This is a genomic window from Streptosporangium sp. NBC_01639, from assembly GCF_045209755.1.
GTDB lineage: Bacteria > Actinomycetota > Actinomycetes > Streptosporangiales > Streptosporangiaceae > Streptosporangium.
This window is the reverse complement of record NZ_CP109272.1, coordinates 2,348,885-2,807,136: the sequence shown is the minus strand read 5'-3', so window position 1 is coordinate 2,807,136 and position 458,252 is coordinate 2,348,885. Positions and strand designations below refer to the sequence as shown.

The following is a 458,252-nucleotide window of genomic DNA, read 5'->3' as shown; positions in this document are numbered from 1 at the left end:
GTGATGATGGCGCTGCCGCGCTGGCGGGCGCGCAGGGGCGGCGGCGGGGGTGGGGCCCATGTCGGCGGGCGTCATATCCGTCCTGATGGCGGTCCGACCCAGGAGCAGGCCGGCCAGGTCCCCCCGGAACCGGTTCACCGGCTTCCCGTGGAACCGGCCGGCCCCCGCTCGGCCACCGCCGACGACGACACCGCGGCGCTGTCCGTGCTCCCTGACCTGTCACTCACCGCTCCTCGTCCGGGCTTTCCGACCTCCGAGACACTGCGCTGACACGCTCGGGAAACTTCTTGATCCTTTACTTGAAACGGCAGGTAAAGGCGCCCTTCCATGAGCTTGTGATAGCTTTCACTAGCAGTCGCTCACCGAGATGAGCCTTGTAAGGTAGCAATCGCTCGCTTGATAACAGTTACTTGGAGTGCCGATGCAGGCCAACGACATACGCCTCCTGAAGGGGGCCGCGATCCCCACAGTGCTGGTGGGTCTGGTCGTGGTCGTCGTCGCCGCCCTGCTGGCTGGTGCCAAGGGGGCGCTCGGTGCGGCGATCGGGGCTCTGGTCGTCTGTGTCTTCTTCACCTTGGGCATAATCGCGATCTCCTACGCCAGCCGGGTCTCGCCCATGGCGATGATGACCGCCGCCGTCGTGGGTTATGCGGTGAAAATCCTGCTGGTCATGGCGCTGCTCAAGGCGTTCGAGGATGTCACCGCATTCGAGCCGAGGGCATTCGGCTGGGGAGCCGTCGCATGCACGGTCGCCTGGACCATCGGTGAGATGCGCGGTTTCATGAAACTCAGGATGCTCTACGTCGACCCTGACGGCAGAACCCCCGGATCCGGGTGATTCCGGATGAGGTATAAAATTTCACCGGGTGTGACGGGGCTCGATATGACTAGTCCTCACCATGCCTGCTATCCTCGGGGCCGCGATGAGCGAGAAGAAAATACGGCCCGAGGACGACGGCCGCGACTTCGCCAACGCCGCTTGGTCGATCCCCAGCTATCTCCTTTCCGGGATGATTCTGTACGGCGGTGCTGGCTGGTTGCTGTCCGAATGGACGGGCGTAATCGCCTTCACGCCGATCGGGTTGATCCTTGGGGTCGCTCTCGCCGTTTACCTGGTCTACCGGAAGTACGGTCGCTAGCCTTCGGCGGCGGTCGCTTCGCTGACGAAGCCATTTCGATCCACTACCACGCTGAAGGGAACGCTGCGTGAGCACGCTGACGCTCCTCGCTTCCGGGGACGAGTTCACGCCTCCGGGCCTCGAACTCTTCAACTCCCAGCCGATCATTCCAGGCGTCGACTGGTTCACGAAGCCCGTGCTGCTGGCGCTTCTGAGCTCACTCATCGTCGTGGCCTTCTGCTGGTCCGCGTTCGCCAACCCGAAGCTCGTGCCCCGGGGCGTCCAGAACGTCGCCGAGATGGGCTACATGTTCGTCCGCGACCAGGTCGCCCGGCCGTTCCTCGGCAAGGACGCCGACCGGTGGATGGGCCTGCTGCTCAGCATCTTCTTCATGGTCTGGATCTGGAACGTGATGGGCGTCGTCCCCGTCCTGCAGTTCCCGGTCGCCGCACACATCGCCTTCCCCATCGTGCTGGCGCTCAGCATCTACGTCCTCAAGATCTACCTGGGTGTCAAGCATCAGGGCGCGATCGGCTACTTCAAGAACATGATGTTCCCGCCGGGGCTGCCCAAGCCGATCTATGTGCTGCTGGCCCCGATCGAGCTCCTCTCGAACATGATCATCGCGCCCTTCACGCACGCGGTGCGACTGTTCGCCAACATGTTCGCCGGCCACATCATCCTCGCGTTCTTCAGCTTGGTCGGCTTCTGGTTCCTCTTCGAGAAGCTCACGCCGCTGGGCGCCCCGCTCGGCGTGGTCGGTGTGATCATGACGATCGCCATGACCGGCTTCGAGATGTTCATCCAGTTTCTGCAGGCGTTCCTCTTTGCGATGCTCGCCGCGATGTACATCGGCAACTCGCTCCACGCCGAGCACTAAGACCAACCTCGAATAGTCCAGACCGGTGGACGACCCACCGGCCGACCGTAAAGGAACACACAATGAGCGTCCTCGCTGAGGTCACCGGCTCCCTCTCCAACCTCGGCTCGATCGGTTACGGCCTCGCCGCGATCGGCCCCGGCATCGGCGTCGGCATCATCTTCGGTCAGGGTGTGCAGGCCATCGCCCGCCAGCCCGAGGCCTACGGCCTGATCCGCCAGAACATGCTGCTCGGCTTCGTTCTGACCGAGGCGCTGGCCCTGATCGGCCTTGTCGCGCCGTTCATGTTCCGCGGCTAGACGAACAATAATCCTGACGGAAGGCTGCACACATGATTCAGGCAGCTTCGCTCCTGGCAGCGGAGGAGGGGGGCAACCCCCTCATCCCACACACCTACGAGCTGGTCGTCGGCGTCTTCGCGTTCCTCGTCGTCCTCGTCGTCGTCGGTAAGATCCTCACCCCGCGCATCCAGAAGACCCTGGTCGAGCGGACCGAGGCCATCGAAGGCGGAATCCAGAAGGCGCAGGACGCACAGGCCGAGGCCCAGGCACTGCTCCAGCAGTACAAGGACCAGCTCGCCGAGGCCCGTCACGAGGCTTCCCGCCTGCGTGAAGAGGCTCGTGAGCAGGGTGCGCAGATCAAGGCCGAGCTCCGTGAGGAGGCGCAGGCCGAGGCCCGTCGCCTCGTCGAGGCCGCGCACACCCAGATCGAGGCCGACCGCCAGCAGGCGTTCGCCCAGCTGCGCTCCGAGATCGGCCGGCTCTCGACCGACCTCGCCGGCCGCATCGTCGGTGAGTCCCTTGAGGACGAGGCGCGCCAGCGCCGCACCGTCGACCGGTTCCTTGAGGAGCTCGAATCGAGCAGCGCGGCGGTCCGCTGATGCTGAGAGGTCTGAGCAGGGCTTCGCTGGCCGAGGTCGAAGAGCGCTTCAACGCCGTGGCGGGAAGCGCGGACCTCGGCTCGCTGGCCGACGAGCTCTTCGCGGTCGCCGACCTGTTCGACCGTGAGCACGGGCTCCGCCGCAACCTGTCCGACCAGGCCCGCCCGGCGGCCCAGAAGGCGCAAGCCGTACGGGTCCTGCTGGAGGGCAAGGTCAGCAACGCCGCGCTGGAGACGGCCATCGCGGCCGTGTCCGCGAAGTGGGCGCGCTCGGGTGACCTGGCCGACGTGATCGAGCGTCTCGGCGTCATCGCCGCGGCGGCCGAGGCCGAGGCGCAGGGCAAGCTCGACGACGTCGAGGACGAGCTGTTCCGGTTCGGGCGGATCGTCGCCTCGAACTCGGAGCTGCACCGGACCCTGACCAATGTCGGCATCCCCGAGCCGGCCAAGCGGGAGCTGCTCGGCTCCCTGCTCGACGGCAAGGTCGCCCCCACCACCTTCCGCCTGGTCACGCAGCTCGTGGTGCATCCACGAGGACGTAGCCTGGACAGAGGGCTGGAGGAGTTCGGCAGCCTGGTCGCCGCCCAGAGGCAGCGCCTCGTCGCCGTGGTGCGCAGTGCCGTCGAGCTCTCCGAGGAGCAGAAGCGGCGTCTCGCCACGTGGCTGCGCACCTCGTATGGCCGAGACGTTCATCTGAACGTCGAGGTGGATCCGCGAGTGCTCGGAGGGTTCTCGGTTCAGATCGGGGACGACCTCATCGACACCACCATCGCGGGACGAATCGAAGAAGTCCGCCGCCGGTTGGCCGGCTAGGCGAATAGGGAGACTGAAGAGAGATGGCGGAGCTTACGATCCGGCCGGACGAGATCCGGGACGCGCTTGAGCGCTTCGTCCAGGCGTACGAGCCGGAAGGCGCCGCGCGCGAGGAGATCGGGACCGTCGTCGACTGCGGCGACGGTATCGCCCATGTCTCCGGCCTTCCCTCGGCGATGGCGAACGAGCTGCTTGAGTTCGAGGACGGCACGCGTGGCCTGGCACTGAACCTGGACGTCCGGGAGATCGGCGTCGTTGTTCTGGGTGACTTCAGCAAGATCGAGGAGGGCCAGTCGGTCCGCCGGACGGGCGAGGTCCTGTCCGTGCCGGTCGGCGACGCCTTCCTCGGCCGCGTGGTCGACCCCCTGGGTGTTCCGATGGACGGCAAGGGCGCGATCGAGTCCGAGGGACTGCGTGCCCTTGAGCTCCAGGCCCCCTCCGTGGTCCAGCGCCAGCCGGTGAAGGAGCCCCTCGCCACCGGCATCAAGGCGATCGACGCGATGACCGCGATCGGCCGTGGCCAGCGTCAGCTGATCATCGGTGACCGTGGCACCGGCAAGACCGCGATCGCGGTGGACACGATCCTCAACCAGCGCGAGAACTGGCTCTCGGGCGACCCCGACAAGCAGGTCCGCTGCGTCTACGTCGCGGTCGGCCAGAAGGGGTCCACGATCGCCCAGGTCAAGGGCCGCCTCGAGGAGGCGGGCGCGATGGAGTACACCACCATCGTCGCCGCTCCGGCGTCCGACCCGGCCGGTTACAAGTACCTCGCCCCCTACACCGGTTCGGCCATCGGCCAGCACTGGATGTATCAGGGCAAGCACGTTCTCATCGTCTTCGACGACCTGACCAAGCAGGCCGACGCCTACCGCGCCGTCTCGCTGCTGCTGCGCCGCCCGCCGGGCCGTGAGGCCTACCCCGGCGACGTCTTCTACCTCCACTCCCGTCTGCTGGAGCGCTGCGCCAAGCTCTCCAAGGAGATGGGTTCCGGCTCGATGACGGCCCTGCCGATCATCGAGACCAAGGGCAACGACGTGTCGGCGTTCATCCCCACCAACGTCATCTCCATCACCGACGGCCAGGTCTTCCTCGAGACCGACCTGTTCAACGCCGGTGTCCGCCCCGCCATCAACGTCGGTGTGTCGGTCTCCCGAGTCGGTGGCTCGGCGCAGACCAAGGCGATGCGGAAGGTCGCCGGCACGCTGCGTCTGTCCCTCTCCCAGTACCGCGACCTGGAGGCCTTCGCCTCCTTCGCCTCCGACCTGGACGCGGCGTCCAAGGCACAGCTTGAGCGCGGCCAGCGTCTGGTCGAGCTGCTCAAGCAGCCGCAGTACAGCCCCTTCCCGGTGGAGAAGGAGGTCGTCTCGATCTGGGCCGGCACGACCGGTGAGCTCGACGACGTCCCGGTCGAGGACATCCGCCGCTTCGAGACGGACTTCCTGGACTACCTCTCCCGGGAGAGCAAGGGCATCTTCGACAGCATCCGGGAGACCAAGGAGCTGTCGGACGACACGGTGACCGCTCTGAAGGACGCCATCACCGAGTTCAAGAAGACCTTCGAGACCGCCTCGGGCGAGCTGCTGGTCAACGACGAGCCGGTCGCGGCGCTCGGCGCCGACGAGGTCGGCCAGGAAAAGATCACCAAGCACGTCCGCACGGCTGAGAAGAAGTAGCCGATGGGTGCCCAGCTAAGACTGCTGCGGCGGCGGATCAAGTCGGTCAAGTCCACGGCGAAGATCACGCGTGCCCAGGAGCTCATCGCTTCGTCGCGCATCGTGAAGGCCCAGCTGCGGATGCAGGCGGCCGTGCCGTACGAGCGCGAGATCACTCGCGCCGTCACGGGCGTCGTCAGCAACACCAGCAGTGTCGACCACCCGCTGACCGTGGCGAAGGAGCGGCCGACCAAGGCGGCCGTTCTCATCGTCACCAGCGACAGCGGCTTCTGCGGTGGCTTCAACGCCAACGTCCTGCGCGAGGCCGAGGCACTCGGCTCCCTGCTGAGGGGCAAGGGCGTCGAGCCCGTGCCCTTCGTGACAGGGCGCAAGGGTGTCGCCTGGCACAGCTTCCGCAATCGTGTGATGGAGGGGCAGTGGACGGGATTCTCCCGTAAGCCCGCCTACTCCGACGCCAAGGAGATCGCCGACGCACTGATCGGGTCGTTCTCCGCGGAGGACGGGGTGGACGAGATCCACATCGTCTCCACCCAGTTCGTCTCGATGCTCACGCAGGAGGTCGTCGTCCGGCGGATCCTCCCGCTGGAGATCGAGGAGAGCACCGAGAAGCCGGACACGCCACTGCCGTACTTCGAGTTCGAGCCCAGTGCCGCCGCAGTGCTCGACTCGCTGCTGCCGCGCTACGTGGAGTCGCGCATCTTCACCGCGCTGCTCCAGTCGGCGGCCTCCGAGGAGGCCTCGCGCCGCCGGGCCATGAAGTCGGCGACCGACAACGCCAACGAGCTCATCCGAGTGTTCACCCAGCAGATGAACCAGGCTCGCCAGGCCGAGATCACCCAGGAAATCAGCGAGATCGTCGGTGGCGCGAACGCGCTGGCTGACGCCGCAGCGGGGAAAGAGTGAAATGACTGCACAGACTGTTGAGACCGGCGTGGGCCGCGTCGCGCGGGTCACCGGTCCCGTCGTCGACGTGGAGTTCCCCGTCGAGGCGATGCCCGAAATCTACAACGCGCTGAAGGTCGACGTCGTCCTCGGCGAGGAGACCAGGACCCTGACCCTGGAGGTCGCCCTGCACCTGGGCGACAACCTGGTCCGCGCCATCTCCATGCAGCCCACCGACGGCGTGGTCCGTGGTGCGCCGGTGTCCGACACCGGCGTTGCCATCTCCGTGCCGGTCGGCGACGTCGTCAAGGGCCACGTGTGGAACACGCTCGGCGAGTCCCTGGACGTGCCGACCGCGTCGCTCAAGGTCGAGGAGCGCTGGGGCATCCACCGCCCGTCGCCCGCCTTCGACACCCTTGAGTCGCGCACCGAGATGCTGACCACCGGCATCAAGGTCATCGACCTGCTCACCCCGTACGTGCAGGGCGGCAAGATCGGCCTGTTCGGCGGCGCGGGCGTCGGCAAGACCGTGCTGATCCAGGAGATGATCCGCCGGGTCGCCCGTAACTTCGGTGGCACCTCGGTGTTCGCCGGCGTCGGCGAGCGCACCCGTGAGGGCAACGACCTCTGGCTGGAGATGGAAGAGGCCGACGTCCTCAAGGACACCGCGCTCGTCTTCGGCCAGATGGACGAGCCGCCGGGCACGCGTCTGCGCGTCGCGCTCTCCGCTCTCACCATGGCGGAATACTTCCGTGACGTGCAGAAGCAGGACGTGCTTCTGTTCATCGACAACATCTTCCGTTTCACCCAGGCCGGTTCCGAGGTCTCCACCCTGCTCGGCCGTATGCCGTCCGCGGTGGGTTACCAGCCGACCCTGGCCGACGAGATGGGTGTTCTGCAGGAGCGCATCACCTCGACCCGCGGTCACTCGATCACCTCGATGCAGGCGATCTACGTCCCCGCGGACGACATCACCGACCCGGCCCCGCACAACGCGTTCGCGCACCTCGACGCGCAGACCGTGTTGTCCCGGCCGATCTCGGAGAAGGGCATCTACCCCGCGGTGGACCCGCTCGACTCCACCTCGCGGATCCTCGACCCGCTGATCGTCGGCGAGGAGCACTACCGCGTGGCCCAGGAGACCAAGCGGATCCTGCAGAAGTACAAGGAACTGCAGGACATCATCGCGATCCTCGGTATCGACGAGCTCTCCGAAGAGGACAGGGTCACCGTCAACCGGGCCCGTCGCATCGAGCGTTTCCTCTCCCACCCGATGTACGCCGCCGAGGCGTTCACCGGTCAGCCCGGAGAGAACGTCCCGCTGGACGAGACCATCGCCTCGTTCAAGGGTCTGTGCGCCGGTGAGTACGACCACCTGCCCGAGCAGGCGTTCTTCATGGTCGGCGGCATCGAGCAGGCCGTCGCCAAGGCCAAGGAACTCGCCCGCTAGTCGCCTTCGGCCCCGGTACGGCGTGAGCCGTACCGGGGCCTGGTTCGAAAGGAACTGGAGAGAACGTGGCGAAGCTGCGAGTAGGCGTCGTCTCGCCGGAGCGTGAGATCTGGTCCGGCGAGGCCGACATGGTGATTGCCAAGACCATCGACGGCGAGATCGGTATCATGCCTAAGCATGCGCCCGTGCTCGGTGTTCTCGTCGAGGGCGGCGTGCTGACGGTCAAGCGTGGAGGTGGCGAGAGCGACCTCGTCGCCGCGGTCCACGGCGGTTTCCTCTCGGTGGCCGATGACGAGGTGTCGATCCTGGCCGAACTGGCCGAGCTCGGCTCCGAGGTGAACGTCGCCGCGGCCAAGGACGCGCTCGCGCGTGCGCAGGCCTCGATCGAGGCCGACCAGGAGGACGCGGACGCCGCAGTCGAGGCCAAGCGTGCCAGGGCCCGGTTGCGCGCAGCCGGCGAAGAAGTCGGATAAATTCGGCTTCTGAGCGGTATGGCTTTTTTGGGGGCGGCAGACATGGTGCTGGACGTACTCATCGTGGTGGCGCTGCTTGTCGCCCTCCTGGCCTCCCGCGTGCTGATCCTGGCCCGATCCCGTGGCTCAGTGCTGTGTTGCCTGCGCCCGATGTCGGGGGAGCGAGGCTGGCGGGTAGGGGTAGCCCGTTACGCCGACGGCCAGCTCAACTGGATTCCACTCATAGGTCTGCTTCCAAGGCCGCGCCACGTGATCGTGAGGCGCGGCCTTGTGGTTTCCGGGCGCCGTACGGTCGGGTCCGGTGAGTTCTACGGTTTCATCGAGGGTGTGACGGCGCTGGAGTGCCGGAACGGGAAGTACGCGTTCGAGCTCGCCATGGGCTACCGGGCCCTCACCGGCTTCGTCGCCTGGCTGGAGTCCGCGCCTCCCGGCGCCTACCTCGACGTCGCCTGACCTTCCCTCCACCATCCCCTGCTTATCTGCACCTCGCCCAACTGATCAACCAGATGGCTCACGTTGCGCACTCGAAATACAGGTGCCTGACGAGTTAGCGATCCGACACTCTGTCCCCTATGACCTTGAGAACGACGACCGAGCCCCCAGCAAGCGTGCTCACAGCCTTCCGCCTGACGGGAGCGCCTCACCCGCTCTCTGGTGGTCAGGGACAGAGCTTCCGAGTCGGGAACGCGGTCTTGAAGCCGGTGGACAACACGGAAGAGGCCGAATGGTGCGCAGAGCTGTTCGCAAGCCTGACTCCCTCGACTGAGTTTCGAGTTCCCCGGCCCGTTCGTGCAGACGACAGCACCCACGTCGTGGCCGGGTGGGCGGCATTTGAGTTCGTAGATGGCCAGGAGGGGCCTGCTGGCGAGTGGGCGATGCTGATAGCCGCCAGCAGGGCCTTTCACCGGGCACTGCGTCATCTGCCCCGGCCCGACCTGCTTGACCGACGCCAGCATCCCTGGGCGGTGGCCGACCGCATCGCGTGGGATGAGATCGGTGCGGTGGCAGTGGCTCACACCGACGGGCTGCTGGCGGCGTTGCAGGACCTCCAGCGTCCCGTGGACGCACCTAGCCAGCTCGTGCACGGGGATCTTACTGGAAACGTGCTGTTGCAGCGTGGGCAACCGCCTGCCGTGATCGACTTCTCGCCGTATTGGCGGCCGGCTGGGTATGCCGAAGCCATCGTCGTCGCCGACGGCCTCCTCTATCACCATGCGGAGCCAGAACTCATCGACAGTGTGCTTCCCGGCCGCGATGGGCTCCAGATGCTTGTCCGGGCCCTGATCTTCCGGTTGGCCACCTCGGCCCTCTTCGAAGGCCCGGGCGGGACGCTCCCTCAAGAGGAATTGGCACGCTTTGCACGTGTCACCCGCCTGGTGGAGGAACGAATTCACCCAGATCATCACCTCGGCACCTGACCCTTGGCATCGGGGCGCGCGGTAGGGATGCCGAGGTCGACCGTCATGCGTCTTGCCAGTCGCTGCGCCTCGTCTCGCTTGGAGCGCAGGAAGGTGAGCGTGAGGTCGATACCTTCGATCTCACCGATCCAGCCCTCCGCTTCGGCGCGTTCGCGGCGAACGAGGAGATCGGCTTCGATCTCGTTGAGACGGTCGAGCATCTTCGGGTTGACGTTCAGCATTGGACAGCGGATGCAGGCGTGCTCGTGCTGGCACGGGGTGCCATAGGGCCGGCCGCAGGAGCCCAACTCAATCCTGCGCTTGTCGAAGTGTTCCTCGAACTCCTGCCATTCCTCGGCGCTGGTCCGGCGGTATTCGTCACCAGGGTGCAAGGTACGGCGGTTGGCCAGGAACGCGGTGTAGTGGCGGACGACGTCCTCGTCGAAGATTGCGACGTAGCCGCGGGTGTCTGGATGTTGAGGTGTCCTAGCAGAGCTGCGCCGATGTGGATGGGTAGGCCGCTGTTGACAAGCTCGGTGGCGAAAATCCTGCGGAAGTCGTGCGGGGTGAACCGGATGGTTCGGAACCGCGGGTGATACTCGGTCAGTTCCTCGCAGCGTCGCCTGAGCTGGTTCAGCACGGTGGCACGCTCCTATTCCACTTCCAGCAGCCACAGGAGCCGGAACCATCGCAGCAGGCCGTACGCGTAGCTGCGACAGGTCAGCGGGCTACAGTCGCTCAAGGCGAGGTCCTCCAAGTACTCCGTGACCGGGCGGACCTCCTCGGTGGCCCGGTCGAGAACGATGAACGGCGGATGTATCCGCGCCACCTGGGCGACGGAGCCGACGTTCGGGACCTGCACACGGCCTTCCATCAGTTGGCGACGAAGGTCCACTTCACACTCCTTGATCACGACGTAGAGAGTCATGATCAACCAGGTGAAGGAGGTGCAGTTAACTGAGCATGGTCCTCCACCAGAGCCGGGGACGACCAGCCGCGGTAGGTTTTGCCCCCATGGATGGGATCTTCGGCACGATCGTCACCGCAGCGGGCATGTTCGCCGGCACCAACATCGACGACATCATCGTGCTGACCGTGCTGTTCCTGTCCGCCCATGCCGGCGGTACCCCCAAGAGTCGGCAGATCTGGGCCGGCCAGTACGCCGGGATCGCCGTCCTGATCGTGGTTTCGGTGATCGCCGCATTGGGCCTGACGGTCGTTCCCGACGACTACGTGGGCCTGCTGGGCCTGGTCCCACTCTCGCTGGGAGTGATCAGCCTGGTCAAGGCGGTCCGCGCGCACGGCACCGATGAGGACGTGTCACCGGCGGTGGCCACGGGCTGGGTGGCAGTGGCCGGGGTGACGATCGCCAATGGCGCCGACAACGTCTCGGTGTACACGCCGGTGTTCCGCACCGTCGGCCCCGCCGCCACCGCCGTCACGATCGCGGTATTCGCCGCCGGTGTCGCCCTGTGGTGCCTGGCCGGGTCCTGGTTGGGCTCACACAAGAAGGTCATCGAGATCGTCGGACGCTACGGCAAATGGCTGGTCCCGGTGGTGTTCATCACCATCGGCGCGCTCATCGTCACCGAGTCCGGAGTCCTCGGCAAGATCTTCTGACCCCGTCCACGCCAGGCCATCGCGGGTACCGGGTTCCTCGGCTGCCGGCGGTGCGCGGTGCGGGTGCGGGTGGCTCTCTCTTTTTTTCCGCCCGGCTTCCTCCGTCCTGCGGGCGTGCCAGCGTGGCTGATCGGCTTCCCGCCGTTACTGTGGGCCCTTTGGTCGCCACCCAGCGTGACGGCTCGCCTGCGGTGGCGTGTGCGGTACGCCCTCTCTCGCCGGGCGAGCCGGCCATCCTGCCGCGACCGTGGAACACGCACAACAGGGGGAAAAGTATGATCGTTTCGATGACGCGCGGCCGGTGCGCCGTCCGGTTGACCGTCGCGCTCCCGATGGCCTGTGCCCTCGTCCTTTCCGTCTCCGTCGCAGCCCACGCCTCGGCGGCGGCACCTCCAGTGATCTTCAACGGCAGTTTCGAGGGCCCGGTCACGTTGAGTTCGGGGAGCGTTCAGCTCAACGCGGGAAGCTCCCTCGGAGCATGGCGCGTCACGACGGGATCGATCGACCTGGTCGGCCGCCCAGGTCCCTGGAGAGCCGACAGCGGACGGCAGTCCATCGACCTCTCGGGCCGTGATCCCGGAGTGATCGAGCAGTCCTTCTCGACGACGCCCGAGCGTTGCTACACGGTCGGCTACGCCTTGGCGGGCAACCCCTACGGCGGCCTGAAGGTGAAGACGGGATACGTGCGGGTGACTCAGGGGCCCCTCACCGTCCAGCAGAGGTTCTCCTTCAACACCACCGGAAAGACCCCGCAGAGCATGGGTTACACGCAGGAGGGGTTCTCCTTCTGCGCACAGGGACCGAGGGCGACCGTGAGCTTCGTCTCCACCACCGAGGGGGCATACGGCCCGGTGCTCGACGACGTGACCGTCGTTCCGCGACGCCTCTCCCCTCTCACCGTCGGTGGCACGAACGAGTCTCCGGAGGACGACGACTGATCCTCGCCTTCCGGGCTCCGGTGAGTCACGGAGCCCGGAAGGCCCGGAGCGGAGGCGCGTGAACCGGGGCGGAGCTGCCCACTCCGGTGCTGCGGAAGGCGTGGGCCTCAGGCCGAGACGCTTGCTCGGGCGCTGCGAACGGCGTGGCCCTCGGGCCGAAATGCTCGCTCGGATGATCGGGAAGGCGCGTGACTAGCGGGTGCCGCCCGGCTTCCAGAGAATCTCCTCGCCGTGGGCGGCGACCCGGCAGAGAATGAACAGCAGGTCGCTCAGCCGGTTGAGATACTTCGCGGTCAGCGGGTTGACGTCGTCGTGGGCCTCCAGGGCCGACCAGGTGGTCCGCTCGGCTCGCCGGGTCACCGTCCTGGCCACATGGAGCTGGGCGACGGCAGGGGTGCCGCCGGGGAGGATGAAGCTGCGCAGCGGCTTGAGCGGCCCGTTGAACTCGTCACACCGCGCTTCCAGCCACTCGATGTAGGACGGCTCGACCCGCAGGGGCGGGAACTCGGGGTTCTCCACGATCGGGGAGCACAGGTCGGCACCGACGTCGAACAGCTCGTTCTGGATCCGGACGAGGACGTCGGCGATGTCCTCGTCGAGCGAGCCCATGGCCAGCGCCGCCCCTATCGCCGCGTTGGCCTCCTCCACGTCCGCGTAGGCGGCCAGCCGGGGGTCGGTCTTCCGGGTGCGGCTCATGTCACCGAGCGCGGTGGTGCCGTCGTCGCCGGTGCGGGTGTAAATCTTGGAGAGCACCACCGGCTCGTCCCTGTCAGCTCGCGTCATGAGACTCAGCGTATCGGTGCGAAAATCGTGAGGCTTGTCAGATATTGGACAATATGCTTTACCGATGGTCTCTGGTTCTTACCTGCGATTCCCCCATATCTCCCGTGAAACGCTCACCTTCGTCGCCGACGACGACGTCTGGGCGGCTCCCTCCGGCGGGGGCCGGGCCTGGCGTCTCTCCTCGGACAGGGCACCCGCCGGCCATCCCCGGCTTTCTCCCGACGCCACGAAGGTGGCCTGGACCAGCGTCCGCGACGGTGCGCCCGAAGTGTTCCTGGCCGATCTGGAGTCCGGTTCCGCCGAACGGCTGACCCACTGGGGCGACCCCCGGACCCGCACGCGGGGCTGGACGCCGGACGGCGAAGTCCTGGCGATCAGCGCGACCGGCCAGCCGTTCGCCTCGCGGACCTGGGCCCACGCGCTCGCCGACGGTCAGATCGAGCGGCTGCCCTACGGCCCGGTCACCGACCTGTCGATCACCGGAGAGGCCGTGGCGCTGCTCACCGCCTCTCTCGCCCGGGACCCGGCGACCTGGAAGCGTTACCGGGGCGGTACGGCGGGGCGTATCTGGGTGCGGCAGGCCGACGGTGACTTCACCCGGCTGCTGGCGGGGGTGAAGGGGCACTTCGCCAACCCGATGCTCGTCGGCGGACGTCTGGTCTTCCTCTCCGACCATGAAGGCGTGGGCAACCTCTACTCCTGCGCCCTGGACGGCACCGGCCTGCGTCGGCACACCGACCACGACGTCTTCTACGCCCGGCACGCCACCACCGACGGGAGCCGGATCGTCTACCAGAACGCGGGTGACCTCTACCTGCTGGACGGGCTCGACGCCGAGGCGCGCAAGCTTGACGTCACGCTCGGTTCCCCGCTCCTGGGGCGGCAGCCGTACCAGGTCAATGCGGGGTGGAGGTTGCATGACCTGGCCGTGGACGCGACCGGCCGGGCCAGCGCGGTGGAGGTCCAGGGCTCGGTGCACTGGGTCACCCACCGGGACGGGCCGGCGCGGCAGCTCAGCACCGGCCTGTCGGCCGGGAAACCGCGCATCCTGGGCAAGGACCAGGTGGTGTGGGTGTTCGACGACGGTGAGCTGCAGGGACTGGAGATCGGTCCGGCGAGTGGCGGGGAGAGTCGCAGGATCGCCGCGGGCAGGCTCGGCGAGGTCGGCGATCTGGCGGTCGCGCCCGACGGGGGCACCGTCGCCGTGGCCGCCAGGGACGGACGGCTGCTCCTGGTGGACGTGGCCTCCGGCGAGGTCACCGAGCTGACCGCCGCCAACGGGGAGATCGACGGGCTGGTCTGGTCGCCCGACTCCGCCTGGCTGGCCTGGTCGCACCCGGAGGCGCCGCCGCTGCGCCGGATCCGGCTGGTCAGGGCGGTGGACCGGGTCATCACCGATGTCACCGACGGCCGGTTCGTGGATGTCTCGCCCGCGTTCGCCGGGGACCATCTGGCGTTCCTGTCGCGGCGGGGATTCGACCCGGTCTACGACGCGCACTCCTTCGACATGTCCTTCCCTTTCGGCTACCGCCCCTACCTGGTGCCGCTGGCCGCGGCGACCCCGTCGCCGTTCGCGCCCAGCTCCGACGGGCGTGCCGTCGGCGAGCCCGAAGACGACGACAGGAAGAAGCGTAAGGACGACGCCACGATCACCGTCGATCTGGAGGGCATCGCCGCCAGGGTCGTGCAGGTACCGGTGCCCGAGGGCCGTTACTCGGAGCTCCGCGCGGTCAAGGGCGGGTTCGTCTGGCTGCGCGAGCCGCTGGCCGGGGAGCTCGGTGAGGACCGTGACAAGGTGGGCGGTGAGCGTCTCCGTCCTGCGCTGGACCGCTACGACCTGGCCAAGCGCACGTGCGAGGAAGTGGTCGACAAGCTTGACTGCTACTGGGTGAGCGGCGACGGCACCCAGCTCGTCGTCCGGGACAAGGGCGCGCTCACCGTCCGCCCGGTGACCGGCAAGAACGGCGGCGACGACGCGGCCGTCGACCTGTCGCGGGTTCGGGTGACCGCCGACCCGCAGGCCTACCGGCGGCACGCCTACGCCCAGATGGGCCGCCGGATCCGCGCGGACTTCTGGGTCGCCGACATGGCGGACGTCGAGTGGGACGCCGTACTGGCGGAGTATCGGCCGCTGGTGGAGCGCGTCGCCACCGCCGACGACTTCGCCGACCTGCTCTGGGAGGTCGTCGGAGAGCTCGGCAGCTCGCACGCCTACGTCGACGCCGCTCCCTGGGGACATCCCGCGTCCGACGCGGTCGGCCTGCTCGGCGCCGACCTGTCCAGGAACGACGACGGCCGCTGGCAGGTGGACCGGGTGCTGCCCGGCGAGTCCTCCGACGTGTACGCCCGCTCGCCGCTGGCCGCGCCCGGCGCCGTCATCCAGCCGGGGGAGACGCTGCTGGCGGTCGACGGCCGCCCGGTGCCGCCGGAGGGCCCCGCGCCGCTGCTGGTCGGCGCGGCGGACAAGCCGGTGGAGCTGACCCTCGGCGGTGGCCGCAGGGCCGTCGTCACCCCGCTCGGCAACGAGCGCCGCCTGCGTTACCAGGACTGGGTGGCCGGCCGCCGGGCGCACGTCCGCCGGCTGGGCGACGGCCGCCTGGGCTACCTGCACATCCCGGACATGGTCGCCGAGGGCTGGGCGCAGTTCCACCGTGACCTGCGCAGGGAGATGACCTTCGAGGGGCTCGTCGTGGACGTCCGGGGCAACCGGGGCGGCCACACCTCCCAGCTCGTCATCGAGAAGCTGCTCCGCCGGGTCATCGGCTGGGCCCCGCCCAGGGGGCTGGAGCCGATCACCTATCCGGAGGAGGCTCCGCGGGGCCCGCTGGTCGCGGTCACCGACCAGGACGCCGGATCCGACGGTGACATCGTCACCGCCGGTTTCAAGATCTACAAGCTGGGACCGGTGGTGGGCACCCGTACCTGGGGCGGTGTCATCGGCATCGACGGCAGCCACCGCCTGGCCGACGGGTCGCACATCACCGTGCCCCGGTACGGGTTCTGGTTCGAGGGGCTCGGCTGGGGCGTGGAGAACTACGGCGTCGACCCCGACATCGAGGTGGACATCACCCCCGAGGACTGGGCGGCCGGCCGGGACCCGCAGATCGAGGAGGCCGTACGGCTCGCACTGGCCGCTCTCGCCGACAGGCCCGCGGCGACCCCGCCCGACACCGCGACCCGTCCGTCCCGCCGCCGCCCGGCGCTGCCGCCCCGCCCGTAGACGACATCTGTCATCCGATGGGGCTGAGAGATCCGTAGCACATCGGTGACATCGGCGACTACCTGCTAAAACGCGAAAAAGCGATGATTGTCCGCACGAGAACACCACGCCGGAGTGACGAGGGACTTCGAGAAGGCTTACGCCGGGTTTCATCCTGGCAAGGGGTCTCTCTCACCTCGGTTGACTTGCCTTCAAGGTGAGAGAGACCCCAACGGGGCACGTGCATAGCGACAAAAACCTGGAGCCCCCATCGCAGTGATGAGGGCTCCAGGTTCGTCAGATATCTCGTATTGGAGGTAGTCAGGGCAGGATCACACGTTGGAGAGATGGACGCCTGGGGAAGCAGTCACGACGACGAGATCGGCGGGGCGGTCTGGTTTCAGCTCACATGCGATGAACTGCCCCTCCCCTGACAGCACCGAACCCTCCTGCGGGTGAAACGCGGCGGCCTGCGATCATTGGGGATCTGGTGGAGATCGTCTCCCTGGCGGGTAACAGTTGGGAGATCCGCAACTGTATTGCTTATGTCCATGAGCTGTAGCGGCACCGAGCCGGCAGACTGTTTGGCGCTCTCGGCATATGCCGCTGATGTCCCGATGGGAACCTGCTCTGGTTCCTTCCGATTGTCCGTCACGACCTGTTTCGGCAGAATGTTGTCCATGATCGACAACTTGCGACCGGCTGGTAAAAGCCTGGTAGGCGTTCTGGCGGCCGGTGCGGTGTTCGGCGCGGCGACCTCCCTGGCCAACGCCGTAGCCCATCTTTCTGTGGATCTGGAAAGCCGGGAAGCGACGACCAGCGGGTGGTCGATCATTGAGATCGTGAGCGTGCTGTTGGACTCTGGCTGGGCATGGGCCGGGCTGGCGGTGCTGGCCGGGTTCCTGGCCACCCGCGCCAAGCAGAGCGGCCTTGGGGCCCGGGCGCTGACCCGGGGCGCTGTTGCCGGTGTAGTGACCCTGCTCGCCGCCACGGCGGCGTACTATGCCGTGGATACGGTCGTCCACGATGTCCCGCTTGGCTCCTACGGGCTTGACACGGTCTTCTGGTGGGCGGCGAGTGTTGTACTCGGGCCAATTTTGGGTGCCATAGGGTCATGTGCCGGGCGGCCGGGAGCGATCGGTGTGCTCGCCAAAGTGACCGTGCCGGTCGGTGCGGCCGTCCAGATGGTCGTGAGGCCACCCGGCAGGAACGAGGTGATCACGACCATCGGGCAATGGGTTGTGTGGACGGCAGCTGCCGTGATCATCGGCGTGGTGGTGGTCCGTTTTCTCGGCGTGCAGCGGCAACGAAACTACTCCAGGGGAGCTGACTCGCTGTAAGCCTCCTCGGCCAGCAGATGAGTTTCCTTCCGGGATGCGCTCGGAAGGAAACCTCAGAGCCTGCTGACAAAGGCTCAAGTGCTCGCGGGCATGGTCCGTAGAGAGCTGTCCGATCTTGTTGATGTAGCCCTGGTGGGACCACTGGGACAGTTGGACGCGGAAGCTGTTGATGTTCTCGATGCCGAGGATGACAGCCGGCTCGGCCCCTTTCCAGGCCTTCCAGGGCTGGGCTGCCAGGAGTGACCCGGACATAGGTCGCATGGTCTGGTTTCAACGCGCCGTTAGCCGACCCCTCAAAGCTGGTACGCCGGTCAGAGCCCCCGGCAAAGTGGAAGTTTGTCCGATGCGCTGGACTGTAATCGAGCCCCGCCAAGCCCCCACAAAGATCGTTTGTTGGGAAGTGCACGCCCTCCGGGCAATCCGACCGTGCACTTCCCAACAAACGATCACCAGTCGGCGAGCCCGCACTTCCTCTCGATCCTCCTCTCTGCGGCCCTCGGCTCTGCACTGGTCGGAGAGGTACGCGTCAGCTACGGCGATCGGCTCTGAACGGTCCCGTACGGATTGCTTCAGCGTCAGCGAGATCCATGGGCGGTCCGAAAGCAGGAAACTGCGGTCCGCACGCCGTACGGCGGGGCCGTCTGGCGCGGAGGTGGGTGGGTGTTCCGGCCGGCTTGTAAAAAAGCGCGACCAGCGCGCCCGTCAGGCCGGAGGCCTGAAAAACGAGACGGTGACTGCGACGGCCGGCCGGAACACCCACCCACCGCAGCGCGCACGGCGAAAACCCGAACACCCGCAGCGCGCACGGCGAACCCTCGAACACCTCCACCGCACACCGAAACTCCGAACACCCGCCGCCGCCCGGCGCTGCCCCCCGCCCGTAGATGACATTTGTCATCCGACCCGAAGGGCGAACCGTGCTGATGCTCGGGTTCGCGGTCTTTCCCGAGGACGCCTCCGCCGACGAGTCGGCGACCGCCATCCGTCGGGTAAACTCCGGCAGGCGCTACCTCGACCCTGAGATGGCAGCCTCGGCGATGATGGCGGGGAGAGCCCGCTCACCGAGCGTGAGCGCGATGCCCTGGCTCTGGCCGCACAGGGTGCACCGCTCGGGGGAATCGCGGCCTCTCTGCACCTGGCCAGGGCACTGTGCGTAACTATCTGCCCAACGCCATCACCAAGCCGGGGATCACCGCGATTCACTCCGCCCAGCAAAAAGGTTGGCTCCGAATCGTATTTTTTTCTTGGGGCTGGGCACGGGTAGTTCAGGGTGGCAGAAAGCCCGAGCATGAAGACAGGTGGTCTTCGTCTCTTTTTTCACCCTGGGAAACTGTTCGAAAGCGCTACGTGACCGTCTGGCGGCGGTGGCGGACCAGAACAGCACATTGGCCGCTCCCGCCCTGCGGGCCGGCCTGAGGAGGAGGAATGCGCGTCACGGAGAAATCCAGAGCCCAGGTGGTCAGCGTCGGCAGCCGGCTTGACGTGGGTACCGTCGCCGGTGTGCGTCCGCGGCTGCACGGGGCGGTCGACTCCGGCAGCGGCGACCTGATCGTGGATCTGTCGGGCCTGGAGATGATCGACGCCACCGGTCTCGGGGTGCTGGTGGGTACGCACCGCCGCGCGCTGGGCGCGGAACGCCGTCTCATCCTGCGCGGGGTGCCGCCGCGGATCATGCGGGTGCTGGCCGTGACCCGGCTCAACAGGGTCCTCACCGTCGAGCTTCCGATGGCCGCGGTCGCCTGACCCCCGCCGGAGACCATCCGTCTCGGATCGCGTGCGGAGGGTGGCCCACCGTACGGCCCGGCCACTGCGGCTGTGCGGTGGCCGGTTGCTGCGCTCTTCTCATCCGCCGACGTTCACGTCGCGAAAGACCGGCGGAAGATGTGCAGGGCGGTGCTGATCAGCTGGTCCACCTTGGGCGGGTCGTCGGCCAGCACCCACTCGATGAGCAGTTCCTGCATGGCGCCGATCACGCCCAGCGCCAGCAGACGCTGGTTGGCTCTGGTGGTCTCCGGCAGATCGAAGATGTTCTTCTCCATGATCTGGATGAACACCGCCACGGCCTGCTGCCGTGAACTGGTGAGACAGTCACCCGCCCGCCGCACCTCCAGGTGCAGGATCCTGGCGCGGCGCTCGTCCTCGGTGACGAAGGTGATGTACGCGGCGATGCCCACCTCGACCCGGGCGGTCAGCGTCTCCGGCGTCTGTTCCATGGACTTCGCCACCGCCAGCACCGACTCCTGCACGCATCTGTCGTGCACCGCCTGCATCAGCTCGTCACGGCCGGAGAAACACTCGTAGAATGCACGGTTGGAGATGCGGGCCAAGGCGCACAGCTTCTCGATCGTGGTCTCGGGGAAGCCGAGGTCGGCGTAGAGCGTGTACGCGGCGGTGACCAAGCGTTGCCGACGCTCGGCCAGTCGCTCTTCCGCTGACATTCCTCTGTATGATCGCTGATTCATGTCAAGTCTCCGTCGTCGATATGGACTTGACAAATGCTCGCTTTATCACTTCCACCTCGTGATCTTGTCCCCCAGAATCCACCATTATGGGTGCAAGATCCTTTTTGTGGAAGAGTAAGTTTGCTACTTTTTCAGTCGTCCATGCAAGGAGATGGCAAGGCTGACTGGTCAGTCAGTATCTCTGGCGCGCGATCGAACGAAACAAGGCCGTCGCTCACCTACCGGATGGGGTCCGTTGCGAAACGTCACGACGGTCACTCTGCCACTTCGATGGTCGGCACGGTCCCCGTTCGCCGACGATCCACGCTCCCAGGACGAGGGCGACCCGGTCGAGTTCGCAGGACTTCGTGGGCTCCGGCGCGGCGCCGCCGTCGCCCCGGGGAAACCGGGGAAACCCTGGCACATCCATTTAAGCGGGAGGACCGACGCGGTGTTCAGCAGCCGGTCCGGGAGCCGGGTGGCGGGGTTGACATCCTCTCGATACGGCTGGGGCGGTCACGCCGCACACGTCAGAACAGGGTGTCGTTGCGCTCGATGCCCCGCAGCTTGTCGTAGTCGAGGACGACGCAGTCGATGCCGCGGTCACCGGCGAGCACGCGAGCCTGCGGTCTGATCTCCTGGGCGGCGAAGACGCCCTTCACCGGAGCGAGCAGCGGGTCGCGGTTGAGGAGCTCCAGATAGCGGGTGAGCTGCTCGACGCCGTCGATGTCACCGCGGCGCTTGAGCTCCACGGCCACGGTCGCCCCCGTGTGGTCGCGGCAGAGGATGTCCACCGGGCCGATCGCCGTCATGTATTCGCGACGGACCAGAGTCCAGCCCGCGCCCAGAGTGGTGATGTGCTCGGCCAGCAGCTCCTGCAGGTGCGCCTCGACGCCGTCCTTCACCAGGCCGGGGTCCACGCCCAGCTCGTGGCTGGAGTCATGGAGGATCTCCTCCATGGTGAGGACGAGCTTCTCGCCGGTCTTGCCGTGGGTCACCGTCCAGGTGCCCTCCTCCTCGCGGAGTTTGCACGGCGGGTTCATCCAGTTCAACGGCTTGAACGCACGATCGTCGGCATGGATGGAGATGCTGCTGTCGGCTTTGAGGAGGATGAGCCGGGGCGCCATCGGAAGATGGGCGGTGAGCTTTCCGACGTAATCCACGCTGCACCGCGCGATGACCAGACGCATGCCCGAACCCTACCGGCCCGACGGGGCCTGGCTCTCCTTGAATCCGTCCGGCCGGGGAAGTGGCTTCCGGCATCCCTCGCCGGCGAGGGACAACCAGGCCCTCGGGCTCATATCCGATAGAGGCCTACAAGCGAGGTACCCTCCATTTCCTGGGTAGCCAGTCCCCTCTGGGAGACTGTGGCGGCGCCGGAACGGGCGGTCGCCGGCCTGGACGGAATCTCGCGGGGCGATGCTGGTGTGGTGGGGAGAGCGATGACAGGCGCTTTTGGGTCGGCCGGAGTGGCCGGGCCCGGCACGACGGGTGCGAGGATCGACGGCGCGTTCGCCCGTGCGGGTCTCGCGGTCATCGGGGTGAGGACCGGCCCGGCGGCGCTGGAGCGGAGGCGCGGCCGCCCGGCGGGGTCCTCGGCCGGGGGCGGGCTGGGCGAGGCCGGCCTGGCCGGAGAGGCGGCGGTTCCGGCGCCGCTGCTCGATCAGCTCGTCACGGCCGGGATACGAAGCATCCGCGACCTGCCATGAGCCCCCGTAAAGCCCGCCGGGCAGACCCTTTCACCCGTGGTGGCGCCCGCGGTGGCGGCCGTGGCGCGGCATCCTCCCGGCCCGTGGGACAGTTCGTCCCCGGTGTCGACCAGGTGGAGGAGTGGCCCGACGGCGACTGGCACGTGCGCCGGGTCACCGGAGCCGGAGCGGACAAGGTCTACCGGTGCCCCGGCTGCGACCAGGAGATCAGATCGGGCCTGCCGCACCTGGTGAGCTGGCCCGCGTGGGCGGGCGGAGAGGACGAGCGGAGGCACTGGCACACGGCGTGCTGGCGCAACCGGGTCAAACGCGGCCCCGGCCGGACCCGATACTGAAGACGGTCACCCACGCCGGCGGACCTCCGGTCCGCCGGCGTGGGACCACCAATGGGGAACGACCGTACGGCGCCCACCCTCGGACCTCCGGTCCACCGGTGCGGGACCACGGATGGGGAACGACCGTACGGCGCCCGCCCCCGGACCACCGGTCCACCGGCGCCCGGTCACGAGACGGAGTGGAGAATTCATGGAGATCCGGGCCTCTACGGTGCTGCCCGCGCGCAGGGAACCGATCGAGCTGCACACCGGTGACGGGCTGACGCTCGTCGGTGAGCTGGCCCTTCCGGCAGACAAGCCCCCGGTGGCCACCCTGATCTGCCTGCACCCGCTGCCCACGCACGGCGGCATGATGGACAGCCACATCTACAAGAAGGCCGCCAACCGGCTGCCCGCACTGGCGGATCTGGCAGTGCTGCGCTTCAACACCCGGGGCACCACCTCCGACCGGGGCACCTCCCAGGGCGCCTTCGGCGAGGGGCAGACGGAACGCCTCGACGTCGCCGCCGCACTGGAGTACGCCGACTTCCACGACCTCCCCCGGTCCTGGCTGGTCGGCTGGTCCTTCGGCACCGAACTCGTGCTCAAGTGGGGGAACGACCCGCTCGTCGAGGGAGCCGTCCTCCTCTCCCCGCCGCTGCACCGGGCCACCGACGCCGACCTCGATTCGTGGGCGGAGTTCGGCCGGCCGCTGACCGCGCTGGTCCCGGAGTTCGACGACTACCTCCAGCCGGAGGAGGCCCGCAAGCGCTTCGCCCGGGTGCCCCAGGCCGAGGTCGTCGGAGTGGAGGGCGCCAAGCACCTGTGGGTCGGCGAGCCGTACGTGCGGATCGTCCTCAATGAGATCGTCCGGCGGGTCAATCCGGCCGCCCACCCCCTCCCCGTCGAGGTCGCCGGGCCGTAGGGCGCCCGGGACGCCGGCGCGGATCGGTGTGCGTCCAAGGGATGCCAGATCGGAAGTCCGCGATTACGGTGGAGTGCGTGCACCTGTACACGCGTTCGACGGGCGAGGGGCTTCCGGTCGTCCTCCTTCACGCGTTCCCCCTGTCCTCTGCCATGTGGCTGGCCCAGCGCGAGACCCTGAGCGCCGTCTGCAAGGTCATCACTCCCGACCTGCGCGGCTTCGGCGGCTCGGTGCTCGCCGACGAGGACCCCTCCCTCGACGTGATGGCCGACGACGTCGTGCGCCTGCTCGACCACGAGGGCATCGACCGTGCCGTCGTCGGTGGCCTGTCCATGGGCGGCTACGTGACGATGGCCCTGTGCCGCCGCCATCCCGACCGGGTGCTGGGAGTGGTCCTCGCCGACACCAAGGCGAGCGCCGACCCCGAGCCGGCCAGGGCGAACCGCGAGCGCATCGCCGCCGCCGTGCTCGACGGGGATACCTCGATCCTGGTGGAGGAGGTGTTTCCGGCGCTGCTGGGAACGACCACCGCGCAGCGCAGGGCGATGGTCTCCGGCCGGGTGCGCGGGCTGGTCCAGTCGGCCCCGCCCAAGGCCGTGGCCTGGGCCCAGCGGGCCATGGCGGCGCGCCCCGACTCCTTCGACACCCTGCGCGGGCTCAAGGTGCCCGCCCTGGTGATCGTGGGGGAGGAGGACGCGCTCACCCCGCTCTCCGACGCCGAGACGATGGTCGAGGCCGTGCCGGATGCCCGGCTGACCGTGATCGGGAAGGCGGGGCATCTGAGCGCGGTCGAACAGCCCGAGGCGTTCAACCGCGCGGTGTCCGACTTCATAGCCGGGCTTGCCGGGGGAACACCACCTCGCGGATGATCAGTGCGATCGCCGCGGCCACCGGGATGGCCAGTAGCGCGCCGACGATGCCGAGCAGCGCGCCGCCGAACAGCGCGGCGATCACGGTGACCGCCGGAGCCACGTCCACCGAGCGCTTCATCACGCGCGGATAGATCAGATAGTTCTCGATCTGCTGGTAGACCACGAAGAAGATCGCGCAGATGATGCCGAGCGTCCCCGACTGGAGCAGCGCCACCCCGCTCACCAGCACCGCGCCGATCGTCGCGCCGACCAGCGGGATCAGGTCGGTGACCGCCACCACCAGGGCGAGTGCCAGCGCGTACTCGACGCCCAGGACGGCGAGGACCACCCAGGTGATGATGCCCGCGATCACCGAGATCAGCAGGTTGCCGGCCACGTAGCCGCCGATACCGTTGATGATCTCATCGCCGAGGGCCCGGGTCCGCTCCCTGCGGCTGTTGGGCACGAGCTTGAAGAGGTAGTCCTTGATCGAGGGCAGCGAGCCGAGGAAGTACAGCGTCAGGACCAGCAGCGTGACGCCGGAGAAGAACGCGTTGAACACCACCGCCCCCGCGCCGACCAGGCCTCCCGCCACGGTCTGGGCGAGGCCGCCGCTGGTGATGTAGTCGCCGATCCTGGTCAGGATCTGGTAGTCGCTGTCCAGTTCCTTCAGGGTGGGGTTGGCGAGCAGCTCCTGGACGTATCCGGGAACCGCGCCGACGAACGAGGCCACCTCCTGTGTCACCGGGGGGACGATCGCCAGCCCGAAGAGGACGAAGAACAGGATCACCCCGCCGAAGACGATCGAGATCGCCCAGCGGCGGGCCAGCCGGCGTCCCTGCAACGACTCGACGGCGGGGTTCAGCCCCAGGGCGAGGAACATCGCCACCACGACCAGCACGATCACGCTGTATGAGGTGACCAGGGCCAGTGCCAGCGCCAGCGACGTCAGCAGGCCCATCCCGGCGGTCAGGCCGAGCAGGAAGGGGTTCTTGGTCAGCGGTTTGCCGGGCCGGCCGTACGGTGCCGCGTGCTCTCTGGGCGCCTCGGCGGTGAGGTCGTTCGAGGCGGGGCGCGGGGCGTTCGAGGCGGGGCGCGGGGCCGGGGCGGACGCCGTGGGCGCGCCGGCTGTCTGTGAGGCTTCGGGCACGGCTGATCCTAGCTCTGAGGGTGCGCGAACCGCGCGGTGCGGGGTGCGTGGAGCGGCGCGGAAAGAAGGAGGGCCTGGCGACCTCCAAGGTCACCAGGCCCTCCCGTAGCCGTTGTCAACGCCCCGCGGCGACGGCGCCTACTCCTGCCACCACTCCGCGTCGTCGTCCTTCGTCTCGGCCTTGGCGGGCGCCGGCGCCGGCTTCTCGCTGCCGTTGGTGGCGGCGGGAATGGCCGGCTTGACCGGAGCCGCGGAGATGGCCGGCTCCGGCTCGGAGGCCGGGAGCGGCGCGCCACCGAGCAGCTGGCGCAGCTGCGCGAGGTGGCTGGTGATGCTGTCGCGCTGGCGGGTCAGCTCGTCGACCTGGCGCTGGGCGACGGACCGGCTCCGCTCGGACTCGGTCTTGGCGTCGGAGACGATCGACTCGGCGCTCGTCTTCGCCTCGGCGACGAGCTGGTCGGCGTTCTTACGCGCGTTGGCGAGCAGTTGCTTGGCGTGCGTGTCGGCCTCGCGGCGGGTCTGCTCGGCCTGCTGGGTGGCCTTGGTGGCGCGCTGCTCGGCGGTGGCCGCGCGCTGCTCGGCCTCGGAGACCAGCTTCTGGGTGTTGGCCTGCGCGGTGGCGTGGCGCTCGGCCTCCTGGCGCTCGGCCTCCTCGCGGCGGGCGGCGAGCTGGATCTCGAACTCGGCCTCGTCCTGGGCGCGCTTGGCCTCGGACTCTTCCATGACCCGCTGGGCCTGGGCGCGCATCTCGTCGGCCTGGCGTTTGGCGGTGGTGAGGATCTCGTCACGCTCGCGCTTGGTCGAAGCCCGCAGCTGGGCCACCTCGCGCTCGGTGGTGGTGCGCAGCTTGGCGATCTCGCGCTCGGCGTCGGCGCGCTTCTCGGCCACCTCGTGGTCGGCGGTGGCCCGCAGCTTGGCGACCTCGCGCTCGGTGGTGGCGGTCAGCTCGTCGGCTTCGCGGCGGGCGGTCGAGCGGATCTCCTCGGCGTCGCGCTCGGCGCTGGTGCGCATCTCGTCGACCTCGCGGGTGGCGAGGGCGCGCTTCTCGGCCGCCTCGTTCTCGGCTGCGGCGCGCAGGTCGGCGGCGTCGACCTTGGACGCGGCCTTGATCTCGTTCGCTTCGGAGCGCGCGGCCTGGACCAGCTCGGTGGCCTGTTCCTCGGCGAGGCGGAGCAGCTGCTCGATCCGTGCACCGAGGCCCGAGTAGGTCGGACGCTCCTGCTCCTGGAGCTGGCGCTGGGAGTCGGCCAGATCCCGCTGCAGGCCCTGAACCTGCTCCCGGGCTTGGTGGAGCTCGTTGTTGACCTGCTTCAGATGGTCAAGGACCTGGTGCCGGTCATAGCCACGGAGCACCACGTCGAATTCCCGAGCGGGGGCGTCTTCAAAGAAATTGTTGAGCTGGGCGTCGATGTCGGACTGCATGGAGGCTCGATCCTGGGTTGTCGAGACGGCTACACGGGCCGGACGGGGGATTTCGGACATCCGAGGGGGGAGCCGGGGCGGGATCCACGTCCGGTGGTAGGCCAGCGTACTCTGGTGCCGCCGTATTGGAGGTCCCCTCGGACTTTCTGCGTGACTTGTTACGTATGAACCTTTCTTGCGTTTGACACAAGACTCGATCAGTGCTTTTGCGCCTGTACGAGTTCGGTCAGCATTCCCCCCACGTCCTTGGGGTGCAGGAATGCGATCGAGGAGCCCATAGAGCCATGCCTGGGTTTCTCGTCCAGCAATCTGATGCCCTTGCCCCCAATTTCCCCCATCGCCGCGGTAACGTCCGTCACGCCGAACGCGACATGATGAACCCCCTCCCCGCGCTTGGCGAGAAACTTGCCGACCGGCGTGTCGGGGCCGAGGGGTTCGAGGAGCTGGATGTAGGAGCCGCCGCCCTCGCCGTCGGCGATGTGCAGCATCGCCTCCCTGACGCCCTGTGCCTCGTTGACCTCGCGTGCCACCACGGTGAGCTCGAAGGTCTGCTCGAAGAGCGCGATCTTCTCCTCGAGATCGTGACAGGCGATTCCCACATGGTCGATCCGGGTGAACATGGCGTCGGCCTCCATAGCGATCGATGGGGTACTCATAGGTATGGTGGCAAAGTCATCCCAAGTCCCGCCAGGGAGGCTCCCCATATGTCTGGTTCCGTCATCGTCGCCGGAGCTCGTACCCCCATCGGCCGGCTGCTCGGTTCGCTGTCCGGCATGTCGGCCGTCGAGCTCGGCGGCATCGCCATCAAGGCCGCGCTGGAGCGCGCCGGGGTCGCCCCCGAGGCCGTGCAGTACGTGATCATGGGCCAGGTGCTCCAGGCCGGGGCGGGCCAGATCCCCTCCCGTCAGGCCGCCGTCAAGGCCGGGATCCCGATGACCGTGCCGTCACTGACGATCAACAAGGTCTGCCTGTCCGGGCTGGACGCCATCGCCCTGGCCGACCAGCTCATCAGGGCGGGCGAGTTCGACATCGTGGTCGCGGGCGGCATGGAGTCCATGTCGAACGCCCCGCACCTGATGACCGGCCTGCGCAGGGGTGTGAAGTACGGCGGCGCCGACATCGTGGACTCGATGGCCTTCGACGGCCTGACCGACGCCTACGACCAGGTGTCCATGGGCGAGTCCACCGAGCGGCACAACGCGCGTCTCGGCCTGACCCGTGAGGAGCAGGACGTGTTCTCCGCCCGCTCCCACGAGCTCGCCGCCGCCGCGATCAAGAACGGCGTGTTCGACGACGAGATCGTTCCGGTGCCGATCCCGCAGCGCAAGGGGGATCCGGTGGTCTTCTCCGCGGACGAGGGAGTGCGCGCGGACACCACCGCCGAGACCCTGGGACGGCTGCGGCCGGCCTTCAGTAAGGACGGCACCATCACCGCCGGCTCCGCCTCGCAGATCTCCGACGGTGCCTGCGCGGTCGTCGTGATGTCCAGGGCCAAGGCCGAGGAGCTGGGCCTTGAGTGGCTGGCCGAGATCGGCGCGCACGGCAACGTCGCCGGTCCCGACAACTCGCTCCAGTCCCAGCCCGCCAACGCGATCAAGCATGCCCTCGGCAAGCAGGGGCTCACGGCCGGCGACCTCGACCTGCTGGAGATCAACGAGGCCTTCGCCCAGGTCGTCCTCCAGTCGGTCAAGGAGCTCGGCGTCCCCCTCGACAAGGTCAACGTCAACGGCGGCGGCATCGCCGTCGGCCACCCGATCGGCGCCTCCGGCGCCCGCATCGTGCTGGCCCTCGCCCACGAGCTCAGGCGCCGGGGCGGCGGGCTCGGCGCCGCGGGCCTGTGCGGCGGCGGCGGTCAGGGCGACGCCCTGATCATCCGCGTCCCCTCGGCCTGACCGTGGGAGGCGTCGCCGATCGGCACGCGGGGTCGCCCGCCGCGGGAGTTCCGGGCGGCCGCTCCGCCGCCCTGGAGATCTCCGACCTGGTGGCGCGGGCGCGGGGCGGGCAGCCCCGGGCCGTGGCCCGGCTGATCTCCATGGTGGAGAACGGCTCCCCGCTGCTCAGGGAGATCACGGCACGACTCTGTGCGGGCCGGCCGTACCGGGCCCGCGTCATCGGGCTGACCGGTTCTCCCGGAGTGGGCAAGTCCACCTCCACCGGGATGCTGGTCGGTGCGTTCCGCAGGCGGGGCAGGAAGGTCGGCGTGCTCGCGGTGGACCCGTCCTCACCGTTCACCGGCGGGGCGCTGCTCGGCGACCGGGTGCGCATGCAGGACCACGCCACCGACCCGGAGGTGTTCATCCGGTCGATGGCCAGCCGCGGTCATCTGGGCGGGCTGTCCTGGGCCACGCCCCAGGCGCTGCGCGTCCTGGACGCCGCCGGGTGCGAGGTCATCCTCGTCGAGACCGTCGGGGTCGGTCAGGCGGAGGTGGACATCGCCTCACTGGCCGACACCACCGTCGTGCTGCTCGCGCCGGGCATGGGTGACGGCATCCAGGCGGCGAAGGCGGGGATCCTTGAGATCGCGGACGTGTTCGTGGTGAACAAGGCCGACCGTGACGGCGCCCAGGCGACCGTCCGCGAGCTCCGCAACATGACCGCCCTGGTCGAGCGGGCCTGGAAGCCGCCGATCGTGCCGACCGTCGCCTACCGGGGCGAGGGGGCCGAGGACGTGGCCGACGCCCTTGACGCACACCTCGTCTACCTGGAGAAGTCCGGCGAGCTCGACCGCCGGCGCCATGTCAGGGCGCGCGACGAGATCGAGGCCATCGCCCTGGCGGCCCTCCGCTCGCGCTTCGCCGACCTCCACGGCGACCAGCGCCTCGACGCCCTCGCCACCCGCGTGCTGGACGCCGATCTCGACCCCTACCGGGCGGCCGACGAACTCCTGTCGGCCATCGGGTGATCAGGGCTCGTCGGCGAGCTTGACGGTGACCTTCTCGAAGCCCAGGGTTCCCAGCATGCTCTGCAGCATGGCCTTGGTGTTCTGGTCGGCCCGGTTTCGCAGGTCACTGGCCTGCGCAGCCTCGGCGATCTTCTTCTCGGCCAGCAGGTAGAGCTCCTGCTGGTCGGCGGGGGAGGAGGACAGGAAGTCCTCGACCCGGTCGAACAGGCCGCGCTGCTGGGCGTAGACGTAGGAGCGCTTGTTGTCGAGGTTGGGCTTTTCGAGCTGGGCGCGCGGCAGTTTCACCGTGACCTCCTTGCGGTCCGGTGACATGGTCAGCGCGCCGGTGGCGAGCCCGCCGAAGTCGACGTAGGCGTCGACACCGCCCGCGCCGACGAACAGCGTCCGGCTGCCCTTGACGGCGTCGGGCAGGAAGGCGGCGTCCTTCTCCAGGTCCACGACGACCTGGAAGTTACCGGTGGCCGCCTCGAAGCGGCTGAGGTTGTGAATGGACTGCAGCAGCACGGGCTGGCTGCGGTCGACCGTGCTCTCGCCGAACGGGTCCAGCCACGACCAGGTCAGGCGGACGCCCACGACGAGGAGGACCACGACGACGAGCAGCCCGGCGAGGAAGCGCCAGCGGCGCCGGCGAGGCGCCGAGGGGGCGACTGGTGGTGCTTCTTGGGGGGCTTTCACGACGGTCTCCTTCCCCTGGCGGCCGCTTTCTCACACCGAGCCTGAGGTGATCTTGTCGGCTCCGGTGCCGGGTGTCCGCCCCCGGTTTCCGGCGGGGGCGTCCATGGGGACGTGCGGCGGGACCGAGGTGACGGCGGGCGCCGGGGCGGGGGCCTGATGGGAGGGGTGGACCTGCGGATACGGTGTTGTCCGGGCGACCTGCCGCTTGTGTCCGGGTTGAACTGGCTGTCCGGTCTCTTCTGGCTGTCCGCCGAAGTGACTGCTCTGTAGCCGGCACGCGGCGAACTCGGAGTAGTGCAGCCGGAGCCAGTCCCGCCGCTGGGCGTCGGTGAGACCGGAGAACCACGCGGCGGCGTACTGGTGCTCGGGGAGCGGGCCGCCGGGCAGCGGCTTGCCGAGCAGCCACGCGACCACGATGTCCCGGTATCCGCCTGCCGGGGTGCCGTCGCACCGCTGGGCCAGGTTCTCGACGAACTCGTCGGCCGCCTCGTCGGCGAAGCCGGTGGCCAGGTCGTCCACGTGGATCGGGGCCGCCCCGGCGGGGAGGCTGACCGCTCCTCCGCTCCGGGGGTGCTGCTCCAGCCGGGAGAACTCGCCGGGTGTCCCGGCCAGCCTCGAAGCGATCTTGACGAACGCGGAGCCGAGCTCGGGCAGCCCGGGGCGCATCCCCGGGTGCACGCAGACCATGATCGGCCACTCCTGGCAGCTGTAGACCACCTTCTGGGCGGAGATCGTCTGAGGTTCGCCGAGCAGCCGGGCCACCCCGGTCCCGGCGGCCAGGACGGCGAGCAGCGCGGCGGCCAGCACGAGCGCCTGCCGGGTCACCATCGCGGCCCAGCCGAGCAGCAGCGCGGCGCTGAGACCCAGCAGCCACAGGGTCTGGTCGGTCAGGGCCGTGGCGCTGAGCCCCCGGAACGGGTCGTACGGCTCCCGCGTGGCGGGGGCCAGCCGGTCGGCCCAGGTCGCCCCCTGGATCAGCCAGGTGAACAGGCCGTAGCAGCCGAGGCCGGCGAGCATCGGCGTGATCGTCCAGGGCAGCAGCCAGCCGGTCACCCAGCCGATGGCGACGTACAGCGCCAGCCCGGCCATGCCCATCACCAGTCCGCTGGGCAGCAGCCGGCCCGCCTGTTCGGTGAGCATGGTCCTGACCGCCAGGACCAGCAGCGTCGCGACGAACGAGCCTCCGACCACCACCAGGATGGCCAGCGGAGCGCGCACCGCCTGCCAGGTGGTCAGTGACTGCCCGCCGGTCCCGCGCCGTCTGCGCACCGCCACCCAGGCCGCGAACGCCGCGGCCACCGGACCGGTGAGCCGCAGCGAGCCGATCACCGCGACGATGATGTTCTCCCACGCGCTGACCCCTGGGATCAGGACGCTCCACGCCGCGAACACTCCGAGCACGAGCAGGATGGCGACCGCCACCAATGCGCTCTGCTGGAGCTCCTCGCGTGAAACGCCCCTGCGCTCACGCACCGGCACGCGTGGAACGGATCCACGCCATGTCGGCCGATCGGCAGTCCGTACGGCGTCTGAACGCCATTGAGTTGTCGGTCATCAAGCACCCCCCGTGCAGTGAATGCGGCAGCCGGTCCCCTCGGCGACCGATCCGGTCTGCATCCCCCGCAGGCCGGACTGAGTCCGCGTGGCCATTTGGCAACGCCCTCACCATTCGATGTGGGAACCATAACTGAGAGTGATGTTTGGTGCCCGGGTTCTTGGTGAAACCGTCAGCCCGGTGACTCTACGTATATGGGCGAACCGGGATGAGGCCGCGCTACCGTAGCCCTGTGGCTACAGGTCAGCTGAATTTGCCGTTCGACCCCATCGAGCGCGCCGCGGAGACGTGGCGCGTTCACTTCGGGCCGTCCTCGGCCATGGCCGCCGTCACGTCGATCATGAGAGCGCACCAGATCCTGCTCTCGCAACTGGACACGCTACTCAAACCACATGACTTGACCTTCGCCCGGTACGAGGCGCTGGTCCTGCTGACCTTCAGCAAGACGGGGGCGCTGCCGCTGTCCAGGATCGGGGAGCGCCTGATGGTGCACCCCACGAGCGTGACGAACACCGTCGACCGGCTGGAGCGGGCCGGACTGGTATGCCGCAGGCGCAACCCCCGGGACGGTCGCGGGGTGCTGGCGGAGATCACCGAGCGGGGCCGTGCGGTCGTGACCCGGGCGACCGCCGATCTGATGGGCGCCGATTTCGCCATGACCATGTACGGCGAGGCCGAGCGGGAGCAGATGTTCGGCCTGCTCCGCACCCTGCGGGTGGCGGCGGGGGACTTCGAGGGCTGACCCGCGGGCTTCCCGGTCCGGCCGGAACGGTCCGGGGTGGCTCTGGCCAAAAATTACTAGGACGTCCTAGTATTTTCTCGAGGCCACAAGCCATGGGTGGAAAGCCGCAAGCCGTACAAGGGAGTTGGCTATGGACGCCGAGGAGATCGAGGCGGGACGGGCGCGCTGGCAGGCGCGGTTCGACGGGGCCGCCAAACGGGAGTCCGAGTTCCGGACGCTCTCCGGCATCGACGTGGCGCCGGTCTACGGGCCGAGCGGTGACGACCCGCGGATGGAGGGCATCGGCTGGCCGGGGGAGTATCCCTTCACCCGGGGTCTGCACCCCACCGGCTACCGGGGCAAGGCGTGGACCATCCGGCAGTTCGCCGGTTTCGGCAACGCCCGGCAGACCAACGAGCGCTACAAGATGATCCTGGGCGCGGGTGGCGGCGGGCTGAGCGTGGCCTTCGACATGCCGACGCTGATGGGCCGTGACTCCGACGACCCGCGTTCGCTCGGCGAGGTGGGCCACTGCGGGGTGGCGATCGACTCCGCGTCGGACATGGACCTGCTCTTCGACGGCATCCCGCTCGGTGACATCACCACTTCGATGACGATCAGCGGTCCGGCCGTCCCGATCTTCTGCATGTACGTCGTCGCCGCCGAGCGTCAGGGGGTCCCGGTCGGCAAGCTCAACGGGACGCTGCAGACCGACATCTTCAAGGAGTACATCGCACAGAAGGAGTGGCTGTTCGCTCCCGAGCCGCACCTGCGGCTGATCGGCGACCTGATGGAGTTCTGCGCCGCCGACATCCCGGCCTACAAGCCGCTCAGCGTCTCCGGCTACCACATCCGCGAAGCCGGCTCCACGGCCGCCCAGGAGCTGGCCTTCACCCTGGCCGACGGGTTCGGCTACGTGGAGCTCGGCCTGTCGCGCGGGTTGGACATCGACGTCTTCGCCCCCGGCCTGTCGTTCTTCTTCGACGCGCACATCGACTTCTTCGAGGAGATCGCCAAGTTCCGGGCGGCGCGCCGGATCTGGGCGCGGTGGCTGCGCGACGTCTACGGGGCCAGGACCGACAAGGCCCAGTGGCTGCGCTTCCACACCCAGACGGCGGGCGTCTCGCTCACCGCGCAGCAGCCGTACAACAACGTGGTGCGCACCGCGGTGGAGGCGCTCGCGGCCGTGCTGGGCGGCACCAACTCGCTGCACACGAACGCCCTGGACGAGGTCCTGGCGCTGCCCTCGGAGAAGGCCGCCGAGATCGCGCTGCGCACCCAGCAGGTGATCATGGAGGAGACCGAGGTCGTCAACGTGGCCGACCCGCTCGGCGGGTCCTGGTACGTCGAGGCGCTGACCGACCGGCTTGAGGCCGAGGCGGAGGCGATCTTCGCGAAGATCCGGGACATGGGCCATGACGGGACGATGACCTCGGGCATCCTGCGCGGCATCGAGGACGGCTGGTTCATGTCCGAGATCGCCGAGGCCGCCTTCGACTACCAGCGCAAGCTGGAGAAAGGGGACAAGCGGATCGTCGGGGTCAACTGCCACACGGCCTCCATCGGCGAGCCGCTGGAAATCCTGCGGGTCAGCCACGAGGTCGAGCGCGAGCAGAACCGGGTCCTCGCCGCCCGCCGGGCCGGCCGGGACCAGGCGGCCGTGGACGCCGCGCTGGCCGCGATGGCGCAGGTCGCCAGGGGTGCGGGCAACCTGATCCCGACCATGCTCGACGCGGCGCGGGCCGAGGCGACACTGGGCGAGATCTGCGACGCGCTCCGCGACGAATGGGGTGTCTACACCGAGCCCGCCCGCTTCTAGCGGTGGCGAGTCGGGGCAGCAATCGGGATACGGCAGGATTGAGGTATGAGCCCAGCGGACTTCAATCGACCCGGATCGCTCTACGGTGCCGTGGATCTCGGCGCGCGCAAACAGGCGCTGGACGCGCAGGCGCGGCGGGAGGCCACGGCGCAGGAGAGCGGCGGCACCCCGGTGCAGGTCGTCTATGTCGATGATGCCAATTTCGCGACGGAAGTCGTCGAACGATCCATGAACAGCCTTGTGCTGCTGGAACTCACGGTGACCCGTGCCGAGCAGGCCAAGGAGTACAGCCTGCTGCTGGAGAAGCTTGCCGCCGAGAACGTCGGCAGGTGGCTTCTGGCCCGGGTGGACGTCGAGGCCAGCCCGCAGATCGCCCAGGCGCTCCGGGTGCAGAACGTGCCCGCTCTGTACGCCATCTTCCAGGGCCAGCCGGTGGCGGTCGTTCCCGGCATCGCCACCGAGCCGCAACTGCGCGACTGGCTGTCGCAGCTCATGGAGGCGCTGGCGCAGTATCTCCCGCCGGACACCGGTGAGGCCGGGGCCGAGGGACAGCCGGAGGAGCCGCCGGCCGATCCGGACGTGCTCGCCGCCGAGCAGGCCATCGACGCGGGCGACCTCGACGGCGCCGTGGCCGCCTACGAGCGGCTGCTGGCACGCTCCCCGAACAACGAGGACGCGAAGCTGGGCCTGGCCGGGCTCGGCCTGATCCGGCGGACCCAGGACGTCGACCCCGCCGAGGTCCAGCGCCGCCTGGACGACCCCGCCGACATCGACGCCCAGCTGCTGGCCGCCGACTTCGAGATGCTCGCCGGTGACGTGGACACCGCCTTCGACCGGCTCATCGGGGTGGTCCGCCGGACCTCGGGGGACGAGCGCAACCGGGTCAGGGTCCACCTGCTCGGCCTGTTCGACACCCTCCCCGCCGACGACCCGTCGCTCGTGCGCGCCCGCAGGAACCTGGCCAACGCACTGTTCTAAATGCCCCGATTTAAGGGCATAAAAAAGGCATGCGGGTCGTCACCATCTCCGCGACGTACGGCACCGCCGGCAGCGTGATCGGGCCGGCGGTGGCCGGGCGCCTCGGTGTGCCCTTCATGGACCGGGCGATTCCCGGCGCGGTGGCTGACGAGCTCGGCTGCACGCTGGAGGAGGCCCTCTCCCACGACGACCGGGCCGAGCACGGGTTCGGCCGGCTACTGGCGGAGGCCATGCGGTTCCCCACGGTGAGCTTCGGCGGGATGGACATGTACCTCCCGGGGAACATGCCGCTGCCCGCCGAGGACTTCGTCGCCCATACGGAAAGAGTGATCAGGCAGACCGCGCGCGGTCAGGGCGGGGTGTTCCTCGGCAGGGCCGGGGCGCTGGTCCTGGCCGACCATCCCGGCGCGCTGCACGTGCGGCTGGACGCGTCCCCGGAACGCAGGGTGATCCAGACGGCGACCCTGACCGGGGTGACCGAGCGTCAGGCGCGCAGGCTCGTGGAGGACAACGACCGGGCGCGGGCCGCCTACGTCCGGCATTTCTACCACGTGGCGGCGGCATCACCGCTTCTTTACCATTTGGTAATAGACAGTACGAGTATCCCGATCGACACGTGCGTGGAGCTGATCGTGACCGCGTCGACGGCGCTGAGCTGAGCTGAGCGCGGTACGGACACCTGTCGGATGGTGGCACCATGGAGGCATCCCAACCAAGTCAGTCGCAAAGGAGCGGATTGACTGTGGCCACCGTGCCGAGTGTGTCGTACTCCATCACCGTGCGCCTGGAGGTGCCGGCAGGTGGCAAGGCCGTCAGCCAGCTCACCCATGCCGTCGAATCCGCAGGGGGCGTGGTCACCGCGCTCGACGTGACCAACGCCGGTCACGAGACCCTGCGCATCGACGTGACCTGTGCCGCGCGTGACACCGACCACGCCCAGACGATCGTCGACAAGCTCGACGCCGTCGAGGGCGTCGTCATCCACAAGGTCTCCGACCGCACCTTCCTCATGCATCTCGGCGGCAAGATCGAGATGAAGTCGAAGGTCCCGCTGCGTAACCGTGACGAGCTGTCCATGGCCTACACCCCCGGCGTCGCCCGGGTCTCCATGGCCATCGCCCGCAACCCCGAGGACGCCCGGCGCTTGACCATCAAGCGCAACAGTGTCGCCGTGGTCACCGACGGCTCCGCCGTACTGGGCCTGGGCAACATCGGGCCGGCTGCCGCGCTGCCCGTCATGGAGGGCAAGGCCGCGCTGTTCAAGCGGTTCGCCGACATCGACGCCTGGCCGATCTGCCTGGACACCCAGGACGTGGACAGCATCGTCGAGGTCGTCCGCTGCATCGCCCCCGGCTTCGGCGGCATCAACCTGGAGGACATCTCGGCGCCACGCTGCTTCGAGGTGGAGCGGCGGCTGCGCGAGCTGCTGGACATCCCGGTCTTCCACGACGACCAGCACGGCACCGCGATCTGCGTGCTCGCCGCGCTCACCAACGCCCTGCGCGTGGTCGGCAAGGAGCTGGGCGAGGTCCGCATCGCCCTCGCCGGCGCGGGCGCCGCGGGCACGGCGGTGCTCCGCCTGCTGCTTGCGGCCGGTGCGCGCGACGTCATCGTCTGCGACTACCTGGGCGCGGTGCACGGCGGCCGTGAGGACCTGGACGACTCGCTCCGGTGGATCGCCGACCACACCAACGCCGACGGCTACGCGGGTGACCTGCGCGGTGCGGTCAAGGACGCCGACGTGTTCATCGGCGTCTCCGCCCCCGGCATCCTCAACGGCGACGACATCGCCACGATGGCCGAGGGGGCGGTGGTCTTCGCACTGGCCAACCCCGAGCCGGAGGTCTCGCCGGACGACGCCCGCGAGCATGCCGCCGTGGTCGCCACCGGCCGCTCGGACTACCCGAACCAGATCAACAACGTGCTCGCCTTCCCCGGCGTCTTCCGCGGCCTGCTCGACGCCCAGGCCAACGTGGTCAGCCAGGAGATGCTGCTGGCGGCGGCCAGGGCACTGGCCGCCGTGGTCACCGACGAGGAGCTCGGCCCGAACTACATCATCCCGAGCGTGTTCCACGCCGATGTCGCGGGCGCCGTCGCGGCGGCCGTGCGCGAGTCGGCCGGAGGCCGGGCGCGCAGCGGTATGACCGAGGCGTGACGGCCGCGGAAGGGCCGCATCCGTCATCCGGACCAGAGCCTCCGTCGCGCGGCGACGTCGTTCGTCACATCTCTTGAGCGTGACACCCCCGCCTTCGGGCGGGGGTGGAAACGTAGCACGGTGCCACATGATTCGGTAACGTGTTCGATGGTGGCGATGACCAAGCCACTGCTCGCGTGATCGGTGCCATCCTCGCCGCCGGGCCGGCGGCGGGGTGAAACGCCTGCGGGGCCGGGTGAGACCGCAACGGAGCTCCTTCCGGGCGGGCGACCGGCGGCGAGCCGGGAAGCCCACGGGCGACCGTGGGAGTCCCCTCCCTTTGGGGAGGGGAGGATGTCAAGATGGGGTTATGGCGGAGGCGATCCATGTGGGTGGGCTGCTGGTGGCTACACCGCAGCTCGACGATCCCAACTTCCGGCGCTGCGTGGTCCTGATCCTGGAATACGACATCGGCGGCGGCACCCTGGGTGTGGTGCTCAACCGGCCCAGCGAGGTCTCGGTGACGCAGGTGCTGCCTACCTGGGATTCCATGGTGACCGGCCCGTCCGTGCTCTTCCAGGGCGGCCCGGTGCAGACCGACAGCGCCCTGGCCCTGGCCGTGGTCCCGAGCGGTCAGGAGCCCCTCGGCTGGCGACGGCTGCACGCGGGCACCGCTGCGGTGTCCCGGCTCGGCACCGTCGACCTCGACGCCCCGCCGGAGATCCTCGCCGGGGAGATCGCGCAGATGCGGATCTTCGCGGGATACGCCGGGTGGACCGCCGGTCAACTGGAGAACGAGATAGGGGAGGGCGCCTGGTACGTCGTGGACTCCGAGCCCGGCGACACCTTCCATCACGATCCCGGATCGCTCTGGCGTGCGGTGCTCCGTCGTCAGCGCGGCGAGCTCGCCTATGTGGCGACCTGTCCCGACGACCCCTCGATGAACTAGGGCCTGTCCCAGCCGGGGCGCAGTGAGCGCTGGGCCAGTTCCAGCGCGGCCTCCAGTCTCCTGGCCACGGTGGTGAGGTCGGGGATGCCACCGGGGAAGTCGTCGTGCTCGCAGAGCTCGAGACCGACCCGGGTCACGGCGGTGAAGAGCGCGACGACGAAGTGGGCGAGGAGATCGTCGCAGTGGGCGCTCTCGCGCCGGGCGACCTCGGCGATCAACTGCCGCTCGTTCTCCATCATCCGCCGCACACTCCCGGCGAAGAGCGCGGGGGTGGCGTCGATCAGCTCGCGTGCTCTGAGGAACCTGGCTCGGTCGGCGAGATCCCCCTCCTCTAGCATGGTGACCATCGCGCGCACGGCATGGTTGAGCGCGGTGAACGGCGGCTCCTCCATCGGCCGGGCCGCCAGTTCGGAGAGCACGACCTCAAAGCCGTCGAGAGGCAGGCAGAGGGCGACGTCCTCCTTGGTCGCGAAGTAGCGGAAGAACGTGCGAGGTGAGACGTCCGCAGCGGCCGCGATCTGATCCACGGTCGTGGCCTCGTAGCCCTGCTCGGCGAACATGGCGAGGGCGGCGTCGACCAGCGCCAACCGCGTCTTCTGCTTCTTGCGTTCGCGCAGACCGGTCCCGCCCATGCCCGTCACCCCTTCGAAACGTGGTGTTCACATTCTGCCATAAGTCATGGCCTGCCGTATAAAACGATTTGTCAATTGTCAGCGACTGACATAAATTACCTTGGGTTGAAACGCCTCATGCGGGGGCGGACCAGATCATGAGGGGGACCCTTCCAATGGCAGAGGCCAAGACGGTGGCCGTCGCACCACCGCCAGACCCCGGCGCGTCGTCGAAGCAGGGGCATCCGTGGCTCACGCTTCTCTCGGTGTCGCTTGGTGTGATCATGGTGATGCTCGACGGCACCGTCGTCGGTATCGCCAACCCGGTGATCGCTCAGGACCTCAACGCGTCCCTGGCCGATCTCCAATGGGTGACCAGCGGCTACCTGCTCGCGCTCGCCGTCTTCCTGATCACCGCGGGCAAACTCGGTGACCTGTTCGGACACAAGAAGATCTTCTTGATCGGGGTCGCCGGCTTCGCGCTCACCTCGCTCGCGATCGGCCTCAGCTCCTCGATCGGCATGCTGATCGGGCTGCGCGTGCTCCAGGGTCTGTTCGGCGCGCTGCTCCAGCCCGCCGCCCTCGCGCTGCTGCGGGTGGCCTTCCCCGGCGAGCGGCTGAAGATGGCGATGGGCGCCTGGGGCGGCATCATCGGCCTGTCCAGCGCCGCCGGTCCGATCGTCGGCGGACTGCTCGTGGAGCACGTGAGCTGGCAGTCGGTCTTCTTCATCAACGTCCCGGTGGGCATTGTGGCCCTCGCCATGGGCCTGTGGGTCCTCACTGAGAGCAAGGCGCGGGCCCTGTCGAAGGTCGACTGGCTGGGCGTCGTGCTGCTGTCGGGTGCCATGTTCTCCCTGGTCTGGGCGATCATCAAGGCTCCGGAGTGGGGCTGGGGCGACTCGCTGACCATCGGCTTCCTGATCGCGACCGTGGTGCTGGGGGCCGTGTTCGTGTGGTGGCAGGCCCGGGCCGCCGAACCGCTCGTGCCGCTCAGCCTTTTCAGCAACGCCTCGGTCTCCATCGGCACCGGCCTGATGATGCTCGTCGCGTTCTCCATGTTCGGCGCGATGTTCTTCCTGACGTTCTTCTTCCAGGGGGTGCGCGGGCTCTCGCCGCTGGACTCCGGCCTTCAGATGCTGCCGATGAGCGCGGGCATGATCGTCGCCTCCCCGCTGGCCGCGGTGCTCCTCGGCAAGTTCGGCACCAAGATCACAATCGCGGGTGGCATGCTGGTCACCGCCCTGGCGATGTTCCTGATGTCCCAGCTCAGCATCGACGCCACGTTCATCGACAGCGCGATCCCCTTCGTCCTGCTCGCCTTCGGACTCTCGCCGGTCTTCGTCGGTGCCACCGAGATCATCGTCGGCAACGCCCCCGAGGACCTGAGCGGCGTCGCGGGCGGCGTCCAGCAGTCGGCCATGCAGGTCGGCGGCGCGCTCGGCACGGCCATCCTCGGCGCGATCGTGTCGGCGAAGGTGGCGGACGTCTACGCCGGCCACTGGGCGCAGGCCAAGCTCCCGCCGCTGCCGCCGGAGCAGGTCGACGGGCTCAAGGAGCTGGCGACCTTCGGCGGGGCGCCCAGCGCCCAGATGATGCCCGGCGTGCCCGAGCAGATCGTCCAGGGCATCACCAAGGTGTCGCACCTGTCGTTCCTCGACGGCATGCACCTCGGCTTCACGGTCAGCACCGGTGTCGCGATCCTCGCGGCGGTGCTCGCGCTGTTCGTCAAGGCGGGCCGCAAGACCGAGGACGCCCCGATCCACATGGGCTGATCCCGCACTTCCGCCGTACGGCTCCCGCCTTCCTCAGGCGGGAGCCGTACGCGTTCACCGGGGCGGAACGACGAGACCGGAGCGGCCGGATCGTCACACGGTCGGCGTCGGCGCGGTGACCGCGCCGTCGCGGGCATAAAATCTGCAGGGTGAGCACGAAGATTCTCCCAGAGAGTGACATCCGGCCGGACCTGTCGCACGGTGACGGCGACCACGAGCGGTTCGCCCACTACGTCGAGAAGAACAAGATCATGGAGAGCGCGTTCAGCGGCACCCCCGTGCGCGCACTCTGCGGCAAGGTCTGGGTGCCGAATCGGGATCCGCAGAAGTTTCCGGTCTGCCCTGAATGCAAGGAGATCTACGAGGGGCTGCCCAAGGGCGAAGACAACAGCAACGAGTGAGTGTTGTTCGTGGGTGATCGCCACCGATGAGGCTACGGTCGGGATGCCGCTGGGGAGCGGCAGTCGACCAGTGGGTGTGACCTGTCGGGGGAGTGCATGGCTTGGCGCGCGATCGCCGCTGTTTCGGTGTGCCTGTTCACAGCGGGTGCCGCTCCTGCCATCCCCGCCGCGGCATCCGCTGTGCCCGCGACCGCCCTACCCGCGGTCGTCCGGTCCGCGGTGAACGGCCAGGCCGCCATGCCCACCGCGGCCGTCCGGTCCGCGGTGACCGGCTCCCCGGGGTGCGACACCGTCGCGCGGCGGGTGACCTCCGGGCGCGGGCCCGAGCCGCACGCCCCGGCCCCGGCGCAGGTCGCGGAGATGTTCGCCGACCTGAGGCGGCGCCAGTCGGGGATGCGCCGTGGGCCGTGGGCCCCGATCACGGTCCCCACCTGGGTGCACGTCATCTCCGCCGGTCCCCTGGGGGCGCGGGACAGCGCGGTGCGCGACCAGCTGGCCGCGCTCAACGCTGCCTACGGCGGTCGGCTCGGCGGGGTGGACACCGGGATCCAGTTCCGGCTCGACGGTCTCACCCGGACCGAGAACGCCGCCTGGTTCCGGGCGCCGCTCGCCTACGAGGCGGCGATAAAGCGGTTGCGCAGGGGCGGCGCCGGAACGCTCAACCTCTACGTCGCCCAGCTCAGCCAGCTGGTCCTCGGTTACTCCACCTACCCCTACCTGTACAAGAGCCAGCCCGCGCTCGACGGCGTGGTCATCGACTGGCGCAGCCTGCCCGGCGGGTCACTGCGCAACTTCGACCGCGGGTTCACCGGGGTGCACGAGATCGGCCACTGGCTCGGGCTCCTGCACACCTTCGAGAACGGCTGCGTCTCGCCGGGCGACGGGGTGGCCGACACCGCGCCGGAGAGCAAGCCCACCGAGGGCTGCCCGGTGAGCAAGGACACCTGCAACGGGGAGGGCGGCGACCCGGTCCACAACTTCATGGACTACACCCATGATCACTGCATGTCGGAGTTCACCGCCGGTCAGGCCGCCAGGATGCACGAGATGTGGGCGGTTTACCGTGGTTCGGAGCCGGACCTTACCCTTGACGGGTGACAGCACCGAAGGCGACTGACGCTCCATACGCACCCCCCCGGATCTTCGGTCCCGCGTACCGTACGGCCAGCCTGGGAATCCTGCTCGTCGTCACGCTGATCGCCTTCGAGGGCATGTCGGTCGGCGCTATCATGCCCGCGGTGTCCGACGACCTCGACGCGCTCGACCTGTACGGCATGAGCCTCTCGGTCTTCCTCATCGCCGGCCTGCTGGCCAACGTCGTCGCCGGGCTCTGGTCCGACCGCCGGGGCCATGCCCTGCCCTTCCTGCTCGGGGTGGGCCTGTTCGTGGCCGGCATGGTCGTGGCGGGCGCGGCCGGGACGAAGGAGCTGTTCATCGTGGGCCGCGTCGTCCAGGGACTGGGCGGCGGCGCGGTCATCGTGGCGATCTACGTGATGATCGTGCGGGTCTACGTCCCCGAGGCCCGGCCCAAGGTGTTCGCCGCCCTGTCCGCCGCCTGGGTGCTGCCCGCCCTGATCGGGCCCGGCGTGGGCGGGATCGTCGCCCAGACGGCTGGCTGGCGCTGGGTCTTCTTCGGGATCGTGCCGCTGGTGATCCCGGCCATGCTGATGCTCCTGCCCGCGCTGCGCACCGATGAGGGCCCGGCGCCCGCACCGCCGACCGGCCCCCGGTCCCGGCCGCTGGCGATGACCCTGGCGGCCACGGCCACGGCGGCGGGCGCCGGGACGCTGCTGTACGGCGTGGACCGGCTGCACACCATCCCGCTCCCCGGGGCGATCGCCACCGCGGTGGGATTCGTCGCGCTGGCCGTGGGCCTGCCCAGGCTGCTGCCTCCCGGCGCGCTGCGGTTCGGCCGGGGCCTGCCCACCACCGTCATGATGCGCGGCGTGCTCTCCTCCGCGTTCTTCGGGATCAACATGTTCCTCCCGTTGCTCCTCACCAAGGTGTCCGGCCTGTCGGTCGCCCAGGCCGGTGTCGCGCTGACCACCGGGGCGCTGGGCTGGACCGTCGGCTCCTACCTGCAGAGCCGCCGCGAGTACGACCGGCCCCGGCTGGTACGGCTCGCCGCGGCCGCCGTCACCGCCGGCATCGTGCTGACCATGCTCGCGCTCGTCCCCGGTCTCACCGGCTGGGTCACCGTGCCCGCCTGGGTCGTCGCCGGATTCGGCATGGGCATCGGCACCCCCAGCATCAGTGTCACCACGATGCGCCAGTCACCCGACGCGGAACAGGGTGCCAACTCCGCGGCCCTCCAGGTCGTCGACACCCTGGGCAGCGCGCTCACGGTCGGCATCGGCGGTGTGTTGATCAACCTGATCGGCCACGACGACATCGCCACCGGCTACGCCACGCTCGCCGTTCTCATGGTGGCCATCGGGCTGCTCGGGGTGGTCGTCGCCGGACGGATGCGGGACGTCTCCTGACCTCTCGGGCCGTTCCCGACGCTCCGGGCGGGGCCGGTCCCCAGCCAGGCGGCGTGGCGAGAGGCCGTCTCCTTCGCGGAAGCCGAGGAGTCGCAACGACGATCGCCTATAGCCGGACCGCGCCCCGGCGGGCATGGTAGGACGGTAGACCGTGACCACCGGGAGGAGGCGTCGTGGACGAACGTCCCCACCGGGCGTGGCCGCCGGAGGAGTCCGGCCGCAGGGGGCAGCATCGGGCGCGGGAACCGCGGAAGCCGCGGGAGCGTGAGGGCGGCGAGGAGTTCGGGGCATGGCCTCCGGAGGAGTCCGGCCGCAGGGGGCGGCGCCCGGCAGCGGAGGCACCGCAGGACGATCTTCCTCCGTCGGCCCGCCTGTACGGCGCACCGGCCGCCCCGCCCCGCCGCCGGGTCCGGGGCCGTCTGCGCCGCCGCCCGCTCGGAGCGGTGGCCCTGGTGGTCGCTGCCGGAGCCGTCGTCGCCGCAGGCGCCGTCCTGGCGCCCCGGGTGCTTCCGTCATCCACGGCCCCGCCCTCGTCGTCGGCCGGGGTGAGCGACCCGCTCGCGGGGGTGGGGTATCCGCTGCCCGCAGGGTGGCGGGCCGGTGCGGTCCCCCCGGTCACCGGGTTCACCTCGGTGGCGGGCACCGGGGGCGCGGCGACGGTGATGACCAGACCGGCGGAGCCGGTGAACGACGCGCGCGAGGCCGCGGTGGAACTCGCCGACCTGTACGCGCGCCTGCTGCTGCACGGTGACGAGGTCAAGGTCGTGGACGACCGGACGGTGACGGTGGGCGGGCGGAGCGGCCACAGCCGCTCCCTCCGGGCGGAGTATCAGGACCTCGTCAACCGTCCCGGCTATCTCCGTGTGGTGTTTCTCACCGGCGCGGGCGGCCGGCCGGTCGTCATACTGGGCATGGCCCAGCCGGACGACCCCCGGCTCCGGGCCGAGATCGACGCCGTGATCACCGGAGTGCGTTAGGCAGGCCGGAGGCCGGTGCCGCCTCGCTGCCGGGCGCCTGTGACGGGGCGTCCGCCCGGCGGCCCGGGGCTCCGGACGGCCGGGCCGTACAAGGCCGGAAAATCTCTAGCATATGGAGGTGATCTTGGCGAGGATCTCGCCGGATCGGCACGTCTTGTCGGCGATGCCGATTACGCTGGGGACACTGTGAGCACTTCCGCCGCATCCCACCTGTCACCCTCGTATCCGGACCGTGCCGCCTGGGGCACCGCGCCGAAGCTCCGCGCCTGGCAGCAGGAGGCGTTTGACCTGTACTCCAGGGGCGAGCCACGCGACTTCCTCGCGGTCGCGACGCCCGGCGCGGGCAAGACGACCTTCGCGTTGCGCATCGCCAGCGACCTCCTGTCGCGGGGGATCATCCGGGCTGTGACGATCGTCACACCCACCGAGCACCTCAAGCAGCAGTGGGCCGACGCCGCGTCCAGGGTCGGCATCGCCATCGATCCCGAGTTCAAGAACAGCCAGGGCACGACCTCGCCGAGCTACGTCGGAGTGGCCGTCACCTATGCCCAGATCGCGATGCACCCGGCGCTGCACCGCGCCCGGACCGAGGCCCGCAAGACGCTCGTCATCTTCGACGAGATCCACCACGCGGGCGACGCCAAGTCCTGGGGCGACGGCGTGCGGGAGGCGTTCGAGCCCGCCGCCCGCCGCCTGGCGCTGACCGGCACGCCGTTCCGGTCCGACGTCAACCCCATCCCGTTCGTCGGCTACGCCGAGGACGGGGACGGCGTCCGGCGCAGCGTCTCCGACTACTCCTACGGGTACGGCCCGGCGCTCGCCGACGGCGTCGTCCGGCCGGTCATCTTCCTCGCCTACTCCGGCGAGATGCGCTGGCGGACCCGCGCGGGCGACGAGATCGCCGCGACCCTCGGCACCCCGCTCACCAAGGACCAGCTCGGCCAGGCGTGGAAGGCCGCGCTCGACCCCAAGGGCGACTGGATCCGGCAGGTGCTCCGCGCGGCCGACCGGCGGCTGGCCGAGGTCCGCCGGGGTGTGCCCGACGCCGGTGCCCTGGTCATCGCCACCGACCACGAGACGGCGCGCGCCTACGCCAAGCACATCCGGACGATCACCGGTGAGGGCGCCACGGTCGTGCTCTCCGACGATCCGGAGGCGTCAAAGAAGATCAAGCAGTTCTCCGCGTCCCAGGACCGCTGGCTGGTCGCGGTGCGCATGGTCTCCGAGGGCGTCGACATCCCCCGCCTGGCCGTCGGGGTGTACGCCACGAGCATCTCGACCCCGCTGTTCTTCGCCCAGGCCGTCGGCCGTTTCGTCCGGGCGCGCAAGCGCGGCGAGATCGCCTCGGTGTTCCTGCCCTCGGTGCCCACCCTGATGGGGCTGGCCGGGGAGATGGAGGCCGAGCGCGACCATGTGCTCGACCGCAACCTGCCCGAGGAGGGGCTCGACGACTTCCTCCTCGACGACGCCCAGCGCAGGAAGGACAACCCCGACGTCCTGGGCGACGAGCTGCCCTTCGAGACGCTGGAGGCGGTCGCCACCTTCGACCGGGTGCTCTTCGACGGCGGCGAGTTCGGCACCGCCGCCGAGGCGGGCTCACCCGAGGAGGAAGACTTCCTGGGCCTTCCCGGCCTGCTGGAGCCCGACCAGGTGCGGACCCTGCTGAGCAAGCGCCAGTCCGACCAGCTGCGGGCCAAGCGCGACCGCCCCGAGCCCAAGGAGCCCCAGCTGGCTCCGCACGAGCTCATCGCCAACCTCCGCAAGGAGCTCAACGGGCTGGTCGGCGCATGGAACCACCGCACCGGCCAGCCGCACGGCGTCATCCACGCCGAGCTCCGCCGCGCCTGCGGTGGGCCGGCCATCGCGCAGGCCACCGCCGAGCAGGTCCAGGAGCGGATCGACAAGATCCGCCAATGGGCCACCCAGCGGTCGCGTTAACCTCCCTGGCTGCGGACCACCGGGTCGCCGCTGAGCTGGACTCCGGCGGCGTCGAGCTCGGCCAGCGCGGACTCCGTGGTGGACCTGGCCACCCCGGCGGTCAGGTTCAGCAGCACCCGTACGGCCAGGCCGTTGCCGACCGCGTCCAGGGCGGTGGCGCGCACGCAGTGGTCGGTGGCGATGCCGACGACGTCCACCGCGCTCACCCGGCGCCGGGCGAGCCAGTCGGCGAGGCCCGTGCCATCGGGGGCGCCGCCCTCGAAGCCGCTGTAGGCGGCGGCGTGGGCGCCCTTGCTGAACACCTCCTCGACGCTTCCGGTGTCGAAGGCGGGGTGGAAGCCGGCGCCCGGGGTGCCGGCCACGCAGTGGGCCGGCCAGGAGCTCACATAGTCGGGGTTGGCGGCGAAGTGCTCGCCGGGGTCCACGTGGAAGTCGCGGGTCGCCACGATGTGGTCGTAGCCGTGCGAGGCGGCGTGCCGGGAGATGGCGGCGGCGACCTCGGCGCCGCCGCCCACCGGCAGGCTGCCGCCCTCGCAGAAGTCGTTCTGGACGTCGACGATGATTAGCGCGGTTGCCATGGAAGTCAGTCAAACACGGTCGGAATGGCGGCGTAGCCCCGGGACAGCTGATGGGCCGTGGCCGGAAGTTCGGCGACGGCCTCACGGTGCCGCTGGCGGGCCGCCGCCAGCTCCTCCCGGCCGACGATCTCACCGTCGCGGACCAGCTCGGTCTGGAGCGGGCGGGCGTCGACGGGCCGGTCGCCGGAGACGGTGACCAGCTCGGCGACCGCCGTCCCCGCGGGATCGAGCTGCCGGAACGCCTCCTTGCGGCCGCCCCGGCTGGGCTTGCCCACCGACCTCTTGGCCACCGGCTGCATGACCCCCTCGGCGTCCTCCCGCACCACGAGCTTGTAGACCAGTGCGGCCGTCGGCACCCCGGAGCCGGTCACCAGCGAGGTGCCGACGCCGTAGGCGTCCACGGGAGCCGACGACAGCGCCGCGATCGTGTACTCGTCCAGGTCGCTGGTGACGAGGATGCGGGTCTTCTCGGCGCCCAGCGCGTCGAGCTGCCCGCGGACGGCGTGGGCGACCTCCGACAGGTCGCCGGAGTCGAGGCGGACGGCTCCCAGATCGGGGCCCGCCAGCTCCACGCCGGTCCGTACGGCCTCCGCCACGTCATAGGTGTCGACCAGCAGCGTGGTGCCGGTGCCGAGCGAGTTGATCTGGGCCTGGAAGGCCTGCTTCTCCGAATCGTGCAGCAGCGTGAACGCGTGGGCCGCGGTCCCGGCGGTCGGCACGCCGTACCGGTGGCCGGCCATCAGGTTGGAGGTGGAGGCGAACCCGCTCAGGTAGGCGGCCCGCGCGGCGGCCACGGCCGCCATCTCGTGGGTGCGCCGCGAGCCCATCTCGACGATCGGCCTGGACCCGGCGGCGTGGACCATGCGGGAGGCGGCGGTGGCGATCGCGCAGTCGTGGTTGAGGATCGACAGGATGACCGTCTCCAGCAGCACGGCCTCGGCGAAGGTGCTCTCCACCGTCAGGATGGGAGAACCGGGGAAGTAGCACTCGCCCTCGCGGTAGCCGTACAGGTGGCCGGAGAACCGGTAGCCGGCGAGGAAGTCGACGGTGGGTGCGTCGACGATCCGGTTGTCGCGGAGGAACGCGAGGTCCTCCGCGCCGAACCTGAAGTCCTCCAGCGCCTCCAGCACCCGGCCGATCCCGGCGACCACGCCGTAGCGCCGCCCTCCCGGCAACTGGCGCGCGAACACCTCGAACACCGCACGCCGCGACGCCGCTCCGCTGCGCAGCGCCGCCTGTACCATCGTCAGCTCGTAGTGATCTGTCAGCAACGCCCTGCTCATGTTTGTCAACGACACGAGTCGAAGACTAGGCCAGCGGTAGGGCACACTGGTCTGTGTGGGTAGAACGGCTCCAATGGAGGTCGAGCGTCCGTCAACCGACGTCCGGCCTGATCTGCCATGGCTGACGATCGTCTGGAACGACCCGGTCAACCTGATGTCCTACGTCACGTACGTCTTTCAGTCCGTCTTCGGTTATTCGAAGGAGAAGGCGGAGAAACTGATGCTCGACGTGCACCAGAAGGGCAGGGCGGTGGTGTCCAGCGGCACCCGTGAGGAGATGGAGCGCGACGCGCAGATCATGCACTCCTACGGGCTCTGGGCCACCGTGCAACGGGATTCGTGAGCGGCGGATCCGGCGGGGTTCCGGCCGCGGTGCCGCCCGGCCGGGTTCCGCGGGAAACGAGCGAGGAGTGGTGAGCGAGCGGTGAGTTCAGGGTTCAAGCGGGGGCGCAAGGGCAGTGTGATCACTGTCTTCGACGCCGCCGAGGTCTCGATCCTGCGTTCGCTGGTCTCCCAGATCCTCGGCCTGATCGAGCCGGGGGAGACCGGGAGCGATCCGCTGGAGCGCGCGCTCGGCATCGGCCCGTCCGAGCAGTCCGCCGATCCGGTGCTGGCCCGGCTGTTCCCCTCGGCCTACGAGGACGCCGAGCAGTCCGCCGAGTTCCGCCGCTACACCGAGGCGACGTTGCGCGACGGCAAGCGGGCCGACGCGCAGACCATGCTCGACAGCGCCGAGCCGGGACGGGTCGAGCTCACCCCCGAGCAGGCACAGGCGTGGATGCGCGCACTGAACGACGTACGGCTCGCGCTCGGCACCCGGCTTGAGGTGACCGAGGAGGTCCACGACGAGATCGCCGAGATGGCCGAGAACGACCCGCGCTATCCGGCCTACGTCACCTACGACTGGCTGACCTACCTTCAGGACACCCTGGTCCGTGCCCTTTGGTAACTTCCTGACATGCTCACGATCTCCCGGGAACTGGTTGACAAGATCATCGCGCACGCCCGGGCCGACCATCCGGACGAGGCCTGCGGCGTGATCGCCGGGCCGTTCGGCTCCGACTCCCCTGAGCGGTTCGTCGCGATGGAGAACGCCGAGCGGTCGCCCACCTTCTACCGCTTCGACTCGCTGGAGCAGCTGCGGGTCTGGCGCGAGATGGACGACCGCGACGAGGAGCCGGTGGTCATCTACCACTCCCACACCGCGACCGAGGCCTACCCCTCGCGCACCGACATCTCCTACGCCTCCGAGCCCGGCGCCCACTACGTGCTGGTCTCCACCCGCGAGGAGCTGGGCGAGGAGGCGGAGTTGCGCTCCTACCGGATCGTCGACGGTGTGGTGGAGGAGGAAGAGGTCACGATCACCTCGGGGTGACCGGCCCCCCGAGGGCCGATCCGGCCGTGAGGGGGATCGTCTCTTTGGGTAAGCTCATGACCATGTCGACCGTTGACCCGAGCCTGGAGGACGCCGTGCTGTCACATACCGGCGTACGGGCCCGGCACGCGGGGCTCGTGGCCGTGCAGAGCTTCCTGTTCGCCCACACCCCCTCCGTCGTCGTCTACGACTGTCGCTGACCGGCAGTTCCGGAATCCCCCTGCGCCCGCCGGTGTTCTGATCCGGTGGGCGGCACTCCCATGACGACACAAGGAGATTGACCCGCAATGGCCATCGAGGTTCGCATTCCGACCATCCTGCGCACCTACACCGACGGCGCCAAGGCCGTCGACGCCAAGGGCGCGACGCTTGAGGAGCTGATCGGCGACCTGGAGTCCCGGCACCCCGGCCTCCGGGACCGCCTGGTGGACAAGGGCGCGCTGCGCCGCTTCGTGAACGTGTATCTGAACGACGAGGACGTCCGTTTCCTGGGTGGCCTGGAGACCCCGCTCTCCGACGGAGACACGGTCACCGTCCTCCCGGCCGTGGCCGGCGGCTCCCGCTAGCGGCGCACGCCGATGTCCCTTGTCCGGCACGACGAGGCGGAAGCCGTACATCATGCGTTTTGAATCACTGATCGACTCCGTGGGCCGCACTCCGCTGGTCGGCCTGCCCCGGCTGTCCCCGTCGGCGGACGTGCGGGTCTGGGCCAAGCTCGAGGATCGCAACCCGACCGGTTCCATCAAGGACCGCCCGGCGCTGTGGATGATCGAGCAGGCGGAGAAGGACGGCCTGCTCCGGCCCGGCTGCACGATCCTCGAACCCACCAGCGGCAACACGGGCATCTCACTGGCGATGTCCGCACGGCTCAAGGGCTACAAACTGATCTGCGTCATGCCGGAGAACACCTCCGAGGAGCGCCGTCAGCTCCTGCGGATGTGGGGGGCGGAGATCATCTCCTCTCCGGCCGCCGGTGGTTCCAACGAGGCGGTCCGGGTCGCCAAGGGCCTGGCCGAGGAGCACCCGGACTGGGTGATGCTCTACCAGTACGGCAACCCCGCCAACTGGCTCTCCCACTACGAGACGACAGGGCCGGAGATCCTCGCGGACCTGCCGACCGTCACCCATTTCGTGGCGGGTCTCGGGACGACCGGCACCCTGATGGGCGTCGGCCGGTTCCTGCGCGAGCACGTCCCCGATGTGCGGATCGTCGCCGCGGAGCCCCGATACGGTGAGCTGGTGTACGGCCTGCGCAACGTGGACGAGGGCTTCATCCCCGAGCTCTACGACCCGGAGGTGCTGACCACCCGGTTCTCCGTCTCCTCCGCCGACGCGCTCCGGCGCACGAGGGAGCTGCTGGCCGCCGAGGGCATCTTCGCCGGGGTCTCCACCGGCGCGGCCCTGCACGGCGCGCTCGGCATGGCGGCCAAGGCCGTCAAGGCGGGGGAGCGGGCCGACATCGTGTTCGTGGTGGCCGACGGCGGCTGGAAATACCTCTCCACCGGTGCCTACGACGGCACCCTGGACGAGGCCGAGGAGCGGCTGGAAGGCCAGCTCTGGGCCTGAGAGCTCAGCTCCCTCTCCCACCCGAAAGGGGGGCGAGCGTCCCACCGGGACGCCCGCCCCCCTTTTTTCCCTCCTGCCCGTCGGACGTCTCCGCCCGGCGGGACGGGACTCAGTCGAACAGGACCCGCAGGGAGAACGAGGCGTCGCCGCCCGACTGCGTGCCGCTGATGCCGACGGCACGCAGCTGCTGGAGGTTGGTCCTGGCCTCGCCCTGCATGCTCTGCAGGTAGAGCTTCTCGATCTTGTTGAGATCGACGTAGGCGGCGGCGGTCGCGTTGCCGGCGTCGGGGATCGCGAGCTGGAAGCTCTCGTCGTCGGCCAGGGTGCCGTCCTTGGCGAGCTCGGCGGCGTACTCCTGGGAGTTGGCCAGCACCAGGGTGCCGTCACCGGGCACCTTGGCGATCGGCGGGAGGCCGCCGCCGGTGCCGTCTCCGGCGAGGAGCTTCTCGATCTTGCCGACGACCTCCTGCGCCTTGGCGGGATCGGTGACGATCCGGGCGCCGATCTTGGGCTGGTCGCCGTCGAGGCCGGTCCCGTCCACCGCCACGGTGAGGTTCTTGCCGAGCAGCGTCACCAGGTCGGCGGGGAGCGCCAGCCCGGCCTGCTGCTGGGCCTGGTCGGCGAACTGCTGCAGGCCGCCGCCGGCGGTCTGGTCGGCCGACTTCAGGATCTGGGCCCACTGCTTGCTGACCACGTCACCGAGGCCGGAGAACGAGACCGCGCCCGCGGTGGAGGCCGGAAGCTTGCCGATCCCGGTGACCTCGGGCTCGCCCATGCCCTCCAGAGCCTGTGCGCCGCGGCTGATGCCGGCCAGCTCGACGTAGCCTTCGTCGAAGCGGAGCGCGCCGGCCACCCGGAGGTTCTTGAGCTGCGCGAGGGCGGCGGGATCCTGGGTGGCCACCTGGGGGGTGAGCTGGGCGACCCTGCCCGCGTCCATCCAGAAGGAGAGCACGCCCGTCTCGCCGAGGTCGTTCAGATCGTCGGAGAAGGTGGGGAGATCGGTCAGCGGCGCCGCCTGGGCGGCCTGGTCGACCTCCGCCTGGGTCGCGGCGATCAGCGCGTAGTCCTCGCGGAAGGCGATGCCGTACTTGTCGCCGTCAGCGATCTTGGCGATGCCGGCCTTCGCCTTCTCCGCGTCGGTCACCTGGATGGCCCCCACGAACCCGGGCTCCTCGCTGCCGTTGGCGGGCGGGAGCACGGCCACGCCGATCCGGCTGCCGAGCCACGGCTCGACGTCGGCGGCGTAGTTGATCTTGGCGTCGGCGTTCTTGTTCAGCAGGTCGAACAGGGCCGTACGCGGGTCTTCGCCGCGGAAGGAGTCCTTGGTGGCCGTGAACTTCCGGGCGATGCTGAACAGGGCCAGCTTCTGGTTGGCGGCCGGGTCGAGGTCGAGACGTACGTACCCGATGGCGCTGCCGGGCAGCACGTCGTGGGGCTGGGTGCCGCCGCCGCTGAGCAGGCTGACCGCGTAGGCGCCGCCGCCGCCGACGAGGGCCACGACCAGGGCCGCGATCACCGCGATCAGCCAGCCCTTGCCGCCCTTGCGGGCGGGCGGGGCCGGCGGCTGCCCGGCGCCGAGGAAGTCCGGGCCCTGCTGCTGCCAGCCGGGCTGCTGGCCGTAGGGCTGCTGCTGACCGTAGGCCTGCTGCTGACCGTAGGGCTGCTGCTGGTAGGTGGGCTGATGGCCGTACCCCTGTTGCGGCTGACCCTGCTGACCGTAGGGCTGCTGGCCGTAGGGCTGTTGCGGCTGGCTCTGCTGACCGTATCCCTGCTGCGGCTGGCCCTGCTGGTATCCCCCGGGCGGCTGCTGCGGGTAACCGCCCTGCTGAGGATTGCCCTGGGGGTATGACGGGCCGTTCTGCGGCCGGTAGGCGATCGTGCGGTCTGGCTCCTGATCCGGTGGGGGTGACTGGCCGGGGGGATTGTTGGCAGACATGCTCACTCACAATGTGGATTTATGGAATAAAAATAATTTAGTGCACATCGCTAGCAGGCGGCTTGCAGTCAGCTTCTCGGCCCTGAAGGGTCGAGCTTGCAGCTCCTCGCCGTGCATGGGGTGCACGGATCAGGCCGCGTCGTCGGCAGCGTGACTCACTGCCCAGCTCGCGGCACCGCGCGCGGCGATGTTACGGGCTGCGTTCACGTCGGCGTGCTCAGCGAAGCCGCACGACGTGCAGGAGAAGGTGGCCTGGTCGGGCCGGTTCTTCTTGTCGATGTGGCCGCATGCCGAACACCCCTGAGAGGTGTAACGGGGGTCCACATGAACCACCGGCAGCCCGGCGCGGGTCGCCTTGTAGGCGATATATGCGCCGAGCTGCCGGAAGCTCCAGGAATGCAGCGTGACCCGCTGGGGCTTGCGGAGCCGTACCCTCTCGCGGATGCCGCCCAGGTCTTCCAGGGCGATGCCGCGACAGGTGCGTTGGGCCTCGGTCACGATCTGCTTGGAGATGCGATGGTTGGTGTCGGCGGCGAAGCGTGCTTCCCGGCCGGAGAGCCTGCGCAGGAGCCGTTTGGCGGATGTGGTGCCCTTGGCCTGGAGGCGACTGCGCAGGCGGCGGTTGCGGTGGCGGACCTGGTTTAAGTGTTTGCCCGCGTGGACGGTGCCGTCGTTAGTGGTGGCGATGTTGGCGATGCCGAGGTCGACGCCGAGAAAAGCGTCCGGCTCGATCAGTTCGGGCTCGGGAATGTCGCAGGTGGCGTACAGGTACCACTGGCCGCCCCGGTACACCAGGTCGCTTTCGCCCCGGCGGTGCTCGGTGAGCGTCTTCAACTGCTGCGGGGAGCACGCGAAGGGGATACGGCCGGAGCGTCCACGCACGGTCCAGATCGAGACGGTGCGGGCGTCCGTCTGCCAGGACAGGCATCGGTCGTCGAACGGCTGGGCGGCGTCCTTGCGGAACCGGATCGGCTTGGCCTCGACGATCGTGCGTCGCTTCGATCCTTCGCGGCCGTAGTTCCCGGCCTTCAGGTTCGCCGTCAGCGTCGCGTAGGCCCCGGCCGTCTTGCGGGCGGCATGGATCGCGGGCTGAGCAGACAGGCCCATCTCCTTCAGCTCCCCGTACACCAGGCGCTGTAACGAGGTCTTGCCTGTTATCCCGGTGTCGAACGCGCGGCGGGAGGCGTGATTGGCGGCGTGGTTGCAGGCGCGAAGCGTCTCCCGGAGGGCTGTCTCGGTGGGCGCGTCCGGGAGCAGTTTCACCTGCACCACGATCTTCATTCCCATATTGTAGCTTCTTATCCATGTCACCACGGTGGGAACCAGATCCGCTGGTAAGGCGCGGTCGTAGCGTCGTCTACGACCTTCACGTACATCTTGTCTTTGTCACGAAGTATCGGCGTGATGTCCTCACCGACGCCATGCTCACCCGCTGCGAGGACGTCATGCGGGACGTGTGCGCCCAGCTCGGCGCGACCTTGCGGGAGTTCAACGGCGAGGACGATCACGTGCACCTGCTCGTGCACTACTCGCCCAAGCTGCCCATCACGACCTTGGTCAACCGACTCAAAGGCGTCTCCGCGCACTACCTGCGCAAGGAGTTCACCGGCCGGATCAACCGGCACATCATGCATGGCCACCTGTGGTCGCCCTCGTATTTCGCCGGATCTTGCGGCGGCGCACCGCTTCAGATCATCCGCGAGTACATCGAGAACCAAAAACGCCCGGACTGGCGTCCGGGCGCAGGCAGGGAAGCCATTCCTCCCGGCCCTGGGGGGCCGGGATTCCTGGCTAGACCTCGTTGAACTAACTGGTCGATTGCTCGGTCCAAGTGTGATCACCGCTGTTCCGGCCGCCCTGCCCGCCTGCCGTTCCGAGACTTCCGCGAGCGTCATGCGGGGGAAAGGCGCTCCCAGGCGGAACCGGGCCGATGAGGCGCCGACCGTGCGGACTGGGTAAAGTGAGCGCTCTAGAATAAGGTTCGGGAGTGTGGATGACGAAGTTCGACGAGGCGACGCAGGCCATCCGGGTGGACGAGACCACCTATGACGTGTGCCTGGACCCCGGATACTCGATCGGCGGGCCGCTCAACGGCGGCTACCTGATGGCGGTGCTCCTGCGCGCCGTGGTGGACGCCTCCCCGCACGGGCATCCGGTGACCACCAGCGCCCAGTTCCTGCGTGCGCCCCGGCCTGGCCCCGCCCGGGTGCGGCTGGAGCAGATCAAGGCCGGCCGCACCGCCGCGATGACCCGCGCGACCCTGGTCCAGGACGACACGTCCTTCATTGAGACCCTTGTCACGACGGCGACCCTGACCGACGCCTCCCCCGACTGGACGGACGGCCCTTCGACGGTCATGCCGCCCGTCGAGCAGTGCGTCAGGCTGCCCGACCCCAGGCCGGAGTCGGGCATGACGCTCAACGCGCAGATGGAGATGGCGTTCGACCCGCCCACCATCGGCTGGCTCGACGGCAACCCCACCGGCCGCCCCGAGGCCCGCGCCTACTTCCGGATGGCCGAACCGCAGGATCCCGACCCCTACGTGCTCGCGCTGGCCGTGGACGCCCTCCCCCCGGTGGTCTTCTCCGCCGGAGCCCGGGGCTGGGCCCCGACCGTCGATCTCACCTGGCACCTGCGCGCCCTGCCCGCCCCCGGCTGGCTCACCTTGCTCGGCAGCGGCCGGATGATCAGCGACGGCTGGTTCGACGAGGAGGTCGAGGTCTGGGACGGAGCCGGCCGATTGGTCGCCCAGTCCCGCCAACTCGCCCGGGTGGGCCGAGGCTGAGCCCCGAATCAGCGTTGTGAGGATTCTTACCGTGAGCATCCGCCCCGGGTCGCCTAACCTTGGGAAGCGTGTCGCAAGCGAATATCGGAATCTTTGACAGCGGTGTGGGCGGGCTCACGGTGGCCAGGGCGATCATCGACCAGCTGCCCAGTGAGTCGATCTTCTACGTGGCCGACACGGCACGCCAGCCGTACGGTCCCAAGTCCATCGCGCAGGTCCGCGCCTACGCGCTGGAGGTGATGGACCACCTCGTCGAGCACGATGTCAAGTTGCTGGTGATCGCGTGCAACAGCGCCAGCGCGGCGGTGCTGCGGGACGCGCGCGAACGCTACAACGTTCCTGTCGTCGAGGTGATCCAGCCGGCGACGCGCCGGGCGGTGCGGGCCACCCGCAATGGCAGGGTCGGGGTCATCGGGACCAGGGCCACGATCGAGTCGATGGCCTACCACGACGCGTTCGCCGCCGCCCCCGACGTCCTGCTGACCGGGGTGGCGGCACCCCGGCTGGTGGAGTTCGTGGAGCGCGGGGAGACGACGAGCGAGGAGCTCATCGAGGTCATCCGTGAGTATCTGCGACCGGTTCTGGCAGACGGGTGCGACACGCTGATCCTGGGGTGCACGCACTACCCGCTGCTCACCGCCCCCATCTCCTACGTTGCGGGAGACGGCGTCACGCTGGTCTCCAGCGCCGACGAGACGGCCAAGGACGTCTACCGCATCCTGCACGACCGGGGATTGGCGGCCGAGGGCGGCACTCCCCGGCACCGGTTCGCCGCCACCGGCGACACCGTCCTGTTCGAACGGCTCGGGCAGCGCTTCCTGGGACCGGAGATCCAGGCGGTCGAGCTCGCGCCGGTGGGAGACGTCTCCGGTAACGGACACCACTCGTGAGAAGCGCGGCAACCGGCACCGGGCAGTGGCGTGACAGGGCAGAACACGATGAAGAGGGGTCGCCATGAAATTGACGGTTATCGGATGCTCTGGGAGCTTCCCCGGCCCGGACAGCCCCTCCTCCTGCTACCTGCTGGAGGCCGAGGGGTTCCGCATGCTGCTGGACTTCGGCACCGGCGCCCTGGGGGCACTCCAGCGGCACATCGGCCTCTACGACGTGGACGCGATCTGCCTGTCGCACCTGCACGCCGACCACTGCCTCGACATGTGCTCCTACCACGTGGTGCGCACCTACTCCCCGCAGGGCCCGTTCCTCCGGGTGCCGGTGCACGCCCCCGCCGACGCCCCCCGCCGCCTGGCCGCCGCCTACGGCATGCCCGACGAGCCGGGGCTGGAGACGGCCTTCGACTTCATCGGGCTGAAGCCGGGCGTCTTCGAGGTGGGCCCCTTCGAGGTCACCGCCGCACCGGTGAACCACCCGGTCGAGGCCTACGGGTTCCGGGTTTCGTACGGCGGGCGCTCGGTGGCCTACTCCGGCGACACCGGCGAGTCCACCGAACTGGTCAAGCTCGCCGCGGGGGCGGATGTGTTCCTGTGCGAGGCGTCCTTCCTGGAGCGGCCCGGCCTGCCCGCCAATCTGCACCTGACCGGCCGCCAGGCCGCCGAACACGCGGCCAGGGCGGACGTGGGCACCCTGGTGCTGACCCACCTCGTGCCCTGGTACGACCAGGAGCGTGTTCTGCACGAGGCTTCCCTCGGCGGCTTCGGCGGACGGACCGAACTCGCGCGGAGCGGGGCCCTATATGACCTAGGGTGAGGTTCATGGCCCGTGCAGATGGACGTTCTCCCGATCAGCTCCGCCCCGTGACGATCACCCGCGGCTGGCTCGCGCACGCCGAGGGCTCGGTGCTCGTCGAGTTCGGCGGCACCAAGGTGCTCTGCGCCGCCTCCGTGCAGGACAGCGTGCCCCGCTGGCGCCGGGGGAGCGGCCAGGGCTGGATCACCGCCGAATACGCCATGCTGCCCCGCGCCACCAACACCCGTAACGACCGCGAGTCGGTGCGCGGCAAGATCGGCGGCCGGACCCACGAGATCTCCCGTCTGATCGGCCGGTCCCTGCGGGCCTGCGTCGACTACAAGACCCTGGGTGAAAACTCGATCGTCATCGACTGCGACGTGCTCCAGGCCGACGGCGGCACCCGCACGGCCGCCATCACCGGCGCCTACGTCGCGCTGGCCGACGCGGTGGCGTGGATGCGCGAGCGGAAGATGTGCAAGGGCGACCCCCTGATCGACTCGGTCGCGGCCGTGTCGGTCGGCGTCGTCGGATCCACCCCGCTGCTGGACCTCTGCTACACCGAGGACGTCGCCGCCGAGACGGACATGAACGTGGTGATGACCGGCGCCGGCGAGTTCGTCGAGGTCCAGGGCACGGCCGAGGGCAAGCCGTTCAACCGGGGCGCCCTCGACGAGCTGCTCGACCTGGGGGTCGCCGGGTGCGCCGAGCTCACCCGGCTGCAGCGGGAGACGCTGGCATGAGCACGACCTCGGACCGGCTGGTTCTGGCCACCCGCAACGCCGGAAAGATCGTCGAGCTCCGCCGCATCCTGGCCGACGCCTCGGTGCCAGTGGAGATCATCGGCCTGGAGGAGTTCCCCGAGATCGGCGACGTCGCCGAGACCGGCCTGACCTTCGCCGAGAACGCCCTGCTCAAGGCCCATGCCGTCGCCCAGTCAGCGGGCCTGCCCGCGATCGCCGACGACTCGGGCGTCTGCGTCGACGCGCTGAACGGCATGCCGGGCATCTTCTCGGCCCGCTGGTCCGGCAGGCACGGCGACGACGTGGCCAACCTGAACCTGCTGCTCGCGCAGGTGTCCGACGTGCCGCCGGAGCACCGGGGAGCCCATTTCGCGTGTGCCGCGGCGCTGGCTCTGCCATCAGGTGAGGAGCGGGTGGCCGAGGGCGTGCTGCCCGGCCTGATCGTCGACGCCCCGCGCGGGACCAACGGCTTCGGTTATGACCCGATCTTCGTGCCCGAGGGGGAGAGCCGGACCATCGCCGAGCTGTCGGCCGCGGAGAAGAACGCCATCAGCCACCGGGGCCGCGCCTTCCGCGCGCTGGCTCCCGTCCTCGCCGAGATGATCTCCTAGCAGGCCGTGAGCGCTGAGAGAGAACGGCGACAGACACAGTCGGTGAGTTCCCGGCGCACCGGTACGGCCGGCGTGACGGAGCCCGGCCGCTAGGTGAAGCAGTCGCTCCGCTGTCAGGCCTCGGCCGTCGGCGAGCGGCGGGATAGCATGATCCGGACACGCGAGGTGCTGCGCGCGGCCGTCGATCGGGATCGGCGTGCTTGGAGACGATCGGTACGGAGCCGAGTTGGAGAAGGTGGTGCCCGGCCTCGAAGCTGGGATCTTCGGCGTCTGTATCGAGGAGCTGGACGGTATCGCCGCCGGATTCCGTGCCGACGCCGGGAGATACCAGCGGGCCGATCAGTCCAGTGCCATGGGCGGCTGATCGCCTGTGGGGTTTGACGGGATTCTGACCCCGGATTGGGCCAAGCCGTATATCGGCTGGGTGGTCGGGATGGACTGGCCCGAGGGGGACGAGGAGGGGTGTTTCCGGCTCGCCGACGCCTGTGTGACCGCCGCGCATGAGGTCGTCGCGGGCACCTGGGCCGACCAGCCGCAGAGCGCGGACAAGATCGGCCAGGCGTGGGACGGTGCGGCACACGAGGCCTTCGCCGAGCATGTCACCCGGGTCGCGGGCGGGCAGGTGGCCGATCTGGTCAACCGGCTGATCGGCGCCGCCGTCAGGTTGAACAACGTCGGGGTGCAGATCCAGTACGCCAGGTACATGATCGAGGCCACCGTGTGGCTGCTGATCGTGCAGGTGGGCTACCTGCTGGCCATGGCGGTGGCCAGCGGGGGCGCGAGTCTGGCGTTCATCCCGGCCCGGGTGCAGTTGGCCCGGCTGATGGTCAGGCAGATCGTCCGGCGGGCGCTGGCCAACATGGTGCTGTTCGCCGCCATCGTCGGCGGGATGGAGGGCGGGGTCCAGCACCTGCAGATCGCCCGGGGCCGCCGCGACGACTTCGATGAACGGCAGCTGCTGATCTCCGCGGTGACCGGCGGGGCGATGGGCTTCCTGATGGGCGGGTTGTCGGGTGGGCTGACCCATCTGGCCTCTCCGGCCCTGCAGGCGGGGTTGTCGCGGGCGGAGATGAGCGTGGCCGAAAAACTGCTGGCCGCCGCCACCAGTTCCCTGTACGGGCAGGCCGCCCAGTACGCGCTGACCGGTGGCATCACCACCGCCGCCAGCATGATCATCAGCGGCGACTTCGACTGGGACCTGCTCGCCAAGGCCGTCACCTCCAGCGCGCTGGGCGCCGACGGCCAGCACCTCACCACGACCCTCCCCCACGGCAGCCCACCGTCGCCCGGAGGCTCCCCGCCACCCGGAGGCCCTCCGCACGGTGGCCCTCCGCACGGTGGCCCCCCGCCCGGTGGCCCCCCGCCCGGTGGCAGCACGCCTCCACTCCATCCTGACTCCCACGTCCCCGGCTCCGATCCGTTGTCCGGTCCCGGCCGTGCCACCTCACTCAGCCAGGCCGACGCCCCCACCCCGGAGGTGACCCGTCCTCCCTCCACCCCGTTTGGTGGAGCGGACCCCTCTTCCCCGGTCGGCCAGCACGGTTCCCCCGTGGGAGTGCGCGCGCCTGCCGGCTCGGATGGCCGTGCCGTACCGAACGGTGGAGCGCTATCGGCAGGGAGCCCGGCGCAGCAGACGGCGCACCCCGCGCCGGCCCGCGCGAGAACGGACGGCGGTGCGGCCGAAGGGGTGCGCCCCACCACCGGAAGGACGGACAGCGCGCCGGGCCCGGGAAGCCGACCCGATGGCACGGAGCCGAGCTCGCGCATCGACCGGTTGATCAACCGGCCGCCCGAACAGCCGAGCGGATCGGCGCCGCAACGCTTCCCGGAACCATCGGCGCACGCCGAGGAGGGGCCGCAGACTTGGAACGGCGGCGGTTGGGAGGATGCCGGAGACGTCCCGGACGCCCCGCACAGGGAGGAGGCCCATGACGTTCCGAACACTCCGCACAGGGGAGAGCCGGATGCCGATGTCCTGCTACCGGTGGAGATCCGGGAACGCGAATCGGGGGACGGTTGGGTCTTCTGCGAAGAGGGCCACCAGCACTGGGGCAGGCACGGCGCCTCTGGCCTGATGGTCTTCCATCGCGATCCCGGCGGTGAGATCCACGTCCTGATGCAGCAGCGTTCGCCCTTCGTTCATCACGGTGATACCTGGGCTGTCTTCGGCGGGGCTCGCGACCTGCATGAGAGCGCCGCGGCGGCTGCGTTGCGCGAGGCGATGGAGGAGAGCAATCTCGACCCCGGATCGGTGCACGTGCGCGGGGCCTACCACGACGATCACGGAGGCTGGTCGTACGACACGGTGTTCGCCTCGGTCTCCGACCGCCATCCCGTGCATCCGGGAGAGGAGTCCACGGCCTTGAAGTGGGTGCCGGTCAAGGATGTCGAGAACATGAACCTCCATCCGGGCTTCGCGGCGACATGGCCCGATGTGCGTACGGCGCTGATGAGGACCGCCGGGGACATCAGGCACCTCGACGACGCCAGGGACGCCCTCGCCGACGGTGACGTCGCAGGTGCCCGGTCGGCCGCGGATACGGCCAGGGCGGCCGCCGACGAGGCGCGGCAATCGGGAAGGGCTTCCGCGGACGAGGTCGCACGGGCCGAACGGGAGGCCGTTCAGGCCGGACGGATCGCCGAGGTCGTCGCGGAGCTGGACGGTCTCGGCGGTCTGCACGCGGAGAACCTGGCCAAGATCAGAGAACTCGGCCTCAACATCGAGATACGGACCTTCGAGGAGCAGACCAGGGGGAAGGAGGACTTCAATCCGGCCACCTATGACCCGGACACGAACACGCTGACGGTCCACCAGCGCACGGCGTGGCGGTCGCCGGCCGAGGAGCTCGCCCGCTTCGTGGGCGGGCGCTTCCCGCCGTTCGAGGACATGCTCAGCCGACGCGTGTTCGTGGCACAGGAGATCAGTGACTGGTCGGGGCTGCCCGCGTGGAGCGAGGGGGCGGTGCGCTTCCGCACCCAGGCAGAGTACGACGCCTGGGTGGACAGAGCCATGGTGCCGCAGTCCGAGCGGCTCACCGACACCCAGAAGAACTCGCTGGACGCCTACCGTAGGGAGCCGACCTTCAGAGAGATCAACGATCCGTTCTACGGCCACGGCCACCACTCGCCCGCCGCGGCCGAGCACGTCACTCACATCGACTCGGGGATGCACCAGTCCGTCGTCCCCGAGGACGTCGTCGTCGCCCGCCATGTCACTCCGGCCGCCTTCGACCGGCCGATCGCGCAGCTGGAGGGGACGGTCCAGGAGAATCGCGCCTATACGTCCACCTCGACCGCCAAGAACCCCGAAAGCTACGTGCACCTGGCCGCCGATCTGGAATCGCTGGTCAAGCTCTGGCTCCGCGTCCCTGAGGGAACGCACGCGATTCACATGACCGATCTCCATCCGAACGCCGAGGCGCATGAGCCGACCCACGAGCTGATGCTCGACCGCGGCATCCGCTACCGGATCGACAAGGTGCTGTACGAGGACGGCGGCTGGAAGGTGTTCGGTACGGTGCTGGGTGAGGAGGGCTGAAAATGGAGCCTCAGTGGGACGATCCGGAGTTCCGCACGTTCGACGCCCCGCAGGAGTGGTCCTGGACCACCGACGGGCCGGTCCGCTATGTCCTGGTCACCCGCGAGGGCCTGCCGCTGGGCTTCCTCTGGGTCGCCTCGATGTCCGACGCCGCGGGCTTCGTCCCGGCCGCCACCTCCGGCGGAGCGGGTATGAACGCGAGTGTCGCGTGGGTCGGCCGGTTGCGTTCCGCCAAGGCGGCGGGAGACGATCCATTCGCGGCGCTGCGCAGGTGGGCGGGAGAGGCCGAGGACGCGCTGTGCGGATCCGTCCCCGTCGACGCGGAGAGTGAGATCTCCAGCCTGGCCGGGCTCTCCGAGCTCGCCGACCGCTCCTGAAAGACCTCCGGGGAGCCTGAGACCTGACGCGGAACGGGGGCGCCGATGCTGCGAGAGCCCGGCCTTCGGCGATGTCCGGAGCGGGGCCGAGCGGCCGGTAACCGATGTGTAAGGACCGATGCCCCCCACCGGGCGTACCGTCGGAGGATGGAGAGTAACAGGCGTGCGCCCCGGTGGGCGGCGACGCTGATCGGCCTGGTGTCCGGTGCGGTGGCGGTCGGGGTGTCCCTGCTGGTCGCGGGGCTGGTGAAGGCCTCGGCCTTCCCGGTCGTCGCGGTCGGCAACGCCGCCGTCGACCTCACCCCGGCCACGCTGAAGGATTTCGCGATCCGCACCTTCGGCGAGAACGACAAGACCGTCCTGCTGACGGGCATCGTCCTGGTGCTCGCCGCGACAGCCGCGGCCATCGGCCCGCCGGCCGTCCGCGACCTCCGGTACGGCCTGGCGGTCCTGGCCGTTTTCGGTGTCGTCGGCATCGCGGCCGTGCTGACCCGTCCCGGCGCGGAGGCCGTGGACGTCGTTCCCACGGTGGCCGGCGTCGCCGCCGCCATGTTCGCCCTGCGCCATCTCATCAGGCGCGCCCTCGTTCCGGTGAGCGGTCCCCCCGAGCCCGAGACGGCGGCCGAGCCGCCCGGCGAGATTTCGGCCGCCGGGGCCAGGGAGCGGGAGCCGTATGAGGGGCCGGTCCCGCCGGTCATGCGGGCGGGCGGCGGCCGCTACGCGCTCGACCGGCGTGGCCTGCTGGTCGGAACGGCCGGCGGCATCGTCCTGGCGGGAGTGGCCGGGGTGATCGGACGGACACTGTCAGGGCGGGCACAGGTGTCCGCGGCCCGGGTCGACCTGCGGCTGCCCCGCCCCGCCACCCCGGCCGCGCCGCTCCCCGCCGGCGTCGACCTGAGGATCAGGGGGTTGTCGCCGTTCGTCACCCCCAACAGCGACTTCTACCGGGTGGACACCGCCCTGGTGGTGCCGCAGGTCGATCCGCGGAGCTGGACCCTGAAGATCCACGGCATGGTGGACAGACCCGTCGAGCTGACCTTCGCCGACCTGATGAAACGTCCCCTGCAGGAGGCCGACATCACCCTGTGCTGCGTCTCCAACGAGGTCGGCGGCCCCTACATCGGCAACGCCCGATGGCTGGGCACCAGCCTGGCCGCGGTCCTGCGTGACGCGGGTGTGCAGAAGGGAGCCGACATGCTGCTCAGCACCTCCGCCGATGGCTGGACCGCCGGCACCCCGGTCGACGTCGTCCTCGACGGGCGCGACGCGCTGCTGGCCTTCGGAATGAACGGCGAGGCGCTCCCCGTCGACCACGGCTTCCCGGCCCGCCAGGTCGTCCCCGGTCTCTACGGATACGTCTCAGCCACCAAGTGGGTGACGGAGATCAAGGTCACCCGGTTCGACGAGGACGAGGCCTACTGGACGCCCAGGGGATGGTCGCCCAGGGGACCGATCAAGACGGAGTCGCGCATCGACCTGCCGAGGGACGGTGCCCGCCTGTCGCCGGGCCGTACCGTGATCGCGGGTGTCGCCTGGGCGCAGCACAAGGGAGTGGACGCCGTCGAGGTACGGATCGACCGGGGACAGTGGCGTCAGGCGCGCCTGGCCGAGGCGCCGACCGCCGACACCTGGCGCCAGTGGGTGATCGACGACTGGGAGGCCACTCCGGGCGGCCACACCATCGAGGTGCGGGCCACCGACGCCACCGGCTACACCCAGACCGCCGACCGTGCCGGGGTGGTCCCCGACGGGGCCACCGGCTGGCACAGCGTCGGCGTCCAGGTCGGCTGAGCCCTCCCGGCCGGCTCGGACGGCACCGGGCGCCAACGTCGAGGCCGGCGGGTGACGGGTCGCTAGCTCGCGCTCCGCATCGCGGACATCGCCGCGGTGAGCTGCCCGAGCTCGTCCAGCATCCCGGTCGCCGACGCGGACAGACCCTCGTCGACGGTGAGCCGGCCGTCCGCGTCGAGTTGCCTGCGGGTGAAGACGGTCACCGCCTCACCTGCGGGGACCATGCGCAGGGTGGTCACCACCTGCTTCATCATCTGGACGGCGCGCAGGCCGCCGGACATCCCGCCGTAGCTGACGAAGCCGACCGGCTTGTAGCGCCACTCGTAGTACAGGAAGTCGATGGCGTTCTTCAGCGGCGCGCTGAAGGCGTAGTTGTACTCCGGCATGACGAAGACGAACGCGTCCGCCTCGCCGATCGTGGCGCTCCACTCCTTGGAGTGCTGATGGACGTAGTTCCCGGTGGACGCGTGCTCGGGTTCGTCCAGAAAGGGCAGGCCGACCTCGGCCAGATCGACGATCTCCACGTCGAACCCGCCGTGTTCCGCGGCGTGTCCGGCGAACCAGTCCCCGATGCCGCGGCCGATCCGGCCCGGACGGGTGCTGGCGACGATGACTTTCAACAACGGCATGGTGGGCTCCCCGCAAATTGTTTACGTGTAAACACAGCGTGCCCAGATTTTGGTTACATGTCAACTAAAGGCTAGAGTGCTCCCATGACCGACCCGCGATGGCTCGACGAGCGTGAGTTCCGGGCGTGGCTCGGCTACCGCCGGATGCGACTGCTGCTCGACGCCCAGATCACCCGTGACCTGGGACATGACTCAGGCCTGTCCGACCCCGACTACGACGTCCTGTCCGCGCTGTCGGACGCCTTGGACCGCCGCTGGCGGCTGAACGAGCTCGCCGCGCGCATGTTGTGGTCGAAGAGCCGTCTGTCCCGGCACATCAGCCGGATGGAGGAACGCGGCCTGGTCACCCGTGAGGAGTGCGCCACCGACGCCCGCGGTGCGGACATCGTGCTCACCGACGGAGGGCTGCGTGCCATCGAGGCCGCCGCCCCCCGGCATGTCGAGTCTGTCCGGCGCCACCTGATCGATCTGCTCACCGAAGAGCAGATCGCCACCCTCGGTGACATCGCGGACACCGTCCTCGCGCATCTCGCCGAAACCCGGGGCGACACCGGCCCCTGATTTGGTCAACTCGGCAGTACGGCACGTAGCGCCGCCCTAACCTCGGGCGGGTGCGGGGCGGATGGGCGAGGGGGACCGGATGACTCAGGTGTTTCTGCCCACGGGGGGCTACAACCCGGTCGTGACCGCGGACGGGCAGCGGTGGCGCGACTTCGAACTGGAGTTTCTGGAGCCCGTCGTGGCGGTGCCACGGGAGGTCGACCGGGGGCAGTGGAGACCGCCCTGGCTGGAGCAGTGCAGGCCGTACGGCGTGGCCGGTGGTCTGGCCAGGCCCGATCCGCAGACCCAGGACGACATCCTGCGCGCCGTACCGGTGACGGAGCAGGGGACGCCGCGGCGGTTCCCCGACCCGCGGGGCATGTGGATCAGGCTGATCAACGGGGCCGGTGCCGCGGAGGACCCGTTCCGGGCGACCAACGCGGTGGACTGCGCGCTGGCGGTGCTCTCCACCTGGTACGGCGCGCCGATGGTGGCCGCGCCCCGGCGTCCGGAGTACGACCGGGTCGGCAAGCCGCTGCTCACCGGTGAGGCCGGAGGGGTGATCAGAGCCGAGCGGTGGCTGAACCAGCGCTTCCAGTATGTGGGGCAGGGGCGTCACGCCTACGTCCCGATCGGCCATGCGCTCCTGGCCGGGGGACACGGTGCCGCCGCGATCATCGTCAACCGCTGGCCGGGCGGGGGCAGTCACGCCTGGAACGCGGTCAACTCCGGCGGCGAGGTGATCTGGATCGACGCGCAGCGGGGACACATGGCCGTCGGCCCGCCCTACGAATCGGTGACCGGCGTCTTCTGCGTGGTGATCGACGGGGAGGGTCGGCGGCTGTGAATCCCGACCAGGCCAGGGCGGTCGCCGAGGAGTATTTCAACGGCGCCCGGAACCCCGACTCCGCAACCGAGATCAGGATATATGCCTTCAAAGAGGGCTATGTGGCCTGGTCGAAGGAGTCCGAACCCGACGACCCCGGCATGCTGCCCGACACCGTCGGCGGCGGCTGCGTGGTGATCGACGCGACCACCGGCGAGGTCGTCATCCGCCCCCTGCTCAACCCCGAGACCGTGGCCGAACAGTGGCCGGGGCACCGTCCCCGATAGCCCCGCCCTTCCCGGAAGCGGAACCGTCGGGGACGGCGGACTCGCCCGTGCGGTTGGTACCGCGTGCACCAGATGATCTTACCCGTAGGCGCCCGGGGACATGACCGGCTGCGGTCTGCGTGCTCCCGGCCACGGGGAAGGATGGCGGGCCGACGGTCTGCGTGCTCCCGGCCATCGGGAAGGAGGGCGGGCTGACGGTCTGCGTGTTTCCCGGTCTGCCGAGTACGGGTTCACCCCCTCAGCGGGTGTCATGGGGCCGCTGCGCCGGGTGGGTTCAGGAGTGCAGACAGGGGTCATCACCGTGCGTCCTGGGGCGCCTGCCGACGGGCTCGTGGTGTGAACATCTACTGATCGCAGAACCCCTGGCAGTTCCCCGGAGACCCTAGGAGATCTCATGTTCATCCGACGCGCGGCGGTCACCGCCCTGTGCAGTCTTTCCCTGCTGGCCGGTGCCATCACCAGTGCCGCCGCCGGCCACGCGGCCACATCCGGTGCGAGCGTGGCTCAGGCCGGGATCTCCTCCTATACGCCCGCGTGCCGGGCGGCCGTCGCCGACGCCCGGACGGTGCTGCGCCAGCTGGGCCGCGACCCCGGCACCGGCGACCCCAAGGTGGTCTATCAGACCCTGGAAGACCTGACCCCCGTGCTATCCGGACAGATCGCCTACCTGGTGAGAACCCATGCGCTCAAGGTTCAGGAAGAGTGCTTCTGATCCACGCACCCGCGCTCCTGACCCGATCCCACCCGACCTCCCCGTGACGGTCCCTCCGTCCGGTGTCGTCGACACGGGTCGCGCCGCGCGGATCGCCGACACCGCTTGAGCCGGCCGCGCCGCCACGGTGGGCACGGAACACCGCAGACACGGGTGCCGTCTGCGACGGCGCCGTGCCCTCCGACCGGCGCGGCCGGCAACGATCAAAGTCGGCTCCGGTGCCGCTCCCGTGGCGGCCTCACGATGCGGGCGTGTCACCCGGTCCGCGCGGCGGCACGCCACTCGCTGGGCGTGCACCCGTACGCCTGGCGGAACCGGCGGGTGAAGTGGGAGGCACTGGTGAATCCGCAGGACAGGGCGATCGCCGCGATCGTCCGGCGGGACGCGCGGGGATCGGCGAGGGCCGCGCGCGCGGCTTCGAGCCGCCGTTCGATGAGCCACTGCTCCAGGCTCATGCCCGCGCGCTCAAAGACCTGGTAGAGGTGACGGACGGAAACGTTGTGCGCCGCGGCGATCTGCTGCGGGGGCAGTCCCGGGTCGGCGATCCGGTCACCCACGTAGGCCAGCACGCGGGGGAGCAGGGTGTCGGCCATGGCCTCGCGCAGCAGCGCGTCGTCGCCGACCGCCGACCGGATCAGGCCGCGCGCCAGCTCCAGCGTCGCGTTGCCGAGCGCGCTCGCGCCGGGATCGCGGCTGAGTCGGCCGAGGTCGCGTCCGAGGGCCGTCAGATGTGCGCTGACCAGTGGGTAGAGTGGGCTGGAGGGCAGCCGGAAGACAGCCTGGCGGACGAGGTCGAGCGACAGACCGAGCAACTGGTCCGGGATCAGCAATGCCTGCGCGGCCCCCTCACCCGACCAGCCGTACTCGCGCGGCCGGGTCAGGTCGGTGAGCAGCAGGTCGCCCTCGCGAAGGTGCATCTGCTCGCCCTGCTGCTCGTACCTGGCCGTACCGCGCACCTGGAGGGCCAGGCTGATGAGGACGTCGCTGTCCATCCGGATCAGCCGTGGCGTCCTGATGAGGCGGAAACCGGTGTTGGTAGAGGCCAGGACGTTGACGCGGCCGAAACTCCACAGCTCCATGCGGGCCCGGATGCCCTCCGCGGGCTCCTCGTGCACGACCTTGTTGACCACCGACCCGCTCGCCATGGCCTCGTGGAACGCCTCGGCCCGGTTCGCGGCGGGCACACAGGTGGTATCGAGCAGCAACACCCTCAGATCATCCATCGGGTAACCGGTGTCAGGAAGAACCTGCCCGTGATGCGTGCCTCACACTTCGGACGTGCCCGCGCCGCCTGTACCGCTCGGTTCAGCACCGGCGGGGCCTCAATCGCGGACCGAGCACCTCGTTGGCTTCCTCCCCGCGGCTGAAGCCCGGGTCTCCACGTTCAAGGAGATTCGATGACGAGTTGCCGGCATCCCACCCCTGTCGGCCCTGCAGCGATACCAGCGCCGGCCACGCCGGGGCGCCGCCCCCGGCAGAAGGCGCCCCGGCCACCGGGAAGGCCCCGGTCAGCCGGCGGCGAGGGCCCCCACGATGGAGGCCCGTGCCGCCCCGCGGGCCGGCAGTACGGCGGCCAGCATCCCCGCCAGGCCCGACAGCGCCACGAACGCCAGGATCTGCAGGACCGGAAGCCGGAACACGACGTCCCCCGTCATCGTCCGCGCCGCGGCCCAGCCGAACGCGACCCCGAGCACCACGCCGACCAGCGCCCCGACGAGCCCCAGGATCAGTGCCTCCACCGAGAGCATCCGCCGCAGCTGAGGCCGGGTCAGGCCGAGTGCCCGCAGCAGCGCCGACTCCCGGGTCCGTTCGTGGACCGACAGCGACAGCGTGTTGGCGATGCCCAGCAACGAGATGAGCACCGCCAGGCCCAGCAGGCCAGTGATGATCATCAGCATCATGTCGAGCGCTTCGTCGAACTCGCCCCGGACCTCCGTCGAACTGGCCACCTTCGCCGTCGGGTACGGCTGCGCCGCCGCCTCGACCACCTTGCGTGCCTGCCCGGGGTCGACACCGTCCCTGGTGTTGATCATCACGAGGCTGTCGTCGACCGTGCCGAAGTACCGCCTGAAGTCCTGCTCCGGCACGGTCACCCCGGGCAGGCTCGTGTTCTGCGAGTCGAAGGTGGACACCACCGTGAGAGCCACCGTGCCGGCCCTGGTCGTCCGTATCGGCAGCCGGTCACCGACCTTGATCCCCAACTGCTTGACGACATGGTCGGCGACGACGGCCGTTCCGGGCCGCAGGAGATCGATCGAGCCGGTATGAAGCTCCGGCCTGAAGTCCGGAGCCGCGGTGAACGTCCCGACCTCGTACTTCCCGCCCCCGCCACCCTCGACGGCGGTCTCGCGGAACGCGACGACCGAGGTCAGCTCCGGCCGGGTCCGCAGGTCTTCGGCCAGCGCCCGGGGCAGACCGGAGGTACGGTCCTGGGCCTGCACCATGTAGTCGACGGGGAACTGCTCGTCGAGCTTCTGGGTGTAGGTCGCCCGGATGGTGCCGGTGAGGACGGCGAGCATCGTCATCAACGTGACGCCCACGGTCAGGGCCACGGTGGTCGTGGCCGACCGCTTCGGATTGCGCCCCGAGTTGTCCACGGCGAGCCTGCCGGGCACCCCGAAGACCCTGGCGGGCAGCCAGCCCGCGAAGGCGCCGAGCGGCTTGACGATCACCGGACCGAGGGCCAGCACCGCGAGGAAGACGAGAGATCCGCCGGCCACGACCATCATGAGCGCCGGCTGGCCGCTCTCCATGCGCAGCGCGGCCACCGTGGCACCCACCCCCGCCACCAGGAACAGCACCGCGAAGACCACCCGGACCAGGCCCGCCCTGAACGTGCGCTCCTCCACCTGGGTGCGCAGCGCCGCGATCGGCGCCACCCGCGTCGCCGACCTGGCCGGCAGCAGCGCCGCCCCCACCGTGACGACGAGACCGACGAGCAGGCCGAGAACCACCGTACGCGGCTCCAGAGCGGCCGTCGCGGAGGGCAGCGGCGCCCCGGCCGCTCTCAGTACGGCCAGCGCCCCCGCGCCCAGGCCGTAGCCCAGCAGCAGGCCCAGCACCGACGAGACCAGACCGACCACGGCGGACTCCAGCACGATGGAGCCGAACACCTGCCCCCGCGTCGCGCCGATGCAGCGCAGCAGCGCCATCTCCCGGGTCCGCTGGGCGATGAGGATGGTGAAGGTGTTGTAGATGACCAGCGCGGCCACGAACATCGCCACCAGACCGAACAACAGCAGACCGATCTTGATCATCTCGGTGTCGGCGCCGTTCCGCTCGGCCATGTCCTCGGCGAACCGCTCACCGGTCATGACCTGATAATCCGGTCCCACCGCGGCGGCGACCGCACCGCGCACCCTCTCCTGCGTCACGCCTTCGGCCGCCGCGACGTCGACCTCCCGGAAGCCCTTCTCCCCGGTCATCGCCTGAGCCGTGCCGGTGGTGTAACCCACCGCTCCGAAGAAGCCGAGCTCCTGGTCCAGACCCACGTCGAACAGGCCCACCAGGGTGAACTCGTGCCTGGTGTTCTCAGAGTCCAGCACCGTGATGGTGTCACCCACCGCGAAACCGCGCGTCTTCGCGGTGTTCTCGTCGAGCACCGCCTGTGTCGCCGACCGGGGAGCCGCGCCACTGGTGATCGTCGTGCGGTTCAGCGGCCCCTCGGCGACGGAGACTCCGGCCGTGGGACGGTCACCGGCGGCCTTGCCGTCCTTACCGATCAGGGCGGACGTGCCCCGTACGAGCCCCTGCGCGTCGGCGACGCCGTCGGCGGCGCGGATCCGCTCCAGCACCGCACCGGAGATGCGCGGCACCGTGGCCGCCGCCGCGCCCGATCCCGGCAGCACGGCGGCGTCGATCCGGTCGGCCGCCGCAGTGAATTTCTGGGTGAAACCGGCGTCGATGGTGTCGGTGAGCACGAACGTGCCCGCGATGAACCCCACCCCCAGCGCGATCGCCAGCGAGGTGAGCAGCAGACGCAACCTGTGTGCCCGCAGCCCGGCCAGGGTCGCCCTCAGCACCTCAGGCCTCCAGCTTCATCAGCGTGTCCAGCACGCTCTGCGGCGTCGGCCCGACCAGTTCGCTGACCAGCGACCCGTCACGCAGGAAGACCACCCGGTCGGCGTAGGAGGCCGCCACCGGGTCATGGGTGACCATCACGATCGTCTGACCGAGATCGTGCACCGACGTCCGGAGGAACGACAGCACCTCGGCCCCGCTCCGCGAGTCCAGGTTTCCGGTCGGCTCGTCGGCGAAGATGACCTGCGGCTTGCTGATCAGAGCACGTGCCACCGCGACCCGCTGCTGCTGGCCGCCCGACAGCTCGGTCGGCCGGTGGCCGAGCCGGTCGCGCAGACCCACGGTCTCCACCACGCGGTCGAACAGATCGGCGTCCGCCTGCCGTCCGGCGATCTCCAGCGGCAGCCGGATGTTCTGCTCGGCCGTCAACGTCGGCAACAGGTTGAACGCCTGGAAGATGAATCCGATCCGCTCCCGGCGCAGCAGAGTGAGCTTCTTGTCACCCAGCTTGGTCAGCTCCACGTCACCGATGTGCACCTGCCCGCCGCTGACCGTGTCCAGCCCGGCCAGGCAGTGCATCAGCGTGGACTTGCCGGACCCCGAGGGCCCCATGATCGCGGTGAAGGCACCCGTCGCGAAGGAGACGTCCACCCCCCGGAGAGCGTGTACGGCCGCACCACCCTCGCCGTACACCTTCGACAGGCCCCTGGCCACCACGGCGGCCGTCCCATCCTCCCGCGCGCTCCGCACGCCGACCCCTCCGGCAACAGTCACGTCAACCCTCCTCGGCAAAGTCCGCACCATGACGAGGTAAACGCTATTGCCGGAGAATCCGCAGGTCATCGGCCTCCAGGACGGGCCTCGCCTCAGCCGGAGGGCGCTCCCGCAGCGGCCGCCGCCACCTCCGGGGTAGGCCCGTCTCGGCCATTCGGCCGAGGCGGAGCCACCCGAAGCGGATGCCTTCTGAAGCGCGTCGGACGGTAGGTCACGGTGGGTGAACATGTCGATCAGCACCCTGACCGGCATGTCGGCCTCAGCGGGATGGCGGAAGTGCTGATCGGGCCTGATCCGGTAGTGGTTGCGGCGCCCAACCCGGAGGCGCTCCAGGTAGCCGGCCTCCACCAGATCGGCCACGATGCCCTGGGCCGGCGGGCGGGCACAGCGTGGTACCTGCGCCGCGAGCGCCTCTCAGTACAGCTTCTCGATGGGCGCCGTGAAGAAGCGTTTGTCCCACGCGTCGCCGTACCGCTGCGGATAGGGGGAGAATTGGCGCATTTCCTTGGCTATCTCCGCCTGCCCGCCCTGTTCCCCGATCCGCTGCCTCTCGCTCGCGGTCAGTGGCGCCTCCCCGGCGTTCCGGCGGTCGGTTTCGGCCTGCTCGACCGCGTTCTCGTAGCCGTGGCGGTAGTAGGACCCATATCGGCCCTCCGACCCCTGACCGTGAGCCTCCTTGTATTGTTCGCTGAACTTGATCCGGAGCACCTCGCCCGCCGCCTCCTCGTTGATCGCGGCGGCGACGTACTCCTCACGGCTCATCAGGAGGGGGTCCGGGGTCCCGTCCCGGCGCGCGTGATTGACCTCGTGCACCACGATGGCGGCCATGTCTGCGGGTGTGGTGGTGAACCCGGAGGTGTCCACCTGGATTACGTTGAGCCCGTCGGTATACAGTCCGGCCTCCCAGGTGTCTCCGAAATCCTGGTACAGGATGGTCACGCCGTGCTCTCGCGCCCAGGCGAGTGCCTCCCGCCCCATGGGCGTGGCGTTGAGCGCCTGCTCCGTCTCACGCCGGGCCTGTTCGTCGGACTTGAAAATGCCGGTTTTCGTGATCAGCACGGCGAGTGGTGTGATGGAGTAAGTGGTGGTGACCAGGGCGGTTGTGGGCAGCAGGTTCCTTGCCTGCCGTACGGTGTTGGTCGTGATCTGCCCGATGTTGAGCTTCAGCCGCTCCAGCAGATAGCGGAGCGAGCGGCGGGAGGCGGCCACCCGTAACGCGGCCCAGATCCCTCCAGAGGGGCCGCTCAGCGCCGCACGCATCAGCGCGAGCAGCAGCATGGCCAGGAAGTAGATGACGAGGCCCTTCCAGACGACCCGGAAGAGCGCCACGGCCAGCGTTCCCAGCCCGGTCAGGTTGGCGGCGGCTCCGCTCTTGGCCAGTGTCTGCCGCAACCCCTCCTCGTCGTTGTAGTCGCTTTTGAAGGCGTCGACGTCGTCTCCGCTGTTATGCGCCGACACCAGCTCCGCCACCTGGTCCAGCTGGGTGGAGGCCGCTTTCACCTCATCCCCCAGGTCGAACCAGGCACGGGCTGACCGCAGGCGGTCGTCCTCGTCGGGGTCCGGCCACGGCGCGTCATCTCCCAGCAAGCCGTGCAGCGACGCCAGCCCAGCGGGTAGTTCCAGGCCCATGGCCGCTCACCTGTCCGTGATGCGCTGGACGGTGTCGCCCGCGCCCTGCTCGGCCGCGGCATGGGTGGCGGCCGCCTTGAAGAGGCGGGCCGCTTGATCGGCTGCCCGGTCGGTCAGCGAGCTCAGCGCCTGGGGCGCGTGCTCCATGAGCCGGGCGTACTCCTCGTCGAATTCCGCTCCCGGGTGCCGCGGGTCTCCCGACGCCCGCCCACCGGTCCCGGTCAGCGCTCGGCGCAGTGCCGACGCGAGTCGGCGGGCCGCATCCTCCGTCTGGCCCCGGGCGTCGGCCAGTGACGTATGGTCAACTCGCATCGCCTGTCGCTCCTTTTCCGGCATGTCCGTCGATGACGTACCGGGCAGGGTAGCAACCTAGATCACCAAATGGAGGGCTCCCGGTCCGGCGGCCTCCACCGGCCCGCGACCGGGCCGGTCCGGCGAAACCTCATGATCCGCACCCTCAACAGGCCCTAACCTCCCGAATGACCCGAATGCGGGGTCACCAGCCCCGACTCATAGGCGTACACCACCACCTGGGCCCGATCACGCAGGCCCAGCTTCGCCAGCACCCGGCCCAGATGGGTCTTGACCGTCGCCTCCGCCAGGTCCAGCCGACCGGCGATCTCCATGTTCGACAGGCCCCGCGCCACCAGCACCAGAACCTCCCGCTCCCGCGCCGTCAACCCGCCCGCCGCGGCCGGCTCCACCATCCCGGCGGACGGCAGATGTACGGCGAAACGCTCCAGCAGCCGTCGCGTCGTGCTCGGCGCCACCACCGCGTCCCCGCTGTGCACCGAATGGATCGCACTGACCAGGTCGGACGGCGGCACGTCCTTCAGCAGAAACCCCGAGGCCCCCGCCTTCAACGCCGCGAACGCGTAGTCGTCCAGATCGAACGTGGTCAGGATCAACACCCGCGGTCTGTCGTCCGCCGCGCAGATCAGCCGGGTCGCCTCCACCCCGTCCATCACCGGCATCCGCACATCCATCAACACGACGTCGACCTCGACCGACCGCACCGCCTCGACCGCCGCGGCCCCGTCACCCGCCTCCGCCACGACCTCGATATCCGGCTGGGCGCCGAGGACCATGCGGAACCCCGTCCGCAGCAACACCTGGTCGTCCACCAGCATGACCCGGATCACCGCCCGTTCACCGGTCCCCGCCGGCGACCCCGGTCCCGTCCCTCACGCGGCCCGGCTCCGCCCGGACTCACTCACCGGCAACCGCGCCACCACCCGGAACCCCCCACCCGGCTGCGGCCCGGCCTCCACACTCCCGCCGAACAGAGCGGTGCGCTCCCGCATCCCCACCAGGCCGTGCCCACCCGGACGCCACGGTGCCGCCGCACCCCGGCCGTCGTCGGTCACCCGCAGCACCAGCTCGCGCACGCCGTACTCCATCTCCACCACGGCACCGGCGCCCGGACCGCCGTGCTTGAGCGAATTGGTCAACGCCTCCTGAACGATTCGGTACACCGTCAACTGCTCACCCTCCGGAAGCTCCTGCGGAGCCCCCACAACCCGGAGATCGACCGGCAATCCCGACGAGCGCACCTGCGTCACCAGCTCATCCAGCTGCGCCAGACCCGGCTGCGGGGCATACCCGTCCACCGCCACCGCTCCATCGGCCTCCGTCCGCAGCACCCCGACCATCCTGCGCATCTCCGCCAGCGCCTGCCGGCCCGTCGCGGAGATCGCCTGCATCGCCCGGCGAGCCTCCTCCGGAGCGCCGTCGATCGCGTAACCCGCCCCGTCCGCCTGAACGATCATCACACTCACGTTGTGCGCCACCACATCATGCAGCTCACGGGCGATCCGGGCCCGTTCCGCCGCCGCAGCCAGCTGCGCCCGCTGGTCCCGATCCCGCTCGGCCCGTTCGGCCCGCTCCTCCAGGCCCTCCAGGTAACGGCGCCGGGTGTTGGCGTAGATCCCGGTGATCCACACCGCCACGACGAACACCGAGGCACTCGCGAAACTCGCCGGATCCGGATCCCTGGTGATCTGACCGAAGGAGAGCGCCAGCCCCAGCTCCGTCACCAGACCCGCCGCGATCGCCCAGCGCGCCGAACACAGTGACGCCACCGCGTACATCGCGATGATCACCGCCACGTTGAACGGTGTCGGCTCCACACCCGCCGCCCATTGGCAGAAACTCACCGACGACACGACCGCGAACACCGTCAACGGCCGGCTGCGCCGCCAGAACAGCGGGACGACCAGCACCGTGCCCAGCGCCAGGTGACCCCAGAGGGTGAGGCCGCCCTGATAGGAGCCCTGCTCCAGGAGAGGCATGGCCACCGTGCCCAGGCAGGCCAGCACGAACGGCGCCAGCCACAGGGCGTCCACAACGCCGGGATGGCGCCTGCTCCAGGCGCGCAGACTACCGAACACACCACCACGATACGTATCCGCAGATCACTGCCCTTCCCCCTCAAGGGGGAGCCCCGCCTACGACTCAGGTCGCACATTGACTGTCGCTTACGCCCCCTTTACCCCTTCTTGGGCACCATGGTCGTTGGGAGCACCCTCCGGGGTGAGTAAAGGGAGAATGTTTGTGATGGCGGATCACAACCAGGCCGGGTCGCGCGGCGAAAAGGATGCGCCGCGCGACCCGGACAACTGGGTCACCGCCACCGACCGATCTCCGGACCGGCACGGCGCCGTCCGCGTGGACCGGCGGCACGCCACCCCGCCGCACTCCAGCCCCGAGAACCCCGTCGCGACCGCACGGCGGACGGGCGCCCACCGGGTTCAACCAGTGGCGCACCATCTCGCCCTCCTGCTCCGCCGCACCGGCTGAGACGCGGGGAGCCTCCGGCAGAGCCGGAGACAGGTGCGGAGAACCCGATTCGGACAGGGGACCCACAGGCGGGGAACCCCGCGGATCCTGCCGTCGATGAGCGCTGTGTGGCTGCGCGCCTGTCCGAGGTGGGCTTCGGGCCCGACGGATGCCAGTGCCGGGGTGGCCACTGGTCCTTGTCTGTGGGGCCGGCGGGATTCGAACCCGCACTGTCATGATCCTAAGTCATGCGTCTCCTGCCGTTGGACTACGGCCCCGTCCACTTGGCTGGCGCCATCCTAGTTCAGGTGGAGGCGCCAGCCGTACCGCATTAATCGAGGCCGAGTTCGCGGCGGAGGCGGGCCACGTGGCCGGTGGCCTTCACGTTGTAGAGGGCCTTCTCGATTTTGCCGTCGGCGTCGATGACGAAGGTGGAGCGGATGACCCCGAGCGAGGTCTTGCCGTACATCGTCTTCTCACCGTAGACGCCGTAGGCCTTGTGGACCTCCAGGTCGGGGTCCGACAGAAGGGGGAAGGTCAGGGCGTCGCGTTCGGTGAACTTGGCGAGCTTGGCCGGGGTGTCCTTCGACACGCCCAGAACGGCGACGCCGGCGGAGGTCAGGGAGGCGAGGCTGTCGCGGAAGTCGCAGGCCTGTTTGGTGCAGCCGGGGGTCATCGCGGCGGGGTAGAAGTAGAGGATGACCCGCTTGCCGCGGTAGGTGTCCAGGGACACGGTGGTGCCGTCGGCGGCGGGAAGCGTGACGTCCGGGGCGGCGTCGCCTGGCTCGAGTTTCAATGGTGCTCCTTCGAGGAATCGTTCCCGGGTCAACTTACCGGCCTGCCGGAAGTGCCGTCGGAAGGTCCGACCTGACAGACTGATCTATGTCAAGGGCGATGAGGGGAGAGTCATGGCGGATACCGATCCCGCGGAGTTGGAGCGGCGGATCGAGCGGACCCGCGCGGAGTTGGCCCAAACGGTCGACGCCATCGCCGACCGGGTGAGCCCGAAGAACGTCGCGAGGCGGACCGTCGCGAAGGCGGAGTCCAACGCGAAGCAGTTCCTGCTCTCGGTGGGAGACAGGGTGGGGGACGCGGTGGGGGTTGCGCCGCGTCCGGTGACGGCGGGGGATGAGCCCGATGATCTGTGGGCGGAGGAGCGACGGGATCTGGCGCCGGTCCTGATCGGTCTGGGTACGGTGCTGGCGGTCAGTGCGGTGATCATGCTCTGGCGGCGCCGGAGCCGGTGACCCGGTGCCGGTGTCCGCACCGGGTCGGGTCGGAGGCGGCGGCCGGTGGCGTCCCTTCGCACCGGGGCCGAGGGTGTCCGCCGGTCGGACGGCCGGAGGTCAGAGGAAGGTCTGGCCTTCGCCGCGGTAGGTGGGGACCTCGTCGGTGATCTCGTCGCCGTCGATGAGGTGGAGGCGGGCGAAGCGTTCGCACAGTTCGCCGGCTTTGGCATGCCGGAACCAGACACGGTCGCCGACGCGGAGGTCCTCGGCCGCCTGGCCGAGGAGAGGGGTCTGGACCTCGCCGGCGCCTTCGTCGGGATCGTAGCGGAGCCCGCAGGGCAGGTAGGGCTGGGGGAGACGGTCGGGGCCGGGAGCGCCGGAGGCGTGGTAGCCGCCGCCGAGGACGGTGACGACCCCGGGGGCGGGGCGGCGGACGACGGGGAGCGCGAAGAGGGCGGCGGGGCGGCCGGTGAAGTCGCGGTAGAAGTCGAAGAGGCGGGGATGGAAGAAGCCCGATCCGGCGGCTATCTCGGTGACGGCCTTTTCGCGGGTGGTCTTCTCGATGCTGCCGGTGCCGCCGCCGTTGACGAATTCCAGGTCAGTGATCTGGGCGACGGCTCGGACGATGCTGCCTCTGCGCATGATGAGTTCGCGCCGTGACCGGGTCTGCATCCAGCGGATGGCCCGGGTGAGGGCGGGTTTGCCCGGGGGGTTGTCGCCGACGCCGGCGATCTGGGCCTCGTAGGACATGAGGCCGACGAGGCGGAAACCGGGACGTTTGGCGACGTCGGCGGCGAGGTCGGTGGCCTGGTCGGTCTCCCGGATGGGGGAGCGGCGGACGCCTGCTCGGAATCGGCCGCCGAGGGCGAGGTATCCGGCGTCGATATCAATACATATCCGGATCTCGTGGCGGTCGCGGACGTCGGCGACGGCCGATTCGATGAAGTCCAGATGATCGGCCCGGTCCACCATCACGGTGATCTCCTGCGCGGCGCGGGTGTCGGCGGCGAGGGTGGCCAGCGCCGCGCGGTCCGCGGTGGGGTAGGCGACGAGCACGTCCCGCAGCCCGGTGGAGACGAGCCAGAGGGCCTCGGGCAGGGTGAAGGCCATGACTCCGGTGAAGCCGTCCATGGCGAGGATGCGTTCCAGGACGGGGCGGGAGCGGATCGACTTGCTGGCGACCCTGATCGGCTTGCCGGCGGCCCGGCGGGCCATGGCGGAGGCGTTCGCGCGCAGGGCCGCCAGGTCGAGCACGGCGAAGGGTGGGTCGAGGTGTGCGGTGGCCCTGTCGTAGCGCAGGCGGTCATCCATGAGGGCAGGATAACCCCGCCGGACCGAATGTGAGTTTGGTTCATATTGATCGCCGGGCGGTAAATTCTCCTGCCAGGACGGTCCCAAGATCGTGCAAGTGGCAGGTCGGGGCCCGTGCGAGATGCCTGAGCCGCGTAGACCTGACCGGGTGATGAGCACTCTGCAGGACATCATGGCGAGCACGGGCGGTACGGCGGGCGGGGAGAACCTGCAGGCGATCCGCCGCCGGTCGCTGCGGTTGCTGAGGCCGGGCAGGACCCCGGCCGGTGTGGTGGTCGCCCTGACGGCGTCCCTGGCGCTGGCCGCCGCCACCGGGACGGTGGCGGGTCTGGTGACGGGGTCGTCGTTCGGGCGGATGCCCTACCGGCAGTTCGCCGCCTGGGTCGGCGAGGCGACCTGGTCCGACTCCGGTCCGCTCACCGTGGCGCTGGCGGCGACGGTGGCCGGGGTCGTGATGCTCGCGCTCGCGGCGCTGCCGGGGAGGACCCGTCTGGTGCCGCTGGAGTCCGCCGATCCGCGACTGGTGATGGGCATGACCAGATCCGGGCTCCGCCGTACGCTGCGGGCGGCGGCCCGTTCGGTCGAGGACGTGGACAGGGTGCGGGTCCGCCTGGGGTGGCGGAACGTCGAGATCACTGTGATCAGCGACACGGACCGGACCGGCGTCCTGCTGCGGCAGGTCGGTGCGGCGGTGGGTGATCGGATGGCGAGTCTGGGCGCGCTGAGCGAGAGCGAGGTCGTGGTACGGCTGCGCAGGCGGGGGATCTGATGAAGGCGTATCTGGGCAACCGGATCGGTCTGGCCGTCACCGGAGCGGTGCTGGCCGGGGCGGGACTCTACGGTTTCCTCCGGGGGAGAGGAAAGATCCACCAGCCACGCGGGGACCGGATCCTGGACAAGGGGCTCCCCGGCCATCTGGTGGAGCATCCCTGGATGGGCTGGCTGGCCGCGCTGCTACTCATGGCGCTGACGCTGGTGGCGATCCGGTGGCTGATGGGCGCCCTGGGATGGGGGCGGTGGGGCAGCAGGACCGGGAGCGGGACGGCGATGCTGGGGGTCGCGCTTAAAGAAGTCGAAGACCTCCGGCGCATCCAGGTCAGGTCGGTCGGGGGCACCCGGCTGCGGATCGGGGTCACCTGCGGGCCAGAGACGGACGTCGCCAAACTCGTGGCGCGGCTGAACAAGGACGCCGTCGGGAAAGTTCGCAGGACGGTCGGTGACGACGGGCTCGGTGCGATGGTGCGCCTGCACGTCCGGCGGCGGTGACCGCCACGGGCCGGCCGCCCGGATGCCCGGGGGCTCCGGCCACGGCCGGTCGTCCGTCCGCGCCGGCCGCCACAGGTCGTCCGCCTGCGCGTCCGGCGGCGGTGGCCAGGGCTGGTCGTCCGCCTGCGCGTCCGGCGGGTCGTCCGTCCGTGCGCCGGCCGGGGCGGTCGGTGTCCGCCTGCCGAAGGCCAGCCCCGCGGCCAGGCAGAGCAGCGGCAGGGCGGGCACCACGTAGCGGTGGTCGAAGGCCGCGATGAAGGGCGGCAGGACCAGCAGCACGGTTCCGGTGGCCCACGGCATCAGCGCGGTGCCGCCGAGCCGCCGCCGGCGGATCAGGATACCGGCGAGGCCGATCAGCAGGACCACGGCGACGAGCGGGCCACGCAGGGAGCCGTACGCCTGGTAGGCGCGCAGCCAGCCGGCGTAGGGCTCGACGAGGGAGGGTGCGCCGGAGGAGCCCTGGTAGGCCACCGTCAGCTCTTCGGCCGTCTTCCCCCGGGAGGCGGTCCCCTTGGCGAAGGGCTTGGCCGTCTCGGGGAAGACGTAGGCGCTCTGCGGGCCGGGGGTGGGGTAGACCCGGCGTTCCCAGTCGAAGATGTGGGCCACGTCGGACAGGCCTGCCCGCAGGAAGTCCAGGGGCTGGGCCTTGATGGCCTGGACGGCGAAGTCGCCGGCGAGCCTGTCGCGTTCGGCCCAGCTGCCCTTGATCTTGTTGAGCGGTGACGCGCCGTCCCAGATGTAGACCGGTGGCGGTTTGCGCTCGCTCACCGGCTCGGTGGGGCAGAGCGCCGCCTCCGGTCCGGGGGGCCTGATCGTCGCGCAGTCGGCGAAGGTCACCGTACGGGCCCACAGGAAGGCGTTTCCCCGGGTCAGTCCGTAGCTGCCGTACTCGGACTCGAACCAGACGGCGTAGGCGCCCAGGCCGATCGCGGCGGCCAGCGTGGTGGCGACGACGGCTTTCCATCCGGCACGGCCGATCACCAGGCAGACCAGCACCACGGCGATTAACGGCAGCCCGATCGTCCGGGTGGCGGTCGCGGCGGCCAGCAGAAGCCCGGCCGGCAGGGCGGCCCAGACCGGTGGCCGCCGCCGCCACAGCAGCAGCGTGACCGCGGCGACCGCCAGGAACTCCATCAGCAGGTCGGCCATGACGAGGTGTTCGAGCTGGATCTGGTGGACGTCCAGCAGCGCCGGCAGCGCGGCGAGCGTCGCGCCCCACCCCGGCAGGCCGCCCAGGCGGCGGAGCAGGAGGTAGACGCAGGCGGCCACGGCCAAGCCGAGCAGATGCTGGACGACGGCCACGGCCTGGATGCTCGAAAGCGGCTGCAGCGCCCACAGGAACAGCGAGTAGCCGGAGGGGCGCGACTCCATGGGGCGCGGGTCGAGGCCCCCGCCGAGATAGACGAAGGAGTCGGCCCAGAACCACAGGGCCGGCCGGTAGCCGAGCACGGCCAGGGCCCGCAGCCCGCCTCCGGCCACCAGGGCGGCCAGGAAGAGCCAGTGGGCGCGGAGGAAACGGAGGAGGCGGTTCGCCGGGCGCGCTCCCGGTGAGTCCGCCGGGCGTGCTCCCGCTGACACCGCAACCTCCCAAGCCTCCGCGACAAGGTCACCCAGCATAGGTGCGGGGCAGGGTGATCCTGTACGGGATGGGGAAGTTCATGCCGATTGATCTATTTGTCCACGGGGCGACTGCGGCCAGTCGCCCCGCTCAGCACTCGATGACGTTGACGGCCAGGCCGCCCCGGCTCGTCTCCTTGTACTTGTCCAGCATGTCCCGGCCGGTGTCGCGCATCGTCTTGATCGCCTTGTCCAGGGCCACGAAGTGCCGGCCGTCGCCGCGCAGCGCGATCCGGGCGGCGGTGATGGCCTTGATCGCGCCCACCGCGTTCCGCTCGATGCACGGGATCTGCACCAGGCCGCCGATCGGATCGCAGGTCAGGCCCAGGTTGTGCTCGATGCCGATCTCGGCGGCGTTCTCCACCTGTTCCGGGGTGCCGCCCAGGACCTCGGTGAGACCGGCGGCGGCCATCGAGCAGGCCGAGCCGACCTCCCCCTGGCAGCCGACCTCGGCGCCGGAGATGGAGGCGTTCTCCTTGAACAGCACGCCGATCGCCCCGGCGGTGAGCAGGAAACGGATCACACCCTCGTCGTCGGACGTGGGGGTGAAGCGGTTGTAGTAGGTCAGCACCGCCGGGATGATGCCCGCGGCGCCGTTGGTGGGGGCGGTGACGATCCGGCCGCCGGCGGCGTTCTCCTCGTTCACCGCGAGGGCGTACAGTGTGACCCAGTCCATGGTCTGCAGCGGGTCCTTCTCCGGGGACTCGCTCTGCAGCCGCCGGTGGAGCTGGTGGGCCCGGCGCCTGACCTTCAGCCCGCCGGGCAGCACGCCTTCCTTGGCGGTGCCGCGCCGGACGCACTCGGCCATGACGTGCCACAGGCTCAGCAGCCGGTCGCGGATCTCCCGCTCCGAACGGCCGAAGGCCTTCTCGTTCTCCAGCATCAGCCCGGAGATCGACAGGCCGGTCTCCGCACACTGGGCGAGCAGTTCGGCGGCGGTGGTGAAGGGGTGGGGCAGGACGGTGTCGTCGGCCTTGATCCGGTCGGCGCCGGTGGCGTTCTCGTCCACGACGAAGCCGCCGCCCACCGAGTAGTAGACCTTCTCCCGGATCGGTTCGCCGGCCTCGGAGAAGGCGGTGAAGCGCATGCCGTTGGGGTGGTGCGGCAGCGAGATCTTGCGCTCGAAGACGAGATGCTCGCCGACCACGAAAGGTATCTCGCGGGAGCCGTACAGGGAGATCGTCCCGGACGCGCGCATGGCGGCCAGCCGCTCGTCGACGGTGTCGACGTCGACGACCTCGGGCTTCTCACCGGACAGTCCGAGCAGTACGGCCTTGTCGCTGCCGTGGCCCTTGCCGGTCAGCCCGAGCGAGCCGTACAGGATCACTTCGACCCGGGCGGTCTTCTCCAGGAGCCCGTCCTGGTCGAGCCCCCGGGCGAACTTGTGTGCGGCGGCCATCGGTCCGCCGGTGTGCGAGCTGGACGGGCCGATTCCGATCTTGAAGAGATCGAAGACGCTGATCGCCATCTGTCTGGTCCCTGCTTTCACATCGCCGTGATCGTGCGTGCCCGGTGGCGCGCACGATCACGGCATGAGAGAAGAATTTTCAGGATTCGCCGGAAGTGAGCGCCGTGTACTCCTCGGCGGACAGCAGGTCGTCGGCGTTGCCCTCAAGGCGGATGCGGAACAGCCAGCCCTCGCCGTAGGAGTCGCTGTTGACCAGGGACGGGTCGTCCACGACGGCCTGGTTGACCTCGACCACCTCGCCGCTCACCGGGGCGAAGATGTCGCTCACCGACTTGGTCGACTCGACCTCGCCGATCGCGTCGCCGGTGCCGATCGTCGCACCGACCTCGGGGACCTGCACATAGACCACGTCACCCAGCGCGTCGGCGGCGTAGGCGGTGATGCCCACCGTGAGGGTCAGGCCGTCGTCGACACCCGCGACCCACTCGTGCTCCTTGGTGTACTGCAGGTCCTCGGGAATGCTGCTCACTTTTTCCTCCTGTAGAAAGGCAGGTCGACGATGTCGACCGGTTCATGATTACCCCGGATGTCCACCGCCAGACCGGCGGACAGGCCGTTGTCCACGTAGGCCATGGCGATGGGCCTGCCCAGTGACGCCGAGGGCGCTCCGCTGGTGACCACGCCGGCGACGGCGCCGTCACCGGCGACGACCACCGGGTATCCGTGGCGGGGCACCCTGCGGCCGGTCGCGACCAGTCCGACCAGGCGGCGGGCCGGCGGGACGTCCTTGAGCGGTTCCAGGGCGGCCCGGCCGACGAAGTCACCCGGCTTGTCAAACCTCACCACACGGCCGAGCCCCGCGTCGAACGGGGTGAGATCGGCTGACAGTTCGTTTCCGTAGAGCGGCATACCCGCTTCCAGCCGGAGGGTGTCGCGCGCGGACAGCCCGGCGGGCCGCAGCCCGTACGGCTCGCCGGCCTTGGTGAGCGCGGCCCAGAGCGGCTCGGCGTCGTCGGCCGCGACGAACAGCTCGAAGCCGTCCTCTCCGGTGTACCCGGTGCGGGCGACGAGGGCGTCGCGGCCGGCGACGACGGCGGGCAGACCGGCATAGTACTTGAGCCCGTCGAGGTCGGCGTCGGTCAGCTCGCCCAGGATGGCGCGGGAGTGCGGGCCCTGGACCGCGACCAGCGCGTACTGCTCGGAGCGGTCCTCCACCACGGCGTCGAAGGCCGTGGCGCGCCCGGTGAGCTCGGCGGCGACCCGGGGGTAGTTGGAGGCGTTGGCGACGACCATGAACTCGTCGTCGGCCAGGCGGTAGACGATCAGGTCGTCCAGCACGCCGCCCGCCGGGTCGACGATCATCGTGTAGCGGGCGCGGCCAGGCTCCAGGGCGGATATGTAGCCGACCAGGGCGTAGTCCAGGGCCTCGCCGGCCTGGGGGCCGGTCACGAAGATCTCCCCCATGTGGGACAGGTCGAACAGGCCCGCCGCCTGGCGGACCGCGTTGTGCTCGGTGGACTCGCTACCGTAGCGGAGCGGCATCAGCCAGCCCGCGAAGTCGGTCAGCGTCGCACCGAGGGCCTCGTGGACGCCGCGCAGCGGCGTAGGTCGGGACATGTTCGCACCTCAGGCAGGGGACAGATGAGAGCATCCTCCCCCTCTGTCATCGATGCCTGAGAGCTTCGCCCGTTTTTTGCCGGACTTTCACCTTCGGCGAGGCCACCGGGCCTGCTTTCCAGAGAGCACCTACCCGCACGGTCCTTTGCCTTGAGAGGTTTGCGGGGAGGGCTTGCTCCTTCAGGGGTCCTGGCCTGGATGTCAGGACGCTCTCCCGCACGGGATTCATCGGTGTCGCGACCAGCCTAACCGTCCGCACCGGCCGAGCGAAATCCTCGGAGCGATGTGTTTCTCGGCGCCGTGGACGGCCGTACAGGTCAGGGACGGGTCTGCCGTACGAGTTCCTCGAACAGCAGGCTCTCGTCGTCGGCCTCGGGGTGCCACTGGACGGCGACGGCGAACGGGTGGTCCGCCAGCTCCACCGCCTCCACCGTGCCGTCCTCGGCGTGGGCGGTCGCGGTCAGGCCCGACCCCAGCCGGTCGGCGGCCTGGTGGTGGTAATGGGCCACGTCCACGCTCTCGGAACCGAGGATCTTGGCGAGCCGGCTGCCGGGGACCGGCCGCACCGGCATCCGGCCGAACCGCCCGGGGGCCGGGGCGTGCCCGCCGTGGCCGACCACGTCGGGCAGGTGCTGGCGCAGGCTGCCGCCGAGGGCGACGTTGAGGACCTGAAGCCCCCGGCAGACCCCCAGGAACGGGATGCCCCGCTCCAGGGCCGCCCGCGCCAGCCCGGTCTCCGCGTCGTCGCGGAACGTCCGGACATGACTGGTCCGCTCGTGCGGGGCCGCGCCGTACCGGGCCGGATCGACGTCTCCGCCGCCGGCCAGGATCAGCCCGTCCAGCCGTCCGGCCAGCGCGGCGGGGTCGCCCGCCGGGGGCAGGATCACCGGCTGCCCGCCCGCGCGGACCACATGGTCGACATAGGTGTACGGCAGGAGCGCGGCGGTCATCTCCCAGACGGTGAACTTCGCGGGCTCGACGTAGCAGGTGATGCCGATGACGGGACGGGACATGATCTCTTTCTCGCAGGGTGCCGGGACGCGGGCCACCTGCCCGCGTCCCGGCACGCTATCGATGCCAGGGCATGGCGCGGGCAACGGGAGGCCCTGCCTATGGCAGTCCAGGGTCTTCGTGCCGTGGCCCGCTCCGATCGGCTGGATCACCGAGAACGGCACCGCCGCCGCAGACGGCGATCAGCGGGTCGCGAGGATCTCCTCGTCCTGTGGCGCGGCGGTGGAACGGGGTCGCAGATTGAGGACGACGAGTAGCCCGGCGACCATTCCGGCCGCGGTCAGCAGTACGACGAGGAATTCGCCGTCTGCGGTGGCGGCGCGCAGCGCCTGGCCGGTCTTGCCCTCGGTACCGATGTCGGCGATCACCGTGAAGATCGCCAAGCCGATGGCGTTGCCGATGTTGAGGGTGGTGGAGGCGACGCCGTTGGCGATGCCTTGCTCATGGGCCGCGGTGCCGGTGGCGGAGGCGATCCACATGGCGGTCCAGACGATGCCCTGTCCCACCCCGGAGACGATGAGCCCGGGCACCAGCAGGCCGTAGCCGGCGCCTGCGTCGAAGCCGAAGGCGAGCCCGGCCGTGCCGACCACGCCGACGACGAAGCCGATCAGCAGCGTGCCGCGGTTGCCGATCCGGGTGGCGAGGCGCTCGCCGAGCTGGGTGCCGGTGGCGATGGCGAGGGAGGGGATGAGGAAGGCGAGCCCGGTCTGCAGGGCGCTGTAGCCGTGCACGCTCTGCATCAGGACGGTGAGGAAGTAGGGCAGGACGCCGAAGGTCGCCATATAGATGAAGGTGACCGTCATGCCGACGGTCAGGCTGCGGTTGCGGAACAGCCGGAACGGCATCAGCGGATCGGCGCTGCGAGCCTCGACGACCACGAAGAGCGCCAGCAGCGCCGCGGCCAGCACGAAGGCGCCGATCACCAACGGGTTGCCCCAGCCCAGTTCGGGTCCCTCGACAAGGGCGAAGACCAGCAGAGTGGCACCACCGGTGGCGCTGAGCGCACCCGGGAAGTCGAACTTGCGGCGCGGGCCCTGGGCGGAGTCGCGGGGGACGACGTACAGGGCGGCCAGCGCGACGAGCCCGGCGAGGGGGACGTTGACGTAGAAGACGGCGGGCCAGCCGAAGTTCTCGGTGAGCACGCCGCCGAGCAGCGCGCCGAGGGTCAGGCCGCTGGCTCCGGCGCCGCCCCAGACCGCGAGCGCCCGGTTGCGCTGGGGGCCCTCGGCGAAAAGGGTGTTGATCAGTGAGAGGGTGGCCGGCAGCAGCAGGGCTCCGCCGATGCCCTGGATGGCGCGGGCGGCGATGATGACGCCGGGGCTGCCCGCCAGTCCGCCCGCCAGCGAGGAGGCAGCGTAGAGGGCAAGGGCGAGCACGAAGATCCGGCGGCGGCCCAGCAGATCCGCCGCACGCCCGCCGAACAGCAGGAAACCGCCCGCGAAGACGACGTACGCGCTGACCACCAACTGCTGGGTCTGGCCCGGGAAGCCCAGGTCCGAGCCGATCTCGGGAAGCGCGACGAACACGATGTTGAGGTCGAGCGAGTAGATCAGCTGCGCCAGGGCCAGCAGTGCCAGGATCCAGCCCGGCCGCCGCTTGGCGCTGCCCGAGGTCTCCCCTTGCAGCGTGGATGAAGTGGACATGTGAGTGCGCCCTTCTCAGGTCTGGTTCTCGGGGCTCAGGGGCGGACGGGGGTGGGGCCCGTCCGATCGAATTCGTACGTATATTTGCGTACAGTAGGACTGTTGGCAAGTCCGCCCCTTGGGGAAGGTCGGCTGGAACGGACCACGCAGCAGGGAGTTCATGCACGTCAGGGGCACCGTCGGAGGTGAGTCGAGGAGGTCGGCCCAAACGCGATGGTTCGACGGTCGCGGTACAGTCGGAGCATGGGCTTCCGCCATCCAGACCGTGATCAGATCCGGATCGAAGACGTCCTGTCGGCGCTGGGGAGTCCCTTGCGACTGGCCGTCGTCCGGGTGCTCGACGCCGGCGGGGAGCACAACTGCAGCAGCGTCCTGAGCGTCCTGGGCGTGACGTCGAAGTCGACCATGACCCACCATTGGCGGGTGCTACGGGACAGCGGCGTCATCTGGCAGCACCCCTCCGGCCGGGAGAATCTCCTCACGCTGCGCCGCGAGGACCTCGACACGCGCTATCCCGGGCTGCTCGAGGCCATCCTGACCGGTGCCCTCGGCGACGAGGCCGCTCAGGCCGTCAGCGCTCAGGCCCGTTCCGGCGGCTGAAAGGCGGCCCTCCGGCGCCCGCCCGCCGTCCTTGCTGCATGGGGGCGCCGGCGAACACCGTGCTGGCTCCGGACCGCCGACGCCGTCCGCGACGACCTCGAAGCCCGCTTCGCCGTCCGGCACGTCACGTTGCCTGGTCCGCCGAACACCGGACTCGGCCAGCTGCGCGGGACCTTGACGACCAATGATCGCTAGGCGGAGGACGCGAGCGCGGCGGGGATCTCGGCGAAGGTCTCCTCGACCAGTTTCGTCAAGGCGTCGCGTCCGCCGTGGCCGCCCTGGGCCGTCCAGCGCAGGGAAGCCGTGCGCCAGGCGGCCACGAAGATCTCCACGATCAGGTGGAGGCGCACCTCGTCGATGTCGGTATCGGAACGGTTGCCCACCGCCTCGACCAGGGCTCTGGTGGTGTCCTGGCAGTAACCCAGGCTGTGTGCCTGCAGGGCGGGGACGGCTTCCGACAACGCGCGGGTGGCCAGGAAGCGGCGATCCCAGTCGAGGTCCATGGCACCCAGGGTGGCGTCCAGTGCCACGCGGAGGGCCTCCAGCAGTGGGCCGTTCAGTTCCTGGGTGACCACGCTGTCCAGATAGGCCGACCACAGGTCGCTGTCAGCGGCGAGCGCGACGTCCTCCTTGGAGGGGTAGTTGCGGAAGAAGGTGCGCTTGGACACCTCCACGGCATCGCACAGATCGTCCAGCGTGGTGGCGTCGTATCCACGTTCGGTGAACAGGCGGAGCGCGGACTCGGCCAGGGCTCGGCGAGTGCGCAGCTTCTTGCGTTCGCGTAGCGGCAGGTCACGCAGGTCATCGCTCACACCATGAGGTTACCACTCGAAGGCTGTTGCGCTTTGACAGCTAACGCCACTTAGTGGCACTGTCTCCTTGGTGGCCGATTGTGGCTGTCGAACCTCCCCTGAAGGAGTCTGAACTCGTGACAACCGCCCCCACCGGACGCTCCCGTCCGGCGATCACTCTGGCGGTGGTGCTGCTGGCCTTCGTCACCGTGCCGATGTCCATCTCCGGAGCAGCCGTCGCGTTGCCCGGCATCGGCGCGGACCTGCACACCGCGGGCGCGCCTCTGCAATGGGTCATGAACGCCTACAACCTGACGTTCGCCTCGTTCATGCTGGTCGCCGGGTCCATGGCCGACCTGGTGGGTCGCCGCCGAACCTTCGCGGCCGGCGCGGGGCTGTTCGCCATCGGCTCGCTGGCCGCAGTGGCCGCCCCCGGCATCGTCCTGCTGGACATCGCCCGTGCCCTGTCGGGCATCGGCGCGGCCGGGGTGTTCGCCAGCGGCGGCGCGATCCTGGCCACCACCTTCGACGGCGCCGCTCGCACCCGGGCCTTCGCGGCCCTCGGCAGTGCCGCGGGGCTCGGCCTGGCAACCGGGCCCACCCTGTCGGGCTGGCTGGTCAGCACACTGGGCTGGCGCGCCACCTTCGGGCTGCACGCGGTCGTGGTGGCGGTGGCGCTGGCCGGCGTCGGATTCGTCGCCGAGTCGCGCGCCCAGCAGCGCCCCCGGCTGGATGTGACCGGTGCGGTGGTGTTCGTCGCCGGGCTGGGCGCGCTGGTCCTGGGTGCGGTCCAGGGCCCGGACCTGGGTTGGTCGAGCCCTGGTGTGCTGGCGCTGCTGGTCGCCGGGGTCGGGTTGCTGGTGGTCTTCCTCGTCGTGCAGTCGCGCTCCGCCGCCCCGCTACTGGACCTGTCGCTGGTGAGGAACCGCCGGTTCCTGGCGCTGTGCATGGTGCCGGTGGTGACGACCTTCGGCTTCGTGACGCTGCTGACCTATCTGCCCACCTATCTGATGGGCGCGGGCGGCTTGTCCGCCCAGCGGGCCGGGACGGTGCTGCTGCTGATGACCGGACCGGTACTGCTGGCCCCGCCGCTGGCCGGGGGGCTGGTCAACCGGGGCGTGTCGGCCCGCGCACTGATCACGGCGGCGCTGGCGATGTTCGCCGCCGGGAACGCGTGGCTCACCGTGATCGGCCCCTCCACCCCCACCGCCGTCATCGCCGGACCGCTGCTGCTGATCGGCCTGGGCGCCGGGCTGTCGTTCGGCGTGGGTGACGGAATGGCGATGAGCCTCGTCGAACCCGAGCGCGCCGGAATGGCCACCGGGTTCCTCAACACCATGCGCATCGGCAGCGAGGCCATCGTCATCGCCGTGTTCGGCGCGGTCCTGGTCAGCCTGATCGGCACCCGCGTCGGCTCCGCCGAACTGGCCGCCAAGGTCGCCGCGGGAGACCTGTCCCACGGCGATCCCGCTGTGCTGGCCGCCGGATTCACCCACGCCCTGCACCTCGCGCTGTACGGAACGGCCGCCGTGTGCGCGATCGGCACGGTGGCCATCGCTGCCGCACTGGCCCAGCCGCGCCGAGGCATCGCCGCAACCCCCGCCGCCGACGATGCCCCGCTGCCCACCGAGGTCGCCTGACCAGGCATGGCAAGGGTCTCGGGAATCCCGCCGAGTTGTCTTGGCGCGCTTTCACCGGAGGGTGATCCTCCGGGCCCGCTTTCGTGCTGTCCCTCGGTCGGGTTCCGGTGTCCGCCGCGCCGGACCCTGCGCACCGGCCGCATACGCGGCAGGCGGGAATCCCCGCCTTCGGAGCGGAGCGGAGCGGATGTCAGAGCGGCGTGACGTAGGCGCCCGAGATGCCGCCGTCCACCAGGAACTCCGATCCGGTGATGAAGCTCGCGTCGTCCGACGCCAGGAACGCCACCGCGGCGGCGATCTCGGAGGCCTCGGCGAACCGGCCGAGGGGGATGTGCACCAGGCGGCGCTGCGCCCGCTCGGGGTCCTTGGCGAACAGCTCCCGCAGCAGCGGTGTGTTGACCGGCCCCGGGCACAGGGCGTTGACCCGGATGCCCTCGCGGGCGAACTGGACGCCGAGCTCGCGGGACATGGCCAGCACTCCTCCCTTGGAGGCGGTGTAGGAGATCTGGCTGGTGGCCGAGCCCATCACGGCCACGAAGGACGCGGTGTTGATGATCGACCCCTTGCCCCTGCGCCGCATGTGCGGGATGGCGTACTTGCAGCACAGGTAGACCGAGGTGAGGTTGACCTCCTGGACCCTGCGCCAGGCGTCGAGGCCGGTCTCCAGGATCGAGTCGTCCTCCGGCGGGGAGATGCCCGCATTGTTGAACGCGATGTCCACGCCGCCGTAGGTGTCGGACGCGGTCTGGAACATCCGGACGACGTCGTCCTCGCTGGTGACGTCGGCCCTGACGAAGAGGCCGCCGACCTCGGCCGCCGCCGCCGGGCCGGTCGTCTCGTCCAGGTCCACGCACACGACGTGGGCGCCTTCCTGGGCGAACCGGCGTGCGGTGGCCAGACCGATCCCGCTCCCCGCGCCGGTGACGACGGCGACCCGGTCCTGCAAACGCTGCATGGCTGTCAATCCTCCGAAATGAAGACGTTCTTGGTCTCGGTGAACGCGGACAGGGCGTCCGGACCCAGCTCCCGGCCGAGCCCGGACTGCTTGAAGCCGCCGAACGGAGTCCAGTAGCGGACGCTCGAATGGGAGTTGACGCTGAGGTTGCCCGCCTCGATGCCCCTGGCCACCCGGAGCGCGCGGCCGACGTCCCGGGTCCAGATGGAGCCGCTGAGGCCGTACCGGGTGTCGTTGGCGAGCCGTACGGCGTGCGCCTCGTCGTCGAACGGCACGACCGCCACCACCGGGCCGAAGATCTCCTCGGTGAACGCCGGGTCGGTCACCTCGGGGGTGAGGACCGTGGGCGGGAACCAGAAGCCCGGCCCCTGCGGGCAGGTCCCCCGCAGGTGGACCGGGCCGGTGACGAAGGAGGCCACCCGGTCGCGGTGCGCGGCGCTGATCAGCGGGCCCATCTCGGTGCTCTCCTCGCGCGGGTCGCCGACCCTGACCTTCAGCACCGCCGCGGCGAGCCGTTCCAGGAAGTCGTCGTACACCGATCGCTCGACCAGGATCCGGGAGCGCGCGCAGCAGTCCTGGCCCGCGTTGTCGAACACCGCGTACGGCGCGGTCGCGGCGGCCTTCTCCAGGTCGGCGTCCGCGAAGACCACGTTGGCGTTCTTGCCGCCCAGCTCCAGGGTGATCCGCTTGACCTGCGCGGCGCATCTGGCCGCGATCTCCTTGCCGACCTCGGTCGAGCCGGTGAACACGATCTTCGCCACGTCCGGGTGCTCGACCAGCCGGACCCCCGCCACCTCGCCCGTCCCGGGCAGGACCTGGAGGACCCCCTCCGGGAGGCCCGCCTCCAGGGCCAGCTCGGCCAGGCGCAGGGCGGTCAGCGGCGTCCACTCGGCGGGCTTGACGATCACGGTGTTGCCTGCCGCCAGGGCAGGGGCCACCCCCCAGGTCATGACGACCATCGGGAAGTTCCACGGCACGATCACACCGACGACGCCCAGCGGCTCCTGGAAGGTGACGTCCAGCCCGCCGGCGACCGGGATCTGCCTGCCGTGGTCGCGCTCGGGCGCCCCGGCGTAGAAGTTCAGCACGTCACGGACATTGCCCGCCTCCCAGCGGGCGTTGCCGACCGGGTGCCCGGCGCCTGCGACCTCCAACTGGGCCAGCTCCTCGGCGTGCCGCTCCACCAGCGAGGCGAAGGCACGCAGCAGCCGGGCGCGGTCACCCGGGCCGACGGTGCGCCAGGTGGCGAAGGCAAGCCTGGCACGCTCCACCGCCCGGTCCACCTCGGCGGGGTCCGCCGCCTCGACCTCGGCGAGCACGTCCTCGGTGGCCGGATTGATGATCTTCACGTTCACATCCGTTCGAATCCCCGGAACAGCTCCCAGTCGGTGACCGCCGCGTCGAAGGCGGCCAGCTCGACCCGGGCGTTGTTCGCGTAGTGCGCCACGACGTCCTCGCCGAAGGCGGTGCGGGCGATCTCGGAGCCCTCCCACAGCTCCAGGGCCTCCCGGAGGCTGCGCGGCACGGTCTCCGCGTCCGAGACGTAGGCGTTCCCGGCGAACGGCTCCGCGAGGGAAAGTCCGTTCTCGATGCCGTACAGCCCGGCCGCGACCAGCGCCGAGACGGCCAGGTAGGGGTTGACGTCGCCGCCGGGCACCCGGTTCTCGATCCGCAGCGACGGCCCGTGCCCGACCAGCCGCAGCGCGCAGGTCCGGTTGTCCACGCCCCACCTGACCGCGGTGGGGGCGAAGCTGCCCGCCACGTACCGCTTGTAGGAGTTGATGTTCGGGGCGTAGAGCAGCGTGAGCTCGCGCAGGCAGGCGAGCTGCCCGGCGATGAAGCACCGTCCGGTCTCCGACAGCCCGTGCGGGCCGTCTCCGGCCATGACGGGCTCTCCGCCTGAGTCCCGCAGTGAGATGTGGATGTGGCAGGAGTTGCCCTCGCGCTGGTTCGGCTTGGCCATGAAGGTGATCGACATGCCCTCCTGGGCGGCGATCTCCTTGGCGCCGTTCTTGTAGACGACGTGGTTGTCGCAGCTGGTCAGCGCGGTGGCGTAGCGGAAGGCGATCTCGTGCTGGCCGAGGTTGCACTCGCCCTTGGCCGACTCCACGTACATCCCGGCGCCCTCCATGCCGAGCCTGATCCGGCGCAGCAGCGGCTCGACCCTGGCGGTGCCGAGGAGGGAGTAGTCGACGTTGTAGAGATTGGCCGGGGTCAGGTCGCGGTAGCCGCGCCGCCAGGCCTCCTCGTAGGTGTCGTTGTGGACGACGAACTCCAACTCGGTCCCGACGAACGCGTCCCAGCCCCGCCCGCCCAGCCGGTCGAGCTGCCGCCGCAGGATCTGCCGCGGCGAGGCGGTCACGTCCGAGTCGTCCTCCCACACCAGGTCGGCCATGAGCAGGGCCGTACCCTCCTGCCACGGCACCCGGCGCAGGGTGGACAGGTCGGGTCTCATCACGAAGTCGCCGTATCCGCGCTCCCATGACGACATCGCGTAGCCGTCCACCGTGTTCATGTCCACGTCCACGGCGAGCAGGTAGTTGCAGCCCTCGGAGGAGTGCCGCAGCACCTCCTCCAGGAAGTAGCGCGCGGACAGCCGTTTCCCCTGCAGGCGGCCCTGCATGTCGACGACCGCCAGCAGCACGGTGTCGATCCGTCCCGCCCGCACCTCGTCGTGAAGCTCGCCGACGTCCACGCAGCCCTCCTTGCCGGAGCCTTATTGGGCTAATGTCAGACCATTGAGTTCCACAGGGGGATCTCTTGTCAAGGGTGGGGACGAGATTGGACGAGTCGCGGCGGCTGGCGACCGTGCTGCGGCCGGTACGTGCGGGAAACGCGTTCGAGGAGACCGTGGAACGGCTGCTCCAGGCGATCAAACTCGGTGTGGTGACCGAGAAGCTGCCGCCGGAGCGGGAGCTCGCGGTGCGGCTCGGGATCAGCAGGGTCACCCTCCGCGAGGCCATCCGCGCCCTGCAGGAGGCGGGCTATCTCACCGTACGGCGCGGCAGGTACGGCGGCGCGTTCGTCATCTACTCCCCGCCGCGACCCCGCCGGGGGGACCTGCGCAGGGCCGTGACCGACATGGGGACCGACGACCTGGCCGACGCGCTCACCTTCCGGATGGCCGTGGAGTGCGGTGCCGCCCAGGTGCTGGCCACCGCGGGGCTGGACGAGGCGGGGCGCGCCACGCTGCTCCTGCGGCTGCGCGAGGTCAACGAGGCCGGGCCCGACGACTACCGTCGCCTCGACACGGCCTTCCACCTGGCCGTCGCCGAGTTGACCGGTTCCCCGTTGCTCGCCGCGACCTGCGCCGACGCCAGGCTCCGGGTCACCGATCTGCTCAACGCGATCCCGGTGCTCCAGCGCAACATCGAACACGCCGCCACCCAGCACGAGGCGATCGTAGCCGCGGTCCTGGCCCAGGACCCCGACGCCGCGCGGCGCGCGGTCGCCGAGCATCTTGAGGGCACCGCAGCGTTGCTGAGAGGGTTTCTCGCATAATCTGGTGAAACAGTGGGGGATCTGTTCAGGCAACGAATCGTGGACGCAGGACGGCTTCCGCTGTTCTGCTTCTTCGTCGCGCTGATCGTCGCCTTCGTGTTCACCCGGATCAACGTCCGGCTCATCCGCGCCAAGATCGGCTGGTTCGGCAACGTCAGCGTCGGCGAGATGCACATCCACCACGTGGTGTTCGGCGTGGTGCTGACCATGCTCGGCGGGGTGTCGGGTCTGATCGTCTCTGGCATCTCGCAGAGCTGGTACGCCGTGACGGCGGGCATCTTCGGCATCGGCGCCGCCCTGATCCTGGACGAGTTCGCGCTGATCCTGCACCTGCGCGACGTCTACTGGGAGGAGGAGGGCCGCACATCGGTCGACGCCGTCTTCATCGCGGTCGCGATCACCGGCCTGCTCCTGCTCGGTCTGCGCCCGCTCGGCTGGGAGGGCTCCTACGGCACTCTGCCAGGCACCTGGCTCGCCACCGGGATCATCGTGGTCAACCTCGTGCTCGCGGTGGTCACGCTGCTCAAGGGCAAGATCTGGACCGGTCTGGCCGGTCTGTTCGTCCCCCTCCTGCTGATCCCCGGCGCCCTGCGGCTGGCGCGGCCGGGGTCGCCCTGGGCCCACTGGTTCATGGCGTCCGGTGCCCGCCGCCCCCGGCCCCGGAAGATGGCCACGGCCGAACGCCGGGAGGAGCGCTGGCGCCGCCCGGTGATCCGCGCCAAGATCGCGTTCCAGGAGTTCGTCTCGGGCCGCCACGACCTCCCCTCCACCCGGCGCAGGATCCGCCGCTGAGCGGGCGGGCCGCCGTACCCGCGGGTGACATCTCGGCCGCGTGATCGACCATCCGCAGGGCATCGCCACGGGCGGTAGCGACCTGCGAGGACGCAAGTCGCTCAAGCTCGCCGCTCTTACCGCGTCCGCCGCCGAGGGTGCGTGCTGTCCCGGGCGGGCCGGTGCGGTTCCCGAAGGTACGTCGGCAGGAACAACCGCCCGCGCCCGGGGTGCAGCGCAGTGGCCGTGGCGCTCAGGCCGGGCCGTGGCCTCAGGCGGCGATGATCAACTGACCGCCCCCTGATCAGCCGGCTCGGCCGAGAGCCGGAGCATGGCGATCGTCATGGTCGGGCAGGCGCGAGGGCGGCGGGCGAAGGCGTGGCGAGGAGGTCGCGGACGGCGTCGTCGATGAAGGCGGCGTTCACGGGATCGGCGCCGCCACCCGTGAGGTGGCCCCAGACGCCGGGGATCACGCGTACCTGACCATGAGGGATGTGGCGGGCAGCGCGAACCTCGTCCTCCGGCGGGAAGTACAGGTCCTTCTCCGCAGGCAGGGCGAGGACCTCGGCCCGGATGGAGCCGAGGGCGCGTTCGATGTCGCCCGCCAGTCCGGGCGTGGTCGAGACGTCGGCGTCCTGCCAGGTACGGAGCATGGCGAGGAGGTCGCCTGCGTCCTGGCCGATGAAGTTGGCCTCCCAGAAGCCGGTCAGGAACTCCGCCAGCGAGTCGAACCCGAGCTGCCGGTATGTCTCCTCCCAGTAGAAGGCCTGCGAGAAACCCCAGCCGGCGTACACGCGGGCGAACGCCCTGATCCCCGCCAGCGGCTGCGTCCGATAGTGCCCGCTCTCGTAGGCGGCGTCGAGTGTGAGAGTGGCGCGCAGGCTCTCGATGAAGACCGCGTTGTGCGGCGACGTCCGCGGCGCTCCGCAGAACGGAAGGGCGCGCTCGACCATGTCGGGATGGCTGACCGCCCATTGGTATGTCTGCAGGGCGCCCATCGAGCAGCCGAGCACCAGCGCCAGCCGCTCGATGCCGAAGTGCTCGGTGACCAGGCGGTGCTGTGCGCGCACGTTGTCGCGGATCGTGACGGCGGGGAAGCCCGCGGCGTCATGGGGGGAGGGGGTGTTGGACGGCGAGGAGGACACGCCGTTGCCGAAGAGGTTGGGCACGATGACGAAGTGTTCGCGCGGGTCGAGCGCCTTGCCCGGACCGATGAGCCACTCGTTGGAGGTGTGGTCCCCGGCGAACCAGGTGGGGAAGAGTACGGCGTTCGTGCGGGTGTCGTTCAGCTCGCCGTAGGTCTTGTAGGCCAGCCGTGCCGGGTCGAGGACGGCGCCGCCGTCGAGTTCGAAAGCCGGCAGTTCAAAGGTGTCATGCATTGATCTCTCCAGGTGAAGTGCAAGAGGCGGCGGTTTGGAAGAGGTGCTGTTCGTGTCCGGGACGGCAGATGAGCTGGAGCCCGACCGGCAGGCCGTCCACCGTCCCCGCGGGGATGCTCAGCGCCGGCAGGCCCAGCAGGTTCCACGGGCTGGTCAGCGAGAGCAGGGCTTCTCGTACGGCGACGAGCGTGCCGTCTACGTCGAGTTTCCGGCAGCCGAGTGGCGGGGCGGTGACGGGCACGGTCGGCAGCGCGAGCACGTCATGGTGCTCGAACAGGGCGCCGACCATGTCGGCCAGCCGGGTCCTGGTCGCCAAGGCGCGTTCGTACCGCCGCTGGGGGATCGTGGCGGCGGCCCGCAGGCGCTGCAGCACCTCGCCGTCGAACAGAGAGGGGCGCTTCGCCATGCGGTCCGCGTGCACGGCGACCACCTCGCGGCTCTGGATGGCGGTGAACGCCTCCTTCAGGTCGCCGGCGTCCTCCGCGGACAGCCGGTGCTCGGTCACCGCGCCGGCCACGGACGTCAGGGCTTGACGTGCCGTACGGATCACGCGTGGGTCGCAGGGGAACAAGGCGGCGGGATCAAGCCAGGTGACTCCCGGCCGGGCGGCCGGTGCGAGCCCGGTGCCGGGTGTTCCCCGGCCGGGGTCCGGCGTGGTGAGGGCACGATAGGCGAGCAGGCAGTCCTGGCTATGGCCCGCGAGCACGCCGACGTGGTCCAGGGATCGCGCCAGGGGGAACACGCCGTCGGCCGGGATGGCGCCGTAGGCAGGCTTGAAGCCGGCGATCCCGCACAGCGCCGCGGGGACGCGGGACGAGCCGCCGGTGTCAGTGCCGAGCGCGAGCGGGACCATGCCCGCTGCCACGGCCACCGCGCTGCCCCCGCTGGACCCGCCCGACATGCGGGAGGCGTCCCACGGGTTGAGCGACGGGCCGGTGGCCGAGCAGTCGCCGGTCGGGCCGTACGCGAACTCGTGGGTGGTGGTCTTGCCGACGATGACCGCTCCGGCCTGACGCAGCCGGGTCACGGAGACGGCGTCGGCGTCGGCGACGTACTCGGCGAAATGCCGCGAGCCCATGGTCGCGGGCAGACCCACGACCATGATGACGTCCTTCACCCCGGCAGGCAGGCCGTGCAGCGGCCCCCGGTCGGTGCCGCACGCCAGCTCCCTGTCGGCATCGCCGGCCGCGGCCAGTGCGCCTTCCGCATCGACGGTGACGAACGCGTTGAGCAGGGGGTCCAGCGCTGCGACGGCGTCGAGCGCGTGCCGGGTCAGCTCCACCGACGTGGTGCGTCCCGCGCGCAGATCCTCTGCGAGCTCGGAGATCGTACGGCCGGCGAAGTGTCCGCGCCGGCCGAGGTGCGGTCGCTCGCCAACGCTGGGTGTCGGCATGGAGTCCTTTCCGGTCATGTGAGGTGGAAGCCGGGAAGCAGGCCGAGGAGAGGGATGATCGCCGCCGTGCACACGGCCATGGCCGCGGTGTAGGCGACCATGGGCTGGACGTCGTCCGGCAGCCGCCGGGCCAGCGCCGCCGCGAGCGGGGGAGCGGCGGCGGCGCCGAGCACGGCCCCAGCCACGATCGACGGCAGCGTGCCGCCGAAGGCCAGCACGGTGGCCGGTGCCACGGAGACGATCGGGACGAAGGTCGGGTACCAGCCGCTGGACGCCCACCGTCCGCCCCAGAACAGAACCCCGCAGGCGGCGGTCAGCACCTGCGTCGCGAGCAGTTGGGGGAACAGCCCGCTGCCGTATACGGGCGCCGCGGGGTTGAGGAGGAAATGCAGGACGCAGCCCAGCAGCAGGCCCGCTCCCGCCCACTCGTTGCCGTAGAAGTGCGATTCGGTGAAGTCCGCCAGGATGCGGCGCGGCACCCAGGAGGGTCCGTACCGGGCCGGCGTCTCCTCCGCTCGGTGCGGCGGTGCGGTGCGCGTCGTGCGTGGTGGCGGGAACCAGGGCAGCCGCCGGCACAGCCAGAAGGCGGCGAGCCCGCCGAGTGACATGGCCAGGGTGCTTCCGACCACGGGCGACATGTTCAGCGGTACGCACACCAGGTTCACCAGCACCAGAGCGATCGGCGTGACCAGCATCGCGCCGAGGGCGGCACCGGTCGTCGCGACGCGCCAGCCGGGGCCGTACACCATCACGAGGGCGGGCGGGACGGACACGAGCGGGGCGAAGGTCGGCTGCCAGCCGCCCAGAGTCCAGCCCCAGAGCAGGTTGCTGGCCAGCAGTCCCATGCCGGCGGCGACCAGCACCCACGGCCACAGGTCGCCCGTGCCGCACGCCAACGCGAACCCCTGCCACCGCCGGCCGCGGCGCCGGGCGACGTGTGCCAGCGTGGCCCCGGCGACCATCAGCAGGCCGCCGAGCGCCGACTTCACCAGGGTCGGCTCGGTGATGTCGCCGAGAATCCAGTATGCGTACCAGGTCGGGTCCGTGTATCCCAGTCCCCAGGAGGCGTAGCCCGGGACGAGCGACGGCAGGGCGGGCTGTGCGGCCGCCAGCGACGTGGCCAGCAGGGCCGCCGCCGCGACGACCGCGGCCGCGGCGCTCAGCCGTCGCGCGCCGAGGCGGGCCGGTGCGATGGTGGCGGCCATCAGCGCGGCGCCGCCTGGCCCATCGTGTAACCGAGCATCGGGTCGTACAGGTCGCCACGCCGGTCGCGGACCAGATCGTTGAGCTGGTTCCAGATCGGCGCGCTCCGCGCGGAGACGATGTCGATGTCGGCCGTCAGGATGGTCTCCTCCTCGGCGCCCGCCACTTGACCGATGGGCCAGCCGTTGGTGCCGGCGATGAGGGAGCAGCCCAGGAAACGGGCGCCCCGGTCGGTGCCGACCCGGTTGGCGGCGGCGATGAAGACGTTGTTCACGTGCGCGGCGGTCATGGTCAGGTACGAGGCCATGCACCGGCCGGTCTCGTCGAAGATCGGAGGGGGCGTCCAGACCCAGTTGTTGACGCTGCAGATGATGTCCGCTCCCTGCAGGGCCAGGAGTCTCGGCACCTCGGGGAACCAGATGTCCCAGCAGATCAGCAGGCCGATGCGGCCGATCGGGGTCTCGAAAACGGGAAAGCCGAGGTCACCGGGCGTGAACCAGAGCTTCTCCCGGTTCCACAGATGGGTCTTGCGGTAGCGGCCGACGTATCCGTCCGGGCCCACGAGGACAGCGGTGTCGTAGAGCCGCACACCGTCGCGTTCGGCCAGGCCGCCGACCAGGTGCACCCCGTGTTCGCGGGCGAAGGACTCCCACGCCTTGACGGTCGCCCCGTCCGGGACTCCTTCGGCGTGCTCGTATGCCTCGGAGCGGTCGCGAAAGCTGTATCCCGTGGTCGACAGCTCGGGCAGGACGATCAGTGTCGCCCCGTCCTGGGCCGCGCGGGTGGCGAGCGAGAGCGCCCGATCGGTGTTGGCCGCACGATTGTCCAAGCCGACCTGGGGATCGAACTGGACCACCGCCACTCGGGCCGGGCTGACAGGCGGGTCCGCTACGTCGGTCATTTCACGTTCCTTCCAGAACCCAAACGTTTGGGCCAAACGTTTGGGTTAGCATGGACTCCGCTTCGGTACGCCGTCAAGAGGGCCTATCGTGATACCTGACCCGGAAAGCGAGGCTTCGTGGCTGACCCCAAGGCGCGCCAGGTGACGTTACGCTCCATCGCCGACCAGCTCGGCCTGCATGTCTCGACGGTGTCCCGGGTTCTGAACGGGGGTGCCGACGACGGCGCTCGTGCGGCGTCCGGCGACACCGCCACGCGGATCCGGCGCCTGGCGCAGGAACTGGGATACCAGCCGGATCCCCATGGGAGCGGCCTGCGTACGGGGCGGAGCAAACTCGTCGGTGTCCTCGTGCCGCGGTTGTCCGACCTGGTGCTTGCGATGATCTACGAGGGCATCGACGAGGCGGCGGGAGAGCTCGGGCTCACCACCATCACCGCGAACAGCCACGATGACGAGAAGACGCGACGGCTGCGGACCAGGATGCTGCTCGCCCGCCGGGTGGACGGGCTCATCTTCGGCGACGCCAGCCTGGACAGCGGCTTCCTCGATGAGCTGGCCGCGGACGGCGGGAAGTTCGTGCTGGTCAACCGGGGCGCCGGTGAGCATCCATCGGTCACCGCTGACGACCTGCTGGGCGGGCGGCTGGCCGCCGATCACCTGCTCGGACTGGGCCACACCGAGGTTGCGGTGATCGCGGGAGAGCCGTACGCGAGCACGGGTGCCGACCGCACCGCCGGGTTCGTCGGCCGCTACCGGAATCGCGGCCTGCCCGCGCCGCGGGTGCTGTACTCGCCGTTCGACACCGCGGGCGGGCGGGCGGCAGCCGAGCGACTGCTCGCCGGTCCTGATCGGCCGACTGCGATCTTCGCGGTGAACGACTTCGCGGCCATCGGCGCCATGGGCGCGGCCCGCGACCACGGCCTCACCGTCGGGATCGACATCTCGATCATGGGCTACAACGACACGCCGCTGGCAGCCGAGCTGCCCATCCCTCTGACCAGCGTCTCCGTGCCCATGCAGGAGATGGGGCGCAGGGCGCTGCAGATGCTGACCCGCCTCCTGTTCGGAGGAGAGGTGCGGTCGGAGCGCCTTCCTCCGGCCCTGGCCGCGCGAGCCTCCACCGCCACCGTTGCCTGACCCCGTGGTCCGGGATCGGGCCTCGCTCACCCAGCGGCAGGTGAGGATCGATCAAGGACCATTCCTCAACGGTGAGATCTCCACGCGCCATGACGATGGCCTACCAGGATCGCAGACCGAAACGCAGGCGAATCCCTCTGATTTCAACTCCGTACAGGCCCTGTGCTGCGGCGGAGGCGGCATCCGATGATGGCGTGGACAGTTCCCTCGCCTTGATGAGGCCGATGGTGGTCATCTCCTTCTTGTCTTCAATCTCGTTGCGGCCAGGTCTGTGGTCGAACCGAGAGCTGTATGCCCGGGTGAGCCCACTGGTTCATGGCGTCCGGTGCCCGCCGACCCCGGCCCCGGAAGATGGCCACGGCCGAACGCCGGGAGGCCGCACCCCCGGTGGCGGAGAAAGAGACCGGGGTGCGCATACTCGCCCCCTGGCCGGGCAGTTGGCGGGCCTTCCTGCCGAAGGAGTGTGGATCGTGGGTCTCATCGAGAAGCTCAATCTGCGTGAGGTGAAGGCCAGGGCCAAGCGGAAGCTGGGCAACCGGACCGGCAACCGCCGGATGGTCGCCGAGGGGCGGACCGAGGAGGCCGAGGCGAAGCTGCTCAAGACCCAGGACGAGATCCTGGACACCGTGGCGGAGATGCGCAGGGAGTACGGGGTCAAGCGGCGCGGCTGATCCGCGGACCGCCGCACCGGGTGCCGGCGTTCCGTCCGTCAGGGACGGCTCCGGACGACGGCACCCCGGTGGTCACATCCGGTCGCGCCCGGCCCGGTGATTCCGGGGCGAGAAGAACCGGTGGATTCGCCGCCGGATCGACCGGTCAGGCGGTTGCCAGCCGGAGGAGGAACGCGGTCTCGGCGTCGTGCGGACCGTGGCTGAGACGGGGGACCGCGAGGAGGATCGCGATGGCCCGGCACCAGAGCATCAGGCGCCCGTGATCCACATCGAGTTGGGCGATGTTCTCCCGGAGCCGGTCGAGGTCGTCGGCGGGGAGGACCCAGTCGACGGCATCGAAGGTGGGGTCGCCGACACTGGGCCGGGGGTCGATGACCACCGGTCCTCGGGGCCCGCCGTCGAGGACGTTGCCGGGGTGCAAGTCGCCGTGGACCAGGCCGATCGGGCCGTCCTCCGCCAGGGCGAGCGCGGCGGCCAGCGAACGGTCGAGCACGTCATCTTCAAGGGCGCCCGGCCGCAGGCGCCTGCGGGTCAACTCGAAGAGGAACGCGACCCGCTCGCGCAGCGGGGGCAGGCCGTCAGGAACCTCGGTGACTCGAAGCGACTTCAGCAGCCCGGAGATCTCCTGCGGAGCGGGTCTCCCGCCGGGGCGGTCGGCCGTCGTGCCGGGCTCCACGGCATCCAGGAGCAGCGCTCCGGCCGCCACGTCCGCCGCGACCAGGTCGACGACCTGCGGGGTGTCCGCCCAGGCGTTCAGGGCGAGAGCCTCGGCCGCGCAGATCGCCGGCTCCGGGGTGAGTTTCAGGAAGGCTCCGCCGCTGTCCGCCCGCCGTACCCGGAAGATCCGTGAGGTGCCGCCCCGGGAGACGGCCTCGACGATCTCCAGGTCCCACCGTACGGCCAGCCGCTCGGCGAGGGCGGGCAGCGCGGTCAGCCAGGGGCGGACCCCAGGGCCGAAACGGTTGACCAGACGGGCTTCGGCGACGGGGTCAACGCGAAGATCGAGCATGGGGGGATTCTCCCACGGACGCAGGTGGGAGCAGCAGGGCCGTCGAGCTGTACGTCAACTTCGGTTGACGTACGTTTTCATGTCAACCGATGGTGGCGTCGTCGGCTTCCGGCGGCGGAACCGGGCCGGGTGCTCGGGGCGAGTAAAAGGGCGGTAGATAGATAGGACGGCGACCGGGGGCCGGTCACGCCGTTCAGAGGAGTGGAAATTGGCCGAGACCGCCTCCTGGCGACTTCTGTTCGCCTCCGTCCTCCCGCACCGGCGGGCACTGTTCCTCGGCGGGGCGCTCAGCCTCGTCGGCTCGCTGGCCGGGCTGGCCATGCCGCTGCTGGCCAAGACGGTCATCGACGCCTTCGGCGAGCAGCGCTCCCTGGTCGGGCCGGTGCTCGGCCTGACGGCCGCCGTGCTGGTGGGGGCCGGGGTCGGCGCGCTCGGCAGATACGTGCTGGAGCGCATGGGAGAGGGCGTCGTGTTCGCCGCCCGGCGCAGCCTGGTGGACCGGATGCTGCGGCTGAGGGTGTCGGAGGTGGACCGGCTCAAGCCGGGCGATCTGCTGTCGCGGGTGACCTCCGACACCACCCTGCTCCGGGCGGTGTTCACCGACGGCGTCGTCGAGATGGTCAGTTCGGCGTTCATGCTCGTGGGCGCCGTGGTGATGATGGCGCTCATGGACTGGCTGCTGCTGCTCATCACGCTGGTGGTCCTGGTCGTGGTCGGTTCGCTCGTGGGCCTGGTCATGCCGCGCATCCGCCGGGCCTCGACGCAGGCGCAGATCGCGGTGGGCGAGATGGGAGCGGTGCTCGACCGGGTGCTGCAGGCCTTCCGCACCGTCAAGGCCAGCGGCGCCGAGGACCGCGAGATCGCCACGGTGGTCGAAGCGGCCCGCGAGGCGCGGGACAGGGGCATCGCGGTCGCCTGGTGGACCTCCATCGCGGGCATCTCGGCATGGGTGTCCGCGCAGCTCGCCTTCGTCGCGGTCCTGGGCGTGGGCGGCGCACGGGTCGCCTCCGGCGCGCTGGCGGTCTCCTCGCTGATCGCCTTCCTGCTCTACCTGTTCTACCTGGTCGCCCCGATCGGCCAGCTGATCCAGGGCGTCACCCAGATACAGAACGGCCTGGCGGCGGTGAAGCGGATCCGCGAGATCGAGGAGCTCCCGGCCGAGGAGGCCGAGAAGGCGGCCGGCGTGGTCGGTGCGGCTCCCGCGGGGGTGAGCTTCGAGGGTGTCGCGTTCCGCTACGGCGACGACCGGCCGGTGGTCCACCACGACGTCTCCTTCACGGTCCCGGCGGGCGGCATGACCGCGCTCGTCGGTCCGTCGGGGGCGGGCAAGTCCACGGTGTTCGCCCTGCTCGAACGGTTCTACGAGCAGCAGGCCGGGACGATCACGGTCGACGGCCGCGACATCAGGCAGTGGCCGCTGGGCGAGCTGCGCGCCTCCCTCGGCTATGTCGAGCAGGACGCGCCGGTGCTGGACGGCTCGCTCCGGGAGAACCTCGTCTTCGCCGCGCCGGGTGTGGGCGAGACCGACATCCGCAGGGCGCTCGCGCTGACCCGGCTGGAGGATCTGGTCGCCCGGCTCCCCGAAGGGCTGGAGACCAAGGTCGGCCATCGTGGGATCATGCTCTCCGGCGGAGAGCGCCAGCGGGTCGCCATCGCGCGCGCCCTGCTGCGGCGGCCCCGGCTGCTCCTGCTCGACGAGGCCACCTCCCAGCTCGACGCGGTCAACGAACTGAGACTCCGCGAGGTGATCGCCGAGGTGGCCAGGGAGACGACTGTGCTGGTGATCGCCCATCGCCTGTCCACGGTGACCAGCGCCGACCGGATCGTGGTGATGGAGGCGGGCCGGGTGCGGGCCGTGGGCACCCACGGTGAGCTGCTCGACGCCGACGACCTCTACCGTGAGCTCGCCGCCACCCAGTTCCTGCTGCGGACGTAGATCCGAGTTAGCGGCCGGTGCCCCCGCACGCAAATTCCCGCGGAGCGTAACGGGATAGTTCGGTCACCGGCCCCGCCGACTGGTTGGCCGCCCAGGAAAGCGGGAATCCGGCCTGTGCGAAGCCTCTCCTTCGTCTGGGGGTGCCAGTCGGGCACTCGCCGTGTCCGGTCTCCGGTCCAGTCCGTGCGGGACGGGGCCAGGGTGAGGGCTGGACCGGCAATCGGAAAAGGGCATCCCGGATGTGCTGTCCGGGATGCCCTCTTCCTCCGGGTTGACCGGTAGCCTCCGGGTGACAAATATGAATGCGTTCATTCAGCTTTGATGGGGAGGTTCGGTCATGACCGGCAGCCGGATCGTGCGCGCACCACGCGGCACCACACTCACCGCCAAGGGGTGGCCGCAGGAGGCGGCACTCCGCATGATCCAGAACAATCTGGATCCCGAGGTGGCCGAGCATCCTGAGCAGCTCGTCGTCTACGGCGGTTCGGGCAAGGCCGCCCGTGACTGGCGTTCCTTCGACGCGATCACCCGCACCCTGACCACACTGGAGGGCGACGAGACGCTGCTGGTGCAGTCCGGCCGCCCTGTCGGGGTGTTCCGCACGCACGAGTGGGCCCCCCGGGTCCTCATCGCCAACTCCAACCTCGTGCCCGACTGGGCCAACTGGGAGGAGTTCCGCCGCCTGGAGGCCGCGGGCCTGACCATGTACGGGCAGATGACCGCCGGTTCCTGGATCTACATCGGCACCCAGGGCATCCTGCAGGGGACCTACGAGACCTTCGCGGCCGTCGCCGCCAAACGGTTCGGCGGCACGCTGGCCGGGACGATCACTCTCACCGCCGGGCTCGGCGGTATGGGCGGCGCCCAGCCGCTCGCCGTGACCATGAACGACGGTGTGGCGATCTGCGTCGACTGCGACCCCCGGTCCATCGAACGGCGGATCGAGCACCGCTACCTGGACGTGCGGGCCGACAGCCTCGACGAGGCGCTGCGCCTGGCCTATCAGGCCCGGGACCAGCGCAGGCCGCTGAGCATCGGGGTCGAGGCCAACGCGGCCGAGGCCGTGCCCGAGCTGCTCCGCCGGGGCGCGGAGATCGACATCGTCACCGACCAGACCTCCGCGCACGACCCGCTGATGTACCTGCCGACCGGCGTGGCCTTCGAGGACATGGCCGCCGAGCGGGAGAAGGACCCGGCCGGCTTCACCCGGAAGGCGCGCGAGGCCATGGCCAGGCACGTCGAGGCCATGGTCGGGTTCCAGGACGCGGGCGCCGAGGTCTTCGACTACGGAAACTCCATCCGGGGCGAGGCGCAGCTCGCCGGCTACACCCGAGCCTTCGACTTCCCCGGCTTCGTGCCCGCCTACATCCGGCCGCTGTTCTGCGAGGGCAGGGGACCGTTCCGCTGGGCGGCGCTGTCCGGGTCCGCCCGCGACATCGCCAGGACCGACCAGGCCATCCTTGAGCTGTTCCCGGACAACGAGCCGCTGGCCCGCTGGATCCGGATGGCCCAGGAGCGGGTCCATTTCCAGGGCCTGCCCGCGCGGATCTGCTGGCTCGGGTACGGCGAGCGCCATCTGGCCGGTGAGCGGTTCAACGACATGGTGGCCTCCGGCGAGATCGAGGCCCCCCTGGTGATCGGCCGGGACCACCTCGACTGCGGCTCGGTCGCCTCGCCGTACCGGGAGACCGAGGGCATGGCCGACGGCTCCGACGCGATCGCCGACTGGCCGCTGCTGAACGCCATGCTCAACGTGGCCTCCGGCGCCGCCTGGGTCTCCATCCACCACGGCGGCGGCGTCGGCATCGGCCGCTCCATCCACGCCGGCCAGGTCACCGTCGCCGACGGGACCAGGCTCGGTGGCGAGAAGCTGACCAGGGTCCTCACCAACGACCCCGGTACGGGAGTGATCCGCCACGTCGACGCCGGCTACGACGAGGCCGTCACGGTCGCGGAGGAGCGCGGCGTCCGCGTCCCGATGCGCGAGTCCTGAAGGGCGTGCGTGTCCCTCCCACCCGGTGCGTGAGCTCGCTCGCCCGGTGTGTGAGCCGGCCGGCCGGACCGCGCTCCGGGTGGGGTGGGCGGGGGCGGGAATGCCCGCGGATGATCGAACGGTTGGAGGGGACGTGGGTGACATACTCGATCAGCTTCTCGGGGATCGCCGGCTGTCGCCTGTGCAGCGGAGGATCGCGCGCTACCTCGACGACCATCTGGCCGAGGCCATCTTCCTGTCCAGTGTGGAGCTTGCCGACCGGGCCGGGGTGAGCCAGCCGTCGGTGACCAGGTTCGCGACGGTGCTCGGGTTCGCGGGCTATCCCGAGCTGCGGCAGGCGTTGCGGCCCTTCGTGCTGGGCGAGCGGAACCCGTCACGGGCCAACGACCTGCAGACCGCGATCGATGGGGAGATCGAGAACCTGAGGAACGTCCGGGACCGGCTGGCCGACCCGTCGTCCGTCACCGAGCTGGCCACCCGGCTGGCCGGGTGCGAGCCGCTGCCGGTTCTCGGGCTGCGGGTCTCCAGCGGGCTGGCCACCACGTTCGCCTACTTCGCCCGCCGGATCCACCCCGACGTCCGCCTGCTGACCCACGGCGGCTCGGAGCTGTCCGACGGCCTGCACGCGGCGCGGCGGGCGGGGGCGGCCTGGCTGGTCGCGGTGATCCTGCCCCGCTACCCGGCCGAGGCGGTGGCGGCCCTGGAGAGCGCCCGCGAGCTGGGCCTGCGGACAGCGGTGATCACCGACCGGCCGGACGTGCCATTCGAGGCCGACGTGATCCTGGACGCCCCGGTCGGTGAGCGGCTGGTGTTCGACTCGCACGCGGCGCCGCTCGCCCTGGCCATGGTGCTGGTGGAGGCCATGGCGGACGCGGCGCCGCTGCGGACGCAGGCCCGGCTGGAGGAGTACGAACGGATGACCGACCGGGCCGGGGTCTTCGTCGACCAGCCGGGCCGGCTCCGAACCTGACCGGGTCTCCCCGGACCGGCCCGCCTGTTTCCCATCGAGGGTCTCCTCAGACCGGCACGCCTGTTCCCATCAAGGATCTCCCCGGTCGACGCTCGGGTGAGGCCACTGACCGGCCAGGTGGGAGCGAGGGCGCCGGAGTAGGGTGAACCGTATGTTCGAACGCCCGACCGCACTGGTCACCGGAGCCTCCCGAGGGGTCGGCGCCGCCATCGCGCACGCCCTCGCCCCCACCCACGACCTGCTGCTCGGCGGGCGGGACACCGAGGCGCTGGCCAAGGTCTGCGCCGGGCTGCCGGACGCGCGGCCGTGGCCGGTGGAGCTCACCGCCGTCACCGAGGCCGATGTCGCCGGGATCGACCGGCTCGACGTGCTGGTGCACAGCGCCGGCGTGGTGACCCTGGGGCGGATCGCCGAGACCCCCGCCGAGGTCTGGCGGCGGACGATGGAGGTCAACGTGGTCGCGGTGGCCGAGCTGACCCGGCTGCTGCTGCCCGCGCTGCGCGCGGCCCACGGCCAGGTGGCGCTGGTCAACTCGGGGGCGGGACAGCGGGCCAACCCGGCCTGGGGATCCTACGCGGCCAGCAAGTTCGCGCTGCGCGCCTTCGCCGACGCGCTCCGGCTGGAGGAGCCCGACCTCCGGGTGACCACGGTCTACCCGGGACGGGTGGACACCGACATGCAGCGCAGCGTGCGGGAGCAGGAGAGCGGGACCTACGAGCCGGAGAGATACCTGGCGCCGGAGTCGGTGGCCAGGGCGGTGGTCGCGGCCGTGACGGCCTCTCCCGACGCCCATGTCACCGACATCACCGTCCGCCCGACGGCTGGACCCGTGCGCTGAGGGCGGCGTCGGCTCGCCAATGAATGACTCCATTCAGATAATGGAGGGATGTTCGACGAGATGTGGGGTGCCATCGCGCACCTCGGACGTGACGCCCGGACCCGGGGCTACCTGCGCGACGCGTGGTCGCCCGCCGATCTGGAGCTACGGCAGTGGTTTCGGCAGGAGGCCGCACGGCGGAGCCTCGACCTGAGAGAAGACCGCAACGGCAACCTGTGGGCCTGGTGGGGTGACCCGTCGGGCCGGCCGGGCGTCGTCACGGGCAGCCACCTCGACTCGGTACGCCACGGCGGCGCCTTCGACGGTCCCCTCGGCGTCGTGTCCGCCTTCGCCGCCCTCGACACGCTGCGGGCCAGGGGCTTCGAGCCCGGCCGCCCGCTGGGAGTCGCCTGCTTCACCGACGAGGAGGGGGCCAGGTTCGGAGTCCCCTGCATGGGCTCCCGGCTGCTCACCGGCGCACTCGACGCCGACCGGGCGCGTGGCCTGACCGACGACGACGGCGACTCGATGGCCGAGGTGCTGCGCCGGTCCGGACGCGATCCGGGCGGGCTGGGCCGCGACGACGAGACGCTCGGCCACGTCGGCGTCTTCGTGGAGCTCCACGTCGAGCAGGGCCAGGAACTGGTTCACCGGGACGCGCCCGTCGGCGTGGCCGCCGCCATCTGGCCACACGGCCGCTGGCGCTTCGACTTCCACGGCCAGGCCAACCACGCGGGCACCACCCGGCTGGAGGACCGCGACGACCCGATGCTGCCCTTCGCCCGGACCGTGCTGCACGCACGCCAGGCCGCCCAGCGGCAGGGGGTGGTGGCCACCTTCGGCAGGGTCCGCGTGTCGCCCAACAACGCCAACGCCATCCCGGGGCTGGTCAGCGCCTGGCTGGACGCCCGAGGCGGTGACGAGGACGCGGTCCGCGACCTGGTCTTCGAGCTGACGGACTTCTCCGGAGCCGAGGTCAGCGCCGAGTCGTGGACCCCCGTCGTCGACTTCGACGAGGCTCTGCGGGAGCGGATCGTCTCGGTCCTGGGGGGCGTGCCCGTTCTGCCGACCGGGGCCGGCCACGACGCCGGGATCCTGGCCTCCGCGGGTGTGCCCAGCGCGATGGTGTTCGTTCGCAATCCAACGGGAATCTCACACTCCCCGGACGAACACGCCGAGGTGGCCGACTGCCACGCGGGCGTCGCCGCCCTCGCGACCACTCTGGAGGAGCTGTGCCGGAGCTGAACTACTGGTGTGAGCTGGCCTGGCTACCGCCCGGCGAGGTCGTCGCGGGGGTGCTCGTCCGGGTCGAGGGCTCCCGGATCGCGGAGATCACTCCCGGTATGGCCGACCCGCCCGCGGGAGCCGTCCGGCTCGACGGGCTGACCGTCCCCGGCCTGGCGAACGCGCACTCCCACGCCTTCCACCGGGCCATGCGGGGGGTGACGCAGCGGGAGAAGGGCAGCTTCTGGACCTGGCGCGAGCAGATGTACGGCGTGGCCGCGACACTGAACCCCGACTCCTACCTCAAGCTGGCCAGGGCCACGTTCGCCGAGATGGCGCTGGCCGGGATCACCGCCGTCGGGGAGTTCCACTATCTGCACCACGGGCCGGGCGGCACGCCGTACGACGACCCGAACGTCATGGGCCACGCGCTCGTCCAGGCCGCGCGGGACGCCGGTCTGCGCATAGCCCTGCTGGACGCCTGCTACCTGAGCGGCGGGTTCGGCGCCCCGCTGGCCGGCACCCAGCTCCGCTTCGGCGACGGCGACGCCGACAGGTGGGCCGTACGGGTCGAGGCCCTCGCCGACGTCTACCGGAAGGCCGAGGACGTGGAGGTCGGGGTGGCCGTCCATTCGGTCCGCGCGGTCCCCTGCGAGCAGATGCCGACCGTCAGCAGGTTCTCCCACCAGCACGCGTTCCCGATGCACGTCCACGTGTCGGAGCAGCGCGCGGAGAACGCCGCCTGCGTGGAGATGTACGCCGCCGGCCCGGTCCGGGTGCTGGCCGAGCACGACGTGCTCGGCCCCCGCTCCACGGCGGTGCACGCGACGCACGTGTCCGACTCCGACATCGCGCTGCTCGGCCAGTCGGGCACCCACGTCTGCATGTGCCCGACGACCGAACGCGACCTGGCCGACGGCATCGGCCCGGCCAGGGCGCTGTCCGAGGCGGGCTCGCCGATCACCCTCGGTTCGGACAGCCACGCGGTCGTCGACCTGTTCGAGGAGGCCCGCGCGGTCGAGCTGGACGAGCGGCTGGCCACCGAGCAGCGCGGACACTGGACGGCCGCCGAGCTGCTCCAGGCCGCGACCGCCGCCGGGCACGCCTCCCTGGGCTTCCCCGACGCGGGCATGCTCGTGCCGGGCGCGTGGGCGGACCTGGTGTCCGTGCGACTGGATTCGGTCCGCACGGCGGGCGCGTCCGCCGGCGGCGCCCCGGAGATGGTGGTCTTCGCCGCGACGGCCGCGGATGTGCACTCGGTGGTGTCGGGCGGCAACCGGGTCGTGGTGGATGGCCGGCACGCCCTCGGGAACGTCGGTGCGCTGCTCGGCGAGGCGATCGCCGAGGCGCGGGGAGAGAAGGAGTGAGCGGCCGGTGAGAGGCGGGGAGATTAGGAGTGAGCGGCCGGTGAGTGTGCTCTTTGATCGGATCGGACTGCTCTACACCGGTGGTCCGGAGCGGGAGGAGATCGAGAACGCCGCCCTGGTGATCGAGGACGGCCGGGTCGCATGGGCCGGAGCGGCAGGCGAGGACCCCGGCGCCGACGAGCGCGTGGACGTGGGCGGGCGCTGTGTGATCCCCGGCTTCGTCGACAGCCACGCCCATCTGGTCTTCGCCGGCGACCGCACGGCCGAGTTCGCCGCCCGCATGTCGGGGGAGCCCTACACGGCCGGGGGCATCCGCACCACGGTCGCCGCGACCCGTGCGGCCACCGGCGACCTGCTGGCGGGCCGGACGGCCGCCCTGGTCGCCGAGATGCTCGCCCAGGGAACCACCACCGTCGAGATCAAGAGCGGTTACGGCCTGACGGTCGAGGACGAGCGCCGCTCCCTGGAGATCGCCCGGCGGTTCACCGCGGAGACGACCTATCTGGGCGCTCACATCGTGCCACCCGGCGTGTCATCTGCCGACGACTACGTCCGCACGGTCACCGGGGAGATGCTCACGGCCTGCGCGCCGTACGCCAGGTGGGTCGACGTGTTCTGCGAGCGCGGCGCGTTCGACGCCGACCAGAGCAGGGAGATCCTGCTCGCCGGGGTGAAGGCCGGGCTGCTGCCGCGGATCCACGCCAACCAGCTCGGCAACGGTCCGGGCGCGCAGATCGCCGCCGAGGTGGGCGCCGCCTCAGCCGACCACTGCACCCACCTGACCGCCGAGGACGTCCTCGCGCTGTCCTCGGCCGGGGTGGTGGCCACCCTGCTGCCCGGCGCGGAGTTCTCCACCCGCTCGCCGTACCCGGACGCGCGCCGTCTGCTGGACGCGGGGGTGACCGTCGCACTGGCCACCGACTGCAATCCCGGCTCGTCCTTCACCTCTTCCATGCCGTTCTGCCTGGCGTTGGCGGTCCGCGAGATGCGGATGACGCCGCTGGAGGCGATCAGGGCCGCCACCTACGGCGGAGCCAGGGCACTGCGCCGCGACGACGTCGGCACACTGCGAGTGGGAGCTCGCGGTGACCTGGTGGTGCTGGACGCCCCCTCCTACGTCCACCTCGCCTACCGCCCCGGCGTGCCCCTGGTGGCTCAGGTCTGGCGGGAGGGCCGTCGCCTGGTTTGAAGCCCCATCGGCCGGGCAGCCCGCTATGCCTGTGACGTCATGTTCGGAGACATCCTCCTTGGGGAGGAAATTCAAACCGTTCTCCGGGCGTACTTCTTTAGGGAATCTTTGCGCTGATCCGAGCGTTGGTCAGGTAAGCGACATGTGGGTAGGCGCGGGGCATTGAACGAGCGTGCGGACATGTCATAAGCAGGCGGAGCGAGGTGCCATCGGATGGCAAGGCCGACGGGGAATCGGACGCAGGATCAGCAGGTCACCGACAGGGACCTGCTGGGGACCTACCTGGCTGAGATCGGGCGGGTTCCCCTGCTCACCGCGGAGGAGGAGGTCGAGCTCGCCAAGCGGATCGAGGCCGGCCTCTTCGCGGAGCAATTGCTGGACGGCGGACTGGCGGAGCCGCGGATCGCGGACGCCGCCGATGAGGAGCTTGAACGGCTGGCAGTTTCGGGGCAGCGGGCCAAAGACGAATTCATCCAGGCCAATCTACGTCTTGTGGTGGCGGTCGCGCGCAAATACTCCGGACGGGGAATGCCGTTGATCGATCTGGTCCAGGAGGGAAATCTGGGCCTGGTGCGGGCGGTCGAGAAATTCGATTACCGGCGAGGCTACAAGTTCTCCACATACGCCACCTGGTGGATCCGGCAGTCCGTGGGCCGCGCGATCCACGAGCAGGCCCGGCCGGTCCGGCTGCCCACCCACGCGGGTGAGCAGATGACCCGGTTGATGCGGGTCCGGCGCGACATGCTGGCCGAGTTCGACCAGGAGCCGACGGACGCCGATCTGGCCACGGTGCTGGAGTTGCCGATCGAGCGGGTCCGCGAGTTGCGCCGTTGGGCGTCCGACCCTGTCTCCCTCCAGCTCGGCGTGGGCGACGAGGACGAGACCGAGCTCGGCGACATGATCGCTGACGAGACCTGGGCCGACCCGGAGCAGCAGGCCATGGACATCCTGGAGCGGGAGCGCCTGGAGCAGTGGCTGACGGGACTGGAAGGCCAGACCCGCGAGATGCTCCGCTGGCGTTACGGCCTGATGGACGGCCGCGAGCACACGCTGACCGAGGTCGGCGAGCGCTACGGCATCGGCCGTGACCGCGCCCGCCGCATCGAGCGCGACGCGCTGGCCCGGTTGCGGAAGATGGCCATGGCCGCCTGACCTGCTGGCCTTGACACCTTCCGGCACGGCTCATCTGGGCCGTGCCGGAGCTGTTATGCCTGTCTGTTCGGGTTGTTCTGGGCTGTGTGGGTTGCGCTGTTCTAAAGGCGTTTCCCCGGTGGGTGGTCCGGTTTGTCGCTGCGGGTGTTTCTGGGTGCGGTGGTTTCGCGGTTCGGTGGGTGGATGCTTTGGGTTTTCGCCGTGCGCGCTGCGGTGGGTGGGTGTTCCGGCCGGCCGTCGCAGTTGCCGTCTCGTTTTTCAGGCCTCCGGACTGACGGGCGCGCTGGTTGCGCTTTTTTATAAGCCGGCCGGAACACCCACCCACCTCCGCGCCAGACGGCCCCGCCGTACGGCGTGCGGGCCGTAGTTGCTTGCTTTCGGGCCGCCGGCGGGCTCTTTGACGCTGAAGCGATCCGTTCGGGACCGTTCAGGGCCGGTCGCCGTAGCTGACGCGTATCTCTCCGACCAGTGCAGGGCCGACCGCCGCGGCGGCCGGCGGCCGTGTCGAGCTGATGGACGCCTCGGGGTGCAGGTTGGCCAAGGCCCGCCTGCCCGAGTGGGTGGCGGCCCGCTCGTGGACCTCAGGAGATGGGCCGAAAGCGATCCGGGGCGGGCGGCGCACCGGTCAGGTCCAGGCGGGTGGCTTCAGCTCTCCGCTCGGGCGGATGAGCGAGGCCGCGGCATCGCGTGAGGCCATCGCATCGAGGAGGCGGGTGCCACGCTGCTGGAGCAGGCGCACGGTGAGCGCGGGTGTCACGCCGAGGACGGTGGCGGCCAGCAGGACGGCGACGAGGGCGGTCACCCACCACGGACCGCCGATGACGCCGGGCAGGATGGCGGCCAGCAGGGCCACAGGGAAGATCGTCATTTGTCCGCCCGTCGGATCGCCCGCTTGCTGCCCCGGGTAGATGCGATCGCGGGCGTCGGTGCCCACGGCCGGCATCACGAGCGCGAGCAGCGGTGCCCCGGCGCAGCCCGCCGCGGCCGCGGCGATGGCGCCACCGACGGCGGCACCTCCCAAGGGAGAGCCGGTCGCGGCCCACAGCACGGCCGCCAGCGCAATGGACGGCAGGCCGAACAGCAGCGCCCACGCCGCCATCCGCCCATGCACGTCGGCCTTGAAGGCGCCCGGTGTGGTGAGGAGCTGCCATAGGGCCGTGCCGTCCAGGGCGTAGGTGTTGATCGCGACCATCGCGCCGAACACGGCTGCCGCGGGGCCTACCAGCGGCAGCGCCCAGCTCCAGTCGGTGAAGGCGATGATGAGCGCCATCAGCAGCGGTGTCAGCCAGGCGCTGCGCAGCTCAACGCCGCGCGCCGGGTCACGCAGCCAGGTGACCAGTTCTCGCGAGACGACCGCGGCCACCTGCGGCGTCATGAACGGCAAAGACAGTCCACGTCCCGGTACGGCGGGCCGCCGCGAACTCGCCCGGCGAGGCGGCCGGCGCAGGGCGCGAGCCGTCAGCGCGATCCAGCACAGCTGCAACAGGGCGCCCAAGGCCAGCAGCGCCGCCAGTGGCAGCAGGACCGGTCCCATCCCGGCGCCGTCGCGTGCGGCGAGTGCCGCGCCGTATCCCCAGCCGGTGGGCGACGCGGCGAGCACGTCGATCATCGGCTCGGGCAGTTGCCCGGCCGTGGGGGTGACCAGGGCTATGTCCCCCTCGCCGAGACGCGGCAGCAGCCAGGCCGCGACTGGCACCCATCCGGCGAACGACAGCGCGAGCATGATCGCGGTCTGTACGGCGGCCAGCGTCATCCCGACCCGGGTCTGCAGCAGCCAGGCCGCCAGCGCCGCCACCGTCTTGCCCACCCAGATGAGCAGATACAGCTGGGCAACCACCGCAGCCACGGCGGCCGCAACCGCCGCCGGGCCACCCGGCGCGGCCAGCACCACCAGCGACGACAGGCACGCCAGCGTGATCAGCGGGCCGACGCCCAGCAGTTCGGTCCACGACAGCGCCCGCGCCAGCCGCCACGACCGCAGCGGATAACCGCGCAACCACTCGCGGGAGATGACCGACGGATCATGGCGAGGCTGAGCCAGCGGCCCGAACAGCCACATGCCACCCCACACCGTGAGCGCCACGGCGATCCAGCCCTCGTGGATCACGCCATGGGCGGTCAAGGACGCGCCCGCGATCACTAGGGCGGCCAGGACCAGTCCGGTGACCAGGCCGAAGGCGCGCTCGTTGTGCGGGCCGTTGCGGAACAGGCGCAGCTTGAGTGCGAACAAGGCCCGGGTCACGTCAGCCACTCCAGCGGCCGCACCGGATCGGCGCCCACCAGCTCGACGAACCGCTCGTTCAGCGTCGAGCCCGCGGCCACCTCCTCCACCGGCCCCTCAACCAGCACCCGGCCATCGGCCACCACCGCCATCCGGCGGCAGTTGCGCTCGACGAAGTCCATGATGTGGCTCGACAGGACCACCGTGCCGCCGGCGTCGACGTACTGCTTGAGCACCTGCTCGATGGAGTGGGCCGATACCGGGTCGATCGCCTCGAACGGCTCGTCCAGTACGAGTACCCGGGGCCGGTGCAGCAGCGCCAGCGCAAGATTGATCTTCTTGCGCATGCCTGTGGAGTACTCCACGATCAGCGTGCGCGGAACCGCGTCGAGTCCGAGGATCTCCAGCAGGTCGCCCGCCTGCGCCCGCCAGCCGTCGTCCAGGCCGCGCAGCCCGGCGCTATAACGCAGGACCTCGGTGGCGGTCAGCCGTTCGGGCAGGGACAGGCCGTCCATCATGACGCCGAGCTGGGCGAGCGCGGCCTCCCGCGCGGTGCGCAGATCATGACCGGTGACCCTGACCGTGCCCGCGGTCGGCTCCCGCAACCCGCACATGGCCATCAACGCGGTGGACTTACCGGCGCCGTTGGGGCCTACGATGCCGTAGAACATCCCCGGCGGGATGCTCAGGCTGAGCCGGTCGACGGCGAGCACGGCACCGAAGCGCTGAGTCAGGTCCGCCACTTCGATGGCGGGAACGCAGGGATCTTGCAACAGACTTCCTCACTCGGCCGTGTGCGTGAGGATCGCGTCGGCCAGCTCCTGGTGGGTCTCCAGCGGCAGCGTGTGCCCCATGCCCGCCACGATCATCAGCCGCGCCCCCGGGATCTGCTCGGCGATGATCGCGCCGTGACCCGGTTTGACCGGCTCGTGGCTGCCCTCGATGACCAGCGTGGGCGCCTGCACCCGGTGCAGCGCGCCCACCGGCTCAAAGTCGGGGCTGGCCCCTGCGGCCAGCCGGTGGTTGGCCACCGCCGACAGGTCGCGGGCCCGGTCGTAGATGCGTTCCTGCAGTCGGCGTGCCGCGTCCTCGTCGAACGGCAGCCCGGTGCCGTGCAGCACGCGCTGCTCGGCGATCATGCTGTCGATCAGCGCGCGGCGGTCCTGGGCGGGCGGGGCGGCCATCAGCGCGCGGAAGAATTCCACGAACTCCGGCTCCGGCTCCGGCAGGCTGCCCTCGGGCTGCGGCTGGCCCATCAGGGCCCGCAGGAGCACCTGGCCCTCGCCGCCGCCGAGCGGCGAGGAGGCGACGACGGTCAGCGACCGCACCCGCTCCGGCGCCTCCACGGCGATGAGCTGGCCGAGCAGCCCGCCCGCCGAATGGCCCACCAGGTGGGCGCTGTCCAGGCCGTGGGCCTCCAGCACGCGGTAGACGTCGTTCTTGATGTCGTCCCAGGTGTACGGCTCGGCCGCGAAGTCGACGGTGCCCGACATGCCGGTGTCACGGTGGTCGTACCGGATCACCCGGCGGCCGCCGGCCGTCAGCCGGCCGACGAGCTCGTCCGGCCACAGGATGCCCTGCGACATCGAACCCATGATCAACAGGATCGGCGCGTCCGTCTCGGCGCCGAACTCTTCACTCCAGATGGTCACGTTTTGCATGCCTCAAAGCATGTCGCCTCCGGCTACGGGAGCCTTCTGTAGAACTACTAGCCGCGCCAGATCCGTACGGGAGCCGATGCCCAGCTTCGGATAGACCTTGTACAGGTGGTACTCGACCGTACGCGTGCTCAGGAAGAGCTGGGCGGCGATCTGCTTGCTCGACAACCCGTCGGCGACCAGGCCCGCGATGCGCAGTTCCTGCGGGGTCAGCGCGTCGAGCACGCTGGGGGGCGGGGCGCTGCCGGTCTCGCCCGCCGCCCGCAGCTCCTCCTGCGCGCGCCGCGCCCACGGCCGGGCGCCGGCCTGCTCGAAAATCTCCCACGCCATCCGCAGATGCGCTCGCGCCTGGCCCGGCCGCTGCGCGCGGCGCAGACGCTCACCCAGCAGCAGGGCCGTCCTGGCCGCCTCGAACGGGTTGGTGTGCAGCCGCAGCGCCTCGCCGAAAGCCTCCTCAGCCGATTCGGCCAGGCCTCGGCAGCGGGCCAGCAGCGCGCGCGACTCGGACGTCGCGGCGTGCTCGGTCGATCGCTCGTAGGCCGAAAGCGCCGCTCGGGCACCGGCCTCGTCGCCCGCCCCCACTGCGGCCTCGACCCGGTCCGGCATGGTCCGCCACGCCACGGTCGGATGCCCCGCGCCCGGCCCCGCCACCGCGATCGCCCGGAAACGGTCGTGCGCCGACGCGTAGCGGCCCAGGCACAAATCGAGCATCGCCAGCGCGTACGCGGCCACCCCCGCGCGCAGTCCCACCCGGTGCGGCAGGGCGATGGCCAGCGCCTCGCGGGCCTGCCGTTCGCAGGGCTCCTCCTCGCCGCGCAGAGCCGCCAGCACCGCCAGATTGGCCAGGTGCGCGGCCACCGTGTTCTCGTACCCGGCCTCCCGCGCCAGCGCCAGGCCCTCCTCGGAGACGGCCTGGCTGCGCGCGAGCCGCCCGGCGAGGCGGTCGGCGGTCGCCACGAACTCCAGCACGACGGGCAACTGCCCGGTCATCCCCGACACCCTGGCCACTCGCCCGGCCCGCTCGGCCATCTCGGTCGCCAGATCCGACTCGCCCAGAGCGCTGGCCGCGGCCGTCGCCCACAGGTAGCCCGCCGCATCCTCCAGCTCGCCGGCCCGCGCCAGTGCCCGCCGCAGCAGGCCCGGCCCGGCAGCGTCGCCGTTCAGAGTCAGCCCGATCCCGGCCACCGTGTCCCGCAAGAACCCCTCGGGGTGCGCCGCCGCCCGTCGGCCGAGCTCAACGATGGCCGCCGTGTCGCCGACGTACGAGGCCGCCTCCACGGCGTCGGCCAGCATGTCCAGGCTGTCGCCCGCCGCCAGGATCCGCACGGCCTCGGCGGCGTTGCCCGAGTTCAGCTCGAACCGGCCCCGGAGCTGGGCGATCTCCATCGCGAGCGGGATGTCCCTGCCGGCCCCTTCGCGTGCCTCGGCCAGCAGCGATTCCGCCTGTCCCGGCCGGCCGGCGAGCCAGGCCGCGACGGCGGCGTCCTTCAGCCGGACGGCGCGGGCGCGCGGCTCGGGGGTCAGCTCGGCGGCCCTGGTCAGGGCGGTGGCGGCGGCGCCGTACCCGCCGCGGTCGCGAGCCCGCTCGGCGGCCTCCGCCAGCGCGACGGCGACCGGCTCGGCCTGGCCCAGGGCGGCTCCGGCCAGGTGCCAGGCCCTACGGTCGCCCGCGGTCAGCTCCGCCAGGACGGCGTGCACGTGGCGGACCTCGGCGGGGGTGGCCGCCTCGTGGATCGCGGATCGCATGAGCGGGTGACGGAAGCGCACGCCTGTGCCCGACACCTCGGCCAGCCCGCTCTCCTCCAGCTCGGCGAAGGCCGCCGCCTCCGAACCCGCCGCCGCCCCGGCCGCCAGCCGCTCGGCGGCAAGCAGGACCACCTCGAGGTCGGTCTCGACGGCGGCGAGCAGGGCGACCAGCCGGGCGGGGGCCGACAAGCCGGTCACCCGGTCGCCGAAAAGCCGGGCGCCGCCGGGCAGCGGGTCGGGCAGCGGTTCGCGGCCGGCGAGTTGCGCGGGCGTCAGCCGGGCGGCGATCTCGTCCAGGGCCAGGGGGTTAGCCCCGGTCAGCGTGATGAGTTCCCGTCTCACCGGGGCGGCCAGCAGCCCGTGCCGGGACTCCAACAGCTCGGCCGCGGCGTCCTCGGGCAGGCCGCGCACGCCCACCGTCGACGGCACGCCCTTGACAGGAGCGTCGCCGCGGACGGCGAGCAACATCGCGATCCGTTCGGTACCCAGCCGCCTGGCGGCGAACAGCAGCGCGTCGGCCGAGGCCCGGTCGACCCATTGGAAGTCGTCTACCACGCAGATCAGGCCCTCCGGGCTGGCGGCCTCGACCAGCAACGACAGCACGCCGGCGCCCAGTAGGAAGCGGTCGCCCGCGCCGCCGACGGCGTGCCCCAGGGCCGCTCGCACGGCGTCGCCCTGCGGCCCTGGTAGCGCGTCGATCAATCCGGCCACCGGCCACAGCAGCTGGTGCAGCGCCGCGAACGCCAGGTCGGACTCGGACTCGACGCCGCCGGTCCGCAGCACCCTCATCGCCTCGCCCCGCGCGGCCGCTGCGTCGAGCAGGGCGGTCTTGCCCGCGCCGGCCTCACCCCGGAGTGCTACCGCCCCGCCGCAGCCATGGCGGGCCTGTGCGATCACCTCGTCGAGCGCGCTGATTTCCACAGATCTTCCGTAAAGCACAGAAACCCACTGTAAAGGGGGCGGCCGGCTCGCCTTGAAGGCCGCCGCCCTCGCCCGCGGGGCGCAGCGCCCCCTGGTATGACCCGGTGCGAGGGCGAGCCGGGCCTCATGCGGCGGGAAGCCGATCGGCAGGGCCCGCCACTTGATCCCGTACCGGGTCACATAACCGATCGCGTCGAGCGCCGCGCGCAGGTCATGCACCATCGGCCGGCCGGTGGCGGCGACCCGCTCGGCCATCACCGCCCGCGCCTCGCCTTCCAGCACCGCCCATTCGGCAACGGTCAGATCCGACGGGTATGCCGGTTTGCGGCCGTGACATCGGCACCCCAGTGAGGCGCAATCGCCGGCGTTCACGGACGCGGGCGTGTAGACAGACAATCACGGGCTCCTGGTCGCCGAGTTGCGCAGACAACACCCCAGCTACCAGGAGCCCGCTCCTGGTAGCTGGGGTATTCCGTCGAAGACGGCCTCGACCAGGGCATCCTTGGTCCCAGCCTCAGCGGCCGAATTCTTTGTCGGCAGGCTCCAAGAGTCGAGGGGTTCAGCGTGCCGTGGCCGGAACGGTGAGTTCTTCCGGTCTCGTGCCGGTGCCGACCGGTGGGCCGGGGCGGCCCTTGGGCAGGACGGTCAGCGCCACGGCCACCGCGATGGCCAGCAGGATGCCGGAGATCCCCAGGCTCAACGCGTAGCCGTGGGTGAGGGCCGTGGGATCGGTGCTCGACCCGGTGCGCCGGCCCGCGACGGTCGTGAGCACCGCCAGGCCGATACAGCCGCCGATCTGGCGGGCGCTGTTGATGAGTCCCGAGGCCATCCCGGCCTCGTGGGGCGGTGCGCCGGCGGTGGCCGCGCCCGCCAGCGGGGCCAGGCACATGCCGAGACCGATGCTGGTGACCAGCGACGGGCCCAGGACGTGGACGACGAAGCTTCCAGTGGGGCTGATGAGGCTGAACCAGCCGAAGCCCGCCGCGGCGAGGAGGCCACCGGGGACCAGTAGAGCGCGGAGGGTGAGGCGACGTGCCGCCCTGGTGGCGATCACGGTGCCGCAGATCAGACCGGCGCTGAAGGGGAGGAAGGCCGCTCCGGTCGCGGCCGGGCTCATACGCAGCACTCCCTGCATGTACAGCGAGACGAAATAGAAGGCGGCGAACTGGCCCGCGAACAGGAGGAACACGAAGAGGTTGGCTCCGGCCACCGTCCGGTTGGCCAGCAGGCCCAGCCGGAACAGGGGAGCCTTGGCGATTCTTGCCTCCACCAGGATGAATCCGGAGAGGAGCACCGCGGCGACGGCCAGGGTGCCGAGGGTCTCCGCCGAGGTCCAGGGGTGGTCGTGGGTGCGGACGACGCCGAAGACCAGCAGGCCCAGACCGCAGGTTCCGAGAACCGCGCCGAGCAGGTCAAGCCGTCCGCGGTGCGGGCCGGGGGAGTCGGCGGGCACCGTCACCGCTGTCAGGGCGAGCGCGCCGACGACGACGGGCACATTGATCAGCATCACCCACCGCCACCCCGCGTACTCGGTCAGCAGACCGCCGGCCATCACGCCCACGGCGCCGCCCGTGCCGGCCACGGCGCCCCATACGCCCAGGGCCCGGGCGCGGGCGCGCCCTTCGGTGAAGGTCGTGGTCAGCATGGCCAGGGCCGAGGGGGTCAGCGCGGCCGCCGCCAGGCCCTGCACCGCTCGGGCGGTGACCAGTTGGCCGGGTGACTGCGCCAGCCCGCCGGCCAGAGAGGCGAGGCCGAACAGTGCGAATCCGAGCACGAACAGCCGCCGCCGCCCGTACAGGTCACCCGCCCGGCCGCCGAGCAGCAGGAGTCCGCCGAGCAGCAGGGCATAGGCGTCCACGACCCACTGCAGCCCGGCCGGATCGAAACCGAGGCCCGAGCGGATCGCGGGCAGGGCGACGTTCACCACGGACATGTCCAGCGACACCATGAACTGCGCGATGGCCACCACCACCAGGATCAGCGAAGGTTTTCCCATCCATTTTTTATACATGTATAAAAATTAGCCTCGCCGCTCTCCCGGCGTCAACCTCGCTCGGTGCCGCCCCTCGGGATGGGCGATGATGGGCCCATGTCGTCAGCAACTCCGCACCGTCCCCGCGCCGGTAGGCCGCCCAGGATCTCCCGGCGGGAGATCCTGGACGCGGCCCTTCGGATCATCGAGCGCGACGGTATGGAGAGCCTCACGATGCGGCGGTTGGCCAAGGACGTCGGCAGCACTCCCATGGCGCTCTACCACCACGTACAGGACAAGGAAGAGCTCCTGCTGCTGCTCCTCGACGACTACGCCGGGCAGCTGCCGCGCCCGGTCCTGCCGGAGGAGCCCCGGGAGCGGCTCGTCGCCGCCGCGCAGGCGATGCACGACAGCCTGGCCGGTTGCCCGTGGATCGTCGAGGTCCTCACCGCCGACGATCTGCTGTCGGCCTCCGCGCTCTGGTTTCCGGAGAACATCGTCGACTCCGCCGTGAAGTGCGGCCTGACACCCGAACAGGGCGTGCACGCCTACCGGGCCATCTGGTACTACACCGCCGGAGAGATCATCATCCGCGCCGCCGCCACGCGCCGCCGGGACGCCGACCGGCCGACCTACCGAGACCAGGTCTTCGCCGACCTGGACCCGCAGGCCCTGCCGCGGCTGGCGTCCCTGGGGGGTCGCTGGAACGCGCTGACCGCCGAGGACACCTACCGGCAAGGCCTGATCGCCCTCGTCGACGGGCTCCTCGGGCCTTAGCGGATGTTCCTCAACGGCGGTCGATACCCCGAGGCCGCCGGGGCGGGACCACAGCCTGATCGTTTGCTGTATCGGCAACTTTACTTGTCAGGTCAGCGGCCGCGCCGCACCGTGGACGCAGATGATGAGCAGAAGGAGCGCACGGTGAACGAGATGTACGACGTGGTGGTGGTGGGCGGCGGCGCGGCCGGGCTGAGCGGGGCCCTGGCGCTGGTGCGAGCGCGGCGGTCGGTGCTGGTGGTGGACGCCGGGGAGCCGCGCAACGCCCCGGCCGGGCACGTGCACAACTACCTGGCCCGGGAGGGTACGCCGCCTGCCGAGCTGGTGGCCGCCGGGCGCGACGAGGTGACCCGATACGGCGGCGAGATCGTCGCCGGATACGCCGAAGCCGCAACGAAGGAGGGCGACGGGTTCCTTGTGAAGCTGGACGGCGGACGCGGCGTGCGGGCGCGGCGGCTGCTCGTGACGACCGGGCTCGTCGACGAGCTGCCCGACGTGCCCGGGGTGGCCGAGCGGTGGGGTCGCGACGTGCTGCACTGTCCGTACTGCCACGGCTGGGAAGTCCGCGACCGGCGGATCGGCGTGCTGGCCACCGGGCCGATGGGCCCGCACCAAGCGCACCTGTGGCGTCAGTGGAGCCCGCACGTCCTGCTCCTGCTGCACGGCACCCCGCCACCGGGCGCCGAGGAGGCCGAGCGGCTCGCGGCCCGCGAGATCGCCGTCGTGGACGGCCCGGTCGCGGGGCTTGAGGTGGCCGGCGACGCGTTGACCGGGGTGCGGCTGGCTTCGGGCGAGGTCGTCACGCTCGACACGGTGGTCGTCGCGCCCCGGTTCACCGCTCGCGCGGGTGTGCTGGAGTCGCTCGGGCTGAAGCCGGTCGACCTGGAGATGGGTGGGCACGTCCTCGGCAGTCAGGTCCCCGCCGACTCGACCGGGGCCACCGACGTGCCCGGTGTGTGGGTGGCGGGCAACGTGGCCGACGTGCGCGCCCAAGTGATCACGGCCGCTGCGGCGGGCCTGAACGCCGGCGCGGCGATCAACGCCGACCTCATCGCCGAGGAGACCCGCGCCGCCGTCGACGCGTACCGGCACCGGATCGACACGATGTTCGGGGAGGCCGCCTGGGAGGAGCGCTACCGCGCCAAGCCGGCGATCTGGAGCGGACGCCCCAACCCGCAGCTCGTCGCCGAGGCCACCGGCCTGACCCCGGGCCGGGCGCTCGACGTCGGCTGCGGCGAGGGCGCCGACGCCGTCTGGCTCGCCGGGCGGGGCTGGCGGGTGACGGCGGTCGATATCTCCGCCACCGCACTTGAGCGCGCGGCCTCCCACGCTGCGGACGCCGGGGCGGAGGTCGCCGCACGTATCAGCTGGGCACAGGGGGACCTGGGTGACCGGGTGCCCGCCGAGGGCGGGTACGACCTCGTGTCGTCACAGTTCATGCACCTGCCCGGCGAGCAGCGCCGGCCCCTGTTCGCCCGGCTGGCCGCCGCGGTGGCCCCGGGCGGCACCCTGCTGATCGTCGGGCACCACCCGTCCGACCTGCGGACCACGGCCCACCGGATGCACTTCCCGGACATGATGTTCACCGGTGAGGAGGTCGCGGCCTCCCTCGACCCCGCCGGGTGGGAGGTGGTGGTCGCCGAGGCCCGGCCGCGTGTCGCGGTCTCCCCCGAAGGGGGCGACATCACCATCCACGACGCCGTCCTGGTCGCGCGCCGCCGCGGGTGAACCGCCCGGTAACCGTCGCACCCATCGAAGTCTGCCGCTCACGATTCGTGGCGCCCGTCAGCTGCCGACCAGCTCAACGGCGGGTGTCGCGGAATCATGGGCTCCTGCCCGCCAGGCCGTGTCAGGCACGGTCGAAGAGGTCTGTTGACAGACCTTGATCGCCGATCATACGCTGCGACGGGCATCCCCAAATGGGGAATGCGAATTCCGTGCACGATTAATCGTGGAGGTTTTCATGAGTCCTGCGGAGATTGCTCAGATCAAGAGCAGCCTGATGGCGGGGAACGGCTCCAGGCAGTCGCTCGGCACGCCTTTTGCCGACGAATTGGAGCAGCTGGCGGCGGACTTCGTCGGCTGTGTCAACAGCGGCGGATTCAGTTCCGGCATCTAAACTGAAACTCAGTATCCCTCCACCTTTCATTAGGGAGAGGGATGCTTTCATTGGTGGCGGGGGTAGGTCGTGTCGGAATTAATCCAGCTTGCCGTGTCCAATCGCAAGGAATGGCCGGAGAGCGGCCTGGACGTGGCGGCGCTGCGCGCCGGAGAATGGCAGCAGCCGCCATTCGATCTGTTTATCGTCAAGATTCATGAGCGCTGCAATCTGGCATGCACGTACTGCTATATGTACGAAATGGCAGATCAGTCGTGGCTCGGTCGGCCGATGGCGATGGCCGGCGAGACCATCGACGCACTCGCCAGGCGCATTTCCGAGCACGTCGACGCGCACGATTTGAAAACCATCTATGTGGTCCTCCACGGGGGCGAGCCCCTGCTGGCCGGTCCTGACATGATCGACCATTTTGTGCGCACCGTGCGCGGCGCCGTCGAAGACCGGGCCGAAGTGCGGTTCAAAATGCAGACGAACGGTCTGCTGCTCGACGAGCGGATGCTCGACGTGTTGCTCGCTCACGATGTCCGCATCGGGGTGAGTTTGGACGGCGGCATGAAGGAGAACGACCGGAGCCGTAAATACCGCAACGGTCGGGGCAGCTATTCGGATGTGGCGCGCGCAATGGAGCTCCTCGGCTCCGGGCGGTTCCGGCGGTCCTTCTCCGGATTCCTCTGCGCCATCGACCTGAGAAATGACCCGATAGAGTGCTACGAGGCGCTGGCTGAATTCTCTCCGCCGGCCATCGATTTCATGCTTCCCCATGCGAACTGGACGACCCCTCCGCCGCGCGCCGAGAGTGGTTCCAGCCCCGCGCCGTACGCGGACTGGCTGATCCGGATATACGAATACTGGCGAAAGAATCCGGACAAGCCGAAGGTGCGGTTCTTCCAGAACATCTTCCGGCTGTCGCTGGGCGGCCCCAGCACGGTGGAATACATAGGACTGTCACCGGTCCGGCTCGTCGTCATCGACACCGACGGCAGTCTCCAGCAGGCCGATTCGCTGAAGTCGACCTTCCCGGGAGCCCCCGAGACCGGGCTGAACGTCTTCGAGCACAGCTTCGACACGGCCCTGGACCACCCGGCGGTGATCGCCCGGCAGATAGGCGTCTCAGGCCTCAGCGCGACGTGTCAGGCATGCGCAATCAGCGACGTGTGCGGCGGCGGGCACTACACACACAGATATCGCAGTGGCTCGGGATTCCTCAACCCGTCGGTATATTGCGCCGATCTGATGCGCCTGGTCACACATATTCAGCAGGACATGAGACGAGAGCTTCTCGCGGACAGGGAAGCGTCGGATGCCTGAACTCCGCATCCCCCCATACCGGCTTCCAGGGGGAGCGAAACCGTTCGCCCGGCGCCTGCGCGCGCTGTTGTCCGCAGGCCGGCCCGCCGCCTGCCCCGTGCCCATCGGCCTTGCGGCTCCGCAGCCGCTGTCGGATACGGTCGCGATCTGTACGCACGCCATCGCCAGGCACCTGGTGGAGGGTGACGCCGCCGCCTTGCCGATCTTCAATACCCGGCCGCCCGACACGTGGCGGATTCTCACCGCGGCCAGTCGGAACCGCCCGGACGCCTTCACCGAGGAGTTCGGCGACCTGCCCGCCGACCTGGCGTCAGACCTCTGGCTCCAGGTCGATCAGGTGTGCCGCGACAGGGACTCTCTCCCGCCCCCCGCGTTACGCGCCGCCGCCGACCTGCTACTCCGCTTGGGATACCCGAAGAAGGCGGCCGAGCTTCTCGGCATGTCCGGGACGAAGGCCGACGCTCATCGCTTCAATCCCCGGCTCGCCCGCGAGGAGATGTCGGTTCTCTTCAGATTTCACCATGACTCGGCCCAGCTTGAGCAGCTCGCACTGAATGCGGCGGCGGACGAGGAAATCGACGCGTACGCGCGCCTCATGTTGGCGAACTTCATCGTGGTGCGTAACGGCAAGAGAGGGACCGACACGCCGGAGGCACATCAGGCGGCGGAGTTGGGCAGAGCGGCGCTGGCATCCCTCGACGACACGGAAACGGTCAAAGCTCTGGCCGAGCACACCTGGTTGCGCGCGGTGGCCTACCTTCCCTTCCTGAAGTCGGACGTCAAGGCCACGCTCGCGATACTCGACCGCGCGGAGGAGTGTCTCGCCCTCGGACGGCCCTCGCAGGGGACGTTGCGCATTCTGGCCTGGGAGGATCACGCCACGCCCCTGTACGAGACGCTGGCGAAGACCCTCATCCTCTTCGGCCAGGCAGAGCGGGCCGTCGCGGCGACGGACCGGTTGGTCGAGCTCAACCCGCACGATCACCGGACATGGAACCGCCGCGGGCAGGCCCTTGTCGCGGCGGGGCGCATCGACGAGGCGCTGCACGCGTTCGAGCGCACGCTCCCGCTGGGCGGCATCGCGGTCGCCGAAGCGGCCTTCCACCTGGGCTGGGTCTACGAACAACTGGGGAAGCCGGACCTCGCTCGCGACCACTACCTGCTGTCCCAACGGGTGGATCCCACAGTCGACGTGGTGGATGAGCGGTTGAAGAACCTGCCGCAATGACGGTGATCGACGAGAAGCCCCCGGCGTTATGGCGGAACAGGAACTTCGTCCTCCTCTGGATCGGCTCCGCGGCGTCCGTCATGGGCAGCCGGGTCTCCAGCATCGCGCTTCCCCTGCTCGTGCTGGCACTGACCGGTTCGCCGGTGCAGGCGGGCTGGGTCGCGTTCGCCGGCATGCTCCCCGACCTCCTGCTCTACCTGCCGGCGGGCCCCCTCGTCGACCGGTGGGACTGGCGGAGAGTGATGGTGCTGTCCGAGCTCGGACGGGGACTGGCCGTCTGCGCCCTGGTCATCTCCTTGGTCTTCGGGACTCCGGGCATCGCCCTCATCATCGCGGTCGCCTTCGTCGAAGGGGCCCTGGGCGTTTTCTACCGCCTGGCCGAGCGGCTCTCCGTCCCGTCGGTCGTACCCGAGGGCCAGATCGCGGGTGCCCTGGCGGCGAACGAGACCCGGATGAATTCCGCCCTGCTGCTGGGCCGCTCGCTGGGCGGCTTCCTCTTCGGCCTCGGACGGGTCGTCCCCTTCGTCGTCGACGCACTCTCGTTCGCCGTCTCGTTCGGGACGCTCGTCTCAATGCGGGGGACCGTCAGGCGGCCGACCCGCGAGCGACGGCACATCCTGCGGGAGATGATCGAAGGGCTCAGCTGGGTGGGACGCGACCCGTTCCTGCGAGCCGACCTCGTGGTGACGGTGGGCGTGGGCATCTGCGTGCACGCGCTGATCCTCACCTTCCTGGCGGGCGCCCAGCAGCACGGGGTGTCGCCGTTCCTGATCGGGGTGACCCTCTCGATGCCGGGTATCGGCGGGGTGGTCGGCGCACTCGTCGCAGCCCCGATCTTCCGGCGCTTCGGCTTCTCGGTGACTCTCGCGCAAATGTGGATCTGGGCCGGCGCGCTCGCCTTCCCGCTCCTGGGCGTCGGTATCCTCCCGGTGGCGGGTGCCCTGCTGGTCACCGGGTTCGTCGGCTCGGTGGGAAACGTGTCCATGAACATGTATCTGGTTCGGCAGGCCCCCGCGCACATGCTGGGCCGGGTGTCCGGCGTCGCACTCATGGCGCTGTTCGTCGGCAACGCGGTGGGGCCTCTCTACGGCGGATTTCTCGCAGAGCACCTGGGCGTCGACGCCGTCGCGCCGATCCTGTTCGCCGGAATGCTGCTCCTCGCCGTCTGGGCCACCACCGTTCCGGCCATCCGCCGTCCGCCGGCCTTCATGGCCGGATCCACCGCCTGAAGGAACGGTCGCGAGTGAGCCGCCGGGGTATCACGTCCGAGAAGGGCGCACCGGCCGTGACCGCCTCGTCCGCTATGGCTTCGCGTACTTCTCCAGATCGTCGAGGATCTTCCCGGCGGCGGTGACACCGATACCGGTCATCCAGGTCTCGTCGTCGACGTTGTGGGCCTTGCCGTCCTTGACCGGCGGCAGGTTCTTCCAGAGTGGGCCGCCGATGACCGTGGCCTGGCTCTCCGCGGCCTTGGCGCCGTAGGCGCTGTAGAAGAGCACGTCGCCGCCGGCCTGGGAAAGGTTCTCCTGGCTCAGCTCGCCGAACCGCTTGTCCTGGGCGGTTGCCAGGCGCTGCGGTTCGGGACGACCGAAACCGGCGTCGCCGACGACGATGCCGCTGAACGACTCGGGGCCGTACATCCGGATCTGCGCGGGCATGAAGCGGATGATGCTCACGTTGACCGCGTCGGAGCCGCCGAGGGACCGTGCCCGGGTCTGGTAGTCGGCGAGGAGCTTCTCCGCCTGCGCCTTCCTGCCCAGCGCGTCGGCGTCGAGGAGCAGGTTCTCCTTCCACGTGGTCCCGACCTTCTCGGTGAACACGGTGGGGGCGATCTGGCGGAGCTTGTCGTAGAACTGTTCCTGCCGGAACTTCGTGCCGAGGATCAGGTCCGGCTTGAGCGCGGCGATGGCCTCAAGATTGAGCGCCTGGAGGGTGCCGACCGGCTTGGTGGCGTCCAGGGTGGATCCCAGGTATTTCGGCCATGCCTGGTTCTCGGCCGCCTGCGCGGCACCGACCGGTGTGAGGCCCAGGGAGACCATGGTGTCAAGCTTGTCGGTGTCGAGCACGATAACCCGCTTGGGGGATTCAGGGACCTTCGTCTCGCCCATCGCGTGCTTGATCGTGCGGGTCGAACCCTCGGCGGCCTGGTCGTCGGCGGAGGAGCCGCAGGCCGTGAGAGCGAGGGCGGACAGCAGGACGGCGGCCGCGGCCCTGGCCATACGGATGGTCATCGGATCCCCTCGGGAGTTTAGGTAAGGCATGCCTGAGGGTAGTTGTGGTCATCTACTGGTCAAGCTCCGACCCAGCCGAAACGTCCCTGAAACACCGCATGGCCGAGATTCACAGATGCGAAACACACACGGTTGTGGCCTGAAACGGCAGAAGAAGACGCTTTGGCGCAACGTCAGTGCGCGGCCGGTCGACGAAGCCCAGGAAGCGTTCACTGCGACCGTGAAATCGGCCACACGCCATTTGTAAGGGAGGGTCGCGTCGAATGAAGATCGATGGCGGCACCACTGCCTGGATGCTCACAGCCACCGCACTGGTGTTGCTGATGACTCCCGGGCTCGCGTTCTTCTACGGGGGCATGACCAGGGCCAAGAGCGTTCTCAACATGATGATGATGTCGTGGGTCAGCATCATCGTCGTGACGATCGCCTGGGTTCTCTACGGCCACTCACTGGCCTTCGACGTTGCCGGAGACGGTACGGGCATCGTCAACAAGCTCATCGGCGGTCTTGACAACCTCGGCCTGGCCGGGATGGTGGAGACCGCGACCAAGGATGACGGCACGGGGATGCCGAGCCTGGTCTTCTCCATGTTCCAGATGACCTTCGCGATCATCACAGTGGCCCTGATCAGTGGTGCGCTCGCCGACCGCGTCAAGTTCGGCGCCTGGGTCGTCTTCGGCCTCGTCTGGGTGAGCCTCGTCTACTTCCCCGTGGCCCACTGGGTGTGGGGCGGCGGCTGGCTGAGCAGCCTCGGCATCGAGGACTTCGCCGGAGGCACGGTCGTGCACATCAACGCCGGTGCCGCGGCCCTGGCGGTCGCGCTCGTGATCGGCAAGCGCGTCGGCTGGGGCAAGGACCCGATGCGGCCCCACAACCTCACGCTCGTTCTGCTGGGTGCCGGTCTGCTGTGGTTCGGCTGGTTCGGTTTCAACGCCGGCTCCGAGCTCGCCGTGGACGGGACGACCGGTCTGGCGTTCATCAACACCCAGATCGCCACCGCGGTCGCCGCCGGCGCCTGGCTGCTGGTGGAGAAGCTCCGTGACGGTCACTCCACCAGCCTCGGTGTGGCCTCGGGCGCCGTCGCCGGTCTGGTCGCCATCACCCCGGCCTGTGGCTTCGTCGACCCCTGGGCGGCGTTCGTCATCGGCGCGATCGCCGGTGTCGTCTGCGCCTACGCGGTCGGCCTGAAGTACAAGCTGGGTTACGACGACTCCCTCGACGTGGTCGGCGTCCACCTGGTCGGCGGTGTCGTCGGCGCGGTGGCGCTCGGTTTCGTCGCGGCCTACCCGTTCGCCGACGGCCAGGAGAAGGGGATCCTCCTCGGAGGCCCGATCTCCCAGCTCGGCGTGCAGGTGCTGGGGCCGGTCGCGGTCGGCCTCTACTCCTTCGTCGTATCGTGGATCGTCGCCAAGGTCATCGACAAGACGATGGGCTTCCGGATCAACACCGAGGAAGAGATCACCGGCATCGACATCACCTCCCACGCCGAGACCGGTTACGACCTCGGCACCATCCACTCCTCAGGCGTGGCCGCCGTCAACGGTCCGGTCGTCGCCCCGGCGTCCAAGAAGGTCGACGCATGAGACTCATCACCGCGGTCATCAAGCCCTTCAAGCTCGATGACGTGAAGGCAGCCCTGGAGCAGTTCGGCGTCAAGGGCATGACGGTCAGCGAGGCCAGCGGGTACGGCCGCCAGCGCGGCCACACCGAGGTCTACCGGGGCGCCGAGTACCAGGTGGACCTGGTGCCCAAGGTCCGGCTTGAGGTGCTCGCCGAGGAGGAGGACGCCGAGGACGTCATCGACGTCATCGTCAAGGCCGCGCAGACCGGCAAGATCGGCGACGGCAAGGTCTGGTCCGTTCCGGTGGACACGGTGATCCGGGTCCGCACCGGAGAGCGCGGACCCGAGGCGCTCTAGCCGGTGAGAGGCGAAACCCGCTCGTACGCCGCGGCCCGTAAGGAACGGGCCGCGGACATCGACCGCTGGCTGACGGACCTGATCCGAAGTGCCTGCGGCGTGCCGTACGGGCGCACCGCGAAGAACGGGGATCCCAGAAACACCGACGAGCGCGGCGCCCTCAGTGGCGTCGCGCTCGTCGCGGTCGGCAGCCTGGGCCGCGCGGAGCTCGCTCCGGGCAGCGACCTGGATCTGGTCCTCCTGCACAACGGCCGCGACGACGTGGCACAGATCGCCGACCGCATCTGGTATCCCGTCTGGGACTCCGGGGTCGGTCTGGACCATTCGGTGCGGACCGTGGACGAGGCGGCCGTGGTCGCCAGGGATGATCTCAAGGCGGTGCTCGGGCTGATCCAGGCCCGGCACGTGGCGGGGGATCCCGAGCTGACGCGGGCGGCGCGAGAGGTCGTGCTGTCGGAGTGGCGGTCCGACTCCAAGCGCCGGCTGGGTGAGCTGCGCGACGCGACCGACAAGCGCGCCGAAGCGAGCGGTGAGCTGTCGTTCCTGCTCGAACCCGATCTCAAGGACTCGCACGGCGGGATCCGCGATGTGCAGGCGATGCAGGCCGTGGCCGCCGCCTGGGTCGCCTCGGCCCCGGGCCCCCGGGTCCGTGAGGCCTACGAGCTTCTGCTCGACGTACGGCATGCGCTGCATCTGGTGACCGCCCGGGGGGCCGACCGCCTGGTGCTCCAGGAGCAGGACGCAGTCGCCGGGATGCTGGGCCTGCTCGACGCCGAGGCACTGATGCGCAGGCTCGCCGAGGCCGGGCGGACGGTCGCCCACGCCTTCGACGCCACCTGGCGCACCGTCGACCGGTTGCTGACGGGCCCCGCGCCGAGGGGCCGCCGTCCGCTCGCCGACGGCGTCGTCGAGCACGGTGGCGAGGTCGTGCTCGCCCGCGGAGTCAATCCGCGCAAGGACCCGGTGCTCGTGCTCCGGGCCGCCGCGGCCGCCGCCGAGGCGGGGCTGCCTCTCGCACCCGCCACCGTGAACGCGCTGGCCGCCCAGTCCCCGCCGCTCCCGGTCCCATGGCCGGACGATGCGCGGGACGCGCTGGTCGCGCTGCTCGGCACGGGCCGCGCGGCGGTGCCGGTCTGGGAGGAGCTGGACCAGGCGGGGGTGCTGGTCCGGCTGCTGCCCGACTGGGAGCGGGTGCGGCATCGCCCGCAGCGCAACCCCGTGCACCGTTACACGGTGGACCGCCATCTGATCGAGGCCGCCGCCGGGGCCGCCTCGTTCACCCGTGAGGTGTCCCGGCCCGATCTGCTGCTCATCTCCGCCCTCCTGCACGACATCGGCAAGGGCTGGCCCGGTGACCACTCGACCACCGGTGCGGTCGTGGCCCGCGACATCGGCACCCGGATCGGCCTGTCCCCGGCCGACGTGGACATCCTGGAGACCGTGGTCCGCCACCACCTGCTGCTGCCCGAGACGGCGACCCGCCGTGACCTGGACGACCCGGTGACGATCTCCCGGGTGGCGCAGGCCGTCGGCTCGCGCGAGGTCCTCGAACTGCTGGCCGCGCTCGCCGTGGCCGATGGCAACGCGACCGGTCCGGCGGCCTGGAACTCCTGGAAGGCCTCCCTGGTCGCCGATCTGGTCCGCCGGGTGCGCTCGGTCCTGTCCGGCACCCCGCTGCCGCCCGCGCCGGCGCTCTCGACGGCCCAGGCGTCTCTCGCCCGGCACGGCGGCGGTGCCATCCGGGTCAACGGGGGAGCGGTCACCGTGGTCGCCCCCGACCGGGCGGGGCTGCTCTGGCGTGCGGCCGGGGTGCTGGCCGCGCACCGGATGGTGGTCCGCGCCGCCTCGGCCGCCTCTGCGGGGTCCACCGCCGTCATCGAGTTCTCGGTGGTCCCCGAGTACGGCTCACCGCCCGATCCGGCGACGCTGGAGGCCGATCTGCGGCTGGTTCTGGCCGGTCGGCTCGACATCGAGCAACGCCTGGCCAGGAGGACCCGGTCCATGCGGCCGGCCCGGGTGCCGGTGGCTCCGCCGCGGGTCACGCTCGTCGACGACGCGTCCAACACGGCGACCGTCGTGGAGGTCCGCGCGCACGACCGTCCCGGCCTCCTGTGGCGGATCGGCAGAGCTTTTGGGGACTGTGGTCTTGACGTACGCGCTGCGCGTGTAGAGACTCTCGGCGCAGAGGTGGTGGACGTCTTCTATGTCGTGGATCGGGTCGGGCGTCCTCTGACCGATGAGGCTCAGCGGGCACAAGTACGGGACCACGTGCTCGCCGCCTTGAAATAACCGCAGGCAGTCGTTCTCTCGTCACCTTCGTAACAATTAAGTCCGGTTTGTCGGATATGTCGAATTCGTCCCGTGACCTTGTGGTCTGATGTTGTGCCACATATGTCGTGACGGTGAGGGGTAACGAGAGCGGTGACGGCGACATCCGAGAGCGGCGGTGCTCCGGCACACGACCGTGGTAAGCGGCCTGCCGCCCGGTTCGGCCTGCGGAATTGGCGCGTGCGGTCGCGTCTCACGGCGCTGATCCTGGTGCCGACCGTGGTGGGCGTCCTGCTCGGCGGAACCCGCGTGGTCGCCTCTGTCGACAACGTGACGGGCTACCAGCGGACCGCGTCGGCGGCCGAGTACTCCGGTGATCTCCGCAACCTGGCCCAGGCCCTCGGCCTGGAACGCGACCGGACGGCGTGGGCTTCGTTCCAGCCCTCGAACAAGGGGCTGAAGAGCAGCGCCGAGGAACAGCGCAAGACCGTTGACGCGCTGGTCGGCAGGGTCCGGCTGGACCTGGAGGCGCTCGACGAGTCCTACGGCGACCGGGCGGTCAATGCCGCCAAGGACGTGACCTACCAGCTCGCCGGCCTGAAGGAGCTGCGCCAGCTGTCCGGAACGACGCAGGCGGAGCGGTACGCCTACATGATCTCCCCGTTGCTCCAGCTCCACGAGGAGCTCACGCTGGTCAGCGAGGACACGGAGATCGTCGGCAACATGCGTGCGCTCAGCGCACTGGCCTACGCCAAGGAGGAGGTCTCCAAGGAGCGGGCCCGCCTGCTGGCCGGCTACTACGCGCCCTCGCTGATCAACGCCCAGGAGATCGAGAAGTTCATCGCCTCCCGGTCGCGCCTGGAGGAGTACAAGGCGGACTTCGGTGTCGAGGCGGGCCCGGAGAGCAGCCAGCTCCTGGTCAAGGCCATGATCGACGAGAAGATGCACCGCGCCGAGCTGACCAAGTCCAGGGCGATCGTGCTCGCCAGCGACCCGGGCAACACCGGGCGCCTGCTCTCCGACTTCAACCAGGTCAAGCAGTGGTTCTCGGACAACGCCGCGGTCCTGGACGCGATGCGGAAGGTCGAGACCAAGGTCGCCGCCGATGTGATCACCCGGGCCCGCATGCTGGAGGAGACCGAGCAGCGCAACGCGATCATCGTCTCCGGGATCATCCTGCTCAGCCTGCTCCTGATCCTCGTCCTGACCATCCTGATCGCCCGGTCGATGGTCCTGCCGCTGCGCCGCCTGCGCGCCGAGGCGCTGGACGTCGCCGGATTCACCCTTCCCGAAGCCGTACGCAGGCTCCGGGTCTCCGGAAACTCGCAGGCCCCCGACATCGCCCCCATCTCGGTCGACACCAAGGACGAGATCGGGGAGGTCGCCAAGGCCTTCGACGAGGTCCACCGGCAGGCCGTACGGCTGGCCACCGAGGAGTCCGAGCTCCGCTCCAACATCAGTGCGATGTTCGTCAACCTGTCGCGCCGTACCCAGACACTGGTGGAGCGGCAGATCTCGCTGATCGACGGCCTGGAGAAGGGCGAGGAGGACGGCGGCCGCCTGGCGGACCTGTTCAAGCTCGACCACCTCGCCACCCGTATGCGGCGCAACTCCGAGAACCTCCTGGTCCTCGCCGGGCACGAGCCGACCCGCAGGCGCAGCCAGCCGGCCAAGCTCGTCGACGTCGTGCGCGCCTCGCTGTCGGAGGTCGAGGACTACGAGCGGGTCCAGATCAAGGTGCACCGCACGATCTCGGTCGCCGGAAGCACCGCCAACGACATCGTCCACCTGGTCGCCGAACTGGTGGAGAACGCCATCCAGTTCTCCCCGCGGGCCAGCCAGGTCGTGGTCTCCAGCAGCATGATCGAAGGCGGCGGAGCACTGCTCGCGGTCAGCGACGCCGGCATCGGCATGACCACCGACGAACTGATCGAGACCAACCGGCGCCTGGCCGACCCGCCCGTCGTCGACGTCTCGGTGTCACGGCGGATGGGCCTGTTCGTGGTCGGCCGGCTGGCCCTGCGGCACGGTATCCGCGTCCAGCTCCGCCCGCAGGAGGCCGGTGGCCTCATCGCCATGGTCCTCTTCCCGCCGGAGCTCGTCGTCGAGGCGGTCCAGCCGCCCATCACCCCGTCATGGGGCACAGAGTCGCAGGCCCAGCAGGCTTCCGGGCAGGCTTCCCCGTTCGGCCAGAGCTCGTTCGGGCACGCCTCGTCCGGGCAGGACTCCCCGTTCGGCCAGAGCTCGTTCGGACACACCTCGTTCGGACACACTTCGTCCGGACACACCTCGTCCGGGCAGAGCTCCTTCGGCCAGGGTTCGTTCGGGCAGGTCCCCGAGCCGGAGTCCGCCCCGTTCGGCTCCACGTCGTTCCCGGCGCTCGGACGGCAGCAGGACGAGCCCGCCGCCCCGGTGACGGGCGGCCACCCCCTCCCCAAACGTCAGGTCCCGGGTGCGAACGGTGCCAGGAGCATTCCGAACTCCGGCTCCCCGCCCTGGGAGCAGACCTCCGAGGAGGACCCGGCGACCGCCTCGATGCCGGCCGTACGGGTCTCCCCGCTCGAATCCGAACAGGAGGAGTACCTGCCGATCTTCGCCGCCACCGAGTCGGCCTGGTTCCGCCGGTCCGCCGACCCGGACGGCCGCGAGGCCGGAGAGTACGCACGGCACGCGGCGTCTCCGCAGCCTGGCCTGCCCGATCCGGTGATCGAGGCGCCCACACCCGTGAACGGCATGCCGGTCCAGGAGTGGGTGCCGGCCCGGGAGTCGGACGGCTGGCAGACCGCGGCCGACGCCGGGTGGCAGGCCGCCCAGGCGGCGAGCGACCCAGCCCTCGGCGGGCTCACCTCCTCGGGCCTGCCCAAGCGCACGCCCAAGGCCAACCTGGTGCCCGGTGCCGTGACCGCCGCGCCGTCCAGCCCGATGCCGCCGCTCTCGCCCGAACGGGCACGCAACCGTCTGTCGAGTTTCCAGCAGGGGGTACGGCGGGGCCGTGCCGAACTGAACGAGAATCCCGCCAGGAACCTGGCGGCCGATGAGGAGGGCTCGTGACGACTCTCAGCCATGAGGCGCGTAAGTTCGACTGGCTGATCACCGAGTTCGTCCGCGGCACCCCCGGTGTCGCACACGCGGTGTGCGTCTCCGCGGACGGACTGCGGATCGCCAGCTCGGAGGGTTTCCCGGATGACCGGGCCGATCAACTGGCCGCCGTCGCAGCCGGTCTGCTCAGCCTGACGGTAGGCGCGTCCCGGGTGTTCGAGGGCGGGGCCGTGACCCAGACGGTGGTCGAGATGGAGCGCGGCCTGATGCTGGTCATGGCGATCAGCGACGGTTCCGTGCTCGCCGTCCTGGCCTCCCCCGACTGCGACATGGGCCTGGTCGCCTACCAGATGACCCTGCTCGTGGACCGAGCCGGTCAGGTGCTCACCCCGGCTCTCCGGGCCGAGCTGCAGACCTCCCGGGGGCGGTAGTGACCGAGCTCTGCACGGGAGAGGGACGTGCTCGGGCATGACGGAACCGGGGACGACGAGCCCCTGTTCCGTCCGTATGCAGTAACCGGTGGCCGTTCCGAGCCCCGGTATCACCTGGCGATGGAGACCCTGGTCTCCTCCTCGTTCATCATGGATGAGGAGTTGGCTTTGCTCACCCCCGAGCAGGATGCCATCATCAGGCTCTGCCGCGCGTTCCGGTCGGTCGCCGAGATCTCGGCGCTGCTGAGGGTCCCGCTCGGCGTGGCCCGCGTGCTGGTGGCGGACATGGCGGACGAGGGGCTCGTCCGTCTCCACCAGCCACGCCTCGACCAGGGGCAACCGGATCTCAACATGCTCGAAAGGGTGCTCAGTGGACTTCGCAGACTCTAACCATGCCGGCCTGACGTCGACGAAGATCGTCGTCGCGGGTGGGTTCGGCGTCGGCAAGACCACGTTCGTGGGCGCCGTGTCGGAGATCCTCCCGCTGACCACGGAGGCGGTGATGACCGACGCCAGCGCCGGCATCGACGACCTCGGCCTCACCCCGAACAAGGCGACGACCACGGTCGCGATGGACTTCGGCCGTCTCTCACTGGACCGTGACCTGATCCTGTACCTGTTCGGTACGCCGGGTCAGCACCGGTTCTGGTTCATGTGGGACGACCTCGTGAAGGGCGCGATCGGCGCGGTCGTCCTGATCGACACCCGGCGCCTGGCCGACGGCTTCCCCGCGATCGACTACTTCGAGGAGGCCAAGCTCCCCTTCGTGGTCGGCGTCAACGGCTGGGACGGGCAGTTCCACCACACGGAGGAGGAGGTGCGGGAGGCCCTGGCCCTCGCACCCCATGTGCCCATCGTGCGCACCGACGCCCGTTCCCGTGACTCCGTCAAGAGCACGCTGATCACGCTGGTCGAGCACGTTCTGCGGGTCCGGTCGGCCTACGGGACGTCGGTCTGAGCCGCTGCCCCGCGTCTCGTCGAGACGGGGGCGCGACGGGCGGCCGACCCCGGCGGGCAATCCGGCCAAGGTGAGAGTGCAGGGCGCGCGGGCGCGCGCCCGGGACGGCTTCGGCTCTCAGGACCGCTGGGCCAGCCACCACTGCGCGGCGACGAGTTCGGCGACCAGGGTCTCGGTGAGCAGGGCGACCCCGGGATCGTCGTCGTGGAGGTAGCGGACGGCGGCTCGGGCGCCCGGCAGTTCGCCGCCGACGGTGAGCACGGTGGAGCCGCGCTCGCTGATCCAGTCCATCGCCTGACCGTCGTAACGGGAACCGGGGAACAGGATGGCGCGATAGTCGAGGGTCTTGGTCAGGTAGACGTCCACATGGGACCAGTCGCCGGTCTCGCAGGCGTCGGCGGCACGGCGGGGGCCCTCACGGAACATCAGGGCCGACTGCTGGGCCGAGGACAGGCGTTCGGCGGGAGCGATCGTGTAGACCCCGGCCGGACCGTCGAGCAGGGCCATCGCCTCCTCCAGCCACTGGCCCCGGCGCTCCAGCAGGTCGGCGGTGGCCTCGGCCGTACGGTGGAGCAGGCGGGGCACGTCCAGGCCGGGCTCGTCCAGGGCGGTGCCGGGGACGCCGGACGCGCCGCCCGCGCCGGTGAGGCGGTTCCGCAGGGCCAGGAGCAGGCCGACGGTGTGCTGGAAGGTCCGGCAGGACACGCCGCCGCGCTCCTCGCCGGCGAGCATCGGCACCACCAGGTCGGCACCCTCGGTGATCGCCGAGCCGGGCTGGTTGGTCAGCGCCAGCACGAAGGAGCGGCCATGGTGGGGGGCGACCGCGTCGAGGGTCTCCCGGCTGCCGCCGGTGGCGGAGACCGCGACGACCAGGGTGTCGGGCGACGCCGGGGAGGAGATGCCGGCCGAGGCGTACTCGGCGACCGCGTCGACGCCCACCGCCCTCAGCCGCAGCGCGGCGACCCCGGCGGCGTATCGGGAACTGCCCATGCCGAGGAAGACCACCCGCCGGATCCCGGCCGGGATTTCGTCGAACGGGTCGGCTGTCGTCAGGGCGCTCGCCAGTCCGGCCAGCGCGGACGGCTTGGCCTCCAGGTCTGCGAGGTACAGCTCGGGGTCCACTGTCTCTCCTTGATTCGGTCGGCGGTACGGGGATCGGCTGGCGATGCGGGCATGGCCGCCGGGACGGGGCGGCTACCGGTACCAGGACCGGAGGACGCCCATGGGGGCGTAACGCCAGCGGGGGAGATGGCGGGCGGCGTAGACGAGCTCCCGGCACTCCTGCTCGATCTCGAACGGGCGGACCAGGGAACGATCCAGCAGGGCGGCGTGGCCGTGCCCGTCGAGGCGGGCGAGATAGGCGGACTCCAGGGCGTCGCGGGCGGCGGCGGTCCACGCGGCGATCACCACGGGATGGGCGTCACGGCGCCTGACGGCGACCTGGCCGACGTGTTCGAGGCTGGTGGTCAGCTGGGCGAGGTCGCGGGCGGCGGGCTGGAAGGGGTCGGCGCCGGTGACCGTCGGATTGCCGTCGAAGTCGATCACCGCGTAGCCGTCCCGCCAGCGGAGTATCTGGCCCACATGCAGGTCGCCGTGGATGCGGATCAGCGGGGTGGCGGCCGACCAGGTCAGCGGGGTGAGCTCGGCGCGGAGCGCGTCGGCGTGGGCCGCGAGCCAGTCGCCGTCCTCGCCGTCGGTCAGCGCGAGCGCCTCGTCCAGCGCGGCCCCGGCGCGGACGGACCAGGCGGTCACCCCCGCCTCCGGTACGGCGGGCACCCGCCGTACCGGGTCGGGGAAGGTCGTGGACGGGGTGGCCAGCGCGGCGTGCAGGTCAGCGGCCAGGGCGCCCAGGTCGGCGGCGAAGCCGATCCCGCCGGAGACGGCCTCGTCGACGCACCACTCCCAGCCGTCCCCGGCATCCGGCAGATAGGCGGTGACCAGGGCGAGCAGCAGCTCACCGCCGTCGTCGTCGCGGCGGGACACGGCCGCGTACGGCGTGGCGGTGGCGGTGAAGCCGACCGAGGTCAGGTGGGCGAACACGTCCGGGGTCGGCTGGGGGAGCGGTGCCGGTGGAGTGAGCCATTTGACGACCACGCTCTCGCCGACCACCACCGACCTGTTGGTCTGGTCCACGTCGAAGCCCCGTTCGGGCACCGGAGACCCGGCTCCGGCGGCCGGTAACAGTTGAACATCGGTTGAAAATACGGAGGCCGATGTGCCAGGGAGCGGGTGGAAGCGGCGGACCGTGAACGGGTCCGGAACATCGCAGCTCAGAGCAGCGACCAGCGCGCCGGTTCGACCGTCGCCAGGACTCGGCACGGTACCGAGCTGATCCCATATTGAATACGGATTCAACGGGCAAACCAAACTTTCGCAGGGTAACGTCCGGGCAAAGTCTTGCCCAAGTTATTCTGGGCTGCAACACTCCTGCTTTGGTCTGCCGTGTCCGTTACGGCCGGTCTACCCCAATTACACTTGAAATTTAAAGGAGCAGCGGCCGTGTCCCGTATCCGGTACACCCGTCGTCTTCCGGCTGCCGTCCTGGTCGCCGGTCTTGCCATCGCCGTATCGGCCTGTGGCGGAGGGTCCACCGACACCACCGCCGCCGCCCCGGCCGCGAGCGCCTCGTCCGCGCAGCTCGACCCCAACATGGACCTGTCCAAGCAGAGCATCTCCATCTCGGTCTGGCCGGGCTACACCCCCGAGGACCTGCCCAAGAGGGTGAAGGAGACGCTCAAGACCGAGCTCAAGGTCAGCCTGCACGACACCAACGAGATCATCATGGGCAAGCTGACCGCCGGCGCCGACATCGGGCTGGACGTGGCCTTCGTCTCCGGCCAGTACGCCCAGGCCCTCAACGAGGCCGGGCTGCTGGAGCCGATCCACCCCGAGCTGATCCCCAATCTGGCCAACCTCTACCCCGAGGCCAAGGAGCTCTCCTACGACAAGGGGAACGTCTTCTCGGTCCCCTACACCTGGGGCACCACCGGCATCTGCTACCGCACCGACCTGGTGAAGACGGCGCCGACCAGCTGGAACGACATTCTCGACCCGCCGGCCGACGCGAAGAAGAAGGTCACCATGATGACCACCGAGCGCTGGCTGGCCCTGCCCGCCGCCAAGGCGCTCGGCAAGTCGGTCAACACCAAGAGCGACGAGGACATCACCGCGATCAGGGCGAAGCTGATCGAGGCCAAGCCGAAACTGCTGGGCTACGACGACGTCACCTTCGGCGACCGTCTCAAGTCCGGTGAGGCCGTGATGGCCGAGGCGTGGGACGGCTGGTGCCCGACCACCGAGAAGAACATCAAGTTCGTGGTGCCGAAGGAGGGCAGCGACCTCTGGGTGGACACGATGGTCGTGCTCAAGAGCTCCAAGAACAAGGAAGCCGCGCACGCGTTCATCAACTTCATCCTGGACCCGAAGATCCACAGCTGGGCCGCGGAGAACATCCTCTACAAGGTCCCCAACAAGGCCGCCATGGACGCCCTCCCCGCCAAGCTCAAGGAGGAGAACGCGCCGCTGCAGATGACCCCGTCGGAGCTGCTCAAGGGCGAGTCCATCATCGACGTGGGTGAGGACTCCATCAAGTTCACCCGGCTGGCGACCGAGGTCAAGGCCGCGAAGTGACCCGTTCCACCGTCTCCGGCGCGACCGCGATCTCGCGGTCGCGCCGGTCGCGTGTGCTCGGACGACTGGTCTTCCTCGGCCCAGGCCTGGCCTACCTGATCGTGCTCCTGCTGATCCCGCTGGCCCTGGTCCTCAGCTACGCGTTCTTCCGCAGGGGCCGTTTCGGCGGTGTCATCTACGAGTTGACCGGGGAGAACTTCACCCGGCTGGTCGACCCGCTCTATCTCGACGTCGTGCTCGGCTCGCTGAAGCTGGCCGCGGCCGCCACACTGATCGCCCTGCTCTTCGGTTATCCGACGGCCTACCTCATCGCCCGGCTGCCCGCCAAGTGGAAGACGATCGCGCTGATCGCGATCGTGCTGCCCTTCTGGACGAACTTCCTGATCCGCATCTATGCCTGGATCGTCCTGCTCAGCGGCCCCGGGCTGGTCAACACGCTGCTGGGCAAGCTGGGCCTGGGGCCGTTCGAGTTCCTCTACAACGACGGCGCGATCGTCACCGGCCTGATCTACTCCTACCTGCCGCTGATGGTGCTCCCGCTGTACGCGGCGATCGAGAAGCTGGACCCGCAGCTCCGCGAGGCCTCGGCCAACCTCGGCGCGAAGCCCGCCCGCACCTTCGTCTCGGTGACGCTGCCGCTGACCCTGCCCGGTGTGATCACCGGATGCATGTTCGTCTTCGTGCCGAGCTTCGGCAACTTCGTCATCCCCGAACTGCTCGGCGGCGGACGCTCGATCATGGTCGGCAACCTGATCAGGGACCAGTTCCTCACCGCCCGCGACTGGCCGTTCGGAGCCACCCTCGCGATGGCGCTGATCGCCGTACTGATCGTCCTGCTGCTCCTGCAGGCATGGAGTGCTCGTCGTGCGTAAACCGCGCCTGTTGTACGTCCCCTTCTGGGCGACCTACGTGTTCCTGTACACACCCATCGTGGTGCTGGTCGTCATGTCGTTCAACGCGGGCAAGTCGCCCTACAACTTCGAGGGCCTCAGCCTGAAGTGGTACGGCAAGCTCGCCGGGAACGCCACCGTCCGGGAAGGCCTGGTCAACACGCTGATCGTGGCCGTCGGGTCCACGGTGCTGGCCACCGTGCTGGGCACCCTGCTGGCGGTGGGCCTGGCCCGGCACAGCAGGTCGCGGCTGCTGGACGGGCTCGGCGTGCTGCCGGCCATCCTGCCCGACCTGGTGCTGGCCATCGGCCTGCTGGTGTTCTACTCCTCGGTCAAGATGACCCTCGGCCTGCACTCGGTGCTGCTGGCCCACACGGTGTTCGGCATGGCGTTCGTGACGGCGGTGGTCCGCACCCGGCTCACCCACACCGACACCTCCCTGGAGGAGGCGTCGAGGGACCTGGGCGGGACACCGGTCACCACGTTCGTGCGCATCACGCTGCCCCAGCTCATGCCGGGTATCACGGCGGGCGCCCTGCTGGCGTTCACGCTCTCCATCGACGAGTTCGTGATCGCGTTCTTCACCGCGGCACCGACCACCCCCACCCTGCCCATCGTCATCTACTCAATGGTCCGCTTCGGGGTCACCCCGGAGATCAACGCGCTGGCGACGCTGCTGCTGGCCGTGAGCTTCACCGTGGTGATCGTGGCCCAGCGGGTGACCCGACTGACGGAGTCGCTGTCCTAATGCTGAAGATCACAGGTGTCAGCCGCCGGTTCGGCGACGTCACGGCCCTCTCGGACGTCTCCCTGGACATCAGGCAGGGGGAGTTCTTCGCGCTGCTGGGTCCCAGCGGCTGCGGCAAGACCACCCTCCTGCGCATCCTGGCGGGCTTCGAGGACCCCGACTCGGGCACCGTCACGCTCGACGGCGACGACCTGCTCGGCCAGGCCGCGCACCGCCGCCCGGTCAACCTCATGTTCCAGTCCTACGCGCTGTTCCCGCACATGAGTGTGGCCAAGAACGTCGCCTACGGACTGGAGCGGGAGAAGCTGCCCAAGGCCGAGATCCGTGAGCGGGTCGGCGAGGTCCTGGAGAAGGTCGGCCTGGCCGCGATGGCCGGGCGTAAGCCGCAGCAGCTCTCCGGCGGCCAGCGGCAGCGGGTCGCGCTGGCGCGTGCGATCGTGAAGCGGCCGCGCCTGCTGCTGCTGGACGAGCCGCTGTCCGCGCTGGACAAGAAGGTCCGCGCGGAGATGCAGCTGGAGCTGAAGCGACTCCAGAACGAGGTCGGCATCACCTTCGTCGTGGTCACCCACGATCAGGAGGAGGCCATGTCGCTGGCCGACCGGATCGCGGTCTTCAACGCGGGCCGGGTGGAGCAGGTGGACGAGCCGGTGGCGCTGTACGAGCGGCCCGGCACGCCGTTCGTCGCCGACTTCGTGGGCGCCAACAACCTCTTCGAGGGCAAGGCGTGCGCGGGCGGTCTGGACAGCCACGAGCTGGGTCTGCTGCCCGGCCATGCCGATCTGGCGGAGGGCACGCCCGCGCTGCTCGCCGTACGGCCGGAGCGGCTCAGGCTGCTGGACCAGGACCAGGACCAGGACACGGACACGGACACGGACCAGGACCAGGACCAGGACCAGGACACGAATACGGACACGGACACGGGTCGGGACACGGTGGCCGGTCGGGGTGTGCTGCGGGCGAAGGTCGCCGACGTCAGCTTCTACGGCGGCATCTCACACGTCTCGGTCCAGGTGGACGGGCGTCGGACGCCGATCCTGGTGGCCACGCAGGGGGCCACCCAGGTTCAGGCGGGCTCCTCGGTCGCCCTCACCTGGGATGCCGAGGACGGGGTGCTGATCCCTCAATGAGACGTCTTGAGCGGGTTACCCGTGGCGGTCCTGGCGTAGGCCAGGATGAGTTCCGCCGCCTCCTGCGGGCCGATCACCGGGTGGCGGGCCGTTATGCGGTAGCCGTACGCATCCTCGAGCGCGACCAGGTTGCGCGCGACGACGAGGGAGTCGCCGGTCAGCGTGAAGGCCCCGAGAGCGGCCCCGGTCTCCAGGACGCTCTGGTACATGGAGACCTGCCGGTCGTAGAGCGTGGTGAGCAGGAGGGCGTACATCCTGTTCCGGGCGGCGGCGCCGCCGAGCTCGTTGAGCAGCCGCACGTCCGGGTCGTCCGGCCCGTGCGGCAGGCCCGAGTGGATCATCATGACGAGCTTCTCGGCGGGCTCGCGCACGCCGCTGATCCGCTTGAGACGCTGCTCGTAGAAGCGTTCCATCCCGGCGTGGTGGGCGTCCACCAGCAGCTCGCTCAGGTTGGGGTAGTGGTAGAGGACGGCGCCGGAGGTCAGGCCGGCCTCCTCGGCGACGTGGTTGAGGTGAACCCCCTCGGTGCCGTGCCGGATGATCGCCCGGTGCGCGGCTGCAATGAGATCCAGGCGACGATCTGCCCGCCCCTTGCGTGTCATAATCCCCCGCTCGTTGAAAACCAGGCGCTGTGCCGGGGTCCATAGTGACCCCTTTCCGCCCTTTTAGCTAGATCTAAGAATTGAACCATTCTTCAAAACCGGAATTCCCTCTCAACTGGAGGCGTGATGTCGCTCACGGTCCTGTTCATGCCGGAGAGTGCCTACGGGCCGACGAACAACTGCATCGGTATCGGTGACATTCTCCTCAAGCGTGGCCACCGGGTTGTTTTCGCAGCTGAGGCCTCCTGGAAGGGGAAACTGGAGGCTCTCGGATTCGAAGAGGACCTCGTCGATCTCGCACCGCCCTCGGAAGAGGAGCAGGACGCGGGGCAGTTCTGGAAGGACTTCATCCGGGATACCGCTCCGGAATACCGGAAGTCGACCGCGGCCCAGCTTGAGACGGTGACCAAACCGATCTGGGATGCGCTCATCGATGGTGTGAAGTACTGCGAACCGCAGTTGAAGGCGATTATCGATCGGGTCCGGCCCGATGTGATCGTCGAGGACAACGTCATCACCTTCCCGGCGTTGCTCACCGCCGGGAAGCCCTTCGTCCGCATCGTCTCCTGCAACCCGCTGGAGGTGCGCGGTGCGGGCGTCGCACCGGTCTTCTCCGGGCTGCCGGCCGACGACCGGTCCGAGTGGGACGCCTTCCGCGCCGAGTACGACCGGACTCACCGGGAGATCTGGACCGCCTTCAACGAGTGGGTCGTCGCCCAGGGGGCCTCGCCGCTGCCGGACCTCGACTTCATCCACGAGGGGGATCTCAACCTCTACGTCTTCCCCGAGATCGCCGACTACGTCGACGCCCGGCCGCTGGACGGCTCCTGGCACCGCCTGGACTCCTCGGTCCGTGAGACCGACGGCGGCTTCGAGCTGCCCGCCTCGCTCGCCGAGCGGGACGGCGCGCTGGTCTACTTCTCGCTCGGTTCACTCGGTTCGGCTGACGTGGAGCTGATGCAGCGGGTCATCGACGTGCTGGGCACCACCCCGCACCGCTTCATCGTCTCCAAGGGCCCCCTGCATGAGGAGATCAAGCTCGCCGACAACATGTGGGGCGCCGAGTTCGTCCCGCAGACAAAGATCATCCCCATGGTCGACCTGGTGATCACGCACGGCGGCAACAACACCACCACCGAGGCGCTGCACTTCGGCAAGCCGATGATCCTGCTGCCCCTGTTCTGGGACCAGTACGACAACGCGCAGCGGATCCACGAGCTGGGCTACGGCGTCCGCCTGGCCACCTACACCTTCGCCGACGCCGAGCTGACCGGTGCACTGGAGCGTCTGCTCGGCGACGCGGGACTCCGCGAGCGGCTGGCCGCCGCCGGCGAGGAGATCCGCCGCCGGGACGGCCTGCGCAAGGCGGCCGACCTCATCGAGCAGGCCGGCGCCTGAAAGCTCCCGGCACCATCACCACAAGGGACGTTCCATGGGTAAGTTGATCAACCCGGCAGACGGCGGGTCGCTGCGCGAGGTACCGGACACCCCGGTAGCCGAGGTGGCGGCCGCCGTACGGCGGGCACGGGCGGCGTACGAGGAGTGGAGCGGGGTGACCCCCGCCGAACGGGCCAGGGTGCTGCTGCGCTTCGCCGACCTCGTCGAGGCGGACGCCGAGGAGCTCACCCGGCTGGAGGTCGCCGAGACCGGCAAGCCCGCGACGGTGTTCCGTGACGGCGAGCTGCCGTTCGCGGCCGACAACCTCCGTTTCTTCGCCGGGGCGGCCCGCTCGCTGGACGGCACCGGGGCAGGGGTGCTCAGCTCCGGCTACACCTCGGTGCTGGTCCGCCGCCCGGTCGGCGTGGTCGGTTCGATCGCCCCGTGGAACTTCCCGCTCGTGATGGCGGTCTGGAAGCTCGGCCCCGCACTCGCCGCCGGCAACGCGGTGGTCATCAAGCCCGCCCCGCAGACGCCGGGCACCACGCTCCGGCTGGCCGAGCTGTTCGCCGGGGCGGGGGCGCCCGAGGGCCTGCTCCAGGTGGTCCTGGGTGACGCCGAGGTGGGGGAGGCGCTGGTCACCGACCCGGGTGTGGACATGGTGAGCGTCACCGGCTCCACCGAAACGGGCCGAGCCGTCATGCGCGGCGCCGCCGGATCGCTGAAGAGGGTGCACCTGGAACTCGGCGGCAAGGCTCCGGCGCTCGTCTTCGGCGACGCCGACCTGGCCGAGATGGCCAGGGGGGTGGCGATGGGCGCGACCTACAACACCGGCCAGGACTGCACGGCCGCGACCCGCGTCTACATCTCCCGTGAGGTGTACGGCGAGGCGGTCGAGGCGCTGCACGCGACGCTGGCGCGGATCACGGTGGGCGACCCCTGGGACCCGGCGACCGACATCGGCCCGCTGATCTCCGCCGGCCACCGGGCTCGCGTGCACGGCCACGTCGAGCGTGCCGTCGCCTCAGGCGCCTCGGTGCTCTGCGGTGGCGCCCCGCTGGACGGACCCGGTTTCTACTACCCGCCGACGCTCGTCACCGGCGCCCGCCAGGACAGTGAGATCGTTCAGGGAGAGCTGTTCGGCCCGGTGCTGGTCGCCCTGCCGTTCGACGGCGAGGACGAGGCCGTACGGCTGGCCAACGACACCCCCTACGGCCTCGCCTCCTCGGTCTGGTCCGGTGACGTGGCGAGGGCGTTGCGGGTCTCGCACCGCCTCGACGTGGGCGTCACCTGGGTCAACGACCACCTGCCGATCGCCTCGGAGGCTCCGCACGGCGGGGTCAAGGGGAGCGGGTTCGGCAAGGACATGAGTCAGGAGGCCGTCCAGGAGTATTCCGTGACGCGCCATCTGATGATCAAACACCAAGCCCCCGAAGCGAGGGCGTCTTTCCGGCCAGCCTGAAATTTGTAGCTGTTTGTCCCTTTTGTAGGGATATATCAATATTTACTCCATTCGTAGTGACATAAAGGATGTGCTCAAATTGCTTTCGCCGCATCCGTACCCGGCGAGGGGTTAAGGCCAGTGAAGACACAAGACCGCCGGAGCCACCGTGCATCAGGAGTCGGTAGCCGGCTCCTGCCGTCGAACTGGCGCGTCCGTCCTCGTCTGGTCGCGCTGATCCTGCTCCCCACCGCGGCAGCCATGGTGTTGACCGGCCTCCAGCTCACCAGTTCGCTGGCCAGCGCCGGAGAGTACCGCAGGATGACCGAGGTCGCCACGCTCGTCGAGCAGCTCGGCACCCTCTCCCACGAGATGGCCGAGGAACGCGACCTCACCGCCTGGTACATCGTCGACCATCGCGGTCCTCGCCGGTTCGCCAAGGTCAAGCAGCAGCGCCAGGTGGTCAACCAGATCAGCACGCAGGTGCAGAAGTCGATCGACGGCCTCGACCCCGAGCAGGCGGCCCGGGTCCTCACCGAGACCTCCCAGGTGAGCAGATGGCTGAAGGGCCTGCCCGGTCTGCGCAAGCCCATGGAGGGAAGCGTGCTCCCGCGCGCGGCCCTCGGGATCTACTCGCGGATGATCGACGACTTCATCACCCTGCACGACGACCTGGGCCGCAGCGGCGGCGACGAGCGTCTGATCGGTGACGCGCTCGCGCTCGGCGCGCTGACCCGGGCCAAGGAGCAGGTCGCCAGGCAGCGAGGCATCCTGCTCGTCGGCCTGGAGGAGCGCAAGTTCGACTTCGACGACCCCGCCGAATTCCTGGGTGCCTACAAGAGCCAGCTCAGCGAGGTGGCCTCCTTCCGCGCGACCGCGTCGCCCAGTGACGTCAAGCGCTTCGACCAGGCGGTCAGCGGCCCGGACATCGACCAGGCCGACTCGACGACCGCCCTGGTCAGATCCCTCATGCGCGAGTTCAAGCCGTTGCCGGTGATGAGAGCCACGGAGATCAACGGCTGGTTCGCCGTCTCCACGGCGACCGTGGACGCCATGCGGACCGTCGAGCGCGGTCTGAGCGCCGCGGTGGTCGCCCGCAGCCAGGAGATGCAGAGCAACGAGCAGCGCAGCGCCATCATCTCCGGCGCCGCGATCCTGATCCTGCTGATCCTGATCCTGCTGATCACCGCCTGGGTGGCCGGCACGCTGGTCCGGCCGCTGCGCCGGCTGCGCAGCGAGGCCCTCGAAGTGGCCGACACCCGCCTGCCGGAGACCGTCCGGGTGCTGCGGGAGTCCGGCGACCTCGCGCCGAACGTGGAGGTGCCCTCCATCGGGGTGGCCTCCCGAGACGAGATCGGGGAAGTGGCCAGGGCCTTCGACGAGGTCCACCGCGAGGCCATCCGGCTGGCGGGCGACGAGGCCCGGCTGCGGAACAACGTCAACGCCATGTTCGTCAACCTCTCCCGGCGCACCCAGTCGCTCGTGGAGCGGCAGATCGACCTCATCGACGACCTGGAGCAGGGCGAGCAGGACGACGGCCGGCTGTCCAGCCTCTTCAAGCTGGACCACCTCGCCACCCGCATGCGCCGCAACTCCGAGAACCTCCTGGTCCTCGCCGGTCAGGAGCAGAGCCGCCGGTGGAGCGAGCCGGTCCCGCTGAGCGACGTCGTGCGCGCCTCGCTGTCGGAGGTCGAGAACTACGAGCGGGTGTCGCTCCGGGTGGAGTCCGGCACCTCGATCATCGGTTCGGCCGTCAACGACATCGTCCACCTGATCGCCGAGCTGGTCGAGAACGCCATCTTCTTCTCGCCGCAGGACACCAAGATCACGGTGACCAGCAACAGCAACGAGACGGGCGCCATCATCCTGGCCGTCACCGACATGGGCATCGGTATGAGCGACGAGGAGCTGGCCGAGGTCAACCGGAGGCTGGCCGAGCCCCCCGCGGTGGACCTTTCGGTCTCCCGCCGGATGGGCCTGTTCGTGGTCGGCCGGCTGGCCATGCGACACGGCATCCGTGTCCAGCTCCGCCGCCCGGACATCGGTGGCCTGAGCGCCGTCGTGCTGCTCCCGCTGCAGGTGGTGGCCCAGGCCCAGCCGGCCATGGTCGGCCAGGGCGGGGCGGCGGCGCTCGGCATCGGATCCCGTACGGACTCGTTCGGCACCGGATCGTCCCAGGACCCGTTCGGTGCCGGGCAGTCCCAGGACCCGTTCGGTGCCGGGCCGGACCCGGACCCGTTCGCCTCCGCCTGGGGATCCGCCAGCCGGCCGTCCCCGGTCCACAGCGCTCCGGTCCCGCCTCCGGCGGCCGATCTCTGGTCGGCGCCGGTGGTGTCGGCGTCCGCGGTGGAGGACCTGTGGTCGTCGCCGTTCACGTCGGCCTCCTCGCCCCCGGCTCCGCAGTCGGCACCGGCTCCGCAGCCGTCGGCCCCGTCCGCCTGGCCGGAGGTCCCGCCGATCGATCCGTGGACGCCCCAGCGGCAGGAGGCGGTGGAGAACACCCAGAACCTGCCCGCGGTCGAGGTGTCGTCGACGGAGCCGGAGCCGGAGGAGTTCCTGCCGATTTTCGCGGCGGTGGGCTCCGACTGGTTCCGCAGCGGCCCCGCCGCCGAACTCCCGCCCGAGCCCGGCATCGAGTCCATGTTCTCGTCCGGCCCCCCGGACTCCGCCGAGACCACCGCCAGGCCCAAGCCGCTGGACACCGTCAGGCCCAGGCCGCTGGACCAGCCGGTTCAGGAGCCCCAGCCGGCGTCGGAGGCCCCGCCGCTGCCGGTCCGGCAGCCCCGGCAGGACCCCTCCGCCGAGCGGCAGCCGTGGAGCACCCCCTCCGACCAGGGGTGGGCGGCAGCCGAGGTGGCCAAGAAGCCCGTTGAGGGCGGCACGACAGGAGCGGGCCTGCCCAAGCGGGTGCCGAAGGCCAACCTCGTCCCCGGGGCCGCCTCAGCGGCGCAGACGGCGCCGCCCGCGATGCCGCCGATCTCGGCGGACCGGGTACGCAGTCGTCTGTCCAGTTTCCAGCAAGGCGTACGGCAGGGCCGCGCTGAGATGAATGAGCGGTCCAACGCCGCCGAGGGAGAGAAGCAGTGAACCACCAACTCAGTCAGGCCGCCCGCGGCTTCAATTGGCTGATCACCGAGTTCGTCAAGGAGATGCCCGGAGTCGCCCACGCGGTGATCGTCTCCGCGGACGGTCTTCCACTGGCCTACTCGCAGGGCTTCCCGAGGGACCGCGCCGACCAGCTCGCCGCGATCACGGCCGGCCTGATCAGCCTGACCCAGGGGGCCTCACGGGTCTTCGAGGGCGGCCCCGTGGCCCAGACCGTGATCGAGATGCAGCGGGGCCTGCTGCTGACCATGTCGATCAGTGACGGTTCCGCGCTCGCCGTGCTGGCCTCGCCGGACTGCGACATGGGCCTGGTGGCCTACCAGATGACACTGCTTGCAGAGCGAGCCGGGCAGGCGCTCACGCCTGCGCTCAGGGCCGAGCTGCAGTCAGCTCAGCGATAGGGAGGTGATATGGACGCACCGGGATGGCGTGGGCCGGGAGAGGAATACCCGAACACGTCTCAGGCCAAGAGCGGGCGAGATCGTTTGATTCGCCCCTACGCTGTTACCGGGGGAAGGACCGCCCCTCGGATGCAGCTCGCACTCGAGGCGCTGGTCTCCTCGGCGACGTTCGTGAGCGTGGATACGGGCACGCTCTCCACGGAGTATCAGGCCATCATCTCGTTGTCCCAGCAAGTGCGTTCGGTTGCGGAGCTCTCGGCTCTGCTGCGCATGCCGCTGGGCGTGACCCGGGTCCTGATCGCGGACATGGCGGCCGAGGGCCTGGTGCAGATCCACCAGCCGTCACTGGATGCCGGAAAGCCGGATCTCAACTTGCTTGAAAGGGTGCTCAGTGGGCTTCGCAGGCTCTGACGCCGGATTGACGTCGACGAAGATCGTTGTTGCCGGCGGATTCGGTGTCGGCAAGACGACCTTCGTCGGCGCGGTCTCCGAGATCATGCCGCTGACCACGGAAGCGGTAATGACAGAGGCCAGTGCGGAGGTCGACGACCTCTCGCACATCCCGACCAAGCGGACCACCACGGTGGCCATGGACTTCGGTCGGGTTTCGCTGGACCGTGACCTGATCCTGTACCTGTTCGGTACGCCGGGTCAGCACCGGTTCTGGTTCATGTGGGACGACCTCGTGAAGGGCGCGATCGGTGCGATCGTGCTGGTCGACACCCGGCGGCTGGCCGACAGCTTCCCGGCGATCGACTACTTCGAAGAGGCCGGACTGCCGTTCGTCGTGGCCCTCAACGGCTTCGGCGGCTCGCACATCCACGGTGCGGAGGAGGTGCGGGAGGCTCTGACGATCTCCCCGCACATTCCGATCGTCCAGACCGACGCCCGGTCCCGCGACGCCGTGAAGTCGACCTTGATCACTTTGGTCGAGCACGTCCTCACGCTCCGGGTGTGAACCGCGGCGTGGGGCCCGCTCCGATCGCCGAGCCGTACGGCTCGCCTTCGGCCGGTGGGCCCCACGCCGCGGCTTCTCCGGCGGACCCCGCCGGCTACGCGAGGTATGCCGCAGCCGGTCCCGGCCGGGCGTCCGCGCCGGGTGGCGCTCAGTCCCGCAGCGCCTCGACGGCGGAGGCCCCGCCCACCAACTCGATCCGGCGGTTGAACCGCAGGCCGGACTCGGCCAGCAGCTCGCCGTACTCCGAGACGCTGCGCTCCATCCCCGCACCGAACAGGGTGAGCATCCGGATGTCCACGTCCTTGCTGGGGTGGGGACGGTCGTCATCCGGCATGACGAACTCCACCAGCAGCACCCGGCCGGCTTCGGCCATGGCGTCCCGGACGTTGCGCAGGATCCGCACGGCGTCCTCGTCCGACCAGTTGTGGATCACGCTGCTCAGCAGGTAGACGTCCGCCGCGGGGGGCACGGAGACGAAGAAGTCACCGCTGACGAATTCGCACCGGTCTTCGAGACCGGCCTTGGACATGAGCTCCCGCGCCCCTGGGATCACGTGCTCCTGGTCGAACAGCACTCCTCGCACCTCCGGGTGGGAGCCCAGGACGGAGGCCAGGATGTGCCCCTTGCCGCCGGCCACGTCCACCAGGGTCCGCACGCCGGAGAAGTCACAGCGGGAGGCCACCGCCCGCGCGAACGGCCAGGCCCTGGCGGCCATGTAGTCGTCGAACAGCCGGCCCGCCCCGGGATTGTCCCTGAGATAGCCGTACAGCGGGCCGAAGCGCTCGTCGAAGGCCGACCTGCCGGTCCGGACCGTCCGGGCGGTGGCGCCCATGGCGTACCAGAAACCCTCCTCGGCGATCATCCGTACGGCGGGGCGCAACGTGTCGGGCGCGTTCTCGCGCAGTGTGGCGCCCGCCTCGGTCAGCGCGTAGACGCCTGGGGCCGTGGTCGCCACCATGCCCATGGAGGCGAGCTGGCGCAGCACTCTGCGCAGCGCCGAGGGGTCGGCCTGGCAGCGCAGCGCGAGATCTTCGGCGCTCAGCGGGCCGTCGTGCAGGTGGTCCGCGCAGCCCAGCTCGGCCATGGCGGCCAGGGCGGCGAAGCGGGAGACCCCGCCGATCGCGTCCCAGACCGGTGCCTGCGGGTCGTTCATCGAAAAATCCTCTCTGTTCGTCGGTCCGCCTCCGGCGGCCGACAGGTCGGCACCGCGCGGGGCGGTGGGGCGGACGGTCCGCCGCCATGGGTACGGGCCGGGGCCGGATGCCGACCGCGACAGGTCCTCAGGTCGTCTGCCTGGCGGTCCGGTGCCACGACAGGATGCGCCGTTCGGCCGCGAGGAACGCCGAGTTCAACGCGTATCCCAGGACGCCGATCACGACGATGGTCCCCCACACGCCGGGGAGGTCGTAGGACCTCTGGGCGTCCAGAAGCTGGAAGCCGATCCCGTCGGTGCTGCCCACCAGCTCGGAGATGACCATCAGGATCAGTGCCAGGGAGAGGCTGACCCGCAGGCCGGCGAAGATGCTCGGCATCGCCGAGGGCAGGATGACCCGCAGTAACCGCTGCCCTCGTGACAGGCCGAAGACTTCGGCGGTCTCCAGGTGCATGCGGTCGACGTGCCGGGTCCCCTGAGCGGTGTTGATCAGGATCGGCCAGATGACGCCGAACACGATCACGTTGATCTGCGTCCACGTGCCGATGGCGAACAGGGCCATGAAGAAGGGCAGAAGCATGGGAGGGGGGATGGCGCGGGCGAACTGGACGAGGGGGTCCAGGAACCGGAAGAGCACGGGGGAGCGGCCGAGCGCGATCCCGAGAGCCGTTCCGGCCACTCCCGCCACCAGCCATCCGGCCAGCAGTCGGCCGACGCTCGCCGGGATGTTGGTCAGCGCCGCGTCGCTGAGCCACAGCCGCTCGGCAGGACCGGTGAGCCACATCCTGTGCATGCCACCGGCGATCTCCGTCGGAGGGGGGAAGGACAGGTTGCCCGCGGCGCGGGCGGCGAACTCCCATATCCCCAGCACGACCGGCACCGGCCACAGGCGGGCTGCGGCGCGCAGGATCCGCATCATCATGCCGCCTCCGTCCGGATGACGTGCCAGCGGAAGATCCGCCGCTCCACCAGCACGAGCAGCGTGTTGCTGACGACCCCGACGGCCCCGGCCCAGATCGCGGCGGCGATGATGTACTCCAGCGCGTCGGCGCTGCCGCCCGCCTCGATGACGAAGGTCCCGATGCCGCTCGCGCCTCCGGCGAGCAGTTCCACGCTGACCGCCACGATGAGCGCGATCGCGGCGGCCAGCCGCATCCCGGTGGCGATGAACGGCGCGGTGCTGGGCAGCGAGACCCGCCACAGTACGGCCAGCGGACCGAACCCGAAGCTGCGAAGCGTCTCCTTGGCGAGCGGGTCGACGTCCTTGAGGCCGTACATGGTGTTGATCAGGACCGGCCAGCTCGCCGCGTAGACGATCAGCGTGATCTTCATGTCGAACCTGTCGGAGAACAGGACCAGCGCGAGTGGGATCAGCGCGACCGAGGGAATCGGGCGCAGGAACTCCAGGACGGGGCGGAACGTCCGCTCCACGCGTGGCAGGGTGCCGAGCGCGAACCCGGCGGGCACGGCGATCACGACGGTGAGCAGGAGGCCGATGGCCCACGCGCCGAGCGTCGAGGCGATGTCGGCGAGAAAGTCCCCGTCGGTCGCGAGTTCGGCCGCCCGGCCGAGCACGGTCGAGGCGAGAGGGAACACGACCGGGCTGATCAATCCGGTCCGGCCGGCGCCCTCCAGGACGCAGAACAGCCCCACGGCGCCGAGGGCGCCGCAGAGCGGTCTGCTGTCCAGTAGGCGTCGTCCGATCACCCGGGGGTTCCAGGGAGGACGACCTTGGCCTCGATCCTGCTCTTCAGGTAGCCCTGATCCAGCATCAGGTCGGCCACTCGCTGCAGGCGGGACTCGTCGAGCCTGGTGGGGAAGGTGCCGAGCGTGATGGCGGCGGCGGTGGCCGCGTCGATTCTGGTGTAGGTGGGGAGGATCTCCTCGACCGCCTTGCGGTCGGCGGCGGCGATCTGCTGGCCCTGGGCGAGTGCCCGCTGGAAGGCGGCCACCGTCTTCGGATTCTTGCCCGTGAACGCCTCGGTGGCCACCACCCCGGCGATGGGGAGGTCGGCGGTCGAGCCGGCCATGGTGTCGGCGAGCTTCCGGGCGCCGATGTTCTTCTGCGCCGCGGTGAGGTGCGGCTCGGTCATCCATGCCGCGTCGACCGCGCCCTGCTCCAGCTTGCCCGCCATGTCGGGGAAGGGGAACTCCAGGAACTGGACGTCCTTCTCCGACAGCCCCTGTGTCTTGAGCACCGAGGTCACCGCCAGGGTGCCGACGTTCTTGAGGCTGTTCACCGCGATCTTCTTGCCCCTGAGGTCGGTCAGGCTTTTGATCGGGGAGTTCTCGGAGACCATGAGATTGAAGGAGTTCGGGGTCGCCTGATACAGATCAGCAATGATCTTCATTCTGTTTCCCGCGGCCACCGCGAGGAAGGTCGAGACGTAATTGGACTGCGTGAAGTCCAGCGAGCCGCCCATAAGGCTCTGCTGCGCCTGCGCACCGCCCTGGACGGCCTGAATCTCGACCGTCAGCCCTTCTTTCTGGAAGAAACCCCGCTTGTCGGCGATGTACAGCGCCGCCGAGTCGGGAATGGGGAGGGCGCCAATCGTGATCTTGCTCTTTTCGAGTCCGCCTCCGCCGCCGGCGTCGGTGCCGGTGCCGGTGTCCGAACCGCCGCAGGCGCCGAGGGCCAGCGTGGCGACGATTCCCGCGATGAGCGCCCGGCTCGCGAGCCTGAACCTCATGGGTCTCCTTAGGTGCGTCTGACCGCCCTCGCCGGGACCGGGCGAAAGCTGTCGGACGACATGGAGACGGTCCTGGGAGGGGTGCGGCCATTTGGGGGGTGTGCCGACCGTCGATCAGAGTAGCGGAATGAGTCGGTCAAATTACAAATATCATTCTAAAAGCCCAGTATGTGGATATATCTACCTATCTCCCGTGGTGATAAATCGTTGCCGCCCGTTTTGTCCAGCGAGCGGGCATGTGGCAATGAAGGAAACCATCCGGCCCTCCTGCGAAGTTTGGGGATTCAAGCAAGGATTGGCTGGCCGACTGCATGTCTGATGCCGGCTTTGGTGACAAGGGGGATTTCCATCCTGCTGGATGGACTCACCGGCCGGTGGTGCGGTGCCCCCGGCCCTGGCCGCGTCGGGGTCGCCCTCGCCTCGTCACGGCCGATCCCCGCACCACGCCCGCCGATCACCGATCGCCGGCCGCGGGAGTACGTTCCGCCGGGCCGTCAGCCGTTACCGCGGGCGCCGCGGTGCCAGACGAGCATGCGCCGCTCGAAGCGGAGGAAAGCGGTGTTCAGCACGAGCCCCAGCAACCCGAGGAGCACGATCGCGGTCCACATGGACAGCACGTCCACCTGGCTCTGGGCGATCAGCATGCGGTAACCGATCCCCTCGGTACTGCCGACGTACTCCGAGACGATCATCATGATCAGGGCCAGCGCGACGCTGATCCTCAGTCCGGCGAAGATCTTGGGAGACGCGGCCGGAAGGATGACCCGGGTCAGCCGTTCCATCCTGGACACACCGAACACCTGGGCCGCCTCCAGGTATCGCCGGTCCACATGGCGGGCGCCGTCCAGCGCGTTGAGGAGGACGGGCCAGGAGACACCGAAGACGATGGCCGTCAGCTGAAGCGGCGTGCCCACGCCCGTCATGGTCATGAAGATCGGGATCAGCAGGGGCGGCGGGACCGAGCGGAAGAAGTGGACCAGTGGGTTGACGATGTCGCACAGCACCGCCGACCGGCCCAGCGCGACCCCCGCCGCGATCGCGACGACGCAGGCACCCGCCCAGCCCAGGACCAGACGGCCCAGGCTGGGCAGTAGATGATCGAGTGCCTCCTGGGTCAGGAAGGCGTGGCGAAGCGGCCCGGAGAACCACAGCTCGTGCAGGCGTACCAGGATGGCCGAAGGCGGCGGGAAGTAGACGGCCCCGGCCATCCTGGAGACCGCCTCCCACGCGAGGAAGGCGGTCGGCACGATCCACATCCAGGCGATCCGCAAGATGATCGATCTCATGTCGCCTCCTCTCCGGCCTGGGCGCGGTGCCAGCGGAAGAGCCGCCGTTCCGCGCCGGCCAGCACCGAGTTGACCGCCAGGCCGATCATCCCCGTCCACAGAGTGGCCGCGATCATCAAGTCGCGACGGTTGCCCGCGGCGGCGCCGGTCACGAAGGTGCCGATGCCCTCCCCGCCCGCCACCAGTTCCACGCTCACCGCGACGATGAGGGCGACCGAGCTCGCGATCCGCACACCCGTGCCGATGAACGGCGCCGCACTCGGCAACGACACCAGCCGTACGACGGAGTAGGGGCCGAAACCGAAGCCGCGCAGCGTCTCCTTGGCGAGCGGGTCGACGTCGTGCAGGCCGTACAGCGTGTTGATGAGCAGCGGCCAGCAGGATGTGTAGACGACGAGTGCGATCTTCCCCTGCTCTCCGGAGGAGAACAGGAACATGGCCAGGGGCAGCAGGGCGACCGAGGGGATCGGTCGCAGAAACTCCACCAGCGGCCGTACGGCGCGCTCGACCCCGGGCAGGGTGCCCATCACCACGCCGGACGGCACTGCTGCCGCGACGGCCAGCGTCAGACCGATCACGCAGGAGGAGAGGGTGGCACCGACCGCGCGGCGGAAACCCCCGTCGGCGAGAAGACCGGCCGTGCCGGCCAGGACGGTGGAGGGGAGCGGGAGCAGATAGGGGTCGATGACCCCGGTCCTGCCCAGGACCTCCAGGACGAGGAGGAACCCCGCGACGCCCAGGACGCCGCGGACCGCCCTTCCGGCCGTCATCGCGGGGTGGCGGCCACGAGGGTGGTGGCGTCGATCTTCGACTTGGTGATCTGGAACTCGTTCAGCAGATCGGCCACGCGCTGGATGCGGGCCGGGTCGAGCGAGGTGGAGAAGGTGCCCATGGTCATGGTCGAGGCGACCTCGGCGGGAATCCGGGTGAAGGCCGGGATGACCTTGTTGAGCTCCTGCCGGTCGGAGGCGGCGATCTGCTGTGCCCGGCCGATCGCGCGCTGGAAGGCGGCGGCGGTCTTGGGATACTTCGCCACCCAGTCTGCGGTGGCCGCCCAGCCGTCCAGCGGAAGCCCCTCGGTCGGGCCGGACAGGGTGTCGATCAGCAGACGGCCGCCGAGGTCCTGCTTCGCGGCGGATATGTAGGGCTCGGTGAGCCAGGCCGCGTCGACGGTGCCGGCCTTGAGCTGGTTGAGCTGCTCGGCGAAGGGCACCGGCACGAAGGTGACGTCACCCGGGGCCAGGCCCGCGGCCTTCAGTTGCGCGCTGACGGTCACCTCGCCGAGGGCCTTGAGCACGTTCACCGCGATCTTCTTGCCCTTGAGGTCCTTCGGTTCGGAGATCGGAGAGTCCTTGGTGACGACGACCCCGTTGACGCCAGGGGCGCCCTGCTGCGACTCCGCGAGCATCTTGAGTCTGGCCACGCCGGAGTCGCTGATCGTGATCAGCGACACGTAGCTGGTCAGGAACGCGTCGATACCACCGTTGAGGATCTTCGGCATCACTGTCTGGGGCGCCTGGATGGTCTCCGTCCTGACGGTCAGGCCCTCGGCTTCGAAGAAACCCTTCTCCTGTGCGATGAAGAGGGGGGCGGACGAGGGCACCGGGACGACACCGACGGTGAGCTCGGTCTTCTCCAGGCCCCCGGGGCCGGCGGGCTTGGCCGCCTCGGTGCCCGAACCGCCACAGGCGGTGAGCGTGAGAGCCGTCATGAGGCCGATGAGGGAACTGCGGACGAGGTGTCTGAGCCTCATGGATTCTCCTGAGCCGAAGAGAGCTGAAGGAAACCGCGCGCTGCGTGTGTACGGGATCATCGGTGTCGGCAAGATAACGAAACAACGGTGTGTCAGTTTAGCGGACAAAGATCGTCAGATTCGATTATGCAGCTGGGAACGCATATGTCGAATGGGGTCCTTGACAGAACTCCCTCATGTCGCAAGAAATCAGAAATGCGAAAATTCTGATTACGATTCGGGTGCGATTCGGATGCGGAGGGCGTTATTTTTCCGGAGTCCGGACGGGCTTTATCCGCCGGTGCCGAGCGGATTCCGCCGGAACGCGCGATCGGGTGAGAGCCGGGCGGTCATGAAACGGCGGGGCCGGGAGTGACGAGGATCACCGGGACCGCCGCGTCACGAACCGGTCCACAATTTGAATTGATCATCAGGAAAAGCGCGCATGCGTGAATCGCGCATGGCGAGGGCTGCGACCTGGGGTTCATGATCCGGTCGCAGTTTTTGAATCGCCGTTCAGGTCGTCATGAGGTGACGGCGGCCTGGAACCCTCTGACCAGGCGCCCGACCTCGGCGCGGAGCCGGACGAACTCCGGGTGTTCCCTGGTGGAGATCTGGTTACGGGGACCTGGGAGGTTCACGCGCAGGTCACCGACGACCTTCGCGGGTGCCTTGGACAGCACGACGACCCGGTCCCCGACGTAGACGCTCTCGTCGATGTCGTGGGTGATCAGGACGATCGTCATCTTGTGGTGCTCCCTGACCTGCAGGACGAGATCCTCCAAGTCCTCCCGGGTCTGGGCGTCGACGGAGCCGAACGGCTCGTCCATCAGCATCAGCGCGGGGCGGTAGGCCAGCGCGCGGGCGATCGCCACCCGCTGCTGCATGCCGCCGGACAGCTCGAACGGATACTTGCCCGCGGCCGCGGGCAGGCCGACCTGCTCCAACGCGTCCTGGGCGGCCGCCTTGCGCTGCTTGCGGTCCATGTTCCGCCGGCGCAGGGGCAGGGCGACGTTGTCGCCCACCGACATCCAGGGGAACAGCGAGCGGCTGTAGTCCTGGAAGACGACGGCCAGGTTGTCGGGCGTCTGCCGTACCGGGATCCCGCCCACGCTGATGTCTCCGGCGGTCGGCTTGATGAGGCCGGCGATGGAGCGCAGCAGGGTCGACTTTCCGCAGCCTGAAGGGCCGACGATGCAGAGGAGTTCACCTTCGGCGACGCTCAGTTCGAGTCCGTCAATGGCCCGGTGCGCGTTCTCGCCACTGCCGTAGGTGTGGGTGAGGTTGGCGATCTCAAGCAAGGTGATTCCTAGGATGCGATCAGCTGGGGCGTGTGCGGGGACTCTAGCGGAGTCCAAATGCCGTAGTCACGGTATGTCCACTTTGTGCCCTTGTGTCGATATTTGCCGCCAATGGCCCTAAACCGGAAATTTGATACTGAAGTGTCAGAAGTCATTTCATAGACATGTATGTGCGCTACGATCCTCACCATTCCCTTCTCGAAGATCGTTTCTTCATGCTGTGCGGTCTTCTCTTGCTGTGCGGTCCTGGAGGATCCATGAAACTCCGCTCGTCAATTGTCGGGATCCTGGCGTTGGCACTTATGGCGGTCGCCGGATGTGGCGGCGCCGACGAGACCACCAAGGCTTCCGCCGGTGGTTCCGGTCTGGAGAAAGTTAAGATCAACATCGGCATGATGCCGGTGGTCGACACGGCCCCCCTGCAGATCGCCATGGACAAGGGCCTGTTCAAGGCCGAAGGGCTCGAAGTCTCGATGGTGAAGCTCGCGGGTGGCGCGGAGGCCATCCCGAAGCTCAAGGGCGGCAGCCTGGACTTCAGCTTCGGGAACTACGTCTCCTTCTTCGCGGCCACCGCGAAGAAGGCCATCGATCTGAAGATCGTTTCTGACGGTTTCCAGAGCGCGCCCAAGACTCATGTGGTCTTGGTCCCCAAGGACAGCAAGATCCAGACCATGGCCGACCTCGCGGGCAAGACCGTCGCGATCAACACCAAGCGCAACGTCTCCTCGATGCTGGTCCGCGTCGCCGCCAAGGCGCACAACGTCGAGCTCGACGAGGACAAGAACTTCGTGGAGGCCCCCTTCCCGGAGATGGAGGGCCTGCTGAAGGCCGGCACGGTCGACGCCGCCCAGGTCGTTGAGCCGTTCGGCACCTTCATCAGCCAGAACATCGGCGCCCGCGTCATCTGGGACACCTCGCAGGGCCCGACCGCGGACTTCCCGATCGCCGGCTACGCGACCACCTCGGAGTTCGCCAAGGCGAACCCCAACACCGTGGCGGCGTTCCAGCGGGCGATGTCCAAGGCCCAGGCGCTGGCGGCCGACCGGGCGCTCGTGGTCGCGGCCATTCCGAAGTACACGACGATCCCGGCCGCCGTGGCCGGTAGCCTCGCCATCGGCGGCTTCCCCACCACGCTCAACGCCACTCGGATCCAGCGGGTCGCCGACAGCATGAAGGAGTACGGCCTCCTCGACACGGCGCTGAACGTCCAGGACCTCATCGTCGACAGCAAATGAACAGAACCCGTGTCATCCGAGGGGTGATCGGCGTCTGCGCGGCGGTGGCGCTGGCCGAGGCGATCGCCCGGCTGGGGATCGTCGATCCGGAGATCGTCCCGCCGATCTCCGCCGTGCTGCTCCGATCCGTCACGCTGGCGGGGGACCCCGTGTTCCTCGCCGGCGTGACGGACACGGTCCTTGCCTGGCTGGCCGGGCTGGCGCTGGCCGCCGTCGCGGCGGTCGTCCTCGGCGTACTGCTCGGATCGGTCCCGTGGCTCAGCGCGCCGAGCCGGATGGTGGTGGAGTTCCTCCGCCCGATCCCCTCGGTGGCGCTGATCCCGCTGGCGATCCTGCTGTTCGGGTCGGAGATGGAGATGAAGGTGTCCCTCATCTTCTACGCGGCGATCTGGCCCATCCTGTTCAACACCCTCTATGCCCTCCGAGACGTGGATCCGGTGGCGAAGGACGCGATGCGCAGCTTCGGGTTCGGCCCCCTGGCCGTGCTCTGGCGGGTCTCCCTGCCGAGCGCCGCGCCGTTCGTCGCGACCGGGGTACGCGTCGCCGCGGGCGTGGCGCTAGTCGTGGTCGTGGGCGCCGAACTGCTCAGCGGCGGCCAGAGCGGGCTCGGCATCTTCCTCATCGACGCGGGCAGCGCCGGAGGCAACACCGACGTGACGCTGGCCGGCGCGGTCTGGGCGGGAGTACTCGGACTCATCGTCAACACACTGCTGGTCCGGGTGGAACGCGGCGCGTTCCGCTGGCACTTCGCGCGCACGGAGAGGACGCGATGATGAGCTGGACCGGTCCGGTGGCACGCGGCGTCCTCGCCGTGGTGTCCCGACTGTGGCTGGCCGCCGCACTGTTCACGGCCTGGGAGGTGGCGGCCCGGATCATCCAGGAGAGCTACTTCCCGCCGCCGTCGGAGATCGTCACGGCGATGCACGAACTGTGGTTCTCCGGCCCGGCGGGACGGCTGTTCCTCACCGAGCGGGCGCTGGACGACTTCGGGCACAGCCTGTACAACCTCTTCGGCGGCTGGGTGCTCGCCTGTCTGGCGGGGATCGCCGTCGGCGTCGCGCTGGGCCTGTCGCGCACGCTGGCCGACTACGTGGAGCCGATGGTCCACTTCGGGCGGGCGATCCCGCCGCCCACCCTTCTCTCCTTCTACATCGCGGCGTTCCAGCTCGGGACGCCCATGCAGGTGGCGACCATCGTCTCCGGAGTCGTCTGGCCGGTACTGCTCAACACCGTCGACGGTGTCCGCACGGTGGACCGGCTCCATCTGGAGAGCGCCGAGGTCTTCGGCGTACGGGGGATACGCAGGCTGCTGTTGATCGTCATCCCCGCCGCGTCTCCCAAGATCGTGGCCGGGGTCCGCATCAGCCTGGGCATCGCCCTGATTCTGATGGTCCTGTCCGAGCTCGTCGGGAGCACCGCGGGCATCGGCTCCCTGCTCATCGGCGCCCAGCGCAGCTTCGACCTGCCCCAGATGTGGGCGGGAATCGTGCTTCTGGGCCTGCTGGGATACCTGTTCAACGCCGTCTTCGTAACGGTGGAGAAGCGGGCTCTCAGGTGGCATCTGAACGCCCGGGGCACGTCATGAGCCTCCATCAGACATCGAGGAAGTCATGAGAGTACTGATCATCGGGGGCGGCATCGGAGGGCTCACCACCGCGCTCAGCCTCCATGCCGCGGGCATCGACTGCGAGGTCGTGGAGTCGGTCGTGGAGCCGCGCCCCCTCGGCGTGGGCATCAACCTGCAGCCCCACGCCGTCCGCGAGCTCACCGAGCTCGGACTGGGGGAGGCGCTCGCCGAGATCGGCGTCCCGACGAGCTACCTGACCTACACCGACAGGTTCGGCGGGGCGATCCTGTCGCTCCCCCGCGGGAGGTTCGCGGGGTACGACTGGCCCCAGTACTCCATCCACCGCGGCGAACTGCAGATGCTGCTCCTGGAGACGGCGCGTGAGCGTCTCGGCACCGTCAGGACGGGACTGTCTCTGGAGGACTTCGAGCAGGACGGGACCGGGGTCACGGTGTCGCTGCGCGACGTGCGGACCGGTGAGCACCTGAAGGAGACGGCCGACGTCCTCGTGGGCGCGGACGGTATCCACTCGACCGTCCGTGCCCGGCTGCACCCCGACGACGGGCCGCTGCTCTGGAACGGGATCCGGATGTGGCGCGGGACGACGGAGGGGGAGCCCTTCCTCGACGGCACCACATTGATCGTCGCCGGTTCCAACCTGTCGGCCAAGTTCGTGGCCTATCCCATCTCGGCGCGGCTCCGGGCCCGCGGGCGGGCGCTGATCAACTGGGTGGCCGAGGTGACGGTCGCCGAGCCGGGCCCCGTCCCGGTGGCCGACTGGTCCCGGCCCGGCCGTCTGGAGGACGTGCTGCCGCACTTCGACGGCTGGCGCTTCCCCTACCTGGACGTGCCCGCCGTCATCTCCGGCTCGGAACGGATCCTGGAGTACCCCATGGTGGACAAGGATCCGCTCCCGCGCTGGGGGGACGGCCGGGTGACGCTGCTGGGTGACGCCGCGCATCCGTTGTATCCGGTGGGCTCCAACGGCGGCTCGCAGGCCGTACTGGACGCCCGTGTCCTGGCCAGGGAACTGGCCGGCGCGGCCGATCCGGCCGCCGGGCTGGCCGCGTACGAGCAGGAGCGCAGGACCGCCACCACGGGACTCGTGCTCGCCCATCGTGAGCTGCCCATGGAGGAGACCATCGCGGTGGTCACGGAGCGGGCCCCCGACGGGTTCGACGACATCGCCGACGTGCTCACGCCGGAGGAACTGGCGAACATGGCCGCCGCCCAGCGGCGGACCACCGATATGGACATTAAGGCACTTAATAGCCGTTCTTCCTGGAATGTTGCATATAAGGCGTATCGGTGATGGGACGTCGAATAGGTGACATGGATACCGGAAGCCGCTTGCGAGAGAATTAAGCAGATATGGATATAAAGTCCGATTTGAGGGGTTTAGAGGCATTGGCTGAACTCGTGGAGCTGTGCTCCAATAACCCTCACCCCATGGACGCGTCGGTGTCCCATACCGCTCAGGTGTGTGACGTGGTCTTCTCCGCACCCGGTCGCCCGATGAGAGGCAGCGGATACCTATGAGGACGTCATCATCGCGCGAGGACTCCGGCGTCGGTCCAGCCGAGACCCCGGCGTCCAGTGATCAGGACACCGGCGGAGCCTCCGGAAACCACGGCTCCCATGGCCGGCGTGGCCGCAAGCTCGCACTGCGCAACTGGCGCGTACGGTCCAGGCTGATAGCCCTCGTCCTCATCCCGACCCTGGCCGGCGTCGTCCTCGGCGGTCTCCGGATCGTCTCCTCGGTCTCCAGCGCCGCCGACTACGGGCGCACCGGGAAGATCGCCGAGTTCGCCCTTCAGCTGAGCACCCTCACGCATGAGCTTGCCCTGGAGCGCGACCTCTCCACGCGCTTCATCGCCGAGCGCCGCGCTCCCAGCAGGCGCATGGCGATGAAGAAGCAGCAGGCGGTCGTCAACACCGCCGCCGACAAGGTCCGTGCGACGATCGACTCGGCGGAGCTGGTCAGTATGGACAGCACGGGCGGGCAGCGCGTCCGAGAGAAGATCGCTCAGGTGCGCACCCGGCTGGCGGAACTGGCGAGCGTGCGGCAGACCGTCGCGAGCACCCAGCTGCTGGCCCAGCCCACCCTGGACATGTACTCCCGGGCGATCCAGGACCTGCACGCGATCCACGACGAGATCGGCCAGGACGTCACCAACGACGAAGCCCTCACCGGCAGCGTCTCCGCGTTCGCCGCGCTGACCCGCGCGAAGGAGCAGGTCTCCCGCGAGCGCGCCGCCCTCGCGATCGTCATCGCCTCCGGCCAGTTCAGCGGGGAGAGCTTCGACACCTTCGTCTCCACCCGCGCGCAGCGCGACAGCGAGCTCGTCACCTTCCGGACCGAGGCCTCGCTCGCCCAGCGCCAGGCCTACGACGACACGGTGAGCGGCCCGAAGAAGGACCGGGCCGAACTGTTCCGCATCCGCGCCCTGGTCTTCCCGACGCTGAAGCTGAAGCCCGGCACCCCCTCCCTGCTGCCTCCGTCGCAGGTCGACAGATGGTTCGACTCCGCCAGTGATGTCATCTCGCGCATGCGCGACGTCCAGGAGAGCATCGGCGACTCGATCGTCTTCCGGACCAAGGAGCTCCAGGACGACGAGCAGCGCAACGCACTGATCGTCGGTGCGGTCGTCACCGCCCTGCTGCTCCTCGTCCTCGGCATCACCGTCCTGATGGCCCAGTCGCTGGTCCGCCCGCTGCGCACGCTGCGCACCGAGGCCCTGTCGATCGCCGGCCGCCAGCTTCCCGAGACCGTGCAGAAGCTGCGGGAGACCGGGGAGCCGGCCGAGCTTGAGCAGATCTCTCCGATCGGGGTCAACTCCGACGACGAGATCGGGCAGGTGGCACGGGCCTTCGACGAGGTCCACCGCGAAGCCGTACGGCTGGCGGGCCAGGAGGCCACGCTGCGGAGCAACGTCAACGCGATGTTCGTCAACCTCTCCCGGCGCAGCCAGACCCTGGTCGAACGTCAGCTTTCCCTCATCGAGAGCCTGGAGCAGGGCGAACAGGACGAGAACCGTCTTGGCAGCCTGTTCCGGCTCGACCACCTGGCCACTCGCATGCGCCGCAACAGCGAGAACCTCCTGGTCCTCGCCGGCCAGGAGCCCGCGCGCCGGTGGAGCCAGCCGATCGCACTGATCGACGTGGTCCGCGCCTCGCTCTCGGAGGTCGAGAACTACGAGCGGGTCGACCTGAGGCTCTCCGGCGGCGTGTCCGTGGCCGGCACCTCGGTCAACGACGTCGTGCACCTGATCGCCGAGCTCGTGGAGAACGCGATCTCCTTCTCCCCCAGGGAGACCAAGGTCATCGTGTCCAGCAACCGGATCGACGGCGGCGGCGTGATGGTCTCGATCACCGACATCGGCATCGGCATGACTCCCGAGGAGCTCGCCCAGGCGAACTGGCGGCTGGCCAACCCGCCGGTGGTGGACGTCTCGGTGTCCCGTCGCATGGGCCTGTTCGTGGTCGGCCGGCTGGCCTTGCGGCACGGTATCCGCGTGCAGCTCCGCCAGCAGGACAGCGGCGGTCTGACCGCCATGGTGCTGCTGCCCGACTCCCTGCTCTCCCTGGCCGGCGCCCCCGCGACACCGGCCGGTCCGGCCGCGATGCCCATGGGCGACTGGGCCTCCTCCATGGCCTCGATGGACCGGTCGTCCGTGCTGGCCAGTCCCACCCCGCTCGATTCCGGCCATCCGTCGTTCGCCTCCTTCGAGGCGGCCCACCCGTCGCTCGCCTCCCTCGACATGGGGCAGTTCAACTCCTTCGAGGCCATGCGGCCCGCCCCGGGAGAGGGCGGCCACTTCGGCCAGGCCCCGGTCGACACCCCCTGGCCCGGCCACACGCCGCCGCCGGGCGCCGACCCCGGCTGGCCGAGCGCGTCGCAGGCGGACACCGGAGTGTGGCCGAACCCGCCGTCGCGCGGTGGTGACTCCGGAGGGTGGGCGAGTCCGCCGTCGCGCGGTGGTGACTCCGGCATGTGGTCGGATCAGCCGTCGCGCGGTGGTGACTCCGGCATGTGGTCCAGCCCGCCGTCACGCGGCGGCGATTCCGGAGTGTGGTCGGATCAGCCGTCCCGTGACCGTGACTCCCGAGGGCGGTCCGGCGGGGATTCGGGGGCGTTCCAGCGGAGCCCCTTCGAAGCGGCCGACAACACCGGCCCGCTGCCCGTGGTCCGTGACTCCTCGCCGATGGAAGAGGCGAAAGAGGAGTTTCTGCCGATTTTCGCCGCGGTCGAGTCCGACTGGTTCAGGAAGGTCGAACCCGCGGTCCCCGACCAGGCGGTGGCCGAGGAACCCACGGCCAAGATCGCGGCCAAGGCCCCCAGCCCGCCCAAGCCCGCACCGGCACCCGAGGCCTGGTCCTCACCCGCCGACGCCGGCTGGCAGGCGGCCAAGGCGGCGAGCGAACCCACACTCGGCGGAATCACCGGCTCCGGCCTGCCGAAGCGCGTGCCCAAGGCGAATCTGGTGCCCGGTACAGCCGCGCCCGACCTGAGCGCGGCACCCCAGACCCCTGTTCTCCGGCCCACCGTCTCCCCTGAGGCGGTGCGCAACAGGCTGGCGAGCTTCCAGAAGGGAGTACGGCAGGGCCGTGCCGCGGCCAGGGGCGAAGCCGGTGCCGAGCAGGCGTACCCCGACTTCGGCCGGGGCGTTGAAGGAAACAAGGAGGACCGGTGAGCGAGCTCATCATGGTCGCCAAGGAGGATGACACGTGCGCGAAATGAGCCAGGCCGCCCGGGGGGTCAATTGGCTGATCACTGACTTTGTGAACAATGTCCCAGGAGTTGCGCACACGGTCGTGGTGTCGGCGGACGGTCTGCCGTTGGCGTATTCCGACGGATTCCCCCGTGACCGGGCGGACCAGCTGGCGGCAGTGGCAGCCGGCCTGATCAGCCTGACCCAGGGCGCCTCCAGGGTCTTCGAGGGCGGCGCCGTCACCCAGACGGTGGTGGAGATGCAGCGAGGGCTGCTCCTCATCATGTCGATCAGTGACGGCTCCTGCCTTGCCGTCCTGGCGGCGGCCGACTGTGACATGGGCCTGGTGGCCTATCAGATGACCCTGCTCGTCGAGCGGGCCGGTCAGGTGCTGACGCCCGCCGTCCGCGCCGAACTCCAGGCCTCCCACCCCAGGTGAGGACGATGACCCTAGGAGGATGCCGTGGCAGGCCGCGGCTGGGCTGGTGAAGGTGACCCGCTGGGCGGGTCGCCTTACCAATCGATGGACGACCCCTACCAACAACAGGGTGGTCCTTCACATCTCATGCAACCGGCACCGGCGGAACAGAGTTCTCTGGTCCGGCCATACGCCGTGACCGGGGGGCGGACCGCCCCCCGGACCCAGCTCGCCATGGAGGCACTCGTCTCCTCGGCGACGTCCATACATCATGATCTGTCCAACCGCACTCCGGAGTATCAGGCGATCAGCGCCCTGTGCCGGCAGGTGCGTTCGGTCGCTGAGATCTCCGCGATGCTCCGCATCCCGCTCGGCGTGACCCGGATCCTGGTCGCGGACATGGCGGCCGAGAACCTGGTCCAGCTGCATCAGCCGCAGCTGGACGCGGGCAAGCCGGATCTCAACCTGCTGGAAAGGGTGCTCAGTGGACTTCGCAGACTCTAACCGCGGCGGCGGCCTGTCATCGACGAAGATCGTCGTAGCCGGTGGATTCGGCGTGGGTAAGACCACATTCGTGGGGGCGGTCTCGGAGATCCTGCCGCTCACCACGGAGGCGGTGATGACCGACGCCAGCGCCGGCATCGACGACCTCGGCCTCACCCCGAACAAGACCACCACCACGGTCGCGATGGACTTCGGCCGGGTTTCGCTGGACCGTGACCTGATCCTGTACCTGTTCGGTACGCCGGGTCAGCACCGGTTCTGGTTCATGTGGGACGACCTCGTGAAGGGCGCGATCGGTGCGATCGTGCTGGTCGACACCCGGCGGCTGGCCGACAGCTTCCCGGCGATCGACTACTTCGAAGAGGCCAAGCTCCCCTTCGTGGTCGCGGTCAACGGCTGGGACGGGACCTATCTGCACGGTGAGGAAGAGATACGGGAGGCCCTGACGCTGGCGCCGCACATCCCGATCTCGCGGACCGACGCTCGATCACGGGACGCGGTGAAGGCCACGCTCATCACCCTGGTGGAGCACGCACTGACCGTGCGGATGGCCGTTCCCGGATGGGGGCGCTGACCGTGTCGGCGACCTTCTCCGGAGAGGATCGCCGGCCACCGGGGCGTTAGTCGTGCCTCCCAACGGATAGGCTGGGGGGTCGAGTCGCAGACCTGTAGCGCAGAGGCTGGCCAATCACGTGTTCGAGACGCTTTCCGACCGGCTCACATCGGTCTTCTCCTCCCTCCGTTCCAAGGGTCGGCTGTCCGAGGCCGACATCGACGCGACCTGCCGCGAGATCCGCATCGCGCTGCTCGAGGCCGACGTCGCGCTACCCGTGGTCAGGACGTTCGTCGCCCAGGTCAAGGAGCGTGCCCGCGGTGTCGAGGTCTCCCAGGCGCTGAATCCGGCGCAGCAGGTCGTCAAGATCGTCAATGACGAGCTGATCGAGATCCTCGGCGGCGAGACCCGGCGGCTTCGCTACGCGAAGAACCCGCCGACCGTCATCATGCTCGCGGGTCTCCAGGGTGCCGGTAAGACCACCCTGGCGGGCAAGCTCGCCCGCTGGCTGCGGGAGCAGAACCACACGCCCATGCTGGTCGCCGCCGACCTTCAGCGTCCGAACGCGGTCCAGCAGCTCCAGGTCATGGCGGAGCGCGCGGGTGTCGCGGTCTACGCGCCCGAGCCCGGCAACGGCGTGGGCGATCCGATCGCCGTCGCACGGCAGTCGATCGACCACGCCAGACGGCAGCAGCACGACATCGTCATCATCGACACGGCCGGCCGTCTGGGCATCGACCAGGAGCTGATGAAGCAGGCCGCGGACATCCGCGACGCGGTCTCACCCGACGAGGTCCTGTTCGTCGTCGACGCCATGATCGGCCAGGACGCCGTCTCCACGGCTCAGGCCTTCATGGAGGGCGTCGGCTTCGACGGCGTCGTGCTCACCAAGCTCGACGGCGACGCCCGCGGCGGCGCCGCCCTGTCGGTCCGCCACATCACCGGCAAGCCGATCATGTTCGCGTCCACCGGTGAGAAGCTGGAGGACTTCGACGCCTTCCACCCGGACCGGATGGCCTCCCGCATCCTCGACATGGGTGACATCCTCACCCTGATCGAGCAGGCCCAGAAGACCTTTGACGAGGCCGAGGCCGTCAAGATGGCGGGCAAGCTCACCTCGGGTGAGGGCTTCACGCTGGAGGACTTCCTCGAGCAGATGATGATGGTCCAGAAGATGGGCCCCATCAAGAACCTGCTCGGCATGATGCCCGGCATGGGGCAGATGCGCGACCAGATCAACCAGGTCGACGACCGCGACCTGGACCGCATCGCCGCCATCATCCGCTCGATGACCCCGGGCGAGCGCCAGAACCCCAAGATGATCGACGGCTCCCGGCGGGCTCGCATCGCCAAGGGGTCCGGCGTGACGGTGACCGAGGTGAACGGCCTGGTCACCCGGTTCTTCGACGCGCAGAAGATGATGAAGAAGATGGCCGGCGGGATGGGCATCCCCGGCATGCCCGGCGGACGCAAGGCGGGCAAGGCCGCGCAGAAGAAGGCGGCCAAGGGGCGGCGGGTCAGCGGTGACCCGCGCAAGGCCGCGCTCGGCAAGGGTTCCTCGGAACCGGCCGACGTCCCCGCCGGCGGCGCCCTCGGCAGACTGGGCGCGGGCCAGCTTCCGCCCGGCCTCGAACTGCCCCCCGGCTTCGACCCCTCGAAGTTCAAGCTCCCCGGTCAGAAGTAAATGGGCGACAGCGGGTTCCACGGGCGGGCCCGGTGGATCTGGCTGGTCATCATGGTGGGATTCATCGCCGTGGCGGCGCTGGAACTGCTGGGAGTGCGGCCCAAGTAGGGACGACGGGCGGCGGGGATGGCGGAGGGATCCGCCATCCCCGTTCTCCGTTTGTCATCTTCCGGCTTACGGGCCATTCGCCCCTCGGATCCGGGGGGATTACCGAGATTTGCCCTCGGACGGGCGTTCAGGATGGGCCTGGTTTGGCTGGGCACTCCCGTACGTCTGGCACAATGACATGTTGGAACATCGTGACCACGTGGGTGCCCTCTCACCCCCGCGTGCCACGCCTGTCCCTACGAACGGTTCTCTCTTCGTGCCCCACTCGACGAGATGCCGCTCACCCACGCTCTAATGCAGGAGAGACCACACCAGTGGCAGTCAAGATCAAGCTCAAGCGGCTCGGTATGATCCGCAACCCGCAGTACCGCATCGTCATCGCCGACAGCCGCACCAAGCGTGACGGCCGGGCGATCGAGGAGATCGGCCTGTACCACCCGAAGGAGAACCCCTCGCGCATCGAGGTCGACTCCGAGCGGGCGGCTTACTGGCTGGGTGTCGGCGCGCAGCCGACCGAGCCCGTGCTCAAGCTCCTCAAGCTCACCGGTGACTGGCAGAAGTTCAAGGGCGAGCCGGCTCCGGCTCCGCTCAAGGTCGCCGAGCCCAAGGCCGACCGGCACGCCGTCTACGAGGCCGCGGCCAAGGAGGCGCTGTCCCTGGACGCCGCCGCCACCACGCCGAAGAAGCCGGCCAAGAAGGCTGTGAAGGCCGACGAGCCCGCCGCTGAGACTCCGGCTGAGCCGGTCGCGGAGGAGAAGCCGGAAGGCGAGGCCTGAGATGCTCGAGGAGGCCCTCGAGCACCTGGTGAAGGGCATCGTCGAACATCCCGACGAGGTCCAGGTTCACGCTCGCCGCATTCGCAGCGGACGTGTGCTTGAGGTCCGGGTCCACCCCGAGGACCTCGGCAAGGTCATCGGCCGTGGTGGCCGTACGGCCAAGGCGTTGCGCACCGTCGTGAACGCCCTGGGCGACGGTAAATACGTTCGGGTCGATCTGCTCGACCTGAACGAGGCCCGCTAGCCGACACGAGATCCATCGAGTCAACGGGTCACCCACCCAGCGTGGGTGGCCCGTTTGCTTTCTGCGACACACGAACATTTTGGGAGGCGGGCGTGCAGCTTGTCATCGGCCGGATCGGCCGCCCGCACGGACTCCGCGGTGACGTGTCCGTGGAGGTGCGCACCGATGACCCGGAGCGGCGTTTCGCCCCGGGTACGGCCATCGTCACCGACCCCGCGTCGGCCGGTCCGCTCGTCGTCGAGTCCCGGCGCTGGCACTCCGGCGTCCTGCTGGTCAGGTTCGAGGGAGTCAACGACCGCAACCGTGCCGAGGAGATCCGCGGCACCACGCTCGTCGTCGACTCGGCGGACATCCCGCCGCCGGACGACCCCGACGAGTTCTACGACCACCAGCTCATCGGCCTCACCGTCGTCACCCCCGACGGCGAGCCGGTCGGAGAGGTGGCCGACGTCCTCCACCACGGGCAGGACCTGCTCGTGGTGAGCCGAGGCGGCACCGAGGTCTACGTGCCGTTCGTGAAGGCGATCGTCCCGGTGATCGACCTGGAGGCGGGCACCCTCGTCGTGGACGGGCCCGCCGGGCTGCTCGATCCGGACACGATCGCCTGACATGCGCATCGACGTCATCTCGATCTTCCCCGAGTACTTCGCCCCGCTCGACGTCTCCCTCATCGGAAAGGCCCGCGAGCGCGGCATCCTCGACATCCGCCTCCACCAACTCCGCGACTGGGCCCACGACGTGCACCACACGGTGGACGACACCCCCTACGGCGGCGGTCCCGGCATGGTCATGAAGCCCGGCCCCTGGGGGGAGGCCATCGACACCGTCCTCGCCACCGACCCCGCCACGCGGCCCAGGCTCATCGTGCCGACCCCCAGCGGGGTGCCCTTCACCCAGAAGCTGGCCATGGAGTACGCCTCCGAACCATGGCTGCTGTTCACCCCGGCCCGCTACGAGGGCATCGACTCCCGGGTCATGGCCGAGTACGGCTCGCGCATGCGGGTGGACGAGGTCGGCATCGGTGACTACGTGCTCGCCGGCGGTGAGGTGGCGGTGCTGGTGATGGTCGAGGCCGTCGGGCGGCTGCTGCCCGGAGTGCTCGGCAACGCCCACTCGGCCGTGGACGACTCGTTCGCGCCCGGTGCGATGGAGAACCTCCTCGAAGGGCCGGTCTACACCAAGCCGCCCGAGTGGCGGGGACACGAGGTCCCGGAGATCCTGCTCTCCGGCCACCACGGCAAGGTCGCCCGATGGCGGCGGGACGAGGCGCTCCGCCGTACCGCGAAGAACCGTCCCGAACTGCTGGCGGCGCTCGATCCCGAGGGGCTGGACAAGCGGGATCGGCAGGTCCTCGAAGAGCTCGGCCTGCTCGGCTGACCACGGCGCCGTGAGCCGCCGCCCGAGGGCCGCGACGGCGGGCCTTGACAGGTTGATTTCCGGTCGGTCGCGAAAATATGGCACACTGAACCGTTGCCGCCGACTGTCCACTGGCCGGCGCGCGCCGTCGGGCAGATGGGCCTGACTCCCAAGACACCGTCCAATTCAGCACGCGTGTCCATCGCGACGCCGCTTGATCGCGGCCGGGTGGACCTCCGGGTGCTCGCGTAAATGAGGTACCACTGCCATGCACACGCTGATCACCGAGCTTGAGAAGGCCACGCTCCGCAGCGACGTCCCGGACTTCCGTCCCGGTGACACGCTCGAAGTCCACGTCCGCGTGATCGAGGGCAGCCGCTCCCGTGTCCAGGTCTTCAAGGGCTTCGTCCTGCGCCGCCAGGGCAGTGGCGCCCGCGAGACCTTCACCGTCCGCAAGGTCAGCTACAGCGTCGGCGTCGAGCGCACCTTCCCGGTGCACAGCCCGGTCATCGAGAAGATCACCGTGGTGACCCGTGGCGACGTCCGCCGCGCCAAGCTCTACTACATGCGTGACCTGCGCGGCAAGGCCGCCCGCATCCGCGAGAAGCGCGTCGCCCGCTAGGCTGCGCCGCCCATCGTTCTGGCCCGTCCCCTTCGTGGGGTGCGGGCCAGTGCCGTACAAGGAGGTTTGACCTCCTATGGGTAAGACGCATAGCTGTGTCCAACCGGCAGGAGACGAGCCGATGTCGGCCATCATCTAGGCTCGTCCCCGATGACTAGCGAAGACCGGGAGTACGGCGCAGCCTCGCGTCGACCTGTCGAGGACGAGGTGAACGTGGTCGCCGAAGACACCCAGAAGACCGCAGACGGCGGCAAGGACAAGAAGAAGGGCTCCTTCTGGAAGGAGCTCCCCGTCCTGATCGCCGTCGCGCTGGTCCTCGCATTCGTGATTAAGAGCTTTGTGATCCAGGCGTTCTACATCCCGTCGGAGTCGATGGAGAACACCCTCCTGACGAACGACCGGGTCCTGGTGAACAAGCTCGTCTACCACACCCGCCCCATCGAGCGCGGTGACATCGTGGTGTTCTCCGGCGTCGACTCCTGGGACGGCGAGGTGCCGTTCGAGGAGCCGTCCAACCCGGTCTCCGCGTTCTTCCGCTGGATCGGCACGGCCTTCGGCGTGGTCCCCGGCGAGAAGGACTACATCAAGCGCGTCATCGGTGTCGCCGGTGACACCGTGAAGTGCTGTGACGTCCAGGGCCGGGTCACGGTCAACGGGGTCCCCCTGGACGAGGAGTCCTACCTCTACCCGGGCGACGTTCCGTCCGACAGGACCTTCGAGGCCAAGATCCCGCAGGATCGTCTGTGGGTCATGGGCGACCACCGTTCGGTCTCCCTCGACTCCCGCTCCCACCTGGATGACCCCGGAAAGGGGACCATTCCGGTGGACAAGGTGATCGGCCGGGCCTTCGTGATCGTGTGGCCGTTCTCCAGGGCGAAAATCCTCCCCATCCCTGAAACCTTCCAGCAGCCCGCCCTCAAGGCGGCCGCCGCCCTCGGAGGGGCCGCCCCGCTTCTCCTGGGTCTCGCGGGGGCTGCGCCGCTGGTGCTGTGGCGTCGGCGCTGGATCTCAAGGCGGTAGCCGTACCTCATGTCTGTGGAATCCGACAACACATCCGCCGAGTCCGAGAAGGAGCCCGAGAAGGCGAAGGGGAAGCCGTCCCGCAAGGGAGGCCTGCGCGAGTCGCTGACTCTGATCGTGTCCGGCGTGGTGGTGGCGCTGCTGCTGCAGGCCTTCGTCTTCCAGAATTTCGTGATCCCCTCGGAGTCGATGGAGAACACCCTGCGCGAGGGTGACCGCGTCGTCGTCAATCAGTTGCACGGTGCGAGCGAGCGCGGTGACGTGGTGGTCTTCGAGGGATGGCCGGGCGGCGACACCATCAAGCGGGTCATCGCGATCGGCGGTGACACCGTGAAGTGCTGCGACGCCCAGAAGCGGATCACCGTCAACGGGGTCCCGATCGACGAGAAGGCCTATCTGCACCCCGATGACTTCCCCTCGGGCGACAAGTTCGAGAAGGTCGTGCCCCGGGGCCGCCTGTGGGTCATGGGAGACCACCGTTCCGCCTCCGGTGACTCGCGCAGCCACGAGGAGATGGAGGGGGACGGCACGATCTCCGAGGACGACGTGATCGGCCGGGCCTTCGCGATCTACTGGCCGCTCTCCCGCATGACCGTCCTCTCGACACCGGACACCTTCGCCAGACCGGACGCCTTCACCAAGCCGGGATGATCGGAGATCCTCCCTGGGAGGAGACCTGCCCGCCCGGTAGGTGATAGTGGTACCGAACGGTCCGGATGGGGCGTACTCTCGGCTCATGGTCGCTGTGTCTGCCGTGCTGCCATGACAGTCGCGTTCCGTCCTGCGCCGAGTGTGGTCCGGCGCGACGCGGGACTGTACGGCTATGAGCGGGCTCTCACGCGCCGCGGGCTGGGGCCCGTGGCCGGGGTCGACGAGGCCGGCCGGGGGGCCTGTGCGGGGCCGCTGGTGGTCGCCGCGGTGGTGCTCGGCCACCGGATCGACGGTCTGAACGACTCCAAGCTGCTCACGGCCGCCCGGCGTGAGCAACTGTACGGAATGATCACGACGGCCGCGGAGGCGGTCAGCGTGGTGGTGATCCCTCCGGCCGAGATCGACGCGCGTGGCCTGCACAGATCCAACATCGAGGGAATGCGCCGCGCCGTCGCGCGGTTGCCAGGTGAGCCCGGTTACGTGCTCACCGACGGCTTCCCCGTGCCGGGCCTGCCCGTGCCGTCACTCGGCGTGTGGAAGGGTGACCAGGTGGCGGCCTGCGTCGCGGCGGCCTCGATCGTGGCGAAGGTGACGCGAGACAGGATGATGACCGCGCTGGACGGCCACCATCCCGAGTACGGTTTCGCGGCGCACAAGGGGTATGGCACCGTGAGTCATCGCAGGGCACTCAAGGCGCACGGCCCGTGTCCGGCCCACCGATTCTCGTTCGCGACGGTGGCGCGGTCCGGGTCGGGCGAGGTGATGGGTGAGAATGAAGTGGGGGCCGGTCCCACCTGATCGGGTGGACCGGGAAGGCGTGCAACAGGAGGACCGGTATGAGCGCAGAAGATCTCGAAAAGTACGAAACCGAGATGGAGCTGCAGCTTTACCGTGAATACCGCGACGTCGTCGGGCTGTTCGGCTACGTCGTCGAAACGGAGCGGCGCTTCTATCTGACCAACTCCGTCGATCTCGATGTCCGGACGGCCGAGAACGGTGACGTGTTCTTCGACGTGAAGATGCAGGACGCCTGGGTCTGGGACATGTACCGACCGGCGAGGTTCGTGAAGAACGTCCGTGTGGTCACCTTCAAGGACGTCAACGTCGAGGAGCTTGCCAAGCCCGACCTGGAGATGCCCAAGGAGGGCTTCTCCAGTTAAGGCGTTCTCCACAGACGCGGCCCGTCCTTGACCGGGTATCCACAGAATCGGATTCGGCCTGCTGGGGGCGGGCCGGGCTGAGCCAAGGTCGGGGACCGGAGGTGGTCCCATGGCCGCGAAGGACGAGCTCGGCAGGCACGGTGAACAGGTCGCCGTCGACTATCTGCTGGCTCAGGGCATGCAGATCCTGGATCGCAACTGGCGGTGCCCGGACGGAGAGATCGACGTGGTCGCCCGTGAGGGGCGGTCGCTTGTCGTGGTGGAGGTGAAGACCCGGTCGGGCCGCACCCACGGCACCGCCTTCGAGGCGGTGACCGAGGTGAAGCTCGCCCGGCTGCGCAGGCTCTCCGGCAAGTGGCTGGCCGCGCAGTGCGAGCGGTTCGACTCGATCCGGGTCGATGTCATCGCCCTGGAGCGGTTCGCCGGAGACATCGCCATCCGCCACGAGCGGGGGGTGTGCTAGATGTCCTCCGGACCGACGGCCCCCGGGCTGTCCTGGATCGCCCGCCGGGTCAGGGGGGTGGCGTGAGTGGCCGTCGCACGCACCCGCTGCATCGCGCTGATCGGGGTGACCGGCCATCCTGTCGACGTCGAGGCCGACGTCGGCAGCGGCATGGCCGGCCTGCACCTCATCGGAATGCTGGACACCGCGCTGAGCGAGGCACGGGACCGGGTCCGGTCAGCCGTGGTCAACAGCCGTTACGGGTGGCCCGACGCGCGGATCACCGTCAGCCTGTTCCCCGCCAGTCTCCCCAAACGCGGAAGCGTCTTCGATCTCGCGATCGCCGTCGCCCTGCTCGCGGCGGCCGGCATCGTGCCCCGTGCCAGGGTCGCCGAACCGTTCTTCCTGGGGGAGCTCGGCCTCGACGGTTCGGTGAGACCCGTGCGGGGCGTGCTGCCGGCCGTGCTGGCGGCGGCCGGAGCCGGTGCCGACACCGTCGTGGTTCCCGTGCACAACGCCGCAGAGGCCGGTCTCGTACCGGACGTGACCGTGATCCCCGTCGCCAACCTCGGGGAGCTGGTGAGTCGGCTGCGCAGCGACGACCCGGTCGCCGCGCCCGTGCCCGGAGGCACCCGGTGCGCTGAGCCGCTCCACCCGGGCGGCGGAGCGGATGGTGCGCGGTCGCCCTCCCCGGGTGACCCCGGTGAGATCGTCCCCGACCTGGGGGACGTGGCGGGCCAGCCCTTCGCCCGCCGTGCGCTGGAGGTCTGCGCCGCGGGGGGCCACAACTTCTGGATGCTGGGTCAGCCGGGCACCGGCAAGACGATGCTCGCCGAGCGGCTGCCCGCCCTGCTCCCGCCCCTGGAGCGGGACGAGGCACTCGAGGTCACCGCGATCCATTCCGTCGCCGGGGTGCTGCCCATGGACCGCCCGCTGCTGACCCGCCCGCCGTTCGTGGCTCCCCACCACACCGCGACCGTCGCGGCCGTGATCGGCGGGGGCAGCGGGATGATCCGTCCGGGCGCGGTGTCACTCGCGCACCGGGGTGTCCTGTTCATGGACGAGGCCCCGGAATATTCGGGGACCGTCCTCGACTCGCTCAGGCAGCCGCTCGAATCGGGCAGGGTGACGGTCTCCAGGGCGCTGGGCTCGATCACGTTTCCCGCCCGGTTCATGCTGGTGCTGGCGGCCAACCAGTGCCCCTGCGCCCGGCCGTCCGGCTCCGACGACCCGTGCCGCTGCGCTCCCGCGGCCCGCCGCCGCTACCTGGCCCGGCTCTCCGGTCCGCTGCTGGACCGGATCGACGTCAAGACCACCCTGTACCGGTCGACCCGGCGGGAGCTCCTCGCCGACCGCCGGTTCATCGAGCCCAGCCGGGTGGTGGCCGAGCGGGTGCTCATCGCCCGTGAACGCGCCGCCAGACGGTTCGAGGGCAGGCCATGGCGGTGCAACGCGGAGATGCCGACCCGGGCGCTCCACGCCGACCACCGTCCGTCGCCGAAGGCGATGTCGCCCCTGCTCCGGTGCCTGGACAGCGGCGAGCTGAGCGCCCGAGGCCTGGACCGCGTGATCAGGGTGGCCTGGACACTGGCCGACCTCGGCGGCAGGGACAGGCCCGGAGTCGAGGAGACCAATGCCGCCCTCGGACTGTGGCTGGGGGAGGAACGGTGAGCGACCGGCTCGCGCGAGTCACGCTGATGCGGTTGGCCGAGCCGGGCGACGCCGTCATGGGCAGGCTCGTCGCCTCACGCGGTCCTGAGGCCGCCGTCGGACAGATCAGGGAGGGGCACCCGGACCCTGAGTTCGCCCGATGGTTCGCGGCCTCCCACTGCCAGACAGGGTCTCGGCGGGAGCGGCTCACGGACCGGCTTGAGCGGATGTTCGCCTCCTGGGCGGCCCGGCTGGAGACGGCCGAGCCCGCTCGCGACCTGGACGAAGGAGAGCGGGCCGGAGCCCGGCTGGTGGTTCCGGGCGACCGCGGGTGGCCGACCCAGCTTGACGACCTGGGCGACTCCCGCCCCCATGCCCTCTGGCTGCACGGTGAGGCCGACCTGCGCTTCTCCTGCCTGCGGTCCGTCGCCGTCGTCGGCTCCCGGGCGGTCACGCCGTACGGCACGCACGTCGCGGCGGAGTTCGGGGCAGGGCTGAGCGAGCGCGGATGGACCGTCGTCTCAGGAGGCGCGTACGGCGTGGACGGGGCGGCTCACCGCGGCGCCCTCTCCGGCGGGACGCCGACCGTCGCCGTGCTCGCCTGCGGGGCCGACGTCGCCTATCCCAGCGCACACCATTCGCTGTTTGCGGCAGTCCGTTCCCAGGGACTGCTGGTGAGCGAGTGCCCGATGGGCGCCCACCCGACCCGGCCGCGTTTCCTGGTCCGTAACCGGCTCATCGCCGCGCTGTCACGGGGCACCGTGGTGATCGAGGCGGCCCTGCGCAGCGGGGCGCTCAACACCGCGGGGCACGCGGTGGCGCTCAACCGTCATCTGGCCGCCGTGCCGGGGCCGGTGACCTCGGAAACCTCGGCGGGCTGTCATCGGTTGATCCGTCAGGGGACGGCCGTCTGCGTGACCACCCCCGAGGAGATGGTCGAGCTCGTCGGCGCGATGGGCGAGGACCTGGCTCCCGAGCCACGAGGCCCGGTGCTCCCGCGTGACCGGCTGGATCCCGAGACCCGCGCGGTCCTCGAAGCGGTGCCCGCCCGGTCCGGGGCAGGTCCGGCGACGATAGCGCTGGCCGCGGGGGTCGACCTGGAGACCGTGCTGTCCTGCCTTGGCGGCTTGGCCGCCGCCGGATACGTCGAGCGTGTTCCCCGGGGCTGGCGGCTACGCCCCGGAAAGCCGGGCGGGTAGGCATCCCGGGGCCGGTTGGATGCCCCGGTGGGCTCGTGCCGAAGGAGCGGCGGGCGGCGCCGATCGTCCGGCACGGCCCCGGAGCCCGCTCGTCCCTTCGCGGAGCCGGCCCGACTACGCGGGCTAGAAGGCAGCAGCCGGCCCGGTTACGCGGGCCGCAGGGGCAGCAGCCGGTCTGGTTACGCGGGCCGGCGGGGCCGGCGTCGGTTCGGCTACGCGGGCCGCAGGGGCAGCAGGGGCAGCAGTCGGTCCGGCTATGCGGGCCGGCGGGGCAGCAGCCGGACCTGGCCCCGTCCCAGCAGGAGCAGCGGATCGAGATACAGGCGGTCGCGGAGCAGGCCCCAGTGCAGGCAGCTGGCCGGGCAGTGCCCCGGAACATCCTGGACGACGCCGATCACCTCGCCCCGTTCCACCTGCTGCCCGCGTCGCACCGACGACCGGAGCGGCAGGTAGGTGGTCCGCAGGCCGTCGGCGTGAAGCACACTCACCACCCCCCGCTCCGCGAGCGGCCCCGCGTAACCGACCGTCCCGGCTCCGGCCGCGCGGACCCGCTCACCGGGGGTCGCGGCGAGGTCGACGCCTCGGTGCCCGGCCAGCCACGGCTGGGGCGGGGGCGCGAAGCCGCGGAGCACGCGAGGTCGCCCGGCGAGAGGCCAGTCCCATCGGGCCGGGGTCTCCGGCATCCGGCTCAGGGAGGTCCGGCCGACCATGTCGTGTGCGCCCGTGACCTCCGGTGCGGCGAGCAGCAGCGCGGACAGCAGGGCGGATAGCGAAGCCCGTGTCCCGGGAGTGCGGAAGCGATTCATCTTCCCGAGGATGGGAGATCCGTGACGGGTCCAGGCCTGCCGAGCGGGATTCTGTGGACGGGGGATCCAGAGCTGTGGACGCCACCCTTGTCCGTGGCAGCGGTGCACCCACCCTTTCCCGCGCCGAGACGCCCCCGTAGCCTCGGACAGGAGGCCCGCGTGGAAGGACACGACGTGCGAGAACCGGTTGTCCTGCGCCGCACGCTCTCGGTTCGGGACCTGATCGTCTACGGTCTGCTGTTCATCGGGCCGCTTGCCCCGGTGGGCGTGTTCGGAGTGCTCGATGCCAAGAGCGGCGGCGCGGTCGCGCTGGTCTACGTCATCGCCACGATCGCGATGGCCTTCACCGCCGTCTCCTACGCCGAGATGTCCCGGGTGGTGCCGGAGGCGGGGTCGGTGTTCGCCTACGCCTCGGCCGGACTGGGACACCGTGCGGGATTCCTGGCGGGCTGGCTGGTGATGCTCGACTACCTGCTCATCCCCAGCGTGGCGTACCTCTTCTCCGGCATCGCCCTGCACGCGCTCTTCCCGGCGGTTCCCGCCTGGGTCTTCACCGGCCTGGCCTTCGTGCTCACCACGGCACTGAACCTCTCCGGAGTGCGGCTGGCCGCCCGGGTGGGCCTCGCCGTTCTCATCGCGGAGATCGTGGTGCTGGCCGTGTTCGTGGTCATGGCGGTGGCCGTACTGGTCGGTGAGGGACCGGTCAGACCGTGGCTGTCGCCGTTCACCGGAGTCGGGGGGACCACCATGACCGCGGTGATCGGGGCCGTCTCGGTCGCGGTCCTGTCGTTCCTCGGCTTCGACGCCATCGCCTCCTTCGCGGAGGAGACGACCGGCGACTCCCGCCAGGTGGGCAGGGCGGTGCTGCTCTGCCTGTGCGTGGCCGGGGTGCTGTTCGTGCTCCAGACCTATCTGGCCGCGGTGCTCGATCCGGTGCCTCCGGCGGAACTGGCCGCCCATCCCGCCGCGCAGGGCACCGCCTTCTACGACGTGACCGGCGCGTCGGTCTCGCCCTGGCTGGCCACCCTGATGAAGATCGCAAAGGCGGTGGGCCCGGCGTTCGCCGCGATGGCCGCGGTGGCGGCGGCCGGACGGCTGTTGTACGGCATGGCCAGGGGCGGCGGGCTGCCCCACGCGCTTTCCTCGGTGGACTCCAGGTCGGGGACGCCCCGGGTGGCCCTGCTCAGCGCCGGGGCGGTCACGCTGGTGGTCTCGGTCTGGGCGGCGAGCCGCGACGACGGCCTCGATGTGCTGGTCTCGGTCGTGGACATCGGGGCGCTGGCGGCGTTCACGATGCTGCACGCCTCCGTGATCGGGTATTTCCGGGTCCGGCGCAGCAGCCGGGACTGGCTGCGGCACCTGCTGGTGCCGATCGCCGGTGCGCTGGTCGCGATCTGGATCATCGTTCTGGCCGGCTCCCTCGCCAAGCTCGTCGGTCTGGTCTGGCTGGCCGCCGGGCTCATCGTGCTCGCTGTGCGGAGGTACGGCGCAGCGGGGAGAGCCAGATCGTCGGGATCATGATGAGCGCCACTCCCGCCGCGCACAGCCACAGCACCGGGCGCAGACCCAGCAGCTCGCCCATGACGCCGCCGAAGAGACCCCCGAGGGCGAGGACGCCCTGCATCGCGAAGCCCATCGTGGCGTTGATCCGGCCGCGCAGCTCCGCGGGGGCCTCCCTGAGGGTGATCGCGCCGAAGGAGATGGAGAAGGAGATGACGGCCGCGCCGCTGATGAGCGCGCTGGCGGCCATGAGGGCGAACATGGCCCAGACCGGCCCGTCGGCGAGGGCGGCGACCACGAAGTCGAGCGGGAACAGCAGCACCGAGCAGGTCAGCATCCGGTTCTCGCCGACCCGCTCGACCAGGCGGGAGGTGATGAGGGCGCCCAGCAGGCCGCCCACGCCGAAGCACGCGGTGATCACGCCGACCATCCCGGCGGGCAGGCGCAGGACGGTGAGCGCGTAGATCACGAAGAGTGCCATGTAGGCGCTGCCGAAGAAGTTGACCGTGATCCCGGAGCCGCAGAGCGCGCGCAGCGTCGGGTCCACGACCACGGCGCGCAGGCCCTCACGGATTTCTGTCCATATGCCGCGCGGGGGAGCGGGCGTGTGGGTCTCCGGTGCCCTGATGCCGCGGATCAGGAGCGCCGAGACCAGGAAGGACACCGCGTCGATCAGCATCGCGAAGGGCGCGGTGACGGCCTGGACCAGCAGACCGGAAAGACCGGGCCCGCCGACGACCGCGAGCGAGTGGGCCGACTGGAATCCGGCCAGGGCCTGGGGGCGCTGGCTCTCGTGGACCACCACGGCCAGGTGGGGGAAGTTGAAGGCCCGGAAGATCACCGAACAGGTGCCGACGACGAACGTCACCGCGATCAGCCACGGCACGGTCAGCAGCCCGGCGAGCCAGGCCGCGGGGATCGTGACGATCGCGCCGGCCGAGACCAGCTCGCAGCCGATCATGACTGGGCGGTGCCGTCGCAGCCGGTCGGCGACCGCGCCCGCCTGCAGCCCGATCAGCAGGTAGGGCAGCGAGGCGGCGGCGGTGAGCATGCCCATCTGGGTGGGGGAGGCGCCGAGCAGGGTGGCGGCGGTGAGCGGCACGGCCAGCCGGGTGACCTCGGCCCCTGTCTCGGAGACGGCGCGGGCGGACAGCAGCAGCCGGTAGTCGCGCTGCTTGCGCAGGGGGAGGGACTGGAACACGGGATCACGCCGCTTTCTGAAGGGAATGCTTCACAACTATGAAGATAACCCTTCATAATTGTGAAGGCAATCCTTCAGACCGAAAATGGGTACGGTTTGCACATGACCGAGGCACGGAAGCCGCTCACCGATCCCATGGCGATGCGCGCACTCGCCCATCCCGCGCGGCTCGCCATCCTGACCCGGCTCCAGACCGAGGGGTCCGCCACCGCGACCGACGTGGCCGAGGTCGTCGGCATCACGCCGAGCGCGGCGAGCTACCACCTGCGCATGCTCGCCAAGTACGGCTTCGCGGAGGACGCTCCGGCGCGCGGCGACGGAAGGGAGCGGCTGTGGCAGGTCGCCCTCGGTGGCAGTTTCATCGTCAGCCCCGAGCCGGACGACCGGCCCGAGGACCGGGCGGCGAAGGACCTGCTGATCAAAGCCGTGCGCGACCAGGCGGCGCACGAGGTGGCCCGGGCCATGAGCGACTTCGACCGTGAGCCTCCCGAGTGGCGGGCGGCCTCGGTGTTCCACCGGACCCTCCTGCTGGTGGACGCCGAGGAGCTGCGGCGGCTGAACGAGCAGATCGACGAACTGCTCTCCCCCTACCGGGCCACCGTCCGGGAGCGCGCCCAGGTCCCGGCCGGGGCGCGGATCTCGGAGGCGCAGGTGAGCCTCTTCCCGCGCGCCGAGCGGCGGCCGCACGGAATCCCCCGCGAGTGATCCGAACGGCGGTGCCGGCCGGAAGACCCTCCCGGAATGATCAGGAATGATCAGGGTGGCCTTGACGCGCTGAGGTCAGGGGAAGAGCCGGTTGCGGGTACACTTTTCGATGGCCTGTCACTCACGGGCCGACTTCGCATGCCCCGTCAAGAATCGTTCCCTCGGTCCGGGTGAGAACCCGGCAGGAGCCGGTTCGGGGCATCAGGGCGACAGCCGCAGGCTGCCGCGTCAACCGAGAACAGCGCCCGTCCGGGCGCTCCGACCTGGAGGACAATCACATGTCCACCCCCGTCGTCACCATGCGACAGCTGCTTGAGAGCGGCGTCCACTTCGGTCACCAGACTCGTCGCTGGAACCCGAAGATGAAGCGCTTCATCTTCACCGAGCGCAACGGCATCTACATCATCGACCTGCAGAAGTCGCTGGCCTTCATCGACCGGGCCTACGACTTCGTCAAGGAGACCGTCGCGCACGGCGGCACGATCATGTTCATCGGCACGAAGAAGCAGGCCCAGGAGGCCATCGCCGAGCAGGCCGCGCGCGTCGGCATGCCGTACGTCAACCAGCGCTGGCTGGGTGGCATGCTCACCAACTTCTCCACCGTGCACAAGAGGCTTCAGCGTCTGAAGGAGCTCGAGGAGCTCGACTTCGACAACGTGGCCGCGTCGGGGCTCACCAAGAAGGAGCTCCTCATGCGCCGGCGTGAGAAGGAGAAGCTGGAGCGCACCCTCGGCGGTATCCGCGACATGTCCCGCGTGCCCAGCGCGGTGTGGGTCGTCGACACCAAGAAGGAGCACATCGGGATCAGCGAGGCCCGCAAGCTCAACATCCCGGTCGTCGCGATCCTCGACACCAACTGCGACCCGGACGAGGTCGACTACCCGATTCCGGGTAACGACGACGCCATCCGCGCCGTCGGCCTGCTGACCCGCGTCGTCGCCGACGCCGTCGCCGCAGGCCTCATGGCCCGCGCCGGCGCCAACCGCGGCGACGACAAGCCGGCCGTCGCCGGTGGCGCCGAGCCGCTGGCCGAGTGGGAGCAGGAACTGCTCGCCGGCGATGCCGCTCCGGCCGCCGCTGAGGCCCCGGCCGCCGAGGCCGAGGCCGAAGCCGCCCCGGTCGCCGACGAGGCTCCGGCCGCCGAGGCTCCCGCCGACGAGGCTCCGGCCGCTGAGGCTCCGGCCGCTGAGGCCGAGGCTGAGGCCCCGGCCGCCCCGGCCGCCGAGAACGACGCCGACGCCGAGAAGCAGGCCTAGGTCCTTTCCGTACGGCCTGGCCGTACGACCCGCAAGGCCCTTTCCGGGTGGGTGCGCTCAGCTGAGGGCACCCACCCGATCCACGACGATTCCCACGAGGAAAGACAATGGCTTCCGTGAACATGGCCGACGTCAAGCGGCTTCGTGAGCTGACCGCCGCCGGCATGATGGACTGCAAGAAGGCTCTTGAGGAGTCCGAGGGCGACTTCGACCGCGCCGTCGAGCTCCTGCGTCTCAAGGGCGCCAAGGATGTCGGCAAGCGCGAGGCCCGCACCGCCTCCAACGGCCTGGTCGCCCTGAAGCAGGACGGCGACTCCGCCGCCGCGCTGCTCGAGCTCAACTGCGAGACCGACTTCGTCGCCAAGGGTGAGCGCTTCCAGGAGCTCGCAGCCCAGGTCGTCGCGCACATCCTGGCCGGCCGACCGGCTGACGTGCCCTCCCTGCTCGAATCCGAGCTGGACGGCAAGCCCGTCAAGGAGCACCTGGACGAGGCCAACGCCGCGCTCGGCGAGAAGATCGAGATCCGCCGTTTCGCGGTGCTCGAGGGCGCCTTCGTCGGCTCCTACATGCACAAGACCGACCCGCAGCTTCCGCCCACGGTCGGCGTGCTCGTGCAGCTCGACGCCCCCAACGCCCAGGTCGCCAAGGACATCGCGCAGCACGCCGCCGCGATGGCCCCGAAGTACCTCAACCCCGACGCCGTCCCCGCCGATGTCATCGAGAAGGAGCGCGCGCTCTTCGAGGAGATGACCCGCGAGGAGGGCAAGCCCGAGGCCGCCATCGGCAAGATCGTCGACGGCCGCGTCAACGGCTGGTACAAGGACTTCACCCTGCTGGAGCAGGCCTTCGTGAAGGACAACAAGAAGTCCATCGCCAAGTTCGCCGATGAGAACGGCGTCAAGGTCGAGGCCTTTGTCCGCTTCAAGGTTGGTCAGGCTTAGGCTTAACTCAGCTTCTCTCAGTAGCAGCAGCGCACCAAAACGAGGAGGCCGTCGTCGTGTCGGAGAATCCAGAACCCGCTACGTCGGCGGTTTCGTCGTATTCGGGCCCGCTCCGTTGGAAGCGGGTCATGTTGAAGCTGTCGGGCGAGGCGTTCGCCGGCCGGGAAGCGCTGGGAATCGATCCCCTCGTGGTCGGTCACCTCGCGGACTCGATCGCCGAGGCTGTCCGTGAGGGCGTGCAGGTCGCGGTCGTGGTCGGCGGCGGAAACATGTTCCGCGGCGCCGCCCTGTCCGAGCGTGGCATGGACCGCGCCCGGGCCGACTACATGGGCATGCTCGGCACGGTGATCAACTGCCTGGCCCTTCAGGACTTCCTGGAGAAGCGGGGCATCGACACCCGCGTCCAGACGGCCATCACCATGCAGCAGGTCGCAGAGCCCTTCCTGCCCCGCCGCGCCACCCGCCACCTGGAGAAGGGGCGTGTGGTCATCTTCGGGGCCGGACTCGGTTCACCGTTCTTCTCCACCGACACCTGCGCCGCGCAGCGTGCGCTGGAGATCGGGGCGGAGGCGCTGCTCAAGGGCACCCAGGTGGACGGCGTCTATGACGCCGATCCCCGGAAGAACCCCGACGCCGTCCGGTTCGACCACCTCGAATATGGTGAGGTGCTGACCCGCGGTCTCGGGGTGATGGACGCCACCGCCATCAGCCTGTGCATGGACAACGGTCTGCCCATCGTCGTCTTCGACCTCATGGGCGAGGGCAACATCCTGCGGGCGGTGCGCGGTGAAAAGATCGGCACGCTGGTGAGTCCGGCAGGGAAATAGGGAGCGAGCCTGACGCAGCGAGCGGAGTGGTACGCGACACAGAAGTGTCCCGCGAAGTGAGTGGGGAAGGTGAGCGACCTGATGGACGGGAGCGAGCCTGACGCAGCGAGCGGAGCGGTACGCGACACGTGTTCGCCGGAGGTACGCCTCCGGTGCGACGGCGTTCCGCGAAGTGAGCGGGGAATGGTGAGTGACCGAGATAACAGGGAGCCGCTGTGATCGACGAAACCCTCCTCGAAGCCGAGGAAAAGATGGACAAGGCCGTATCGGTGGCGAAGGACGACTTCGCAAGTATCCGCACGGGCCGCGTCACCCCGTCGATGTTCAACAAGATCAGTGCTGAGTACTACGGGACACCCACTCCCATTCAGCAACTGGCCTCGTTCCACGTCCCCGAGGCTCGTATGGTCATCATTCAGCCCTTCGACAAGGGCTCGATGGCCGCGATCGAGAAGGCGATCCGCAACTCCGACCTCGGTGTGAACCCCGGCAACGACGGCCAGGTCATCCGAGTGGCCTTCCCGGAGCTGTCGGAGGAGCGCCGCAAGGAGTACATCAAGGTCGCCCGGAACAAGGCAGAGCACTCCAGGGTCTCCATTCGCAACATCCGCCGCAGCGCCAAGGAGACCCTTGACAAGATGGTCAAGGACAGCGAGGCCGGTGAGGACGAGGTGCGTCGCGCGGAGAAGGAGCTCGACGACCTCACCCAGAAGCACGTAGCCAAGATCGATGAGCTGCTCAAGCACAAGGAAGCCGAGCTGCTCGAAGTCTGATCCCTGGGATCCTTGTCTCGCGTGGGCCACTCGCGCGGGACAAGGATTTTGTGTATGAGAGTAGGACCCCCTTGGAACCTGCGGCGGGCGGTAGCCGTACCGGCCGGAATCTTCCCGTCGCGATCGCGGTGGGTGCCGGTCTGGGAGCTGTGAGCATCGGCTCCCTCTACTTCGTCAAAGTGCTCTTCCTCGTCGTGGTGATCGCGGCCGTGGGCATCGGTGTGACAGAACTGGTCAAGTCGTTCGCGGCCAGAGACGTCCACGTTCCGTTGATCCCCGTGCTGGTCGGCATGGCCGCCATGATCGGCGGCGCCTACCAGGGCGGCCCGGCGTGGCTGGTCGGCATCTTCGCCATGACCGTGCTCGTCCTGATGATCTGGCGGATGTTCCAGGGCACCGACGGTTATGTCCGCGACATCACCGCCACCATCCTGGTCACGGTCTATCCCGCGCTGCTCGCCGGATTCGTGGCGCTGCTGCTCGCACACCCGCTCGACGGCCCCGACCGGGTGGTCGTCTTCATCGCCACCACGGTCGCCAGCGACGTCGGCGGATACTTCGCGGGGATCTCGCTCGGCAAGCACAGGATGTCTCCGCTGATCAGCCCGAAGAAGACCTGGGAGGGTTTCGCCGGGTCGGCGCTGGCATGCATGGCCGTGGGCGGCTGGCTGGTGGCATGGCTGCTGGACGACGCCGTCTGGAAGGGCGTGCTGATCGGTGCCGTCGTGGTGGTCTTCGCCACGCTCGGCGACCTGGTGGAGTCGGTGATCAAGCGTGACCTCGGGGTCAAGGACATGGGCAGCGTACTGCCCGGCCACGGTGGTCTGATGGACCGGCTCGACTCTCTCGTGTCCGCGCTGATCCCGGTCTGGGCGCTGCTCACCCTGCTCGTCTGAGCCACCGCCTCCGTGCTTGGGTCCCTGTCCGCACCTCGCCCTGGGGCACTCCCGCGAAACCGTACGGCGTGGACCGAGCGGTGCGGTCTGGGCGGCGCGCTCCAGCGGTTCGGTCTGAGCGGTTCGGTCTGAGCGGTTCGGTCTGGGCGGTGCGGTTCGGGCGGTGCGGTTCGGGCGGTGCGGTTCGGGCGGTTCGGTCTGGGTGGTGCGGCTTGGGCGGTGCGGTCACCTCGCTTGGGTGAGCCGCTCGGCCGACAGCCGGGGGAGCAGCGTCCGGTAGCCGCTCTCCGCGACCAGACGCAGCTCGTCGGCGGTGATCGGGACGGGCCAGAGCCACCGTACGGCGTCCCCGCCGAAGGTGAAGCCCGACAGGTCGGGCAGGCCCGGCAGGTCGGTCAGCAGGATGACGCCGCTGTAGGCGGAGCCCAGTGGGAACGTCTCCGGCCGGTGATACCACTTCGCGGTGTGGCCGTGCCCGAGCCAGGTGACCGAGTGCCAGGGATACTGGCCCAGCCACAGGAAGAGCCGGGCCGCGTCCCGCGCGTCGCCGGCCGTGGCGACGGCGAGCTCCACCCGCGCGTAGGCGTCCGGCCGGTCGATGTACTGCTCCACGGTGGGCATCCGCTGGCAGCTCATCCCCACGGTCGACAGGATCGTGTGCTCCCGGTCCCGTTCCGGAGGCCGCTCGGTGATGCCGATGGTCGGCAACCGGTCGCCGCCGGCGTCCCAGAACCGGCCCGGGGTGCCGGCCGTCCGGTCCAGATGGCCCATCACGAACTGCTGGAAGTGTGTCCAGGCGCCGTCGCCGCCCCGCCAGTCCCAGTAGGACCGGGCCTTGGCCAGCCGGAGGGCCAGGCCCTCATGGGCGTCCTCCAGCGACCAGGCGAACGGCGACTCGCCCACCGCGTCGCGGGAGTAGCCCGGCATGCCCCTGCTCATGTCGGCCCAGCCCGGAATGACCGCGAGCAGTTCGTCGTTCTCGTACAGGGCGACGCCGTCGCCCTCCTCGAACCACAGCGGTCGCAGCGTGCCCAGCGGCGGCCTGCCGTCGGGGTGCCGGGTGTTCGCCCGGGGCACCGTCGGAGGCAGCTCGGAGTTCAGCCGGTTCAGGTCGATCGCCGCCGGAGCCGGGCCGTGATTGGCCAGCCATACCGCTCCGTGCACCGTCCCTCCGGGCTCGCACAGGTAAGCTACCGAGGAAGTCTCGTCGCGTTCGACCACCAGGGTGCGACTCCCATAGGGATTGACGTCGGTGAGCACGACCTCGACGCCGTTTCCCCGCTCGCCTGAGGGCCGGATTGTCGCCATACCTCCGGACTCTAGATCAGAGTCGAGTACCGCTTCGAGTAACCGTCGAGAGAAGGCGTTGGACTTGTCGACTGTCAGCCCGCCCGGGACCCCCGAGCCCGGCCAGCTCACCTTCGTGGCCCCCCGCAGGGCGAAGCCCGCGCGCCACCTGGCCGACCTGACCATGGCCGAGCGCCGGTCGGTGGTCGCCGAACTGGGGGAGAAGCCCTTCCGCGCCGACCAGCTGTCCCGGCACTACTTCGAGAAGCTCAACGGCGACCCCGAACTCATGACGGATCTGCCGGCCGCGGCCAGGGAGAAGTTCGCCTCCGCGCTCTTCCCCAAGTTGCTGACCTCGGTCCGGGAGATGACGACCGACGCCGGCACCACCCGCAAGACACTGTGGCGGCTGTTCGACGGCGCGCTGGTCGAGTCGGTCCTCATGCGCTACACCGACCGCACCACCATGTGCGTGTCCTCCCAGGCGGGCTGCGGCATGAACTGCCCGTTCTGCGCCACCGGCCAGGCCGGCCTGACCCGCAACATGACCACCGCCGAGATCGTCGAGCAGGTCGTCGCCGGTGCGCGGGCCCTGGCCGCCGGCGAGGTCCCCGGCGGCCCCGGCCGGGTCAGCAACGTGGTCTTCATGGGCATGGGCGAGCCGATGGCCAACTACAAGGCCGTGATCGGCGCCGTGCGCCGGATGGTCGAGCCGGCCCCCGACGGCCTGGGCATCTCCGCGCGGGGCATCACGGTCTCCACCGTCGGCCTGGTCCCCGCGATCGGCAAGCTCGCCGCCGAGGGCCTGCCGGTTACGTTGGCCCTCTCCCTGCACGCGCCCGACGACGAGCTCCGCGACACCCTGGTGCCGATCAACACCCGGTGGAAGGTCGCCGAGGTCCTCGACGCCGCCTGGAACTACGCCGCCGTCACCAAGCGCCGCGTCTCCATCGAGTACGCGCTGATCAAGGACATCAACGACCAGGAATGGCGGGCCGACCTGCTCGGCAGGCTCATCAAGAACAAGCTGGTGCACGTCAACCTGATCCCGCTCAACCCGACTCCGGGTTCGAAGTGGACGGCCTCCCGCCCCGAGGACGAGCGGGCCTTCGTCCGCCGTCTGGAGCACCACGGCGTCCCGGTGACCGTCCGCGACACCCGGGGACGCGAGATCGACGGTGCCTGCGGCCAGCTCGCCGCCGCCGAGTGACTCCTCCCGCCGGGCGCGCGGACCGCCCGCCCGGCAGGGAGACCACGACGGGTGGGTCGGTTGCGCCCGCACACGATCTGGTCGCATCGTGCTACGTTCTCGCAGATCGCCACCGTGAGCGCGGCCACTGTTGAGGACACCTCAGCAGTGGCGGCTGGTGCTGTGACCGGAAACGTTCATCGGTTGCCGCCAGCCGGACGAGCGAAGGTCGCAGGATCTCTGCTAGACACGCGTCCATGAACTCGCCTACGACTCAGCACCTGCGCATCGTTTCCCCAGTGTTCGCCGTCGAGCAACTGCCGCATACGGCGTCACCCGGAGACGACTGGGTCGTGCTTGTCCGCGGGCCGGAAGGGCTGACCGTTGTCCGCGCGGTCCGGCCTCTGGAGTCAGGGGAACGGTGGATCGGTTTCTACAGTGGTGCCACCGCCCATGACCTGGACGTCCCCGGAATGCTGGCGGCGATCGTCACACCGCTGGCAGAGGCGGCGATACCGGTGTTCGTCGCCTCCACCTTCCACGCCGACCTGGTTCTGGTTCCCCAGCAGACAGAGCAGCAGGCCGTCATCGCCCTGGAGGAAGCGGGACACCACGTGGAAAGCGGGGACGGCGAGGCCGATGAACCTTTCTGGTCACAACACCAGATCAGCGAGGGTACCGGTCACGATCTCGGCGAGTTGAGCGCCCGTCGACACCACCTTCCTCACTCCTCCATCAGACTATGGCGAGCATGACGGGTTCGCAGCATTGACCGCGGAAGAACTGCAGCCAATGCTGCTCCGGAGTCACACGGGGTTCCGGTGACCGTCCGCGGCACCCGGGGGTGCGAGATCAACGGCGACCGACTAGAGCGGCGACGAGCGTTTCCCGACGGATGGCCGTCAGACCCGGTACACGCGCTAGATCTCGAGGGGGCCATTGATGTCCATACGGGTGGCTCTCGCCCGGTCGGTCAGTTCGGAACGGCGAGCGGCGAGTTCTGCCAGCTCGTTCCGCAGCCTGTGGAGGTCGGGTGCATCTATTCTGTGCGTTCTGGCGAGTTGGAGCCCCTCGTTCACATGGCGTTGCGCGTCGTCCAGATGCGCGGCCGTGTGCCTGCCGAACTGCGCTTCGACCTGCTCCAACTGCGTCGCCTGTCGGGAGAGGTGCAACCTTTCCAGCTCATTCAGCCAAGGGTGGTTGGCCAAGCCTCTTTCCCTGAGAAGTTGTAGTTCGAAGGAATCTATCTTCCCGCGGGCGAATGCGGGGCCGATCCTGGCGAAGGCGGTCTGCCTGGCCTTGCTCACAGCCGATTCGGCACTGCGCAGCCGTTCCTCGGCCCGACCCATGCCCTCGGTGGCCCGGCCCGTTGAGATCCTGGCGCGCATGGCCTTGGTCTGTATGAACTCGGCGTGCTTCACTGCCCCGACGCGTTGTATCTGCTGCTGTTCCGCTGTCAACCGCTGGCCGACCCGCTGCTTGGCCGTCGTTCCGCGTACCAGGTCTGCCAGGCGGGTGAAGAGCCGGCCGACGGACTGCATGGCGGCCCGGATCCAGCCCTGTACTCGATGGGCGAATGGCCGCAACCGCAGCAGCATCACCCGTCCCTGCGGAGTGAAAGCGGCGAGCCCGGCCAGCCCGGCCAGCCCGGCGATCAGCCCCCCGGCCCACTTGACCACGGTCGTCGCAACCTGTGAAACGCTCGCCGCCACCGAGGCATGCTGCGTGTGATCGGTGCTCCGCGACAACAGGCCGGCTTTTCCCGCCACGTGCTCGTCCAGCGCGTCATTGGCGATGCCGGCGTTCCCCGCGCCGAGCCGGTGCGCGCGAGCCCCATCGTCACCGAGCGATCTCCGCGAGCTCACCGCCGCCTCCAGCACACCGGTCTGCCGCTCAAGCTCGTTGGTGTCCGGCGGCCTCGGAACGCCCAGCACCCCGAAACCGGTCGAATCAAGCGCAGCCGTCATGGTCGGCCCTCACCGCCGTTCGCCGCCTCGGCCTGCGCGTTCCGGGCCGCCATCAGGGCTTGGCCGTCTCCGGTCCTGCCCCACTGAGCGGTCAATTCCTCAGAGCCACCGAACAGCGCGCCGATGAACTCCTGATAGGGGCCGGCGAACTCCGGATAGGGCAACGGGCTTCCGCCACCCATCTGCGCTCGGAGGCCCTGGTGGGATTGCTGCTGCTCATCTGTCAGCGTACGGAATCTCTGGCCGGATGCCTGCCGCCCATCCACATCCCATGTGATCTCATCATTTGTCATGACATCTCACCTTTCTTCCAGGCGGCGGAGCGTCTCATCGAGGCTCGACGTCAATCGGGCGAAATCGTGGGAGGCCTGAGCCTCCATGTCGTCCAGGCGGCGCATGAACTCCTCCGGAAGGACACCCTCCTCGGCGGACGCGGCCTCGTCCATCCGCTCCAGCCGATCCTGCTGTGCCGCCCGTACGGCGGAGACGATGTGGTCCGCCAGGTCCATGGATCCGAAACGCATCGCCCGCGCGTCCAGCCGCAGCGTAGCCAGCAGGCCGTCCGCACCCACGGCGGCGCCGATCATGCCTCCGGCGGCCTCTCCGGTGCCGGTGAGTTCGCCACCCTCAGGTGTCGCGGTCATATCATCACTCCAGCCTCACACGCCATTTTCGATGCACCAGAATCAAAGGTATTAAACCGCCATATATCGCCGCTGGCCATTGGTGCGGCGACATATTGATCATGTGAGGTTCAGTGATAAGCCGGCCATCGCGGAGGGTGGCGCGGCGACCGGCCAGGGCGACGGCGAGCATTTCCCGACGGATGGTGGTCAGACTGGATACACGTCCTGGATCTTGAAGGGACCGTTGATGTTCATACGGGTGGTCCACGCCTGGTCGGCCAGTTCGTAACGGCGCGAGGCGAGTTCAGACACCTCACTCTGCAGTTTATAGAGGTCGGACGTGTTCGCCCCGTTCGTCTTGGCGAGGTCGAGCCCCTCGTTCACATGGCGTTGTGCGTCGTTCAGATGCCCCGTCGTGTGCCTGCCGCCAAGCCGTGCTTCGAGCTGTTCCAACCGCGTCGCCTGCTGGGAAAGGTGACTCCTGGTCAGGTCATCCAGCCAGGGGTGGTTGGCCCAACCTTCATGGCCTGCCTTGAGCCGTGCCCGAGCGGCAGCGTCGATCTCCCCGCGGGCGTATGCGGCGTCGACCCTGGCGTGGACGGCGTTCCTGGCGTCGAGCAGAGACGATTCGATGCGGCGCAACTGTTCCTCGGCCCGATTTAGCTTTTGAGTGGCCTGGCCCGTTGAGATCCTGGCGCGCACGGTTGCGGCGCGTGTCGGCGCGGCGCGTCGCCACTGTGCCGACATCTGCCGCCGTTTCGCCTCCAACTCCCTGCCGACCCGGCCCTTGGCCGTCGTACCGCGTACCAGGTCTGCCAGGCGGGTGAAGAGCCGGCCGACGGACTGCATGGCGGCCCGGATCCAGCCCTGTACTCGATGGGCGAATGGCCGCAACCGCAGCAGCATCACCCGTCCCTGCGGAGTGAAAGCGGCGAGCCCGGCCAGCCCGGCCAGCCCGGCGATCAGCCCCCCGGCCCACTTGACCACGGTCGTCGCAACCTGTGAAACGCTCGCCGCCACCGAGGCATGCTGCGTGTGATCGGTGCTCCGCGACAACAGGCCGGCTTTTCCCGCCACGTGCTCGTCCAGCGCGTCATTGGCGATGCCGGCGTTCCCCGCGCCGAGCCGGTGCGCGCGAGCGCCGTCGTCATCGAGCGATCTCCGCGAGCTCACCGCCGCCTCCAGCACACCGGCCTGCCGCTCAAGCTCGTTGGTGTCCGGCGGCCTCGGAACGCCCAGCACTCCGAAACCGAATGAATCAAGCCCAGCCGTCATGGTCGGCCCTCACCCACGACGGCGCCAACCATGCCCCCGGCGGCCTCTCCGGTGCCGGTGAGCTCATCATTCTCAGGTGCCGCAGGCACGTCATCACTCCAGCCTCAAGCGCCACTTCTGGCAGATCATAATCAAAGGTATTAAACCGCCATATCCCACTACTGGCCATTGGCGCGGCGACATATCGATCATGCAAGGTCCGGAGCACGCCGGCGCCGGTCGGTGGGGCATCGGACCCGGCCGGCCTGCGGCGGGCCGCTCCTCCCCGCGCTCGGGAGTGTCTTCGCCCGGAGGCGCGAGGCCACCTTCGCAGCCACCGGTGGCTCTCTGCCCCGCGCCGTTCCCGGACTGCCCGTCTCCGTCGACGCGTTGGCAGCAGCTTGGGTTCTTCCGGCTGGAGACCACGACCACGATTGTGCGTACGGTCATCCAGCCGGTCGGGAACGGGCCCGCTCCGCCGAGGTTCCATCACGCGACTAAAACGTCAGCAACCCAGCGACTGATCTGTCAGCAACCCGGCGACCATTCTGTCAGCCGACCACCGACTGTGCCATCCTGAACCAATGGTCAGCAGTGCACAGACTCCTCTCGGCAAGGTTCTGCCACGGCGCGCCGAAAAAGCTGTGGAAGAGGCGCTGTCCGACACCCGCGTGACTCTCGTCACGGGGGCCCGCCAGTGTGGCAAGAGCACCCTGGTCCGGCTCCTCGCCAAGGGGCGTGCGGGGGAGTGGCGTAATCTCGACACTCCGGCAGCCCGTCAGGCCGCGATCGCGGATCCTGCCGGCTTCGTGGCGTTCCCCGAACTCATGGTGATCGACGAGATCCAGCGCGCCCCCGACCTGCTGCTCGCCATCAAGGAGCAGGTGGATTCCGATCCCAGACCGGGTCGCTACCTGCTGACCGGTTCGGCCCGGATACTCGGGCTCCGGGTCCTTCCCGACGCGCTGCCTGGCCGGATGGAGACCATCGAGCTGTGGCCGTTCTCGCAGGGCGAGATCGACGGCGCGGCCGACGGGTTCATGGACGCGATCTTCGCCGAAGGCGAGAACCTCCACCACACGTCGGCGGTCAGCCGCGTCGAGTACGCGGAGCGGATCGTCCGAGGTGGATTTCCCGAGGCGGTCGCACGGACCAACGTCCGCAGGAGGGAGCGATTTCTTGACTCGTATGTCGCGGATCTCATCGCACGTGATGTGAGCCAATTGGCGGAGATCGAACGGACAGCGGAGATGCGGGCTCTGATCCGGCTGCTGGCAGCTCGGTCGGGCCAGTTGCTGGTCGCCGCGTCTCTGGGTAACGAGATCGGGCTTTCCGCGAGCACGGTGCATCGTTACCTGAGCCTGCTGGAAGAGGTGTTCCTGATCAAGCGGATCCCCGCCTGGTCACGTAACCTCAGTAGCCGCGCGGTCGGAACGCCCAAGGTCGCCTTCGTCGATTCGGGAATCGCGGCGAACCTCCTGGGCGCGGACTCCAGGAGTCTGCTCCGTCCCGACGGCGCCTTCGGCCCGCTCCTGGAGGGCTTCGTCCTCATGGAGCTGGCCCGCCAGCTCACCTGGTCCGACGAGCGCGTGGAACTGTTCCACTACCGCACCAAGGACAAGGTGGAGGTCGACGTCGTTCTGGAGAATCGCCAGGGGCGGGTGGTCGGCATCGAAGTGAAGGCATCGTCGACGGTACGACCGGATGATTTCCGGGGACTACGGCATCTCGCCGACCGTCTCGGTGACGACTTCGCGGTGGGGGTGGTCCTTTACACCGGGACGCAGACGCTCCCGTTCGGGGAGCGGATGCGCGCGATGCCGGTGAGCGCTCTCTGGGAGGTGGCCGCGCCTCGTTAGAGGTGTTGCGGTGCTGCGGCCGTCCGGTGGAACCCCCCGCAGTCCGGGGCGGAGGTACGGCCGGCCGTTCAGGGGCGAGTACGGCGGAGCCGTAGGTAGGCGGCCAGGCCCGCCACGGTCCAGAAGAGTGCCGCGGCGGAGAGCGCGGGCAGGGCACCGCCGAGCGTGCCGGCGTTGGCGGCGCGCATCCAGGGCATGATCGGCACTGTGAAACGGCCTGCGGGGCTGATGCTGATCAGCAGTAGGGCCAGATAGCCGCCGAACAGGACCAGCATCGAGACGGCGGGGGAGGGCAGGATCGGCCTGCTGGTCAGCGCGCCCAACGCCGTCCCGACGCTCAGACCGACCAGGTGCAGCACGATGCCCTGGGCCAGGTCGCCCGGGGCCGGCAGGGCGGCGAAGCCGATGCCCAGCGGCAGCACGACCGCGACCGCCGCCATCCCGAAGTTGACGGCGAGCGCGGCGAGCAGCCCGGCGCCCACCTCCCGGCCGGGCCGGCCGGCCGCCGTCATCGAGATCAGCCGCTGCGTCGCCGGCTCGGTGTCGAGCAGCCCCCGGGCGGCCCAGGCGAAGACGAGGATGAGCAGCCCGGCGGAGTCGGCGTAGGAGGACAGCTCCTTGCCCGCCGGGACCGTCGTCGAGTAGAAGACGGCCAGCATCGCGAACAGCCCGATCATCGGCTGGAACAGCCGGTGCGACCGGGCGTAGGCGGCCAGCTTGAAACGGACGAGGGGGATCATTCATGTCTCCCGGGCGTGCGGCGGGTGCCGCCGTGTCGTGCGGAAGGGGCTCCCGCGGCCGTGGGACGGCCGTCACCGGGTGGAAGCTCGCCGGCCCTCACGAGATCCGCCTGGTGGTGTGGCCGTCTGCACGGAGCTTCTGTTCGACCTCGTCGGCCGCCGCGGCGTCGACGAGCACCTCGATGACCGCCTGCCTCGGCCGTTCGCCGGACCGGGCGGTGACCGCTCCGCCGTCGACCAGCCAGTGGTCGGCGCCGGGGAAGTCCTGGAGTTGGTTCTGGTGGTCGCTGACCACGACCGTCCCGCCGTTCGCGGCGATCTCGCCGATGATCACGGGGAGTTCGGTGCGGGTCTGCTCGTCCAGCCCGGCGAACGGCTCGTCCAGGATCAGCAGGTCGGGCGGGGCCAGCAGCGCCTGGATCAGCCCGGTCTTCTGCGCGCTGCCCTTGGACAGATCGCCGAGCGGCTGGTCCAGCAGGTGCGTCGCGTTCAGCCGCTCGGCCAGCTCCTGTGCTCCGGCGGCGGAGACGCCCCGGATCCGGGCCAGGTGGGTGAGGTAGGCGGTGACGGTGAACGGCTGGTCCACCGGGAAGACGTCGGGGGCGTAACCGACGACCCGGGGCCGGTCGGCGATCGAGCCTGTGGACGGCGGGATGATCCCGGCGAGCAGGCGGAGCAGGGTGGACTTGCCCGCGCCGTTACGGCCGGTGACCTCGATGACGGAACCCGCGCGGAGGGTGAGCTCGACGTCCCGCAGGACCCAGGGACCGCGACGCGCGTATCTGAAGGACACACCGGAGAGCCGCATAGATCCGCAACACTACCGCGATCACTCGCTTTACCGGTCCTGTCGGATCAGAATGAAGACCATCGAAACGGAGGAAAGGGTCCGGGGTTGAATCGTTTCCCGCGGGTGCTGGCGGTACGTGCCGGATATGACCCCGACCAGGTCGACGCGTTGGTCCGCCGGATCGAAGGCACCCTCGGCAGGGGCGCCCCGGACGGGGAGCCGATCACCGCCGACGAGATCCGTGCCGTGCGGTTCCGGACGAAACTCGGCGGTTACCACGAGGTGGCCGTGGACTTCGCGCTGCAGGCGTTCATCGTCGCGGTCGAGAGCCGGGCCGCCGAGGGCGGCGGGCCGACGGCCTCCCGCGCGGAGCCGAGTTACGAGGAGCACGCGGCCAGGATCGAACGGGCCGCCTTCCGGGCCGGGCGGCTGGGCATGGGCTATGACGAGGATCAGGTGGACACCTTCCTGGACCGGATCGTCGCCACCCTGCGCGGCACCACCGACCAGCCCGTCACCCCCGGCGACGTGCGCGCGGCCAGGTTCGCCACGGTGATCCTCAAGCCCGGCTACGCGGTCAAAGAGGTGGACACGCTCCTCGCCGACCTCGCCGGCGTCCTGGAGACGCGCTCCGGCCGATGACGTCCGAGCCGCGGCGTCGCGCTCGTCGGTTTCGACCGGCGCTGTTCGAGCGATGGCGTCGGTTTCGATCGGTGGCGTCCGAGCCGTGGCATCGGTCTCGGCCGGTGGCGTCCGAGCCGTGCGGCTGCGCCTCAGGCGGTGAGACCGAGCTGCCCGGCCGCCCGGACCGCCAGCCACACCTCGGCGAACGCGCCGGTGGACGACAGGTCGCGGCCGGTCAGCGCGGTGAACCTGCGCAGCCGGTAGGCCAGCGTGTTGGGATGGATGTGCAGCGCCGCGGCCGCGTCCTCGGTGCGTCTGTCCCGCTCCATCCAGGTGCGGACCGAGGCCAGCAGTTGGGAGTCGTGGGCGGCGTCGTAGCGGAGCACCTCGCCGAGCACGTGTTCCACCAGTGCGGCCAGCACCGACGGGTCGTCGGGCAGCCATCTCCCCATGGTGTCGTCGCCGTAGCGGATCAGCGGCTGTCCTGACTCGGCCGCTCGGGAGGCCGCCCAGACCGATTCTCGCCGGGCGACCCGGAGCGACGTCCCGGCCGGGAACGGCCGGCTCATTCCGGCAGCGGCCGAGGGCAGCGCGGCGATCGCCGGACCCAGCTCCGCCGAGCCGAGCACGTAGCGGTCGTCGCCCCGGCGGAGCAGAAGGCAGGGGCGCCCGTCGAGGGCACGGAGCAGCGCGTCGTCGGGCACGCCGCGAACCGTCAGCAGGACGAGATCCTCGGCCGGCAGCCCCAGCCGGATCAGCCGCCGCCGGGCCGTGGCCGGGTCGAGCACGTCCTGGAGCAGCTCGGCCAGGATCTCGGCGCCCTCCCGCCGCAGGGTCTCGCGTTCGTGGCGGACCATCGCGACCCGGAGCGCGGCGACGGTGGCGATGTGCTGCACCACCGCCAACCCGGCCGGTCGGGCGCCCTCCCGCTCGAAGGCCACCAGGAATCCGGCGGGACCGCCCGGCGCGGGCACGGGCAGCGCGAAGCCGCCGGGGATCGTCGGGGGCGCGTCGGCCGACCTCGGCAGGACCCCGGGATCGGGCACCGGGACGCCGGGCAGCAGCGGGCGCCCCTGCGGTGTGCAGAGATACACCTGGTAGCCGGACAGGCGCTCCAGCCGGCGGAACAGCGCGGGGGTGTCCAGGTCCTCCGAGGCCAGCCAGTGCAGCGCGCCGAACACCTGCAGCTGTGCGCCGAGCCGCTGGCCGGGATCCTCCTGTACGGCCGCCGCCACCTCCTGGGCGATCGCGATGAACGGCACCGCCAGCGGCACCTCCAGCACCGGCATGCCCCGCTCCTCGGCCGCCGCGAAGAACGTCTCGTGCAGCGGCGGCACGTGGAGCTGGGCGGAGAGGGCCAGCGCGGACACCCCGGCGTCGTCGAGCCGTTCGAGGTAGGCCCGTTGCCGCGCCGCCGAGCGGGGGATCGCCATGCCCGTCGTCATGATGACCTCGGCGCCGAGCAGCCAGGGCGTGGGGTCGTCGAGCTCGCTGACATGCGCCCAGGACACCGAGCGGGTCAGTCCGGCCTCGCCGGCCATGACGCGTAGCTGGAGAGCGGGGAACCTGGTCAGATCCTCGACGGTGAGTTTGTGTTCAGCCACAAGAAACACCGTACTGCTCTGTGGCTCACCCAGTTGCACATCGTGGGCAGAGCATCGCAGACTTGCCAAAACACCCTGCTGACCTGGTACTTCCTGAAAGGACCGCGCCGTATGACCGAGCCCCGGGGCCCTGTCGACTCCTCCCGCGTCCCGCGCTTCGCGGGCCCGGCGACCTTCGCGCGGCTGCCGCGGCTGGACGAGGTCGGCCGCTGCGACGTGGCCGTGGTGGGGGTGCCGTTCGACAGCGGGGTCTCCTACCGGCCCGGCGCCCGGTTCGGCCCCTCCGCGGTCCGTGAGGCCAGCCGGCTGCTCCGGCCGTACCACCCGGGTCTGGACGTCTCGCCGTTCGCCGCGCTGCAGGTGGCCGACGCCGGCGACATCGCCTGCAACCCGTTCAATATCGGCGAGGCGGTCGAGACGATCGAGCACGCCGCCACCGAGCTCCAGGCCGACGGGACCCGGCTGGTCACGATCGGCGGTGACCACACGATCGCGCTGCCGCTGCTGCGCTCGCTGGCCCGGCGGCACGGGCCGGTGGCACTGCTCCACTTCGACGCCCACCTCGACACCTGGGACACCTACTTCGGCGCCGAGTACACCCACGGCACGCCGTTCCGCCGGGCCGTCGAGGAGGGCATCCTCGACACCGAGGCGGTCGGCCACGTCGGCACCCGCGGGCCGCTGTACGGCAAGAAGGACCTCGAAGACGACCGGCGGATGGGCTTCGGCATCGTGACCTCGGCCGATGTGCTGCGCCGGGGCGTGGACGAGGTCGTGGACGCGCTCCGGCAGCGGATCGGCGCCCGCCCGCTGTACGTCTCCGTCGACATCGACGTGCTCGACCCCGCGCACGCCCCCGGCACCGGCACCCCGGAGGCGGGCGGCCTGACCAGCCGCGAGCTGCTGGAGATCCTGCGCGGTCTGGCCGGGGCCAACCTGGTCGGGGCCGACGTGGTCGAGGTCGCCCCCGCCTACGACCACGCCGAGATCACCTCGGTCGCCGCCTCCCACGTCGCCTACGACCTGGTCAGCCTGCTGACCCTGGCCACCCCCGCCCCGGAGAAGAGCCCATGAGCCATCCCCCCTCCGTCACCGAGATCGAGCAGCACGGTGTCGAGCGCATCCCGGACGCCGAGCGCACGGCCCGCCCGATCGACCTGTTCCGCCTGGCCTTCGGCGGGGCGAACACCTTCGCCACCTGTGTGCTCGGCGCGTTCCCCATCCTGTTCGGCCTCTCCTTCTGGCAGGGGCTCGCGGCGACGGTGCTGGGCCTGGTGACCGGGGCGCTGATCCTCGCGCCGCTGGCCGTCTTCGGTCCGGTGAACGGCACCAACAACGCCGTCTCCTCCTCGGCCCACCTGGGCGTGCACGGCCGCGTCGTCGGCTCGTTCCTCTCCCTGCTCACCGCGATCGCGTTCTTCTCGATCTCGGTCTGGTCCTCCGGTGACGCCCTGATCGGCGGTGCGCACCGGCTGGCCGGGCTGCCGGAGTCCGGTTTCTCCTACGGCCTGGCCTACGCGCTGTTCGCCGGGCTGGTCCTGGCCGTCTGCGTGTACGGCTTCCGCTTCATGCTGCTCGTGAACAAGGTCGCGGTGGCGGCGGCCTCGGTGCTGTTCGTGCTCGGTGTCTTCGCCTTCGCCGGTGACTTCGACCCCTCCTACCCCGGGGTGTTCGCCTCCACGGCGGACCCGGCGTTCTGGCCGTCGTTCATCGGCGCCGCGCTGATCGTGCTCTCCAACCCGGTCTCGTTCGGCGCCTTCCTCGGCGACTGGTCCCGCTACATCCCCGCCGCGACCCCGCGCACCCGGGTGATGGGGGCGGCCTTCCTGGCCCAGCTGGCCACCCTCCTGCCGTTCTTCTTCGGCCTGGCCACCGCCTCGATCATCGCGACCAAGGCGGCCGAGTACGTCGACCCCGCGGCTCCCAACTACGTCGGCGGGCTGCTGGCGGTCTCGCCCACCTGGTATTTCCTGCCGGTCTGCCTGATCGCCCTGATCGGCGGCATGTCCACCGGCACCACCGCGCTGTACGGCACCGGACTGGACTTCTCCAGCGTCTTCCCGCGCTTCAGCCGGGTGCAGGCGACGATGTTCATCGGCGTGCTGTCGATCGGCTTCATCTTCCTCGGCCGGTTCGCGCTCAACCTGACCCAGAGCATCTCCACCTTCGCCACCCTGATCATCACCTGCACCGCCCCCTGGATGGTGATCATGATGCTCGGTTACGTGACCCGCCGGGGCTGGTACGACCCCGAGGCCCTGCAGGTCTTCAACCGCCGCCAGCGGGGCGGCCGTTACTGGTTCACCCACGGCTGGAACTGGCGGGGCATGAGCGCCTGGCTCCTCGCCGCGGTCGTGGCCATCCTGTCCGTCAACGTCCCCGGCCAGTTCGTCGGCCCGCTGGGCGGCCTCGCCGGCGGCGTCGACATCTCCCTGCCCCTGGGCCTGGCGATCGCCGCGGTGCTCTACCTGGTCCTGCTGGCGGCCTTCCCCGAGCCGCGCGGCGTCTACGGTCCGGACGGACCCCGGCTGGTCCGCGCGTCCGACGCCGAGGTCGCGCCCGTCGAGGGGCCCGGCGCCGCGGTGGCGGAGGCGCGGGCGTGATCCGGGTCCGGCCCCTGCGGTCGCGCCCGCCGTACGGCGCCGGACCGGGCACGGGTCAGCGGGTTCCCCAGGAGTAGGTCTGCTTGTGGAGCTTGAGGTAGACGAAGGTCTCCGTGGCGCGCACGGTGGGGATGGCGCGGATCTTGCCGAGGATCTCCAGCAGGTGCTGGTCGCTCTCGCAGACGACCTCGACCATGATGTCCAGGGATCCGGCGGTCAGGACGACGTAGTCGATCTCCTGGATGGCCGACAGTTCGTCCGCCACCATCTCCAGGTCGCCCTCGCACTTGATGCCGATCATGGCCTGGCGGGGGAACCCCAGGATCAGCGGGTCGGTGACGGCGACGATCTGCATGACCCCGGCGTCGAGCAGGCGCTGGACCCGCTGGCGGACGGCGGCCTCGGACAGGCCCACGGCCTTTCCGATGGCGGCGTACGGTTTGCGCCCGTCGCCCTGTAACTGTTCGATGATCTGCTTGGAGATCTCGTCGAGGACGACGGGGCCTGGCCTGGCGTCGTTTTCGCGGCGTACCTTGGGCGGCGTCGTCATCCGCGCTCCCTGGCGTCATATTGCGGGGTTGTTGCCGACAGGTTGCGGCTCTGATGCGACATGCTGTCAGTTCTGCGGCCTCTGTCAAGCGAATTCGTAGCAATTTGGTATCTTCACAACGAAATCCCTTGTCGCGAGGCACCTACTCTGTAAGAGTCGCGACAACTCGGCCCCACTGCGCAAGGAGGTCAACGTTGACCACCCCGGTTGAGAACATCGAGTCCACCCGTCTGCGGAACTATGTCAACGGCGAATACGTGGACGGCAGAAGCGGCCGCTTCTCCGACGTCATCGACCCCTGCACCGGAGAGGCCTATTTTCAGGCGCCGATCTCCGGGCAGCAGGACGTGGACGCCGCCTACGCCGCCGCTGCCGCGGCATTCGAGCAGTGGAGCGGGCTCACGCCCGGCGAGCGCGCCAACCTGCTGCTCAAGGTGGCCGACGCCATCGACGCGCGGGCCGAGGAACTGAACGAGGCCGAGTGCCGCAACACCGGCAAGCCCCGGGCCCGGATGGCCGAGGACGAGACCCCGATCGCCGCCGACCACTTCCGGTTCTTCGCGGGCGCCGCGCGCACGCTGGAGGGCCCGACGTCGGCCGAGTTCCTCGCCGACCACACCTCGGTCGTCCGGCACGAGCCGATCGGCGTCGTGGGCCAGGTCACGCCCTGGAACTACCCCCTGATGATGGCGGTCTGGAAGATCGCCCCCGCGCTGGCCGCGGGCAACACCATCGTGCTCAAGCCCTCCGACACCACCCCGGTCTCCACGGTCAAGCTGGCCGAGATCATCGGTGGGATCCTGCCGAAGGGCGTCTTCAACGTCGTCGTCGGCGACCGCGAGACCGGCGCCCTGGTGGTGAGTCACCCGACCGCGCAGATGGTCGCGATCACCGGTTCGGTCGGGGCGGGCATGGCCGTGGCCAGGTCCGCGGCCGAGGACCTCAAGCGGGTCCACCTGGAGCTCGGCGGCAAGGCCCCCGTCGTCGTCTTCGACGACGTCAAGGACCTCAGGGCGGCCGCCGAGGCCATCGCCACGGCGGGCCTCTACAACGCCGGCCAGGACTGCACCGCCGCCTGCCGCGTACTGGTCCACCAGGACGTCCACGACGAGTTCGTCGCCGCGCTCACCGAGGCGGCCGCGGGCACCGTGACCGGCGACCTGTCCAACGAGGACGCCCTGTACGGCCCGCTCAACAACGCCGCCCAGTTCGCCCGCGTCGCCGCCTTCTTCGACCGGGTGCCCGGCCACGCCAAGGTCCTGACCGGCGGGCACCAGGTGGGTGAGAAGGGCTACTTCTTCGCCCCCACCATCGTGGACGGCCTCCAGCAGGACGACGAGATGGTGCAGAACGAGGTCTTCGGGCCCGTCATCACCGTCCAGACCTTCTCCGACGAGGCCGACGCGGTGGCCAAGGCCAACGGCGTCAGGTACGGCCTGTCGAGTTCGGTGTGGACCTCCGACCACGGCAGGGCCATGCGGATGTCGAAGCGTCTCGATTTCGGGGTGGTATGGGTGAACACTCACATCCCATTCGTCTCGGAGATGCCGCACGGTGGCTTCAAGCACTCCGGTTACGGTAAAGATTTGTCCGTTTTCGGACTGCATGACTACCTTCGCGTTAAGCACGTCATGCATTACATCGGCGAATAGCCGCGAACAGAGGGATAAGCCTGGCATGACTGAAATTCAGGCGGGTCTGGAGGCGGCTGACGCCGGCTCCGACTCGCCCACCGTGCCCGCCATCGAACTCGGCGGAGTCGTCAAGGAATACCTCGCTCACGGAGAAGTCGTCCAGGCGGTCAGGGGAATCACCCTGACGATCACCGAGGGGGAGTTCTTCTCCCTCCTCGGCCCCTCCGGCTGCGGCAAGACCACCACGATGCGCATGATCGCGGGGTTCGAGGATCCGTCGCGCGGCACGGTGTGGCTGCACGGCAAGGACGTGACCGACGTTCCGCCCAACAAGCGCGACGTGAACATGGTCTTCCAGTCGTACGCGCTGTTCCCCCACATGAACGTCTGGGAGAACGTCGCGTTCGGCCTCAGGCGCAAGAAGATCGCCGACGCGGAGATCAGACGCCGGGTCGGCGAGATGCTGGAGATCGTGGACCTCACCGGCCGCGAGAAGCGCCGTCCCCGGGAGCTGTCCGGCGGCCAGCAGCAGCGGGTGGCCCTGGCCCGAGCCCTGGTCAACAAGCCCCGCGCGCTTCTGCTGGACGAGCCGCTCGGCGCCCTCGACCTCAAGCTCCGCCAGGCCATGCAGATCGAGCTCAAGCGCATCCAGCGCGAGGTCGGCATCACCTTCGTCTACGTCACGCATGACCAGAACGAGGCGCTCACCATGAGCGACCGCATCGCCGTCATGAACGACGGCCGGGTCGAGCAGCTCGCCTCGCCCCGGGAGATCTACGAAAGCCCCGCCACCGCCTTCGTGGCGGGCTTCATCGGCACCTCCAACCTGCTCAACGGCACCGTGGACCGGATCGTCTCCGGCTCCGCCGTGCTCAAGCTGGGGGAACGGGGCCGTGTCCTGGTCGCGGGGGACGGCTTCCGGGTCGCCGAGCCGATCGCGGTCACCGTACGCCCCGAAAAGATCACGATCTCCGCGGAGGAGCCGACAGGCGAGGTCAGCGTCGTGCCCGGTGTCGTCTCCGAGGTGGTCTACCTGGGCCTCTACAACAGCTACGCGGTCAGCCTGGCCGACGGCGCCGAGGTCACCGTGTTCCAGCAGAACGCGCTCGACAGCACGAGTACGGCGGAGCGTGGCGACGCCGTCTGGTTGTCGTGGCAGCCGCACCACTCGTACGCGATCGGAAGTTGAGTACCGCCATGCACCCCTCCCACGATCCGGCCTTCCTGCGGGGTATGACGCAGAGCCGTTCGGTCACCCGCCGTGACGCCTTCCGCCTGGCGGGTCTGTCCGCGGCCGGCCTTGCCCTGGCCGCCTGCGGTGTCCAGGGCAAGAAGGTCGCCGCGCCCAAGGCGGACGCCGTCGCCGACTACTGGTCCGCCAAGAAGAAGAACGGCACCCTGCGCTTCGCCAACTGGCCGCTCTACATCGACAAGGACGGCAAGAAATACCCGTCCCTGGAGATGTTCACCGCCGACACCGGCATCCAGGTGGCCTATCAGGAGGCCATCCAGGACAACGGCAGCTTCTTCGGCAAGATCCAGCCGCTGCTCGCCGCCAACAACGACATCGGCTTCGACCTGATGGTCCTGACCAACGGCCTCCAGCTGAGCAAGGCCATCGCGCTGGGCTACCTGGTCCCGCTGGACCACTCCCAGCTGCCGAACTTCGCCGCCAACGCCGCCCCGAAGGTGAAGAACCCGACCTGGGACCCGAACAACGTGCACACCGTCCCGTGGACGGTCGGGCTGACCGGCATCGCCTACAACCCCAAGTACGTGGACGAGGTCACGAGCATCCAGGACCTCTGGAACCCCAAGTACAAGGGCAAGGTCGGCATGATGCTCGACACCCAGGAGGTCGCGAACTTCGGCCTGTTCTCCCTGGGCATCGACCCCGACAAGTCCACCGAGGCCGACTGGCGCAAGGCGGGGGACAAGCTCCGGCAGCAGCGTGACGCGGGGCTCGTGCGCAAGTACTACGAGAACGACTACGTCGACGCGCTCGTCCGGGGCGACGTGTGGATCACCATGGCCTGGTCCGGTGACATCTTCCAGCAGGTCGCCGAGGGCAAGGACCTCAGGTTCGTGGTGCCCGCGGAGGGCGGCACGATCTGGACCGACAACATGTGCATCCCCAAGACCGCGCAGAACCCGGTGGACGCCCTGACGCTGATGGACTACGTCTACCAGCCCAAGATCGCCACGATGCTGGTCGAGTACATCAACTACATCACCCCGGTGCCCGCCACCAAGGACCTGGTCCTCGCCGACGCCGCGAAGGCCAAGGGCGAGGACAGGGCGTCGCTGGAGCAGATCGCCAAGAGCCCGCTGATCTTCCCCTCCGACGCCGACATGGCCAAGCTGCGGTCGTACAAGACCCTGACCACGGCCGAGGAGAAGGTCTTCGAATCCATCTTCCAGCCGATCACCCAGGGCTAGCGGGCCATGAAGCGTCTCGCCCCCTACCTGCTCATCCTGCCGGGCGGCCTCTGGCTGGCGATCTTCCTGGTGGTGCCGATGGTCTTCATGGCCTCGGTCTCCACCCAAGAGGGCGACATGGTGAACGGGTTCGTCCAGACGTTCAACTTCTCGGTGTACGGCGACGCCCTGGCGCTCTACCAGACGCAGTTCCTGCGCTCGGCCGGTTATGGTCTGGTCGCGACGGTCGTCTCCGTCGCGCTCGCCTACCCGATGGCCTACTGGATCGCCTTCAAGGGCGGCACCCGCAAGTCCACCTACCTGCTGCTGGTGCTGCTGCCGTTCTTCGTGTCGTTCGTCCTGCGCACGGTGTCGTGGAAGTTCCTGCTCGCCGACGACGGCATGATCCTGGGGCCGCTGAAGGCGACGGGCCTGGTGCCCGACGACTTCCATGTGCTGCAGACGACGGTGGCGGTGATCGGCGGCCTGGTCTACAACTACCTGCCGTTCATGATCCTGCCGATCTACGTGGCGCTGGAGCGGGTGGACCCCCGGGTGGTCGAGGCAGCCCAGGACCTGTACGCGGCCAGGCGCCAGGCGTTCACCAAGGTCGTGCTCCCGCTCTCGCTGCCGGGCGTCTTCGCCGGAGTGCTGATGACGTTCGTGCCGATGACGGCGGACTACGTCAACGCCGGCATCCTCGGCGGCCCGGAGAACACGATGATCGGCAACATCATCCAGACCAAGTATCTCGTCAACAACGACTATCCGACCGCCGCCGCGCTGTCGTTCACGCTGATGGCGGCGATGCTGGTCGGCATCTTCGCCTACGCCAAGGCGCTCGGCACCGAGAACGTGCTGGAGGCGGCGGCCCGATGAGCACGATGACCCCCCAGAAGACGACGGCCCCCGCGACGCGGGAGCGCGGCAGGTCGCGGCTCGGCGACCGGGTGCTCAAGGTCTACGTCTGGCTCATCCTCGCCTGGCTGTTCCTGCCGATCGCGGTGATGATCGTGTTCGGCTTCAACGACACCCGGAGCAAGTCCAATGTGACCTGGCAGGGCTTCACCTTCAAATGGTGGGGCCGGCTGGGGGACTATCCCGAGTTGACCCTCGCGGTGCAGAACTCACTCCAGATCGCCGTGCTCTCCACGGTGATCACGACGGTGCTCGGCACCCTGATGGGCCTGGCCCTGGGGCGCTACCGGTTCCGCGGGCAGGGCGCGACCAATCTGGTGATGTTCGCCGCGATCGCCTCTCCGGAACTCGTCATGGGAGCCTCGCTGCTGTCGCTGTTCATCAGTGGCGGGGTGCAGACCGGTTTCGTGACCGTGGTCGTCGCGCACGTGCTGTTCTCCCTGTCGTTCGTGGCCATCACCGTGCGGGCCCGGGTGATCGGACTGGACCCGTCGATCGAGGAGGCGGCCCGGGACCTGGGCGCGTCCACCTGGGTGACGTTCTGGCGGGTGACGTTCCCGATGATCCTGCCCGGCGTCGTCGCGGGCGCGCTGCTGGCGTTCGCGCTCTCCATCGACGACTTCGTGATCACCCAGTTCACCAGCGGAGCCCTCCAGACGTTCCCGCTGTGGATCTGGGGCGCCACCCGTATCGGGGTGCCGCCTCAGGTCAACATCATCGGAACGCTTATATTCGCGATAGGCGTCGCGATCGCCGTGTTCAACACGGTGATCTCCCGCCGCCGCACCTAGCTGCCGTCAAGCCCCGTGCCGCCACCGGTGGCACGGGGCTTCGGTGTACTCGGATCCTCGGCAGAGAACAGGGAGGCGAGATCGGACTCAGGCGGGGGGAACCCGCGCGTGGTCTCCGTGACCACGCGATACACACAAAAAACTCTGACTCACCGTAGGGAAGTGAGATTTGTGGATCCGCTGAAGGCTCTTGCTGATGCGGAGCGCAAGCCGTACTGGCTCGACAGTCCGGCGAAACCCGAGCCGCTGCCGCGGCTCCCCGGAGACACGACCGCCGATCTGGCGGTGGTCGGCGGCGGCTTCTCAGGGCTGTGGGCCGCCCTGATGGCCAAGGAACGCGACCCGTCGCTCGACGTGGTCCTGCTGGAGGGCCGCCGGATCGGCTGGGCGGCGTCCGGCCGCAACGGCGGCTTCGCGATGGCGACGCTCACCCACGGGATCGCCAACGGGCTGGAGCGCTGGCCCGAGGAGATCTCCACCCTCGAACGCCTGGGGGCCGAAAACCTCGACGAGATCGGCGAGACCGTCGCCCGGTACGACATCGACTGCGGCTACGAACGGACCGGTGAGCTGAACGTGGCCACCGAGCCCTGGCAGCTTGAGGAGATGAACGAGAGCGTCCGGATCGCCCACGAGCTGGGCATCCGCTTCGACGTCCTCGACGCGGACCAGACCCGGGCGGAGGTGAACTCCCCCACCTACATCGGCGGTTTCTGGGAGCGCGACGGCTGCGCGATGGTCGACCCCGCCCGGCTCGCCTGGGGGCTCCGGCAGGCCTGCCTCTCGGTGGGCGTGCGCATCTACGAGCGCACGCCGGTCAGGAACGTCAGGGACACCCAGGCGAACATGGAGCTGCTCACCCCGCACGGCACCGTCAAGGCCGCCAAGGTCGCCCTCGGCACCGGCGTGTTCCAGCCGCTGCTGCGGCGGCTGAGGCACTTCCTGGTGCCGGTCTACGACTACGCGCTGATGACCGAACCGCTCTCGGCCGAGCAGCTGGCCTCCGTCGGCTGGCACAACCGGCAGGGGGTCGGCGACTCGGCCAACCAGTTCCACTACTACCGGCTGACCGCCGACAACCGCATCCTCTGGGGCGGCTACGACGCGGTCTACTACAACGGCGGCAAGATCAAGCCGGAGTACGAGCAGCGCGACGAGACCTTCGTCAAGCTGGCCGGGCACTTCTCCGCCACCTTCCCCCAGCTCTCCGGGCTGCGCTTCACCCACAGGTGGGGCGGCGTCATCGACACCTGCAGCCGGTTCAGCGCCTTCTACGGCCAGTCGCACGGCGGGCGCCTCGCCTACGCCGCCGGCTACACCGGCATGGGCGTCGGCGCCACCCGCTTCGGGGCGAACGTCATGCTCGACCTGCTGGCCGGCGAGCAGACCGAGCGGACCGAGCTGCGGATGGTGAAGGAGAAGCCGCTCCCCTTCCCACCCGAACCGGTCCGCTCGGCCGGAATCCAGATGACCCGCTGGTCGATCGCCCAGGCCGACCTCCACCAGGGCCGCCGCAACCTCTGGCTGCGCACCCTGGACCGGATGGGCCTCGGGTTCGACTCCTAGGCACCCTCCCGCGTTGTCCACGGGGTGCCCCCGATCTCGGCCGGGGGCACCCCGTGCGGCACACGGCACCCCTGACTGTCGCCGCCGGCTGGCAGGATGTCCGGCATGACGAAATCAGACCCGAAGTCGGATCTTCACCGTTACCTGAAGGCCGCCCGCGAATCTCTGGTGTGGAAGCTCGACGGGCTCTCGGAGTACGACATCCGCCGCCCCCTGACGCCCACCGGGACCAACCTCCTCGGGCTGGTCAAACACGTGGCCAGCACCGAATTCGGATACTTCGGGGAAACCTTCGCGAGGCCGTCCGCCGAGCCGCTGCCCTGGTTCGAGGACGGCGCCGAACCCAACGCGGACATGTGGGCGACCGCCGAGGAGTCGCGCGAAGAGATCATCGGGCTGTACCACCGGGCGTGGGCGCACGCGGACGCGACGATCGAGGCGCTCGCGCCGGACGCGATCGGCCGGGTGCCGTGGTGGCCGGAGGACCGGAGCGAGGTGACGCTGCACCTGGTCCTAATCCACATGATCGCCGAGACCAACCGGCACGCCGGGCACGCCGACATCGTCCGGGAACTCGTCGACGGGACCGCCGGGCTGCGTGCGGGCAACGAGAACATGCCGCCGGTCGACCAGGCGTGGTGGGGGGAGTACCGCGACCGGCTGGAGCGCGTGGCACAGGAGGCCGGCCGGAGCTGAGCCCGCGGTCCGGCCCGGGGTGGCAGCGCAACCGGAGCCCCGGAGCGTCACGGAAGTCGCGGATCTGGATGGTCACCCTCCCGTTGGCGGCCTTGACGACGGTGCGGCCGTCCTCTCGTTCGCTTCCGGGGCGGGAGCCGTACAGACTGGAGAGCGTGACGGAGAGAGTTGAGTTCGACGTCGACGGGGTCAGGCTCGTCGGCGACCTGAGGCTGCCGCCCTCGGCCGGCCCGCACCCGGCGCTGGTCCTCACCGGGCCGTTCACCGGCACCCGGGACCAGGTGACCGGGCTGTACGCGGCCAGGCTGGCCGAGGCCGGATACGCCACGCTGGCCTTCGACCACCGCAACTGGGGCGAGTCGGGCGGGGCGCCGCGCGGGCACGAGGACGCCCAGGGCAAGCTGCACGACCTGCGGGCCGCGGTCTCGCTGCTCCGCTCGCGGCCCGAGGTCGACGGCGCCAGGATCGGCGCGGTCGGGATCTGCCTGGGCGCCGGCTACGCGCTCAGGTTCGCCGCGTTCGACCCCCGGGTGAAGGTCTTCGCCGGCATCGCCGGGGCCTACAACAACCCCTACGGCATGCGGGCCGGCATGTCGCCCAGCGGCTACCAGGACGCGCTGGCCTCCTTCACCGAGGTGCTGGAACGCCAGGACCGGGGCGGTGGGATCGCGTACCTGCCCGCGGTGGCCGCCGAGGGCGAGGCCGCGATGCCGGGCGACGAGCCGTTCGCCTACTACGGCACCGAGCGCGGCGCCTCGGCGCACTGGCGCAACCAGGTCACCAGGGCCTCCATCCGCGAGCTGATCACGCTGGACAACATGACCGGAGCCGACTTCCTGTCTCCCAAGCCCGCGCTGATCGTGCACGGTGTGGTCGACCGGTTCTGCTCCCCGGAGGGCGCCGAGGAGGCGTACAAGCGGATGGACGACCCCAAACGGCTCGTCTGGCTGGACGCCAGGCTGCACATCGACCTCTACGACACCGAGCCCCACGTCACCCAGGCCGTCGAGGCCGCCGTGGCGTTCCTCGGCGAGCACCTTTAAGCCGATGTACGTTCTGGGACTGGACATCGGCGGCACGTCCTCGCGCGCCCTCCTCATCGACGCCTCGGGGCGGCGGATCGGGCACGGCAAGGCCGCCGGGGGCAATCCGGCGGCCCACGGCACCGAGACGGCCGCCGCCAACATCCGGCAGGCGCTGGAGCCGGCCCTGCGGGGGGTGGATCCCGCCGAGGTCGCCGGGGCCGTCATCGGGATGGCCGGAGTCAAGGCACTCGACCGGCCCGTCTTCGACCGGATGTGGGCCTCGGCCGGGCTGCGCTGCGCCCCCGCCGTGGCAGGCGACCTCGGCATCGCCTTCGCCGCCGGTACGGCGGAGCCGCACGGCACCGTGCTCATCGCGGGCACCGGGGCCGTCGCCGCCCGCATCGAGGACGGAAGCCCGACGGCGATCTCCGACGGGCTGGGCTGGCTGCTCGGGGACCAGGGTTCGGGCTTCTGGCTGGGGCGGGAGGCGGCTCGCGCGGCCGTGCACAGCCTCGGCCGTGGAGAGAGCGACGGACTGCTGACCAGGCTGGTCGCCGGACACGTCCGCGACGAACGGGCCGACCGGCTCCCGGACACCGGCGGAGAGGCGGCCGGGGCACCTCCGGAGAGCGGCGGACCCACCACGACGCCCGCGAGCACCGGGCAGGGCCCCGAAGCGGGATGGCCGCCCGTGGACGGCAGGGCGGAGGCCATCCGGATCGTGGTCCAACTCCAGGGGCGACCTCCGCTGGAGCTGGCCAGGCTGGCACCGCTGGTGAGCCGGGCCGCGGAGGAGGGCGACCCCGACGCTTTGAAGATCGTTTCAACGGCGGCCGGGCTGCTCTGCGCGACGGTGGCCGAGGTGCGCGCGGAGGGGGAGAGCACCCCCGTCGTACTGGCCGGGAGCGTGCTGACCAGCCAGGGGCCGATCTGCGCGGCCGTGCGGGGCGGACTGGACGCGCCGACGGTCCTGGCCGGGGACGCGGCCGGGGCGGCGGCCTGGCTGGCGGCGAAGGAGGCGTTCGGCCTGGACCACGAGGCGGCGCGGCGGCTGCACCGGCGGATCCTGCGGGAGGAGTGAGCGCGAGGCCGCGAGGCTGCATGGCGGATCCTGCGGGAGGGGTGAGCGCGAGGCCGCGAGGCTGCGCGGCGGATCCTGAGGAGGGGTGAGCACAGGACCACGAGGCGGCGCGGCGGATCCTGCGGCGGGTGGGCACGGGACCGGCCCTCGAACCGAGCCGGTACCGGCCGCACACGGCGCCTCGGACTCATCGGATAACGGATGATAAAGTAATAGACAAATCAATCAAAGGTGGGGGTCGGGCTTGTCGCGGAAGGTGGTCGGCGCGGTCGCCGCACTTCTGCTGGCCCTTTTCGCCGTCGTCCATGCGCCGCTCCAGGCGCCGGACGGCCGCCACCATGAGCCGGGACTCGCGATCACGCTGGCGGGCGGCGCGGTGCTTCCCCTGGTGCTCCAGCAACAGGTGGACCACGCGCTGCCCCCGCCGGGCGCCGGACCGGCTCAGCCGGGTCCGGGCACCCGGGTCACCGCCGCCCGTCCCCGGACATCTCCCCTCACGCCCGCCGTACACGACATCTCCGAACCCCGCGCGCCTCCGTCCGGCGATCTCTGACACCTGACACCGGATCGCTCGACGGAGGTTTCCATGTTCCACGAACGTACGTGCACCATGCCCGGATTCTGCCCCGAAAGGGGATACCGTGGCACTGGGTGACGCTCTCATCGCCCTCGGCGGGTCCTTCCTCGCCGCAGGGATCATCGCCAGGCTCGGCACGCGGATAGGGCTGCCGACGATCCCGCTGTTCATGCTCGCGGGCATCCTCTTCGGTCCGCACACCCCCGGCCTCGCCCTGGTCGACAACCCGGCGGACCTGAAGGTCATCGCCGCGCTCGGCCTGATCTTCCTGCTGTTCTATCTCGGCCTGGAGTTCTCCCTGGACGACCTCGTCGAGGGAGGCAGCCGGCTGGTGCTGGCCGGGGTGGGCTACCTCCTGCTCAACGTCGGAGGCGGCCTGGCCTTCGGGCTCGCCCTCGGCTGGGGGAGCAGGGAGGCGCTGGTCCTGGCGGGAGTGGTCGGCATCTCCTCCTCGGCCATCGTGACCAAGCTGCTCGTTGACCTCGGGCGGCTGGGCAACCCGGAGAGCCGCCTCATCCTCGGCATCATCGTGGTCGAGGACGTCTTCCTCGCGCTCTACCTGGCCGTGCTGCAGCCGGTCCTCAGCGGCGCCGACACCTTCGCCGCCGCCGCGGTCTCCTTCGGCAAGGCGTTCGTCTTCCTGATCGCGCTGACCGCGCTGGCCCGATGGGGGACGCGGCTGGTCAACAAGCTCGTCACGACCAGGGACGACGAGCTGCTCGTGGTGATGTTCACCGGCCTGGCGATCTTCACCGCGGGAGTGGCGGAGGAGCTCGGCGTCTCCGACGCCATCGGTGCCTTCATGGTCGGTCTCATCCTGAGTTCGACCAGAGCCGCGCCGCGCATCCGCCAGCTCGTCCACCCGCTCCGGGACGCCTTCGCCGCGCTGTTCTTCTTCGCGTTCGGCCTGTCCATCGAGCCGGGTGACATGCTCTCGGTGGCCTGGCCCATCGTGATCGCGGTGGCGATCACGGTGCTGCTCAACGTCGTGGCAGGAGCGCTGGCCGCGAAGCTCAACTCCTTCGGCAGGGCGCAGGCGGTCAACATCGCACTCACCGTGCTCTCCCGCGGCGAGTTCGCCCTCGTCCTGGCCACCATGGCACTGGCCGCGGGGCTGGACGGCAGGCTCGCGCCGTTCATCGCGGGATACGTGCTCGTACTGGCCCTGCTCGGCCCGCTGATCGCCAGCCGCTCGGAGTCGATCATGAGGCTGCTCTCCAGGCGAAGGGAGCCCCAGGAGCGGCCCGTCTCCTGAGCCGTTCCACCCGGGGTGCGGGGGCGCGGCCCGCCGCCTTCTCACCCCGGGCACGCGAGGGCGCTCGTCAACGTCTCCTCGCACCAGGACCGGGCCGTCCGCTCACGGCTGCCTGACCCCGCCGGGATCCGGCTCCGTCGGCGGTACGTCAGCCGTCCAGGTCGCGTGCCCACGGCGGGTTGGCGCCGGCCACCGAGCAGGTGAGCGCGGCGACGCGGACGGCGAAGGCCGCCGCGTCCCGGGCCTGGTCGAGGCTCAGGGCGTCGAGTCGTCCACCGAGCAGGCCGGAGGTGTGCAGCCGGTGCAGGAGGCCGGCGGTGAAGGAGTCGCCGGCGCCGACGGTGTCCACCACGTCCGTGGCGGGCGCGGGCACCGTCGCGCGCCCGCCGTCCAGGGAGACGGTCACCCCATGGGAGCCGCGGGTCACCACGATCAGGCGGGCGCCCGCGGCGTGCCAGGTGTCGCAGACCCGGTCGAGGGCCTCCCCGGGGTGGATACACCGCAGGTCGTCGTCGCTCAGCTTGACGACGTCGGCCAGTGCGCACCACCGGGGCATCCGCTCTCGGTAGACGGCCGGGTCGATCAGGCCGGCGCGCACGTTGGGGTCGATCGACACGGTGGCCCAGCCGGCGACCTGGCCCAGCAGCCTCTCGATGTGCTCGGCGCCGGGGGCGCGGACCAGGGCGAGGGAACCGGTGTGCAGGCAGGAGACGTCGCCGAACCGTTCGGCGGTCAGCTCCGCCTCGCTCCACGCCCAGTCGGCGGCGCCCTCAGCGTGGAAGGAGTAGCCGGCCTGCCCCGACTCGTCCAGGGTGGCTACCGCCAGCGTGCTGGGCTCGTCGGCGGTGACGCAGCCGGTCAGGTCGACTCCGGAGGCCTCCAGATGGGTGCGGAACAGGCCGCCGAAGGAGTCACGGGAGATGCGCCCGAAGAACCGGGTGGGGGTGCCGAGACGGGAGAGGGCCACGGCGGTGTTCGCGGGGCTGCCGCCGGGCAGGACACGCAGGATGAGCTCGCCCTGCGACGCGCTCCCGGTCGCGAAGGCGTCGGCGACGCACTCGCCGAGCACGGCGACCTTGGTGGAGTCCATTAACCTGCCTTTCGAAAGGGCCGGGCGACACGCATCCGGCTCTGGCCAGATGGGAACGGGTCCTCTCCAGGGACTCTGCGATGCTGGCGCTGTGCCGCTCACATCCTTCACCCCGGAGCCCGTCACACCCGACCCGACCCGCCGCACGCCGCATCCGCTGCTCACCCAGTCGTGGCTCGACATGGCGTTCCTGCACTGGGCCGCGGATCCGGCCGACGTGGCACCCCTGCTGCCGGCCGGGACCGTCCCCGACACCCTCGACGGATCGACCTACGTCGGTCTCGTCGCCTTCCGGATGCACCGCATCGGATGGTTCCGCCTCCCCGGCATCCCCTATCTGGGCACCTTCCCCGAGACCAACGTCCGCCTCTACACGGTCGACGCCCACGGGAGGCGTGGCGTGGCCTTCCGGTCGCTCGACGCCGCACGCCTGATCCCGGTGATGGTCGCGCGTGCCGCCTTCCGGCTCCCGTACCTGTGGTCGCGGATGGCCGTCCGCCACGACGGCGATGTCATCACCTACACCGGAACCCGTCGCTGGCCGGGGCCGCGTGGCGCGCACAGCCGGATCGTCATCCGGGCCGGTGGGCGCATCGAGGATCCCACCGAGCTCGAACACTTCCTGACCGCCCGCTGGGGCATGCACAACACCTTCTTCGGGCGGCCGATGTACTTGCCCAACACCCATCCGCGCTGGCCGCTGCACCGGGCCGACCTGATCGAGTGCGACGAGGACCTCGTGGCGGCGGCGGGGCTGCCCGCCCCGGCCGGGCAGCCGGTGAGCGTGCTGTACTCACCGGGTGTCCCCGTGCGCTTCGGGCGCCCCGCCCTCAGCCGGTGACCACCGTGCCCGAGGTGCCGTCCACGGTGATCCGCTGACCGGTGACGATGTGCTCGCTCGCCCGGGCGACGCCCACGACGGCCGGGATACCGTACTCGCGGGCGACCACGGCACCGTGGGAGTTCGCGCCTCCCATCTCCATCACCAGGCCGCCCGCGGTCAGGAACAGCGGGGTCCAGCCCGGATCGGTGGAGGGGCAGACCAGGATCTCGCCCGGCTCCAGGTGGGCGCCGACGGGGTCGAGCACGACCCTGGCCGTGCCGGTCACGTTCCCCGCGGAGGCGGGGGTGCCGGTGAGCGCGCCGTCCACCGGGACCGCCGTGGCGACGGCCTCGGGTTCGGTGCCGTCCGACAGCAGGACGCGCGGCACATGCCGGCGGCGCGCTTCGCGTGCGAACTCCTCGCGCCGCGCGGAGACGAGTGCCCGCAGCGTGCCGGGGTACGGCGACGCCGTACCGGCGGTGACGCCGCCCTGCCCGGAGACGGCCGTGAGGGCGGTGCGGACCTCTACCAACGTCAGGGAGAAGACGTCGCCGGGAGAGTCAAGCAGGCCGCGGGCGGTCAGGTCGGCGCCGATGGTCCGCAGCTCCGCGCGCATGGCGGCCAGCACGGTGATCATGGTGAACTTGGGCAGTTCGCGCAGGCCGGCCAGGGCCCGGGTCCGGCCGAGGGCGAAACGGACGACCCGGCCCCGGACACCCCCCACGCGGGCACCCAGAGTTCCGATCATGGCGATGGCCTCCGCGGCGCCCCTGGCGAACAGGGCGTCGGGGGCCAGGGCCGGGTCCTCCAGCCGGAGGTAGTTGGCCAGGACGCCGATGATGTGCGTCGGGTCCTCCGACCAGCGCGGGACGCCGAGATCGATCTCGGCGACCGCCCGCACTCCGTACATCTCGAGGAATCCCGCCAGGCCCTTCTGGACGGAGCCGGGCAGCGACCCGGCGTGGAAGCGCCCGGCGAGCTCGGCGGCGGGGGTGCCGAGCAGCAGGGCCACGGCGGCACCGTCCGCGCGGATCCGCTCGGCCAGGTGCCACAGAGCCAGGTCCATCTCCGTGGTCACGTTGTGCGGGAGCCCCCGCAGGACGGTCTGCAGCTCGCCGGGCCGGGCACGGTCGCCGAGCAGACGGTAGGCCAGGCCGAGCATGGCGAACCCGGCCGCCGCGCCCGGGAGGATCTCGGGGAGCAACGGGACGGCCCGGCTGCCCAGGATCTGTTCGACGCGGTCAAGCCGCTGCAGGGAGGTGGCGTCCGTCGGAGGCGCCAGCCGTACCCGCAGGAGTGCCCCGAGCCGATCCGCCCTCCGGTGCGCGGACGCGGGGTCCAGCAGGGCGGCCACGGCGCGCGACGGGATGCGGAAGCGGGCCGCGTTCCTGACGAGCCGGCGCAGGGCGGGCCGGACGGAGCGCTGCGTCACGCTGAACCGGGGGTCGCCGGCCAGGCCGCGCAGCACCGTGGCGGACCGGGCCTCCATCACGTCCAGCAGCCGGGGGAAGATCACCCGGCCCACCCTGCTGCGGATGATCCCGGTGGCGTCGATGAACGGCCGCCCACCCGCCTCGGCGAACTGCGGGGCCCCCGCCGACCGGTCGGCCACCGGGTTCCCCATCAGGTCGGCGACCGACGACGACAGCACCCGGAAGGCCGACATGCCCATCGGGGTGATCGGTACGTAGAGTCCCTGGGCCAGGCTCAGGCAGAAGTAGATCCGCGCCCCCGGCGGCCGGTCGGCCGCGGAGCGGCGGGGGATCGGATACAGCGTGGTGATCGGACGCGACTGGGTCAGCCACAGCGTGCCCTTCGCGTCGATCGCCCATTCGGTGTCCTGCGGGGAGCCGTAGTGCTCCTCGACCCGGTCGCCCAGCTCGGCCAGCGCCCTGACCTGCGCGTCGGTGACGCAAACACCTTCCGTGGCGGTCTCGACCCGCTCGACGCCGCCACCGGGCAGGGACCGTACGGCCAGCCGCTTGTCGCCCGGCCGCCGCTCGGTGATCCGCCCGGTGGCGACGTCCACCACGAAGTGGTCGGGGTTGACCGCACCGGAGACCACCGCCTCGCCAAGCCCCGGGCTCGCGTCGATGACCGCCTCTCGCCGCCGTCCGGTGACCGGATTGGCGGTGAACAGCACCCCGGCGACCTCGGACTGGACCATCTCCTGGATGACCACCGCCAGCCGCACCGCCCGGTGGTCGATATGGCCGGCAGCCCGGTAGGCCACGGCCCGGTCGGTCCAGAGCGAGGCCCAGCAGCGCCGGACCGCGTCCAGGACGGCCTCGTCGCCGATCACGTTGAGGTAGGTGTCCTGCTGTCCGGCGAAGCTGGCGTACGGCAGGTCCTCGGCGGTGGCGGAGGATCGGACCGCGACGGGACCGTGTGCGCTCCGCCGTACGGCCTCGGCGATGTCGTCGGGCACGGGGGCGGAGAGAACCAGGGCGCGGGCCCGGCCGGCCAGCTCGTTCAGGGCCTGCACGTCGTCGGCGCGGGTGACGGCCAGCGCGTCGAGCACACCGTCAAGGCCGGCCCGCTCGGTGACCCGGCGATAGGCCTCGGTGGTGACGCACAGTCCCGGCGGGACGGGGAACCCGGCGGTGGTGAGCACCCCGAGATTGACGGCCTTGCCGCCGACGAGAGGCAGCATCTCTGCCCCGATGTCAGCAAATTTCAGGATCAGGGGAGTGGGCATGAGTGTCTCCTTGAAGCTTCCCCGGGCAGGCGACGGCCCGGATCGTGAGCTCACGGAGCGTCCGGACGGCCGAGGGCGTCGAGCGTCGCAACCTGGATCACGGAGGGCTCGCCGCTCTCGAGTCCGTGGGGAGGCAGGGAGCGGGCTCGCCTGCAACGCTAGGCCGGGGCGGCAAAGAAGTCAACAAGTGATGAAATTACCTCGAAGCCGAAGCCGAAGCCGAAGCCGAAGCCAGGGCTGGGGCCGAAGCCAAGGCTGGGGCTGGGGCCGAAGCCGGGGCGCCGCAAGCCGGGTGCCGAGGGCCGGGTGTCGGGTGTCGTCCGACGGGACGCCGGGCGGACAACACGACGGCGGCGCCGACCGTGAAGAGGTCGGCGCCGCCGCCGTCATGAGAGTGCGCAGCCGGCAGGCCCTGCGGCTTAGCTGTTACTCCACGCCAGGAGCCAGACCTGCCCGTTGGCGCCGTAGCGGTTCTTCTGCCACGGGTGGATCCGGGAAGCGCAGGCGCCCGTCTGGGGGTTGTACTGCGTACAGAAGTGCCAGCGGTCGGTGACGTCCCAGACGTTCCAGTTGACCCCGTAGTTCTCGACGGTCTGGCAGCCCTCGTACTTGTAGGTGGGCCCGTTCGAACCGCCGGTGCAGCTCGCCGAGGTGTAGGTGACCCGGTTGCCGTCACCGCACCAGGTGTGGTCGGCGGTCCCCCCGAGGTTGGGGGCGCCGTATCCCGTCTGCAGATACCAGCAGCCGGAGACGTAGTTCCTGTTGCTGCTCTTGCTGGGCCGCTTGACGGGGGCCAGGACGTTCGCGGCGGACCTGTTCCTGGAGGCGTCGACGATGCGAGGAGGGGTCTCCCGCAGGTTGGACAGGTCGACGTACTGGCTCAGTCCCTTCCTGCGGATCTCGGCGGCGGTCAGGGCGCGGCCCTTGGGCTCGATGGGGTCCGCCGCCCGGGACTGCGGGGCGGGCGAGGCGGCTGGGATGCTGGTTTGCGCGTAGGAGAAAGCTCCGAGACTCATGACGGTCGCCGCTGCGAGGGCGCAGGTCACCGTGGTTCGGACGAATTGTCGCTTCGATGGCATGCAGCATACTCCTTATACAAAATGGCGCATCACGAGTGAGACGGTTGGTATTCCCATTCGCAGTGCGATCTTGTCGGCCTAGGAAACATATAAACTCTCCCTTCGGAGTGTGGGGAGTTTGCAAACATCGAAGGTAAACGAAACTTTACGCATGTGTTCGACCATTGGACTTGCATATTCCTGGATCTGTGAAGCGGCCCCATTCTGGCTGTTGGGCGATCTATCTGCCCTTTTGTAAATTGTCGCTGTACGGGTGGAGCAACCTGTCCAAACCGCCTTTTCAGTATTTATGGGAATCCTGCGCGCCCGCCGGCATTCCCGGCCCTGTGCCCGCCGTAGATATCAACGGAAAACGGAGAGGCGTCCCGGGCGGCGGCGGTGAAAGCGGTTCGCGTGGTGAATCGCGCCCTCGGCGCAGGCGGACCACCGGATTCGTCCGCGGCGCTCCGGTGTTCACGCCGGACCCTCCCGCGGAGCGGGACAGGAAACGCCGATTCGCCGCCGGAGCGAATCGGCGTCCGGTAAGTACTGCCGTCCGGTGAGTATCGGCGCCCGGTGCGTCGAGCGCGTCAATCCTCGATGGTGATCCCCATGGCGCCCGCCAGGCTGTAGACCAGCCCCTGGGCGTCCTGGCTCTTGATGGTCGCCCCTCGGAGACTGGTCACCCCGCCGATCCCCAGCAGCACGCACTCGGCGAAGCGGGCCCCTTCCAACTGTGCCCCGGAGAACTGGGCCCCGGTCAGGTTGCAACGCTCGAACCGGACCCCCCTCAAGTCCGCGTTCTGGAAGGTGACCTCCGGCATGGCGCAGTCGCGGAAGACGGTGTTCTTGAAGGTCGAGAACCGGAACGCCGTCAGGTCGGCGCGGCAGCCGTCGAACGTCACGTCTTTGAACCCGCACTCCGTCCAGGTCATCCCGGTCAACCGGCTCGCCGACACCCGGGTGCGGTGCATCGAGGCCATGCCGGCCGTCATGCCCGACAGGTCGCAGCGCTCCAGTTCCACGTTGGAGAAGCCGCCCCGGCGCATCGCCGTACCCGAGAACCGCGTGTCGACGAACCGGCATCCGTCGAACTCGACGCCGTCGGCGTTCCGCGATGTCAGATCGACGCCCCTGAACTCCGTCGACGAGTAGGCGCCGTCCTCCTCAAGATCGTCATCGACGAGTTCCACGGTGACGAGTGACGCCGCCAGTTTGGGGGAAAGGGGCTCTTTCAGACGCCGGGACCGGGCCGGAGAGATGTGAGAAGGCATGCGGCGGAGCTTAGCCAGGCCGGAGGCGGGCCGGTTGTCCCACCTCCGATCGGAGCCGGAGCCGAGCGGTTTCGGCGCCGGCCGACGGAACCGGACACCGAGCGGTGGCGATCGGCCAATGGAGTCCGCAAGGACGGAGCCTGCGTCCGCCGGACGGGTCAAGGCGGTGGCCCCGATGCGAGTCCCGGAGAAGCGTCCTCCGCGTCCGTTGGAACCGGTACGAATCGGATAGGAACAGATCATGACCACCGAGCAGACATTCGTCATCGTCGGAGCGGGCCTGGCCGGGGCAAAGGCGGCCCAGTCGCTGCGGGAGGAGGGGTTCGGGGGCCGGATCGTGCTGATCGGCGCAGAGTCCGAACGCCCCTACGAACGGCCTCCGCTCTCGAAGGGCTACCTGATCGGCAAGGAGGAGAGGGACAAGGCCTACGTCCACGACGAGGGCTGGTACGCGGAGAACGCCGTCGAACTGCTGCTCGGGCACCGCGTGACGGGCGTCGACCGGGCCGGGCACCGGGTGGAGCTCGACGACGGCCGGACGATCGGCTACGACAAACTGCTGCTCACCCCCGGCTCGTCTCCCCGTCCCCTCGACGTGCCCGGTGCCGACCTGGACGGCGTTCACTATCTGCGCACCGTCGGCGACTCGGAGAAGCTCCGTGCGGCCATCCGGGACGGTGGCCGGGTCGTCGTCGTGGGCGCCGGGTGGATCGGGCTGGAGACCGCGGCCGCCGCCCGGGGCTACGGCTGCGAGGTGACGGTCGTCGAGCCGCAGCCGGCGCCGCTGCAGACCGCGCTCGGTCCGGAGATGGGCGCCTTCTTCGCCGGCGTGCACCGGCGTCAGGGCGTCGACATACGGCTCGGACGCCAGGTGACCGGTCTCGTCGGCGACGGTCGGGTCCGGGCGGTGACCGTCGACGACGGCACCGAGATCCCGGCGGATGTGGTGATCGTGGGTACCGGGGTGCGGCCCGACACCGAACTCGCCGAGCGGGCGGGCCTGGCCGTGGACAACGGGATCGTCGTCGACGAGTCGCTGCGTACCGACGACCCCGACATCTACGCGGCCGGTGACGTGGCCAACGCCTTCAACCCGCTGTACGGCACCCGGATCCGTGCCGAGCATTGGGCCAACGCGCTGAACGGCGGCCAGGCCGCGGGGAAGGCGATGCTCGGCCAGGAGGTCGTCTACGACCGGCCGCCCTACTTCTTCACCGACCAGTACGACGTCGGCATGGAGTTCTCCGGCTGGTTCGCACCCGGCGGGTACGACGCGGTCGTCACCCGTGGCGACCTGGAGGCGCAGACCTTCTACGCCTTCTGGCTCTCCGGGGGCCGCGTCGTGGCGGGCATGCACGTCAACCAGTGGGACGACGGCATCGGCCCGGTCCAGGACCTGATCCGCGGTGGCGCCCGGGTCGACCCGGCCCGGCTCGCCGACCTCTCGGTCCCGCCGGCCGACCTCGCCAAGGGCTGACCGGCGATCCCGTGTCCTTCGCCGCGACCGGTCGCGGCGAAGGACACGGGCCATCCGTCCATGGCCGGGTTCGCCGCCTGCCGAGGGCCGTGCGGCACGCGTCGGCCGACGTCGATCCGGCGTTCGGCGATCACGGCCGGACGGATCCGAGGGGCCGGACCAGGAAGCCGAGCCGTGAACCGGCGGCTTTCGTTACGAGCGGGGAAGCCGGACGGTGAGCTCGTACAGTCGCGTGATCTGCGTGGCGTTGCCGTTGTCGTCGCTGACCATCAGCAGCTTCAACCGGCCGTCGCGTGTGTGCCCGACCGCGGTGACGCCTTCGATGTTGTCCAGCAGCGGGTTCGGCTGAGGCTGTTTGGTGGTGGCGCCGAGGGACGGGCAGTCGGCGATGTCGGCGAGAAGGGTCTTGGACACCAACCGCACCCCGGGCTGGCCGGTGAGGGCGTCGACACGGCTGACGTCGGAAGCACGCCGCGGGTCGGCGAGGGACAGACGCGCCGTGTTGCCGACGCCCGGGGTGTATCCGCGCTCCAGCACCAGCAGCCGGCCGTCGCCCGCGGACGCGATGTCGGAGATGTTCAGCCCCGCGTCAGCCTGGAAGCCGTACTGGGCGGCAACGCGGAAGTTGCTGGAATTTCCGGCGCGGCGCCAGGTCTGCAGGCGGCGGATGCCGGCGCTGTCGCCGGTGAGTGAGCCCTCCATGGAGGCCACGAGGGTGTCGGCGCCCGGTAGCAGCGCCATTCCCTCGAACGTCAGGTTGTCTGCGGCCTTCCCGGCCGGCGCGACCTGGAGGGAGTCCGGCACCGGCAGGCGGCCGATGAACTTGCCCGTACGGGTGTAGCGGAGGATGGACGGTTCTGTCTCGGAGGTCACCAGCCGAGTGCCGTCGCGGTCGACCGCCACCGCCTCGGAGTCCAGCGGCTGCCCGTTCTCGTCCACGAGCGGAAGGACGGATACCGGCCGCTTGGTCCGTGAGTCCAGGGTGAAGAGACGAGATTCGTCGGCCACCGCGAGGATCTGCCCGTTGGCGTCGACCGAGAGGCCCGACAGTTCGCTGACGGTGGCGTCGCCGGTGACGGCCTTGTCCAGTGTGTCGGAGAACCCGTCGATGTCCACCCAGTTGGAGCAGGCGTTGTGGGTGCTGCTTTCGGCGGCCTGGGCCGAAGGAGTCGCGATGGCAAAGGAGGAGATCGCCATCAGGACCGCGGCGGCGAGGGGAGGTACGCGCAGTTGCACAGCCAGACCTTTCAAACCGAATAGTTGTAGATCTTGGGATGATAGCTTCGCGGCTTCCGAAGGCTCATCCAGGCCTCCTCTGCGCCGACCGCCCGCGGACAGAGTAAGTCCAATTTGTGGCTTAAGATGGCTGATTGTTGTGTTCTGAACGAATACCTGCAATGACCGCACGGCGGCCGCTACCAGCGGTATCTACCCCGGTCGAAGCCCACCACGACGGTGCGCCCCCGGACCGGGCGGCGCTCCGTCTGGACTCGGACGGAGACTGTTGAAGTCCTATCTCGCCGTGCTCGGTTCCCCCGGGGCCTGGCGGTTCCTCGTTCCCGCGTTCGTGGCGCGCCTGCCGTACGCCATGTTGCAGCTCGGCATCCTCCTGCTTGTGCAGTGGTCCACCGGCTCGTACGGCGTGGCCGGGATCGCCGCCGCGGCCGGTGCCGTCACCCAGGCGGTCGTCGGCCCGCAGACCGGGCGGCTCGCCGACCGGTACGGCCAGCGGAAGGTGCTGATCCCGCAGGTCGCGGCGCACGCCGTCGCGCTGGGCGTGCTGCTGGCACTCGCGGCGTCGCACGCCCCGGCGCCCGCACTGGTGACCCTCTCGGCGCTGGCCGGTGCCTCGATGCCGCAGGTCGGCTCGATGGTCCGGGTCCGCTGGGCGCACCTGCTCGGTGGTTCCGGCAGGCTCGGTACGGCCTTCGCCGTCGAGTCGATCACCGACGAACTGACCTTCACCCTCGCCCCGGTGCTGCTGGTGGCGGTCTCGACCGGTTTCTCGCCCGTCTGGGCGTTGCTGGCGGCGCTGGTCATGGTCGTGGTGGGGACGCTGGCGTTCGCCGCGGTCGGCGAGGGCGCCCCCGAGCCGATGCCGATCCGGGTCCGTTCCCAGCGAGGCGTGCTGCGGCTGCGCGGCATGGCCGTACTCGCGTCGGCGTTCGTCGCGCTCGGCACCGTCTTCGGCAGCCTCCAGGTCGGCATCACCTCCTCCACCGCCGCGCTCGGCCAGGCTTCCGCGGCAGGCCCGATCTACGCGACCTTCTCCGGCGCCAGCTTCGCCGGCGGCATCCTCTACGGCGTCGTCGGCTGGCGGATCGGCGCCCCGGTCCGGCTGGCGGCCACCGTCGGCCTGCTCTCCGCCGCCACCGCCGCCCTGACCCTCGCCGGTTCCATCCCCACGCTGTACGGCGGAGCCGCCGTGGCCGGCCTCGTCATCGCTCCCGCCGTCATCACCGGCTACACCCTGGTCGAGACCCTGGTGCCCGCCGAGGTCAGGACCGAGGCGTTCACCTGGCTCAACGGCTCGATCGGCCTGGGCATCGCGGCCGGCGCGGCCGTCGCGGGCCAGCTCGTGGACCGCTCCGACTCCAGCGCGGCCTTCCTGGTCCCGCCGGTCACCACCGGCCTGGCGGCCCTGCTGATCCTGACCTTCCTGCGCAGCCTGAAGCCCACGACCGACCGGTCCCCGGCCCGGGAGCCGGCCCCCATCACCTGAGGTGCCTGTCGATCGGCTGTGAACGCAAGAATCCCCGGGACCGTTCCCAACGGTCCCGGGGATCCCGGAGCGGAAGTCAGGCGCCGGCGGCCTGGCGGGCGCGGCGGGCTTCGCGACGCTCGACGAAGCGGGAGGCGGAGACCTCCAAGCGGGCGAGGAAGTCTGAGAGCTCCTCGCGGGCCTTCTCGCCATCGGAGTCCAGGTCCTTCATGTCGAAGACGGCCCACTGGCGCAGGACGGGCATCAGGACGTCGTCGAGGTGCAGGCGCAGGTCGTAGATTCCGGCGTTGGCGATGGTCATCGCCTTGCGGGTGAACCCCTCGATCCCGGTGCCGGGCATCTGGAAGGTGGTCACCACGTCGGTGACCGCGCGCATCGTCTGGCTCGGGGTGAGCTGGAAGGCCGCGTTGAGCAGGTTGCGGTAGAAGAGCATGTGCAGGTTCTCGTCGGCGGCGATCCTGGCGAGCAGGCGCTCGCAGTTCGGGTCCTGGGACGCCTTGCCGGTGTTGCGGTGCGAGATGCGGGTGGCCAGTTCCTGGAAGGAGACGTAGGCCAGTGAGTGGAGCACGCCCTCGTAGGCGTTGGTGAACCCCTCTCCCATGTGCACCATGCGGGCCCGCTCCAGGGCGACCGGGTCGACCGCGCGGGTGACCGTCAGATAGTCGCGGATGGCGGTGCCGTGGCGGCCCTCCTCGGCGGTCCACCGGTGCACCCAGGTGCCCCAGGCGGCGTCACGGCCGAAGGTGGTGGCGATCTCGTAGTGGTAGCTGGGGAGATTGTCCTCGGTCAGCAGGTTGACGATGAGGGAGGTCCGGGCCTCCTCGGGAAGCTTGGAGTCCGTCTCGACCCACGCGTCGCCCTCGAAGACGCCGTCGTAGTCCCTGCCCTGGGACCACGGGACGTACTCATGCGGAAACCACTCCTTGGCAACCTTGTGATGCCGGTCCAGCTCTCCGGCGACGACGGGTTCAAGCTCAAGCAGCAGCTCGGTCTGACTGAACTCTCGCATAAGGCTCTCCCTCACTGACTACGGAACCGTAACCTACGTTAGCGTAGGTAAGGCGGAGCCCGGTAAGCGAGGTATGCGACCTTTCAACGCCGCCTTGTGGGTTTCACCGCCGGGTACGGACGGTGAACGCCGGACGGCCGCGCCCTACGCGGCCCGTTGTGCGGGAACCGCCACCACGACGTCCCGAGAGCCGGAGGCCGGGCGCCTCCCCATGCTCCGGGCGGCCAGGAAGACCAGGGCCGTCTCGCCGATCATCAGCAGGCGTTCGACCAGGCCGTAATAGCCGGTGCCGTCGACCAGGTCCGCGGCCGGCGATCCCGGGCGCGCCACCAGGAACACGACCAGGAGCGCCGCGGACGCCGCGCTGACGGCCGAGAGCGCCGGGACCCGGAACCGGCGTCCCAGCATCCAGCCCGCACAGGGCAGCGCGGTGGAGACCACCGCCGCCGCCCAGTTGTGGATCGTCCCGGCGGCCGAGGTGACACCGGCGGCCGCCTCGGCGGGGTACACCGCGGTGAGCAGGAGGCCCAGCGCCCCCGCGACGAGCAGCACGCGCGCCGCGGCGCTACGTGCCGGGTCCACCCGCGCCAGGCCGTACGCGACCCATATCGTGCTCACCGCCAGAATGATCGTGCCGCCGGTCATCGCCCACGCACTGGCGTCGAGCAGGGCGTAGTCGCCGACCAGGCCGGTCACCGGGTCCACCGTGCCGGCGGCGGCGAGATGCGCGTAGGCCACCAAGGCCACGGCGGTGGCCGCGCCGGCCATGCCGGGCCAGCGCACCGGTTCTCCGCCCGCCCTGCCACCCCTGAACGGATCGGTCGCGGAACTCATCGCGCCACCTCTCGGTAGATCGCCCCGGACCGGGCGAGGAGCGCCCGGTGGCCGTGGGTCGCCCAGCCCATGCTGGCACGCCGTCCGGGGGAGCGGAGCAGATGATCGAGACGGCAGGACGGATCTTTGACGTCGCCCGGCTGGACCAGGTGGCCGTTCAAGGGCACTCCTCTCAGGCGGATGAAGACACGGCGAGACGGTTGGTACGCCTCACCGGAGCGTCCGGGAAGGGTCTTCCGATGGGCTGGTAGCAGCGTCCCGTGTCCGGCTACGCGAGGGCCATAGGGGTTCTCCCTGATGTGGGCGGGGATTCCCTGATATCAAGGTCGGGGGTTGTTGACCCGCTGGCTTCGTTTATCGTAGTTTCGCGGGCATGAATCTGGTCGGAGCCTGGCGGCTGGTCGAGTGGCGGACCACTCGTCCGGGCGGCCGAATCTCCCACCCGTTCGGCCGCGACGCGGTCGGGCTGCTCTGCTACACCCCCGACGGCTACGTGAGCGTGACCATCGCACAGGCCGGGCGTCCGCCGCTGCCCGGAGGCGTTCCCCGGAAGGCCCCTCTCCAGGCGCGGGCCGAGGCCTTCACGTCGTTCTTCTGCTACTCGGGCCGCTACGAGGTCCGTGACGGCCATGTGGCCCACGACGTGGAGGTGGCACTCAACCCGTCCTTCACCGGCACCATCCAGATCCGCGAGGCGAACTTCGACGGCAACCGGCTCATCCTGGCCGCCGACGAGGAGGGCAGGTGGCACACCCTGATCTGGAGGCGGGGCTGAGCACCGGCCCGCCGGACGGGCGACCCGGCGGTCAGTCACGCGAGCCGGCGAGGACCGGTTCCACGGCGGTACTGCGGCGCCGCACATGCCGGACCACCTCGACCACCGCGGTGATCGACAGAGCGATGCCCAGACCGAGCAGCAGGCCCTTGACCGGGTCGTTCTCGAAGGCCGCTCCGCCCACGTAGCCGATCAGCCCCGAGTAGGCCGCCCAGGAGACGGCGGCGACGGCGTCGAAAAGGGCGAACGGACGCCGGGGATAGGCGACCGCGCCCATGGTGAGGGTGCAGGCGGTCCGGCCGCCGGGGATGTAACGGGCCACCACCAGTACGAGCCCGCCCCGTTCGGCCAGCGTCCGCTCCGCCCAGGCGAAGGCCTTGCCGCTCCGCCTGCCCGCACGGAGCCGGCTGCCGGTGGTGCGCCCGATGGCATAGGAGACGTGGTCGCCCGCGAACGCGCCCAGTGCCGCCACCACGATCACCAGCCCGAGGTCCGGCGCACCGGTGGAGGCGGCGAACACCCCCGCCGTGATGACGGACGTCTCGGCGGGGACCACGGGGAAGAACCCGTCGAGCATCGCCAGGGCGAACAGCGCCGGATAGATCCAGGGTGAGGTCATCACCTCATGCAGGATGTCCAGGATGGCCTGTGTCACGGTCATGCTCCTCGGGCTGTGGGGGATCTCTCCAGTACGTTGACGGCCCGCCGAGGTCCGGGCATCGGGGAAGGGCCCCTGAAGTCCGCGAACCGTGCCCCTGAGATTCCTCGGAGATCCGTCCCGACGAACCTAGAAACCGGGCGGGATCCGCCGCATCGCGCGAACGGCTGCCCCGGCCCCCTACTTTCGTCAGGGGAGTTCCACCACCTCCGGCGGGGACGCGGAGCCGGGACGGCCTTGTAACGTCGCAGGAGTGATGAGGTGGGTCCGGCGGTCAAGCCGGCGGGAGGCGCTGCGCGACCTGCTGCTCTGGGCACTGCTGTGCCTGCCGGCGGTCCTGGCTCCGGTGGTTCCTCCCTGGTGGGAGCCGTCCGACGGCTGGGCGGCATGGGCGGCCGTCGCCGGGGCGGTCGGGCTGGGCGGCGCCGTGCTCGTGAGCCGCAGGGCGCCGCTGGTGGGCATGCTGATCGTCCTGGCGGCGGGATCGTGGAACGTCGGCGAGGGCCTGGCCACCGTCCGGCTCTGGAGGCTCGACGGTCTGGTCACGCTGGGCCCCCTGAACGGGTTCACGCCCGCGATCGTCGTGCTCTCCTGGCTGACCGGCCGCCGGGCGGCCAGGTCGCGCCCCGCGGCACTGGCCTTCACCGCGATCCTGGGCACGGCCACGGCCCTGACCCTGGTCACCTCCTGCGGTCCGCGACCCGACCCCGCGACCTCGCGCTTCTGGTTTCCCCTGCTGTCCGGCATCCTGCTGTCCGCCCTCCTGCCGTGGGGGGTCGGCCGACTGCGCTGGCAGCGGGTGGAGCAGCGCGCCCGTGAGCAGAGTCTGATCGTCGGTCAGGCGCAGCTCCACGAGCGCAACCGCATCGCCCAGGACATGCACGACTCCCTCGGTCACGACCTCGCGCTCATCGCGCTGCGCGCCGCCGCCCTGGAGATGGCACCCGACCTGGCCGAACAGCACCGCAGGGCCGCCGGTGAGCTCCGCGAGGCCGCCGCCGACACCACCGAACGCCTGCGCACGGTCATCGGCGTGCTCCGCGAGGGTGAACGGGCACCGCTGACCCCGCCGCGGGAGAGCGTCGCCGAGCTCGTCGAGCGGGCCAGGGAGTCGGGTGTCCGGGTGGAACTGACCGGCGAGGAGTCGCTCCGGGACCGTACGGCGTGCCGGGTCGTCCAGGAGGCGCTGACCAACGCGACCAAACACGCCCCCGGCTCTCCGGTGACGGTCCAGGTCCTCCGGACCTCCGACGAGATCACGGTGACCGTGACCAACCGGGCGGCCCCGGCGCCCCCGGGCCGTCCCCGTGGCGGGCTGGGCCTGATCGGGCTGCACGAGCGGGTACGGCTCGCAGGCGGTACGTTCACGTCGGGATGGACGGGCGCCGGCTTCCGGGTCGTGGCGCGCTTCCCGCCGGAGGCCTTCCCCCGGGAGACGGAAGACCTCTCCCAGAAGAACGGAGCAACGTGATCCGGGTACTGCTGGCCGACGACGAGGCCATGATCCGAGCCGGGGTGCGCGCGATCCTGGCCACCGACCACGGGATCGAGGTGGTCGCGGAGGCGGGCGACGGGCGGGAGGCGGTCACCCTGGCGTTGGGCCACCGCCCCGACATCGTCCTGCTCGACATCCGGATGCCCCGGATGGACGGGCTCGCGGCCCTGGCCGAGCTACGCCGGGTGGCACCCGCGAGTGCCGTCGTGATGCTGACCACCTTCGGTGAGGACGACTACATCGCCCGGGCGCTGGGCGAGGGCGCGGGAGGGTTCCTGCTCAAGTCCGGTGACCCGCGCGAGTTGCTGGCCGGGATCCACGCCGTCGCCGACGGAGCCGCCTACCTGTCGCCGCGCGTCGCGCACCGCGTCATCGCCGAGCTCGCGGGCGGCCGCCGGATGACCCGCGCGACGGCCGCCCGCGAGCGGGTGGCCGCGCTCACGCCCCGGGAGCGCGACGTGCTGGCGCTGGTCGGGGCAGGGCTGTCCAACGGGCAGATCGCCCGTCGCCTGTATCTGGTGGAGGGCACCGTCAAGGCCCACGTGAGCGCCATCCTCACCCGGCTCGGCGCGCGCAACCGGGTCCAGGCCGCGATCCTCGCCTACGAGGCCGGGCTGCCGGACTCGGTCGAACCGCCGGACGGCGGAGTCGGCTGAGGTCCCGCGGCGGATCGTGGACCTTCCCGCCACCGCCGCCGATCGGTCTCCGACACCGCTGCCCGGCGTCGTCCGAACCGGGGGATCCGGTGTGTTCCTAGGCGGAGGTGAGGGCGGGGGGCTGGTCGTGCTGGAGGCGGCGTAGCACGCGCCGGAAGGCGTAGACCGACACGGCCACCGCCAGGCCGCTGATCAGGGCGACGACCGAGGTGCGGACCAGCAGGTAGGTGCTGACCGACTGGTGGACCAGAAGCCAGATGCTCACCGCGGAGTTGGTCAGCAGCACGAAGGCCCACAGCAGGGTGATCCGGGCGAAGAACCGGCGGACCCGTTCGTGCTTCAGCACCGCCGCGGGCAGGTGGATGTAGTCGAGGGTCAGTCTCTGCACCAGCGGTCGGTTCAGCCGTACCGACGCCAGGAAGACCATACTGATGCAGATCGTCCCCAGCTCGGGCTGGAGGAGGAAGAACTTCATGCTCCCGGTCCACAGCCCGATCAGCGCCCGCAGGGTGATCGCGATGGCTGCGAGGACCATCGTCCCCGGCACTCGGACCCGCCGGATCAACCGCCAGCCCACCCCTGCGTAGACCCAGCTCACCGCCGTGATGAGCGCGCCGCGCTCACCGAGGACGGCCAGCGCGGCGTAGAAGACGGCGAGGGGGGCGACGACGCCTTCCAGCACCTTCGGCACCGCCTGCCGGGCCAGGACGGTGAGGCGGGGGAGGACGACGGGTACATGGCTCATAACGCTCCACGGAGGCGGTGGAATGGCCGGCGCTGGGGATCCGCGCCTACCCCGGCACGGGGTCATCAGACGTACCGGGCTCATCGTATGAACTTACGGAAAGGCTACTGCGATGTTCACGGGCCATTTACCGTACCCGAGCCTTGTCTATGCCTCCGCTGTACCTGGGCGCTACGGTCCAGACGATTCGGGTATGACCCCGCGTACGCCCGTCCGGCGGGTCAGCCGAGCGTCGCGGTGGCCAGCCTCGCCCCGAAGCCGATGAACAGCGCGCCCACCCCCGAGGTCAGCCCGGCCGACAGCTTGCGGCGTGCCCGGAACTGGCGGGCCAGGAACGTTCCGCCGAAGATCAGGGCGGAGAGGTAGACCGCGCTGAACAGCTGGCAGATCGCCCCCAGGATGAGGAACGGCACCGCGGGTGTGCCGTAGGCGGGATCCACGAACTGGATGAAGAACGAGATGAAGAACAGGATCGCCTTCGGGTTCATCAGGCTGATCGTCAGTGCCTTGCGGAACGGGTTCTCCGCGGCCGCCTTCTCCGCCGGGACGGCCTCCGAGATCTCCGTCGCCCGCCAGGAACGCCAGGCCCCCCGCAGCATCTGGAACCCGAGCCACGCCAGGTAGGCCGCTCCGGCGTACTTGACGACGTCGAACAGGATCGGTGTCGACCTCAGGAGCGAGGCGGCCCCCGCGGCGGCGAGCACCATCAGGACGGTGTCACCGAGGAAGACGCCCATCGCCCCGCGGTACCCCTCCCGCACTCCGCGCTGCGCGGCGGTGCTGAGCACGTAGAGGGAGTTCGGGCCGGGCAGCAGGATGATGAAGAAGGCACCGATGACGTAAGTCCAGATGTCGGTGACGCCGAAGAACATAGGGGTACTCCAGAGGCTTTACGGGATATGCACACCTTACTCTCCCAAAGGTCACCCTCTCAAAGATCACTCCCCTCGGGGCCGCTCGCCGTCCCGCCGTCGAAGGTGATTCGGTCCACCCGGCATATTTACCTTTAATTCCTATCGATTTAATCTGTAATCGCTTGGGGGCGTATCGCAGGACGATGGATGAGGTCGTGAGATGAGCGAGAAGGATTCCCCCGGCGGAACCGAAGGCCGGACGGCGATCAACGAGGACTGGGCGGCCACGATCGTCGGCCTCGTGCTGCTGGCGCTGGTGCTCACCGGTGTCATCCCCGTCGGGCTGGTGCCCTGATGAGCACCGAGGGCCACCGGGACGCCCCGGTCGAGACGCCCACCGGCCCCGGGGACGCGACGGTCCGCACACCCGCCGGTCCCGGAGACGCGACAGCGCACACATCTGGCGGTCCCGGAGAAGCGACAGTCCGCACACCCGCCGGTCCCACGGACGCCTCCGGCGGCGGGCCGGGATGGGCGCTGCTCGGTGTCCTCGTCGTCCTGCTGCTGGGCGCGGGCACCCGCTACCTGGACAAGAACGTGCCCGGTCTGCTTGAGGGCACCGCGCTGGAGGACATCGGCGCGGCCGTCGAGTATCCGGTGTACGCGATCATCCTGGGGCTGGCGGGTAACGCCCTCCTCACCGCGAGCGGGCTGCGTGACCGCCTCGCCGCGGGCTTCCGCACCGAGTTCTTCATCAAGACGGGCCTGGTCCTGCTGGGCGCCTCGATCAATCTCAAGGTGATCGTGACGGCGGCGGGCCCGGCGATCATCCAGGCGATCGTGCTGATCACCACGGTGTTCCTGTTCACCTGGTGGCTCGGCGGCCGGTTCGGCCTGGACGACAAACTCCGTGCGCTGCTGTCGGCCGCGGTGTCGATCTGCGGGGTGAGCGCGGCCATCGCGGCGGCGGGCGCCGTACAGGCCAGGCGCGAGCAACTCGCCTACAGCGCCAGCCTGGTGATCGCGTTCGCGCTGCCGTCCATCTTCATCCTGCCCTGGCTGGCCGGCGCGTTCGGGTTCAGCCCCGAGGTGGCCGGGGCGTGGATCGGCGGCAACATCGACACCACCGCCGCGGTGACCGCCGCCGGCGCCATCGTCGGGGACGACGCGCTGGCGGTGGCGAGCATCGTGAAGGTCACCCAGAACGCCCTGATCGGCATCGTGACCATCGCGCTGACCGCCTACTTCGCCTTCCGGATCGAGCGCCGCGCGGACGCGGCGCGCCCGGGGATCGGCGAATTCTGGCGCCGCTTCCCGAAGTTCGTGCTCGGCTTCGTCGCGGCCTCCGTGATCGCCACCTGGTGGCTGTCCACGGTGAGCGCCGCCGACGGCAAGGCGGTCATCGGAGTGGTCAACGACCTGCGGGTCTGGTTCCTGATCCTGGCCTTCGTCAGCATCGGCCTGGAGTTCCGGGTGGCCTCGCTCCGGGAGGCGGGCTGGCGCCCGGTCGGAGTCTTCGCCGCCGCGACCGTGGTCAACGTGGTCGTCGCCCTCGGACTGGCCCTCCTGCTGTTCAGCGGCTTCCACGTCACATGAGGCCCGGGGCCCGGCACGGCGTACCGTGCCGGGCCCGCGGTCGGATGCCCCATGAGGCCGGCGAGCACCGCCGAAAGGCGAAGGAGCGCCCGCCGAATTCTATTACTCTCGGTATCGAATCATGTTCAAAGAGTAAAGGCATAGGGGGATATCGCTCCATGGGTATGGCGGGCAGCATGAAGACGACCGTGGACATTCCCGATGGACTCCTGAGGGAGGCCCGTCAGGTGGCTCGGGCCGAGGGGACGACGTTGCGGTCGCTGGTCGAGGAAGGGCTGCGCTCCGTGCTCGCGCGACGGGCGCAGAGGGAGGGTTACCGGCTGCCCGACGCGACCGTGGGCGGCCATGGCCTGCAGCCGCAGGCCCAGGACGCGTCACGGGAGGACACCCGGTCGCCGGCCTACGGAGATCGCCTGTGATCGCCGCTGACAACGAACATCCTGGTCTACGCGCACCGGCGGGACGACGGGTTTCACAACGGAGCCGAAGCCGGTGATCACGCCGTCGGCGGCCATCGGGTTCGGACGGGCCGGTGGGTGGGGCCGTTCCTTGAGGCATGCGGTCGTCGCGTGAAGTGATTGGAACGTGCCTGGCTGGGTTGTTGAAACCTGGAGTTTTTGGGCCTTGTGAAGCACTTCTGTCAAGGCTACGATCGCGGCAACTCTTAGGAAACTTTCCTAAAAGAAATCTCCCCAAGAGGAGGAGCCGTGGCCCGATCTCCACCGGCCGATGAGATGTCATGCTGCGGAAACTCGACGGCGGCAGCCGTCCCCGCGTGAAGGTCCGACCGTCCGGACGCCTCATACCCCCCGAGTCCCCCATTCATGGGAGCGACCATGCGGCGCGCCTTTCCTTTGCTGATCCTGACAATCCCAGCAAGCCTTCGTGGTGAACCGCCCGCGTCCGGCAGAGCCGACGTGGAGCCCCCCGGACAGGAAGGCCGGGCCGCGCAGGTGATCGACGACGCCGCTGTCCGGTGCACAGGCCGTCCTCCTCCATGACCGCACCGGCCCACCGCGAACCTTCGACGGCCACGGGTCCACCAGCGGGACGATCGGCCGTCTGAGCCCGGAATGCCGCGAGACGACAGGCCATGAGAGAACTGGCGACGGCGGCACTCCCACCACCGCGCCGGCGAAGGGCCTACCCCACCCCGGTCCGTCCCCGCAGGTCCGGGGCCACCCCCCCGCACGCCGTACGGCTCGCTCCTCGCCTCCTCGTCCTCGCCGGGGAGCACCCCCCGAAAGGCGTGAGCCGTACGGTCACCCCCCACCGAATTCATGAGGTTAACGTGAAGTTTCGCGTCATCTCTCGATCACTTGTCGCCTTGGCGGCTCTCGTCCTGGCGATGGTCGCACTCCCTGCCCAGGCCGCTTCGGCCTCCGCCGTCTTCACCAAGGTCTCCGACTGGGGCAGTGGTTTCGAGGGCAAGTACACGATCACCAATGGCGGTACGACCACGGTCAACGGCTGGTCGGTGGCGTTCGATCTGCCGTCGGGTGCGTCGGTCGGTTCCTTCTGGGACGCTTCGCTGAGTCGGAGCGGGCAGCGTTTCACTTTCACCAATGTCGGGTGGAACGGCACGCTGGCTCCGGGTGCGTCGGCGAGTTTCGGTTTCAACGGCAGTCCGGGTGGTGTCACCCCGGCCAACTGCACGCTCAACGGCAGTCCCTGCGGGGGCGGCACCGGCAATCCCGGCGCCCCGGGCACCCCCGGCGCGGTGTCGGCGACGGGCGGTGCGAACAGTGTCGCGCTGTCCTGGGGCGCGTCGAGCGGCACGGTCACCGGTTACCGGGTCTACGAGGGCACGACCCTGAAGACCACTGTCACCGGGACCGGCGCCACGATCTCCGGTCTGGGCACCTGCGAGACCCACACCTACACGGTCAAGGCGTACAACTCCGTCGGTGAGTCGGCCGGCAGTTCGGGCAGCGCCACCACCACCGGCTGTCCCGTCAGCCCGTTGCCCAAGCACTTCCTCACCGGCTACTGGCACAACTTCGACAACCCCGCCGTCGAGCTCAAGCTGTCGGCGGTCCCCAACGAGTACGACCTGGTCGCGGTGGCCTTCGGCGAGTCCACCGCCACCCCCGGCGAGGTCGTCTTCAGCGTCGACCCCGGTCTGTCGTCCTCCCTCGGTGGCTACACCGACGCCCAGTTCAAGGCCGACGTGCAGACGCTCCACTCACGCGGCAAGAAGGTCATCCTCTCGGTCGGCGGCGAACTCGGTCGCGTGCAGGTGTCCGGCGCCGCCGCCGCGACGAAATTCGCCGACACCGTATACGCCCTGATGCAGAGCTACGGCTTCGACGGCGTGGACATCGACCTGGAGAACGGCCTCAACGCCACCTACATGGGCCAGGCGCTGCGGGCGCTGCGCGCCAAGGCAGGCACAGGGCTGATCATCACAATGGCTCCGCAGACCATCGACATGCAGTCCACCGGCGCGGAGTACTTCAAGCTCGCGCTGAACATCAAGGACATCCTCACCGTCGTCCACACCCAGTTCTACAACTCCGGTTCGATGCTCGGCTGCGACCAGATGGCCGCCTACGGGCAGGGCACGGTCAACTTCATGACCGCGCTGGCCTGCATCCAGCTGGAGAACGGCCTCCGCCCCGACCAGGTGTCGCTCGGTCTGCCGGCCGGACCCGGCGCGGCCGGCGGCGGAGTCGTCGCCCCCGGGCTGGTGAACCAGGCACTGACCTGCCTGGCCACCCGGACCGGCTGCGGCAGCTTCGTGCCGCCGCATGCCTACCCCGGGATCCGCGGCGCGATGACCTGGTCCGTCAACTGGGACGCCTCGAACAACTGGAACTTCTCCAAGACCGTCAAACCGCACCTCGCCACCCTGCCCTGACACCCCCCGAACAGAGGAAAACGATGAGATTTCGTCGAACAGCAGTCGCGGTCCTGGCCGCACTCGGCCTGATGGCGGTCGCGGCGCCCGCCCAGGCCGCGGCGTCTCCCACCGCCGTCTTCACCAAGGTCTCCGACTGGGGCAGTGGTTTCGAGGGCAAGTACACGATCACCAATGGCGGTACGACCACGGTCAACGGCTGGTCGGTGGCGTTCGATCTGCCGTCGGGTGCGTCGGTCGGTTCCTTCTGGGACGCTTCGCTGAGTCGGAGCGGGCAGCGTTTCACTTTCACCAATGTCGGGTGGAACGGCACGCTGGCTCCGGGTGCGTCGGCGAGTTTCGGTTTCAACGGCAGTCCGGGTGGTGTCACCCCGGCCAACTGCACGCTCAACGGCAGTCCCTGCGGCGGGGGGACCGGCAATCCCGGCGCCCCGGGCACCCCCGGCGCGGTGAGCGCCACCGCGACCAACTCCTCGATCAGCCTGTCCTGGGGCGCGTCGAGCGGCACGGTCACCGGTTACCGCGTCTACGAGGGCACGACCCTGAAGACCACCGTCACCGGGACCGGCGCCACGATCTCCGGTCTGGGCACCTGCCAGACGCACACCTACACGGTCAAGGCGTACAACTCCGCCGGTGAGTCGGCCGGCAGTTCGGGCAGCGCCACCACCACCGGGTGCACCAACCCCGACCCGGGCGGCAAGATGGCCGGTGCGCCATACCTCTATACCGGCTGGGGTAACCCGCCCAGCCCGGCCACGGTCATGAGCGCCACCGGAGTCAAGTCGTTCACCATGGCGTTCATCCTGTCCAGCGGCGGCTGCAACCCGGCGTGGGACGGGCAGCGCCCGCTCACCGGCGGTACCGACCAAGCGGCGATCAACCAGATCAAGGCCGCGGGCGGCAGCGTGCAGATCTCCTTCGGCGGCTGGCAGGGCAACAAGCTCGGTCCGAACTGCTCCACCCCGGCGGCCTTCGCCGGCGCCGTGCAGCAGGTCATCAACGCCGTCGGCCCGGCGGTGGTCGACTTCGACATCGAGAACACCGACGAGTTCGAGAACTACACCGTCCAGGACCGGATCCTCAACGGCCTGAAGATCGTCAAGGCGAACAACCCGAACGTCAAGGTCGTCGTCACCTTCGGCACCTCGACCACCGGCCCGACCGCCCCCGGCATCCGCCTGATCAACCAGGCCAAGGCGCTGGGCGTGCCGATCGACAACTACACGATCATGCCGTTCGACTTCGGCGGCGGCGCGAACATGTACCAGAGCACGGTCAACGCGGCCGAAGGCCTGAAGAACGCACTGAAGTCGGCCAACGGCTGGACCGACGCGCAGGCCTACGCCCGCTCGGGCATCTCCGGCATGAACGGCCTGTCCGACCAGCAGGAGCAGACCTCCCCGGCCCAGTGGACCCAGATCCGCGACTGGGCCAAGTCCAAGGGCCTGACCCGCTTCGCGTTCTGGTCCGTCAACCGCGACCGCCCCTGCCCAGGCGGCGGCGTCCAGGAGAGCTGCAGCGGCATCGCCCAGGCCGACTGGGAGTTCACCCGGATCACCGCGGGCTTCTAGCCGGTACGGCCCGCACCCCGCCCCCGTGGTGCGGGCCGTACCCACGGTGACACCCCTACTCAGCCGCACAGGGCAGGCCATGAACCTTCGATCGAACCTCAGGAAACTCGCGGCGACTGCGGGCCGTACCGGCCGCGTGGCGTCCACCCGAACCTGCGGGGCCTGATGGCCTGGTCGGTCAACCGGGACAGGTACGGCTCCTTCGCCTTCTCCCGCGGCCGCCGGGCCTGTCTCGACGGCCTGGGCTGAAACCCCTCGCCGCCGGGGGAGACGGACCCCCGGCGGCGAGGTCACCGTCCACCGGACCCGGCTGCCGGCGATGCGGCCGTGCCGTGCCCGCCGCGGTCATCGGTCCCACCCCGGACGAGGGGCGCGTACGGCCTGGCGGCCGGTCGCGGCGCGGCTGCGGTAGACGACGTAGGGGCGGAACAGGTAGCCCACCGGCGCGGAGAAGGCGTGCACCAGGCGGGTGAAGGGGAACAGCATGATCAGTAGCATGCCGACCAGCGTGTGCAGCTTGAAGGTCCACGGGGCGCGGACCATGGCCGCGCTGTCGGGTTGCAGGACGAAGATCCCACGGAACCACGGAGAGACCGTCTGACGGTAGTCGTGGGACTGGAACGCGGAGCTGAGCAGCGTGGTCATGAGCCCGGCGAGGAGCGCGGCGACCAGCACGACGTACATCAGCTTGTCGTTCTTCGTGGTGGCCATGAAGACCGGGCCGGTGGTGCGGCGGCGGTAGATCAGCAGGGCGATCCCGGCGAGTGTGCACACCCCCGCGACGCCTCCCACGATCAGTGCGATCGCGTGGTAGACCGTCTCGCTCATCCCGATCGCGTCCGTCCAGCTCTCCGGGATCACCAGCCCGAACAAATGGCCGAAGATCACGAACAGCAGTCCGAAGTGGAACAGCGGGCTGCCGATCCGCAGCAGCCGGCTCTCGTACAGCTCCGAGGATCGGGTGGTCCAGCCGAATCTGTCGTAGTGGTGCCGCCAGAGCAGCCCGCCGACCAGGATCACCAACGTCAGGTACGGCGTGACCACCCAGAGGGCGATCTCGGCCCAGCTCACCCGCGCCCCCTCACCGGCTCGCTCATCCGCGGCCGCCCCATGGATCCGCTCACCCGTAGACCCCCACGGACTCCGCCGGCGGCCCCTGGCCGGCCAGCCGGGCCACCGCCGCCCGCTCGGCCCCGCTGATCGGCGGGAGCGCGGCGCACACAGTGTCGATCACCGACCCGTACGGCGAGGCGCACTCGTGCAGCGCCAGCCGCAGCAGTTCCAGCCCGGCCCGGTTCTCCCGCAGGATCTCGGCCCCACCCGGGTCGAGCGCGGCGAATTCCAGGATCACCGGCAGGTAGTCGGGCAGTTCGTCCTCGCACAGCTCCCACCCGCCGGCCCGGTAGCGGGTCTTCAGCCCGGCCAGCGACTCGCCCCGCCGCCGGGTGTCCCCGTCGGTGTAGTAGGTCAGGTAGAGGCAGCACCGGCGCCTGAAGTCGAAGGTCTCCACGTACTGCGCGGCCAGCTCACCGCGGTCCGTCCGCGCGAGGTGGTCCAGGAACGGTCCGAAACGGGTGCCCGCCGCCGCGCGGACCAGCGGCAGCCGCGCCCAGAAGTCCCCCTCCGGGTAGCCGAGCAGGTGTGCGGCGGCCTGCCACACCACGCGGGCTGTCTCAGGGCCGTCGGGATGGTCGCTCATCGAATCTCCTTGAGTGTGGAGACCCCGGGCTTCAGCCATGGGGAGGAAGTCAACGGGTGCCCTTCCTGGGGAACATGCCCTTGGGGACGCCCTTCCCGTCCCAGTTGAGGAGGTTGACGCGATCATGGGTGACCTCCTCACTCGTCTGGCGCTGCTTGAGCGAGTGGAAGCTCTCGATCGACACCGGCACCGGCTGCCCGGAGGCCTCGCCGAACGGGCCCGTCATGCCGGGGCCGCCGTCGTAGTCGAGGCTGCAGCCGATCTCCTCGACCGCCCCGGGCTGGGTGGCGTAGGCCGTCGGGATCACATAGCGGTCCTCGTATCTGGCCAGTGCCAGCAGCCGGTACATGCCGTCGATGTCGTCGCCGGTCAGTCCGGCGCGCGCGCCGATCGACGGGTCGGGCTCCTCGCCGAGGTTGATCCTGCGCATGTGGGCGCGCATCGCGGCCAGCCGCCGCAGCGAGGCCGTCACCGGTGCCGGGTCCCCGGCGGTGAAGAGCTCGGCCAGATACTCCACCGGGATGCGCAGGGTCTCGATGGCGCCGAACAGGTTGCCGGCGTCCTCCCCGTCGTGCCCGCTCCCGGCCAGCGCGTCGACCACGGGCGACAGCGGCGGCACGTACCAGACCATCGGCATCGTCCGGTACTCCGGATGCAGCGGCAGCGCGATCCGGTATTTGACGATCAGGTCGTGGATCGGTGACCGGAGGGCCGCCGCCAGCCAGTCGTCGGGGATGCCCGACCGCCTCGCCGCCTCGGCCACCTCCGGATCGCCGGGGTCGAGGAACAGTGACAGCTGCGCCTCGTACAGGTCCTGGTCGCGGGGCACCGAGGCGGCCTCGGTGACCCGGTCGGCGTCGTAGAGGAGCACCCCGAGGTAGCGCAGCCGCCCCACGCACGTCTCCGAGCAGACCGTCGGCAGCCCGACCTCCACCCGGGGGTAGCAGAGCGTGCACTTCTCGGCCTTGCCGGTCCGATGGTTGAAGTAGACCTTCTTGTACGGGCATCCGGTGACGCACATCCGCCAGCCCCGGCACCGGTCCTGGTCCACCAGGACGATCCCGTCCTCCGACCGCTTGTACATCGCCCCGGAGGGGCATGCCGCGACGCACGCCGGATTGAGGCAGTGCTCGCAGATCCGGGGGAGGTAGAACATGAAGGCGTTCTCGAAGTCGAGCCGCACCCGGTCGCCGATCTTCTCCACCACCGGGTCGCGGGCGGCCAGTGCGGGGCCGCCGCCGAGGTCGTCGTCCCAGTTCGCGCCCCACCGCACGGCCATCGGCCGGTTGCTGATCAGTGAACGCGGCGGGGCCACCGGGACGTGCTCCGACAGCGGCGCCGAGGTGAGGTTCTCGTAGTCGTAGGTCCAGGGCTCGTAGTAGTCCTGGATGGACGGCATGATCGGGTTGGCGAAGATGCTCAGCAGCCTGCGCAGCCGCCCGCCGGATTTGAGCGTCAGCCGCCCCTTGCGGTCGAGCTCCCAGCCGCCCCGCCACTTCTCCTGGTCCTGGTAGCGGCGCGGGTATCCCAGCCCGGGCCGGGTCTCGACGTTGTTGAACCAGACGTACTCCACACCGCTCCGGTTGGTCCATGTCTGCTTGCAGGTCACGGAACAGGTGTGGCAGCCGATGCACTTGTCCAGGTTCATCACCATGGCGATCTGGGCCATGACTCTCACTGCTCGCTCATCTCCTCGTCTGCCGTGCGGGTGGCCCCGAGGCCCGGCCGACCGCCGCGCTCACCGCGCCGGTCCGTTCCTGTCACCGGTAACGCACCTCCTGGGAGCGGCGGCGGATGATCGTGATCTCGTCGCGCTGGTTGCCGGTGGGGCCGAGATAGTTGAAGGCGTACGAGAGCTGCCCGTACGCGCCGATCATGTGGGTCGGCTTGATCAGCACCCGGGTCAGCGAGTTGTGGATGCCGCCGCGGCGGCCCGTCCGCTCCGAGAGCGGCACGTCCACCACCCGGTCCTGCGCGTGGTAGACGTACACCGTCCCGGCGGGCATCCGGTGCGACACGATCGCCCTGGCCACGACCACCCCGTTGCGGTTGACCGCCTCGACCCAGTCGTTGTCGGCCACCCCGATCGCCGAGGCGTCCTCGACCGACATCCAGACGGTCGGGCCGCCCCGCGAGAGGGTCAGCATGATCAGGTTGTCCTGGTACTCGGAGTGGATCGACCACTTGGAGTGCGGGGTGAGGTAGCGGACCACGATGCCGCCCTGCACCGGCCCGTCCTCGCCGTACAGCGCCGCGATGTCCAGCGGCGGGCGGTAGACCGGCAGCGCCTCGCCGTACTCATGCATCCAGTCGTGGTCGAGGAAGAAGTGCATGCGCCCGGTGAGCGTGTGCCAGGGCTTGTCGTGTTCGACGTTGATGGTGAAGGGCGAGTAGCGGCGGTTGTGCGCCTCCTTGCCCGACCACTCCGGGCTGGAGGCCACATGGACCGGCCTGGCCTGGGTGTCGGAGAACACGATCCGATGGTCCTCGTGCGTCAGCCCCGACAGATCGGTTCCGGTGCGCTCGGACAGCTGGGCGAAGCCCTGTACGGCCAGCCGCCCGTTGCTGACGCCCGACAGTGCCAGGATCGCCTCGCACGCCCTCGCCCCGGTGTTCAGCAGCGGCCGTCCCCGGCCGATCCCCTCATGGGCCAGCCCGTTGCTCTGGCCGAGCCAGGCCACCTCCTCGTCGGGCCGGAACACCACTCCCTTGGCCGGCAGCCCGAGTTTCTCGGCGAGCGGGCCGAGAGAGGCCATCTTTGCGGCGATCGCCCCGTAGTCACGCTCCACCACGACCAGGTCGGGCACGACCGGTCCGTCCGGCGCCCGGCCGCCGGGCTGCGCGGTCTCTCCCGGCGTGTCGTGCTGGGGGGTCGAGACCACCACGTCCCGGCGCACCCCCAGGTGCTCGGCGGCCAGCTCCGAGAACCGGGCCGCGATGGCGTGGAAGGCGTCGAAGTCGGTCTTCGTCTCCCAGGGCGAGGTGATCGCCGGGTTGAAGGCGTGCACGAACGGGTGCATGTCGGTGGAGGACAGATCGTGCTTCTCGTACCAGGTCGCGGCGGGCAGCACGATGTCGGAGAACAGCGTCGTGGAGGTCATCCGGAAGTCCAGCGAGAGCAATAGGTCCAGCTTGCCGCGCGGGGCGGCCGGATCGGGCTCCGGCAGGTTGGAGTCCGCGCCCAGCAGGTGATGCAGGAAGTACTCGTTGCCCTTGGCCGAGGAGCCGAGCAGGTTGGAGCGCCACACCGTGAGCACCCGCGGCCAGTTGCGCGGATCGTCGGGGTCCTCGGCGGCGAACCGCAGCCGGCCCTCCCGCAGCTCCCGGCGGGTGAACTCCACCGGGTCCGCGGCCTCGCCCAGCTCCAGCGGGTTGCGGTCGAAGGCGGGCGCCATCGGCATCCAGCCGTTGCGCACCGCCTGCGCCACCAGATCGGCCGTGTGCAGCCCGTTGAACTTTCCCGGTCCCAGCGGGGAGCAGAGCTCTCCTGCGTCGAACCGGTCGTAGCGCCACTGGTCGGTGTGCAGGTACCAGTACGGCGTGCCCGGTGTCTGCCTCGGCGGCCGGGACCAGTCGAGCCCGCCCGCCAGCTGCGCCCAGCCGCTCAGCGGCCGGCACTTCTCCTGGCCGACGTAGTGCGCCCAGCCGCCGCCGTTGACGCCCTGGCAGCCGGTGAGCAGCAGCAGCGACAGGAAGGCCCGGTAGATCGTGTCGCCGTGGAACCACTGGGTGGTTCCCGCACCCAGCACGATCATGAAGCGGCCCTGCGTCTTGGCGGCCGTCTCCGCCATCTCCCGGGCGATCCGCACCGCCCTGTCCGCCGGGACCGAGGTGATCGCCTCCTGCCAGGCGGGGGTGTACGGCTCGGCCGGGTCGTCGTAGCCGCCCGGCCACGTCCCGGGCAGGCCGTCCCTGGCCACGCCGTACTGGGCGAGCATCAGGTCGAAGACCGTGGTCACCAGGTGCTCGCCCACCCGCCGCACCGGCACGCCCCGGCGCACGCTGCCCGCTCCGCCGTCGAAGCGCGGCAGGTCGACCGCGACCGCCTGACCGCCGTACAGGGTCAGCAGCGGGTCGGTGTCCTGCCGGAGGTTCCAGCGGCCCACACCGGAGTCGGTCCAGCGGAAGCCGAGCGAGCCGTTGGGCACCGACGGCTCGCCGTCGGCGCCCATCAGGACCGTCTTCCACTGAGCGCCCTCGCCGGTGTCGCCCAGATCAGCCGAGGTGAGGAACTTGTCCGGCACGTGGACGCCGTCGCGCTCGCGCAGCCGTACCAGGAAGGGGAGGTCGGTGAAGCGCTTGACGTAGCCGGTGAAGTACGGCACCTGCCGCTCGACGAAGAACTCCCTCAGCAGCACGTGGCCCATCGCCATGGCCAGCGCGCCGTCGGTGCCCGGCCGGATCGCGAGCCACTCGTCGGCGAACTTCGCCGCGTCGTTGTAGTCGGGCGAGACCACGACGACCTTCTGGCCCCGGTAACGGGCCTCGGCCATGTAGTGCGCGTCCGGGGTCCTGGTGACCGGGACGTTCGCGCCCCACAGGACCAGGTAGGCGGCGTCCCACCAGTCGGCGGACTCGGGCACGTCGGTCTGGTCGCCGAAGACCTGGGGGGAGGCGACGGGCAGGTCGGCGTACCAGTCGTAGAACGACAGCATGGTCCCGCCGATCAGCGAGACGAACCGCGAGCCGACCGCGTGGGAGACCATCGACATGGCGGGAATCGGGGAGAAACCGGCCACCCGGTCGGGGCCGTAGGCCTTGATCGTGTGCACGTGCGCGGCGGCGATCATCTCGACCGCCTCGGGCCAGCCGATCCTGACCAGCCCGCCCCTGCCGCGGGCGCCCTGGTACTCCCGCCGTCTGACGGGATCGGTGGTGATCTCCGCCCAGGCGGCGACCGGGTCGAGGCCGCCGCGCCGGGCCGCGCGGTACATCTCCACCAGCACCCCGCGCGCGTAGGGATAGCGGATCCGGGTGGGGGAGTAGGTGTACCAGGAGAAGGCGGCCCCCCGGGGACAGCCGCGCGGTTCGTACTCGGGACGGTCCGGGCCCACGCTCGGGTAGTCGGTCTGCTGGGTCTCCCAGGTGATGATCCCGTCCTTGACGTAGACCTTCCAGGAGCACGAGCCGGTGCAGTTCACCCCGTGTGTCGAGCGGACCACCTTGTCGTGGCTCCAGCGGTCCCGATAGAAGGAGTCGCCCTCCCGGCCCCCGGTCAGGTACAGCGTGCGCGGATCGTCGTTCGCCGGTGCCCGCCTGAAGAACCGGCCCGTCTTGAGGAGTAGATTCTCGACATCGGACGCCATGTGTTCAGTTCATCACATTAAGTTAATATTTAAGGCTCTGGATGGCATATATGTCGGATGAACTCCGTAAAGGACAGACGGCCAACCTGGTTCTCGCCACAACCGCCTTCGCGATCACCTTCTGGGCGTGGAACCTGATCGGTCCGCTCGCGGGCAGCTACAGCAGGCAGCTCGGCCTGTCACCGACCCAGACGTCCATGCTGGTCGCGATCCCGGTGCTGGTCGGCTCCCTCGGCCGCATCCCGGTCGGCGTGCTCGCCGACCGGTTCGGCGGGCGGCTGATGTTCGCGGTCATCTGCTTCACCACGATCGTGCCCGTCCTTTTCGTGGGCTGGGTGGAGCCCTACGGATGGCTGCTGCTGTGGGGCTTCCTGCTCGGCGTCGGAGGCACCTCGTTCGCGGTGGGCATCCCCTTCGTCAACGCCTGGTACGACCCCGCCCGCCGCGGCTTCGCCACCGGCGTCTTCGGCGCCGGCATGGGAGGCACGGCGCTGTCGGCGTTCCTCACCCCCCGCCTGGTCGAATCCGTCGGCCGGACGCAGACCCACGTGCTGATAGCCGCGCTCCTGGCGGTGATGGGCATCGTCATGCTGCTGTTCAGCCGCGACTCGCCCGCCTGGAGACCGTCCACCGGTCCGGCGCTGCCCCGCATGGGCGAGGCCACGAGGATCAGGGCCACCTGGCAGTGCGCGTTCCTCTACGCCGTCGCCTTCGGCGGGTTCGTCGCGTTCTCCACCTACCTGCCCACCCTGCTGCAGAACGTCTACGGCTTCACGCAGACCGGCGCCGGGCTGCGGACCGCGGGCTTCTCGCTCGCCGCGGTCGCCGCCCGCCCGCTGGGCGGGGTGCTCTCCGACCGGACCGGCCCGATCAGGGTGCTGCTGGTCTCGTTCGCAGGGACCGCGATCATGGCGATGGCGCTGGCCTTCACACCGCCGCCGGAGATCCCCGCCGGAATCTGCTCCGTGTTGATGGCCGTCTTCCTCGGCCTCGGCACCGGCGGTGTGTTCGCCCTGGTCGCCAGGCTCGTCGAGCCGTCCAGAGTGGGCACCGTGACCGGCCTGGTGGGTGCGGCCGGTGGGCTGGGCGGTTACTTCCCGCCATTGGTCATGGGCGTCGTCTACGCCACCACCGGGGCCTACGTGATCGGCTACGTCCTGCTCGCCGCGACGGCGCTGGCCGCGCTGCTCTACACCCGCGGGGCGTTCACCTCCGCTTCGCCGACCGGCGGCGGAGCAGCACTCCGATGACCACGCCGACCAGTGCCACAGCCAGCAGGGCGATCCAGAGCGGCGAGGTCACGGTGAACGTCAGCCACTGGATCCGGACGGGGACGCGGTTCTGCGCGATGAAGATCGCGCCGAGCACGGCCAGCACCAGGGCGACCCACACCCGTGGCGGCAGCGCGGCGAGCCGCCTGCCGAACCCCCCGGGCTCGCCCACCGGTGTTCTCGCCACGAGCACCCCCATTGCTGCAAAATGCGACCGACCACCTACTCTAAGCTACAAAAGCTGAGAGGCTGGTCTCGTTTTGGCGGCCAGGTAGGTGGTCGGTCACGCGTTCCGGCAGTCTGGTAACCGTCATGGACTACGCAATTCTCACGGGGCTCGTCCTCGTCTCAGGTGTCGTGCTCGCCGTCCTCGCGCAGTGGAAGGGCTGGCGGCCGTCGCTTCTCGCCATCCTCGCGGTCGGAATCGGTTTCCGGGTGCTCATCATGGCGACCTCGGCGATCGACACCTGGCAGCCGGTCGACTTCGTCAACAGCTTCAAGCCCGCCGGCGAGGCGATCCTGAACCACCGGGACCCCGTGCTCGGCAGCAACGGCGGCTGGCACTTCCTGCCGACCATCCCCTACGTGTACGGCCTGCTGCTCTGGCTGGGCATCCCGTGGGAGATCGGCGGCCGGCTGGTCACCGTGGTGGCCGACATCGCGCTGATCCCGCTGGTCGGCAAGCTCGCCGGCGGCCCCAGAGCCTCGCTGCGCGCCTTCCAGTACGCCTGCAACCCGCTGGCCATCCTCGTCGCCTCCGTGCACGGCCAGGTCGAGCCGGTCGCGCTGGTCTTCGGCGTCGCGGCGTTCGTGGTCGCCCGCGGCCCCGGAGCCGCCGACCGGCCGGGCCTCGTCAACGACCCGATCACGCTGGCGCGGCAGAGCGTCTCGGCCCTCGGCTTCGGCGGCGCCGTACGGCACGCCCTGTCGGCGGCGCCGGATGCGGTGCGCCGGGCGCTCGCCCCGCACCCCGGCGAGAAGCCGGACCTGCGCCGGGCGCTCCTCGCCGGCCTGCTGATGGGGCTTGCCCTGTGCGCCAAGAGCTGGCCGATCTGGCTGATCCCCGGCATGCTCCTGCTGCTGCCGACCGTCCGCGCCCGGGTCGTCGCCTTCGTCGCCACCGGCGTCGCCCCGGTCTTCTTCCTCGCCACCCTGCCGATCTTCGCCGGCACCTCGCTGAGCCAGCTTCCCGAGGTCATCCGGGTGATCCAGGACATCCGCCCGATCGTCGGCGAATGGGGCTACAGCGCGATCCTGGTCGGCGGCGACTGGACGCTCGACGCCGGAATAGCCACCTTCGGCACCCGGCTGATCTACGTCACGATGGTCGTGGTGGCCATCCTGTGGCGCCGCGCCGACCCGGTGGACGTCACCACGGCGCTGCTGCTCGCCTTCATGGTCGTCACCCCCCGTCTCGGCGCGCAGTACCTGCTGTGGTTCATGCCGTTCCTGGTCGCCCGGCCCACCCGGTTCGCCTGGCCCGCCATCATCGGCGTCTCCCTCTGGGCCGGATACGGCTACCTCTACATGACCCAGTTCGACAGCAAAACCTGGTGGGAGCTGCACTCCGTCTGGGCCCAGTGCTCCGTCGTGCTCCTGCCGATCCTCGCCCTGGCCATGCCCTGGGGCCGTCGCGTCTCCAAGGCTCCCGCCGAACCGCTGGAGCCGCTCTCTCCGGGCCCCGTCCCCGCGCCCGCCTGACCTCCTCTCCGTGACGGACGCCGGGGCGCTTCCCCGACGACCGTCGGGACTTCCACGAGGGAGGTCGGGCGGCCACCGGAGGGACCGGGCAGCAGCACGCTCGCTAGGTTGGGAAATGTGACGAACAACGTGGAAATTCTGCGCTACACCGCTTTCGCTCACGATCCCAAGGGCGGCAACCCCGCCGGCGTCGTCCTCGACGCCTCGGGCCTCTCCGGCGCCGAGATGCGCGCCATCGCCGCCGAGGTCGGCTACTCCGAGACCGCGTTCATCACCGCCCGCGATGACGAGAGCCGCATCTTCCAGGTCCGCTATTTCGCCCCTTCGGCCGAGGTGGCGTTCTGCGGACACGCCACGATCGCCACCGCGGTGGCCCTGGCCGAGCGGATCGGAGTCGGGCGGGTGGTGTTCGACACCGAAGCGGGTGAGATCGCCGTGGACACCTTCGTCGACGGGGACACGCTGCGGGCCACGCTCACCAGCGTGCCCACGCGTTCCAGGCCGGTGGACGAGCCGGTGCTGGACGAGACGCTCGCCGCGCTCGGCTGGTCCCGCGACGACCTGGACAGGGCGTTCCCGCCGCACGTCGCTTTCGGCGGGAACGAGCACCTCATGCTTGCCGCGGCCTCCCGAGAACGGCTCACCGACCTTGACTACGACTTCGACGGCCTGCGCTCGATCATGGCACGCGAGGGCTGGACGACGGTGAACCTGTTCTGGCAGGAGAGCGATCGGCGCTTCCACTCCCGCAACCCGTTCCCGGTCGGCGGCATCGTCGAGGACCCGGCGACCGGTGCCGCGGCCGCCGCCTTCGGCGGTTACCTCCGGACGCTGGGGACCGGCTCGGACGAGTTCACGATCATCCAGGGCGTCGACATGGGACAGCCCAGCGAACTCAAGGTCTCGATCGCCGAGGCCGATGGGCGTACCAGGGTGAGCGGCGGGGCCGTCGTCATATAGGCCTCGGGCCCGAGCGCAGGTGGCACGGCCGGTCCGCGGCATGGGTTAATCAGGTCATGGACGCATACCTCAAACGGATCGGCGCCGACCGCCCCCTCACCCCCGACGCGGAGTCGCTCCGTGAACTGCAGCTGCGCCATCTGCTGACGGTCCCGTTCGAGAACCTGAGCATCCACCTCGGCGAACCCGTCGTGCTCGACGACCAGGCGCTCGTCGAGAAGATCGTCGGCAGGCGGCGGGGCGGCTTCTGCTACGAGGTCAACGGCGCCTTCGCCGCGCTGCTCCGCTCGCTGGGATACCAGGTGACCATGCTCTCCGCCCGGCCCTCCAGCGGCGGCTCCGTGGGGGTTCCCTTCGATCACCTCGCCCTCCGGGTGGACGCCCCCGAGCCGTGGCTCGTCGACGTCGGGTTCGGAACGTTCAGCCACTTCCCACTCCGCCTCGACCTGCGCACCGACCAACCCGACCCGGGCGGGGTCTTCCGCGTCGTCGAGACCGCCGACGGCGACCTCGACGTGCTCAAGGACGGTGTGCTCGAATACCGTCTCGAACAGCGGCCCCGCGTCCTGGCCGACTACGTGCCGACCTGCTGGTGGCACCAGACCTCACCGTTGTCGCACTTCACCCGGTCCCTCGTCTGCTCGCTCCTCACCGAGACGGGGCGCGTGACCCTGAGTGACAGGCTGCTCGTCCACACCTCGGCGGGCGAGCGGAGGGAAGAGCGTCTGAGCACCGACGCCGAGACGTTCGCCGCCTACCGTGATCTCTTCGGCATCGAGCTGACCCGGCTGCCCACGGTCTCCGTCCGGACGGAGGGATGAGGCGGCGAAGGACCACGGGCATCGGGGATGCCTGTCCGGTACATCCGCCGGTCGGGGACGCCCGGATGCACGCCTCACCCTGTCACGTCGTTGCACGCCCGCCGGGCGGCCGGGAACCCCGTACGCCTACGGCCGGTTCACGAGCCGCCTCATGGACACCCCGGTCAGTCGCCTGACCTCGTTGGCCATGTGCGCCTGGTCGGCATAGCCGCTGGCCACCGCGACCTCGGCCAGTGCTCTTCCTCGCCGGGCCAGCCGCAACGCCCGCTGGAGGCGGATCACCCGCTGAAGCGTCTTGGGCCCGTACCCGAAGGCCCGCAGCGATCTCCGGTGGAGCTGCCGCTCACTGAGCCCGAGCTCCCAGGCGACCTCTCCGACGCTCCTACCGGCCCGCAACGCCGCCGCGATCGCCGGCGCGGCCGGGTCGGGGCCGGGCGTCGTGCGGAGCCGTACGGCCAGGGCCTGCTGCATGGTCTCCGCCGTCGGCTCCGGCAGGTCTGCCAGCTTCGTCAGCTCCGTCGGTACGCCCAGCTCGGTCAGCGGCACCCGCAGGTCACGCAGGGCGTCAATCGGTACGCCGAGCGCGTCGCCCACCGCGCCCGGCCGGAACCGGATCCCCAGATAGCGGTCACCGGGAGCCATCTCGACGGCCTTCGGCCCGGTGTCCGGCCCGGCGACCTGCGGACCCTCCGGAGCCCAGATCAGATCGGCCGAGCCGTCGGGGACCACCAGCTTCGTCACCGACGAGGTCGCGGTCACCGTCCAGAGACAGATCACCCGTCCGGCGATCGCCGGATCCGGGGCCCACTCGCGGTACATGCCCCCAGGTTACGGTCGGCGCCGGTGCGGCCGTGGCACGGCCGCCGACCTGGTCCGGATCGGGTCGGGACCTGAAGATCCCGGGCCGCCGTGCCGTAGGAGCCGCGGGCCCGTGATCCGGCAGTGCCGGCGGAGACCCAGCCGTCATGCACGGCCGTCTTCCGGCGAGGTGAAGGAAGCCGTCCCGGCCAGAGCCGGGACGGTCATGGCCGCTTCCTCCGAGGGGCCGCCTTCGGCGACTCAGGCGCACCGGTGAGAGAGCCGTCGGAAGGACCGGAGGGGGGCACTCCCGAGATGAGAGCCGCAGCCCATCCACCGTTGGGATCACTGTCGATCAGCAGCGCGCGGACCAGCAGGCTGAGGGGGATGGCGAGCAGCGCGCCCAGCGGGCCGAGCACGAACGCCCACATGAGGAGTGACAGCAACGTCATGGTCGTGGACAGTCCCACGGCGTCACCGAGGAACTTCGGCTGGATCAGCGACTGGATCACGAAGTTGATCAGCAGGTAGGAGACGATCACAAAGAGCATGGTCTTGGGACCGCCCGCCAGCAGGCCGAGCAGAGCGGGAGGGACCAGCCCGATGACGAAGCCCAGGTTGGGGATGTAGTTGGTGATCAGCGCCAGCACACCCCAGAGCAGCGGGAGCGGCACGTCGAGCAGGAAGAGGGCGACCATGTCCAGGACGGCGCAGATGAGTCCGAACACGGTCGAGACGACGAGGTAGCGCCGGGTTCTGTGGGCGAACTCGTTGAGCGCCCGGACGAGTTCGGGCCGGTGCGCGGCCCCCAGGGCGAGGATCCGTGAGAAGGACTGCGCGTCCAGGCACATGGCCAGCAACAGGATCACGATGAGAACCAGGCTGGAGAAAACGCCGAGCAACCCGCTCGCGAACCCCTGGACGAACGTGAAGATCTTTCCCAGATCGAACGACTTGATCGCCTGGTTCACCTGATCGGTGCCGAGGCCGAGCTTCGCCGCCAGGTTCTGTGCCTCGGTGAGGAGCCGGTTGAACTGCGGACCGTAGGTCGAGGCGAGCTTGGCCGTCTGCGCGACCGCGATGGTCAGGATCGCCACAATGCCGAACAGCATGAGCAGCACGAGAGCCAGCGGTGCCGCGACCAGGGTCCATCCGGGCGCGTTCCGTTTGTCGAGCCACGTCCGTAGGGGGGAGACCGCCAGCACGAGCACCAGAGCCAGCAGCACCGGTCCGGCGATCGACCCGACGGCCATGAGACCGGACAGCGTGACCACGGCGCCGGCGGTGCAGAGCAGCACGATGAGGGCCCGAGGTACCAGCCTTTGCTCCGTCATGCGGGATCCCTACCCACCCGGAGAGGAACACGTCTTCTCGGCGCTGCCATCGATTTGACGGAAGGTGGCGGCGTACATAGAGTTCACAGGCCCGAGGGGGTGGCGGAGATCGCTAAGACCTCGGAAACCCCTTCTGATCATTTCCCCTGACTGGGACACGTGTGTCCCTGGCAGGATTCGATTGGACAACAGTCGGATGTTGGAGTAAGTTAGAAGGGTTGCTCCGGAAACGGGGCAGGTCGAGATCCTCACGGATCCGGCGGGTTCGGATCGACTCCAGCGAAAGCGACAAGTTGACACGAACCGGGCGGATCTGCTAGGATGGAGACACGGAATGGAACGCCCTGAAGCCGGATCGCATGATCACGGCGACGGAGAACGCGTCCGTTTCTTGAGAACTCAACAGTGTGTTAAAAGCCAGTGCATGAAGCACAACTCCCGTCCCACCCATCTTCTGGTGGGAGGACGGATTCCTTTGGTTGAACATCCGGCATTCGGTGCCGGGTGCTTTCAGCCGGGAGAACTTCTCAAACATTGTTTGGAGAGTTTGATCCTGGCTCAGGACGAACGCTGGCGGCGTGCTTAACACATGCAAGTCGAGCGGAAAGGCCCTTCGGGGTACTCGAGCGGCGAACGGGTGAGTAACACGTGAGTAACCTGCCCCTGACTCTGGGATAAGCCCGGGAAACTGGGTCTAATACCGGATACGACCACTTCTCGCATGGGATGGTGGTGGAAAGTTTTTCGGTTGGGGATGGACTCGCGGCCTATCAGCTTGTTGGTGGGGTAACGGCCTACCAAGGCGACGACGGGTAGCCGGCCTGAGAGGGCGACCGGCCACACTGGGACTGAGACACGGCCCAGACTCCTACGGGAGGCAGCAGTGGGGAATATTGCGCAATGGGCGAAAGCCTGACGCAGCGACGCCGCGTGGGGGATGACGGCCTTCGGGTTGTAAACCTCTTTCAGCAGGGACGAAGTTGACGTGTACCTGCAGAAGAAGCGCCGGCTAACTACGTGCCAGCAGCCGCGGTAATACGTAGGGCGCAAGCGTTGTCCGGAATTATTGGGCGTAAAGAGCTCGTAGGTGGCTTGTCACGTCGGGTGTGAAAGCTTGGGGCTTAACTCCAGGTCTGCATTCGATACGGGCTGGCTAGAGGTAGGTAGGGGAGAACGGAATTCCTGGTGTAGCGGTGAAATGCGCAGATATCAGGAGGAACACCGGTGGCGAAGGCGGTTCTCTGGGCCTTACCTGACGCTGAGGAGCGAAAGCGTGGGGAGCGAACAGGATTAGATACCCTGGTAGTCCACGCTGTAAACGTTGGGCGCTAGGTGTGGGGACCTTCCACGGTTTCCGCGCCGTAGCTAACGCATTAAGCGCCCCGCCTGGGGAGTACGGCCGCAAGGCTAAAACTCAAAGGAATTGACGGGGGCCCGCACAAGCGGCGGAGCATGTTGCTTAATTCGACGCAACGCGAAGAACCTTACCAAGGCTTGACATCGCCCGGAAACACTCAGAGATGGGTGCCTCTTCGGATCGGGTGACAGGTGGTGCATGGCTGTCGTCAGCTCGTGTCGTGAGATGTTGGGTTAAGTCCCGCAACGAGCGCAACCCTTGTTCAATGTTGCCAGCACGCTCTTCGGGGTGGTGGGGACTCATTGGAGACTGCCGGGGTCAACTCGGAGGAAGGTGGGGATGACGTCAAGTCATCATGCCCCTTATGTCTTGGGCTGCAAACATGCTACAATGGCCGGTACAGAGGGCTGCGATACCGTAAGGTGGAGCGAATCCCAAAAAGCCGGTCTCAGTTCGGATTGGGGTCTGCAACTCGACCCCATGAAGTCGGAGTCGCTAGTAATCGCAGATCAGCAACGCTGCGGTGAATACGTTCCCGGGCCTTGTACACACCGCCCGTCACGTCACGAAAGTCGGCAACACCCGAAGCCCGTGGCCCAACCAGCTTGCTGGGGGGAGCGGTCGAAGGTGGGGCTGGCGATTGGGACGAAGTCGTAACAAGGTAGCCGTACCGGAAGGTGCGGCTGGATCACCTCCTTTCTAAGGAGCATCGACTGCGGCCACCTGGTGGTTCGTGGTCCAGCCGTGTCCGTGGGCGAATGTCTCACGCTCGGCGCGCTCATTAGTGGAGCACTGGTTAATCGGATGATCTGGGTCTGCCCGGGTCGGTTGGTACCGCCTGAACCCTTCGCGGGGGACGGGAGTGGGAACGCCGGCTGGGGGGCGCGGATGGGTTCGGACACACTGTTGGGTCCTGAGGAAACGGACATTGGTGGGCCCGCTGTGGCGGGCTTGCTGTCTGTTTGACCTCGTGCGGGACCAGCCTCCTGTCATACCAGCTCGCCTTTGGTGGGTGTTGGTGGTGGGGTGGGTGTGGTTGCTGTTTGTTGTTTGAGATTTGCATAGTGGACGCGAGCATCTTTGTGGCCAAGTTTTTTAGGGCACACGGTGGATGCCTTGGCATCAGGAGCCGATGAAGGACGTGGGAGGCTGCGTTAAGCCCCGGGGAGTCGCCAACCTGACTTTGATCCGGGGATGTCCGAATGGGGAAACCTAGCACCAGTCATGTGGTGTTGCCTCCGCCTGAATGTATAGGGCGGTTGGTGGTAACGCGGGGAAGTGAAACATCTCAGTACCCGTAGGAAGAGAAAACAAATTAGTGATTCCGTGAGTAGTGGTGAGCGAAAGCGGAAGAGGCTAAACCGTATGCGTGTGATAGCCGGCAGGCGTTGCGTGTGCGGGGTTGTGGGACCCTCTGATGGTTTCTGCCGAGACTGTAGACAGTGAGAAATCGATGGGATAGTCGAAGTTTCTGGGAAGTTGCGCCGTAGACCGTGAGAGCCGGGTAGGCGAAATCTTGTCGACTGTTTGAGGGGATCCCAAGTAGCACGGGGCCCGAGAAATCCTGTGTGAATCTGCCAGGACCACCTGGTAAGCCTAAATACTCCCTGATGACCGATAGTGAACAAGTACCGTGAGGGAAAGGTGAAAAGCGCCCCGGTGAGGGGTCGTGAAATAGTACCTGAAACCGTGTGCCTACAAGCCGTAGGAGCGTAGACGTTTTCGGATGTCTGTGATGTGACTGCGTGCCTTTTGAAGAATGAGCCTGCGAGTTATGGTGTGTGGCGAGGTTAACCCGTGTGGGGTAGCCGTAGCGAAAGCGAGTCTGAATAGGGCGTTGTTAGTCGCATGCTGTAGACCCGAAGCGGAGTGATCTAGGCATGGGCAGGTTGAAGCGCGGGTAAGACCGCGTGGAGGACCGAACCCACCAGGGTTGAAAACCTGGGGGATGACCTGTGTTTAGGGGTGAAAGGCCAATCAAACTCCGTGATAGCTGGTTCTCCCCGAAATGCATTTAGGTGCAGCGTTACGTGTTTCTTGCCGGAGGTAGAGCACTGGATGGCTAATGGGCCCGACAAGGTTACTGACGTCAGCCAAACTCCGAATGCCGGTAAGTGAGAGCGTAGCAGTGAGACTGCGGGGGATAAGCTCCGTAGTCGAGAGGGAAACAGCCCAGACCACCGACTAAGGCCCCTAAGCGTGTGCTAAGTGGGAAAGGATGTGGAGTCGCAGTGACAACCAGGAGGTTGGCTTAGAAGCAGCCACCCTTGAAAGAGTGCGTAATAGCTCACTGGTCAAGTGATTCCGCGCCGACAATGTAGCGGGGCTCAAGTACACCGCCGAAGTCGTGGCATTCACACGTTAGCTTGGCAGCTTGTCTGTCTAGGTGTGTGGATGGGTAGGGGAGCGTCGTGCAGCCGGCGAAGCAGCAGAGTGATCTAGTTGTGGAGGCTGTGCGAGTGAGAATGCAGGCATGAGTAGCGAATCAGAAGTGAGAAACTTCTGCGCCGGATGACCAAGGGTTCCTGGGCCAGGCTAATCCGCCCAGGGTAAGTCGGGACCTAAGGCGAGGCCGACAGGCGTAGTCGATGGACAACGGGTTGATATTCCCGTACCCGCTATGGTGCGCCAATACTGAATCCAGTGATACTAAGGGTCCTTAACCCCCCTAAAGCCTTCGGGCTTGGGGTGAGGGTGAACGCCTGGCCTGATCTGGTAGTAGGTAAGCGATGGGGTGACGCAGGAAGGTAGTCCAGCCCAGGCGATGGTAGTCCTGGGGTAAGCGTGTAGGGCGTGTCGTAGGCAAATCCGCGGCACATTGAGCCTGAGACGTGATGCCGAGCCGATTGTGGCGAAGTGGGTGATCCTATGCTGCCGAGAAAAGCCTCTAGTGAGTGCCGTGGCGGCCCGTACCCCAAACCGACTCAGGTGGTCAGGTAGAGAATACTAAGGCGATCGGGTGAACTGTGGTTAAGGAACTCGGCAAATTGCCCCCGTAACTTCGGGAGAAGGGGGGCCTTCGCTGGTGATCAGACTTGCTCTGTGAGCTGGTGGGGGTCGCAGAGGCCAGGGGGAAGCGACTGTTTACTAAAAACACAGGTCCGTGCGAAGTCGTAAGACGATGTATACGGACTGACGCCTGCCCGGTGCTGGAACGTTAAGGGGACCGGTTAGTCGCACGTGTGTGGCGAAGCTGAGAACTTAAGCGCCAGTAAACGGCGGTGGTAACTATAACCATCCTAAGGTAGCGAAATTCCTTGTCGGGTAAGTTCCGACCTGCACGAATGGCGTAACGACTTCCCCGCTGTCTCAACCGCAGACCCGGCGAAATTGCACTACGAGTAAAGATGCTCGTTACGCGCAGCAGGACGGAAAGACCCCGGGACCTTCACTATAGCTTGACATTGGCGTTTGGAACGTCTTGTGTAGGATAGGTGGGAGACGGTGAAGCTGTCACGCTAGTGGTGGTGGAGTCATTGGTGAAATACCACTCTGGTCGTTTTGAACGTCTAACTTCGGTCCGTGATCCGGATCAGGGACAGTGTCTGGTGGGTAGTTTAACTGGGGCGGTTGCCTCCTAAAGAGTAACGGAGGCGCCCAAAGGTTCCCTCAGCCTGGTTGGTAATCAGGTGTCGAGTGTAAGTGCACAAGGGAGCTTGACTGTGAGACCGACGGGTCGAGCAGGAGCGAAAGCTGGGACTAGTGATCCGGCGGTGGCTTGTGGAAGCGCCGTCGCTCAACGGCTAAAAGGTACCCCGGGGATAACAGGCTGATCTTCCCCAAGAGTCCATATCGACGGGATGGTTTGGCACCTCGATGTCGGCTCGTCGCATCCTGGGGCTGGAGTAGGTCCCAAGGGTTGGGCTGTTCGCCCATTAAAGCGGTACGCGAGCTGGGTTTAGAACGTCGCGAGACAGTTCGGTCCCTATCCGCTGCGCGCGCAGGAGACTTGAAAGGAGCTGTCCCTAGTACGAGAGGACCGGGACGGACGAACCTCTGGTGTGCCAGTTGTTCCGCCAGGAGCACGGCTGGTTGGCTACGTTCGGAAGGGATAACCGCTGAAAGCATCTAAGCGGGAAGCTCGCCTTGAGATGAGGTCTCCCACCACGAGAGTGGGTAAGGCTCCCAATAGACGATTGGGTTGATAGGCCGGAGGTGGAAGCACGGTAACGTGTGGAGCTGACCGGTACTAATAGGCCGAGGACTTGACCACAAAGCATTCTTGCTCGCGTCCACTATGTAATTCTGAGACAGCAGACACGTTCTCGTGTTTGACAGTTTCATAGAGTTACGGCGGTTATGGCGAAGGGGAAACACCCGGTTACATTCCGAACCCGGAAGTTAAGCTCTTCAGCGCCGATGGTACTGCACCGGGGACGGTGTGGGAGAGTAGGTCGCCGCCGGACAATTTTTTGTCGCAGTTGAGGCCATCCCGGTTGGGGTGGCCTTTTCTGTTTTCCCGGGTCCGGTCACCTTCCCCCGGCCCGGTCACGTTCCCTAGGCCGTTTTCCGAGCAGGTCACGTTTCCCGGTCCTGTTCTTGGGCCGGCCGCGTTCCCCGTGACTGATCACATTTCCCGGCTTGGGCCTGTTCCCGGGCAGGTCACGTTTCCCAGGCCTGTTTTCCCATGGGTCTCCCTGCTGGAAACCCCTGCTGGATCCCCCTGCCCGGGAGTGCCTTTTCTGCTGTCCTGGGAAACTTGAGAAGCCGTTCCTCCCCATGTCGATCTCCTCCAACAAGAAAGCTCCGACCCTGACACAGGGCCGGAGCTTTCTCCTTGGGAGGGCCGGGTCAGGGGGTGATGAACAGACCGTCGCCCACGGTCCGCTCAGCACCGTCCGAAGGACGGTTGACGACCTTGTGGCCCACGACCATCACGCTCGATCCGCCGCCGTCGAGATTCATGGCCTGCTTCGCACCCAGCCAGCGCATCAGTTGAGCCGCTTCCACCATCGAAGCGCCCACCGTGACGCCGGGGTTGCGGCCGTCCACCGTGACCAGGATCAGGCCACCGGACTTGGTGACACCGGCCATGGTGCGCGGGTGGCGACGGAGCATCATGTTGAAGGAGGCCTGCCCGTCGGCCTGGGCGGTGATCTGCACCCGGCCGTTCCTCACGAGCCCCACTCCGCCGCCCATGACGTATGTCTCCGGGGTGAGCGGCACGGTCCGTTTGGTCCGCAGATCGATGACCTTGGTGTCGACCTTCATGGTGGAGGCCTCCAAAGCGTGCTCCAGGAGCCAGTCGGCCATGATGCCGGTGCCGTGGAGCACGTAGGTGCCGCGCGAGACGATGCCTCCGCCCTCGCGGACATTGATGATCTTTCCCTGGGCGTCGACCACGATCTCGGTGCCGCCGTCGGCTGCCATCTTGGTGCCGAATTCCTCGGTGTAAAGGATGAGTTCGTCCGTCCCGGCAGCCCGGTTGATGCCTTTGACCTCGGTCCTCGCTCCGTCGGCCGGGGTCGCGGTGACCGTCGTCTTCAGCTCGGTGATCCGGACCTTGCGGCCGGTGATGACGATGCCGCTGCGACCGGGGACCGCTTCGCTGAGAAGTTTTCCGCCCACCACGGAGATCCCCATGGGGTCACCCTGGAGTGCCTTGGGTGTGTGGATGTTGAAGAAGCCGCCGTTGACGCCGGCGATGGCACCGGCCCGTTTGGCCATCGAGCTGATCGTCTCGCGCTTGGCGACATTGGCCCCGACGCTCGTTCTGAACGATCCTCTGAAGAGCTTGGGGTCCACCATCAGAACGTTCATGGCCCAGGGGCCTGTGGTCTGCAAGCCGTCGTCAGCGAGATAGTCGGTCTTGGCCCGGATGTCGAGCTCCTTGAGCTCCTTCACCACCTTGTCGGCTTTGGCGCGCTCCGCGAACGTCCACAGCCCGATGCGGACAAGGTAACGTTCCACGGCCGGAGCATCCGCGGCGGCGGGTTGCACGACCTTCTGCAGGGCCGGGGTGAAGCCGGCGGCCTCGACCTCCGCGGCCTTGGTCTGGGCGGTGGTCAGCTTGCCGTCCTCGTGCCCGTTCGGCATCAGCACCGTCACGGTCCACCCTTCGGTGGACTTCCCCTGTTTCAAGCTGAAAAGCTCCACACCCGGCACTACGCTGCGCTGGCTTCTGGCCGGCGCGGCACTGTCACCAAGTGGGAACGTCGAGGTGGGGAAGGCCAGGCTCGCCCCTTCGGCTTGGGCGGAAATCGGTGTGATGCTGAGTACTACAGCCGAAAGCCCGACGACGATACGTCGTGACATGGATGCCTCTCTCCCCGTTGATGACCAAGACTTCGGTGCACCATCGTGCCGAGATCTTCCTGGCAAGGGGAGCGAAACGCGTTAAACATCCCAAGAAAGTGTTGTCCCGCGGATGGGCTCATATGAGAGGTGACGGAATTCCGCTAGTCCGAAACTGCCTCAACCGGGTCAATCACGCTGGTCAATAGGGGTTAGTCCCCGCCGTTTCACTGCGGTGGCGGCACCAGGGCGCTACGGTTCAGTACGCCGCACTCCGCAGATCAAGCGGCACTCTTTCCGAGAGGCAGCCATCATGGGGCTGAACATTCTCATCGTGATCGTCGCAAGCATGGTCTTCGGATTCATCCTTGGCGTGATCACGGCGCGACCGCGTCGCTGGGATCTCTACGTCTGCGCCGATGACACCATCCACGTGGACGCCGCATCCGATCGAGACGGTTGACGGGCGCGACCAGGCAGGCGCAAGCCGTACGGAATCTGGGTCCAGTACGGCTTGCGCCGTGGTCATTCTCAGCCCAGGCAGTGATACACCTTCCGCAGCGTCTCGTGGACGATCCAGGTGGTCTTGGCGCCCTTGGCGAGGAGACAGACCGAGCCCGGGACGAGCTCGATGGTGGCACCACCGTCGACGTCCACGGTGGCCCGGCCGGACATGACCACGAAGATCTCGTCATGTTCGACGTCGGTCATCGTGCCCGGGGTGATCTCCCAGATGCCCCGGCTCTGCGAGCCGTCGGGTGAGGACCACAGTTCGACCGCGGAGATCTGCGGCGAGCCGGCGAGGATCTGGACGGGGTCCAGCTCCTCAGGGGAGAGTTGCACGTCGCCCGTTGGAACGGCGAAGATCCCGGCGGCAGCGATCATGCGGGCCAGGTCGGCGGTCTCGGGGACGAGGATGTCGGGCATGGGGACCTTTCAGCTGCGGATGTTGTCTCTCCGGAACGACTCCTGCGCCAGCAGGGCGACATGAAGGGAGAGACAAGACTCGACGTCATCCAGGTTGGTGTCGAGGATCCGTTCCAGCCTGCGGAGCCGGTCGTAGAAGGCCGGCCGGGACAGGTGGGCTTTCTGGGCGGCGACGGCCTTGTTGCGTCCGGCGTCCAGGTAGATCCGGAGGATCCTGGTCAGGTCGCCACCGCGCTGGGCGTCGTGGGCCAGTAGCGGGCCGAGCTCGCGTTCGGCGAAGGTCTGCAGCCGGGCGTCGTCTCTCAGCAGGTGAAGCAGGCCACGCAGCCGCAGATCGGGCAGGCGGTAGAACGGCCGGCCATCGGGCTGTCTGACGGCCACGTCCGCGACCTGCTCCGCCTCCAGGAAACTGCGCCGTACGTCACGGAGGGATTCGACCACGGAGCCGGCGGCGAGCACGAACGAGGTGGTGAGGGCCGCTCGCAGGCGGTCGGCGAGCATGACCAGCGTGGGTTCGGCGAGAGTGCGGGGAGGGAGCGGGAGCAGGACGCCGATGCGGTTCTGGTCCAAGGCACCGACCAGAGCGGGGAGGCGGGCCTCGCGGCAGGCGGCGGCGGTGGCGTCGGCCAGCTCACCGAGCCTGGCGAGTTGCTCCTGGCCGTCCAGTGGGCTCTCCGGTTGTTCGGCGAGCCGGAGCACCAAGCTGATCAGTTTGCGGCCGGTCAACGGGACGCCGACCGCCCGGGCCCGGGCGGCGGCCTCGTCGGGGTCGGCGTAGGCGTGGGTCAGGATGCCGGTGATGATCGTGCCGTGGGCCTGACGTTCCAGTGACTCCTGGTGGCGCTCCAGCAGGCGTCCCAGGGCGAGGGTGGTCGCGGCGCGTTCGGCGAGCACGATCTCGCGCGGGCCGGGCTCGCTGCCGCAGAGCAGGATCAACCTGCCCCAGTCCTGGCCGCGTGCGCCGACCATGGTGACCAGCCACCCGGAGGCCGAGTCGTAGGCGGTGCGCTGGTCCGGAGCCACCGCCCGGGACCGTGTCTCCCAGCTCGCCAGCAGCGTCCCGGTGTCGCGCCCGGCCGTCTCGCAGGCCAGCACCTGGTGGGCGAGGTTCTCCAGGAGCACCGGCCGTCCGGAGAGCCGGGCGACCTGGCTGAGCACCTCGGCGGGGGAGGCGCCCTCGACCGAAAGTTCGGTGAAGACCTCGTGGAGCTGCTCCGAGGCGCGCAGCTCCTCCAGCTGGATGTCGATGATTCTGGCGTGGACCGACTCGGTGATCTGCACGAACGGGGTCTCACGGGCCAGTGTGATCAGTGGCAGGCCGTGCCGCTCGGCGGCGCTGACCACGCTTCGGGGCAGATCCTTGACGAACTTGCGGCCCAGCTCCACGATCAGCCCGGCCGCGCCGACGGCGGCCAGTTCGCCGATGTAGTCGGCCAGCATCTCAGGGTCGTCGGGTAGGGCGATGCCGGTGGTGAGCACCAGCTCTCCGCCTCGCAGCAGGTGGGCGATGTCAGTGACCTCGCCGACGTGCACCCATCGCACCCGGGTGTCCAGGCGGTCGGCTCCCGCGACGACCCGGGGATTGCCGCGGCGGACGGTGTCCAGGGAGAGAACGTCGGCGATGGTAGGGAGCACAGCCCGAGACTATCCGATCAGGCTGTAAGTTCGGATTGCATCTGCTTTACAGGTTGTTGCACGGGTTGGATGTCATGTCATGTCTGATGACTGTTTTCTGGTTCGCCTTCCGATCAACACCGTTGAGACCCCGCGGCGAACTCCGGTGCGTCGGCGCGGATCACGGCAGAGCCGGTGGCGGACCGGTCGCCGGCCGCCGCCTGGCGTATGGGGCCGGTGTGAAGAATCAGCCCGTTCCGCCGGCCGCCGCCTGGCGCATGGGCCTGTATGAAGGATCAGCCCGCTCCGCCGCCGGCTCCCGGTCGCGCGTGCGGAGTCGCCTGGGCCTGGGCCGAGCGGCTCAGGCGTGCCTCCAGGCCGTCGAGGATGCAGGTTAGTCCGAAGTCGAAGTTGAGCAGGCGGGCGGTCTGCAGGTCGATGCCGGTGCCGTGGTAGTCCGCATAGCGTTCCGCCAGCTCGGGATAGTTACGCGCGGCCTGTTCCACCACAGGCTTCATTGACGCCGTCAGCTCTTCGTCGCTCATGCCGGAGTGGGCCGCGGCCGCGCTCCAGGCGATCTCGGGCGTGGTGACACCCAGCACGTAGGCCAGCAGGGCGGAGGAGGCGTACTCCTGTTCCGTGGCCGTGAAACCCGCCTGGCTGAACGTGCTCAGCAGCCGGGCGCTCAACTCCATGGCGTTGGGGCCGAGGGTCGGCCCGGTGCCGACGAGGGTGACCGCCCAGGGGTGGGCCAAGAGCGCCGCGCGCAGGCCGTAGGCGAAAGCCGAGGCCTCGTCCCGCCAGCCGGTCGTCGCGGGGGCGGGCAGGGCGACCTTGCCGAAGACCTCGTCGAGGACCAGCTCCAGCAGTTCGTCCTTGTTGGCCACGTGCCAGTAGATGCTGGTCGCGCCGGAGCCGAGCCGGGCGCCCAGGCGGCGCATGCTCAGCGAGTCCATCCCTTCGGCGTCGAGCAGGTCCACGGCGGCACGCACGATCTGCGTACGGCTGAGTGTCGTGCTCCTGGCGGGTCGGCTCTCGCGCGTCCAGACCGAGGTGATGGGCTGCTTCACCTCTTGAGTATAAATCCGCTCGCACGATGTTCGAGTTTATCGTACGCTGTGCGAGTGACATCGAACACTGTACGAGAAGGTCGTGATCCCCGGCGTTGGTGGATCCTTGGCGTGCTCTGTCTGAGCCTGCTGGTCCTGGTGGTGGACAACACTGTCCTGAATCTGGCCATCCCAGCGCTGATGACCGATCTCGGTGCCAGCCCTTCGGACATCCAGTGGATCATCGACGCCTATGTCCTGGTCTTCGCCGGCCTGCTGCTCACCTCGGGCAGCCTGTCCGACCGCTATGGCCGCAAGCGTTTCCTGATCATCGGTCTCGTGTTGTTCGGCGGAGCCTCGCTGATCGCGCTGCTGGTCACCGAGCCCTGGCAGCTCATCGCCGCCCGCGCGCTGATGGGCGTCGGCGGGTCCATCCTGATGCCGAGCACCCTGTCAATCCTGATCACCGTCTTCGACGACGACGAGCGGCGCAAGGCCATCGCCGCCTGGAGCGCGGTCGCCATGGTCGGCGTGATCGCCGGTCCCACGCTGGGCGGTTTCCTGCTGGAGCACTACTGGTGGGGCTCGATCTTCCTGCTCAACGTGCCGATCACGATCGTCGCCGTCGTCGCGGCCGTGCTGCTGATGCCCGAGACACGCGGTCCGGCGCGGAAGCTCGACCCGGTCGGTGTGCTGCTGTCCACCGTCGGCATGAGCGCCCTGGTCTTCGTGGTCATCTCGGCTCCCGGTGCGGGCTGGACCTCGCCGCGGGTGCTGGTCGCCGCGGTGCTGGCCGTACTGGCTCTGGGGGCGTTCGTGCTCTGGGAGCGGCGGGCGGAGCACCCGATGCTGCCGCTCGGACTGTTCCGCGACCGCAACTTCAGCGGTTCGTCGTTCTCGATCGTGCTGATGTCGTTCGGTACGGGCGCGCTGCTGCTGATGCTCACCCAGTACCTGCAGTTCGTGCTGGGCTACGGTCCCATGAGGGCCGGTCTGGCGCTGCTGCCGTACGCCGTGGCCGCCGCGCTGTTCAACGGGGTCGGCGCCGGTCTGGGGCAGCGGGTCAGCAACCGGGTGCTGGTCGCCGCCGGTCTCGGTGTGATGGCCCTCGGCTTCGGTGTGCTCGCCTTCATGACCGCCGACACCGGGTACGGCATGCTGATCACCGGTCTCATGCTCATGGGAGTCGGCGGCGGTCTCGCCGGGCCCGCGGCGTACGCGACCCTGATGGGGGCGGTGCCGCCCGAGCACGCCGGTGTGGGATCGGCGCTCAACGACACCGTTCAGCAGGTGGGCATGGCACTGAGCGTGGCCGTGCTCGGCAGCGTGCTGGCCGGGGTCTACACCTCATCGATGCCCGATGGCGCCCCGGACGCCGCGCGGGATTCGATCAGCGGGGCGCTGCTGCTGGGCGATCCGGGACTGGCCAGGACCGCGCAGGAGGCGTTCGTGTCGGCCATGTCGTTCGGCTCCTGGGTGGGCGCCGCCTTCACCTTCGCGGCCGCCGCGCTGGCGTTCACGGTGCTCCGCCCGGTTCTCAAGGCCCCGGCTCCGGCGCCGGACCTGGTGGAGTCGGGGAGCTGAGGGATTCTCCAGGCTGTCGAGTCTGGGTGTCCGCTCATCGTGGCCGACCTGCGGAGCAGGTCGGCCATCGGCGCGTAGCGGCGAGATCGGTCAACTGGTCGTCGGTCGGGCCGGTGGCCTGCCCTCTGCCGTGCTGCCACGTCCCCGAAACGGCGCCAGCAGCCGCTCGGTCTCCGGTGCGGCGGCCCCCACCCCCACGTGGGCGGGGTCGGGGAAGACCTTCTGGTCGCCCCAGCGGAACGGCCAGACGAAGCGGCGGGCGACGGACCAGCAGAGCCGACCGTCGAGATCGTCGTCCCGGCCGGGCTGCGCGATGACCGTGCCGTCCTCGAACGCCACCGCCCAGGTGTCCTCATCCAGCGCGAACGTCGGGGTGAGCCGGAGCCGGTCGCCGATGTCGCGGCCGGTGAACAAGAGCGGGCGACGGGCGGCCGGGGTGTGGTGGAAGGGGTGGTCGGCCACGATCTCGCCGGTCTCGGGGCACAGGAAACGCACCGCGTGCGAGCCGATCGCGATCAGCACGTCGTCGGCGGGCCATTCCAGGCCGAAGCCGTGAGCCCACTGGCCGACGGTGCGCCGGATGCCGTCCAGGACGCGCACCCGTTCGGGGCGTTCACCGAGCGACCAGATCTCGATCCGCCCCTCGGCGGTGACACAGGCGGCCCGCTCGCCGTCCGGCGACCAGGCCCACGACCGGGCGTCCCAGCCGCGCGGGTTGGAGGCGTCCGCCCGAACGTTCAGGTCGTACCTGTGCTTGCCGGTCACCGCGTCGATGATCCCGACGGTCCCGCCCGCCGGGTCCACCACCGCCAGCCGGCCGCCCGGCCCCCAGCACAGGACATCGGCGCCCGGGTAGCCCGGAAGCTCCGCCGTCGTCTCACCCGTCAGCGCGTCGGCGATGATGAGCTTTCCGTCGCGCCGGTAGGCCAGGAGCCGTTCGTCCAGGCTCCACTCGGGCGGAGCCGAATCCTGATCCTCTTCCAGGCCCAGGATCCAGGAGACCTGCCGTTTCTGCACGTCGAGCGAGATCGCCGCGTACTCGTCCGGCGCCTCTCCGTAGACACGGGAGCCGTCGCGCGACCAGAACGCCCGGCCGAGGGTGAGCTCGGGCTCGTCACTCCAGGTTTCCCGGGACTCGTCCGGCAGCGGCCCGCTGAACTCGATCGGCTCCGTTCCCTCCGGGTGGGCGTCCGGTGGCCCGGCGACCGATCCCTCGTGCATCGCCACGATGACGTTGCGCAGGTAATCCGACTCGCCTCCGTAGACGAACGCGCGCCTGCCCTCGGGGGCGAGGGCCATGCCCAACGGCCTGCCGGAGGCGAGGAAGAACGCGTTGGCGATCGGCTCGTGGGCGGTGCCGAACGGGTCCCACACGCCGGTCGCGTTGGTGTTGTACTCCAGCGCGATCCGCGTGCCGTCCGCCGACCACTGGAGGCTGCGCGTGTAGTCCGGGAAGCCGATGCCGCCCATGATGCCGTCGATCGCGTGGACGCAGCGGCCGGTGGCGACCTCGAAGATCTGCAGGACACCGCCCCGGTCGTAGTCGTCGCCGGTCCGGCTTCCGACCGAGAGGTGGCGGCCGTCCGGGCTGAGCGCGTGGCCGTTCAGCTCGCCGTGGTGCACGTCGGAGTGGCGCAGCAGCGCGCCCGCGTCGCGGAGCCGGGCGGTCGCGAGGTGATGCGCGCCGGTGACGCCGTGGGCGCGCTCCAGAGCCTGGAGGGCGTCCCGCAGCGGCACGGTGTCGCGCTCTGGGGAGAACGCGGACCAGTCGGCGTTCTTGAGGGTATTGAGGGCCTCGTCGGGTCCCATCCGCTCATTCGGGACGCCGGTGAACGGCGGGGACGGCGGCACAGTGCCGGGCTCCCGACCTTCGAGCACGGCCGCCAGCGCGTCCTCGTCGTAGATCGGAACGCCGCGCACCGCCGCCGGGCCCGCTTCGGCACCCGACTTCGCCCCGGCGAAGACCAGGTCCGTCTTCGCCGAGACCGACGCGGTCACCGTCGCGCCCAACGCCTCCAGGCCGCGTTTGGCCTCACCCTTCGGAAACCGGCCGAACCGCCCGGCCAGCACGACCGTACTGCCAGAGATGATCATGCCAAGCGACCGTAGTGGAGATGACCGACACTTCATCTCTTGTTCGGCGAGCACGCTTCGGTTTCACCTGCCCACAAGCCATCACCAGATCGCTGTAGGCCGGTGGTCGTGGCCAGGCCGAAGCACCGTCGAGGACGCAATGGGCCATGCGACCAGAGCGGCCGCTGGTGGTGTTTGGTCATAGGAAGCGTGGATCCTGATCGTCTCGCCGAGTCGGTAGGCCGGGTGCGTGGCGGTATCGACGGTGGGCGGGAGTGTAAAACCAGGCGGTGATGAGGCCTGCCGATCCATCCGCGCCAGTTCACCCCACCTGGTCCCACGGGATGGCCTCGATGCGCTCGACGTGCTCCTCGCCCCACTCCCCGAGCGGTGCCATCGCGGTGTTCAGTGAATGGCCAAACTCGGTGAGCGAGTACTCCACCTTCGGCGGGACCTGGTGATAGACCTCACGATGCAGCAGCCCGGTGGTTTCCATCTCCCGCAACTGCAGGATCAGCACCCGCTCACTGATGCCGGGCACCGCGCGCCGCAACTCCCCGAAGCGCAGGGGGCCCTCCTGAAGCGCGAACAGGATCAGTCCCTTCCACTTGCCTCCCATGACGGCGATGGCAGCATCGAGACCGCAGGTGAACGTCCGCTTCTTCGTCTCCTTCACCGGCCCATACTCACACTTATGTCAGTACCCGGCAAAAATGTAGGTACTTGAGAGAATGCAGGCGCTCCGGCCAGCATGGACCAGGCCCGCGTCAGACCACAACGGTTTCCAAGACAGCGCGCCCGCCTCCTTATCTCTGTGGCTGGAGTATGCATATGACTGCAAAGAACATGACACCCGTGACCGTCATCGGACTGGGCTCGATGGGCACAGCACTGGCCGAGGCCTTCGTCAAGGCCGGACACCCGACCACCGTCTGGAACAGAACCGCCGCCAAAGCCGCGCCCCTCATCGCCATGGGAGCCAGGCATGCGGAGGCCATTGAGGACGCGGTAACGGCAAGTCCCCTGGTCATCACCTGCCTGACCACCTTCGATGACACCCGGCTGGCACTGCGGCCCGCCGGCGCGTCGCTGTATGGACGGGCCCTGGTCACCCTCAACAGCGGTTCCCCCGCTGGCGCCCGCGAGACGGCCGCCTGGGCCATCGACCATGGCGCCCGGTTCCTGGCCGGCGCGGTCAAGAACGTGCCTTCGGCCGTGGGAGCGCCGGACACCCTGCTGTACTACAGCGGCGACAAGGCCCTCCGCGGGACTGTACGGTTTACTGGACAGACCCGCTGGTCAGGCAGCAGATTGGCCAGCGCGGTCCGGACGGCGGCGCGGCTCACCCCCTGCGCGCGTGCGAGTGCCGCGATCGAGGCGCCTTGGTCCTGGAACGCTGACCGCACCTCCTCGAGCTGGGCGCCGGTCAGCGCGGGCGGCCGGCCGCGATAGCGGCCTTCGGCTTCCGCCGCAGCGATCCCCTCGGCCGTCAGCTCGTTCTGCAGGTCGCGCTGGAACTGCCCGACGGCAGTGATCACGTTGATGATCAGGGCGGTGGCCGCGTCGTTGGCGGCCAGGTCGTGGAAGTTCGACAGCGGCCCGGACAGGACCCGCAGCACCACGCCGCGGGCCTGGCACCAGTCGCGGACAGCGTGGATGTCGACCAGGTCGCGGCACAGCCGGAACAGCTCCGACACCGTGAGGGTGTCTCCGGGATGCGCGGCGGCGGCAACCTTGGCGAACGCGGGCCGCTCCAGCGCGGGAATCTTGGAGGTCGTCGCCGGGTCCTCGAACAGCCGCACCCCCGGAGCCGGGTGGAACCCCTCGGCCACACCCTCGGTCCGGACCAGCAGCCCGGCCTCGGTGAGGATATGCCGCTGCCGCAGCAGGGACTGGGTCGCGGTGGACGAGCGGGAGTAGACGATCCGCACCGGCGCTCCTCAGGAAGGACGAAGCCCCGTTCTACCTGTCGGAAAATACTGTCGTCAATGAAACCCGAAATGGCCCGCCAAGCGTGGTGTTTTGTCCTCCTATACCCGTTTCTCAGGGCCAGGTGAGCGCCCTGTCGGGAAACCATCTAATCCCGGCACCTTCGCGAAGGTGCCGCAGCGAGATCACGACTACTTTGGGGCTGGGGGCACCTTCGGGAGCGGAGGGCCGCGCCGATCAACTCATCCGGCTCCCCACAGGTCGGTCTCGTCAGGGTTCGGTGGCGAGTGATCGGAGTTCCGCGATCACGTCCGCGCCGGCGGGCGCGTGGTCCGGATCAAGCAACCACTGCATCATCAGGCCGGTCAGCAGGGCGAGCGGGACCGAGCCGCCGAGTCCCTCCCGTCCCTCCCTCTGCCCTCTGGCGAGGTGTTCGCGTACCTCCGGCGACCGCTCCGCCTGCACCGCGGCCTCCAGCTGCGCCACCCACAACGCCCGATGGGTGGTGAAGCTGTCGATCAGGGCCTGCCAGCGCTGCTCCGACTCGTCCGAGGGGGTGCGGCGGGCGAGTTCGTCGCTGAGTTCGTCGACCGCCTCCACCAGAGCCTGGGTGAGCAGAGCGTCCTTGGAGCCGAAGTGGTAGCCGATGGCGGCATGGCTGACTCCGGCGGCCGAGGCGATGTCCCGGACGGTCGTGCGAGCCCAGCCCCGCTCGATCAAGCACCGCTTGGCTCCGGCCAGCAGATCCTCTCGGTTTCCCATACGGTGCAGCATAGTCGATGATTTGCCCGTCCGGTCTATCCAAATGGATTGACCAAATGGTCAAATCGGCTTACCGTCATGCCATGACCAAGACGAAAGTGCTGATCTCAGGCGCGAGCGTGGCCGGACCCGCCCTCGCCTTCTTCCTGAACCGCGACGGGTACGAGGTGAGCGTGGTCGAGCGCGCGCCCGAGCTTCGCGACAGCGGCTACGCGGTGGACTTCCGCGGCGAGGCGTTCGACGTGCTGGAGGAACTGGGCGTCCTCGCCGAGATGCGCGGACACGACACCAAGATGCGCGGCACCACCTTGCTGGACGACAAAGGCGTGGAGACCGGACGGCTGCCCGCCGAGGTGTTCGCCGGCGAACTGGAGGTGCCGAAACAGGAGCTGACCCGGATCCTTCACCGCATCACCGCCGACGACGTGACCTACGTGTTCGACGATTCGATCAGCGCGCTGACCCAGCACGGGTCGGGCGTCGCGGTCGAGTTCGAGCGCGGCACCGCCCGCGAGTTCGACTTGGTGGTCGGAGCCGACGGCGTCTATTCCAAGGTGCGGCAACTGGCCTTCGGCCCGCACGCCAGCACGCTGCGCCACCTGGGCCTCTCCGGAGCCGGCTTCAGCATCGCCAACCACCTCGGCCTGGAGCGCAGCGGCCTGCTGCAGCAAGGCCCCGGCGCGGCGCTCTATCTGTTCAGCTCCGGCGCACCGGACCGCCTTACAGTCAGCTTCTCCTTCGCCACCGCCTCACCCGCACTGGACCGACGCAGCCGAGACGAGCAGGAGAACGCAGTGCGAGCGGCTTTCGCCGACTTCGGCGGGGAGGCGCCCCGGCTGCTGGAGGCGATGAGCGAAGCGGACGACTTCCACTTCTCCTCGACCTGCCAGGTCCACCTGGACCACTGGTCGTGCGGCCGGATCGCTCTGGTCGGCGACGCGGGCTACTGCGCCGCCCCGACCAGCGGCATGGGCACCTCACAAGCGCTGATCGGTGCCCGAACCCTCACCCGCAGCCTGGCCTCGGCGGCCGGAGACCACATGGCCGCCTTCGCTGCCTACGAACAAGAGCTACGGCCCTACGTCACCGGGAACCAGGCCGCGGGCCGCCAGGCCGCAACGATGTTCGGCGGCCACGCCGACCTGGCCGACTCATAAGGCGTTCTGGCAAGAAGAGGGGCCGGTACCCCTCACGGGGTCCCGGTAGTAATGAAGAAATTTCCAACGGATATGCCGTTGATCTGCGCCGAAGTGGAGAGCCGGGCAAGGTCAGCGGCATCTTCGGGGCCCCGGTAGTAATCGCGAAAAATCCAACGGAAATGCCCCTGGCCTGCTCTGATGTGAGGGCGTCGCATGGCTGGTGTGTCGGTTGGTGGATGTGGCGGGCTGGGCCGAGGATGCCGCTGACTTCGCCGGAATGCTTCACGTCGACGCTGGCGAAGCGATATCCGTTGGATTTTCCGCCGTTGCTACCGGGACCCCTCGGCCTACCCCGGGAGCCCCAGCCGACTTGATCGATCAGGCGGCGGCGGCCGCCGTCTCGGCGAGGATGCCGAGGAAGTGCAGCCAGCCCTCGGCGTGGGGCGGGACCTGCGACTCCGGCAGGTTCGAGTGGGTCAGGTCGACCCGCGTGCCGGTGGCCGTCGGCGTCAGGCGGAACGCCACCTCGGTCGATCCGGCAGGGAGGACGTCGTTGGCCTCCAGGCCCCAGGTGACGACGACCGAGCGGGGCCGGTCGACCTCGACGAACTCACCGCGGATCGGGTTCCCGTCGATGTCGACGGCGAACACGCCGCCCGGCCGGGGATCGAGCTCGGCGCGCCGGCCCATCCACGCCAGCATCCCGTCGACCGTGACGAGGTGGTCGAACACGATCTCGGGCGGGGCCTCGATGTCGATGGAGGTTGCGAACTCAGCCATTGGTCCTCGCGGTCTTCTCGGCGGCGGCCTTGAGAGCGGCCAGGTGATCGGGCCAGAAGCCCTCCAGGAACTGGCGGACGGCGGCGAAGCCGTCGGTGCGCACGACGAACAGGTGGCGGGTGCCCTCCCGCGTCTCGGTGACGAGCCCGGCCCCCCGGAGCACCCGGAGGTGGTGGGAGACGGCCTGCTGGCTCATCGCCATCGCCTCGGCGACCTCGCCCACCGCCCGAGGTTCGTCCCGAACGATGTTCAGGATGGCGCGGCGGTTGCCGTCGGCCAGCGCCCGAAGGGTGCTGTCCAGCACCTCGGCGGTGGCGGCGCTCACGGCGTCCGGCCGAGGTAGGCGATGAGCTGCTCGGACGCCGTTGCGCCGATGTCGAGCGCCGGGCCGAAGGCGTCGCCACGCTGCGCCTCCCCGAGGGCCGCGTGGGCGAAGGCGAGGACGGCGAGCGCGAGGTCCTCCGGGATGGACGCCGCTTCGCCGCTCGCCTGGCTGATGTCCCAGCCGTGGACGACGGCCTCGAGCAGGGTCGCCGACGCCATGACCGGCCCGGGCATCGTCCCGAACGGCAGCTCGTAGGTGCGGTCCATCACGCCGGGCTGCCGCCAGGCGAGCCGGGTCCGGGCCGCGAGGTCGGCCATGGCGGCGTCCCATGGTCCGGTGGCGGTGGCGCCGCCGCCGTCGAGGGCGTCGGCGAAGATCGCCAGGGTCTCGACGGTGTGGTCGAGCAGCGTCCGGAGGTCCCAGTCGTCGCAGGGGGTGGGGACATAGAGGGCATCGGCTGGGACGGCGGCGATGCGGGCCGTCGTCCACGCCAGGCCCTCGTCGAGCAGGTCGGGGGTGTCGGTGATGAGCATGGCTTCTACACAAACAATGATTTGTACAAAAGTCAATTGGTTTTTTGTAGACGGACCGATGAGGTAGGACGTGTCCCGGCGTCGGAGGAACCATGGACGCGCAACCTCGCCAACCGGCTCTCTGCCGACGACGGCGAGATGAGCCATCGGACGACGTTGTTGTACAGCAGTGCCGTACAGCAACACCGTCTTACGCGATCACATCTCCGAACCGCATCTACCGCCTGACCAGCGCGTAAGCCCGCCGACCTGGCTCCCGCCGTTGACTCGTAATGGGGTCCCGGTAGCAACGGCGGAAAATCCAACGGATATCGCTTCGCCAGCGTCGACGTGGAGCATTCCGGCGAAGTCAGCGGCATCCTCGGCCCAGTCCGCCACATCCACCAACCGGCACACCAGCCATGCGACGCCCTCACATCAGAGCAGGCCAGGGGCATTTCCGTTGGATTTTTCGCGATTACTACCGGGACCCCCTCACCCGCAACGGTTATGAGCATGCTCCGCGACCACGACGCGGCCGAACAAGCGACCGGCCCTGACCAAGCCTAACGACGCCACGTTCGGAGACTTCAAGCGCAATCAAGACCTACCTGGCGGCTGGGGACACGTTCGGGAGCGGAGGGCCCTATCCGACCTTGAGGGCCAGCTTCCCGACGTAGTGATCGTTTAGGGCGCGATGCGCATCCTTGACTCGCTCCATCGGGAAGGTCCGGGCGACGTGGACCTCGAAGGAGCTCGCCTCGATGATCGCGTTCAGCCGATCGGTGGCGGTGCGGCTACGATCGCCGTCGTAGTAGGACATCGTCGCGCCCGGCGGCGTTACGGGCACGGGCAGGACACCGTTCGGCCAGGCGATCCGTCCCGAGCTCTTGATCGCGCGAAGAGATCGTTCGGTGGTCTCGCCTCCCACGGTGACCAGCGCCGCATCGAGCCCGCCTGGTGCGAACTCGAGCGCCGCGGCCAGCACATCCACTTTGCGTCCGTCGATGGCGTCGTCGGCGCCCAGCCGCCGGGCCAGGGCGACACCGTCGTCACCAGAGGCCACGGCCAACACTCGGATGCCGCTGTGCCGCGCCAGCTGCACGGCCATGTGGCCGACACCCCCGCTGGCCCCGAAGACCATGAGCGTCTCGTCCGGCCGCAGGCCGAGCAGATCGAGGCCGCTCAGTGCAGTCAGGGCATCCCAAGCCATCGCGCCGGCCTGTTCGGTCGGCATCCGGTCGGGCGCGCGCGCCACGAACTCCGCCTCAACGACGCCGTACGCGGCGTAGAAGCCGCCACGCCGCACCGGCATCGTCGCAGCGTAGACACGCTCGCCCACGTCGAACCGGGTGACGTTGCGTCCGACCGCAGCCACCGTACCCGCCGCGTCCCAGCCGAGGACATAGGGGAAGGCCGACGCGACGCCGAAAGCGCCGTCGTAGTCCCCCTCTCGCTCGACCGCGTCCCAGGACGCGACGCCTGCGAACTCCACCCGGATGAGGACGTCGTCGTCGCCGACCTCCGGGAGCGGTATCCGGCGCGGCGAGAGTTCGTTGACTCCGCCGAACCGGTCAAGGACGATCGCGTCCATCTGCGGCACCACGATCGCGCCATCCGCTGTGCTCTCGACTCTGCTGTCCATCGGCTCACCTCGTTTACTTGAGTGAATCAAGGATTATTGGACCACAGCTAATTGATGGAATCAAGTAATTGCTCTAAACTGGGAGCCATGGCGCTGCCGAACGGACCCGTAGCCACCTCGTCCGGGGTTGAGGCCGTCCTCTTCGACCTGGTCGACGTATATGACCGCGCCTACGAGGCGGCCGCGGCCGAGCTGTCGCTCAGCTCGGCGCAGGCATGTGTGCTCGGGCGACTCGATGAGCGACGCGGTATGGGCGCCTTGGCCGAGGAGCTCGGCTGCGATGCCTCCAACATCACCCAGATCGTCGCGCGTCTCGAAGCGCTCGGCCTCGTGACCCGCGAACCGAATCCCCGGGACCGCCGCGCACGACTCGTCGCGCGAACTTCCCGAGGAGATGAGATCAACCACCAGTTCGCAACGGCCTTCACCTTCGCCCGCACGGCGGTAGGACGACTCTCACCCGACGAACAGGATCAGTTGACGGCGCTGCTGCGCAAAGCACTGGGCTGATACGCGCCCGCAGCCCCACGGGTACACCCTGGGAATGCCTGCGGAAAGGCCGGCAAAAATTCATGCATTCCAGATTGCTTTAGTAGGAAATTTGGATGACGATGAATCCGTGAGCCGCTCGGCTTCGAAGCCCGGGCGGGGGAACCTTGGGGGGTGCTCCGCCCGATGCCCTGTACGGCTTGCGCCGCCCGTCGCAGGGCGCAAGCCGTACAGGGCCAGGGCCCTGCGGCCCATGAGGGCGGCCCGGGACGGTGTCACCGGCCGCGCCGTACGGGTCCGGGGATGACGGGAAGGCGTCCGGGGCGCCACCGGTCGCGCCGTACGGGTCCGAAGATGACAGTGTGATGGCTTAGACGGCTATCTCCCGACATGTTGTCGGTAGGAGCGGTCGCCCCGAGCCGCGATACTCGATACATGTCGGACCTTCTTGCGCGCCATCGGGCGGTAATGCCCAACTGGATGGCCCTTTACTACAACGAGCCCATCGAGATCGTCAGCGGTAAGGGCAACCGAGTCGTCGATGCCTCGGGCAAGACCTACCTGGACTTCTTCGCGGGCATCCTGACCAACATGATCGGGTATGACGTGCCCGAGGTGCGTGAGGCCGTCGAGCGCCAGCTCGCCACCGGCGTCGTGCACACCTCCACGGTCTACCTGCTCCGCGGCCAGGTCGAACTCGCCGAGAAGATCGCCAAACTGTCCGGTATCAAGGACGCGAAGGTCTTCTTCACCAACTCCGGCACCGAGGCCAACGAGACGGCGCTGCTGCTGGCGACGTATGCGCGCGGGTCCGACCAGGTGCTCGCCATGCGGCAGAGCTACCACGGCCGTTCCTTCGGTACGGTCAGCGTGACCGGCAACCGCGCCTGGAAGAACAGCTCGCTGTCACCGCTGAACGTCCACTTTCTGCACGGCGCCGACCGCCACCTCACCCAGTTCCGCGGTCTGTCGGACGCCGACTACATCGCGGCATGCGTGGACGATCTGCGCCATGTGCTCTCCACTGCCACCGGAGGCGACGTCGCCGCGCTGATCGCCGAGCCGATCCAGGGGGTGGGCGGGTTCACCATGGCCCCCGACGGGCTGTTCGCCGCCTACAAGGAGGTCCTGGACGCGGAGGGCATCCTGTTCATCTCGGATGAGGTGCAGACCGGCTGGGGCCGCACCGGATCGGCCTTCTTCGGCATCCAGAACCACGGTGTCACGCCGGACATGATGACCTTCGCCAAGGGCCTGGGCAACGGGTTCGCGGTCGGCGGCGTCGTGGCGCGCGGTGACCTGATGGACAATCTGCACGCGGTGGGCCTGGCGACCTTCGGCGGCAACCCGATCTCGATGGCCGCCGCCAACGCCACGCTGGACTACGTGCTCGACCACGACCTGCAGGCCGGTGCCGCCAGGACCGGTGCCCTGATCATCGACGGGCTCCGCGAGGCCGCGCCGCGCCTGCCGATCGTCGGCGACATCCGCGGCAAGGGCCTGATGTTCGCGATCGAGCTGGTCGACCCGGCGACCGGTGAGCCCTCTCCGGCGCTCGCCGCCCGGTTCATGGAGGAGACCCGCAAGGCCGGGCTGCTGGCGGGCAAGGGCGGCCTGTACGGCAACGTGCTCCGGATGGCCCCGCCGCTCACCCTGACGATGGAGGAGGCCGCCGAAGGCCTCGGGATCATCGTCACCGCACTCGAAGCCGTCAACGCCGAGGTCGCCTCGTGAAGAACGTCACCCACTGGATCAACGGAGCCCCTGTCGAGGGCGGCGGCCGTACATCCGAGATCTTCAACCCCGCGACCGGCGAGGTCAGCGGCCGGGTCCACCTCGCCTCGGCGGACGAGGCCGACGCCGCCGTGGCGGCCGCGGTCGCGGCCTATCCGGCCTGGCGGGACACCTCGCTGGTCAAGCGATCGCAGGTGCTGTTCCGCTTCCGCGAGCTGATGTACGCCAACCGCGACGAACTGGCCCGGCTCATCTCCGCGGAGCACGGCAAGGTCCACTCCGACGCGCTGGGCGAGGTGGCCCGGGGCCTGGAGGTCGTGGAGTTCGCCTGCGGCATCCCTCATCTGCTCAAGGGCGGTTTCTCCGAGGGCGTCTCCACCCGGGTCGACTCCTACTCCATCCGCCAGCCGCTGGGCGTCGTCGCCGGGATCACCCCGTTCAACTTCCCGGCCATGGTGCCGATGTGGATGTTCCCGATCGCGATCGCGGCCGGCAACACCTTCATCCTCAAGCCTTCCGAGAAGGACCCGTCCGCGTCGCTGCTGATGGCCTCCCTCTGGAAGGAGGCCGGGCTGCCGGACGGGGTCTTCACCGTCCTCCAGGGCGACAAGGTGGCGGTGGACCGGCTGCTGGAGCATCCGGACGTGCGCGCCGTCTCGTTCGTGGGGTCCACGCCCATCGCCAGATACGTCTACGAGACCGCCACCTCCCACGGCAAGCGGGTCCAGGCGCTCGGCGGGGCGAAGAACCACATGCTCGTGCTGCCCGACGCCGATCTCGACCTGGTCGCCGACGCGGCGGTGTCGGCGGGCTTCGGCTCGGCCGGCGAGCGCTGCATGGCGATCTCGGTCGTGCTCGCCGTCGACCCGGTCGGCGATGAACTGGTCGACAAGATCGTCTCCCGTGTCTCCACGCTGACCGTCGGCCCCGGCGACGACCCCGCCTCCGAGATGGGTCCCCTCGTCACCGGGGTCCACCGCGACAAGGTGGCCTCCTACCTCGACCTGGGCGTCTCCGAGGGGGCCAAGCTGGTCGTGGACGGCCGCCGGACCCCGGTCGCCGGCGGCGCGGCCGCCGCCGAGACCCCGGGCTTCTGGCTCGGCCCGACGGTCCTCGACCACGTCCCGGCCGACTCCCGCGTCCACCGGGAGGAGATCTTCGGCCCGGTCCTGGCGATCGTGCGCGTGTCCTCCTACGAGGAGGGACTGAAGCTGATCAACGACGGTGAGTTCGGCAACGGCACCGCGGTCTTCACCAACGACGGGGGCGCCGCCCGGCGTTTCCAGAACGAGGTGGAGGTCGGCATGATCGGGATCAACGTACCGATCCCGGTGCCGATGGCCTTCTACAGCTTCGGCGGCTGGAAGGCCTCGCTGTTCGGCGACACCCACGTCCACGGGGCCGAGGGCGTGCACTTCTACACCCGTGGCAAGGTCGTCACCTCACGCTGGCTCGACCCGAGCCACGGCGGCGTCAACCTGGGGTTCCCGACCAACGAGTAGTTCCGCACGGCCGTTCTCGCACGGCCGTTCCCGGGCGGCGGGCCCCGTGAGAGACCTCTCGCGGGCCCGCCGCGCATCCGTCCGGGCCGTTCCCGAAGCCGCGTTCCGTCGCGGTGACGGTGAGCCGTGGCTCCGCCGGCCGGAGCCCGGTCTCTCAGATGGTCTGGAAACGCGTACGGTCGCCGGCCGTCCCCTCGGCGTGGTCCAGGAGTTTCCGCTCGGCGTGGTCCAGGAGCAGGGCGAGCTTGGCCGCCGCGGCCGAACCGGTCTCCGTCGTGTAGACGACGATCAGCAGGTCGGGGGCGCCCGGCACGGTCAGGGTCTCGTACCCGACCTCGAACTCGCCGACGAGGGGATGGCACAGTCGTTTCCCGCCGGACGACTTCTCCTTCACCTGGTGCTCGGTCCACAGGCGTTCGAACACCGGGTTCGCCGCCGACAGTTCTGCGACCATGGTGGCGAGGCGGCGGTCGGCGGGATGCCGGGCGCTGTCCAGGCGCAGGTGCGCCGCCGTCTCGGCGGCGACCGCCTCCCAGTCGGGATAGAACGCGGACGCCTCCGGGTTCAGGAACGCATGGCGCGCCATGTTGCGAGCCTGCCGTTCCATCCGGGAGAAATCCATGACCGCGTCGGCGCGGGCGTTCCACGCGAGCACGTCCATGCACCGGCCGAGCACGAACGCCGGTGCGCCGATCACGTCGAGCAGCCCCTGAATCCCCGGCCGGGAGGAGGAGGCGGGCGCCGTGTCGCGCGGCGGGTGGGCGAGAATCCGCAGATGGGCGTGCTCGGTCGGGTCGAGGCGCAGGACGCGGGCGACGGAGTCGAGGACCGCGTCGGAGACGTTCAGATCGCGGCCCTGTTCCAGCCGGACGTAGTAGTCCACGCTCACCCCGGCGAGCTGGGCGACCTCTTCGCGGCGCAGGCCCGGCACGCGGCGGCGGTCGCCCGCGGGTAGTCCGACGTCTCGCGGCTGGATCCGCGCGCGGCGGGAGCGCAGGAAACCGCCCAGGTCGTCGGCAGGTGCGTTGCTCATGCTGACAACCAGTCGGTAGATGCGTTGCTCATGCCGACAACCATAGGAAACCCGGTGCTCTGCCCGGCACCGGGGTGAACCTGGTTCTCGCAGACCTAGGAAAACCGGCGCCCTGGGCACGTCCTGAGCGCTGCGGCAAGGTCGTCCATGTCAGCAGGACAGCACCACAGCACCAGCCAGGAGTAACAGTCATGAGCTTCACCTCTCTCACCGGTCGTACCGCCGTCGTCACCGGAGCCGCCAGCGGCATGGGCGCCGCCACCGCCCGCCTCCTCGCCGCGCACGGTGTTCGCGTCGCGCTGCTGGCCCGGCGTGAGGACCGCCTGAAGGATCTCGTGGCCGCCATAGAGGCCGACGGCGGCCGTGCGATCGCGGTGGCGGTCGACGTCACCGACGCGGCCTCCGTCGAGGCGGGGGCCGCGCGGGTCCACACCGAGCTCGGCCGGGTGGACCTCGTCGTCAACGCCGCCGGCGTCATGCTCCCCAACCCCGTCGACGACGGCCGGATGGACGAGTGGACGCGGATGATCGACACCAACGTCACCGGGGCGCTCCGCATCATCCGGGCGTTCACCGCCGACCTGGTCGAGTCCGCCGCCGGCGGTGCCACCGCGGATCTCGTCAACATCTCCTCGATCGGCGCCCACGTCCCCTTCCCCGGCTATGCCGTCTACGGGGCCACCAAGGCCGCCCTCACCCACCTGTCCGCGACGCTGCGCACCGAGTTCGGCCCGCGTGACGTCAGGGTGACGAACATCGAGCCCGGCCTGACCGACACCGAGCTGGCCGACCACATCGACAACCCGGAGCTGGGCACGGACGGCCAGCTCGGTGCGATGTTCGACACGATCGGCTCGCTGTCCGCCGACGAGATCGCCGATCTGATCGGCTACGTGGCCAGCCGCCCCCGGCACGTGAACCTGCGCCAGATCATCGTGATGCCCACCCGCCAGGCGTGACCCCGGCCTCCCGGGAGCAGCCGGCGGGGTGCCGGCCGCGCACCGGCGGCCGCGCGTCTGCGCCGGTGGGAGATCCGATCTTCCGCCGACAGGGAGAAGGGCGGATAAGCTCCGAACAGGTCGGCAGCGGCATCGTGGGGGGACTTGATGAGCAGGGACAGGCTCCGCCGTACACGTCTGGGGGCGCTGGCGGGCGGGCTGGCGCTCGCCGCGATGGCCTCGTCGGGAGCCTCGGGCGCCGTCCAGCCGACAGGAGGCCCGTCGGCTCCGGGCACGCCGTCGAGCACCCCCTCGGCGTCGCCCAGCCGGAGTGCCGCTTCCAGCCCTAGCTCGACGCCCTCGGTGTCCGTCGGCAAGGGGGAGGGCACGCTGCAGGTGCTCACGTTCCAGGGCCAGGTCGAGTACGGCGGGGCCAGCTCCACGGCCAACTGGGTCACCCCGTTCGAGCAGAAGACCGGGTGCCGGGTCGTGCGGCTCGACCGGGTGCGGACGGGCGAGGAGATGTCCGCCAAGCTCGCCGACAACTCCTACGATGTCATCTCGCCACCGCCGGAGCTGGCCGGGCGGCTGGTGGCGGAGGGTTCGGTCGCGCCGGTCGACACCTCCCTGGTCGAGTCCTACCAGGACATCCCCAAGCTGCTGCGTGAACTGCCCGCCGTACGCCGGGGAGGCAAGGTCTACGGCATCCCCTACCTGTGGGGGGTCAACCAGGTCGTCTACGAGCAGGGCAGGCCGCAGGGGCCCGAGGACCTCTACCGGACCGCTCCCGTGGCGATCAGGGACAGCCCGCTGAGCATCGCCGACGCCGCGCTCGCGCTCAGCCGGACCAGTCCCGGGCTCGGGATCAAGGATCCGTTCCAGCTCACCCCCGCTCAGCTCGACGCCGCGGTGAAGCTGCTCGCCGAGCAGGACGGCTCCGACCGGGTCTACTGGAAGGACTCCCTCGAGGTGATCCGGGCCCTCTCGACGGGAACGGTGCGGCTCGCCCAGGCACTGCCCTACCACCGTGACCTCTTCAAGCGCGCGGACCGGCCGATGAAGGCGCTGAACGGGTCACCGATGACCGGGTGGGTCGACTCATGGATGCTCACGGCCAAGCCAGCCAGCCCGAACTGCGCCTACAAGTGGCTCAGCTGGACCGCCTCGGCCGGCGTCCAGCGCTCGGCCGCCGCCTGGACGGGCCTCGCCCCGGCCAACCCCAAGGCGTGTGCCAGGCGCGCCGAGCACATGTGCGAGATCTACCACGTCCGCGACGACGACTGGATCCGGCGCGTCTCCTTCGCCGTCCGCCCGGCAAAGGATTGCGGCGGCGGGACCGGGGAATGCACTGACTACACCGACTGGATGCAGAGGTGGAAGAACCTCGTGAACTGAGCGGGGCTCCGGTGACCTGGTCTTGACGGGCCGCGGGCACGTCCATCCCCCCGCTGGGCGTGGCCTGCCAGGAGCGCTCCGGGTGTCCCCCCGACCCCGGAGCGTTCCGCCTCTCCTCGGCCATGTCCGTTCATCTTTGAAATCACCACGGTTTCCGTCGTGATTGTCAACATCAACAATGGAATCAGTGGTCAAATCATGTTCTCAGTATCGACTGGTTGACCAGTCAGCGAGTACGCTCCTGTCATGAGGATCCTTCTTGTGGGAGCGGGCGGGGTTGGCTCCGCCGTGGTTCCGATCGCCGCACGCCGAGATTTCTTCGAACACATCGTGGTGGCCGACTCCAGACAGGACCGCGCCGCGGACGCCGTGGCCAAGATCGACGATCCGCGCTTCAGCGCCATCGGACTGGACGCCGCCGACCAGGCGGCGGTTGAGGCGGCCCTGGACGAGCACCGCTGTGACGTGCTCTTCAACGCCGTGGATCCGCGTTTCACCATGTCCCTGTTCCGGGCCGCGCTCAACGCCGGCGCGCGCTACCTCGACATGGCGATGTCGCTGTCGCGGCCCCATCCCCGCAGGCCGTACGAGCTGACCGGGGTGAAGCTGGGCGACGAGCAGTTCGCGCTGGACGGCGCCTGGCGCGCCAAGGACGTGCTGGCGTTGGTGGGGATGGGCGTGGAGCCCGGGCTCGCCGACGTGTTCGCCCGCTACGCGGCCGAGCACCTCTTCGAGAGCATCGAGGAGATCGGCATCCGCGACGGGTCGAACCTGGTGGTCGAGGGCTACGACTTCGCGCCGACCTTCTCCATCTGGACGACCATCGAGGAGTGCCTCAACCCGCCGGTCGTCTGGGAGGACGGCGAATGGCACACCACCGAGCCGTTCAGCGAGCCGGAGGTCTTCGACTTCCCCGAGGGGATCGGCCCGGTCGAGTGCGTGAACGTCGAGCACGAGGAGGTGCTGCTCGTCCCGCGCTGGATCGACGCCAGGCGGGTGACGTTCAAATACGGTCTCGGTGCGGAGTTCATCGACGTCCTGAAGACCCTGCACAAGCTCGGCCTGGACAGCCCGGACAAGATCAGGGTCGGCGGCGTCGAGGCCTCGCCCCGTGACATGGTCGCCGCCAGCCTGCCCGACCCGGCCACGCTCGGCGACCGGATGCGCGGCAAGACCTGCGCGGGCACCTGGGTGAAGGGCGTCGGCAAGGACGGTGAGCCGCGCGAGGTCTACCTCTACCACGTGGTCGACAACGAGTGGTCGATGCGGGAGTACGGCTGTCAGGCCGTGGTCTGGCAGACCGCCGTGCATCCCGTCGTCGCGCTGGAACTGCTGGCCACCGGCGGCTGGTCGGGCACGGGAGTGCTGGGCCCCGAGGCGTTCGACGCCGTGCCGTTCCTGGAGTTGCTCAACGCCTACGGCTCGCCGTGGGGCATGCGGGACCAGGCCGGCCAGGTCCTCCGGGCCGCCTGACCCGGCTCTGTTCGGCCCGTCCGACCTGGCTCTGCCCGGAGCACCGGGACGCCGAGGCCCGGCCCCGGCCCGCGCTGTGGATGACGGCCGTCTCCGCAGCCGGTGCCGTCCTCCCAGGGGCGTCCTCCCGAGGGCGGCGGCCATGGATCGCCATGGTCGCGGCCCTCGGCATGTCATGTGCAAAATGGGAAAACGGTGCTGACGCCGATGGCGTCGGGGGACTGATCGTTTACCGACCGTCATCTGTTACAGAATCCGGACATCCCGAATCCGGATCGTTACGCCAGGCGGTAGGAGGCAGCGTTCACTCGCCGGTATCGTTTCGCTCATCCCGTCACAAAGAAGTCATAACGGGATTAAGCGTGCGCTAACGGGGAAAGAGCGACGCCCGCATCCGCGAGCGACCGACGCCGCCCCTCGCGCTCCCGAGCGCTACACGAGGGGAGGACGATGGGTTCCTACCTGCTGAAACGGTTGATCAGCAATGTCCTGCTGGTAGCCATCGCCGCGAGCATGGCGTACTTCCTCGCCGCCACCAGCCTGAATCCGAGGGCCAAGTACGAAGGCCGTCAGCCACCCGTGGCGACGGCCGTCGTCGACGCGACGCTGGACGACTACAACCTCAACGACAAGACGCCGGTCTTCGAGCGTTACGTCACCTGGGTCTCCGGCGTCGTCACCGGCGATCTCGGCAGGACCTGGGAGGGCAAGTCGGTCAACGAGGAGATGGGCCGCCGGATCGGCGTCAGCCTGCGGTTGCTGCTCCTCGGCACGATCATCGGCTGCGGTGTCGGTGTGGCCGTCGGCGCCTACGCCGCGGTCAGACAGTACAAGATCAGCGATCGGGTGGTCAGCGTGACCTCCTTCGTCATCATGGCGATCCCGGTCTTCGTGATCGCGACGATGCTCACCATCGGGGCGGTCGGGCTCAACGAATCCCTGGGGTTCACCCTGCTGGAGTACACCGGCGAGTACAGTCCGGGGCTGAGCGGCTGGGCGCAGTTCACCAACCGGCTCAACCACCTGATCCTGCCGACGATCTCCCTCTCGCTCGGGCAGATCGCCTTCTACAGCAGGATCCAGCGCAACATGATGCTGGACGTGCTGGGCCAGGACTTCGTCCGCACCGCCAGGGCCAAGGGTCTCAGCCGTAAGAAGGCGCTGTCCAAACACGCGCTGCGGACCGCGCTGATCCCGGCGGCGACCTACTTCGCCTTCGCCTTCGGCACGCTGCTGACCGGTGCGACCTTCACCGAGAAGATCTTCGGCTGGCACGGCATGGGGGCCTGGCTGGTGGACTCGATCCAGCAGAACGACACCAACGCGGTCGCGGCGGTGAGCCTGTTCGCGGCGGCGTGCGTCCTGGTCGCCGGTCTGCTGTCGGACCTCGTCGTGGCCGCCCTCGACCCCCGGGTGCGGGTGAGCTAGATGCGATCGAAAGTCGTCCTCGCCCGCATGCTGCGCAACCCGCAGGCCCGCTACGGTCTGCTCGCGCTGCTCCTGCTCCTGGTGCTCGCCTACGTCGGCCCGTTCGTCGGCCGCCACGACTGGACCGAGAAGGACTTCCTGGCCTTCCTGGAGCCGCCTTCGGCCGAGCACTGGTGGGGCACCACCCAGGTCGGCCAGGACGTCTACGCGGTCACGTTGCGCGGCATGCAGAAGTCGATCGTCATCGGCTTCCTCGTCGCGATCTTCTCCACCGGTGCCGCCGCCCTGGTCGGCGCCGCCGCCGGCTACTTCGGCGGGTGGGTGGACCGGGCCCTGATGTGGGGCGCGGACCTGCTGCTCGTGCTGCCCAGCTTCCTGATCATCGCGATCCTCTCGCCGAACCTCAAGGGCGGCTCGTGGCTCTGGTTCGTGGTCCTGCTGGGCGCCTTCTCCTGGATGATCACCTCCCGGGTGGTGCGGAGCATGACGCTCTCCCTGCGGGAACGGGAGTACATCCTGGCCGCCCACTACATGGGCATCCCCGGCTGGAAGATCATTCTTCGGCACATCGTGCCCAACCTCTCATCCCTGCTGATCATCGACGCCACGCTCAACGTCAGCGGCGCGATCCTCGGTGAGGCGTCCCTGTCGTTCTTCGGGTTCGGCATCCAGCCGCCCGACGTGTCACTCGGCACACTGATCGCGGACGGAAGCAGCAAGGTCACCGGCTATCCCTGGCTGTTCCTCTTCCCGGCCGGACTGCTCGTGCTGATCGTGCTGAGCATCAACCTCATCGGCGACGGCCTGCGGGACGCACTCGACCCGGGGAGCAACCAGTGAACGAGCGGACCGGTGTGCTCGGCGGCTCACCAGCCGAGACGGGCACGCCCATCCTTGAAGTCAACGACCTCAACGTCACCTTCCGCGGCGGCATCAAGGCCGTCCGGGGCGTGAGCTACCGGCTCAGCCGGGGCGAGGTGCTCGGTATCGTCGGCGAGTCGGGCTCCGGCAAGTCGGTCACCTCGCTGGCGGTGATGGGCCTGCTTCCGCCGGGGGCCGAGGTCAGCGGCTCGGTCAGGCTGCACGGCCAGGAACTGCTCGACATGCCGGAGGAGAAGCTCACCCGGCTCCGCGGCAAGTCCATCGGCATGATCTTCCAGGACCCGCTGTCGGCTTTCACCCCCGTCTACACCATCGGCGACCAGATCGCCGAGGCGGTGCGGATCCACCAGAAGGTCGGCAAGGACAAGGCCGCGAAGCGGGCCGTCGAGCTGCTCGACCTGGTCGGCATCCCGCACCCGGACGTCCGGGCCAAGGCGTTCCCGCACGAGTTCTCCGGCGGCATGCGCCAGCGCGCCATGATCGCCATGGCCATCGCCAACGACCCCGACGTGCTGGTCTGCGACGAGCCGACCACCGCGCTCGACGTCACCATCCAGGCCCAGGTGCTGGAGGTGCTGAAGACCGCGCAGCGGGAGACCGGCGCGGGCATCGTGATGATCACCCATGACCTGGGGGTCGTCGCGGGCATCGCCGACCGGGTGCTGGTCATGTACGCCGGCAAGCCGGTCGAGCTCGGCACCGTGGACGAGATCTACTACCGGCCGCGCATGCCGTACACGATGGGCCTGCTCGCCTCGATCCCGCGGATGGACCGCCCGGAGGGGCGGCTGGTCCCGATCGAGGGGAACCCGCCCTCGCCGGCCGCGCTACCGCCGGGCTGTCCTTTCGCCCCGCGCTGCCCGATGCGGGTCACCGCCTGCGACGAGGTCGAGCCCGACCTGGAGCGGGTCGGTCCCGGCGGCCGGCAGACGGCCTGCATCCGCTCGCACGAGATCGACCTCAAGGGACTCGACGGCACCACGATCTACCCGGTGCCCGAGGCTCCCGCCGAGGCCGTGCCGCGCGGACCCCGGGAGGGGCGGGAGACCGTGCTGAGGGTCGAGAACATGATCCGGCACTACCCGCTCATGAAGGGCGCGGTGTTCAAGCGCCGGGTCGGCACCGTGCACGCGGTGGACGGCATCAGCTTCGACATCGCCGAGGGTGAGACGCTGGCCCTGGTCGGCGAGTCGGGCTGCGGCAAGACCACCACCCTCCAGCAGATCATGCAGTTGGCGGCACCGCAGGGCGGCACGGTCGTCGTGCTCGGCAAGGACAGCGCCGCGCTGGCCAAGGCCGACCGCAAGGCGCTCCGCAGAGACCTGCAGATCGTCTTCCAGGACCCGATGGCCGCGCTCGACCCGCGCATGCCGGTCGGTGACATCCTCGCCGAGCCGCTCCGCGCGCACGGTCACAAGGATGTCAGGGGCCGGATCGCCGAACTGCTCACCCTGGTGGGCCTGGACCCGAGCCACGCCGAGCGCTACCCGCAGCACTTCTCCGGCGGTCAGCGCCAGCGCATCGGCATCGCCCGCGCCCTGGCCCTGGAGCCCAGGCTGATCGTGCTCGACGAGCCGGTCTCGGCGCTGGACGTGTCCATCCAGGCGGGTGTGATCAACCTGCTGGAGGACCTGAAGGCCCGGCTCGGCCTGTCCTACCTGTTCGTCGCCCACGACCTGTCGGTGGTCCGGCACCTCGCGGACCGGGTCGCCGTCATGTACCTCGGCAAGATCGCCGAGATCGGCACCGTCGAGGAGGTGTACGGCGGGCCCGCCCATCCCTACACCCGGGCGCTGCTGTCGGCGATCCCGCTGCCCGACCCCGAGCTGGAGCGCTCCCGCGAGCGGATCCTGCTCGAAGGCGACCTGCCCAGCCCGGCCGACCCCCCGTCCGGCTGCCGCTTCCGCACCCGCTGTCCCAAGCGCGCCCTGCTGGGCGCGGCGGAGGCACGCAGGTGCGACGAGGAGGAGCCCGCCGTCGTACGGCTCGCATCCGCCGCTGACCACGGCGCCGCCTGTCATTACCCCGAGGAGACCGAGGTCGTCCCGGCCTCGCGTCCCTGAAGAACCCCTGTTGGAGGAACACGTGAAGGTTGGTTACAAGGCGGTCGCCGGGACCGCGCTCCTGGCGATGGCCCTCACCGCCTGCGCCGGTGGCGGCGACGGCGACGCGAAGCCGGAGGCCGCGTCGAGCCAGGCCGCCCAGGAGCAGGCCGCCACGCTTCCCGGAAGCACGACGAACCCGGTCGCCTACGACCAGGTCGCCGACGGCGGCACGGTGAAGCTGGCGCTCAACCAGTGGCAGGCGCAGTGGAACTACAACCAGGTCAACGGCACCAACGCCAACACCGACGACGTGATCGAGCCGCTGATGCCGCTCATCTCCATCGCCAACGACAAGGCCGAGGTCGTCAACAACCCGGACTACGTCACCGAGTGGAAGATGGAGCTCACCGGGGGCAAGCAGACCGTCACCTACAAGATCAACGACAAGGCCGCGTGGTCTGACGGCGAGCCGATCACCTATAAGGACTTCCAGGCCCAGTGGAAGGCCCTGAACGGCGAGAACAAGAAGTACCAGGTCTCCTCGACCGACGGTTACGACCGGGTCGAGTCGGTGGAGAAGGGCGCCACCGACAAGGACGTGGTGGTGACCTTCGCCAAGAACTACCCGGACTGGAAGGGCATGTTCTCCCCGCTCTACCCGGCCTCGACGAACGAGACACCCGAGGGGTTCAACAAGGGCTGGGTCGACAAGATCCCGGTCACCGCGGGCCCGTTCAAGGTCGAGTCCATGGACCAGACCAGCAAGACCGCGACCCTCGTCCGCGACGACAAGTGGTGGGGTCAGAAGGCCAAGCTCGACAAGGTCATCTTCCGTACCCTCCTGGACACCGCCAAGCTGAACACTTTCGCCAACGGCGAGATCGACGCGGTGGAGATCGCGGCGAGCGCCGCCGACCTCAAGCGGGCGAAGGAGGTGCCGAACGTCGACATCCGCAAGGCCGCGGCCCCGAACTGGCGCCACTTCACCGTCAACGGCTCGGCGGAGTTCCTGAAGGACAAGTCGGTCCGCCAGGCCGTCCAGCTCGGCATCAACCGCGAGGTGATCGCCCAGTCCGACCTCAAGGACATGGACTGGCCGATCCAGACGCTCAACAACCACGTCTACATGAACACCCACAAGGGCTATGTGGACAACTCCGGTGAGCTGGGCAAGTACAACCCGGAGAAGGCCAAGCAACTGCTGGACGCGGCCGGCTGGAAGATGGAGGGGGAGTATCGCAAGAAGGACGGCAAGGAGTTCGCGCTTCGCTTCATCGTCCCCGCCTCCCTGCCCACCTCCAAGCAGGAGGGTGAGCTCACCCAGGCGATGCTGAAGGAGATCGGCATCAAGGTCAACATCGAGCCGGTCCCCGACGACAAGCTCTTCGACGACTTCATCATCCCCGGCAACTTCGACATCGCCCCGTTCTCCTGGCTGGGCACGCCGTTCCCGAACACCTCCCTGCCGCAGATCTACAAGACGCCCACGAGCCCGGAGAACTACGGCAGCAACTTCCCGCGGATCGGCACCCCCGAGCTGGACGCGCTGATCGACCAGGCCGCGAGTGAGATGGACCCGGCCAAGGCGATCGAGCTGGGCAACGCGGCGGACAAGCTGATCTGGGACGAGGTGCACACCATCCCGATGTACCAGCGCCCCGACATCTACGCCGTCAAGAAGACCCTGGCGAACTACGGCGCCTTCGGCTTCGCCGACAAGAACTGGACGACCATCGGCTACACCAAGTAGTCACCGGAACGTCACGTGCCCTCCCCCGCTCTCGCGGGGGAGGGCACGTCCGTTTTCCTCCGTCCCTGTCCGGGCAAGGACGGAGAGCTCAGAAGGCCACGCGGCGAGGGAGAGGGTAGACGTTCTCCTGGAGGTCCTGGATCAGCCCGTCCGCACACTCCGGGCAGGCGAACAGGGCTCCGTCGTCGGGCAGGCGGCCGATCCTGATCCGCGGGCGCGGCCACTTCTTGTGGCAGGCCACGCAGGCGTCGCCCTCACGCTGAGTGCGAGTCAGGCCCTCAGGATCGAATGTCAGCGTGTTCCGCACCGTACTGCTCGGCCCCCAGTTCATCGCGCCTCCCGTCTTGATCGCGCAGTGTCGTATCGGAACCGTTATAACGCCGTGACGGCCCGTGATCGCTTTGGTAGATGTCAAGCGGTGGTTAAATCACTCCCTCGCTGCAGGTCGTACAGCAGCAAAAGGGACACCCGGTCGCAAGCCGGGTGCCCCTTTTATTGTGATCTAAACGGTCAGACCTCGCTGATGGCCTTCTCCAGAATCGCCAGACCCTCTTCCAGCAGGTGGTCGGGCATGACCAGCGGCGGCAGGAAACGCAGCACGTTGCCGTAGGTGCCCGCGGTCAGCACGAGCAGCCCCTCGGCGTGACACCTCCTGGCGATCTCGCCCGCCGCGGTCGGGTGCGGGTCCTTGGTACCGGGGACCACCAACTCGATGGCGATCATCGCACCGCGGCCGCGCACGTCGCCGACCACCGGGTTCTTCTCGGCGATGGCGCGCAGCCGGGGGAGCATGACCTCGCCGATGCGGCGGGCCTTGCCGGTCAGGTCGTCGGCCTCGATGGTCTCCAGCACGCCCAGCGCCGCCTCACAGGCGAGCGGGTTGCCGCCGTAGGTGCCGCCCAGCCCGCCGACGTGGACCTTGTCCAGGATTTCGGCGCGGCCGGTGACGGCCGACAGGGGCAGGCCGCCCGCGATGCCCTTGGCGGTGACGATGATGTCCGGGACGATGCCCTCGTCCTCGCAGGCGAACAGGTCGCCGGTGCGCGAGAAGCCGGTCTGGACCTCGTCGGCGATGAAGACGATGCCGTTCTCCCGGCAGAACTCCACGATCCTGGGCAGGAAGCCCTTGGCGGGCTCGATGAATCCGCCCTCGCCCGCGATCGGCTCGATCACCACGGCGGCCACGTTCTCCGCGCCGATCTGCTTGGTGATCTGGTCGATCGCCTGGGCGGCTGCCTCCTCCGCACAGTTCTCCGGGCCCGTGGGCCAGCGGAAGGGGTAGGCCAGCGGCACCCGGTAGACCTCGGGGGCGAACGGGCCGAACCTGTGCTTGTAGGGCATGTTCTTGGCCGTCAGCGACATCGTCAGCAGGGTCCGGCCGTGGTAGCCGTGGTCGAACACGACGACCGCCTGGCGCCCCGTGGCGTGCCGGGCCACCTTGACCGCGTTCTCCACGGCCTCGGCGCCGCTGTTGAGGAGGAAGGTGCGCTTCTCGTGGTCACCGGGCGTGAGCTCGTTGAGCTTCTCGCAGACCTCGACGTAGGACTCGTACGGCGTGACCATGAAACAGGTGTGGGTGAAGTCCGCGACCTGCCTCTGCACCCGCTCGACCACGCGCGGGGCGGCGTTGCCGACACCCGTCACCGCGATGCCGGAGCCGAAGTCGATCAGCGAGTTGCCGTCGGCGTCCACGACGACACCACCGCCGGCGTGCGTCACGAAGACCGGCAGCGTGATGCCGATGCCCTGGGGAACGGCGGCCTGCTTGCGCGCGAACATCTCGCGGGACTTCGGGCCGGGGATCTCGGTGACGACCCGGCGCTCCTGCGGAAGCGAGGGGCCGCCCTGGAGGACGGTGCTCATACTGCGACGGTATGTCGCATATGTCGATGTGCAGATGATGCACTATGGCAAAATTGCCGGTAGCACTCTGGCCGTATCGTACAAATCGGGGGTGGTTGTGGCGCCGACGCTCCGCACCGTCGTTCGGCGTCTGCCGCTCAAGCTCAGCCTGCTCACCGGGCAGGACGCGCTCGACCGGCCGGTGCGCTGGGTGGCGGTCAGCGAGCTGGAGGACCCCACCCCGTTCCTGGAGGGCGGCGAGCTGGTCCTGACCACGGGCATGCGCCTCGACGCCGGCAACGCCGGGCCGTACGTCGACCGGCTGGTCGGCAGGGAGGTCACCGGGCTCGGATTCGGCGTCGGGCTGGGACACGAGACGATCCCGGCCGAGCTGGTGGACGCGGCGGTCCGGGCGGGTCTGCCATTGATCGAGGTGCCCCGCGCCACCCCGTTCGTCGCGATCGGCAAGCTGGTCAGCGAACTGATCGCCGCCGAGCAGTACGACGAGATCAGCCGGGCCTTCGCCACCCAGGGCCGCCTCACCCGTGCCGCCCTCCGTCCCGAGGGGCCCCGCGCGGTGATCGAGTGCCTGGCGCGCGAGCTCGGCGGCTGGGCCGTCCTGCTCGACGAGACGGGAGCCGTACGGCACGCGGCAGGGAAGGGGGCGGCAGCCGTGGCCGGCCTCGTCCCCGAACTGGAGCGCCTGAGGAAGCCCGCGGGCGGCGGTGCGCCCGCGACGCTGGCAATCTCCACGCCGCAGGAGCACGTCATCGTGCAGCCGCTCGGCGCCCGCCGGGTCAGGGGCTTCTTCGCGGTCGGCCTCGGCCGCCCCTTCACTCCGGTCGCGCACACCGTGGTCAACGCCGCCGGCTCCCTGCTGACCCTCGCCGTCGAACACGGCCGTGAGCACCTGGCGGCCGAGCGGAAGGTCCGCTCGGCAGTGCTCCGGCTGCTCCTGGCGGGGGAGACGCAGGCCGGGCAGGAGGCACTGGAGCGGCTGGGGTGCGGACTGCCCCGCGGGCCGCTGACGGTGCTGGCCGTCGGCGGCGACCAGGAGGCGGTGCTGGAGGCCGCGGCCGACGAGTTCGCGGTGGCCGTCGACGACAGGGTGGTGGCCGTCGTCGCAGCCGACCGGGTCGACAGGGTGGTCTCAGCACTGCGGGAACACGGTCCGGTCGGGATCGGCTCCCCGGTCGGACCCGACGAGCTGCGCAGCGGGATGGAGCAGGCAGACCGGGCGCTCACCTCGGCCCGCCGCACCGCCCGCGAGGTCGTCCGCTCCGCCGACCTCGCGGGCCAGGGCCTGCTGTCGCTGCTGGACCCCGACGCCGCCACGGCGTTCTCCTCGGCGCTGCTCGCCCCCCTGCGCGAGTACGGTTCGCGCGCCGACCTGCTGGAGTCCCTCCGCGCCTACCTGATGTGCAACGGGCACTGGGACGCGGCGGCGCAACGGCTCGGTGTGCACCGGCACACCCTGCGCTACCGCATGCGTCGGGTCGCCGAACTCCTCGGACGCGATCTCGACGACCCGGCGGTCCGTGCCGAACTCTGGGTCGCGCTGGCCGCGACGGGCTGCCCGGCCACGCCGCGGTGAACGGCGGGGCTTCAGGACCTGTCGACCAGATAACGGGAGACGGTGGCGTAGGTGACCGCGTCGTAGGTGCGGCTGTCCCGCAGGTGTCCCGCACGTTCCAGGCTGATGGCCCCCTGGGCGGCGGCCCAGAGAGCGTCGGCGATCTGCCTGGGCTGGGTCGGGACGATGTACCCCGAGGAGATGCAGTCGGCGATCACCCGGTCGAGGATGTTGAGCGCCGCCCGGGCCAGGGTCCTGGCCCGCTCACTCGGCGCGAAACCGGGAATCGCCCGTTCGAACATCAGGGCGTAGTAACCCGGCTCGGCCAGCGCAGCCTCCCGGTAGGCGGGGCCGAGGGCGGTCAGGTGCTCCAGCGCGTTCCGGCGCGCGGGCACGGACTCCAGGCGTCGCCGGAAGCGCTCGAAACCCTCCAGGTAAAGTGCCTCGGCCAGGCCTTCCTTGCTGCCGAACATGGTGTAGATGACAGTCGTCGAACATCCGGCCTCGGTGGCGATGCGGCGCATCGACAGGCTCTCCGGGCCGATGGTGACGAGAAGCTGACTGGCCACGTCGAGAAGCTTGCCGCGGAGCTCGTCCTGTCCGGCCCGCTCGCCGACCAGATAGGCGCCCTGCAGTCCGCGTGGCGCCGAGGAGGTCATGCGGCCGCGCCCTTCCGCTCATGGGGAGTTGCATTCTGTGACTTAGCCAGGGCAGCGATCTCTCAAACCGCTGACATGTAAGAAATATCCTTAACGCACCACATTTTCGTTACAGGCAAGCAGAAGAAATATTTTTATGCGTAACGGCGTACCAGGGTAGATGTCTTGTGCGTAGTGGAGTAAAGCCGCCCCCGAGCCGGTGGCATACCGTCGGAGCCATGGACGTGCGCCCCTTCTGGCTCGCCGGCCGCCCCGCCACGGGGGACGCCGAGCTTACCGTGACCAACTCGCATGACGGCCGTGTCGTCGGCGTCTGCTCCGTGCCCACCGCCGACCAGGTCGAAGAGGCCGTCGCCGCGGCGACGGCCGTACAGAGGCAGGCCGCGGCCCTCCCCGTGCACGTGCGGGCCGATGCTCTCGCCCACGTCTCGCGCCGCCTGGCCGAGCGGGCCGAGGAGATCGCCCGCCTGATCATGGAGGAGAACGGCAAGCCGATCTTCTGGGCGCGTGGTGAGGTCAACCGTGCGATCTCCACCTTCCGGTTCGCCGCCGAGGAGACCCGCCGTCTCGGCGGTGAAACCGTGCGCCTGGACACCGAGGCGGGCTCCGCCGGCCGTCTCGCCTATGTCTCGCGTGTCCCGCACGGCCCGGTCCTGGCGATCACACCGTTCAACTTCCCGCTCAACCTGGTGGCCCACAAGGTCGCCCCGGCCATCGCGGTGGGCGCCCCGATCATCGTCAAGCCGGCTCCGGCGACGCCGATCTCCTCCCTGGTACTGGGCGAGATCCTGGCCGAGACCGCGCTGCCCGAGGGCATGTTCTCCGTGCTCCCGGTGCCCAACGACCGTGCCGCCACCCTGGTCGACGACCCGCGCCTGCCGGTCGTCTCCTTCACGGGCTCCGGACCGGTCGGTTACGCGATCATGGACCAGGTGCCGCGCAAGCACGTCACCCTTGAGCTCGGCGGCAACGCCGCCGCCGTCGTGCTCGCCGACGCCGACCTCGACTGGGCCGCCTCCCGGGTGGCACTGTTCTCCAACTACCAGGCCGGGCAGAGCTGCATCGCCGTCCAGCGAGTGATCGTCGAGGAGTCGGTGCGCGAGGACTTCGTGGCCAGGCTGGTCCCCGCCGTCGAGGCACTCGTCACCGGAGACCCCACCGACGACCGCACCCAGGTCGGGCCGCTCGTCTCGGTCGAGGCCGCCGAGCGCGTCGAGCAGTGGATCAAGGAGGCCGTCGCGGCCGGTGCCCGGCTGCTGGCCGGCGGCACCCGCGACGGCGCCACCGTCGCGCCGACCGTCCTGGCCGACGTGCCGCACGACGCCAAGGTCTCCCGCGAGGAGGTCTTCGGACCCGTGATGATCGTCCAGTCCGTGCCCGGGGTCGACGAGGCCTTCGCCGCGGTCAACGACTCCGCGTACGGCCTGCAGGCCGGAGTGTTCACCCGCAACCTGGACATCGCCTTCCGCGCCAACCGGGAGCTTGAGGTCGGCGGCGTGATCATCGGGGATGTCCCGTCCTACCGCGCCGACCAGATGCCGTACGGCGGCGTCAAGGCCTCGGGCGTCGGCCGCGAGGGCGTCCGCTCGGCCATGGCGGACTTCACCTACGAGAAGGTCATGGTCCTCACCGGGCTGTCCCTCTGACCTCACGTACAGCCTGCGCCCCGTCACCCCGGGGCGCGGGCTGTGTCTTTTGCGGCGCGTTTCATGCGGTGTACCCGTCTGGGACTTGTCCTTGGTGGAGCGGGCTTGTCGCTGTGCGCGCTGCGGTGGGTGGATGTTCCGGGTTTCGCGGTGCGCGCTGTGGGTGTTTCGATTTTCGCCGTGCGCGCTGCGGTGGGTGGGTGTTCCGGCCGGCCGTCGCAGTCACCGTCTCGTTTTTCAGGCCTCCGGCCTGACGGGCGCGGTGGTTACGCTTTTTTATAAGCCGGCCGGAACACCCACCCACCTCCGCGCCAGGCTGTCTCGCCGTACGGCGTGCGGACCGTAGTCGCTCCCTTCCGAGCCGCCCAGCGATCTCGCGGACGCTGAAGCAATCCGCGCAGGGGCCGTGCAGAGGTGCCCGCCGTAGCTGACGCGTTCCTCTCCGACCAGTGCAGGGCTGAGCGCCGCCTGTTGCTTCGGGGAACCCAAATTTGAGCGTCCTGCCTGCTCGGAACAGGACGATCACCTACGACTGGATGTCGAAATCACCGTTCTTGACGCCACTGATAAAAGCCCGCCAGCTCTCTAAGGCGAAGATCAGGACTAGTCCGGTCTTGTCTTTGCTGTCGCGGACGCCCACACGGCCATAGGGAAGCGCGGCGACTTCCACGCAGTCCCCGTTGCCTCCGCTGCGTGAACTCTTGTGCCAAACGGCGTCTGTCAGATCTATCGGGGTGGACATCCCGCGCCCTTCCGATGGAAGTTCACGCCAGATTCTTCAGCGCGCCCATCAGCATAGCTGTGGTGTCTGCTGGACTGAGGGCCGCTGCTCTGAGGTAGTCAAAAACGGATATGTACCGTCGAATGTTCGTGGCGTCTTCCAGATACAAGCCGCTGGACATGTTCTCCAAATAGATGACGTCCATGTCGCTCGGAGCAGGGAACCCCACGAGGGTGAACGACCCGGTCATCGCCGGGTGCGCCCCAGCGCGGTAGGGGAGTATCTGCACCATGATGTTGGGGCGCCGGCTTATTTCGGTGAGATGTTGGAGTTGGTCGGTTGTGATCTGAGCCGTTCCGACGTGTTGATGCACCACTCCTTCGCCGAGGATGACGGAAAGCTCCAAACAGTCTCCTTCCGTGAGCCGTTTTTGGCGCTCCATCCGTACGGCGACCCTGCGTTCCACCTCTTCCGGAGCGTCACCAGGGCGCGAGGCTGCGATGACTGTTTGGGCGTACTCAGCGGTCTGTAGCAGCCCGGGAACCAATGTCTGCTGGTAGGTCCTGATGGATGTCGCCTCGGCTTCCAGGCCGATGAGGGTTGCGTACTCACCCGGTAGGACGTCTCCGTAGTTCTGCCACCATCCTCGTTGCCGTGCCTCCTTGGATAGCGCCAGCAATGCCTCCCGGTCGGCCTCGGGGACCTCGTACATATCCAGGAAGGCTCGAAGGTCCCGCGGCCGGATGCCCCTACGGCCGGTCTCGATGCGGCTGACGGAGGCCGCCGTGAGGTCCATGCGGTCGGCCACCTCCTGCATGGACAACCCGTGTTCGATTCGCAGTCGCCGCAACTCCGACGCCAGGCGACGCCTGCGCACCGTGGGACTCGTATCGGCAGCCATGGCCGCACCTTCTTCCGCCCTGAACGTCGAGATTTATCTTTGGAAGTTGCCAAAGGTAGCTACCAAAAGAAAGTGATCTGAGGTAGCTTCCACGGATTGTAATCGAACGACCACGAATCTGGAGGAGTGATGTCGATACTGATACGTGGAGGCGATCCGCAGGAGCAGTGCGTTCGCCTGGTACGGCTGAGCGGGAGTCTCAAAGAGCTGGGGATGTGCACCTCCCTCGTTCTTTCCACCACAGGGCCGCCGGTGCTAGAGGTGCTATCGGCGGGCCGGGCACGGGTGCGCATCACCGTCATTCGCAGGGCCTACGGCTGGGTCTTCATCTGGCGGCCCTGGTGGGCTCGGCTGTGGCGACCTGGTCAGTGGGTCTGCGCCGAGGCTGACAATGTCGCCGACATCATCGTCTCGGCGGTGGTGATCACATGAACCTGCCCCTGGTCACCTGCCGCTACGAACGCCACCGGGTCACCTCCACCCGCTGGACCACTCTGCGCCTGCTCGGCCACGCTGACTTCCCTGCCACCCCGTACTCGGCACCCGTAGCACGTCAGTGGGTCCGGCACCTGCTGGCCGGAAAAGTCGCCGAGGCAGTCCTCGATGACGTGATGTTGCTGCTCAGCGAAGTCGTTACCAACGCTGTCGTCCACTCTGACTCCAGCCACAGCCCCAGCGGGTCGGTGACAGTCTGCTTGGCTGCGGGCAACGGTCGCCTGCACATCGAGGTCATAGACGATGGCTCGGCTGGAAGTATCCCCTTCGTTCGAGCCAGCGACCACGACAGTGACGGCGGGCGCGGTCCGTTGCTGGTCGACCTCATCGCCACCGCCTGGGGTGCCCATCACGACCAGTCGAGCACCGTCGTCTGGTTCCATCTCCCCAGCGGCATCTCAGGGCAACCTTTTTGAAGATCAGCTGAAGGCCACCGAACCATTCGCCCGGGAAGCATCCGTCGTACAAGCGGCATGACCTCTCCCTTCCCGGCGGACGACGGCTCACTGGCCGTACGGCGCGCGGACCGTAGCCGCTCACTCCCAGGCCGCTCAGCGGACCCTCTGCCGCTGAAGCAATCCGCGCCGGGGCCGTTCAAGGCCGGTCGCGGCCGCTGAAGCCTCTCTTTCCCACCACTTCAGGGCCGGTTGCCGTTGTCTCGCCCTCCAACCCGCTTCTGCCGGTCGGAAGGCGTGCGGCGGGGCACCGGCAGGTTGAAGCCCGAGCTCAGTCGAGCAATGCGAGGACGGCGGCCAGCGCGGCCGGGCGCCGATCCACCGGCAGATGATCGACCAGGTGAACCTTGCAGCCCAGTGCCGCGGCCCCGCCGTCGGCGGCGGGGTTGTCGCCCACCATGAGCACGTCGTCGGGGGCCAGGTCGAGCCGGTCGCAGGCGGTCTGGAAAAGCACGGAGTCGGGCTTCTGAATCCCCTGTTCGTAGGAGAGAAGGTAGGCGGTGACGAGATGGTCCACACCATGGTCGCGAAAGACCGGGCGAATGTCCCAGCCGCTCCTGCCTCTGGTGATGCTCGGATAGGTACGGCGTTCGGCCCTGCACTGGTCGGAGAGGAACGCGTCAGCTGCGGCGGGCGACTCTGCACGGCCCCTGCGCGGATTGCTTCAGCGTCCGCGAGATCGCTGGGCGGTCCGGAAGGGAGCGGCTACGGCCTGCACGCCGTACGGCGAGGCAGTCTGGCGCGGAGGTGGGTGGGTGTTCCGGCCGGCTTATAAAAAAGCGTAACCACCGCGCCCGTCAGGCCGGAGGCCTGAAAAACGAGACGGTGACTGCGACGGCCGGCCGGAACACCCACCCACCGCAGCGCGAACGGCCCACATACCCAGACGGGCCACTGTTGTACGCGTCCGCTGCCGAGCCAGGGAGTAAGGGCCTTGATCACAACAGGTCGAAGGACGGCTCAATTCCTTCGACCGGTTGTGATCAAGCCGCCGCCGTCTGCTCGGTGATGAAGCTCTTCGAGGTGAGCCATGAACTCGTCGGCTGAATCGAAGGTCTGGTGGTTTCCCGCCGCACGGTTCTCCTCGGCTTCGCGCTCTCGGGCCTGCCATGTGGGGCTCCGGAACCAGGCGTCCTCATGAGGCACGATCTTCGCGATGCGCACGCCGTCCACTGTGAGATAGAGGACTTCTCCGAGCATCGAGGCCCGGCCGATGATGTCGCCGAGACGGTCGCCGAACTCGCTCATCGACACCTCACGGGCATTCTCGCTCATTATCCGAGTGTAGGTCTGGGCACTCATCGTGGTCACGACCGTTCGGCGGTGGTGTAGAGCTCCTTGACCGTGGTGCCGAAGTAGGGGCCGTACATGGTGCTCCGGTCGTCGCTGTATTTGAAGCTGCTCACCGAGGTGATCGTGCCGCGTCCGGTGGGGGTGTCGAAGCTGCTCAGCCAGGGACCGCCGCTGGATCCGGCGGTCATGTCGCAGTGCATGCCCTGGTCGCCGGTCTGGTCATGGGGGTCGGCGCGGACCGGGCCGGCGCAGTAGACCAGGTGCTCACCGTCGTAGGGCGACTCGGCGGGGAAGCCGAAGGTGTGCGCCGGGCGGCCCCGGGCGCCGCCGAAGGCGATGTCCTGACCTCCGACGACGTCCTCCACATGTTTACCGGCCCCGGGGTTGAGCGCCACCATGCCGACGTCGTAGCTGTCGTCGGCGCTGCGTGACCACGGGCCCGTGACGAACATGCGGCGGGCGGTGAACTGCCCGTAGGGCTGGCGCCCCGCGTCGTAACCGGGCACGAAGGTCCAGTTGTCGGCCCAGGCACCGGTGCCGTCCTTGACGCAGTGGCCGGCGGTCACCACGAGGTCCTTGTTGGCGCTTTTCACCGAGCTGGCCGAGCACACGAAGTCGAGCCCGCCGACGGTGAGGAAGACCCGGCCGGTGGTGCGGGTCACCGAGCCACCCGCTCCCCAGCGCGCTCCGCCGATGCGGGGGCTCCGCTGGTGGACGGGCGTGCCCGGTGCGCCGAGCACCTTGGCCGCCGCCCCGAGCAGGTCGATCGGGGCGGCGGCCGCCATCCGGCGAGGGGTCCAGTAATCGAGCACGCCGTTCCGGCCCGCCACGCCGCCGGCGACCACGTGCTCGACGATGTCACCCCGTTCCGGGACGGCCTCCGCGGCCGGTTGGAGCGGGCGGGCGGCACGCCCGTGCTCCGTGGTCGTCGCGGTGGCGGGGGAGACGCCCATCAGACCGGCGACGAGCACGGCACTCGCGAACAGGGGGAGGGTCAAGGTCATGGGACCGATTTTGCACTACCCGTTGTGTCGCTATAACTACTTTCGGTCAAAATCAGGAGGTGCCGGTGGCCTGCGCGGCCTCGTAGACGGCCTGCGCGTCGGTTCCGAAATAGGGGCCGAACATCCAGCCGGTGGCGAATCCGTACTTGAAGCTGTTCACCGAGTTCAGCGTGCCCGCCCCGGTGCTCTCGTCGAAGCCGGTGAACCAGGGGCCGCCGCTCGACCCGCCGGTCATGGCGCAGTTCAGGCCGATGTCACGGGACATCAGGAAGTCGTCGAACGCCCGGCCCGCACAGTAGACCAGTTTCGATCCGTCGTAGGGGGCGGCGGCCGGATATCCGAAGGAGTGCATCTGCTGCCGCCTGGCCTGGTTGAAGGCGACGCCCTGGCCGCCGACCACGTCGGTCAGCGACCGGCCGTTCAACGGGGCCACCACGGCCGCGGCCACGTCGTAGTTGACGTCCTCGCTGTTGTTCCACTGCGGGGTGGTGTAGAGCGTGGTCGCCACCCAGGTGCCGTACGGCCGGTCGCCGTTGTCGTAGCCCGGAACGAAGACCCAGTTGCCGTGGAAGGCGCCGCCCATCCTCACGCAGTGCCCCGCGGTGATCACAGTGCTCTTGTTGTCGCTGGTCACCGCGTTGCCCGAGCAGGAGGCGTTACGGCCCTGGTAGGTGAAGAAGACCCGTCCGACGGTTGTGGAGATCACCCCCTTGCCCTTCCATGGCGACCCGGTGGAGGCGCGGGCGGTCACCGAGCGCCGCGTGGTCGTGACGGTGACGCCGTCGGGCGGGGTCGCGGGGACCGAGACGGGGTCGGCGGCCGCCTGCGCTGCGATCGCCGCCGCGGTGAGCCGGACGCCGTCCTTCCTGGGGGCGAGGGCGTCGAGTGGCTGGGCCGCCTCCATCTTCGCCTCCGTCCAGTAGCGCTGGACGGTGCGTTGCTCGGTTCCGGTGTCGGCGGCCTTCCTGTCGACGGGCTGGGGGGCGGCCGACACCACGGCGGTGGCGTGCGCGACCCCCGGGGGGAGCAGGGTGCCGCCCACGACGAGAGCGAGTAGGGGAACCAGGCGTGCCGTACGGCGCATTTGTACCTCCCAAGACCTGATGCTGAGTCGGGAAGCTAGTGCGCCGGATAACTATATTTCTCAACATTTACCACTATTGATATAGCGAAATTCCGGCGTAAGTAACGCCTTTTATCGTGTGTTTCATCCTTCACTGCTGTCGATACCGATTCGACAGGGAGCCGGGAGCCGGGAGAATGGGACGGTGCAGCCAGACACCACTCGCTCCGTCGTCCTGCTCGGCTCGACCGGCTCCATCGGGACCCAGTCCCTCGATGTCATCGCCCGCAACCCCGGCCGGTTCCGGGTGGCGGCGCTCGCCGCCGGGGGCGGCAGGGTCGACCTGCTGGCCCGCCAGGCGGCCGAGTTCCGGCCCGACGCGGTGGCCGTCGCCGACCCCTCGGCCGTGCCGGCGCTGCGGGAGGCCCTGGCCGCACACAGGGTGAGCGTCGAGGTCCTCGCCGGGCCGGAGGGGGTCGCGGAGGCGGCCGCCTGGCCGGCTGACACGGTGCTCAACGGCATCACCGGCGCGCTGGGGCTGACCTCGACGCTGGCCGCGCTCGATGCGGGCAGGGTGCTCGCCCTCGCCAACAAGGAGTCGCTGATCATCGGTGGGCCGCTGGTGAAGCGTCTCGCCAAGCCGGGACAGCTGATACCGGTCGACTCCGAGCACGCCGCGCTGGCCCAGTGCCTGTGGGCCGCCGGACCCTCCGGCCCCGACGCGTCGGCCGTACGGAGGCTCATCGTCACCGCCAGCGGCGGCCCCTTCCGCGGCAGGTCGCGCGCGAAGCTCGAGAACGTGACCCCCGAGCAGGCCCTGGCCCACCCCACCTGGTCGATGGGACCGGTCATCACAGTGAATTCGGCCACTCTGGTGAACAAGGGCCTGGAGGTCATCGAGGCCCATCTGCTCTTCGACATCGGCTTCGACAGGATCACCGTCGTGGTCCATCCGCAGTCGGTGGTCCACTCCATGGTCGAGTTCGTGGACGGCTCGGTCATCGCCCAGGCCAGCCCGCCGGACATGAGGCTGCCGATCGCGCTGGCCCTCGGGTGGCCGGAACGGGTCGCCGATGCCGCCCCCACCGTCGACTGGACGGAGGCCCATGCCTGGACGTTCGAACCGCTCGACGACGAGGCGTTCCCCTCCGTCGCGCTGGCCCGTCAGGTCGGCTCGGCGGGAGGCACCGCCCCCGCCGTCTACAACGCGGCCAACGAGGTCTGCGTCGACGCCTTCCTGGCCGGGCGGTTGCCCTTCCTCGGCATCGTCGACACGGTGGCCCGAGTTGTCTCCGAGCACATCGTTACCAAAGCAGATTCCGTAGCAGAAGTGCTCGATGCCGACGAATGGGCGCGGGCAAGGTCTCGGGAGCTCACCGGGACTGCCTAGACTGGGTAATGTCGTCGACTCTTCAAGGGCTGAAAATGACTTCTGTTGCTCTCGGTATCCCTTCCGTAAGGACCAGGCCGATCGCCGAGCGACGCAAATCCCGTCAGATCATGGTCGGCTCCGTCCCGGTGGGTGGAGACGCCCCCGTCTCGGTGCAGTCGATGACCACCACGGTCACCGCTGACGTCAACGCCACGCTCCAGCAGATCGCCGCGCTGACCGCATCGGGCTGTCAGATCGTCCGGGTGGCCGTGCCCTCCCAGGACGACGCCGAGGCGCTGCCGATCATCGCGAAGAAGTCGCAGATCCCGGTCATCGCCGACATCCACTTCCAGCCGAAGTACGTCTTCGCCGCGATCGAAGCGGGCTGCGCGGCGGTCCGGGTCAATCCGGGCAACATCAAGAAGTTCGATGACAAGGTCGGCGAGATCGCCCGGGCCGCCGCGGACCACGGGGTGCCGATCCGGATCGGCGTCAACGCCGGTTCGCTCGACCCCCGGTTGCTGCAGAAGTACGGCAAGGCCACCCCCGAGGCGCTGGTGGAGTCGGCGCTGTGGGAGTGCTCGCTGTTCGAGGAGCACGGCTTCCGCGACATCAAGATCTCGGTCAAGCACAACGACCCGGTCGTGATGATCCAGGCATACCGCCTGCTGGCCGCCCAGTGCGAATACCCCCTGCACCTGGGGGTCACCGAGGCGGGTCCGGCGTTCCAGGGCACGATCAAGTCGGCGGTCGCGTTCGGCGCGCTGCTGGCCGAGGGCATCGGCGACACCATCCGCGTGTCGCTGTCGGCCCCTCCGGTGGAGGAGGTCAAGGTCGGCAACCAGATCCTGGAGTCGCTGAACCTGCGCGAGCGCGGCCTGGAGATCGTCTCCTGTCCCTCCTGCGGTCGCGCCCAGGTCGACGTCTACACCCTGGCGGAGCAGGTCCAGGCCGGCCTTGAGGGGCTGAAGGTCCCGCTGCGTGTCGCGGTGATGGGCTGCGTCGTCAACGGTCCCGGTGAGGCCCGCGAGGCCGACCTCGGAGTGGCCTCCGGCAACGGCAAGGGCCAGATCTTCGTCAAGGGAGAGGTCATCAAGACCGTCCCGGAGTCCCAGATCGTGGAGACCCTCATCGAGGAGGCTCTGCGTCTCGCCGAGGAGATGGGCGTGGACGTCGATCTCGACGGGGACGACTCGGGTCCCGAGGTCGTCGTCGGCTAGTAGGGCGTCTCCGAGCCGAGAATTTCCCGGTCGACGTTCGGCGCGAGGCCACTGGCGGCCGTCTGAACGACCGCGGTAGGCGAAAGGATCGGCAGGGCAGGCCCTGAGCTCCGATCCACCAGGACCGTCCGGCGCACCGTCGCGGTGTGCGCCGGGCGGTCCTGTTCTGTGCGGAGCGGCTCCGCACGCGGGGTGGGCTCGGCGTAGCCCAGCGGGATGTCCTTGGCGCCATTGGTCGCATGTGGTAATCACTCGCATACATATTGTTAAGAATCCGGCCGTGTTCCCTGTGGCCGCGCCCTCACCTGGGAGATCATCGCCTCGGCCTTACCGGGAGGGAACGTCTGTGAAAAGGGTTGTCGGGGTTGTCGCGGTCATCGCAGTGCTGGCCGTCACCATGGGGGATCCACAGGGAGCTGTGGCGCAGCAGGAGCGGAGTGAGCTGCTCTGGGGCCCCTGCGGCGGTGCGCCCAAGACCGGCCTGCTCGACGGCGTGCTGGCCGCTCCGGCCGAGGCCAAGGCGGGTGAGGTGGAGTGCGCGAACCTGAGGGTTCCCCTCGACTACGGTGACTCCTCCCAGACCATCAGCCTGGCTCTGAACCGGATCAGGGGAAAGGCCGCCCGGGGCGGCGACCATCTCGGCGTGCTGCTGGTCAACCCCGGAGGCCCTGGGGCATCCGGCCGCAGCCTGGCCAAATACGTCGCCGCCCAGCTTCCCGCCGGCCTGGCGGAGCGATTCGACGTGGTCGGCTTCGACCCGCGGGGGGTGGGAAGCAGCGAGCCCGCGCTCCGATGCGTGGACCCGGCGAAATACTACGCTCCGCCGCTCCCCGACCATGTGCCCGGCAACGCGCGGGAGGAGACCGCGCTGATCGGCAGGGCCCAGCAGTACGCCACGGCGTGCGGGCAGCGGTGGAAGTGGCTGTTGCCCCACATGACCAGCGAGAACTCCGCCAGGGACATGGACGCGATCCGAGCGGCGCTCGGCGAGTCCAAAATCAGCTTCCTGGGTTACTCCTATGGGAGTTACCTCGGCGAGGTCTACGCGACGCTCTTCCCCAGCAGGGTCAAGCGGCTCATCCTGGACAGCGTGGTGGATCCCCGCGGTGTCTGGTACGACTCCAACCTCGTTCAGGACGTCTCCTTCGACCGGCGGCACCAGGAATTCCTGAAGTGGACGGCCCGCCACAATGACGTCTACAAGCTGGGCGCGACCGGCAAGTCGGTCTCCTTCGCGTGGTACGCCATGCGGGATCGGCTGCGCACCCGTCCAGCCGGCGGGGTGGTCGGCCCGAGTGAGCTCGACGACATCTACACCGCCGGCGGCTACTCCGACATGATCTGGCCGCAGCTCGCCAGGGCGTTCTCCGCCTACGTCAAGAAGGACGACACGGAGCCGATGCTCGCCGCCTACCGCCGGCACGCGGAGAACGACGCCAAGGCGGAGAACGCGTACGCCGTCTACCTGGCCGTGCAGTGCAGCGACGCCGCCTGGCCCCGGGACTGGTCCCGGTGGCGGACCGACATGACCAGGCTGTACGCCAAGGCCCCCTTTCTCACCTGGCCGAATGCCTGGTACAACGCACCCTGTGCGTTCTGGCCCGAGCGGGGAGGCACGCCGGTGAAGATCCAGGACCATCCGGAGCTGCCGCCGATCATGCTCATCCAGGCCGAGCGCGACCCTGCCACGCCCTACTCGGGGGCTCTGCACGTCCGCAAGCTGTTCGGCGAATCCCGGCTGGTGACCGTGCCCGGCGGCAACCACGGGGTCTCGTTCGGCGGGAACCGCTGTGTGGACCGCCACCTGCAGGCTTACCTCAGGGACGGCACCCTGCCCGGCCCGGCTCGGCGTAGCGCCGCCACTCCGGATGCCCGCTGCGCGGGGACGCCGGAGGTCGGATCCGCGCAGCGGGCGGCGGCGGCGGAGCAGCCGGCTGGGTAGGTGGAGATGACTGGCTCTATGTTGGTTCCTGCCAAAATCGCAGGGGTCGCGTAGGCTGAGCGCGTGATGCTGCGCACAACAGCGTCGCGCGTGCTCGATGACAACGATCGTGACGAGGTGCTGGCGCTTCTGGACGCCGATCCCGTCGCCAATGTCTTCGTCGCCTCCAGAGTCCGTGCCGTCGGGCTCAATCCGGCCAGGCTCGGTGGTCAGATGTGGGGATTCGGGCCACGCGGCGGTCTGACCTCTCTCTGCTATGCCGGGGCCAACCTGGTCCCGGTGAACGCCGGTGCCGACGCCGTGCACGCCTTCGCCGACCGCGCCCGCAGGCAGGGCCGTCGCTGTTCTTCGATCGTCGGCCCCGCGGACGCCGTGGCGCCGCTGTGGGAGCGGCTGGAGCCCCACTGGGGTGCGGCCCGTGCGATCCGCCGGGCACAGCCGGTGATGGCGGTCGCCACACCGTCCCCCGTCCCGGCCGACCCGCTGGTCCGGCGGGTGCGGCCGGAGGAGTTCGAGATCCTGCTCCCGGCCTGCGTGGCGATGTTCACCGAGGAGGTGGGGATCTCCCCGGAGGCGGGGGACGGCGGCGCCCTTTACCGGTCCCGGGTGGCCGAGCTGATCCGGATCGGCCGGTCCTACGCGCGGATCGAGCACGGCAGGGTCGTCTTCAAGGCCGAGATCGGTGCCGTCACGCCGCTGGCCTGCCAGATCCAGGGCGTCTGGGTCCATCCCGACCTGCGTGGCCGGGGTCACGCGGTGGCGGGGATGGCCTCGGTGGTCAAGCACGCGCTCGACTGTTTCGCGCCCGTGGTCTCGCTCTACGTCAACGACTACAACGCCCCCGCCCGGGCGGTCTACCGCAGAGCCGGGTTCACCGAGGTCGGCACCTTCATGTCGGTGCTCTTCTAGACGCTCAGAGGCTGCGGACCAGGCAGGTCACCAGGCGCTCAAGCTCGGCTTCGGGGTCGGCGGTGAGACCAGCGTGGACCGGGCCGGTCTGCACGATCGTGCTGCGCGGAGCGGTCAGCCAGCGGAACCGGCCACCGAGGGGCTCCTCGGTCAGCGGCCCCGCGTCGGTGGTGCAGGAACGCTGGTACGCGCCGAGTGCGTGCCGTACGCCGTCGAGGTCCGCATGGGGGTCGAGCGCGCGCAACCGCGCCTCGTCCAGCTCCACCCGAGCACACAGGTAGTCGCGCGGCTGGCAGTAGAGCACCACTCCGGCGTTGATCAGCTCGCCCCGCTCCACGCGGGGGACCACCCGGATCACGGCGTACTCGTAGACGTCTCTCACCGGCTGTCCTTCCAGAACGCGCCCACCGAGCCGGTCTTCTTCTGCGTGGCGGAACCCGACGGTCCGGGCAGCCATCCGCGGGGCCCCTGCGCGCGGGCCAGCAGATGCTCGACATACGCCTGCCGTACGGCCTGCGCCCCGTCGAACCCGGGCTCGTCCTCCAGCCACTCGTCGGGGACCACGTCCACCACCCCGTCGAGGAGATCCCGGGTGATCTTTTCACTGAGTTCGGCGTCGGTCTCCGCCATCCGGGTGGCGAAGGGAGCCAGCACGTGGTCGCGCGCGTCGAAGCCGCGTTGCGGATCGGCGGTGGGCCAGTTGTGGTGGAACCAGAGGGCGGCACCGTGGTCGATCAGCCAGGTCTCACCGTGCCAGACGAGCAGGTTCGGGTTGCGCCAGCTCCGGTCCACGTTGTGGACCAGAGCGTCGAACCAGAGCAGCCGGGAGGCGTAACCGGGCTCCGGGGGCCAGACGAGCGGCTCGAAGCCGAGTGCGCCGGGCAGGAAGTCGACCGCCAGGTTGTGGCCCTCGCTGGCCTTGAGCAGGTCCTGGATCTCCTCGTCCGGCTCCCGCGCACCGATCTGCGGATCGACGTCGATCACTTTCAGCTCGGGGGTGCGGAAGCCGAGCCGCCTGGCCAGCTCGGCACAGATGATCTCCGCGACGAGCACCCGGCGACCCTGCCCGGCGCCGCGGAACTTCACGACATAGGTGCCGAGGTCATCGGCCTCGACCACCCCGGGGAGCGACCCGCCCTCACGCAGAGGCGTCACGTAGCGAGTCGCCGTGATCTGTTCCAGCACCCCGCCAGGTTACCGGTCGTCCCGTCCCTGACGGCGCGCACCATCACCCGCCGGACCGGCCCGCCGCTCGGCCGGACGACCCCGGGAAGATCATCGCAGGATCGCTCCAGCTCACGGATCCGGCCCGCACCGAGATGGGCGTGGACGGAAGCTGAGCTCCAGCGCGCGGAATGAAGCCGCACTATTGGGGTGATGTCCATCGTTTCTCCTGACCTGAGCATTACATGAGTGTCACGGTGCGGACCTCAAGCGCTTCACCACGGTTGACTGCCGGGAATACCTCTTCTTGAGTGGGAAGAGTGGTGGGGAGGGGAGGGTCGCGTGCCGCATGCCCAACCGCTCAGGACAGGGGACCTCGAAAAACTCGGCGAGTACGCGATCGTCGGCCGGCTGGGAGAGGGCGGCCAAGGCGTGGTCTATCTCGGGGTGCACCCCGAGACCGGCTCGGAGCCTTACGCGATCAAGCTGTTGCACGGTCCGCTCGGAGAGGACGAGGCGGTCTTCCTGCGCGAGGTCGAGCTGGCCAAGCAGGTGGCCCGGTTCTGCACCGCCCAGGTGGTCGATGCGGGGCTGGCCGGTGACCGCCCCTACATCGTCAGCGAATACATCGACGGTCCCTCCCTCCACCGGGAGGTCGTGGCCGCCGGTCCCCGTGGGGGAGGGGCGCTGGAGCGTCTGGCCATCGGTACGGCCACCGCGCTCGCGGCCATTCATCGTGCCGGGATCGTGCATCGCGACTTCAAGCCGCAGAATGTGCTGCTGGGCCCCGACGGGCCGAGGGTCATCGACTTCGGGCTGGCCAGGGCGCTGGAGGCGGGAGCCACGCAGAGCGGGCGCGGCGCGGGCACACCCGCCTACATGGCGCCCGAGCAGGTGGAGGGGGCCGAGATCAGTCCGGCGGCCGATGTCTTCGCCTGGGGCGCCACCGTCTGCTTCGCGGCCAACGCCCACGCCCCGTTCGGCCAGGACTCGGTCGCCGCCGTGTTCCATCGCATCCTCAGCGCGCCTCCGGAGCTCGGCCACCTCGACGGGCAGCTCGGCGGACTGGTCGCCGACTGCCTGGAGAAGGACCCCCGAAACCGCCCCACCAGTCGCGAACTCCTGCTCTTCCTGCTCGGTGACGACGCACGGCCGGCGCCGGCGAAACCCCCGTCGGCCCGGGGACCGGTGTCGTCCGGATTCCCGCCGGTGCCGGCCCTGACAGCGGCACCGGGCCGGCGGCCCCGCGGCGGGCTCGCCGAGCCGCAGACCCGTCCGGGACGGGCGGCCACCAGGGCGTCGGTGGCGGTGTCGGGAGCGCTGCTGGTGAGCGCGGCCGTGCTGGTGGGTGTGCTGGTCCCGGCCCTGAGCGGGAGCGGCGACCCGGCGGGGCGGAGTGAGCCTCGGAGATCGACGGGGGTGTCCGGTACGCCGGCCGAACTCACCCCGCAGCAGGCCAGGGCCACCCGCCCTGCCCCGCCCGCGTCGAGGGCCGGTACCACGGCCCCTTCGCCCCCTCCGGTCTCCGCCTCCGTGCCGCCTCCGGTGCCGGTACCAGTCGCGGTGCCGGTGCTCGCCGGGCTGGATCGCGCGGAGGCGTCGCGCCTGATCAAACAGGCGGGACTGGTCACCGGGACTGTCACGCGGGCCGACTCCGACCGCCGGGTCGGGCAGGTGCTCAGCACCGTGCCGGCGGCGGGGGCCATGGTCGTCAAGGGCGCCAAGGTCAACCTGGAGGTCTCGGCGGGAGTGCCGGTGCCCGCGTTGGCCGGCCTCGGCCGGAAGCAGGCCGAGGCCGCTCTCGTCCAGGCGGGACTGGTTCTGGGCGAGGTCACCACGCGCTGCTCGGCGGAGCCCGCGGGGCGGGTACTCACCAGTACGCCCGCCGCGGGAGAGCACGTCTCCTCAGGCAGTGCGGTGACGCTCGCCGTGTCCAAACGCGGGGCCGAGGTGCCCTCGGTCGTCGGCCGGAAGGAGGCGGACGCACGGAGCGCGCTGAGCGAGGCGGGCTTCGCCGTACGGGTGCGCCCCCGGCTTGTCGGCGATCCCTCCCAGGCCGGCGTGGTGCTGGCGCAGAGCGGGGCGTCCGGCCCGTGTGCCCGGCCGGACGCCGTGGTCGTGATCACGGTCGGCGTCGAGGGGCAGACCGGTCCCGGCCCCGACCCCGACCCCGATCCCGGCTCTGGTCCTGGCCCTGGGGAGACGAGCACTCCCACCGATCCCATGAGCTCGGAGGTGCCAGGGTCGGCCGGAGAGCAAGGCTGAGAGGCCACCCGGCGCGTGTGGACCGGAGAGCCGGTAGAGGCCGACTCCGTGGTGGGCCCGAGCCGGGAGCCGTGTACGTTCTGTACGCACGAATAAGGCGGCGTTTCACGGTATTTCATCTTTTTAATAGGGCGGTCACCGATGTCTGGCTTGCTGGGGCAGTTGGGAGGCTGGTGCGCGAGGCACGGCAGGATCGTGCTGGCGTTCTGGGTGGCCGCGGCGGTGCTGTTGACCGCCGGATCGATCGTGTTCGCCGGCCCGGTGAGCAACAACGTGTCCATACCCGGCTCGGATGCCCAGCAGGCCCACGATCTGATGCGCGAGGGCTTCGGTCCCGGTTACGGGGCGGGAGGCACGGTCCAGGTCGTGCTCTACTCCGCGGACGGTCCCCTCACCTCGCAGGACCGGATGCGCGCGGTGCGCCGGGCGATGGACGAGATCCGCGGGATTCCGCACGTGGCGGAGGTCCTCACCCCCTACCGGGTCGGCGGCCTGGCGCCCAGCCTGCAGATCGGCCTCCTCACGGTCAAGCTTGAGGGACACGACAACAGCAGGCTGGCCGAGACCACCCGGCGCATCTCCGAAGCGGCCCAGCCGGTACGCGCGCTGGGCGTGGAAGCCGTACCCGCCGACGCCTCCACCCCGGCGGACAAGGAGATCAAGACCGGCACCAGCGAGGTCATCGGTGTGCTCTGCGCGCTGCTGGTGCTGCTGTTCGCGTTCGGCACGCTGGTCGCTGCGGCCATTCCCGTCTTCACGGCGCTGATCAGCATCGCGACCGGGCTGGGAGTGATCAGCCTGCTCGGACACCTGGTGGACGTCCCCAAGCAGGCCTCCATCATGGCGACGATGATCGGCCTCGGAGTCGGCATCGACTACGCCCTCTTCCTGCTCAGCAGGCATCGCAAGCTGCTGGCCGAGGGCCTGCTGGTGCCCGAGGCGGTACGCCGGACGGCAGCGAGCTCGGGCGGGGCCGTGGTGTTCGCCGGCGGGACGGTCATCATCGCGCTCAGCGCGCTGATGCTCGCCGGCTTCCCACTGCTGCAGACGCTCGGCTGGATCACCGGCATCTCGGTCGTCTGCGCGGTGCTCACCTCGATCACGCTGGTCCCCGCCCTGCTCGGCCTGCTCGGACACCGGGTCAACGCGCTGCGCCTGCCCTTCATGGGCCGTCGCACGGCCGTGGAGGGCCTTTCCGGCTGGGGCGCGCTGGGCGCCTGGGTCGCCAGGCGTCCCTGGAGCGTGCTCGCGCTCAGCGTTGTCGTCCTCGCCGCGCTGACCGCGCCCGCCCTCGCGCTCAGACTCGGCCCGCTCGACGACGGTTACGGTGACAAGGGCACCGCGGCCCGCCGCTCCTACGAGCTCATGCAGGCCGGTTTCGGGCCGGGGATCAACGGACCGCTGATCGTGGTCGCCTCCCTCCAGGAGCGGGTCGTCGACCGGGTGCCCGCGCCCGCCGTGCTCCGGGAGCTGAAGGAAGAGGTCGGCGCGGTCAAGGGGATGGCCCATGTGGGCGATCCCCTGCTGAACGACGACGGCACCGCCGTACTGGTCCAGGCGGTCTCCGAGTACGCGCCCAGTGACCCGCGGGCGCTCGAGGTGGTCGAGGCCGTGCGCGGGATCCAGGTCGGGGGAGCGCGGGTACACGTGGGCGGGGAGGTGGCGGCCATGGCCGACGCGAGCGACAGAATCGCCGGCCGCACCCCCCTGGTGGTCGGTGTGGTGGTGCTGCTCAGCGCCGCGCTGCTGCTCCTGGCGTTCCGTTCGCCGGTGGTGGCGATCAAGGCCGCGCTGATGAACCTGGTCTCTCTCGGAGCCGCGTTCGGGGCGCTCTCGATCGTCTTCTCCCTCGGCCTGGGCAGCGGCCTGGTCGGCATGGACCCGCCGGTGAGCATGGACGACTCCTACCTGGCCACGCTGTTCTTCACGGTGCCGATCGACGGCTACATCCCGCTGATGCTGTTCGCGGTGCTGTTCGGCCTGTCGATGGACTACGAGGTCTTCCTGCTCACCGCGGTACGGCAGGCATACCTGAAGCACGGCGACAACCGCAGGGCGGTGGCCGAGGGGCTGGGCACGACCGGCCGGGTCATCACCTCCGCCGCCCTGATCATGGTCGCCGTCTTCGTGGCCTTCATCGCCTATCCCGATCCCATGGTCAAGATCTTCGGTGTCGGCCTGGCCGTGGCGGTGGCGGTGGACGCCACCATCATCCGCGGCTTCCTGGTCCCCGCGACCATGGTCCTGCTCGGCAGGTTCAACTGGTGGTGTCCCGGCTGGCTGGAACGGATCCTGCCCGATCTCTCCATCGAGGGGAGCGAGGAGGAGACCTTCACCGGCGAGGCTCCTCGGGAACTCGCCGGAGCCGTCCACGGCTGACCGCCGACCGGAGCCGCCTAGCGCGGGGCCGATGGTTCGCGTCGCCTGTCCGGGTGTCCGCCGGGAGGCACCGCCCCGCGTGCGCTCCCACCTGAAAGAACTGTCGGATATGACGCTCAATGGCTAGTCCATTGAAGACTGTCGGTTCACCATGCCTATGGATACAAATGACGTATTGATGGCGTTCCATAGCGAGTCGCCGTGAGACCTGCCGTCATAAGTTGATATAACGTCTTCAGAGTTCAGAGTTCAGGGCGCAGATCATCCCCCCGAGTGGTCGGAAGTCTCCCTTTCCGGCTATTTACACAAAACAACTCATTGGGGATTTCATGCGACGTCTCTTGTGTCTGACCACCGCGGGGCTCTTCCTTCTCGGAGGTACGGCCACCGCAGCCGCCCAGCCCTCGCCGTCCGAAGCCGACCAGCCCATCGCCCAGCCTCTTCCGCCGCCGCCCCAGCCGGGAGAGCCGGGCTATCCCCCTCCGCCGGGTGGCTATCCCGGCTACCCGCCTCCCCGGCCTACACCGGTCCCGCCGCAGCCCGGCTATCCCAACTATTTGCCGCCGCGGCCCACGCCGACTCCGCAGTGGCCCTACCCCGGCTACCCCATCCCGCCGTGGCCGTATCCGACGACGCAGCACGAGGAGCTCACGCTGACCGTTGTCAAGACAAGGGATCCAAGGTCCAGGCCGGAGTATGCCCGGCTCAGATGCAGCCCACCGGGAGGAACGCACCCCCGCAGGCGTGAGGCGTGCGCTGTGCTGGTTCCGGCGCACGGGAATCCCGCCATGGTTTCGTATCCGTCGGGGGTGTTCTGCTCGAGGGTGTACGACCCCGTCAGAGCGACCGCGACCGGCGTCTGGAACGGCCGCTACGTCCGGTTCGAGCAGACCTACAGCAATCCCTGCATGATGCGCAGGGCGACCGGTCCGGTCTTCTGGTTCTAGGACATGTTTTACGCGCGTTCGGGTGATTTGCCTTGCCCGAACGCGCGTCCGGGGTGGGGGTTCCTGCGGATCCGGGCTGCCGCTTGGATTTCATGCCGTGTATATGCGCGACGTTATTTGCAGCCAAATCATGACATGAGAGGTGAAGTGCATGAAGAGGTGGCGAAGGTTTTATGTCCATGGCATTTATTTGCTTCTTCTGAACTATGTCAACGAGGGATCTCCTGCGCTCTGAAGGTATTTTCTGATTAATCGCCGTCGTGCGGCGTGATCGATAGAAATTTCCTGCCATTAAGAACGTCAGGGGAAGTTAAGTGCTCCATCAGATAAATAAATTGACATTAAGTACTTCCTTTGGAAGGCGTGTCGGAGCCGTGGCCGTAGCGGCCATGACCGGCGCCCTCCTCGTCTCGTCGAATCCAATGCCGGTCAATGCGGACACCGGGCAGATGGAAGTGGCCGCATCCCCGTCCGCCGCCAATGACGGTATCCCCATCCCGGTCCGCGCCCCCGCCCCCGCTGCGCACGTCGTAGTGAAGAAGGCCCGCTGTGGGGGCGGTCACTGCGGATGCCGGAGAAGGCACTGCGGGTGCTGCAGAAGGCACTGCGGGTGCTGGCACGGGCACCGTGGCTGCGACGGCAGAAACGGCAGGGACGGTAGAAACGGCAGAGACGGCAGGGACGGTCTGGACGGCCGACCTGGTCTTCCGTGCGGCGTGGGCATCTCGGGTATAGACAGTGCCATCGGTCCCGCCGGCCCCGCTGGTCCTGTGGGTCCTGCGGGGCCTGAAGGTGCCGCAGGTCCCGTTGGTCCTGCGGGGCCTGAAGGTGCCGCCGGTCCCGCTGGTCTTGCCGGGCCTGCCGGTCCTGTGGGTCCCTCCGGTCCTGTGGGTCCTGCCGGGCCTACGGGTGCCACCGGCCCCACAGGTCCGGAAGGTCCTTCCGGGCCTTCCGGACCTACAGGTGCCACCGGACCGACCGGACCTACCGGTCCCGTCGGTCCCGTCGGTGGGCCTCTGTCCGGACCCCCTGATCCGCCCGGGCCCACAGATTCTGCCAATCCCCCCGGTCCGGAAGGCCCTATCGGTCTTGCCGGTCCCAGAGGTCTTGCCGGTCCCAGAGGTCTTGCCGGTCCCAGAGGTCCTGCCGGTCCCAGAGGTCCTGCCAGCCCCGTGGGGCCTGCCGGGCAGGTGTATCTCGGCAATCCCACCTCAAGTGCCGGGGGCTGTGTGACCTGCTGGACGTGCATGCCCGCGTCCTTCGGGTCCTCCGTGACCGCCTGGTCATCCCTGGCCTCCTCCTGGACCTATCAGTCTCCCGGAGTGTGTCTCACCGGGCTCGCGCCGTGAGCTGAGGAGAACGGAGAAGGCGCGACTGTCGTGTCCGGTCACACCGGGCACGACAGTCGTCGTTGCCGGCGGCCGTTCTGCCGCCGCCCGCACGCCCGGGAACACCCGGGTGTCCGTCCGCGACCGGCCTGCGGGACACCGCAGCGGAATCCCGGCTTGGGAACGAACACCCGGACCGCCGAGCTTGAGGCGGAACCGGAGTGATCGTGCCGCATCGTGCGGCGGCGCCCGCCTGACCGGCGCTGAGAGGCGTCCTCTTCCGGGCCATCGCCCTGTCCGGTCAGACCGGCACCTTCGCCCGGCGCCTCCCCTGATAGCCACGGTGGACCAGGACGTCGGCGGGTTCGACGGCGAGCGGCATGGCCGGGATCGTCGTGCTGACCACGGGGTCGACCCGGCGGTGGCGCCGGCCGCGTAGGGGAGCGTCCGGGACGAAAGTGGAAGTCTCGACGGCCGGACGTTCCCGGAGACGGCGTCTGCCCTGGTAGGGGGCGTGAGGGCCGTCGTGGCGACGTGGGGCCGGGACGGTCCCCCCTGGCCGGGGGGAGTCGGTCCAGCCGATCTCCTCGACGCGGGGGAGCGAGGTCATGGTGATCGAAAACGACTCGGGCACCGTGGCCGCCGGGAACGTTCTCTCAGAAACGATCTTCGCCGTGGGGCGGGCGGGAACGCCCTTGGTGATCCGGCGACGGCCGGGGACCCGGTGCCCGGAAGCCCGGCGGCCGGGAGCCCGGCGGGACGGCCGGGCGGGGACGGTGCCCCCTTCGGCGAACGCGAGCCGTACCTTCGACTGCCGGACCCTGGTATGGGCGATGATCGCGACTGCGGCGAGCAGGACCGGGGCCAGTACGGCGGGAGTGCCGAACTGGGGGACGTGCGAGGGGAGGTCGTCACGGAGAGCCATGGGGGCCGCCGCGAGTGCGTTCGTGTCCGCGGCGGCGGGCTTGGCGTGCTTGCCGCCGGTGGTACCACGACCGGCTGCCGTCTGAGGGGGAACAGTGGACCGGCCGGCCTCCGGGGCGCTTGCCGGGGTGCTCTTCCCGTCCTTGGGGGAGGGAGTGCTGCGCTCGGTGGCGGGTTTGGCGGGTTTGGCGGGCTTGGAACCGGCCTTGACCTGATCGGGGCGGCTCTGGGAGGTGTCGTTCCCGGTCGCGAGATCGGGTGCGGGGACCATCGCGAGCAGGTTCGGCCCCGAGGTCAACGCAACAGAGTTGCCCGTCTGCGCGTCGGCGGGGGTGACGATCGTCTGCTTCTGGGACGCCTCCCTGTCCATCCGGGCCTTGATCTTCTCCGGATATCCGTAGCCGACGACCTTGCCGGTGTCGCGTTCTTTGCGCTTGGCGACGCCTCCGTCGATGTTCCCCTCGATCGTGTGGATCGTCCTGCCCGTCACCTTGGTGACGATCCCCACGTGGTCGATGTTGTCGATCTTCTTTGTACCGCTCCAGTCGAAGAAGACGATGGCGCCGGGCTTGGGAGTGGTGCCCCAGGCGTCCTGCTCCTTGAACCACATGGCGTGATGAACGGTATAGGCGAACTGCCCTACCCAGTCCTGGTAGCCGAGCTTGTCGGCCGCCCACGACAGGTACATGTCACACCAGGGTGCCGCGGTGTAGTCGGCGTCGAACTCGACGTTGTCGCCGTACCAGTGGCCGAACTTGGTGTAACCGCCGCTCTTCTCGGAGTATCCGAGCTCGTTCTCCAGCAGCTCGATGAACTTCTGCATCTCAGGTGTCATAGATAGCTTCGAGGGGACCCCCGGCAGCCGTGCAGGCATGGTCGCGCCGCCCTCGCAACCCGGCTACCGGGAGACGGGTTGAGCGATGGCGCGTGCACGCGGACCGTTCCCGGGGGGCGGGCGTGGCGTGTGTGGCGGCACCATTGACCGGTTGTCTTCCGTGACCAGGGAGGCTACCCGGACCCGGTCCAAGGTCAAGACATGATAAAGCGCACATCAAGCGGACGTAACGCTGTTTGGGCGACAAGTGCCGACGTCAGAGGCGTTTCTAGGATTTTTGCACCTTCGGCTCGCCGGCCAAAAAATCTTCGGATCGCGTTGACGGCAGATGCTCCAGGGTTACCCGTGCCGTGTCCCGGGGTGGCGAAGTCACGAGGGGGCCAGGGGTACGTGCCCTGCCGTTCTCCTTCCCCAAGGGATCCGCTCAAAGAAGTAGGTACGGATGTGGGTATTTCTCCCGTTATGTCCAAATCTTCGGTGAGAGATCCTGTTGGAGACGGTAAGGCTCCACCGTAGTCGGCAAGGAATCGAAGGTACGAGCCATGTGTCAGCACCAACCTCCGTGTCCGCCCACGAGCGCGTCCGATCACGAGGCCGCCGCGCTGGTGGCCTTCCACCCGGAGCAGGGCTGGGGGCTGCTCTGCAACGGGGTGGTGGTCTTCGAGGACACCGGCGGGCTCATGCCCGACGGGCGCAGCATCCCGGTCCACTGCCAGCCCTGTGGGCAGGCGGCGTGACTCCCTGCAGCGCTCCCACCGGCCAGGCGAGCGTGCCATCACAGAAGAACGGCCCGGCCGGTCCGGCGGTCGTCGCCTGCGCGTGTGGTTGCGCCCACCTCCGGCACCGGCTCGGGATCGACTCCGGCCATCTCCGCGTCGAGGTCGGCCGCACTCTCGGAGAGCCGAGCGGCCAGGAGGCGCCCTGGACGCTCCCGCCCGAACCGTGCTCCGTGCCCCGGGCCCGTCATCTGGTCCGCGACTGGCTGGCCGCCCGCGGACTGGACGGGCAGACCGAGGTCGCCGAGCTCCTCGCCAGCGAACTGGTCACCAACGCCCTGCGCCACGCGCGAGGGACAATCCGGCTCGCCCTCTTCTTCGAGGACGGCCTGCTCCGCTGTGAGGTCGAGGACGGCAACCCGGCCCTCCCCCGGCCGGGCCGGGCCCACGAGGACGACGAGGGAGGACGCGGACTGCACCTGCTCGAACTGCTGTCCTGCTGCTGGGGAAGCGCCTGGACGCCCATGGGCAAGGCCGTCTGGTTCGAGCTGCCCACACATGCCATTTTCAAAGGCTGAAGGGCCTTTCTCCCCTTTCCTCTCCCTTCGGCCGGGGCGCCGGAGGCGGCAGGGTCACCACAGGTGCCGGCTCCGGCGTCCCCCTCGGTGGCATGTGACCTGTTGTCAGCGGCCGGGCAGGTGCTCGCCGTTTCCCGCCTGGGTCTGCTCGCCGATCCAGACGGCGACCTGGGCGCGCGAGTGGAAGCCGAGCTTGTTCAGGATGTGCTCGATATGTCCTTCGGCGGTGCGCTGGGAGATCACCAGCGCAGCCGCGATGTCCTTGTTGCTCAGACCTTGGGCGACGAGCCGGGCTATCTCCGTCTCCCTGCGGGTCAGCGGCGACGGCTCTCCGCTCTCCTCGGAGGGGGTCCCCGCCGTGTCCACCCTCTCTTCGAGGGCGAAGGAGAGCGCCTCCGGGTAGGGGATCTCGGCGCCCTGCCTGACGGCCGTGTCGAACGCCTGCTCCCCGAGGGCTCTACGGGTACGGGACTCGCATTCGTCGTGGTAGCCGATCAGATGCCCGTACCCGGACAGCGGTGCTTTGATCGTCCGCCAGACGGCGTCCAGGATTCCCAGCAGCTTCGCCGCCCGCTGGTACCGGTTCTGCGCGGCGGCGATCCAGGCCAGCACCTCCAGATTGATCCCCACGCCCAGCAGATCGTCGATCGAGCGGTTGAACCTCAAGCTCTCCTTCTCGAGTTCGACCGCGCGCCGGGCGTCGCCCTGCCGCCAGATCTCGATGCCGAGCGCCATCATCATGTACGCCCGGTGCCAGTTCTCCCCATGAGCGGCGCACAGGGCGAGGCACTCCTCCCCGGTTGCGACGGCGAGCGGAGAGTCGCCGCGGAAGGAATGGGCCAGGGAGAGCCGGATGAGTCCCAGCGCCAGGCCCATCGGGTCACCGGCGGCGCGGTGCAGGGCCACGGCCTCCTCGTAGAGCGGAATCGCGGATTCGACGTCCCCCCGATACATGGCGACCATCCCCGAGTAGAGCGCGGCGTAGGCGACGATCGTCCGCTGTCCCAGCCGCTCTCCGAGCATCCGGGCCTCCTGCAGCATGACCGTGGCGGAGGCGACGTCGGCCTGGATGACGGCCAGCCAGCTGCCGGCCCACAGCGCGCGGGCCCGTATCTCGCCCGGCTCGGTGTAGGCGAGGAGTCCCTTGTCCAGCCAGCCGCGTCCCTCGGCGAGGTAGTAGCTCGTGATCCAGTGATAGAGCAGGTCGGCGGTCATCTCCAGGCCGGCCGCGACGTCCTTCGGTTCGGTGAAACAGCACTCCAGGGCGCCGCGCAGGTTGGCGTGCTCAAGCCGTAGCCGGTTGAACCAGGCAACCTGGGACGGGCCGAACCGCTGCGCGTACGCCTCGGCCGCGAGCTTGCGATAGTAGTCGCGGTGCCGCCGTCGCAGTGCGGCCTCCTGCCCGCGTGCCACCAGCCGCTCCCGGCCGTACTGCCGGACCGTCTCCAGCAGCCGGTACCGGACCACCGAGTGATCGGACGGGCGGTCGTCCCTCACCAGGATGGACTTGTCCACCAGCCCGATCACCAGGTCGGCGACCTCCTCACGGTCGATCCCCTCCCCGGAGCAGACCTCCTCGGCGGCTTCCAGATCCAGGCCGTCGGCGAACACCGACACCCGTGCCCACAGCAGTTGCTCCTGTTCGGTGCAGAGGTCATGGCTCCAGTCGATCAGCGCGCGCAGGGTCTGCTGGCGGGGCAGCGCCGTCCGTGGTCCCGAGGTGAGCAGCCGGAACCGGTCGTCCAACCTGGCCAGCAACTGCTCGGCGGAGAGCGCCCGCAGCCGGACGGCCGCCAGTTCGATCGCGAGGGGAATGCCGTCCAGCCGGCGGCAGATCCCCTCCACGGTGTCCCGGTTCTCCTCGGTGAGGGCGAAATCTGGTAGGACGGCCCTCGCCCGTTCGACGAACAGCCGGATCGCGTCGCGCTGCGCGAGTGATGTGACGGAGGGGCGCAAGATGCCGGGGGCCGACACCGAGAGTGTCGGCACGGCCATCGTCTGCTCGCCGGCGACGCCCAGCGGCTGGCGGCTGGTGGCGATGATCCGCACGACGGACGTGGAGCGTGTCAATGTTTCGGCCATCACGGCGCAGTCCGGTAACAGGTGTTCGCAGTTGTCCAGGATCAGCAGCGCCTGCTTGTCCCGCAGATGATCGGTGAGTATCTCCATGGGAGGCCGGGAGGAGTGGACCTGGATCTTCATGGCCTCGGTCACCGCCTGGACGAGGAGTTCCGGACCGCTGAGCCTGGAGAGTTCGACCAGCCACACGCCGTCCCGGAAACTCCTGCCCACCTCGGCGGCGACCCGCAGGGCGAGCCTGGTCTTGCCGACTCCGCCGACGCCGGTGAGGGTCACCAGACGCGCATCGCACAGCAGCCGTCTGGCCTCGGCCACCTCGTGCCGACGCCCTACGAAACTGGTCACCTCGGCGGGCAGGACCACGGCCTGCCTGCGCTTCGGGCCAGTCGATTCTTCCGTGTCCATCAGCGCCTCGCGCCGGCTCAGATCAGTGGGTCACCATGCACTGAAATCGGGCCGACAACATCCACATTATGTGTAGGCCCTTTATGCTCCGCTCGCCGTGCCGCGCTGAACGCCGTTCCCCGCCGCTCGCCTGGCCGTGAAGCCGCCGGGGACGGCGGCGCGGAAGACCGCGACCGCCGACGGGACGGTCGGCGCCACTGCGGGCGGGGCACCTGCCGCCGGTCACCGAGCCGGCGTGGCCTGCCGGCTCACCGGGGCGTCGTTTCCGGTGGATCCGTCGGGGACGGCTCCGTCGTCGGTGGCCTGCTCCGAGCCGGCGAGGCCCGGGTCCGGGTCCGGTTGGCAGGGAGGCAGGCCGAGCCGTACGTCGCTGGACCGCATGTCGCCGCCGGGGACGGTGGTGATCGTCACGACCCGGTGGGCGTACTCGCCGCATTCAGGCAGTGCGGCGAACTGCACCGCGACCTCGCGTGTGTAGTCCGTCCGACCGGACAGCTCAAGCGCCTGGACGTCGCTGGTGAACCCGCCCTGGCCGCCGACGACCTTCTGGGCGGACCCCAGTTTCACGGTGACCGCGGAGGTGTCGCCGGTCCGGACCCGGAAGCGGACCGTGCTGCCGTCGAAGGAGGTGATGTCCACGCTCTCGACCGAGGGGGTCGGACACGGGGCGCCCCGGACCTCGGTCGTACGGCTCCGCGGGCCGCCGGCGGCCTGGGGCGAGGTGGAGACCGTGACCCGCCGGTAGAGGGTCTGCCCGCAGGACGGCACGGTGAAGGTGTGCGGGACGGTGGGTGCGTAGCCGGCGGCTCCGGCGAGCGTGAAGCTGCGCGAAGGAGCCTCGGTGAGCCGGTCGGGGGCCGGTCCCTCGGCGAACCCGACGGTGAGCACGACCTTCGCCGGAGTCGACGCCCGCAGGCCGATCGTGGTGCCGTCCGTGCCGATGCCGGTGATCGTCAGGCCGCTGACCGCGTGCACGGGTGGCGGCGACCCGGTGAAGGTCGGACCGGGTGCCGTCGGGGGAGTCCTCGACGAGATCGGGGCGGGCCGGGCGGAGCGGTTCGGACGGCCCGGGTTGGCGCTCTCCGAGGAGGGCGCGGCCCGGCCGGTGCGCCGCGACGGCCCGAGGGTGGTGACCGGCTCGGGGGGCGGGGATCCGGTCCTCTCTCCCGACGGGGTCCTCGTCGGAGGCTTCGGCGTGCCGTCTTCCACCGGAGGCCGTGGTGCCGGAGTGAAGACCGTGTCCGCGGAGAGTCTGTCGGGCGCCCGGCCGGCGGCGACCAGACCGACGGCGACCGCGACAGTGATCACCACCATCCCGGCCACGACCCGGAGGCCCGGCCGGGGACGGCGTATGCCGCCCGAGCGGCCCACCACACTCCGCGTGAGCGAACCGCCCGCCTCCGGCGCGGAGCCGGCCAGCGGGAATTCCAGTGCCAGCAGGGTGGCGAGTTCGGCCAGGTGCCGCCGGCCGCGCTGCTCCCACTGGGGACCATAGGCCGACAGTGCCGCCGTCTCCAGTTCGGCGACGAACGCCCGGGCCGTCGGCGGCCGGTCCGCCGGATCCTTGGCCATCCCCTGGGCGACCAGCCCGCGCACCGAGCCCGGCACCGCCTCCAGCGGGATCGGCGCCGTCCGGTGCCGGTGCATGAGCGTGGTGGGATGGTCCGCCCCGTACGGCCGGCGACCGGTGAGGCACTCGAAGAACACGCAGGTGGCCGCGTACACGTCGCTCGCGGGGCCGGCCGGCTCCCCGGCCCGGAGCTCGGGCGCCAGGTAGGACGGGGTGCCCGCGGGTGTGCCCGCGTCCCCGGACCGGGCGGCGATGCCCAGATCCGCCAGCTTGCCGGTGCCGTCCGCCTGGATCAGCATGTTCTCCGGCTTGTGGTCGCGGTGCACGATCCCCGCGGAGTGCGCGGAGGCCAGTCCCGCCAGCGAGTCCTTGAGCACCGCCAGCGCCGCCTCGGGGCTCATGGTGCCGGGGCCGTCCAGGATCTTCCTGAGCGCGACGCCGTCCACCAGCTCCATCACGATCGCGGCTTCGAGCACGTCCTCGTAGTACTCGTAGAACCGGACCAGGTTCGGGTCGCGCAGCTCCACCATGACTCGCGCCTGCCCGCGGAGGCGCGTCATGGACGCATGGTCGTCCCGCAGAGCGGCGCTCAGGTATTTGATGGCCACGTAGGCGCCGGTGGGGACATAAGTGGCCAGCACCACCCGGCCGCTTACTCCGGTGCCGAGCTCTCGTACCTCGCGGTATCCCGGAACCATCAAGTCCCCCTCCGAGCGCCGTCGCTTGTTCGACGATCTCACCCCCGCGGTCGGTTGTCATGGTTCGCGAACTTTCGCGGAGGGCAGTAAGGCAGTTACTCTCTGTGATTCATTTCGGGGGCCTGATGCGCACGCGAAAGCCCGACATCCCACTGGTGACCGTCGCCGTGGGATTGCTGCTCGCCGTGGTGCTGTGGGGGGCGTTCTTCACCGACTCGCTGAACTCGACCGGGGCGGGCGCACTCGCCTGGGTGCTGGCCGATTTCGGCTGGCTGTTCGTGGTTGCCGCCGACCTCTTCCTGATCCTGGCGGTCGTGCTCGCGTTCGGCCGGTTCGGCGGGATCCGCCTCGGGAAGGACGACGACACCCCCGAATTCTCCAACCTGGCCTGGATCGCGATGATGTTCAGCGCCGGCATGGGCATCGGCCTCATGTTCTACGGCGTCGCCGAGCCGATCACGCACCTGCTCAGGCCGCCGCCCAGCCTGGGCATCACGCCCGACTCGGCGCAGGCCGCGCGCACCGCGATGGAGTACTCGCTGTTCCACTGGACTCTGCATCCGTGGGCCATCTACGCGATCACGGGTCTGGCCCTGGCCTACTCCACCTTCCGGATGGGCCGGGGCAACCAGTTCAGTGCCGCGTTCACCCCGCTGTTCGGCGGCAGGCCCCGGCCGTACGTGGGGCGGGCGCTGGACCTGCTGGCCGTCCTCGCCACGGTCTTCGGCACCGCCACCAGCCTGGGCCTGGGAGCACTTCAGGTGGAGTACGGGCTCAACGAGCTGTTCGGGTTCAGCGGGCGGAGGCTGGAGGTGATCGTCATCATCGTGCTGACCGCCGCGTTCATCGTCTCGGCGGCGACCGGGGTGCACCGGGGCGTGCAGTGGCTCAGCACCGCCAACATCTACCTGGCCGCCGTGCTCGCCCTGCTCATCTTCGCCTTCGGCCCGACCGTCGCCGTCCTCGACCTGATCCCCGCCTCGATCGGCGGCTACCTGAACGACCTGATCCCGATGGCCTCGCGGACGGGCGCGTTCGTCGACAAGCGGTGGCTCGGTGCCTGGACCATCTTCTACTGGGCGTGGTGGATGTCCTGGGCGCCGTTCGTGGGCGCCTTCATCGCTCGGATCTCCCGGGGGCGGACCATCCGCGAGTTCGTCATCGGCGTCCTGCTCGTCCCGTCCGGTGTCAGCGTGCTCTGGTTCGCGGTCAGCGGCGGCAGCGCCGTATGGCTCCAGCGCACGGGCAGAGCGGATTTCACCGGATCCGTCGCCAAGGGCCCGGAGGCGGCGATGTTCACGCTGCTCGGCCAACTCCCGCTGACCACGCTCACCACCGTGATCACCGTGCTCCTCGTCGCGCTCTACTTCGTCAGCGGCGCGGACGCGGCCTCGCTGGTGCTCGGCTCGCTGTGCAGCGGGGGCTCGCTCCACCCGTCCCGGCTGCTGGTGACGATGTGGGGCGTGCTGGTCGGCGCGATCGCCCTGGTGCTCCTGCTGGCCGGCGGACTGGAAGGACTGCAGCAGGCCACGATCCTGGTCGCGCTGCCATTCGTGGTCGTCATGCTCCTGCTCTGCGTGGCGCTCGTGAAAGAGCTGCGTCAGGATCCCGGGGGGAGACCGGGGCCCCGTGCCCACCCCTCCGGCCTGTCGGGGGCCATCCGCCGGGTTTACGGCGGGGACGACACCGAGTGAGACACGCCGTGTCCGTGGCAGGGCTCAGCGACCCTGGCCGGCACCGATCCCCCTGAGCCGGGTGTCCACGACCCGGACGGCGGAGGCACCCGGGGTAATTAGCCTAAAACCGGCATAACGCGGCAAGATGCCCTCTGGTCGGTTGCAGGAGCGGCGGGCCTCGCGACGGCTCCGGGCGGGCCGTGCTGGAAGGGAGCGGCTGATGCCCGTCCTCGACGTGTCGCAGTGGGCGGTGGTCCTGCTCTCCCTGTTCCTCGTCGGCTTCTCCAAGACGGGTGTCTCCGGTGCGGGAACGGTGGCGGTGGCCCTGTTCGCGATCGTCCTGCCCGCCAAACAGTCCACCGGCGTCCTGCTGCCGCTGCTGCTCGTCGGTGACGTGGTCGCCGTGGCCGTCTACCGCAGCCACGCGGACTGGCCGAAGCTGATCAGGCTCTTCCCCTGGGTGGCCGGCGGCGTGGTCGTCGGCGCCCTCGTCGTCCGCTGGGTCGACGACACGCAGATGAAACGGCTCATCGGCGGGATCCTGCTGACGATCCTCGTCGTCCATCTGTGGAACCGGCGCCGCGACCCCGAGGCCTCGCTCGCCCATCACCGGCCGGTGGCCGCCCTGGCGGGGGCCTTCGCCGGCTTCGCCACCATGGCGGCCAACGCGGCAGGACCCATCATGGCCCTGTACCTGCTGGCGGCCGGCCTGCCCGTCCTGGGATTCCTCGGGACCAGCGCCTGGTTCTTCCTCATCCTCAACGCGTTCAAGGTGCCCTTCAGCGTCGCGCTGGGCCTCATCACCCCCGCCACGCTGGCGTTCGGCGCCCTGGTCTTCCCGGCCGTCCTGGCCGGGGCGGCGGCCGGCCGGGTCGTCGTGCGCCGCATCGATCGCAAGCGCTTCGAGCAGGTCACGGTGGCGCTCACGGTTCTCGCGGCGGTGCGCCTGCTCGTCTGAGGCCACGGGGACCGGACCAGGAGGCGCCGACCGGGTATGCGCGGTCTTTCGCGGTGAGAGCCGGTCCCGGTGGATGCACGGCGGTGCCGCGGACCTCCCTCGGGGAGGTCCGCGGCGTGTGGTGCGGCGCCTGACCGGCGGGGACCGACCCCGCGCCGATCAGGCGGGTTCAGGACCTCACGGGTAGGAGACGATCTTGGAAGGGATCGTCGCCGTACCGGAGGCGGGGCCGCCGGTGCCGTTGATCACGTGGTTGACCCGGCCGTTGCCCCCGAGGGAGACGGTGAGCAGGCTGTGGAACTTGACGCCCGGCTTCACCGGAGTCTCGAACCCGTTCTCCACCTCGATCGTCGGGTCGACGTTGAAGTAGACGTAACTGCCGAGCCCCCAGCCCTCGTGGGTGTTGACCGCGGGACCGACCTTGTAGGCCGCCCATCCCTTGGTGCTGCCGTTCATGTAGGCCGCCTGGTTCGGCGGGTCGTACGCCTTCTCGTTCTGGAAGAAGATCGTCCGGCCGCGCTCGCCGTACCACTCGACGTCGTACTTGCGGTAGTGCTCGACGAACAGGCCGGTGGCCAGGACGTCGTCGCCGTTGACGACCAGGCCGGTCTCGGCGGTGTTGACGTTCCAGCCGATGCCGTCGCCGTGGTCGCCGCGCCACAGCCAGGTGTGGTCGATGATCACGTCGTCGCTGTTGACCACGACGCTGGTGGTGGCGTTGCCGGCGAAGGCGCCGCCGATCCGGACGAACACATCCTGCAGCGTGGTCGGATTGGCGGCGTGGTCGGCGCTCGACCCCTGCGGGCCGACCTCGATGAGCACGTCGGACTTCTGGGTGCCCGCGTCGACCAGGAACCCGGCGAGCTTCACGCCGTCCACGTCGGCCACCTTGACCGCGCTGGCGCCGCCGCCCGGGATGATCGTCGCCAGGCCGAGACCCAGGACCACGGTGTTGGCCCGGGTCACGTTGATCGGCTGGCTGAGGTTGTAGATGCCGGGGGTGAGCAGCAGGTGCAGACCCTGGGCGAGCGCGGCGTTGATGGTCGCGGCCGAGTCACCGGGCTTGGCGACGAAGAACTGGCCGAGCGGGAGCGAGGTGCCGGGGGTGGCACCGTTGGCCCAGCTCACACCGCGCGCATCGGTCCGCTTGGACGGGACGAACACGCGGTACTCGTTGCCGGCGAAGTAGAGGTACGGCTTCTCGCGGCTGATCGGGGTGGTGTCCAGCGTGGTGTAGGACTGGTCCGGGAAATTCGTGGCGGGAGCGCCCTGGACTCCGGAGAAGACCATGTTCCACACGCCGTTGACCCAGCCGCCGACGGAGCTGTCCCGGGTGTACCACTGCTGCTGCGAGTACGGGCCGACGGCACCGTCGATCTTGCTGTCGGCGATGTAGCCGCCGCTGGCCCAGCCGTAGCCGGTGGGGGCCAGGTTGAGCGCGCCCTTGATGTGCATGCGGCGGAACGGCGCGGCCTGCGAGACGGCCCACTGGTTGGTGCCGCCGGGGGGCTGCACCGACAGGTTCTCCGTGGAGCGCCAGAAGTTCTGGGTGGCGTTGCCGCCGAACCAGCCCGCGTCGACGGTCACGCCGTTGAGGGTGACGTCGTCGGGGTTCTGGCCCAGGCCGATGATCGAGGTGTAGAACCCGACCTTGGCGTTGACGTTGTAGGTGCCCGGCTTGAACAGGAAGGCATGCCGCCCGGTGCCGAACTGGGCCGACTCCTGCTGGGCGAAGACCGCGTCGAGCTGGCTCTGGATGGTGGCGCTCGACATCGACGGGTCGAAGACGTGGACGTTCGGGCCCAGCGGCCCGCCGCCGGGGATCACCGGACCGTCCGACGTCGTCTGCACGCTGAACTCCCACAGTGAGTATCCGTAACCGGTGGCCCGCGTGACGCCCTGCATTCGGACATACCGGGCGGTGCCGCTCACGTCATGCGACTGGACGCCGCCGGTGGAGCCGGTGACCGACTTCAGGTCGTTCCAGGTGGTGCCATTGACCGACCCCTGGAGCTTGAAGGCGCTCGCGTACGCGGCCTCCCACCTCAGACCGATCTTGCAGACGGTCTGCTCCGAGCCGAGATCCACCTGTACCCACTGCGCGTCGCCGGTCGCGCTGGCCCAGCGGGTCCCGTTGTCGCCGTCGAAGGCGGCGCTCGCCGGGGTTCCGCCGTTCTCGGTCGACGACGCGCCGGCGGGCTTGTTCAGCGCGGCGTTGGTGGTTCCGCACTGTCCCCCGGTTCCCCCGGTGGCACCGAAGACCTGGAACTCCCAGAGGGAGTAGCCGTAGCCGGTGGCCCGCGTGGTGCCGAGCATCCGGACGTACCGGCCGTTGCCGGTGACGTCCCAGGTGTCGGCCCCGCCGTCACCGCCGGTGACGGTCTTCAGGTCCGTCCAGGTGGTCCCGTTCTCGGAAGCCTGGATCTTGTACGCACTGCCGTAGGCGGCTTCCCAGGTGAGCACGACCCTGCTGATGCCGGCTGAGGCTCCCAGATCGACCTGAAGCCATTGGGAGTCGGTGCTCGCGCTGGACCAGCGGGTGCCGGTGTTGCCGTCGACCGCGTTGGCCGGGCCGGTGCCGCCGTTCTCGGAGGATGAGGCTGTCGCGGTCTTGCCCTGCGACAGCAACGTGTCCGCCAGGGCCGGACTGGACGGTACGGCGATCAGAGCCGCTACGACCGCCGAGGCGACCCATAAAGCGGCAGGACGGAACAGACCTCTCATGCGTGTCTCCACAGGGGATCGGGGGGTGGAAGGTCCAACGTCAGGCAGGCGCGACCGGTGGCAGAACGTAAATCAACGCCTTATTTCTTTACTTGATTTAACTTATTGGAAAGATGGCCGTCAAGAGGCGGGGCTTCACTCCTGAGTCGGCCTGGGAGAGCGCCCTCACGTCGGGCGACCCGTCCGAGTGCGACGGTGTTCCGCACGGGACCTTACGGCCGGTCGCGCTTCTTCCGGGACGGCATGGCCGGAGGCGTCGGGCCGGAGGTCACTTGGGCGGGAGCGTCCACGTCACGGTGCGGGTCAAGGTCCCGTAGGTGTCGTAGGACCTGGCCCATCCCAGGGTTTCGAACCGCCCGTTCTCCTGGTTGATCCACTTGTCTTCCCGGTTGAAGTTGTAGCGGTCATAGGCGTGGACGGTGACCTCCATGGTCGCCTGATCGCCGTTGACCTTGACGTCGGAACTGCCCCAGATCGAGTGGCGGCCGAGTGCGAACTCCCAGTTCTTGGTCGCGCTGTCGGTGACCTTCGCCGGCTCACCCGTCATCTGGAAGTCCCGGTGGCCGGTCTCCCGGTAGAGGCGCTCGGCGTTCTCCTGGGCTCGGCGTATCTCCGCGTCGACGGCCTCACGGACCGCCTTGTCCTCGTGGTAGGCCTTGTCGTAGTCGATCCGGTAGTCGCTGCCGGAGCCGTCCAGGTAATGCTTGAAGGTGGCCGCCGCCTCGTCGTAACCGGGCATCGCCTCCTCGCCCTGCAGCAGCGCCTGCCATTTGTACCAGAGCGCGTAGTCCCCGGAAGAGGGCCGCGCGTCGGGATCGTACGGCCAGGGATCGTCGTAGGGAATGCCGGGATCCCGGGGCGGGCCGAGGTCGTACTTCCCGTCCCGCGGGCCCTCCTCCGGAGGCTGCGGCGGTGGATGCGGGTGCGCTGCCGGCCGCTGTTCCATCATCCAGGTGACACCCGAAGCCGTCGCGGCCACGCCTGCGGGCCCGAGCGCCCTGCGGAGACGTGAGCCTTTCGCGGCTGTTGCGAAGGTGGGGGCCTTGGCGCCGAGCAGGCGGCGCAGGCGGGTCTCCACGGCGCGGATGAGTTTTTGGCCGAAGTATCGTTCGAGTTTGTGGCGCAGGGTCGCCATGGCTTTCCTGGCGAAGAGGCGCAGGGCCGCGATGAAGCTCCGGGCCTGGAGTGCGGCGAGGCCGCCGGAGATCACGGCCATGGTCATGGCCCAGGCGACGGCGATCAGGGCGTAGGTCGCGAGGAGTTTCAGCAGGAGCTTGACGATGGTGATGACCTTGGCGAACAGGTCGTGGCCGTCGGCCAGGGCGTGCAGGGAGGTCGCGAGGTTCTGCAGGTGGCCGGTCTGCTGGTCGTCGCCTTGGTAGTCGGCCCAGTGGTCGTTGAGCTCGTCGATGTGGTCGCCGGAGTTCTTCGCGGCGGCGTGTGCGACGGCGCCGTTGGCCGTGGGGTTCACCTCGCCGTCGAGGGCGGTGGCGCAGGTGCGGAGGGCCGCCCCGCACGCGTGGAGGTGGTCTTCGTCCTCTGGCGGCCATTCCACGCCGAGTAGGCCGAACGGGGCCTCCAGCTGAGCCGGGAGGGTCACCGCCATCGTGTCAGGCCGTATGGGGGTTGCTTGCCGGGACGATGGCCTGGACGGTGTCCTGGACGTCGAGCTCGTTCACGCGCATGTTATGCGCCATCATCTGGACGCCTTCCCCGGTCAGGTGGAGGTTGCCGTGAAGCTGTCCACAGGCCTGATGGAGCAGTTCGGTGAGCTGGTCCATGGCCTGGCCGGTGGCGCTGCCGCCCCATGCCGTTCCCCCGGTGCCGTGGACGACCGCGAGCAGGTTGCCGGTGTGCCGCTGAAACAGGGCGGCGGTGTCCAGCAGGTGCCGTCCCGCCTCGTTCAGCGATGTGTGGTCGAACCGGAGTTCCGCACTCACTGTCCATCTCCTGCGGCAATGATCCATCTTTACGGATGGGACTTTATCGGACCTTGGTATTCGGCGGTATGTATTCAGATCGAGCTCGTCCGGAATGTGATCGCTGTACGGGACGCCGCCGGGTGTGACATGTCGGGCCGTCGCCGTTTCCTCTCGTCCGCCGTGGTGATCGCGCTCACTGCGACCGCCCTGCGGATCGCCGACGTCGACCGTCCGGGATCGCGGCTGTCCGGTCGTGTCCTGGCTCGATGGTGAGCCTGTGTCCGGATGCCGGATGCCGGCAAGAATGGTGATCTTGCGGACGATGCCTTTTGGTGTAACCCTGTACCGATATCTGGAACCAAGGAAGGCACTCATGGCCCGGGAACCTGACGGCCGGACGAGGCCCGCACCGATCAGCAGCTCCGATCTGTGGGATCTGAGGTCCGATCCGGCACGGCTGGAGATGCTCGCCGGCACCTGGCGGAGTCTGGGGGCCAAGGCGGGCGCCGCGGAGGGCAGGGTCAACACCGCCGCGCAGAACGTGTTCTCCAACGAACACTGGACGGGCGAGACCGCCGACGCGTTCAACGACTACCGCAAGAAGCTGACCGCCGATGTCGAGCTGTTCGGCACGTGGGCGACCAACATCGCCGACACGCTCGACATCACGGCCACCACGCTGCGCGTGCAGCAAGGACTCCTCGACGAGGAGCGCCGGAAACTCAGCGCGGTGCCGGTGACCACGGATCTCGCGGGTGTGACCTTCCGCCCGAAGGACGCCGAGCAGTCGAGCCTGGTCAGCGGGGCGATCTCCGCGGCGACGGAGATCCGCACACGGGTGGACGGGGTGCTTGAGGAGAAGCGGCAGGACCTCACGTTCTTCCAGGAGCAGTTCGACCTGATAGCCAAGCAGTGGAAGCCCCGTACGGTGCGCCTGCTGAATCTCAATGTCGGCCAGGGGGCCGGCAACTCTCCGGGCGACTCCGCCGGCACGGACTCCGGCGGGGACATCTCCAAGATCGCGCAGGTGGTCGCCGACCAGAAGGCGGACATCGCCACCGTGCAGGAGGTCTTCAAGCACGACATGTTCGACCTCGAGGAGGAGCTCGAAAGCCGCACCGGGGACAACTGGGACGTCAGATTCGAAGAGGCGAGCAAGAAGTACCACGCCAGCGACGACGTGCCCATCCTCGGGGACGTCATCAACGCGCCGTTCGGCAATGCCGTGCTCGTCCGCGAAGGCGACGTCATCGAGGGCACGGGGGACAGCGAGCGGATCAAGCTCGACGTCGACGGCGGAGACATCACCCTTCCGGCCAACACGCCGGGGGCGGGCGACACGAAGATCGACGACGGCGAGGGACGGTCCGCGGCCATGGCGGAGGTCAACATCAGGCCGAGGTGAGCGGCTACCAGTTCGGGATCTCCACGTCGACCTGCTGGCCGTCGTGGTCGGAGGTGGCCCCGTCCACCAGGACGGGCTGCCCGTTCATGGTGAGGCCCGGCGAGCCGGTCACGTGGTCGATGCGGGTGCCCGAGGGTGAGGTGCCGACGACCTTCCCGTCCTCGTTGGCCGCGCCCGAGTAGACCGTGTAGCCCTCTTCCTTGAGGTCGTGGATGGCATCGGCGGAGGAGGTGTTCTTCGGGTTGTCGCCGTTGTTCGTCACGATGTTGAGGTCGGCGCCCAGCAGTGACGGGCCGCGGTTCATGGCGTCGTGGAGCTTGTCGATCTGACCGGTCCGCACGAAGTCGTCGTATTTGTGCAGGCCATGACTGTGCACGTGGGCGCTGTAGACGTCGAAGCCCTTGGCGGCGCCGGCGAAGAGACGGTCGGCGATATCGTCGTCCAGCTCCCTGAAAGCGGTGACGACCTTGCGGAGCCGTCCCTGGTCCGCGTCGAGCACTCCGATGAGGATCTCCGCCAGGCCGTCGGCCGCCGCCTGCAGATCCGCGTGCGCGGACCCCGCCGAGGTGGCCTTGCCGGTGTTGCCGAACGCGTTGGAGCCGGGCACGCTCGGCACCGGCACGTAGGTGACGGCTCCGGGGCCTCCCGCAAGGGCGGTGCGGCCCTGCTCCACGGCCTTGCGGGCCTCGTCCACCTGGTCGGCCAGCTCGCTGACCGCGCTGAACCTCATGCTTGGCTCGACATCCATGGTCGCCGAGCCTAGCCCCGTCTTAGCGGCCTCATCAAGGGACATCCCCACCAAAGGATCTTGTTTCACGAAGGGGTTCTCCGGGCGGCACGGCGGTGCGGTCGAGAGGCAGGTGGCCGGCGGTCCGCGGCCGGAACGCGGGTGTAGCGTTTCCGGATGACCGTGCTGCTCCCCGGTGTCGCGCTCACCGACCACGTCTTCACCGTCCCCCTCGACCACGCCGATCCCGGCGGCCGGACGATGGAGGTCTTCGCGCGCGAGGCGGTGGACCCGGCCAAGCAGGACCGGGAGCTGCCGTGGCTGCTCTTCCTGCAGGGCGGCCCCGGAGACAAGTCGCCGAGGCCGAAGGCGGCCGATGGCTGGCTGGGGCACGCGCTCAGGACGCACCGGGTGCTCCTGCTCGACCAGCGGGGAACCGGCCGGAGCACCCCCGTCACCGCCGGGACGCCGACCGGTACGGACCCGGAACTGGCCGCCTACCTCCGGCGCTTCCGCGCCGACTCGATCGTGGCCGACGCCGAGCTGATCCGGCGCGAGCTCTGCGGCGACCGGCCCTGGGAGACGCTCGGTCAGAGCTACGGCGGGTTCATCACGCTGACCTATCTGTCCCGGGCCCCCGAAGGGCTCAGGGCCTGCTACGTGACGGGTGGCCTGCCGGGGCTGGACGCCTCCGCCGACGAGGTCTACTCCCGCACCTACCCCCGGGTCCGCGGCAAGGTGGACCGCTACTTCGCCCGCTATCCCGGTGACGACGCCCGTCTGAACACGGTGGCCGAGCGGCTGCGCCGCGAGGAGACCCTGCTGCCCGACGGCGACACGCTGACCGTCCGGCGCCTGCAGACGCTGGGCCGGTGCCTGGGCATGAGCGACGGCGCGGAGTATCTGCACTGGCTGCTGGAGACCGCCTGGAGCGGGGAGCGACTCTCCGACCTGTTCCTGTACGAGGTCATGATGGCCACCGGATTCGTCGGCAACCCGCTCTACGCGGTGCTGCACGAGTCGATCTACGCCCAGGGCGGGCCCACCGGGTGGGCCGCCGACCGGCTGCTGCCCGAGGAGTTCGACCCAGACGCGGACCCGCTGCTCCCCGTCGGGGAGATGATCTACCCCTGGATGTTCGACGAGATCGCGGCCCTGCGCCCCTTCAAGGGCGCCGCCGACATCCTCGCCGCCGATGACACCTGGCCCGACCTCTACGACCCGGTACGGCTGGCCGCCAACCGGGTCCCGGTCGCCGCCGCCGTCTACTACGACGACATGTACGTCGACGAGGACCTGTCCACCCGGACCGCGCGCACGGTCGGCAACGTGCGGACCTGGGTGACCAACGAGTGGGAGCACGACGGCGTCCGCGTCTCCGGCGGGCAGGTGCTGGCCCGCCTGATGGACACGGTCGGCGGGGCGCACGGCTCCTGAACGCCCCCGCTCCTACCCGGATGATCGGACGTGGGGGTGGTTCAGGGGGCGGGGATCTCGGTCAGCGGCAGCCGTACCTGGAAGCGGGTGTCGCCGGGCGCCGACTCCATGCGCAGGTCGCCGCCGTGCCGGCCGGCGACGATGCGGAAGGAGATGTCCAGACCCAGGCCGGTGCCCTCACCGACGGCCTTCGTGGTGAAGAACGGTTCGAAGATCCGCTCGCGTAGCTGCTCGGGGACGCCGGGACCGGTGTCGCAGATCTCGATCAGAGCCGTGGTGTCGTGTTCCAGGCGGGTGCGGACGGTCAGTATGCCGGTGCCCTCCATCGCGTCCAGCGCGTTGTGGATCAGGTTGGTCCACACCTGGTTGAGCTCTCCGGCGTAGCCGGGGATCGGCGGCAGCTCGGGGTCGTAGTCGGTGGCCAGGCTGATCCCGGGCGGGATCTTGCCCCGGAACATGGTGAGCGTGCTGTCCAGCAGCTCCCGGACGTCCACCGTCTGGTACGGCGCGCGGTCCATCTGGGAGTACTGCTTGGCGGAGGCGAGCAGCGAGGAGATCCGCTCGGTCGCGTCGGTCACCTCGTTCAGCATCTGGTTGATCTCGATGGCCGCGGCGAGCCAGTGCGTGGCCCCGGACAGGTGCTCCTCGCCGACGGCCTCGCGGACCTTCTCCATCCCAGTGGCCGTGAACCCGGCGGCCACCAGCGGCGGCGCGAGCTCCCAGCCGTCGGCCACCCCGGCCTCCTCCAACGCGTCGCCCAGCTCGTCCTCGGCGTCGGAGATCTCCAGCGGGGACCGCGAGGGCAGGGCCGCGGTCTTGTCCGTGCAGCCTTCCTGCAGGTCGATCAGCGCGCGCAGCTGTCCGGCCGAGATGCCGTCCTCGGCCAGCGCGGCGAGCTGCCGTCGGGCCGTCCGGATCTTGTCCCGCAGCTCGCCCACGGCCCGTACGGCGGACGCGGCCGGATTGTTCAGCTCGTGGGTGAGCCCCGCGGTGATCGTGCCGAGCGCGGTCAGCCGCTGCCGCCGGTCGATGAGCTCACGCTGGGCCAGCCCGCCGAGCCGCACCCCGTCGAGCAGGTGCACCGCCATCGGGAACCACTCGCCGACCATCATCCCGTACTTCTTGGCGGGGAGCACGAAGAGCCGCGAGGGCTTGGTCGCGCGCAGCGAGTGGCCGTAGGTCTCCGGGGCGCGGTCGCCCAGGTACGCGGAGGTCGCCCCGGCGTAGACCCCGCGCTGGGCGGTGGGGCTCATGGCGACCGGCCCGGAGGGGGTCTCGGTGATCATGACGATCTCACCGTCGATGAGCACGAAGAAGCACGCGGCCGGGTCGCCCTGGCGCAGGATCAGCTCGCCCGCGTCGAAGTCGCGCTCCTCGCCGTGGGCGGCCAGCCATTCCAGCTGCCCCTCGTCGAGCTTCTCGAAGAGGAACAGCTCACGAAGAACATCCGTACTGATCACACGGCCTCCTCCGTCTCTCGGGGTCCAGGCGCGGTGCCCGGCGGGGCGCCGGCTCGGCTCGGTCATGCCTTCTCCAGGTAGCGGTGGACGAGTGCCACGGCCATCGCCCCTTCGCCGACCGCGGAGGCGACCCGCTTGATCGAGTCGGCACGCACGTCCCCGGCGGCGAAGACCCCGGGCACGTTGGTCTCCAGGTGGTACGGCTCGCGGCGGAGCGGCCAGTTACGGGGGCGGTTCTCGGTGGCGGTCAGATCGGGGCCGGTGATGACGAAGCCCTTGGCGTCACGCTCGATCGTGTCACCGAGCCAGTCGGTGAACGGTTCGGCGCCGATGAAGACGAACACCCACTCGGTGTCGACCGTCCGCTCGCCGTCCGGTCCCTTCAGGGTGAGCCGGTTCAGGTGGTCGTCGCCCTCCGCGCCGACCACCTGGGTGCCGGTGTGCAGCTCGATGTTCGGAATGTTCGAGATCTGCTCGATCAGGTAGTGCGACATGGACTTCTCCAGCCCGTCGCTCCGGACGATCAGATGGACCTTGCTGGCGAAGCCGGAGAGGTAGACCGCGCCCTGCCCGGCGGAGTTGGCGGCGCCGACGATGTAGACCTCGCAGCCCCTGCACTCGGGCGCCTCGGTCACGGCGGCACCGTAGTAGGTCCCCCGGCCCACGAAGTCGTCCAGACCGGGAGCGGACAGCCGCCGATAGGAGACACCGGTGGCGATGATCACGGTGTGCGCGGCGATGCTGCCGCCGTCGGCGAAACCGACCACCCGGGCCTGACCCCTGACCTCCAGGCTGGTGACCTTGCGGGTCGTGAGCAGCTCGGCGCCGAATTTCAGCGCCTGGCGGCGGGCGCGGTCGGCGAGCTGGGAGCCGGAGACGCCGTCGGGGAAGCCCAGGTAGTTCTCGATGCGGGAGCTCTGGCCGGCCTGCCCGCCGGAGGCGTGCTGCTCGACCATCACGGTGCGCAGCCCCTCCGACGCTCCGTAGACCGCCGCGCCCAGCCCGCCGGGGCCGCCGCCGATGACGATCAGGTCGTAGAAGTCGGTGGCCGGGGCGGTGGACAGGCCGACGGCGCCCGCGAGTTCGGAGGTGCTGGGGGCGGTGAGCATCGTGCCGTCGGCGGTGATGACCAGCGGCAGCCTGGCCGGGCTGATCTCGCCTTCCTCGCCGGCGGCGGCGAGGAGCTGCGCACCCTCGGGATCCTCGGCCAGCATCCAGCGGTAGGGCACCTGGTTGCGGGACAGGAAGTCGCGGATCTTGTAGGACCTGGCCGACCAGCGTGCTCCCACCACGCGCAGCTCGTCGGATTCGCGCCGCTCGACCCGGTGCCAGGCGTCGAGCAGGTCGTCCAGGACCGGGTAGAACTTCTCCTCCGGAGGGTCCCACGGCTTGAGCATGTAGTGGTCGAGGTCGACCACGTTGATCGCCTGGATCGCCGCGTCGGTGTCGGCGTAGGCGGTGAGCAGCACCCGGCGGGCGTACGGATACAGATCCATGGCCTGCTCCAGGAACTCCACGCCGTTCATCTGGGGCATCCGGTAGTCGGCGAGGATGGCCGCGACGTCGTCGCCGCGCAGCCGGAGCTGACGGACGCTGTCCATCCCCTCGACCGCGGTGTCGGCCCGGACGATGCGGTAGGCGTGGCCGTAACGGCGTCGTAGGTCGCGCGCCACGGAGCGTGAGACGCCCGGGTCGTCGTCGACCGTCATGATGACCGGCTTGTCCATGACCTGCTTCCCCCTGGTATGGAGACAACCTCTCTCGAAGGATGTCACATCAGCTCAAATGTCTCGGATCACCCTGCTGGAAGGACCGGGGCAGGGCACCCGGCGGCGCGGAGCAGGGCGGCCGGGCGGCCGTGGCCGGCGCGCAGCCGGGTGAACTCCGGATCGCTGGTCCAGAATTCACGCAGCGACTCGTGTCCCACCCGGTCGGCGATGATCTGCAGGGCGATGTCGTGCCTGATGTACTCCACCGCCATCAGGACCACGGCCGGGTCCTCGGTGTAGACGCCCCAGGCCGATCCGCCCACGAAGCCGCCGATCAGAGCCTCGCGCCGGTCGCCGGCGACGACCAGGAGGCGGCAGCCCAGGTCCTCCATGATCACATCGGGGGTGGAGAACCGGTGCTCGTACAGGTGCCCCACCACTTCCTGGGCAGGGCCGAAGTGCATCATGGAAGCGTCGACACCGCGCTCGACCGCCTGTCTGACCAGCGGTGAGAGCCGTCTCATCTCCTCGGGCCAGATCGACAGGAACAGGTCGGTACGCGAGGCGGCCACCACGTCCTCGGCCCGGGCGAGCAGCGCCTCGGCGTCCTTGAGATTGTGGATCAGATGAGCCTCGGGCGGCGCCACGATCGTGGGCAGCGAGGCCTGCAGCGACTCGATCGAGTCGTCGAACTCCCGGCGCATCCGCTCCAGCAGCGACCGGGGCGGCAGCGGCAGATAGTCGGTGGCGTCCTCGATTCCCCGCACCTCGTAGGCCGCGCCCTTGGCGACCAGCTTGCCCAGGGTCTCGTAGACCGTGCTGCGCGGCACCCCCGAGCGCTTGGCGACCTCGTATCCGTTGAGCGGCTGCCCGGAGCCGACCAGCGTGACATAGGCCTTGGCCTCGTAACCTGACATGCCCAGGCGCTGCAACTGTTCCACTACGTCCCGCATCGCAGTCATCGTACGGCGCGCGACGGCATATTTGTGTTGTCCTAAAGCGCCTAATTTATGTTTGTATTTACCGGCCTGAAGTTGAGCCGGTGATCCGGCCGCCATGGACCGGCCCGCCCGGTGTCGGGCGCTTTCCGCCGGTCTCCGTGGAAACCGGATCGGATCTGTCGCGCACGACCGGGCGGTCGGAGTGAAACCGCATGACGGAGGCCGTGACCACCCCCGGCAGGGTGGTCACGGCCTCCGTCGTACCGGATCAGACCTGGCCGGCCTTCTCCAGGGCGGCGCAGCAGGTGCCCACGATGAGGCGGGTCACCTGGTAAGGGTCGACGTTGGCGTTGGGGCGACGGTCCTCGATGTAGCCCTTCTTCTCCACCTCGACCTGCCACGGGATGCGGACCGAGGCGCCGCGGTCGGAGACGCCGTAGCTGAACTCGTTCCACGGGGCGGTCTCGTGGTGACCGGTGAGACGGTCCTCGATGTCGGCGCCGTAGTACTTGACGTGCTCCGCGGCGTTCGTGGCGAGGGCCTCGCAGGCGGTGATGATCGGGTCGTAGCCCTCGCGCATCGCCTTGGTGGAGAAGTTGGTGTGCGCGCCGGCGCCGTTCCAGTCGCCCTTGACCGGCTTGGCGTCAAGCGTGGCGGCGACGTTGAAGTCCTCGGCGACGCGGTAGAGCAGCCAGCGGGCGACCCACATGTGGTCGGAGACCTCCACCGGGCCCGCCGGGCCAACCTGGAACTCCCACTGACCGGGCATGACCTCGGCGTTGATGCCGGAGATCGCCAGGCCGGCCTCAAGGCAGAGGTCGAGGTGCTTTTCGACGATCTCGCGGCCGAAGACCTCGTCGGCGCCGACGCCGCAGTAGTAGCCACCCTGCGGGGCGGGGAAGCCGCCGAGCGGGAAACCCAGCGGGCGGCCCTCCTTGAAGAAGGTGTACTCCTGCTCGATGCCGAACCACGACTCCTGGTCGGCGAACTTCTCGGCCACCTCGACGAGCGCGGCGCGGGTGTTGCTGGCGTGCGGGGTCATGTCGATGTCGAGGACCTCGCAGAGCACCAGCACGTTGCTGCCGCCGCGGATCGGGTCCGGGCAGGTGAACACCGGCTTGAGCACGCGGTCGGAGGAGGAGCCGTCGGCCTGGTTGGTGCTGGATCCGTCGAAACCCCAGATCGGGAGTTCGGCGCCGTCGGCCAGGACCCTGGTCTTCGAACGGAGCTTGGCGGTCGGCTTGGTGCCGTCGATCCAGATGTATTCAGCCTTGAAGGTCATCGGCGGAGTCCTTGAGAGGGAGAGGTTCGCTGCTCCTCCAGAGTCGCAAGTCGCGATTTCGCATCTGTTGCCCGAATGTGAACAGGACGTTACCCGTGCCCGTTTGGCCAGGCAGGGATGGCGGAAAAGTTCGCACATCTCTTTTCCGCAGGTGTGAGCCGCCCGGCCGGCCTCGGTTCGGCGAGGTCACTCCCCGGAGTCGTCGAGGAGGTGCGCCGAGGCGGATTCGTGGGCGAGGCGGCGCAGGATGTCGAGGATCCGGCCCCTCACCACGGTGCCGATGACCAGGGCCTCGACCGCGGCCTCGCGGGGGCCCCGCAGCGGGATGGTGCCGATCTCGTGCTCGACGAGGTCGACGGCGGTCTGCACGTAGGGGCGCAGGGACTCGCCGGAGGCGGGCATGCCGAGCCGGTCGAGGGTGAGGAGGGCCTGGGCCAGCTCGTCGCGGGTGGGGGCGTCGGGGTGTATCCGCCAGCCGAGGTCGGCGATCAGGTCGTCGGCCTTGATGCGGGCGCGCCGCCAGTCCTCGTCGCCGGGGTGGGGTTCGACCGCCGGGGCGATGGCGTAGTGGGCGGTGCCGAGCACCTCGTGCATGCCCAGGCTCTCGTCGTCCACGGCGGCGATCACCTGCTGGATGGCCGCGATGGGCAGCCGGCCGACCTCCAGCAGTGCGCGGATCAGCCGCAGCCGGCGCACATGGCTCTCGCCGTACTCCGCCCGGGTGGCCGACGTCTGCTCCCCCGCGGGGAGCAGGCCTTCGCGCAGGTAGTACTTGATCGTGGGGATGGGGACGCCCGACGCGGTGCTGAGCTGGGATATCCGCATCCTTAGATAGTACAACTAGCCAATAGGGGGCCGGTGCGAGCCCGCCGGTCAGGGCACTCGGGCGACCGCGCCGAGAATGCTGGGCAGGGTGAAGTCGATCGTGACGTCCTCCTCGGGCTCCGGGCGCCAGGCCTCGACCGGGACGATCCCGGGAGTCAGGACCTCCAGGCCTTCCAGGTAGGCGGCGAGTTCGGCGGGCCCGCGCGAGGTGATCGATCCGGCGGTGGTGGAGCGGTAGACCCTGTCGGCTCTGGCGTGCGCCTCCTCGCTGGACCGGCCGGCGAAGGCATGGGAGATCACCAGATGGCTGCCGGAGGGCAGCACCTCCCGCACCGAGGCGACGATCTGGTCGGCGACGGCGTCGTCCGGGACGAAGTGCAGCATCGCCAGCAGGATCAGGGCCACCGGTTCGTCGAAGTCGATGCTCGCGCGGATCTCGGGGCTGTCGAGCAGGGCCTTGGGTTCCCGCATGTCTCCCGGGACCACGATGGTGTACGGGTTGTCGCTCAGCAGGGCCCGGCCGTGGGCCAGGACGATCGGATCGTTGTCCACGTAGGTGACCCGGGCGTCGGGGATGATCCGGTGGGCCACCTGGTGGACGTTCTCCTGCGTGGGCAGTCCGGAGCCGATGTCGAGGAACTGGCGGATGCCCTGGCCGGCGAGCTCGGTCACCGCCCGGCGCAGGAAGACACGGTTGGCCTGGGCCATCATCCGGATACCCGGGACGATCTCGATGAACTTCTCGGCGGCCGCACGGTCGGAGGCGAAGTTGTCCTTGCCGCCGAGGTAGTAGTCGTACATGCGCGCCACGCTCGGAATCGTCGGATCGACTCCCTGCGGTGCCTGCTCCTCGGCCATCGATTCTCCTTTGCCCCGATTCGATGAGATTTATAGAGAATGCTAGAGGATCATGACTGATGTCGGACCTTGCTCGTGCTGCACGGTCCGTTTCCCTGCCGGCCCGTCGTGTGCCGAGCCGGATCCCGCCCGCCGGACCGGTGGCCTCGCGTCGCACGCTCGTGTTCCCGGGGCTTGAACGGCGCGTTCGGCGACGGATCATTGCCAAAAGGGGATGAATGTCAATAACTGACATTAAGCAGCTGTTGAACGACGTTTCTCGCCGATGATCCAACGATTCGGGAGAGAATCGTGCCGGGGGTTGACCGAGAGGGCTCGCTAAGAATAATTTTCATCCAATCATCCAGTGGGTGAAAGGAATACTTGTGGCGGCAGGGGCCCTCGGACGCATCCAGACCGAGACGCCCGCGCTGCCCGAGGCGCTGCGCCGGGTCGGTGAGGCCATCTTGGCCGACCCGGCCGGGGCCGCCCGATCCACGATCATCGCGCTGGCCGAGCGGAGCGGCAGCTCGCCCGCCACCGTCACGCGGTTCTGCCGGTTGTTCGGTTTCACCGGATACGCCGGGCTGCGGGTCGCGCTGGCCACCGAGACCGGCCGCGCCTCGCAGGCCAACTGGGACACCAGCGTCGGCCACGAGATCGGCCCGACCGACCCGCTCGACGCGGCGATCGGCGTGATGGCCGCCGCCGACTCCCGGCTCATCAGGGAGACCGCGGCCCAGCTCGACGCGGGGACCGTCGCCGAGGTCGCCGACGCGATCGTCGCGGCCCGTCGAGTGCTGATCTTCGGGGTCTCCATCAGCGGGGGAGTGGCCGGCATGATCGGCGGACGGCTCCGCAGGATCCGGGTGCCCTGCTGGAGCCACGCCGACGCCCATGAGGCGCTCGCCGACGCGGCACTGCTGGCCGAGGGCGACGTCGCGATCGGGATCTCCCACCAGGGCCGCACCCGCGAGGTGCTGGAGTCGCTCGCCGAGGCCGGGGATCGGGGGGCGCTGACGGTCGCCGTCACCTCCTTCGCCCGGTCGCCGCTGGCCGACCTGGCCGACCTGGTGCTGACCACCGCGAGCCGGGAGACCACCTTCAGGCTGGGTGGCCTGGCCGCCGTCCACTCCCAGCTGTTCGTTCTCGACACCGTCTACGTGGCGGTCGCACAGCGCACCTACGGGCAGACCAACGAGGCGTTCGAGCTGACCATGCGTGCTCTGGAGAGCCACCGCGTAGAGAGGAACTGACCGTGAACATCGGCGCCGCCGACTACGTCCACGAAGTGAAGGCCCTGGTGGACGAGGTCTCCCACACCCAGGGGGCCGCCGTCAGGAAGGCGGCCGGCCTGCTGGTCGGGTCGCTGATGGGCGGCGGGATCATCCAGGCGTTCGGTTCCGGTCACTCCGAGGCGATCGCCATGGAGATCGCCGGCCGTGCCGGCGGGCTGGTCCCCAGCAACCGGCTCGCGCTGCGCGACGTCGTCCTGTACGGCGACGCCCCGGTGGACGTGCTCCTGGGCGCCCCGGGCGAACTGGAGCGCGACCCGTCGATCGCCCAGCGGATCTACGATCTCGCCCCCGTCCAGCCGCAGGACGTCTTCGTGCTCATCTCCAGTTCCGGGGTGAACGGCTCGGTGGTGGAACTGGCCTCCATCGTCAAGGACAGAGGGCACGGCCTGGTCGCCCTGACCTCCGTGCAGCACAGCACCGCGATGGCCTCCCGCCACCCCTCGGGCCGCAAGCTGCTCGACCTCGCCGACGTGGTGCTGGACAACGGGGCGCCGTACGGCGACGCGGTTCTGCCGCTCCCGGACGGCGGCGCGTTCGGCGCCGTCTCCACGATCACCTCGGCGCTGCTGGCCCAGATGGTGGTGACCGAGGTGGTGCGCGGCCTGATTGAGGCAGGCCACACCCCGCCGGTCTACCGGTCCGCGAACGTGGTCGGCGGGGACGAGCACAACCGGGCTCTCGATGATCGCTACGCCGGAAGGATCCGGCGAGGTGCCTGAAACACCCCCTGCAGGAGGAAGCATGACCCACCTGTCCCGGCGCGAGCTTCTGCGCAGTGCGGTCCTGGCAGGGATCGCCCTGCCGGTCCTGTCCGCGTGCGCCACCCCCTCCGGCGGCGGCGCCTCTCCGGCGGCGCCGGCCGCCGGAGCCACCAGCGCGGCCAACCCGCTCGGCCTCGTCGACGGCAAGCCCCTGGAAATCTGGATCTTCGACGGCGGCTTCGGTGACGGCTACGCGACGGACGTGCACGAGCCGCTGCTCAAGGCCAGATTCCCCAAACTGGAGATCAAGCACAACACGACCAAGGAGATCGCCAAGACCCTCCAGCCGCGCTTCGCCGGCGGCAACCCTCCCGAGTTCGTCAACAACTCGGGAGCCAACGCGATGGACTTCGGTGCCTTGATCCAGGACGGCCAGCTCGCCGACCTCACCCCCCTCTACGCCGCGCCGAGCTGGGACGATCCCGCCGTCACGGTGCGCGACACGATCGACCCCGCCGCGATCGAGCTGGGCAGCTACGACGGCAAACCGTACGTCCTGCCCTACGCCAACACCGTCTGGGGCATCTGGTACTCGCGGAAACTCTTCGAAGCGGAGGGCTGGCAGCCGCCCAAGACCTGGCAGGAGTTCCTGGACCTCTGCGAGACGATCAAGAAGTCGGGCAAGACCGCACCGTTCACCTATGCGGGCAAGCATCCCTTCTACATCTACGAGACCATCCTCACGCTCGCCGCGAAGATCGGCGGCAAGGACGTGCTGAAGAACATCGACAACCTGGAGGACGGCGCCTGGAAGGCCGAGCCGATCATCCAGGCCGCGACCGCCTTCGCCGAGATCGGGGCCAAATACCTGCTCCAGGGCACCGCCGGCCTGGACCACGTGCAGACCCAGACGGCGCACAACAAGGGCCAGGTCGCCATGCTGCCCTGCGGCTCCTGGCTGGAGAACGAGCAGAAGGACTCCACCCCGGCCGACTTCGGCTACGCCATGTTCCCGCTGCCGGACTTCGGATCCGCCGACGCCCTGCCGTACGGCACGCTGCACGCCCAGCCGGGCGAGGAGTACGTCGTGCCGGCCAAGTCGGCCAATCCCCAGGCGGGCCTGGAGTACATGCGGGCCATGCTCTCCAAGGAGGGCGCCGGGAAGTTCATGGAGCTGGTCTCCACGCTGACCATCGTCAAGGGCGCGGGCGAGGGCCGCACGCTCAAGCCGGGCCTGGAGAGCGCCTCGACCGCGCTGGCCGCCGCGGGCGACAACGCCGTCTGGTTCCTGCTCCGCAAGTGGTACGTCGAGATGCACGACGAGGTGGCCGCGGCGACCGGGCAGCTCATGAACGGCAAGCTGACCGTCGACCAGTGGGCGGGCCGCGTGCAGAAGAAGGCCGACTCGATCAAGAACGACTCCTCCGTGAAGAAGTTCAAGAGGTAGTCGAGGTGGGCGGCGGCGCCGGGCGACCGGCAGGGAGCGGAGGCGGATCCGGCGTGGCGGACGGAGCAGGCGCAGAAGGGGCGGGCGACCGATGAACCACGGCAGGACGAGGTTCGTCACCGGGTTCCTCGCGATCCCGGTGGCGCTCTACCTGATCTACGTGATCTCCCCCTATGCGCAGGCGTTCTACATCGCGCTCACCGACTGGCGCGGGGTGAGCGCCACCCCGCGGTTCGTGGGCCTGGAGAACTTCCGGAGGCTCCTCGACGACGACGTCTTCTGGAGAGCGGTCGGTCACAACCTGCTGCTGCTGGTCCTGATGCCGCTGCTCACCGTCGCCGTCGCCCTCTTCTTCGCCTTCCTGCTCAACGCGGGCGGGCGGGGCGGCACCGGGGGCATCTGGGGGTCGAAGTTCTACCGGGTGGTGTTCTTCTTCCCCCAGGTTCTCGCCGTCGCCGTGGTCGCGGTCCTGTTCCAGCAGATCTTCCGGCCCGACCGGAGCGGCATGCTCAACGCGCCGCTGATGGCTCTCGGGTTCGAGCCGGTCGGGTTCCTGTCCGACACCGACGTGGCGCTGTGGGCGATCCTCGGCGTGCTCGTCTGGCAGGCGGTCGGCTTCTATGTGGTGCTGTTCTCGGCGGGCATCGCCTCCATCCCGCGTGACATGTTCGAGGCGGCGGCGATCGACGGCGCCGGAGGGGTGCAGCTCTTCTTCCGGATCACGTTGCCCCTGCTCTGGGACACCATCCAGGTCGGCTGGGTCTATCTCGGCATCGCGGCGCTGGACGTCTTCGCCGTCGTGTGGGTGATGACGGCCGAGCACGGCGGGCCCGACCACTCCACGACCGTGATGGCGGCGGAGGTCTACCGCACCGCCTTCCAGTACTTCAAGTTCGGCTACGCCTCCGCGATGGGCGTGGTGCTGTTCTTCTTCACCATCGGGTTCGCGGCGCTGGCCCTGCGCCTGTCGCGGCGTGAGCGGATCGAGTTCTAGTGGCAGACGCGGCGATTCCCCGGAGCCGGGCCTATGCCCGGGAAGAGCGCAGGAGGCGGCTCGGGCCCCTTTCGGTCCTGACGCACGTCACACTTCTGGTGTGGACGGCCCTGGTCGCGATCCCGATCGTGTGGACGTTCCTGGCGTCGATCAAGAGCGAGGACGAGATCTTCGGCGACGCCTGGTCGCTGCCGGCCTCGTTGCGCCTCGACAACTGGGCGCGGGCCTGGGAGCAGGCCCACATCGGCCAGTACATGATCAACAGCCTCGTCGTCGTGGCGTTCGGCACGTTCGGCACGATGCTGTTCGGCTCGATGGCCGCCTACGTGCTGGCCCGTTATCCCTTCCGCGGCAACCGGGCCGTCTACCTGCTGTTCGTCTCGGGCCTGGCCTTCCCGGTCTACCTTGCGCTGTCCCCGCTGTTCTTCGTCGTGCAGAACATGGGCGCGATCCCGGTGATCGGCCAGTTCATCGGCCTGAACACGCACGGCGGGCTCGTGCTGGTCTACATCGCCTACTCGCTGCCGTTCACCGTGTTCTTCCTCGCCGCGTTCTTCCGGACGCTGCCGGGTGCGGTGGCCGAGGCCGCGTTCGTGGACGGGGCCTCGCATGCCCGGGTGTTCTTCCAGATCATGCTCCCGATGGCCAAGCCGGGCATCGTCAGCGTGACCATCTTCAACGTGCTGGGGCAGTGGAACCAGTACCAGCTTCCGCTGGTCCTGCTCACCTCCGACCGGCAGAAGTGGGTGCTCACCCAGGGCATCGCGGAGATCTCCACCGCCGCCGGCTACGACGCCGACTGGTCGGCGCTGTTCGCCGCGCTCAGCATGGCCATCCTCCCGATGCTGGTCGTCTACACGATCTTCCAGAGCCAGATCCAGAAGGGCCTCACCGCCGGGGCGCTCAAGTAGCCTGGAAGATCGTGTTGACCGTCGGGAGAGAGCGGGCCGGCTCATGGGGCGGGTGGTGGGCCGGTCGCGCTGAGAAGCCTTCCCGCCGGTTGAGCGCGGCCCCTCGCCTCCGCCCTTCCCCCTCATCCCCTGGAGAGCCACGTGCCCATCTCGTCAGACCCGCGCCCCGGCCACCGGTCCCGGTGGCTCCTCGTCCCGGTCATGGCCGCCGCCCCCGCCCTGGTCGTGCTGCCGGGCCCCGGGCACGCCGCCGAGCCCGTCCCGGCCCCCGCCGTGTCCTCGCAGGCGACGCCCTCCGACGCCGGGGCCGATCTCACCGACCCGGGTAAGAAGGACATCGCGATGCGGCTCGTCTCCAGCGCGGAGAACTCCTCCCTCGACTGGAAGGCGCAGTACGAGTACATCGAGGACATAGATGACGGGCGCGGCTACACCGCCGGGATCATCGGCTTCTGCTCCGGCACCGGCGACATGCTCGACCTCGTCGAGCTCTACACCCGGCGCAAGCCCCAGAACGTGCTCGCCGGATACCTGCCCGCGCTGCGCAAGGCCGACGGCACCGACTCCCACAAAGGCCTGGGCCCGAAGTACACCAGGGCCTGGGCCGTCGCCGCCAAGGACACGGTCTTCCAGCAGGCGCAGAACGACGAGCGTGACCGGGTCTACTTCACCCCCGCGGTCCGGCAGGCGAAGAAGGACGGCCTGCGCGCCCTGGGGCAGTTCGTTTACTACGACGCCATCGTCATGCACGGCGGCGGGGACGACCCGCAGAGCTTCGGCGCGATCCGCCGGAACGCGCTGAAGAAGGCCGAACCGCCCGCACAGGGCGGCGACGAGACGGCATACCTGCACGCCTTCCTCGACGCCCGCAAGAAAGCCATGAGGGCCGAGGAGGCGCACGAGGACACCAGCCGGGTCGACACCGCTCAGCGGGTCTTCCTCAACAAGGGCAACCTCGACCTGGACACCCCGCTTTCCTGGAAGGTCTACGGCGACCCCTACCGGATCGGCTGACCGGTTTCATGACGGAAGGAGGAATCATGAACGACAAGGATTTCAGCACTCCGACGTCGGGAGGAGTGCCGATCACTGACGATCTCGTCGGACGCTTGGCGGACGAGGCCGAGGAGGGCTACGAGGTCACCGATCTCCGTCGTCGGGGAGGGAGACGCCCCATGGGCTCCGCGGCGGCGGATGTGGTCCCGGTCCGGCTGGATCCAGAGCTCAGGGCCGCGCTTGTACGGCGTGCCGAGTATGAGCACATCAGTGCCGGCGAAGTCATCCGCAGCGCTCTGCGCGCCTGGCTGGACGTCGCCTGACAAGAAGGACGAGGGTGAACGGGAGCCGTACCGGAAGGTCAGCCGGGGGGGAGGTTCTTCAGGGCCTCGCGCCTGCTGAGGCCGCTGAGGCCGACATGCTCCACGTAGCGCAGGACGGCCCGCGGGTCGGTCTTGGCGTATTCGCGCAGGGCCCAGCCGATCGCCTTGCGCGCGAAGAAGTCGTTGTCCGACAGGCTCGGCTCGATGCAGGCGTAGAGCAGGCCGGTGTCCGTGGCGGTCCTGAACCTGTTCTGGCAGAGAATGGCGGTGCGCCGCATCCACAGGTCGCCGTCGCGGGCCCACTTCAGCATGAGCGGGCGCATCGTGTCGGGGAAGGCCGCCAGGAGGCCGCCGACGCGATGGACGGCGAGCTCGTCGACGTAGTCCCACCAGGCTCCGGCGACGATCATCTCCTCGTACATCGGGAGGGTGGCGAGCGTCTGGAACCCCTGGTACCGCCGGAGGCCGGTCAGCGTGATCGCGGCGTAGCGCTCCTCACGGTATTCGGCGTCCCGCCACAGGGAGAGCACCATCCCGCGCCACTCGGTCTCGCTCTCCGCTGCGTGCTCGGAGAAGACCCTTCTCAGCACCGTACGGCGGGGCGCGGCCTGGACCCCGAGGAACGGCATGTCCGACTTCATGTAGGCCTGCATCATCGGGGCCTTGCCGGCGTCCGCCACCTCGGTGAGGGCCAGTCGCACGGCTTTGTGCAGGGTGTCCACGCTCGCCCACCACTCCTCGTCCGTTTCGCGGACGGCTCGTCTCTGCCAGATCCCTCGCGGACGTCACACCCGGTGACTGCTCCGCTCCCCGGTGGCCAGGCCGTCGAACAGGACGGTGATGTAGTGCTCGGCGAGGCCGGTGGTGTCGAGGCGGCCTCCCGGGCGGAACCAGCGGACCGTGACCCAGATGGTGTCGCGGATCATGCGGTAGGTGAGTTTGGGGTCCACGTCGGCGCGGACCTGACCCGCCGCCTGGCCGAGTCTGATCTGCTCGACCCACATGCGCTCGACCTCGTCCTCGGCCTTGACCAGGTAGTCGAAACGGCCGCCGGGCAGGGAGCGCAGGTAGTTCCAGTCGTTCTGCATGACGGTGATCGCCGCGCGGTGCGGTTCGAGGGTGCCGAACCCGATGCGCACCATCTCTGAGAGGATGGCGACCGGCTCACCCTTCTGCTCCAGCGCGACGCGGTAGCGGCCGACGATGTCGTCGAGGAAGGTGGTCAGCACCTCGTCGACGATCGACTCCTTGGAGTCGAAGTGGTGGTAGAGGCTTCCGGACAGGATGCCCGCCTCCTCCGCGATCTCGCGGACGGTGGTCGCCTGGAAGCCCTTACGGGCGAAAAGCTCGGCGGCGAGCCTGACGAGATGGTCGCGGCGCTCGGAGGCGGAGCCCGATGAGGCGGCGCGCTTCGTCACCTGGCGCCTGACCGGGGTGGTGGTCGCGCCGCCGGAGTTCTTTCGCGTGTTCACGCCCCCATTATGAGCCCTTGCTCAATCGCTTGTTCACGTGAATGTGCCAGCTCACCCCGGTCTTTTGGCACGGCCAAGCGCTTGGTAATCCCGGTCGGCCGGAAACTCCGGCCTTCGGCGGTGAGATCACGGCCGGCGCGTGGATAACGTGGCTCGGATGAGGCGGAAGGCGGTAGTGGCCAAGGACGTCCTGCTGTGGGCGGTCCTGTGCCTGCCCCTGCTCTGGGGTGCCCTCACCTCCTTTCTCGCCGACGGATACACCTGGTGGGAGGTGGGCGCGGGGGCGGCCGCCATCGGAGTGGCGGTGACGCTCGGCCGGTCCCGTCCGCTGCCGGCGATGCTCGTCACCGCGGCACTGTGGCTGCTCGCGGTCGTCGTCGGCAAGGCGACGGCGTTCTTCCCGGTGATGGCGGCCATGAGCTACCTGGCGGGAGTCCGGACGGTGCGGGTCCGGCCCGCGGTGTCCGCGCTGGGCGCGACCGCCGCCGCGGCCGTGGTCGCCGTTCCGCTGCTGCGCTGGGACGCCGGGAGCTGGTTCGTCGCGGTCGCGGGGATCGTACTGTTCGAGGTCGTCCCCTGGCTGGCCGGACGTGCCCGGCACCAGCACCTGGAGCTGGTCCGTGCGGGCTGGGAGCGCGCCGAGCACCTGGAGCGCGAGCAGCGCATCCTCACCGAGCAGGTCCGGCTGCGGGAACGGGCCCGTATCGCGGGGGACATGCACGACCTGCTCGGCCACGAGCTGAGCCTGGTCGCGCTCCGGATCGGCGGGCTGGAGGTGGCCCCCGGCCTCGACGAGCGCTACCGCGAGGCCGCCGGTGAGGCCCGCTCGGCGGTCACCGCCGCGTCCGACCGCCTCCGGGAGATCGTCGAGGTGCTCCGTGACGACTCCGATCCCGAGCCGGACCGGCGAGACGTCGCGGAGCTGGTGGGACGGGCCCGGGCCGCCGGGATGCGGGTCGAGCTGCACGGCGGGGAGGACGACGTACGGCTTCCGCCGATGGCGGAGCGGGCGCTCAGGCGGGTGGTGCAGGAGGGGCTGACCAATGCCGCGAAGCACGCGCCGGGCGTCCCGGTGGTGATCCGGTTCGGCCGTTCGGCGGGCGAGACCGTGGTGACCGTGTCCAACGGCGCGCCGCCCGCGGCCCCGGCGGGCGACCACGGCCCGGCGCCCGCCCGGCCTCCGGCCGGAGGGTACGGCCTGGCCGGGCTGACCGAGCGGGTACGCCTGTGCGGCGGGTCCCTCCACACGGTTCGTCAGGATGGGGGATTCGAACTGACGGCCGCGCTGCCCCACACCCCGGGCCCCGTCAGGCAGGCCCCGCTCCCGTCCTCGTCCGCCGTCCACCTGCGGGAGGCGCGGCGGCGGGTGCGCCGTACGCGCGTGACCGCGATCGCCGTGGCCCTGGTCGCCGGTGCGGGGGCGACGGCGACCGTACTCGGCTTCATGACGTACGACGCCGTCACCTCCGTCCTGTCGCCGGCCGACTTCGGGCGGCTGCGGGTGGGCCGGCCGGAGCCCGCGGTCGAGGCGGTGCTGCCGGCCAGGACCCGGATCGACGGGCCGGCGGCGGGAGAGCCTCCGGTGCCCGCCGGGGCCGGCTGCCGTTACTACGGCACGCGCCCGGACCCCTTCGATGCGCTGAGCCGTGAGCTGTACCGGCTGTGCTTCGCGGACGGCCGGTTGGTGAGCAAGGATTTCCTGCCGGCGGACCGGGTTCCGTAGAGTCGGGCGACAGCTCAGGGGGAGGACATCGTGGTCCGTGTCGTACTGGCCGATGACGAGGCCGTGGTCCGCGCGGGAGTGCGGGCGATCCTGTCGGCCGACCCGGAGATCGAGGTGGTGGCCGAGGCCGCGGACGGACGGATCCTGGTCGAGCTGGTCCGCGCGCACCGGCCGGACGTCGCGCTGGTCGACATCCGGATGCCGGAGCTCGACGGGCTGGCCGCGGTTCCCGAGCTCCGCCGCGTCGCCCCCGGTACCGCGGTGCTGATCATGACCACCTTCGGCGCGGACGCCCACATCGCCCGGGCGCTCGGCGACGGCGCCGCCGGGTTCCTGCTCAAGACCGGAGACCCGCGCGAGTTCCTGCTGGGGGTGCGGGCGGTGGCCGACGGGGCCGCGTACCTGTCTCCCCGGGTGGCCGCACGGGTGATCGACGAGCTCACCGGCGACAGGCTTGGCAGAAGGACCGTCGCCCTCGACCGGATCGGCGTGCTCACCAAGCGGGAGCGGGAGGTCCTCGGCCTGGTCGGCGCGGGCCTGTCCAATGCGGAGATCGCCCGCTCCCTGCACCTCGTCGAGGGCAGCGTCAAAACGTACGTGAGCACGATCCTGGGGCGGCTCGGGGTGCGCAACCGCGTGCAGGCGGCCGTCCTCGCCCATGAGGCCGGGCTGGCCGTACGGCCCTGACGGGCCGTGTCCCGGGGCGGGCGCCCGTCACCGCCTGTTCCGGTCCCGCCTCTCGCCTTACCGCCGGTCGCCGCCGGTGTCCGCCACCAGCGGCCGCAGGGCGGCGTGCTCCCGCACTCTCCGCACCAGCCAGGTCGCCGGTGCGACCAGGGCCAGGACGGCCGGCGGCGCCACGACCGCACCGAGCAGCAGGCCCGCCAGGACGTCGTGCGGGAAATGGACGCCGACGAAGACGCGGGAGAAGGCTCCCAGCGCCGCCAGGACCGGCACGTAGAGCAGCGTGCGGCGCCATGCGATGGCCAGCGCCACCGCCGTGGCGCCGGCGAGGGTCGCGTGGTTGCTGGGCAGTGACCAGTCCCCGTACTCCGGGCACCCGGCGATGGTGACGACGCCGTGGACCAGGCGGCAGGGCCGGTCGATCCGCAGCGTGTTCTTGACGATCTCACTGACCAGGTAGGACATCACCATCGCGACGGGCGCGAGGAGCGCCAGCGCCATCGTCCGGTCGTCTCCGCGCCGGGCCCGCCACCACGCGCCCAGGAAGAGGGCAGCGAAGATCAGCAGCACGGCCTCCGTGCCGATCTCGGCCAGATCCTGGAACCAGGGCGGGGTGGTCCGGGCGAACTCGGTGATCTCCCGGTACCACTCGGCGCTGATGTCGGGGACGTCCTCTATCTCGTTGTGCACGCTTCCTCCGCGTTGTTCCAGGTATGTCCTACGACCGTAGGGAGCGGGGGACCTGGCGAACCGTCACCGAACGTCGTCGGCCGCCATTGACTTTCGTCAATGTCGTCCGGCCCTCCGGCGGGTCGGTGAAGGGGCCGGGGAGGACCCGCAACCTCGCCCTCATGCCGTGAATCGCGTCAGTGCGGGGACGCCGCCTCGAAGACCCATGGTCAGCCCACTAGCAATTAGGAAACTTTCCTATTAGATTTGCGCCAAGCCTCAGGGAGAGCGCTTTCTCCCGAGGAGCCCACACAACGTTGTTGTCTGCGTGTCTTCGGCAAGGGATGCCGGTCGGCTGTCAGGCGAGGAGGGTGCATGAAGCGCGACCCAGAGCTGCTCCGCCTGGCGGACACGGTCGTCCTGCCGGGGTTCGAGGGAAAGGCGCCACCTGACTGGCTCCGCCGGCGTCTGGCCGACGGCCTGACCGGAGTCGTGCTCTTCTCCAGGAATATCGCCGGCCCGTCCCAGGTGGCCGACCTGACGGCCGCGCTCCGGGCGGAGAACCCCCAGGTCCTCGTCGGCATCGACGAGGAGTCGGGAGAGGTCACGCGCCTGGAGGCCGTGGCGGGGAGCACCCGGCCGGGGAGTTACGCCCTCGGGGTCGTCGACGACCCCGAACTGACCGAGGGGATCGCCCGCGACCTCGGCCGCGACCTCGCCATGGCAGGGGTCAATCTCGACTTCGCCCCCTCCGCGGACGTGAACTCCAACCCGGACAACCCGGTCATCGGCCTGCGTTCCTTCGGCGCCGACCCGGAACTGGTCGCCCGGCACACCGCCGCCTGGATCCGGGGGCTGCAGTCGGCCGGTGTCGCGGCGTGCGCCAAGCACTTCCCCGGGCACGGCGACACCTCCGTCGACTCCCACCACGGTGTCCCGCTGGTCGCCGCGGGCGTCGAGGAGCTCCACGAGGTGGCGCTGCGCCCCTTCCGTGCGGCCATCGCCGAAGGCGTGCGCACGGTCATGACCGGACACCTCCTGGTCCCCGCCTACGACGCCGTCCTGCCCGCCACACTCAGCGGCCGGGTGCTGCACGACCTGCTCCGGGTCGAGCTGGGCTTCGAGGGCGTCATCGTCACCGACGGCATCGAGATGACGGCCGTCTCCGGCCCCTACGGCATCGGCGGTGCCTCGGCGCTGGCCGTCGCCGGCGGCGCCGACGCGATCTGCGTGGGCGGTGAGCACGCCGACGAGCACACCGCGACCGAGGTCCGCGACGCCATCGTGGACGCCGTGATCGAGGGCCGCCTCCCCGAGGAGCGGCTGGCCGACGCGGCCGGCCGGGTCCGCGAGCTCGCCCGCTGGGGCGCGTCCGCCGCGCACCGACGCCCGGCGCCCGGCCACGACGACGACGTCGCGATCGGCATGGCCGCGGCCCGGCGGGCCCTGCGGATCACCCGCCGATCCGCGACGGCGATCCTCCCGCTGCCCGCTCCGCCGCACGTCGTCGAGCTGGCTCCCGAGATGAACCTCGCGATCGAGAAGGACACCCCCTGGGGCGTGGGGGAGCCGCTCGGCAAGCTCCTCCCCGGCACCACGGTGACCCGGCTGGACGCCTCGACCGCCACCGGCGGCGCGGTCGAGTCCGCCCTGGCCGCCGCCGCCGACCGCCCCCTGGTCACCGTCGTCCGCGACGCGCACCGCCACCCCTGGCAGACCGACGCCCTGAACCACCTCCTGGCCGCCCGCCCGGACGCCGTCGTGGTCGAGATGGGGCTGCCCGGCCGTTCCGACCTCGGTGCCGTCCACATCGCCACCCATGGCTCCGCCCGGGTCTGCGGCCAGGCTGCCGCCGAACTCCTCGCCGGAGACACCCGGATCTGAACGCCGTCCGGTCCCCGCCCGCGCCGCCCGGGCCGGGCCGTACGCCCCCGGCTCCGCCCGGGGCCGGGCGGCCGGCGGCCCCGAGGTCGCGGCCGGACGGTTCTGTCGGCCGGGACTGGTTGAATCGCGTGATGGATGTGGCGCGGCTGCTCGCGGACGAGCGGGAGATCACCAGGGTGGACCTCACCGAGGTCTCGATCACGGAGCACCTCGTCGAGGACGGTCCTCCCTACGTCTTCAGAGACTGCGATCTCTCCAGGGCGGGATTCGCCGACGCGAGCCTGGTGCGGGCCTCGTTCGAGGGGTGCGTGCTGGAGGGGGCCGACTTCCGGCATGCCGACCTGGACGGAGCGGCCTTCTCCGGAGGCGGGGGAGCGGGGATGCGCTTCGGTCACGCGGAGATGATCGACACGGCCTTCACCGACGTCGACCTCGCCGGGGCGGTCTTCGAGGGCGCGCTGCTCACCGACGCGTCCTTCACCGGCTGCCGCATGGTCGGTGCGGTGCTGTCCGGGTGCCGGGGCACCGGATACCGGTTCACCGGCTGCAACCTCATGCTGGCCGACATGGTCGGCTGCTCGCTGCGCGGTGCCCGGCTCGAAGGTGTGCGCCTGGACGAGGCCAACCTCTCCGGCGTCGACTTCACCAAGGCGGTGTTCACCGAGTGCCGCATGATCGGCGCCCGGACCGTCGAGACGGTCTTCGCCAAGGCCGATCTCCGCGGAGCCGACCTCGGCACGGTCGACGACACCCGGCTCCGCTCGCTCCGCGGTGCGATCCTCAGCTCCACCCAGGCGGCCGCGATCCTCGCCGAGAGAGGACTGACCGTTGTTTAGCCTCACCATTCATCTGAAAAACGGACATACTTCGTAAAGGCGCGGCTGACGGATCGCGGGCTCCGACATGCCGGCTTCCTCGGCCGCCCCCACCGGTCTACCGGGTGGCAGGGCCGTCACACCGTGGCGTTCCGCCCGCTGCGCCCTCGGGTGCGCACTGCGTGAGCGGCGAAATGTGTAATGTGCATAGAGTTCTGTTGCTACTTACGTATAGGACATCGAGTGAGCACTTCCGTGGCGTATGTGACTTTCGTCGACCCGAACGGGTTCGACGACGAGAAGGAGATCGCCCTCGCGGCCTGGGCCGGGGCCGGGATCACCGGGCGCGTCGTGCGCTGGGACGACCCCGAGGCCGACTGGGCCGCGTTCGACTCCGTCGTGGTCCGTTCCGCCTGGGACTATGTCGACCGCCGGGCGGAGTTCCTCGACTGGGCCCGCCGGGTCGAGTCCGTCACCCGGCTGCTCAACCCGGCCGCCGTGCTGGCGCGCAACACCGACAAGACCTACCTGCGCTCCCTCGGCGACCTGGCCATCCCCACCTACTGGGTCGCGCCGGGCGAGGCCGTCGACTTCCCGGACCTCGACGAGTACGTGGTCAAGCCCTCGGTGTCGTCCGGCGCGCGCGACACGATCAGGACCGGTGACCGGAAGAAGGCCGAGACCCATGCGGCCCAGCTGGCCGCCGATGGACGGACCGCGATGATCCAGCCGTATCTGGACATGGTCGAGACTGAGGGGGAGACCTCGCTGCTCTACTTCGGCGGACGGTTCAGCCATGCCGTACGGCGCAACCCGGCGCTGACCGGCGGAGCGCTCGGATCGGAGCGGCAGAACGGCCGGGCCGAGCTCCGCAGCCCCGAGCCCGACCAGCTCGCCCTGGCCGAGCGGGTGCTGGCCGAGTTCCCCGAGGTCCTCTACGCCCGTGTCGACCTGGTCCGCCTGTCCGACGGCGCCCCGGTCCTCATCGAACTGGAGCTCACCGAGCCCTACCTGTTCCTGCGCTACGCGCCCGGCGCGGCGGCCAACCTGGCCCGCGCGCTGGCCGAGGTGCTCTGACGTCTCGCCCGGCGAGCGCGGCGCGCGCCCGGAGCGGGGCGTGCGCCATGCTCGCCGGGGGTGTTCCGCCGGAAGCCTGTTCCGTGGATCGGCTCAGTCAGGGCTGCGATCGTTGATGGGGCGAGGGCCGATCTGGCGCGCTGTTCGGGCGAAGGCGCGGATGAGCGGGCTCTCCGCTCCGGTGCGCCAGACGAGCACCCATTCGGTCGGCGGGGCGTCCCGGATCGGCAGCAAGACGATGCCGGGATGGGTGTAGTAGCGCGCCACATGAGCGTTGAGCGGGCACATGCCTTGCCCAGCGGCGACGAGGCCGAGAACCTCGTGAAAGGTCCTGGCGGCGGGGCCGCGAGGCACGGGGCGTCCGCTCGGCGTGTGACCGGGCGCCATGGCCTCGATCCAGTAGTCCGGCGGCCCCGCTGCGGGAGCGAGGGTGGGATGGTCGCCGAAGTCCTCCATCGAGGCCGCCTCCTTGACGGCCATCGGATGGTCGGCCGCGATCGCGAGCACACGGCCCTCGGTCAGCGTGACAGGGCCGACGGTCATGCCGGGTTCGCGGACGGGCGACCACATCAGTTGCACGTCGACGGCATTTTCGCGCAGTGGGGTGAAGGCGTCGGCGAAATGGAACTCCTGGAGCTGGACGTCGCAGTCGGGGTGGCGGGCGCGGAACGCGTCGATCACCGGGCGCAGTTCGTTTCCCAGCGCGCCCATGACACCCAGTCGGAGTGTCCCACTCGCTCCGAGGCCCGCGGCGGTCGCGCGGGCGAGACCGGCCTGGATCAGGTCGTATCCCTGCCGGAGGTCATCGCGTAGCCGGCAGCCGATCGGCGTCAGGGTCACCGTACGGCTGGTGCGGTCGAACAGGGCGGCGCCGATGCGTCGCTCCTGTCTTTTGATCGACTGGCTGACCCGCGCCGAGGACACGTGCAACCGCTCGGCGGTCCGGCCGAAGTGCAGCTCCTCGGCCAAAGTCAGGAAGATCTCGATGTCCCGAAGCTCCATAAACACCCATATTTCATTAAGTGTCAGGTTACGGAACGCTATCCGATCTGGCGTTGATCCCGATCAGGGTGCTGCCCGAGGCTGGGGACTGCCTGAAAACACCTTTTCGGCTTGCTTCGTAAGGGGATCAGTGAACATCACCACCACCACCGTCTCGCTGAACGTCGAGGATGTGGCTGCCTCGAGTGAGTTCTTCACCACCCACCTGGGGTTTCGGGAAGCTGTCGCGGCCGAGGGGTTCGTTTCTCTCGTCCGCGACGACGCGGCGGCCGACATCGTGCTGCTGAGCCGCGGCACCGAGGTGCTGCCGCCCGAGCAGAGGGGCCAGCACGCGGGCGGCGTCATCGTGGCCTTCACCGTCACCGGTATCGCCGCCGAGCAGGAACGGCTCCGCCGGGAAGGCGCCGCCATCACCATGCCGCTGCGCACCGAGCCCTGGGGCGAGCGGCTGTTCCAACTCACCGACCCCAACGGCATCGTGGTCCAGCTGGTCGAATGGGTCGCCCCGAGCGAGGGGTGAACCGAGGTCTGACAGGTGGGTCGTCCGCCAGGGGCCGCATGACCCCGGACGGCTGCCGCCCTGCCCAGATCCGGATGATCCACTCGACGCCGGGACCCCAAGGCCGTAAGCGGGCGCGACCGGACTCCTGGTCCTCGGCGAAACACGCAACCAGCCCTGACAGCCCCCACCCCGTAAGGAAACCGCAGATGTCCCTGATCGTGCCGGACTTCGATGAGTCCGTGATCGTCCGTTCTGCCGAGGCCGAAGTGATCGGCCGGGCTCCGACCACCATCCGGCTGCTGGCCGACAGCGGCTCCACCGGCGGCGCCCTGTCCGCGCAGCGGGTCACCCTGATCAACGGCGCCGACGGAGCCAAGCCGCACCACCACGCGGGCTCCGCCGAGCTGTTCTACATGCTGGAGGGCGCCGCCCAGCTGCTGTCCGGTGAGCAGGTCGTCACCGCGGAACGCGGCGACCTGGTCATCGTGCCGCCCGGCCTGGCGCACGCCTTCGCGGCCGCCCCGGGTGAGGACGCCGACATCCTCATCGTCATCACCCCCGGCGTCGAACGGTTCGAATACTTCCGCCACCTGGAGCGTGTCGCCTACGGCAAGGTGCCACCGGAGAGCCTGCTGGAGGTCCAGGAGCTCTACGACACCTACTTCCGTGACAGCACCGCATGGAAGGACCGTCCTTCGGCATGAGGAAGATCCTCCACACGGCTCACATCTACATGATCGTCGGTGTGGTCAGCGGCCTGTACTACCGCGAGATCACCAAGCTGAACGACTTCACCGGCGACACTCAGCTCGGGGTCGTGCACACGCACCTGCTCGCGCTCGGGATGTTGTTCTTCCTCATCGTGCTGATACTGGAAAAGACCTTCACCCTGACCGCCAGCAGGCTCTTCACCTGGTTCTTCTGGGTCTACAACGCGGGCCTGGCACTGACCGTGCTCATGATGACCGTCCACGGCACCCAGACCGTGCTCGGCGCTCAGACGAGTCCGGTGATCCCCGGTATCGCCGGACTCGGCCACATCCTGCTGACCGTCGGCCTGATCCTGCTGTTCACCAACCTCGGCAAGCGACTCCCGGCCAAGACCGGCTGACCGGGATCCATGGGGCCCGCCTGCGGTCCGGGCCGGCCGGCTCGCGCGGGGACGGCACCCGGGTGACCGTCCCTTCCAGCACGTGGTGATGAGGGGCGTCCCAGCCGAGACACCCCTCCATGGGCAAGGTTCTCAGCGGTCTTCCACGGGGCTAGGACGTCGCCCCGTGGGCGGAGATGCCGCCGTCCACCGGGATGACCGTCCCGGTCAGATAGGCGCCGGCCCGCGACGACAGGAAGATCGCGGTCCCGGCCATGTCCTCGGGGCGCCCGATCCGGCCCAGCGGCACATGGGACTCGATCGCCGCGCGGCTCGCCGGGTCGTCGAGTGCGAAGGCCATCATCTTCGACTCGAACGGGCCGGGCGCGATGGCGTTGACCGTGATCGACTCCTTGGCCAGCCGCTGGGACAGGTGCCGGGTCAGCATGTGCACGGCCGCCTTGGTCGCCGAGTAGGCGTAGCTCTCCATCGCGGGCACCCGGATGCCGTCGATCGATCCGATGGTGATCACCCTGGCCGGGTCGTCGGGGCTCGCGGCGGCGCGCAGCAGCGGCAGGAACCGCTGGGTCAGGAAGAACACACCCTTGACGTTGACCCCCCAGAGCTTGTCGAAGGCGTGCTCCGGATACTCCGCGAGCGGCGCGCCCCAGGCCGCCCCGGCGTTGTTGACCAGCACGTCCAGTCGTGACTCCCGCGCCGAGACCGCCTCCACGAGCGTGCGGACGCCGTCCTCGGTGGACAGGTCGGCCGGTACGGCGGAGCAACCCAGTTCGGCCGCCGTCTTCTCCACCTCGGCGGTTTTGCGCGAGGAGATGTAGACCGTCGCGCCGGCGTCCACGAACCCCGCCGCGATCATCCGGCCGATCCCCCGTGAGCCTCCGGTGACGACGACCGTCTTGCCTTCCACCGAGAACAGAGTCATGTTCCGCAGCATGCCGCACCACGGGAGAGTTCGTCCATACCGGGCGGTCGGTTGAAGAATAATGCCGATTAAGAAAACGGGAATGAAACAATCCTCCACTGCTCGTTGACATGCGGTATCTCTATGGTGTGCCTTCGTCTACAACGGTTCATCGGTATGGAGATGGGGCACCACGATGACGAGAATGGGCGCGCGGCTGGCCGCGCTTGGCCTGACACTGTTATTGGCGACGCTCCCGGCCACTCAGGCAATGGCCAGGCAGGCGCCCGAGCCGGGGAAGAAGATCGTGCGGCTGGGCGTGACGCAGGCCGTGGACTCGATGAGCCCGTTCCTCGCGGTCCGCCTGATCGCGTCGTCGATCCACCGCTGGACGTACGGCTACCTGACGGTTCCCGACCCCAAGACCCTGCAGCCGAGCCCCGACCTGGCCGAGTCGTGGACGACGTCGGACGACAAGCTCACCTGGACCTTCAAGATCCGCGACACCACGTGGTCGGACGGCCGTCCCGTCACCGCGCAGGACGCCGTGTGGACCTTCAACACGGTCATGACCGTCGACGCGGCCAAGCAGGCCAACGGCCCCGCGGTCGAGAACTTCGAGAGGGTCACGGCGACCGACGACCGGACCCTGGTCATCAAGACCAAGAAGCCGCAGGCCTCGATGCTGGAGAACCCGATCCCGATCGTGCCCAAGCACGTCTGGGAGAAGGTCGGTGACATCGGCGCGTTCGAGAACGACGTCTACCCGGTCGTCGGCAGCGGGCCGTTCGTCGTGGTCGAACACAAGAAGGACGCCTACGTCAAGCTCAAGGCCAACCCCGGCTACTGGCAGGGCGCTCCCAAGATCGACGAGTTGCACGTCATCTTCTACGAGAACCCCGAGGCCGCCATCGCCGGCCTGAAGAAGGGCGACATCGACCTGATCGGCCGCCTGGACGCCGCCCAGTTCCAGTCGCTCGCCGGCAACCCGGACATCGTGCAGTGGAACACCCCCGGCCGCCGGGCCGCCTACCTGCAGATCAACCACGGCGCGCAGACGATCGACAACAAGCCGGTCGGCGACGGCCACCCCGCCCTGAAGGACCCGAAGGTCCGTCAGGCCATCCACTACGCGATCGACAAGCAGGCCCTGGTCGACCAGGTGCAGAACGGCCTGGCCGTACCGGCCGACGGGTCCATCGTCCCGCCGATGTACAAGGACTTCTTCTGGCAGGCCGAGGGCGACGACCTCGTCACCCACGACGCCGCCAGGGCCAACCGGATCCTCGACGAGGCCGGCTACAAGAAGGGCCCCGACGGCGTCCGCACGATGCCCGACGGCAAGCGCAAGCTGGAGATGCGGTTCAGCATCCACACCGACACCCCGGTGGAGGACAAGCTCGCGCAGTACCTGACCGGCTGGTTCAAGGACATCGGCATCGCGCTGTCGACCAAGAAGCTCGAACCCAGCAAGTTCACCGAGGAGACCGGGTTCACCGGCCTGTTCGACATCGCGATCAGCGGCTGGTCGGTCAACCCCGACCCCGAGGAGATCCTGGCCACCCACCTGTGCAGCCGCAGGCCCACGGCCGGCGGCGAGGGCGGCGGCACCGAGTCGTTCTACTGCGACCCCGCCTACGAGAAGCTCTACCAGGAGCAGCTGAGCGAGCTCGACCGCACCAAGCGCGCCGACATCATCAAGCAGATGCAGAAGCGTCTCTACACCGACGCGCCGGTCATCGCCCTCTACTACCCGAACAACCTCGAGGGCTACCGCAAGGACCAGATCACCAGCATCACGTCGATGCCCGAGGAGAAGGGCCTCCTGTACGGCGCGAGCGGCTACTGGCCCGTCTACTCCCTCGACGCGGTGGCCACGCCGGCCGCCGGCTCGGCCGGCGGTTCCAGCACGGGTCTCGTCGTGGGCGGCGTCGCGGCCGTCGTGATCCTGGTCGCCGGCGGGTTCTTCCTGGCCAGGCGGCGCCGCTCCGTCGCGGACGATCGCGAGTAGCGCCTCGATGACAGCTCCTCTCGACACCGAGCCCGCCGCCGCAGCGGCGGCGGGCCCCGGGAAGGACCGCGACTCCCATCGGGGGGTGCCGCGCTACGCGCTGGCGAAGGCCGGCGGGGCCGTGCTCAGCATCGCCATGGTCATCGTCGCGACGTTCTTCGTGTTCCGGTTGATCCCCGGCGACCCGGCGATCGCCTACACACGGGACGTGCCGCTCAGCCCGGAGCAGCTCGACCTGCTCCGCCGCCAGATGGGGCTCGACAAGCCCCTGATGCAGCAGTTCCTCGACTTCGTGCTGCGGACCGTCCGGCTGGACCTCGGCACCTCCTACGAGTACAAGCGCCCGGTCATCGACCTCATCGGAGAGCGGGTGGGCCCCACGGCGGTGCTGGTGGGCACCGGCCTGGTCATCTCCGTCAGCCTGGGCCTGTGGCAGGGCACGAGGGCGGCGTGGAAGCACGGCAGCCGGTTCGACCGCCTCTCCACCGGGATCTCGCTCGTCCTGTGGTCGGTGCCGACGTTCTGGCTCGGCCTGCTGCTCCTGATGGTCTTCGCCGCCGGAGTAGGGCCGATCCCGGGAATCTTCCCCACCCGGGGCATGGAGGACATCGACGCGCCCGACGGGCCGCTCTACCTCCTGCACGTCGCCCACCATCTGGTGCTGCCGTGCCTCACCCTGGTCGCCGTGGTCTACGCCCAGTACCTGCTGGTGATGCGCTCCTCGCTGCTGGACGAGATCGGCCAGGACTACGTGACCACCGCCCGGGCCAAAGGGCTGCGCGACGACGAGGTACGGCGGCGCCACGCCGTCCCCAACGCGCTGCTGCCGACCGTGACGCTGGTGTTCATCAACATCGGCTTCGTCGTGGGCGGCGCGGTGTCGGTGGAGACCGTCTACTCCTGGCCGGGGCTCGGCCTGCTGTTCTACGAGGCGATCAAGGGGCCGGACTTCGCGGTCATGCAGGGGACGTTCATCGTGGTGTGCACCGCCGTGATCATCATGAACACGCTGGCCGACGTGGTCTACCGCGTCCTGGACCCGAGGGTGAGGTCGGTATGAGCACCACCGGCATCGCCCGGACCCGGCGCAGGCTCGCACTGGCGCGCTTCTGGCGCGACTACCGCCGTCAGCGCGCCGGGCTGTACGGCGCCGCGATCCTGGTCGCGGCGGTCGTCCTGGCCCTCGTCACCCCGCTGGTCACCGACCCGCTCGGCCTGGACGTCACCAAGGCGACCGGCGCCAAGATGAGTGCCCCCGACCTGGACTTCCCCCTGGGCACCGACGAGTCGGGCCGGTCCGTCCTGCTCATGGTCCTGTGGGGCTCGCGCGTCTCGCTGCTCATCGGCTTCATGGCGGCCCTGCTCAGCATGGGCATCGGCACGGTCGTCGGCATCGCGGCCGGCCACTTCCGGGGCTGGACGTCGGCCGTGCTGATGCGGATCACCGACTGGTTCCTGGTCCTGCCGTCGCTCGTGCTGGCCCTGGTGCTCGCCGCCATCCTCGGCGGCGGCACCACCACGATCGTCGTGGCGATCGGGGTGACCTCCTGGGCGTCCACGGCCCGGATGATCAGGTCGCAGACGCTGTCGGTCGAGACCAGACCGTATATCGAGCGCTCCCGGGCGCTCGGCGCCGGGCACTGGCACGTCATGACCCGCCACGTGCTGCCGAACGTCGCCCCGCTGGTGCTGGCCAACACGACCCTGCAGGTGGCCCACGCCATCGTCGCCGAGTCGACCCTGGCCTTCCTCGGCGCCGACTCCGGCCAGGTGTCGTGGGGCGGCCTGCTGCGCGGCTCCTACGACTGGGGCGCCGCCACCTCCGGCGCGTGGTGGTACATCCTCGCGCCCGGCCTGTGCATCGTCGTGGTCGTCATGGCGTTCACGCTGTGCGGCCGGGCGCTGGAGGCCGTACTCAACCCACGCCTGCGGGGAGTCTCCCGATGAGCCTGCTGCATCTGCGCGACGTCGCGGTGACCTACCGGGTCGCCGCGGGCGAGGTGCCCGCCGTGCGCGGGGTCTCGCTGGAACTGGAGGCGGGCCGGGCGCTCGGTGTGGCGGGGGAGTCGGGGTCGGGCAAGTCGACCCTGGCCATGGCCCTGCTGCGGCTGCTTCCCCGGGATGCCCGGGTGACCGGCGAGATCCTGCTGGACGGCGAGGACGTCCTGACGATGAAGTGGGGACGGCTGCGCGCGGTGCGCTGGGCCTCGGCCTCGGTGGTCTTCCAGGGCGCCCAGCACGCCCTCAACCCGGTGCGCCGGGTCGGGGACCAGATCGCGGAGCCGCTGCTGGTCCACGGGCCGGCCACCCCCGCCGAGGCGCGCCGGAAGGTGGCGGAGCTGCTGGAGCAGGTCGGCCTGCCCGCCTGGCGGGCCCGCAGTCACCCGCACGAGCTGTCCGGCGGACAGCGCCAGCGGGTGATGATCGCCATGGCGCTGGCCTGCTCACCGCGCCTGATCATCGCCGATGAGCCGACGACCGCCCTGGACGTGATGATCCAGGCGCAGGTGCTCACGCTGATCCGCTCGCTCATCGCCGAGCAGGGCATCAGCCTGATCATGATCTCTCACGACCTGTCGGTCCTGGCCTCCATGTGCGACCGGCTGGCGGTCATGTACGCGGGCCGGGTGGTCGAGTCGGGGCCCTCGCACGAGGTCTTCCAGGACGCGCGCCATCCCTACGGCAAGGCGCTGGCCGCGGCCTTCCCCACGGTCGGGGACCCCGCCTCCCGGCTGGCGCCCCGGGGTCTGGGCGGCGACCCGCCCGACCCGATGCGCCTGCCGGGAGGCTGCTCCTTCCACCCCCGGTGCCCGGTGTCGCTGCCGTCGTGCGCGTCGGCGGACGTCGAGCTGTGGCCCGCGGGCGAGAGCCGTACCGCCGCCTGCGTGCACGTCCGGCCGGCGGACGAAAAGACCGAAATCCCCGGCACCTCGGTCATGCGACCGGCGAAGGAGGACGCATGACCCTGCTCGAAGCCTGGGACCTGCAGGTGGAGTTCGCCTCGCGCGGGCGGCGCGCCCGCGCGGTCGACGGGGTGAACCTCCAGGTGGGCGAGGGAGAGATCGTCGCGCTGGTCGGCGAGTCCGGCTGCGGCAAGACGACGCTGGCCCGCACCCTGCTCGGCCTGGAGCGGCCCACCTCCGGTTCGGTCCGCTACGGCGGAGCCCCGCTGTCCTACTCCTCGCGCGCGCTGAAGGCCTATCGCCGCGAGGTGCAGCTCGTGCTGCAGGACCCGACCGGGTCGCTCAACCCCCGGCACACCGTCTACGAGGCGGTGGCAGAGGGGCCGCGCATCCACGGTCTGCCCGACGAGGAGGAGCGGGTCACCTCGGCGCTGTCACGTGCCGGCCTCCGTCCGCCGGAGCGATTCCTGCACTCCTACCCGCACGAGCTCTCCGGCGGGCAGCGGCAGCGCGTCGTCATCGCCGGAGCCCTCGCGCTGGACCCCCGGGTCCTGGTCGCCGACGAGCCGGTGGCCTCGCTGGACGCCTCGGTCCGCGGTGAGATCCTCGCCCTGATTCTCCGGCTCCGCGCCGAGCTTGGGCTGTCCGCCCTGGTCGTCACCCACGATCTTGGCCTGGCCTGGAACATCGCCGACCGTGTCGCGGTGATGTATCTCGGCAGGATCGTCGAGTCGGGGCCCGTCGAGCAGGTCCTGACGGCGCCGTCACACCCCTACACGCAGGCCCTGCTGTCGGTCCTGCCGGAGTCGCCGTCGCCCGTGGTGCTGGGCGGTGAGCCGCCGGACCCGACCCGGATCCCCCAGGGCTGCCGCTTTCACCCGCGCTGTCAGGTCCTCGCCGCCGGTGTGGCGGCCGAGGCCGGGGTCGACGGGCCGTGCAGGTCACAGCGGCTTCCGGTGCTGCCCGCCGCGGCCGGCCCCCAGGTCGCCTGCCACTACGCCGCGGTACGCCAGGGGTAACCGTCGCCCGGCGTCCGTCCCGGCGTCCGCCCCCCGGGTGCGATGGGTGGTTCATCCGCACATCACAACTTTGTCGCCACGCCGTGCATCCAAGAGGGGAAGATCGCACTACGGGGAGGACGACGTGGCGACGGCGTTGATCGATGGGGACCCTCAGCGGCTGGGGAAGTACTGGCTGGCCGGCCGACTCGGCGCGGGCGGTCAGGGGGTCGTCTACGAGGCCTACGGCGAGGACGGTCTCCGGGTGGCGATCAAGGTGCTGCACGGGGACCCGGCGAACGACCCTGAGCTGCGGGAACGGTTCGGCAAGGAGGCCACGGCGGCGCAGCGGGTGGCCTCGTTCTGCACCGCCGGTGTGATCGCGGCCGATCTGGACGGGGCCAGGCCGTACATCGTCAGCGAGTACGTCGAAGGGGTGAGCCTGCGCCAGGCCGTCCTCGGCGGACGCAGGTTCGCCGGAGACGACCTGCACCGCCTGGGCACGGCGATCGCCACCGCGCTGACCGCGATCCACGACGCCGGGGTGATCCACCGGGACATGAAGCCGGACAACGTGCTGCTCGGCCCGGACGGCCCCCGGGTGATCGACTTCGGGGTGGCCCGCACACTGGAGATGTCGCTGACCGCCACCGGACTGGTGACGGGCACGCCGACCTACATGGCGCCCGAGGTGTTCACCGGACAGCGGGCCGGTGCCCCGGCGGACGTGTTCGCCTGGGGCGGCATCATGCTGTTCGCCGCGACCGGCCAGGACCCGTTCGAGGGGGAGAGCCTGGGCGGGGTGATGCACCGGGTGCTGTCGTCGGATCCCGATCTGAGCTCGCTGCCCGGCTCGCTGCGCGGCCTGGTCGGCGCCGCCCTGGACAAGGACCCGGCGGCCAGACCGACGGCGAGGCAGCTGCTGCTCGCGCTGATCAGCGGCGACGGACGACTGGACACGGTCCGGCTGCTCGCCGAGGGCAGCCGGGAGGGCGGCCGCGTCCAGGTGGCCGTCGACGACCCGGGAATGGGCATCCTCGCGGAGGATTCCTATGCGATGCTCGACCCTGCGGAGCAGGCCCTGGCCCCCGAGGTGTTCCTGCGGCTGATCACCGTCGACGACGACGGCGGGCTGCGGGCCCGGCGGGCAGGGCGGGCCGAGTTCCCCGACGGGGCCCGGCGGCTGCTGGAGGTGTTCGCCTACCTGATCACCGGTGACGGCCGGGAGGTCTGGCTGACCAGGCGCGCGCTGCTGCACGCCTGGCCCCGGCTGCGGTCGTGGGTGGAGGCCAACCGGGACGGTCTGGCCGCGCACCGGGAGATCTGGACCGCCATGCGACGCTGGGAGACCCGCGGACGCAGGGACGCCGACCTGCTGCAGGGCCACAGTCTGCGGGCAGCCGTCCGGTGGGCCGCCACCGGGCGCCGCGACATCGTGCTCAGCCCGGCCGAACGCGACTTCCTCGACGAGGGGACGGCTCTTGCCCGGCGCCGGTCCAGGCGGTCCCGCCTGCTGACCGTCGCGCTGGCCGGACTGCTGGTCGTCGCGCTGGCCGCGGGGGCGCTCGCCGTACGGCAGAGCGGGGTCGCCGACGAGCGCAGCGCCACGATCGCGGTCCAGCACGACCGGTCCGAGGCCAGGCGGCTCGCGACGCTCGCCGACACCCTGCGGGTCACCGAGCCGGTGAAGGCGATGCTGCTCAGCGTGGCGTCCTGGCGGATCGCGCGGGTCCCGGAGGCCAGGGCGGCGCTGAGCGGCTCGCTGACCCAGCAGGAGACGGCGGCCTTCCACGATCCGGCGACGGCCGCCCAGACCCTCAGGGTGCTCAGCCGCGACGGTCGCACGCTGGTCAGCGTCGGCGAGGACTCCGTCCGGATGTGGGACATCCGGACCGGCCGGAAGACCGGCGGTTTCACCGGCGTCGGGAAGAACGTGCGCGCCGTCGCGCTCAGCCCGAGCGGACGGACCCTCGCCGTGCTGGGCGGCGGAGGGGTGCGGGTCTGGGACGTGCGGACCGGCAGGGCGAGGGGTGCGCGCCTGCCCCTGCGGGCCCCGGAGATCGAGACGGTCCAGCCCGGTCTCCTGTTCGGGCAGGCCGAGGAGCTCCTCGTCGTCACCCACGACGAGGAGCAGACGGTCTGGAACCTCAGGACGGGAGAGCGGCGGAAACCGCCCGTCCAGGTGCTCGACACCGCACCGGACGGGCGGCACATCGTGGGTGACGGCCCGGCCCGGGAGATAGAGATCCGGGACCTCTCCGGCCCGGGGAGGATCTCGCTCGACAGGGTCTGCGACGCCTGCGGGTTCACCGCCGCCTACAGCGCCGACGGGAAGCTCGTCGCGGTCGCCAAGGGCGGCTCCGTCGAGGTCAAGGAGACCGCCACCGGCAGGACGGCCGCCGACACGCTCAGTGACGGCAGCCGCGGTGGGCTGCTCTTCAGCCCCGATGGACGGCACCTGGCCTCATATACCGGCAGTTCCATCACGATCTGGTCGGATTTCAACCTCGTCCCCGTCCTGGTCCGCAAGATCGACTCGATCACGCCGTCGCTCGCCTTCGACCCGGACGGGCGCACGGTCCGCTATCTCGACGAGGACACGGTCGTCACCCTCGACCTCGGCGCCCTGCTCAGACCCGCCCGGCTCAAGGGGACGGACGGCGGGGCGGTGCTCAGCCCCGACGGCCGCCTGCTCGCCGCCCGCCGGGAGGGGACCCACCGGGTCACGCTCTGGGACGTACGGCGCCGCAGGCCGGTCGGCGCACCGCTGGACGTCGGCCGGGGGTCCTTCTTCCAGATGGCGTTCACCCCCGACGGCCGGAGGCTCGCCGTGAGCAGGCAGGGCGGCGGCGGGGGCGGCTCCGTCATCGGGATCTGGGACACCTCGTCCCTCAAGCGGGTCGCCACCGTCTCCGCCAAGGAGCCGGGCGAGGTGGCCGCGATGGCGCTCAGCCCGGACGGCACGGCGCTGGCCGCCTCCGTGGAGGAGGCCGCCGCGCCCCCGGACAGCACCGTCCACCTGTGGGACCTGCCCGGGGGCAGACAGCGCTGGGTGCTCCGCCAGGATGCCGTGACCGGCCTCGCATTCCATCCCGACGGCAGGTCCCTCGGGGTCGCCGGCGGCGAGAACAGGCTGGTGGACGTCGCCACCGGCAAGGCTGTCGGCCGTCCCTACGGCGCGCCGGCGTCCAACGTCCGGGTCGCCGCTCTGGCGTTCAGCAAGGACGGTTCCCGCATCGCGGTCGGCTCGGGCATCGGCTCCGGCGGCGATGTCGAGGCGGGACGGCTCTCGGTCTGGGACACGGCCACCCGGAGCAGCCGGGGCGCGCAGCTCCGCGCGGGTACGGCCGGGGTCTTCCTGCTGGCCTACTCGCCGCGTGGTGACGTGGTCGCCGCCGTCGTGGACGACAAGAAGGTGCTGCTGTGGGACGTGAACTCCGGGATGCGCCTGGGCCAGCCGATCGCCGCGCACACGGATCACATCGAGTCACTGGCCTTCAACGCCGACGGCTCGCGGCTGCTCAGCGTCGACGCGACCGGCACGCTGGCCGAGCATGTCGTCGACCCCGACCAGGCGGCCTCCGCCGTCTGCGCCCGCGCGGGCAGGACGCTGACCGAGGCCGAGTGGCACGGCTACCTGCCGTCCCTGGCCTACCGGGATGTCTGCCGGCGGTGACGGCGGGAGGCGCGGGTACGGCCCGCCTCCCCACGGGACATCAGGTGGTCCGGTCCATGGCGCCTCGGCCTGCGAGAACCCCGGGCCGGGCGGTCCCTGCGGGACGGAGCGGCCCGTCGCCTCGCCGAGAGCTCTCGGCGAGGCGCGGCCGGCCGGGTCTCCGGGCCTTTCTCAGAGGCCGGGGAGGCGGCCGTTGCGGAACAGGTCGACGAAGAGCTGGTGGTCGGTCCTGGCCTGCGCGCCGTAGGCGTGGGCGAAGTCGACGAGCATGCCGGTGAAACCGCCGAGGTCATCGCCGATCACGGCCGTGATCGCGTCCTCGGTGGAGAAGTCGACCAGGTCGTGGCTGGACTCGTCGTCGGCGACCGAGTGCATGCGGGCCACGGCCCGGCCGAGGTCGCGGATCACCGAGGCCAGCTCGTCCGGTTCGTTGACATCCCCCCAGTCCAGGTCGGAGGAGTAGGGGGAGACCTCCGCGACGAGCTGGCCGACGCCGTTCAGCGTGGTGTAGCCGAGCCAGGGGTCGGCGTAGGCCTGCAGGGCGCGTTGCGACTCGGCGGTGCGGTGGCCCTGGTGTTTGAAGTAGCCGTGCACCTTCTCGTCGGTGATGTGCCGGGCCACGGCCGGGACCTGGGCCTGCTTCATGTAGAGGATGACGTCGTTCTCCAGAGCCTGGGTGTGGCCCTCCAGCAGCATGTTGTAGGAGGGCAACCCCGCCGAGCCGATGCCGACTCCGGTGCGGAGCGCGAAGTCCTTGATCGTGTGCTCGACCTCGGAGGTCGTGGGGAGCGTGGTCAGGTAGTCCCGGAAGGCCGCCTCCACCGCCTGCCTGGTCTCCTCGTCGATCGGGTGACGGCCGTCCATGGCGGCGAACCTGCGGTCGAAGCCGTCGATCGTGGTCTCCGCGTCCAGCAGCGCCACCCGGGTGTTCAGCCGGGCCACCTGCAGCACCCGGTGGAGCACGCCGGTGGTGGTCTCCAGGGTCAGCGAGCCGATCGCGTCGTCCCCGCCCGCCGAGATGCCGGTCAGTTCGGCGAGGTAGGCCTGGGCGAACCCGGTCACCAGCTCGGTGATCACATCGTCCGACAGGGCCTTGGCGTACCCGATGAGCGCGACGCTGGCCACGAACCGCTTGAGGTCCCAGACGTAAGGACCGACGTAGGCCTCGTCGAAGTCGTTGACGTTGAAGACCAGGACACCCGAGGCGTTCATGTAGGTGCCGAAGTTCTCGGCGTGCAGGTCGCCGTGGATCCACACCCGGCGGGTCTGGTCGTCGAGGAAGGAGTCGTCGGCGAACGTCCCCGTCATGTCCGCGTAGAAGAGGGAGGCACTGCCCCGGTAGAAGGCGAACGGGGTGGCCGCCATCTTCCGGAACTTGCGCCGGAAGGCGGCGGGGTCACGCCTGATGGAGTCGCCGAACTCGGTGATCAGGACGTCGAGAATGTGCGCCGAGCGCCCATCGGTGGTCATGAGGGGCAGGGTAGGGGGAAGAGCCGGACTTCGCCAGGCGGCAGGTCGGCGGTGTGCACCCCGGACGGCCGTCCGACGCCGGGCGACGGTCCGAGGGCCCGGCCGGCCGCCGCCGTCCCCGCGCGGGGACGGCGGCGGCCGGCCGCACGGTGTCAGCAGTCCCGGCGCGGCAGGGTGACGTCGCGCCGCACGTCGCTGTGCGGCAGCGGACGCACGGTGAACGTCGAGGAACGGTGCCCGTCGGCTGTGACCGTCACCTCGGCCCGCAGCAGCCCGCCCTGGATCCAGCCGGCGTACCGCCCGTCGGCATCGGTGCCCAGGGTCCACGAATCCCGGCCTCGCTTGATGGTCACCGTCGCCCCTGCCAGGGGCGTCGCCTTTCCGTCACAGGCTTCCGACAGCACCTGGCCGGACAGCCGTGCCCAGGACCACGGCGCCTCGGCTTTGAGTGTCACGCCGACACTCGGGGCCTTGTAGGGGGTGTCCTCGCGTACGGTCAGCATCGCTTCGTACGTGCCGGGCTGGGCGACCTGCCGGGCATCGAGAGTGAGGGTGATCTTTACGCTGCGGCCGGGGGCGAGCGTGCCCCGCTGCGGGTGCACGCTGAGCCACGGCACGCCGGTGCCCGCCGGATCGCAGCCGCCATAGCCGGGCAGCATCTCGTTGAACGGCAGCACACGCGGGCCGTCGCCACCGCCGATCTTGTAGAAGCCGCAGGCGGCGGCGCCTCGCCAGAGGGCGTAGCCGGAGTTCGGCAGCGCCGTCCAGGTGTCGGTGTCGGCGTCGTACGCGAACGTCTCGTTGGTCACCGTGCTCCCGGCTTTCGCCACCCCGCCCGCGACGACCAGCGTCCCGTTGGCCACCGCGTAGCTGCTCGCCCACAGGTCGAGCGGCAGGTCGGCGGCGCGGGTCCAGCTGTTCCGACCGGGATCGTAGGCGTAGGCGTGTTGCGTGCCGTGCGGACCGGCGGCCAGCCCACCGGCGCAGACGACCTTGCCGTCGACCCCGCCGCAGGACGGCCAGGAGACCGGCTCGGGGTACGGCGCGGCGGCGGTGAAGCTGTCGCTCGCCACGTCGTACACCGTGACCTGGTCCGTGGCACTCTGGCACTCACCGGCACAGCCCCCGACGGAGTAGATCTTTCCGTCGAGTACGGCGGAGCCGACCGCCCCCCAGGGGTGCGGATTGTCCGCGCCGGTGCTCCAGCCGTCGGTCTCGGGGTCGTAGACGAGGGTGGTGGCGGCTGGGGCGCCCTGGGAGCCCCAGCCGGCGACGACGTAGAACCGGCCGTCGACGAACGCCGATGCGGGCTTCTGGCGGGCGTCCGGCATGTCGGCGAGCCGCGTCCACGACGTCGCGATCGGGTCGTAGACGTACGACGCGGGCGTCGCGGCCTCTCCGCGGAGCGAACCCCCGAAGGAGTACACCCGGCCGTCGTGGTAGCCGGCGGCGTTGTCCCTGATCGTGGTCGGGTAGTCGGCGATCGTGGTCCACGGGGCGGCCGCCGCGCCGGAGCGCGGTCCGGTCTCCTCGCCGGCGGCGGGCCTGGTGACCGGACCGGGTGAGATACCGGTCACCTCGACCCTGCGTGGGGGCGCCCCCTGCGAACGTGTCGCCGACGCGGAGAGGCCGATGCCGTCTGCGCGCCGGATCGCGGAGTCGCGCGCCGACTCCGCGAAGTCGTAGGTGAGCGGGGCGGTGCCCCGATTGGTGATGGTCAGTTGCCTCTTCACCTCCGTTCCGAGCGGGGTCTTCTCCGACATGTCGCCCGACTTGAGGGCGAGCAGGCCCGCGGTGAGGGAGAAGTCGATCCTGGACACCTTGTCCGCTCCGGCGCGCACCAGGGCGGTGACGGACCGGTAGCCGCGCTGGGCGGCGGTGAGAACGCGCTTCTCCGACATGGGGGAGAACACCCGGTAGAACCCGTCCGGCAGCGCCGGGTCGTCCGGAGTGGCCGCGGTGTCGTTCTCGCCGCCGCCGCTCGTGACCGTCGCGGTGTTGACCGGTTTGCCGGTGTTGGCGTCGGTCACGGCTCCGTAGACGAGCCCGCCGGGTACCGGCTGGCAGTTGCCGCCCTCGGCGGCGTAACCCGGCGCGGAGCAGGACGTGGCGTCGATCTCCGCCGCGAAGTTCGCGGACATGTCACTTTCGACGGTGATCTGGCCGGTCACCGGCCGGTATCCGGGATAGCGCGGGGTGACGGTCACCTGGTAGGTGCCGCCCACGGGCAGGTCGAGAGCCGCCCGCCCGTCGCCCGGGGCCGTGAACCAGGTGCGCGAGGTGCCCTCGACGGTGAGCGCCGCGTAGATCGGCCACCCGTGCCCGGAGCCGTCCGCGACCCGGACGGTCGCGGTCGCCCGAGCCGCCGGGGAGAGCGCGACGTCCCGCGTGGTCGTCTTCTCGCCGGTCACGTGTACGGCTTCGACGGTCCGGGTGTCGTAGCCGAAGAAAGAGACGCCCAGGGCGTAGCCGCCCTCGTCGAGATAGAGGTGGTACGTGCCGTCCCCGGCGGTCGTGGTCTCCAGCCCGCGCGGCCCGGTGGCGGTGACCCGCACACCCTCCATCGGCTTGCCCGTGCTTGCGTCGGTGACCGCGCCGGTCAGCTCGCCGGTGCCGGCGCGGGGCGACGCGCCGACGGCCCGGTGGACGTCGAGCATGCCCTCGCCGTACACGTTGTTGTCCTCGGCGGTGCCGCCACAGGTGGTGTCGGCATGGTCGTGGGCGGTCCGGTCGAGGATGGCCCGGGTCGCGGCGATGTCGCCGACCAGCGCGGGCGCAGCGGACCACAGGAGGGCGACCGCGCCGCTCACGTGCGGGGTGGCCATCGACGTGCCGTTCTGGACCTGGTAGCCCCCGCCCGGCACGCTGGACCGGACGCCCTGGCCCGGCGCGACGATGTCCGGCTTGCTGCCGGCGGATTCGGCCGTGCCGCGCGAGGAGAACCAGGCCACGGCGCCGTTCTTGTCGACGGCCCCGACGGCGTACGACTCGGGGTACTCACCCGGCGCGTGCTGGGTGCCGCACTTCGGCCCGTCGTTGCCGACGGCGAAGGCCGGGAAGATGCCGGCCGCGACCCACTGGCGGACGTAGTCCTGATACCACGGGTCTCCCGGCGCCGAGGACCAGGAGTTGTTGAGGATGTTGGGCCGCTTGGACGGGTCGGGGCCGGAACCGTCCGGTGCCGTCGGGGCGAGCATCCACTGCGCGGAGAGCGCCAGCGCCAGCTCGCCGCACTGATCGCTCTGGCAGCCCTTCGCCGCGATCCACCGAGCGCCGGGTGCGACGCCGATCTGGTTTCCCGGACCGCCGTCGCCCACCATCGTGCCCATGGTGTGCGTCCCGTGGCCGAAGTTGTCGCACGGAGCGGACGGTGACGTGCCGCAGACCCCGGTGGGGTCGAACCAGTTGTAGTCGTGGGTGAAGGTTCCGTCGCCGTCGTTGCCCCGGTAGGACGCGACAAGAGCGGGATGATCGAAGTCCACCCCGGAGTCGATGTTGCCGATCACGATGCCGCGCCCGGTGGTTCCGTACTCGCTCCACACCTTGTCGGCGTGAATGGCGCTCAGCCCCCACTCCACCGGGTCGGCCGAGGCGACACGTTCACCCGGCGACGGCTTGGGCAGGGTGTACGTGCGTGGCACGCGGATCCGCTCGACCCCCGGATCGGCCGCCAGTCTCTCCGCCAGATCGGGGGAGCCGTCGTACACATAGATCGAATTGTTGATGTACAGGGACGTGTGGCGGACACCCGCGTCCCGCAACAGGCCGAGCACGCCCGCCTGGCTGGACTCCGCGGTCGACCGCAACGCGGTCACCACGGCCGCACCGCGCGCCGACCAGCCCTGGACCTTCGCCGCCGGATTCAGGCCCGCCTGCGCCTTGAACTCCACCCAGAAATCGGTGCTGCCGCCGGTGACGAAGTGCGCCGACAGTTCCGGCTGGATCGTTTCCGCGGGGGCCGGATCGGTCGCCGCTCCGGCCGGGGACGGCGCGGTCATCCCGGCCAGGACGAGCACCACGGCGAGCACGATCAGCGCGGTATGGCGCAACCCGTTGAATTCCCACTCCCGGCTTGACGGCAGCCCAGCCGAAGAGGTGTCCTGATGCACCGAGCCTCCAAGTACAAGACGCCCAGCCATCGGATTCGACGGCGCCACGAACGCCGCCGATCAGCCTGGCTCAAGGTCTGTGCTCGACTCAAGTCCTGGTCAAGGCAGCATCACGACATGACGTAAACGAGCCATCCCCGGCGAAGCCTCCCGGGGTGACCGGGGTGAGACGTCGTCGCCGCGAAGGCGTACACGAGGGAGCCCCGTCACGGCTTCGGTTCAAGAGGTCATTGCAACACCCGACGCAGGGGGACGCGATGGACTTCGCGATCCGGGAGAACCGCAGGCAGAGGGGTCCGGGAGGGGGCCGGTGGTGATGGAGACGTGCCCTGGCGGGCGTGGGGGACCCGCCAGGGCACGCTCCGCTCCGGCGCGGCGGGTGAGGACCCCGGCGAGGGTTGGGGTCCTCACACCGCCTAGTCGCGCGCGGAGTCGGTGGGAGGAGAGGGGTGGGCCCTGGGGTCCGTCCTCTCCTCGTGGGGGGATTCGGCGGTCGTCGGACGGCGGTAGTGCCGTGAGATGAGCCGGGCCGCCCCGACCGGGTCGTCGGCCGGGTGGGAGGACTCGCGGCCGTCCTCACTCCATACGAAAAGCCCGTTTTTACACCAAACGGTCAGATCGGTCTGTACCGAAAGCACGGACATCCCATTCCCATTGCTCTGGTAGGTGTGGGTGAACCCCTGACGGTGCAACGCGTAGCGCAGTAGACGCGTCGCCTCGCAGGGATCGCGCCAGGGCAGGTACGGCGCGTCCGAGTGGACTGACAGCACTGACCTCACCCCCCTTGGCAGACCTTTCGATGGATTTGTACCAACGATTGGATAATGCGGGTTGCGGGAGGTTGGGTCAAGGGGCTGTTCCCCACTAGAACCAGATCGTCTAGTTTTGTTGGCACAAAGGGGACCAAATGGCACGGTCAACGCTGTATCAGTTGGTGGCTTCCGAACTTCGGAGGACCATCTACTCCGGTGCGCTCGGACCGGGAGATCAGCTGCCGACCGAAGTGGAGCTCATGCTGGCCCATCAGGTCAGCCGCAACACCGTGCGGCTCGCCCTCGGTGAGCTGGTCAACGAGGGCCTGGTCACCCGCACCCCGCGCCGGGGGACCGTGGTCAGGGAGCGCCGTCCGCTGCTCATCCACCCCCAGCGAGAGCTCCAGCCGCAGCCCCTGGAGACCAGGGAGGCGTTCGCCTGGGCGGTCTCCCAGGAGGGGCGTGCGCCCAGCCAGGAGATCGAGGTCGCGATCGTGCATCCGGTCGAGGAGGTCGTCAGCAGGCTGGAACTGCCCGACGAGGAGCTCGCCGTGGTCCGCCGCCGGCTGCGGTTCGTGGACGGCCAGCCGTACAACACCAACGACTCCTACTTCCCCCTGGCGCTGGTCGCGGACTCCGAGATCGCCCGTCCCGGTGACATCGTGCGCGGCGCCAACAGAGTGCTGGAGGAGCTCGGCCACGCTCAGGTCCGGGTGGTGGACGACATCTGGGCGCGGATGCCCACCAGTTCGGAGACCGAGCGGCTCCAGCTCCAGTCGGGAACGCCCGTCGTCGTCTACGTCCGGGTCGGATACGACGAGACGGACACCCCCGTACGTGTCGCGGTGTCCGTGCTCCCCGCCGACAAGCATCTGATCAGATACGAGCTGGAAAGCCGTTGACGCTCCCGTGGCCGCCCTGAGGGGGCGGCCCCAGTGCCGTCCGCGCCGCCGGCGACCACCTGGCCGCACCCGCCGGACGGATAGGCCCGGACGGCCATCGGGTCGCGTCCGCCGGACGACCGGACGCGGCCTTCTTCCCCTGCTCGCCTCATACCCCTAGGCGTTCCGCCTAGCTCGGCATGGATACCGTGCGCCATTGTTCGATCACTTTCCGTGTCATTCAGCGCACCCAGCGCAACGAAGGGATGAATCATGCACTCCAACACCGTCAACCCCACCGCGATGCACCGGCTCACGCTCCGCAGGGCCGGCGAAGGCGACCTCCCGGGAGTCCTCGCGCTTCTCGCGGAGAGCGCCGGCTGGCTGAACGCCAGGGGCGTACGCCAGTGGCCCGCCGGGGGCTTCCCCGCCGGGCGCATCGCCCCGCTGATCGAGGAGGGAACCATGTACCTGCTGGACGGCGAGGAGGGGCCGGCCGCCACGCTCGCCCTGGACGGCCACGCCGACCCCGAGTTCTGGGCCGACGAGGACGACCCGGGATCCGCGCTCTACGTCCACAAGCTCTCGGTGGCACGCGCCCACTCCGGCCGGGGCCTGGGTGAGGCGCTGCTCGACTGGGCGGGCCTGCGGGTCCTGGGAACGGGCAGGAGATGGCTCCGGCTTGACTGCTCCAAGGACAACGCGCGACTGCAGGACTACTATCGGGGCCAGCGTTTCACCCACCTCCGCACGGTCGATCTGCCGCACCGTGCGTCGGGGGCGCTGTTCCAGCGGGCCGGCGGGCTCCGTGGCGGCGCCCGCGGCGCCGCCGTGCCGCTCTTCGTGGACCGTCGTGGGCCATCCGTGCGGCAGCATGTCTGAACCACGGCGATCCCAGGACAAAGTCATCCGATAGCCTCACCCCATGACCGGATCCTTGCTTGAGGTGATCGCGCTCGACGTGCGCGATGCCGTCGCGGCGGAAGAAGGCGGTGCCGACCGCCTGGAGATCGTCGTCGACATGGCCTCCGACGGGCTCACCCCGGCTGCGGAGACGGTCGCGGCGATCTCCAAGGAGTGCGCGCTGCCGCAGATGGTGATGCTGCGCGGCGAGGCCTCGTTCCTGGCCACGCCCGAATCGCTGGAGGGACTGCGGCGCGATGCCAAGATCCTTTCCGAGGCGGGCGCGGCCGGGTTCGTGTTCGGCTTCCTCGACTCCGCCGGCGCGGTCGACCTGGCCGCCACCGAGGCGCTCATCCACGCCGTCGCCCCGCTGCCCTGGACCTTCCACCGGGCGGTGGACCACGCGGCCGACACCCAGGCGAGCTGGCGGGCCGTCCGGCTGCTGCCCAACCTCGCCACCGTGCTCACCTCGGGCGCACCCGGCGGCGTGGCCGACGGGCTGCCGGCGATCAAGACCCGGTGCGAGGCCGGGGACGGTCCGCTGATCATGGCGGGCGGCGGGCTGCGGCCGGGTCTCGTCCCGGTGCTCATGGACTACGGTGTGCGGGCCTTCCACGTCGGCAGCGCCGTACGGGCGTCATGGTCCGATCCGGTCGAGGCGCGTCTGGTGCGTCAGTGGCGTGAGCTGATCGACTGACGCGTACGGACGGTCCACCAGGCGAGGCATGGCGGATCTCCGGCGGTGCCGGCTCCACGGGATCCGCCGGCCCGTTCTCGCGGGTGCCGGACGGGTCCGTTCAGGCGTTGCCCAGCGCGAGGTCGGCCCGGCGCAGGGCGGTGACCATCGTCTTGACGGTGGCCGGTTCGTCCATCACCCCGCCTTCCGCCCCGCGCTGCTCCTCCCAGGCCCGCACCCGCTGCGCGTACTCCTCGTAGTGCGACAGATGGAAGTGGTAGACCGCGACGTAGCGGCTGACCAGGTGGGAGGGGTGCATGTCCCAGCCCTGGTAGAAGCCGTGGCTCAGCGAATGCCTGATCAGGCCCACATGCCGCCACCACAGGTTGCGCACGACGTATCTGTCGTCGGCGGCCGGGAAGGCGGCCATCGAGCCGTCCGACAGCTCCACCCCGGTCCCGGCGAACGACGTCTGCATGACGTGCCGGGCATGGTCGCAGGCCGGGTGGTCCAGCCGCTGCTCGTGCGGGGGCAGCGAGCAGCTCGCGGTGTAGTCGAAGACGCCGAAGTGCGCCGCGGCCAGCCTGCCCCCGAGCGCGGTGACCAGGGCGGCGTCGAGGAAGCGCACCGTCTGGGGGGCCTCCACCTGCATCTCGAAACGGAGCCTGCCCTCGGTGAGGCCGAGTCCCTTCTCCAGCGCCTCCAGGCAGCCGGCGAACTGGCCCAGATATGCCTTCATCAGGACCTTCGGGAAGGTCACCACGAAACCGTCGGGCAGCTGCCCGACCCGATCGATCACCTCGGTGAGGAACCCGTCCAGCGTCCGGATGCTCCGGACCGGGTCGCCGTCGGCGAACGACTTCACCCGCAGTCCCCACCGGCGTGGGAGCGTTCCAGCGGCGTGCAGGGCCGCGATCGCCTCCGCGGCCCGCGTGACATGGCCGTCCTCCTCCTCTGCGGGACGAAGGCCGTAGCCGTCCTCGAAATCCACCCGCAGATCCTCGATGGGATCGGTGCCGAGCTTCGCCGTCACCTTCTCGTGCACGGTCCTCGCCGTCTGCTCGTGCATCTCGAAGAACCTGGTCATGTCCTTCCTGGACAGGTGCCGGCGCAGCAGGTCCAGTGCGGCGGCCCCCCACGCGGCCACCGTGCCCGCGTCGAACCGATCGGCGGGGACGTAGACGGTGTGCACCGGCTGCCACTCCACCGCGGTCGCGGGATAGGCCGCCGACTGCTCCCGGTGGACCTGTTCGAAGCCGGGGATCAGGGCCTGCGGATCGCCGAGCGTGACGCGCATGGGAGTGCTCCTCGTGACATGTCCGACCAACCGCACCCATGCTCTGCCCTGTCCGGCCGCCGTGTCCATGGCATCGTGATTTCCGGCCCCCCGCCTCTCCGGTGCCCCGGCCGCCCCGGGTCAGCGGCCGGAGGCGGTGAGCATGGCGGCGAGGCCGAGGAGTTTGACCCGGTCGCCACGGCCCAGGGTCCTGGCCAGGGCGGCCTCGGCCGCCTCGATGGACAGCCAGTGCCGGTAGGTGATGGGGGAGACGCCCCGGGACGCGAGAAGGGCGTCGAGGTCGGCGTGCCGCGCCGGCTCACGGCCGGCGAGGTCGGCCAGCAGGGTACGGACCGTCTCGGCGGCGTCGGACTTGTTGGTGCCGATCACGCCCGTGGGGCCGCGCTTGAGCCAGCCCGCCACGTACTCGCGGTCGCGGACCCGGCCGGACTCGTTCGGCACGGTCATGGTGGTCTCGGAGAAGGGGACGCCCGGCAGCGGAACGCTCCGGTAGCCGACCGAGCGCAGGACCATCCCGACGGGAAGCGTCTCGAACTCGCCGGTGCCCACGACGCGGCCGTCCACCAGACGGGTGCGTTCGAGCCGGAGCGCCTCCACCCGGCCCTCGCCGAGGATCTCCACCGGGCGCATCCAGAACCGCACGTCCAGCCGTCTGGGACGGCCTGCCGGGCCGCGCGCGGCCCAGCTCTGCAGCACCTCGACGTTCCCCCGGATCTGCCGGGACATCCCGGCGACGTCCGCCACCGCCTCCTCGGGCCGTACGCACACGTCGGCGTTGACCAGCTCGCCCAGCTCCCGCAGCTCCTTCAGGGTGAACTTGGCGTGCTCGGGGCCCCGGCGGCCGATCATGTGGACGGCCTTGACCTGGCTGCCGGCCAGCCGGGTCAGCACCTCGTCGGGCACGTCGGTGGCGCGCAGCTCCTCCGCGCTCTTGGCGAGGACGCGCACCACGTCGACCGCGACGTTGCCCACGCCGATCACGGCGACCTCCGGGCTGTCGAGGACGAAGCGGTCGGCGGGCACGTCGGGATGGCCGCAGTACCAGTTCACGAAATCGGTGGCCGCCACGCTGCCGGGCAGGTCCTCGCCGGGGATGCCCATCCGGCGGTCCACCATCGCGCCGGTGCAGTAGACCACCGCGTCGTAGCAGGCCAGCAGGTCGGTGACGGAGAGGTCCCGGCCGAGCTCGACACCGCCCAGGAACCGCACACCCGGCAGCTCCAGCACCCGGCTCAGGTATTCCGCGATCGACTTGATCGAGGTGTGGTCGGGGGCCACGCCGTACCGGACCAGACCGTACGGCGTGGGCAGCCGTTCGAGCACGTCCACCTCGACGGACCCGGGAGCCTGTTTCATCAGTGCCTCGGCCGTGTAGATCCCGGCAGGTCCTGACCCGACAACCGCGACTCGCAGTGACACGTCGCCTCCTAGGAACTGGCTCCCGTGAAGGCGATTCTGTATCAACGGGGCCTGCCCTGCCAGCCACGACAGGCAGGTGTGGCCAGAAGATCCAGGTGGCCGGTGCGCCCCCGCCCTCCGCGAAGGTTCTGGAGCCTTACCGGATATATCCGTCTACATGGTGGCCAAACCGGGGCTTGCGGGGACAGGCGCCGCGGCTCACAGTTGGTTCTCGTGACCTCAGGGGCGGACAGACGGCGAAAAGCAGACGCGCGACGCCAGAACGACGGCCCGCCCCCGGACCGGCGAGGATCGCGCGCGGCGGCCCGATCCCCGGTGGCGCCCGACGAGGTCCGGCCGGTCGACGCCCGCAGGTTCGAGGCCCTCGGCCGGGTGATGGCCGGGCTGGCGGCCGAGGCCGGGCTCATGGAGTCCTGCCGTGACCTGACCTGGTGGCAGGGGGTCGACCACGGCTGGAACGTCGAATGGCGCGAAGGCCCCGACGCCGCCGAGGTCGCCGCCGCGCTGGCCGGGCACGTCCACGACCCCGGCGTCCCCGGAGCGCTGGCCACCCCGGCGGGGCCGGCCACCTCCGCCACCGCCGCTCTCGACGTCCTGGGCATCCTGTTCGTCCTGCGGGCGGTCGATCCCGTGGGGCGGAGACGCATCCGCAGCCGCCCCGGCTTCTGGCGGCTGGCCGAGGCGTTCGACACGGCCCGCAGCACCCCCTCCCGCCAGCCCTGGGAGGAGCTCCTCGGCGGCTGACCCGCCGGTGACCGGAGCGGGCAGGGCCGCCCCGGGGGAGCCGTGCCCCATGCGGGAGAATGGAACCGTCCCCGAAGGCCCGGTACGGACCGGCACCGCCCGCCCGGCCGGCGGGCGACCTCGCGAGGTCCGGACGGCTCCCGACCGGCCCGCCCGGATGGGAACCGACCTTCGCCTACTGGGGAACATTTGCCGGTTTTGGCAAGTTCTTGCAGGTCAGATAACTTTTATATGGCCACAGGCGAACGCGGATCGGGGGATCAGTGGTTACGGTTGACCAGAACAACATGATCGACCAGCACTATGTCGAAGCCTTCCGCGCCGACGATCAGCAGGAGCGGGCGATCGTCCTGCACATGGTGCTCTCACTCGTCGGCGGGCTGCTGCTCGGCGCCGTCGGTGCGGCGCTCTCCTACGGTCCCGACCCGCTGTACGCGATCTACGAGCCCTACGCCTACCTGCTGTTCGTCGTCGTCGTGGGACGGACCGCCGTCGGTCTCGGCTGGGCGGCGCTGACCAGCGCGCTGGCCACACTCGGCACGCTGATCTCCCTGCTGGTCGCCTCGATCTTCAAGGCGGGCAACGAGCTGACCCTCGGCAGTGGCGGCGCCACGCTGAACCTCACGCTCCTCGTCATCGCCTCCCTGGGCCTGCTGTCCTACTTCACCCGGCGCGACGACCTCTGGGGAGATTTCGCCGGCGGCGCGATGGCGGGGATGGTCGCGATCCACGTCATGGGCAAGGCGCTGCCCCACTGGCCCACGTACGTCCCCGGGTACGGGCCGTGGAACGTCCTGGTCGTGACCGGCCTCGCGGTGGGACTGCTGCTCTTCCTGCGACGGGGGATCGCGCCCCGGCTCCGCGCCCTGCTGGTGGCACTGATCATCGCGTGCTCCTACTTCGTGTTCGTCGTGGGTCTCTGACGGCGGCCGTCCCGCCCAACGGCAGACAACCGGGTTGCGCGAGTCGATAGCCTGTAGCCATCGATCCCTGCTAGCTAGGAGTAGCCGTGCTGCTGCGCATGTCGTCGTTGTTTCTTAGAACGCTGAGGGACGACCCGGCAGACGCGGAAGTCCCGAGCCACAAGCTGCTCGTCCGCGCCGGTTATGTTCGTCGTGTCGCACCTGGCATCTACTCCTGGCTGCCGCTCGGCAAGATGGTTCTGGAGAACGTCACGCGCGTCGTGCGTGAGGAGATGAACCGCATGGGCGGGCAGGAGGTGCTCTTCCCCGCTCTCCTGCCCCGCGAGTACTACGAGACGACCGGCCGCTGGACGGAGTACGGCGACACGCTCTTCCGTCTCAAGGACCGCAAGGGCGCCGACTACCTTCTCGGTCCCACCCATGAGGAGATGTTCACCGACATGGTCAAGGGGGAATATTCCTCCTACAAGGACTACCCGGTGACCCTCTACCAGATCCAGACGAAATACCGCGACGAAGCCCGTCCCCGGGCCGGCATCCTGCGCGGCCGCGAGTTCGTCATGAAGGACTCCTACTCCTTCGACCTCGACGACGAGGGGCTCAAGCACTCCTACGAGCGGCACCGCGACACCTACATCAGGATCTTCGACCGCCTCGGCATCACCTACAAGATCTGCTTCGCCACCTCCGGGGCGATGGGCGGCTCCGCCTCCGAGGAGTTCCTCGCGCCCGCCGCCACGGGCGAGGACACCTTCGTCGCCTGCCACCAGTGCGGCTACGCGGCCAACGCCGAGGCGGTCACCACGCCCGCGCCCGCCGCGATCACCGGAGAACAGCCGCCCCTGCGGGTCCTCGACACCCCCGACACCCCGACCATCGAGTCGCTGGTCGGCCACGTCAACGAGCACCACGGCCTGAACATCACCGCCGCCGAGACGCTCAAGAACATCGTCGTCAAGGTCACCACTCCCGGCTCCGGCAAGACCGAGACGCTGATCGTCGGCGTGCCGGGCGACCGGGAGGTCGACTTCAAGCGGCTGGAGGCCTCCGTGGCCCCCGGCGAGCCCGCCATCTTCGAGGCCGAGGACTTCGCCAGGCACCCCGGCCTGGTCCGCGGCTACATCGGCCCGCAGGTGCTCAAGGACCTCGGCATCCGCTACCTGGTCGACCCCCGGGTGGTCGACGGCAGCGCCTGGGTGACCGGGGCCAACGAGCCCGGCAGGCACGCGGCGGGCGTGGTCGCCGGCCGCGACTTCGTCGCCGACGGCACGATCGAGGCCGCCGAGGTCCGGGCCGGTGACGCCTGCCCGGTCTGCGGCTCCGCCCTCTCCATCGACCGGGGCATCGAGATCGGCCACATCTTCCAGCTCGGCCGCAAGTACGCCGACGCCGCGAAGCTGGACGCCCTCGGCCCCGACGGCAAGCCGGTCCGCGTCACCATGGGCTCCTACGGCGTCGGCGTCTCCCGCGCGGTGGCCGTGCTGGCCGAGCAGCTGCACGACGAGCTCGGCCTGGTCTGGCCCCGCGAGGTCGCCCCGGTGGACGTCCACATCGTGGGCACCGGCAAGGACGGCCAGATCGAGGCCGCCACCCAGATCGCCGAAGACCTCCAGGCCCGCGGCCTGCGCGTGCTGGTGGACGACCGCCCCGGGGTCTCCCCGGGCGTGAAGTTCAAGGACGCCGAGCTGCTCGGCATGCCGACCGTCCTGATCGTCGGCCGGGGGCTCGCCCAGGGCGTCGCCGAGCTGCGCGACCGCTCCACCGGCGTCAAGGAGGAGATCCCCCTCGCCGAGGCCGCCGACCGCGTCCTGGCCGCCTGCCGCGCCTGACCCAAGGGCCCCGGCGTACGGCAGGTGTTTCCTCCACCTGCCGTACGGGCAGGTCAACCCCTGGGGGATGAGGGAACGGGGGGCCTCATGGGGCAGGTGTTCGACCCGGCCGCATACGGTCGTGCCATCGCCGACGTCTACGACGACATCTACGTCACGACCATGGCGGACAGGGCCACGGAATCGGCGGTGGACCGGCTGCACGGACTCGCCGAGGGGCTGCCGGTGCTGGAGTTCGGCATCGGCACCGGCCGGCTGGCCCTGCCCCTGGCGGCCCGGGGGCTGACCGTCGCGGGCGTCGAAGGCTCCGCCGAGATGGTGCGGGAGCTCCGCGCCAAACCGGGGGGCGACCGCATCCCGGTGGCGGTGGGCGACTTCGCCGCCACCCGGGTCGAGGGCGAGTTCGGCCTGGTCGTGCTGGCGATCAACACGATCTTCGCGCTGCCCTCACAGGAGGCGCAGGTCGACTGCTTCCGCAACGCGGCGGCCCACCTGCGGCCCGGCGGCCGGTTCGTGGTCGAGACCTGGATCCCCGATCTGGCGGCGTTCCGGAACGGGACGGCGCTGCGCCTGCTGTCGCTGAGCGAGGACAGGGTCTTCGCGGAGGCGGCACGGCTGTCCCGCGCCGACCAGATGATGTACACCACCAAGGTCAACCTGACCTCCGGCGGTCTGCGGCTCCTGCCCGCCAACCACCGGTACGCCTGGCCCGCCGAGCTCGACCTGATGGCACGGCTGGCGGGCATGGAGCTCGAACACCGATGGGCCGACTGGGACACCGCCCCGTTCACCGACGACAGCCGGGCGCACGTGTCGGTCTATCGTCTCTGACCTGTCCACCAGCCTTCCGCCGTCAGGGGAGACCACGATGCGACTACCCGCTCCCCGGGGACCCGTCACCGCCCTGTTCTTCGAACACCTCACGTGCCGGCCCCACGCGTTCGACCCGTCGTCCGTGTGCTCCGGGGAGCCGGCCGTCGAGGACGAGGATCTGCAGCTCGCCCTCTTCGTCTGCTACGAGCTGCACTACCGGGGCTTCGACGAGGTGGACGACGGCTGGGAGTGGAACCCGTCGCTGCTGGAAGCCAGGCAGGTGCTGGAACGGCGGTTCGAGGACGGCCTGGCGGAAGCCGTACCGCGCCCGGTCCCCACGCCGTCCGTGCCCATGCGCCGGGTCCTGGCCGAACTGGTCGCCGCCGCCGGCGACGACCCCTCCCTCGCGGCCTTCCTGGAGAGGAAGGCCGATCTCGGGCAGTTCCGCGAGTTCGTCGTGCACCGGTCGATCTACCACCTGAAGGAGGCCGACCCGCACACCTGGGCGATTCCCCGGCTGCACGGGGGCGCCAAGGCCGCCCTGGTGGAGATCCAGGCCGACGAGTACGGCGGCGGAAGGCTGGAACGGATGCATTCGGAGCTGTTCCGGGCCACGATGCGCAAGCTGGACCTGGACGACTCCTACGGTGCCTACCTCGGCCGGATCCCGGCGATCACGCTGGCGGTCGGCAACGTCATGTCGCTGTTCGGCCTCCACCGGCGGCGCCGGGGGGCGCTGCTGGGCCATCTCGCGGCATTCGAGATGACCTCCTCCCTGCCCAACCTCAGATACGGTCACGGACTGCGGCGGCTCGGCGGCGACGCGACGGCCTGCCGTTTCTACGACGAACACGTGCGCGCCGACGCCGTCCACGAGCAGGTCGCCGCCCACGACATGTGCGGCGGGTTCGCCGCCGCACATCCCGACCTGGCCGGTGACGTCCTGTACGGGGCCGCCTGCGCCCTCGCGCTCGACCGGCTCTTCACCGGGCACGTCCTGGACCGCTGGACGCGCGGGGCCACGTCGCTGCGGGAGGCGGACCTGGCGGTGGGCAGCCGATGATGGACCTCGACTACGTGCTTCCACTGCGCTGGGACGACGACTCGGGTCTGGACGAGCTGACCGCCTACCTGCGCCGGCTCGGCCGGAGTGTACGGATCGTCGTCGTCGACGGTTCCCCACCCGAGCTGTTCGACCGGCACGCCGCCCGGTGGGCCGGGCTCGTCCGGCACATGAGGCCCGACGCCGATCTCCGCTTCGCCAACGGCAAGGTCAACGGGGTGATCACCGGCATGCGCCGGGCGGCCGCCGAGCACGTGGTCATCGCCGATGACGACGTCCGCTACGGCGAGGCTGAGCTGGCCAGGGTCGACGCCCTGCTGGCGGAGGCGGATCTGGTCCGGCCGCAGAACTACTTCGACCCGCTGCCCTGGCACGCCCGCTGGGACACCGCCCGCGTGCTGCTCAACCGCAGCTTCGGCGCCGACTACCCGGGCACGTTCGGCGTGCGCCGGTCGACCTTCCTGGAGATGGGGGGCTACGACGGCGACGTGCTGTTCGAGAACCTGGAGCTCATCCGCACGGTCCGTGCCCACGGTGGACGCGAGTGCCGTCCCCGGGATCTCTATGTGCGCCGTCTCCCGCCCGACCCGGCGAGATTCTGGTCCCAGCGCGTCCGGCAGGCCTACGACGACCTGGCGCAGCCGGCCCGGATGGCGTTCTTCCTCGCCGTCCTGCCCGCGCTGGCCGCCGGGGTGCTACGGCGGCGGCATGGGGCGGTCCTCGCCGGTGCCGGCCTGGCGGTGGGGGTGGCGGAGCTGGGCCGCCGCAGGGCCGGCGGCCGCCGGGTCTTCCCCTTCACCACCGCGCTGTTCGCCCCGGTCTGGCTGCTTGAGCGAGCCACCTGCAGTTGGCTGGCGCTGGCGGCCCGCTCCGTCCGCGGGGGCGTCCCCTACGCCGGTCGCCGGATGCGGACCGCGGCGCACTCCGCCCGCCGGCTCGGAGCACGCACTCAGGGTGTGGGGTCCGGCTCGGTCGGCGCGCTGAACCCGGCCGGCCGGTGCGAGCCGTCGCAGAACGGCTTGGCCGACGAGCGCCCGCAGCGGCACAGTGCGACCGTGCTCCGGCCGGGGTCGATGACGACTCCGTCCTGAGTCACCAGGGTGAACGATCCCCGCAGCAGCAGCGGCCCGTCCTCGCAGGGGGTCACTGTGACCGGATCGTCCGTTTTGTGCTGCATGTGAACATGGTGCCCGGCGGGGCCGCTGGGAAACGCCGCCCGCGCGGCCTCCCCGCCGGAGACCAGGTGTGCAAGAGCCGGCTATCGGGAGCTGCCGCGGAGGGTCTTGCGCCAGTGGAAGCCCCCGGGCAGGTTCACGCTCAGCGTGCGCCGCCCGTCGGCGGTCTTGGTGACCCGGAAGGCGCGGTTGCCCCAGCTGTGACCGACCCCGCTGCGCGACAGGTTGACGCGGAACGGGCCGAACTTCATCGACTTCCTGTATCCCCAGCCCATTGCTTCCTCCTTGACTGGCCGGTCTTGCTCTGTCAGCGGAGGTTCAGCTACCCGTCAGCGATCGTCCAAACATGGGCAAACGATGATGGTCTACGCGATCAGGAGGAGGGAGTCGTCGCTGTGGAGGTGGGGGTGGGATCGGGCCGCACGGGCATTCCGGGGAAGGTCTCGACGGCCGGCCGCAGGCCGTACGCCCGGACCGCGCACTCCTGCATGGCCAGCGCGGCCATCTTCCGCAGAGCCGGATCGCCGGACGCGGTCAGCTCCAGGTAGGCGCCCGTCACCCCCTGCTCGACCAGCACCGCCAGCTCCACGGCCTGGGCCGCGGTGGACGGAGTGACCGGCAGCCGGTAGTTGGGGCTCGGCTCGGCCGGATCGCCGCCACGGGCGATGACCAGGGTGCGGAGCCGGTCGCGGCGGGCGCGGTGGGCGTTGAAGGCGTCGATCGCCACGGCGCGCAGCTCTCCCGTGGTCCTGGCGCCGATGACCCCGTAGGCGTAGACGGCCGCGTGCTCGGCCGCCAGGGCCGTGCTGAGCGCCTGATCGACCCTCACAGCGACCTCGCCAGGGCGAAGGCGTGCGCGGCCTCGCAGGCCCCGATGGAGGCGATCAACTGGGCCAGCGCGGGGGAGACCCCCTCGATCTGGCGGGGACGGAGCGCCGCCGCCTTCTGTTCCAGCCGCTGCAGGCTCCGCAGAGAGGCCTTCGGGCTCGGCGCCGGGGTGCCCGAGGAGGCCGGAGCGCCCGACGGGGCCGGGGTGCCCGAGGCCGGAGCGGGGGTGGACGCCACCTCGGGAGGCAGTCTCCGGCGCAGCTCGGCGAGATGGGCCTCGTGCCGCTCTCTGAAGGGCGCGAGCTTGGCGGAGGCGATCGAGGAGTAGAGCGCGATGGTCTGCTCCTTGCCTGCGATCAGCTGCTTGAGCAGCACGGTCTCCGGATCGGGCGGCTCGGCCCGCGGCGGCTCCTGCTTCTCGGCGGCGCACCCCGCGACCGCCACGGCGGTCGCCCCGAGAGCGCCGCCCCGCAGCAGGGCGCGCCGGGACAGGGAACGCACGGACGACCTCCGGTCATGGGTGGGCTGTTACGCCTCTAGCATCGTAAGGGCTTGGAATCGCATTCACCGCGCTTCTCGGACGGGCTCGCCGCACCGAGTGGCGCTCTTTCCACGCCCTGGTGTGGATAGGCTGGTGAACCGCATGGGCGAGGTCCGCCCGGCTGAGATTGTGACAATGGGAGGTCGGCATGGGCAGCGCCACATCCCGCGACCGCCTGATGAAGCTTCTGGAACCCGTCACCCTCGCCTCCGGGCTCGATCTGGAGGATGTCACGGTCACACCGGCGGGCAAGCGGCGACTGCTGCGCGTCGTCGTCGACCGTGACGGTGGCGTGAGCCTGGACGACGTCGCCGAGGTCAGCCTCGCCGTCTCCACCGCGCTGGACGCCGACGACGTGATGGGGGCCACCCCCTACGTGCTTGAGGTCTCCTCACCTGGAGTCGACCGCCCGCTCACCGAGCCGCGCCACTGGCGCAGAGCGGTCAAGCGGCTGGTCAAGGCCGATCTGCGGGATGGCACCTCGGTGGAGGGCCGGATCGTCTCCACTGACGAGACCGGTGTGGAGCTTGACGTTGCGGGCGCACCGCGCCGCATCGATTATGAAGACCTGACCCGAGGCCGGGTGCAGGTGGAATTCCGCCGGTTGGACGACGCCGAAGACGACGGCGAAGACGGCGACGAAGGCTAAGGGGGAGCCTCGTGGACATCGACATGAGCGTCCTGCGCAGCCTGGAGCGGGAGAAGGACATCTCCTTCGACCTGGTCGTCAAGGCGATCGAGGATGCGCTACTGATCGCATACTTCCGGAGCGAGGGCGCGGCCGCCAAGGCCCGGGCCGAGCTCGACCGGCAGTCCGGGCACGTGACCATTTTCGCGGCCGAGATCGACGACGAGAGCGGGGAGGTGCTCAGGGAGTTCGACGACACCCCGGGCAACTTCAGCCGCATCGCCGCGACCACTGCCAAGCAGGTCATCCTGCAGCAGCTCAGAGACGCCGAGGACGAGATCAACTTCGGTGAGTTCGCCAGCCGTGAGGGCGAACTCGTGGCCGGGGTCATCCAGCAGGGCAAGGACCCGAGGGTCGTCCTGGTGGACCTCGGCAGGATCGAGGCCGTGCTGCCGCACAACGAGCAGGTCCCCGGTGAGGACTACGTCCACGGCGAGCGGCTCCGCTGCTACGTGGTCCAGGTCAAGAAGGGCCACAAGGGCCCGTCGGTGACGCTGTCGCGTACCCACCCCGGTCTGGTGAAGAAGCTCTTCGCCCTCGAGGTGCCCGAGATCGCCGACGGGACGGTGGAGATCGCCGCCATCGCGCGCGAGGCGGGGCACCGGACCAAGATCGCGGTACGTTCGCGCCGTCCCGGCGTGAACGCCAAGGGCGCCTGTATCGGCCCGATGGGCTCGCGGGTGCGCAACGTGATGGCCGAACTGCACGGCGAGAAGATCGACATCATCGACTGGTCGGACGATCCCGCGGAGTTCGTGGGGAATGCCCTCTCGCCCTCCCGTGTTTCCAAGGTCGAGGTGATCGACGCCGACGGTCGCGCGGCCCGCGTGACCGTTCCTGACTACCAGCTCTCCCTCGCGATCGGCAAGGAAGGGCAGAACGCCCGGCTGGCGGCCAGGCTCACCGGATGGCGGATCGACATCCGTCCGGACACCCAAGCAGAGGACGCGGCCGGTTCCGCAGATGCGTCCACACGGTAAGCTGGAATATGGTGGCCAGGCCGCCCCACTGAGAACCTGTGTGGGGTGCCGGGTTCGCACGGTCTCCTCCGAGCTGCTCCGCCTGGTGGTGGTTGAGGACGTTATCGTCCCTGACCTGCGACGACGGCTCCAGGGACGTGGTGCTTCACTGCATCCCTCCCTGAGCTGTCTGGAGCTCGCCGAGCGTCGCCGAGCGTTTCCGCGCGCATTTCGCGTCGCGGGTCCGCTTGATCTGTCGCAGGTGCGAGGCCACCTGGAAGAGGTTCACGCTGAAAGGAACGGGTGAAATGGTCACCGACTGTCATGTAGGACGCCGAGTTGATGGGCTGGTCAGATAGCTATGAGCGCCTGATGAGCATGCGGCGATGAGTACGTCTACGTAACGACGGTCCGGCGGCACTGCCTCCCGGGCCGAGTAAGGGAGTGCAGTGGCGAAGGTCCGGGTATACGAGCTCGCCAAGGAGTTCGGTGTAGAGAGCAAGGTCGTCATGGCCAAGCTCCAGGAGATGGGCGAGTTCGTGCGTTCGGCGTCCTCGACTATCGAAGCACCGGTAGTCCGTAGGCTCACGGAAGCTTTGGGCGGTCCCCCCAGGGGATCGTCCGACAGGGGCGGCAACAGGTCGCCCAGGCCGCCTCAGGCGGCCCCCCGGCCGGCTGAGAGCCAGGCCGGAAACGGCGCCCCGGCGGCGCCGTCATCCATTCCCAAGCCGGGACCGGCTCCCAAGCCGGGCCCGAGGCCCAGTCCCGCGGCGCGTCCGGCGGCCCCCGCGCCGCAGGCACCGCCCGTGGTGCCCGAGCCGCAGCAGGCGCCTGTGCAGCAGCAGCCGCCCTCGCCGGTTCAGCCGCCGCGTTTCGAGGCTCCGCGCCCCGAGGCCGGCCGCCCTGCGGCCTCCGGCCCCAAGCCGGGTCCGCGCCCGGCTCCGGCCCCGCGTCCGGGTCCGGCTGCCCGGCCCGAGGCCGCGCGTCCGGAAGGCCGCCCCTCCGGCGGTCCGGGTGGAGCCGCCCCTTCGGGCGCTCGGCCCGGTGCCGGCGCCTCCGGCCCCAAGCCGGGTCCGCGTCCGGGGCCCCGTGGCCCGCGCCCCGGCAACAACCCGTTCTCGTCGAACGCCAGCGGTATGGGTCAGGCCCGTCCGCCGCGGCCCGGCGGTCCCAGTGGACCCGGTGGTCCCGGAGGCCGTGAAGGCGGCCCCGGCGACCGGGGCCCGCGTCCTGGGCCGCGCGAGGATCGCGGCCCCCGCGAGCAGGGACAGCGCGATGGCGCCGGCCCCCGCCCGCCGGGTGCCCGCTCCGGGCCTCCCGGTGCCGCCGGCCCGCGCCCGGGCCCCGGTGCCGGTGGTCCCCGTCCCGGCGGTGGCGCCGGTGCCGGCGGCCCGCGTCCCGGTGGTCCCCGTCCCAGCCCGATGATGATGCCGCAGGGCCGTCCTGCCGGTCCCGGTGGCGGCGCAGGCCGTCCCGGCCCCGGTGGCGGTGGCGGTCGTCCCGGTGGCGGCGCAGGCCGTCCCGGTGGCGGCGGCGGCCGTCCGGGTGGCGGCGGCGGTTTCGCCGGCCGTCCCGGTGGCGGCGCAGGCCGTCCCGGCACCGGCACCGGTGGTCCCGGTGGTGGCGGCGGCGGTTTCGCCGGCCGTCCCGGCGGCGGTGGCCGTGGTCGCGGCGGCGGTACGGCGGGTGCCTTCGGGCGTCCGGGCGGACGCCCGACCCGTGGCCGCAAGTCCAAGCGCCAGCGGCGTCAAGAGTTCGACAACATGCAGGCCCCGGCGATCGGTGGCGTGCAGGCTCCTCGCGGCAACGGACAGACGATCCGCCTGTCGCGCGGCGCCTCGCTGTCGGACTTCGCCGACAAGATCGGCGCGATCCCGGCGTCCCTGGTGCAGATCATGCTGCACCTGGGCGAGATGGTGACCGCCACGCAGTCGGTCAACGAGGAGACGCTGCAGCTTCTCGCCGCCGAGCTCGACTACAACCTGCTTGTGGTCAGCCCGGAGGAGGAGGACCGCGAGCTCCTGGAGACCTTCGACATCGAGTTCGGCGAGGACGAGGGCGACGAGTCCGACCTGGTCGCGCGCCCGCCGGTGGTGACCGTCATGGGTCACGTCGACCACGGTAAGACCAAGCTGCTCGACGCCATCCGGCACACCAACGAGGTGGCGCGCGAGGCCGGTGGGATCACCCAGCACATCGGTGCCTACCAGATCGCCACCGAGCACGAGGGCCAGGACCGTCGGATCACCTTCATCGACACCCCGGGTCACGAGGCGTTCACCGCCATGCGTGCCCGCGGTGCCAAGGTCACCGACATCGCCGTCCTGGTCGTTGCGGCCGACGACGGTGTGAAGCCGCAGACCATCGAGGCGCTGAACCACGCCCAGGCGGCCGACGTGCCGATCGTGGTCGCGGTCAACAAGGTCGACAAGGAGGGCGCCGACCCGGGCAAGGTCCGGGCACAGCTCACCGAGTACGGCCTGGTCGCCGAGGAGTACGGCGGCACCACGATGTTCGTCGACATCTCCGCCAAGAACGGGATCGGCATCGAGCAGCTGCTCGAGGCCATCCTGCTCACCGCGGACGCCGAGCTCGACCTGCGGGCCAACGCCACGATGGACGCCCAGGGCGTCGCGATCGAGGCGCACCTCGACAGGGGCCGCGGCCCGGTCGCGACCGTGCTGGTCCAGCGCGGCACGCTCCGCGTCGGCGACTCGATCGTCTGTGGCGAGGCCTTCGGCCGCGTCCGGGCGATGCTGGACGACAACGGCGAGGCGATTCAGGAAGCCGACCCGTCGCGTCCGGTGCTGGTCCTCGGTCTGACCGCGGTGCCGGGTGCCGGTGACAACTTCATCGTCGTCACCGACGACCGGATGGCGCGTCAGATCGCCCAGCAGCGTGCGGCTCGCAAGCGCATCGCGGACATGGCCAAGTCCGGCCGTCGCCGCACCCTCGAAGAGCTCTTCAGCGAGATGGAGAAGGGCCAGGTCGACGAGCTCAAGCTCATCATCAAGGGTGACGTCTCCGGTTCGGTCGAAGCCCTCGAGGACGCGCTGCTCAAGATCGACGTCGGCGACGAGGTGCGCCTGCGGGTGCTCCACCGCGCCGTCGGTGCGATCACCGAGTACGACGTCAACCTGGCCGTCGCCGACGACAACGCCGTCATCATCGGTTTCAACGTGCGCCCCGAAGTCCGGGCGCGCGACCTGGCCGAGCGCGAGGGCGTCGACATCCGCTACTACTCGGTCATCTACCAGGCGATCGAGGAGATCGAGGCGGCCCTCAAGGGCATGCTCAAGCCGGAGTTCGAAGAGGTCCAGATGGGCACCGCCGAAGTCCGCGAGGTCTTCAAGGTGCCGAAGATCGGCAACATCGCCGGTGCGCTGGTCCGCTCGGGCACGATCGTCCGCAACAGCAAGGCGCGGATCATCCGCGGCGGGGTCGTCATCTCCGACAACCTCACCGTGTCCTCGCTGCGTCGTTTCAAGGACGACGCGACCGAGGTCCGCGAGGGCTACGAGTGCGGTGTCGGTGTCGGCTACAGCGACATCAAGATCGACGACGTCATCGAGACGTTCGAGATGCGGGAGAAGCCGCGCGTCTGATGCTCCGATCCGGCAAGGGGACCGCTTGCCGGCCTGGGGCCCCGCCCATCCGATGGGCGGGGCCCCGGGCCGGCGGGCGTCCCGGCGCCGTCGGTGGCACGGTGACGTCCGTGGCGAAATCCACTATGTATGTAGGTGCCCTCACACTGGACATCCTGCTCGGCGACGTTCATTCGCTGAAGCAGAAGCGCTCTGTGGTGCGTCCCATCATCGCCGAGGTGCAACGACGGTTCCCGGGTGTGGCCGTCGCCGAGACCGGCCATCTGGATCTGCACCGCCGTACCGAGATCGGGATCGCGGTCGTCTCCGCCACCGCCGCCAACTGCGGCGGGGTGCTGGACGACTGCGAACGCCTGATCGCCTTCCACCCGGAGATCGAGCTGCTGTCCGCCCGGCAGCGGCTCTACAACGAGGACGAGGACTAGTCACCGGACGGCCGGTCGCGGAATCACCTTTCTGCGTCCGGTCGTTACTGTGAAGAGGGGGGAGCGAAATGGACGCCGCACGCGCACGTAAGATCGCTGACCGGATCCAGCAGATCGTCGCCGAGATGCTGGAGCGCCGGATCAAGGATCCGAGACTGGGTTTCGTGACGGTGACGGACACGCGGATCACCAACGACCTGGGCGAGGCCACGGTGTTCTACACCGTGTTCGGCTCGGAGGCCGAGCGGGCGGACTCCGCCGCGGCGCTGGAGAGCGCCAAGGGGCTCATCCGTTCGGAGGTGGGCCGTCAGACGGGTCTGCGCCACACGCCGACGCTGACGTTCATCCACGATCCGCTTCCCGACAGCGCCCGGCATCTCGACGGGCTTCTCGCCGAGGCGAAGGCCAGGGACATCGAGATCGCCAAGCGGGCCGAGGGCGCGCAGCATGCCGGCGACGCCGACCCGTACCGCAAGCCCGACGAGGACGATGACGGATCCGGCGAGAACGACGACGAGCCGTCAGAGCGCGCGGGACACTCCGCAACGTGACACCCGACCTGCGCGATGTCGATCCGGTCCCGGTCGGTGACTGGGACCGGGCCGTCGGTCTGATCTCGTCCGCGGACGAGATCGCACTGGCGTGCCACATCTCGCCGGACGGCGACGCGCTCGGCTCCATGCTGGCGCTCGGCATGGCGCTGCGAGCGGCGGGCAAGCGGGTCGCGGCCTCCTTCGGGGAACACCGGTTCCGGGTGCCCCGGCTGCTGCGCTTCCTGCCCGGACAGGAACTCCTGACCGAGCCCGACGACTACCCGGCCGCGCCCGATCTGATGATCACCTTCGACGTCCCCATCGTCGACCGGCTCGGTGCGCTCGCCGGCAACGCGGTCAAGGCCCGCGAGTTGATCGTGGTGGACCACCATCCGTCCAACACCGGTTTCGGCACGCTCAACCTGGTCGACCCCGGCGCCGCGGCCACCGCCGTGCTGGCCGAGAAGCTGATCGACCGGCTCGGCCTGCCGATCGACAAGGCCATCGCCACCTGCCTGTACGCCGGGCTGGTCACCGACACCGGTTCGTTCCGGCACTCCTCCACCACCCCCGGGGTGCACCTCATGGCCTCCCGGCTGATGGCCACCGGGCTGAACCCCGAGGAGATCGCTCGCGAGCTGTGGGACCGCTCCCCGTTCGGTTACCTCAGGGTGCTCGGCGCCGTCCTGGACCGGGTGGTGTTGGAGCCCGAGGTGGGCGAGGGGCTGGTCTGGACATTCGTCACCCGGGCCGACCGGGCCGCCCACGGTCTGCCGTATGACGAGGTGGAAGGGATCATCGACGTGATCCGGCGCACCGACGAGGCGGACCTGGCCGTGATCCTCAAGGAGGACGACGACGGCGTCTGGCAGGTCTCCACCCGCTCCAAGGGAGCGGTGGACGTCTCCCGCGTCTGCGCCGCCCTGGGCGGTGGCGGGCACACCAAGGCGGCCGGCTTCACCTCCCACCTGCCCGTCGAGCAGACGATGGCACGTCTCCGCGCACTCCTGTAGAAGGACTATTTTCGAATGAGTACGGCCCGCGCCAAGCGCACCCCGCCGCCGAGCGGGCTGATCATCGTGGACAAGCCCGCCGAGTGGACCTCGCACGACGTCGTCGGCAAGCTCCGCGGCATCGCCGGCACCCGCAAGGTCGGCCACGCGGGCACCCTGGATCCGATGGCCACCGGGGTGCTGGTGGTCGGCGTGGAGAAGGCCACCCGGCTGCTGGGCCACCTCGCGCTCACCGAGAAGGGCTACGACGGGACGATCCGCCTCGGTCAGGCCACCAACACCGACGACGCCGAGGGCGAGGTCACCGCGACGGCCTCGGCCGCCGAGGTGACCGACGAGGAGATCAGAAAGGGCGTCGCCGCCCTGACCGGCCCGATCATGCAGGTTCCGCCGCAGGTCAGCGCGATCAAGGTGAACGGCGAGCGTGCCTACAAGCGGGCCAGGGCGGGGGAGGAGGTCAAGCTCCAGTCGCGTCCGGTGACCGTGTCGGGCTTCGAGATCACCGCTGTCCGGCGCGACGGCGACCTGGTCGACGTCGACGTCTCGGTCACCTGCTCCAGCGGCACCTACATCCGCGCGCTCGCCCGGGACCTGGGTGCCGACCTGGGCACCGGTGGCCACCTGACCTACCTGCGCCGCACCCGCGTGGGGCCCTACGACCTGTCGATGGCGCGCACCGTCGAGCAGCTCTCCGCCGACTGCGTGATCCTGCCGATGGCCGAGGCCGTCGCGGCGGCCTTCCCCCGCCGCGACGTGACGGCCGAGGAGGCGGGCACCGTCGCGCACGGCGGGCGGCTGCCCTCGGTGGGGCTGGGCAAGGGGCCGATCGGCGTGTTCGGCCCGGACGGCACCCTGCTGGCCCTGGCCGAGGAGCACGGCGCGATCACCAGGTCACTGGCGGTCTTCGTGCCCTGACCCGGTCTCCCGGGTGACCTGACGGTGCTTTAAGGTTCATAAACCGAACCATTTAGCTCTGTTAGGAGTCGCCTCATGGAGGTGTCCCTCTCCTCCCTCGCCCCCGCTGAGATCGCCGCCGACCTGCTCGTCCTGCCGGTGCGCGAGGGGCGCGACCCCGGGCTCGGCCTGGGGGGCGTGCTCGGCCAGGTCAGGTTCACCGGCCGGGCCGGCCAGGAGCTGCTGCTGCCGCGCCGGGACAGCGACGCCTTCCGTGCGGCCGCCGTCCTGCTGGTCGGCCTCGGCGCCGACGACGACGCGCACGCGGTACGGCGGGCGGTGGGCCGCGTCGCGCCCCGGCTCGCCGAGTTCCCCACCGTTGCGGTGGCCTTCCCGAACGTGGAGGCGGTCATCGAAGGTGTGCGGCTGGGCGGCTACCGGTTCGACGGATACAAGAGCGAGCCGTCGCGGCCTGCCGTACGCGAACTGATCATTCTGGCGGGCGAGGACCCGCGGGGGGTGGCGCGAGCCGGGATCGTCGCCGACGCGGTGACCTTCGCCCGGGACCTGGTCAACACCCCGGCCGGCGACCTGGTCCCGATGGACCTGGCCGAGCGTGCCCGGGAGATGGCCGCGGCGTGCGGGCTGGGCGTGCGGGTGCTGGACGCCGATGCGCTCCGCGAGGGCGGTTTCGGCGGCATCCTCGGCGTCGGCGCGGCCAGCGTGAACCCGCCCTGCCTGATCGAGGTGAGCTACCCCGGCGACGGTACGGGCGGCACGGTCGGTCTCGCGGGCAAGGGCATCACCTTCGACTCCGGTGGTCTTGCGATCAAGGGCCTCGGGGCGATGTCCACCATGAAGTGCGACATGGCGGGCGGCGCGACCATGCTCGCGGCCGTCCAGGCCGCCGCCCGGCTGAGGTTGCCGGTGGGGGTCACCGCCGTGGTCCCCGCCGCCGAGAACATGGTCAGCGGTTCCGCCACCCGGCCCGGAGACGTGCTCACCCACCGCAACGGGCGGACCACCGAGGTCACCGACACCGACAGCGAGGGCCGCCTGGTGCTGGCCGACGCGCTCGCCTACCTGGCCGAGAGCTCGCCGGACGTGCTGATCGACGCCGCCACGTTGACCTACTCGGTGATGCACGCGCTCGGGGAGGACATCACCGGGGTGATCGGCAGCGACCGGAAGCTGGTCGGCGAGCTGATCGCGGCCGGTGCGCGGGCCGGCGAGCCGATGTGGGAGCTGCCGCTCTGGGAGCCGTACGCCGACAGGCTCGCCTCCGCGGTGGCCGACGCGAAGAACGAGGGCGGCAGCCTGGCCGACGCGACGATCGCCGCGCTGTTCCTGCGGCCGTTCACCGCCGGGCTGCCCTGGGCCCACCTGGACTTCGCCACGACCGCCTACCTGGACAAGGCCACCGACCTCGGCCCGGCGGGGGCGACCGGGGCGATGGTCCGCACGCTGATCGGCTATCTGGAGACCCGCTCCTAGGCCGGGCCTTCTGCGGCGGAGCCGCTGTCCGGAGGCCCGATCCTGGCCGGGACCGGTCTTCTGCGGCGGCGCCGCTGTCCGGAGGCCCGATCCTGGCCGGGACCGGTCTTCTGCGGCGGCGCCGCTGTCCGGAGGCCCGATCCTGGCCAGGCCGGCCTTCTGCAACGGAGCCGCTATCCGGGGACCCGCTCCTGGGCGCGTTCGAGCATGGCGCGCATCATGTCGGAGGTGAGCGTGAAGTGCTCCTCCGCGAGGGAGCCCGCCTGTTCGGCGTCGCCGGCCGCGATGGCTTGGTAGATCTTCCGGTGCTCGGTCAGCGCCCGCCGGTAGTTCTCCGGATCGTCCTCCCCGTACGGCTCGACGGGGAATCCCAGGCTCACCCGCGTCAGAATGTCCCTGCTGAGCGCGCTGATCTTCGGGTTGCCCGTCGCGGCCAGCACGGCACCGTGGAAGGCCGCGTCGGCGGCCTGCTCCTGGCCCAGCGTGCGGGCCTGGGCGTAGTCGTCCAGCGCCGCGCGCATGGCCGACAGGTCCTCGTCCGTACGGCGGAGCGCGGCGGCCCGGGCGACCAGCCCTTCCACCAGGCAGCGCAGGTCGAAAAGCTGCTCCAGCTCGGACCAGCGGGGCAGGAGCGTCCGGCGCACGGCTGAGGCCGTGGCCTCGGTCCAGCTCGTCCTGACATAGGCCCCGCCGGTCCGGCCGCGCTTGATCTCCACGATGCCCACCGCCTGGAGCCGGCCGATGGCCTCGCGGACCGTCGCGCGGCTCACGTCGAGGATCGTGGCCAGCTCGCGTTCGCCGGGGAGGCGTTCGCCGGGCAGGTAGTCGCCGATCGCGACGGCGGTCATCAGCCGGTCGGCCACCTCGGTGGCCACCGACTGCACCCTGACGGGGCTGAGTACGGCGTGCTGGGCGGCGTCGCCCAGCACCTGACCCAGCATGCGGGAGAGGTCGTCGGTGGTCGGGGGCGTCGAGTCGGGGTGCACACCCGGAACGTTACACAACCACACGATTCTAAAAAAGGTATTGTGTTCAGGCCATTAATCCATATGATGTCCACAACACGGACATTCGTCTCATCTGGTGGCATATGCCCCACTTGCTATCTGGAGGACTGCGGTGGCGATCCCCGCACCGACCACCCAGGGCTCGGCCCCCTTCGAGGACGGGCATACCTGGTACCGCGTCACGGGCGACCTGAACGCGGGCAAGGCCCCCCTCGTCGTGCTGCACGGCGGTCCCGGCGCGGCCCACGACTACACGCTGCGCATGGCGCGGCTGGCCGAGCAGGGCCGGGCCGTCGTCCACTACGACCAGTTCGGCGTGGGGCTCTCCACCCACCTGCCCGACCGCGGCGCGGACTTCTGGACCGTCCGGCTCTTCCTCGACGAACTGGACAACCTGCTCGCCCACCTCGGCATCGCCGACCGCTACCACCTGATCGGACAGTCGTGGGGCGGCATGCTGGCCGCCGAACACGCGGTGCTCCGGCCCGGGGGTCTCAAGGGACTGGTCATCGCCGACTCGCCCGCCTCGATGCACCTCTGGCGCGAGGAGTGCGACCGGCTGCGCGCCGAACTCCCGGCCGAGGTCGAGCGGACACTCCGCGAGCACGAGGCCGCCGGGACCACCGGCAGCCCCGAATACCGCGCGGCGGAGAAGGTGTTCAACGCCCGCCACGTCTGCACGGTCGTGCCCAACCCGCCGGAGGTGCTGGCCAGCGACGCCAAGACCGCCGAGGACCCGACCGTTTACCACACCATGAACGGGCCGAGCGAGTTCCACGTCGTCGGCACCCTGCGGGACTGGTCGGTCGTCGACCGGCTGCACCAGGTGACCGCGCCGACCCTGCTCGTCTCCGGGCGGCATGACGAGGCCACCCCTCGCACCGTGCAGCCTTTCGCAGACCACATCCCCGACGTCCGGTGGCAGGTCTTCGAGCACTCCAGTCACATGCCGCACATCGAGGAAGAGGAGCTCTTCCTGCAGGTGGTCGGCTCATTCCTCGACTCCACGGACTAGGACCCCCATGAAGCGCAACATCTCGATCGCGGCGGGCGCGGCCCTGCTCGCCCTGTCCCTCGCCGCATGCTCCGGCGGCTCGTCCCCGGCCGGAGCGGCCGGATCGGCCGACCCGGCCGGCTCCTCCCAGGCGAGCTCCGCGGGGTTCCAGGAACAGCACAGAGGCGGCACGCTCCGCCTACAGGCCAAGGCCGGCGACGGCACGCTCGACCCGCACATCAACTACAGCAACGGCAACTGGCAGGTCTTCCAGGCCCTGTACGACGGCCTGCTGGCCTTCAAGAAGGTCGGCGGCGAGGCCTCCTACGACCTGGTCCCGGACCTGGCCGAGGCCATGCCCCAGGTCAGCCAGGACGGCAGGTCCTACACCTTCACCCTCCGCAAGGGCGTGAAGTTCGCCGGTGGCGGCGAGGTCACCGTCGACGACGTGGTGGCCTCCTTCGAGCGGATCTACAAGGTCTCCGGGCCCACCTCCGGCACCTTCTACGCCGGGATCGTCGGCGCCGCCGCCTGTGTCAAGAAGCCCAAGGAGTGCACGCTCGACAAGGGCGTGGTGGCCGACAAGGCCAAGAACACGGTCACGATCAACCTGGTCGAGCCGGACTCGGAGTTCCCGCTCAAGCTCGCCCTGCCGCACGCGGCCGTGCTGCCGAAGGACACCCCGGACAAGGACCAGGGCACCAAGCCGATCGGCGGCACCGGGCCCTACACGGCGGTCTCCTACGACCCCAACAAGGAGCTCAAGCTCGTCCGCAACCCCGACTTCACCGAGTGGTCGCGCGAGGCGCAGCCGCAGGGCTACCCCGACGAGATCGTCTACTCCTACGGCCTCACCGCCGAGGCCGCGGTCACCGCGATCCAGAACGGCCAGGCCGACTGGGTCTTCGACCCGCTGCCCGCCGACCGGCTCAGCGAGATCGGTACCAAGTACGCCTCCCAGGCGCACGTGAACCAGCTGTCGGCCTTCTGGTACATGCCGCTCAACGTCAACCTGGCCCCGTTCGACAAGCCTGAGGCCCGTCAGGCGCTCAACTGGGCGATCGACCGCCAGGCCGTGGTGAAGATGTTCGGCGGGGCCAACGTGGCCCAGCCCGCCTGCACGCTTCTGCCGCCCGGCATCCCCGGTCACGCCGACTTCTGCGACTTCCCCAAGCCGGATCTGGCCAAGGCCAAGGAGCTCGTCCAGCAGTCGGGCACCGCGGGCCAGGAGGTCTCCGTGGTCGTCGCCGACGACGAGGTGGGCAAGCAGATCGGCGAGTACGTCCGCAGCACCCTGGAGCAGATCGGCTACCAGGCCAAGCTCAAGGTCATCTCGACGAACATCCACTTCACCTACATCCAGAACGACAAGAACAAGGTCCAGATCAGCGTCTCCCAGTGGTACGCCGACTACCCCGCCGCCTCGGACTTCCTGCACGTGCTGCTCTCCTGCGCGTCCTTCCGTCCGGGCAGCGACTCCAGCATCAACATCTCCGGTTACTGCGACAAGGACATCGACGCCCGGATGGCCGAGGCCATGACGCTGGACCGGACCGACAAGAACGCCGCGAACGTCAAGTGGGGCGAGATCGACCGCGACCTGACCAAGGCGAGCCCGATCATCCCGCTGTTCACCCCCAAGCAGGTGGACTTCGTCTCCAGCAGGGTCGGCAACTACCAGTTCCACAAGCAGTTCTTCATGCTCCTCTCCCAGCTCTGGGTCAAGTAGGTGAGCACGGTGAGCGGGGCTGAGCCCATCCCCGTCGTCGCCGCCGCGGTCCGGCCCGGTGCCGGTCCGTGGCGGCAGGCCGCCACCCGGATCCTGCGTAACCGCTCCGCGACGACCGCCGGAGCCGGGCTGCTCCTCATCGCGCTCGTCTGCCTGCTGGCCCCGGTCTACGCGGGTTCGATCGCGCACACCGAGCCGTTCGTCTCCAACGTCTCCGGCACCACGGTCGTGGGCGGCCAGGAGGTCCAGGTCCTCCAGCAGAGCACCGAGGGCCTCGGCCTGGGCGTCACGCCGATCGGCCCGACCGGCGACCCCGGCCACTACCTGCTCGGCGCGGACAACCAGGGCCGCGACGTCATGGCCAGGCTCCTGTACGGCGGGCGCAACAGCCTGCTGATCGGCGTCTCCTCGGCGCTGCTCTGCTGTGCGCTGGCCACCGTGCTCGGCGTGCTCGCCGGTTACTACGGCGGCTGGATCGACGCGGTGCTCTCCCGGTTCTTCGACGTGATCTGGGCCTTCCCGGTCTACCTGCTGGCCATCTGCCTGTCAGTGGTGCTGCTCACCAGCGGCCTGCACCTGGGGCCGGTCCACATCGACGCGGGCAGCCTCGCGCTGCCGATCGTCATCATCGCGCTGATCTACGTCCCCTATGTGGCCCGGCCGCTGCGCGGCCAGGTCATGGCGCTGCGCGACAAGGAGTTCCTGCACGCGGCCGTCGGCCTGGGGGCGAGCGACCTGCGGATCATGCGCCGCGAGGTGCTGCCGAACATCCTGCCCACGGTGGTGGTGTTCCTGCCGCTGATGACCGCGCTCAACATGCTCACCGAGTCGGCGCTGTCGTTCCTGTCAGTCGGCGTACAGTCGCCTGACGCGAGCTGGGGCACGATCATCAACGACGGCCTCGCCCTGCTCTACACCCGGCCGATGATCACTATCGCCGCCGGGCTGTTCGTCGCGCTGACCGCGGTCGCGCTCAACGTCCTGGGCGACGGAGTGCGGGACGCGCTCGACCCGAACGCCCGGCTGCGGGGAGGTGCCTGATGATCGGCTACATCCTGCGGCGCTTCGGCGCCGCGGTGCTCGTCCTCTTCGCGATCAGCGTGCTGGTCTTCCTGATCTTCTTCGCCACTCCGGGCGTGGATCCGGCGGCCCGCATCGCGGGCAAGAACGCCGACCCGGCCACGCTGGAGCAGGTGCGCGCCTCCTTCGGCTTCGACCGGCCGCTGCCCGTGCAGTACCTGATGATGATGAAGCACCTGTTCGTCAGCCACGACCTCGCCTCCTTCGTCAACCGGGGCACGCTGGTGATCCCGCAGGTCATGGCCGCGGTCCCGGTCACGCTCTCGCTCGTGGTGGGCGCCGCGGTGATCTGGATGGTGCTGGGGGTGGCGATGGGCACCCTCGCCGGCGCCATGCGCGGCACGCTGGTCGACCCGCTGGTCATGCTGCTCGGCGTGTTCGGTGTCTCGCTGCCGGTCTACTGGCTGGGTGAGGTGGTCAACCTGGTCACCCAGAAGGAGCTGCACGACTCGGTCTTCTCCTGGGTGCCGCCGCTCGGCTACGTCCCGTTCTCGCAGAACCCGGGACAGTGGGCGCTGCACCTGCTCCTGCCGTGGCTGACCCTGGCCCTGCTGTACGCGGGGATCTACGCCAGGCTGCTGCGCGGCGAGCTGATCCAGGCCCTGAACGAGGACTACGTGCGCACCGCCCGCGCCAAGGGCCTGTCCGAACGGCGCATCCTGATCAGGCACGCCCTGCGCTGCTCGCTGATCCCGATCGTGTCGCTGTTCGGCCTGGATTTCGGTGCCCTGGTGGGCGGCGCGGCACTGCTCACCGAAGTGGTCTTCGGCCTGCCGGGGGTCGGCAAGCTCACCTACCAGGCGCTGCAGAACCTGGACCTGCCCGTGATCATGGGCACGGTCCTCTATGCCGCCTTCTTCGTCGTGCTGGCCAACGCCGTGGTGGACGTCCTGTACGCCCGGCTCGACCCGAGGGTGCGCCGTGCCTGACCAACCGCTTCTCGAAGTCGACGATCTCCGGGTGCGCTTCCGCACCGGCAGGGGCCATTTCACGGCCGTCGACGGACTGTCGTTCTCCGTACGGCCCGGCGAGGTGCTGGGCGTCGTGGGGGAGTCGGGTTCCGGCAAGAGCGTGTCAATGCTCGGCGTGCTCCGGCTGATCCGTACCCCCAACGCTGAAATCTCAGGAAATGTCATCTTCCGTGGCAGGGATCTGCTGGCGCTGAAGGACCGGGAGATGCGCGCCATCCGCGGCCGGGAGATCGCCATGATCTTCCAGGACCCGATGACGGCCCTCACCCCCGTCTACACGGTCGGCTGGCAGATCGCCGAGCAGATCCGCGCGCACGAGAGGATCTCGAAGAAGGCGGCCCGCGACCGCGCGGTCGAACTGCTCGACGAGGTCGGCATCCCGGCCCCCGGCAAGCGGGTGAACTCCTACCCGCACGAGTTCTCCGGTGGCATGCGCCAGCGCGTGGTCATCGCCATGGCGCTGTCGTGCAACCCCGGACTGCTGATCGCCGACGAGCCCACCACCGCGCTCGACGTCACCACCCAGGCGCAGATCCTCGACCTGATGCGCGGCCTGCGCACCGACCACGGATCGGCGATCATCATGATCACCCACGACATGGGAGTGGTCTCGGAGATCGCGGACGAGGTCCTGGTCATGTACGGCGGGCGGGCGGTCGAGCGCGGTCTCCGCGAGAACGTCTTCCACACCCCCCGCCATCCCTACACCTGGGGCCTGCTCGATTCGGTGCCCAGGGTGGACGGGCCACGCCTCCGGCGGCTGGCCACGATCCCGGGCACGCCCGGCGCCTCGGGGGGCGGCTGCCCCTTCGCAGGCCGCTGCGCCCACCGCCACGCGGCCTGCGACGAGGTCCCCTCCCTCGTCGGCGGGCCCGGCCATCTCGACGCCTGCTGGCTGCCCGAGGAGGACAGGTCGGAGATCCGGCGCGGCGACCGGAGCGGCCTGGAGGCCACCCCGGCACGACGAAGCGCCCGCACTGCGGACGAGGAGCGGTGAGCAACCCGTGAACACACCAGATACGACGTCGAGCACCCTGCTCAGGGCCACCGACGTGGTCAAGCACTTCAAGGCGCGCGGCGGCGGCGTGCGGGCCGTCAACGGGGTCTCGCTGGAGGTGCGCGCCGGGGAGACCCTCGGCGTGGTCGGCGAGTCCGGGTGCGGCAAGTCCACGCTCGGCCGCTGCCTGGTCCGGCTGACCGACGTCACCGCGGGCAGGGTGGAGTTCGACGGGCAGGACATCACCGGCCTGTCCCGGCGCGCCCTCCGCCCGGTCCGCAAGGGCCTGCAGCTCGTCTTCCAGGACCCCTACGCCTCGCTCAACCCGCGCCGCACGGCAGGTGACGCCGTCGCCGAACCGCTCAGGATCCACGGGTACGGCGACGCCGGCGCGGTCAGGAAACGCGTGGGCGAGCTGTTCGACCTGGTCGGCCTGGCCAGGACCCACCTGGACCGCTACCCGCACGAGTTCTCCGGCGGCCAGCGCCAGCGGATCGGCATCGCCAGGGCCATCGCCCTGGCGCCCAGGCTCGTGGTGGCCGACGAGCCGGTCTCCGCGCTCGACGTGTCGGTTCAGGCGCAGGTGCTCAACCTCTTCGCCGATCTCCAGGAGGAGCTCGGGCTCACCTACGTCTTCATCGCCCACGACCTGGGCGTGGTCCGGCACGTGTCCGACCGGATCGCGGTGATGTACCTCGGGGAGATCGTCGAGGTGGCCGAGGCCGAGGAGCTGTACGCGGCTCCCTCGCATCCCTACACTCACGCGCTGCTGTCAGCCGTCCCCGAGATCGACGACGGGTCCGGAGCGCCGCGCCGGGAGCGTGTCGTGCTGACCGGCGACGTGCCCAGTCCGATCGACCGGCCCACCGGCTGCTCCTTCCACCCTCGCTGCCCGATCGCCCAGGAGCGGTGCCGTACCGAACGTCCCGCGCTCAGCCTCGCCGGAGGACGTCAGGTGGCCTGTCACTTTCCAATGCGCTCCCCGATTGGAGAGATGGCCGCCAGGCATGGCAGGCTTTAGGGATCGATCCGCTACAAGGGGAAGAGGCTGCGGTGCGAGGCTGGCACGGATTGGACGACGTGCCCGAAGACTGGGGCAGGTCCGTCATCACGATCGGCGTCTTCGACGGGGTTCACCTCGGCCACCAGCAGATGGTGGCCCGCGCGGTCGAGATGGCCGGTGAGCTCGGGCTGCTCTCGGTCGTGGTGACCTTCGACCCGCATCCGGAGGAGGTGGTGCGGCCCGGTACGCACCCGCCCCGGCTGACGACGGCCCGGCACCGCACCGAGCTGCTCGCCGAGCTTGGCGTGGACGCGGTGTGCGTGCTGCCGTTCACCCTGGAGTTCTCCCGGATGAGCCCGGACGAGTTCGTACAGACGGTGCTGGTCGACCGGTTGCACGCGGGCGGGGTCGTGGTGGGGGAGAACTTCCGCTTCGGGCACAAGGCCGCCGGCGACGTCGAGACCCTGCAGACCCTCGGCGAGAAGTACGACTTCGTGGCCGAGGCGGTCCCGCTGGTGAGCAACGGGGAGACCATCTCCTCGACCCTCATCCGCGAGCGGCTCGACGCCGGGGACATGGCGGCCGTCGCCACGGCGCTCGGCCGGCCGCACCGGGTCGAGGGCGTGGTCGTCCGCGGTTACCAGCGCGGCCGTCAGCTCGGCTTCCCCACGGCGAACGTGGAGCCGCCCGAGTTCACCGCGATCCCCGCCGACGGCGTCTACGCCGGTTGGCTGCAGGGGATCTCGACGGGCAACCTGCCGGCCGTCTACGGCGGTGAGCGCTGGCCCGCCGCCATCTCGGTGGGCACCAACCCCACCTTCGAGGGGGTGCCGCGCACCGTCGAGGCCTACGCCATCGACCGCGACGACCTGGACCTCTACGGTGCCCACATGGCCGTGGACTTCGGACCCCGGCTCCGCGCCAACCTGAAGTTCGACTCGATCGAGGCGCTCATCCGGCAGATGCACGCGGATGTGGACGAGGCCCGCCGTCTCACCTCCTGAGCTTCTCTCCGGGAGTCGGCCGGTTGCGCGGCGTGTCCGAGAATGTGCGACGGTCCGGGGCCGGTGGTAACCTGGCATGTCAGCTCTGTAACCGGTGGTGTCACAACTCCGGCGCTGATCTCGCCACGGCGACTGTAGGCACGCACGGTCGCTCGGGCATCTTGTACATCGCGCGTGCCCGTAGAAGTTCAAGGAGAAAAGTGTCGCTCGACACCGCAGCCAAGAAGCAGATCATCGGTGAGTACGCCAAGGGTGAGACCGACACCGGTTCCCCCGAGGTGCAGATCGCGCTGCTGAGCAAGCGCATCAGCGAGCTCACCGAGCACCTGAAGACGCACAAGCACGACCACCACAGCCGCCGCGGTCTGCTGCTGCTCGTCGGTCGTCGCCGGCGCCTGCTGAAGTACCTGCAGAGCAAGGACATCACGCGTTACCGTTCGCTCATCGAGCGGCTCGGCCTGCGTCGATAGAGTCGTGAGGGAGTGGCGTCCGCGCCACTCCCTCATCACATAGCGGATCTCTCGGAGACGGATTCGGCGCGTCGCGCCACACGGACACCGCTCCGATGAGCAAACTGAATAGCCGAGACAGTGCCCCGCGTCCGCCAGCAAGCGCGCCCCACGGCGTCGGAGGGCCGGTCCTCGGTAGTGGCCCCCGGTCATCACGGCATAAGCCGTACGGAACCGGGCGCTTCGATCGAAGACCGGCGCTGCACCTACGGGGAGCAGGCTAAGAAGACGACTCAGGTGCGAGACGCGTGCCTGAGGGGACGCGGGCGACCGACACAAGGAGGTCCCCCGTGGAGGGTGTCCACAGCAGCGAAGCCGTTATCGACAACGGCTCTTTCGGCACGCGTACCATCCGGTTCGAGACCGGGCGGCTCGCGCGCCAGGCGGCGGGTTCCGCCGTCGTCTATCTGGATGACGAGACGATGGTCCTCTCTGCGACCACCGCCTCCAAGCATCCCAAGGAGAACCTCGACTTCTTCCCTCTCACGGTGGACGTCGAGGAGCGGATGTACGCCGCGGGCCGGATCCCCGGCTCGTTCTTCCGCCGTGAGGGCCGTCCCTCCGAGGACGCCATCCTCACCTGCCGCCTGATCGACCGGCCGCTGCGCCCGTCCTTCGTCAAGGGCCTGCGCAACGAGATCCAGGTCGTGGCGACCATCATGGCGCTCAACCCCGACCACCTGTACGACGTGGTCGCGATCAACGCCGCGTCCCTGTCCACCCAGCTCGCCGGGCTGCCCTTCTCCGGCCCGATCGGCGGCGTCCGCGTCGCGCTGATCGAGGGCCAGTGGGTCGCCTTCCCGACCCACTCGGAGCTGGCGAACGCCACCTTCGACATGGTGGTCGCCGGGCGGACCCTGGAGGACGGCGATGTCGCGATCATGATGGTCGAGGCCGAGTCCACCCGCGACACGCTCAAGCTCATCGCCGACGGCGCCGTCGCGCCGAACGAGGAGACCGTGGCCCAGGGCCTGGAGGCCTCCAAGCCCTTCATCAAGGTCCTGTGCGAGGCGCAGTCCAGGATCGCCCAGGTCGCCGCCAAGGAGACCGCGGAGTACCCGCTGTTCCTCGACTACCAGGACGACGTCCTGGAGGCCGTGACCAACGCGGTCAAGAGCGAGCTCGCCGCCGCGCTGACCATCGCCGGCAAGCAGGAGCGCGAGGCCGAGCTCGACCGCGTCAAGGCGCTGGCCGTCGAGAAGGTCGGTTCCGAGTTTGAGGGCCGGGAGAAGGAGATCAGCGCCGCGTTCCGCTCGCTGACCAAGAAGCTCATGCGCGAGCGGGTCATCGCCGAGGGCGTCCGCATCGACGGCCGTGGCGTCAAGGACATCCGCCAGCTCAACGCCGAGGTCCACGTGGTGCCCCGGGTGCACGGCTCGGCCCTGTTCGAGCGCGGTGAGACCCAGATCCTGGGCATCACGACGCTGAACATGCTCCGCATGGAGCAGATGATCGACACGCTCAACCCCGAGCGCACCAAGCGCTACATGCACAACTACAACTTCCCGCCGTACTCCACCGGTGAGACCGGCCGCGTGGGTTCTCCCAAGCGCCGCGAGATCGGCCACGGCGCGCTCGCCGAGCGGGCGCTCGTCCCGGTCCTCCCGGCCCGCGAGGAGTTCCCCTACGCGATCCGTCAGGTCTCCGAGGCACTCGGCTCCAACGGCTCGACCTCCATGGGGTCGGTCTGCGCCTCGACCATGGCGCTGCTCGACGCGGGTGTCCCGCTCAAGGGCATCGTCGCGGGCATCGCGATGGGCCTGATCAACGAGGGCGACCAGTACGTCACGCTGACCGACATCCTCGGTGCCGAGGACGCCATGGGCGACATGGACTTCAAGGTCGCCGGCACCAAGGACGTCATCACCGCCCTCCAGCTCGACACCAAGCTCGACGGCATCCCGGCGTCGATCCTGGCGGCCGCGCTGAAGCAGGCCAAGGGTGCCCGGCTGGCCATCATCGACGTGATGCAGGAGGCCATCGACTCTCCGGCGGAGATGAACGCGACGGCTCCGCGCATCATCACGATCAAGGTCCCGGTGGACAAGATCGGCGAAGTCATCGGCCCGAAGGGCAAGATGATCAACCAGATCCAGGACGACACCGGCGCCGAGATCACGATCGAGGACGACGGAACCATCTACATCGGCGCCACCGACGGCCCGTCCGCCGAGGCGGCCAGGTCGGCGATCAACGCCATCGCGAACCCGCACATGCCGGAGGTCGGCGAGCGTTACCTGGGCACGGTCGTCAAGATCGCCGCCTTCGGTGCCTTCATCTCCCTCATGCCGGGCAAGGACGGCCTGCTGCACGTCTCCCAGATCCGCAAGCTGCACGGTGGCAAGCGCATCGAGAACGTCGAGGACGTCATGAACGTCGGCGAGAAGGTCCAGGTGGAGATCGCCGAGATCGACTCGCGCGGCAAGCTCTCCCTGGTCCCGGTCGAGGTGGTCGAGAAGGAGGCCGCGGCCAAGGCCGAGGGCGGCGCTCCCGAGGAGCAGCCCGCGGCGCCCGCGGCGTCCGCGGCGCCCGCAGCCGACGAGCGGCCCCGCCGCACCCGCACCCGCACCAGCGGCGGCGGCGGCAACCGTGGTGGAGAAGACCGCAACTCGTGACGACCACCACTCTGTACCCCGGCAAGGACGGTGCCGGGGTCGTGCAGCGCACCGTCCTCCCCGGTGGGCTCCGGGTGGTGACCGAGTCCATGCCGACCGTGCGTTCCGTCGCGGTCGGCATGTGGGTCGGCATCGGATCCAGAGACGAGTCCCCCGAGCACATGGGGTCCTCCCACTTCCTTGAGCACCTGCTGTTCAAGGGCACTCCGACGCGGGACGCGCTGGAGATCTCCGCCGCGATCGAGGGCATCGGCGGTGAGATCAACGCCTTCACCGCCAAGGAGTACACCTGCTACTACGCGCGGGTTCTCGACGAGGACCTGCGGGTGGCGATCGACGTGCTCGCCGACGTGGTGACCTCCTCGCTCATCACTCCGGAGGACGTCGAGGCCGAGCGTGGCGTGATCCTGGAGGAGATCGCCATGCACGACGACGACCCGTCCGACATGGTGCACGAGCAGTTCTCCGCGGAGATGTACGGCGACACGCCCATCGGCCGGCCGATCCTCGGCACGGTCGATTCGATCAACGCCGTCAGCCGTGACCGGATCGCGGAGTACTACCGCCGTTACTACCTGCCGACGCACACCGTGGTGTCGGTGGCGGGCAACGTCTCCCACGAGCAGGTCGTGGCGCTGGTCGCCGCCGCCTACGAGCGGGCCGGCGCCCTCGGCGGGGACGCCTCGCCGGTCGCCCCGCGGCTGTCGGGTCCCGGCGCCGAGGCCCGTCCCGGAGTGCGGATGGTGCACCGGCCGACCGAGCAGGCCAACCTGGTCCTCGGCACGACCGGCCTCACCCGCACCGACGAGCGCCGCTTCGCGCTCGGCGTGTTCAACGCGGCCCTGGGCGGCGGCATGTCCTCGCGGCTGTTCCAGGAGATCAGGGAGAAGCGGGGGCTGGCCTACTCCGCCTACTCCTACACCTCCTCCTACGCCGACACCGGGCAGTTCGGCATCTACGTCGGCTGTCTGCCGTCGAAGATCGACGAAGTGCTGAAGATCTGCCGGGAGGAGGTCCTCCAGGCGGTCACGGACGGCATCACCGAGGAGGAGATCGCCCGCGGCAAGGGTCAGATGCGCGGCGGTCTCGTGCTCGGGCTGGAGGACACCGGCTCCAGGATGTCCAGGATCGGCAAGGGCGAGCTCGTCTACGACGAGCTGCTCTCGGTCGACGAGGTCCTCGCCAAAATCGAGGCGGTGACTCCCGAGGAGATCACGGACATCGCCCGTGACGTCCTCAACCGGCCGATGACCCTTGCGGTGATCGGTCCCTACGAGGACAAGGACTTCGGCTGGGCCGTGAACGGCTAGCCGTACGTCTCCACGGACGGCCCCGGCGTTTCACCGCCGGGGCCGTCCTGTTTCCGGGGCACGGTCCATCCGCTCTCCGGCCCGGAGGCGAGGGCGAGGTACGGCTCCGCTCTCCGGCTCACGGTCCATCCGCTCTGCGGTCCGGCCGGCCCGGCCCGGGGGCGGGGTACGGCTCCGCTTTCCGGGTGGCCCGCAGAGCCGCGATCCGGCTCGCGACCCGGTGCGATCCGTGCCCCGGACGGCTCGCGAGCTTCCGGGCGGGGCGACGGTATAACCTTGGGGCCGTGATCAGGGTTGGAGTTCTCGGCGCCCGAGGGCGTGTCGGTATCGAAGTGTGCAAGGCCGTCGAGGCGGCGGACGATCTGGAGCTGGTCGCGGCCGTCGACGCGGGCGACCCGATCGAGGGCCTGACCGGCGCCGAGGTGGTGGTCGACTTCACCCACCCCGACGTGGTCATGGGCAACCTCGAATGGTGCGTCTCACACGGTATCCACCCGGTGGTCGGCACCACCGGGTTCGACGCCGGCCGCCTGGCGACCGTCAGGGGCTGGCTGGACGACAATCCCGGCGTCAACGCGCTGATCGCGCCCAACTTCGGCATCGCGGCCGTGCTGATGATGCACTTCGCCCAGCAGGCCGCCCGCTACTTCGACTCCGTCGAGATCGTCGAGCTGCACCACCCGAACAAGGCCGACGCGCCCTCCGGGACCGCCCGCCGTACGGCGGAGCTGGTCGCGGAGGCGCGGCGGAAGGCCGGATCCGCGCCGATGCCCGACGCGACCAGCGCGGAGCTGGACGGGGCCCGTGGGGCGGAGGTGGACGGAGTCCACGTGCACTCGGTCCGGCTGGCCGGGCTGATCGCCCACCAGGAGGTGCTGCTGGGCGGCGACGGCGAGACCCTCACCATCCGCCACGACACCATGAACCGCTCGTCCTTCACACCGGGCGTGCTGCTCGGCGTCCGCCGGGTGGGGGAGACCCCGGGGCTGACCGTGGGCCTGGAGCACCTGCTTGATCTTTAGGCCGGGGCGTCGCAGCGCGGGCAGGCGCTCACCGCTCAGGGTGGGCGCCTGGCAGTGGGCAGCGGCAGGACCGATGAGATCATCCGTGGTCGACGGTGACGATGATCTTGCCCACCTGGGCGCTCGCCTCCAGGTAGCGGTGTGCTTCGACGATCTCGTCCAAGCCGAAGGTGCGGTCCACGACGGGCTGGAAGGCGCCGGTACGCAGACCTGAGGAGACGAACGCCTCGGCCCGGCGCAGCCGCTCCGGATCGGTGGTCGTCTCATGGAGGGTGTAGGTGCGCATGTTCAGCGCGGGCATGCCGAGCTCGAACCCCGGATAGGGGGTCACCTCGCCGCTCAGCCCACCGTAGATGAACAGGGTGCCGCCGGGGGCGACCACCTTGCCCAGGTTCACCACACCGGGGCCGGCGACGGCGTCGAAGACGAACTCGGCGCCCCGTCCTCGGGTCAGGTCGAGCACTCGCTCGACGACGTCCTCCTCGTCGGTGACGATCACCTCGGCCGCTCCCGCCTTGAGCAGCGCGGCCTTCTTGGCACTGGTGCGGGTGGTGGCGATGGGCGTCGCCCCGACCCGGTTGGCGGTCTGGATCGCGGCCAGGCCCACACTGCTGGAGGCGGCGGTCAGCACGACCGTGTCCCCGGCACCCATCCCGCCGACCTCCACCAGCGCGCCGTAGGCCGTCACGTACGGCATCCACACCGCCGCGCCCTCGACCGCGTCGAGCCCGTCGGGGCGGTGCAGCACCGCGGACGCGGGGACGATCGCACGCTCGGCGTAGACGCCGTAGTCGTTCATCGAGAACGCGGGCACCACGCTGACCGGCTGACCGATCTCGAACCCCGCCGCGTGCGCGCCGACGGCCTCGACCACTCCTGCGGCCTCGGCTCCGAGCCGGGCGGGGAACCGCTTGACCGATTCGATGTAGTGGCCGCTGCGGAACAGTATCTCGGCACGGTTGAGGCCGATCGCGTCCACCCGGATCAACAGCTCATCGGGTCGGGGATCGCCGACCGTCACGTCCTCCAGTCGCAGCACATCCGGGCCTCCGTACTCATGGAACCGCACCGTCCTGGCCATCACGCGTCATCCCTTCCGATCCGGTGTCGGCGGCGCGGAACTCGCGGCGCCGTGCCTCACTCAAGCGGAAAGTACGATAACTGTCAAACTTTGATGTTCGTAGTACTTTGACGTGTGTCGTACGATGTGTGCGGGAGGTCGACAGGCGATGGCGGTAACGCGGCGAAACGGGCAGGAACGCATCCCGCCCCACCCGGACATCCGGACGATCGGTCTTCAGCAGGTGCTCGAGGCCCTGGTCGATCCGGTGCGCCGCCTGATCGTCAGTGAGCTGTACGCGGCCGGCCACGACTTCAGCTGCGGCACGATCGACCTGCCGGTCAGCAAGTCCACCGCCACCCACCACTTCAACGTGCTGCGCGAGGCCGGCCTCATTCGCCAGTACTACGTCGGCACCTCCCGCATGAACGCGCTGCGTCGCGACGAGGTCGACGGAGCGTTCCCGGGGCTTCTCGACGCACTGGTGGCCAAGCGCGACCGGGACTGAACCGCCCGCCCTGCGTCATGGGAATGATCTCACCGAGTGCTGTGGTAAACGCGCCTCCCGGCGGTTCGACGCCCTTCGCTCACGCGGGCCGCTCGCGTATGTCGCATGCCCGCGCCGCTTACGCGTGCGGCTCGCGTATGTCGCATGCCCGCGCCGCTCACGCGGGCCGCTCGCGTGTGTCGATCAGCCGAGTGGCGGCTCGCCGAAGCTGTGGGAGATCCAGGCCGTGTCGTGCTGGGCCAGAAGCCGCGTGACGGCCGATGCCAGCCGCTCCCGGTCGGCGTCCGGCAGCTCGCCTGCCAGGGTGTCCAGCCGCCCGGTCACATCCCGGTGCGACTCGATGGCGAGCCGTGAGCCCTCGTCGGTCAGCGTGACCCGGCAGGCGCGCCGGTCGCGGCCGTCGCGGACCCGGGAGACCAGGCCGCGCCGCTCCACCCGGTCCACCAGCCCGGTGAGGCTGGACCTCTCCAGGTGAAGGAGCCGGCTGAGCTCGGTCATGCCGACCGGGCCGCCGACCAGTATGCAGAGGAGTTGCGTCTGCTGCGGGGTGATGTCGTGGTCGCGGCTCACGTCGGCGAACACGTGCTGCACCAGATGCGACATCCGCACCAGCGCGGCGGCGAATCCCAGCTCCTCGGTTACCTCGGACGTCGTGGTCATGGCACCTCCCGATCTCGAGTGTAGTTGACGGTGTTTCGTTCTACGAACTAATCTATTTCGTATAGCGAATATTTCGTCTTACGAAGTAGAGGTGTTCCATGACCGCGAACGTACAGCCGGGCGGTGAGCCGACCGCCCGGCAGGCGAACGGCGTCCCGCCGGACTCCGCGCCGGACTCCGGCCCGAGCGGCACCAAGACCCTGATCGCGCTGTCCGCGGCGGTCTTCGGTTACGCCCTCATGCAGACCGTGGTGGTACCGGCCCTGCGGCTGCTGGAGCGCGAGCTGGACACCACCCCCACCTGGTCCGCCTGGATCCTCAGCGCGTTCCTGCTCTCCAGCGCCGTGCTGACCCCGCTCCTCGGCCGCCTGGGCGACCTGTACGGCAAGCGGCAAGTGATGATCGCCGTGCTCATCGCGTACGCGGTCGGAATGGTCGCGGCGTCGGCGTCCCAGAACATCGGCCAGCTCATCGCCGCCCGCGTCATCCAGGGCGCGGCGCTGTCGGTGGTGCCGCTGTCGATGGCGATCCTGCGCGAGGCGCTGCCCCGTGAACGGCTGCCGTTCGCGATGGGACTGGTCTCCGGCATCGTCGGGGCCGGTGCGGGGGCAGGCCTGGTGATCGGCGGGCTGCTGGCCGACTACCTGTCCTGGCGGTACCTGTTCGTGCTCGGCGCGCTGCTCGCGGTGATCAGCCTGCTGCTGGTGCTGCGGTGGGTGCGCGCGAGCCGGCACACCGCGACCGGCGGGCTCGACATCCCCGGCGCGGTGCTGCTCGGCCTCAGCCTGGTCGCGGTGCTGCTCGCCCTCACCCAGGGGCCGTCCTGGGGCTGGACCTCGGTGCCGGTGCTCGGCCTCTTCGTGCTCGGTGTGCTGCTGTTCGCCGCGCTCATGGCGGTGGAACGGCGCAAGTCCGACGCGCTCATCGACGTCAGCGAGCTGACCGACCGGCCGATGACGGTGACGCACCTCGCCGCCCTGCTGTTCGGCGCGGCGTCATACTTCTTCTACCTGGGGATGCCGCTCTTCGCGCAGCAGCAGCCGAGTTCGGGTGGTGTCGGCTTCGGGGCCTCCGTCACCATGGCCGGACTGCTGATGCTCCCGGGCATGCTGGCCATCATCCCGGCGAGCATGGCCGTCGGCCGCATCGCCACCGCGTACGGCCCCCGCTGGCCGTTGGCGGGCGGGTTCGTGCTGTTCACCGTGGGATCGGTGCTGCTCGCCTCCGCCCATGCCGCCGAGTGGGAGCACCTGGTGTTCTACGCGATCGTCGGGGCGGGGTCCGGGCTGATCATGGGCGCGCTGCCCAAGCTGATCGCCGACATCGTGCCGTTGACCCGGACCGGCACCGCCAACGGCATCAACAACATCGCCCGTACCGGCGGCAGCGTCATCGGCAGCCAGCTCGCCGCCGCAGTGATGGCCTCCAGCGTCGTCTCCCGGGCCGCCGGGGTGCCCGACTCCGCGTTCACCACCCTGTTCTGGCTGGGCGCGATCGCGGCCGTCCTCGGGGTGGTGATCTCGCCCCTCGCCGTACGGCGTGCCGCAGCCACGACCGCACCCAACGCTCCGCAACCGGCCGAGCAAGAACTCCAGCGGTAGGCACGGCGTTTCCAGTCGGACGGACATGTGACTTCCCCCACGGCTGAAGCCCGGGGTCTCCACGCTCAAGGAAAATCGATGAGTATCTTCACCAACCTCGAACTCGCCTACCTGCATGGCGAACGCCTGCTCGGGAGGCTGGCCACCGTCGGACCGGACGGCATGCCGCACGTCGCACCGGTCGGCTGGTCCCTCGACGGCGCGGGCCTGGTCATCGAGATCAGCGGCCGTAACTTCGGCCGGTCCAAGAAGTTCCGGGACGTGGCACGCACCGGCCGCGCGGCCCTGGTCGTCGACGACGTGCTGCCGCCGTGGCGGCCACGGGGCGTGGAGGTGCGAGGCCGCGCCGAGGCCGTCCCCGGCGCCCAGGCGCGGATCCTGCTGTATCCGACGCGGATCGTCAGCTGGGGCCTGGAGAGCGGCCAGACCATTGAGGACACCTACCGCGCCCGCGACGTCGAAGGGGCCGTCGATGCCTGACTACGGACACGATCTGCTGTTCGCCGCCAACATCATCCCGTCCGCTCCGGACGCGGACGCGGTGGTACGGCTCGCCCAGACCGCCGAACGCGCGGGCGCGGATCTGATCACCTTCCAGGACCACCCGTACCAGCCCGCGTTCCTCGACACCTGGACGCTGCTCTCCTACGTCGCGGCGGCCACGAGCAGCGTCCGGCTGGCGGGCAACGTCCACCCGCTGCCGCTGCGGCCCCCGGCGGTGCTCGCCCAGAGCGCCGCCAGCCTCGACCTTCTCAGCGGCGGCCGGTTCGAGCTCGCACTGGGTGCCGGGGCGTTCTGGGACGCCATCGAAGCCATGGGCGGTCCGCGCCGCACAGCGGGTGACTCGGTCACGGCGCTTGAGGAGGCCATCCAGATCATCCGCGCTCTCTGGGACACCGGCACGCCCGGCGGTGTCCACGTCGACGGGCGGCACTACCAGGTCCGCGGGGCCCATCGCGGTCCTCGCCCCGCCCATGACATCGGCATCTGGCTCGGCGCGTACGGACCGCGCATGCTCCGGCTGACCGCACGGGTCGCCGACGGCTGGCTCCCGTCTCTCCCGCGCCTCGGAACCCCCGCCCGGCTCGCCGAGGGCAACGCCGTCATCGACGAGGCCGCCGAGGCGGCGGGTCGATCACCCGGTCAGATCCGCCGCCTGCTCAACCTCGGCGACGAACTGCCCGCCGAGTCGATCGCCGATCTCGCCCTCAGCTACGGGGTCAGCGTCTTCACACTGATGGTCCACAGTTCCTCGCAGATCCAGCGGTTCGTCCGCGAGATCGCTCCGGCCGTCCGCGAACTGGTCGCAAAGGAACGGGCTTGACCGCGCTGAAGGGTGCCGACCCCCAGGGCGCCAACCCTCAGGGTGTGGAACTGGCCCGGCGGCTCGTGACCATCCACGGGCACATGCGCCACGGCCTCGACCAGGTCCGGCACCTGATGGCCGAGGCCGCCGACGGCGACGGCGCGACCGAGGCGGTGTCGGCCGCGCTCCGCCTCCGCCGGTCCTGGGTGCTGCGCCGGCAATGCACGAACTTCTGCAGTCTTGTCCAGGGCCACCACACGATCGAGGACGCCGCGATCTTCCCCGCGCTGCGCCGTATCCAGCCGGAGCTCGCCGCGGTCATCGACCGGCTCGAATCCGAGCACCACGAACTCGTCGACCATCTGGACGCGCTGGAACCTGCCCTCGCGGCCCTCCCGGGCGACGACGCCGCCCGGGCCGCCGCCTCCGCCGCGATCGACAGGCTCACCCGGCATCTGGATGATCACCTCCGGTACGAGGAGGCGCACCTCATCCCCGCGATGACCCGGCTCACCTTCGCCGACGTCCACTGAGGCATGTCGTCCATCGCCGGCTTCGCCGCTATAACCTGCGTTCCATGACAAGCACGCGACCTGTGACGTCGGCTGAGGTCCGCTGGGCCGAGGCCGGGGAGCTCCCCGGCCTCGTAGCGGTGGAGCACGCCGCCGACGGAGTGTTCGCCCAGGTGGGGATCGCCTTCCCGGCGGGGACCACCATGATCGAGGAGACCGACGACCCGTCACGGGCCCTGGTCGCCGGTGCCCCGCCGGTCGGTTTCGCGATGATCGGCCGGGTTGACGGGCTGGTCCACCTCGACCAGCTCGCGGTCCATCCGGACCACGGCCGGCAGGGCATCGGCGGGCGCCTGCTGGAGGCGGTCTGCGACCACGCCGCCTCGACCGGTTCGGCGGCGGTGACGCTGACGACCTTCCGCGACGTGCCGTGGAACGGGTCGTGGTACGCCCAGCGGGGTTTCACCGTGCTCGACCCGGCCGAGTGGGGGCCGGAGCTGGCCGCGCTGGTGGCCCATGAGCGGGAGCTGGGCATCGAACTCGCGCCGCGCGTCGTGATGCGCCGGCTGCTTTCCGGGGAGGCCGGAGGCTCAGGGCCTCGGTGAGGCGGCTCCCCCGGACCGGTCCAGGGGAGCCGCCGCGATCCGGGCCGCAGCCGCTCCGGGGAGCCGTGCTTCCGTCTGCGCCGGGCTCCGGTCGGCGGCCGTACGGCGCCGCGGTCCGTTCGGCGATCAGCGGCGGGTCCCCGAGCCTCGTTCACCGGCCTTCCGTAGGATCTCCTCGGCATCGTCGACCGGCGGGCGGATCGCGTTCAGAATCATGTCCTTCCGCTCCTTCGCCTCCGCTCCGGTCAGCCGCACCTCGCGCTCCCAGCCCGCAGTGGTGACGGCGCCGGCGGCCCCGAGGTCAAGGCAGGTGACGTACGGATCGGGCGCGAAATCCATCAGCGGCAGCCCGAGCAGGTCGGCGGCGGCGTTGTGGCCGGCAACCTTCCCCATCGGGATGGCGTGCTGGCAGCTCTGCAGGACATGGTGGTCCGGATCGGCGTGGGCGGCGGCGATGTCGCCGGCGGCGAAGACGTCATCGGAGACCCGCAGCCACCGGTCGACCACCAGCCGGCCCAGCCGGTCCCGGTCGCCGGGGATCTGCGAGGTGAGCGGGCTGGCCAGCACTCCCGCCGTCCACACGACCGCGTCGGCCGCGATCCGCGTGCCGTCGGCCAGGACCGCGCCCTCGCCGTCCACGGCGGCGAGGCTCGTACCGAGGCGCGTCCGGACTCCGAGCTCGGCCAGGGCCGCCTCGATCACGGGGCGCGGGCCGGGTCCGAGGTCGGGCCCGATGACATCCGAGCGCTCCACCAGCACCACGTTCCCGCGGCTCGCCAGCTCGGTGGCGACCTCCAATCCGGTGAACCCCGCTCCGACGACCACGGCCGTGAACCCGTCCCGCCCTCTCAGATGGGCTTGGAGCCGGGCCGTGCCCTCAGCGGTGTCGACGTCGAACAACTGCTCGGCTCCGGGTAGCCCCGGCCAGGTCAGGCGACTGCCGGCCGCGAGCACGAGGCGGTCGTAGCCGATCGAGCGGCCGTCCGCGACGATCCGGCGCCCGGCGGTGTCGATCCCGGTCACCGCCGCGCGCAGATGCTCGACGTCCACCGGCGCCAGGATCCGCTTCAGCGGCACCCGGGAACCGTCCGGGTCGAGCCGATGCAGCAGGGGGCGCAGCACGAGGTCCTCGTCCGGTGCGACGAGCGTGATGCGCAGGTCCTTTCTGTCACCGCGCACGCGTGCCGCCGCGGCGGCGCTCCAGACACCGGCGAAGCCGCCTCCGATGATAACAATATGTGACATTCTCATCCTCTCCCAGGTTTCTCAGAGAGGACGAGACGGAACGGCCCACTGTGACATCGCGGCCCTTCGGCTCCTCATGCGACGTTCCTCGGCGGAGGGCGCGAACCGGTGGCCGTGAACCGGTGACCGAGGACCCGAGGTTGCGAACCGGAGGCGTGAACCGGTGGCCGAGGACCCGAGGTTGCGAACCGGAGGCGTGAACCGGTGGCCGAGGACCGGAGGGTGTGAACCGGTGGCCGAGGATCCGCGGTCGCCGGGGCGGCCTCCAGAGTGATCGTTCTACAGCGCCTGGAGCGCCAGGCCGAGGGTGAACAGCGCGCCGTAGACGAGTTGGAAGCGGCCGGTCTGCTGGAGCGTGGCGATCAGGGCGGGGCCGGTCGCACCCTGCCTGACGGCTCGCACCGGGCCGATCGCGAGCGGTGTGGCGAGCACGGCGAGAGCGGTGAGCGGCTGCCACGGCACCATGGCCAGCGCGACGGCCAGGGGGAGCGTCAGGCAGAGGGTGTAGAGGGTGCGGGTGCGGTGATCGCCGAGCACCACGGCCATGGTGCGCTTACCCGCCGGGCCGTCGGTGGCGATGTCACGCAGGTTGTTGACCACCAGCATCGCGCAGGCCAGCAGGCCCACCGGTACCGAGGCGGCCAGCGCGGTCCAGGGCAGCCATTCGAGCTGCACGAACGTGGTGCCGGCCACCGCGACCAGGCCGAAGAACACGAACACCGATATCTCACCGAGCGCGCGGTAGCCGTAGGGCCGTGAGCCGCCGGTGTAGAACCAGGCCGCCGCGATCGACAGCGCGCCGACCAGGAGCAGCCACCACGCACCGGTGACCACGACCAGCGCCAGCCCCGCCACCGCGGCGGCCACGAAGCAGGCCAGGGCCGCGCCGAGGACCTCGCGGGGCGCCGCCGCCGCCGAGCCGACCAGGCGCATGGGGCCGACCCGGTCGTCGTCGGTGCCGCGCACTCCGTCGCTGTAGTCGTTGGCGTAGTTCACGCCGATCTGCAGGGCGAGCGCCACGAACAGGGCGAGCAGGGCCCGCCACCAGACTGCTCCGCCGTATCCGATCGCGACGCCCGTGCCGACGGCGACGGGGACGACGGCGGCGGGAAGGGTGCGCGGACGGGCTCCGGCGATCCACTGGCTCGGGGTGGCCATGGCGTTGCGGTGTTCCTCTCAGGTGTTTCCTACCGGCGGTCCGGGAGCATGCCGACTACGTCGGTCCCGGCCCGTCGGCCCTGGGGCGTGGCCGCGGATCCTTCCGCCTGCCGCGGTCTCCGCGGATGGCGCCCCGCCGCGCTGTCGTCGGCGCTCATGACTCTGTCACAAGCCCCTCCTCCGCTCTGCGGTGCGTCCATCCGGACGATCCTCGCGAAGCCGAGGATCCACGGACGCGCCCTAGCTGATGTCGGTGGTCAGGCGGATCATCCGCACCGGCCGGCCTATGTTGAGAACCCTCTCGGCACCGTCCTCGCCCCAGCCCGCCGACTCCAGGAACCCGAGCGGGCCGTGGTTGTCGGCGAACACCCAGGTCACGATGGTGTGGTAGCCGTCGTCGCGGAGATAGTCGACCGTCGCGTTGAGCAGGCGGCTGCCATGTCCGCGTCGGACGTGGTCGGGGTCCACCAGGAAGGTGAGCATCTCGGCGGTGGTGGTCGGGTCGAGGTCGGGATCCTCCGCCGGTGCGTGGGAGGCGAGCCCCACCACGCGCTCGGCGCCCCGCATCGCCGCCATGGCCTCGATCCCGCCGGGACCGAGGGCGGGGAACGCGTCGGTGTCGAGGACGACCTGCTCCACCGCGACCAGCACCCGGTGCCGGGAGGACGGCGGGGTGACGATCGCCTCATCCCACTGGCGCCGCCACATCTCCTCGGCGGCGGGACCGGTCATCTGCTCCAGCGGCCCCTCCGGAAGGAAATCCCGGTAACCGTACTTCCAGGCGCGTATCTGGGTGGTCGTCACAGCGGCGACATCATCGTGCCGAGCCGCCCGCACGCCTACGTCTGCCATCTCGGCCCGCTCCTTCTCTGCCGTCTACCGTCGCCTCGGGAAGCACTGTCTCGTGGGTGTCGTGCCACGCGAGCGGGCATCAGGCGGGTCGATTCCCGAGACAGGCTCCTACACCGTATCGGGGAATCGGACTCACAGATGACGCGAACCTGTCTCCGTCTGGCGCCGAGCCCGATATGCCCGAGTCTTGGTGCGGTTACCGCACACTCTCATGGAACACCATGATCGCGAACGGTTCTTGGACGAGTCGACGAACGCCCACTGACAGGTGCTCTCGGTGCACACCTTCAGCCTCGGCCACATCCCGTCGGCCTGCGCACCCATCACCGCGGCCGCGATCCTGGCCAGCCCGCCCGTCACCCCCGCGGCGACCGGTTCGAGGGCGGGCCCGTCGGCCGTCAGGATGACCCGCAGCGAGAGCCCGGCGAACGGGTGGGGCGGTCCCGGCTCGTGGTCGTGATTGTGGCGGAGCGCCACGCGCAGGGCCTCGCGGAGGTCGACGGCCAAGGCCAGGTGGTCGTTCCCGGCCGTGTCCTCCGGGCCGATCAGGTCATGCCTGCCGAGCCACGCGGCCAGCGTCGCGGGGGACGTGAGCGTGTCGGCCCCGCTCTCCACGTCGTAGGTGTTGACGAAGTCGCACACCAGCTCGGCGGGGTTGCCCATGGATTCCATCACCTCTTCGAAACCACTGTATGTCATTAGGGGGTTGTATCCATTGCGACACTGACATGGCTTTTTCACCGGTGTTTCGGCGCGGGTCATGCGGAATCCCATGATCTTCGCCGCGAGCCGACCCGTCCCCGGCGGCTCAGGAGCCGTCCAGCGCCGTCGCCAGCCGCCGGACGCCTTCCACCAGTTCCGGCAGGTGAAGGGCGGCCGAGTGGGTCACCCGGATCCGGGGCCCCGAAGGCTCGGCCGGGTGGTAGACGCCTCCCGGGCTCACCAGGACCCCGGCCCGCCTGGCCGCCTCCACCACGGTGTCCTCGTCCCGGTCGGGCGGGAGCCGTACCCACAGGTGCATGCCGCCCCTGGGCAGGAGATGGACCTCGGCGGCGGGTATCCGCGTGGCGAGTGCGGTGACGAGCGCGTCCCTGCGCGCCGTCAGTTCGGCGCTCAGGCCGGCCAGGTGGCGCGGCCACGCGGATGAGCCGACGAACTCCAGCGCCGTCTCCTGCAGGGGCCTGGCCACGAAGAACGACTCCACGAGGTGGGTCGCCCGCAGCCGCCGCGCGGCCGGGCCCCGGGCGACGACCCCGGCGACCCGCATGCTGGGTGACAGGACCTTGGTGAGGGAGTTGACGTGCACGACCGTGCCGTTTGCGTCCAGGGAGATCATCGGAGGCGGGATCGGGGCCGTCGCGAAATACCTGGCGTAGTCGTCCTCGATGACGAACGCCCCCGCCGCCCGGGCGACGTCCAGCACCTGCCGGCGCCGTTCGAGGGTCAGGGTCGCACCGGTGGGATTGTGCAGGGTCGGCTGGCAGAAGAAGACCCGCGCGCCCGTGACGGCGAAGGCCTCCGCGAGAAGCTCCGGGCGCACTCCGTCGCGATCCATCGGTACGGCCGTCGCCCGGAGCCCGGCGGCCCGCGCGGCGGCGAGCACCCCCGGATAGGTCGGGGTCTCGACGAGGATCGGGGTGTCGGGCGCGGCGAGGGCGCGGAAGGCGTGGGTGAGGGCGGACTGCCCGCCGCTGAGGATGAGGGCGTCCGACGGGGTCACGTCGCCTCCCGTCTCGCCCGCGAACCACCTGCGCAGCTCGGGAAGGCCGGTCAGCGGCGGCATCGCCCAGACGTCGGGGCGGCGGAGGGCGCGGACGGCGGCGGCCGACAGGGCCTTGGTAGGGCGCAGCGCCGGATTGAGGTAACCACCGGTGAGCGGGATGACGCCCTCCGGCGGAGGGGTGAGCAGGCCGCTCACCACCGTGTCGTCCACCACCCGGTCGCCGAGCGCCACCGTCTGCCAGGACAGGTCCACCGCGTCGCTGGGGCGTTTGAGGACGGGGGCGACATAGGTCCCGCTGCCCGGCCTGATGATCACCCGACCTTCCGCGGCAAGCCGGGCGAGTGCCCGTGACACGGTCACCGGGCTGACGCCGTGGAGCCGCATCAGCTCCCGGCTCGATGGCAGCCTGTCCCCGGGGCGCAGCCGTGCCGCCTCCGTGCGGATCATGGCTGCCAGGCGGACGATACTGCTATCGTCATTCATGAAAGACAACGATAGCGCTATCGTCTCCAGTCGAGTAGCGGTCGTCCCCGCGACGGATCTCACGCCCGGCCCGTGGGCCTCCCTGGGCCCGGCGTGGCGGGGAAGCATCCTGGCGGGCCTCGGCGTGCTCTCCTTCTCGGGCTCGTTTCCGGCGACGGTCTTCGCGATGCGGGGGTTCGACCCCTATCTCGTGGCGATCGGGCGGGCCGCGGTGGCCGCCGTCGCGGCGCTGGCCCTCCTGCTGGTCGCCCGGGTGCCGTTGCTGCCGCCCAGGACGCAGTTGCGGTCCTACCTCGTCATCGTGGCCGGTGTGGTGTTCGGATTCCCCCTCTTCAGCGGGCTGGCGCTCGACGCCGGGGCGAGCGCCTCCCACGCCGCGGTGGTCATCGGCCTGCTGCCGGCCGCCACCGCGGCCTGCGCCGTCCTGCGAGGGGGAGAACGGCCCCGGCCGCTGTTCTGGGTGTCCTGCGCTCTGGGGGCCGTGGCGATCACGGCCTTCACCCTCAGCCGCGGCGGCGACCACGCCACCGGCGCCGACCTGCTCCTCGTCGGCGCGCTCGGGTCGGCGGCCGTCGGCTACACCGAGGGCGGGCGCCTCGCCCGCGAGACCTCCGGCTGGCGGGTGATCTCCCACGCCCTGGTCGTCGCCGCCCCGCTCACCGTCCCGGCGACGGTCGTCCTGGCGTTGAGCACCGAGCCACGTCCCGGCGCGGCGTCGCTGGCCGGGTTCGCCTACGTGGGAGTGGTCTCGATGTTCCTGGGTTTCATCCCCTGGTACGCCGGCCTGGCCACCGGAGGGATCGCCCGCGCCGGGCAGACCCAGCTCGCCCAGCCCCTGCTGACCCTGCTGTGGGCCTGGCTCCTGCTCGGTGAGCGGTTCGGGCCGGCCACGGTCGCGGCCGCGCTGGCCGTACTCGTGTGTGTCGCCCTGACGCAGCGGGCACGCTCTTGAAAGATGTGACATCAAGGCGCAGGATGTGAGCTGGAGCTGTCACAAAAGGGGTGGATCATGACGGACCTGTCGATTCCCGAGGGCGGCTTCTGGCCTGCTCCGGAGATCCCCCAACCGAACATCTACCCGATGGAGTGGCGGGTCGAGACCGAGAAGCTGGCGGCCATCTACGAGAAGTCCAAGCGCATGGTCTGGAACCCCGCCGACCTGCCCTGGGACGACCTCGATCCCGGCGACTTCACCGCCGAACAGCGTCTCGGGATCATGTACTGGTTCTCGGTGCTGGCCAACTTCGACGCCTCCGGCCCGGCCGTCTTCGCCCGCGCCACCATCCAGGCGTTCGAGAAGCACGAGGAGGATCCGGTCCGCAAGTGCTTCTTCTCGATCACGCGGGACGAGATGAACCACGAGGAGTGCTGCCAGCGCACCATCGCCAAGCTCTGGCCGGGCGGGCCGCTGGACTGGACCCCGGTCACCGACCTGGAGAAGGCCGCCCACAACAACATCGGCTGGCTCTACCACAACGGGGGCCGCTACTGGACGGGCTACAACAGCGCCGTCGGCAAGTACAGCCTGCCGGTGCTGTTCACCAGCTTCATGATGGGGGAGATGGCCGCCTCCACCCTGTTCCGCGGCATGGCGAGCGGGACCAGGCATCCGGTCTTCGGTGACATGTTCCACCGCATCGGCCGCGACGAGTCGCGCCATCTCCAGATCTGCATGACCATCCTGGAGAACGAGTGGCCCGGCCTCACCGACGACGTCCGCTCGCTGATCACCCGCCAGCTCCGCGCCGGTTTCGTCTTCCTCTCCATGATCCTCTGGGAGCCGCCGGGCGGCTTCTGGGAGCTGCCGCCCTACTTCCTGCACAACCACCGCGTCCTGATGGACCATGCCCGCGACGCCGGCCTGGGCGTGCTCTCCTACCAGGAGCAGGCCGACAACTGGCGGACGGCCATGGCCAAGATCCGTGCCATCGTGGAGCGCTGGGGCATCGAGTTCCCGGCCATCCCCGAACTCGACATCGAGGGGGTCGAGGTCGACTTCCTCGATCCCGAGGAGATCATCCCAGTGTTCTAGGTGCCCTGGCAGGAAGATCGGAATGGTTCCTGGTCAGGCAGTAGCCCCCCCGCTGGGTCCCAACCGCGAGCTCGGCATTGATGAGACCCTCCCGGGCTGTGACCTATGGGGCGCCCCCTTGCCGGGGAGGCCTGATGGACGTTCTGGACGACCTGGTGGGTCAGGACCTGCGTCTGAAGCTGGCCCTGATCGAGGCCCTGCATGAGGAGGCGGAACGGCTGGCTGCCAGTTGATCGCCCTGGTCCCGGTTCCGGCGAGGGAACCAGGACCAGGACGTTGGGCGGCCTCCGCCCGGGGGCACGGCCAGAGGCCGCATCCGACAGGAGACGTGAGGATCTCACTGCCGGAGTCTGTGAGCGCGGTTCCCGCCCCCGACCCCTCCGACGAGGGCGGGAACCACTTGCCTCGTGTGCCGCTGTTCAACACGGAGGCCAACCCAGGACCTCGGCGCCTGCGCGCGCTCTGCTCCTGGGGTCCTGCACCCGGCCGTCGCGCACCCGGAGGCACGACAGCCGGGCTGTCTAGGGGAATCCGACCGTGTGCCTACCAACGGCCACCGGCTGGCAAGGCCGGGGCTCATGGCGGCCGGACGCTGATCGTGCGCACCGGCGCCGCTGTTCAGCCGATCCGTGGCCCAATGCCTCGTACAGGGTGTGGTCGACCCGCGGTATGACGAGCAAGCCTTGGCCGCAGTGGAGGCACAGAGGATCTACGCGCTGTCCGTCGATCATGACGGCGTCTCGACTGCCCGCAGGAGCGCTGCCAGGCCGTCCGGTGTCCCTGCCTCCACCGCCGGGGCGCCCAGCAGGTCCACAGTTGCGGGAGCCGCACAGAACCGGTCGGTGTCGGCGAACCGCAGGATCGTCCACCGGGGGAAGTCACGGCGTAGCTGCAACACCGGGTCTTTGTCGAGTTGGACGGCCAGGCGTACGGCCGCGCCCTCGGGGTCGCAGACGGGGTGCCAGGACCACAGGCCGGTCTCGCTGGGCCAGCGGAACCGCTCGGGACCACACCACACCAGCACGCCTTGGGCGACGCTGAGCGTCGGGTGGCCGCTGCGCATCACCATGACGTCGGTGTCCAACGTCGGAATATCCAGCCCTTGTAGTGCCACTCTCCTGCGGTTTATTGCCTGGTCAGGGGTCATGGCTGCCAAGCTAGTGCCGTGACCGCTATGGTTCGCCGGGTTGAGACGGAGGACCGTGGTGTTTGTGGAGATCGTCTTCGTGGGGCTGCCGATCGACCGTGATGAGGTCGAGGAGGCATTGGAAGCGGCGTTCGAGCTCGACGGCGAGATCACGGGCGCGGGCAGCGGCATGGGTCGTTGCCATCTTGACCTTGAGATCGCGGAGGGCTCGGACGCGACCGCGGTCCTGGAGCGGCTCTGGGCTGTGCTGTCTGAACTGGGAGTCGCGGACCACGCGACCTTGGATGTCAGCGAGTGATCAGGCTGCCATCTGCGCTCGTCCGCCCCAGCGGACGCCCTTCTCGCTGCGGACACGGGCGCGTTCGCGGCGTTCGGCCGCCAGGACATCTCGATGGCGGGCGTTGGCGTTGCGCCAGCGCAGGTAGGCGTGCAGAGCCCGGGTCTGGACCGTGTGGTTGGGGTGGTTGGAGTTGGCGATGGTGAACTGCCGCAGCGGCCCGAAGTGCGCCTCGATCGGATTTGCCCAGGACGCGTAGGTCGGTGTGAAGCACAGTTCGACCTGGTGCTTTTTGGCCCAGGCGCGGATCTTCTCGCCCTTGTGCGCGGACAGGTTGTCCAAGATCACGTAGATGGGGGCGCCGTCTGGGCGGACCGCCCGGATCGACCTGAGGGCGGCCAGCGTGTTGCCGGCGCCCTTCTTTCGCCGGTTGATGCCCCAGAGCGTGTCGTCACCGACCGAGTAGCAGCCGTGGAAGTACCGGACCCCGTGGGTGCGGTGGTAGGTCGCGGGGTGCCGTTCAGGGTGCCCGGCAGCTGCCCACCCCGAGCCGCCGGTCGGCCGGATTCCCAGCGGACCGAACTCGTCGAACGCGAAAACGCGGTCGGGGAAGCGGTCCAGGACGTGCTCGATCCGGTCGAGCTTGGTGTCACGGTCTGGGTCGGGCGACTCCTTCCAGGTCTTCGTGCGCTGGAAGGTGACGCCGCGGCGGGCCAGCAGGCACCGTAACGCCTCGCGGCCGATCCGGATGACGCGGCCATGGACCCGGTGCAGGTAAATGACGAGCTTGCGGATGGACCAGCGGGTGAAGGGCTGGCCGAGCTTGGTCGGGCGGGTGGTGGCCGTCGCGACGACGAAGTCCTCGTCGTCAGGAGTGAGCTGGCGGGGACGGCCTCCCGCCCAGCGAGGGTCCAGACAGGCCAGGCCGATCTTGTTGAACCGGTGGATCACGTCGCGGACGGTGTCCTCGTCCGCCTGCACCAGCTGGGCGATGACCGGGACGCGGTTCCCGCCGGCCGAGGCCAGCAGCATCATCGCCCGCCGGTAGCGAACCGAACTGGTGCTACCCCGGCGCACGATCTGCTGCAGCTTCTGCCCTTCCTGGTCGGTCAGTCTGCGCACACGGACAGGCTCGGCCACCGCACCTCCACGGGTCGGATCGGACGTCACCGCACATCCAACCGCCCCGACCACCAACCCGGCGAACCAATCCGGTCACAGCACTAGATCGCCCCGGCGATGGCGAGGGACACAGTTTGTGCCCCCGTGTTTAGGTCAGACCAGAAGGCCGATCCGGTCGGCAAGCTCGCGCGCCTGTGGCCGCAGACGCACCGGACCCTCGGTGAGTTCCAAGGTCATCCGCCTGGCGTAGCCGTTGTACCGGATCGTCTCCGGCGCGGTCTGCTGGGCAAGCTCCAGCGTGCCGAGCACGGCCGCATGGTCACGCTGGAGCTGATGGGCACGAGCGACCTCGATGAGGTGACGGCCCCGGCGAGGGCGTGATGGGATCGGCGCGGACAGCGCACTGTCAGCCTGCCGTGCGGACTCGCCGCCCTGGTGGAGCTCGACGGCCACCGTCACCGCGTGTGCCCCCATGATGACCTGGGAGAACGATGTCCAGGGTTGATAGTAGGCGGCTGGGAGCCGCTCGGCGACTCGGGCCGCCTCCTCCCAATGCAGCCACGCGTCCCCGGTCTCACCGAGCCGCGCCGAAGTGAACGCCAACTCGAAGCAGAGCGCACCCCACATGGCCTGCAGGTCGACACTCGGATTGGTCATGGCCGGCTCGACGGCGGCCATGCCCTGCTGGTTGATGCCCTGAGCCGCCTCGAAGTCGCCGGTGTCGCGGTGGGCAGCGACCAGGAACCATACGGCGCAGGTGAGTGCCAGCGGGTCTTCCGACTCCTGCGCGGCCATCAGCGCCCGGTCGGCCACTCGCCAGAGCAGATCCTGGGCGGGCTGGTAGGCGAGGAACATCTGTGTGAGGCCGTACGTCTCGGCGAGCAGGGCAAGCGCTCGTCGTCGGTCGGCGTCGCGGTACATCCCCGCAGCGAGCTGAACGTCACGCAGAAGAGCCGGCAAAAGCTGACCAAGGGCGGTCCGATGATCGGGCGAGGAGTGCCGGATCCGCCAGGCGGCATCCAGTCGGGCGCGCAACGTGGCGAGCGGCTGCACAATGCCGGTCGGCATCAGCGGGGCAAAGTTGATCGCAGCCCGTACGTCTTCGAGCGCGGGATGCCCGGGGCCGGTGAACATGCGGACCGGCATGGATTGATCGCCAGTCAACTCCGCCAGGTCCCGGACGCGGAGCGCCTCTGCGAGCTGGAGAATGATCGGCAGTCGCGGGTTCTGCTGAAGTCGGCCGGATTCAACGGCCTTGAGCCAGCTGGCGGATTTGCCCACCAGGCCGGCCAGGACTTCCCTGGTCATGCCGCGCTGTTCGCGTTTGATTCGGATCCTCTGCCCAATAGTGAGTGCCGGTCCGAGGGCATCGTTGGTACCGTCGTTCATAGGCCCTGCACCTTCCTGAGCGTCTCGACAACCTCAGGCTACGGCGCAGGGCCTTTGCTGTGCAGGGAAGTCATCCGTGGAATGGGATCTACAGCGGGAAGAAGCCCCCGCCAACCAGCAGAGGCTCCCCAACGCGGCGTTGGTTACTGCTCGGCCTCCTCCTCCCGAACGTGTCCCTGGCCCCAAAGTAAGCCGATCTGCGCAGGTCACCCGACTTCCGAGAAGACTGTGTTCTCGGAAGCGGAGACGGTCACGACTTCTGAGAAAACGCACGGCTGAGAGGCAAAACCCCAGTTCGGCACCTCCGCGAACAGGACCGCGTCGCTCGTTGGCGGCTGGGGCCACCTTCGGGAGGAGGACGCCAGGACGACGCGCTCGGCGTCGATCTCCGGGCGGGTGAGCGCGTATTCGATTATCTCAGTCGTCGTGGGCGATGAGCATGAGCTGCCGCCACAGCAGCACCACGAACACCGCGGAACCAGCGAAGGCGAACCAGAACGGCGCCGCGACACCGAAGCGGGTGGCCAGAACACCGCCGATCAGCGAGCCGACCACCAGACCGGCGTAGACGCAGATGGTGTTGACGCTGCCCACCCGGCCCTGTAGCTCGCGTGGGACCGCGCGCTGGCGGACGGTGACCGAGGTCGTGCCCCAGATGAACGCGTGCGCGCCGAAGACCAGGAAGATGCCCCCGGCGACCCACGGCGAATGGGTCAGGGCGAGGCCCAGGTGGGTGAACGTTTCGATGATGAGTCCGATCCGCATCAGGGCGCCGAGGCTCACTTTGCGGGTGATGGCCCCGTACAGGCCAGTGCCGATCAGGCCACCGATCCCGCCGATGGTGGTCATCAGGCCGAAGCCCATGGCGCCGAGGCCGAGCTGCTCCTGGGTGTAGAGGACGAGAACAGACCAGGCCGCGCCGAACGTGAAGTTGAAGATCAGGATCGTGAGCGCCAGCGTGCGGACCGCCGCGTGCCGGATGGTCCAGCTGAACCCGGCGATGAGTTCCTGTACGGTGTCGGGCTTGGGATCGGCGCCCTGTCGGCCGTGCGGCGGCAACGTGATCCGTGATACCAGGACGATCCCCGCCACCATCAGGAGCAGCTGGCCCGCGAACGGCCAGGTCAAGCCCAGGCCGAACAGTGCCGCGCCGATCGGAGGCCCGGCGAGCTGATTGAGGGTGATGAATCCCGTGCCCAGGCGGGCGTTGGCGATGACGAGATCGTCCTTGCTGACCATCATGGGCGTCAACGTGGCCGTCGCGCTGTCGGCGAACACTTCGGCGATGGATCGGAGCGTGAGCGCCGCCAGCGCCGTCGTCACGGTCACCGTGTCGGTCACCATGAGCGCGACGAGCGCCGCCAGCACCACGGCCCGCATCGCGTTCGCGACGAGCACGATCCTGCGCCGGTTGTACCGATCCGACAGCACGCCCGCATACAGGCTGAACAGCAGCGGCGGCGCCCAGCCCACCAGGGCAGACAGCGAAATCATCAGCGGGTCGCGGGTCAACGTCGCGATCAGCAGTGGGCCCGCGGCGGCCGCTACCCCGTCACCGAGATTTGTCAGCCAGCTCGAGGCCAGCAACCATCGGAATCCTGTCCCCAGCCGGACAGGCAGGACTCGCTCCATCATTGTGATCACGAGCGCACAACCATACGTTTTGAGAAGCATCTGCGACAACGCGTTTTCGCGTCTACGCACGGTGTGGGGTAAGCAACAGTTCTTGAATTGAGGGCGCTGGACCCTCCTCTCAGCCGTGCGTTTTCTCAGAAGTCGTGACCGTCTCCGCTTCCGAGAACACAGTCTTCTCGGAAGTCGAGTGACCTGCGCAGATCGGCTTACTTTAGGGCTAGGGACACGTTCGGGAGGAGGAGGAGGCCTGCTCGACGCGTTCGATCCCGATGGCCAGAACTCCAAGAGCTTCTTTCTCGGGCCCGTAGATGCGGCGGATGTTGGCCAGCTGCTCCTCGCGAGGTGAGTCCGGGTTGACGTTCGCTGGCCCCTCGGTGTCGAGCATCTCCTCGAAGGAGGAGTAGCAGGCGACACACGTGATGTGGGTCAGGCATTCATCGCCCTCGGAGGTGAAGCGGATGTGGTCGCCCATCTTGAGGCTGCGCAGCTTGGGATAGCAGACGCGAACCTCAACGGTCTTACGGCCTGCAGCGACCAGGTCGAAATACTCTCGGTAGAGATTCATCTCCCAGAGGACAGGGCGGGCCGTCATTGGTGTCGCGTGATGGGGTAACCGACCTCGAACCGAGAGGCGTCGCGGCGGGTGACGTTGACCTCCACCACTCGGTCGGCGGCGGCTCCGGAACTGGCGATAGTGGTTCGGATCACGCACAGCACCGGTACACCCGGATCCAGATCGAGTAGGGCGGACTCCGTCGGAGTCGCAGCCCGAGCGGAAATTGTGCCCGCCCACTGCAGAGCACCCCATCCGAGGTCTGCCTCCATGCGGTCGTAGATACCGCCTGGCCCGGTATCCGCCTCGGCCAGCACGGTGCTGGCGGCGAGGTCTGTGGGCAGGTAGCTGGTGGCGAGCTGTATCACGCGACCGGTTGTCGGATCACCCATCACCCGGTCGCGGATCACCACTGGGTCACCGCTTGTCAGTCCAAGTACGGCGGCGACGTCGGGTGGGCATGGACCTTCGGTCACGGTCGGCGGTTGCACCGCGCGTAGCGCCTGGACGGCCTGGCCGAAATAGTAGCCAAGCTCGTCACGATGAGCTTGTAAGTCCAGGGTGAGGCTTTGCCGTGGTGGCTGTTGCCGAACGGTGGTGCCGCCCCTGCGGACGGGCTGTAGGAGGCCCTCGCTCGCGAGCTGGGCGACGGCTCGGCGCACCGTTGTGCGACTGACTCCGTACCGTTCTTCCAGCTGTTCCTCTTTGGGGATCTTCGTTCCCGGCGCGTAGACGCCGGTTGTGATGGCGGTGCGCAGTTCAGCGGCGACTTCGTGCCAGCGAGCCATAGTTTCCTCCCTCTCTTTGAAATTACATCACTACCTATTGACCGTTCGTCTACGCTACCTGACAGTCTCAATAGGTCATTATCTATTAGGTCAGGGAGGTAGATCATGCGGATGACCCCCGTGGTCACCGTGGCTCTGAGCGGACCCGACAACGTCGGCAAGACCACTCAGATCCGACTACTGGCACGGCGCTACGGCGCACACAACCTCGGTCCTCTGGACGACTACGACGCCCGCTGGCAGGACGCCAAGCGTCAGGGCCTGTCCTCGTGGTGGTTCAAGGCAGCGCCCCTGCACGAGGTCGTCGACGTTCTGGCCTGCTCCTACCTGGCGCGCTCGGTCGCCGCGCAGGCACGCCTGGACGGCGAGCAGATCCTGCTCGACCTGGGCAGACGTACCGAAGTACGTCTGCCCAGGGGTGAGGCCCTCCAGCATCGACTCCCGGCTCATATAGGTGTAGCCGGAGGAGCAGTTGTCCGAGCTGATGCCGCGGTTGGTGACGCTGGGGGTGAGCACCACCGCGCCCGAGCTGTTGTTGAGCCGCACCTCCGGGGACAGGAAGATGCGGTCCTTCCCTACGCCAAGCCGCATACGAACCGGCACACGGCAGCGTCTCGTCTCGTGCAGTCGGGCGTTCCGATCATTCAGGTGAAAGAGATCCTGGGGCACGACTCGATCGAGACGACGATGCAGCAATCCCATCACGACCCGGAGGCGAACGCTGACATCAAGAGGGCGTGGAAGAAGCGCCTGGAGGGCCCGGGACGCACCAGTGACGCACGATCAGCGGACGGATCTACCTCTTGACGTTCTGGCCTGGCTCTTTGTGAAATGTGAGAACACATCATCCCGGTGTTCCGACCCCGGCGGAGACCGTCCCGGACCACGGCCGGACGTCACCCCGGACGAGAGGTCCCGCCCCCGGCCTGCCCGCAGCCCAGGCCGGGGGCGGGGGCTCTTGAGGAAGGGGCCGCTCAGGAAGGAGACCGGGCCGGCCCCGAGCGAGGCAGGCCGGATCGGCCGCCGGACGGCGCCGGGTGGACGATCGCGGGGATGTCCTGCTCGGACTCGGGCCGGGTGTTCCAGGCGGGAGCCGTGACGACGGGTGTTCCTCATCCCCGGAATCCCCGGGGCCGCGTGGGAGGGCGGCGTTTCCGGCGAGCCACGCGGTCGTCGCGCTTTCGATGCGGCAGACTCGACCTCGTACGGCCGGGCCGGTGAGAGCGGAGACTCGGATATGGCGACCACCGGCCGGTCCGGGCGGATGACGACCGCCGGCACGGGCTCCGCCCGGCGGCGCGTTCCGGAGCCGCCCGTCGAGGACGGCCGGCGAAGGCCCGGCGCGTGGGGACGGTGAATCCCGCGGTCGAGTCGGCGCGACGGTGGAGTTACGCCGTCCTGGTCCTGCTGACCCTGGCGGCGGGTGCCATGGACGCGATCGCCTTCCTGGGACTCGGCGGCGTCTTCACCGCGAACATGACCGGCAACCTGATCCTTGTCGCCCTCGTCGGCGGCGAGGACTGGCAGGCCCGCGCGCTCCGCGCGGGACTCGCATGCGTGATCTTCTGCGCCGGGCTCCTCGCCGGGTTCGCAATGCCCGGCTCCGGACGGGGAGGCGGGCGACGGCCGTCGGCCGTCACCCATCTGATCTGGGCGGACCTCGCCCTCCAGCTCGTCTTCCTCGCCGCCTGGACGCTCTGCGGCGCCACACCCGGGCCGGTCCTGACGCTCGTGTTGATCGCGGTGGCGTCCTGCGCCATGGGACTGCAGGTGGCGGCGGCCCGCCGGATCAACATCGCGGGCATCACCACCGCGTTCGTCACCGGCACCCTCACCTCCCTGGTCGAGTCGTCGGTGTCGCGCGGGTCCACCGACCTCGCACGGCGGGCGGTCATCGTCACGGCGCTCGTCACGGGCGCGCTCTGCTCGTCACTGCTCCTGCACCTCGCGCCGGCCTGGGCGGGCGCGCTCCCACCGGTCTTCCTGCTTCTCGCGCTCGTCACCATCGCCTCGCGCCTGCGAGACTTGGCCTGACAGAGGCGCCGGAGACCGGCGGTGAGCGATCACGGTGACACGAGGAGGACAGGTCATGGGTGCAGCCCCTGCTGTTGGAGACACCGTCGAGGACTTCGAACTCCCCGACGAGACCGGTACGGCACGGCGGCTCAGCGACTTCCTCGCCAAAGGGCCCGTGGTGCTCTTCTTCTATCCGGCGGCCATGACGTCGGGATGCACAGCGGAGAGCTGCCACTTCCGGGACCTGGCGGCCGAGTTCGCCGCGGTGGGCGCGACCCGGATCGGGATCAGCCGTGACGCGGTGGACCGGCAGCGGATGTTCGCCGAGCGCAACCAGCTGGGATATCCCCTGCTGTCTGATCCGGACGGCACCGTCGCCCGGCGGTTGGGCGCCCGCCGCAGCATCGGCGTGGGACCGTTCCTCACCCGCCGGATGACCTTCGTCATCGACGTCGATCGCCGCCTTCTCGAAGTGATCCACAGTGAGACCAGCATGCAGGCCCACGCCGACCGGGCCCTGGTGGCCCTGCGGGCACGGGCCGGGACGTGATCCGACGGTGGCGACCGCCCGGTCTGGGTCCGGCCCCGCACGCCTGATGCGGTGACCGGACCTACGGGGAACGTCGCGGCGCCGGTCGATCAGCCGATGGCGGCGGTGACGGCCGGCAGGTAGCCCCAGTACTGCCCGCGCTTGTTGGGGTGGTAGGACTGCCAGGCGTCCGTCGGCACGATGCGGTTGACCCACTCCCGCTGGATTCCGCCGGGGGCGCACACCCCGTGCCCGGCGAAGGCCGCGCTCACGTCGACGTAGCGGAAACCGGACTTCTCCGCCTGCTCCTCGATGACCGTGTTGAGATGGTCGACGAGCAGGTTCATCCGCTGGCGCCGCCATTCGGCGACACCGCAGCCGAGGGAGCGGCCCAGCTCGAACAGGTGCGGGTAACCGGTGACGAAGACCTTCGCCTGCGGAGCGGATTCGCTGATCGCGCCGTAGGTCCAGGCGAGCTTGCCGGGGAGCACCTGGTCGATGAACCGCCCGGACCTGTCGAGGACCCGGTTGCACTCGTCGGGGTCGCTGTCGACCACGACGCACTTGACGATGGCCGACTCGAAGTCGGCGTCGTTGCCGCCGATGGTGAGGGTGACCACGGTGGTGTTGTCGTCCAGGGCGTCCGGGATCTGGTTCTTCACCACGTCCTCGGTCACCGCACCGCCGCAGGCGTCGTACTCGAAGCTGTCGGGGCGGTGGTTGCGGGCCCACAGGATCGGGTGGGAGTTGCCACTGCGACGGCACAGCCCGCTGAAGGGGTCGTAGTTCCCGGCGCCCGAGCCGGAGGCGAAGGAGTCTCCCAGGGCCGCGTAGTGCACCGCGCCGGAGCCGGCGGCGGGAGCGGCGGGGACGGCCGCAGGGGCGGGAACGGCAGCGGGGGCGGGAACGGGGGCGGGCACGGCGGCGGGGGCGTGCACGGCGGCGGGGACGTCGAGGGCGGGGACGGAGTCGGCGGTGGCCGGGCCCGTGCCGACGCCGAAAGTGATCAGGGGAGCGGTGACGAGAGCCGCGAGAAGGTGGTGACGCACGGTGTTCTCCTGTGGCTGGGACGGCCGAACATGACGGTCGGAAATGTATTGACCGCACTGCGTGACGACACCGTGGCGGGGGGAGAAATGGGGAAACGGCAACTCGGGTTTGCCTTTCGCCGACCGGCGGTTGCCTGACAAGGGTGTTCAAGTGGTGATGTGTTTACCGGCCGGGGCTCAAGGTGTGGCAAGACGTCATCCGGTCCGGCGATGGAAGGGCCGTCGCAGGCGACCTCTCCATCGCGGTCCTGTGCGAGGTCTGCGGTCAGGACGGAAGGGCCCACCTGGGCGAGCGCGCGGGCGGGCGTCCCGCACCCGGGCCCGTCGAGCCGGTCGTCGTCCGCCGCCGCGGTGTCAGGGAGTAAGAACGATCTTTCCCTTCGCGCGGCCGGACTCGCTGAGTGTGTGGGCTCCGGCCACTTCCTCCAGCGGCAGGATCCGATCGACGACGACTCGGAGACGGCCGTGTTCCACAAGGTCGGTGACGCTCTCAAGATCGGCTCCAGAGGGAATGAAGCCGAACTCGACGTATCGCAGCCCGCGTGCCTCGGCCTGCTCCCGGACGACGCTCCGGTCGGGGCCGGTGCCCCGCACGTCGATGAGGATCCCGTCCGGCGCGAGCGTGTCCAGCGATCGGAGCCCGTAGTCGCCGCCGATCGGGTCCAGGACCACATCGATGTCGCGTGCCGCCGCGGCGAAGTCGACGGCGGTGTAGTCGATGAGCTCGTCGGCGCCGAGCCCGTGCAGGAACTCGTGCTTCTCCTCGCGGGCCGTGCCGATGACATACGCGCCGCGTGCCTTGGCGATCTGCACGGCCAGGTGGCCGACTCCGCCCGCCGCCGCGTGGACGAGCACACGCTGCCCGGCGCCGACGGCGGCGACGCGCACCAGCGGCTGCCAGGCGGTGAGCGCCACGACGGGAAGCGCGGCGGCATGCGCGTGGTCGATGCTCGGCGGCTTGGCGGCGAGCATCTCCACCGGCGCGGTCGCATATTCGGCGTAGGCGCCGTAGGGCGGGAACGAGCAGCCGTACACCTCGTCGCCCGGCCGGAATCGCGTCACCTGCTCGCCGACCTCCTCCACCACACCGCTGAGATCCAGGCCCAGGGTGAACGGCGGCTCGCCGAACCTCCGTACGGCTCCGGAGCGGATCCTCCAGTCGGCGGGATTCACTCCGGCGGCGCGGACGCGCACGAGTGCCTCGCCCGGACCTGGCGCCGGCCGATCGACCTCGATGACCTTGAGGACCTCCGGGCCGCCGTAAACAGACTGGCTGATCGCGCGCATGCGGTTGTCGTTCATGAAGGGGATCTCCTTTGGGCGGCTGGGCGATCGCCCGGATCGCTTGCTGCACGATCCTCCGCCAAGGCGGTACCTATTGTGAAGTAGGCACTTATTTGATATCTAGGTACCTCATGGATACCAAGCAGGGCCCGGCTCCCGTGGACTGGGTCGCCACCTACCGCCGTGACTGCCCTTCGCGCACCGTGGTCGAGGTGCTCGCCAACAAGTGGGCGTTGTACATCCTGGGAGCCCTCCGACGGCATGATCGGCCGATGAGATTCAACGAGCTCCGGCGGCTCCTCGACGGGATCACACAGAAGATGCTGACCCAGACGCTGCGCGCGCTGGAGCGGGACGGCCTCGTCCGCCGCACGGTCTATCCCACTGTCCCGCCTCGCGTGGAGTACGGACTCACCCCGCTCGGAATCGAGGCCGGACGGCTGACCGTCGCCATCGCCGAATGGTCCGTGGAACACGTCCCGGAGATCCAGGCCGCCCGCCGGGACTTCGACGACCGGGCCGTCGCGGAACCCGAGCCCGTCCGGTAGGAAACCGTCCGCATGGCCGGCTACCGGTGGGCCGGTCGGGACCCGTGGGTGACCTCCGCCGGTGCGGTCCGCGTCGCCTATTTCGCCGGGTCGGGCCACGCTTCGGGTTGTGACACGTAGGTGCCGCGGTGGCGGACGGTGAAAACCCAGCCCTGCTCGCGGAGGAACGCGACGGAGTTGCGGACGGTGACCTTGGCGACGCCGTACTGCTCCATGAGCGCCTTCTCGCTGGGAATCGCCCGATTAGGGAGAAATTCGCCCTCGCGGATGCGCCCGGCGATCTCATTGGCGATCTGCTGGTAGACAGGCGTCTTGCGAGGGGCTCGCGGGACCTCCGGCTCGCCGACGAAGGTGCCCTCGCCCTGAACCGTGTAGACGAGGCCCTGCTCCCGGAGCTCTCGGGCGACCCGGCGTGCCGTTGTGCGGGCGATGTCGTACTCGCCCTCGAGTTCGGTCTCGCTGGGCATGGCTTCGCCGGGCGTGATGTCGCCGCTGACGATCCGTTCGCGGATCGCCTCCGCTATTTGCTTGTAGATCGGTATGGGACCGTCACGATCAAGCACAGCTGAACACTAGACCAATGCAGACGTATACCTACAAACCAGACGCTCATTGGGATGAGAGGATACGAGTAGGTAGACCGAAGAGTACGAGCTGTCTTATAGTTACCGGCGTGAGTGAAGGCGGTGGCAGGAGGGATGGGATGCCGGGGGAGCGGCATCACGGGCACCACGTGGGGGTTCTACAGGCGTCGCATCAGCTGATCGACTGGCGGCCGACGGTGCCGAGGGCCGACCGGGTGAAGGTGAAGGAACACACCTGTGACTGCCGGGCGACCTTCTACGAGCTGTGCCGGGCAGGCGGACTGATGTTCGTACGGCGGACGCATCGGCTGGGAGGGGCGGTGACCGTGCACGAGTCGCCCTGGGAGCTCTCCAAGCAGGTGGAGGCGCTGTGGATGCGGCTGCTGATCGGCAGCGCTCGTTGACAGGCGTTCACGGCTCTTACCCGGCCATCCAGTGACTCCCTGCTTCTCCGAGGCGGCCATGACGCTCGGGGAGGCAGGGCGGTGGTCCCGCGTCTGTTGAAGGGCGGATGCGGGACCACCACTCAAGACCCCCGGCGGGCATCCCTTCCCACCACCCGCCGGGTCTCACTCCCGGCGGGCATCACACGCAGCCGCCCGCCGGGGCCGATGGCGGCCCCGTGTCATCCGGGTGATGCGGGGCCGCCGTCACAGGCATCGCGGTCAGAGGACGATGCGGCGCCAGGCGGTGTCGGTGACGATCACGTGGTCGAGGAAACGGAGGCCGACGGTCTCGGCGGCCTCACGGAGACGGGCGGTGGTCTCCAGATCGGCTGTGCTGGGGTCGAGGGCGCCGCTGGGATGATTGTGCGCCAGGCCGAACGATGAGCCACCCGAGGTCAGGACGGTGGCGATGATCTCCCGGACGGGAGCCGGTGCGTGGTCGCTGCCGCCCTCGCCGACGATCGCCCTGCGGGTCACCGCACCACTCGGGTCGCAGACCACGACGACCACGCGTTCGTGGCCGATGCCGCGCAGGAGCGGGGCGGCGACGGCGGCCAGGTCGCCGGAGCAGGTGATCCGGCGGGGTTCCGGCTCCGACTGCGCCTGCCGTACGAGGTGGAAGGCGGCGACGACCCGGGCGGCCTTGGCCGGTCCTATGCCGGGGACCGACATCAGGCGGTGGGCGTCGGAGCGGGCCAGTCCGCGCAGGTCGCCGCAGTGGGCGATCAGGTGGGAGGCGAGCTCGACGGCATTGGTGCCACGGCCCCCCGAGCCGATCAGCAGGGCGAGCAGCTCCCGGTCGGCCAGGGCGGTCGCACCGCCCGCCAGGAGCCGCTCGCGCGGCTGGTCGCTGGGGGGCATGTCCTTGACGCGCAATCGGCACCTCCGGCTCGGGAAACCAGGTCGGTTGTACCAGGGAGCGCCGACATTCCAGCCCTGACCGGCGGGTTGCGCCGCCGCGCCTCCGGGTCCGGGTCGGCGGCGATCCTGTGGTGGAGGCGTGCCCCGGCGCAGGCGAACGCTCGTCGGCGGAGGGCGTGCGAGGGCGGGGCCGGGGGCTCAATGAGGGGTCGGCGCCCGCTCCAGGGCGTCGAAGGAGCGGTTCGGCAGGGCCGGGGGCTCAGCGAGGGGCCAGCGCCCGCTCCAGGGCGTCGAAGGAGCGGTTCAGCAGGGCGGTGTGGTCCGCGATGACGTCGTCGGGGCGCTCGCCCGCGAGGATCCTGCGGGCGGCGAAGATGTATGCCGCGCGGTAGGCCGAGACGACCAGCGCCGCCGCCACCGTGGGCCACGGGTCGTCCGGGTCGGCTCCGGTGGCCTCGGCCAGCAGCGAGCCGAGCAGGTGCTCCAGCCCGTCCACCAGTTCTCTGGCCCGTGCCTGCAGCGCCGGGGAGTCCAGCACGACCTGCCAGAAGAACTGGTAGTTCTCGCCGATCCCGCCGAGGGGGTGGCGTTGGTTCAGGAGGCTCAGCAGCAGCCGGCGCAGCGCGGCCAGCGGCTCCTCGCCCTCGGGGCGCTCCCGGACCGCCCTGGTGATCAGTTCGGCGGCTTCCGGGAACCGGTCGAGGTAAAGGTCCTCCTTCTTCGGGAAGTAGTTGAAGACCGTCTTCGTCGAGACGTTGGCCGCCTCGGCCACCTCGGCCACCGTGACGTTGTCGAAACCGCGCTGGATGAAGAGCCCCGAGGCCGTGTCCGAGATCATCTTGCGGGTCTGCAGCTTCTTCCGCTCCCGGAGGCCAGGTTCATTGCTCACCGAAGTAACGATAGTTGATAAAAAAATTTAGTAGCGGTAAATTTTTAGTGAAGGTAGGAAATTTTCGGGAGGTGGCATGTCGTACGACGTTGACGTGGTGGTGGCCGGCGGCGGTCCGGTGGGGCTGATGCTGGCCTGCGAGCTACGGATCCATGGCGTGTCGGTCGTGGTGCTGGAGCGGCTGGCCGAGGCGGACCCCACCATCAAGGCCGGATCGCTGAACACGCCCAGTGTGGAGGCGCTCTACCGGCGCGGTCTGCTGCCCGACCTCCAGCAGGCCCAGGAACGGAACATGGAGCAGTTCGCCGCGTTCATGCGGCAGCGGCTCCCCGAAGGAAAACCCGCCGCGGTGCCACCGAGGTTCGCCGGTCACTTCGCGGGGATCACGCTCCGCGCGGACCTGCTCGACGCGTCCGATCCCGAGTTGGCCGGACACGGTCCCGCCGATCAGGTCGGCCTGGTCAGTCAGCAGCAGCTTGAGGAGATCCTCGCCCGGCGTGCCGCCGAACTGGGAGTCGAGGTGCGCCGGGGTGTGGAGGTGACCGGTTTCGAGGCCGATGCCGACGGGGTGACCGTCGCGATGGGCGAGGGGACGGTCCGCGGCCGCTGGCTGGTCGGCTGCGACGGGGGCCGGAGCACGGTCCGCAAGCTCGCCGGGTTCGACTTTCCGGGTACCGGCCCGGAGATCACCGCCCACCAGGCGATGGTGGAGATGGAGGGCTCCGAGAGCCTGGGCGTGGGCTGGCACGCCACTCCCACCGGTGTCTACGCGCACGGCCCGGTGCCCGGCCGCATCCTGACCGTGGAGTTCGGCGGCACGCCGGCCGGGCGGGACGCCCCCGTCACCGCCGAGGAGCTCCAGAGGTCGATCAGGAATGTCAGTGGGGCCGACGTCGTCGTCACCGGGGTCAAAACCGCGACCCGGTTCACCGACAACGCCCGCCAGGCGACCACCTACCGGATCGGACGGGTGCTGCTGGCGGGCGACGCCGCCCACGTCCACTCGCCCTTCGGCGGCCAGGGGCTGAACCTGGGCCTCGGAGACGCGGTGAACCTCGGCTGGAAGCTCGCCGCGACGGTTCGAGGCTGGGCGCCGGAAGGACTACTGGACACCTACACCACCGAACGCCACTCGATCGGCGCCTGGGTGCTGGACTGGACACGCGCCCAGATCGCGGTGATGCGCCCCGATCCTCACGCCAGGGCGCTCCGCGAGGTGATTGGCCAACTGACGGAGACCGTCGCCGGCACCACCTACTTCGTCAAGAAGATCTCCGGGGTCTGGCAGCGCTACGAGCTTCCCGGTGACCATCCGCTGATCGGTGGCAGCGCTCCGGACCTCGAACTGGCCGACGGTTCCAGGCTCGCCGACCACCTGCATGAGGGCAGGGCGCTGCTCCTGGACCCGGCGGGTGAGCTGCGGGACGCGGTCGACGGCTACGGCGACCGGGTGAAGACGGTGGCGGTGGCCGTCCCCGGGTATCCCGGACTGGCCGGGCTGCTCGTACGGCCTGACGGGGTCGTCGCCTGGGCCGCCGACGCCGACCGGGCGGATCCGAGCTCGCTGGAGACGGCCCGCTCGCTGAAGGCGGCGCTGTCCTCCTGGCTTGGCTCACCGGCCGTGACGGACGCCGACGCCGACGCCGACGTGCTCGCCGGGTCGTCGGGGAGGTCCTCGTGAGACCCGTCCCCGGCGCCCAGGGTCCCGTTCCTCGTTGGAAGCGTGGATCCCCTACCGCCCCGGAGCGCCGAGGACGGGAAGGCCATCCCGTGACCTCGAATTCACGACCTTCGTCGAGGAACGTCGTCTAGGACTGCAGGGGGTGGGTGTAGACCAGGCGGTAGCGGTCGCCGGGGATGACGATGTCGCTGGTCTCGACCGGGCGGTCACCGGCCCAGTGGGTCCGTTCCACGTGCAGCACGTGGACACCGGTCGGAAGGGCCAGGGTGTCGCTCTCGGCGGGCTGGGGGACGCGGGTGTAGACCTGCTCCACTATTTCAGTGATCTTGAAGCCGAGGGCGGACAGGCGGGCGACCGGGCCGCGGAGGTTCTCCTCGGCGGCGGCCTCGCCGAGCCCGGCGGGCTCGTAGGAGGTGGCGAGCTGGATCGGCCTGCCATCCCCCCGGAAGACATAGTGGGTGCGGGTCACCGGGGCGGAGTCGTCCAGGCGCAGTCGCTGGGCGATGTCCGGGGTCGCCTCCGCGGGTTCGATCCGCCAGTCCCAGGTGGTGCGGGTGCCGTGCGACGAGATGTCGGCGCCGAAGGGGGCGTGGTGGTCGTGGAAGCGCAGGCGGTGCAGGGGGAGCAGCACGGGCTGGGTCCGGACGTAGTGTCCGGAGCCGACGCGGCCGACGATCAGCCCTTCGGCGGCCAGCACGCGCAGCGCGTGGCGGGCGGCGGTCTCGCCCACGCCGTACTTTCGGGTGAGCTGGGCGCGGGAGGGGATCGACGCGCCCGGGGGGAGGGAGCCGTCGACGATCTGCCGGCGGATGTCGGCGACGACGCGCAGATAGACAGGATCGGAGGTTGCCACGTGTCCATCCCTGGGTTCGACAGGCGTCCCATCCTGTCGTATTCGATGGACAACTCAGGGTAATGGCGGCAATTTGGAGCTCCAACTTTGAGCTCACTCTGAAAGCGGCAGAAAATATCTCAGAGACCGTGTAACACCCGCGTAAGCGGCCGCGATTCATCGGTAGAGACCGTCGATGTGTGTACCCCCGAGCACATATCGGCGGTCTTCTTCATGTTCGGCAAGGCGTTGGCCGATTGAAACGGACGCGGAGCCCCTTGCCGGGTTTTTCCGAAGAAACGGTAGTTGATCTTTCGCTCCGATGAGGTCGTGCGCCGCCACCCGTCCAGCCTCGGTACATCGATGGATGTAAAGGGGATAGACCTGCGAACTCCGTATTTCCTGGCTTACCGCTCGGATGTCTCGCCTTGCCGGCAGGTGCGGCCGGAATACGGCAGGAACGGCCGTCACGCCCCTGGTTCGTTGCCGAGTAGGGGGTGAGAATGGGCGCGGACTGTCCGGCCGTACCGATCGATGAGCCGGTCACCGATATCGAGGTGGCTCCGACCGGGAAACCGGGCGGTTCACCACGGATGGGAGCTGTCCGGCCCGGTGTACGCCGGCCTGTTCCCTCCGGGAAAACCGGACGCCCGGCATCACCCGACCCGGAAGGGGTCCTCGTGCCGGTCGGCGGCGGGTGCGGCGGTGGTTCGCGGACCTGGAAGAGGTCATGATCCGTCAGCAGGAGTGATCGCTCGCCGCCGGAACGTTTCCGCGTCTCACGCAACGAGCGATCACCCAGCAAAACACCCAATAAAGCCGGAAATAGGGGCTTTCGTAGGGGTATTCGCCCTTACGTCCATCGATGTACCGAGGCTAGACGGGGTGGCGGAGTCCACCGGTCGTATGGATCCGGGTACCGTTCGGTTTATGGCAGTGCCAACCGGAACCTTCGACGCGCCCTTCGGCCGCATGCTGACCGCCATGGTCACGCCGTTCACCGACGGCGGCGCGGTCGACTACGAGGGCGCGCAGCGCCTGGCCGCCTACCTGGTGGACGAACAGCGCAACGACGGTCTCGTGGTGAGCGGTACCACGGGTGAGTCCCCGACCACCTCCGACGACGAGAAGGAGCGCCTCCTGCGCGCCGTCGTCGAAGCCGTGGGCGACCGTGCCGCCGTCGTGGCCGGAGCGGGCAGCAACGACACCCGCCACAGTGTCGAGCTGGCCCGGAGCGCCGAGCGCGCCGGGGCCCACGGTCTCCTGCTGGTGACGCCTTACTACAGCAAACCTCCGCAGGAGGGTCTCTACCGCCATTTCACCGTCATCGCCGACGCCACCGGCCTGCCGGTCATGCTCTATGACATCCCAGGTCGCAGCGGCGTGCCCATCCAGAGCGATACGCTCGTACGGCTGGCCCGCCATGAACGGATCGTCGCGGTCAAGGACGCCAAGGCGGACCTGTTCGCCGGGTCGCAGGTGATGGCGGCTACCGACCTGGTGTTCTACTCGGGCGACGACACCCTCAATCTGCCGTGGCTCTCGGTCGGAGCCGCGGGGTGTGTCAGCGTCGTCGGGCACGTCGTGGGCGCGGAGATCGCTGCGATGATGGAGCTGTACCGCTCGGGCGACGTCTCGGGCGCGCTCGCCGTCCACCGCAGACTGCTCCCGGTGATCTCGGGGATCATGACGCAGGCCGGTGGTGCGATCATGGCGAAGGCGGCGCTGACCATGGTGGGGCGATCCGCGGGGCCGGCCCGACTGCCGTTGGTGGAGGCCACCGAAGAGCAGATCGCGCGGCTGAGAGAAGACTTGATCGCGGGCGGCGTGAAGCCGTCCGACGGGGTTGTGTCATGAGAAGGAACGTGGCGACCGGCATCGGTCGCAGTGGGGAGGAACGGGAGTTTGAACAACAGAGGACACAGCCGTCCGCCGAAGGGCGGAGTGCTCGGCGAGGGAGCAGTCCTGACGTCCGGGAGATCCGCCGACGTTTGTAAGAGAGGTGTGGCCGAATGAGTCACCCCCATCCCGAACTCGGGCCGCCGCCGGCGTTGCCCGAAGGCGCGCTGCGAATCGTCGCGCTGGGCGGTCTCGGTGAGATCGGCCGCAACATGGCGGTGTTCGAATACGAAGGCCGCCTGCTGATCGTCGACTGCGGGGTGCTCTTCCCCGAGCCCGACCAGCCGGGCATCGACCTGATCCTGCCCGACTTCGAATACATCCGGGACCGCCTGGACGACATCGAGGCCGTGGTGCTCACCCATGGGCACGAGGACCACATCGGCGCCGTGCCGTACCTGCTGCGCGAGCGTCGCGACATCCCGGTCGTGGGGTCGAAGCTGACGCTGGCGCTGATCGAGGCCAAGCTGACCGAGCACCGCATCCAGCCCTCCAAGAAGGAGGTGGTCGAAGGGGAGCGGCACCGGTTCGGGCCCTTCGAGTGCGAGTTCCTCGCGGTCAACCACTCGATCCCGGACGCGTTGGCCGTCGCGATCAGGACGCCCGCGGGCATCGTCCTGCACACCGGTGACTTCCGGATGGACCAGTTGCCCAGCGACGGGCGGCTGACCGACCTGGGAGGGTTCGCCAGGCTCGGCGCCGAAGGCGTCGACCTGCTGATGTCCGACTCGACGAACGCCGAGGTGCCGGGTTTCGTCACCAGTGAGCGGGAGATCGGGCCGGTCATCGACGAGGTGATCCGCACCGCGAGCAAGCGCGTGATCGTGGCGAGCTTCGCCTCCCACGTCCACCGCGTCCAGCAGGTCATCGACGCCGCCGAGAACCACGGCCGCAAGGTCGCGCTGGTCGGCCGCTCCATGGTGCGCAACATGGGCATCGCCCGCGACCTGGGTTACCTGAGGGTGCCGCCGGGCCTGATCGTCGACTCCAAGGAGATCGAGACCTGGCCGCCGGAGGACGTGGTGCTGATCTGCACCGGCTCCCAGGGCGAGCCGATGGCGGCGCTGTCGCGCATGGCCAACCGCGACCACCCCATCAGGGTGGCCGAGGGCGACACCGTGCTGCTGGCCTCCTCCTTGGTGCCCGGCAACGAGACCTCGGTCAACAAGGTCATCAACGGGCTGGTCCGCTGGGGCGCCCGCGTGGTGCACAAGGGCAACGCGAAGGTCCACGTCTCCGGGCACGCCGCCGCGGGCGAGCTGCTCTACGTGCTCAACATGACCCGGCCGTCCAACTTCATGCCGGTGCACGGCGAGTGGCGGCACATGCGGGCGCACGCCAAGATCGCCGCGCTGTCCGGAGTGCCGGAAGACCACATCGTGATCGCCGAGGACGGCGTCGTGGTGGACCTGGTCGACGGCCGCGCGAAGGTCGTGGGAGCGGTCCCGGCGGGTTACGTCTACGTGGACGGCACCTCGGTGGGCGACGTCACCGACTTCGCGCTCAAGGACCGGCGGATCCTGGGCGAGGAGGGCTTCATCTCCGTCGTCATCGTGGTCGACACCGCCAACGGCAAGCTGGCCGGTGGACCGGAGATCCACGCCAGGGGATCGGGCATCGACCCCGACCGGCTGGAGGAGGTCCTCCCGCAGATCGAGAAGGCCATGGAGGAGCACGCGGCCGACGGGGTGGTGGACATCCAGCAGATCCGCCGGGTGGTCCGCAGGACCGTCGGGCGCTGGGTGAGCGACACCTACCGCCGCCGCCCGATGATCATCCCCGTGGTGATCGAGGTCTGATCCCGTCGCCGTACGGTGGCCGCACCGGCCACCGTACGGTCCGTGTCCGCCCCATCGGACGGCACGCCGAGGCAGAGCCCGCCGGCGGCGTTCGCCGGCGGGTGCGCCCCCGCGGCAGGGGCGAGTGCGGACGCCGCGCCGGAGTCCCGGCCACGGCGTCCGCGACGACCGCCGCAGCACATGCTTCGACGCGCTCCCGGAGTCTGATGCTGTGTGACACGGTCGTCTCCCTTCGAAGCCTGGCTCGTTGAGCCTGTCAGGCAGGGCTGAAGAGTTGTTTCACAACATAGGACTAGATCCCGTTAAGTGGAACAGCTCGCCGGTAACTATCTTCTCGCCTTCCGGAAAGCGCATTCCGTCCTATGTATTGACATTGTGTTTCATGTAATAGAACCTCCTCACCAACAGGGCGTTGGGAGGAGACACATGTCCGTACTCGACTGGTCCGTTCTGGGGGCGTATTTCCTTGTCATGATCGGCATCGGGGTGTGGTCGAAGGGCCGCATCAAGAACGTGGCCGACTTCTTCACGGCGGGAGGCCGGATCCCCTGGTGGCTCTCCGGCGTCTCCCACCACATGTCGGGCTACAGCGCGATCATGTTCGTGGCGTTCGCCGCGGTCGCCTACACCTATGGCCTGGCCATGTACGTCTGGTGGGCGCTGACGATCGGCATCGGCGTGGGCATCGGCGCGTTCGTCTGGGCGGCCAGGTGGAACCGGCTGCGTTCCAAGCACGGCGTGGTCTCCCCGCTGGAGTATCTCGCCCGCCGCTACAACCTGCCCACCCAGCAGGTGCTGGCCTACAGCGGGGCGCTGCTGAAGGTCGTGGACATCGCGGCCAAGTGGGTGGCGATCTCCATCCTGCTCAGGGGCTTCGCGGGGATCCCCCTCCAGTGGGGCATCCTGATCACCGGTGCCGTCACCCTCGTCTACATCACGGCCGGCGGCCTGTGGGCGGACGTGCTGACCGACTTCGGGCAGTTCCTCATCCAGGGGATCGCCGGCGTGGCCATGTTCGTCGCGATCATGAGTCACCTGGACGGCGTCGCGACACTGTGGACGATGTGGGACAAGCTCCCGCCGGGACACGGCGACCCGTTCGCGGGGCCGTACACGACCACGTTCTTCCTCGCCCTGCTGTTCATCAAGACCTTCGAGTACAACGGCGGCATGTGGAACCTGGCCCAGCGCTACATGGCCTCGCCCTCGGGTTCGGCGGCGAAGCGCTCGGCGTTGCTGTCCAGCGTTCTCTGGCTGGTCTGGCCGCTGGTCCTGTTCATCCCGATGTTCGCCGCGCCGCTCATCGTTCCCGGCCTGGCGAACGCGGAGGAGGCCTACATCCGGCTGGCCCAGACCCTGCTGCCGCAGGGCGTGATCGGCCTGGTGCTCGCGGGCTTCTTCTCCCACACCATGGCCATGGTCGCCTCCGACGCCAACGTGATCTCCTCGGTCATCACCAGGGACATCGCGCCGGTGATCGTCCGCAGGGTGCGCGAGCTGTCCGCGAAGGCCGAGTTGACCTTCGCCCGGGTGACCACCTTCACCTTCGTGCTGGTCAGCATGGCGATCGCGATCACGACTCAGGGCAAGGGGGCGGTCCTGACGATCGTCGTCGACCTGGTCGCCGCCACGATGGGGCCGATCTCGATCCCGCTGATGCTGGGCATGCTGCCCTGGTTCAGGCGGAGCGGCCCCACGGCGGCGATCGTCTCCTGGGCGGCGGGCCTGGGCGTCTGGGCGTACATCAAGTGGATCATCGAGTCCAAGGACACCGCGATGGTCGTCGGGGTGCCGCTGGCCACCTCGCTGATCCTGTATGTGGCGATAGGGCTGCTGAAGCCGGAGAGCCGTCCGGACCGCGACGCCCTGATCGACTCACTCGGCACCGACCCGGAGGCCGAACGGGCCACCGTGGGCACCTGACGGCCGCCACGGGGCGGTGACGGGAGGAGGGGCCGGACGATCGGCCCCTCCTCCCGTGCTCATTTGTCCGACTCCAGGACGCCGCCGTTGGCCACGTCGGACTTCTCGATCTCGGTGAAGACGATGCGCACCGCCTGGGGGCGGGCCTTCAGAATGGCCACGGCGGCCTCGGTCACCGCGGCGACGAACTCCCGGCGCTGGTCGAGGGTCCGTCCTGAGAGTAACTCGACGGTGATGTTCGGCATATCGGCCTCCAATCCAGTATATTGCATAACATAAGACCACATTCCATTACATGAAACAAGGAGTCGTTGTGGACATGGTCGTGCTGGGTGAGCCGCTCGTGGAGTTCTCCGCGGACCGTGCCCTGTCCGAGGCCGGGACCTTCCACCTGTCCTTCTCGGGTGACGCGCTCAACGCCTCGGTGACCGCCGCCGCACAGGGCGCGCGGGTGGCGCTGGTGACCCGCGTGGGGGCCGACGAGTTCGGTGCGCGCCTGATCCGTTTCGCGGCCGAGCGCGGTGTGGACACGCGGTGGATGGCCAGGGACGAGGGGTCCACGGGCGCCTACGCGGTCGGGGCGGACCCGTCGGGCGAGCGTGCCTTCGCCTACTTCCGCCACGGCAGCGCCGCCTCACGCATGGGCCCCGAGGACGTGGACCGCTCTCCCGTCGCGGACGCCCGCGTGGTGCTGCTCGGCGGCATCACCGCGGCGATCTCCGATTCCTGCGCGCAGGCCGTACGGCATGCGGCCAAGACGGCGTCGGGACGGGTCGTCTACGACCCCAACTTCCGCTCCCGGCTGACCACCCCGGAGGCCGCCGCCGCCGTCCTGCGGGACGTGGCCCCGCACGCCGCCCTGGTCAAGATCTCCGCCCCCGGTGACAGCGGTGCCCTCCTCGGCCTCACCGAACCCCACGAGATCGCCCGTGCCTGCCTGGACCTGGGAGCCGGATCCGTGGCCGTGACCCTCGGCGAAGGCGGGGTGCTGCTGGCCGAGGGGGACGCCACACCGGTGCGCGTCCCGGCGTTCCCGGCCGCCGAGGTCGTCGACCAGACCGGCGCGGGCGACAGCTTCGCGGGCACCCTGGCGGCGTGGCTCGCCCGGGGGGAGAGCCTGACGGCGGCGGTCAGGGCCGGTACGGCCGCCGCCTCGATCAGCCTCGGCGGCCGGGGCGGCACCGGCCGGGTGGCCACCCGTGACCAGGTCGAGGCCGTGCTCGGCTGAGGATGCCCGCGACAGGTCAGCGGAGGGCGGTGGGCGACGGGGCGCCGAGAGCCAGGGAGACCTCGCGGGCGGCGGCGACGACCTCGGGCGCGAACTGCTCGACGTCGTCACGGCCCATGTCCATGGCGAGAGCGGAGATGGAGATGCCGCCGAGCACCTGACCGGTGTGGTCGAAGACCGGGGCCCCGACGCAGAGGATGCCGGGGAGGTTCTCCTCGTCGTCCAGCGCGTAGCCGCGGGCGCGCACCTCGGCGAGGTGGGCCAGCAGGTCGTCGACGGTCGTCAGCGTGTTGGGGGTCATGCCGGGCAGACCCGTGCGGGCGCAGATGGCGCGGACCTCGTCGTCGGGGAGCTGGGCGAGCACGGCCTTGCCGATCGCGGTGCAGTGCAGGCGCAGGCTCATGCCGACGCGTGAGGGCATCTGGTACGGCCGGCGGCCTTCGAGCTTGTCGATGTAGACCGCCTCGTCACCGCTGCGGATCGCGAAGTGCGTGGTGTAGCCGGTGCGTTCGTGCAGGACGCTCAGCGCCCCGGAGGCCTGGCGGGCCGGGTCGAACCTGTTCATGACCCGGCCCGCCAGGGTGAGGATGCGGGGGCCGGGCTCGTAGCCCCCGCTGCCGTTGGACCGCGCGAACCCCCACTCGACCAGCGACTGGAGGATGCGATGGACGGTCGACTTGGACACCCCCGTCGCGGCGGCGATGTCGGTTACGCGGTGGTGCTCGGCGATCGCCTCCAGCACCGCCAGCGCCTTGTCGATGGAACTGCCTTCCCTGACCACGCTCGTGAGCCTACTGGTCAGCGTGCCAGCCAGCCTCCGTCCACCGCCAGCAGATGGCCGTTGACGTAGTCGGAGGCCCTGGAGGCGAGGAAGACGGCGGCCCCCACGAGGTCTTCGGGCTCGCCCCAGCGCCCGGCCGGGATGCGCTCCCTGATCTCGCTCTCCCGCACGGGGTCGTCCCGCAGCCGCCGGGTGTTGCCGGTCGCGATGTAGCCCGGGGCGATCGCGTTGACCTGCACCCCGGAGGCCGCCCACTCGCACGCCAGCGCCCGGGTGAGTCCGGCGACGGCGTGTTTGGCCGCCGTGTAGCCGACGACGTTGACGCCTCCCTGGAAGGAAAGCATCGAGGCGATCATGATGATCTTCCCCGAGCCCCGGGCGAGCATCCGCGCGCCGACGGCCTGGCTGAGCAGGAAGACCGACTCCAGGTTGACGTCGAGCACCTCCCGGAAGGCGGTGTGGGGGTGCTCGGCCGCGGGGGACCTGCGGATGATCCCGGCGTTGTTGACCAGCACGTCGATGGGGCCCAGGCGCTCCACCGCCTCGGGAACGCGCCGGGGGTCGGCCAGGTCGAGGATCCACCGGGTGGCCCTGCTGCCGGTCCCGCGCACCTCGGCCTCGACCTCGTCCAGGTCGTCGTCACGCCCGTGCAGCACGATGTCGGCTCCCGCCGCGGCCATGCCCACGGCGAGGGCCCGGCCGATCCCGGTGCGCGCGCCGGTGACGAGCACGGTCCTGCCGTCCAGGGAGAACATCAGCGCATCTCGCCGATCGCGACCGGTTCCATGTCGTCGAAGGCCTGGTTCTCCCCGCCCATGGCCCAGACGAAGGAGTAGTTGTGGGTGCCGAAACCGCAGTGCACCGACCAGGACGGCGAGATCACGGCCTGCCGGTCGGCGACGACGAGGTTGCGGGTCTCGTCGGGCCGTCCCATCAGATGGATCACCCGCTGGTCGGCGGGCAGGTCGAAGTAGAGGTAGACCTCGGTCCTGCGTCCATGGGTGTGGCAGGGCATGGTGTTCCACATGCTGCCGGGCTCCAGCACGGTCACACCGAGCACGAGCTGGCAGCTCTGGATGCCCTCGGCGTGGACGTACTTGTAGATCGTGCGGTCGTTCGACCCCTCCCCGCCGCCCAGTCTGACGGGCTCGGCCTCCTCCAGGGTGGCCCTGACCGTCGGGCGATCGGCGTGCGCGGGGGTGGAGACCAGGTAGAACGCGCCGTTCTCGAAGGTCACCTCGCGGGCCCCGCGGCCGACGTAGAGGCACTCCCTGGGCGCCAGCCCGTACGGCACGCCGTCCACCGTCACCGTGCCGGCCGCGCCCACGTTGACCACGCCGAGCTCACGGCGCTCCAGGAAGTACTCCGCCCGGAGCGGAGCGGGGCAGGGCAGCTCCAGCGGCCCCTCGGCGGGCAGGGCGCCGCCGACCACCATGCGGTCCTCGTGGGAGTAGAGCAGGTGGACCTCGCCGGGCACGAAGAGCCGTTCCGCCAGGAACCGGCGGCGTAGCCAGTCGGTCGTCGCGCCGGGGATCTGGTCGGGCGCCGTGGCATGCCGTACGTCCATCGACCCTCCGTGGTTCTATTACATGAAATTAGACGCTGCTACATAGAACATTAGGAGCATACAGCGGCACTCTCTCCGGCGCACCCGCCGCAGACATGGAAAGATCACGGACCGTTCTCGGCAACCGGGCCGCCACCGCGGCGCGCCCACCCCGGCGCCGGTGGGAAGGCCGGTGAGAAGATCGCCCGCGGCCGTCTCCCCCGGGGGGTCAGACCGCCCGGTTGCGCAGCAGGTCGGTGATCTGCCGCGCGGCCCGGACCAACGTGGCGACGATGTGCTCCTGATGGGCCTCGTCGAGACGGACCAGCGGAATCGAGGCGCTGATCGCGTCCGTCACCGGCAGCCGGTACGGCAGGGCCACCGCGAAGCAGCCGAGCCCCGGCACGTTCTGCTCGCGCTCACTGGCGTAGCCACGCTCCCGCGCCTGCTTCAGCTCGGACAGGAGCAGGTCGCGGTCGGTGACGGTGTGCGGGGTGATGGGGAGCAGCACCGGGGGCATCAGCTCGGCGGCGTCGGGCCGCTCGGACAGGACCGCCCGGCCGAGGGCGGTGGCGTGGGCGGGCTGCCTGCGGCCCACCCGCGAGCTGAAGCGCAGGTGGTGCTGCGACTCGCGGCTGACGAGGTAGACCATGTCGGCACCGTCCAGCCGGGCCAGGTGGACGGTCTCGTTGATCTCCCCGCGGACCTGCTCCAGAACGAGCGCGGCGGCGCGGACCACGGGATCACGGTCGAGATAGGAGGTGCCGACGAGCAGGGCGCGTACTCCGATGCCGTAGGCGGAGCCCGCGGGGTCGCACTCGACCCAGCCCCGGCCGGCCAGCGTCCGCAGCAGCATGGAGAGGCTCGACTTGGGATAGCCCAGCTCACGCTGGAGCTCGGCCAGGGTCAACCGGCGGTCGGCCCGCGCCAGCGCCTCCAGCAGCGCGACTGTCCGGTCGGCCGACTTGACGGGGGGCCGCGCATCCATTCCGGCTCCTTTGCCATGGCGTCGCACCGGAACGGCGCCGACACGGCGGCGCGTCGTGCGCCCTTGACGCCGTCCAGATGATTTTCACAGACTCCGCGCGCGGTGCGGGCGATCCGCGGGATGCCGTCCGCTCCGTGCCGGCGGCAGACCCTGCCTCGCCTGCGTCAGCGCGCGCTCTGCCCCTCCATCCTGGTGCATGAACGGCCCTGGTGCATGAACGGCCCCGGCGTGTGAACGGCCCGGTGCGTGAACGGCCCCGGCGTGTGAACGGCCCCGGCGTGTGAACGGCGCCGGCGCCTCTCCGACTCCCGTGAGGTTCTCACCGGGCACACCGACGGCCCCGGACGGGCATGTCGCCGGACCGGACGGGTATGGCCCTACCGGTCCCGGCGAGCCTGCACGCTATTCATCACGTGTCTCGCTAGCCTCATTACCATGGCCACCCGTACGTCTAAAGGCGCCTCAGGTAAGACCTCTGCCAAGAGGTCCTCTGGCCGGTCCGGATCCCCCTCGTCCCGTACGGCTCCCGCCAGGCGGCCCGCCACGCGGACGAAGGCCACGACCTCGGCCCGCAGGCCCGTCACGCCGAACCAGGACCCGATCGGCTGGGTCTTCACCATGATCGGCAAGCTCTTCATGGGGATCTGGATGCTGCTCGCGGGTGGCATCGGCAGCGCGGCGCGCGCCCTGGGGCAGAACGCGCGAGAGCTCGACCCCGTGCACCGCCGCGACGGGCTCGGCCTCGCGGTGTTCTCCGGGGCGATCGTGCTGGCCGCGATGACCTGGCGGGAGAGCACCGGCACGGTCTCCACCGTGGTCAACGCCGTCATGCACGGGGTGTTCGGATCGCTGGCCTGGCTGATCCCCATCCTGCTGGCCCTGCTGGCCTGGCGGCTGCTGCGTCATCCGGACCAGAACGCCGACACCGGCCGGATGGGCATCGGATGGTCCGCTCTCACCGTCGGGGTCCTCGGCATCGTGCACGTCGTGCACGACACGCCGTACCCCTCGGGAGGCGGCTCCGACGGGATGGACAACGTGGCGGCCGCCGGCGGCATGATCGGCTTTGTGATCTCGGCGCCCCCGGCGAGCATCCTGCCCGCCTTCGTCACCATCCCGCTGCTGCTGATCCTGTCCGGCTTCGGCGTTCTGGTGATCACGGCCACGCCGGTGCACCGGATCCCGGAGCGGCTGTCCGAGATCAAGCACATGCTCTTCAACAAGGACGTTCCGCCCCGGAAGCGGCCTTCGCGCAAGAAGCAGCCGGACGAGGGGGCCGAGACCGGCGACAACGTCAAGCCCTACGACACGCCGGTCGTCACCGAACCCCGGAACAGACCGCTCGCCGACCACTCCCCGGAGATCGTGCCGGGGCTGGTGGAGGAGGAGGCTCCGGCCCGCCCGGTCGAGGCGCCCGAGCCGACTCCGGCGCCGCGCAAGGTGGAGCAGCTCGTGCTCTCCTCGCAGGACGGCCCGTACACCTTGCCGGACACGCAGCTCCTGCGTCCGGGCAGCGCGCCGAAACCGCAGACCAAGGCCAACACCGTCGTGGTCAACGCGCTGACCAGCGTGCTGGAGCAGTTCGCCATCGACGCCCAGGTGATCGGGTTCACCCGCGGGCCGACCGTGACGCGCTACGAGATCGAGCTGGGCCCGGCCGTCAAGGTCGAGAAGGTCACCGCGCTCACCAAGAACATCGCCTACGCGGTCAAGTCGGTGGACGTCCGGATCCTGAGCCCGATCCCCGGAAAGTCGGCCATCGGCGTCGAGATCCCGAACACCGACAAGGACCTCGTCTCACTCGGCGACATCCTGCGCTCCCAGGTGGCCCACGCCGATCAGCACCCGATGATCGTCGGCCTGGGCAAGGACGTCGAAGGCCGCACCATCGTGGCCAACCTGGCCAAGATGCCGCATCTGCTCATCGCGGGCGCCACCGGCGCGGGCAAGTCGGTCTGCGTCAACGGGCTCATCTCCTCGATTCTGATGCGCGCCACCCCGGACGAGGTGCGCATGGTGCTGGTCGACCCCAAGCGGGTCGAGCTCAGCATCTACGAGGGCATCCCGCACCTCATCACACCGATCATCACCAACCCCAAGAAGGCCGCCGAGGCGCTGGAATGGGTGGTGGGGGAGATGGACCGCCGCTACGACGACCTGGCCGCCAGCGGCTTCCGGCACGTCGACGACTTCAACAAGGCGGTGCGCGCGGGCAAGCTCGTGCCGCCGCCGGGCAGCGAGCGGGTCTACCAGCCCTACCCCTACCTCCTGGTGATCGTGGACGAGCTCGCCGACCTGATGATGGTCGCCCCGCGCGACGTCGAGGACTCCATC

419 protein-coding genes, 1 tRNA gene, 3 rRNA genes, 3 pseudogenes and 2 riboswitches (2 of these 428 running past the window's edge) are annotated in these 458,252 nt (G+C 69.6%); of the genes and pseudogenes, 261 read left to right on the top strand and 165 right to left on the bottom strand.

The features are described 5' to 3' along the window. The 13 genes from OHA77_RS12655 to OHA77_RS12595 all read left to right on the top strand — a co-directional run. On the top strand, positions 1–270 hold the 3' portion of the coding sequence (locus OHA77_RS12655) for a glycosyltransferase family 4 protein (protein WP_406318214.1). 1,059 nt of this gene lie to the left of the window's left edge; the window shows 270 of its 1,329 coding nt (coding positions 1,060–1,329); the start codon falls outside the window, past its left edge; the stop codon is at positions 268–270. A gap of 151 nt (positions 271–421) precedes the next feature. Then, positions 422–838: a hypothetical protein gene (locus OHA77_RS12650; RefSeq protein WP_406318212.1), complete on the top strand. Its 417-nt coding sequence runs from the start codon at positions 422–424 to the stop codon at positions 836–838. Positions 839–923: 85 nt separating this feature from the next. Further along, complete coding sequence (locus OHA77_RS12645) at positions 924–1,139, top strand: AtpZ/AtpI family protein (protein ID WP_406318210.1); 216 nt, start codon at positions 924–926, stop codon at positions 1,137–1,139. Positions 1,140–1,206: 67 nt separating this feature from the next. Continuing rightward, positions 1,207–1,998, top strand: a complete 792-nt coding sequence (gene atpB, locus OHA77_RS12640; protein ID WP_406318209.1) for a F0F1 ATP synthase subunit A — start codon at positions 1,207–1,209, stop codon at positions 1,996–1,998. 62 nt (positions 1,999–2,060) lie between these two features. Then, positions 2,061–2,297, top strand: coding sequence for an ATP synthase F0 subunit C (gene atpE, locus OHA77_RS12635; RefSeq protein WP_184756049.1), 237 nt, complete (start codon positions 2,061–2,063; stop codon positions 2,295–2,297). Between the two features lie 32 nt (positions 2,298–2,329). After that, positions 2,330–2,878, top strand: coding sequence for a F0F1 ATP synthase subunit B (locus OHA77_RS12630; RefSeq protein ID WP_406318207.1), 549 nt, complete (start codon positions 2,330–2,332; stop codon positions 2,876–2,878). Continuing rightward, entirely contained in the window at positions 2,878–3,690 is an 813-nt protein-coding gene (locus OHA77_RS12625; RefSeq protein ID WP_406318206.1) for a F0F1 ATP synthase subunit delta, read from the top strand. The genes OHA77_RS12630 and OHA77_RS12625 overlap by 1 nt, the downstream gene beginning before the upstream one ends. 23 nt (positions 3,691–3,713) lie before the next feature. After that, positions 3,714–5,363: a F0F1 ATP synthase subunit alpha gene (gene atpA, locus OHA77_RS12620; protein WP_326820446.1), complete on the top strand. Its 1,650-nt coding sequence runs from the start codon at positions 3,714–3,716 to the stop codon at positions 5,361–5,363. 3 nt (positions 5,364–5,366) lie between these two features. After that, positions 5,367–6,266, top strand: coding sequence for a F0F1 ATP synthase subunit gamma (locus OHA77_RS12615; RefSeq protein WP_326820447.1), 900 nt, complete (start codon positions 5,367–5,369; stop codon positions 6,264–6,266). Between the two features lies 1 nt (position 6,267). After that, positions 6,268–7,695, top strand: a complete 1,428-nt coding sequence (gene atpD / locus OHA77_RS12610) for a F0F1 ATP synthase subunit beta (protein ID WP_326820448.1) — start codon at positions 6,268–6,270, stop codon at positions 7,693–7,695. Between the two features lie 65 nt (positions 7,696–7,760). Further along, positions 7,761–8,168, top strand: coding sequence for a F0F1 ATP synthase subunit epsilon (locus OHA77_RS12605; RefSeq protein ID WP_406318204.1), 408 nt, complete (start codon positions 7,761–7,763; stop codon positions 8,166–8,168). A 42-nt stretch (positions 8,169–8,210) separates the two neighbouring features. Beyond that, a complete protein-coding gene (locus tag OHA77_RS12600; RefSeq protein ID WP_326820450.1) occupies positions 8,211–8,621 on the top strand; it encodes a DUF2550 domain-containing protein in 411 nt (136 codons plus the stop codon). Positions 8,622–8,860: 239 nt separating this feature from the next. Next, positions 8,861–9,586: a TIGR02569 family protein gene (locus OHA77_RS12595; RefSeq protein ID WP_406318202.1), complete on the top strand. Its 726-nt coding sequence runs from the start codon at positions 8,861–8,863 to the stop codon at positions 9,584–9,586. Here OHA77_RS12595 and OHA77_RS12590 read toward each other — a convergent pair. The 3 genes and pseudogenes from OHA77_RS12590 to OHA77_RS12580 all read right to left on the bottom strand — a co-directional run bounded on the left by OHA77_RS12590 (position 9,571) and on the right by OHA77_RS12580 (position 10,460). Then, on the bottom strand, positions 9,571–9,957 hold the full coding sequence (locus OHA77_RS12590) for a hypothetical protein (RefSeq protein WP_406319984.1): 387 nt from the start codon (positions 9,955–9,957) through the stop codon (positions 9,571–9,573). The two genes, OHA77_RS12595 and OHA77_RS12590, sit on opposite strands and share 16 nt — an antisense overlap. 125 nt (positions 9,958–10,082) lie before the next feature. Next, positions 10,083–10,205: pseudogene (locus tag OHA77_RS12585) on the bottom strand (hypothetical protein); the annotation flags it as partial. Positions 10,206–10,217: 12 nt separating this feature from the next. Continuing rightward, the gene (locus tag OHA77_RS12580; RefSeq protein WP_406318201.1) at positions 10,218–10,460 is read right to left on the bottom strand and encodes a hypothetical protein; all 243 of its coding nucleotides are present in this window, start codon (positions 10,458–10,460) and stop codon (positions 10,218–10,220) included. A gap of 119 nt (positions 10,461–10,579) precedes the next feature. Between OHA77_RS12580 and OHA77_RS12575 the strand changes: the two genes are divergently transcribed. Together OHA77_RS12575 and OHA77_RS12570 are read left to right on the top strand one after the other, a co-directional pair. Then, entirely contained in the window at positions 10,580–11,185 is a 606-nt protein-coding gene (locus OHA77_RS12575; RefSeq protein WP_406318199.1) for a cadmium resistance transporter, read from the top strand. A gap of 287 nt (positions 11,186–11,472) precedes the next feature. Beyond that, positions 11,473–12,123: a choice-of-anchor C family protein gene (locus OHA77_RS12570; protein ID WP_406318198.1), complete on the top strand. Its 651-nt coding sequence runs from the start codon at positions 11,473–11,475 to the stop codon at positions 12,121–12,123. Positions 12,124–12,315: 192 nt separating this feature from the next. On the opposite strand, the gene OHA77_RS12565 is transcribed toward OHA77_RS12570, so the two are convergent. After that, entirely contained in the window at positions 12,316–12,906 is a 591-nt protein-coding gene (locus tag OHA77_RS12565) for a cob(I)yrinic acid a,c-diamide adenosyltransferase (protein WP_406318197.1), read from the bottom strand. Between the two features lie 64 nt (positions 12,907–12,970). Here OHA77_RS12565 and OHA77_RS12560 point away from each other — a divergent pair, with 64 nt between their 5' ends. The 3 genes from OHA77_RS12560 to OHA77_RS12550 all read left to right on the top strand — a co-directional run bounded on the left by OHA77_RS12560 (position 12,971) and on the right by OHA77_RS12550 (position 19,188). Then, a complete protein-coding gene (locus tag OHA77_RS12560; RefSeq protein WP_406318196.1) occupies positions 12,971–16,126 on the top strand; it encodes a S41 family peptidase in 3,156 nt (1,051 codons plus the stop codon). A gap of 659 nt (positions 16,127–16,785) precedes the next feature. Next, entirely contained in the window at positions 16,786–17,445 is a 660-nt protein-coding gene (locus tag OHA77_RS12555; RefSeq protein WP_406318195.1) for a hypothetical protein, read from the top strand. Between the two features lie 1,425 nt (positions 17,446–18,870). Beyond that, the gene (locus tag OHA77_RS12550) at positions 18,871–19,188 is read left to right on the top strand and encodes an STAS domain-containing protein (RefSeq protein ID WP_326820456.1); all 318 of its coding nucleotides are present in this window, start codon (positions 18,871–18,873) and stop codon (positions 19,186–19,188) included. 113 nt (positions 19,189–19,301) lie between these two features. Here OHA77_RS12550 and OHA77_RS12545 read toward each other — a convergent pair whose 3' ends face one another. Next, positions 19,302–19,883 carry a TetR family transcriptional regulator gene (locus tag OHA77_RS12545; RefSeq protein WP_326820457.1) on the bottom strand — a complete coding sequence of 194 codons (582 nt, stop codon included), beginning with the start codon at positions 19,881–19,883 and terminating at the stop codon, positions 19,302–19,304. Positions 19,884–20,416: 533 nt separating this feature from the next. Beyond that, positions 20,417–21,076, bottom strand: coding sequence for an endonuclease NucS (gene nucS, locus OHA77_RS12540; RefSeq protein WP_326820458.1), 660 nt, complete (start codon positions 21,074–21,076; stop codon positions 20,417–20,419). 252 nt (positions 21,077–21,328) lie between these two features. Between nucS and OHA77_RS12535 the strand changes: the two genes are divergently transcribed. The 4 genes from OHA77_RS12535 (at position 21,329) to OHA77_RS12520 (ending at position 23,703) form a co-directional block, all read left to right on the top strand. After that, positions 21,329–21,595 (top strand): hypothetical protein, encoded by a 267-nt coding sequence (locus tag OHA77_RS12535; RefSeq protein ID WP_406318194.1) that lies wholly within the window; start codon positions 21,329–21,331, stop codon positions 21,593–21,595. A gap of 83 nt (positions 21,596–21,678) precedes the next feature. Then, positions 21,679–21,930, top strand: a complete 252-nt coding sequence (locus OHA77_RS12530; protein WP_326820459.1) for an ATP/GTP-binding protein — start codon at positions 21,679–21,681, stop codon at positions 21,928–21,930. A 190-nt stretch (positions 21,931–22,120) separates the two neighbouring features. Further along, on the top strand, positions 22,121–22,834 hold the full coding sequence (locus tag OHA77_RS12525; RefSeq protein ID WP_406318192.1) for an alpha/beta hydrolase: 714 nt from the start codon (positions 22,121–22,123) through the stop codon (positions 22,832–22,834). 77 nt (positions 22,835–22,911) lie between these two features. After that, complete coding sequence (locus OHA77_RS12520; protein WP_406318191.1) at positions 22,912–23,703, top strand: alpha/beta fold hydrolase; 792 nt, start codon at positions 22,912–22,914, stop codon at positions 23,701–23,703. Here OHA77_RS12520 and OHA77_RS12515 read toward each other — a convergent pair. From OHA77_RS12515 to mce, 3 genes are all read right to left on the bottom strand, one after another. Beyond that, positions 23,663–24,835, bottom strand: coding sequence for an AI-2E family transporter (locus tag OHA77_RS12515; RefSeq protein ID WP_406318190.1), 1,173 nt, complete (start codon positions 24,833–24,835; stop codon positions 23,663–23,665). The genes OHA77_RS12520 and OHA77_RS12515 overlap by 41 nt on opposite strands. 138 nt (positions 24,836–24,973) lie before the next feature. Further along, positions 24,974–26,257, bottom strand: coding sequence for a DivIVA domain-containing protein (locus OHA77_RS12510; RefSeq protein WP_406318188.1), 1,284 nt, complete (start codon positions 26,255–26,257; stop codon positions 24,974–24,976). A gap of 197 nt (positions 26,258–26,454) precedes the next feature. Further along, positions 26,455–26,877: a methylmalonyl-CoA epimerase gene (mce, locus tag OHA77_RS12505; RefSeq protein ID WP_326820464.1), complete on the bottom strand. Its 423-nt coding sequence runs from the start codon at positions 26,875–26,877 to the stop codon at positions 26,455–26,457. Positions 26,878–26,961: 84 nt separating this feature from the next. On the opposite strand from mce, the gene OHA77_RS12500 reads away from it, so the two are divergent. Both OHA77_RS12500 and meaB read left to right on the top strand, forming a co-directional pair. Next, positions 26,962–28,149, top strand: coding sequence for an acetyl-CoA C-acetyltransferase (locus OHA77_RS12500; protein WP_406318186.1), 1,188 nt, complete (start codon positions 26,962–26,964; stop codon positions 28,147–28,149). 71 nt (positions 28,150–28,220) lie between these two features. Beyond that, entirely contained in the window at positions 28,221–29,159 is a 939-nt protein-coding gene (meaB, locus tag OHA77_RS12495) for a methylmalonyl Co-A mutase-associated GTPase MeaB (RefSeq protein WP_406319817.1), read from the top strand. Here the strand turns inward: meaB and OHA77_RS12490 are convergent, their stop codons facing one another. Together OHA77_RS12490 and OHA77_RS12485 are read right to left on the bottom strand one after the other, a co-directional pair. After that, positions 29,160–29,834: a DUF4230 domain-containing protein gene (locus OHA77_RS12490; RefSeq protein ID WP_406318184.1), complete on the bottom strand. Its 675-nt coding sequence runs from the start codon at positions 29,832–29,834 to the stop codon at positions 29,160–29,162. It abuts the gene before it with no gap. A 30-nt stretch (positions 29,835–29,864) separates the two neighbouring features. Then, entirely contained in the window at positions 29,865–31,313 is a 1,449-nt protein-coding gene (locus OHA77_RS12485; RefSeq protein ID WP_406318182.1) for a hypothetical protein, read from the bottom strand. A gap of 284 nt (positions 31,314–31,597) precedes the next feature. Here OHA77_RS12485 and OHA77_RS12480 point away from each other — a divergent pair, with 284 nt between their 5' ends. The 6 genes from OHA77_RS12480 to OHA77_RS12455 all read left to right on the top strand — a co-directional run bounded on the left by OHA77_RS12480 (position 31,598) and on the right by OHA77_RS12455 (position 37,990). After that, positions 31,598–32,131 carry a MarR family transcriptional regulator gene (locus tag OHA77_RS12480; RefSeq protein WP_326820468.1) on the top strand — a complete coding sequence of 178 codons (534 nt, stop codon included), beginning with the start codon at positions 31,598–31,600 and terminating at the stop codon, positions 32,129–32,131. Positions 32,132–32,261: 130 nt separating this feature from the next. Next, the gene (locus OHA77_RS12475) at positions 32,262–33,929 is read left to right on the top strand and encodes a methylmalonyl-CoA mutase family protein (RefSeq protein ID WP_326820469.1); all 1,668 of its coding nucleotides are present in this window, start codon (positions 32,262–32,264) and stop codon (positions 33,927–33,929) included. A gap of 45 nt (positions 33,930–33,974) precedes the next feature. Continuing rightward, positions 33,975–34,907, top strand: coding sequence for a co-chaperone YbbN (locus OHA77_RS12470; protein WP_406318181.1), 933 nt, complete (start codon positions 33,975–33,977; stop codon positions 34,905–34,907). A gap of 29 nt (positions 34,908–34,936) precedes the next feature. After that, a complete protein-coding gene (locus tag OHA77_RS12465; RefSeq protein WP_326820471.1) occupies positions 34,937–35,566 on the top strand; it encodes a cytidylate kinase-like family protein in 630 nt (209 codons plus the stop codon). Positions 35,567–35,649: 83 nt separating this feature from the next. After that, positions 35,650–37,062: an NAD-dependent malic enzyme gene (locus OHA77_RS12460; RefSeq protein ID WP_406319816.1), complete on the top strand. Its 1,413-nt coding sequence runs from the start codon at positions 35,650–35,652 to the stop codon at positions 37,060–37,062. Between the two features lie 349 nt (positions 37,063–37,411). Further along, positions 37,412–37,990 (top strand): YqgE/AlgH family protein, encoded by a 579-nt coding sequence (locus tag OHA77_RS12455; protein ID WP_406318179.1) that lies wholly within the window; start codon positions 37,412–37,414, stop codon positions 37,988–37,990. On the opposite strand, the gene OHA77_RS12450 is transcribed toward OHA77_RS12455, so the two are convergent. Beyond that, a complete protein-coding gene (locus OHA77_RS12450) occupies positions 37,987–38,622 on the bottom strand; it encodes a TetR family transcriptional regulator (RefSeq protein WP_406318178.1) in 636 nt (211 codons plus the stop codon). The two genes, OHA77_RS12455 and OHA77_RS12450, sit on opposite strands and share 4 nt — an antisense overlap. Positions 38,623–38,777: 155 nt before the next feature. Between OHA77_RS12450 and OHA77_RS12445 the strand changes: the two genes are divergently transcribed. The 6 genes from OHA77_RS12445 (at position 38,778) to OHA77_RS12420 (ending at position 46,172) form a co-directional block, all read left to right on the top strand. Continuing rightward, positions 38,778–40,373: a DHA2 family efflux MFS transporter permease subunit gene (locus tag OHA77_RS12445; protein ID WP_406318177.1), complete on the top strand. Its 1,596-nt coding sequence runs from the start codon at positions 38,778–38,780 to the stop codon at positions 40,371–40,373. A 149-nt stretch (positions 40,374–40,522) separates the two neighbouring features. After that, positions 40,523–40,774 (top strand): DUF3039 domain-containing protein, encoded by a 252-nt coding sequence (locus OHA77_RS12440; RefSeq protein ID WP_406318176.1) that lies wholly within the window; start codon positions 40,523–40,525, stop codon positions 40,772–40,774. Positions 40,775–40,870: 96 nt separating this feature from the next. Next, complete coding sequence (locus OHA77_RS12435) at positions 40,871–41,872, top strand: zinc metalloprotease (protein WP_406318175.1); 1,002 nt, start codon at positions 40,871–40,873, stop codon at positions 41,870–41,872. Then, a complete protein-coding gene (locus OHA77_RS12430; protein WP_406318173.1) occupies positions 41,869–43,257 on the top strand; it encodes an MFS transporter in 1,389 nt (462 codons plus the stop codon). The genes OHA77_RS12435 and OHA77_RS12430 overlap by 4 nt, the downstream gene beginning before the upstream one ends. Positions 43,258–43,430: 173 nt before the next feature. Beyond that, positions 43,431–44,234: a hypothetical protein gene (locus tag OHA77_RS12425; RefSeq protein WP_406318171.1), complete on the top strand. Its 804-nt coding sequence runs from the start codon at positions 43,431–43,433 to the stop codon at positions 44,232–44,234. A 186-nt stretch (positions 44,235–44,420) separates the two neighbouring features. Further along, a complete protein-coding gene (locus tag OHA77_RS12420) occupies positions 44,421–46,172 on the top strand; it encodes a DEAD/DEAH box helicase (protein ID WP_406318169.1) in 1,752 nt (583 codons plus the stop codon). Here OHA77_RS12420 and OHA77_RS12415 read toward each other — a convergent pair. Both OHA77_RS12415 and OHA77_RS12410 read right to left on the bottom strand, forming a co-directional pair. Next, positions 46,169–46,750 (bottom strand): isochorismatase family protein, encoded by a 582-nt coding sequence (locus tag OHA77_RS12415; protein ID WP_406318167.1) that lies wholly within the window; start codon positions 46,748–46,750, stop codon positions 46,169–46,171. The two genes, OHA77_RS12420 and OHA77_RS12415, sit on opposite strands and share 4 nt — an antisense overlap. A gap of 5 nt (positions 46,751–46,755) precedes the next feature. Then, positions 46,756–48,033, bottom strand: a complete 1,278-nt coding sequence (locus OHA77_RS12410; protein WP_406319815.1) for a nicotinate phosphoribosyltransferase — start codon at positions 48,031–48,033, stop codon at positions 46,756–46,758. Between the two features lie 73 nt (positions 48,034–48,106). On the opposite strand from OHA77_RS12410, the gene clpS reads away from it, so the two are divergent. The 6 genes from clpS to OHA77_RS12380 all read left to right on the top strand — a co-directional run bounded on the left by clpS (position 48,107) and on the right by OHA77_RS12380 (position 50,974). Next, the gene (clpS, locus tag OHA77_RS12405; protein WP_326820481.1) at positions 48,107–48,376 is read left to right on the top strand and encodes an ATP-dependent Clp protease adapter ClpS; all 270 of its coding nucleotides are present in this window, start codon (positions 48,107–48,109) and stop codon (positions 48,374–48,376) included. An 81-nt stretch (positions 48,377–48,457) separates the two neighbouring features. Next, the gene (locus OHA77_RS12400) at positions 48,458–48,982 is read left to right on the top strand and encodes a DUF2017 domain-containing protein (protein ID WP_326820482.1); all 525 of its coding nucleotides are present in this window, start codon (positions 48,458–48,460) and stop codon (positions 48,980–48,982) included. Between the two features lie 9 nt (positions 48,983–48,991). Continuing rightward, the gene (locus OHA77_RS12395; RefSeq protein WP_406318166.1) at positions 48,992–49,408 is read left to right on the top strand and encodes a Mov34/MPN/PAD-1 family protein; all 417 of its coding nucleotides are present in this window, start codon (positions 48,992–48,994) and stop codon (positions 49,406–49,408) included. A 62-nt stretch (positions 49,409–49,470) separates the two neighbouring features. Then, the gene (locus tag OHA77_RS12390) at positions 49,471–49,608 is read left to right on the top strand and encodes a hypothetical protein (protein WP_326820484.1); all 138 of its coding nucleotides are present in this window, start codon (positions 49,471–49,473) and stop codon (positions 49,606–49,608) included. 87 nt (positions 49,609–49,695) lie between these two features. Further along, positions 49,696–49,974, top strand: a complete 279-nt coding sequence (locus OHA77_RS12385) for a MoaD/ThiS family protein (protein WP_184756093.1) — start codon at positions 49,696–49,698, stop codon at positions 49,972–49,974. A gap of 52 nt (positions 49,975–50,026) precedes the next feature. Continuing rightward, positions 50,027–50,974: a PLP-dependent cysteine synthase family protein gene (locus OHA77_RS12380; protein ID WP_406318164.1), complete on the top strand. Its 948-nt coding sequence runs from the start codon at positions 50,027–50,029 to the stop codon at positions 50,972–50,974. A 109-nt stretch (positions 50,975–51,083) separates the two neighbouring features. On the opposite strand, the gene OHA77_RS12375 is transcribed toward OHA77_RS12380, so the two are convergent. Both OHA77_RS12375 and OHA77_RS12370 read right to left on the bottom strand, forming a co-directional pair. Beyond that, a complete protein-coding gene (locus tag OHA77_RS12375; protein ID WP_406318163.1) occupies positions 51,084–52,910 on the bottom strand; it encodes a DUF3352 domain-containing protein in 1,827 nt (608 codons plus the stop codon). 129 nt (positions 52,911–53,039) lie between these two features. Further along, positions 53,040–54,191, bottom strand: coding sequence for an RNA-guided endonuclease InsQ/TnpB family protein (locus tag OHA77_RS12370; RefSeq protein ID WP_406316993.1), 1,152 nt, complete (start codon positions 54,189–54,191; stop codon positions 53,040–53,042). 23 nt (positions 54,192–54,214) lie between these two features. Between OHA77_RS12370 and tnpA the strand changes: the two genes are divergently transcribed. From tnpA to OHA77_RS12320, 10 genes are all read left to right on the top strand, one after another. Then, positions 54,215–54,715, top strand: a complete 501-nt coding sequence (tnpA, locus tag OHA77_RS12365) for an IS200/IS605 family transposase (protein WP_406318162.1) — start codon at positions 54,215–54,217, stop codon at positions 54,713–54,715. A 188-nt stretch (positions 54,716–54,903) separates the two neighbouring features. After that, positions 54,904–55,695 (top strand): thioesterase family protein, encoded by a 792-nt coding sequence (locus OHA77_RS12360; RefSeq protein WP_326820489.1) that lies wholly within the window; start codon positions 54,904–54,906, stop codon positions 55,693–55,695. A 68-nt stretch (positions 55,696–55,763) separates the two neighbouring features. Next, positions 55,764–56,585 carry a glutamate racemase gene (gene murI, locus OHA77_RS12355; RefSeq protein WP_406318161.1) on the top strand — a complete coding sequence of 274 codons (822 nt, stop codon included), beginning with the start codon at positions 55,764–55,766 and terminating at the stop codon, positions 56,583–56,585. A 64-nt stretch (positions 56,586–56,649) separates the two neighbouring features. After that, positions 56,650–57,402: an MBL fold metallo-hydrolase gene (locus OHA77_RS12350; RefSeq protein WP_406318160.1), complete on the top strand. Its 753-nt coding sequence runs from the start codon at positions 56,650–56,652 to the stop codon at positions 57,400–57,402. 5 nt (positions 57,403–57,407) lie between these two features. After that, positions 57,408–58,124: a ribonuclease PH gene (gene rph, locus OHA77_RS12345; RefSeq protein WP_326820492.1), complete on the top strand. Its 717-nt coding sequence runs from the start codon at positions 57,408–57,410 to the stop codon at positions 58,122–58,124. After that, positions 58,121–58,735 carry an RdgB/HAM1 family non-canonical purine NTP pyrophosphatase gene (gene rdgB, locus OHA77_RS12340; RefSeq protein WP_406318158.1) on the top strand — a complete coding sequence of 205 codons (615 nt, stop codon included), beginning with the start codon at positions 58,121–58,123 and terminating at the stop codon, positions 58,733–58,735. Before rph ends, rdgB begins: the two co-directional genes overlap by 4 nt. 196 nt (positions 58,736–58,931) lie before the next feature. After that, complete coding sequence (locus tag OHA77_RS12335; protein WP_406318157.1) at positions 58,932–59,099, top strand: hypothetical protein; 168 nt, start codon at positions 58,932–58,934, stop codon at positions 59,097–59,099. 69 nt (positions 59,100–59,168) lie between these two features. Beyond that, the gene (locus OHA77_RS12330; protein ID WP_406318155.1) at positions 59,169–62,273 is read left to right on the top strand and encodes an NUDIX domain-containing protein; all 3,105 of its coding nucleotides are present in this window, start codon (positions 59,169–59,171) and stop codon (positions 62,271–62,273) included. Positions 62,274–62,275: 2 nt separating this feature from the next. Beyond that, positions 62,276–62,650 (top strand): hypothetical protein, encoded by a 375-nt coding sequence (locus tag OHA77_RS12325; protein WP_406318154.1) that lies wholly within the window; start codon positions 62,276–62,278, stop codon positions 62,648–62,650. Positions 62,651–62,797: 147 nt separating this feature from the next. Then, positions 62,798–64,441, top strand: a complete 1,644-nt coding sequence (locus OHA77_RS12320) for a molybdopterin-dependent oxidoreductase (RefSeq protein ID WP_406318153.1) — start codon at positions 62,798–62,800, stop codon at positions 64,439–64,441. A 62-nt stretch (positions 64,442–64,503) separates the two neighbouring features. On the opposite strand, the gene OHA77_RS12315 is transcribed toward OHA77_RS12320, so the two are convergent. After that, positions 64,504–65,070 (bottom strand): NADPH-dependent FMN reductase, encoded by a 567-nt coding sequence (locus OHA77_RS12315; protein WP_406318152.1) that lies wholly within the window; start codon positions 65,068–65,070, stop codon positions 64,504–64,506. A gap of 84 nt (positions 65,071–65,154) precedes the next feature. Between OHA77_RS12315 and OHA77_RS12310 the strand changes: the two genes are divergently transcribed. From OHA77_RS12310 to OHA77_RS12295, 4 genes are all read left to right on the top strand, one after another. Next, positions 65,155–65,631, top strand: coding sequence for a MarR family winged helix-turn-helix transcriptional regulator (locus OHA77_RS12310; protein ID WP_326820496.1), 477 nt, complete (start codon positions 65,155–65,157; stop codon positions 65,629–65,631). Between the two features lie 79 nt (positions 65,632–65,710). Then, positions 65,711–66,457, top strand: a complete 747-nt coding sequence (locus OHA77_RS12305; protein ID WP_406318151.1) for a toxin glutamine deamidase domain-containing protein — start codon at positions 65,711–65,713, stop codon at positions 66,455–66,457. Then, on the top strand, positions 66,454–66,723 hold the full coding sequence (locus tag OHA77_RS12300) for a hypothetical protein (protein WP_326820498.1): 270 nt from the start codon (positions 66,454–66,456) through the stop codon (positions 66,721–66,723). Before OHA77_RS12305 ends, OHA77_RS12300 begins: the two co-directional genes overlap by 4 nt. Before the next feature lie 394 nt (positions 66,724–67,117). Beyond that, positions 67,118–67,435 carry a hypothetical protein gene (locus OHA77_RS12295; protein ID WP_406318150.1) on the top strand — a complete coding sequence of 106 codons (318 nt, stop codon included), beginning with the start codon at positions 67,118–67,120 and terminating at the stop codon, positions 67,433–67,435. Positions 67,436–67,689: 254 nt separating this feature from the next. Here OHA77_RS12295 and OHA77_RS12290 read toward each other — a convergent pair whose 3' ends face one another. The 7 genes from OHA77_RS12290 to OHA77_RS12260 all read right to left on the bottom strand — a co-directional run bounded on the left by OHA77_RS12290 (position 67,690) and on the right by OHA77_RS12260 (position 76,248). Then, entirely contained in the window at positions 67,690–68,643 is a 954-nt protein-coding gene (locus OHA77_RS12290) for a helix-turn-helix domain-containing protein (RefSeq protein ID WP_406318149.1), read from the bottom strand. Positions 68,644–68,943: 300 nt separating this feature from the next. Continuing rightward, positions 68,944–71,457 (bottom strand): ABC transporter permease, encoded by a 2,514-nt coding sequence (locus OHA77_RS12285; protein ID WP_406318147.1) that lies wholly within the window; start codon positions 71,455–71,457, stop codon positions 68,944–68,946. Position 71,458: 1 nt separating this feature from the next. Continuing rightward, complete coding sequence (locus OHA77_RS12280; RefSeq protein ID WP_406318145.1) at positions 71,459–72,229, bottom strand: ABC transporter ATP-binding protein; 771 nt, start codon at positions 72,227–72,229, stop codon at positions 71,459–71,461. Positions 72,230–72,643: 414 nt separating this feature from the next. Continuing rightward, on the bottom strand, positions 72,644–73,858 hold the full coding sequence (locus OHA77_RS12275) for a hypothetical protein (RefSeq protein WP_406318144.1): 1,215 nt from the start codon (positions 73,856–73,858) through the stop codon (positions 72,644–72,646). Between the two features lie 6 nt (positions 73,859–73,864). Beyond that, a complete protein-coding gene (locus OHA77_RS12270) occupies positions 73,865–74,170 on the bottom strand; it encodes a hypothetical protein (RefSeq protein WP_406318143.1) in 306 nt (101 codons plus the stop codon). A 155-nt stretch (positions 74,171–74,325) separates the two neighbouring features. Then, positions 74,326–75,000 (bottom strand): response regulator transcription factor, encoded by a 675-nt coding sequence (locus OHA77_RS12265; protein WP_326820501.1) that lies wholly within the window; start codon positions 74,998–75,000, stop codon positions 74,326–74,328. Between the two features lie 42 nt (positions 75,001–75,042). Next, on the bottom strand, positions 75,043–76,248 hold the full coding sequence (locus OHA77_RS12260; RefSeq protein WP_406318141.1) for a sensor histidine kinase: 1,206 nt from the start codon (positions 76,246–76,248) through the stop codon (positions 75,043–75,045). A gap of 166 nt (positions 76,249–76,414) precedes the next feature. Here OHA77_RS12260 and OHA77_RS12255 point away from each other — a divergent pair, with 166 nt between their 5' ends. Beyond that, positions 76,415–76,657, top strand: coding sequence for a hypothetical protein (locus OHA77_RS12255; protein WP_406318140.1), 243 nt, complete (start codon positions 76,415–76,417; stop codon positions 76,655–76,657). A 183-nt stretch (positions 76,658–76,840) separates the two neighbouring features. On the opposite strand, the gene OHA77_RS12250 is transcribed toward OHA77_RS12255, so the two are convergent. Together OHA77_RS12250 and bcp are read right to left on the bottom strand one after the other, a co-directional pair. Further along, positions 76,841–76,914: transfer RNA gene (locus tag OHA77_RS12250), tRNA-Leu, on the bottom strand. A 53-nt stretch (positions 76,915–76,967) separates the two neighbouring features. Next, positions 76,968–77,432 carry a thioredoxin-dependent thiol peroxidase gene (gene bcp / locus OHA77_RS12245; RefSeq protein WP_326820504.1) on the bottom strand — a complete coding sequence of 155 codons (465 nt, stop codon included), beginning with the start codon at positions 77,430–77,432 and terminating at the stop codon, positions 76,968–76,970. 112 nt (positions 77,433–77,544) lie between these two features. Here bcp and OHA77_RS12240 point away from each other — a divergent pair, with 112 nt between their 5' ends. Continuing rightward, positions 77,545–77,883 (top strand): DUF3618 domain-containing protein, encoded by a 339-nt coding sequence (locus OHA77_RS12240; RefSeq protein WP_406318138.1) that lies wholly within the window; start codon positions 77,545–77,547, stop codon positions 77,881–77,883. Between the two features lie 99 nt (positions 77,884–77,982). Here OHA77_RS12240 and OHA77_RS12235 read toward each other — a convergent pair whose 3' ends face one another. Next, positions 77,983–79,176, bottom strand: coding sequence for an amino acid deaminase/aldolase (locus tag OHA77_RS12235; protein WP_406318137.1), 1,194 nt, complete (start codon positions 79,174–79,176; stop codon positions 77,983–77,985). 151 nt (positions 79,177–79,327) lie between these two features. Between OHA77_RS12235 and OHA77_RS12230 the strand changes: the two genes are divergently transcribed. Then, positions 79,328–79,945 carry a DUF6286 domain-containing protein gene (locus tag OHA77_RS12230; protein WP_406318135.1) on the top strand — a complete coding sequence of 206 codons (618 nt, stop codon included), beginning with the start codon at positions 79,328–79,330 and terminating at the stop codon, positions 79,943–79,945. A 185-nt stretch (positions 79,946–80,130) separates the two neighbouring features. On the opposite strand, the gene OHA77_RS12225 is transcribed toward OHA77_RS12230, so the two are convergent. The 6 genes from OHA77_RS12225 to OHA77_RS12200 form a co-directional block, all read right to left on the bottom strand. Beyond that, positions 80,131–82,020 carry a hypothetical protein gene (locus tag OHA77_RS12225; RefSeq protein WP_406318134.1) on the bottom strand — a complete coding sequence of 630 codons (1,890 nt, stop codon included), beginning with the start codon at positions 82,018–82,020 and terminating at the stop codon, positions 80,131–80,133. A gap of 130 nt (positions 82,021–82,150) precedes the next feature. After that, on the bottom strand, positions 82,151–83,527 hold the full coding sequence (locus OHA77_RS12220; protein ID WP_406318132.1) for an L-serine ammonia-lyase: 1,377 nt from the start codon (positions 83,525–83,527) through the stop codon (positions 82,151–82,153). A 79-nt stretch (positions 83,528–83,606) separates the two neighbouring features. Next, positions 83,607–83,996 carry a glycine cleavage system protein GcvH gene (gene gcvH / locus OHA77_RS12215; protein ID WP_406318130.1) on the bottom strand — a complete coding sequence of 130 codons (390 nt, stop codon included), beginning with the start codon at positions 83,994–83,996 and terminating at the stop codon, positions 83,607–83,609. Then, a complete protein-coding gene (gcvT, locus tag OHA77_RS12210; protein ID WP_406318129.1) occupies positions 83,993–85,084 on the bottom strand; it encodes a glycine cleavage system aminomethyltransferase GcvT in 1,092 nt (363 codons plus the stop codon). Before gcvT ends, gcvH begins: the two co-directional genes overlap by 4 nt. 33 nt (positions 85,085–85,117) lie before the next feature. Continuing rightward, positions 85,118–85,212: riboswitch (glycine riboswitch) on the bottom strand. Beyond that, positions 85,213–85,311: riboswitch (glycine riboswitch) on the bottom strand. A gap of 90 nt (positions 85,312–85,401) precedes the next feature. Continuing rightward, positions 85,402–86,097: a gamma-glutamyl-gamma-aminobutyrate hydrolase family protein gene (locus OHA77_RS12205; protein ID WP_406318127.1), complete on the bottom strand. Its 696-nt coding sequence runs from the start codon at positions 86,095–86,097 to the stop codon at positions 85,402–85,404. 180 nt (positions 86,098–86,277) lie between these two features. Continuing rightward, the gene (locus tag OHA77_RS12200) at positions 86,278–87,738 is read right to left on the bottom strand and encodes an MFS transporter (protein WP_406318126.1); all 1,461 of its coding nucleotides are present in this window, start codon (positions 87,736–87,738) and stop codon (positions 86,278–86,280) included. A gap of 243 nt (positions 87,739–87,981) precedes the next feature. Here OHA77_RS12200 and OHA77_RS12195 point away from each other — a divergent pair, with 243 nt between their 5' ends. Beyond that, entirely contained in the window at positions 87,982–88,338 is a 357-nt protein-coding gene (locus OHA77_RS12195) for an ArsR/SmtB family transcription factor (protein WP_406318125.1), read from the top strand. Between the two features lie 191 nt (positions 88,339–88,529). Here the strand turns inward: OHA77_RS12195 and OHA77_RS12190 are convergent, their stop codons facing one another. Beyond that, positions 88,530–89,150, bottom strand: a complete 621-nt coding sequence (locus OHA77_RS12190; protein ID WP_406318124.1) for a TetR/AcrR family transcriptional regulator — start codon at positions 89,148–89,150, stop codon at positions 88,530–88,532. Between the two features lie 116 nt (positions 89,151–89,266). On the opposite strand from OHA77_RS12190, the gene OHA77_RS12185 reads away from it, so the two are divergent. After that, positions 89,267–90,769 (top strand): MFS transporter, encoded by a 1,503-nt coding sequence (locus OHA77_RS12185; protein WP_406318123.1) that lies wholly within the window; start codon positions 89,267–89,269, stop codon positions 90,767–90,769. Positions 90,770–90,959: 190 nt separating this feature from the next. Here the strand turns inward: OHA77_RS12185 and OHA77_RS12180 are convergent, their stop codons facing one another. Genes OHA77_RS12180 through OHA77_RS12170 form a run of 3 tightly spaced genes read right to left on the bottom strand, consistent with a single transcriptional unit; the run spans position 90,960 to position 94,419 of the window. Beyond that, positions 90,960–91,724, bottom strand: coding sequence for a 3-oxoacyl-ACP reductase (locus tag OHA77_RS12180; RefSeq protein WP_326820517.1), 765 nt, complete (start codon positions 91,722–91,724; stop codon positions 90,960–90,962). A gap of 5 nt (positions 91,725–91,729) precedes the next feature. Beyond that, a complete protein-coding gene (locus OHA77_RS12175) occupies positions 91,730–93,073 on the bottom strand; it encodes an aldehyde dehydrogenase family protein (protein ID WP_406318122.1) in 1,344 nt (447 codons plus the stop codon). 2 nt (positions 93,074–93,075) lie between these two features. Further along, positions 93,076–94,419, bottom strand: a complete 1,344-nt coding sequence (locus OHA77_RS12170; RefSeq protein WP_406318121.1) for a glutamine synthetase family protein — start codon at positions 94,417–94,419, stop codon at positions 93,076–93,078. 74 nt (positions 94,420–94,493) lie between these two features. Here OHA77_RS12170 and OHA77_RS12165 point away from each other — a divergent pair, with 74 nt between their 5' ends. Together OHA77_RS12165 and OHA77_RS12160 are read left to right on the top strand one after the other, a co-directional pair. After that, positions 94,494–95,225 carry an FCD domain-containing protein gene (locus tag OHA77_RS12165; protein WP_326820520.1) on the top strand — a complete coding sequence of 244 codons (732 nt, stop codon included), beginning with the start codon at positions 94,494–94,496 and terminating at the stop codon, positions 95,223–95,225. Positions 95,226–95,264: 39 nt separating this feature from the next. Next, positions 95,265–96,017 carry a hypothetical protein gene (locus tag OHA77_RS12160; RefSeq protein ID WP_326820521.1) on the top strand — a complete coding sequence of 251 codons (753 nt, stop codon included), beginning with the start codon at positions 95,265–95,267 and terminating at the stop codon, positions 96,015–96,017. Positions 96,018–96,337: 320 nt separating this feature from the next. Here OHA77_RS12160 and OHA77_RS12155 read toward each other — a convergent pair whose 3' ends face one another. Genes OHA77_RS12155 through OHA77_RS12140 form a run of 4 tightly spaced genes read right to left on the bottom strand, consistent with a single transcriptional unit; the run spans position 96,338 to position 100,872 of the window. Beyond that, on the bottom strand, positions 96,338–97,375 hold the full coding sequence (locus tag OHA77_RS12155) for an alpha/beta fold hydrolase (protein WP_406318120.1): 1,038 nt from the start codon (positions 97,373–97,375) through the stop codon (positions 96,338–96,340). Further along, positions 97,368–98,768 (bottom strand): amidase, encoded by a 1,401-nt coding sequence (locus OHA77_RS12150; RefSeq protein ID WP_406318119.1) that lies wholly within the window; start codon positions 98,766–98,768, stop codon positions 97,368–97,370. The genes OHA77_RS12155 and OHA77_RS12150 overlap by 8 nt, the downstream gene beginning before the upstream one ends. 14 nt (positions 98,769–98,782) lie before the next feature. Further along, positions 98,783–99,973 (bottom strand): hypothetical protein, encoded by a 1,191-nt coding sequence (locus OHA77_RS12145; RefSeq protein WP_406318117.1) that lies wholly within the window; start codon positions 99,971–99,973, stop codon positions 98,783–98,785. Then, on the bottom strand, positions 99,973–100,872 hold the full coding sequence (locus OHA77_RS12140; protein ID WP_406318116.1) for a nitrilase family protein: 900 nt from the start codon (positions 100,870–100,872) through the stop codon (positions 99,973–99,975). The genes OHA77_RS12145 and OHA77_RS12140 overlap by 1 nt, the downstream gene beginning before the upstream one ends. Before the next feature lie 117 nt (positions 100,873–100,989). Between OHA77_RS12140 and OHA77_RS12135 the strand changes: the two genes are divergently transcribed. Both OHA77_RS12135 and OHA77_RS12130 read left to right on the top strand, forming a co-directional pair. Continuing rightward, complete coding sequence (locus OHA77_RS12135) at positions 100,990–102,009, top strand: LacI family DNA-binding transcriptional regulator (RefSeq protein WP_406318115.1); 1,020 nt, start codon at positions 100,990–100,992, stop codon at positions 102,007–102,009. 470 nt (positions 102,010–102,479) lie between these two features. Next, positions 102,480–102,680 carry a hypothetical protein gene (locus OHA77_RS12130; RefSeq protein WP_406318113.1) on the top strand — a complete coding sequence of 67 codons (201 nt, stop codon included), beginning with the start codon at positions 102,480–102,482 and terminating at the stop codon, positions 102,678–102,680. 145 nt (positions 102,681–102,825) lie between these two features. On the opposite strand, the gene OHA77_RS12125 is transcribed toward OHA77_RS12130, so the two are convergent. Then, complete coding sequence (locus OHA77_RS12125) at positions 102,826–103,689, bottom strand: aminoglycoside phosphotransferase family protein (RefSeq protein ID WP_406318111.1); 864 nt, start codon at positions 103,687–103,689, stop codon at positions 102,826–102,828. Between the two features lie 208 nt (positions 103,690–103,897). On the opposite strand from OHA77_RS12125, the gene OHA77_RS12120 reads away from it, so the two are divergent. The 8 genes from OHA77_RS12120 (at position 103,898) to OHA77_RS12085 (ending at position 114,337) form a co-directional block, all read left to right on the top strand. Beyond that, entirely contained in the window at positions 103,898–105,625 is a 1,728-nt protein-coding gene (locus tag OHA77_RS12120) for an ABC transporter ATP-binding protein (protein WP_406318110.1), read from the top strand. Positions 105,626–105,962: 337 nt separating this feature from the next. Continuing rightward, positions 105,963–107,618, top strand: coding sequence for a urocanate hydratase (gene hutU, locus OHA77_RS12115; RefSeq protein ID WP_406318109.1), 1,656 nt, complete (start codon positions 105,963–105,965; stop codon positions 107,616–107,618). A gap of 133 nt (positions 107,619–107,751) precedes the next feature. Continuing rightward, on the top strand, positions 107,752–108,588 hold the full coding sequence (locus OHA77_RS12110; protein WP_406318107.1) for a MurR/RpiR family transcriptional regulator: 837 nt from the start codon (positions 107,752–107,754) through the stop codon (positions 108,586–108,588). 151 nt (positions 108,589–108,739) lie between these two features. Then, a complete protein-coding gene (locus tag OHA77_RS12105) occupies positions 108,740–109,426 on the top strand; it encodes an SDR family oxidoreductase (RefSeq protein WP_406318105.1) in 687 nt (228 codons plus the stop codon). Between the two features lie 48 nt (positions 109,427–109,474). Then, a complete protein-coding gene (locus OHA77_RS12100; RefSeq protein WP_406318104.1) occupies positions 109,475–110,650 on the top strand; it encodes an allantoate amidohydrolase in 1,176 nt (391 codons plus the stop codon). After that, complete coding sequence (locus OHA77_RS12095) at positions 110,638–111,996, top strand: formimidoylglutamate deiminase (RefSeq protein ID WP_326820530.1); 1,359 nt, start codon at positions 110,638–110,640, stop codon at positions 111,994–111,996. Before OHA77_RS12100 ends, OHA77_RS12095 begins: the two co-directional genes overlap by 13 nt. Positions 111,997–112,036: 40 nt before the next feature. Further along, positions 112,037–113,185, top strand: a complete 1,149-nt coding sequence (hutI, locus tag OHA77_RS12090; RefSeq protein ID WP_406318101.1) for an imidazolonepropionase — start codon at positions 112,037–112,039, stop codon at positions 113,183–113,185. A gap of 213 nt (positions 113,186–113,398) precedes the next feature. Further along, positions 113,399–114,337, top strand: coding sequence for a sigma-70 family RNA polymerase sigma factor (locus OHA77_RS12085; protein WP_326820532.1), 939 nt, complete (start codon positions 113,399–113,401; stop codon positions 114,335–114,337). Positions 114,338–114,764: 427 nt separating this feature from the next. Here the strand turns inward: OHA77_RS12085 and OHA77_RS12080 are convergent, their stop codons facing one another. The 6 genes from OHA77_RS12080 to OHA77_RS12055 form a co-directional block, all read right to left on the bottom strand. Then, a complete protein-coding gene (locus OHA77_RS12080) occupies positions 114,765–114,959 on the bottom strand; it encodes a hypothetical protein (RefSeq protein ID WP_406318100.1) in 195 nt (64 codons plus the stop codon). 3 nt (positions 114,960–114,962) lie between these two features. Next, on the bottom strand, positions 114,963–116,579 hold the full coding sequence (locus OHA77_RS12075; RefSeq protein ID WP_406318098.1) for a hypothetical protein: 1,617 nt from the start codon (positions 116,577–116,579) through the stop codon (positions 114,963–114,965). Further along, positions 116,576–117,331, bottom strand: coding sequence for an ABC transporter ATP-binding protein (locus OHA77_RS12070; protein WP_406318097.1), 756 nt, complete (start codon positions 117,329–117,331; stop codon positions 116,576–116,578). The genes OHA77_RS12075 and OHA77_RS12070 overlap by 4 nt, the downstream gene beginning before the upstream one ends. A 9-nt stretch (positions 117,332–117,340) precedes the next feature. Next, the gene (locus OHA77_RS12065; RefSeq protein WP_326820534.1) at positions 117,341–118,219 is read right to left on the bottom strand and encodes an alpha/beta fold hydrolase; all 879 of its coding nucleotides are present in this window, start codon (positions 118,217–118,219) and stop codon (positions 117,341–117,343) included. Between the two features lie 3 nt (positions 118,220–118,222). Continuing rightward, the gene (locus tag OHA77_RS12060) at positions 118,223–121,279 is read right to left on the bottom strand and encodes a LuxR C-terminal-related transcriptional regulator (RefSeq protein ID WP_406318096.1); all 3,057 of its coding nucleotides are present in this window, start codon (positions 121,277–121,279) and stop codon (positions 118,223–118,225) included. Between the two features lie 163 nt (positions 121,280–121,442). Continuing rightward, the gene (locus tag OHA77_RS12055; protein ID WP_406318095.1) at positions 121,443–122,879 is read right to left on the bottom strand and encodes an MFS transporter; all 1,437 of its coding nucleotides are present in this window, start codon (positions 122,877–122,879) and stop codon (positions 121,443–121,445) included. A 93-nt stretch (positions 122,880–122,972) separates the two neighbouring features. Here OHA77_RS12055 and OHA77_RS12050 point away from each other — a divergent pair, with 93 nt between their 5' ends. The 6 genes from OHA77_RS12050 to OHA77_RS12025 all read left to right on the top strand — a co-directional run bounded on the left by OHA77_RS12050 (position 122,973) and on the right by OHA77_RS12025 (position 129,516). Next, positions 122,973–123,632 (top strand): TetR/AcrR family transcriptional regulator, encoded by a 660-nt coding sequence (locus OHA77_RS12050; protein ID WP_406318093.1) that lies wholly within the window; start codon positions 122,973–122,975, stop codon positions 123,630–123,632. A 153-nt stretch (positions 123,633–123,785) separates the two neighbouring features. Then, the gene (locus OHA77_RS12045; RefSeq protein WP_406319814.1) at positions 123,786–125,360 is read left to right on the top strand and encodes a methyltransferase domain-containing protein; all 1,575 of its coding nucleotides are present in this window, start codon (positions 123,786–123,788) and stop codon (positions 125,358–125,360) included. Between the two features lie 235 nt (positions 125,361–125,595). After that, positions 125,596–125,751, top strand: a complete 156-nt coding sequence (locus OHA77_RS12040) for a hypothetical protein (protein ID WP_406318092.1) — start codon at positions 125,596–125,598, stop codon at positions 125,749–125,751. A gap of 93 nt (positions 125,752–125,844) precedes the next feature. Next, positions 125,845–127,059: an FxsB family cyclophane-forming radical SAM/SPASM peptide maturase gene (locus OHA77_RS12035; protein ID WP_406318090.1), complete on the top strand. Its 1,215-nt coding sequence runs from the start codon at positions 125,845–125,847 to the stop codon at positions 127,057–127,059. After that, on the top strand, positions 127,052–128,287 hold the full coding sequence (locus OHA77_RS12030; RefSeq protein ID WP_406318089.1) for a tetratricopeptide repeat protein: 1,236 nt from the start codon (positions 127,052–127,054) through the stop codon (positions 128,285–128,287). The genes OHA77_RS12035 and OHA77_RS12030 overlap by 8 nt, the downstream gene beginning before the upstream one ends. Further along, positions 128,284–129,516, top strand: a complete 1,233-nt coding sequence (locus OHA77_RS12025; RefSeq protein ID WP_406318087.1) for an MFS transporter — start codon at positions 128,284–128,286, stop codon at positions 129,514–129,516. Before OHA77_RS12030 ends, OHA77_RS12025 begins: the two co-directional genes overlap by 4 nt. Before the next feature lie 72 nt (positions 129,517–129,588). Here the strand turns inward: OHA77_RS12025 and OHA77_RS12020 are convergent, their stop codons facing one another. Next, positions 129,589–130,518: an ABC transporter substrate-binding protein gene (locus OHA77_RS12020; RefSeq protein ID WP_406318085.1), complete on the bottom strand. Its 930-nt coding sequence runs from the start codon at positions 130,516–130,518 to the stop codon at positions 129,589–129,591. 263 nt (positions 130,519–130,781) lie between these two features. Between OHA77_RS12020 and OHA77_RS12015 the strand changes: the two genes are divergently transcribed. From OHA77_RS12015 to OHA77_RS11985, 7 genes are all read left to right on the top strand, one after another. Further along, complete coding sequence (locus OHA77_RS12015; protein WP_326820545.1) at positions 130,782–132,101, top strand: ammonium transporter; 1,320 nt, start codon at positions 130,782–130,784, stop codon at positions 132,099–132,101. Then, positions 132,098–132,436 (top strand): P-II family nitrogen regulator, encoded by a 339-nt coding sequence (locus OHA77_RS12010; protein WP_196449393.1) that lies wholly within the window; start codon positions 132,098–132,100, stop codon positions 132,434–132,436. Before OHA77_RS12015 ends, OHA77_RS12010 begins: the two co-directional genes overlap by 4 nt. Before the next feature lie 3 nt (positions 132,437–132,439). After that, positions 132,440–134,725 (top strand): [protein-PII] uridylyltransferase, encoded by a 2,286-nt coding sequence (locus OHA77_RS12005; RefSeq protein ID WP_406318084.1) that lies wholly within the window; start codon positions 132,440–132,442, stop codon positions 134,723–134,725. A 219-nt stretch (positions 134,726–134,944) separates the two neighbouring features. After that, positions 134,945–137,755 carry a nitrate- and nitrite sensing domain-containing protein gene (locus OHA77_RS12000; RefSeq protein ID WP_406318083.1) on the top strand — a complete coding sequence of 937 codons (2,811 nt, stop codon included), beginning with the start codon at positions 134,945–134,947 and terminating at the stop codon, positions 137,753–137,755. Next, positions 137,752–138,174, top strand: coding sequence for a roadblock/LC7 domain-containing protein (locus tag OHA77_RS11995; RefSeq protein ID WP_184756144.1), 423 nt, complete (start codon positions 137,752–137,754; stop codon positions 138,172–138,174). The genes OHA77_RS12000 and OHA77_RS11995 overlap by 4 nt, the downstream gene beginning before the upstream one ends. Positions 138,175–138,201: 27 nt before the next feature. Beyond that, positions 138,202–138,564, top strand: coding sequence for a DUF742 domain-containing protein (locus OHA77_RS11990; protein WP_326820548.1), 363 nt, complete (start codon positions 138,202–138,204; stop codon positions 138,562–138,564). Beyond that, positions 138,545–139,132: an ATP/GTP-binding protein gene (locus OHA77_RS11985; RefSeq protein WP_326820549.1), complete on the top strand. Its 588-nt coding sequence runs from the start codon at positions 138,545–138,547 to the stop codon at positions 139,130–139,132. Before OHA77_RS11990 ends, OHA77_RS11985 begins: the two co-directional genes overlap by 20 nt. Positions 139,133–139,249: 117 nt before the next feature. Here OHA77_RS11985 and OHA77_RS11980 read toward each other — a convergent pair whose 3' ends face one another. Together OHA77_RS11980 and OHA77_RS11975 are read right to left on the bottom strand one after the other, a co-directional pair. Next, entirely contained in the window at positions 139,250–140,254 is a 1,005-nt protein-coding gene (locus OHA77_RS11980; protein ID WP_326820550.1) for an SIS domain-containing protein, read from the bottom strand. Positions 140,255–140,326: 72 nt separating this feature from the next. Beyond that, the gene (locus tag OHA77_RS11975) at positions 140,327–141,286 is read right to left on the bottom strand and encodes a hypothetical protein (RefSeq protein WP_326820551.1); all 960 of its coding nucleotides are present in this window, start codon (positions 141,284–141,286) and stop codon (positions 140,327–140,329) included. 345 nt (positions 141,287–141,631) lie between these two features. On the opposite strand from OHA77_RS11975, the gene OHA77_RS11970 reads away from it, so the two are divergent. Genes OHA77_RS11970 through OHA77_RS11955 form a run of 4 tightly spaced genes read left to right on the top strand, consistent with a single transcriptional unit; the run spans position 141,632 to position 145,527 of the window. Further along, the gene (locus tag OHA77_RS11970) at positions 141,632–142,762 is read left to right on the top strand and encodes a spermidine/putrescine ABC transporter substrate-binding protein (RefSeq protein WP_406318082.1); all 1,131 of its coding nucleotides are present in this window, start codon (positions 141,632–141,634) and stop codon (positions 142,760–142,762) included. Continuing rightward, positions 142,759–143,634, top strand: a complete 876-nt coding sequence (locus tag OHA77_RS11965; protein ID WP_406318081.1) for an ABC transporter permease — start codon at positions 142,759–142,761, stop codon at positions 143,632–143,634. Before OHA77_RS11970 ends, OHA77_RS11965 begins: the two co-directional genes overlap by 4 nt. Further along, entirely contained in the window at positions 143,627–144,400 is a 774-nt protein-coding gene (locus OHA77_RS11960; protein WP_406318079.1) for an ABC transporter permease, read from the top strand. The genes OHA77_RS11965 and OHA77_RS11960 overlap by 8 nt, the downstream gene beginning before the upstream one ends. Further along, the gene (locus OHA77_RS11955; protein WP_406318077.1) at positions 144,400–145,527 is read left to right on the top strand and encodes an ABC transporter ATP-binding protein; all 1,128 of its coding nucleotides are present in this window, start codon (positions 144,400–144,402) and stop codon (positions 145,525–145,527) included. The genes OHA77_RS11960 and OHA77_RS11955 overlap by 1 nt, the downstream gene beginning before the upstream one ends. Here the strand turns inward: OHA77_RS11955 and OHA77_RS11950 are convergent. Beyond that, positions 145,521–146,129 carry a TetR/AcrR family transcriptional regulator gene (locus tag OHA77_RS11950; RefSeq protein ID WP_406318075.1) on the bottom strand — a complete coding sequence of 203 codons (609 nt, stop codon included), beginning with the start codon at positions 146,127–146,129 and terminating at the stop codon, positions 145,521–145,523. The two genes, OHA77_RS11955 and OHA77_RS11950, sit on opposite strands and share 7 nt — an antisense overlap. A 126-nt stretch (positions 146,130–146,255) precedes the next feature. Here OHA77_RS11950 and OHA77_RS11945 point away from each other — a divergent pair, with 126 nt between their 5' ends. The 6 genes from OHA77_RS11945 to OHA77_RS11920 all read left to right on the top strand — a co-directional run bounded on the left by OHA77_RS11945 (position 146,256) and on the right by OHA77_RS11920 (position 153,411). Next, complete coding sequence (locus OHA77_RS11945) at positions 146,256–147,527, top strand: glycosyltransferase (protein ID WP_406318073.1); 1,272 nt, start codon at positions 146,256–146,258, stop codon at positions 147,525–147,527. Positions 147,528–147,561: 34 nt separating this feature from the next. Further along, positions 147,562–148,968: an aminobutyraldehyde dehydrogenase gene (locus OHA77_RS11940; protein WP_406318072.1), complete on the top strand. Its 1,407-nt coding sequence runs from the start codon at positions 147,562–147,564 to the stop codon at positions 148,966–148,968. Between the two features lie 120 nt (positions 148,969–149,088). After that, positions 149,089–152,034 (top strand): nitrate- and nitrite sensing domain-containing protein, encoded by a 2,946-nt coding sequence (locus OHA77_RS11935; protein ID WP_406318070.1) that lies wholly within the window; start codon positions 149,089–149,091, stop codon positions 152,032–152,034. 62 nt (positions 152,035–152,096) lie between these two features. Continuing rightward, positions 152,097–152,453 carry a roadblock/LC7 domain-containing protein gene (locus OHA77_RS11930; RefSeq protein ID WP_246467307.1) on the top strand — a complete coding sequence of 119 codons (357 nt, stop codon included), beginning with the start codon at positions 152,097–152,099 and terminating at the stop codon, positions 152,451–152,453. Positions 152,454–152,582: 129 nt separating this feature from the next. Next, positions 152,583–152,864 (top strand): DUF742 domain-containing protein, encoded by a 282-nt coding sequence (locus OHA77_RS11925; protein WP_031158898.1) that lies wholly within the window; start codon positions 152,583–152,585, stop codon positions 152,862–152,864. 7 nt (positions 152,865–152,871) lie between these two features. Continuing rightward, positions 152,872–153,411: an ATP/GTP-binding protein gene (locus tag OHA77_RS11920; RefSeq protein WP_326820561.1), complete on the top strand. Its 540-nt coding sequence runs from the start codon at positions 152,872–152,874 to the stop codon at positions 153,409–153,411. A gap of 148 nt (positions 153,412–153,559) precedes the next feature. Here the strand turns inward: OHA77_RS11920 and OHA77_RS11915 are convergent, their stop codons facing one another. The 8 genes from OHA77_RS11915 to OHA77_RS11880 all read right to left on the bottom strand — a co-directional run bounded on the left by OHA77_RS11915 (position 153,560) and on the right by OHA77_RS11880 (position 161,573). Continuing rightward, positions 153,560–154,564, bottom strand: a complete 1,005-nt coding sequence (locus tag OHA77_RS11915) for a methyltransferase (protein WP_326820562.1) — start codon at positions 154,562–154,564, stop codon at positions 153,560–153,562. Positions 154,565–154,691: 127 nt separating this feature from the next. Next, positions 154,692–155,486, bottom strand: a complete 795-nt coding sequence (locus tag OHA77_RS11910; RefSeq protein WP_406318068.1) for an ABC transporter permease — start codon at positions 155,484–155,486, stop codon at positions 154,692–154,694. Then, on the bottom strand, positions 155,483–156,271 hold the full coding sequence (locus tag OHA77_RS11905; protein WP_406318066.1) for an ABC transporter permease: 789 nt from the start codon (positions 156,269–156,271) through the stop codon (positions 155,483–155,485). Before OHA77_RS11905 ends, OHA77_RS11910 begins: the two co-directional genes overlap by 4 nt. Next, positions 156,268–157,254, bottom strand: a complete 987-nt coding sequence (locus OHA77_RS11900) for an ABC transporter substrate-binding protein (protein ID WP_406318064.1) — start codon at positions 157,252–157,254, stop codon at positions 156,268–156,270. The genes OHA77_RS11905 and OHA77_RS11900 overlap by 4 nt, the downstream gene beginning before the upstream one ends. Positions 157,255–157,748: 494 nt before the next feature. Beyond that, positions 157,749–158,540 (bottom strand): ABC transporter permease, encoded by a 792-nt coding sequence (locus tag OHA77_RS11895; RefSeq protein WP_406318063.1) that lies wholly within the window; start codon positions 158,538–158,540, stop codon positions 157,749–157,751. Further along, positions 158,537–159,310 (bottom strand): ABC transporter permease, encoded by a 774-nt coding sequence (locus OHA77_RS11890; protein ID WP_406318062.1) that lies wholly within the window; start codon positions 159,308–159,310, stop codon positions 158,537–158,539. Before OHA77_RS11890 ends, OHA77_RS11895 begins: the two co-directional genes overlap by 4 nt. Continuing rightward, positions 159,307–160,293 carry an ABC transporter substrate-binding protein gene (locus OHA77_RS11885; protein ID WP_406318060.1) on the bottom strand — a complete coding sequence of 329 codons (987 nt, stop codon included), beginning with the start codon at positions 160,291–160,293 and terminating at the stop codon, positions 159,307–159,309. Before OHA77_RS11885 ends, OHA77_RS11890 begins: the two co-directional genes overlap by 4 nt. A 503-nt stretch (positions 160,294–160,796) precedes the next feature. Beyond that, the gene (locus OHA77_RS11880) at positions 160,797–161,573 is read right to left on the bottom strand and encodes an ABC transporter ATP-binding protein (protein WP_406318059.1); all 777 of its coding nucleotides are present in this window, start codon (positions 161,571–161,573) and stop codon (positions 160,797–160,799) included. 257 nt (positions 161,574–161,830) lie between these two features. Between OHA77_RS11880 and OHA77_RS11875 the strand changes: the two genes are divergently transcribed. The 21 genes from OHA77_RS11875 (at position 161,831) to dprA (ending at position 181,474) form a co-directional block, all read left to right on the top strand. Then, the gene (locus OHA77_RS11875) at positions 161,831–162,808 is read left to right on the top strand and encodes an ABC transporter substrate-binding protein (RefSeq protein WP_406318057.1); all 978 of its coding nucleotides are present in this window, start codon (positions 161,831–161,833) and stop codon (positions 162,806–162,808) included. Further along, the gene (locus OHA77_RS11870; RefSeq protein WP_406318056.1) at positions 162,805–163,581 is read left to right on the top strand and encodes an ABC transporter permease; all 777 of its coding nucleotides are present in this window, start codon (positions 162,805–162,807) and stop codon (positions 163,579–163,581) included. Before OHA77_RS11875 ends, OHA77_RS11870 begins: the two co-directional genes overlap by 4 nt. Then, positions 163,581–164,393, top strand: a complete 813-nt coding sequence (locus OHA77_RS11865; protein ID WP_326820572.1) for an ABC transporter permease — start codon at positions 163,581–163,583, stop codon at positions 164,391–164,393. The genes OHA77_RS11870 and OHA77_RS11865 overlap by 1 nt, the downstream gene beginning before the upstream one ends. Before the next feature lie 25 nt (positions 164,394–164,418). Continuing rightward, positions 164,419–165,687 (top strand): flavin-dependent oxidoreductase, encoded by a 1,269-nt coding sequence (locus OHA77_RS11860; RefSeq protein WP_406318055.1) that lies wholly within the window; start codon positions 164,419–164,421, stop codon positions 165,685–165,687. A gap of 223 nt (positions 165,688–165,910) precedes the next feature. Beyond that, entirely contained in the window at positions 165,911–169,069 is a 3,159-nt protein-coding gene (locus tag OHA77_RS11855; RefSeq protein WP_406318053.1) for a nitrate- and nitrite sensing domain-containing protein, read from the top strand. Between the two features lie 43 nt (positions 169,070–169,112). Next, a complete protein-coding gene (locus OHA77_RS11850; RefSeq protein WP_197048434.1) occupies positions 169,113–169,526 on the top strand; it encodes a roadblock/LC7 domain-containing protein in 414 nt (137 codons plus the stop codon). Positions 169,527–169,610: 84 nt separating this feature from the next. Further along, complete coding sequence (locus tag OHA77_RS11845) at positions 169,611–170,009, top strand: DUF742 domain-containing protein (protein ID WP_406318051.1); 399 nt, start codon at positions 169,611–169,613, stop codon at positions 170,007–170,009. 13 nt (positions 170,010–170,022) lie between these two features. Continuing rightward, entirely contained in the window at positions 170,023–170,583 is a 561-nt protein-coding gene (locus OHA77_RS11840) for an ATP/GTP-binding protein (protein WP_326827014.1), read from the top strand. Positions 170,584–170,701: 118 nt separating this feature from the next. Then, positions 170,702–172,246: a signal recognition particle protein gene (ffh, locus tag OHA77_RS11835; protein ID WP_406318049.1), complete on the top strand. Its 1,545-nt coding sequence runs from the start codon at positions 170,702–170,704 to the stop codon at positions 172,244–172,246. A 422-nt stretch (positions 172,247–172,668) separates the two neighbouring features. Next, positions 172,669–173,130: a 30S ribosomal protein S16 gene (rpsP, locus tag OHA77_RS11830; protein ID WP_326820577.1), complete on the top strand. Its 462-nt coding sequence runs from the start codon at positions 172,669–172,671 to the stop codon at positions 173,128–173,130. Between the two features lies 1 nt (position 173,131). Further along, a complete protein-coding gene (locus tag OHA77_RS11825) occupies positions 173,132–173,374 on the top strand; it encodes an RNA-binding protein (RefSeq protein WP_012888562.1) in 243 nt (80 codons plus the stop codon). 92 nt (positions 173,375–173,466) lie between these two features. Continuing rightward, positions 173,467–173,982, top strand: a complete 516-nt coding sequence (gene rimM, locus OHA77_RS11820; protein WP_406318047.1) for a ribosome maturation factor RimM — start codon at positions 173,467–173,469, stop codon at positions 173,980–173,982. Between the two features lies 1 nt (position 173,983). Continuing rightward, positions 173,984–174,751, top strand: a complete 768-nt coding sequence (gene trmD, locus OHA77_RS11815; protein ID WP_326820579.1) for a tRNA (guanosine(37)-N1)-methyltransferase TrmD — start codon at positions 173,984–173,986, stop codon at positions 174,749–174,751. 247 nt (positions 174,752–174,998) lie between these two features. After that, complete coding sequence (gene rplS, locus OHA77_RS11810; protein WP_326820580.1) at positions 174,999–175,352, top strand: 50S ribosomal protein L19; 354 nt, start codon at positions 174,999–175,001, stop codon at positions 175,350–175,352. A gap of 150 nt (positions 175,353–175,502) precedes the next feature. Beyond that, the gene (lepB, locus tag OHA77_RS11805) at positions 175,503–176,372 is read left to right on the top strand and encodes a signal peptidase I (protein WP_406318046.1); all 870 of its coding nucleotides are present in this window, start codon (positions 175,503–175,505) and stop codon (positions 176,370–176,372) included. Between the two features lie 9 nt (positions 176,373–176,381). After that, the gene (gene lepB / locus OHA77_RS11800; protein ID WP_406318044.1) at positions 176,382–177,023 is read left to right on the top strand and encodes a signal peptidase I; all 642 of its coding nucleotides are present in this window, start codon (positions 176,382–176,384) and stop codon (positions 177,021–177,023) included. Between the two features lie 111 nt (positions 177,024–177,134). Further along, positions 177,135–177,821, top strand: a complete 687-nt coding sequence (locus tag OHA77_RS11795) for a ribonuclease HII (RefSeq protein ID WP_326820583.1) — start codon at positions 177,135–177,137, stop codon at positions 177,819–177,821. A gap of 38 nt (positions 177,822–177,859) precedes the next feature. Next, a complete protein-coding gene (locus tag OHA77_RS11790) occupies positions 177,860–178,183 on the top strand; it encodes a DUF2469 domain-containing protein (RefSeq protein WP_326820584.1) in 324 nt (107 codons plus the stop codon). Between the two features lie 109 nt (positions 178,184–178,292). Next, positions 178,293–178,646 (top strand): YraN family protein, encoded by a 354-nt coding sequence (locus tag OHA77_RS11785; protein ID WP_406318043.1) that lies wholly within the window; start codon positions 178,293–178,295, stop codon positions 178,644–178,646. A gap of 66 nt (positions 178,647–178,712) precedes the next feature. Beyond that, positions 178,713–180,296, top strand: a complete 1,584-nt coding sequence (locus tag OHA77_RS11780) for a YifB family Mg chelatase-like AAA ATPase (protein ID WP_406318041.1) — start codon at positions 178,713–178,715, stop codon at positions 180,294–180,296. Then, positions 180,293–181,474 (top strand): DNA-processing protein DprA, encoded by a 1,182-nt coding sequence (dprA, locus tag OHA77_RS11775; protein ID WP_406318040.1) that lies wholly within the window; start codon positions 180,293–180,295, stop codon positions 181,472–181,474. Before OHA77_RS11780 ends, dprA begins: the two co-directional genes overlap by 4 nt. A 254-nt stretch (positions 181,475–181,728) precedes the next feature. Here dprA and OHA77_RS11770 read toward each other — a convergent pair whose 3' ends face one another. Then, entirely contained in the window at positions 181,729–182,280 is a 552-nt protein-coding gene (locus OHA77_RS11770; RefSeq protein WP_406318039.1) for a murein hydrolase activator EnvC family protein, read from the bottom strand. A 174-nt stretch (positions 182,281–182,454) separates the two neighbouring features. Between OHA77_RS11770 and OHA77_RS11765 the strand changes: the two genes are divergently transcribed. After that, positions 182,455–183,801: an APC family permease gene (locus OHA77_RS11765; RefSeq protein ID WP_406318037.1), complete on the top strand. Its 1,347-nt coding sequence runs from the start codon at positions 182,455–182,457 to the stop codon at positions 183,799–183,801. Here the strand turns inward: OHA77_RS11765 and OHA77_RS11760 are convergent. Beyond that, positions 183,740–184,981 (bottom strand): MFS transporter, encoded by a 1,242-nt coding sequence (locus tag OHA77_RS11760; RefSeq protein ID WP_406318036.1) that lies wholly within the window; start codon positions 184,979–184,981, stop codon positions 183,740–183,742. The two genes, OHA77_RS11765 and OHA77_RS11760, sit on opposite strands and share 62 nt — an antisense overlap. Before the next feature lie 102 nt (positions 184,982–185,083). Between OHA77_RS11760 and OHA77_RS11755 the strand changes: the two genes are divergently transcribed. From OHA77_RS11755 to OHA77_RS11730, 6 genes are all read left to right on the top strand, one after another. Next, complete coding sequence (locus tag OHA77_RS11755) at positions 185,084–185,686, top strand: ArsR/SmtB family transcription factor (RefSeq protein WP_406318035.1); 603 nt, start codon at positions 185,084–185,086, stop codon at positions 185,684–185,686. 278 nt (positions 185,687–185,964) lie between these two features. Beyond that, entirely contained in the window at positions 185,965–186,942 is a 978-nt protein-coding gene (rpsB, locus tag OHA77_RS11750) for a 30S ribosomal protein S2 (RefSeq protein ID WP_406318034.1), read from the top strand. 107 nt (positions 186,943–187,049) lie between these two features. Then, positions 187,050–187,883, top strand: coding sequence for a translation elongation factor Ts (gene tsf / locus OHA77_RS11745; RefSeq protein ID WP_406318032.1), 834 nt, complete (start codon positions 187,050–187,052; stop codon positions 187,881–187,883). A 128-nt stretch (positions 187,884–188,011) separates the two neighbouring features. Continuing rightward, positions 188,012–188,710, top strand: a complete 699-nt coding sequence (pyrH, locus tag OHA77_RS11740) for a UMP kinase (protein ID WP_326820594.1) — start codon at positions 188,012–188,014, stop codon at positions 188,708–188,710. Positions 188,711–188,925: 215 nt separating this feature from the next. After that, complete coding sequence (gene frr / locus OHA77_RS11735; RefSeq protein WP_326820595.1) at positions 188,926–189,483, top strand: ribosome recycling factor; 558 nt, start codon at positions 188,926–188,928, stop codon at positions 189,481–189,483. A 149-nt stretch (positions 189,484–189,632) separates the two neighbouring features. Continuing rightward, entirely contained in the window at positions 189,633–190,379 is a 747-nt protein-coding gene (locus tag OHA77_RS11730) for a phosphatidate cytidylyltransferase (protein ID WP_406318030.1), read from the top strand. Positions 190,380–190,604: 225 nt separating this feature from the next. On the opposite strand, the gene OHA77_RS11725 is transcribed toward OHA77_RS11730, so the two are convergent. Then, on the bottom strand, positions 190,605–191,687 hold the full coding sequence (locus OHA77_RS11725) for a suppressor of fused domain protein (protein ID WP_406318029.1): 1,083 nt from the start codon (positions 191,685–191,687) through the stop codon (positions 190,605–190,607). A gap of 64 nt (positions 191,688–191,751) precedes the next feature. On the opposite strand from OHA77_RS11725, the gene rlmN reads away from it, so the two are divergent. Both rlmN and OHA77_RS11715 read left to right on the top strand, forming a co-directional pair. Beyond that, on the top strand, positions 191,752–192,876 hold the full coding sequence (gene rlmN / locus OHA77_RS11720; protein WP_326820598.1) for a 23S rRNA (adenine(2503)-C(2))-methyltransferase RlmN: 1,125 nt from the start codon (positions 191,752–191,754) through the stop codon (positions 192,874–192,876). A 278-nt stretch (positions 192,877–193,154) separates the two neighbouring features. Beyond that, positions 193,155–193,610 carry an ACT domain-containing protein gene (locus tag OHA77_RS11715; RefSeq protein WP_406318027.1) on the top strand — a complete coding sequence of 152 codons (456 nt, stop codon included), beginning with the start codon at positions 193,155–193,157 and terminating at the stop codon, positions 193,608–193,610. A 165-nt stretch (positions 193,611–193,775) separates the two neighbouring features. Here the strand turns inward: OHA77_RS11715 and OHA77_RS11710 are convergent, their stop codons facing one another. The 4 genes from OHA77_RS11710 to OHA77_RS11695 all read right to left on the bottom strand — a co-directional run bounded on the left by OHA77_RS11710 (position 193,776) and on the right by OHA77_RS11695 (position 196,723). Further along, positions 193,776–194,822 carry a hypothetical protein gene (locus tag OHA77_RS11710; protein WP_406318025.1) on the bottom strand — a complete coding sequence of 349 codons (1,047 nt, stop codon included), beginning with the start codon at positions 194,820–194,822 and terminating at the stop codon, positions 193,776–193,778. Then, the gene (locus OHA77_RS11705) at positions 194,819–195,115 is read right to left on the bottom strand and encodes a hypothetical protein (protein WP_406318024.1); all 297 of its coding nucleotides are present in this window, start codon (positions 195,113–195,115) and stop codon (positions 194,819–194,821) included. Before OHA77_RS11705 ends, OHA77_RS11710 begins: the two co-directional genes overlap by 4 nt. Before the next feature lie 6 nt (positions 195,116–195,121). After that, the gene (locus OHA77_RS11700) at positions 195,122–195,466 is read right to left on the bottom strand and encodes a YbaB/EbfC family nucleoid-associated protein (protein WP_406318022.1); all 345 of its coding nucleotides are present in this window, start codon (positions 195,464–195,466) and stop codon (positions 195,122–195,124) included. A gap of 189 nt (positions 195,467–195,655) precedes the next feature. After that, entirely contained in the window at positions 195,656–196,723 is a 1,068-nt protein-coding gene (locus OHA77_RS11695; protein WP_406318020.1) for a hypothetical protein, read from the bottom strand. Between the two features lie 563 nt (positions 196,724–197,286). On the opposite strand from OHA77_RS11695, the gene OHA77_RS11690 reads away from it, so the two are divergent. Continuing rightward, complete coding sequence (locus OHA77_RS11690; RefSeq protein WP_406318018.1) at positions 197,287–198,561, top strand: ATP-binding protein; 1,275 nt, start codon at positions 197,287–197,289, stop codon at positions 198,559–198,561. A 68-nt stretch (positions 198,562–198,629) separates the two neighbouring features. Here OHA77_RS11690 and OHA77_RS11685 read toward each other — a convergent pair whose 3' ends face one another. Continuing rightward, the gene (locus tag OHA77_RS11685; protein ID WP_406318016.1) at positions 198,630–199,301 is read right to left on the bottom strand and encodes a hypothetical protein; all 672 of its coding nucleotides are present in this window, start codon (positions 199,299–199,301) and stop codon (positions 198,630–198,632) included. A gap of 97 nt (positions 199,302–199,398) precedes the next feature. After that, complete coding sequence (locus tag OHA77_RS11680) at positions 199,399–200,094, bottom strand: ATP-binding cassette domain-containing protein (RefSeq protein ID WP_406318014.1); 696 nt, start codon at positions 200,092–200,094, stop codon at positions 199,399–199,401. Positions 200,095–200,196: 102 nt separating this feature from the next. Here OHA77_RS11680 and OHA77_RS11675 point away from each other — a divergent pair, with 102 nt between their 5' ends. Continuing rightward, on the top strand, positions 200,197–200,733 hold the full coding sequence (locus OHA77_RS11675) for a DivIVA domain-containing protein (protein ID WP_406318013.1): 537 nt from the start codon (positions 200,197–200,199) through the stop codon (positions 200,731–200,733). A 131-nt stretch (positions 200,734–200,864) separates the two neighbouring features. On the opposite strand, the gene OHA77_RS11670 is transcribed toward OHA77_RS11675, so the two are convergent. Then, positions 200,865–202,319, bottom strand: a complete 1,455-nt coding sequence (locus OHA77_RS11670; protein ID WP_406318011.1) for a PucR family transcriptional regulator — start codon at positions 202,317–202,319, stop codon at positions 200,865–200,867. 111 nt (positions 202,320–202,430) lie between these two features. On the opposite strand from OHA77_RS11670, the gene speB reads away from it, so the two are divergent. After that, complete coding sequence (gene speB, locus OHA77_RS11665; protein ID WP_406318009.1) at positions 202,431–203,393, top strand: agmatinase; 963 nt, start codon at positions 202,431–202,433, stop codon at positions 203,391–203,393. Beyond that, positions 203,390–204,922, top strand: a complete 1,533-nt coding sequence (locus tag OHA77_RS11660) for a purine-cytosine permease family protein (RefSeq protein WP_406318008.1) — start codon at positions 203,390–203,392, stop codon at positions 204,920–204,922. The genes speB and OHA77_RS11660 overlap by 4 nt, the downstream gene beginning before the upstream one ends. A 55-nt stretch (positions 204,923–204,977) precedes the next feature. Here OHA77_RS11660 and OHA77_RS11655 read toward each other — a convergent pair whose 3' ends face one another. After that, positions 204,978–205,472: an Lrp/AsnC family transcriptional regulator gene (locus OHA77_RS11655; RefSeq protein WP_326820608.1), complete on the bottom strand. Its 495-nt coding sequence runs from the start codon at positions 205,470–205,472 to the stop codon at positions 204,978–204,980. 194 nt (positions 205,473–205,666) lie between these two features. On the opposite strand from OHA77_RS11655, the gene OHA77_RS11650 reads away from it, so the two are divergent. The 11 genes from OHA77_RS11650 to OHA77_RS11600 all read left to right on the top strand — a co-directional run bounded on the left by OHA77_RS11650 (position 205,667) and on the right by OHA77_RS11600 (position 217,433). After that, positions 205,667–207,124, top strand: coding sequence for a gamma-aminobutyraldehyde dehydrogenase (locus tag OHA77_RS11650; RefSeq protein WP_406318006.1), 1,458 nt, complete (start codon positions 205,667–205,669; stop codon positions 207,122–207,124). 25 nt (positions 207,125–207,149) lie between these two features. After that, positions 207,150–208,295 (top strand): ABC transporter ATP-binding protein, encoded by a 1,146-nt coding sequence (locus OHA77_RS11645; protein WP_406318005.1) that lies wholly within the window; start codon positions 207,150–207,152, stop codon positions 208,293–208,295. An 8-nt stretch (positions 208,296–208,303) separates the two neighbouring features. Next, positions 208,304–209,545: a PotD/PotF family extracellular solute-binding protein gene (locus OHA77_RS11640; RefSeq protein ID WP_406318003.1), complete on the top strand. Its 1,242-nt coding sequence runs from the start codon at positions 208,304–208,306 to the stop codon at positions 209,543–209,545. 6 nt (positions 209,546–209,551) lie between these two features. Beyond that, positions 209,552–210,403 carry an ABC transporter permease gene (locus tag OHA77_RS11635; protein WP_406318001.1) on the top strand — a complete coding sequence of 284 codons (852 nt, stop codon included), beginning with the start codon at positions 209,552–209,554 and terminating at the stop codon, positions 210,401–210,403. Beyond that, positions 210,400–211,233, top strand: coding sequence for an ABC transporter permease (locus tag OHA77_RS11630; RefSeq protein ID WP_406318000.1), 834 nt, complete (start codon positions 210,400–210,402; stop codon positions 211,231–211,233). The genes OHA77_RS11635 and OHA77_RS11630 overlap by 4 nt, the downstream gene beginning before the upstream one ends. A 171-nt stretch (positions 211,234–211,404) precedes the next feature. Next, a complete protein-coding gene (locus OHA77_RS11625) occupies positions 211,405–212,799 on the top strand; it encodes an FAD-dependent oxidoreductase (protein WP_326827015.1) in 1,395 nt (464 codons plus the stop codon). 105 nt (positions 212,800–212,904) lie between these two features. Next, positions 212,905–213,495, top strand: a complete 591-nt coding sequence (locus tag OHA77_RS11620) for a DinB family protein (protein ID WP_406317999.1) — start codon at positions 212,905–212,907, stop codon at positions 213,493–213,495. A gap of 155 nt (positions 213,496–213,650) precedes the next feature. After that, positions 213,651–214,538 (top strand): alpha/beta hydrolase, encoded by an 888-nt coding sequence (locus tag OHA77_RS11615; protein WP_406317998.1) that lies wholly within the window; start codon positions 213,651–213,653, stop codon positions 214,536–214,538. A 4-nt stretch (positions 214,539–214,542) separates the two neighbouring features. Further along, positions 214,543–215,601 carry an N-acetylglucosamine kinase gene (locus OHA77_RS11610; protein ID WP_406317997.1) on the top strand — a complete coding sequence of 353 codons (1,059 nt, stop codon included), beginning with the start codon at positions 214,543–214,545 and terminating at the stop codon, positions 215,599–215,601. A gap of 244 nt (positions 215,602–215,845) precedes the next feature. After that, positions 215,846–216,154, top strand: a complete 309-nt coding sequence (locus tag OHA77_RS11605; protein WP_406317995.1) for a hypothetical protein — start codon at positions 215,846–215,848, stop codon at positions 216,152–216,154. Positions 216,155–216,242: 88 nt separating this feature from the next. Beyond that, positions 216,243–217,433, top strand: coding sequence for a cation:proton antiporter (locus OHA77_RS11600; protein WP_406317994.1), 1,191 nt, complete (start codon positions 216,243–216,245; stop codon positions 217,431–217,433). 148 nt (positions 217,434–217,581) lie between these two features. Here the strand turns inward: OHA77_RS11600 and OHA77_RS11595 are convergent, their stop codons facing one another. Continuing rightward, complete coding sequence (locus tag OHA77_RS11595) at positions 217,582–218,523, bottom strand: carbohydrate kinase (RefSeq protein ID WP_406317992.1); 942 nt, start codon at positions 218,521–218,523, stop codon at positions 217,582–217,584. A 91-nt stretch (positions 218,524–218,614) separates the two neighbouring features. Between OHA77_RS11595 and OHA77_RS11590 the strand changes: the two genes are divergently transcribed. Beyond that, complete coding sequence (locus OHA77_RS11590; protein ID WP_406317990.1) at positions 218,615–219,364, top strand: YqjF family protein; 750 nt, start codon at positions 218,615–218,617, stop codon at positions 219,362–219,364. Here OHA77_RS11590 and OHA77_RS11585 read toward each other — a convergent pair. From OHA77_RS11585 to OHA77_RS11575, 3 genes are all read right to left on the bottom strand, one after another. Continuing rightward, positions 219,354–222,044 (bottom strand): PEP/pyruvate-binding domain-containing protein, encoded by a 2,691-nt coding sequence (locus tag OHA77_RS11585; RefSeq protein ID WP_406317988.1) that lies wholly within the window; start codon positions 222,042–222,044, stop codon positions 219,354–219,356. The two genes, OHA77_RS11590 and OHA77_RS11585, sit on opposite strands and share 11 nt — an antisense overlap. 419 nt (positions 222,045–222,463) lie before the next feature. Then, complete coding sequence (locus OHA77_RS11580) at positions 222,464–223,123, bottom strand: hypothetical protein (protein ID WP_406317987.1); 660 nt, start codon at positions 223,121–223,123, stop codon at positions 222,464–222,466. Between the two features lie 569 nt (positions 223,124–223,692). Further along, positions 223,693–224,376 carry a pentapeptide repeat-containing protein gene (locus OHA77_RS11575; RefSeq protein WP_326820626.1) on the bottom strand — a complete coding sequence of 228 codons (684 nt, stop codon included), beginning with the start codon at positions 224,374–224,376 and terminating at the stop codon, positions 223,693–223,695. A gap of 241 nt (positions 224,377–224,617) precedes the next feature. On the opposite strand from OHA77_RS11575, the gene OHA77_RS11570 reads away from it, so the two are divergent. Further along, positions 224,618–225,853 carry an NAD(P)/FAD-dependent oxidoreductase gene (locus OHA77_RS11570; protein WP_406317985.1) on the top strand — a complete coding sequence of 412 codons (1,236 nt, stop codon included), beginning with the start codon at positions 224,618–224,620 and terminating at the stop codon, positions 225,851–225,853. Positions 225,854–226,045: 192 nt separating this feature from the next. Here OHA77_RS11570 and OHA77_RS11565 read toward each other — a convergent pair whose 3' ends face one another. After that, positions 226,046–227,089 (bottom strand): esterase-like activity of phytase family protein, encoded by a 1,044-nt coding sequence (locus OHA77_RS11565; RefSeq protein ID WP_406317983.1) that lies wholly within the window; start codon positions 227,087–227,089, stop codon positions 226,046–226,048. 268 nt (positions 227,090–227,357) lie between these two features. On the opposite strand from OHA77_RS11565, the gene OHA77_RS11560 reads away from it, so the two are divergent. After that, on the top strand, positions 227,358–228,575 hold the full coding sequence (locus tag OHA77_RS11560) for an MFS transporter (protein WP_406317981.1): 1,218 nt from the start codon (positions 227,358–227,360) through the stop codon (positions 228,573–228,575). 76 nt (positions 228,576–228,651) lie between these two features. On the opposite strand, the gene OHA77_RS11555 is transcribed toward OHA77_RS11560, so the two are convergent. The 3 genes from OHA77_RS11555 to OHA77_RS11545 form a co-directional block, all read right to left on the bottom strand. After that, positions 228,652–229,584: an acyl-ACP desaturase gene (locus OHA77_RS11555; RefSeq protein WP_326820630.1), complete on the bottom strand. Its 933-nt coding sequence runs from the start codon at positions 229,582–229,584 to the stop codon at positions 228,652–228,654. Between the two features lie 144 nt (positions 229,585–229,728). Continuing rightward, complete coding sequence (locus OHA77_RS11550) at positions 229,729–230,418, bottom strand: DUF998 domain-containing protein (protein ID WP_406317980.1); 690 nt, start codon at positions 230,416–230,418, stop codon at positions 229,729–229,731. Then, entirely contained in the window at positions 230,415–230,579 is a 165-nt protein-coding gene (locus tag OHA77_RS11545) for a hypothetical protein (RefSeq protein ID WP_406317979.1), read from the bottom strand. The genes OHA77_RS11550 and OHA77_RS11545 overlap by 4 nt, the downstream gene beginning before the upstream one ends. A 212-nt stretch (positions 230,580–230,791) precedes the next feature. On the opposite strand from OHA77_RS11545, the gene OHA77_RS11540 reads away from it, so the two are divergent. Continuing rightward, entirely contained in the window at positions 230,792–231,193 is a 402-nt protein-coding gene (locus OHA77_RS11540; RefSeq protein ID WP_326820633.1) for a lipocalin-like domain-containing protein, read from the top strand. Between the two features lie 31 nt (positions 231,194–231,224). On the opposite strand, the gene OHA77_RS11535 is transcribed toward OHA77_RS11540, so the two are convergent. Beyond that, complete coding sequence (locus tag OHA77_RS11535) at positions 231,225–231,854, bottom strand: DedA family protein (RefSeq protein WP_406317977.1); 630 nt, start codon at positions 231,852–231,854, stop codon at positions 231,225–231,227. Between the two features lie 253 nt (positions 231,855–232,107). Between OHA77_RS11535 and OHA77_RS11530 the strand changes: the two genes are divergently transcribed. Both OHA77_RS11530 and OHA77_RS11525 read left to right on the top strand, forming a co-directional pair. After that, positions 232,108–233,322: a sensor histidine kinase gene (locus OHA77_RS11530; RefSeq protein ID WP_406317976.1), complete on the top strand. Its 1,215-nt coding sequence runs from the start codon at positions 232,108–232,110 to the stop codon at positions 233,320–233,322. Then, positions 233,319–234,002, top strand: coding sequence for a response regulator transcription factor (locus OHA77_RS11525; RefSeq protein WP_326820635.1), 684 nt, complete (start codon positions 233,319–233,321; stop codon positions 234,000–234,002). Before OHA77_RS11530 ends, OHA77_RS11525 begins: the two co-directional genes overlap by 4 nt. Positions 234,003–234,099: 97 nt before the next feature. Here the strand turns inward: OHA77_RS11525 and OHA77_RS11520 are convergent, their stop codons facing one another. Together OHA77_RS11520 and leuE are read right to left on the bottom strand one after the other, a co-directional pair. Beyond that, entirely contained in the window at positions 234,100–234,747 is a 648-nt protein-coding gene (locus tag OHA77_RS11520; protein ID WP_326820636.1) for a VC0807 family protein, read from the bottom strand. A gap of 221 nt (positions 234,748–234,968) precedes the next feature. Continuing rightward, on the bottom strand, positions 234,969–235,619 hold the full coding sequence (leuE, locus tag OHA77_RS11515) for a leucine efflux protein LeuE (RefSeq protein ID WP_406317975.1): 651 nt from the start codon (positions 235,617–235,619) through the stop codon (positions 234,969–234,971). A gap of 202 nt (positions 235,620–235,821) precedes the next feature. Here leuE and OHA77_RS11510 point away from each other — a divergent pair, with 202 nt between their 5' ends. The 5 genes from OHA77_RS11510 (at position 235,822) to OHA77_RS11490 (ending at position 241,631) form a co-directional block, all read left to right on the top strand. After that, positions 235,822–235,956: a hypothetical protein gene (locus tag OHA77_RS11510; protein ID WP_406317974.1), complete on the top strand. Its 135-nt coding sequence runs from the start codon at positions 235,822–235,824 to the stop codon at positions 235,954–235,956. Next, the gene (locus OHA77_RS11505) at positions 235,956–237,197 is read left to right on the top strand and encodes a YeiH family protein (protein WP_406317972.1); all 1,242 of its coding nucleotides are present in this window, start codon (positions 235,956–235,958) and stop codon (positions 237,195–237,197) included. Before OHA77_RS11510 ends, OHA77_RS11505 begins: the two co-directional genes overlap by 1 nt. Before the next feature lie 176 nt (positions 237,198–237,373). Beyond that, positions 237,374–237,616 carry a type II toxin-antitoxin system VapB family antitoxin gene (locus OHA77_RS11500; protein WP_406317971.1) on the top strand — a complete coding sequence of 81 codons (243 nt, stop codon included), beginning with the start codon at positions 237,374–237,376 and terminating at the stop codon, positions 237,614–237,616. 929 nt (positions 237,617–238,545) lie between these two features. Then, complete coding sequence (locus tag OHA77_RS11495) at positions 238,546–240,057, top strand: chitinase (protein WP_406317969.1); 1,512 nt, start codon at positions 238,546–238,548, stop codon at positions 240,055–240,057. Between the two features lie 23 nt (positions 240,058–240,080). Then, positions 240,081–241,631, top strand: coding sequence for a cellulose binding domain-containing protein (locus OHA77_RS11490; RefSeq protein WP_406317967.1), 1,551 nt, complete (start codon positions 240,081–240,083; stop codon positions 241,629–241,631). Between the two features lie 345 nt (positions 241,632–241,976). Here OHA77_RS11490 and narI read toward each other — a convergent pair whose 3' ends face one another. From narI to OHA77_RS11470, 4 genes are all read right to left on the bottom strand, one after another. After that, positions 241,977–242,702: a respiratory nitrate reductase subunit gamma gene (gene narI / locus OHA77_RS11485; RefSeq protein ID WP_406317965.1), complete on the bottom strand. Its 726-nt coding sequence runs from the start codon at positions 242,700–242,702 to the stop codon at positions 241,977–241,979. Positions 242,703–242,751: 49 nt separating this feature from the next. Further along, on the bottom strand, positions 242,752–243,330 hold the full coding sequence (narJ, locus tag OHA77_RS11480; protein ID WP_406317964.1) for a nitrate reductase molybdenum cofactor assembly chaperone: 579 nt from the start codon (positions 243,328–243,330) through the stop codon (positions 242,752–242,754). Positions 243,331–243,379: 49 nt separating this feature from the next. Beyond that, positions 243,380–244,999, bottom strand: a complete 1,620-nt coding sequence (gene narH / locus OHA77_RS11475; RefSeq protein WP_406319813.1) for a nitrate reductase subunit beta — start codon at positions 244,997–244,999, stop codon at positions 243,380–243,382. Positions 245,000–245,090: 91 nt separating this feature from the next. After that, complete coding sequence (locus tag OHA77_RS11470) at positions 245,091–248,636, bottom strand: nitrate reductase subunit alpha (RefSeq protein ID WP_406317962.1); 3,546 nt, start codon at positions 248,634–248,636, stop codon at positions 245,091–245,093. A gap of 50 nt (positions 248,637–248,686) precedes the next feature. On the opposite strand from OHA77_RS11470, the gene OHA77_RS11465 reads away from it, so the two are divergent. Then, on the top strand, positions 248,687–249,886 hold the full coding sequence (locus OHA77_RS11465; protein ID WP_406317961.1) for a nitrate/nitrite transporter: 1,200 nt from the start codon (positions 248,687–248,689) through the stop codon (positions 249,884–249,886). On the opposite strand, the gene OHA77_RS11460 is transcribed toward OHA77_RS11465, so the two are convergent. Next, positions 249,843–250,094 (bottom strand): LapA family protein, encoded by a 252-nt coding sequence (locus tag OHA77_RS11460; protein ID WP_326820647.1) that lies wholly within the window; start codon positions 250,092–250,094, stop codon positions 249,843–249,845. The two genes, OHA77_RS11465 and OHA77_RS11460, sit on opposite strands and share 44 nt — an antisense overlap. Positions 250,095–250,219: 125 nt before the next feature. On the opposite strand from OHA77_RS11460, the gene OHA77_RS11455 reads away from it, so the two are divergent. From OHA77_RS11455 to OHA77_RS11445, 3 genes are all read left to right on the top strand, one after another. After that, positions 250,220–251,608: a hypothetical protein gene (locus OHA77_RS11455; protein ID WP_406317959.1), complete on the top strand. Its 1,389-nt coding sequence runs from the start codon at positions 250,220–250,222 to the stop codon at positions 251,606–251,608. Positions 251,609–251,725: 117 nt separating this feature from the next. Beyond that, positions 251,726–252,568 carry a PhzF family phenazine biosynthesis protein gene (locus tag OHA77_RS11450; protein WP_406317958.1) on the top strand — a complete coding sequence of 281 codons (843 nt, stop codon included), beginning with the start codon at positions 251,726–251,728 and terminating at the stop codon, positions 252,566–252,568. 56 nt (positions 252,569–252,624) lie between these two features. Further along, positions 252,625–253,389 (top strand): arylamine N-acetyltransferase, encoded by a 765-nt coding sequence (locus OHA77_RS11445; RefSeq protein WP_326820650.1) that lies wholly within the window; start codon positions 252,625–252,627, stop codon positions 253,387–253,389. 126 nt (positions 253,390–253,515) lie between these two features. On the opposite strand, the gene OHA77_RS11440 is transcribed toward OHA77_RS11445, so the two are convergent. Continuing rightward, positions 253,516–254,208, bottom strand: a complete 693-nt coding sequence (locus OHA77_RS11440; protein WP_406317956.1) for a helix-turn-helix domain-containing protein — start codon at positions 254,206–254,208, stop codon at positions 253,516–253,518. A gap of 203 nt (positions 254,209–254,411) precedes the next feature. After that, positions 254,412–255,521: an AI-2E family transporter gene (locus OHA77_RS11435; protein ID WP_406317955.1), complete on the bottom strand. Its 1,110-nt coding sequence runs from the start codon at positions 255,519–255,521 to the stop codon at positions 254,412–254,414. A gap of 535 nt (positions 255,522–256,056) precedes the next feature. Between OHA77_RS11435 and OHA77_RS11430 the strand changes: the two genes are divergently transcribed. From OHA77_RS11430 to rrf, 3 genes are all read left to right on the top strand, one after another. Then, positions 256,057–257,577: ribosomal RNA gene (locus OHA77_RS11430) — 16S ribosomal RNA — on the top strand. A 385-nt stretch (positions 257,578–257,962) separates the two neighbouring features. Beyond that, positions 257,963–261,091: ribosomal RNA gene (locus tag OHA77_RS11425) — 23S ribosomal RNA — on the top strand. Positions 261,092–261,167: 76 nt separating this feature from the next. Continuing rightward, a 5S ribosomal RNA gene (gene rrf / locus OHA77_RS11420) occupies positions 261,168–261,284 on the top strand. The 16S, 23S and 5S rRNA genes sit together here, the layout of an rRNA operon. Positions 261,285–261,669: 385 nt before the next feature. Here rrf and OHA77_RS11415 read toward each other — a convergent pair. Beyond that, the gene (locus OHA77_RS11415; RefSeq protein ID WP_406317953.1) at positions 261,670–262,959 is read right to left on the bottom strand and encodes a phosphodiester glycosidase family protein; all 1,290 of its coding nucleotides are present in this window, start codon (positions 262,957–262,959) and stop codon (positions 261,670–261,672) included. Positions 262,960–263,425: 466 nt separating this feature from the next. Here OHA77_RS11415 and OHA77_RS11410 point away from each other — a divergent pair, with 466 nt between their 5' ends. Continuing rightward, positions 263,426–263,575 carry a hypothetical protein gene (locus tag OHA77_RS11410; protein ID WP_406317952.1) on the top strand — a complete coding sequence of 50 codons (150 nt, stop codon included), beginning with the start codon at positions 263,426–263,428 and terminating at the stop codon, positions 263,573–263,575. Positions 263,576–263,643: 68 nt separating this feature from the next. Here OHA77_RS11410 and OHA77_RS11405 read toward each other — a convergent pair whose 3' ends face one another. The 3 genes from OHA77_RS11405 to OHA77_RS11395 form a co-directional block, all read right to left on the bottom strand. Further along, positions 263,644–264,039: a cupin domain-containing protein gene (locus OHA77_RS11405; protein ID WP_406317951.1), complete on the bottom strand. Its 396-nt coding sequence runs from the start codon at positions 264,037–264,039 to the stop codon at positions 263,644–263,646. 9 nt (positions 264,040–264,048) lie between these two features. Further along, positions 264,049–265,674, bottom strand: a complete 1,626-nt coding sequence (locus OHA77_RS11400; protein ID WP_406317950.1) for a PucR family transcriptional regulator — start codon at positions 265,672–265,674, stop codon at positions 264,049–264,051. A gap of 275 nt (positions 265,675–265,949) precedes the next feature. Then, a complete protein-coding gene (locus OHA77_RS11395; protein WP_406317949.1) occupies positions 265,950–266,723 on the bottom strand; it encodes a TetR/AcrR family transcriptional regulator in 774 nt (257 codons plus the stop codon). A 111-nt stretch (positions 266,724–266,834) separates the two neighbouring features. Here OHA77_RS11395 and OHA77_RS11390 point away from each other — a divergent pair, with 111 nt between their 5' ends. Continuing rightward, a complete protein-coding gene (locus OHA77_RS11390; protein WP_406317948.1) occupies positions 266,835–268,286 on the top strand; it encodes an MFS transporter in 1,452 nt (483 codons plus the stop codon). Positions 268,287–268,376: 90 nt separating this feature from the next. Here OHA77_RS11390 and OHA77_RS11385 read toward each other — a convergent pair whose 3' ends face one another. Together OHA77_RS11385 and OHA77_RS11380 are read right to left on the bottom strand one after the other, a co-directional pair. Beyond that, a complete protein-coding gene (locus OHA77_RS11385; protein ID WP_406317946.1) occupies positions 268,377–270,380 on the bottom strand; it encodes a hypothetical protein in 2,004 nt (667 codons plus the stop codon). A gap of 301 nt (positions 270,381–270,681) precedes the next feature. Next, complete coding sequence (locus OHA77_RS11380; RefSeq protein WP_406317945.1) at positions 270,682–271,035, bottom strand: winged helix-turn-helix transcriptional regulator; 354 nt, start codon at positions 271,033–271,035, stop codon at positions 270,682–270,684. Between the two features lie 149 nt (positions 271,036–271,184). On the opposite strand from OHA77_RS11380, the pseudogene OHA77_RS11375 reads away from it, so the two are divergent. After that, positions 271,185–271,487 (top strand): annotated as a pseudogene (locus OHA77_RS11375) (NAD(P)-binding domain-containing protein); the annotation flags it as partial. Positions 271,488–271,600: 113 nt separating this feature from the next. Here OHA77_RS11375 and OHA77_RS11370 read toward each other — a convergent pair. Both OHA77_RS11370 and OHA77_RS11365 read right to left on the bottom strand, forming a co-directional pair. After that, complete coding sequence (locus tag OHA77_RS11370; protein WP_406317943.1) at positions 271,601–272,290, bottom strand: recombinase family protein; 690 nt, start codon at positions 272,288–272,290, stop codon at positions 271,601–271,603. A 268-nt stretch (positions 272,291–272,558) separates the two neighbouring features. Next, complete coding sequence (locus OHA77_RS11365; protein WP_406317941.1) at positions 272,559–273,050, bottom strand: TetR/AcrR family transcriptional regulator; 492 nt, start codon at positions 273,048–273,050, stop codon at positions 272,559–272,561. Positions 273,051–273,133: 83 nt separating this feature from the next. On the opposite strand from OHA77_RS11365, the gene OHA77_RS11360 reads away from it, so the two are divergent. Next, positions 273,134–274,207 (top strand): FAD-dependent monooxygenase, encoded by a 1,074-nt coding sequence (locus tag OHA77_RS11360; RefSeq protein WP_406317939.1) that lies wholly within the window; start codon positions 273,134–273,136, stop codon positions 274,205–274,207. A 360-nt stretch (positions 274,208–274,567) separates the two neighbouring features. On the opposite strand, the gene OHA77_RS11355 is transcribed toward OHA77_RS11360, so the two are convergent. The 4 genes from OHA77_RS11355 to OHA77_RS11340 form a co-directional block, all read right to left on the bottom strand. Continuing rightward, on the bottom strand, positions 274,568–274,969 hold the full coding sequence (locus OHA77_RS11355; RefSeq protein WP_238497088.1) for an SRPBCC domain-containing protein: 402 nt from the start codon (positions 274,967–274,969) through the stop codon (positions 274,568–274,570). After that, complete coding sequence (locus OHA77_RS11350) at positions 274,962–275,294, bottom strand: ArsR/SmtB family transcription factor (RefSeq protein WP_406317937.1); 333 nt, start codon at positions 275,292–275,294, stop codon at positions 274,962–274,964. Before OHA77_RS11350 ends, OHA77_RS11355 begins: the two co-directional genes overlap by 8 nt. After that, on the bottom strand, positions 275,291–275,827 hold the full coding sequence (locus tag OHA77_RS11345) for a TIGR03086 family metal-binding protein (RefSeq protein WP_406317936.1): 537 nt from the start codon (positions 275,825–275,827) through the stop codon (positions 275,291–275,293). The genes OHA77_RS11350 and OHA77_RS11345 overlap by 4 nt, the downstream gene beginning before the upstream one ends. A 625-nt stretch (positions 275,828–276,452) precedes the next feature. Continuing rightward, complete coding sequence (locus tag OHA77_RS11340) at positions 276,453–277,400, bottom strand: zinc-binding alcohol dehydrogenase family protein (RefSeq protein WP_406317935.1); 948 nt, start codon at positions 277,398–277,400, stop codon at positions 276,453–276,455. A 138-nt stretch (positions 277,401–277,538) separates the two neighbouring features. Between OHA77_RS11340 and OHA77_RS11335 the strand changes: the two genes are divergently transcribed. The 3 genes from OHA77_RS11335 to OHA77_RS11325 all read left to right on the top strand — a co-directional run bounded on the left by OHA77_RS11335 (position 277,539) and on the right by OHA77_RS11325 (position 281,176). Beyond that, a complete protein-coding gene (locus OHA77_RS11335; RefSeq protein ID WP_406317934.1) occupies positions 277,539–277,961 on the top strand; it encodes a MarR family winged helix-turn-helix transcriptional regulator in 423 nt (140 codons plus the stop codon). A gap of 414 nt (positions 277,962–278,375) precedes the next feature. Beyond that, positions 278,376–279,674 (top strand): aspartate aminotransferase family protein, encoded by a 1,299-nt coding sequence (locus OHA77_RS11330; protein ID WP_406317933.1) that lies wholly within the window; start codon positions 278,376–278,378, stop codon positions 279,672–279,674. Then, positions 279,671–281,176, top strand: a complete 1,506-nt coding sequence (locus OHA77_RS11325) for a CoA-acylating methylmalonate-semialdehyde dehydrogenase (protein WP_406317932.1) — start codon at positions 279,671–279,673, stop codon at positions 281,174–281,176. The genes OHA77_RS11330 and OHA77_RS11325 overlap by 4 nt, the downstream gene beginning before the upstream one ends. A 154-nt stretch (positions 281,177–281,330) precedes the next feature. On the opposite strand, the gene OHA77_RS11320 is transcribed toward OHA77_RS11325, so the two are convergent. Further along, complete coding sequence (locus tag OHA77_RS11320) at positions 281,331–282,209, bottom strand: helix-turn-helix transcriptional regulator (RefSeq protein WP_406317930.1); 879 nt, start codon at positions 282,207–282,209, stop codon at positions 281,331–281,333. A 191-nt stretch (positions 282,210–282,400) separates the two neighbouring features. Between OHA77_RS11320 and OHA77_RS11315 the strand changes: the two genes are divergently transcribed. Further along, a complete protein-coding gene (locus OHA77_RS11315; protein WP_406317928.1) occupies positions 282,401–283,168 on the top strand; it encodes an SDR family oxidoreductase in 768 nt (255 codons plus the stop codon). On the opposite strand, the gene OHA77_RS11310 is transcribed toward OHA77_RS11315, so the two are convergent. Beyond that, positions 283,099–283,524, bottom strand: coding sequence for a hypothetical protein (locus OHA77_RS11310; protein ID WP_406317926.1), 426 nt, complete (start codon positions 283,522–283,524; stop codon positions 283,099–283,101). The genes OHA77_RS11315 and OHA77_RS11310 overlap by 70 nt on opposite strands. Between OHA77_RS11310 and OHA77_RS11305 the strand changes: the two genes are divergently transcribed. The 6 genes from OHA77_RS11305 to OHA77_RS11280 all read left to right on the top strand — a co-directional run bounded on the left by OHA77_RS11305 (position 283,511) and on the right by OHA77_RS11280 (position 292,120). Further along, a complete protein-coding gene (locus OHA77_RS11305; RefSeq protein WP_326820670.1) occupies positions 283,511–284,542 on the top strand; it encodes an extracellular solute-binding protein in 1,032 nt (343 codons plus the stop codon). The genes OHA77_RS11310 and OHA77_RS11305 overlap by 14 nt on opposite strands. A 246-nt stretch (positions 284,543–284,788) precedes the next feature. Then, entirely contained in the window at positions 284,789–286,015 is a 1,227-nt protein-coding gene (locus OHA77_RS11300; protein ID WP_406317925.1) for a saccharopine dehydrogenase family protein, read from the top strand. A gap of 450 nt (positions 286,016–286,465) precedes the next feature. Next, entirely contained in the window at positions 286,466–287,443 is a 978-nt protein-coding gene (locus OHA77_RS11295; protein ID WP_406317924.1) for an ABC transporter permease, read from the top strand. Continuing rightward, complete coding sequence (locus OHA77_RS11290) at positions 287,444–288,283, top strand: ABC transporter permease (protein ID WP_406317923.1); 840 nt, start codon at positions 287,444–287,446, stop codon at positions 288,281–288,283. Then, positions 288,280–290,388 (top strand): dipeptide ABC transporter ATP-binding protein, encoded by a 2,109-nt coding sequence (locus OHA77_RS11285; RefSeq protein WP_406317922.1) that lies wholly within the window; start codon positions 288,280–288,282, stop codon positions 290,386–290,388. Before OHA77_RS11290 ends, OHA77_RS11285 begins: the two co-directional genes overlap by 4 nt. A gap of 22 nt (positions 290,389–290,410) precedes the next feature. Further along, positions 290,411–292,120, top strand: a complete 1,710-nt coding sequence (locus OHA77_RS11280; RefSeq protein WP_406317921.1) for an ABC transporter family substrate-binding protein — start codon at positions 290,411–290,413, stop codon at positions 292,118–292,120. Positions 292,121–292,208: 88 nt separating this feature from the next. Here OHA77_RS11280 and OHA77_RS11275 read toward each other — a convergent pair whose 3' ends face one another. Together OHA77_RS11275 and gabT are read right to left on the bottom strand one after the other, a co-directional pair. After that, complete coding sequence (locus tag OHA77_RS11275; protein WP_326820676.1) at positions 292,209–292,451, bottom strand: hypothetical protein; 243 nt, start codon at positions 292,449–292,451, stop codon at positions 292,209–292,211. A 179-nt stretch (positions 292,452–292,630) separates the two neighbouring features. Further along, positions 292,631–293,983: a 4-aminobutyrate--2-oxoglutarate transaminase gene (gabT, locus tag OHA77_RS11270; RefSeq protein ID WP_406317919.1), complete on the bottom strand. Its 1,353-nt coding sequence runs from the start codon at positions 293,981–293,983 to the stop codon at positions 292,631–292,633. Positions 293,984–294,074: 91 nt separating this feature from the next. Here gabT and OHA77_RS11265 point away from each other — a divergent pair, with 91 nt between their 5' ends. Next, positions 294,075–295,556: a PucR family transcriptional regulator gene (locus OHA77_RS11265; RefSeq protein ID WP_406317918.1), complete on the top strand. Its 1,482-nt coding sequence runs from the start codon at positions 294,075–294,077 to the stop codon at positions 295,554–295,556. Between the two features lie 11 nt (positions 295,557–295,567). Here OHA77_RS11265 and OHA77_RS11260 read toward each other — a convergent pair whose 3' ends face one another. Next, the gene (locus OHA77_RS11260; RefSeq protein ID WP_326820679.1) at positions 295,568–296,194 is read right to left on the bottom strand and encodes a TetR/AcrR family transcriptional regulator; all 627 of its coding nucleotides are present in this window, start codon (positions 296,192–296,194) and stop codon (positions 295,568–295,570) included. Between the two features lie 218 nt (positions 296,195–296,412). On the opposite strand from OHA77_RS11260, the gene OHA77_RS11255 reads away from it, so the two are divergent. After that, positions 296,413–297,840, top strand: a complete 1,428-nt coding sequence (locus OHA77_RS11255) for an aldehyde dehydrogenase family protein (protein ID WP_406317915.1) — start codon at positions 296,413–296,415, stop codon at positions 297,838–297,840. A 526-nt stretch (positions 297,841–298,366) separates the two neighbouring features. Here the strand turns inward: OHA77_RS11255 and OHA77_RS11250 are convergent. Both OHA77_RS11250 and OHA77_RS11245 read right to left on the bottom strand, forming a co-directional pair. Continuing rightward, a complete protein-coding gene (locus OHA77_RS11250; protein WP_406317913.1) occupies positions 298,367–298,510 on the bottom strand; it encodes a DUF397 domain-containing protein in 144 nt (47 codons plus the stop codon). A gap of 94 nt (positions 298,511–298,604) precedes the next feature. Further along, positions 298,605–299,462: a helix-turn-helix domain-containing protein gene (locus tag OHA77_RS11245; RefSeq protein WP_406317912.1), complete on the bottom strand. Its 858-nt coding sequence runs from the start codon at positions 299,460–299,462 to the stop codon at positions 298,605–298,607. A 129-nt stretch (positions 299,463–299,591) separates the two neighbouring features. On the opposite strand from OHA77_RS11245, the gene OHA77_RS11240 reads away from it, so the two are divergent. Continuing rightward, the gene (locus OHA77_RS11240) at positions 299,592–299,894 is read left to right on the top strand and encodes a hypothetical protein (protein WP_406317910.1); all 303 of its coding nucleotides are present in this window, start codon (positions 299,592–299,594) and stop codon (positions 299,892–299,894) included. Then, positions 299,891–300,373: an ATP-binding protein gene (locus OHA77_RS11235; RefSeq protein WP_406317908.1), complete on the top strand. Its 483-nt coding sequence runs from the start codon at positions 299,891–299,893 to the stop codon at positions 300,371–300,373. The genes OHA77_RS11240 and OHA77_RS11235 overlap by 4 nt, the downstream gene beginning before the upstream one ends. A gap of 310 nt (positions 300,374–300,683) precedes the next feature. On the opposite strand, the gene OHA77_RS11230 is transcribed toward OHA77_RS11235, so the two are convergent. The 4 genes from OHA77_RS11230 to OHA77_RS11215 form a co-directional block, all read right to left on the bottom strand. Then, the gene (locus tag OHA77_RS11230; RefSeq protein ID WP_406317907.1) at positions 300,684–300,929 is read right to left on the bottom strand and encodes an HAD-IA family hydrolase; all 246 of its coding nucleotides are present in this window, start codon (positions 300,927–300,929) and stop codon (positions 300,684–300,686) included. Positions 300,930–301,372: 443 nt separating this feature from the next. Next, the gene (locus tag OHA77_RS11225) at positions 301,373–301,687 is read right to left on the bottom strand and encodes a hypothetical protein (RefSeq protein ID WP_406317905.1); all 315 of its coding nucleotides are present in this window, start codon (positions 301,685–301,687) and stop codon (positions 301,373–301,375) included. A gap of 32 nt (positions 301,688–301,719) precedes the next feature. Further along, positions 301,720–302,709: a trypsin-like serine peptidase gene (locus OHA77_RS11220; RefSeq protein ID WP_406317903.1), complete on the bottom strand. Its 990-nt coding sequence runs from the start codon at positions 302,707–302,709 to the stop codon at positions 301,720–301,722. 52 nt (positions 302,710–302,761) lie between these two features. Further along, positions 302,762–303,793, bottom strand: a complete 1,032-nt coding sequence (locus OHA77_RS11215) for a trypsin-like serine peptidase (protein WP_406317902.1) — start codon at positions 303,791–303,793, stop codon at positions 302,762–302,764. Between the two features lie 184 nt (positions 303,794–303,977). Here OHA77_RS11215 and dxr point away from each other — a divergent pair, with 184 nt between their 5' ends. The 4 genes from dxr (at position 303,978) to OHA77_RS11195 (ending at position 309,215) form a co-directional block, all read left to right on the top strand. Next, on the top strand, positions 303,978–305,162 hold the full coding sequence (gene dxr / locus OHA77_RS11210) for a 1-deoxy-D-xylulose-5-phosphate reductoisomerase (RefSeq protein WP_406317900.1): 1,185 nt from the start codon (positions 303,978–303,980) through the stop codon (positions 305,160–305,162). A 35-nt stretch (positions 305,163–305,197) separates the two neighbouring features. Continuing rightward, the gene (gene ispG, locus OHA77_RS11205) at positions 305,198–306,364 is read left to right on the top strand and encodes a flavodoxin-dependent (E)-4-hydroxy-3-methylbut-2-enyl-diphosphate synthase (protein WP_406317899.1); all 1,167 of its coding nucleotides are present in this window, start codon (positions 305,198–305,200) and stop codon (positions 306,362–306,364) included. Positions 306,365–306,710: 346 nt separating this feature from the next. Then, entirely contained in the window at positions 306,711–308,306 is a 1,596-nt protein-coding gene (locus OHA77_RS11200; RefSeq protein ID WP_406317897.1) for an alpha/beta hydrolase, read from the top strand. A gap of 66 nt (positions 308,307–308,372) precedes the next feature. Further along, entirely contained in the window at positions 308,373–309,215 is an 843-nt protein-coding gene (locus OHA77_RS11195) for a GNAT family N-acetyltransferase (protein WP_406319812.1), read from the top strand. Between the two features lie 4 nt (positions 309,216–309,219). On the opposite strand, the gene OHA77_RS11190 is transcribed toward OHA77_RS11195, so the two are convergent. Both OHA77_RS11190 and OHA77_RS11185 read right to left on the bottom strand, forming a co-directional pair. Further along, complete coding sequence (locus OHA77_RS11190) at positions 309,220–309,597, bottom strand: DUF3037 domain-containing protein (RefSeq protein WP_406317895.1); 378 nt, start codon at positions 309,595–309,597, stop codon at positions 309,220–309,222. Further along, positions 309,594–310,400 carry a HipA family kinase gene (locus OHA77_RS11185; protein WP_406317894.1) on the bottom strand — a complete coding sequence of 269 codons (807 nt, stop codon included), beginning with the start codon at positions 310,398–310,400 and terminating at the stop codon, positions 309,594–309,596. Before OHA77_RS11185 ends, OHA77_RS11190 begins: the two co-directional genes overlap by 4 nt. Before the next feature lie 321 nt (positions 310,401–310,721). On the opposite strand from OHA77_RS11185, the gene OHA77_RS11180 reads away from it, so the two are divergent. The 3 genes from OHA77_RS11180 to OHA77_RS11170 all read left to right on the top strand — a co-directional run bounded on the left by OHA77_RS11180 (position 310,722) and on the right by OHA77_RS11170 (position 315,970). Continuing rightward, a complete protein-coding gene (locus tag OHA77_RS11180) occupies positions 310,722–312,644 on the top strand; it encodes a protein kinase domain-containing protein (RefSeq protein WP_406317892.1) in 1,923 nt (640 codons plus the stop codon). 141 nt (positions 312,645–312,785) lie between these two features. Continuing rightward, a complete protein-coding gene (locus OHA77_RS11175; RefSeq protein WP_406317890.1) occupies positions 312,786–315,023 on the top strand; it encodes an MMPL family transporter in 2,238 nt (745 codons plus the stop codon). A 329-nt stretch (positions 315,024–315,352) separates the two neighbouring features. Continuing rightward, a complete protein-coding gene (locus OHA77_RS11170; protein WP_406317889.1) occupies positions 315,353–315,970 on the top strand; it encodes an SSI family serine proteinase inhibitor in 618 nt (205 codons plus the stop codon). 1,629 nt (positions 315,971–317,599) lie between these two features. Here the strand turns inward: OHA77_RS11170 and OHA77_RS11165 are convergent. Further along, positions 317,600–319,045, bottom strand: a complete 1,446-nt coding sequence (locus tag OHA77_RS11165) for a CHAP domain-containing protein (RefSeq protein WP_406317888.1) — start codon at positions 319,043–319,045, stop codon at positions 317,600–317,602. Positions 319,046–319,599: 554 nt separating this feature from the next. Here OHA77_RS11165 and OHA77_RS11160 point away from each other — a divergent pair. Then, positions 319,600–319,794, top strand: coding sequence for a DUF5999 family protein (locus OHA77_RS11160; RefSeq protein ID WP_326820693.1), 195 nt, complete (start codon positions 319,600–319,602; stop codon positions 319,792–319,794). After that, a complete protein-coding gene (locus OHA77_RS11155) occupies positions 319,791–320,351 on the top strand; it encodes an ATP-binding protein (RefSeq protein WP_406317886.1) in 561 nt (186 codons plus the stop codon). Before OHA77_RS11160 ends, OHA77_RS11155 begins: the two co-directional genes overlap by 4 nt. Positions 320,352–320,456: 105 nt before the next feature. Here the strand turns inward: OHA77_RS11155 and OHA77_RS11150 are convergent, their stop codons facing one another. Both OHA77_RS11150 and OHA77_RS11145 read right to left on the bottom strand, forming a co-directional pair. After that, on the bottom strand, positions 320,457–322,835 hold the full coding sequence (locus tag OHA77_RS11150) for an ATP-binding protein (RefSeq protein WP_406317885.1): 2,379 nt from the start codon (positions 322,833–322,835) through the stop codon (positions 320,457–320,459). A gap of 222 nt (positions 322,836–323,057) precedes the next feature. Continuing rightward, a complete protein-coding gene (locus tag OHA77_RS11145; RefSeq protein WP_406317883.1) occupies positions 323,058–325,103 on the bottom strand; it encodes a protein kinase domain-containing protein in 2,046 nt (681 codons plus the stop codon). Positions 325,104–325,228: 125 nt separating this feature from the next. Here OHA77_RS11145 and OHA77_RS11140 point away from each other — a divergent pair, with 125 nt between their 5' ends. Together OHA77_RS11140 and OHA77_RS11135 are read left to right on the top strand one after the other, a co-directional pair. Then, positions 325,229–326,797 (top strand): BCCT family transporter, encoded by a 1,569-nt coding sequence (locus OHA77_RS11140; protein WP_406317882.1) that lies wholly within the window; start codon positions 325,229–325,231, stop codon positions 326,795–326,797. A 202-nt stretch (positions 326,798–326,999) separates the two neighbouring features. Further along, on the top strand, positions 327,000–327,737 hold the full coding sequence (locus tag OHA77_RS11135; protein WP_406317880.1) for a sulfite exporter TauE/SafE family protein: 738 nt from the start codon (positions 327,000–327,002) through the stop codon (positions 327,735–327,737). A 177-nt stretch (positions 327,738–327,914) separates the two neighbouring features. On the opposite strand, the gene OHA77_RS11130 is transcribed toward OHA77_RS11135, so the two are convergent. The 3 genes from OHA77_RS11130 to OHA77_RS11120 all read right to left on the bottom strand — a co-directional run bounded on the left by OHA77_RS11130 (position 327,915) and on the right by OHA77_RS11120 (position 332,401). Then, a complete protein-coding gene (locus OHA77_RS11130; RefSeq protein WP_406317879.1) occupies positions 327,915–330,461 on the bottom strand; it encodes a discoidin domain-containing protein in 2,547 nt (848 codons plus the stop codon). A 268-nt stretch (positions 330,462–330,729) separates the two neighbouring features. Continuing rightward, complete coding sequence (locus tag OHA77_RS11125; RefSeq protein ID WP_406317877.1) at positions 330,730–332,067, bottom strand: hypothetical protein; 1,338 nt, start codon at positions 332,065–332,067, stop codon at positions 330,730–330,732. 4 nt (positions 332,068–332,071) lie between these two features. Then, positions 332,072–332,401: a hypothetical protein gene (locus tag OHA77_RS11120; protein WP_406317876.1), complete on the bottom strand. Its 330-nt coding sequence runs from the start codon at positions 332,399–332,401 to the stop codon at positions 332,072–332,074. 96 nt (positions 332,402–332,497) lie between these two features. On the opposite strand from OHA77_RS11120, the gene OHA77_RS11115 reads away from it, so the two are divergent. Then, positions 332,498–332,656, top strand: a complete 159-nt coding sequence (locus OHA77_RS11115; RefSeq protein WP_326820703.1) for a hypothetical protein — start codon at positions 332,498–332,500, stop codon at positions 332,654–332,656. A gap of 100 nt (positions 332,657–332,756) precedes the next feature. Then, positions 332,757–333,788, top strand: a complete 1,032-nt coding sequence (locus OHA77_RS11110) for a hypothetical protein (protein ID WP_406317875.1) — start codon at positions 332,757–332,759, stop codon at positions 333,786–333,788. A gap of 4 nt (positions 333,789–333,792) precedes the next feature. Here the strand turns inward: OHA77_RS11110 and OHA77_RS11105 are convergent, their stop codons facing one another. Next, entirely contained in the window at positions 333,793–334,536 is a 744-nt protein-coding gene (locus OHA77_RS11105; RefSeq protein ID WP_406317874.1) for a hypothetical protein, read from the bottom strand. 156 nt (positions 334,537–334,692) lie between these two features. Here OHA77_RS11105 and OHA77_RS11100 point away from each other — a divergent pair, with 156 nt between their 5' ends. Next, positions 334,693–335,952: an alpha/beta fold hydrolase gene (locus tag OHA77_RS11100; RefSeq protein WP_406317873.1), complete on the top strand. Its 1,260-nt coding sequence runs from the start codon at positions 334,693–334,695 to the stop codon at positions 335,950–335,952. Positions 335,953–335,993: 41 nt separating this feature from the next. Here OHA77_RS11100 and OHA77_RS11095 read toward each other — a convergent pair whose 3' ends face one another. From OHA77_RS11095 to OHA77_RS11070, 6 genes are all read right to left on the bottom strand, one after another. Beyond that, positions 335,994–337,412 carry an ATP-binding protein gene (locus OHA77_RS11095; RefSeq protein WP_406317872.1) on the bottom strand — a complete coding sequence of 473 codons (1,419 nt, stop codon included), beginning with the start codon at positions 337,410–337,412 and terminating at the stop codon, positions 335,994–335,996. A 62-nt stretch (positions 337,413–337,474) separates the two neighbouring features. Further along, positions 337,475–339,139 carry an FAD-dependent oxidoreductase gene (locus OHA77_RS11090; RefSeq protein WP_406317870.1) on the bottom strand — a complete coding sequence of 555 codons (1,665 nt, stop codon included), beginning with the start codon at positions 339,137–339,139 and terminating at the stop codon, positions 337,475–337,477. 68 nt (positions 339,140–339,207) lie between these two features. Continuing rightward, on the bottom strand, positions 339,208–340,074 hold the full coding sequence (locus OHA77_RS11085; RefSeq protein WP_406317869.1) for a TrmB family transcriptional regulator: 867 nt from the start codon (positions 340,072–340,074) through the stop codon (positions 339,208–339,210). 256 nt (positions 340,075–340,330) lie between these two features. Further along, complete coding sequence (gene glnII / locus OHA77_RS11080; protein ID WP_406317867.1) at positions 340,331–341,344, bottom strand: glutamine synthetase; 1,014 nt, start codon at positions 341,342–341,344, stop codon at positions 340,331–340,333. Between the two features lie 186 nt (positions 341,345–341,530). Beyond that, positions 341,531–342,169 (bottom strand): MerR family transcriptional regulator, encoded by a 639-nt coding sequence (locus tag OHA77_RS11075; RefSeq protein ID WP_406317866.1) that lies wholly within the window; start codon positions 342,167–342,169, stop codon positions 341,531–341,533. Between the two features lie 48 nt (positions 342,170–342,217). Beyond that, the gene (locus tag OHA77_RS11070; RefSeq protein WP_406317865.1) at positions 342,218–343,027 is read right to left on the bottom strand and encodes an SAM-dependent methyltransferase; all 810 of its coding nucleotides are present in this window, start codon (positions 343,025–343,027) and stop codon (positions 342,218–342,220) included. Between the two features lie 350 nt (positions 343,028–343,377). On the opposite strand from OHA77_RS11070, the gene OHA77_RS11065 reads away from it, so the two are divergent. From OHA77_RS11065 to OHA77_RS11035, 7 genes are all read left to right on the top strand, one after another. Continuing rightward, complete coding sequence (locus OHA77_RS11065; protein ID WP_406317863.1) at positions 343,378–344,262, top strand: MurR/RpiR family transcriptional regulator; 885 nt, start codon at positions 343,378–343,380, stop codon at positions 344,260–344,262. 2 nt (positions 344,263–344,264) lie between these two features. Next, a complete protein-coding gene (locus OHA77_RS11060; protein WP_406317861.1) occupies positions 344,265–345,023 on the top strand; it encodes a sugar isomerase domain-containing protein in 759 nt (252 codons plus the stop codon). Between the two features lie 22 nt (positions 345,024–345,045). After that, positions 345,046–346,452, top strand: a complete 1,407-nt coding sequence (gene ngcE, locus OHA77_RS11055) for an N-acetylglucosamine/diacetylchitobiose ABC transporter substrate-binding protein (RefSeq protein ID WP_406317859.1) — start codon at positions 345,046–345,048, stop codon at positions 346,450–346,452. Between the two features lie 91 nt (positions 346,453–346,543). Then, entirely contained in the window at positions 346,544–347,446 is a 903-nt protein-coding gene (locus tag OHA77_RS11050; RefSeq protein WP_326820716.1) for a sugar ABC transporter permease, read from the top strand. Next, the gene (locus OHA77_RS11045; protein WP_326820717.1) at positions 347,446–348,357 is read left to right on the top strand and encodes a carbohydrate ABC transporter permease; all 912 of its coding nucleotides are present in this window, start codon (positions 347,446–347,448) and stop codon (positions 348,355–348,357) included. Before OHA77_RS11050 ends, OHA77_RS11045 begins: the two co-directional genes overlap by 1 nt. Before the next feature lie 141 nt (positions 348,358–348,498). After that, positions 348,499–349,371: a chitosanase gene (locus OHA77_RS11040; RefSeq protein ID WP_406317857.1), complete on the top strand. Its 873-nt coding sequence runs from the start codon at positions 348,499–348,501 to the stop codon at positions 349,369–349,371. Between the two features lie 26 nt (positions 349,372–349,397). Next, a complete protein-coding gene (locus tag OHA77_RS11035; protein ID WP_406317855.1) occupies positions 349,398–349,676 on the top strand; it encodes a hypothetical protein in 279 nt (92 codons plus the stop codon). Positions 349,677–349,714: 38 nt separating this feature from the next. Here the strand turns inward: OHA77_RS11035 and OHA77_RS11030 are convergent, their stop codons facing one another. Next, positions 349,715–350,398 (bottom strand): DNA alkylation repair protein, encoded by a 684-nt coding sequence (locus OHA77_RS11030; protein WP_406317854.1) that lies wholly within the window; start codon positions 350,396–350,398, stop codon positions 349,715–349,717. 63 nt (positions 350,399–350,461) lie between these two features. Further along, on the bottom strand, positions 350,462–351,148 hold the full coding sequence (locus OHA77_RS11025) for a TetR/AcrR family transcriptional regulator (RefSeq protein ID WP_406317853.1): 687 nt from the start codon (positions 351,146–351,148) through the stop codon (positions 350,462–350,464). Between the two features lie 157 nt (positions 351,149–351,305). Here OHA77_RS11025 and OHA77_RS11020 point away from each other — a divergent pair, with 157 nt between their 5' ends. Both OHA77_RS11020 and OHA77_RS11015 read left to right on the top strand, forming a co-directional pair. Next, positions 351,306–352,871: a sensor histidine kinase gene (locus OHA77_RS11020; protein ID WP_406317851.1), complete on the top strand. Its 1,566-nt coding sequence runs from the start codon at positions 351,306–351,308 to the stop codon at positions 352,869–352,871. Positions 352,872–352,901: 30 nt separating this feature from the next. Then, a complete protein-coding gene (locus tag OHA77_RS11015; RefSeq protein WP_326820722.1) occupies positions 352,902–353,558 on the top strand; it encodes a response regulator transcription factor in 657 nt (218 codons plus the stop codon). A gap of 57 nt (positions 353,559–353,615) precedes the next feature. On the opposite strand, the gene OHA77_RS11010 is transcribed toward OHA77_RS11015, so the two are convergent. Further along, entirely contained in the window at positions 353,616–354,245 is a 630-nt protein-coding gene (locus OHA77_RS11010; protein WP_406317849.1) for a phosphatase PAP2 family protein, read from the bottom strand. A 354-nt stretch (positions 354,246–354,599) separates the two neighbouring features. On the opposite strand from OHA77_RS11010, the gene OHA77_RS11005 reads away from it, so the two are divergent. The 3 genes from OHA77_RS11005 (at position 354,600) to OHA77_RS10995 (ending at position 358,000) form a co-directional block, all read left to right on the top strand. Further along, positions 354,600–356,108 carry a glycoside hydrolase family 3 protein gene (locus OHA77_RS11005; protein WP_406317848.1) on the top strand — a complete coding sequence of 503 codons (1,509 nt, stop codon included), beginning with the start codon at positions 354,600–354,602 and terminating at the stop codon, positions 356,106–356,108. A gap of 131 nt (positions 356,109–356,239) precedes the next feature. Beyond that, the gene (locus tag OHA77_RS11000; protein ID WP_406317847.1) at positions 356,240–356,944 is read left to right on the top strand and encodes a pentapeptide repeat-containing protein; all 705 of its coding nucleotides are present in this window, start codon (positions 356,240–356,242) and stop codon (positions 356,942–356,944) included. Positions 356,945–357,178: 234 nt separating this feature from the next. After that, the gene (locus tag OHA77_RS10995; RefSeq protein WP_406317845.1) at positions 357,179–358,000 is read left to right on the top strand and encodes a RimK family alpha-L-glutamate ligase; all 822 of its coding nucleotides are present in this window, start codon (positions 357,179–357,181) and stop codon (positions 357,998–358,000) included. A 93-nt stretch (positions 358,001–358,093) separates the two neighbouring features. Here OHA77_RS10995 and OHA77_RS10990 read toward each other — a convergent pair whose 3' ends face one another. Next, a complete protein-coding gene (locus OHA77_RS10990; protein WP_406317844.1) occupies positions 358,094–359,002 on the bottom strand; it encodes a LysR family transcriptional regulator in 909 nt (302 codons plus the stop codon). Between the two features lie 130 nt (positions 359,003–359,132). Here OHA77_RS10990 and OHA77_RS10985 point away from each other — a divergent pair, with 130 nt between their 5' ends. From OHA77_RS10985 to OHA77_RS10975, 3 genes are all read left to right on the top strand, one after another. Further along, entirely contained in the window at positions 359,133–359,522 is a 390-nt protein-coding gene (locus tag OHA77_RS10985; protein ID WP_406317842.1) for a VOC family protein, read from the top strand. A gap of 188 nt (positions 359,523–359,710) precedes the next feature. Then, positions 359,711–360,208 (top strand): cupin domain-containing protein, encoded by a 498-nt coding sequence (locus tag OHA77_RS10980; protein WP_406317841.1) that lies wholly within the window; start codon positions 359,711–359,713, stop codon positions 360,206–360,208. Next, positions 360,205–360,615, top strand: a complete 411-nt coding sequence (locus tag OHA77_RS10975) for a DUF2871 domain-containing protein (RefSeq protein WP_406317840.1) — start codon at positions 360,205–360,207, stop codon at positions 360,613–360,615. The genes OHA77_RS10980 and OHA77_RS10975 overlap by 4 nt, the downstream gene beginning before the upstream one ends. 151 nt (positions 360,616–360,766) lie before the next feature. On the opposite strand, the gene OHA77_RS10970 is transcribed toward OHA77_RS10975, so the two are convergent. Further along, positions 360,767–361,537: an SDR family oxidoreductase gene (locus tag OHA77_RS10970; protein ID WP_326820734.1), complete on the bottom strand. Its 771-nt coding sequence runs from the start codon at positions 361,535–361,537 to the stop codon at positions 360,767–360,769. 175 nt (positions 361,538–361,712) lie between these two features. On the opposite strand from OHA77_RS10970, the gene OHA77_RS10965 reads away from it, so the two are divergent. The 6 genes from OHA77_RS10965 (at position 361,713) to OHA77_RS10940 (ending at position 371,104) form a co-directional block, all read left to right on the top strand. Continuing rightward, positions 361,713–363,527, top strand: a complete 1,815-nt coding sequence (locus OHA77_RS10965; protein WP_406317838.1) for an ABC transporter substrate-binding protein — start codon at positions 361,713–361,715, stop codon at positions 363,525–363,527. A gap of 7 nt (positions 363,528–363,534) precedes the next feature. Then, complete coding sequence (locus OHA77_RS10960) at positions 363,535–364,587, top strand: ABC transporter permease (protein WP_406317836.1); 1,053 nt, start codon at positions 363,535–363,537, stop codon at positions 364,585–364,587. Continuing rightward, complete coding sequence (locus tag OHA77_RS10955) at positions 364,584–365,474, top strand: ABC transporter permease (RefSeq protein ID WP_406317834.1); 891 nt, start codon at positions 364,584–364,586, stop codon at positions 365,472–365,474. Before OHA77_RS10960 ends, OHA77_RS10955 begins: the two co-directional genes overlap by 4 nt. Continuing rightward, entirely contained in the window at positions 365,471–366,490 is a 1,020-nt protein-coding gene (locus OHA77_RS10950; RefSeq protein ID WP_406317832.1) for an ABC transporter ATP-binding protein, read from the top strand. Before OHA77_RS10955 ends, OHA77_RS10950 begins: the two co-directional genes overlap by 4 nt. Then, a complete protein-coding gene (locus OHA77_RS10945; RefSeq protein ID WP_406317830.1) occupies positions 366,487–367,449 on the top strand; it encodes an ABC transporter ATP-binding protein in 963 nt (320 codons plus the stop codon). The genes OHA77_RS10950 and OHA77_RS10945 overlap by 4 nt, the downstream gene beginning before the upstream one ends. Before the next feature lie 124 nt (positions 367,450–367,573). Then, positions 367,574–371,104 carry a protein kinase domain-containing protein gene (locus tag OHA77_RS10940; RefSeq protein WP_406317829.1) on the top strand — a complete coding sequence of 1,177 codons (3,531 nt, stop codon included), beginning with the start codon at positions 367,574–367,576 and terminating at the stop codon, positions 371,102–371,104. 171 nt (positions 371,105–371,275) lie between these two features. On the opposite strand, the gene OHA77_RS10935 is transcribed toward OHA77_RS10940, so the two are convergent. Then, positions 371,276–372,574 carry a DUF2252 domain-containing protein gene (locus OHA77_RS10935; protein ID WP_326820741.1) on the bottom strand — a complete coding sequence of 433 codons (1,299 nt, stop codon included), beginning with the start codon at positions 372,572–372,574 and terminating at the stop codon, positions 371,276–371,278. 152 nt (positions 372,575–372,726) lie between these two features. Then, positions 372,727–376,683 (bottom strand): S8 family serine peptidase, encoded by a 3,957-nt coding sequence (locus OHA77_RS10930; RefSeq protein ID WP_406317828.1) that lies wholly within the window; start codon positions 376,681–376,683, stop codon positions 372,727–372,729. Between the two features lie 934 nt (positions 376,684–377,617). Between OHA77_RS10930 and OHA77_RS10925 the strand changes: the two genes are divergently transcribed. The 3 genes from OHA77_RS10925 (at position 377,618) to OHA77_RS10915 (ending at position 379,916) form a co-directional block, all read left to right on the top strand. After that, a complete protein-coding gene (locus OHA77_RS10925) occupies positions 377,618–378,337 on the top strand; it encodes a GntR family transcriptional regulator (protein ID WP_406317827.1) in 720 nt (239 codons plus the stop codon). Positions 378,338–378,589: 252 nt separating this feature from the next. Continuing rightward, positions 378,590–379,198 carry a GNAT family N-acetyltransferase gene (locus OHA77_RS10920; protein ID WP_326820744.1) on the top strand — a complete coding sequence of 203 codons (609 nt, stop codon included), beginning with the start codon at positions 378,590–378,592 and terminating at the stop codon, positions 379,196–379,198. A gap of 43 nt (positions 379,199–379,241) precedes the next feature. Further along, the gene (locus OHA77_RS10915) at positions 379,242–379,916 is read left to right on the top strand and encodes a copper homeostasis protein CutC (protein WP_326820745.1); all 675 of its coding nucleotides are present in this window, start codon (positions 379,242–379,244) and stop codon (positions 379,914–379,916) included. 100 nt (positions 379,917–380,016) lie between these two features. Here the strand turns inward: OHA77_RS10915 and OHA77_RS10910 are convergent, their stop codons facing one another. Both OHA77_RS10910 and OHA77_RS10905 read right to left on the bottom strand, forming a co-directional pair. Continuing rightward, the gene (locus OHA77_RS10910) at positions 380,017–381,192 is read right to left on the bottom strand and encodes a DUF6986 family protein (protein WP_406317824.1); all 1,176 of its coding nucleotides are present in this window, start codon (positions 381,190–381,192) and stop codon (positions 380,017–380,019) included. Positions 381,193–381,312: 120 nt separating this feature from the next. Beyond that, positions 381,313–382,611 carry an FAD-dependent oxidoreductase gene (locus tag OHA77_RS10905; protein WP_406317823.1) on the bottom strand — a complete coding sequence of 433 codons (1,299 nt, stop codon included), beginning with the start codon at positions 382,609–382,611 and terminating at the stop codon, positions 381,313–381,315. A gap of 213 nt (positions 382,612–382,824) precedes the next feature. On the opposite strand from OHA77_RS10905, the gene OHA77_RS10900 reads away from it, so the two are divergent. The 6 genes from OHA77_RS10900 (at position 382,825) to OHA77_RS10875 (ending at position 389,074) form a co-directional block, all read left to right on the top strand. Further along, positions 382,825–383,355, top strand: coding sequence for a hypothetical protein (locus OHA77_RS10900; protein ID WP_406317821.1), 531 nt, complete (start codon positions 382,825–382,827; stop codon positions 383,353–383,355). A 287-nt stretch (positions 383,356–383,642) separates the two neighbouring features. Further along, positions 383,643–384,278 (top strand): hypothetical protein, encoded by a 636-nt coding sequence (locus OHA77_RS10895; protein WP_406317819.1) that lies wholly within the window; start codon positions 383,643–383,645, stop codon positions 384,276–384,278. Positions 384,279–384,364: 86 nt separating this feature from the next. Beyond that, the gene (locus OHA77_RS10890) at positions 384,365–386,107 is read left to right on the top strand and encodes a proline--tRNA ligase (RefSeq protein ID WP_406317817.1); all 1,743 of its coding nucleotides are present in this window, start codon (positions 384,365–384,367) and stop codon (positions 386,105–386,107) included. Positions 386,108–386,194: 87 nt separating this feature from the next. Beyond that, entirely contained in the window at positions 386,195–386,938 is a 744-nt protein-coding gene (locus OHA77_RS10885) for a class I SAM-dependent DNA methyltransferase (RefSeq protein WP_406317815.1), read from the top strand. A 37-nt stretch (positions 386,939–386,975) separates the two neighbouring features. After that, positions 386,976–387,983 (top strand): iron-containing redox enzyme family protein, encoded by a 1,008-nt coding sequence (locus OHA77_RS10880; RefSeq protein ID WP_406317814.1) that lies wholly within the window; start codon positions 386,976–386,978, stop codon positions 387,981–387,983. Continuing rightward, complete coding sequence (locus OHA77_RS10875) at positions 387,980–389,074, top strand: glycosyltransferase (protein WP_406317812.1); 1,095 nt, start codon at positions 387,980–387,982, stop codon at positions 389,072–389,074. The genes OHA77_RS10880 and OHA77_RS10875 overlap by 4 nt, the downstream gene beginning before the upstream one ends. On the opposite strand, the pseudogene OHA77_RS10870 reads toward OHA77_RS10875, so the two are convergent. The 4 genes and pseudogenes from OHA77_RS10870 to OHA77_RS10855 form a co-directional block, all read right to left on the bottom strand. Next, positions 389,038–389,160: pseudogene (locus OHA77_RS10870) on the bottom strand (hypothetical protein); the annotation flags it as partial. The gene OHA77_RS10875 and the pseudogene OHA77_RS10870 overlap by 37 nt on opposite strands. An 81-nt stretch (positions 389,161–389,241) precedes the next feature. Then, the gene (locus tag OHA77_RS10865) at positions 389,242–389,433 is read right to left on the bottom strand and encodes a DUF4236 domain-containing protein (protein WP_326820754.1); all 192 of its coding nucleotides are present in this window, start codon (positions 389,431–389,433) and stop codon (positions 389,242–389,244) included. Positions 389,434–389,531: 98 nt separating this feature from the next. Beyond that, positions 389,532–389,987 (bottom strand): ferritin-like domain-containing protein, encoded by a 456-nt coding sequence (locus OHA77_RS10860; protein ID WP_406317809.1) that lies wholly within the window; start codon positions 389,985–389,987, stop codon positions 389,532–389,534. Next, the gene (locus tag OHA77_RS10855; RefSeq protein ID WP_406317808.1) at positions 389,984–390,487 is read right to left on the bottom strand and encodes a hypothetical protein; all 504 of its coding nucleotides are present in this window, start codon (positions 390,485–390,487) and stop codon (positions 389,984–389,986) included. Before OHA77_RS10855 ends, OHA77_RS10860 begins: the two co-directional genes overlap by 4 nt. A gap of 188 nt (positions 390,488–390,675) precedes the next feature. Here OHA77_RS10855 and rimP point away from each other — a divergent pair, with 188 nt between their 5' ends. From rimP to OHA77_RS10810, 9 genes are all read left to right on the top strand, one after another. Continuing rightward, positions 390,676–391,176, top strand: coding sequence for a ribosome maturation factor RimP (gene rimP, locus OHA77_RS10850; protein ID WP_406317807.1), 501 nt, complete (start codon positions 390,676–390,678; stop codon positions 391,174–391,176). 23 nt (positions 391,177–391,199) lie between these two features. Continuing rightward, a complete protein-coding gene (nusA, locus tag OHA77_RS10845) occupies positions 391,200–392,195 on the top strand; it encodes a transcription termination factor NusA (protein ID WP_326827019.1) in 996 nt (331 codons plus the stop codon). After that, positions 392,179–392,481, top strand: a complete 303-nt coding sequence (locus OHA77_RS10840; RefSeq protein ID WP_406317806.1) for a YlxR family protein — start codon at positions 392,179–392,181, stop codon at positions 392,479–392,481. The genes nusA and OHA77_RS10840 overlap by 17 nt, the downstream gene beginning before the upstream one ends. A 142-nt stretch (positions 392,482–392,623) precedes the next feature. Beyond that, positions 392,624–395,779, top strand: a complete 3,156-nt coding sequence (gene infB, locus OHA77_RS10835) for a translation initiation factor IF-2 (protein WP_406317805.1) — start codon at positions 392,624–392,626, stop codon at positions 395,777–395,779. A gap of 125 nt (positions 395,780–395,904) precedes the next feature. Then, positions 395,905–396,204, top strand: coding sequence for a DUF503 domain-containing protein (locus OHA77_RS10830; RefSeq protein ID WP_326827020.1), 300 nt, complete (start codon positions 395,905–395,907; stop codon positions 396,202–396,204). A gap of 68 nt (positions 396,205–396,272) precedes the next feature. Next, positions 396,273–396,755 (top strand): 30S ribosome-binding factor RbfA, encoded by a 483-nt coding sequence (gene rbfA, locus OHA77_RS10825; RefSeq protein WP_326820760.1) that lies wholly within the window; start codon positions 396,273–396,275, stop codon positions 396,753–396,755. After that, entirely contained in the window at positions 396,752–397,750 is a 999-nt protein-coding gene (locus OHA77_RS10820) for a bifunctional oligoribonuclease/PAP phosphatase NrnA (protein WP_406317804.1), read from the top strand. The genes rbfA and OHA77_RS10820 overlap by 4 nt, the downstream gene beginning before the upstream one ends. Before the next feature lie 15 nt (positions 397,751–397,765). Continuing rightward, on the top strand, positions 397,766–398,665 hold the full coding sequence (gene truB / locus OHA77_RS10815; RefSeq protein ID WP_326820762.1) for a tRNA pseudouridine(55) synthase TruB: 900 nt from the start codon (positions 397,766–397,768) through the stop codon (positions 398,663–398,665). A gap of 75 nt (positions 398,666–398,740) precedes the next feature. After that, positions 398,741–400,138, top strand: coding sequence for a leucyl aminopeptidase (locus OHA77_RS10810; RefSeq protein ID WP_406317802.1), 1,398 nt, complete (start codon positions 398,741–398,743; stop codon positions 400,136–400,138). A gap of 173 nt (positions 400,139–400,311) precedes the next feature. On the opposite strand, the gene OHA77_RS10805 is transcribed toward OHA77_RS10810, so the two are convergent. Then, the gene (locus tag OHA77_RS10805) at positions 400,312–401,142 is read right to left on the bottom strand and encodes a FadR/GntR family transcriptional regulator (protein ID WP_406317800.1); all 831 of its coding nucleotides are present in this window, start codon (positions 401,140–401,142) and stop codon (positions 400,312–400,314) included. A 115-nt stretch (positions 401,143–401,257) separates the two neighbouring features. Here OHA77_RS10805 and OHA77_RS10800 point away from each other — a divergent pair, with 115 nt between their 5' ends. The 11 genes from OHA77_RS10800 to dapB all read left to right on the top strand — a co-directional run bounded on the left by OHA77_RS10800 (position 401,258) and on the right by dapB (position 414,379). Next, positions 401,258–402,160, top strand: coding sequence for a proline iminopeptidase-family hydrolase (locus tag OHA77_RS10800; RefSeq protein ID WP_406317798.1), 903 nt, complete (start codon positions 401,258–401,260; stop codon positions 402,158–402,160). A gap of 7 nt (positions 402,161–402,167) precedes the next feature. Then, positions 402,168–403,868 (top strand): ABC transporter substrate-binding protein, encoded by a 1,701-nt coding sequence (locus OHA77_RS10795; protein WP_406317797.1) that lies wholly within the window; start codon positions 402,168–402,170, stop codon positions 403,866–403,868. A 9-nt stretch (positions 403,869–403,877) separates the two neighbouring features. Further along, complete coding sequence (locus OHA77_RS10790; RefSeq protein ID WP_406317795.1) at positions 403,878–404,909, top strand: ABC transporter permease; 1,032 nt, start codon at positions 403,878–403,880, stop codon at positions 404,907–404,909. Then, positions 404,909–405,877, top strand: a complete 969-nt coding sequence (locus OHA77_RS10785; RefSeq protein WP_406317793.1) for an ABC transporter permease — start codon at positions 404,909–404,911, stop codon at positions 405,875–405,877. The genes OHA77_RS10790 and OHA77_RS10785 overlap by 1 nt, the downstream gene beginning before the upstream one ends. After that, positions 405,870–406,916 carry an ABC transporter ATP-binding protein gene (locus OHA77_RS10780; protein ID WP_406317792.1) on the top strand — a complete coding sequence of 349 codons (1,047 nt, stop codon included), beginning with the start codon at positions 405,870–405,872 and terminating at the stop codon, positions 406,914–406,916. Before OHA77_RS10785 ends, OHA77_RS10780 begins: the two co-directional genes overlap by 8 nt. A gap of 7 nt (positions 406,917–406,923) precedes the next feature. Continuing rightward, positions 406,924–407,937, top strand: coding sequence for a dipeptide ABC transporter ATP-binding protein (locus OHA77_RS10775; protein WP_326820770.1), 1,014 nt, complete (start codon positions 406,924–406,926; stop codon positions 407,935–407,937). A gap of 32 nt (positions 407,938–407,969) precedes the next feature. Continuing rightward, positions 407,970–408,923, top strand: coding sequence for a bifunctional riboflavin kinase/FAD synthetase (locus OHA77_RS10770; protein WP_326820771.1), 954 nt, complete (start codon positions 407,970–407,972; stop codon positions 408,921–408,923). 200 nt (positions 408,924–409,123) lie between these two features. Then, on the top strand, positions 409,124–409,393 hold the full coding sequence (gene rpsO, locus OHA77_RS10765) for a 30S ribosomal protein S15 (RefSeq protein ID WP_086576834.1): 270 nt from the start codon (positions 409,124–409,126) through the stop codon (positions 409,391–409,393). Between the two features lie 329 nt (positions 409,394–409,722). Beyond that, positions 409,723–412,047 carry a polyribonucleotide nucleotidyltransferase gene (locus tag OHA77_RS10760; protein ID WP_406317790.1) on the top strand — a complete coding sequence of 775 codons (2,325 nt, stop codon included), beginning with the start codon at positions 409,723–409,725 and terminating at the stop codon, positions 412,045–412,047. Beyond that, positions 412,044–413,357, top strand: coding sequence for a M16 family metallopeptidase (locus OHA77_RS10755; protein WP_406317788.1), 1,314 nt, complete (start codon positions 412,044–412,046; stop codon positions 413,355–413,357). The genes OHA77_RS10760 and OHA77_RS10755 overlap by 4 nt, the downstream gene beginning before the upstream one ends. A 284-nt stretch (positions 413,358–413,641) precedes the next feature. Then, positions 413,642–414,379 carry a 4-hydroxy-tetrahydrodipicolinate reductase gene (gene dapB / locus OHA77_RS10750; protein ID WP_326820774.1) on the top strand — a complete coding sequence of 246 codons (738 nt, stop codon included), beginning with the start codon at positions 413,642–413,644 and terminating at the stop codon, positions 414,377–414,379. Between the two features lie 79 nt (positions 414,380–414,458). Here the strand turns inward: dapB and OHA77_RS10745 are convergent, their stop codons facing one another. Further along, positions 414,459–415,460, bottom strand: coding sequence for a zinc-dependent alcohol dehydrogenase family protein (locus OHA77_RS10745; protein WP_406317786.1), 1,002 nt, complete (start codon positions 415,458–415,460; stop codon positions 414,459–414,461). 148 nt (positions 415,461–415,608) lie between these two features. On the opposite strand from OHA77_RS10745, the gene OHA77_RS10740 reads away from it, so the two are divergent. Further along, positions 415,609–415,947 carry an ArsR/SmtB family transcription factor gene (locus OHA77_RS10740; protein ID WP_406317784.1) on the top strand — a complete coding sequence of 113 codons (339 nt, stop codon included), beginning with the start codon at positions 415,609–415,611 and terminating at the stop codon, positions 415,945–415,947. Between the two features lie 183 nt (positions 415,948–416,130). Here OHA77_RS10740 and OHA77_RS10735 read toward each other — a convergent pair whose 3' ends face one another. Beyond that, the gene (locus tag OHA77_RS10735; RefSeq protein ID WP_406317782.1) at positions 416,131–416,607 is read right to left on the bottom strand and encodes a MarR family winged helix-turn-helix transcriptional regulator; all 477 of its coding nucleotides are present in this window, start codon (positions 416,605–416,607) and stop codon (positions 416,131–416,133) included. Positions 416,608–416,705: 98 nt separating this feature from the next. On the opposite strand from OHA77_RS10735, the gene OHA77_RS10730 reads away from it, so the two are divergent. The 5 genes from OHA77_RS10730 to OHA77_RS10710 all read left to right on the top strand — a co-directional run bounded on the left by OHA77_RS10730 (position 416,706) and on the right by OHA77_RS10710 (position 420,631). Further along, positions 416,706–418,208: an MFS transporter gene (locus OHA77_RS10730; protein ID WP_406317780.1), complete on the top strand. Its 1,503-nt coding sequence runs from the start codon at positions 416,706–416,708 to the stop codon at positions 418,206–418,208. A 78-nt stretch (positions 418,209–418,286) separates the two neighbouring features. Further along, entirely contained in the window at positions 418,287–418,688 is a 402-nt protein-coding gene (locus OHA77_RS10725; RefSeq protein ID WP_406317778.1) for a PPOX class F420-dependent oxidoreductase, read from the top strand. Then, positions 418,681–419,532, top strand: a complete 852-nt coding sequence (locus OHA77_RS10720; protein WP_406317777.1) for an LLM class flavin-dependent oxidoreductase — start codon at positions 418,681–418,683, stop codon at positions 419,530–419,532. Before OHA77_RS10725 ends, OHA77_RS10720 begins: the two co-directional genes overlap by 8 nt. Further along, on the top strand, positions 419,529–420,047 hold the full coding sequence (locus OHA77_RS10715; protein ID WP_406317775.1) for a hemerythrin domain-containing protein: 519 nt from the start codon (positions 419,529–419,531) through the stop codon (positions 420,045–420,047). Before OHA77_RS10720 ends, OHA77_RS10715 begins: the two co-directional genes overlap by 4 nt. Positions 420,048–420,091: 44 nt before the next feature. Next, on the top strand, positions 420,092–420,631 hold the full coding sequence (locus OHA77_RS10710; protein WP_406317773.1) for a GNAT family N-acetyltransferase: 540 nt from the start codon (positions 420,092–420,094) through the stop codon (positions 420,629–420,631). Between the two features lie 126 nt (positions 420,632–420,757). Here the strand turns inward: OHA77_RS10710 and OHA77_RS10705 are convergent, their stop codons facing one another. From OHA77_RS10705 to OHA77_RS10685, 5 genes are all read right to left on the bottom strand, one after another. Beyond that, positions 420,758–421,876: an NAD(P)/FAD-dependent oxidoreductase gene (locus OHA77_RS10705; RefSeq protein WP_406317772.1), complete on the bottom strand. Its 1,119-nt coding sequence runs from the start codon at positions 421,874–421,876 to the stop codon at positions 420,758–420,760. Between the two features lie 279 nt (positions 421,877–422,155). Continuing rightward, the gene (locus OHA77_RS10700; protein WP_406317770.1) at positions 422,156–423,034 is read right to left on the bottom strand and encodes a 1,4-dihydroxy-2-naphthoate polyprenyltransferase; all 879 of its coding nucleotides are present in this window, start codon (positions 423,032–423,034) and stop codon (positions 422,156–422,158) included. A 240-nt stretch (positions 423,035–423,274) separates the two neighbouring features. Next, entirely contained in the window at positions 423,275–423,886 is a 612-nt protein-coding gene (locus OHA77_RS10695) for a GNAT family N-acetyltransferase (RefSeq protein WP_326820788.1), read from the bottom strand. Between the two features lie 132 nt (positions 423,887–424,018). Next, on the bottom strand, positions 424,019–424,585 hold the full coding sequence (locus OHA77_RS10690) for a CGNR zinc finger domain-containing protein (protein ID WP_406317768.1): 567 nt from the start codon (positions 424,583–424,585) through the stop codon (positions 424,019–424,021). 109 nt (positions 424,586–424,694) lie between these two features. Continuing rightward, the gene (locus OHA77_RS10685) at positions 424,695–426,092 is read right to left on the bottom strand and encodes a PLP-dependent aminotransferase family protein (protein ID WP_406317766.1); all 1,398 of its coding nucleotides are present in this window, start codon (positions 426,090–426,092) and stop codon (positions 424,695–424,697) included. On the opposite strand from OHA77_RS10685, the gene OHA77_RS10680 reads away from it, so the two are divergent. Together OHA77_RS10680 and OHA77_RS10675 are read left to right on the top strand one after the other, a co-directional pair. Beyond that, complete coding sequence (locus tag OHA77_RS10680; protein WP_406317764.1) at positions 426,091–427,044, top strand: DMT family transporter; 954 nt, start codon at positions 426,091–426,093, stop codon at positions 427,042–427,044. The genes OHA77_RS10685 and OHA77_RS10680 overlap by 2 nt on opposite strands. 57 nt (positions 427,045–427,101) lie before the next feature. Then, positions 427,102–428,124 carry a hypothetical protein gene (locus OHA77_RS10675; RefSeq protein ID WP_326820792.1) on the top strand — a complete coding sequence of 341 codons (1,023 nt, stop codon included), beginning with the start codon at positions 427,102–427,104 and terminating at the stop codon, positions 428,122–428,124. A gap of 727 nt (positions 428,125–428,851) precedes the next feature. Here OHA77_RS10675 and OHA77_RS10670 read toward each other — a convergent pair. Further along, entirely contained in the window at positions 428,852–429,208 is a 357-nt protein-coding gene (locus OHA77_RS10670) for a hypothetical protein (protein ID WP_406317762.1), read from the bottom strand. A 127-nt stretch (positions 429,209–429,335) separates the two neighbouring features. On the opposite strand from OHA77_RS10670, the gene OHA77_RS10665 reads away from it, so the two are divergent. Continuing rightward, entirely contained in the window at positions 429,336–429,569 is a 234-nt protein-coding gene (locus OHA77_RS10665; protein WP_406311808.1) for a hypothetical protein, read from the top strand. On the opposite strand, the gene OHA77_RS10660 is transcribed toward OHA77_RS10665, so the two are convergent. The 5 genes from OHA77_RS10660 to OHA77_RS10640 form a co-directional block, all read right to left on the bottom strand. Then, positions 429,570–430,688, bottom strand: coding sequence for an IS630 family transposase (locus OHA77_RS10660; RefSeq protein ID WP_406311807.1), 1,119 nt, complete (start codon positions 430,686–430,688; stop codon positions 429,570–429,572). A 135-nt stretch (positions 430,689–430,823) separates the two neighbouring features. Next, positions 430,824–432,059 (bottom strand): helix-turn-helix domain-containing protein, encoded by a 1,236-nt coding sequence (locus tag OHA77_RS10655; protein WP_406317761.1) that lies wholly within the window; start codon positions 432,057–432,059, stop codon positions 430,824–430,826. Positions 432,060–432,476: 417 nt separating this feature from the next. Then, positions 432,477–433,646 (bottom strand): MFS transporter, encoded by a 1,170-nt coding sequence (locus tag OHA77_RS10650; RefSeq protein ID WP_406317759.1) that lies wholly within the window; start codon positions 433,644–433,646, stop codon positions 432,477–432,479. Between the two features lie 265 nt (positions 433,647–433,911). Then, on the bottom strand, positions 433,912–434,259 hold the full coding sequence (locus tag OHA77_RS10645; RefSeq protein ID WP_406317757.1) for an ASCH domain-containing protein: 348 nt from the start codon (positions 434,257–434,259) through the stop codon (positions 433,912–433,914). Between the two features lie 23 nt (positions 434,260–434,282). Next, complete coding sequence (locus tag OHA77_RS10640; RefSeq protein WP_406317755.1) at positions 434,283–435,035, bottom strand: GntR family transcriptional regulator; 753 nt, start codon at positions 435,033–435,035, stop codon at positions 434,283–434,285. 105 nt (positions 435,036–435,140) lie between these two features. Between OHA77_RS10640 and OHA77_RS10635 the strand changes: the two genes are divergently transcribed. From OHA77_RS10635 to OHA77_RS10625, 3 genes are all read left to right on the top strand, one after another. Continuing rightward, positions 435,141–435,842: a tyrosine-type recombinase/integrase gene (locus OHA77_RS10635; RefSeq protein WP_406317753.1), complete on the top strand. Its 702-nt coding sequence runs from the start codon at positions 435,141–435,143 to the stop codon at positions 435,840–435,842. Positions 435,843–436,379: 537 nt separating this feature from the next. After that, the gene (locus tag OHA77_RS10630; protein ID WP_406317751.1) at positions 436,380–437,069 is read left to right on the top strand and encodes a YoaK family protein; all 690 of its coding nucleotides are present in this window, start codon (positions 436,380–436,382) and stop codon (positions 437,067–437,069) included. Between the two features lie 55 nt (positions 437,070–437,124). Then, a complete protein-coding gene (locus tag OHA77_RS10625) occupies positions 437,125–437,601 on the top strand; it encodes a peroxiredoxin (protein WP_406317750.1) in 477 nt (158 codons plus the stop codon). A gap of 89 nt (positions 437,602–437,690) precedes the next feature. On the opposite strand, the gene OHA77_RS10620 is transcribed toward OHA77_RS10625, so the two are convergent. Further along, the gene (locus OHA77_RS10620) at positions 437,691–438,629 is read right to left on the bottom strand and encodes an SGNH/GDSL hydrolase family protein (protein WP_406317748.1); all 939 of its coding nucleotides are present in this window, start codon (positions 438,627–438,629) and stop codon (positions 437,691–437,693) included. 354 nt (positions 438,630–438,983) lie between these two features. After that, positions 438,984–439,931 (bottom strand): NADP-dependent oxidoreductase, encoded by a 948-nt coding sequence (locus tag OHA77_RS10615; protein ID WP_406317747.1) that lies wholly within the window; start codon positions 439,929–439,931, stop codon positions 438,984–438,986. Positions 439,932–440,044: 113 nt separating this feature from the next. Here OHA77_RS10615 and OHA77_RS10610 point away from each other — a divergent pair, with 113 nt between their 5' ends. Continuing rightward, a complete protein-coding gene (locus OHA77_RS10610; protein WP_406317746.1) occupies positions 440,045–440,461 on the top strand; it encodes a winged helix-turn-helix transcriptional regulator in 417 nt (138 codons plus the stop codon). A gap of 77 nt (positions 440,462–440,538) precedes the next feature. On the opposite strand, the gene OHA77_RS10605 is transcribed toward OHA77_RS10610, so the two are convergent. Beyond that, complete coding sequence (locus OHA77_RS10605) at positions 440,539–441,024, bottom strand: GntR family transcriptional regulator (protein WP_406317744.1); 486 nt, start codon at positions 441,022–441,024, stop codon at positions 440,539–440,541. Positions 441,025–441,134: 110 nt separating this feature from the next. Between OHA77_RS10605 and OHA77_RS10600 the strand changes: the two genes are divergently transcribed. Next, positions 441,135–441,449 (top strand): hypothetical protein, encoded by a 315-nt coding sequence (locus OHA77_RS10600; RefSeq protein WP_406317742.1) that lies wholly within the window; start codon positions 441,135–441,137, stop codon positions 441,447–441,449. 261 nt (positions 441,450–441,710) lie between these two features. On the opposite strand, the gene OHA77_RS10595 is transcribed toward OHA77_RS10600, so the two are convergent. Further along, complete coding sequence (locus OHA77_RS10595) at positions 441,711–442,367, bottom strand: JAB domain-containing protein (protein WP_326820803.1); 657 nt, start codon at positions 442,365–442,367, stop codon at positions 441,711–441,713. Positions 442,368–442,611: 244 nt separating this feature from the next. Continuing rightward, positions 442,612–443,241 (bottom strand): TetR/AcrR family transcriptional regulator, encoded by a 630-nt coding sequence (locus OHA77_RS10590; protein WP_406317740.1) that lies wholly within the window; start codon positions 443,239–443,241, stop codon positions 442,612–442,614. A 76-nt stretch (positions 443,242–443,317) separates the two neighbouring features. Between OHA77_RS10590 and OHA77_RS10585 the strand changes: the two genes are divergently transcribed. Then, the gene (locus tag OHA77_RS10585) at positions 443,318–444,922 is read left to right on the top strand and encodes an FAD-dependent monooxygenase (RefSeq protein WP_406317739.1); all 1,605 of its coding nucleotides are present in this window, start codon (positions 443,318–443,320) and stop codon (positions 444,920–444,922) included. A 127-nt stretch (positions 444,923–445,049) separates the two neighbouring features. Here the strand turns inward: OHA77_RS10585 and OHA77_RS10580 are convergent, their stop codons facing one another. Beyond that, on the bottom strand, positions 445,050–445,775 hold the full coding sequence (locus tag OHA77_RS10580) for a GntR family transcriptional regulator (RefSeq protein WP_406317738.1): 726 nt from the start codon (positions 445,773–445,775) through the stop codon (positions 445,050–445,052). 909 nt (positions 445,776–446,684) lie between these two features. Between OHA77_RS10580 and dapA the strand changes: the two genes are divergently transcribed. The 3 genes from dapA (at position 446,685) to OHA77_RS10565 (ending at position 451,375) form a co-directional block, all read left to right on the top strand. Beyond that, entirely contained in the window at positions 446,685–447,611 is a 927-nt protein-coding gene (gene dapA, locus OHA77_RS10575; protein WP_406317737.1) for a 4-hydroxy-tetrahydrodipicolinate synthase, read from the top strand. Between the two features lie 155 nt (positions 447,612–447,766). Continuing rightward, positions 447,767–449,452 (top strand): ribonuclease J, encoded by a 1,686-nt coding sequence (locus OHA77_RS10570; RefSeq protein ID WP_406317735.1) that lies wholly within the window; start codon positions 447,767–447,769, stop codon positions 449,450–449,452. Positions 449,453–449,878: 426 nt separating this feature from the next. Further along, positions 449,879–451,375, top strand: a complete 1,497-nt coding sequence (locus OHA77_RS10565) for a sodium:solute symporter family protein (RefSeq protein WP_406317734.1) — start codon at positions 449,879–449,881, stop codon at positions 451,373–451,375. Between the two features lie 59 nt (positions 451,376–451,434). Here the strand turns inward: OHA77_RS10565 and OHA77_RS10560 are convergent, their stop codons facing one another. After that, complete coding sequence (locus OHA77_RS10560; RefSeq protein ID WP_326820810.1) at positions 451,435–451,620, bottom strand: tautomerase family protein; 186 nt, start codon at positions 451,618–451,620, stop codon at positions 451,435–451,437. 50 nt (positions 451,621–451,670) lie between these two features. On the opposite strand from OHA77_RS10560, the gene OHA77_RS10555 reads away from it, so the two are divergent. Further along, positions 451,671–452,603, top strand: coding sequence for a sugar kinase (locus OHA77_RS10555; protein ID WP_406317732.1), 933 nt, complete (start codon positions 451,671–451,673; stop codon positions 452,601–452,603). Between the two features lie 16 nt (positions 452,604–452,619). Here OHA77_RS10555 and OHA77_RS10550 read toward each other — a convergent pair whose 3' ends face one another. The 4 genes from OHA77_RS10550 to OHA77_RS10535 form a co-directional block, all read right to left on the bottom strand. Then, the gene (locus OHA77_RS10550) at positions 452,620–453,384 is read right to left on the bottom strand and encodes an IclR family transcriptional regulator (protein ID WP_406317731.1); all 765 of its coding nucleotides are present in this window, start codon (positions 453,382–453,384) and stop codon (positions 452,620–452,622) included. A gap of 17 nt (positions 453,385–453,401) precedes the next feature. Continuing rightward, positions 453,402–454,139 (bottom strand): SDR family oxidoreductase, encoded by a 738-nt coding sequence (locus tag OHA77_RS10545; RefSeq protein ID WP_406317730.1) that lies wholly within the window; start codon positions 454,137–454,139, stop codon positions 453,402–453,404. After that, on the bottom strand, positions 454,139–454,951 hold the full coding sequence (gene kduI, locus OHA77_RS10540; protein ID WP_406317728.1) for a 5-dehydro-4-deoxy-D-glucuronate isomerase: 813 nt from the start codon (positions 454,949–454,951) through the stop codon (positions 454,139–454,141). The genes OHA77_RS10545 and kduI overlap by 1 nt, the downstream gene beginning before the upstream one ends. Positions 454,952–455,159: 208 nt before the next feature. Next, positions 455,160–455,918 (bottom strand): IclR family transcriptional regulator, encoded by a 759-nt coding sequence (locus tag OHA77_RS10535; protein WP_326820815.1) that lies wholly within the window; start codon positions 455,916–455,918, stop codon positions 455,160–455,162. Between the two features lie 435 nt (positions 455,919–456,353). Here OHA77_RS10535 and OHA77_RS10530 point away from each other — a divergent pair, with 435 nt between their 5' ends. Further along, positions 456,354–458,252, top strand: partial view of a DNA translocase FtsK gene (locus tag OHA77_RS10530; RefSeq protein ID WP_406317726.1) — the 5' portion only. 600 nt of this gene lie beyond the right edge of the window; 1,899 of the gene's 2,499 nt are visible here — the first part of the coding sequence; it begins with the start codon at positions 456,354–456,356; its stop codon lies off the right edge, out of view.

What these genes read in the sequence shown, in the direction of transcription:
- OHA77_RS12650 (WP_406318212.1), top strand. Translation starts at nt 422, where the DNA reads ATGCAGGCCAACGACATACGCCTCCTGAAGGGGGCCGCGATCCCCACA.
- OHA77_RS12645 (WP_406318210.1), top strand. Translation starts at nt 924, where the DNA reads ATGAGCGAGAAGAAAATACGGCCCGAGGACGACGGCCGCGACTTCGCC.
- atpE (WP_184756049.1), top strand. Translation starts at nt 2,061, where the DNA reads ATGAGCGTCCTCGCTGAGGTCACCGGCTCCCTCTCCAACCTCGGCTCG.
- OHA77_RS12630 (WP_406318207.1), top strand. Translation starts at nt 2,330, where the DNA reads ATGATTCAGGCAGCTTCGCTCCTGGCAGCGGAGGAGGGGGGCAACCCC.
- OHA77_RS12625 (WP_406318206.1), top strand. Translation starts at nt 2,878, where the DNA reads ATGCTGAGAGGTCTGAGCAGGGCTTCGCTGGCCGAGGTCGAAGAGCGC.
- atpA (WP_326820446.1), top strand. Translation starts at nt 3,714, where the DNA reads ATGGCGGAGCTTACGATCCGGCCGGACGAGATCCGGGACGCGCTTGAG.
- OHA77_RS12615 (WP_326820447.1), top strand. Translation starts at nt 5,367, where the DNA reads ATGGGTGCCCAGCTAAGACTGCTGCGGCGGCGGATCAAGTCGGTCAAG.
- atpD (WP_326820448.1), top strand. Translation starts at nt 6,268, where the DNA reads ATGACTGCACAGACTGTTGAGACCGGCGTGGGCCGCGTCGCGCGGGTC.
- OHA77_RS12600 (WP_326820450.1), top strand. Translation starts at nt 8,211, where the DNA reads ATGGTGCTGGACGTACTCATCGTGGTGGCGCTGCTTGTCGCCCTCCTG.
- OHA77_RS12575 (WP_406318199.1), top strand. Translation starts at nt 10,580, where the DNA reads ATGGATGGGATCTTCGGCACGATCGTCACCGCAGCGGGCATGTTCGCC.
- OHA77_RS12570 (WP_406318198.1), top strand. Translation starts at nt 11,473, where the DNA reads ATGACGCGCGGCCGGTGCGCCGTCCGGTTGACCGTCGCGCTCCCGATG.
- OHA77_RS12565 (WP_406318197.1), bottom strand. Translation starts at nt 12,906, where the DNA reads ATGACGCGAGCTGACAGGGACGAGCCGGTGGTGCTCTCCAAGATTTAC.
- OHA77_RS12560 (WP_406318196.1), top strand. Translation starts at nt 12,971, where the DNA reads ATGGTCTCTGGTTCTTACCTGCGATTCCCCCATATCTCCCGTGAAACG.
- OHA77_RS12555 (WP_406318195.1), top strand. Translation starts at nt 16,786, where the DNA reads ATGATCGACAACTTGCGACCGGCTGGTAAAAGCCTGGTAGGCGTTCTG.
- OHA77_RS12550 (WP_326820456.1), top strand. Translation starts at nt 18,871, where the DNA reads ATGCGCGTCACGGAGAAATCCAGAGCCCAGGTGGTCAGCGTCGGCAGC.
- OHA77_RS12545 (WP_326820457.1), bottom strand. Translation starts at nt 19,883, where the DNA reads ATGTCAGCGGAAGAGCGACTGGCCGAGCGTCGGCAACGCTTGGTCACC.
- nucS (WP_326820458.1), bottom strand. Translation starts at nt 21,076, where the DNA reads ATGCGTCTGGTCATCGCGCGGTGCAGCGTGGATTACGTCGGAAAGCTC.
- OHA77_RS12535 (WP_406318194.1), top strand. Translation starts at nt 21,329, where the DNA reads ATGACAGGCGCTTTTGGGTCGGCCGGAGTGGCCGGGCCCGGCACGACG.
- OHA77_RS12525 (WP_406318192.1), top strand. Translation starts at nt 22,121, where the DNA reads ATGGAGATCCGGGCCTCTACGGTGCTGCCCGCGCGCAGGGAACCGATC.
- OHA77_RS12510 (WP_406318188.1), bottom strand. Translation starts at nt 26,257, where the DNA reads ATGCAGTCCGACATCGACGCCCAGCTCAACAATTTCTTTGAAGACGCC.
- mce (WP_326820464.1), bottom strand. Translation starts at nt 26,877, where the DNA reads ATGTTCACCCGGATCGACCATGTGGGAATCGCCTGTCACGATCTCGAG.
- OHA77_RS12500 (WP_406318186.1), top strand. Translation starts at nt 26,962, where the DNA reads ATGTCTGGTTCCGTCATCGTCGCCGGAGCTCGTACCCCCATCGGCCGG.
- OHA77_RS12480 (WP_326820468.1), top strand. Translation starts at nt 31,598, where the DNA reads ATGAGGCCGCGCTACCGTAGCCCTGTGGCTACAGGTCAGCTGAATTTG.
- OHA77_RS12475 (WP_326820469.1), top strand. Translation starts at nt 32,262, where the DNA reads ATGGACGCCGAGGAGATCGAGGCGGGACGGGCGCGCTGGCAGGCGCGG.
- OHA77_RS12470 (WP_406318181.1), top strand. Translation starts at nt 33,975, where the DNA reads ATGAGCCCAGCGGACTTCAATCGACCCGGATCGCTCTACGGTGCCGTG.
- OHA77_RS12465 (WP_326820471.1), top strand. Translation starts at nt 34,937, where the DNA reads ATGCGGGTCGTCACCATCTCCGCGACGTACGGCACCGCCGGCAGCGTG.
- OHA77_RS12455 (WP_406318179.1), top strand. Translation starts at nt 37,412, where the DNA reads ATGGCGGAGGCGATCCATGTGGGTGGGCTGCTGGTGGCTACACCGCAG.
- OHA77_RS12450 (WP_406318178.1), bottom strand. Translation starts at nt 38,622, where the DNA reads ATGGGCGGGACCGGTCTGCGCGAACGCAAGAAGCAGAAGACGCGGTTG.
- OHA77_RS12445 (WP_406318177.1), top strand. Translation starts at nt 38,778, where the DNA reads ATGGCAGAGGCCAAGACGGTGGCCGTCGCACCACCGCCAGACCCCGGC.
- OHA77_RS12435 (WP_406318175.1), top strand. Translation starts at nt 40,871, where the DNA reads ATGGCTTGGCGCGCGATCGCCGCTGTTTCGGTGTGCCTGTTCACAGCG.
- OHA77_RS12415 (WP_406318167.1), bottom strand. Translation starts at nt 46,750, where the DNA reads ATGGCAACCGCGCTAATCATCGTCGACGTCCAGAACGACTTCTGCGAG.
- OHA77_RS12410 (WP_406319815.1), bottom strand. Translation starts at nt 48,033, where the DNA reads ATGAGCAGGGCGTTGCTGACAGATCACTACGAGCTGACGATGGTACAG.
- clpS (WP_326820481.1), top strand. Translation starts at nt 48,107, where the DNA reads ATGGAGGTCGAGCGTCCGTCAACCGACGTCCGGCCTGATCTGCCATGG.
- OHA77_RS12395 (WP_406318166.1), top strand. Translation starts at nt 48,992, where the DNA reads ATGCTCACGATCTCCCGGGAACTGGTTGACAAGATCATCGCGCACGCC.
- OHA77_RS12390 (WP_326820484.1), top strand. Translation starts at nt 49,471, where the DNA reads ATGTCGACCGTTGACCCGAGCCTGGAGGACGCCGTGCTGTCACATACC.
- OHA77_RS12385 (WP_184756093.1), top strand. Translation starts at nt 49,696, where the DNA reads ATGGCCATCGAGGTTCGCATTCCGACCATCCTGCGCACCTACACCGAC.
- OHA77_RS12380 (WP_406318164.1), top strand. Translation starts at nt 50,027, where the DNA reads ATGCGTTTTGAATCACTGATCGACTCCGTGGGCCGCACTCCGCTGGTC.
- OHA77_RS12375 (WP_406318163.1), bottom strand. Translation starts at nt 52,910, where the DNA reads ATGTCTGCCAACAATCCCCCCGGCCAGTCACCCCCACCGGATCAGGAG.
- OHA77_RS12370 (WP_406316993.1), bottom strand. Translation starts at nt 54,191, where the DNA reads ATGAAGATCGTGGTGCAGGTGAAACTGCTCCCGGACGCGCCCACCGAG.
- tnpA (WP_406318162.1), top strand. Translation starts at nt 54,215, where the DNA reads ATGTCACCACGGTGGGAACCAGATCCGCTGGTAAGGCGCGGTCGTAGC.
- OHA77_RS12360 (WP_326820489.1), top strand. Translation starts at nt 54,904, where the DNA reads ATGACGAAGTTCGACGAGGCGACGCAGGCCATCCGGGTGGACGAGACC.
- OHA77_RS12350 (WP_406318160.1), top strand. Translation starts at nt 56,650, where the DNA reads ATGAAATTGACGGTTATCGGATGCTCTGGGAGCTTCCCCGGCCCGGAC.
- rph (WP_326820492.1), top strand. Translation starts at nt 57,408, where the DNA reads ATGGCCCGTGCAGATGGACGTTCTCCCGATCAGCTCCGCCCCGTGACG.
- rdgB (WP_406318158.1), top strand. Translation starts at nt 58,121, where the DNA reads ATGAGCACGACCTCGGACCGGCTGGTTCTGGCCACCCGCAACGCCGGA.
- OHA77_RS12330 (WP_406318155.1), top strand. Translation starts at nt 59,169, where the DNA reads ATGGACTGGCCCGAGGGGGACGAGGAGGGGTGTTTCCGGCTCGCCGAC.
- OHA77_RS12325 (WP_406318154.1), top strand. Translation starts at nt 62,276, where the DNA reads ATGGAGCCTCAGTGGGACGATCCGGAGTTCCGCACGTTCGACGCCCCG.
- OHA77_RS12320 (WP_406318153.1), top strand. Translation starts at nt 62,798, where the DNA reads ATGGAGAGTAACAGGCGTGCGCCCCGGTGGGCGGCGACGCTGATCGGC.
- OHA77_RS12315 (WP_406318152.1), bottom strand. Translation starts at nt 65,070, where the DNA reads ATGCCGTTGTTGAAAGTCATCGTCGCCAGCACCCGTCCGGGCCGGATC.
- OHA77_RS12310 (WP_326820496.1), top strand. Translation starts at nt 65,155, where the DNA reads ATGACCGACCCGCGATGGCTCGACGAGCGTGAGTTCCGGGCGTGGCTC.
- OHA77_RS12305 (WP_406318151.1), top strand. Translation starts at nt 65,711, where the DNA reads ATGACTCAGGTGTTTCTGCCCACGGGGGGCTACAACCCGGTCGTGACC.
- OHA77_RS12295 (WP_406318150.1), top strand. Translation starts at nt 67,118, where the DNA reads ATGTTCATCCGACGCGCGGCGGTCACCGCCCTGTGCAGTCTTTCCCTG.
- OHA77_RS12275 (WP_406318144.1), bottom strand. Translation starts at nt 73,858, where the DNA reads ATGGGCCTGGAACTACCCGCTGGGCTGGCGTCGCTGCACGGCTTGCTG.
- OHA77_RS12270 (WP_406318143.1), bottom strand. Translation starts at nt 74,170, where the DNA reads ATGCGAGTTGACCATACGTCACTGGCCGACGCCCGGGGCCAGACGGAG.
- OHA77_RS12255 (WP_406318140.1), top strand. Translation starts at nt 76,415, where the DNA reads ATGGCGGATCACAACCAGGCCGGGTCGCGCGGCGAAAAGGATGCGCCG.
- OHA77_RS12240 (WP_406318138.1), top strand. Translation starts at nt 77,545, where the DNA reads ATGGCGGATACCGATCCCGCGGAGTTGGAGCGGCGGATCGAGCGGACC.
- OHA77_RS12235 (WP_406318137.1), bottom strand. Translation starts at nt 79,176, where the DNA reads ATGGATGACCGCCTGCGCTACGACAGGGCCACCGCACACCTCGACCCA.
- OHA77_RS12230 (WP_406318135.1), top strand. Translation starts at nt 79,328, where the DNA reads ATGAGCACTCTGCAGGACATCATGGCGAGCACGGGCGGTACGGCGGGC.
- OHA77_RS12220 (WP_406318132.1), bottom strand. Translation starts at nt 83,527, where the DNA reads ATGGCGATCAGCGTCTTCGATCTCTTCAAGATCGGAATCGGCCCGTCC.
- gcvT (WP_406318129.1), bottom strand. Translation starts at nt 85,084, where the DNA reads ATGTCCCGACCTACGCCGCTGCGCGGCGTCCACGAGGCCCTCGGTGCG.
- OHA77_RS12205 (WP_406318127.1), bottom strand. Translation starts at nt 86,097, where the DNA reads ATGTCCCGTCCCGTCATCGGCATCACCTGCTACGTCGAGCCCGCGAAG.
- OHA77_RS12200 (WP_406318126.1), bottom strand. Translation starts at nt 87,738, where the DNA reads ATGTCCACTTCATCCACGCTGCAAGGGGAGACCTCGGGCAGCGCCAAG.
- OHA77_RS12195 (WP_406318125.1), top strand. Translation starts at nt 87,982, where the DNA reads ATGGGCTTCCGCCATCCAGACCGTGATCAGATCCGGATCGAAGACGTC.
- OHA77_RS12180 (WP_326820517.1), bottom strand. Translation starts at nt 91,724, where the DNA reads ATGCAGCGTTTGCAGGACCGGGTCGCCGTCGTCACCGGCGCGGGGAGC.
- OHA77_RS12155 (WP_406318120.1), bottom strand. Translation starts at nt 97,375, where the DNA reads ATGCATGACACCTTTGAACTGCCGGCTTTCGAACTCGACGGCGGCGCC.
- OHA77_RS12150 (WP_406318119.1), bottom strand. Translation starts at nt 98,768, where the DNA reads ATGCCGACACCCAGCGTTGGCGAGCGACCGCACCTCGGCCGGCGCGGA.
- OHA77_RS12145 (WP_406318117.1), bottom strand. Translation starts at nt 99,973, where the DNA reads ATGGCCGCCACCATCGCACCGGCCCGCCTCGGCGCGCGACGGCTGAGC.
- OHA77_RS12140 (WP_406318116.1), bottom strand. Translation starts at nt 100,872, where the DNA reads ATGACCGACGTAGCGGACCCGCCTGTCAGCCCGGCCCGAGTGGCGGTG.
- OHA77_RS12125 (WP_406318111.1), bottom strand. Translation starts at nt 103,689, where the DNA reads ATGCTCGATCTTCGCGTTGACCCCGTCGCCGAAGCCCGTCTGGTCAAC.
- hutU (WP_406318109.1), top strand. Translation starts at nt 105,963, where the DNA reads ATGACCGGCAGCCGGATCGTGCGCGCACCACGCGGCACCACACTCACC.
- OHA77_RS12105 (WP_406318105.1), top strand. Translation starts at nt 108,740, where the DNA reads ATGTTCGAACGCCCGACCGCACTGGTCACCGGAGCCTCCCGAGGGGTC.
- OHA77_RS12100 (WP_406318104.1), top strand. Translation starts at nt 109,475, where the DNA reads ATGTTCGACGAGATGTGGGGTGCCATCGCGCACCTCGGACGTGACGCC.
- OHA77_RS12085 (WP_326820532.1), top strand. Translation starts at nt 113,399, where the DNA reads ATGGCAAGGCCGACGGGGAATCGGACGCAGGATCAGCAGGTCACCGAC.
- OHA77_RS12065 (WP_326820534.1), bottom strand. Translation starts at nt 118,219, where the DNA reads ATGCAAAACGTGACCATCTGGAGTGAAGAGTTCGGCGCCGAGACGGAC.
- OHA77_RS12055 (WP_406318095.1), bottom strand. Translation starts at nt 122,879, where the DNA reads ATGGGAAAACCTTCGCTGATCCTGGTGGTGGTGGCCATCGCGCAGTTC.
- OHA77_RS12050 (WP_406318093.1), top strand. Translation starts at nt 122,973, where the DNA reads ATGTCGTCAGCAACTCCGCACCGTCCCCGCGCCGGTAGGCCGCCCAGG.
- OHA77_RS12045 (WP_406319814.1), top strand. Translation starts at nt 123,786, where the DNA reads ATGTACGACGTGGTGGTGGTGGGCGGCGGCGCGGCCGGGCTGAGCGGG.
- OHA77_RS12040 (WP_406318092.1), top strand. Translation starts at nt 125,596, where the DNA reads ATGAGTCCTGCGGAGATTGCTCAGATCAAGAGCAGCCTGATGGCGGGG.
- OHA77_RS12030 (WP_406318089.1), top strand. Translation starts at nt 127,052, where the DNA reads ATGCCTGAACTCCGCATCCCCCCATACCGGCTTCCAGGGGGAGCGAAA.
- OHA77_RS12025 (WP_406318087.1), top strand. Translation starts at nt 128,284, where the DNA reads ATGACGGTGATCGACGAGAAGCCCCCGGCGTTATGGCGGAACAGGAAC.
- OHA77_RS12020 (WP_406318085.1), bottom strand. Translation starts at nt 130,518, where the DNA reads ATGACCATCCGTATGGCCAGGGCCGCGGCCGCCGTCCTGCTGTCCGCC.
- OHA77_RS12015 (WP_326820545.1), top strand. Translation starts at nt 130,782, where the DNA reads ATGAAGATCGATGGCGGCACCACTGCCTGGATGCTCACAGCCACCGCA.
- OHA77_RS12010 (WP_196449393.1), top strand. Translation starts at nt 132,098, where the DNA reads ATGAGACTCATCACCGCGGTCATCAAGCCCTTCAAGCTCGATGACGTG.
- OHA77_RS11955 (WP_406318077.1), top strand. Translation starts at nt 144,400, where the DNA reads ATGCTGAAGATCACAGGTGTCAGCCGCCGGTTCGGCGACGTCACGGCC.
- OHA77_RS11950 (WP_406318075.1), bottom strand. Translation starts at nt 146,129, where the DNA reads ATGACACGCAAGGGGCGGGCAGATCGTCGCCTGGATCTCATTGCAGCC.
- OHA77_RS11945 (WP_406318073.1), top strand. Translation starts at nt 146,256, where the DNA reads ATGTCGCTCACGGTCCTGTTCATGCCGGAGAGTGCCTACGGGCCGACG.
- OHA77_RS11940 (WP_406318072.1), top strand. Translation starts at nt 147,562, where the DNA reads ATGGGTAAGTTGATCAACCCGGCAGACGGCGGGTCGCTGCGCGAGGTA.
- OHA77_RS11930 (WP_246467307.1), top strand. Translation starts at nt 152,097, where the DNA reads ATGCCCGGAGTCGCCCACGCGGTGATCGTCTCCGCGGACGGTCTTCCA.
- OHA77_RS11925 (WP_031158898.1), top strand. Translation starts at nt 152,583, where the DNA reads ATGCAGCTCGCACTCGAGGCGCTGGTCTCCTCGGCGACGTTCGTGAGC.
- OHA77_RS11915 (WP_326820562.1), bottom strand. Translation starts at nt 154,564, where the DNA reads ATGAACGACCCGCAGGCACCGGTCTGGGACGCGATCGGCGGGGTCTCC.
- OHA77_RS11910 (WP_406318068.1), bottom strand. Translation starts at nt 155,486, where the DNA reads ATGATGATGCGGATCCTGCGCGCCGCAGCCCGCCTGTGGCCGGTGCCG.
- OHA77_RS11900 (WP_406318064.1), bottom strand. Translation starts at nt 157,254, where the DNA reads ATGAGGTTCAGGCTCGCGAGCCGGGCGCTCATCGCGGGAATCGTCGCC.
- OHA77_RS11895 (WP_406318063.1), bottom strand. Translation starts at nt 158,540, where the DNA reads ATGAGATCGATCATCTTGCGGATCGCCTGGATGTGGATCGTGCCGACC.
- OHA77_RS11890 (WP_406318062.1), bottom strand. Translation starts at nt 159,310, where the DNA reads ATGACGGCCGGAAGGGCGGTCCGCGGCGTCCTGGGCGTCGCGGGGTTC.
- OHA77_RS11885 (WP_406318060.1), bottom strand. Translation starts at nt 160,293, where the DNA reads ATGAGGCTCAGACACCTCGTCCGCAGTTCCCTCATCGGCCTCATGACG.
- OHA77_RS11875 (WP_406318057.1), top strand. Translation starts at nt 161,831, where the DNA reads ATGAAACTCCGCTCGTCAATTGTCGGGATCCTGGCGTTGGCACTTATG.
- OHA77_RS11870 (WP_406318056.1), top strand. Translation starts at nt 162,805, where the DNA reads ATGAACAGAACCCGTGTCATCCGAGGGGTGATCGGCGTCTGCGCGGCG.
- OHA77_RS11865 (WP_326820572.1), top strand. Translation starts at nt 163,581, where the DNA reads ATGAGCTGGACCGGTCCGGTGGCACGCGGCGTCCTCGCCGTGGTGTCC.
- OHA77_RS11860 (WP_406318055.1), top strand. Translation starts at nt 164,419, where the DNA reads ATGAGAGTACTGATCATCGGGGGCGGCATCGGAGGGCTCACCACCGCG.
- OHA77_RS11855 (WP_406318053.1), top strand. Translation starts at nt 165,911, where the DNA reads ATGAGGACGTCATCATCGCGCGAGGACTCCGGCGTCGGTCCAGCCGAG.
- OHA77_RS11850 (WP_197048434.1), top strand. Translation starts at nt 169,113, where the DNA reads ATGAGCCAGGCCGCCCGGGGGGTCAATTGGCTGATCACTGACTTTGTG.
- OHA77_RS11845 (WP_406318051.1), top strand. Translation starts at nt 169,611, where the DNA reads ATGGACGACCCCTACCAACAACAGGGTGGTCCTTCACATCTCATGCAA.
- OHA77_RS11825 (WP_012888562.1), top strand. Translation starts at nt 173,132, where the DNA reads ATGCTCGAGGAGGCCCTCGAGCACCTGGTGAAGGGCATCGTCGAACAT.
- trmD (WP_326820579.1), top strand. Translation starts at nt 173,984, where the DNA reads ATGCGCATCGACGTCATCTCGATCTTCCCCGAGTACTTCGCCCCGCTC.
- rplS (WP_326820580.1), top strand. Translation starts at nt 174,999, where the DNA reads ATGCACACGCTGATCACCGAGCTTGAGAAGGCCACGCTCCGCAGCGAC.
- lepB (WP_406318046.1), top strand. Translation starts at nt 175,503, where the DNA reads ATGACTAGCGAAGACCGGGAGTACGGCGCAGCCTCGCGTCGACCTGTC.
- lepB (WP_406318044.1), top strand. Translation starts at nt 176,382, where the DNA reads ATGTCTGTGGAATCCGACAACACATCCGCCGAGTCCGAGAAGGAGCCC.
- OHA77_RS11795 (WP_326820583.1), top strand. Translation starts at nt 177,135, where the DNA reads ATGACAGTCGCGTTCCGTCCTGCGCCGAGTGTGGTCCGGCGCGACGCG.
- OHA77_RS11790 (WP_326820584.1), top strand. Translation starts at nt 177,860, where the DNA reads ATGAGCGCAGAAGATCTCGAAAAGTACGAAACCGAGATGGAGCTGCAG.
- OHA77_RS11785 (WP_406318043.1), top strand. Translation starts at nt 178,293, where the DNA reads ATGGCCGCGAAGGACGAGCTCGGCAGGCACGGTGAACAGGTCGCCGTC.
- OHA77_RS11770 (WP_406318039.1), bottom strand. Translation starts at nt 182,280, where the DNA reads ATGAATCGCTTCCGCACTCCCGGGACACGGGCTTCGCTATCCGCCCTG.
- OHA77_RS11755 (WP_406318035.1), top strand. Translation starts at nt 185,084, where the DNA reads ATGACCGAGGCACGGAAGCCGCTCACCGATCCCATGGCGATGCGCGCA.
- rpsB (WP_406318034.1), top strand. Translation starts at nt 185,965, where the DNA reads ATGTCCACCCCCGTCGTCACCATGCGACAGCTGCTTGAGAGCGGCGTC.
- tsf (WP_406318032.1), top strand. Translation starts at nt 187,050, where the DNA reads ATGGCTTCCGTGAACATGGCCGACGTCAAGCGGCTTCGTGAGCTGACC.
- pyrH (WP_326820594.1), top strand. Translation starts at nt 188,012, where the DNA reads ATGTTGAAGCTGTCGGGCGAGGCGTTCGCCGGCCGGGAAGCGCTGGGA.
- OHA77_RS11725 (WP_406318029.1), bottom strand. Translation starts at nt 191,687, where the DNA reads ATGGCGACAATCCGGCCCTCAGGCGAGCGGGGAAACGGCGTCGAGGTC.
- OHA77_RS11710 (WP_406318025.1), bottom strand. Translation starts at nt 194,822, where the DNA reads ATGACGGCTGCGCTTGATTCGACCGGTTTCGGGGTGCTGGGCGTTCCG.
- OHA77_RS11705 (WP_406318024.1), bottom strand. Translation starts at nt 195,115, where the DNA reads ATGACAAATGATGAGATCACATGGGATGTGGATGGGCGGCAGGCATCC.
- OHA77_RS11700 (WP_406318022.1), bottom strand. Translation starts at nt 195,466, where the DNA reads ATGACCGCGACACCTGAGGGTGGCGAACTCACCGGCACCGGAGAGGCC.
- OHA77_RS11695 (WP_406318020.1), bottom strand. Translation starts at nt 196,723, where the DNA reads ATGACGGCTGGGCTTGATTCATTCGGTTTCGGAGTGCTGGGCGTTCCG.
- OHA77_RS11690 (WP_406318018.1), top strand. Translation starts at nt 197,287, where the DNA reads ATGGTCAGCAGTGCACAGACTCCTCTCGGCAAGGTTCTGCCACGGCGC.
- OHA77_RS11685 (WP_406318016.1), bottom strand. Translation starts at nt 199,301, where the DNA reads ATGATCCCCCTCGTCCGTTTCAAGCTGGCCGCCTACGCCCGGTCGCAC.
- speB (WP_406318009.1), top strand. Translation starts at nt 202,431, where the DNA reads ATGACCGAGCCCCGGGGCCCTGTCGACTCCTCCCGCGTCCCGCGCTTC.
- OHA77_RS11660 (WP_406318008.1), top strand. Translation starts at nt 203,390, where the DNA reads ATGAGCCATCCCCCCTCCGTCACCGAGATCGAGCAGCACGGTGTCGAG.
- OHA77_RS11655 (WP_326820608.1), bottom strand. Translation starts at nt 205,472, where the DNA reads ATGACGACGCCGCCCAAGGTACGCCGCGAAAACGACGCCAGGCCAGGC.
- OHA77_RS11645 (WP_406318005.1), top strand. Translation starts at nt 207,150, where the DNA reads ATGACTGAAATTCAGGCGGGTCTGGAGGCGGCTGACGCCGGCTCCGAC.
- OHA77_RS11640 (WP_406318003.1), top strand. Translation starts at nt 208,304, where the DNA reads ATGCACCCCTCCCACGATCCGGCCTTCCTGCGGGGTATGACGCAGAGC.
- OHA77_RS11635 (WP_406318001.1), top strand. Translation starts at nt 209,552, where the DNA reads ATGAAGCGTCTCGCCCCCTACCTGCTCATCCTGCCGGGCGGCCTCTGG.
- OHA77_RS11630 (WP_406318000.1), top strand. Translation starts at nt 210,400, where the DNA reads ATGAGCACGATGACCCCCCAGAAGACGACGGCCCCCGCGACGCGGGAG.
- OHA77_RS11620 (WP_406317999.1), top strand. Translation starts at nt 212,905, where the DNA reads ATGACGAAATCAGACCCGAAGTCGGATCTTCACCGTTACCTGAAGGCC.
- OHA77_RS11610 (WP_406317997.1), top strand. Translation starts at nt 214,543, where the DNA reads ATGTACGTTCTGGGACTGGACATCGGCGGCACGTCCTCGCGCGCCCTC.
- OHA77_RS11595 (WP_406317992.1), bottom strand. Translation starts at nt 218,523, where the DNA reads ATGGACTCCACCAAGGTCGCCGTGCTCGGCGAGTGCGTCGCCGACGCC.
- OHA77_RS11585 (WP_406317988.1), bottom strand. Translation starts at nt 222,044, where the DNA reads ATGCCCACTCCCCTGATCCTGAAATTTGCTGACATCGGGGCAGAGATG.
- OHA77_RS11580 (WP_406317987.1), bottom strand. Translation starts at nt 223,123, where the DNA reads ATGCCATCGAAGCGACAATTCGTCCGAACCACGGTGACCTGCGCCCTC.
- OHA77_RS11575 (WP_326820626.1), bottom strand. Translation starts at nt 224,376, where the DNA reads ATGCCTTCTCACATCTCTCCGGCCCGGTCCCGGCGTCTGAAAGAGCCC.
- OHA77_RS11570 (WP_406317985.1), top strand. Translation starts at nt 224,618, where the DNA reads ATGACCACCGAGCAGACATTCGTCATCGTCGGAGCGGGCCTGGCCGGG.
- OHA77_RS11555 (WP_326820630.1), bottom strand. Translation starts at nt 229,584, where the DNA reads ATGCGAGAGTTCAGTCAGACCGAGCTGCTGCTTGAGCTTGAACCCGTC.
- OHA77_RS11550 (WP_406317980.1), bottom strand. Translation starts at nt 230,418, where the DNA reads ATGAGTTCCGCGACCGATCCGTTCAGGGGTGGCAGGGCGGGCGGAGAA.
- OHA77_RS11540 (WP_326820633.1), top strand. Translation starts at nt 230,792, where the DNA reads ATGAATCTGGTCGGAGCCTGGCGGCTGGTCGAGTGGCGGACCACTCGT.
- OHA77_RS11535 (WP_406317977.1), bottom strand. Translation starts at nt 231,854, where the DNA reads ATGACCGTGACACAGGCCATCCTGGACATCCTGCATGAGGTGATGACC.
- OHA77_RS11530 (WP_406317976.1), top strand. Translation starts at nt 232,108, where the DNA reads ATGAGGTGGGTCCGGCGGTCAAGCCGGCGGGAGGCGCTGCGCGACCTG.
- OHA77_RS11520 (WP_326820636.1), bottom strand. Translation starts at nt 234,747, where the DNA reads ATGAGCCATGTACCCGTCGTCCTCCCCCGCCTCACCGTCCTGGCCCGG.
- leuE (WP_406317975.1), bottom strand. Translation starts at nt 235,619, where the DNA reads ATGTTCTTCGGCGTCACCGACATCTGGACTTACGTCATCGGTGCCTTC.
- OHA77_RS11510 (WP_406317974.1), top strand. Translation starts at nt 235,822, where the DNA reads ATGAGCGAGAAGGATTCCCCCGGCGGAACCGAAGGCCGGACGGCGATC.
- OHA77_RS11505 (WP_406317972.1), top strand. Translation starts at nt 235,956, where the DNA reads ATGAGCACCGAGGGCCACCGGGACGCCCCGGTCGAGACGCCCACCGGC.
- OHA77_RS11500 (WP_406317971.1), top strand. Translation starts at nt 237,374, where the DNA reads ATGAAGACGACCGTGGACATTCCCGATGGACTCCTGAGGGAGGCCCGT.
- OHA77_RS11495 (WP_406317969.1), top strand. Translation starts at nt 238,546, where the DNA reads ATGGTCGCACTCCCTGCCCAGGCCGCTTCGGCCTCCGCCGTCTTCACC.
- OHA77_RS11490 (WP_406317967.1), top strand. Translation starts at nt 240,081, where the DNA reads ATGAGATTTCGTCGAACAGCAGTCGCGGTCCTGGCCGCACTCGGCCTG.
- narJ (WP_406317964.1), bottom strand. Translation starts at nt 243,330, where the DNA reads ATGAGCGACCATCCCGACGGCCCTGAGACAGCCCGCGTGGTGTGGCAG.
- narH (WP_406319813.1), bottom strand. Translation starts at nt 244,999, where the DNA reads ATGGCCCAGATCGCCATGGTGATGAACCTGGACAAGTGCATCGGCTGC.
- OHA77_RS11470 (WP_406317962.1), bottom strand. Translation starts at nt 248,636, where the DNA reads ATGGCGTCCGATGTCGAGAATCTACTCCTCAAGACGGGCCGGTTCTTC.
- OHA77_RS11465 (WP_406317961.1), top strand. Translation starts at nt 248,687, where the DNA reads ATGTCGGATGAACTCCGTAAAGGACAGACGGCCAACCTGGTTCTCGCC.
- OHA77_RS11455 (WP_406317959.1), top strand. Translation starts at nt 250,220, where the DNA reads ATGGACTACGCAATTCTCACGGGGCTCGTCCTCGTCTCAGGTGTCGTG.
- OHA77_RS11445 (WP_326820650.1), top strand. Translation starts at nt 252,625, where the DNA reads ATGGACGCATACCTCAAACGGATCGGCGCCGACCGCCCCCTCACCCCC.
- OHA77_RS11440 (WP_406317956.1), bottom strand. Translation starts at nt 254,208, where the DNA reads ATGTACCGCGAGTGGGCCCCGGATCCGGCGATCGCCGGACGGGTGATC.
- OHA77_RS11435 (WP_406317955.1), bottom strand. Translation starts at nt 255,521, where the DNA reads ATGACGGAGCAAAGGCTGGTACCTCGGGCCCTCATCGTGCTGCTCTGC.
- OHA77_RS11410 (WP_406317952.1), top strand. Translation starts at nt 263,426, where the DNA reads ATGGGGCTGAACATTCTCATCGTGATCGTCGCAAGCATGGTCTTCGGA.
- OHA77_RS11405 (WP_406317951.1), bottom strand. Translation starts at nt 264,039, where the DNA reads ATGCCCGACATCCTCGTCCCCGAGACCGCCGACCTGGCCCGCATGATC.
- OHA77_RS11385 (WP_406317946.1), bottom strand. Translation starts at nt 270,380, where the DNA reads ATGATCATCTCTGGCAGTACGGTCGTGCTGGCCGGGCGGTTCGGCCGG.
- OHA77_RS11365 (WP_406317941.1), bottom strand. Translation starts at nt 273,050, where the DNA reads ATGGGAAACCGAGAGGATCTGCTGGCCGGAGCCAAGCGGTGCTTGATC.
- OHA77_RS11360 (WP_406317939.1), top strand. Translation starts at nt 273,134, where the DNA reads ATGACCAAGACGAAAGTGCTGATCTCAGGCGCGAGCGTGGCCGGACCC.
- OHA77_RS11355 (WP_238497088.1), bottom strand. Translation starts at nt 274,969, where the DNA reads ATGGCTGAGTTCGCAACCTCCATCGACATCGAGGCCCCGCCCGAGATC.
- OHA77_RS11345 (WP_406317936.1), bottom strand. Translation starts at nt 275,827, where the DNA reads ATGCTCATCACCGACACCCCCGACCTGCTCGACGAGGGCCTGGCGTGG.
- OHA77_RS11340 (WP_406317935.1), bottom strand. Translation starts at nt 277,400, where the DNA reads ATGGACGCGATCGTCCTTGACCGGTTCGGCGGAGTCAACGAACTCTCG.
- OHA77_RS11335 (WP_406317934.1), top strand. Translation starts at nt 277,539, where the DNA reads ATGGCGCTGCCGAACGGACCCGTAGCCACCTCGTCCGGGGTTGAGGCC.
- OHA77_RS11330 (WP_406317933.1), top strand. Translation starts at nt 278,376, where the DNA reads ATGTCGGACCTTCTTGCGCGCCATCGGGCGGTAATGCCCAACTGGATG.
- OHA77_RS11320 (WP_406317930.1), bottom strand. Translation starts at nt 282,209, where the DNA reads ATGAGCAACGCACCTGCCGACGACCTGGGCGGTTTCCTGCGCTCCCGC.
- OHA77_RS11315 (WP_406317928.1), top strand. Translation starts at nt 282,401, where the DNA reads ATGAGCTTCACCTCTCTCACCGGTCGTACCGCCGTCGTCACCGGAGCC.
- OHA77_RS11300 (WP_406317925.1), top strand. Translation starts at nt 284,789, where the DNA reads ATGAGGATCCTTCTTGTGGGAGCGGGCGGGGTTGGCTCCGCCGTGGTT.
- OHA77_RS11295 (WP_406317924.1), top strand. Translation starts at nt 286,466, where the DNA reads ATGGGTTCCTACCTGCTGAAACGGTTGATCAGCAATGTCCTGCTGGTA.
- OHA77_RS11290 (WP_406317923.1), top strand. Translation starts at nt 287,444, where the DNA reads ATGCGATCGAAAGTCGTCCTCGCCCGCATGCTGCGCAACCCGCAGGCC.
- OHA77_RS11275 (WP_326820676.1), bottom strand. Translation starts at nt 292,451, where the DNA reads ATGAACTGGGGGCCGAGCAGTACGGTGCGGAACACGCTGACATTCGAT.
- gabT (WP_406317919.1), bottom strand. Translation starts at nt 293,983, where the DNA reads ATGAGCACCGTCCTCCAGGGCGGCCCCTCGCTTCCGCAGGAGCGCCGG.
- OHA77_RS11260 (WP_326820679.1), bottom strand. Translation starts at nt 296,194, where the DNA reads ATGACCTCCTCGGCGCCACGCGGACTGCAGGGCGCCTATCTGGTCGGC.
- OHA77_RS11255 (WP_406317915.1), top strand. Translation starts at nt 296,413, where the DNA reads ATGGACGTGCGCCCCTTCTGGCTCGCCGGCCGCCCCGCCACGGGGGAC.
- OHA77_RS11245 (WP_406317912.1), bottom strand. Translation starts at nt 299,462, where the DNA reads ATGGCTGCCGATACGAGTCCCACGGTGCGCAGGCGTCGCCTGGCGTCG.
- OHA77_RS11240 (WP_406317910.1), top strand. Translation starts at nt 299,592, where the DNA reads ATGTCGATACTGATACGTGGAGGCGATCCGCAGGAGCAGTGCGTTCGC.
- OHA77_RS11235 (WP_406317908.1), top strand. Translation starts at nt 299,891, where the DNA reads ATGAACCTGCCCCTGGTCACCTGCCGCTACGAACGCCACCGGGTCACC.
- OHA77_RS11225 (WP_406317905.1), bottom strand. Translation starts at nt 301,687, where the DNA reads ATGAGCGAGAATGCCCGTGAGGTGTCGATGAGCGAGTTCGGCGACCGT.
- OHA77_RS11220 (WP_406317903.1), bottom strand. Translation starts at nt 302,709, where the DNA reads ATGACCTTGACCCTCCCCCTGTTCGCGAGTGCCGTGCTCGTCGCCGGT.
- OHA77_RS11215 (WP_406317902.1), bottom strand. Translation starts at nt 303,793, where the DNA reads ATGCGCCGTACGGCACGCCTGGTTCCCCTACTCGCTCTCGTCGTGGGC.
- ispG (WP_406317899.1), top strand. Translation starts at nt 305,198, where the DNA reads ATGACTTCTGTTGCTCTCGGTATCCCTTCCGTAAGGACCAGGCCGATC.
- OHA77_RS11195 (WP_406319812.1), top strand. Translation starts at nt 308,373, where the DNA reads ATGCTGCGCACAACAGCGTCGCGCGTGCTCGATGACAACGATCGTGAC.
- OHA77_RS11175 (WP_406317890.1), top strand. Translation starts at nt 312,786, where the DNA reads ATGTCTGGCTTGCTGGGGCAGTTGGGAGGCTGGTGCGCGAGGCACGGC.
- OHA77_RS11170 (WP_406317889.1), top strand. Translation starts at nt 315,353, where the DNA reads ATGCGACGTCTCTTGTGTCTGACCACCGCGGGGCTCTTCCTTCTCGGA.
- OHA77_RS11165 (WP_406317888.1), bottom strand. Translation starts at nt 319,045, where the DNA reads ATGCAGAAGTTCATCGAGCTGCTGGAGAACGAGCTCGGATACTCCGAG.
- OHA77_RS11160 (WP_326820693.1), top strand. Translation starts at nt 319,600, where the DNA reads ATGTGTCAGCACCAACCTCCGTGTCCGCCCACGAGCGCGTCCGATCAC.
- OHA77_RS11150 (WP_406317885.1), bottom strand. Translation starts at nt 322,835, where the DNA reads ATGGACACGGAAGAATCGACTGGCCCGAAGCGCAGGCAGGCCGTGGTC.
- OHA77_RS11145 (WP_406317883.1), bottom strand. Translation starts at nt 325,103, where the DNA reads ATGGTTCCGGGATACCGCGAGGTACGAGAGCTCGGCACCGGAGTAAGC.
- OHA77_RS11140 (WP_406317882.1), top strand. Translation starts at nt 325,229, where the DNA reads ATGCGCACGCGAAAGCCCGACATCCCACTGGTGACCGTCGCCGTGGGA.
- OHA77_RS11135 (WP_406317880.1), top strand. Translation starts at nt 327,000, where the DNA reads ATGCCCGTCCTCGACGTGTCGCAGTGGGCGGTGGTCCTGCTCTCCCTG.
- OHA77_RS11130 (WP_406317879.1), bottom strand. Translation starts at nt 330,461, where the DNA reads ATGAGAGGTCTGTTCCGTCCTGCCGCTTTATGGGTCGCCTCGGCGGTC.
- OHA77_RS11125 (WP_406317877.1), bottom strand. Translation starts at nt 332,067, where the DNA reads ATGGCGGTGACCCTCCCGGCTCAGCTGGAGGCCCCGTTCGGCCTACTC.
- OHA77_RS11110 (WP_406317875.1), top strand. Translation starts at nt 332,757, where the DNA reads ATGGCCCGGGAACCTGACGGCCGGACGAGGCCCGCACCGATCAGCAGC.
- OHA77_RS11105 (WP_406317874.1), bottom strand. Translation starts at nt 334,536, where the DNA reads ATGGATGTCGAGCCAAGCATGAGGTTCAGCGCGGTCAGCGAGCTGGCC.
- OHA77_RS11100 (WP_406317873.1), top strand. Translation starts at nt 334,693, where the DNA reads ATGACCGTGCTGCTCCCCGGTGTCGCGCTCACCGACCACGTCTTCACC.
- OHA77_RS11090 (WP_406317870.1), bottom strand. Translation starts at nt 339,139, where the DNA reads ATGGACAAGCCGGTCATCATGACGGTCGACGACGACCCGGGCGTCTCA.
- OHA77_RS11085 (WP_406317869.1), bottom strand. Translation starts at nt 340,074, where the DNA reads ATGCGGGACGTAGTGGAACAGTTGCAGCGCCTGGGCATGTCAGGTTAC.
- glnII (WP_406317867.1), bottom strand. Translation starts at nt 341,344, where the DNA reads ATGACCTTCAAGGCTGAATACATCTGGATCGACGGCACCAAGCCGACC.
- OHA77_RS11075 (WP_406317866.1), bottom strand. Translation starts at nt 342,169, where the DNA reads ATGCGGATATCCCAGCTCAGCACCGCGTCGGGCGTCCCCATCCCCACG.
- OHA77_RS11070 (WP_406317865.1), bottom strand. Translation starts at nt 343,027, where the DNA reads ATGGCCGAGGAGCAGGCACCGCAGGGAGTCGATCCGACGATTCCGAGC.
- ngcE (WP_406317859.1), top strand. Translation starts at nt 345,046, where the DNA reads ATGACCCACCTGTCCCGGCGCGAGCTTCTGCGCAGTGCGGTCCTGGCA.
- OHA77_RS11050 (WP_326820716.1), top strand. Translation starts at nt 346,544, where the DNA reads ATGAACCACGGCAGGACGAGGTTCGTCACCGGGTTCCTCGCGATCCCG.
- OHA77_RS11035 (WP_406317855.1), top strand. Translation starts at nt 349,398, where the DNA reads ATGAACGACAAGGATTTCAGCACTCCGACGTCGGGAGGAGTGCCGATC.
- OHA77_RS11020 (WP_406317851.1), top strand. Translation starts at nt 351,306, where the DNA reads ATGAGGCGGAAGGCGGTAGTGGCCAAGGACGTCCTGCTGTGGGCGGTC.
- OHA77_RS11005 (WP_406317848.1), top strand. Translation starts at nt 354,600, where the DNA reads ATGAAGCGCGACCCAGAGCTGCTCCGCCTGGCGGACACGGTCGTCCTG.
- OHA77_RS11000 (WP_406317847.1), top strand. Translation starts at nt 356,240, where the DNA reads ATGGATGTGGCGCGGCTGCTCGCGGACGAGCGGGAGATCACCAGGGTG.
- OHA77_RS10990 (WP_406317844.1), bottom strand. Translation starts at nt 359,002, where the DNA reads ATGGAGCTTCGGGACATCGAGATCTTCCTGACTTTGGCCGAGGAGCTG.
- OHA77_RS10980 (WP_406317841.1), top strand. Translation starts at nt 359,711, where the DNA reads ATGTCCCTGATCGTGCCGGACTTCGATGAGTCCGTGATCGTCCGTTCT.
- OHA77_RS10975 (WP_406317840.1), top strand. Translation starts at nt 360,205, where the DNA reads ATGAGGAAGATCCTCCACACGGCTCACATCTACATGATCGTCGGTGTG.
- OHA77_RS10970 (WP_326820734.1), bottom strand. Translation starts at nt 361,537, where the DNA reads ATGACTCTGTTCTCGGTGGAAGGCAAGACGGTCGTCGTCACCGGAGGC.
- OHA77_RS10965 (WP_406317838.1), top strand. Translation starts at nt 361,713, where the DNA reads ATGACGAGAATGGGCGCGCGGCTGGCCGCGCTTGGCCTGACACTGTTA.
- OHA77_RS10960 (WP_406317836.1), top strand. Translation starts at nt 363,535, where the DNA reads ATGACAGCTCCTCTCGACACCGAGCCCGCCGCCGCAGCGGCGGCGGGC.
- OHA77_RS10955 (WP_406317834.1), top strand. Translation starts at nt 364,584, where the DNA reads ATGAGCACCACCGGCATCGCCCGGACCCGGCGCAGGCTCGCACTGGCG.
- OHA77_RS10950 (WP_406317832.1), top strand. Translation starts at nt 365,471, where the DNA reads ATGAGCCTGCTGCATCTGCGCGACGTCGCGGTGACCTACCGGGTCGCC.
- OHA77_RS10945 (WP_406317830.1), top strand. Translation starts at nt 366,487, where the DNA reads ATGACCCTGCTCGAAGCCTGGGACCTGCAGGTGGAGTTCGCCTCGCGC.
- OHA77_RS10935 (WP_326820741.1), bottom strand. Translation starts at nt 372,574, where the DNA reads ATGACCACCGATGGGCGCTCGGCGCACATTCTCGACGTCCTGATCACC.
- OHA77_RS10920 (WP_326820744.1), top strand. Translation starts at nt 378,590, where the DNA reads ATGCACTCCAACACCGTCAACCCCACCGCGATGCACCGGCTCACGCTC.
- OHA77_RS10915 (WP_326820745.1), top strand. Translation starts at nt 379,242, where the DNA reads ATGACCGGATCCTTGCTTGAGGTGATCGCGCTCGACGTGCGCGATGCC.
- OHA77_RS10910 (WP_406317824.1), bottom strand. Translation starts at nt 381,192, where the DNA reads ATGCGCGTCACGCTCGGCGATCCGCAGGCCCTGATCCCCGGCTTCGAA.
- OHA77_RS10895 (WP_406317819.1), top strand. Translation starts at nt 383,643, where the DNA reads ATGATCGACCAGCACTATGTCGAAGCCTTCCGCGCCGACGATCAGCAG.
- OHA77_RS10885 (WP_406317815.1), top strand. Translation starts at nt 386,195, where the DNA reads ATGGGGCAGGTGTTCGACCCGGCCGCATACGGTCGTGCCATCGCCGAC.
- OHA77_RS10880 (WP_406317814.1), top strand. Translation starts at nt 386,976, where the DNA reads ATGCGACTACCCGCTCCCCGGGGACCCGTCACCGCCCTGTTCTTCGAA.
- OHA77_RS10875 (WP_406317812.1), top strand. Translation starts at nt 387,980, where the DNA reads ATGATGGACCTCGACTACGTGCTTCCACTGCGCTGGGACGACGACTCG.
- OHA77_RS10865 (WP_326820754.1), bottom strand. Translation starts at nt 389,433, where the DNA reads ATGGGCTGGGGATACAGGAAGTCGATGAAGTTCGGCCCGTTCCGCGTC.
- rimP (WP_406317807.1), top strand. Translation starts at nt 390,676, where the DNA reads ATGGGCAGCGCCACATCCCGCGACCGCCTGATGAAGCTTCTGGAACCC.
- nusA (WP_326827019.1), top strand. Translation starts at nt 391,200, where the DNA reads ATGAGCGTCCTGCGCAGCCTGGAGCGGGAGAAGGACATCTCCTTCGAC.
- OHA77_RS10840 (WP_406317806.1), top strand. Translation starts at nt 392,179, where the DNA reads ATGCGTCCACACGGTAAGCTGGAATATGGTGGCCAGGCCGCCCCACTG.
- OHA77_RS10830 (WP_326827020.1), top strand. Translation starts at nt 395,905, where the DNA reads ATGTATGTAGGTGCCCTCACACTGGACATCCTGCTCGGCGACGTTCAT.
- rbfA (WP_326820760.1), top strand. Translation starts at nt 396,273, where the DNA reads ATGGACGCCGCACGCGCACGTAAGATCGCTGACCGGATCCAGCAGATC.
- truB (WP_326820762.1), top strand. Translation starts at nt 397,766, where the DNA reads ATGAGTACGGCCCGCGCCAAGCGCACCCCGCCGCCGAGCGGGCTGATC.
- OHA77_RS10810 (WP_406317802.1), top strand. Translation starts at nt 398,741, where the DNA reads ATGGAGGTGTCCCTCTCCTCCCTCGCCCCCGCTGAGATCGCCGCCGAC.
- OHA77_RS10795 (WP_406317797.1), top strand. Translation starts at nt 402,168, where the DNA reads ATGAAGCGCAACATCTCGATCGCGGCGGGCGCGGCCCTGCTCGCCCTG.
- OHA77_RS10785 (WP_406317793.1), top strand. Translation starts at nt 404,909, where the DNA reads ATGATCGGCTACATCCTGCGGCGCTTCGGCGCCGCGGTGCTCGTCCTC.
- OHA77_RS10745 (WP_406317786.1), bottom strand. Translation starts at nt 415,460, where the DNA reads ATGGCCAGGACGGTGCGGTTCCATGAGTACGGAGGCCCGGATGTGCTG.
- OHA77_RS10740 (WP_406317784.1), top strand. Translation starts at nt 415,609, where the DNA reads ATGGCGGTAACGCGGCGAAACGGGCAGGAACGCATCCCGCCCCACCCG.
- OHA77_RS10735 (WP_406317782.1), bottom strand. Translation starts at nt 416,607, where the DNA reads ATGACCACGACGTCCGAGGTAACCGAGGAGCTGGGATTCGCCGCCGCG.
- OHA77_RS10730 (WP_406317780.1), top strand. Translation starts at nt 416,706, where the DNA reads ATGACCGCGAACGTACAGCCGGGCGGTGAGCCGACCGCCCGGCAGGCG.
- OHA77_RS10725 (WP_406317778.1), top strand. Translation starts at nt 418,287, where the DNA reads ATGAGTATCTTCACCAACCTCGAACTCGCCTACCTGCATGGCGAACGC.
- OHA77_RS10720 (WP_406317777.1), top strand. Translation starts at nt 418,681, where the DNA reads ATGCCTGACTACGGACACGATCTGCTGTTCGCCGCCAACATCATCCCG.
- OHA77_RS10710 (WP_406317773.1), top strand. Translation starts at nt 420,092, where the DNA reads ATGACAAGCACGCGACCTGTGACGTCGGCTGAGGTCCGCTGGGCCGAG.
- OHA77_RS10705 (WP_406317772.1), bottom strand. Translation starts at nt 421,876, where the DNA reads ATGTCACATATTGTTATCATCGGAGGCGGCTTCGCCGGTGTCTGGAGC.
- OHA77_RS10700 (WP_406317770.1), bottom strand. Translation starts at nt 423,034, where the DNA reads ATGGCCACCCCGAGCCAGTGGATCGCCGGAGCCCGTCCGCGCACCCTT.
- OHA77_RS10695 (WP_326820788.1), bottom strand. Translation starts at nt 423,886, where the DNA reads ATGGCAGACGTAGGCGTGCGGGCGGCTCGGCACGATGATGTCGCCGCT.
- OHA77_RS10690 (WP_406317768.1), bottom strand. Translation starts at nt 424,585, where the DNA reads ATGACATACAGTGGTTTCGAAGAGGTGATGGAATCCATGGGCAACCCC.
- OHA77_RS10680 (WP_406317764.1), top strand. Translation starts at nt 426,091, where the DNA reads ATGAAAGACAACGATAGCGCTATCGTCTCCAGTCGAGTAGCGGTCGTC.
- OHA77_RS10685 (WP_406317766.1), bottom strand. Translation starts at nt 426,092, where the DNA reads ATGAATGACGATAGCAGTATCGTCCGCCTGGCAGCCATGATCCGCACG.
- OHA77_RS10675 (WP_326820792.1), top strand. Translation starts at nt 427,102, where the DNA reads ATGACGGACCTGTCGATTCCCGAGGGCGGCTTCTGGCCTGCTCCGGAG.
- OHA77_RS10655 (WP_406317761.1), bottom strand. Translation starts at nt 432,059, where the DNA reads ATGAACGACGGTACCAACGATGCCCTCGGACCGGCACTCACTATTGGG.
- OHA77_RS10645 (WP_406317757.1), bottom strand. Translation starts at nt 434,259, where the DNA reads ATGAATCTCTACCGAGAGTATTTCGACCTGGTCGCTGCAGGCCGTAAG.
- OHA77_RS10640 (WP_406317755.1), bottom strand. Translation starts at nt 435,035, where the DNA reads ATGGCTCGCTGGCACGAAGTCGCCGCTGAACTGCGCACCGCCATCACA.
- OHA77_RS10635 (WP_406317753.1), top strand. Translation starts at nt 435,141, where the DNA reads ATGCGGATGACCCCCGTGGTCACCGTGGCTCTGAGCGGACCCGACAAC.
- OHA77_RS10625 (WP_406317750.1), top strand. Translation starts at nt 437,125, where the DNA reads ATGGGTGCAGCCCCTGCTGTTGGAGACACCGTCGAGGACTTCGAACTC.
- OHA77_RS10615 (WP_406317747.1), bottom strand. Translation starts at nt 439,931, where the DNA reads ATGAACGACAACCGCATGCGCGCGATCAGCCAGTCTGTTTACGGCGGC.
- OHA77_RS10610 (WP_406317746.1), top strand. Translation starts at nt 440,045, where the DNA reads ATGGATACCAAGCAGGGCCCGGCTCCCGTGGACTGGGTCGCCACCTAC.
- OHA77_RS10585 (WP_406317739.1), top strand. Translation starts at nt 443,318, where the DNA reads ATGTCGTACGACGTTGACGTGGTGGTGGCCGGCGGCGGTCCGGTGGGG.
- dapA (WP_406317737.1), top strand. Translation starts at nt 446,685, where the DNA reads ATGGCAGTGCCAACCGGAACCTTCGACGCGCCCTTCGGCCGCATGCTG.
- OHA77_RS10570 (WP_406317735.1), top strand. Translation starts at nt 447,767, where the DNA reads ATGAGTCACCCCCATCCCGAACTCGGGCCGCCGCCGGCGTTGCCCGAA.
- OHA77_RS10565 (WP_406317734.1), top strand. Translation starts at nt 449,879, where the DNA reads ATGTCCGTACTCGACTGGTCCGTTCTGGGGGCGTATTTCCTTGTCATG.
- OHA77_RS10560 (WP_326820810.1), bottom strand. Translation starts at nt 451,620, where the DNA reads ATGCCGAACATCACCGTCGAGTTACTCTCAGGACGGACCCTCGACCAG.
- OHA77_RS10555 (WP_406317732.1), top strand. Translation starts at nt 451,671, where the DNA reads ATGAAACAAGGAGTCGTTGTGGACATGGTCGTGCTGGGTGAGCCGCTC.
- OHA77_RS10545 (WP_406317730.1), bottom strand. Translation starts at nt 454,139, where the DNA reads ATGTTCTCCCTGGACGGCAGGACCGTGCTCGTCACCGGCGCGCGCACC.
- kduI (WP_406317728.1), bottom strand. Translation starts at nt 454,951, where the DNA reads ATGGACGTACGGCATGCCACGGCGCCCGACCAGATCCCCGGCGCGACG.
- OHA77_RS10535 (WP_326820815.1), bottom strand. Translation starts at nt 455,918, where the DNA reads ATGGATGCGCGGCCCCCCGTCAAGTCGGCCGACCGGACAGTCGCGCTG.